Below are 461373 nucleotides of genomic sequence, written 5' to 3' on the forward strand. Positions count from 1 at the left end.
AATCTGCCGTCAACCGTTAATTTCAGTTTTTCTGTCGAGACACCGAAAAAGCCAGCTATATATAGACGCAACGCCTCCGAATGCGCAGTATATTGCCCAACACCTAAAACAATACCCTGCTCTTACCTTCGGACGATGCCTCGCAATGACTGACCAACCTCGCTCCCTGGCCTCAACGCTGTTCCCGGTTGGCCTCTTATTAATAGCCATGGCATCCATCCAGTCTGGCGCCTCTTTAGCCAAGAGCATGTTCCCGGTAGTCGGCGCTCAAGGGACGACCACGCTGCGCCTGGTCTTCGCCAGCGTAATCATGCTGTTGTTGTTGCGCCCATGGCGCGCAAGGCTGACAGCTCAGTCGCTGCGGACAGTGATCGTTTACGGAATGGCGCTGGGCGGGATGAACTTCCTCTTCTATATGTCATTGCGCACCGTACCGCTTGGTATTGCAGTCGCGCTTGAGTTCACGGGTCCGCTGGCCGTCGCCATTTACGCCTCTCGCCGCGCTATCGATTTTCTCTGGATTGCCTTGGCGGCGGTCGGCCTGCTGTTGTTAATCCCGACTGGAGCAACATCCGCGGGAATTGATCTGGTCGGCGCCGGTTACGCCCTGGGCGCCGGCGTGTGCTGGGCGTTGTATATTCTGTTCGGCCAAAAAGCCGGTGCAGACAACGGCGTGACGACTGCGGCTCTGGGCGTGATGATCGCCGCACTGTTTGTCGCGCCGATCGGCATCGTGCATGCCGGCACCGCGTTACTGACCCCGTCGCTGATCCCTATCGCCATTGGCGTCGCCATCCTCTCAACGGCTTTGCCCTATACCCTTGAGATGGTCGCCCTCACCCGCATGCCTGCCCGCACCTTCGGTACCTTGATGAGCATCGAACCGGCCTTCGGCGCATTGTCGGGACTGCTGTTTCTGCGGGAGTACCTCACGCTGTCACAATGGATGGCGATCCTCTGCATTATTCTGGCCTCCGTCGGGGCAACCATGACCATGGGGAGCACCGCCAAGCCCGCCGTTGCGGCAGATTGAGACAGGATTTGACGAAGGTCTGGCAATTGGCGTTCATTTAGGCCATGTTTAGCCCCCTTAACTCAGTGCCAGACATGGATTTTTCGGACAGGGATATCAAACCGCTTAAAGCGCAGGCGAATACAGGCAGACCCGAGCGCCAGACTCGTGGCTACCATAAGGACGGTAATGAAACGAATTTTGATACTGATCGCTGTATTGGCAGTAGCGGGGTGCGCAGCGACCTCTAAGACCCAGGTGAAGCACGGTAAAAAAGGGCTGCACATCAACTGTTCCGGGCTGTCGTCCTCTTGGGACAAGTGCTACACCAGCGCCGCCAATTCCTGCGCCCCCAAAGGCTACAAGGTCATCGCCAAATCCGGGGACGCCGTGGAAGAGCCAGGCGATTACCCGTTCGGTCTCAATCCGGCTGGCTATACCAGCCGCAGCATGATCGTCATCTGCAAGTGAATCACTCTGGCTGCTCGCCTTGTCGAGCAGCCAGTTGACGCCCGATTTCCTCATGACTGGACTGCAATACCGTCTGTTGAATCTCCGGCGTCACCAGCATCCGCGCCACCACCAGTGCTCCGACACATTGCGACAGAATCGACCATGCCAGGCTGTCGCTTTCCAGGATTTGCGCCCAACTGGCTTGCAGCCGACAAATCCACAACTCTGCCTGCTCGCGAACCTGATCATCTGAACGGGCAATTTCCGCGCCCAGCGTCGGCAAGGCACAGCCCGATTCAGGCTGCTCCACGTGAGCCATGCTCAGGTACTGCTTGAGACAGCGTTCCAGCCGCTCACGGTCCTGCGCTCCCTTCCCCCCCAGCCGCTCCAGGCTCTGACACAGTTCGCGCTCGACGATAGCGGTGAACAGCTCGTTTTTCGACGAGAAGTGGCTATAAAACGCCGCGCCACTCAGGCCGATCGCCTTCATCAAACCATCGACACCGACTGTGGAAAAGCCCGAACGCTTGGCTGATAGCGCACTGCTGTTCAGCAATTTTTCTCGGGTTTCCAGCTTGTGACCGGCGGAATACCGCATGTGCTTTCCTCTTGATCGAGCGCCTTGACGTTGTCCGGATCCTAGCATAACGTTCGTTCACTTAACGATCGTTTACTAAAGGGGTTCACCCATGAATAACAACAAGAAGGTCGTATTAGTTGTTGGTGCCGGCGATGCCACCGGCGGAGCGATTGCCAAGCGCTTTGCCAGGGAAGGATTTGTCGCTTGCGTCACCCGGCGCAGTGCCGACAAATTGCAGCCGCTGGTCGACGCGATTTCGGCCGAGGGTGGAGAAGCACATGGTTTTGCCTGCGATGCACGCAAGGAAGAAGACGTCATTGCGTTGATTGAAGAAATCGAAACCCGCCTGGGTCCAATCGAGGCGTTTGTCTTCAACATCGGCGCCAACGTGCCTTGCAGCATTCTCGAAGAAACTGCGCGCAAGTATTTCAAGATCTGGGAAATGGCCTGTTTCTCGGGTTTTCTCAATGCCCGCGAAGTGGCCAAGCGCATGGTCACGCGCCAGCGCGGCACCATTCTGTTCACTGGCGCTACCGCCGGGCTGCGCGGTGCTTCCGGATTTGCCGCGTTTGCCGGCGCCAAACACGGTATCCGTGCACTGGCGCAAAGCATGGCGCGCGAGCTCGGGCCGATGAACATCCACGTCGCGCACGTGGTGGTAGATGGCGCCATCGACACCGACTTCATCCGCAACAGTTTCCCGGAGAAGTACGCGACCAAGGATCAGGACGGTATTCTCAATCCCGAACACATCGCCGAAAACTATTGGTATCTGCACAGTCAGCCACGGGATGCCTGGACCTTCGAACTGGATCTGCGCCCGTGGAACGAACGCTGGTAAGCCCCACCTCCTCCATAACAATAAATAGAGAGCAGCGAAGATGACGAAAACCGTGGAGTTCTATTTTGATCTCGGCAGCCCTGCCACTTACCTGGCCTATACCCAGTTGCCGAAGATCTGTGCCGAGACCGCGAGCCAACTGATTTACATCCCGATGCTGCTGGGCGGCGTGTTCAAGGCGACCGGCAACGCATCGCCGGCGATGATTCCGGCAAAGGGCCGCTATATGTTTCAGGATCTGGATCGCTACGCCAAGCGTTACGGCGTGCCGCTGAAATTCAATCCGCATTTTCCGATCAACACACTGATGCTGATGCGAGCCGTCACCGGCATCCAACTGCGCCAACCGGAACGCTTTCAGGTGTTTATCGATTGTCTGTTCAAGGCATTGTGGGTGGAGGGACGCCCGCTTGATGAGCCGGCAACTGTCGCTGCGGTATTGAGCGAGCACGGCTTCGACCCCAATGAAGTTCTGGCCCTGACCAACGATGAGACAGTAAAGGCAGCCCTGAAGGACAACACCGAAACAGCCATTAAACGCGGGGTGTTTGGCGCGCCGAGCATGTTTATCGGCAACCAGATGTTCTTTGGACAGGACCGCCTCGACTTCGTCGAAGAGGCCCTGCGTCAAGATTAGAAACAACACCCGGGCACTGCCGACAGCGCCCGGGTTTCAGCCATTCAGATCGCCACGGTGCGCGTGTTCAGCCACTCCAGCGCAGCGCCCTCCAGCAACGGACTCAGACGCTCACGCACTTCAGCATGGTAGGCGTTGAACCACTGCTTCTCTTCCTGGGTCAGCAAGGACGGCTCCAGACAGCGCGTGTCGATCGGACACAGGGTCAAGGTTTCAAACTTGAGGAACTCGCCGAACTCGCTGTTCCCCGCCTCGCGGTTCATCGCCAGGTTCTCGATGCGCACGCCCCAACGGCCCGGACGATAAGTGCCCGGTTCGATCGAGGTGATCATCCCCGCCTGCATCGCCGTTTGCGGTGCCGGTGCTGCCTGATAGGCGATCACCTGCGGGCCTTCATGCACGTTGAGGAAATAGCCGACCCCATGACCGGTGCCGTGACCGTAATCCACGCTTTCCGCCCAGATCGGTGCGCGGGCGATGGCGTCGAGCAACGGCGAGAGAATGCCTTTCGGGAACTGCGCCCGCGAAAGAGCAATCACGCCTTTGAGTACCCGAGTGCAGTCACGCTTCTGTTCAACCGTCGGCGTCCCCACTGGCACCATTCGGGTGATGTCGGTAGTGCCGCCCAGGTACTGGCCGCCCGAGTCGATCAGCAGCAAGCCGTCACCCTCGATCACCGCGTGTTCTTCTTCGGTGGCGTGATAATGCGGCATCGCGCCATTGGCGTTAAACGCGGCAATCGTGTTGAAGCTCAGCGACACGTAATCCGGACGACGCTCACGGGCAGCCGTGAGCTTCTCGTCGATGGTCAGTTCGGTGATGCGTTCACGACCCCAGGCCGATTCCAGCCAGGCGAAGAATTCGCACAACGCCGCGCCGTCCTGCTCCATGGCTTTGCGGATGTGCTGCGCATCAGCCTCACTCTTTTGCGATTTGGCGAGCGTGGTCGGGTTCAGGCCTTCGACCAGTTTCACCGCGCTGTCGAGGTTATCCAGCAAACCGCTGGTCACCCGCGCAGGATCCACCAACAGGCTGGCGCCGCCTGGTACAGCGCGCAAGGCGTCGGCGACTTCGCGGTAATCGCGCAGAGTCACGCCATCCTGCTCCAGCACTGCGCGCAACTCGGCGTCGACTTTGCTCAAGGCCACAAACAGGGTCGCTTGCTGTTGATTGATCAACGCGAACGACACAAACACCGGATTGAACGAGACATCGCCACCGCGCAGGTTGAACAGCCAGGCAATGTCGTCGAGGGTGGCGATGAAGTGCCAGTCAGCGCCACGTTCCCGCAAGGTCTCACGCAGTTTGGCGAGTTTTTCGCCACGGCTGACCGTCGCTTGCGGTGGCAGATGTTGATAGATCGGCGCGTCCGGCAGGCTCGGGCGGTCCGCCCAGACTTCATTCAGCAAGTCGATGTCAGTACGCAAACGCGCGCCGCGGGCTTCAAGCTTGCTGCTCAACGTGCGGGCCGAGGCAACGGCCATCACCGCACCGTCGACCGCGACCACGCCACCTTCAGGTGTCTGCTCGGCGAGCCAGTCCAGCGGACTCGGCTGACCCGGTTGCAGCTTGACCAGTTCGATGCCGCTGCCCTTGAGTTCCTTGGTCGCCTGTTCCCAGTAACGACTGTCGGCCCAGACTCCGGCGAAATCAGCAGTCACGATCAAAGTGCCGACCGAACCATGAAAGCCCGACAGCCATTGTCGCCCTTGCCAGTAACCCGGCAGGTATTCCGAGAGGTGCGGGTCCGCCGATGGCACCAGCAACGCATGAATGCCTTCGCGGCGCATCAGTTCACGGGTGTGCGCCAGGCGCTGGGGAACCGTTCCCTCGGTCAAAGTCTGGGTACTCATCATGTCTCCTGCCAATCACTTCATCGTTATTGTTCGTAGCCGTGAAAACCGGCTGGTTAAAGCCCTGTCGCCCAGAATGCCGGGGCACTCGCGCAGGCGCCTTTGATCAGTTCTGCCGCCTGATCGATATCGTCGGCGGTGGTGAAACGGCCGAGGCTCAGGCGAATGGTGCGACCGGCCAGCCGGGCATCGTGTCCCAGGGCCAGCAGCACGTGAGAGGGCGTGTTGCTCGCCGAGTTACAGGCCGAGGTCGCGGAAAAGGCGATCGACTGGCTCAAGGCCGCACTGTTGAATTCACCTTCGCTGAACGTCAGGCTCAGGGTATGCGGGATGCGCTGGCTATCGCTGCCGTTGAGGCGCACGCCAGGCAGGCTCGATAATTGTTCGAGCAAGCGCTCACGCAGCGCCACGATGGATGTTTTCTCCGCATCAAACGCCGCAGCGGCCAAGGCGAATGCCGCGCCCATGCCGGCGATCTGATGAGTGGCCAGCGTCCCGGAGCGCAATCCGCCCTCATGGCCACCACCGTGAATCTGCGCCTGCAAGCGCTGTTGCGCGCCGGGGCCGACGTACAACGCGCCGATGCCTTTGGGGCCGTAGAGTTTGTGTGCCGAAAACGACATCAAGTCCACCGGCCATTGCTGCAGATCAATCGCCACTTTGCCCGCACCCTGCGCGGCATCGACGTGGAACAACGCGCCACGGCCGCGCACGACTTCACCAATGGCCGGGATATCGTTGAGGGTGCCGAGTTCGTTGTTGACCAGCATCAGCGACACCAGAAAAGTGTCGTCGCGCATGGCTTCACTGACCGCTTGCGGGGTGATCAGGCCATCGGCGTCCGGCACCAGATAGGTCACCGCAACGCCGCCGTCCTGCAATTGCCGGGCGGTGTCGAGAATGGCTTTGTGTTCGATCTGACTGGTAATGATGTGGCCACCGGCAACGCCGCGCGCCTGCGCCACGCCCTTGAGGGCGAGGTTGTTGGATTCGGTGGCGCCGGAGGTCCAGACAATCTGCGCGGCCTCAGCGCCCACCAGTTCGGCGACTTGCCGACGGGCCTGCTCGACCGTTTGCCGGGCCTGCTGGCCAAAGGCATGGGAACTGGACGCCGGGTTGCCGAAATTACCGTGAAAACCCAGACAGTCGATCATCACCTGGATGACCCGTTCGTCCACCGGGGTGGTGGCGGCGTAATCGAAATACAGCGGACGTTTATTCATAAAAGACTCGCAGAGCGTGTTCCGGGATCAGGAGGCTCGTGTCTGCAAACGGCACAACGCAGCCTCGTGAGCTGCGCGTTGGTTCGAGAGCGTCATCAATACCTGATCGGATGCCGTTAAAGAAAAACAACTTCATTTAAAAGTGCGTAGGAACGCTCCTGAAGCCGAGCTTAACAGGCATCGGGCCGGCGGTTGAAGCAATGCATCAGTGAAAGCTTTCGAGAAGTAACGGGTACAGCGAAATCACCAACAGCGCCGCCATGCCCCAGTTGAACACGCGCAACCAGCGCGGCTCCTTCAGCACGTTGCGCAACAGCGTGCCACACGCCGCCCAGACGCCGACACTGGGCAGGTTGATGATGGCAAACACGGCGGCAATCACCACCACGTTGGTGAAATAACCCTGCATCGGCGTGTAGGTGCTGATGGCTCCGATGGCCATGATCCAGGCCTTGGGATTGACCCACTGGAACGCCGCCGCGCCGAGATAGCTGATCGGCCTGGCCTCGCCTTCGACGCCCTCGCCCACCGGCCCCGAGTGGGCGATTTTCCACGCCAGGTACAACAGATACGCGGCGCCGACATAGCGCAGCACCGTGTACAGAATCGGGTATGTCTGGAATACCGCGCCCAGGCCAAAGCCCACCGCGACCACCAATACGAAGAAACCGCAGGTGATGCCGAGCATGTGAGGAATGGTGCGGTTGAAGCCGAAGTTCACCCCCGACGCCAGCAACATGGTGTTGTTCGGCCCCGGTGTAATCGAGGTGACAAGGGCAAACAGGGCAAAGCCCAACAGCAGATCAAGCGAAAGGGTCATGGAGGGCAATCCGTCGGGGGTCATTCAGGTGTTGACCCTATCGCACAGCAGCCCGCAAACCCACGGACAGTTAGGCGAAAATACGAGCAGTACAGTGTTCGATCAACTTGGACGACCGTGCAGCTGTATCGCACGTCCGGCGCTCATTTCAGCTTTCTTGTCGAATTGCGATTCGCCCAGCAGTGCGGCTTTCTTCGCGTGATATTCGTCGAAGGACAAGCCGCTGCGATTCAGCGCTTCCATCGCCAGTTCGCGGGTTTCTTCGGCGGTGTAAGGCCGTTGTTCGGGGGAAACATGGGTCGCGCAACCGGCGAGTACGGAGACAGCGAGCAGCAGCGAAACAGTCAGTAAACGATTCATGGGGAGCGTCCTGGCGAGCGGTGGTAGTCGATGGACAAAGGCTACGCCCGCGCCCGGCCGGGCAAAAATCAACGCGCTCAATAGTGGCTATCAGGATTTCAGCTTTATCGCTCTCATATCCCCAAACGATCTATAAATATCGATTATCGTTCTTTTGCGGAATAACCAGCAGTCGCTATAAATCCCTGCACACGGCGAACAACTGTTGCTCCAGCAACTGTTGCCCATGCAACAGCAGATCAACAAACCCGCCTGATATCCGCACAACCGACTCACGCCAGAGCGCTCAGGCCCAAGTAAACCGGGCCTTTAAGGAATTGGTACAGCGCTTGCTCAAGCCTTGGCACTGACTCACTGCTCGCTGAGCAACTGTTGATAAAAGGAACTGATCATGTCGCGTCCCCTGAAAGTCGTCGCCCTCTCCGGCGGCACCTGGCGTCCATCACGCACGCTGGTGCTGACCCAAGCGCTGTTGGCCGAACTGGCCGGGCACTTGCCGGTCGAGAGTCATCTGATCGAGCTCGGTGACATCGCCCGCCCGTTGGGTGGTGCCCTGTCGCGTCAGGAGCTTAGCGCCGAGGTCGAGGCCGAACTGCAAGCCATCGAACAGGCCGATCTGCTGATCGTCGCCGCGCCGGTGTATCGCGGTTCCTACCCGGGACTGCTCAAGCACCTGTTCGACCTGATCGACCTCAACGCGCTGATCGACACCCCGGTGCTGCTCGCCGCCACCGGCGGCAGCGAGCGTCATGCGCTGGTGCTCGATCACCAGTTGCGGCCGCTGTTCAGTTTCTTCCAGGCCGTGACCCTGCCCATTGGCGTGTACGCCACCGAGGCCGATTTCGCCGACTACCAGATCACCAGCGAACCGCTGAAAGCGCGGATCCGCCTGGCCGCCGAACGCGCCGCGCCGCTGTTCGGCACGCAAATCAAACCGTTGCTGAAAATCGCTTAAGGAGCTGTTCATGGATGTTTTCTGGTTCCTGCCGACCCACGGCGACGGGCATTACCTGGGCACCACCCAAGGCGCACGCCCGGTCACCCTGAATTATCTGAAACAAGTGGCGCAAGCCGCCGACAGCCTCGGCTACCACGGCGTGCTGATTCCCACCGGGCGCTCCTGCGAAGACTCGTGGGTGATCGCTTCGGCGCTGGTGCCGTTGACCGAACGCCTGCGTTATCTGGTAGCGATCCGCCCGGGGATCATTTCGCCCACCGTTTCGGCGCGCATGGCGGCGACGCTCGATCGACTGTCCAACGGCCGCCTGCTGATCAACGTGGTGACCGGCGGCGACCCTGACGAAAACCGTGGCGACGGCAGCTTCCTCAGCCACAGCGAACGCTACGAAGTCACCGACGAATTCCTCAAGATCTGGCGCCGGGTGTTGCAAGGCGAATCGGTGGATTTCGAAGGCAAACACCTGAAAGTACAGAACGCCAAGGCCCTCTATCCGCCCGTGCAGAAACCCTATCCGCCGCTGTATTTCGGCGGCTCGTCCGACGCCGCGCATGATCTCGCTGCCGATCAAGTCGACGTGTACCTGACCTGGGGCGAACCGCCCGCCGCCGTCGCCGAAAAACTTGCCGATGTGCGAGAACGCGCCGCTCGTCATGGGCGCAAGGTGAAGTTCGGTATTCGCCTGCACGTCATCGTTCGCGAGACCGCCGAAGAAGCGTGGAAAGCCGCAGACAAACTGATCGAGCACATCAGCGACGAGACCATCGAGGCCGCGCAGAAATCCTTCTCGCGCTTCGACTCCGAAGGCCAGCGACGCATGGCAGCGTTGCACGACGGGCGTCGCGACAACCTGGAAATCGCCCCCAACCTGTGGGCCGGTGTCGGTCTGGTACGCGGCGGTGCCGGTACCGCGCTGGTGGGCGATCCGCAGCAAGTGGCCGCGCGGATCAAGGAGTACGCCGACCTCGGTATCGAGAGCTTCATCTTCTCCGGTTATCCGCATCTGGAAGAGGCTTACCGCTTTGCCGAACGGGTGTTCCCGCTGCTGCCGGAACCTTACGCGAGCCTGGCCGGACGCGGCGTGACCAACCTGACCGGGCCGTTTGGCGAAATGATTGCCAACGATGTGTTGCCCACCAAGTCCTGACCCAACACAACTCTGTAGGAGCTGCCGCAGGCTGCGATCTTTTGACTTTGTTTTTTACAAGCAAGATCAACAGATCGCAGCCTTCGGCAGCTCCTACAGGACAGTTGTAAAACATAGGAGATTTGGTGTGACCGCCAAACCACAAAGCACCCTGCTCTCCCCGCTGCAGACCGCCCGTCAACTTGCAGCCGAATTTGCCCTGACCGCCGTCGAACGTGACGAGCGCGGCGGCACGCCGAAGGCCGAACGCGATGCCCTGCGCGACAGCGGCCTGCTGGCGCTGAGCATTCCCACCCGTTACGGCGGCCTCGGCGCGACATGGAGCGAAACCCTGCAAGTCGTGCGCGAGTTCGCCAAGGTCGACAGTTCCATCGCCCACGTTTTCGGTTTTCATCACCTGATGCTCGCCACCGTGCGCCTGTTCTCGCGGCCCGAACAATGGCAGCCGTGGTTCGAACAGACCGCGCGGCAGAACTGGTTCTGGGGTAACGCCCTCAACCCGCTCGACACCCGCACTGTGGTCAAGGACTTCGGCGGTTGGCGCGAGTTTTCCGGGAAGAAAAGCTTCTGCTCCGGCGCCAGCGATTCGCAGATGTTGATCGCTTCCGCCGTCGACGAAAGTGCCGGCGGTAAGTTGCTGATCGCGGCGATCCCCAGCGGTCGCAGCGGCATCACTCTGCACGACGACTGGAACAACATCGGCCAGCGCCAGACCGACAGCGGCAGTACCACGTTCGAACGGGTGCGGGTCGAAGAATCCGAGCTGCTGCTTGATCCCGGCCCGTTGAGCACGCCGTTCGCCTGCCTGCGTCCGCTGATCGCGCAACTGACCTTCACCCACATGTTTCTCGGGATCGCCGAAGGTGCCTTTGCAGAAGCCCGGCAATACACCCTGAGCGAAACCCGGCTCTGGCACAAATCCGCCGCTCGCGACGTGCGTGAAGATCCTTACGTGCTCGCGCATTACGGCGAGTTCTGGGTCGCACTGGAAGGCATTCGTCTGCTGGTCGAGCGGGCGGCCGCGCTGCTCGACGAGGCCTGGGCCAAAGGCCCGAACCTGACCGCAGAAGAACGTGGACATCTGGCCACGGCGATTGCCACCGCCAAGGTCGCCGCCAGTCGTCAGGGGCTGGAGATCTGCAGCCGTTTGTTCGAAGTCACCGGCGCGCGTTCAACCCACGCCTCGCTGCGTCTCGATCGGCATTGGCGCAACCTGCGCACGCAGACTCTGCACGACCCGCTCGATTACAAACTCCACGAGCTGGGCGACTGGGCGCTGAACCAGGCGCTGCCAGTGCCGACGTTCTATTCCTGATCTTGCCTTTAATGGAGCGAGTCCCATGCAACTGCTGACCCTTCCGCCCTCACCCGGTCTGGCGACGTCGATCCGTGCCACCGCGCAGGTCTTTGAAGACCCGAAATCCCAGGCCTTGCTGGCGCATCTGAACCAAATCGCGCCGAGCGAAGCCAGCGTCCTGATCATCGGCGAGACCGGCACCGGCAAGGAACTGGTGGCGCGTCATATTCACAATCTGAGCCACCGCCGGCATCGGCCGTTTGTCGCAGTCAACTGCGGCGCCTTCTCCGAATCACTGGTGGAAGCCGAGCTGTTCGGCCATGAAAAAGGCGCGTTCACCGGCGCGCTCAGCGCCAAGGCCGGCTGGTTCGAAGAGGCGGATGGCGGCACCTTGTTCCTCGACGAAATCGGCGATTTGCCAATGGCGATTCAGGTCAAGTTGCTGCGCGTGTTGCAAGAACGCGAAGTGGTGCGCCTCGGCTCGCGCAAAAGCATTCCGATCGATGTGCGGGTGCTGGCCGCGACCAACGTGCAACTGGAGAAAGCGATCAATGCCGGCAACTTCCGCGAAGACCTGTTCTACCGTTTGAACGTGGTCAATCTGGAACTCAGTCCGCTGCGCGAACGGCCCGGCGACATCCTGCCGCTGACCCGGCATTTCATCGAGGCCTACAGCCAGCGCCTGGGTTACGGACGGGTCAACATCAGACCCGGTGCCGAACAGAAACTGCGCAGCTACAGTTGGCCAGGGAACATCCGCGAACTGGAAAACGTCATCCATCACACCCTATTGATCTGCCGCAATGGCGTGATCGAGCGCGACGATCTGCGCCTGTCCAACCTGCGCATCGAGCGCGCGGACGATCAGCAGTCGAGCGCCGACGATTCACCGGAAGCGTTGCTGGAGCGAGCCTTCCAGAAGCTCTTCGAGCAACAGGCCGGCGCCCTCCACGAAAAGGTCGAAGACGCCTTGCTGCGCGCCGCCTATCGTTTCTGTCATTACAACCAGGTGCACACCGCCGCGCTGCTTGGTCTGAGCCGCAACGTCACGCGCACACGGCTGATCAAGATCGGCGAACTGGCGGTGAACAAGCGGCGGCTCACGGAGAATCTGCACGGTGAACGCCTGATCCAGTTGTCGATCTAGCCGACCAGATTGCAGTGCAGCGCATCGTCATGACTGCGGGCGATGCTGCTCAACACCTGAAATGAATTGAAGGTCACGGTTTTCGCCTGATGGGCGCGGATCAGCTGCCAGAAATCCTGCTCGCCGCTTTCATAGCGACAGAACGCCGCCTCCCCGGCTTCGCGGCTTTGCCATTGCAGCAAGCTCAGCACCCGCCGACCGTCGTCGCTGACCTGGACGCTGGCGCTGACAAAGCCTGCGTAGCGCTGCGCCAGATGTTCGCTCTGCTGCGACAGCGCACAAACCAATGCCGGCTGCTGACGCGGCTCGATCTCGAATTCGATCAATTGGGTAAAGCTGCGATTTTTCGCTGAGGTTTGCATGAGAAGTCCCCACTCATCGTAAGCCGAGTCTTGCGACTCGAAGACCTGCAGGGTAAAACCTCTAGTTAAGTCAAGGTCAAGAGCCCTTTGCAAAATGATCACTCCGGAAAACCTGCACAAACAGCTCACCGTCGGCGAAGTCGCCGCGCGCAGCGGTGTCGCGGTCACTGCCCTGCACTTTTATGAAGCCAAAGGCCTGATCAAGAGTCAGCGCAATGCCGGCAATCAGCGTCGTTATCCACGGGCGGTCTTGCGCCGAGTGGCGTTGATCAAGGTCGCGCAACGCCTGGGTATTCCGCTGGCGGAGATTGGCGAGGCGCTGAAGAGACTCCCCGACGACCGCGCACCAACCGCAGCGGACTGGAAAATCCTCTCCGAGCAATGGCGCCGCGAGCTGGATGAACGGATTAATCAGCTGACCTTATTGCGCGACCGGCTTACCGGTTGCATCGGCTGCGGCTGTCTGTCGATGGAAGCTTGCCCGTTGCGCAACCAGGGCGATGTGCTCGGTGAGAAAGGGCCGGGGGCGCACTTTCTCGGCTGACGGCTCGTCGGGGAAAATTTCTGGCCGCGCAGACAGTTCTATAGTGAATCTTCCACAAATCCAGTGGAGCCCTACCTCGCAAAACAAAAACAGGGAGAACGTCATGAGCGTCAAACCCATTCCCGAGGGGTATCACAGCATTACCCCGTACCTCGGCATCCTCAAGGCCGCCGAAGCCATCGAGTTCTACAAGAAAGCCTTCGGCGCCACGCAGGTCATGCGCCTGGACATGCCCGACGGGCGCGTCGGCCACGCCGAGCTGCGCATTGGCGACAGCGCGATCATGCTCGGCACACCGTGCGATCAAGGGCCGTTGAGCGATCCGGACAATGCCGTGTCGGTCGGTTTGCATCTGTATGTCACCGATGTCGACAAGTCCTTTCAACGGGCACTGGAGGCCGGGGCGAAAGCGGTGTCCGAGGTCAAGGATCAGTTTTATGGTGACCGCAGCGGAACGCTGAAGGATCCCTATGGACACGTGTGGTTTCTCGCCACGCGCAAGGAGGACCTGACGGAAGAGCAGATCAAGCAGCGGGCGATGGAGATGTTCAGTCAGGGTTGAGATTTTCAGGGTTTGGGCTGGCCTCTTCGCGGGCAAGCCCGCTCCCACAGGGATCTTTGGTGTTTACACGATTGGTGTCACACAGAAAAACATTGTGGGAGCGGGCTTGCCCGCGAAGGGGCCGGCACTGCCGACACACATCACACTTCATGAACCTGTACACCACGCTTCAACCCTTGCCCCGAATGCCGAACACTTTCAGGATGCATCCCACCCGCACCTGAACAAGGATCAGCCCGATGTTTGCCGGATTCGTCAAAGACCAGCGCCACGTCAACGGCGTCGACATCGCCTATCGCCTCGGTGGCAGCGGCCCGGGGCTGTTGCTGTTGCACGGACACCCGCAGACCCACGTGATCTGGCACAAGATTGCCGAGCAGTTGGCGGAGCATTTCACCGTGGTCGCCGCCGACCTGCGCGGCTATGGCGACAGCGCCCGACCGGCTGCCGATGAACTGCACCGCAACTATTCAAAACGCGAAATGGCCAGAGACAATCTCGAGTTGATGCAGGCGCTGGGCTTCGAACAGTTTTCGATTCTGGCCCACGACCGTGGCGCGCGGGTCGGCCATCGCCTGGCCCTCGACCACCGCGCTGCGGTGCAACGGATGATGCTGCTGGACATCGCCCCGACCCTGGCAATGTACACGCAGACCAACGAAGCGTTCGCCCGCGCCTATTGGCACTGGTTCTTCCTGATCCGCCCGGCGCCGTTGCCGGAAACCCTGATCGAAGCCGATCCCGAATGCTATCTGCGCAGCGTCATGGGCAGCCGCAGCGCCGGACTCACGCCGTTCACCGAGCCAGCGTTCGGCGAATACCTGCGGTGCCTGCAACGTCCCGGCAGCGCCCGGGGCATCTGCGAGGACTACCGCGCCAGCGCCAGCATCGACCTGGAACATGACCGGGCCGACATCGCCGCCGGCCATCATCTTGACTTGCCGCTGCGGGTGCTGTGGGGCGCGCAAGGCACGGTCGGGCGTTGCTTCGACCCGCTCAAGGAATGGCAGCACGTGGCAACCAACGTCAGTGGCAAAGCGCTGCCCGCCGGGCATTATCTGGCCGAGGAAGTACCCGAACTGTTGCTCGCCGAAGCCCTGGATTTCCTGCGCTGAATCGAGCGTTCCCCACCGATGCTATGCTGGCGGCTTGTGCCGCCAGTGCCCGCCCCCACATGTCCCAGAACCAAGACCCCGTGCCCCTGCCCGAAGACCTGCGGGTGCTGCTGACCGTGATCCGCAAGAACGGTTTCGCCGCTGCCGCCGATGAACTGGGCCTGTCCCCGGCCTACGTGAGCAAACGCATCCAGATTCTCGAATCGACCCTCGGCACCCGACTGCTGCACCGCACCAGTCGCCGCGTGTCGCTGACCGAAGACGGCGAGCGGGTGCAGCGCTGGGCCTTGCGCATCCTCGATGATTTCCAGCAACTGCGCGACGACCTCGCCGACGCCCACGACAGCCCACGCGGGCGCTTGCACATCTGCAGCAGTTTCGGTTTTGGCCGTAATCATGTGGCGCCTGCGGTTTCACGGCTGGCCGAGCGGCACCCGCAGCTGCAGATTCGCCTGGACTTGTTCGACCGTGCAGTGGACATCGTCAACGAGGGCTTCGACCTGGAAATCCGCGTCGGCGACGACCTGCCCGGCCAGCACATCGGCCGGCAACTGGTGAGTAATCGCCGGGTGTTGTGCGCAGCGCCCGAATACCTGCAACGCCGTGGCACACCGCAAACGCTGGAGGATCTGCAACAGCATGACTGCCTGGTAATCAAGGAGCGCGACAACGCCTTCGGCGTCTGGCATCTGGATCGTGACGGCACGCAGGAAAGCGTGCGGGTCAGTGGGCCGCTGTCTTCCAACAACGGCGAGATCGTCCTGCAATGGGCGCTCGACGGACGCGGGGTGTTGCTGCGTTCATTGTGGGATGTGAAACCGTTGCTGGAACAGGGCCGACTGCTGCCGGTGCTGGCCGATTACAGCCAGAGCGCCAACGTCTGGGCGGTGTACCCGACGCGGCTGGCCAACTCCGGAAAGCTGCGGGCGTGTGTGGAGTTCTTGCAGGGGCATTTCAAGGATCTTTCTCTCTAGCCCAGCTCCCACAGGGTCAAAGGGGTGTCAGGCCAGCCATGGGTTGGCGGCCAGGTGTTCTCGTTCGAACGCCTCGATCTGCGCTCGCCGCTGCAAGGTACTGCCAATCGCATCCAGCCCCAGCAATAGCGCGGTCTTGCGCAAGCCGTCAATCTGGAAATCGATGACTTCACCGTCCGCCAGACGAATCTGCTGCGCCTCCAGATCCACACTGATCTGTGCCGTTTCAGGCTGACTCACCAACCGGCCAATGCGCTGTACCTGCGCTTCATCCAGCGTGATCAGCAACACCCCGTTGCGCTGGCAGTTGTCGTAGAAGATCCCGGCGAAACGGCTGCCGATCAGCGCGCGAATGCCCATTTGCTGCAGCCCCCACACCGCGTGTTCGCGGCTGGAACCGCAGCCGAAATTCGCCCCGACCACCAGAAAACTCGCGCCCTGCCACGCCGGTTGGTTCAACACGAATTCCGGGTTGGGCGTGCCGTCGGCGAGAAAGCGCAGATCGAAAAACAGCCCACGATCCAGCCCCTGACGGTCGATGCCCTTGAGGAATTGCTTGGGCATGATCACGTCGGTGTCGACGTTGGCCGCGAGCAGTGGCGCGGCCCGGCCGCTGACTTGCGTGAAGGGTTGCAGACTCATGGGCGTTCTCCAAAGTGGCGGATGTCGGTCAGATGGCCACTGATCGCGGCGGCGGCGACCATCGCCGGGCTCATCAGGTGCGTACGCGCCCCGGCACCCTGGCGGCCTTCGAAGTTACGGTTGGTGCTGGAGGCGCAACGGTCGCCGGGCGCGAGCACGTCATCGTTCATCGCCAGGCACATCGAGCAGCCGGACTGACGCCATTCGAAACCGGCGTCGATAAAGATCTGCGCCAGCCCTTCAGCCTCGGCCTGAGCACGCACTTCGCTGGAGCCGGGCACGATCATCGCCCGCACATGCCCGGCCACCCGCCGCCCGCGCACAACGCTGGCAGCGTCACGCAAATCCTCGATCCGCGCGTTGGTGCAGGAGCCGATAAACGCGTGACTGATGACAATATCGCGCAGCGCCATTCCCGGCTCCAGGCCCATGTAATGCAGGGCGCGGCGCATGTCCTGACGCAGGATCGGATCGTCGATGCTTTGCGGGTCCGGCACCTGCGCGCCGATCGGCGCCGCCTGATCCGGGCTGGTGCCCCAGGTGACCATCGGTTCCAGCAGACTGGCGTCAAGGTGGATTTCGCGGTCGAACACGGCGCCGGGATCGCTGCGCAGTTCACGCCATTTTTCCACGCCGCGCGCTAACAGTTCGCCTTGCGGTGCGCGGGGTTTGCCGTTGAGATAAGCAAAGACTTTTTCATCCGGCGCCATGAACGCACCACGTGCGCCGGCTTCGACCGCCATGTTGCAAATGGTCATCCGCGCTTCGACGCTGAGGGCATCGATGGTCGAACCGCAGAATTCGATGGCATAACCCGTGGCACCCGACGCACCGATGCGGCCGATCAGCGCCATGATCACATCCTTGGACGTCAGCCCCGGTGCCAGTTCGCCCTCCACCGTCACGCGCATGCTTTTCAGACGCTTGTAGACCAGCGTTTGCGAGGCCAGCAAGTGCTCGATTTCCGAGGTGCCGATACCAAATCCGAACGCCCCCAGCGCACCGTAGGTGGTGGTGTGGCTGTCGCCCGCGGCGATGACCATGCCCGGCAGAATAAAGCCCTGCTCCGGGGCGATCACATGCTCGATGCCCTGACGCTTGTCGAGGATATCCAGCAGTTCGATGCCGAAGTCCCGGCAGTTTTCCGCCAGATACGCCACCTGCCGCGCACCGCCGGCATCGGGCATCGCCGCCACCCGTTGCGGCGTGGTCGGGTTGACGTGATCGACCACCGCCAGCGCCGTGCCCGGCCGCCAGACCTTGCGCCCGGCGGCGCGCAGACCGCTGAACGCCTGAGGGCTGGTGTATTCGTTGATCACCTGGCGATCGATATACAGCAGCACATGGCCCTGATCGTCGAGGCGGCACACGGTGTGCGAATCGATGTGTTTGTCGTAGAGGGTTCTGGGGTTCATCAGGGGGCTCACTAGGGGAATCGAGTGATTTCCATCATAAGGAGCGCGAACCGGCCATCAATTGCCCGACAGTGAGAGCGCCATTCATGAATCGTGTTTGATCGCCTGCCCGCAAAAATCCTGTAGGAGCTGTCGAGTGCAACGAGGCTGCGATCTTTTGATCTGTTGTTTAAAGATCAATATCAAAAGATCGCAGCGTGCCGCAGCTCTTACAGGGGGATGTCGTCGCCCCCTGCGAAGTGCGAAACATTTGCTTTCATATCACCTTTCGGGATTTGTCCGGCTCATCCGTCCTATAGAGATGCAGGCCGTTCGCACAGGCAACCGCCACGACCGCGCCTTTTTGCGGACACCCGCGCTGCGAAGCCCGTAGCCGCGTGCCCTTTCATCGAAATCAAGACGCGCAATCATGTCGAAGAAATCCCGTTCCAAACTGTGGTTCCTGGTGCATAGCTGGCTCGCGCTGCCGATCTGGTTTTTTGTCCTGATCGTCTGTGTCACCGGCACACTGGCGGTGGTCAGCCAGGAAATCGTCTGGCTGGCCAACCCGCAGATGCGCGCCAGTCAACCGTCGGAGGATGCGCCGCGGCTCAGTTACGATCAGGTGCTGGCCGCGATCAAACAGGCCGAACCGCAGACGCTGGTGGAAAGCATCAGCCGTCCCGACGAGTCGCACTTCGCCCTCGATGTCGAGGTCAGCTACCCCGACGGCCGTACCCAGACGGTCTACGTCAACCCGTACACAGGGGTGATTCAAGGCCCGGCGCCGGACTTCAACTTCAAGGCGTTCACCCGCGCCCTGCACGGCTGGTGGCTGGTGCCGTTCACCAACGGCTTCAGCTGGGGCTGGTACCTGGTGTCGTTCCTCGGCCTGCCGATGCTGGCCTCGCTGGTCACCGGGTTGGTGGTCTACAAACGATTCTGGAAAGGCTTCTTCAAGCCCACCCTGCGATTTCGCCACGGCGCGCGGATCTTCTGGGGCGATTTCCATCGACTGAGCGGCATCTGGTCGATCTGGTTCATCGCGGTGATCTCGATCACCGGCACCTGGTTTCTGATCCAGGCCATTCTGGCCGACAACCAGGTGTCCATCAGCAGCGAGCCGATCATTCCCGCCATGTCCCGGGAAAGCGTACCGATGTCGAGCGACGCCAGTCCTGCCCCACGGATCAGCCTCGATCGCGCGGTACAGATCGCCGAACAGCACATCCCCGGGCTGGAAGTCAGCTTCGTCAGCCTGCCGGGCAATGCCTACAGTCACCTGAGCGTTGGCGGTCGCGGCTGGTATCCGCTGATGTTCCAGACCGCCACGCTCAACCCGTACAACGGTGACATGGCCGCCACCCGACTGCTGACTGACCGCTCTTCGCTGGAGTTCGTCACCGAGTCGATGCGACCGCTGCACACCGGTGATTTCGGCGGTCTGTGGATCAAACTGATCTGGTTCTTCTTCGGCCTGCTGCTGAGCATGATGGTCCTCAGCGGCCTGTTGATCTGGACCAAGCGCACCGCGCTGGCCACCGCCAACGCCCTCAAGCGCGAAAATAAAAAGGCCCGCAGCCCCCGCGTCAGCCGTGAACCGGCGGAGGTCAGCCTGTGAGCCCGTCCAATCGCACTGCCCAACCGTCCGCCCTGCGCCGCTTCTGGCACAAATGGCGCTTTCACCTGAACGCCTTGTTGCTGCTGATTCCGCTGGGGTTCATGCCCAAGTACTTCGCCGATGCCGCGCTGTTTCGCGGTGACGTCGGCCTCGGTGAACATGAGGTCGGCGAGATCCAGGTCGGCCCGTGGAGCCTGCGCCTGGCCGAACTGCGTAACGAAGCACCGCGCCTGAGCGGCCCCGCCGGTTACATGAAGGACTTCAATGCCGCCCTCTGCGATGCCTGTGTCGAACAGGTCAAGGCCACCTACCTGCGCATCGGCAAACCGCGCAGCCTGCGCGCCGCCGGGGTGATTTTCTTTGGCACGCCGTATCGCATGGGCGCGCAATTGCCGGTGGCGGAAAAGACCAAGGCCGATGCCGAACTGTGGATCACCATGGAAGGCTGGGACGGCAGCCTGCACCAAGCCTCGATTCCCCTGAGCCAGGCCTCTCCCGCGACCCTCGCCTGGCTGACCAAACAAGGAGCCAAACCATGAACCGCGTTCAACGCCCTTCCCGCCTGCGGTTGCGCGCCGCGTTGCTGCTGCTGTGCGCAGGTTTCAGCGCCGGCGCCCTGGCCCATAACCCGATGTGCGAATGCAAAGCCGTTGATGCCGAGCAGATCAAATGCACCGGCGGCTTCTCCGACGGCAGCGGCGCGCCGGGGGTGACCCTCGATGTGATCGGTTACGACGAAACCATTCTGCTGCCGGGCAAGCTCGGTGCCGACTCGACCGTGACGTTCAAAAAACCGGCGGCCGAGTTTTATGTGCTGTTCGACGCCGGCCCCGGCCACGTCGTGGAAATCGACCAAGCCGACATCGAGGCCCCATGAGTACGCCCACCACCCAAGTCGTCCGCCCGGCCGGTGCCGGCCATGAAACCCTCAATGTTCTGCTGTTGTGTTTGCTGATCCTTGCCGTCGCCGGCTCGGTGGTGGCGTGGCGCGGGGTGTCCCATGAACCGGAACCGGTTGCCAGCCATCAGCTCGATGCGCGGCGCGACCTCAGCGCCGCCGAGCAAGGCATCTACGCCGACCTGCGGGTGACCCTCGATGAAATCCGCCTGCTGCGTGCAGAACAGCAAAGCCTGCCGACGCCACAGACCCTGGCCGAAGAAGGTTTCGCCCCGTTCGCCCAGGACGCCAGTTCGGTCAGCCGTGGCGGGCATGCCTGGCAATTGCTGGCGGACACCGCCTATTTCGGCCACAGCCAGGCGCCCGCCGTCGCCGGTTCATTCGTGATGCGGCTGAGCGCCGACGCCACTGCCGCGCCGGACATCTGGCTCAACCGCGCTGCCGAGCTGCAGACGCCCGCCGACCTCACCGACGCCGCGTTGTCCGCTGCTGGCTGGAAACAGATCGTCGCGCAGTTCGATGCCGGCGTGACTCGCGAGCATCGCCACTGAACCTTCGCCTTCACCCGAGAGAAGACCGCTTGCCCATGCTTATTTCCCTGACTCGCCGTCCCCTCCTGCGCACCTTGCTGTTTGGCCTGTGCGCGTGCCTGCTGAGCCCGCTGGCCAGCGCCGATCCGGGCAAACGCCTGCGCATCGGCATCACCCTGCACCCGTACTACAGCTATGTGGCGAACATTGTCGGCGACAAGGCCGAGGTGGTACCGCTGATTCCCGCCGGTTTCAACCCGCACGCCTACGAGCCACGCGCCGAGGACATCAAGCGCATCAGCGGGCTGGACGTGATCGTGCTCAACGGGGTCGGCCATGACGACTTCGCCGACCGCATGATCGCCGCCAGCGAAACGCCGAACATCAAGACCATCGAAGCCAATGAAAACGTGCCGCTGCTGGCGGCCACCGGTACCGCGGCGCGCGGCGCCGGCAAAGTGGTCAACCCGCACACCTTCCTGTCGATCAGCGCCTCGATTGCCCAGGTCAACAACATCGCCCGCGAGCTGGGCAAGCTCGATCCGGACAACGCCAGGACCTATACCCAGAACGCCCGCGCCTACGGCAAACGCCTGCGGCAGATGCGCGCCGATGCCTTGGCCAAACTGACTCAGGCACCGAACGCCGAACTGCGTGTGGCCACGGTGCATGCGGCTTATGACTATCTGCTGCGCGAATTCGGTCTGGAAGTGACGGCCGTGGTCGAACCGGCCCATGGCATCGAACCGAGCCCGAGCCAGTTGAAAAAGACCATCGACCAACTGCGCGAGCTCGACGTGAAGGTGATCTTCTCCGAGATGGATTTCCCTTCGACCTACGTCGAAACCATCCAGCGTGAGTCCGGGGTGAAGCTGTACCCGCTGTCGCACATTTCCTACGGCGAATACAGCGCCGACAAGTACGAAAAGGAAATGACCGGCAACCTCGACACCGTGGTGCGGGCGATTCAGGAGTCCGGGGCATGACAGCAAAAGAAACCCTCTCTGACACCCCACCATCCCCTGTGGGAGCGAGCCTGCTCGCGAAGGCGCCGGGTCAGCCAACATCTTTGTCGAATGACACACCGCATTCGCGAGCAGGCTCGCTCCCACAAGATGACCGGCAACCTCGACACCGTGGTGCGGGCGATTCAGGAGTCCGGGGCATGACAGCAAAAGAAACCCTCTCTGACACCCCACCATCCCCTGTGGGAGCGGGCTTGCTCGCGAAAGCGTCCGGTCAGTCAGCATCATTATTGAATGACACACCGCATTCGCGAGCAGGCTCGCTCCCACAAGGATTGGGGCCGACTCTGGATTTTGCAGAAGTCTCTCTGACCCTCGGGCGCACCACGATCCTCGACAACGTGACCTTCCAGGTTCAGCCCGGTCACGTGCACGCTCTGGTCGGCCCCAACGGCGGCGGCAAGAGCTCGCTGATCAAGACCCTGCTCGGGCAGATGCCGCACCAAGGTCAACTGAGCCTGCACTGGCCCGGTCAACCCGGGACCATCGGTTACGTGCCGCAGGCGCTGGAGTTCGATCGTGGCCTGCCGATGACCGTCGACGATTTCATGGCCGCGATGTGTCAGCGCCGGCCGGCTTTTCTCGGTTTGAGCAAGCACTACGCCAACACCATCGGCGAGGCGCTGGAACGGGTCGGCATGCAGGACAAACGCAAGCGGCGCATGGGCGCGCTGTCCGGTGGCGAACGCCAGCGTGTGTTGCTCGCTCAAGGCTTGATCCCGGCCCCGCAATTGCTGGTGCTGGATGAGCCAATGTCGGCGCTCGACGAAGCCGGAATTCAGGTCTTCGAACGCCTGCTCGGCGACTGGCGCGCGGCTGGCATCACCGTGCTGTGGATCGAGCACGATCTGGAAGCGGTAAAGCGTCTGGCCGACCGGGTCACCGGTCTCAACCGCCGCGTGCTGTTCGACGCCACGCCGCAACAGGCGCTGACTCCGGAGCGACTGCTGAGTCTGTTTTCCACCCATCCACGGAGCGCGGTCTGATGAGTTACGAAGCCTTTCGTCTGATGGTTCAGGGCTGGGCGTCGTCCGGCTACCTGCCGGAAGCGCTGGCCTACGGCTTTGTGGTCAACGCATTGCTCGCCGGCCTGTTGATCGGCCCGGTGCTCGGTGGCCTCGGTACGCTGGTGGTGGTCAAGCGCTTTGCGTTTTTCTCCGAAGCGGTCGGCCACGCGGCGCTGACCGGCGTGGCCATCGGCATTCTGCTCGGCGACCCCTACACCGGGCCGTACGGCAGCCTGTTCGGCTACTGCCTGTTGTTCGGCATCCTGCTCAATTACCTGCGCAACCGCACCGGTCTGGCGCCCGACACCCTGATCGGCGTGTTTCTCTCGGTGTCGCTGGCCCTCGGCGCGAGCCTGCTGCTGATTCTGGCCGGCAAGATCAACGTGCACATTCTGGAGAACGTGCTGTTCGGTTCGGTGCTCACCGTCAATGGCAATGACCTGCTGGTGCTGGCCATCGTCGGTTCGTTGGTCATGGCCCTGGCGTTGCCGCTGTACAACCGGATCATGCTGGCCAGCTTCAACCCGCAACTGGCGGCGGTGCGCGGCGTCGCGGTGAAGACTCTGGATTACCTGTTCGTGATTCTGGTGACGCTGATCACCGTCGCGGCGGTGAAGGTCATCGGCGCGATTCTGGTCGGCGCATTGCTGGTGATTCCGGCGGCGGCAGCACGCTTGCTCAGCCAGTCGCTCAAGGGCTTCTTCTGGTGCTCGGTGCTGATTGCCACCGTCAGCACGCTGTGCGGAATTCTCGCGCCGATCATCTTCGACCTGCCGATCCCGTCCGGCGCCGCGATCATTCTGGTCGCCGGCATCGCCTTCGCCCTCGCCGCCATTGCGCGCGGGGTTGTTCCGAGTCTGAAAGGGAACCTTGGATAAATGACTTTCTCACTGCGAAAACTGACCCTGGCCATGGCCCTGTGCGGCGTGGTCGGCAGCCCGTTGCTGGCGGCTGAAAACCCTCAACCGCTACGCGTACTGGCCTCGCTGCCCATCACCTACGGCCTCGGCGAAGTGCTGCTCAAAGGCACCGACGTCAGCCTGGAACGCGCGGCCCCGGCCAATCTGCCGGGCAGCCGTCAGACTGCGTACTTCACCGGTCGCGGCGCACCGGCGCTGGGCAAACTGGCAGGCGATGCCGATGCGGTGATCGGCGTGCGCTCGCTGTGGGCGGATGATCCGCTGTACCCGATCGCACGGCGCAGCAACATTCGCATTGTCGAGGTCGACGCAGCACGTCCGGTGGACGGCGCCCTGCCGGGGATCGCTGTGCAGCCGGGGCTGAAGGTCGATGGCTTGAACAGTCAGCCATGGCTGGCGAGCAACAACATGGGACGGATGGCGGACGTGATCGCGGCGGATCTGGTGCGCCTGGCGCCGTCGGCCAAACCGAAGATCGAGGCCAATCTGGCGGCGCTGAAACAGCGCCTGCTCAAGCTCAGCGCCGACAGCGAAGCGCGCCTGGCCGAGGTCGACAACCTCAGTGTGCTGAGCCTCAGCGATCACTTCGGTTACCTGATCGGCAGCTTGAATCTGGAGCTGATTGGTCAGGATCCAAGGCCGGATGCCGAGTGGACAACCGAGGACTTGAAGAAACTCACGTCGACGCTCAAGGACAATGACGTGGCCGTGGTCCTGCATCATCGTCAGCCGTCGGAGGCAGTGAAGGCGGCGATTGCCGAGTCGGGCAGTCGTTTGCTGGTGTTGAGCACCGATGCAGAAGATCCGGTGGCGGAGCTGGAGGGGAATGTCGATTTGCTGCTCAAGGGATTGAGCGGCGGGCCTTCGGCATAAGATCAAAAGATCGCAGCCTTCGGCAGCTCCTACAGGGTGTGAGTATTCCCATGTAGGAGCTGCCGCAGGCTGCGATCTTTTGAAAGCCATGAAAAAACCCGCTGACTGTCACCAGTCCAGCGGGTTTGTTTTTGCCTGTCAGATTACTGAGCAGCCGTCTGCCCTTCCATCTTCTGGCGCAGGCTCAGCGGACGCATGTCGGTCCAGACCTCTTCGATGTAGGCCAGGCATTCCTTCTTCAGGCCGCTCTTGCCCACGGTGCGCCAGCCTTGCGGCACGGCTTTGTAATCCGGCCAGATCGAGTATTGCTCTTCGTGGTTGACCACGACCTGAAAGAGGATGTCCTCGCGGTCGAATACTGACGTCATGCTGGTTCTCCATCGTTGTGAGGGTGGGCTGCAGCCGAGTGCAGCCGGTTATGTAGAAAGAACGTCCGGCGCTGCGAAAAATTTACTCAGCGGCAGTGGCAGCGGCCAAGGCCCGGCCAAAGATCTCGGCGACACGGTCGATTTCGGCGGCGGTGATCACCAGCGGCGGCAGGAAGCGCACCACCGCGCCATGCCGGCCGCCCAATTCGAGAATCAGCCCGCGCTTGAGGCATTCGCGCTGCACCAGCGGTGCCAGACGTGCGAACGCGGGTGGATGATCGAGCGCATCCGGTGCGCCATTCGGGTCAACCAGCTCGACGCCGAGCATCAAGCCACGCCCGCGAATGTCGCCCAGTTGCGGAAAGTCGCGTTGCAGGATGCGCAGGTGTTCGCCCAGGCGCTCACCCATGGCGGCGGCGTGTTCGCAGACCTTGTGTTCGAGCAGATAACGCATTACCGCGGAACCGGCGGCCATCGCCATCTGATTGCCACGGAACGTGCCAGCGTGGGCACCCGGCTGCCAGGTGTCGAGCCAGTCGCGATAGACCACCACCGCCAATGGCAGGCTGCCGCCGATGGCTTTGGACAACACCACTACGTCGGGGACGATACCGGCGTGTTCGAAGGCAAACATTTTGCCGGTACGGGCGAAACCGCTCTGGATCTCATCGACGATCAGCGCCACGCCAGCCTTCTCGGTTATCCGGCGCAAACCGCGCAGCCACTCGACATCAGCCGGAATCACCCCGCCTTCGCCCTGCACCGCCTCGACAATCACCGCTGCTGGCAACTGCACGCCGGCTTCAGGATCGTTGAGCAGGTTTTCCAGATAACTCAGGTTGGCTTTGATCCCGGCTGCGCCGCCGAGACCGAACGGGCAACGGTAGTCGTACGGAAACGGCATGAACTGCACACCGTTGCTGAGCAAGGCGCCCAGCGGCTTTTTCGGCCCCAGGCTGCCCATCAGGCTCAAGGCGCCCTGGCTCATGCCGTGATAACCGCCGGAGAACGACAGCACCGTGCTGCGCCCGGTGGCGGTGCGTACCAGTTTCAGCGCGGCTTCCACCGCATCGGTGCCGGTCGGGCCGCAGAACTGGATTTTCGCTTCGGCCGCGAGTGCCGGCGGCAGCAAACCGAACAGGTCTTGGACGAACTGATCCTTCACTGGCGTGGTCAGGTCGAGGGTGTGCAGCGGCAGCTCATCGGCGAGCACTTGCTGGATCGCCTCGATCACCACCGGGTGGTTGTGCCCCAAGGCCAGCGTGCCGGCACCGGCCAGGCAGTCAATGAACGTACGCCCTTCGACATCCTCGACGTACAGGCCCTTGGCGCGTTTGAGGGCCAGCGGAATGCGTCGCGGGTAGCTGCGGGCATTGGATTCCTGCTGGCTCTGTCGGGCCAGCAGCGGCGATTCGTTGAACTGGTACAGGGTTTCCGCCGGCGTGGCGGTGATCCGCCCCGACGACTCTTCGATAAGGCTGGTGGCGACTGACATCTCTCGACCCCTCAATACGCTATGGATAGTGACCAAAACAGCACACCGCACAGGTGCGCGTTCCGGTCGCGGGGCGCACATGCAGGTTTTCCTGTTCTGGAAACGCTTAAGCGGGGCGAGGATTTACACCCTTGATCAAGTTGTCAGCCAGGTAATGCCAACGGCTTGTACAGCGTCACGCGGTGCAAGCCCTGATCGCTGGCGGGTGGCGCCGAATCGCAATAGCCCAAATGTCGATAAAAAGCCGCGCCACTGCGGGTACTGGCGATGCACGCCTGCGGCACACCACGAATCCGCAGCCAACCCTCCAGGTCGCTCATCAGCGCACGTCCTGCGCCACGGCGAAACCATTCCGGCTGCACATGGCAAAAGCTGATGTCACCGCTGACCGCGGCCATGCCGACCCCCACCGGTTTGTCCTGTAGCAGGGCGATATTCAGGTAGCAATGCGAGTCGGCAAGGCGCGCACTGATGATGTCGGCGGATTGCCGGTCAATCCAGCGGTTGACCTGCTGCGGGTCGTTGCGGTGTTCCAGCGCACAACCGACGCGAATCGAACGCTCGATGATGCGACTGATGAGGCCGGCGTCGGCAGGTTTCGCTGGACGAATGCAGATCGGTGCTTGCATGGCGCGTTCCCTCAATCCATTGAGTCAGAGCAGCCCCGACCTTAGCGCCGCGATTGCCGAATCGCCAATGCTGAGAAGTTACATTTGATGTGCCACACCACAAATCCCCTGCGGCAGCTCCTACAGGGGGGAAGTGTTTTCAGAGTGACTGCAGCGGCATGGTCAGCTCAACGCGCAGCCCATCCGCGCGGCTGTCGAAATGCAGGGTGCAGGCGCAGCGCTGGACGATAGCCTGGACGATGGCCAGGCCGAGGCCGCAGCCGGTGCTCTGGCCGTTGCGCCAGAAGCGTTGGGTCAGGTGCTGCAGATCTTGCGCCGCAATCCCCGGGCCGTGGTCGCGCACCACAAAACGGGCGCGCTGGCCGACTGTTTCCAAGCTCAGCTCGACCTCAGCGTCCGCGGGGGTATGGCGCAGGGCGTTGTCGAGCAGATTGCGCAACGCGGCAATCGACAACACCGCCGGCATTTGCACTGGCGCACTGGAGAGCTGCTTGGGCAAGTGCAGTTTGATGCGCTGACGCTCACCGCCCGCTGCATCCTGCATCGCCAGTTTCGCCACCTGCTCGGCGCTGCACTGCACGCCGTCATCGAACGACAGACTGCCCTCGACCCGCGCCAGCAACAGCAGTTGCTCCAGCGTGCGGTGCATGCGGTCTGCGCCCTCCTCGGCCCGCGCCAGCGACTGATCGCGGGCACTGCCTTCGGTCATGCGCGCCACTTGCAGGTGGGTCTTGATCGCGGTCAGCGGGCTGCGCAGTTCATGCGCGGCGTCACCGGTCAGGCGGCGTTCACGCTCGATGGTCTTGCCGATGCGCTGGAACAGCTGGTTCTGCGTATCGAGCAACGGTTTCAGTTCGCTGGGAAACGATTGCAATTGCAGCGGCTCAAGCGAGTCGGCATTACGTCGCATCAGTGCTTCGCGCAGCCGATTGAGCGGCGCCAGGCCCTGGCCGATGCCCAGCCACAACAGGCACAGACAACCGAGCAACGCCACGCCGACCGGCACCGAGGCCGCCAGCAGGATCGACATGTTCAGCGCTTCGCGTTCAATCTGCCGATCAGCCGTGGTGATCCGCACGTCGCCTCGCGCGAGGGTAAAACTGCGCCACGGCGCGCCATCGATCATCTGGTCATGGAAGCCCATTTTTTCTGCTTCCAGGGTTTGCTCGGGACTGCTGTGACTACGCGCGAGAATCTCCCCGCGCAACGAACTGACCTGACACGCCATGCCGCCGGGAATGTTCAATTGTTCGGCGCTGAAATGGGTGCCCTCGCCCTTGCTCGGCAGCGCCGGCAGTTGCTCCAGCAGCCCGGCGACCATGCGCGCCGAAGCCACCAGCCGCTGATCGAGGGAAAACATCATTTGATTGCGCAAGTCGCTGAGCATCCAGGCCGCGGCCAGGGCCCAGATCAGGGCAAACGCGGCGCCGAGGGTCAGACTCAGGCGCAGACGCAGGCTCATCACTTCTGTTGTTCTCCACCATCGGCCGGCCCAAGGCGATAACCCAGACCGCGCACGGTTTCGACGATGCCCTTGCCGAGTTTGCTGCGCAGGTGGTGGATATGCACGTTGAGGGCGTTGCTCTCCAGTTCATCATTGAAGCCGTAGACGCTGTCCTTCAACTGCTCGGTGGACAACACCCGGCCACGGTTGTGCAACAGCGCCTGCAACAGCGATTGCTCGCGGCGCGACAAATCCACCGGTTGCCCGGCCAGAGTGGTTTCGCGGCTGCTTGGATCGTAGGTCAGCGCACCGTGCTCAATCAGGTTGACGCTACGCCCGGCGACCCGGCGCAGCAGGGTTTGCAGGCGCGCGAACAATTCACGCAGATCGAAGGGTTTGAGCAGGTAATCGTCAGCCCCGGCTTGCAGGCCGTCGACCCGGTCGGTCACCGAATCGCGCGCAGTCAGGATCAGCACCGGAATTTCCAGGCCCTGTTGACGCAGTTGTTGCAGCAACTTGAGGCCATCTTCGTCGGGCAGGCCAAGATCGAGCACCATCACGTCGAATTCGGCGACCTTGAGCATCGCCCGTGCTTTCGAGGCGGTATTGACGTGCTCGACCGTCAAGCCTTGGGCTGTCAGGCCGGCGACGATGCCACTGGCGATCAACTCATCGTCTTCGCAAACCAGTACGTGCATGGTGGTTCCCTGAAATAAAAGGCAAGTCGAACAGAACAGGATTAAGCCGCAATTATGGCAGGGCGACAACCAACACGGCAGCGACTCGTTTGTTCGCCGGGTCCGGACTCAAAACTGCCAACAGACAACTTGCGCAAGAACAAGGCTCAATCAACATAAAAACAAACTAGCCGACATGAAATTCAACACCTTCAAACTATACAAACCCACAACTAAAAACTAATCTCGATTTCGCAAGTTACATACAACTAATCAAAACTTTAAAAACATAAATCAACCTATTAAAGGAACCATGAATGAGCATTACAAAAAACTTCGTAGCCGTTGACTGGCGCACCGGCCCCGACCGCATTTATTTCTTCTTCCCGGAGAAAAACAGTTATTCCCGTTTCGACTTCGAGGATAACAAAGTACTTTCCGGCTTCCCCAAGCCGGTGGATGGCAAATGGGAAGGCTTCGACAAGACCGCTGCAGACTTGCGCTTTGGCTTTACCACGACGACCACCCACTGGAACGGTGGCGTCGACACGCTCTGGCTGTTCTACGACGAAGGAACAACACCCTCCGTTTGTGAGTTCAGCCAACAATCCGACAAGGCACTCTCGAAAACCCCCATCGCAAAATCAAAGTGGGAAAAAATATTGCCTTACTACGACAAAATCGTTGGCGTCATGTGGGCTGAAAGCACTGCGCAAAGAGAGAGTTACTGGTTCTTGTTAAATGACGGAAACTATCTGATCTACGAAATATACTCAAAGACCCTGGAACTACTACCTCTTAAAGGTTCGCCCTGGGCATCGCTGGAAGAATATAAAAGCCAAATGATGACAGCCGTCACCAATGACTACCCGACCTTCGACACTTACTTTTATGTTTTCCTGAACGACAACCGCTACCTGCGTTATGAACAGAGCGCGAAAAAAGTATTTGGCCCGTATACAATCTCCGACTCAACCTGGCCGGGACTGCTGAAGGACTGAGCCACTCGCAGGCACCAGTGAATCGGCGTCGGGTCGCCCATCCGACATCGTGCGGGGCGGTTAATCATCGGTTAATCGCCACCCGCCACTGTGCACCAGACTTGCACAGGGACAAGGCTCCTCCATGCGTCATTTTTTTCTTTTGTTTGCACTGCTGATCTCCAGCCTGGCCCAGGCCGGGAACAATCCATTCGAGACCAAACCGGAATTTCTGCCGGTCGACAAAGCCTTCGTGCTGACCTCCGAACGCCTGGAATCCGGGCAAACCCAACTGTTCTGGCAGATCACGGACGGCTATTACCTGTACCAGAAACGCCTGAAATTCGACGGTTTGTCGGCAGAGCAGCAGCCGACGTTGCCCGAGGGCGAGTCGCACAGTGACGAATTCTTCGGTGAACAACCGGTGTATCGCCAAGGGCTGGAGGTGAAAGTCCCGGCCTCGGCCAGCGGTCAGATCAAGGTCAGCTATCAGGGCTGCGCCGATGCCGGCCTGTGTTATCCGCCGCAGACCCGGGTCATTGACCTGGGCGGCAAAGCAACACCAACGGCCAGTGCTGAAGCGCCGGATCAAGCCTTGGCCAGCAGCCTGCAACAACGGGCGCTGGGCTGGAGCCTGCTGGTGTTCTTCGGCCTCGGCCTGCTGCTGGCGTTTACCCCGTGTTCATTGCCGATGCTGCCGATTCTGGCGGGCATGATTGTCGGCAGCGGCGCCACCCCGCGTCGTGGTTTCGCCCTGGCCAGCAGCTATGTGATCTGCATGGCGCTGGTGTATGCCGCGATGGGTGTGATCGCCTCGTTGCTCGGCGCCAACCTGCAGGCGTGGCTGCAAAATCCGTGGCTGCTGGGTGCCTTTGCGACGATTTTCGTGGTGTTGGCGCTGCCGATGTTCGGCTTCTTCGAATTGCAATTGCCGGTGGCCTTGCGTGATCGCCTCGAACACGCTTCGCGCAGCCGTAACGGCGGCAGCCTGATCGGCGCCGGAGTGCTCGGCGCGTTGTCCGGTCTGCTGGTCGGCCCGTGCATGACCGCACCGCTGGCCGGCGCCTTGCTGTACATCGCGCAGAGCGGCAATGCGCTGCACGGTGGCTTGATTCTGTTCGCGCTGGGCATCGGCATCGGTGTACCGCTGTTGCTGTTGGTGACCGTCGGCAACCGCTTCCTGCCCAAACCCGGGGCATGGATGAACCTGCTCAAAGGCATCTTCGGTTTCCTGTTCCTCGCGACCGCGCTGCTGATGTTGCGCCCGGTGCTGGACTCGTCGCTGTGGCTGGGACTGTGCGGCGCGCTGCTGCTGATCGCGGCGTTCTGCGCCTGGAAGCAATCGGAAGGCTTCGGCCGCGTCGCCCAGGTGTTCGGCGCCAGTTCGCTGTTGCTCGGTCTGTGGGGCAGCCTGTTGATGATCGGTGCCGCTGGCGGCAGTGACGACCCGTATCAACCGTTGCAGGTGTACAGCGCTGGCCGGGTCGCCAGCACCACGCCGAGCGGGCATGACGCGTTCACCACGATCAAGGATCCGGCAGCCCTGCAGCGCGAACTGGATAGCGCCAAGGCGCAGGGCCAATGGGTGCTGCTCGATTACTACGCCGACTGGTGCGTGTCGTGCAAGGTCATGGAGAAACAGGTGTTCGGCAAGGACAAGGTCATGCAGTCGCTGAGCGATGTGCGCCTGCTGCGCCTCGACGTCACTGCCGACAATGCCGCCAGCCGCGAGCTGCTCGGCCGCTACAAAGTCCCGGGGCCACCGAGTTTTGTCTGGATCGGCACCGACGGCGAAGAGCGGCGCAGCCAGCGCATTACCGGCGAAGTCGATGCCGAGACGTTCCTGCAACGCTGGACCACCACCCGAGACGCCAATTAAATGCTGACGTTCACCCTCGGCACCTTTGCCATCGCGCTCAACCACCTGTTGCTGATCAGTGCCTTGGCGCTGGCGACCTTTGTCGGCTGGCGGGTGGCCAAGCGTGGTGGCGATAACCCCGAGTCGGCGCTGTTCAGCCTGTTCCTGCTGGGCATGCTCGCGGCGCGCGTGGCATTTGTCGCCCTGTACTGGGGCCACTATCGCAACGATCCGTGGCAGATCATCGACCTGCGCGACGGTGGTTTCCTCGCCTGGCCGGGGGTGATCGTGCTGCTGCTCGCCGCTCTCTATCGCGGCTGGCGTCGCCCGGGGCTGCGTCGGCCACTGGGTTTTGGCGTGGCCAGTGGCGTAGTGTTCTGGCTGTTGGCGACCCTGTCACTGAATATCTACGAACAAGGCACGCGCCTGCCGGACATCACCCTGCGCAACGCCGCCGGGGAGACCATCCAGCTCAGCGACTATCAGGGCGGCCCGCTGGTGATCAACCTGTGGGCAACCTGGTGCCCGCCGTGCCGGCGCGAGATGCCGGTGCTGGAAAATGCGCAACAACAACGCCCGGACCTGACCTTTCTGTTCGTCAATCAAGCCGAAAGCATGCAAAGCGTGGCGACTTTTCTTGAAACCCAGGGCCTGAGCCTGAACAACGTGCTGTTCGACCGCAGTGGCCGACTCGGCCAGGCCGTGGGTTCCATGGCACTGCCAACTACGCTGTTCTATAGCCCTGACGGCCGCTTGCTGAGCAGCCATCTGGGCGAACTGTCGAACGCCAGTCTGGCCCGCGCCCTGGAAAACTTCGACACCCCGAATCCAACCGCCGCACCGGCCACCTCTGCAAGGAAACTGCCATGCCCCGCCTCCGCCACCTGCTGACGCTGACCCTGGGCACTGCCCTGCTGCACCTGCCGTCGGTGCAGGCTGCCGAAGAATTGCCCGCCGCGATCAAGCAGATCGAAGCCAAGGGCGCAAAAATCGTCGGCCAGTTCGACGCCCCGGACGGCTTGCGCGGCTATGCGGCGCAGTACCAGAACCGTGGCATGGCGCTGTACCTGACGCCGGACGGCCAGCATGTGTTGCTCGGCAATCTGTACGACGCCGACGGCAAGGACTTGAGCAGCGAACCGCTGCAAAAACTGGTCTACGCGCCGATGGCCAAGGAAATCTGGGGCAAGTTCGAAGCGAGCAACTGGATTCAGGACGGCGACAAGGATGCGCCGCGTACCGTGTACCTGTTCAGCGATCCGAACTGCCCGTACTGCAACATGTTCTGGGAACAGGCGCGGCCATGGGTCAAGGCCGGCAAGGTGCAACTGCGGCACATCATGGTCGGGATCATCCGCGAAGACAGCCCGGCCAAATCCGCAGCCCTGCTGGCCGCGAAAGATCCGGCCAAAGCCCTGGAAGACCACGAAAAGGCCGGCAAGGCCAGCACCCTCAAGCCCTTGAAAGACATTCCAAAAGCGGTGCAGACCAAACTGGCCGCCAACATGCAGTTGATGGAAGACCTGGAACTCCAGGCGACGCCGGCGATTTTCTATATGGATGACAAGGGTGAGCTGCAACAGCAGCAAGGCGCGCCTTCACCGGACAAGTTGGCGAAGATTCTCGGGCCGAAATAAGCCAGATCAAGAGATCGCAGCCTGCGGCAGCTCCTACAGGGGAACGCGTTTTCTGTAGGAGCTGCCGCAGGCTGCGATCTTTTTCAATGTCGCTCAGCCAGGAAGGCGAACAACACCTCAGTAACAAACTGCGGATTCTCCAGACTGGAGATATGCCCCGCTTCCGGCACCAGCACCCACGGGCAGCCGATCAATTCAGCCATTTCCTGTGCTTCGGACGGCGGTCGCGGTTTGTCCTGATCGCCGCACAGCACCAGCGTGGTTGCGGCATTCAATTCGCCCAGACGCGGCAGCAGGTCATCCCGACTGAAGGTGATACGCCCCATGGGCACGATGCTTTCGCGCAGGCGATCCGCGGTGTACGCCGCCAGTTTCGCGCGGAAGTCCTGATACAGCGCCGACTGCGGATCGATGCCCGGGCGGAAGAAGATCGGTACCACGATGTCGAGCAACTGTTCGGAGATCTCGCCGCTTTCCTCGATCTGCTTGAACAGCGAAAAGTAGTACTGGCGGGTGGGTTCCGGCTCCACGCCAACGTACGTATCCATCAGCACCAGGCCATTGAGCCGCTGCGGTGCCGACAAAGCCAGGCGTACGCCCCACATACCGCCGACAGACAGTCCGATCAACGTGACCCGGTCGATACCCAGATGATCGAGCAAGGCCTCGACCTGCCGCGCGATGTCATCCAGCGACGTGGTGCCTGAGGGTAAACGCCCGGACTCACCATGGCCCCACAAATCCAGCGCAATCACCCGGTAGTGCGGTGACAGCGCAGCGATCTGCGGCGCCCACATGGCCGTGTCCCACAGATAACTGCCCGCCAGCAACACGGCCGGGCCGGTGCCTTGATCAATGTAGTGCAGCGCTTGTCCGTCAACCGTGAAGAAAGGCATCGACCACCCCCGCGATGAAAAAGAGAACCGGCAGACTGAGCTGCCGGTTGTTGATCGTCAACCCTGGATATGTACGTGAATATGCCGGTTTATCGGTGTTGAATGCACTGACGCCATCGCTGGCAAGCCAGCTCCCACAGTGATCGAATGTGTACACAAATTATGTGCTCACCATGAAACGTGTGGGAGCTGGCTTGCCAGCGATGGGGCCGGAACAGGCGCTGAAGATTTACAAGCCTTCCAGCTCCGCCATCAGATCATTCAAGCGATCCACCTTGTCCTCGGTCATGTCACTCGCCGCCAGGCCTTCGATGTACTCGGCCAGTTCCTGCACCGTGCTGCACTCGAACATCGCTCGCAGCGGCACATCGCGTTGCAGGGTTTTCTGCACCCGCGAGGCGATCTGCGTGGCCAGCAACGAATGCCCGCCCAGCTCGAAGAAGTTGTCGCGTACCCCGACCTTGTCGACCTTGAGCACTTCGGCCCAGATGTCGGCCAGGGTCTGCTCCAGTTCGTTGCGCGGGGCCAGGTAATCCTCGCTCTGCAACTGGCCGATCTCCAGCGCCGGCAAGGCCTTGCGGTCGAGTTTGCCGTTGGCGTTGTGCGGCAGCTGATCGAGCCACAACCAGTGCAGCGGCACCATGTATTCCGGCAGTTCGCTGCGCAGGCGTTGCTTGATCCGCTCCAGACGTTCGCTCGGGTTGAGCGCCGAATCCGCCGCGACCAGATAGCCGACCAAGTGCTTGCCATTCACGCCTTCCTGCACGCCGACCGCCGCATCGCGGACTTCCGGTTGTTCGTGCAGACGCGCTTCGATTTCACCCAGTTCGATGCGGTAACCGCGAATCTTCACCTGGTGGTCTACCCGGCCGACGTACTCCAGCACCCCGTCACTGCGCCGCCGCGCGAGGTCACCGGTGCGATACAGACGCTCGCCCGGCGCGCCGAACGGGTTCGGCACAAACACCGGCGCGGTGCGCAACGGATCGCTGACGTAACCGCGACCGACGCCGGTCCCGGCCACGCACAACTCACCCACCGCGCCCAGCGGCACCAGTTCCAGCGCGCCATCGACCAGGTACAGCAAGTTGTTGTCGGTCGGCGTACCGATCGGCAAATAGCTGCCGCGAGTCGAGGCCAGGTCGACGCGGAAGAACGCCACGTCATCGGAGCATTCCGCCGGGCCGTAAGCGTTGACCAGACCGATGTCCGGATAACGCAGCAGCCATTGGTGCGCCAGTTCCGGCGGCATCGCTTCACCGGTCGGCAGCATCCAGCGCAGGCCGTCGAGGCTCAGGCGTTCCGAGGCGAGCATGCCCTGAATCAGCGACGGCACGCTCTCCAGCACGGTGATGCCCTGCGCTTGCACATGCACCAGCAAGCCTTGCGGATCGTGGGCGATGACGTTCGGCACGATGTCCACCCGCGCGCCAAACAACGGCGCGGCGAGGAACTGCCAGACCGAAATATCGAAGCTTTGCGAGGCGGTCTGAGCGATCACGTCGGCGTCCGTCAGTTGCAGATACGGCACCTTGCTCAGCTGGTTGTTGAGCATGCCGCGCTGCTCGACCATCACGCCTTTCGGCAACCCGGTCGAACCTGAGGTGTAGATCACGTAGGCCAGGTTGTCCGGGCCACTGTAGATTCCCGGGTTCTGAAGCGATGTCGCCAGCGCCTGCACGTCTTCCCAGACCAACAGCCGTGGACGGTTGGCGCAGCTGAACTCATCGAGCAAAGTCTGCGCCTGTTCGCGGCAGGCTTCGCTGCACACCAGCACTGGCGTGCGGCTCAGTTCGATGATGCGTTGCAGACGCTGGCTCGGCAGACCCGGATCCAGCGGCAGGTAACCGGCACCGGCCTTGAAGCTGCCGATGATCATCCCCAGCAGATCGAGATTACGTTCAGCCAGCAACGCCACCGGTTGATCCATCTGCACCCCGGCCGCAATCAGCGCATGGCCGAGGCGGTTGGCGTTCTGGCTCAGCTCGGCATAGCTCAGTTGCTGATCGAGGCAACTGGCGGCAATGCGTTGCGGATGTTGCGCGACCTGCGCTTCGAACAGCGCCACGTAGCTCTGCTCCAGCGGATAATCGTGGGCGCTCTGGTTGCAGCCGTGCAGCAGGAACTCCTGCTCATCAAAGCCCAGCAGCGGCAGGTCAGCCATGTCGCCATGGAAGCCATCGACCAATGCCAGCAGCAGGCGCTTGAACTCGCCGAGCATGCGCTCGATGGTCGACTCGTCGAAGTAACGCTGGTCATACGACAGGTGCAGGCCGAGGTCATCGCCCGGGTAGCACACCGCCGTCAGCGGGAAGTTGGTGTGGGTCCGACCGGAGTCCGACGTCGCGTTGAGGCTCTGCGCACGGTCCAGCACCGAGACTTCCACCGGCGCGTTCTCGAACACGAACAGACTGTCGAACAGCGGCTGGCCTTTCGGCAGTTCGCTCTGTTCCTGAATGTTCACCAGCGGCAGGTATTCGTACTCGCGCAGTTGCATGTTGCTGTCGAGCAGCCCGCTCAACCACTGCCGCACGCTGGCGCGCTGATCGTCCGCCGGGATCTGCACCCGCAGCGCGATGCTGTTGATGAACAGGCCGACGGTGCGCTGCATCTCCGGCATTTCCACCGGGCGCCCGGCCACGGTCACGCCGAACAGCACGTCGCGATCACCGCTCATGCGGCGCAGCACCAGTGCCCACGCCGCTTGGGCGAAGGTGTTGATGGTCAGTTGATGGGCCTGGGCCAGCTCGCGCAGACGGGCGCCGTCCTCGACATTCAGTCGCGTGTAGCGGTCACCAACGATCATGCCGCCGCTTTCACCCGCATGTTCACGCAAGAACGGCCGGTCGCTCGGGATCGGCGTGGTGCGCTCGAACCCTCGCAGGTTCTGCTGCCACCACTGGCGTGCCTCGGCCAGGCTCTGGCGTTGCAGCCAGCCGATGTAGTCGCGGTAACGCGGCGGCAGCGACAACTGTGCTTCGCGACCTTCACCGAGGGCGGTGTAGATCTCGAAGAAATCGTTCATCAGCAGCGAACGGCACCAGGCATCGATGAGGATGTGGTGGTTGCTCATCATGAACCAGTAACGCGCCGCGCCGACCTTGATCAGGCGCAGGTGGAACGGTGCCTGATTGAGCAGATCGAAGCCGGCCTCGCGCTCGCTTTTCAGCAGCGCCTGCAGCTTCGGTTCTTGCTCTTCTTCGGCAACGGCGCTCCAGTCCAGGTACTCGATCGGCGTGCGGCCCGGCGTGTGGATCACTTGCAGCATGTCCTCGCCGACGTTCCAGCAGAACGACGCACGCAACGCTTCATGACGGGCGACCACCGCTTGCCAGGCCTGGGCGAAACGCTCGGGATCGAGCTCGCTGTTGATGCGGTAGCGATCCTGCATGTAGTACAGACCGGTGCCCGGTTCGAGCAAGGTGTGCAGCAACATGCCTTCCTGCATCGGCGTCAGCGGATAGACGTCTTCGATCTGCGCGGCTGGCACCGGCAGGGCATCGAGTTGCGCCTGGGTCAGTTTCGCCAGCGGGAAGTCCGACGGTGTCAGGCCGCCGGCTTCGTCCTGCAGGCAATGTTCGATCAGACTTTGCAGCTCGCCGAGGTAAGCGTCGGCCAGGTCATTGATGGTCTGCGCGTCATAACGTTCGGCGCTGAAGGTCCAGCGCAGCAACAGTTCACCGCCATACACCTGACTGTCGATGCTCAGCTCGTTGGGCAGCGGCGCCTGCGGATCGTGGGCTGCACCGACCGGCTCATCCAGCGGACGGAACAGTGCATCGCTGGCGAAACTCTGGTCGAACTGGCCGAGGTAGTTGAAGGTCACCGGAGCATTCGGCAACGCCGCCATGCTGCGCTGGCTGAGGTCATCGGCCAGATAACGCAGCACGCCATAACCGAGGCCTTTGTGCGGCACGGCGCGCAGTTGCTCCTTGATCGCCTTGATCGAAGCGCCCTGCCCGGCGGCCTCTTCGATGTTGTGCGGGGTCAGGCGTAATGGATAAGCGCTGGTGAACCAGCCGACGGTGCGGGTCAGGTCGATCTCGTCGAACAGGGTTTCGCGGCCGTGGCCTTCCAGTTGGATCAATGCCGACGGCTGCCCGCTCCAGCGGCACAGCACACGGGCCAGCGCGGTCAGCAGCAGGTCGTTGACCTGCGTGCGGTAGGCGCGCGGCGTCTGCTGCAGCAATTGTCCGGTACGCTCGGCATCCAGGCGCACGCTGACGGTTTGCGCGTGACGATTCTGCTGTCCGCCCTGCGGGTTTTCGCACGGCAGCTCGGTGTTCGGCCCGGCCAGTTGGGTTTGCCACCAGTTCAGTTCTTCACGCAACGATTCGCTGCCGGCATAGGCCTGCAAACGTGCTGCCCAATCCTTGAAGGCACTGGTTTTCGCCGGCAGTTGTACCGACTGTTCGGCGTCGAGCTGGCGATACACGGTTTGCAGATCGTCAAGCAGCACGCGCCACGACACACCGTCGACCACCAGGTGATGGATCGCAATGAACAGGCGTTGCTGACCTTCGGGACCATCGACCAGCAAGGCGCGCAGCAACGGGCCATTTTGCAGATCGAGACTGCGCTGGGCATCGGCAAACAGCGCTGCGCACTTGTCCATCGCCGCCACCCGCACCTGCCACAACACCTCGGCGTCGGACACCGGTTGATGCGTGGCCTGCCATTGATCGTTGGCCTGAGTGAAGCGCAGACGCAGGGCGTCGTGCTGTTCGATCACTGCCAGCAGCGCCTGCTCCAGACGATGCGGTTCCAGCGCCACGCTCGGCTCCAGCAGCAACGCCTGGTTCCAGTGTTGACGCTCAGGAATATCAGTGTCGAAGAACCAGTGTTGAATCGGCGTCATCGCCGACTCACCGAGCACCAGTCCCTGCTCGGCAGTGACTTGCTCGCTGCGGCTGGCGACTGCAGCCAGGGTCTGCACCGTCTGATGCTGGAACAGATCCCGCGGGCTGAAATGAATGCCTTGCTGCCGCGCCCGGCTGACCACCTGAATCGACAGGATCGAGTCGCCACCGAGCTCAAAGAAGTTGTCGTTGAGACCGACCTGTTTGACGTTGAGCACCTCGCACCAGACCTGCGCCAGGGTCTGCTCCAAATCATTGCTTGGCGCGACGTAGTGCTGACGATTCAGCTCGGGATCCGGTGCCGGCAAGGCGCGGCGGTCGAGTTTGCCGTTGGCGGTCAGCGGCATGCTCGCCAGCAGGATCAGGTGCGTCGGCACCATGTAATCCGGCAGTTGCGCCTTGAGGTGTGACTTCAGTGCTTCACGCAGTTCGGCCTGTTGCGCTTCGCCTTGCTCGGCGACGTCGCTGACCAGATAACCAACCAGTTGCTTGCCGCTCGGCGCATCCAGCGCCAGCACCACCGCTTCGCGGATCGAGTGGTGATCGAGCAGACGGGTTTCGATCTCGCCCAACTCGATGCGGAAACCACGGATTTTCACCTGATGGTCGATCCGCCCCAGATATTCCACCAGCCCATCGGCACGCTGGCGCACCAGATCGCCGGTGCGGTACATGCGCCCGCCATCGGCGGCAAATGGGTCAGCCACGAAACGCTCGGCGCTGATGCCTGGACGGTCGTGATAACCCTGGGCCAGACCGGCGCCGCCGACGAACAACTCACCGGTCGCGCCTTGCGGCACCAGTGCCAGATCGGCGTCGAGAATGTACGCCACACGGTCACCGATCACGCTGCCGATCGGCACGCTGCCGGCGCCCTCTTCCAGCACTTCCGGCGCCAGACTGGCCAGTGGCATGACCACGGTTTCGGTCGGGCCATAGGCGTTGAAGAACAGGCTCGGTTTGAATGCGGCGCGAATCCGTTGCAGGTGCTCGCCGGTCAGCGCTTCGCCACCGGTGATGATCATCCGCACCGGCAGAACCTGGTTTTGCGTCGCGAGGAACTGCGCCAACTGGCTGCCATAGCTCGGGGTGAAGCCGAGCACATTGATCCGATGAGTGCGGATCAAGCCGCAGATTTCTTCCGCGTCCCACTGCCCTTGCGCTCGCAAAACCACCTGCGCGCCGCTGAGCAACGGCACCAGCAGACGCTCGGTGGCAGCGTCGAAGTTGATCGAATAGAAGTGCAGTTCGCAGTCGTCCGGACGCATGCCGAAACGCTCGATCACCGCCTGGCAATGCATGGCGATTTCACCGTGCGACACCACCACGCCTTTCGGCTTGCCGGTCGAGCCCGAGGTGTAAATCAGATAGGCCTGATGCTGCGGCAGGCTGATAAAAGGCAACTCGCTGACCGGGTAATCCACCAGCGCCGCGCTGTCATCTTCCAGGCACCAGCGCGCCACGCTCGACGGCAAATCGCCGAGGGCGTTGAACATCGCGCGGTCACTGAGCAGCAGACCGATGCGGCTGTCTTCGATCATGTAATGCAGACGGTCGAGCGGGTATTCCGGGTCCAGCGGCACATAAGCGCCACCGGCCTTGAGAATCGCCAGCAGGCCGACGACCATTTCCAGCGAGCGCTCCAGCGCCAGACCGACCCGCACCTGCGGACCGACCCCACGCTCGCGCAGGGCCCAGGCCAGACGATTGGCGCGGGCATCGAGTTCGGCGTAGCTCAACGTCTGCCCGGCGAACGTCAGCGCTGGCGCGTCTTTGCGCGCCAGCGCCTGCTCGGCGAACAGATGATGGATGCATTGATCGAGACGCCGTTCGCCCGGTTCGACACCGAGGCTGTCGAGCAGGTGTTGCTGCTCCGTCGGGTCGAGCAGCGGCAACTGGCTCAGACGCTGTTGCGGATCGGCGATCAGCGCTTCCAGCAGATTGCGCCAATGTTTGGCCATGCGCGCAATGGTCGGTTCATCGAACAGATCGGTGCTGTAGGTCAGGCAGCAACCGAGACGATGGTCGAGGTCGGTGACTTCCAGGTTGAGGTCGAACTTGGTCGCCCGCGCATCGTTGGCCAGGTACTCGACGGTCATCCCGGCGAGCATCCGGCTCTGCTGGAACTCCCAGCGCTGCACGTTGCACATCACCTGGAACAGCGGGTTGTACGCCGCACTGCGTGGCGGTTGCAGTGCTTCGACCAGATGATCGAACGGCAGGTCCTGATGCGACTGGCCTTCGATCACGGTGTGGCGCACTTGCTCGAACAATTCGCCCACCGACATCTGCCCGTCGAGCTGGCAACGCAGCACCTGAGTGTTGAGAAATGCGCCGATCAGCCCTTCGCTTTCCGGGCGGATCCGGTTGGCCACCGGTGCGCCGATGCGCAGGTCGGTCTGGCCGCTGTAGCGGTAGAGCAAGGTGGCGAGCGCGGCGGTCATGGTCATGAACAGGGTCAGACCGTTTTGCGCATTGAACGCTCGGACGCGGGCGGCGAGATCATCGCTGAGATCAAAACGGAACAACTCGCCCTGATGGCTTTGCACCGGCGGACGCGGACGGTCGCCGGGCAGTTCCAGCAACGGATGTTCGCGACCGAGTTGCGCGGTCCAGTAGTCGAGTTGGCGCTGACGCTCACCGGACTCCAGCCAGTTGCGCTGCCAGACGCTGTAATCGAGGTATTGCACCGGCAACGCTTCAAGCGGCGAGTCGCGTTCATCGACGAAGGCTTCGTACAGCGCGCTGAGCTCGCGGGCAAAAATGTCCATTGCCCAGCCTTCGGTGACGATGTGGTGCAGGGTCAGGACAAAGTAATGCTCATGCTCGGCGGTCTTGACCAGACAGGCGCGCAGCAGCGGGCCGCTTTCCAGGTCGAACGGCAGATGCGCTTCTTCGTCGGCCAGTTGCTGGACTTTCTGTTCGCGCTGGTCAGCCGGCAGTTTCGAGAAATCCTTCCAGCCCATGCGCACGCCGGTCTCGGCATGCACCTGCTGACGGGCCACGCCATCGACGCTCGGGAACGTGGTGCGCAGGGTTTCGTGGCGCAGGATCAACGCCTGCAACGCCGCCTCGAAATGCTCGACGTGCAACACGCCGCGCAGGCGCGCCATGCCGCCGACGTTGTACGCCGGGCTGTCCGGCTCCATCTGCCAGAGGAACCACATGCGTTGCTGCGAATAGGACAGCGGTACGGCTTGGCGGCGATCGACTTTGGCAATTGGCGGCTGTTGGTTGGTCTGGCCGCTGGCCTGGATCAGGCGGATCTGTTCGGCGAAATCACCGAGTTCGCTGTGTTCGAACAAGGCGCGCAGCGGCAACTCGACGTCACAGGCCTGACGGCTGCGCGAGATGATTTGTGTGACCAGCAACGAGTGCCCGCCAAGGGCGAAGAAATCGTCGCGCAGACCGATCCGTGGCAGACCCAGCACTTCACGCCAGATCGCGGCGATCTGTTGTTCCAGCTCGGTGGCCGGTTCGACGTGTTCGCGCACTTGCCACTGCGGCTCGGGCAAGGCGCGGCGGTCGAGCTTGCCGCTCGGGCTCAGGGGCATTGCATCCAGACGCATCAGTTGCGCCGGGACCATGTATTCCGGCAGCTCGGCGGCCACCGCGGTTTTCAGGCGGGCGATCTGCACGTGCTGATCTTCGCTCGCATCGACAGCGGTGAAGTAGCCGATCAGTTGCGCGCCGGCCACGGTTTCGCGCACCAGCACCACGGCCTGGGCGACGCCGTTTTGCGCCAGCAGCCGCGCTTCGATTTCTTCCGGTTCAACGCGGAAACCACGCAGTTTGACCTGCTGATCGAGGCGCCCGAGGTATTCGATCACGCCGTCAGCCGTCCAGCGAGCACGGTCACCGGTGCGGTACAGACGCGCGCCCTGCTCGCCCAACGGGTCGACCACAAAGCGCTCGGCCGTCAGTGCCGGACGACCAAGGTAACCCCGGGCCAGACCGATGCCACTGATGCACAGTTCACCCGGTACACCGGCCGGCACAGGATTGAGATCGGCGTCGAGCACGCGACAGATCACGTTGCCCAGCGGCCGGCCAATCGGCGAGCGCTCGCCATCGGCCGTGGTGCAGTGCCAGTGAGTGACGTTGATCGCGGTTTCGGTCGGGCCGTAACGGTTGTGCAGTTGCACCGCCGGCAGTTGCGCCAGCACGCGGTTGCGCAGTTCCGCCGGCAGCGCTTCACCGCCGGAGAACACCCGACGCAGGCTGGTGCATTCGGCGCTCAGCGGCTCGTCGATGAACAGCGAAAGCAGCGGTGGTACGAAGTGCAGCGTGGTCACGCCATATTCTTGAACAAGCTGCGCGATACGATGCGGATCGCGGTGTTCACCGGGGTCGGCGATCAGCAGACGCGCGCCAGTGATCAGCGGCCAGAAGCATTCCCACACCGATACGTCGAAACTGATCGGCGCCTTTTGCATCAGCACGTCGCTGTCATTCAGGCGATAGCTGTCCTGCATCCACTGCAGCCGTTCGGCCAATGCGGCGTGGGTGTTGCCGACGCCTTTCGGTTGCCCGGTGGAGCCGGAGGTATAAATCACGTAAGCGAGGTTGTCGCCGTGCAGGTGCAGACCCGGTGCCTGGCTCGGCCAGTTTTCCAGGTGCAACGCGTCCATGGCGATCACGCTGACGCCGTCACTGGCCGGCAGACGTTCGAGCAATGCAGTCTGGGTCAACAACAGTTCGACGCCGCTGTCGCGGAGCATGTAGGCCAGACGTTCGGCCGGGTAATCCGGATCCAGCGGCACGTAAGCGCCACCGGCCTTGATGATCGCCAGCAGGCCGATCAGCAGTTGCGGCGAACGCTCGGCAGCGATTGCCACGCACGCGTCCGGGCCGACACCTTTGTCGCGCAGGTAGTGCGCGAGGCGGTTGGCCTGGGCGTGCAATTCGGCGAAGTCGAGGCTACCTCCGTCCCACACCAGCGCGGTGCGTTCCGGGGTCTGCCGCGCCTGTTCGTTGAGCAGTTCCGGCAGCCAGTGTTGCGCCGGGGTGCAGGGGGCGATGCTCCATGCTTGTTGCTGTTCGTGCTCGCACGGCGTCAGCAATGGCAGGTCGCCGATCGCCTGCTGCGGTTGCTCGCAGACGGCGCGCAGCAGGTTGCTGAAATGTTCGGCCAGACGCTCGATGGTCGCCGCCTCGAACAGTTCATCGGCGTAGTCGAAGGACAAGGTCAGGCGCCCGTTGCGATCCTCTTCGCTGTGCAGTTGCAGGTCGAACTTGGCTTCGCGGCTGTGCCACGGCAGTTCTTCGGCGAGCAGGCCCGGCAGACGCTTGAGCGCACTCAGGTCGCGCTGCTGGTGGTTGAACATGACCTGGAACAGTCCCTGTTCGCGAGCCTGCGGGAACGCTTCGAGCAGTTGTTCGAACGGCAGATCCTGATGGGCCTGAGCCCCCAGCGCAGCCTCGCGGGTCTGCGCCAGCAACTCGCCAAACGACTGCCGCGAATCAACCTCGGCACGCAGTACCTGGGTGTTGATGAAGAAGCCGATCAGGCCCTGGGTTTCCAGGCGCGGACGGTTGGCATTTGGGATGCCGATGCGGATATCGCGTTGACCGCTGTAGCGGTGCAGCAGGCTCTGGAACGCTGAGAGCAACAGCATGAATGGCGTCGATTGATGCGCCTGCGCAGTCTGCTTGATCGCGTCGCTGAGGCTCACGCCGAGGCGCACGCTGTGGCGCGCGGCGCTGTGCAATTGTCTGGCCGAGCGCGGGTGATCGGTGGCCAGTTCCAGCACCGGATGGTCGTTGCCCAGTTGGGCTTTCCAGTACGCCAGTTGCCGCTCGCCCTCGCCTTGCGCCAGCCATTCGCGCTGCCAGCTGCCGTAGTCGGCGTATTGAGTGGGCAGCGGCGCAAGTTCGGCGCGCTGGCCTTGGGATGCCGCGGCGTACAGGCGCGAGAATTCATCGATCAGCACGTTCAGCGACCAGCCGTCGGCGATGATGTGGTGCAGCGTCACCAGCAACTGGTGATCTTCGTCGTCGAGGCGCACCAGCGTCACCCACAGCAGTGGGCCTTTTTCCAAGTCGAATTGTGTGCGTGCTTCGTCTTCGCGGATCTGTTGCGCGCGGGCTTCACGCTCGTGCACTGGCAAGTCGCTGAGGTCAATCAGTTGCAGATTGAATTCAGGCGCCGCCTCGACCTGTTGCAGCGCCACACCGTCACGCTCGAAAAAGCGCGTGCGCAGCGATTCGTGGCGTTCGATCAGTTGCTGGAAGCTGGCGCGCACCGCGTCCTCGTCCAGCTCGCCACGCAGACGCAGGGCACCGGGAATGTTGTAGGCGCTGCTGTGCGGGTCGAGTTGCCAAGTGATCCACAGCCGGTTTTGCGCCAGCGATTGCGGCAGTGCTTCAGTGCGCGACAACGGGGTGATTTCGCCTTGGGCGCTGCCGCCGTCCTGTTGCTGTTGCGCCACGGCAGCGGCGAATGCGGACAGGATCGGCGCCTCGAACAGCAGACGCAGGTTCAGCTCCAGGCCCAGTTCTTCGCGCACCTTGGCGATCACTTGAGTTGCTGCAATCGAGTTGCCGCCGAGCAGGAAGAAGTGGTCGTCGGCGTTGACCTGTTTGAGATTGAGTTGCTCGGCCCAGAGCTTGCCGATCAGGGCTTCCAGCTCGGAAGCCGCCAGGGTCGATTCGGTATTTTGCACCTCGGCGGACGGGAACACCGCGTAGCTGTCAAGGCTGCCATCGGCCAGACGCGTGGGGCACGCCGAGCGTTGCAGCTTGCCGCTGGACGTCTTCGGCAATGCGCCGGGGTTGAGCAGCACCACCACGCTCGGCGCTTCCTGACAGGCCTCGGCCACCGCTTGGCGAATGGCTTTGATCAGCGCTTCGGGCGGCAGGATTTTCTGCACGCTGCGGCTGATTTCCGCCGCGATGCCAATGCCTTCTTCACCGCCCTGATTGACCGCGAATGCCGCGACGCGACCTTTGCGCACCACTTCCACTTCACGCTCGACGGTTTGCTCGATGTCCTGCGGATAGAGGTTGTGACCGCGCACGATCAGCATGTCTTTCAGGCGCCCGGTGATGAACAGTTCACCGTCGCGGATGAAGCCCAGATCGCCAGTGCGCAGCCAGGTCTGCCCGGCGTGCTGGACAAAGGTCTTGGCGCTGGCCTCGGGGTTGCGCCAGTAGCCGTGAGCGATGCTCGGCCCGGCGGCCCAGACTTCACCGACGAGGTTGTCGGCTCGTTCTTTGAGCGTGACCGGGTCGGCAATCAGCACCGCGTGATCGGGCTGGCTGATGCCACAACTCATGATCGCACTGCCGTCGCCCGGCTCGGCACGATTTTGCGCCAGCGCTTGATCGTCCACGCGTAACGCAGGAATACCGGTGCCACGCGGTGTGCCGGCAACAAACAGCGTCGCTTCGGCCAAACCATAGGAGGCCATGAAGCTGTCTTCGCTGAAGCCGCACGCGGTGAACTTCTCGGCGAAGCGCTCGAGGGTATCGAGACGGATCGGTTCGGAACCGGAATAGGCTACGCGCCAGCGGCTCAGGTCGAGTCGTTCCAGCGCCGATTCGCTGACCCGCTCGCTGCACAAGCGATAGGCGAAATCCGGCCCGCCGCTGATGGTGCCGCCGTATTGGCTAATCGCTTCAAGCCAGCGCAACGGACGACCGAGGAAGTACGCCGGCGACATCAGGATGCACGGCACGCCGCTGAAAATCGGCTGCAGCAATCCGCCGATCAGGCCCATGTCGTGGTACAGCGGCAGCCAGCTGACGATCACGTCGTCGGGGTTTACGTCGATGCCGAAACCGTGGCGAATCAGCAGCTCGTTGGCCACCAGATTGCCGTGGCTGACCTGCACGCCTTTGGGCAGCGCGGTAGAACCGGAGGTGTATTGCAGAAAGGCGATGTGGTCCTGCGGCAGGGTCGGCTCAATCCAGGACTCGGCCAGCGTGTTGTCGAGCGTATCGACGCACAGCAACGGCGGCGCGCCTTCGATGTGTTGCAAGGCATCGCGCAGGTCGGCGCTGGTCAGCAGCAAACGCGGTTCGGCATCGGCAATGATCGACAGCAGGCGTTCCTGATGATGACGACGGGCGGACTCCGGCGGATAAGCCGGCACCGCGATCACCCCGGCGTACAGGCAACCGAAAAACGCCGCGACGTAATCCGCGCCGCTGGGGAACAGCAGCACCGCGCGATCACCGAACTCAGCCTGGGCCTGCAATGCGGCAGCAATGGTGCGCGCGCGTTGATCCAGTTCGCGGTAACTGAGCACCACGCCCTGCTCCTCGGTTTCGGCGAGAAAGCGCAGGGCCAGGCGCTCCGGCGTGTGTGCCGCTCGGCGCTGGAGGGCTTGGACCAGAGTGCTGGGGAGTTCGAACGCGTCGGTCATGAGGTTTCCTGCCTGAATTCGGCTTGCTAGTGGAATCGAGGGGCTGCGTCACGCCGGTCGAGGGCGTGCAGGGCGTGGTCTGTGCCGACCGCGCAAGGCTTGCGGAATGCTGTCTGGCCGGGGCTGTGCGCCCGAAGCCATTCACCAATGAGAACGGATGACGTCTGCAAATAATTAGTCAGCGGGCAGGATCGCCAACGGGGGCCGGGGTGTGGCGGTGTGTCGCAGTTCTCGATTCGCACCTTTACGGAGCATTAGTTCTCTTTCTCAATTGACAATCATTATCATTCAACATAATTTGTCGCTCGATGTGTAGGACGGCCTCGTCCCCCGGCGTCCCACTAACCTATTGGCAGCAAGGTGATTTCCATGACGGAACAAGTATCCACAAGCAGGTGCGATTCACCGCTACTTCAGGCCTTCGTCGACAATCGACTGATTCTGGTCAAGATCGCAGCGCGCATTACCGGTTGCCGTTCGCGCGCCGAAGACGTGGTGCAGGATGCGTTCTTCCGCTTGCAATCGGCGCCGCCGATCACCTCATCGATCAAGGCGCAATTGAGTTACCTGTTCCAGATCGTGCGCAACCTCGCCATCGATCACTACCGCAAACAGGCGCTGGAACAGAAATACTCGGGCCCCGAAGAGGAAGGGTTGAATGTGGTCATTCAAGGCGCTTCGCCGGAAACCTCGCACATCAATTTCTCGACGCTGGAGCACATCGCCGACGCGCTGACCGAACTGCCCAGCCGCACCCGTTACGCCTTCGAGATGTACCGCCTGCACGGCGTGCCGCAAAAGGACATCGCCAAGGAACTCGGCGTCTCGCCGACCCTGGTCAACTTCATGATTCGCGATGCACTGGTGCACTGCCGCAAGGTGTCGGGCAGCCGTGGGGATGCGGCCTCGATGGGTCGGCGCTAAGTCCGGTTCATCGCAGAAAAAAGATCGCAGCCTTCGGCAGCTCCTACATGAGGTGTATTCCTCTGTAGGAGCTGCCGAAGGCTGCGATCTTTTGCTTTTACGCCAGCTTGCACCGATCAAAAAACCGCTCACGCCCCAGAATCATCAACGCCGCGCGCTTGTGCGGAAAGTCGAACTCCTTCTCGCAGTGGAAGCACTGGTTGTGCATGTGGCCGATCATCTTCGCGTTATCGGCACGCGGTTCAGCGACCACACGCTGGGTCCGCGGATCATCCAGAAACAGGTAGTGCACCAGCGCCGACAGCCAGCTCGCGACCTTGTGCGGGCCACGGTGGTTTTCCTCTCCCACCAGCATGTGAATGCCACGGTCGTAATTGTCGGCGTCGTAGAACGGCGCGATACGGTCTTCCTTGGCCCAGTAGGCCTCGAAATAGGCAAACGGTTGATCGTCGAAACAGCCGATCAGCGTCAGGGTGTGCGGATCGGCATCGAGCTTGCTCAGGTATTCGCGATGCTGCTCGAGACTGCCCTCCTCCTGCCAGAAACTGGCGACACGCGGACTGTTCTGCCAGCGATTGAAACGCGCCAGATCCTGCTCGATCTCCACCGTACGCAGGGAAATCCACGCCCCGAGACGCGCATCGAAACGCCGATAGACCTCGCCACGCGGCTTTGCCGGGCGCAGCGGATGGCGCTTGCCGTGACTGATCACCATTTGTTGCGGGTAGCTGCCGGTCAGCGACGTGCCCAACCAGGGTTGCGGCAACTGCCAGAACAGGGTGCGTTCGCAGCGGTATTCGCCAGCCACTTCGGTGCTGACCAGCAAACCGCTGAGCAACGCTTCAGTGGGTGGTTGATCGAGTTGCCAGAGCAGTTGCTGACAGTCCGGATCGCGTGCGAACAACCAGTAACAGGCCGCCCACAGCGCCTGCCCCACAGGCAGTGCATAACGCTCGTCGAGCTGGATCGGGCCTTTGGCCAGGCGATCCAGGCGCAGGCGAATCAGCGGTTGCCCGTCCAGGCTCAGGCTCAGACGGCTTTCAGTGGCATCGGCTACCAGTTGGCTGCCCGAAGGCAGGGCCAGGGCAGTCAGGTCATTCAGATTGGACATGGGTCGGGCTCACGATAATCGTCGACAGTTCAACGATGGGACGTGAGCCGAGAGGAGAAATTTAGCCGCCTGGATGAAAATCGGTCAGGGATGAGCCACCGGCACCACGGCAATTTTGTAAGGATCGAAGATCTTCAGCATCTGGCCATTGTTGCGCAAACCCTGCAGCAACTTGCCGAACGCCTCGCCAGTGATCGGTGCCGTCGGACGCAGAATGGCGTAATGGTGGTAGACCTGATCGATGCGTTGCGACACCAGCAATTCGTCACGCACTTTTTCGTTGCGCAGCAGATAATCGAACAGGTACGAGCGCGTGACCAGAGCGATGTCGGCGCGCCCGCGCAGCACCATCAGCAGGTTGCTGTCGTGGGAATAGGTCAGCGTCGCGTTGAAGGTATCGGCGAGGTACTTGGGATCGGCGTTGAAGTTGGCGAACTCATAGTGATAACCGCTGTACAGCGCCAGGCGTTTGCCCTTGAGGTCGGCGAAATAGTTCTGCTGGCGACCGTCTTCACGTTGCGCGACGAAAATCTCGGCATCTTCCAGGCCCATATCGACGTCGGTATGAGGAATCTCCTTCCAGCCCCAATCGGGGTTCTCGAAGATCGCCATGTCGATCCGGCCCTGCTTGAAATCACCGAAACGCCGAGGAATCGAAGTCGGTACCAGTACGAACTGATAGTCCGCCTGCAGTGCATTGAGCGCCTCGACCAGTTGCGGCAGCAGGCCAGTGTCGGCACCACTTTCCGGACGCACGGTGTAAGGCGGAAAATGCGCCGCGCCCACCCGAACCAGTTGCGCTGCCTGTGCGGGTAGCACCCAAAATACCGCCAGCGCTACGAGCAAAAGCCCTGCGGTCGTCCGAATTGGCGAAGACTTCAAAACACCCCACTCCCCGAAAAAATGGCAATCAATGCATTCAAGCTAGGCGGTTTCGCCCAGTTAGCCAGTTTCCCGGCCTGTTAGAAAGTGGACTGGCGCTCTTCGAGCACCAGAATCAGCGCTTCATCGGCCAACTGATCAAGGCTCAGGCTGCCGCCGGCACGGAACCAGGTGGTGGTCCAGGACAGTGCGCCGGTGAGGAAACGTCGGGTAATGAAAACATCGCCACGGATAAACCCGGCGTCCTTGGCTTCGCCCAGCACTTGCAACCAGATCTCTTCATAGACGTCACGCAGGGCTAGCACCCGGGCCTGCCCCTCCTCGGACAACGAACGCCACTCGTAGACCAGCACCGCCATCGCTTCGCCGCTGCCGCCCATGATCGACTGCAACTCGCAACGAATCAGCGCCAGCACCCGCTCGCGCACACTGGCGGCTTCGGCCAGCGCGGCGCGCATCAACGCGGTGTTGTAGACGATGGTCTCTTCCATCACCGCACGAAGGATTTCATCCTTGCTTTTGAAGTGATGAAAAATGCTCCCGGACTGAATCCCCACCGCCCCGGCCAGATCGCGCACGGTGGTGCGTTCATAGCCTTTGTTGCGGAACAGGTGGGCGGCCACTTGCAGCAGTTTGCCGCGAGCGCTGTCAGGGTCGGTCAGTTGGCCTTGGTCGACCAGTTCGCGCATGACCCTCAGGGCTTTTTGCTCGTCCACCCGTTCTCTCCTACAGTCGATCAGTCTGTTGCCCCCTGAACGCGCAGGGTTGCGCGCAATTTAAGCCGCAGACCGCGACCAAGCAAGCGCTTGGGCAGAAGATATTTCAGCTGTTTACAAACCAAGCGCTTGCTTGGTAGCCTCCAGACACTTCTGTCGCAGGTTCCTGAGTCGGAGATCACCATGCCCACGACCGTTCGCATCGGATGCGCCAGCGCATTCTGGGGTGACACCAGCACCGCCGCCGCCCAGCTCGTGGCAGGCGGGCGCCTGGATTATCTGGTGTTCGATTACCTGGCCGAGATCACGATGTCGATCATGGCCGGCGCCCGCATGAAGGACCCACAGGCCGGGTTCGCCGGGGATTTTGTCGAAGTGCTCGCGCCGCTCCTGCCGCAACTGGTCGAACAGAAGATTCGCGTGATCAGCAACGCTGGCGGGATCAATCCGAAAGCCTGTGCCGCCGCCCTGCAGGCCGCCTGCGACAAGGCCGGGGTCAGTCTGAAAATCGCCGTGCTGCTCGGCGACGACCTGCAGCCGCAATTCAAGCAACTCGCCACTCAAGGCATCCACGAAATGTTCAACGGCGCGCCGCTGCCGCCGATGTGCGTATCGACCAACGCCTACCTCGGCGCGCCGGGCATCGTCGAGGCTCTGCGCCTGGGCGCCGACATTGTCATCACCGGGCGCGTGGTCGACAGCGCGGTGGTCAGTGCGGCGCTGGTGCATGAATTCGGCTGGGCGTGGCACGACTACGACAAACTGGCCCAGGCCGCGCTGGCCGGGCACATCATCGAATGCGGCGCACAATGTACCGGGGGCAATTTCACCGACTGGCGCGATGTGCCGGATTACGAACACATCGGCTTTCCCATCGTCGACGTCAGCGCCGACGGCCAGTTCATCGTCAGAAAACCCGAGGGCTCCGGCGGGTTGGTGACGCCACTGACGGTTGGCGAGCAGATGCTCTATGAAATCGGTGATCCGCAGGCGTATCTGTTGCCGGATGTGGTCTGCGATTTCACTCAGGTGAAACTGCAGCAACAGGGCAAAAACGCCGTGCATGTGCACGGTGCCAAAGGTTTGCCACCCAGCGATAAATACAAGGTCAGCGCCACTTACCCGGACGGCTTTCGCTGCACCGCCAGTTGCCTGATCGCCGGCATCGATGCGGTGGACAAGGCGCAACGCGTGAGCCAGGCGATCATCGACAAAACCTCGGAAATGTTCAGCCAGCGCGGCTGGCCGCCCTACAGCGAAGTCGATATCGAACTGCTCGGCAGTGAAGCCACTTACGGCCCTCACGGTCAGCGCCGTGACAGCCGCGAGGTGGTGATCAAACTCGCGGTGCGCCATCCACTGAAACCGGCGCTGATCCTGTTCTCCCGGGAAATCGCCCAGGCCGCGACCGGCATGGCGCCCGGACTGACCGGCATCGTCGGCGGACGGCCGACGGTCTATCCGCTGATCCGCCTGTTCTCGTTCCTGATCGACAAAAACGCCTGCACCCTGCAAATCGACATGGCCGGTGAGCAATATCCCTGCGCCCTGCCCGCGCAGACACCACTCGACAGCTACGCTCTGCCAACCCCCGAACAGCCACCCAAACCCCAGGGCCGCGCCGACGCCAGCGTGCCGTTGGTAAAACTGGCGGTGGCGCGCTCCGGTGACAAGGGCAACCACAGCAACATCGGCGTCCTGCCGCGTCGACCGGAATACCTGCCGTGGATCGCCGAAGCGCTGACGCCAGCGGTGATCGTCGACTGGATGCGCCACGTGCTCGACCCGATTCACGGCCGGGTCGAACGCTGGTACCTGCCCGGCACCCACAGCCTGAACTTCCTGCTGGAAAACGCCCTCGGTGGCGGTGGCGTGGCGAGTCTGCGCATCGATCCCCAGGGCAAGGCCTTCGCCCAGCAACTGCTGGAAATCCAGATCCCGGTGCCGCAGAGCATCGCCGAACAACTCGAATAGAGGTTGGGCTTCATGGCTTACGCATCGATTTTCAAAGCCGATCTGTTCAGCGGCCAGACCCTCATCGTCACCGGTGGCGGCAGTGGCATCGGCCGTTGCACCGCCCATGAACTGGCAGCGCTCGGAGCCAGAGTGCTGCTGGTCGGGCGCAAGCCGGAAAAACTGCAGAAAGTCGCCGCCGAAATCACCGAAGACGGCGGCCGCGCGCACTGGCAGGCTTGCGACATCCGTGACGAAGACGCGGTAAAACAACTGGTCGCTGAGTTGATCGCCGAGCACGGGGCGATCCACGGTCTGGTCAACAATGCCGGCGGCCAATACCCGTCGCCACTGGCCGCGATCAATCAGAAAGGCTTCGAAACCGTGCTGCGCACCAATCTGGTCGGCGGCTTCCTGATGGCCCGGGAAGTGTTCAACCAGTCGATGAGCAAACACGGCGGCAGCATCGTCAACATGCTCGCCGACATGTGGGGCGGCATGCCCGGCATGGGCCATTCCGGCGCAGCACGTTCAGGGATGGACAACTTCACCAAGACCGCCGCGTTCGAGTGGGGTTACGCCGGGGTGCGGGTCAATGCGGTGGCGCCGGGGTGGATCGCGTCCAGCGGCATGGACACGTATGAAGGCGCGTTCAAAGCGGTGATCCCGACCCTGCGCGAACACGTACCGCTCAAGCGCATCGGCACCGAATCGGAAGTCAGTGCGGCGATTGTTTTCCTGCTCAGTCCGGCGGCGGCGTTCATCAGTGGCAGCACCTTGAAAATCGATGGCGCAGCCAGCCTCGGCAGCCGTGCATGGCCGCTGCACAAGGCGAGCCACAGCGAGTCGTTCAACGGGTTCCATCGGGCGTACCTGCCGGACGTCCTCAAGGACAAGGAGTAAGCCATGCCGCAGATCCAGTCCCAACTCGATCCGCACAGTGATGCTTTCGCCCGCAACCGCGCGGCAATGCTCGCGGCCATCGAGCAAGTCCAGCAACTGGAACAGAACCTGCTGAACAAGGCTGCCGACGCCAAGGGCAAATTCGACAAGCGCGGGCAATTGCTGCCCCGTGAACGCCTGAATCTGTTGCTCGACCCCGGCGCACCGTTCCTCGAACTGGCGAGCCTGGCCGGCTACAAGCTGCACGACGACAAGGACGGCAGCGCCGCCGGCGGTGGCCTGATTGCCGGCATCGGTTACGTGTCCGGCATACGGGCGATGGTGGTGGCCAATAACAGCGCGATCAAGGGCGGCACGATCTCCCCCACCGGCCTGAAAAAATCCCTGCGCCTGCAACAGATCGCCCTGGAAAACAAACTGCCGGTGATCACCCTCGCCGAAAGCGGCGGCGCCAACCTCAATTATGCGGCGGAGATATTCGTCGAAGGCGCACGCAGTTTTGCCAATCAGGCGCGGATGTCGGCCATGGGTTTGCCGCAAATTACCGTGGTGCACGGCTCGGCGACGGCCGGTGGCGCCTATCAACCGGGGCTGTCGGATTACGTGGTGGTGGTACGCGGCAAGGCCAAGCTGTTTCTTGCCGGGCCGCCGCTGCTCAAAGCCGCGACGGGCGAGGTCGCCACCGATGAAGAACTGGGTGGCGCCGAAATGCACGCACAGGTTGCCGGCACCGCCGAATACCTGGCCGAGAACGATGCCGATGGCGTGCGCCTGGTGCGCGAGATCCTGCGCCTGCTGCCGTGGAACGAACAACTGCCGTGGCTGCCGGAACCGCAATTCAAGGACCCGCTGTACCCGATCGACGAGTTGCTCGGGCTGATTCCCGACGACCCGAAGAAGCCCTATGACGTGCGCGAAATCATTGCGCGGATTGCCGATGAATCGGAGTTTCTAGAATTCAAAGGCGAGTTCGATCAGCAGACCATCTGCGGTCAGTTGAAAATCCAGGGCCGTGCCTGCGGCCTGATCGGCAACAACGGCCCGATCACCCCCGCCGGGGCGAGCAAGGCCGCGCAGTTCATTCAACTGTGCGATCAGAGCCAGACGCCGCTGCTGTTCTTCCACAACACCACCGGGTTCATGGTCGGCACCGAGTCCGAGCAGCAAGGCGTGATCAAACACGGTTCGAAACTGATTCAAGCGGTGGCCAATGCCCGAGTGCCTAAACTGACGATTGTCGTCGGTGGCTCCTACGGCGCCGGCAACTATGCGATGTGCGGGCGCGGTCTCGATCCACGCTTCATCTTCGCCTGGCCCAACAGCCGCACCGCGGTGATGGGCGGCGCGCAGGCCGGCAAGGTGCTGCGCATCGTCACCGAGGCCAAACAGCTCAAGGAAGGCCTGGTGCCGGATCCGAAAATGCTCGACATGCTCGAACAGGTCACCGCGCAGAAACTCGACAGCCAGTCCACCGCGCTTTACGGCAGCGCCAACCTGTGGGACGACGGCCTCATCGACCCGCGCGATACGCGCACCTTGCTCGGTTACCTGCTGGATATCTGCCACGAAGCCGACATCCGTACGCTGCAACCCAACAGCTTCGGCATCAGCCGCTTCTGACTGCCACGGATCCCAAGGAGAACAATAAAAATGATCTTCACCCCGGAACACGAAGCACTGCGCCGCACCGTCCGCCAATTCGTCGAACATGAGATCAATCCACACGTCGATGAATGGGAAAAGGCCGGGCGCTTTCCGATCCACGAGATTTTCCGCAAGGCCGGCGACCTTGGTCTGCTGGGGATTTCCAAACCGGAAAAATTCGGCGGCATGGGCCTCGACTACAGCTATTCGATTGTCGCCGCCGAAGAGTTCGGCACCATTCATTGCGGCGGCATTCCGATGTCGATCGGCGTGCAGACCGACATGTGCACTCCGGCGCTGGCCCGCTTCGGCTCCGATGAATTGCGCGACGAATTCCTCCGCCCCGCGATTACCGGCGAGCAGGTCGGTTGCATCGGCGTCTCGGAAGTCGGTGCCGGCTCCGACGTCGCCGGGCTCAAGACCAGCGCGCGCAAGGACGGCGACGATTACGTGATCAATGGCAGCAAAATGTGGATCACCAATTCACCGAGTGCCGATTTCATCTGCCTGCTGGCCAACACCTCGGACGACAAGCCGCACATCAACAAGTCGCTGATCATGGTGCCGATGAACAGCCCGGGCATCAGCCTCAGCTCGCACCTGGACAAGCTCGGCATGCGCAGTTCGGAGACCGCCCAGGTGTTTTTCGACAACGTGCGTGTGCCGCAGCGCAACCGCATCGGCCACGAAGGCGCCGGGTTCATGATGCAGATGCTGCAGTTTCAGGAAGAACGTCTGTTCGGCGCGGCCAACATGATCAAGGGTCTGGAATATTGCGTCGACAGCACCATCGAGTACTGCAAAGAGCGCAAGACCTTCGGCAACGCGCTGATCGACAATCAGGTGATCCACTTCCGCCTCGCCGAATTGCAGACCGAAATCGAGTGCCTGCGGGCGCTGGTCTATCAGGCCACCGAGCAATATGTGAAGGGTCAGGACGTCACGCGTCTGGCCTCGATGGCCAAGCTCAAGGCCGGGCGCCTCGGTCGTGAAGTCAGCGACAGTTGCCTGCAATATTGGGGCGGTATGGGCTTCATGTGGGACAACCCGGTGGCCCGCGCCTATCGCGATGTACGGCTGGTGTCGATTGGCGGTGGCGCCGACGAAATCATGCTGGGGATCATCTGCAAACTGATGGGCATTCTGCCGGGGAAAAAGAAATGAGCCCCCTGCCCGATTGCCAGACACTGCTGCTGGAGCGGCATGGCGGCGTATTGCACATCACCCTCAATCGCCCGGACAGCCGCAATGCGATGAGCCTGCACATGGTCGCCGAACTGCGTGCGGTACTGGCGGCGGTGCGCGATGACCGCGGGGTTCGCGCTCTGGTCCTCAGCGGTGCCGGTGGGCATTTCTGTGCGGGGGGCGACATCAAGGACATGGCCAATGCCCGTGCCCAAGGGGCCGACGCTTACCGCGTGTTGAACCGCGCCTTTGGAGCTCTGCTGCAAGAAGCTCAGGACGCACCACAAGTGCTGATCACCGTTTTACAGGGCGCAGTGCTCGGTGGTGGTTTCGGGCTGGCATGTGTGAGCGATATCGCCATGGCCGATCATCAGGCGCAGTTCGGCCTGCCGGAAACCAGCCTCGGGCTGTTGCCTGCGCAGATCGCGCCGTTCGTGGTGCAACGCATCGGCCTGACCGAAACCCGTCGGCTGGCACTGACCGCCGCGCGTTTCGATGGCCATCAGGCGCGCCGCCTGGGGCTGGTGCATTTTGTCGAGCAGGATCCGCAGGCATTGGCCGAACGCCTCGACGAAGTACTCGACCATGTTCTGTGCTGCGCACCGGACGCGAATGCGATGACCAAAAAGCTGTTGCTGGCCAGCGCCGGACAGCCATCGAATGAACTGCTGGATGACGCAGCGCAATGGTTCAGTGAAGCGGTGACTGGTGTCGAAGGGATCGAGGGCACGATGGCTTTCGTGCAAAAGCGTAAACCGCGATGGGCCACCTGAAAGCTTCGCGAGCAGGCCCGCTCCCACAGGTTTTATGAACGATGCAAATTCCTTGTGGGAGCGAGCCTGCTCGCGAAGAGGCCAGCCAACCCACCGCCAAATACTCAGGAAGATCACCATGCCCGCCCTCCACAAAATCCTGATCGCCAACCGCGGTGAAATCGCCTGCCGCATTCAGCGCACCGCCCAGGCCCTCGGCTATCGCACCGTCGCCGTATTCAGCGATGCCGACGCCGATGCCCTGCACGTGCAGATGGCCGATCAAGCGGTGAACATCGGCGCCGCACCGGTACACCAGTCCTACCTGAACATCCCGGCGATCCTCGATGCCGCGCGCCGCAGCGGCGCCGACGCGATCCACCCCGGCTACGGCTTTCTCTCGGAAAATCCAGGATTCGCCCGTGCCTGCGCAGAGGCCGGCCTGACCTTCATCGGTCCCAGCGCCGACGCCATCGAGCTGATGGGCAGCAAGCGCCTGTCGAAAATCGCCATGCTCGACGCCGGCGTTCCCTGCATCGCCGGCTATCAAGGCGCCGCGCAGGACGACGCTACCTTGCTGCGCGAAGCCGAACGCATCGGCTACCCGCTGATGATCAAGGCCAGCGCCGGCGGCGGTGGACGCGGCATGCGCCTGGTGCACAGCAGCGATGAGTTGCCGGCGCAATTGCGCACCGCGCGCTCCGAGGCACTGAATGGTTTTGGCAGTGACGAACTGATCCTCGAGCGGGCACTGATCGAACCACGGCACGTCGAGGTGCAACTGTTCGGCGACTGCCACGGCAATCTGATCTACCTCGGTGAGCGCGATTGCTCGGTGCAGCGTCGCCATCAGAAAGTCATCGAGGAAGCACCCTGCCCGGTGATGACCGGGGAGTTGCGCCAGGCCATGGGCGAAGCAGCGCTCAAGGCTGGTCGGGCGGTGAATTACGTCGGTGCCGGCACCGTCGAGTTTCTGCTCGATGCCCGTGGACAATTCTACTTTCTGGAAATGAACACCCGTCTGCAGGTCGAGCATCCGGTGACCGAACTGATCACCGGGCAGGATCTGGTCGCCTGGCAATTGGCCGTTGCCGAGGGGCAGCCGCTGCCGTTGACACAGGATCAGGTCGGACTGAACGGCCACGCCATGGAAGTGCGTCTGTATGCCGAAGATCCGACGCAGAATTTCCTGCCGCAGACCGGTCGCGTGCAGGCATGGGAACCGGCCTTGAATCCCGGCGCGCGAATCGATCACGGCTTGCGCGAAGGTCAGTTGATCAGCCCGTTCTATGACCCGATGCTCGGCAAGCTGATCGCCCACGGCGCGACCCGCGAAGAGGCTCGGCGCAAGCTGTTGCGCGCAGTGCAGGACAGTGTGTTGCTCGGTGTTCAGAGCAATCAGCGTTTGCTGGTCAGCCTGCTGCAGCATCCGCAGTTCATCAGCGGCGAGTTCAGCACCGCATTCATTGCTCAGCACTTCACTGACCACCCGTGCCTGCACACTTACGCCCCCACCGCCGAGGAACTGGCCATCGCCGCCGTGCTGTTTTATCAGTCTAGCGCGCAGGCGCATCGCGCGCCGCTCAAGGGTTGGCGCAACAATGTCGGCGCGCCGCTCGATTACCGCCTCGGGCTGGAACAGCAGGACTGGAGCTTGCAACTGCTTGCGGACGGCGCTGGCCGCTTCACCGTGAACGTGATGCAGCGCGCACTGGCGCTGACCGTCATTGAGTGCAACGAACGCTCGGTGACGCTGGACGTCGACGGCCTGCGCCAGCGTCATGCGTATCGGATCGCCGGCGAAGAACTCTGGCTGTTCACCCACCCCGGCAACCTGCGCCTGGAGGATCGAACTCATGCGCTGATCAGCAGTCAGAGCAGCGTCAGCTCCGGCACACTGAAAGCGCCGATGGACGGTGCCATCGTCGACGTGCTGGTCAGCGAAGGCAGTCGGGTCAGCAAGGGTCAGTTGCTGGTGGTGCTGGAGGCAATGAAAATGGAGCATCCGCTGAAGGCCGGTATCGACGGCGTGCTCAAGCGGGTGCAGGTCAAGGTCGGCGATCAGGTAAAAAATCGTCAGGTTCTGTTGCAGGTCGAGTGAGTCGCCAGGCGCAAACGCAAGGTTTGACTACGCTCTGATCTATCAGGACGCGTAAATCAGGAAACCTGCGATGCCCCATTGGCTGGTCATTGATCTGGAAGCCACCACAGATGAAGGTGGCTGGCCGGTTACGGAAATGGAAATCATCGAAATCGGCGCGACGCTGGTCGATCGTGCCGGTCGCGAGCAGGATCACTTTCAGCGGTTCGTCAAACCGACCCGGCGGCCGTTGCTGACGCCGTTCTGTCGTGAACTCACGCACATCACCCAGGCCAATATCGACGCCGCACAACCATTGAGCGAAGTCTGGCCGGCGTTTGAACGCTGGCTTGGGCAGCACCAGACACGGCTTGAAGGCTGGGTCAGTTGGGGTGACTACGATCGCAAGCAGTTGCTTCAGGAATGGCAGCACCTGCAACTCGACAGCGTGCTGAGCCGGGTGCCACACATGAACCTCAAACAGCGCTTTGCCAAGGCCCGGCGTCTGGAACGACCGTTGGGCCTGAACGGTGCCTTGCAACTGGCCGGCATGCAGTTCAACGGTCAACAGCATCGGGCCCTGGAAGATGCGCGCAACACTGCGCGATTACTGCCGTTGGTGCTGCCACTGTGAAGTCAGAGCGAGAACTCACCGGACACGTTCCGGGCAGGTGACGGCGCCAGGAGCCTTGTGCATACTGGCCGGCCCTTTTTAACCCTTTTAAGCCCTATTCGAGAGGAATCGCCCATGTTCAAAGTCAACGAGTACTTCGACGGCACCGTCAAGTCGATCGCTTTTGGCACCGCTGAAGGTCCGGCGACCATCGGCGTCATGGCCCCGGGCGAATACGAATTCGGCACCGCTCAGCGCGAAATCATGCACGTGGTCTCCGGCGCACTGACCGTCAAGCTGCCAGACAGCAGCGACTGGGAAACCTTCGCCGCCGGCAGCCAGTTCAACGTTCCGGCCAACAGCAAGTTCCAGCTGAAAGTCGCCGTTGAGACTGCTTACCTGTGCGAATACCGCGGCTAAGCCCACGGTTTTCCCCGGTGCAAAAAAATGCCCGTGTCCATGGACACGGGCATTTTCATTTCCGGCACCGGTTATTCGAGGATTTCCACCGGCATTCCGACTTCCAGCTGACCATTGCTGTCGTTGACCAGGTTCTGCCCGAACATCGCGCCATCGGCCTGGGCGCGGTATTTCTGCAAGGTTGCCAGCGGTTCGCGATCAGCACTGCGCTCGCCGGTCTGCGGGTCGATGGTGGTCAGAATGCAGCGCGAGCAAGGCTTCACCACGCGGAACTCGACGTCACCGATGCGAATGCGCTTCCAGCCATCTTCGGCGAAGGCCGTACTGCCTTCGATCACCAGATTCGGTCGAAAGCGCAGCATTTCCAGCGGTCGTCCGACCTTTTGCACCAGATCGTCAAGCGACGCCTGGCCAATCAACAACAGCGGGAAACCGTCGGCGAACGCGACCTGATCGTCGTCGCGGCCATACCCGGCCTGCGTCATGCGCGCGCGATCAAGTGGCACCTGCACCAGACGGGTCGGTTTGCCGATGAAATCGCTGACCCAGCGGGCCGCTGCATCACCGGCATCCGGAACGCGCAGGGTGTCGCGCCAGATGGTCACACCGCGCAACTCGGCATCGTCCTGCGGTAACGCAATATCCAGCGCGGCATGGTCGGGCGCACTGAGGGTCAGCCCGCCCTGCGCATTCCACAATGCCGACAGCTGGCTCATTTTCGCCTCGGCCCTTTGGGTCAGGAAGCGGCCGCTGGCCTCGTCCACCAGCATCCAGCGTCGGTCCCCTTCAAGGCCCAGTTTATCCAGGCCAATCGATTGCAGAATCTCGGGCTTGCCGGATTTCAACGGGTAACGATAAAGCGCACTCAGACGCAGCATGTCCAGCTTCCTGATGGGCAAAAAAGCCACCCTATACGAGCTTTATCTGTGAATCAAAGCCTGATGCACGCGCCTGCAAAGATAGTTTGTGGCGAGGGGATTAATCCCCGATGGGGCGCGAAGCGGCCCCACTTGAATCAAGAAAGCGGGACTGCTGTGCCGTCCATCGGGGATAAATCCCCTCGCTACAGGATTTCCTCAGACCGGCACTTCATCGAGCATCAGACGCTGACGCACGACATCGACCAGTTTGTCCGGCTGGAACTTGGAGAGGAAGTTGTCGCAGCCGACCTTCTTCACCATCGAATCGTTGAAGCTGCCGGACAGCGAGGTGTGCAGCACCACATACAGACCGCGCAGGCGCGGGTCATTGCGGATCTCGGTGGTCAGGCGATAGCCGTCCATTTCCGGCATTTCCGCGTCGGTGAACACCATCAGCAGTTTGTCGGTCATGTTCACGCCGGTATCGGCCCAGGCCTTGAGCATGTTCAGCGCCTTCAGGCCATCACTGGCGATGTGCATTTTCACCCCGAGCTGGCCGAGGGTGTCACGCAATTGCGAGAGCGCGACGTTGGAGTCGTCCACCAGCAGCACTTCGCGACCACGGGCACGTTCCAGCACCGGATCGTCGAGCTTGTCGCGCGAAACCTTGGCGTTGTACGGAACGATTTCGGCGAGCACTTTCTCGACGTCGATGATTTCCACCAGTTGATCGTCGACCTTGCTGATCGCGGTCAGGTAATGCTGGCGTCCGGCGCTGGTCGGCGGCGGCAGGATGGCTTCCCAGTTCATGTTGACGATGCGATCCACGCCACCGACAAGGAACGCCTGCACCGAACGGTTGTACTCGGTGACGATGATGGTGCTGTTCGGGCCCGGCACCAGCGGGCGCATGCCGATCGCCTGGGACAGATCGATCACCGGCAGCGTCTGGCCACGCAGGTTGACCACACCGCAGACAAACGGGTGACGTTGCGGCATCAGGGTCAGCTTCGGCAATTGCAGAACTTCCTGAACCTTGAACACGTTGATCGCGAACAATTGGCGTCCGGCCAGTCGAAACATGAGAATTTCCAGGCGATTCTCACCCACCAGTTGCGTGCGTTGGTCTACCGTGTCGAGAATGCCGGCCATCAATGACTCCTGGGCTTGTTCTGATGAATTCACTACTAAGTGGGGTTATCGGCTGTTTATGGCGATTCTTGATCCCCACAAAATCACTATCAAAATGCCACACGCAGGCATTGATGTCACATTAACATCATGGTTTACTGGCCCGGCGTTTTCATCTGCTACATTCTCTTCTGGCGCGACCACAGTTTGCGCCACAGGTTCCCGCGTGTAAGGGAATCCCCTAGTAACAATCAGGCCCAACCTGATGTTCGCAATATCCAATAGCCATTAATGTGACGCCATTCTCATTGCATGAACGGAGTCAGGCTATTGTGTGCGATCGCAGGTCAGTGGAAACCCACCCTCTGGAAAACCTCAGCCAGTGCACTTGCGCGGCGGGGCGCGATCTCCCGACGGTTCATGATCGTCGACACACACGGCATTCCCTCATCAGACATGACGCTGTGGAGATAAGCATGCCAATCGACCGTAAAGACTGGGCACAACGCTTTCCCGAATTTCTCGTCGAAGCGGAAACACTCCTGGCCAAGTCGGAAGAATGCCTGAGCCACCTGCAATTGATCAGCAACGACAAGGATGCGATCGACTGCATGCGCAGCACCCTGCTCAAGCTGGCGAGCCGTGCAGAAGCGTTGGCACTGGAAGCGATTTCCGAGTTTTCCCTGCACATTCACAGCTTGCTCGATCATGCCCCGGACTCTATCGATCTGCACGCTCAGGCACTGAATGCGCTTCAGGACTGTTTCACCCTGATGGCCTGGCAGATTGAACTGGTCGATCACAATACCGGGCAACTGAGCCTGGATAGCAGCGAGCAAACCTCGCTGATCGAAGCCTTCGCGTTCCAGGTCGGTCAACACCAGTTTCAGCCTTCGCTTTCGCCCCGGCCAATCCCGCTCTTGTCTTATTCCGAGCGCCAGGCCTGATTCGCAGCGGTTAATGCGCACATCGCGGCTGTAGAGCCGAATCGCTGAATGTCGCAAATGAATAGTTCATGCCCGCCAGCGACAATTCGAATTAAATAATCACACCTGACACCCGCAGAAATTTTCCCGCGCCTCAGGGTTTGCCTGTGTCCGTGTAACGATCAACTTCAAGCGACACGGGATATCTATCCAGCATAATAAGGTGACTTTTTTCCATTATGGAACTCACGTCCAACATGGCGACTTTCCTGACCCTTTGGACATATATGGCAAACGCGACCAACGGTATCTTAAGTGGTATTATGCCGCCCGTTAGTTGCTATCAATTAATGGCAAAGTGATTCAGTGACAGTCCTCCCCAACGAAGTTGGCGGTCAAACATCGTTCACTGAACCTCGTTCAAATCAATAACATAATTGACAGCATTTTCAGACAGAGACCCGCCAGCCAACGGCCGGTCTGCCCGCAGCGAATATCCATTGGCTCCATCCGATATGTACGCCAGCCTCAAGTCAATCACCACATGGCCACCGTCCCGGGAAAATGCACGCCGGTTCACACTCATATTGTGTGTCACTGCCACCGCCGGCTGCCTGCTGACCTACGGTTTGTCAGCACCGCTTTCGCTGGGACTGCTGCTGTTGAACATGGCCGCCACTGCTTGTGTCTGGGTGCAATATCGGCTGTCGCGCAAATCGATCAAGTTCCAGCCCCAGGAACTCGCCGACCGCTTGCTGGAAGTCCAGGAAAACGAACGCCACCGCCTCAGCCGTGAACTGCATGACGACATCGGTCAGTTACTGACAGCAGCCAAACTGCAAAGTGAATGGCTGAAAAGACGTTTGCCAACCGACTTGCAAGAGCAATGCTCGACACTCTGCGACACCCTCGAAGAAACCCTCAACAAGGTGCGCGACGTCTCAGCCATTCTCAACCCGCGCCAGTTGACCAGCCTCGGACTGGAAGCCAGCCTGCGTGCGCACTTGCTCAAGACTCTGGCCAACACATCGGTGCACTGGAGCCTCGATTGCCAGCAGCGACTCAACGGCATTCCGGAAGAAATGGCGGTCGCCGCCTTTCGCATCACCCAGGAAGCGGTGACCAACATTCTGCGCCACGCGCAGGCCAGCAACCTGTTGATCCGTGTGCAGCGCCTGCCACAAGGGCTGACGTTGTTGATCAGCGACGATGGCCAAGGCTTCGCGCCTGCTGCAGATCCGGGTCGGGAAGGACAGCGTGGAATGGCCGGGATGGCCGAGAGGATCGAACAATTGGGCGGCACGCTGAACGTCATCAGCGAGCCGGGCAAAGGCACTCAAATCGAAGCACTATTCCCCTGGGCGCCCCGTGCACTCGAGCGGGCCAGTACGAATAAGGTTATGCGTTGACTTGTAACTTACTTCTGGTGGATGACCACTCGCTGATCAGAGCCGGCGTGCGCGCTCTGGTGCTCGACATTCCCGGTTACGCCGTCGTTGGCGAAGCCAGCGATGGCTCGCAGTTGCTTGAAATGGTCGAGCATCTGGCGCCCGATATCGTCTTGCTGGATATCTCGATGAAGGAAACCGGTGGCCTTGAAGCCCTGCAACGGCTCAAGCGGGTGCGGCCCCAGAGCAAAGTGCTGATTTTGTCGATGCACACCGATCCGGCGCTGATCATGCAGGCACTGGAATCCGGAGCGCACGGTTATTTGCTCAAGGACACCACGGCCACCGAACTTGAACATGCCCTCGAAGCCCTGCGTAACAACGAACGTTACCTGAGCCCGGCGATCGCCCACACCGTGATCAACCAGGCCCTGACCCGTACGCAGAAAAACCCGCCGGAGGTCGCCGATTCGCACAACCTGACAGCCCGTCAACTGGAAATCCTGCGGTTGATCGTGCGCGGCAAATCCACTCGGGAGATCGCCAACGGCTTGGGCCTGAGCATCAAGACCGTCGAAACCCACCGCTCGCAGATCATGAAACGCCTGCAGATCTACGACGTGGCGGGTCTGGTCCTGTTCGCCGTGCGCGAACAGATCATCAGTCTTGACGACTGATCGACCCGGCACCGCCCAATAGCGGCGAATGCTCGGGCAAATGCACCCGCAAGGCCGCAGGGCGCGCCTCGAAGCGCAGGCTGTCGCCTTCAAGCGGCTCACCGTCAAGATTGATGCTCAAGCCCTCGGCGACCTTGATTTCGACCCAGGGCAGGCGGGCTCTTACAAACATATTGTCGATGCCGAAGCCGTCACTGAGCAGGGTCTTCAGCGTACCGACCAACTCCTGCGGTGCCGGCAAAATGCTGATGTCCAACAGGCCATCATCCGCCAGTGCCTGTGGACACAATTCATGCCCGCCACCCGCCTGACGGCCATTGCCGATTCCCAGCGCCAGCAGCTCGCCACGCCAGTGAAAGTCCGGTCCCTGCAGTTCGCCGTAGGCCGCGTGCAACTCACTGAAGCGCGATAAACCGGTGAACAGATAGGCGGCCCCGCCGAGTACTTTTTTCAGATCCTCGGAGGTATTGGCTGTAACCTGGCTGCCGAAACCACCGGTCGCCATGTTGAGGAAAATCTGCTCGCCGACTGCGCCCAGGTCAATGTCGCGCGGCGGTACATCGAGAAGCTCAAGCGCCTCGGCCGGCTCCAGCGGAATCCCCGCCGCACGGGAAAAGTCGTTGGCCGTGCCCAGCGGTAACAGCACCAGACTGGCCTTGTGCGGATGCCTGGCAAGGGCTTCAGCGATATCGCGCAATGTCCCATCCCCGCCTCCCGCAATGATCTGCGAGTAGCCACCCGCCAAAGCTTCTTCCACCAGACGCTGAGCGTCACCGGCCTCCCAGGTCAGGCGTACTGCCAACTCCCATCCCTGCTTTCGCTTTGCTTCGACAGCGGCGCGAACCGCCTCATTGAGTGCCTGCTTGCCATGCAGAATCAACAGCGCCCTGCGTTCACTCATAACGGTCACTCCCCACAATTGAATCGGTATGAAACATCTTGACCACCGGCACAGGCAAAAAAGCCATCGGAGCACCATTTAATTCAAGCGCCCGGCTTGTCACGTCCTACACAGCGGTATTTTTTCTTACAACAGGTAAGGAATCGGCTCAATTGACCGGACTCGATCCTTGATACACCTTGTACAGGCAGTATCAATTTTCGTTTTTTTAACAACACAAGGATGTGCAGGGAATGAGTGGATACCCCCTCGGAGCTGGTGACAGTTCGAATGACGGAAAGGCCAGCGCGCTGACAGTGAAAACAGCTGACGGATATGTCCATGTCCAGCCATGAAGCCAGAGTTTCAACCCGTCCGATTGCCCCTCTCAACGAAAGTCGCAGCAGTCACAAATCCGATTTCAAAAAGAGCGCCAGAACCGCTGGAGAAGCACAAATGGAGCCGCGCGTGACCGAACTGGAAACCCACCTCAAATACATACGCCGGGATATGGATGAAGTCCGCGCAGATGTAAGAACAATCAAGCACCGCCTCGCCTATTCGGCAGGTGCAACGGCAGTAATAATGGGACTGTTGGGTTGGGTTGCCAACAGTCGCTTCGATCAGTTGGTCACGCTGATGAGCAATTGACCCGGGAGAATGCAGGATCGACGCTTTCATGCGTCGAGCCTGCAGTTGCAAGGTCAGGCTCAGCGAGGATCAGAGTCAGTCGAGCAGGTCGCTCAGGGGAATGAACCCGACTTCATCACCTTCTACGAGCGTGTGGCCCTCCAGCACTTCTACCAGGCCATCCGCCCAGGCAGCGCTGCGCAACACACCAGAGCTTTGATTGCGATAAATGATGGCCCGTCCTTGCTCGAGTCGACCACGCAGGTATTCACGCCGATGGCCGGCCACAGGCCAGACGAAACCTGCTGGCACCGTAAACTTCAGCGGCACAACGTCTCTTACACCTTGACGCCGCAGCAAGTAAGGTCGCGTCAGCAAGGCAAACGTCACCAGCGTCGAAGCGGGGTTTCCGGGCAGGCCAATGACTGGCACGTTGCGAAAATGGCCGAACGTCAGCGGCTTGCCTGGCTTGATTGCCAGTTTCCACAATGCCAGCTCGCCCTCTTCCCTCAATGCAACACCCAGAAAATCTGCTTCCCCGACCGAAACCCCGCCGGTTGAAAGAATCAGGTCGACATCCTGCAAGTCGCCCAGACGCGCTCGGGTGGTGTCCAGATCGTCCGGCAGAATGCCCGCGTCGATCACCTCACAGCCCAATCGCTGCAACCAACTGCACAACACCACCCGATTACTGTTGTAAATCTGCCCCGGCCCCAGCGGCTGGCCCGGCTCAACCAGTTCATCGCCGGTGGACAGCACCGCCACTCGGACCTTGCGCACCACATTCAGCCCGTCACATCCCAGCGATGCCGCGAGACCTTGTTCGATCGGTCCCAGCCTTGTGCCTGCCGCCAGGATCAACTCACCCACGGTGGTTTCCTGGCCTTGTGGACGAATGTTCTGGCCGAGGCTCATGATTTCAACGAAGCGCACACTGCCGTCGGCTTGGACTTCGGCGTTCTCCTGCATTTCCACACAGTCGGCACCAGCAGGCACCGGCGCACCGGTGAAGATCCGCGCGCAGGTGCCGGGCTTCAAGGGGGCAGGCGCTTGCCCGGCGAAAACCTTCTGGCTGACCGGCAGCGGTGCGCCGGTCCAATCCGCCAGCCTCAAGGCATAACCATCCATGGCACTGTTTGGCCAAGGCGGCAGGTCTAGCGTCGAAACCAGGTCTTCGGCCAGCACTCGCCCCTCGACCTGCGCCAATGGCAGAAACTCGCGCTCGACAATCGGCGTGGCCTCGGCCATTTGCAGCAGGCGAGCCAGCGCTTCCTCGACGGGCATCAGGCTGCCGGTCTTGCCCGGCTTACCCACGGGATTCACAAGGCGCCGCCTGTTTCAGGTGAGGAACGAAGTTGCATGGCCGATGCCGCGAATCCAGCTGTTCGGCGAGAATGCCGTCCCACCCGGTGCGCACCGCATTGGTCGAACCTGGCAGGCAACATACCAGCGTGCCATTGGCCAGACCGGCCAGTGCCCGCGATTGCACGGTTGACGTACCGATATCAGCCACCGATATCTGTCGGAACAGCTCGCCAAACCCGTCAACCTGCTTGTCGAGCAGACAAGCCACGGCTTCAGGTGTGCTGTCACGCCCGGTAAAACCGGTGCCGCCGGTAATCAATACAACCTGTACCACATCCTCGGCAATCCAGTGGGCAACTTGTGCGCGGATCTTGTACAGGTCATCTTTGAGCAGCACCCGTTCGGCCAGACGGTGGCCGGCAGCAGTCAGGCGGTCGACAAAGACTTGGCCTGAGGTGTCGGTTTCCAGGGTTCGGGTATCGCTGACAGTCAGCACCGCAATATTCAGCGGTGCGAAAGGTACATCGGCCTTGGCTTTCATTAGGCTCGTCCAGTTGTAGGAGAAACAGCCCGGTGTTATATCACAGCGCCTGAATTTTTCGCCGCCCTGCTGGAGAGCTGCCATGACCCCGAATACGCCATTGCCCCCCTGCTCCATTCTGCTCTTGGCAGGCGGACGCGGCCAGCGCATGGGCGGCCAGGACAAAGGGCTGGTCGAATGGCAGGGTGAAGCGCTGATTGCGCATTTGCAGCGCAAGGTGCGACCGCTGACTGACGATCTGATCATCTCCTGCAATCGCAATCGCGAGCGTTATGCTGCCTACGCCGACCAACTGGTGAGTGATGAAGAAGAGGACTTTCCAGGCCCCTTGGCCGGCATCCTCGCGGGGCTCAAGGCTGCGCGCTTGCCCCATCTGCTGGTCTTGCCCTGCGATGTGCCGCGCATCGACGCAGCGCTGCTGCACGACATGCGTGCAACTGCCGGCCAGTTTCCTGACAAACCTTTAATGTTGCGCCATGACGACCATTGGGAGCCCCTGCTGTGCGTGATTCCGGTGGCCCGGCTGCCCGCGTTCGAAACCGCCTGGAACGCCGGAGAACGCAGCCCCGGCCGGGTCATGCGCAACCTCGGCGCAACGGCCCTGCAATGCCCGGACAACGACCCGCGACTGGCCAACCTGAATACCCCCGAACTGTTAAATGCGCATAACACTGTGTCAGACTGACAGCATTCAAGGAACTCTCACGCCTTGTATACGTCTCAAGCTCAGTAACCAAAAGTATTCCCATTCGGAGACACACTCATGACTCAACGGACCCTCGCCACTTTCATGCTCGCACTGGGCCTGGCAACGCTCGCTGGTTGCTCGTCGCCAACAGTGATCACCTTGAATGACGGTCGCGAAATCCAGGCCGTCGACACCCCGAAATATGACGAAGATTCGGGCTTCTACGAGTTCAAGCAGCTGGACGGCAAAGAGACCCGCATCAACAAGGATCAGGTTCGTACCGTTAAAGAGCTGTAATCTTTACGTCGACACCGGATACAGAAAAGCCCGCATTGATGCGGGCTTTTTCATGGGTACGTAAAAGTAAATGGTGTCACCACTGCAGGGTGATCTGGCTCTCGAACTCGCGCGTCTCACCGGTGACAGGGTCGACAAACCGCAGCCCTTGCGCCAGCAGTTTGAGCGGATTGGCGTAGTCATCCTCAACGTCTTTCAACACTTGCGGATAAAACGGATCGTTGCAGATACTTGCGCCCAGCGCAGTCATGTGCACCCGCAACTGATGCTTCTTGCCGGTCACCGGATACAGACCGTAGCGCCACAGATCACCGTTCTTTTCCCGGACCTCCACCGCCGTTTCAGTGTTCGCCAGACCCGGGCCTTCCTGCATGCGGAAGAACGGTTCGCCGTCTATCAAGCGACTTTTGTGCACCAGGGGAAACTCCAGCTCCGGCAGCGCACGGGCAATCGCCTCATAGCGTTTATCGATCTGCCGGGTCGGAAACAGCGACTGATAAGCCGAGCGGGTTTGTGGGTTGGCCGAGAAGATCACCAGCCCGGCAGTGTGCCGGTCGATGCGGTGCAATGGCACCAGATGGGGGTTGTCCAGGCGGCGGATCAGGCGGCGCAGCAACGTCTGCTCGACATACTCACCGGCCGGTGTCACCGGCAGAAAATGCGGTTTGTCCGCTACCACCAGATGTTCATCCGCATACAGGATCGACTCGACCACTGGAATCGGCTTTTCATCCGGCACTTCACGGAAGTAATGAATGCGAAGCCCTTCCTTGTACGGCAGATCCAGCGCAATCGGCTGACCCTGACCGTCCAGCACCCGCCCCCGGACGATCCGGTCCAACCATTGCTCGCGACTGATCGCGCTGAAATGCTCACACAGGCAGTCAAGGACGGTCGCCCAGGCCCCCGGAGGAAGGTAAAGGGTGCTGGCCTGATTCTGCGCAGCAGAAAACGTTGGTGTGGACATACGGAAATTCGAACCCTCAATGCAGGCCGGCATTATCCAACACTGAGCGAAACGAACCTAGTGCGCAATCTGCGGCCCGCCTCAGGCCGGAATCGACTTGAGTGCCGCCGCTTCGGTGAACTCCTTGAGCCAGCGCAACACATCGACCGCCTCCCAGCGTCCCGGGTCATACAAGGCGTACAACAACCCCTGATAACCGACCACATCCAGTTGCTTGTGATAACCGGCACGCTGGAACAGCGCTTCGATCTCGGCAAAGCAGGTGTTGAAGTGCAGTTTGTTGAACGGCGTCTTGCCCTCCGTGACCAGCCCGTCCAGGCGCAACTCGAGGACCGCCTCGCGCACCACGTCAACCGACATCCGGTTCACGCTGTTCTTCAACTGTTCGACATTGACCACGGTTCGTCCCTCTGACTGCCGGATTCACCTGCTCAAGACTTCACAAGCAGCAGGCCAACCCAATTACTGTATGCGCATACAGTAAACGAATAACCCGCAGAGTGCCAACGGGAGGAAGGTCGCTCGCGACCAGCGGATGACAAATCGCTCAGCGCAGGAATGCCACCACCTGATCGGCACTGAACGGCCAATTCAGTTCTGCACCAGTATCCACTCGGCGCAATACAGGGATCCGCAGGCTGTACGCCTCATACCAGGATTCATCCTCTGCAATATCCACCAGTTCCACCAGCAGACCGTGCTCGACAAACGGCATCAACTCGGCTTCTGCCACCTCGCACAGATGGCATCCCAAGGTGCCGAACAACTGACATTCAGGAAGCATGATCGCTCAACCGAAAAAATGAGCGTTTATTCTAGGCCCGCCTCGAAAACCCGTCGAGCCGGCGCAGCCAGATGGCCGGCGCACCGCAGCAAACATGCAAAACCCTGATGCAAATCAGTCCACGGAAAAGCCAATCAGGCGATGCTTCCGCGCTTTTTGCCTCTACGCTTGAGAAGCCTGAGCCTGACATCGGAGTGTCTTGTGTTTGCCAACCTGTTGATCATCCTCGCCTCCTCCCTGGTGATGATTGCCCTGTTCCGCCGCCTGCGCTTGCCGCCGGTGCTGGGCTATCTTTGCGTGGGCCTGATGGTGGGGCCGACCGCTTTCAACTGGGTGAACGAGAGCGAACATCTCCCGGATGTGGCCGAACTGGGGGTGGTGTTTCTGCTGTTCTCGCTGGGCCTGGAGTTTTCCCTGTCGAAGATGATCGCGCTGCGTCAGGTGGTGTTCCGCCTGGGCAGCCAGCAGGTATTGCTCAGCACTGGATTGCTCGGGCTGGTTCTGCTCCTGTTGGGCATGCCGCTGGCGCCGGCCCTGTTGCTCGGCGCCGGGCTGTCGCTGTCGTCGACGGCGATTGTCACCAAGGAGTTGGGTAGCCTGGGCGAAGTGTTCAGCAGTCACGGGCAGAACGCGGTCGGGGTCTTGTTGTTTCAGGACGTGGTGGCGGTGTTGTTGCTGACTCTGGTGCCAGTGTTCGCCGGAAGCAGCGCGCAAGCCTGGTACTGGGCCTTGCCGCTGACATTGGTGAAGACCGTGGTGCTGTTTTTCGGTCTGTTGCTGGCCAGCCGCTGGTTGCTGCCACGGCTGTTTCATGAAGTAGCGGCCTCGCGCTCGGCGGAATTGTTCGTGCTGCTGGCGCTGGTGATTGTGCTGTTGACCGCTTGGCTGACGCACCTGCTCGGCCTGTCCCCTGCCCTTGGCGCATTTCTGGCCGGGATGCTGCTCGGCGAAAGCCACTATCGCCATCAGATCGAAGCTGACATCCGGCCGTTTCGCGACATTCTGCTCGGGGTGTTTTTCGTCAGCATCGGCATGCTGATCGACCTGCAACTGTTTGTCAGCCACAGTGTGTTGATTCTCGGCCTGACCCTCGGCCTGATGCTGATCAAGGGCACGGTCGTCGCGCTCTTGGTGAAATGGCGCGGCAGTGATCACGAAACCGCCTGGCGCAGCGGCCTGGCCCTGGCGCAGGGTGGGGAATTCTGCTTCGCGTTAATGGCGCAAATGCAGCAAAACCAGATGCTGCCTGCGGAGCTGGGCGCCCTGCTGCTGGCGGCAACCTTCTGCTCGATGCTGCTGACGCCTCTGCTATTGCGCGCCGCGCCGCAAATGGCCGCGCGCCTGCACCGCAAGCCGAACCAGGAGGCGCAAATCGAGGAAATCAGCGCCCTCAATGCCGGGCTGGATCAACATGTGGTGATCTGCGGTTACGGCCGTGTCGGTCAATCCATCGGCCGCTTCATGCGCAATGCCAATCAGCCTTATATCGCGCTGGATAACGATCCGGTACGTGTGCAGGAAGCCGCAGCCGGCGAAAGCAAGGTGCATTACGGCGATTCTGCGCGCGGCGACCTGCTGACCGCCGTCGGACTGTTGCGCGCCCGGCTGCTGGTGATCGCCGTGGATCAGAGCGATGTCAGCCTGCGGATTCTCAAGGAAGCGCGCCGGCTCAATGCGCGGATACCGATTCTGGTGCGTACCCGCGACGACAGCCAATGGGCTGAACTCAAAGCCGCCGGCGCCAGCGAAGTGGTGCCGGAGCTATTGGAATCGAGCCTGATGCTCGCCTCCCACGCCTTGGTCATGCTTGGCCTGCCAGCGCACAAGGTGCAGGAGCAAATCGATCAGGTGCGCATTGATCGCTATCGTCTGCTGCACGGCTTCTATCCCGGCGCGGAAGACGAGGAAGCCTAGTCCTGGCTCACCGCGCCGATCTTGTGCAGCGACAGGTCGGCGCCGTAATACTCTTGTTCCTGACTCAGGCGCAGGCCGTGCAAGGCCTTGATCACGCCGTAGACGGCGAATCCGCCGATCAGTGCGACCAGCACACCCAGCGCGCTGCCGATCAACTGACTGATCAGGCTGACCCCGCCAAGCCCCCCCAGCGCAGTCTGGCCGAAGATGCCGCAGGCGATCCCGCCCCACACGCCGCACAGACCGTGCAACGGCCATACGCCGAGGACGTCGTCGATGCGCCATTTGACTTGCGCGGCGGTAAAACACCAGACGAACAAGGCACCGGCCAGTGCGCCAGTTATCAGCGCGCCTACCGGATGCATCAGGTCGGAACCGGCGCAGACGGCTACCAGCCCGGCCAGCGGGCCGTTGTGCAGGAAGCCTGGGTCATTGCGCCCGGCGATCAGTGCCGCCACGGTGCCGCCGACCATGGCCATCAACGAGTTGACCGCCACCAGACCGCTGACGCCCTGCAAGGTCTGCGCGCTCATCACGTTGAAGCCGAACCAGCCGACGATGAGAATCCACGAACCGAGCGCCAGAAACGGAATGCTCGATGGCGCGAACGCCACCAGGCGCCCTTCGCGATAACGCCCGTTGCGCGGACCGAGCAGCAAAACCGCTGCCAGTGCCAGCCAGCCGCCCATGGCGTGCACCACCACGGAACCGGCGAAATCATGGAACGCCGCGCCAAAGCGTGCCGTCAGCCAGGCTTGCAGACCGTAGTTGCCGTTCCAGATCATGCCCTCGAAAAACGGGTAGATGAACGCCACGATCAGCGCTGTCGCACACAACTGCGGAACGAATCGCGCACGCTCGGCAATCCCGCCGGAGATGATCGCCGGAATCGCCGCGGCAAAGGTCAGCAGGAAGAAAAACTTCACCAGACCATAACCGTGATCCGCACTCAGCACCGCCGCCGGCTGCATGAAGGTCACCCCATAGGAGATCCAATAGCCTATAAAGAAATAGGCCAGCGTCGAAACGGCAAAGTCGCTGAGAATTTTCGACAGCGCGTTGACCTGATTTTTCTGGCGCACCGTGCCGACTTCAAGGAAGGCGAAACCGGCGTGCATCGCCAGCACCATCACCGCACCGATCAGAATGAACAACGTGTTGGAACTGTGGACCAGCGTGTCCACAGCGCTTTGCAGATTTTCCATAAAGAGGCAGACCTGAAGGCTAAAAAGGCACCAAAGCGGTTCGCGCGGACAATTCATGCACCAAGTTGTGCCCGGCCAGGCACCGCAGTGACGCTGCAGTGAACCGCTTTGGCGCACAAGGTCGATGTCCTGACACGAACCAGGATTATTTGAGTTAAGGTTTTGCTGCATGTACGCCCGCCAACAGCGCACGAGCGCGGCACAACGCACCAGGACATAGCAAAAGCTGTACCAGTCATTTGTACTGAACCTTCGCGCAAGGCTCATACTCGAACGCTTCAGACGTCACTTACGGAGATCCACCCATGGCCAGCATCAAGGCAAAGACCGCTCAAGAAATCCTGATGAACGACTTCCAGACTCTGGTCGCCGACACCGAGCGGTTGCTCGAACACACCGCGACGCTGGCGGGCGATCAGGCCGATGAGCTGCGTGAGCAGATCCACGACAGCCTGTTGCGCGCCCGTGAAACCCTGAAGCTGACCGAAGACACCCTGCGCGATCGCGGTCAGGCGGCCGTCACCGCGACCGAAGACTACGTGTCGGCCAATCCCTGGCAGTCGGTGGGCATCGCTGCCGGGGTGGGCTTTCTGATTGGCCTGCTGGCCACTCGGCGCTGATCATGTCGATCGGCGAATCCGGCCTGGGGTCGGGCACTTCATCCTCCACGCGGCGTCTGGGCGCCGCTGTTCTCGGCTTGCTGCACAGCCATGTCGAACTGTTCGGCATCGAATTGCAGGAGCAGAAAGCACGCACCGTCAGCCTGTTGCTGTTCGCAGGCCTGGCGCTGGTGTTTGCCCTGCTGTTGCTGGTCGGTCTGTCGACGCTGGTGCTGATCGTGTTCTGGGACACTTATCGCCTGGCGGCAATCATCGGCCTGTGCGTGTTCTACACCTTGGCCGCCGCTTTCTGTGGGCTACGCCTCAAAGCAGCCGTCTTTGATGAATCCTCGCCCTTCCACGGCACGCTGGAAGAGTTGGCCAACGATCGGGAGCGCCTGCTGCCATGAGCTTGCCTGAACTGCCACACAACAGCTCGCGCCGGGAAATGCGCAAGGCACTGATCCGCCTGCGTATGGAAATGCACCGGCAGGAAATCCGCCATGAAGCCGGGCAAGTGCTGCAACCCTTGCAGCGCATGCGCGGGATGACGCAAAACCTGCAAGGCGGCTTCGGCATCAAGCACGCGCCGCTTTGGGGCGTGGCCGCCGTCACCCTGCTGGGCTTCATCACCGGCAAAGGCGCAAAAAACGGCGGTGTCGGCGGGCTGACCCGGCTGATACGGCTGGGCACCAGCCTCGGGCCGCTGATCAGACTGGTGATGCAGAGCTCGGGCAAACGCTGAGCCGGCGCATCTGGCTGCATTCTTGCAATATCTGCGGGATGAACCTCTTTACCCGGAGGTTCAATCCCGCGCGCCTACCCGGTCGGCGGGGTTCACCCAGAACAAGAACGACTAAGGAGGCCCCGTGATCGACGGGCAACCGCTCGCCTGCTTTCAACCTTTCATCGATACCGCCACCGGGCGTATTGCAGGCGTCGAAGCATTGGGTCGCCTGCGCCAGTCCGATGGCCAACTGGCCTCGGTCGGGCCGTTGTTCGCCGACCCGCGCACACCCGCCATCGCCCTGCGCCGCCTCGACCGACAGATCCGCGACAACGCCCTGAGCCGACTGCATGAAGCCCCCGCCGAGTGGTTTCTCAGCCTGAACATGTCGCCGCGCTGGATCAGTCGCCTGCGCGCCGATCAGCCGTTGCCCAGCCTCAAGCAAATGGTGCGACACGACGTCGACCCGCAACGCATCGTGTTCGAGATCACTGAGCTGGGCGGCAACAGTCAGCGTCTGGCCGAAGTGGTGGCGCGTTATCGCGACGCGGGAGCGCGGATTGCGATTGATGATTTCGGCGCCGGTTATTCGCAGCTCGATCGGGTGCTGGCCTTGCAGCCGGACATCCTCAAACTCGACATGCGCCTGTTCCAGGCTGCCGCACTCGGCGGGCCGAGCAGTGACGTGGTCAAAGCACTGGCGCAAATGGCCGAGAAGACCGGCTGCTGGATCATTGCCGAAGGTGTGGAAACCGAGGCCCAGCTCAATTTCGCTCTGGAATGCGGTTCGCGCTACGTTCAGGGCTTCCTGTTTGCCCGGGCGCAGGAGGCGTTCTATCCAACGGATGCCTTCGTGCAGCGCTTCGCTGAATTGCGCCAGCGTTACGTGCGGCAGAAACTGGCCGAACGCGGGCGCCTGATGCAAATGCGTCACCAGCTCAGCGAACTGATGGCGATTCTCCAGGCCTGGGCTCAGGCCCACGCACCGCTCAGTGCGCTGCCGCAACTCGAAGCCTTTCCGTGGTTGCTGCGGTTCTACCAATGTGACCGGCATGGCACCCAACTCACGCCTAACCTTGAATGGCGCAACAACGGCTGGGTCGCCGATAACCGCTACCTGGGCCACAACTGGTCATGGCGTCCGTACTTCTATCATTTGCTCGCCGAAGGCTGGGAGGAACGTCGCCTGACGCTGTCCAGCACCTACCGCGACGCCACGAGCAACCAGTATTGCCTGACCGCCGGACAGTTCTTCGATAACGGCGAGCGCCTGCTGCTGATCGATATTGATGCTGCGGGCCTGTAGTTCCGCTTGCAGGTGCGAGCCTGAACCGGGAAGCTAGGGCAACAGTCATCCCAGTCACCGACGGAGAGAACCAGCCTTGGATTGGCAGACCCTGCTCAACCGCGAACGCCTTGGAAAACCGCTGCACAGCCCGCAAGAGCTGGGCCGCAGCCCGTTCCACAAAGACCACGACCGCATCATCTTCTCCGGCGCCTTCCGCCGTCTGGGGCGCAAGACCCAGGTGCATCCGGTATCGAGTAACGACCATATCCACACCCGTCTGACCCACTCGCTGGAAGTCAGCTGCGTCGGCCGCTCGCTGGGCATGCGCGTCGGCGAAACCTTGCGCGGCGCCCTGCCCGACTGGTGCGACCCGAGCGATCTGGGCATGGTCGTGCAATCGGCCTGCCTGGCCCATGACATCGGCAACCCGCCGTTCGGCCACTCCGGTGAAGACGCCATTCGTCACTGGTTCCAGCAAGCCGCCGGGCGCGGCTGGCTCGACGGCATGAGCGAAGCCGAGCGCGGTGACTTCCTCAATTTCGAAGGCAATGCGCAGGGCTTTCGGGTGCTGACTCAGCTTGAGTATCACCAGTTCGACGGTGGCACCCGCCTCACTTACGCCACCCTCGGCACGTATCTGAAGTATCCGTGGACCGCACGTCACGCCGACTCGCTGGGCTACAAGAAGCACAAGTTCGGCTGTTATCAGAGCGAACTGCCACTGCTGGAGCAGATCGCCCACAAGCTCGGCCTGCCACAACTGGAAGACCAACGCTGGGCGCGGCACCCGCTGGTATACCTGATGGAAGCGGCTGACGACATTTGCTATGCGCTGATCGACCTCGAAGACGGCCTGGAAATGGAACTGCTGGAGTACGCGGAGGTTGAATCGCTGCTGCTCGGCCTGGTGGGAGACGATCTGCCGGAAACCTATCGCCAGCTCGGCCCGCAGGATTCGCGTCGACGCAAACTGGCGATCCTGCGCGGCAAGGCCATTGAGCACTTGACCAACGCCGCCGCCAGGGCGTTCGTCGAACAACAGGACGCATTGCTGGCAGGCACTCTGCACGGCGACCTGGTGGAACACATGCACGGCCCGGCCAAACGCTGCGTGCTGAACGCCAAGGACATTGCGCGCAAGAAGATTTTTCAGGACAAGCGAAAGACGCTGCATGAAATCGGCGCCTACACCACCCTGGAAATTCTCCTCAACGCGTTCTGCGGCGCCGCGCTGGAGCAACATGGCGGACGCACGCCGTCGTTCAAAAGCCGACGCATCCTCGATCTGCTGGGCAACAATGCGCCGGATCCCCATGGCCCGTTGCACACCTCGTTTCTGCGCATGATCGACTTCATCGCCGGGATGACCGACAGCTACGCCAGCGACATGGCGCTGGAGATGACCGGACGCTCCAGCCACTGACAGAACACCGCGCTCACCGGGTCGCCATGACTGCCCGGTTGAGCGCGTGGTCCATTGAACCGGCGCTACGGTGCGCGATACTTGTGACTTCCACAGGTCATTTGTTTAACACTCAAAAAACCCGGACAAATCCTGCCTGTTCAATACTCTACAAGCAACTTACAACATTCAGATAAACAAATAACCTAAACACTTCCTTACGCGACACTGAGTTTGATCGTAGTCGCTTTCCCTTTAGTGTGTAGGACTTATCCTATATTGCTGCTAGAGCCGTGGGAGTTCATGCGGCCGCTCATTTATCTGAAAGGTAGAGTAACAACTGTTACTTTTCCTATCCTATCCCCTCCCCCCCTATTCCTTGACTCTTTCCCCTCTCACCAAATAAAAAATCAGTCCATTCGGAGGGGGGGAATGGCTCGCGCCCTCAAAAAACCCAAAATCCTAATGGCATAAGCAGGCTTTACCAACGCGAGACAAAAAAAATTACTTACCAAAAAGAATATAATAACTAATTAAGTATGGTTCGAATTGGAGGTCAACATTACAGAATCCAACAATGAAACCTCGGACGCACAAGGCTATCAATAAAAAGTGTGAGATCGTTTTAAACAGCGAACAACAGTACAAAACTTTCAAAGTAACAAAACCTGCACCACCTAGCTCAAAAAAAATGTTTGACACCAACATCAAGCCGAACTAACTTTTAGCCACCAAATGAATTGAAGTGCGATTAAATCTTTAACCCACTTCAAAAATAGAATCTGCCTCACTCTTTAAAAAACATATCAGGTGCCCCCAGTGAGACTTACATTCAGCACAAGCGACTTTAAAATTTCAGATATCGCCTATCCTGGATTTCCAATCTTGCTTGATGCATTTATGAATATTCAATGGCACGTATTAAATTTTCTTATTTACGTATGCACTGTAGAAGGTAGAGCTAACAATCTTGCAACATGGGACCAATACGGCAGAGGTCTTTATGATTTCTTTGGCTTTTGCGAGGCTAACGGGTACGACTGGAAAGTCACCACCAGAACGTCCAAGCACACCACTATAGATAAGTACCGTAATTGGAGTATGGCTGAGTGTGGATTGGAGCCAAGCACAGTAAATGATCGCCTGCGAATCATATATCGTTTTTATGAATATGCACTTGAAGAATGTTGGATCCAGAATTTGCCTTGGCAGGGCAAGAAAGAACTCTTGAAAGATAATAAGCCAGGACTTGTAAAGAAGGATACTACTGGAGGTAATAGAGGAGTCTCAAATGGCCGCAAGGCGAGTATCACTACTATCAGCATACTCAGTAGGACTCAAATCGCCATCACCATGGAGGCCATTGCGAACCTTGAGTTAAAACTCATAACACGCTTAGGCCTAGCATGCGGCCTAAGAAAGCAAGAATTATTGACGTTCCCAACAAAATACATTGTAGACCCGAAGGAATATCCAGCTTCGAAAATGAACTACCGCATCAAACTAAATCCGGACGAGATGAAGACCAAAAACAATAAAATTCGACAAATAGATATTCCCGCCTCGCTGATGAACGATTTATGGAGCTATACCAAATATGATCGCCAAACAAGGGCTTCCCTGTGCAACGATAAAGAAGATAAAAAACTACTGTTCTTAACTGAGCATGGAAAACGCTTTTCGAATGGTGGCCGCGGCCTGAATACCCTTTACAAAGAACTGGCTCTCCCCTTTAAATTAAACCCGCATATTCTGCGGCATACATACGCTACTCATACACTGTTCGTTTTGAAGAAAATGAATCTTCCGATGGAACCACTCATCTACGTAAGAGACAGACTGGGGCATTCGAGCATCAAGACGACCGAAATATACCTTCATTTTATAGAGCTAGTTGACGATAGCGTCTTAGATACCATGCAAAACAATATGGCTGAGTATTACGCAGAGGTGGCAAATGAGGCATCGCAAGAATTTTAAGTCGAATCTATCGGAAGCCGATGCTGATATTGAACTCAAAATCGAGTCAGCGACTACCGACAGAGCGCCATGTATTGAATTTCCGGAAAATAGTACGGGTCAACGGACATTCGATTCAAAAAAATTCTTGGGCAAGGGATTCGACGATATAGTTCTTACAAGCTTTAGCTCCATACAACGACTTCTCAGTTCAGCAATAGCTACTGATCAGCAGAGCCGATCGTATACTACCCTTGCAACGTACTGCATTGGTGGACTTAATCATCTATTTGGCTGTTGCGAATACTTAATAAAAACTGAACATTATTCCAGCTTGAACTGCAATGATATTACTAAGGATTTCATACAAAGTTTCACAGAATTTTTGGAGATGAAACCTATAACCACGCAACGCCATATTTTTACGCGCGTCAAAGCGGTACTGATAGAGCGTGAATTTAGCATTAGCCCTTCTTGGTTCTCCAACAAATATTTCGCAAAAAAAGACCCAAGCGAACCACCACGTGCGACATCTTATACCCCTGGAGAACATATTCAGTTGCAGAATGCGCTATCTAGCGAAGTACGCAACATTCTTAGAGGAAATAACCCACTAACATGTGAGCAACTCACCTATTGCCTCATGACCCTTGCAGACAAAACTGGAGCCAATTTGCAGCCACTGCTAGAGATTGATATTACAGCTATAACAGCACATCCCTTTCATCCTCAAAAGCGCATTCTCAATCTTTATAAGCGCCGAGGTAATAAAAACGAGCCTATTCCGCTAATTCCTGAATCGAAGGAAGGTAGGACAGATTTCGTAGAAACAACGCCATTTATCGAAAAGGTAATCAATACTATCACTTTGCGAAATAGTGCAGTTCGCGAATCAAGCAACTATCCTTCTCGTATATTTGTCGCCCCTGACAAGACTAAGGCAGGGGTCAGAGGCAAAGCATTAGCGAAGACTGCCATTGATGTAGCGACAAAAAAAATTGCTCGACGCTATGCGCTTAAATCAACCGACGGAAAACCACTCGTTGTAAATTTTGAAAGACTGCGCAAAACCTGGATTAACAACGTTTACAAGCTGAACAACTATGACCCTTATTCTACCGCAGCGCTAGCGCACCACAGCGTTAAAGTAAGCAACGATCATTATCTACAGGCTCCTGCGGGCTCCAAAAAAAAGCACCATGTTATGGTTGAAGTGAGGATTAAAGAACTTCTTGAATACAAAACCGAGCCCACAATCATTGCAAGCTGTACTGATCTCAAAAACGGCGACCGCGCGCCGAAGGATGGTAGTTTGTGCGTGCAGGTTTTTGGCTGCTTTAGCTGCTCTAATTTCGTGGTCACTGCTGACGACCTCTATAGGTTGATCAGTTTCTACTTCTACTGCCTTCGTCAGCGAGCAAAGCTGGGCTCCCGAACTTGGAAAAAAACCTATAGTGCTATTTTGAGAACCATCGTCAATGAAATCCTTCCTAAGTTCGACAAAAAGCTCGTAGATGTTGCTACGAGAAAATCTCGCAACACCCCACATCCGGCTTGGAAATAATCTAAAGGAGAGTAATGACTCGTGCTGAGAACATATCTAGCTAGAGAACTTCAGACATCAATCAAAGACAACGAATTCGCTTCGTTAGTAGCGACCTTCTATATGTCCAGGGACGGCGTTCACAAGCCTTTGAGTCTTTTTAGGGATATGGTTTGGGAGTTGCCTGACGATTTATTTCCAGTCGGAACGCATGCCTTCTCGAAGCTGCTTGATTTCTCTAAAACACCCTTAAAATTTGTTCACTCCGTAAAAGTAGCTATCCTTAGTTTTATTCGTAACTACCAAGGAAAACCACGCCGTGGCAAATCCATAATTTCAAGCTACAACAACATGCTGCCCTTCCTCCGTTTTATTGAGAATTTCACTGAATCGCTAAACAAGGTCAGCGCACTATTATTCCTGAATTACGTCCATTCTATTAAGAATCTTCCTAGTGCCACGGGAAAGCCATTATCACCCGGCGCCATCAAAACCAGATTAATGGCTGTTGAGCTTCTGCATGAGCATACTAATGGATTAGCAGACGCTCTACCGAAGCCATGGCCAAAATCCTCTGCGTTTATAATCGCTGGAGGCGCGTCAGTAGTGAATGCGTACGTAAAAACTGCACGTCTTCCTGATGAAATTCTTGCTAGCCTTCTCAAGACATCAGTAGACCTCCTTGAATCAGCCGATTATCTGCTGCAACTCAGCGCGTATCATCATAGCAATCTAAAAGTGAAAACGCGTCGCGTAGCGGTACCAAATTCATTAGCGCATCTGAATGCAGAAGGGTTCTCTGGCAACCTGCGAGACTTAAGAACCGCCATTTCGACAACCCTTACTGCTTGCATGTTAATTATACTAGCAACATCAGGCATTCGCTCCAACGAACTACTTTCTCTGAAAACCAACTGTAATTTTCATACCGTTGAAGATGGAGAAAAAATATGCTGGATTCGTGGGGAAGCTGAAGGAATTCAAAGGGTATGGATCGTTAACAAAATCACTCATCGTGCAACTGAAATTGCCTCTAAAATCACCCAAGTTTTAAGAGATAGGCTAGCCGCTAACATACAAGAACTAGAAGAAAGCGGGCTAGATGAATACTTACTCATTTCCGCTCGACGCCATAAAGACTCGATATTTCTTGGCCTAGGTAATGATGGTGGCGTTCAAACCTTTACCAATGCTGCGGTAAATAGTCGCTTGAAGGATTTTTCGCATTCCTTAAAGATTACTTGGAACTTAGCTTCTCATCAATTCAGACCCACTCTCGCTCACTACATAGTAAGCAGCGGACATGGCGACTACCGTTATGCGAAAGAGCATTTTGGTCATGCGACTCTCGACATGCTAATTTCCTATACACAACATGGTGACCATGACGCCAGTCTTCTCGAAGACGTAGCGTTTGCTTTTAGCGAGCAAAAGCAATCGCAGGTTGAACATTTTCTTCTTGAAACGACACCGTTAACTGGTGGGTTAGCCGCGGAAGTTGAAAAATACCGGGCGAGCATTAAAACCTATAAAAATCGGGCGCAGATGGTCAAGTCGATCGCCACGAATATCTATATTCGCGCTACTTCTGTTGGTTGGTGCACTAACGACAAAGGTAACTGTATAGGTGGCGAAGGGATCGAGAAGACTCGATGCGCAAAGGATGGCGGCTGTGTGAATTTTCTTGCAGATGACACCCACCTACCGGCATGGCGCGAAATAGAGGCTCAACAGCTTGAACTGATCGATCTCGTAGACATCGGTGAATCGGGCAGAGCAAGAGCGCAGAGAGATTTGGAGCGCAGTAGAAGCGTTATTGCACAACTTGATCCGGAGTACAGAGCTTATGAGTAATCCCCCCAGCCCGAGCCCAACGAGAAAGGATAGGAGACGTGAAGAAATTAGACTGGCGATACTTCGCATTGAAAAAGGACGAACGAGGGTAGTCGAGAAAGGGCGCAAGCTCAGCATTATTGCCGTTGCTGAAGAAACTGGAATATCCCCAGCCGTCATCCACAACCACCATCCTGATATGGCGGATCTAATACGCCGAAAACTGGGCGTGGATATGCGAGAGCAAAGAAACAGCATCGCAAAAAAACTCAAGGATTTCAGGAGCATCAACAAGGACCATAGGGACGAGATCGCATTGCTCAAAAAGGAAATCGCTTTGCTCGCGTCACATAACGCCACCTTGATGCTAAAAAATAGCGAGCTTACTGCGATCGTTCAAAGTGATAACGTTAAGCCCTTTCCATCTAAATGAATTATTTAAGTATTGAGATTCGGCCTCGCCCATCTGGCGCCGGTCCTCCTGAAAATCAATTTCAGTGCCTCTGAATCCTCACAGAGTAGAGCGCTTTAGCGCATCGATTACGCGCCACCTCTCCGAATTTACCGCTAAGTCACCGACTAGGACGCGCGCGAGCTTGTTTGCCGCTATGGCTCAATACGGATGAGGGTCGTCCAGCAACGTTCCTACATCGTCAAATAATGCAGAATATTGCTCGCCATTTGTTAACCCTCAACACCTCGTGCACAGACTTCTTGAGTTTTCGGCCCAAACACACACTCGTGTATCAGGACCAATGCTTGCCAACGTCTGTTCCTCAAGCGTTTGACTGACCGCGATCGGTGCAAAACTGACTGAGCAAGCGAGCATTTTTCGTGGATATGGTTGCTCGTCAGCTTCGACACGTTCTTTAGTATCCCGGCTCTCGGCCGACATAGTCCCTACAGTCATCAATGCTCTCACGGACACCTTCAACATGGATAAACTCGCCCCATCGCATGTTTTTCTTTCGAGCACAGTCACCGTCGCTGACTACCGAACTTTCAAACGCGCAAAGGACAAGGTAAGCATTGCTGATTTCGTCTACCAAAGATTTCAGGAGCGCTATCTCAAGCCCTTCGAGTCAAAGGAGCATAAGCACGGCTTTGCGATGATGGCGTGTGGGTGCCTCATGGTTGAGGCGCTGCAATCTTTCTGGACCGGGTCTGCTAAGTCAGGACTAAGCGGCCCCGCCTTCAGCCACTTCTTCGACCGTGTGGAGCGCTTCGCGTGTCTGCGAGAACACAGCAGGCATTTTTACAAGCATGTAAGGTGCGGCATCATGCACCAGGGTGAAACCACTGGAGGATGGCGAATCCGTAGAGATGCATCGCAACTATTTGACGCGGAGAATTTCGTGGTTGATGCCACCTTGTTTCTATCTGCGCTTGAAGAATCTCTATACGACTATTGCGACCTGCTGAAAGCGTCGGACTGGGACAGCGAGGTATGGAGCCGCCTACTGATGAAAATGCGCTTTATCTGCGAGGGCACATTGGTATCAATGGAATATCTAGAACTACCGGCCGTAGCACAGTAGCGAGACCGGATTATCTAGCCGATGCTGGCTCGCCCGAAAAGCAACTCTACAACCGAAATGCAGCGTGCTCGCTCACGTCTATGCAGTACGGGGTTTCAAGCTGACTCCTCTCCCGCCTCCACACGTTTCAGCTTGCACATCGCTACACCGTTTCTGGTTATGACAATGGTGTGGCCTTGCTTGACCAGCGCAAGCAATCTGCGGAGGCGTCTTCGAGCCTGACTGCAATTAATGATTGTATGCATAGCTATTGCACCTCTGTGGTATCGCTTTTAGACCATGTCTCGCTTTCAGCTCGGCCTAGGCTCTCTTCGAGCAACTTCTGAGAACCGAGAAGCCAGGTCGGGTGCAAATGTGGATTCCGTGCAGCTGCACGTAGCAGGTGCCTACAGCCATCCATCACCCTGATGCCCTCACCCTTGGCCAGACCATTAAACTCATACCAGCAAAGCCTGGAGGGAAATACATGACACGAAAAGCACCAGTGCTCGATCCCGAGGCCCCAGCGGTCGAGCGGTCGCCGGGCTCATTGGCTAAGGTCTCTTCGGAACCTCCCCTCAAGCGTACGAAACTCTCACTTGAGCGCCTGATAGCGGAAACCCCTGCGAACAAACGTGATGACGCTTGGGAAAAAATGGTACCGGTCGGGTTAGAGCTTTAAGCAGTCGGTGCGCCCCCAACGGAGCCCTCTGTATCCGGCTCGTCTTTGCCGATGCGCAGGGCCGTCTGTCACAGAGGAAATTCAGCGGTTTAGGTGGACTCAGAACTCGTCAGTGAAGAATCCCCACTCACCGACCAGCTCATCTAACGCAAGCGATATCCTCGACTCCGCCATAAGCTCCGCGGGTGTATAGCTGAGCGCCACAGCTACTGTCATCGCAAAGTCATCCAGGCTTTTCGGATCGAACGGCCAAATTTGCAGCTTCATCACCGAACAATCTTTCGGGCTGTATGTTGGCGCTGATTGAAAACTGACCGCACCCCCAACAGCCTCTACTGGGTCAGTTTTCGGTCAGCGGCAACAGCCAGTCATAAGCCCATTGAGCATTGTTCTCTCTGAAGCGCCGTTGAGGCGTACGAAACCTTCCCTTGAGAGCCTGTTGGCGGAAACACCCGAGAACAATCGAGACGAAGCCTGGGAAAAAATGCCATCAGGTGGAAAGGAATGCTGATTCGCGGGATTGCTGGGTTGCTGGGTTGCTGGGTTGCTGGCTTGAAGCCTCGATTCCCGACTTGGTCGATGCAAGAGCAGCCTTACGACAGATGATTGAGCTATCAAGGTCGGCGTCAGAACGCCTTGGAAAATCGACGCCTTGTCCCCTTGGACCGCCGTGGTGGTGAATGGAAGCTCTACAGCCTCCGATACATCACCTGGCTGCCTGATAGTAGAACAAGTTGTAGTGACCCGTAAGACTTTTACTCATCCGGAATCGGCTAGCAAGAAGCTAATGAGTTCGAATAATGTATCCTTGATACTGTGCCGAGTACTGAAATCCTTAAAGAGTGGTCAGCTTCGGCGGAGCCGGGAATGAGCCTCGCCACTTTGGAATCTCGAAGTTTGATGGGCTCTCCTCTTTAGGTACTAATTGTCAGGCACATTGATTCCTTTGAGACTTCGCTTATATCAATACACTCAACATGACGGCCTGCTCAAGATTTACCGAAAACCAACCGTGCTTTGAAGTGATTGCGTAGGATGAAATACGCCAAGCTAACTCCAATCAGTCCGTAGATAATCATCGAGAGACCGATGGAATGGGTCCATTTCAACACGCCAATAAATAGTGGGCTCAGAAGAACCATAATCCCAACACTGAGCGCGATGACCATCGAAACAGGTTTCACTGACGAAAGCATGACCACCTCGCCATCTTCGAGTTTCGCAGCGTAAAGGGTATGCGCGCCCAGTATTCCTGGAACCAACGACAATTTTACAGTACGCCCTACTTTCAAAAACGATCTCATGAAATCATCGCAAACAACATTTTTTATTCGTTTGCCATCAACTTTAATGAAAGACAGCGTTCTTTCTCCCTCGGAATATGAACCAAAGCCAATTTCCTCTACGACGCCATCAAGTATTATTATGCCCACGAGTTAACCCTCCATTCCAATCGATAAGAACAGTTCAATGGATGTTATTTACAGTATTAGGCGTGGCTACACGCCGCCCAATCATAGAAGCGGTACGTCTGTAAAGCGACTGCGTTAATTTAATTGAGTCCTTCTGCGCAATCGAGAAGTATCAGTACCGCTCAGGATCAACCCAGAAACCTAGTTCATTGAGGATATCGTTTAGGGATCCAACTATTCGCGGCTCGGCATACAACTCTGCTGCTGTGTACGATAAAGCCACTGCCAATCGGGCCGCGTCTTCGGGGAGGCTTGCAGGATTAAACGGCCATACCTGCACCTTCGAAACGGTAGAATCATTCATGTGGAAGACGTCTACCTGCTCAACCTCTGCTTGGATGCTTTTCCAACCGTGCAACGAGATTCCATATGTGCGCTGTGGCCAATCGGCAAGCATTGTCCTTTTACCTAGAAATGAATCTCCTACATGCACCAGCCCCTCTGCCGGTAGCGCTCGAATAATGAGATCGAACAGCCTGGGCGAGGACACGTATTTTTTTACGTCGTCTAGCTCAACGAGATGGTCTTCCTTATAGAAGTAGCTCCTCAAATCATCGATGAGCCCGTCCCGGTTCACCATCCCAAACCTCAACGGTTCAGTCGCCATAATGGATCTCGCATCGTGGGTGGTGATAATGCATCCTTCTATTAGGTGCGCGATTGCCACATATCACGCATATGTTCACTGACGCTGCCTCCGCTAGATTCAGGACGCCCTCCACGAAGCTATCTCCTCCACGGTAGTAAATCCTCAATCCACTAAACTTCTCTTTCACCTCTTCGATGATCACTTCCCCGCATTCAGGATTAATGTCTGTACGCGCGGATACGAGAGCGAACGCGTGATTCAGGATGTCGAACCATCCATCTCCGCATTCAAAGCCCCAGAAAAATTGGTCGTTGACGATCTGGGCATTAGGGAAAAGCGAAAGATTTGGTTTGCAGAGCAAATGCTCAAGATGTGGACTCACTTGAATCGCCTCCTACCGAACGGGGCCATATTTTCAACCCCATGGATTGCGCTGCACTCGCATGTTGGGTGGGGTAAATTCCGCCACCGGCAACTTCGTATGCATACCTATTACTGCTCTCTTCTCCTGGCAAGGCAATCAACCCTAGAAGGGGCTCCATACACCACTCTTCGCTGCCATTCATCCAACCTGGTGTTACGAGCTGTACCGAGCGGACGAAAGCGTCAGGCGTGTCGGATCGCACCAAGCTCATCAAACCGATTACGTCGGGAATCAGGAACTGCTGGGAGCAAACGCTATTGGCATCCCCGGCTTGAAAATACTGATGCGTCACATAGAACCACTCCCTGTTTGAGGCCTGAGCAATAAACGCCCAGCGGGTGGTGTTTTGCCCGAACGATGGCAGTCCCGGCAGCCTCGCTGCCTCGTAGGTTTCGAACATATAATTTCCCAAAAAGACGCAAATGAACACTATAGTGCGTGGCATTATAGTGTTCATTTCGTGCTTCATCATCTCTTTTATGAGATGAGAAAATGGAACTGAATATCGCTCTTGGCCGCGCCCTCAGGAATTTACGGTCGCGGCGAGGGCTCAGTCAGGACGCGTTTGCGTTGGTATCAAGCCGGACCTACATCAGCCAGTTGGAACGGGGGCTGAAGTCTCCGACGATTGAGAAGATCGAGCAGTTCGCAGCATTCATGAACATCCATCCCGCAAGCCTCATCATTGGGTGCTACCTAGAAAGATCGCCAGACGAGGACCTGCAATCGCTTTTTGAGAAAGTCAGGACCGATTTGGCCTTTGATCTCTCGACGAGCAAGGATGTGCCTTCGGATAAGTAGCTAGTATCTAGCGCCATGCACATCGATCGATGTTGGTGTCCCGAGAGGCGGATATGGCTGAACACACTGAAGCAGCGTCACGAAGCGCCTCTGACTTTCTGCGCATGCTCGATGGACGAGCGGACTGGGTCACAACCTCAAAGCTCATTCGCGCCGGGCTGCCTGCGTCATTTTTCGATGAGCTGAGTGCTTTGGTTGGACTGTCCCCATCTGCGTTGGCATCGCTACTGGAGGTGAAGGAGCCCGCGCGCCGGCGATGGTTGAAGACAGGCAAACTGACTTCAACTGAAAGCGACTACCTTTACAGCACCGCCCTCGTCCTTCGATCCTCACTCGGGCTATTCGAAGGGGACCAGTTAGCCACGCGTGAATGGATAACTCGACCCGCCCTGGCCTTGGGGCAGAAGGCGCCAGTTGAGCTGCTCTCTACCTTCGTGGGCATCAAAATCGTTGAAGCCTTCATCTGGCAGCTTGAGCATGGAGTGAGCGTGTAAGCACTCAAGGAAAATTCAGCATGACCGTATCCGTGCCATGTCTAATGGCCTAAATATAGTCAGCCGTTCGCATAGGGGCCAGCTCATCGCACCCGCAACGTGCGATTACCACCCCTAAGAGAATACTCTTTTAATAATTCTCGATTGCGGCGTTCAGCTCTGACCAGACCTCTTCTAACTCGTCCTCGTAGGTGTCCCCGAAAGCTTCACGCGAGGATGTGAGGCAGGCAATTGCATCTAATCGTTCTTGAAATTCGACAATGGGAATTACGACTTCGTCTGGGATGTGATCCACATTTGATCGAGCGCCGCTGTTTTTTTGCTTTTTCGATGACGAACGATAGCGAGACCAGGTTTCAGTCATCTCTAATGTTTCCATATCCCTGATCAGGCTTCCAAGCTCGTCGGGCGGGGGTGAAAGACTGAGCATATCAGCAAGCTCAATCACGTGACCGTAGAGTTCAATTAGGTCGTGACTGGTACGCATATCCCGTAGTAATTCGTCACTCGGCTTACTGACAGATCTACCTAACTGATTACGAAGCTCTGAAATGCTGGTTAACCAACTCAATACATCTTTCAATAGGAGTTCAATGGAATGGCGCTGAAGGTAGAAACCGGGCAGCCCAATTTCATCCAAGGTTCCCGTAGCACGACCTCGTTCGATCAGTACCGATGCAGAATATAGGTAAGACTCGAAATAGTTGGGGTGGCGCCAAAAGCCCCCTAATCGAGCCACACCCGCCTCAAGGTCGCTCTTAACCATTGCAGGAGGTTTGCCTCCAATCATCACAGATCGGTTACCTGCATTTAAATGAAAAGGTTCATCAAATTTCACTGTTTCATCTCTCAGAAAATACGTTCTCGACAGTGTTCAAAAATCGTCGCTTGTCATAGATTCCGTGCCTAGCCATGAATTCGGCTTCCCGAAGGACACATACACCGAATGGGGTGTGGTTTCCACCTTCACAGCATCGACTTTGTGGACTTCTATCGAATTCATTTCGAGGCGAAGCGCCGGCTTTCGCTCAGTTGCTTCATGCTGTGGAATTAGGGAGCTATGAAGATCTGACGACGAAGCGTTTGCAGCCCCTTCGTAATTACCTTCCGGTGATGCCCGTAAAGAAATCTGGTACCAGTCGTATTCACTGCCAGTTTCGTAGTCATAGTCTTTGATGGATGCGCAGAGTTCCGTACCCTCGGGTTTGTCCAACGGCTCCACCGACGAAGCTTTATGAAAGAGCACAACGTTCACGCCGCTACCGTTTTGTACGGATGGAAAAAGAATCCCATCCAACTGTGGCTCAGTAAAGCCCGACAGGTAATCGGCGACAGCCTGTGTGGTCAGATATTCTCTGTCTTGAGCACCGGGCATCACGGGAACGGTAAGTCGTTTCGTTAGGGTACGTAAAAATCCCATGCGCACTCTTTCCTCCGCGGAGGTTGGATCAAATACGCTACGCGTGAATACAACAGTCTCCAGTGCACGCAGGTCCAGGAGACTCAGTGGACGGACAATCGAAAACTTCGCCACAACGACATTACTGCCGACGACAGGCCGGACTTCAGACAACGCAGCTTGAGGTTGTTCGGCACCATAGAAGACAGATATCCCTGACGCATTCATGCGCCCTGCACGGGCAAAGCTTCCTGGAGGGGGACCAAGCTGTCTGACCGGATCCGAAAGTGCAGCTTGTAGCCCCTCTTCGCTTTGAAATTCTCTGGCTCTGAATAACGCAGGAAGAAAAGTTTCAGGCCCCACTGCCACCACTGCCAGACCATGGCTTCTGGAGCGCACATCATGAAGGTCTGCAAAAACTGACTTCAGCACCTCTAAGACCTCTCGATTGAAGAACCGCGACTCATTCTTCAACGCGTCTTCAAGACGTTCCCACCTTTGATTCCAAAAGCCGAGCGAGAGCGAATTCAACTCGTAGTAGGAGGTTGGTGAAAAATCAGATTCACCTTCATCTGGATCTCCCGGCCCTCGGCAATCGAACCGATCAGCAAGAACTTCGACGATGTCCGAAGCGACAACCTCTTCAACGACAAGCAACTCGCAGAGCAGATCATGAATGGGCTCACCATCGCGCTCCCAGTCATAGTCCGACTCCCGATCACGGAGCATCGCGTATTGATAGTCATCAGGTTCGTCTGAAGTACGAGAATAATGTTCGGAAATCGTTTTTTCGACGCGATCGGCCAAATTTTCGAGCGTAATGCAATTGGCCTCTTGATCACCGCAATATGAGCATGCACCTGGGCGACCTTCTCTGAAAATCACAGGTGAAAGGTATGCTTCACCGACACACCCATGACAAATCAACTTTTCAGACAGCTCGCCTTGATCAGCAATTTCAGGATGCATATTTCCCTCACAGATTGATTCTTTTCAATAGCTTGTACACCAACTGAGGGCAAAAATCTGATTTCGACAGATCATTAGCCAGCCTAGGCTTCTCATCCAATGGCTAGCGTATACTGGTACTTCATCTGACTCATCCATTCCGTAAAAGCTAGGTCGGCCGCTTGGCGTAAAATCGATAGGTAGGCGTAACGTTACCTATCATGCATCGCACGACCGCAACGCTCATAGGAGAGAGCAAATGACTAAACCTAGCGATGAAAACGGCAGCGTTATCAGCAGATCAGAATTGACCTTCGAAGATTTGGTCAGATTGAAAGCACTCAACCACGAGCGGATGGATGCGGTCAGGGCAAATTGGCGATCGGAAGCCCGCAAAATGTCCAGTGAGGCACGTGAGCTAGCGGCGGAACGATTTAGATTGGCTGCGGATAAAATCGCATCCCAGTTTGGCAGGAGCCGGCGTTTTGTAAGAAGAAATCAGAACGACTAATCGCGCCTCGTCGAACATTCCTAAGTCCTGACAAAGTCGACCGGGTCACTTTATACGTCGGCCAATGGTCTCAGCGACCTTTGACGATAGGCAGCTATCAAAAGCGGACGTTTAACCGCGTGAGTTTGATTGCCACCCATCCTCATATTCGGTTGCTTTTAAACCGGAAGCCCAGCTGGTGCTTCTTTACTATCGCCGCATTGTCGCTCATCAGGTTGAGCCGTCGTTTTTGGGGAGTCTGAGTAATGGTTCCCTCGATTCCAGATGCCTTGAGTTTGCCTGTTAGGCCGCTAAGCGATAGAGTCATCATCAAGGAACGCCCATCATGTACTTCGGAATCATTAGATGAGTAACAAGAAATCCGCTGGGTGGTTAGCCGAGATGGAAAAAATCATTTCCTCGGTGGAAGCTGAATACTTCAGTAATAACAAAATCATATTTGAAAGCGAGCCGATTAGGGCTGCGACCCACTTTGAAAATGTTAAGAAAGCAGTAAAAAATTGGAGCAGGGCTAGAGTGTGTATGGTCCCAGGTTGCACCTCATCAAGCATCGCAAGGTCCCATGCAATTCCGCGATCAATGTCTCTTACTCCAATTGCAGATGCCGGGAACTTACTGACTCCAGCATTCGATCATAAAGTCGGCTCGCTAACCATGCAAAAGGTTGGGCTGTCAGCTGCGACGACTTTTCCGGGATTCTGCGCAGCGCACGAAAAGTTGTTTGAAGATTTTGAAAAAGACAAAAATATAAGAGAAGTTCGTGATGTGCTGCTTCAAGCTTATCGGGCAGGGTGCAGAGAGTTATTTCGCTGCGATACCATCCTTAAGGACCTACGCGACACTTTAGAAGGCTATGTAAAACAGAGAAATAAAGGACTGATGAGGCTAATCACAGAGCGCGCCCGTGGTATAGGTGCGGAAGTAAGTTTGCAAGCCTCTACATTGACGATGGACCAAGATCCGTTACTGGTGGGTGCGGAAAAAAAGATCAAGCCATTAGCCGAACTAAAAAGCGAACTTCAATTGCACCTACTTCCGGCTTTTGAACGCGCAGTATTCAATGGCGACAGCACTGGAATCGCTCTGGAAGCGCTGCAAATTGATATTGATTTCCCTGTTGCGCTGACAGGCATTGGAAACTTCGGACTCAAGAGCGGCGTGCGAAAATTTGAAGTGAGTGCTTTGATTGGCGTGGTGCCCCAAGCGGGAAGGACGACATTGTTCCTTGCAAGCACAGCAGATAATAAGGAACATCTTGAAAACTATTTAAGATACTGGTGTAGACATGCTCTGGGTTTTCTATCGATGGTTGAATCATGGATGGTCAATGGAACGGACCAGTGGTTCATAACGCCTGGTGTGTGGGACGCTCTCAGCGCTGAGCGTCAAACAAGCATATTGGAGAAAATTCTGCTGAGCGAGCAAAACATTGGTCAGGACTGTCAAGTTTCGATTTTTGATGAACTCCGAAAGCAAATAATCAGAGACACGGAGGCGGCTAACGTCGGTACAACCAGTTCGGATGGGCTAGCCTACTTAGCCGATGAAACAAAAAAACTCGTCTAAGTTTTTGTTAAGTATATACGCACCCTATTCTTGAGTCTTTCTTCAAAACGCCAGCATGCCATTAATTTCACCTTCGAGAACACGCAGTAATAAATGCCGTTTTATCACCGTACACAGACCCTAGCTTCGTCCGAGTACCGGCTTTAAAATCGCAAGCCCCTATTGCAAAAGGAACCAGTATTTGCGGCCCTAATGCTCCACTCGTCGACCGGCCGATTTCGGCCAGAAGCAGTCATTCGAAGAGAGCGGACGATTCAAACCACAGCAAAGCTACTGGATCATTCATCCATGAATAATCCATTCGTTCATGCATATTGCTTAACAAGCTCGCCTGCAACCTTCTTGATATTATTGCTCATCAAGTCCTGAACGATCGTCATAAGTGCAAGTTGCTCATGAGGAGTTTTTGCCTCCTGAAGCTCGTGCCCCAAGCGGATGAGAAGAGCAGGGACATTACTTTCAACGCATCCATAACCTGCAAATTTATAGACAAAACGCAACAGTCCGCAAACTTCAATCATTTCTCTTCCTTCATCTGTAATAGGAAGATAGAGCATGGCTTCCTTAACCACCCTCACATGGCGAGAATATTCATGATAGTGCGGGTGACAGAACGTATAGTCGCTAGCTAAGTTGGGGTATTTCTTACGGCTCTTATTTTTAAGTACGCCTTTTTTGCCCTTGATCGTATTACAGTCCTTACAGCAGACACACAAATTTCTAGGCTCAAACATAAAAGCCGGGTACTCATCTTTATTTATTATATGTTCAGTATCCCACATGCCATTATGCTTAACCTCCATCCGCTGCCTACAATACGCACACATATAGTCTTGCACACGCAAATAGTGGTCTTTAATTTCTTTCTTTACTAAAACTAACGCCTTTTCATCACCGTCCCAGTAATTTCCTTTTTTTTCGGGTGAACATAAGAATGTGTCAACAAATTTAGCCGAAGTTTCAGTGTACTCGACATGGGGGAAGGCATAATATGCATCGTCAGCCATCGGCGCGTGCCTCCGAGGTCGCAGCTACAACCAAAGAGTATAGCTGGCGAACTGGGTCGGATTTTTCAAGTGAATTTTCTAGCTCACGAATTTTGGATATAACTTCGTGATCGTCGTTAGAAAGTTCGACCCCCTCAGATAGCTTGCTGAGCAACTTCAAAAGCTCTCGCATTAAATATTCGTTTTTGAACCCTGGAGCAGAAAAAATATTAGCTAGCTGATAATCCGCAGATCGTCGATTAGAGTCCGCCGCATCCAAAAGTACTGACTTCTGCATATCTAAAATATAACAGTTTTCACTCTCTAGCCTTGAAACTATCTGAGGTGAATGAGTGGCAATAATAAAATGGCAGGACTTAAAGCCCCTAAAGGTATTCATAAGCAGATCAATATACCGCTCTTGCCACTCAGGATGGAGACAAATCTCTGGTTCATCTATGCAAACCAATGCCCCGTCTGTTATCTGAGACGCTATACCCAGCATAGCTAAAACTATGCACTGCTCTCCCGAACTTGCATCGCTAATTTTAAATGGTTTAGCGTGGCCTTTTTTATGAAGTTCCAAGCTGCGAAGCTTAAGTAGACCGGCCTCCATCATGGGGATAAATCTATCATTAATGGGAGAACTAGTTACTTCGTTAAAGACACCTTTATTTGTGATAATTACTTCTAGTTTTTTATCTTTGATATCTATTCTATGTTCGTGCAGATAATACTTAACAGAATCGACAAGTTTATATTTTTCCTCTTCAGCCTGTTCATCCATTCGCATCATCAGCCGACGAAACTCAGATCCTGCTCGGCGCTGGCCAATCAAGAACTCATTGATAACCTCAACCGGATTTTCGCTCTCTGAAATTTGAGATAAAACAGGTACGGTAATGTCGCAAGTAAAGCTCGCCTTGATTGCAGGATTGAATCCCAAGTAGCTTAAAACGCTTAGGGATGGTCTGAAGTAGCCATGTATTTCCCCGGCATACCACCTAGCGCAACTTTTAAACTCGCCAAATGATCAAAAAACAATCAATTCGACGAGTATTTCTTACGTTTTCGCCACCCGGACCCCACTCCGGTGGCCATTTCCCGCATTACAGGCGCACCTCTCCTGCATTCGTCAGTAAATGTCGGCGCGCCATCCACAGGTTCGACAGAGCGAACAGTGTCACCAGTTGCGCCGTGTTTTTGGCCAAGCCGCGAAAGCGCACCTTGGTGTAACCGAACTGGCGCTTGATTACCCGGAACGGATGCTCGACCTTGGCGCGCACCTGAGCCTTGGCCTTTTCAATCTTGCGCTTGGCTTTGTACAGCACGCTGCGCTTATCGAGTTTTTTGTAGGTGCTGCGGCGTGCCGCCACCTGCCAGATAACTTCACGTCCTTCATGCTCGGGCCGCTTTTCGACACCGGTGTAGCCTGCATCGGCGCAGACCACGTTTTCGTCGCCATGCAGCAATTTGTCCACCTGGGTGACATCCGCCACATTGGCCGCCGTGCCCACTACGCTGTGCACCAGACCCGATTCGTCATCGGCGCCGATGTGGGCCTTCATGCCAAAATAATACTGGTTTCCCTTCTTGGTCTGGTGCATTTCCGGGTCGCGCTTGCCGTCCTTGTTCTTGGTCGAACTGGGCGCATTGATCAGCGTTGCATCGACGATGGTGCCCTGGCGCAGCGACAGGCCGCGGTCGCCCAGATAGCCATTGATGACAGCGAGGATGCCGGCCGCCAGCTCGTGTTTCTCCAGCAAGCGGCGGAAGTTGAGAATGGTGGTTTCGTCGGGGATGCGCTCCAGGTTCAGCCCGGCAAACTGGCGCAGGATCGTGGTTTCGTACAGCGCTTCCTCCATCGCTGGATCGCTGTAGCCGAACCAGTTCTGCAGCAGATGCACACGCAGCATCGCCATCAACGGGTAGGCCGGACGGCCACCTTCACCTTTCGGATAATGTGGCTCGATCAAAGCAATCAAGCCCTTCCACGGCACCACCCGATCCATCTCGATCAGGAACAACTCCTTGCGGGTTTGCTTGCGCTTGCCAGCGTACTCGGCGTCGGCGAAGGTCATCTGCTTCATCGGGAAACTCGGTGGGTGGGGTCGCGGTATTTTGCCAAATCAGAAAGTCTTTTTCAGAGTTTCCTTAGAACAGTTTTTATTCTTCCAGCATCGCCAGCTAACGCCCGAATCAATCCTGCAATAATTCGAACCATAAAAGACATGCTTAGATTTCCACTATACAGCCCTCTTAACCCTAAGTAATGATAGTAACCCAGGCTAGACTCAACAAGTCGATAATCGGCATTCTTAATTAAAGGGTTGCTAATTGGAAATCTATCAAATGGACTTGTAGATAACGCAATAACGGCAGTTGGTAGATCAAACGTATCCTTTTGTTCAGGATCGATGGCACCATTCCAACTTGCGATACATTTTGTGACGATATAATTCAACAGTCGGCTCTTACCTGAACCGTTCTTACCTACAATAGTAGTAAATATATTTTGATCTAATTTGTTTTGCGAAGAATGAAATTTTAACTTTTTCCCATTGAAATGAATTGATTCTATCACAAGGTTCCCACTCATAGATTTTTGAATTTTTCCTTCAAGTAGTTTATATGACCGTTGTACTAAAGCCAGTCTTTCTCGCCGAAAGTTATCAGTATCGAACATTCGATTAACTTTAATATTGTGTCGAGCGCCTCATGCACGCAGGTGATAAGTAAAAATGTGATGTGAGTCGCCCCAGTTTGGCGACAGGAAGTGACCGCTATTGGCTGTGGATTCAACCGGTCGATGCAACAGATTTGCCTGTCTTCGTCGGTTGTCACTCCGGCGCCTTTTAGTCACCTAGAATGCAACGGTTTTAGTCAGCGCAGGTGCGTAGGCAACGCAGTGGCAAGCCAAGCCAAGCGAGGGTGGACAGAAATGGTCTCCACGTTCAAAAGAACCAGATTCCCACTTACCCCCGGGACGCGCTCAACGTTGACGTTGGACAATGACTACAACTGCCGTAGCCGCATGATAGCGGCTGTAATCCCCTGGACATTCGTGTCCAACGTGTTCAGGGCACCTACTGCGTTAGCGGCGACATCCGCTGATCCATTCTTTGCAAGCCACCCAGTCACTTCTTCTATGGCCGCAGCAAGGGCATGCTGGTTGTGCAGAAGCAGTGTGAGAGCGTCAGCGATGTGTATGTTGGCTTGAAAATTATCTGGCATAAATTTCTTCCTTGGATGTCCGGTGCGAGGAAGGCTAGTTGAATTCCCCCCTGGTTCAAGCCACTGATCCGAACCCGTTGATATGTCGCTACTGCGTTGACTTGACCACCCATTGCACCAAACTTGATCCGCCCCTTTTTGCGCGATACCACACTCAATCCCCGTTTTTTGCCTCCTATGTGGCAAGCAGGAAAAGCGCAGTCGAACCCGCCAGATTCACTGCCAGCTCTGCATGACGAGGGGCAGCCTTCACCCCACCCTTTCCTTTTCCGTGGGCATCGCTCAAACGGTTCCGAAGCGCCCCTAAACCCTCTATAACGGCTGTGCACCCTCCAAGGATTTGCTTGAACACAACCTCTTCATGCTGTGCCTTCGTCAGATTTAGAAGCGTAGCGGTTTGCTTGTAGAGCTTGTTCAGGTCAGGAGTTGTCTCATGGTCGCTCGTTCCGGCTTCGTCAAGAATGTGTTTGCATACCGATTCCAGGAGAGTACGAGCCATGGTGATAGCTCCCTCGGGATCAGTTGAGCGCCTTTCAAGCGCCTTAGTCCAAGCGATACGAACGTGCTCAGCGTCAATGCGGTCCAGCGCCTCCGAGACAACGATATCTGAAGGGTGCACCCCACCCGATTCAGCGAAGTCAACGAGCGACCTAAACTCTTCCCAGATGAACTTCCTACGCTCGGCGTAGCTTGGAAATTTTGGCTGGATGAACCCCCAAAACTGATCCAAGCTCCTGCAACGACGCACCCACGCTGGAACCACCGACGCCATACGAGGATCGTCAAGAACGCTCTGTCGGTACAGAAGGTAATCCCGCTCATCGTCGTCGTTTCTCTTCCCGGTGGCACGATTGATGTAAATCGATTGCAAGCTGTCAACGTCATCAATAAGAGGCATGGCTTTCGCACCTTCACCGTCTTGGAGTACCAACCCGTTATAGCAGCCTGCACACGTTTGTGACCAACCGCGCATGAACTGTGGACTCTGCGTTCCCAACTGTGATGCCAATGTCGCCCCAGTTTATAGAGGCCCTAGAGACGGAACGAGCAAGACAACGAAAATACGGAAGAGCCTATTAAAATTTATGACTCATTCTTGTGCCGAACAAATGTCAGGCTCAGATATAATAAGTAAAAAACCACTTATAGAAAGGACAACAACTTCATCGCTTGACTTTTTCAAGATAAAAGCATTCCCTTATCACGAATAATTCAAGGCATGATGACAATGATTACCAGAAGTTACTATCCTTCTTACTCACGCTTTCTATCGACCGAGTATATAGAGCGGGGGCCAGTCATCAATGGCGAAGATTACGTTCACCATTCTATACATCAAACCATACAATGGCTGGACGTTGATGCCGCACCTCTATTATCCGTTGGCATTCAGACAATAGGAATCGCCTGGGGAGTAATCGGTGAGACACGATTATTTTATTTTCTTGAAGAGGCTTTAGCACGAGGGCTACTGTCGCCTATATTATTTATAAGTGCGAGGTCTGGCTGCATCACAATAATCGTTGACAACACAAGCAATTTTGCAAAATCGGATAAATTTAAATATGGCTGGGAGGATATAGTTGGAGTTCCGGAAGATCCATACTGGTGGAACGTCAGTATAAAGGCGCTAGGTGATGGTGATTTTAAAGCCGAGCTAAGGATGGTCTGAAGTAGCCATGTATTTCCCCGGCATACCACCTAGCGCAACTTTTAAACTCGCCAAATGATCAAAAAACAATCAATTCGACGAGTATTTCTTACGTTTTCGCCACCCGGACCCCACTCCGGTGGCCATTTCCCGCATTACAGGCGCACCTCTCCTGCATTCGTCAGTAAATGTCGGCGCGCCATCCACAGGTTCGACAGAGCGAACAGTGTCACCAGTTGCGCCGTGTTTTTGGCCAAGCCGCGAAAGCGCACCTTGGTGTAACCGAACTGGCGCTTGATTACCCGGAACGGATGCTCGACCTTGGCGCGCACCTGAGCCTTGGCCTTTTCAATCTTGCGCTTGGCTTTGTACAGCACGCTGCGCTTATCGAGTTTTTTGTAGGTGCTGCGGCGTGCCGCCACCTGCCAGATAACTTCACGTCCTTCATGCTCGGGCCGCTTTTCGACACCGGTGTAGCCTGCATCGGCGCAGACCACGTTTTCGTCGCCATGCAGCAATTTGTCCACCTGGGTGACATCCGCCACATTGGCCGCCGTGCCCACTACGCTGTGCACCAGACCCGATTCGTCATCGGCGCCGATGTGGGCCTTCATGCCAAAATAATACTGGTTTCCCTTCTTGGTCTGGTGCATTTCCGGGTCGCGCTTGCCGTCCTTGTTCTTGGTCGAACTGGGCGCATTGATCAGCGTTGCATCGACGATGGTGCCCTGGCGCAGCGACAGGCCGCGGTCGCCCAGATAGCCATTGATGACAGCGAGGATGCCGGCCGCCAGCTCGTGTTTCTCCAGCAAGCGGCGGAAGTTGAGAATGGTGGTTTCGTCGGGGATGCGCTCCAGGTTCAGCCCGGCAAACTGGCGCAGGATCGTGGTTTCGTACAGCGCTTCCTCCATCGCTGGATCGCTGTAGCCGAACCAGTTCTGCAGCAGATGCACACGCAGCATCGCCATCAACGGGTAGGCCGGACGGCCACCTTCACCTTTCGGATAATGTGGCTCGATCAAAGCAATCAAGCCCTTCCACGGCACCACCCGATCCATCTCGATCAGGAACAACTCCTTGCGGGTTTGCTTGCGCTTGCCAGCGTACTCGGCGTCGGCGAAGGTCATCTGCTTCATCGGGAAACTCGGTGGGTGGGGTCGCGGTATTTTGCCAAATCAGAAAGTCTTTTTCAGAGTTTCCCTAATGCCAGCAATAGACGAGAAATACGTTCAGAATATAAGTGACTTCTGGCATTTAGGGGTTAGGCGCTACCAGTCTTTTCCACCACAGTCACTCGAATGACGCTGAACCCATATTTTTCCTAGCTTGAATTAATGATGCTAATTTCTTTAATGGCATTTCCTGGCAAACCATCTCACCTTAATCCTGATGAGTGCTAAACATTGCCCAATGACAGTGATAGCCAATCCGGCCTGAAATGCCGAAAAAGGATACTGAATTGAAAGATTGTTTCTTTAAAGTATATCCAAAGCGGGTCGCAATAAAAGAGATGCAATCATGGGTGGGAGCCGATTTTACGAAATTCCGTCGAAAGCAAGATCTCTGAAAATGAGGGCCTGCCCGTGCGAAAGCTCGGAACCTAATAGAGATAAATATCTCTTCATGTAATTATCGAAGAAGAGGAAGCGAATATCATCCTCCACTTGGTATAAAGCAAGACTTGGTTCCTCTTATTGAGATTTGACTGTCCAAAGCTCATCCATTCGGGCAGTAAAGCTTTGGCTCATTAAATCCCGCTTCATAGACCATTTAGGGTCGGATAGAACGCTTGCTGCCCGCAAAGTACCCCGCCCTCATCAAGCACACCCATTACCTTGCCTGCCGCAGCAGGTTGCGCATAGGCGAACAGGTCATCGGTAATTTCGCCCGGTTGACGCAAATCCATTAGCAGAACCTCCGCCTTGCTGTATTTGAAGCCAGGTCTGAACAAACGATTGACTGCCTCAGTCGAGGCTTTTGTCATTAACCTCACGTCATTTGTGGGATACGGTAGCTCCACCAGTGCGCCGTTCGCATACTTCGCTTCCTCTGGGTTGAACATCCCCGTGCGAATACTGACTCGGATCTTTTTGCAGAGAGAATTCTGAGCCCGAAGCTTTTCAGCGGCGCGTTGGGTGTACGTAGCCACTGCCTCTTTGATCGGCTCGATGGCCTCCGTTCTCTTTCAGCCTCATCGAAGCCTGGGGCCCCTGAGCCCCTACCCTCTTAGAGCTTTCCACATTTTTACTGACGGTTTTCAGCAAGCGGGGGCGGTGTCTGATTGACAGGCCTGTACGGTCCGGTCGGCTCTTTCGTACCTACATACGAAACTGTGAGCATCCCGTATTCATAGCTACCTTCAACGCCTCCAATTTCAACCTGCTCCCTGCCGTTGATGAAGCCGTTGAACAGAACCACTGGATTGCCGTTGCGCGGGGTGATTGTCACCTTCGTTTTGCCTGAAGGTCGACACGTGGTGTGCAGAAGAGCGTTCGTGTATACGACTTCGTCACCAAATTCATACAAGTTGTAATCGCTGGCGCCGCCTGGCTTGAGGCAATCGATCCCCCTCAACGCGACACCCATCACCTCGCCAGAGCGACGTGTTCCGGACTTCTTGGTAACGAAGAAATGGGCCTGTGCAACGATTTGTTGGTCAGCAGGCATCGGTAGAAGGTGGTCTTGAGTCCATTCCACCATCGATGTCAGAAAAGGTCCGACGTATCCCGTGATGAGGCTTGTGTAAGCCCCCAAGAAAACGCCACCGGTTGCAGAAATGACTGCGAGACGAGCCTTTTTAAACAGCCCAAAATCATCTGGTTTGCTGGCAGTATCCGACTGGGATTTCCTATTTCTACGTCTGGCCACGTTGTATGTCTTCTGAACTGTTCAATGGAGGTGATGAGGCTGAAAGGACTTAGCGTTTGTCGTTCCAGAACGAGAGGCTGAAGTTATTCAGGCCTCCGCCGTAAACACCGTGTTTGGCTTGGAAGGCTTGAGGGATCTTGCTGCCGTCACCGCCCTCCTGGAAATACTCTTTCACAGAATGCAACGCTAGGCGCCGCAAGTGATCCCAGACGCGATACAACTCAGCCTCCTTCTCTGTGGCTTGAGCCGCCGCGCTAGGTTTCCTTTTTGGCTGAGAAGACAAATATGCCGGTGCGAAATGATGCGTATGCGTGAATTTGATGCTGCCAATCTCCCAAGGCTCCGTGGCCTGGCTACGCCAGCGGTAGCTGACAGACACTGATAGTCGATTGCTGTGCAGATAAGGCTGGCCTACGTAATCATCAACAACAAATAACTCAGCTTCTTTTTGCTCCTGTTCGACCCTGCCTTGCATCAGCTGCACAGCAGAAATCAACGCACTCCCAGCTCGCCGAACGTCCTGTTCCGTTTGGGCACGTTTTTTGGAGCCTGTGCCGCCGCGTGTCCTTGCACTGCCCTCTCAAATATCCTCAATTGTTCGCCGATGTAATCGCCGCAGTCGTAGAGGCGAAGATCGCTAAGTCCGACTAGATGCTCTTCCCGCAAACATTGGTCGAGGAGGTTGCCCAGATGGCTGACATCCAATGCGGCGATAGACTTTCGCTGCTCAGCCGGAACGTTAATTTCGCTCATTCCCTTTCCTTTTAAAAAATTTCCAGAATTTGATGCGGACCGTCACCTAGTGACGAAATCAATGAGCACCGCCCTTGCTTCGCTTCATGCCTGTCATCGAAGGCTGGACAGCGCATGACAGCTCCTGCTCACGCGTCTTCACCTGACGGAAGCTATCTTGCTGTCACGATATTAAGTGGGGTAGCCGATTCTGTAGCACGGACAATCTACAAAATCGTCGGTCTGGGTATCGAAGTCGCTCAAAACTCTCGCAGATCAGGCAGTGAGTCCGGGTCTTCACCGCTCTGAAGCGGGTTGGAGCGGAGATCGGATGGTCGAAGCGTGTCTTCGATCACATGAGCGTCATCCAAGGTGGCGATACGCGTCGCAATTCAGCTTCCGTCATCTCGGTTACAAGCTCGACCTCAACATCAGGGAATGCCTGGTCCGGAAGGATGGTCAGCCGGTGTATAGCCTTCATGCCAGGCGACAGCGTCAAATCAAAGACAAGCTGGATGCAATCAGCGCGGAAAGAGAACGTATTCATAGCTTGGTTGGGTACTTGGCCTGCTATTGCGGTAAAAAAGAGTTGTGCAGTTGTAGCCAGCGGCAGAACTCTGCCACCTCACAATCGCGGGTTGTCACCAAAGGGGAGATCCCATGGAGTATCTATCATTCAGGACTGCTACAGCCCATAACCCCAGCTCAGGCCGTAGCCCCCTGGCCCCTTTCCCGCGCAGCGGGTTCTGCCAGCGGGAACCCGTAATTCGAGTTACATCGGCTTTACAGAGACAACCTCTACGTACCTGTACTTCTTTCTCGCCGCTTTCACTGCTTCCTGTTGAGCCAACAACGTGCTGAGCGTGTCTGCTTCGTACACAAATTCGTAAGTCTTGCCTTCAAACTCATTACCGACCTCAAGAACTACCCTCAGCCGTGGTGTAAATGGCCTTGCTGCCCTCCGTTTTGCTGGAGGCTTAGTTGGCGAAAGAATGCTGCTCTCTGACGGTTTTTTTGGCGGGGGCGTGAAAAGCTTCTCGGCGCTACCGAACAGCGCTCGGCGCATCTGTTCTTCTGTCAAATCTTCATGCATTTGAGGTTCCGTGAGCGTGCTATCAGGCTGGCCACATATTACCAGCATTGCCCGGGAACCTGATTCCATCCCCTTCCATCTCAGTGCCTTATAGCCAACCAGATGACGGATTGAGCCCCAGGGGTTGTGCCACGCGAAAAAATGAGTCAGCTTAATGGCAGGCGTGGATGGACGCCTGCCGCTTGCGTTGGCGAAGCTCAGCACCATCAAGAAAGACCCTTCCCTGTGTGGCACCTTTCCCAACGGCGCACACGGTTAGCAAGCTATCGTCGTGCCAATGCTGGAGAGTGCTATGTCCAAGTACAGCTACGTCAATATTATCAAATCACGATGCAAAGATTTTGCGCGTCAAAATCAAATGCCGCTTAACGTTGTTCATGAAAAGGCAGCCAAAAGCGTCGGCTTTACGAGCTATCACGACCTCACTCAGGTCTCAAGATCTAATCCGCAAGACATCAGGCTTATGAGGCTTGCGTTCAGTTTAGAAAAGCTTGAAGACGCGATCTACGAAGACGAAATCCTCCCTGAATTGGATAGGCAGCTTGAGGACGAGATGTCCGGAGAGATGGCGGAAACCAATGCCACATTTTTCACCATGGAGAACGTTGATCCAGCCAATGCAGCCTATGACTGTTGGCGCTGATGGAAAATTGACCCACCCTGCCGATTGAAATTTGACCCAGGGCGGATTGCTGATTTTGTTACCAGCAACTGTGGATAAGTCTACCAGCGCAGCTGCTGTTGCCCCCACTCCTTCGCTAGCCCAGTTCAGTTGTTTAAGACCTGCCACACGCAGCCATGTAGCAGGCCGTCGTCGCCATGAAATCAGAACGGCTCATCGTCCTCCGGTTCCTGGCTGCCCTTACGCTTTCGCTCCCGTGATTTGATCTTGGCCTGGGCCGCCAAGCTACTGTGTTGCAGGCGATAGGACTCGTTACCGGTTTCGACGATGTGGCAGTGGTGGGTCAGCCGATCCAGCAGGGCGGTGGTCATCTTGGCGTCGCCGAACACGCTCGACCATTCGGCGAAGCTCAGGTTGGTGGTGATCACCACGCTGGTGTGTTCGTACAGCTTGGACAGCAGGTGAAACAGCAACGCACCGCCAGCCTGGCTGAACGGCAGATAACCCAGTTCGTCGAGGATGACCAGATCCATGCGCAGCAGTGCCTGGGCGATCCGCCCGGCTTTGCCGTCGTGTTTTTCGCGCTCCAGCAGATTGACCAGATCGACCGTGGAGTAGAAGCGCACGCGCTTACCGTGCCGGGTGATGCCGGACACGGCCAGCGCGGTGGCTAGGTGGGTTTTACCGGTGCCTGGCCCACCGATCAGCACCACGTTCTGCGCGGTGTCGGTAAAGCTCAGGTTGGCCAGCTCGCTGATCAAGCGAGCGTCGGCGCTGGAGGCGCTGAAGTCGAAGCCGGCCAGATCGCGGTGCATCGGCAGCTTGGCCATGTTCATCTGGTGGCTAACCGAGCGCATGGCGCGATCTGTGTGCTCTTGTTCCAGCAGGTGTTCGAGCAGCCACTTGGACGAGGCTGTGTTCGACTCACCCTGTGCAGTTAACTCCGCCCAGGCCGTGGCCATGCCGTGCAGGCGCAGCTCCTTGAGTTCCGCCATCAAATCACGCATGACCGACCTCCTCGGCCTGGCCACGCAGGCGGTCGTAGCGCGCCGTGTTAGCGACGGGGGCTTCCTTGAGCGACAAGTGGGTTTCGACGCTGGGTGGTGGTTCGGATGCTGTCAGCCGTGCCACGACATTGAGGATGTGTTCGGCGCTCAGGCTGCCGCTCTCCAGTACCAGCTCAACGGCTACCAGCACGGCATCGAGTCCGGCGACCGGTACGGCAGCCAGGACTTGCGCCATGATCCGGTCACCGCCGGCATGACGCCCCAGGCCGTGCTTAAGCTGACGCAGCGGCACCGGCAGATCAGCAAAGGGCGCTCCGTTGCGCAGCGCGCCGGGCTTGCGCTCAATCAGCGGGATGTAGTGCTGCCAGTCGTAGCTGACCTGGTCGCGATCCAGCAAGCGCGCATGGCTGGCTATCAGCGCATCATCGGCCACCACCTCGATGCGGGTCGGATACAAACGGCTGCTGACCCACTTACCCGCGTACTCACACGGCACCGAGTAGCGGTTGCGCCCGACGCTGACCAGGCAGGTGCTGGAGACCCGCGCAGGCCGCTCGACGTAACCGTCGAATGGCGCTGGCACAGGCATCAGTTCAGCGCGCTCCAACTCCAGCACTTCGGCCACACTCAGCCCGCTGTATTGAGGGTGCGTCAGCTCGTTCCAAAGCGCGCGGCAGCGCTGGCCCAGCCAGGCATTGAGTTCCTCGAAGGAGTGAAACTGGCAGTCCTGGGCGTCTAGCCAGATACGCCTGCGGCTGTCTTGCACGTTCTTTTCAACGATGCCCTTTTCCCAACCAGCGGCGACGTTGCAGAAGTCCGGATCGAACAGGTAATGCGCGCACATCACCGCAAAGCGCGCATTCACCGCCCGGCCTTTGCCCTTATTGACCCTGTCGACGGCGGTCTTCATGTTGTCGTAGATGCCCCGGCGCGGCACGCCGCCCAAGGAGCCGAACGAGCGTGTATGGGCGTCAAATAACATCTCATGGCCCTGGCTCGGATACGCCACAAGCCAGAACGCACGGCTGGCACACAGCTTCAGATGTGCCACCTGCATACGCCGGTAAATGCCGCCGACCAGCAAGCCTTCCTCGCTCCAGTCAAACTGAAACGCCTCGCCAAGAGCAAAGGTCAGCGGCACAAAGGCCTGCGACGCCTTGCCCTGTCCCCCTCGCCAGGCACGGATAAACGCGGTGAGCTGGCTGTAGCCACCGTCATAACCTTCGGCTTTGATTTGCGCCAACAGCGCCTTGGCACTGCGCCGCTGTTGCTTGGGCCGCAGCGAATCGGCTTTTAGCGCCTGCTCCAGCGTGGCGTGAAAAGGGCTGAGTTTGTTGAAGATCGCGCGGCGTTGGTAGACCGGCGGCTTGGCCTCAGGTGCTCTGACCCACTTGCGAATCGTGTTGCGCGCCAACCCGGTGCGCTTGGCTATCTCATGCAGCGACAGCTTGTCGCGGAAATACATCCGGCGGATTTTGCCCATCATTTCCATACTGATCACCCTGTGTTCTCCTGCTCAAAAATTGAGCAGAAGCAGTTGAACACCTGGGTCAGTTTTCAGTCGGCAGAACAGCCTCTACTGGGTCAGTTTTCGGTCAGCGGCAACACTATGACGCCACTAATGGTCATTTGACGCTGGAGCTGAATTTTGACTGGCAAGGAGAACAGGATGAGGAACGCCCCTGGTCCGGCAACGAATTCAACATCGATGCCGTGGTGACACTGGTGTATCGCTACAAGGGCTGGAAGCTGCACGAGGAGCATGGATTGGAGATCATCAGCTCCGAATCAAATAGGGACAGTGAATCGTACTTCGAGTAGTTTTCTGCGACGAGTATGAGCCCTACTCAGGGTTGTATCAGCGATATCGTTCGTTTTTGCTGATGCAGCCGTGAGCCTCATCCCAGGTCTGCGTCCACAGAAGGTGGGCGTTCTGATTCAGGGCTGTACTGGAGCAGATCACCCAGCTGGCAGTGCAGTCCTTAACAAAATCAGGCGTTAGATGCGGGTCAAGCATCATTCTGGTTACGGATGAATAAGCGCATTATTGGGCAAGGCAGCAAATGGGTGTTCTCCGTTATCCCGAACAAACTCAGTAAAAACCTCACAGAAAAGGCCCATAAGGGCCTTTTCATAGTTTCACCGAGATTACTTCGAGAGCCATGACTCCACGGTGGCAGCGCCATGCTCTTTCTTCCATTCCTTCAAGGTTTTGTGGTTTCCGCCCTTGGTTTCAACGGATTCCCCCGTATGAGGGTTCTTATAGACCTTCAGTTGGCGAGGCTTACGGCTGCCGCCTTTGACTTCTGATACAGGGGCACGACGAACTGGCTGGGGGTCAAGCAGATTGATCACATCGCGCAGGCTATATCCATACTCTGCTAGCAAAGCGCGCAGCTTCGATTCGAATTCAATTTCTTTCTTAAGACCTGCGTCACCCTTCAACGCTTCTAGCGCGCTTAGCTGCTCGGCGAGGTGTTTTTCAAGCTGGCGGAACTCTGCGAGTTTAGACATGACGGGCCTCTTTTTAATAGTTCTACAACACTACCATAAAAACGGTTAGTGTCATCATCGTTAGAACCAAGGGCGCTCTAGATTCACTATTGGAATCATACGGTTTTATTGTAACCGTCCGGCCAGCACCCTCTGCTGACAGCCCTCCGAATTGGCCAAGATAGTGGACACCATTTTTTAGTGGACACTATCTTGGATATCATTGCCCCAGCCCGTCGACCCGGTCGTCGCCCCAACTTCCCGCCAGAGTTCAAACGCAAAGTTGTCGAAGCCACGTTCCAGCCTGGCGCCTCCGTGTCGTTGATCGCTCGTGAGCATGACGTCAATGCCAACCTGGTCTTTCGCTGGCGGCAGCAATATCAAGAGGGCTTGTTCGGCCCGGCCAGCCAGAGTGCAACGCTTTTGCCTGTCCAGGTGATCGAGGCGCCAATAGATTTACCGCAAGTCATTCAGTCACCGCCTGAGTGTCATTCCGTGATCGTTGTTGAGGCGGGAAAAGCCAAGCTGCGCATCACTGGCACGCCTGACCCGCAGACCCTGCAACTCATCTTGCAGCAGTTACTGCGATGATTGCTCCGCCCGCTGGAACCCGCATCTGGATCGCTGCCGGCGTCACGGACATGCGCCGTGGCTTCGACGGTTTAGCCGCACTGGTGCAGACTCAGCTTGAAGCCGATCCGTTCTCCGGTCAGATCTTTGCTTTTCGCGGACGGCGCGGTGACCGGATCAAATTGCTATGGTGGGACGGCGACGGGTTGTGTCTGTTTTGCAAACGGTTGGAACAAGGACGCTTTGTCTGGCCGCAAGCAACCAGCGGCAGCGTGTCGCTGACGGCTGCGCAGTTGTCGATGCTGTTGGAAGGCATTGATTGGCGCAGGCCAATTCGTACAGCACCCATCCTCGCGGTCTGACTTGCCACGCTGAAAAAATCCCAAGTAACATTCGGTCATGACGCTCGCGACCGACTCTTTGCCTAACGATCTTCAAGCCTTGAAGGCTCTGGTCTCTGCCCAGCGGGCAGAGATTGAGCGCTTGAAAATGATGATCGCCAAGCTGCGTCGTATGCAGTTCGGTCGCAGTTCCGAGCAACTGGACGCCATGATCGACCAACTCCAGTTGAGCCTTGAAGAGTTGCAAGTCAGCCAGACTGAACTGACACCACCAATCGAACCGCCCCCTCGCGTCGTCTCTCGGCGCAAGCCGTTGCCTGAACACCTGCCTCGCGAAATTCACGTCCATCAGCCCGAATCGCAATGCTCCGGTTGCGGTGGGAAACTTCGCCATTTGGGGGAGGATGTGTCTGAGGTGCTGGAGTACGTCCCAGCGCGTTTCAAAGTGATCCGCCATGTTCGCCCCAAGTGGGTTTGCCGCTGCTGCGAGCACATCGCTCAGGTGCCGGCACCGAGTCGCCCGATAGCCCGAGGCCTTGCAGGCCCTGGGCTACTGGCCCACGTGCTGGTCTCCAAGTTTGTTGACCATTTGCCGCTGTATCGGCAATCCGAGATCTACGCCCGTGAGGGCGTGGATCTGGAGCGCTCAACTCTGGCCGACTGGGTCGGCCAGAGCAGTCAATTGCTCAGGCCGCTGATCAACACCCTTGAGCGTCATGTCATGAGCGGCCATAAAGTTCATGCCGACGACACGCCGATTGGTGTACTTGCGCCGGGCAACGGCAAAACCAAAACGGCTCGCCTATGGACATACGTGCGGGACGACCGACCTGCCGGTTACACGACACCGGCGGCGGTCTGGTTTGCCTACTCCCCGGATCGCAAGGGGCAACATCCCCGTGCTCATCTCAAGAGCTTCAGCGGGATCTTGCAGGCTGACGGCTACGCCGGTTTCGCTCAGCTGTATGCTGCAGGCAGCATTCAGGAAGCCGCCTGCTGGGCTCACGCCCGCCGCAAGTTTTACGATGTCTACAAAGACCAGGCTTCACCACTTGCCAGTGAGGCGCTGCAACGGATTGCGGCCCTGTATGCCATCGAAAGCGAGATCCGCGGACAACCGCCAGATCATAGAAAAACGGTTCGGCAAAGTCGGGCGAGTCCACTGCTGGAGCACCTGCACGCGTGGCTTAACCAGACGCTGGCTCAACTGTCGAAAAAATCGACATTGGGCGGTGCAATCCTCTATGCCCTCAACCGGTGGCAGGCTTTAACGCGCTACTGCGATGACGGCCGAATCGAAATCGACAACAACGCCGCCGAACGGGCGCTGCGCGCCGTCGCGCTGGGCCGCAAAAACTACCTGTTTGCCGGTTCCGATGCCGGCGGAGAACGAGCGGCTGCGATTTACAGCCTGGTGGGTTCGGCCAAGCTCAACGACCTGAACCCGCAAGCCTATTTGACACACGTGCTGGAGCGCATCGCCGACTACCCAATCAATCGGGTCGACGAACTGCTGCCCTGGAACGTTTCTCTCACACTGACTGAATTCTGCGAGGCTGCCTGATCCATGGTTAAAACTGTCCGTTTACCCAAACCCGCCCCCGACCTGTTGCTGCTGCACATTGAGCTGAAGTGGATCACTCCGACGATCTGGCGTCGGTTCGCGGTGCCTGAAAACATCACCTTGGGCAAACTGCACCATGTCATCCAGGTCGTGATGGGCTGGAGTGATAGCCATCTGCATGAGTTTGAAATTGCCGGTGAGAATTACGGCATGCCCGACCCTGATGGTTGGGGGCCGACGGTAAACCCTGAAGCCCGTAAAACGCTGATCAAGGCGCTGAGCGGAAAGCGGACATTTAATTATCTCTACGACTTTGGTGACAGTTGGCATCACAGTATCAAGGTCGAAAAGACGTTACCGGCGGTTGCGTGTCCTCAGGTGCCGTACTGCATCGATGGCGCCAATGCTTGCCCACCGGAAGACGTGGGTGGCGGGCCTGGTTATGAGGACTTTCTGGAGGCCATGGGCAACCCCAATCATCCAGAGCATGAAGACATGGTTGAATGGCATGGCGATGTTTTTGATCCGGCGGCATTTGAGTGCGAGCGCGTGAATCAGTGGCTTAAACGGATTAAGGTTTGAGTTGCAAGGCGGTGTAGTTCGGACGCTTACGTTTTATTGTGGACGAGCCTCACTTTTAATTTCTCCAAAATATTGAACAACCTTTTCTTTAAAATGGCACGTCATCCTCCTCAAAATAAGGAGGACGGATCTCTGGTGGAACAATGGCTGGGGCCTGATTCCAAGGCAAATCTTCATCACCATTTGCTACTGGTTCTGGTTCTGGACGGGGTGTGGCCCAAGCACCAAAATCTGCATCACCCGACTGTGGTTTTGGATTAACGAGAGGGGCTTTAATCATCGTAGGCATTGATATGCTACCCCCAAATACTATTGCAGTTTGTCGAGGTAATCCCGAGATACGTTTTATCTCTCTTTTATCCGCCCACTCACTAGCAGACTGAATTGCAGCCAAATCTTTGTCAGATGTAAGTCGAAATGAAATCCAGTTATTGCATTGGGATAATACCGTAGGTGAAATTTCCGAAGGACGCTGAGTACTTAGCCATAGTGCCAGCCCAAACTTTCGCCCCTCCTTCGCCAAGCGCTCATACGCTAGAGCGTTATCATTTGCATCCTCACCTGATCCTACTTGACGCAGATAATGGTGAGCCTCCTCCAATACTAGCAGGGTCGGAACTTTGTTTTCCTGCCCACGTTTAAAAAGCTCGTAAGCGTAAAGTTCTAATAACGCCCCTAAAATGAAGGGACTTAGGTCATGAGACAAATGGCGCAGGTTGACTATATGCATACGCCAAGGCTCTTCTGCTCCACCAAATATACGCTCCACCAGCCTTGTCGATTCCCTTTCCCAATTTAGCACTCCAGGACCGCCTCTCCCCTCTCCACCGTTGACATCCACAACGTCACAAAACATCGGGTCTTCTGCAAAGCGATGGATACGCGTAACAAGTGGAGAGACATTTGAATAGCTAAATGAATCGCGCACTACTTGGCCGTTCCTCGGTTGAAGGCTATGACTCTCCGCTACAAGTGCGGCTAAAGCCGCCATAGGAGGCCAATGAGTAGCGTTATGAGCTTGACCACCGCGTATCTGCCGCATTCGAGTATCGGCTTCTAAAGCACCTTGCTGGCGACAGTCATCGAATAGATATGCAATGTTGTCGTTAGCGAGACCCGCACCACGCTGTGCGGGAAACCACCTGATCTGGTGCAGGTGTTCTAGTGCGAATGTCAAAGCTGGTCGTTGTGTCTTCTCACTTGGGATTAGAAGGCGGTGCAGGCCGCTACGGCCGAGAGCATAGTAGGGGATCTTAAATGCATCTTCGCCCTGCCCGCCAAGCGTGGTGCACTTTACAGCCCCTTCTGGTAGATCAGGGAGATCAAATGCGCTTGGATATTCACCATTAATATCAAAAATGACAATACGTGCACGTGGCAGCCGCAGGATTTGCTGAAGAACCACGGCTGTGAAACAACTCTTCCCTTGCCCTGAGCTTCCGAGGACCGCTACATGTCGAGATACTAAATTTTCAAGCCCCACTATCAAGCTACCACCACCACGAAGATCTTCACCAAGTTTGATAGGAACGCTATCCTCCCCCTCATTTCCGAGAATGGCCGTCAGTTCTTCGCTGGTCAAAGGATATGCTTCTGCGCCTAAAGGTGGATTTGCTAAAGAGTCGCTAATAAATTTAATTACACCTTCTTCCCTTCCTAACCTTCCGACAACAACCCCTGAAACATTTCGTAGTGGCTCCGTTTGATGAGTGCTTGATCCTATTCCTTGGCGGTGGGCTTCTCTAGGCTCATCAAAACTCAGAGACAACACCTTCATCACCAACGCCCGACTACCCGAGTCCAGTACAAGTAGGCTGCCTATTTCAGTCACTGCTGAAACACCTTGAGCATGCGACGCAAGCTGTCCACGATGCATATCCAGAAGATTCAATGTGACATCAGAACCATCAATTCTGACTACGTAGCCTACCGGTAGACGACTCCTCATCATGCTTCCTCCGCTGGAGCATCTGTAGCCCTAAGAGCCTTTTCTAGTTTCCTCAAATCCTCATCGTAAATCAGCGGGTCGGGCAGGTGACGGGCTAGTGAGTCCACATACGCAGAGGCCGCGCCGCCGCCTACCACTGTGACCCGTGGGTTCTTCAACGAAAGCAATTTGCGAAGAGCTGGAGGCAATGCCAAATCCATTGGGTCGCCAGTGAATCCCGATGCATAAATCACTAATTGTAAAGTCGGGTTTAACAGTGCCGAGCGGATGAGTCTGTTTATATGCTCATCGCCAAATCCATATCCACAGAGTATCAAGCATGTCTGCGGTTTGTTCATGAATTCCGCGAATCTGCGAAATAGCTCACCGAGCACATAACCTACCGTATCCATATATTTCGCGGCTCTCGGCATTACCATCAGCCCGAGTTCTGCTCCCTCCCGCTCAGCCATAAACTCTGTAATTCGTTGGTGTGCTAACGAAGCGGGAATCTCAAAAACTTGGCCGCCCTCTTCTCTCCAAGTCAATGATCCATGTAATTTGGCCAGATAGATGTTGTACACACCAAACCTTGCCTCCCCCCTAGCTTGTGTATTGCGAAATCCAAGATCGAAACTCTGGGGAGAAAAACGGCGGGCATGGACTCCCAAAAAACCATTCGAGACTTGCAGGTCAATGGACTCTGCCGCCCACTCGATGGCGAGATCATAATTGGTGGTGAAAATCCAAGGCGAAGATTGACCAGGCTGCCTTGCTGAAACCAGTTTTTGCAAAATCGTTCTCTGGCTTGCGAGACGGGTTTCGTCTGACTCGACACCACCAGGAGAAATCCACCAAGCCTCCTGCAACAGCGCAGCACTCACAACCGTTCTATACAACGCCGCACGGGAGGTTTTGAGATCGGCGAGGTTTTGTAACTCTTCCTGTTCATCAGGAGCTAAACCAACCAGTTCGTCCTCGTCAATGAGTCCTGCTTTTCTGGTCCAGTCGGATAGCGCTATTTCCAGGCTATCTATCAAGCGCTCAATATTGGGGGTTATACGGTCTTGAGCTACTACAGCTTCCCTGGCAATGAAACCATGTTCCACTAGCCATTCAGCATCATGCAGGCAAGCAGCTACAAAATGGTTCCATAGGGCGATCATAGTAAATCCACCCGCAGCCACCGAGGCCCCAGCCCCGAGCAACAAACCAACGTTTTCTAGACGTAGGAGTGATGCAAGGTGAGCCTGAAGCTCTACTTCGTCAGCTAAAAGTGAAGCTCCACGTATGGCGATAAAAGGCATCCTGACCCCCAGGGAATAATTCCATTCGTTGTGCAATGACAAGCAACTCAAATCGCGAGCAACTGAAGCTCAGCAAGCGTAGTCCGAAGCTGATAATTAGCCACCCTGTCGCGGTGCCTGCGTCCTAGCCGCTTGACGCCAAAACCGGCTCCTAAGTACTAATTTTTACGCTTAAGCATGGCACTCGTAACAAAACGATTCGAGCGTGAAGCGCAGTTTGTATGGGGGCTCTAGAGCGAAATTTACGTGTACGTACGAGTCGTACCGTACGTGCATTTTTTTAGGAATTGATAGGCAAGGCAAGCCGAATAGTGGATGTAACCCCCAATCTAACCACGAGTTGCCCCTTTTGAAGCCACGAGCGCAGAATGCAAGCTTCGGCTGGGGGAAAGCGCTTGGCTCAGATCAAGCGGCGTCCTCGGCGACTTCTATTTGAATAATAACCACAGCAGCAATCCAGGAGTTTTGGTTGCATGGAAAGCATGAGCTATTTTCCTCGACATCTTCGCATCATGAATGAAGCCGATCAGGCACAAAAAGTCGATGAGCTAGACCTGATCTCCATGCAAGGGCCAAAGGTCATACTCGGTGAGCCAGGCATGGGGAAAAGCGAGTTGATTAGGGAGCTGGGGCGCAGGTTAAACGTCCGGCCAATTTCAGCAACCCGCTTCATGCACCACAGCCGTCCGGATTCATTCGTGATCGACGGAAAGCCTTTGCTGATTGACGGACTCGACGAAGCGATGGCACGTCGGGACGGCGATGCAGTTGATTTAGTTCTATCGAAACTTGAGGAAGCGGGATCGCCAGATTTCATTCTGTCCTGTAGAGCAAGAGAATGGCAGTCACGCAATGAAAGCAACATGCGCCAGATCTACAACGTCGATCCTAAGGTTTTAATACTAGAAGCCCTTTCCCGGCCAGAAGCTGAAGCTTTTTTAAGGCAACGTCATCCGACGATAGATGCTGAGCAAGTGCTAAGCCACCTAGAAACCAACAGCATCGCGGAACTGTATTCAAATCCGTTAACACTTGGGCTGATTGGTCGTGTTGCGCAGTCGGATACAGAGCTACCTCCCACGCGTGCAGATTTATTTGACCGCGTTTGTAGACTTATTTGGCCTGAACACGACTCTGACAGACAGGATCTAGGTCTCGGGTCAATCACTGAAGATGAAGCGCTTTCGGCCGCAGGGGCAATTGCGGCGGGGATGCTGCTTTCTGGTGCAGATGCTGTGAGTCTTGCAAGCCCGCTCCATTTAGGAGAGGGCGAAATTCGATTAGCAGACCTCTCCATCCTGCCTGGAGGTAGTGCTGCAAAAGAAGTATTTTCCTCAAAGCTTTTCCAAACTACCGGTGTGGGGTTAGGGAAACTCTGAAAAAGACTTTCTGATTTGGCAAAATACCGCGACCCCACCCACCGAGTTTCCCGATGAAGCAGATGACCTTCGCCGACGCCGAGTACGCTGGCAAGCGCAAGCAAACCCGCAAGGAGTTGTTCCTGATCGAGATGGATCGGGTGGTGCCGTGGAAGGGCTTGATTGCTTTGATCGAGCCACATTATCCGAAAGGTGAAGGTGGCCGTCCGGCCTACCCGTTGATGGCGATGCTGCGTGTGCATCTGCTGCAGAACTGGTTCGGCTACAGCGATCCAGCGATGGAGGAAGCGCTGTACGAAACCACGATCCTGCGCCAGTTTGCCGGGCTGAACCTGGAGCGCATCCCCGACGAAACCACCATTCTCAACTTCCGCCGCTTGCTGGAGAAACACGAGCTGGCGGCCGGCATCCTCGCTGTCATCAATGGCTATCTGGGCGACCGCGGCCTGTCGCTGCGCCAGGGCACCATCGTCGATGCAACGCTGATCAATGCGCCCAGTTCGACCAAGAACAAGGACGGCAAGCGCGACCCGGAAATGCACCAGACCAAGAAGGGAAACCAGTATTATTTTGGCATGAAGGCCCACATCGGCGCCGATGACGAATCGGGTCTGGTGCACAGCGTAGTGGGCACGGCGGCCAATGTGGCGGATGTCACCCAGGTGGACAAATTGCTGCATGGCGACGAAAACGTGGTCTGCGCCGATGCAGGCTACACCGGTGTCGAAAAGCGGCCCGAGCATGAAGGACGTGAAGTTATCTGGCAGGTGGCGGCACGCCGCAGCACCTACAAAAAACTCGATAAGCGCAGCGTGCTGTACAAAGCCAAGCGCAAGATTGAAAAGGCCAAGGCTCAGGTGCGCGCCAAGGTCGAGCATCCGTTCCGGGTAATCAAGCGCCAGTTCGGTTACACCAAGGTGCGCTTTCGCGGCTTGGCCAAAAACACGGCGCAACTGGTGACACTGTTCGCTCTGTCGAACCTGTGGATGGCGCGCCGACATTTACTGACGAATGCAGGAGAGGTGCGCCTGTAATGCGGGAAATGGCCACCGGAGTGGGGTCCGGGTGGCGAAAACGTAAGAAATACTCGTCGAATTGATTGTTTTTTGATCATTTGGCGAGTTTAAAAGTTGCGCTAGGTGGTATGCCGGGGAAATACATGGCTACTTCAGACCATCCTTAGCAGCGCCAATTCACCGTGTGATTGCTGAATACCTTGGCGCCCGCTGGCTAGCTCAGGAAGCAAAAACCAGTAGAGCACAACGCCGGTTGTTGCAGCAGCTAAACGGTGCTGGGAGCGTTCCATCTAGCCTGCGCGGTCTACATGCGTGGATTGCATTTCATAGCTCATCGATGGCGAATGCAGTTATCACCGCTGACCCCTTTGGCGTGCTCCGTTATGGAGACACAAACAAAATAACGGCAGAACAAGCAGAATGCATGTTTGATGCACTCAACGCTTTAGCTGATGAAGACCCTTATTTCAGGGCGCAAGACTGGCAAAGCCACGCAGCAGTAGGCCTGATGATCCCTAAGCTACGGGACAGGATCCAAGCTTTAATTACCTCTACTGACAGCAACACTCATCTGCGTTCTCTGCTGATCGAAGGGCTGAAAGGGACCCATATGGCTGGAGATCTCGCAGACTCATTGGAGTCTATCGTTTTCTCCACAAACCATTTTTACGGCGAGCGTGCCGACGCCTATGCCGCACTAATCCCATACAGGGATAGATTCTGGTCGCAAGCAGCGGTAGTGAGGCTGATCAGCCAGTGTACCAACGATAGCGCCCGACTTGCAGAGCAAGTCATTGACGTAATTGAAGGCGACGTTTCGGATGAGGTCTTCACATCAACCCTGCTGGCTGGTATGGGCTTATCTTACTGCCCCCTGCCTAGACTCCCGACAAGTAGAACAATTTCCCGTTACCGTTATCGAAACTTGGGAAATTCTTTACATTTAAGCCGTTTACCTAATGTACTAGACCTACTCACAGATTTTACAGCAATGATGGATGGTTTGGACCATAACGGACCTAACGATCTTGCTCAATTCATCGCCCTACTAATCCACCGGCTGATCGAGCAATGCCCTCTCTCCTGCTCAGGACCAACCTTGTGGAAATGGTTAGGAGCAATGCGTTATCAGTACGGCACACTTAACGAAGACGCAAAAGCACTCAAAAAAATCCTTGATACAAATGATTCGCTTCGACATTCGATTCAGTTCCACGCTCTTTATGAAGTCCGTCCACGAGGATCTTTTTGGACAGTCTCTTTCGAACTAGACAATCGCATGCTCGGCCTCACACTCGAAGACACTTTGTGGTTCTTGGAGCAACTGGAGGGCTGCGACCTTCATGACCCATCCCTCCGTCAAGATTGGCAGGACCTCATGGCAATTGGGATTCGACGGCATGGGATGAGCGAGGAATTACGCGAAACGGCCCTGAAATTGCGATGCGATGATCAGGAGCTTGAGCTTTTTATCCATCAACTCGTAAATCCCGAAAAACCAAGTTGGCAAATAGATAACGAAAGGAGGGAGGCAATTCAGAAAGAGCGAGAACGTCAGTATCACGAAAAGGACCGCCAATATTTTACAAAAATGAAAGCATCCCTGCGGGCCGGTGACCTAAGCCAAATAATCACCCCAGCAAAGGTTTATCTAGGCGTGGAGTACGTTTCAGTTGGATCTTCGAATGGAGTGGATGCACTGAGAGAATGGCTGGGAGATGAGCTAGCTAAAGACTCGCTTACGGGTTTTGAAGCGGTACTCCATAGAACAGATCTTCCCTCACCGTTGGACGTAGCTCAAAGTTTTGCCGAACATCAGATCTATAATTTTTGCTATCCCATAATGGCGGGATTACTTGCAAGACAGCGATCCAAACGCTCGATCGAAGACGTAGCCCCAGATACACAAAAAATTGGGCTGTTGCTTTGCCTAGGTGAAAGCTTGTTGGCATCAGGAGATGAAATTTCGGCGCTGAGTGAAACAATTTCGCTCTCTGTGATGCATGACGCGCAATGTCGAATCGATTTCGCTACGCTTTGGCTTGAGCCGTCACTCAGAGCTGGCGAGGAGCACATATCCGGACTGCATAAATTTCTCAATGAGGATCAGTGGAATACCAGCAGCGTTGTGCTCTCGCAGCGCTGGCTCATGTCTATGGAAAATCTGCCTGACTCCATTGAGTCCGACCTGATCGATTGCTTAGTACGGGCCGAAGAAATTGCCCCGCTAGCGCAGATTGCTGAGCATCGTGCAATGACGCCTTTCCGTGATCAGGATCAGCTTCTAATGTGGTTATCAGTTGATGTGCTGGCAAGATTCTCAGTTGTGATGCCAGATCTTTCTGACATTGGCATTAACAATCCTGAATTCATCTGGCTATTGAGGGACCGGTTCGAGATCAAGCGGCACGGTTCGATGAGCCCTGTGAGCGTAGCGCAAGCAAAATGGGTGATCGCACAATTTCGCACGAGCTGGCCATACTCGGTCTTACTGGGAACAGGGCATGGCACCCATAATCCGTACGACGCCACAGACTTCCTAAAAGCGCTAATTAACCGAATAGCTAATGATACGAGTGCGGAAGCCAGTGAGGCCCTTAGGGACCTTATAGCAGCACCTGTCGATAGCTATAGCGAATTGATTCGCCACTTGGCGGCAGAACAGAAACAGGCAAGGAGTGAAAAAGAATTCATTCCCATATCACCGAAAAGCCTTGGGCAAATATTGACTGAGGGGGCACCGTCGAATGCAGAGGATCTTAAATCCCTGGTGATGGAAGAACTGGCGGTGGCTCAGAAGATTTTGTCAGGTGATGAACTTGATCAAGCTCGTGATTTTTGGCAGCACGACGGTGTGCCTTACGATGAAAACCGTTGCCGCGACCGTCTAGCCGCACTCATTGGACCTGCGCTTTTTCACTATGGGGTATTGCGGCTTACTGAGGCGGACATGCCGAACACTAAGCGCGCAGACCTAGCATTTGCCTGCGGGCAAATACAATTGCCGATGGAAGTTAAGGGTCAGTGGCATCCTGAGGTTTGGGACGCAGCGACAGTCCAACTCGATCAAAGATATCTAATAGATTGGCGTTCAGATGACCGGGGAATCTACTGCGTGCTTTGGTTTGGAGATCTACCAACAGCATCAAGAAGAAGGCTTAAGAAACCACCTGAAGGCTTCGACACGCCGAAATCGGCAGACGACATGAGGACGCTCTTGATTAGCCGCATTCCGGAACACCGCCGTACGCAAATAGATGTGGTGGTTCTGGACCTCACTGCCGGCAAGCCAAAACCAAAGCCGGAGCCAGAGCCAGAGCCAGATAAAAAACCAAAGGCAAAAGCGAAGCCGAAGCCGAAGCCGAAGCCAGGAAAAAAACCAAAAGATACGAGTGCCCCTTCTTTATGAAGGGGCAGCCCCGACAATTGCACCAAGCGATCTAAATGGATTTAAGCCGGATGGCCGCAAAAGTCACGGACTGATCCTGACAACAGGTGGAATATTGGTAAGCCGCCGTTAATTTAGATCAACGCCGCTCCGTGCTTACCGATTGCTGCCTCTAATTAGAGGCAAAAATCAGCTCAAGGGGCGCTTAAAATCGAAGGAATAGCGTCACCATTTAGGCAGTCTCCCTATGCTAGATGATCCTGGATCAATGCATTCTTCGAGGTATGAAGATGGGGAGCGTTCATCGCTCTTGAAGGGGGGGATTGTAGGTTCGTGGGTCCTCAACGCATTCGACGTAAACAGTTCGACTCCAGATTGAGAAAATCCCAAGTAAGATATTGACTGCCTAAGCAACTGTTTTTGTTACTGTTATTGCCAAACGACAACAATACGTACTTAAATTCCTCTTTAAAATCAACATTTTATAAATTCACTCGATAGACTACTCAAAGTGATGGCATAATGCTATTTTCAGACACCTCACAAAAAAAGGACTTCGAGATGAAAAAAGTCGTTATCTATCGAGCTAAATGCTTGGAATGCAAGCATGAATGGACCAGTAAAGCTGGTTACGGAACGCCAAACTGCTGTCCTAAACCACAATGCCGGAGTCCTCGGATTCAAAGCAGCCCTATAGGCTGATAAGAGTGTCTAGGTCCTTCGGCAAACGCTCGGTGCTCTCAATCGGTATCAAAGGAAGCAAGTGATATGGCCATGAAAGCCAAAGGTGTTTGTCCTTATTGTCAAGAAATCGTGAATGCGGTCGTTATCAAAGAAGGTACGATTAGGCGGGATAAGTGCCAGTGTCCGAAATGTAAGGAATCAATGTACGTCTGTAGAGCGCCTGGCTGCGATCACTATGTTAAAAACGGAAAGATATACGATGACGAGCTATGCCCATCTTGTACTAAGGGCATCGTTTCCACTGTCAGCTCCGTAGGTATGGTGGCGGTTACAACAGCAATTTCTATTGCTGTGGCCAAGAAGTTTGATAAGTAACGATGCAGCATTGCTAGTCTCGTCGGCGTAGCTTACCTACTAGAGTAATATTTATCGTCTTATTTTAAGGAAAAATATGTCACTTTCAAAAAAGCTAGAAGAACAAGCGACTTGCCCTCACTCACATCTATCAAAAGAAGTAATATTCGGTCAAAAAACCGGAGACAATATCTGTAGTGCTTGTGGTGAAACCTTCATGCGCAAAGAGGAGATACTGCCTCCAGAACACAGATGTTCAATTATCACGTCAATCCACGCACTCCTTATAGCTTTACGGGCAAACCCGAAATTAAAGCTAACATCCAATTACGAAGCAAATTACATTGGGATTTATGAGTGGGCGCTAGTAGACTCCGAAAACAAAATCGTAATACCGATAATGGCCAGCGTAGCTAATGAAGCAATATCGGCTGACTTAGTTTAAATTTAACCATGTGCCAAATTGCTCAACTCGCTATCTGGAACAGGCCAATCTTAAAGGATGAAAGTGCACACCAATGGAATTAGATAAACTAGCGATTAAAAACTCTTCTTGGACATGGGATACGCTTCGAGATTCAAGACAGATTGGATTTCAAGTTGGCGAAGAATCAGTAACTGATTTTGTTATTTTAAACATGAAGAAATGGGGAGCGGGAAAACTCATTGTAGAGACGTTTACTCGCCACCAAGAATCCATCAATGGTTCAGATTGGGAGTGGTGGTTCACCGGCCCAAGTGGGCGATGGCTGGGGATGAGGGTTCAGGCGAAAGTTCTTAACTTTGCTTCAGAAAAATTTGAGCACCTACATTACAGCAACAAAAATGGTAGTCAGGTTGATTTACTCATAAATGATGCAAAAGCAAATGGGCTTATACCTCTTTATTGCATGTATTCAAATTGGGATACAAAAAAATACAAGCCTAGCTGGCAGTGCAGGACACACAAACCAACGGCTCGTCATTATGGAAACTCAATTCTCAGTCCTATTAAAGTAAAATCGCTGCAAGCGAGTAAAGAAACTCGACTTTCTCAAATTATAAATCACTTGCAGCCCATGCATTGTATTTTCTGCTGCAAAGGATTTGGTGGTGTGGACTTACCTGAACGAGCACTGAATTATATTAATGGTACAGGGCTCCTAGAGAACGTAAGTGAAATTGATAACGTGCCTTCTCGTGATTTCTTGAAATCCCAGGCACCTCACTACGTATATCAACTTCTTGAAGGAAATTTAGAGGCTGATTTTCTTGATCTGCACGACGACAGATTAAAGCGCGTAACTGTGGTTCGAGAAATTGAGAAAGCTGGGGAGCGGTCGAACGTTTCCATCAACGACCAATCTAAAATCAGAGCTGAATAAACTGTTTTTAACGAGGACGATGCTAGTTCAGAAAACGTCTGTTATTTCTGCCAACTCACCGGCTCATGGCCGAGGAAGAACGCCTTGGAGATATGGCTGAAAAACTTCTCTGGAGACTTCAGCCCTGTCTTCGCCTGCTTTCAAATAATTTGTAAAAAAGGCGGTTGCCGAAACCCAGCTCCCGTACCTCCCTTGTGAGGATTTTTTCGGAAAATCTATAAGTTAGTATGGAGTTCAACTTCAGCCCGACATTGCTCGTCGTGCCAGCTCTTCCACGCTTCCTGCTCGCGACTATAGGTGTCGGGGCACACGATCCTAGACCTAACCAAGTGGATATCTTCAGGATCGCTTGAGAAGATGTACCGGTCAGCGTGCTCAATTATTATCTTCCGTATTAGCTTGGCCATTTCAACATCCAACACTGTTCCGCGAGCCCATGAACGCTTACCTATGGAGCTATGGAGCATGTGTTTGGGACTGAGTGGCAGGAGAATATCTACGTTCTTCACTCCCCAGCCGCCACCAAAATCGTATTTGGACGCATCCTGATAGTTCAGGCGGATAAGCGGATTGTCCGACGTTGGCCAACTAACGCCATCTGGCGCTCGCAGAATAGTCCAACGTTGCCGTGGAAGACGTTCAATGGTATTGGTAAGGAGATGCTTAATATTCCAAAGCCAAAGTTCTCTGCCAACAACTGCCCTCGCTTGTACTCGCCCACCACCGTCTGGAAGCTTTTCAACGTTTATTTTCACGGGAAAAGTTTCTGAGGTGTTTGCCTGATTGCTTAGGGTTAATAAACCTAATTCGACAGATTCTTCCAATTTATCAATTGAATTCTCTAACGTTTCGTTGATAAATGACTCCAGCGTTCCGCGTTGCCGAGCGAGAAATTCTTTTAGCCGCGCGGGAGTGCGTAGATCCTGCGCTACAGCGAACCGCGTTAAGCTATTCCAATGTTCAGGAGACATCCGCTGGTTATTGATGGCGAGAGAAATCGCCTCCTGTGCCGGGCTTTCAAATTCTCTACCCAGCCATTTCTCTATTTCATCGGATGCACCTAGTCCAGCTACAGACGTGTAGAGGTGGCTTTGATAGGCAATACCTTTGAGACGTTGGTCAATCCACAGCGGGTAGCTTGCACTTGGTACAAGAAGTCGATATGTCGAAATTTTTCCTTCCTTCGCCCACTGCTTCAGGTAGAGCTTCGGAACGTAGTGGTTTTCCTTACAAAATTGCATCATTGCCCCCCTCGGGTACGCAGGTGCTATGTACCTGAATGCAAAGTAACAAATGTTCTTCCCGATAAGCCTACACAGGGCCTTGCCGGTAGCGCGTTTACAACGCGACTCAGTATTTCATAGCCGAAGCCGATCTCCCTGCCAAAATCAGGTTATAAACTCTGGCCGCACAGCTTTGAGTGTGTGTGAGACATCCCGAATAACCTCTGCACATAATCGGACAAATCTGTCGTCAACCTCAACGAGCGTCGCGATCTCTGACACGTCACCTTCAGAGAAAAAATGCTCTCCCGGCAGCTTCACTCTGAAATTCAACTCCCCGGCCTTTTCTACAAGCTCATTATAGCTGCGACCTTGACCGTGTTTGAGCACGTTGATAGCGCGTCGCAGGTCAGAGAACATCTCCTTGAGAGCAATTTCATTTTTCTGCTCCAATATTTCTCCAGCCTGCTTGAAGCCGTCTTTGCAAGCCAGCCCACGCTGCAACGTGGCTTCAAATATCGAGAACATTCCTACAGCCATAATTACTCTTTGTAGCCGTACCATCTGAAGCGTTTTAACAAGCGGGGTTGCGGCACTAGTTTGCATTGCATCGCTTGCCCTTTCGTTTGCCTCGGTCAGAGCTGCAAGCGTGAACGCGGTGCTTCGGTCTACGAGATCCGTAAAGGTGTGCATGGGTCGTCCCTCGGTTTTTAGAGCTTTCGAAGATGGTAAACTGCGTCTGATGCAGGGACCTCGCCAGGTTGAAGGTAAGAAAATCGGCATATCCCCCTGCTTCCGAGGCGTCAAAAATTAAGAATTTCCGCCGTAACCTTAACGAACCATAAATCTCTCTGACAAAGGTAGCGCCCTCCTCCCTGATATCCTCTGGGATAAATCGAGACGCGCAATCAGTGCAGCTATGATTACCTCTGACAGAATGCCACCATCTAGGAAAAATTCAGTATTTTTTAGGGACGAGATCGCGTGGCTAGACCTGCAATTCCAATGGAAATTCAAAGGGCGGTATTAATTGAAGCTGGCCATCAATGCGCAATTCCTGCCTGCCGACATCCAAGGGTAGAAATCCATCATATTACTCCTTGGGCCAACTGCAAAAAGCATGAGTACCACAATCTCATTGCTCTTTGCCCAAACTGTCACTCTCGGGTTCACAATGGTGAGATTGATCGGAAGTCACTGATCAAATATAAGTCGGCATTGGTTTCAGCTATTCGCGACTTAGGTGACTCTGCATTCAGTCACCCCATCGTTGAAATTAAGCGGCGCATATACTCAATCGACACAAGCCATTCGGACGTTTACTTTGACTTTGAGTTCCCGGACTTCTGCAACACAGATGTAATTATCGCTTCGAAAAATATAGAAGCCTGGGGCAAAGAACTACTGGACTGGCATACCGCTACAGCCGAAAAAAATAAAAAGGATGCAATTGATAATGGCTACAATCTTCTCGGGACTTACTTGACTGGGAGATATGAAGTCAATCGACGCGATGCGTGTGTCTTAAGCGTACGATACACAATTCATGGTTATTTGGGTGGTGCGCATGGTTATAGGGAAACACGGGTTCAAAACTTTCTTCTATCACCTTTCTCCCCTTTAACTTTAGACTACCTACTAATTGATGAGGAGTGCTTGAATAAATTATCCAGCCTCATCAGAGAAAAGCTTACCAGAAGCTTCCCCGAGTTCATCGGAGACTGGCTCATGTCAGGCACAACACCCGAATCTATCGCCTCTACACCGTTTGTAGTAGGACTATACGGAATCGATTTTATTTTTGCCGAATATCAAATAGCTGGTTACGCACAAGGTAGCCCCGAGGTACATTTATCATTTTATGAATTAAACGGTATCGCCAAACAGGAAATCCTTCAACTTCTAGATAAAAATTAATCTACGGCACATTTCTGCATGAAAATTGATGACAAAGATTTATTGCATAGGAATAACTTTCGCCCCTTCCTAATCAAACGTAGCACCACAAATGTCTCAGGAGATAAAATTGAGTTCAAAATGGTTAAAAAAATCAACTCCAACTGAGCTAATCAATATAATACGCAACAATTTTGATATCACCTCAGAAGGTAGGGTCAGCTATAAAATAGAATCTACATTTTATTTTGATGCCCTTTTTAGTCTCGTTATCCACAGCCACGATATCGACAACGAGACACTCTATAAGTATTTTGAGACATCACTACAAAGCTGCTTTAAAAAAGACAAAATCTCTAAGCCAGATGACATCCTGATCGAGTTCGACAGAACAGCGAACATAAATAAAAGAACCTCAAACAACTATACACTTATTACTTCCATAAATATTAAGAATATCTATTCAATCCCACAAAGAAAAATTCACAACTGCACAATAACCTTCCACAACACCCTTCCCAAAAAATACCAATCATCCAGATCAAAGCAGTTAGCCCGCCATATAGAATATGACTTCAAAGAACAAGAAAACTTTACATTTATCACAGTAAAAACTAAAGCAATTAACGAGGCCCACGCCTTCAAAAATGCGATGCAAGCTACGGATATATTTAGAGCAATTTTACAGATAGGATTTAAAAAAAATATTCAGCTCCTTTCGACACATAAAGAAGATGAATACCCAACTAAAAGCATAATCCAATACGGACAAGTACATACTCTACATTCCGATAGCGGCAAATCCGCACACAACGAGATTTGGTATGAACCTATATACCAAAGTCGCAACGCATTAACCTTAAAGGCTCCGGAAAGAACAATTACGGAACTCACTAAGAAGCTCGACAAATTTAAAAAATCCCCCTATCAAGAACATGTCATTTCGGCGATGACTAGCTACGCAGATGCAATAGACAGTTTGGATATAGAGTTGCGTTTTATGAAGCTATGGTCAACTTTAGAAAAGCTCACCATGACCGACGACTCAACTAAACTGATTAAAAGGACAGCTTTCTTCTATCAAGAAAGGGCGCTACATGAAAAACTATTAGAGTCGTTGCGCTGCTCTCGCAATACACACATCCACGGCGGGAACAAACCAATAAACTTAGAATTAAAAAACTACCAACTATGCTCAATCATTGAACACCTTATAAACTTCACGCTAGCGAATCCTTTTAAACTATCCAACCGACAACAGATTGAAAACCTAATATCTTTTCCAACAGAGAGCAAAACTCTCAAAGCACAAATATCAACACTGAAAATGGTACAAAAATTTATTGGCGATCAACCTAACTAGCATGCATAAGCATACGCTAGCTATAATGCGTCATGGAATCTGGGCGTTCCGCAATTGTGTTCGTCTGGATCAACCATTAAAGCGAGCACCATTGCGCTATGGGTCGCCGGATCAGGTACGCTACTTAGCTTGGCGAGCAGGCTCAGGCCTCGACGATTCAAGTGGCTGCATCGAAAGATTTTACATACCAACGCCGACCTCAAAACGGTGCTTGCGTTTCCACGCATCCTGGATCGAATCGAGCCGCCCGCGCTTACAGGAATGGGCAATCGACAGTGCATTGAATTACAAGCAGGCGCTGGATTTGCTGTGTCATGAAAAATCAGCAAAGTACTTGAGGTTCGAATTGGCCTGGGATTCAAGCGATCATTAGCGATCAACAAACCAGTCTCGACGATTGGTTTTTGACGTGACTGGTGGGCATGATCGCAGTGAGCCCTTACGACGCAGTGGAAACTTAATGCCTTCTCCGACCCATCGCCACGAACGCAGCATTTTTGATGACATAGATGAGTGATTCTCTTTATCGGAGATATTCATAACGGCCCTCATCCCCTATTCCTACGGGGCCCTGAAGACAAGCACTGCACTTACCGAGGGCGCAGAGCCATCGAATGTTCGGGATGATGCTCTCCCCTCACGCCGTTGAAAATTTGGTATCACACCAACCAGCAAAGCCTCAAACGCTGTGGTGACGATTAAACGTGCTCGTAAAGTCCCAGTGCCGTAGACCGCAGGTCCATCAAGACCTTCCTCATCAGCTCGCCCAGTGAATGTGGAGCGCTCCCATTCTCCGTGGCAGTACGAAAGCCCGGATGAGTGAAGGAACGGATCAGGCAGCCAAGCGCGACCAAAGCAAATAGCTCTCAGACGCCATCCCTACCTCGAATCATTTAGTCGCCCTCCACCACTATTGACTCCTCAATAACGTGAGCGTCTACGATATCAAAGGCGATTCTCAAGCTTTTTCAGAGACAAATCCACCACCACCCATGCGTCGCAGTCTGGAAAAACTGGGTCTTGTTTAACATGCAGATCAATTATCCTTTCGCGCTCGGCTACCGCCGCTACAAACTCGAAGACATCATCCAAGCATTCCGCGTGAAAACAATATTTCGTCATCTACCTCTCCTGTCATATTTGTATTTTTAGCACATATAATTTTAATTAAACAATGAGATTTCCAATTCGAAGACGTTGCTCATTTGTTGCCCCACAACAAGAGCAGACACTCCCAAAGTTTTTTCCTCTGACATCCGCCATGCAACGGTGAGCCTGGAGCATCTATGGGCAAAAAAAGTAACATACACCGTACATTCAAAGCCCTATTTCGAAAACCGTTACTTTTTTAAAGTCATTTATTTTCAATGCCTTAGACTGAATAACTGTTACCGCCTCTACTAAGCAACTGAGCTAAGGTGCGCGCTTTATTCGCGCACGTATGGGATTTGATTATGAACTCCGTTTTTATTGTCGATGATCACCCCGTCATCCGGCTTGCCGTTCGGATGCTGCTCGAGCATGAAGGTTACAAGGTCGTCGGCGAAACCGATAACGGGGTCGATGCCATGCAGATGGTCCGCGAATGCATGCCCGACCTGATCATCCTTGATATCAGCATTCCCAAACTCGACGGCCTGGAAGTCCTCGCCCGTTTCAACGCCATGGGGACTCCGCTCAAGACCCTGGTGCTGACCGCACAATGCCCGACCCTGTTCGGCATTCGCTGCATGCAGTCCGGTGCATCCGGTTATGTGTGCAAGGAAGAAGACTTGAGCGAACTGGTCAGTGCCATCAAGGCGGTACTTTCCGGTTACAACTATTTCCCCAGCCAGGCATTGAATCCGGTGCGCAGCGATGATGTGCGTTATGCCGAACTGGAGTTATTCAAGTCCGTCAATGACCGGGAACTCATGGTTTTGCAGTTATTTGCCCAAGGGCGCACCAACAAGGAAATTGCCAAAGGCATGTTTCTCAGTAACAAGACTGTCAGTACCTATAAAAAACGCCTGATGCAGAAACTGAAAGCCAGGTCGCTGGTGGAACTTATCGAGATGGCCAAACGCAACGCACTAGTGTGAGAGCCCGAATGCCCAGTCGTTTAAAGATCTATCTTGCCCTCTTGTGTGCGAGCCTGTGCCTGGCGACTCAGAGCCATGCCGACCTCGTCACGGCGCAAGAGTATGTGCTGCGCAGCCGTTCGGGTCATGAAGCGCTGTCCGTGACACTGGAGCCTGCGCAGCGACAATGGCTGCAGACGCGCAGCGAACTGATACTGGGCACTTCCGCACCGGATTATCCGCCGTTCGACATGACGGCCAGCGGTCGCGATTACGAAGGATTTACCGCCGATTACGCCGGCCTCCTCGAACAGGCCAGCGGACTGCCCGTGCGGGTCAAGCGCTTTGCCTCACGGGAAGCCGCCTTGCGCGCATTGAAAGCCGGTCAGGTCGACATGCTCGGTACCGCCAACGGTTTCGAAGCCAGTGACGCGGATATCCTGCTTTCAACGCCCTACGCCATTGATCAGCCGGTACTGGTCACCCGTGAAGACGAATCCCGCACGCTCACCCAGGGCCTGGCCGGTCTGCGCCTGAGCATGGTCTATCACTATCTGCCCCAGGACGAGGTCCGGGCGCTGTATCCCAAGGCCATCCTGACCTCCTATCCGTCCTACCAAAACGCAATCAACGCGGTGGCGTTTGATCAGGCCGACGTGTTTCTGGGCGATACCATTTCCACCCACTACATGATCAACAAGGGCTATCTGAACAACATCCGCATGGCCAATTTCGGCAAACAGGAAGCCCACGGTTTCAGTTTTGCCGTACACGCCGAAAACCCGCAACTGCTGGCCATCATCAACGCCGTGCTACAGGCCATACCGACCAGTGAACGGGACAGCATCGCCAAGCGCTGGAGCGCCGGCAGCGACATTCTGCTGACCGACCAGAAGCTGCAACTGACCCATCACGAAGAGCAATGGCTCAAACAGCATCCGGTGCTGCGTGTGGTGGTGAACGAAGCGTTCGCCCCGCTGACGTTCTTCGACAGCGATGGCAATCTGCGCGGCATTACCGCAGACCTGCTTGAGCTGCTGCGCTTGCGCACCGGCATGCGCTTCGAACTGGTGCGCAGCCGCAGCGACGGCGACATGGTGGAGCAGATCAATCAGCATCGGGCCGATCTGATCGCGGCGCTGCTTCCCAGCCCGCAGCGGGAAAAAACCCTGCAATTCAGTCGCCCCTATCTGGAAAACTCCTTCGTCCTGCTGACCCGCAAATCCCCCGACAGCCCGACGCATCCGGCTCAGCTCAGGGGCAAATACCTGGCGATAGCCCAGGGCAGCCCCATGACCGATTATCTGCGCCGCGAGTTTCCCGATATCCGCCTGACCGAAACCTCGGACACCTTCGGCGCCGCGACATTGCTCGCTGAAGGCAGGGCCGATGGCGCGGTCACCTCACTGGTCATCGCCAATTACCTGATCTCGTCGCGGATCTTCGAACATCAGTTGCAGATCACCACGACCCTGGGCACTCGCCAGGCCGCCTTCTCGCTGGCCACGGCGCGTGACAACCGCGAGCTGAGCTCGATCCTCGACAAAGCGCTGCTGAGCATCAGCCCCGAAGAACTGGGCGTCATCAACAGCCGCTGGCGCGGTTTTTCCAATGCCGCGCAAAGCAACTGGCATCAATACCAGCGCCTGTTTTACCAACTGATCGGGGCGGCATGCCTGCTGCTGTTGCTGTCACTGCTCTGGAACGCCTACATGCGACGCCAGATCAAGCAACGTCAGGCAGCCGAGCGCGCGCTCAACGATCAGTTCGAATTCATGCGCTCGCTGGTCAACGGCACCCCTCACCCGATCTACGTGCGTGACCGCCGGGGTCTGCTGCAAAGCTGCAACGACAGCTATCTGGAAGCCTTCAACGCCAAACGCGAAGATATGATCGGCAAAAGTGTCATGCAGGGCACCCTGAGCAATGCCTTCGAAGCCCAGGCCTTCCAGGCGGATTACCAACGGGTGGTGGCCGAAGGGACGCCGCTGCTGCTGGACCGTCCGCTGCACATCGGTGGCCGGCGCCTGACGATCTATCACTGGATCCTGCCGTACCGCGACTCCAGCGGCGAAGTACAAGGGATCATCGGTGGCTGGATCGACATCAGTGAACGTCGCCAATTGTTCGATGAGCTGCGCACGGCCAAGGAGCAGGCGGACAACGCCAACCGCGCCAAAAGCACCTTTCTGGCGACCATGAGCCACGAAATCCGTACGCCGATGAATGCCATCATCGGCATGCTCGAACTGACGCTCGAGCGCATGAGCGATCAGGCACCGGATCGCTCATCCATCGAAACCGCTTACTGTTCGGCCAAGGATCTGCTGGGCCTGATCGGCGACATCCTCGATATCGCACGAATCGAGTCCGGGCACCTGAGTCTGAGCCCCGAGCGGGTCAATCTGGTCGAAACCGTGGCGTCAGTGGTCAGAATTTTCGACGGTCTGGCCCGCCAGAAAAACCTCGCCTTGCCCCTGACGGTCAATCCTCCCGGACTCGCCGTCGACGTGGAGCTGGATCCGTTGCGCTTCAAGCAAGTCCTGTCGAACCTGATCAGCAACGCCATCAAATTCACCGAACGCGGACAAGTGCGCATCGCGCTGGACGTACGCCCCAACGACGCGGGCGTGTATTCCCTGATCCAACTGACCATTCACGACACCGGAGTCGGAATCAGCACCGAAGATCAACAACGCCTGTTCGAACCCTTTTCCCAGGCCAACAGTGGGCGGCAACAGGCTCGCAGCGGTGCGGGCCTGGGACTGGTCATCAGCCGCAACCTCTGTGAAATGATGGGCGGTCAACTGCAGTTGAGCAGTCAGCCCGGGATCGGCACCCAGGCCTGCCTGTCGTTGCCGTTGCAGACGCTGCCGTGCAAGGCCACCGCAGCGAAAACCACACAGCCGATCGCCCCGTCTGCGACACCGTTGAACATTCTGGTGGTTGATGACCATCCGGCCAACCGTCTGCTGCTGTGCCAGCAGCTGGAATTCCTCGGTCATCGTTTCAGTGTTGCCGAAGAGGGGCGAAGCGCATTTGCAGTCTGGCAGGCCGGCGAATTCGATCTGGTCATCGCCGACTGCAACATGCCAGTGATGAACGGCTATGAACTGACCGAGGCCATCCGCCAACAGGAACGGCGCACCGGCCGCGCACCTTGTACGGTGCTGGGCTTCACGGCCAATGCCCAGCCCGAAGAGGTCAAGCGCTGCAAACAGGCTGGCATGAATGACTGCCTGTTCAAACCCTTGAGTCTCAGCGCCCTGAACCATTGGGTCAACGGGTTACGACCGGCATCGCCGGGGCCGGCGTTCAATCTTCAGGGCCTGAATCAGTTGACCGGTGGCAATCCGCAGCAAGCCCGGCGCCTGCTCACGCAACTGCTCAAGAGTAGCCGTCTGGATCGCGAGGAGCTTCTGGCCCTGGCGCCGCACAATGACCGTGAAGCATTGGCGGTCGTGGCACACAAGATCAAGGGTGCCGCCCGGATCGCCCAGGCCTCGCGCCTGATTGCCTGTTGCGATGCGCTGGAACAAGCCTGCCTGCAGACAACCTCGCTGGCGACCATCGTGCGCTGCACCGAGGCCACCGACGCAGCGATTGTCGAACTGGAGCAGGCATTGCAGCGACAACTGGAACCTTTAGAAGAAGGCACACTGGGCGAGCCTTAACTATGCTTGGACGCTGAGCAGTGCGTTTACTTCAATGGAGAGTCAGCAATGCCCAGCCCACTGCGCCCGGATCAACGCCGATTCCCGTTGCACGTGCACATCAGCGTCATGTTCACCTTCCTGCTGTTGCTGACAGGCGTTGTGCTGGGGTTGTTCAACTATCGCCAGACCACCCGGATCATCCTGTCGAGCAGTGAAAACCTGTTCAACCGCATCGAACAGGACGTGCGCCTGGACCTGCATTCAACTTACGAACCGATCCGGCACCTGCTGAGCCTTCTGGCCAACGATCAGGCAGCCGACGCTTCGAACCTGCAGCAGCGTCTGGCGCTACTCAAGCCGTTCACTCAGTCACTCAAGGACAACAGCGATCTCGCGTCGCTGTATCTGGGGTACGGCAACGGCGACTTCTTCATGGTTCGCCCCTTGCGTACCAACGCCCTTAAAACCCTGCTCAAGGCGCCGCCGACCGCGGTCTATCAGGTCTGGAGCATCGAGCACGACGCCAGCGGTACCGTATCGTCGCAGTCACTGTTCTTCGATCAGACACTGGCGCCGGTGGGGCGCGACGTCAATACCGACGACCGCTACGACCCGCGTACCCGCAACTGGTACATCAACGCCCTGCAACAGGGTGACCAGATCACCACTGAGCCCTATGTATTTTTCTCCACGCACAATGTGGGCACCACGCTCGCCCGTCGCAGCAGCGCAGACTCCGTCATCGGTGCCGACCTGACCCTTGAAGCACTTTCCGCCACCTTGCTCAAGCATGTCGTCACCCCCTCCACCGAAATCGTGTTGTTCGATGCCGATGGCAATGCGGTGGCCTATCCCGATAGCCGCCGGCTGATTGTCGACGACCGCAGCGCGCGCCTGGCCAAGGCCGCCGACCTGAGCCCGAACCTGCACGCGTTGCTGTCCGCGTCCCATCAGGGCAAACGGCTCGACGTCAATGGGCGCCACTGGATCGTCGCCCGCAGCAACCTGCAGGAAGGAGGGCCGAAAGGTTTGCAGATGGCCCTTCTGGTGCCGGAGGACGAACTGCTGGCCGACGCCTACCGCATGCGCTGGCAAGGCGCGCTGATCACCCTCGCGATCTTGCTGCTGTGCCTGCCGCTGGGCTGGCTGATCTCGCGGATTCTGGTCAAACCGTTGCACGCGCTGGTCAAGGAAGCCGACGCGATCCGCAGTTTCGATTTCAATTTTCCGGTCACCCGCCGCTCGCCGGTGCTGGAAGTCGACCAGTTGAGCCTGTCGATGGCGCGCATGAAAGACACACTCGCCAGCTTCTTCCGCATCACCGACAGCCTCAGCGCCGAAACCCGCTTCGCCCCGCTGCTGCAACGGGTGCTGTTCGAAACGGTGCAGATCGCCCAGGCCCAGGCAGGGTTGATCTATCTGCGCGAAAGCGACGGCAACCGGATGGAACCCTATGGGCTGGTGATCGATGGTGTTTCGCAGGAGCCGGGCAGGCTCAACGTACTCGGCCAGGACCTGCTGGCAGATCAGGGCCCGGCGTGGTTTCAGCAACTGATCCACGCCGACAACGTGGTCAGCAGCCTTGGATTCGAGCAGGCCGCAGACTTGCAGAACGTCCTGTTGGCCATGCAGTCGCCGCGCATCCACCTGATCGGTATCCGCCTGCGTAACCGTCACAACGAGACCATCGGCCTGTTGATTCTGCTGATCAACGACAGCGGCAACGCTCAGGATCTGGAAAAACTGCGCCCGGACCGCATCGCCTTCCTGCAAGCAGTGTCCGGTGCGGCGGCGGTGAGTATTGAAAGTCAGCGTCTGCAAGCGAAACAGAAGCAGTTGCTCGATGCGTTCATCCAGTTACTGGCCGGCGCCATCGACGCCAAGAGCCCCTACACCGGCGGCCACTGCCAGCGTGTGCCGGAATTGACCTTGATGCTTGCGCAAGCCGCTGCCGCCAGCCAGGCACCGGCGTTTCAGCGTTATCAGCCCAGCGAAGACGAGTGGGAAGCCCTGCACATCGCGGCCTGGCTGCACGATTGCGGCAAGGTCACCACACCCGAATATGTCGTCGACAAGGCGACCAAACTGGAAACCCTCAACGATCGCATCCACGAAATTCGCACCCGTTTCGAAGTGCTCAAGCGCGATGCCTGGGTCAGTTATTGGCAGGCGCTGGCGCTCGGCGGCAACGCGGTGCAACTGAGCGAACAGCGTGACGCCGCGCTGACGCAACTGGACGATGACTTTGCTTTTGTTGCCCGTTGCAATCTGGGCGGTGAGGCCATGGCGCCCGCCGATCTGCAGCGCCTTGAGCGCATCGCCGAGCGGCGCTGGATGCGCACCCTCGATGATCGCCTGGGGGTGTCATGGGAGGAAAACCGCCGTCAGGCGCAGACGCCTGCGCCAACGCTGCCAGTCAGCGAACCACTGCTGGCGGACAAGCCCGAACACCTGATCGAACGCGCCGAGAGTGAACTGATTCCCGAAGACAATCCGTGGGGGTTCAAACTGGATGTGCCGCGTTACAAATACAATCGCGGCGAACTGTACAACCTGAGCATTGCCCGGGGCACGCTGACCCGCGAAGAACGCTACATCATCAATCACCACATGGTGCAGACGATCCTGATGCTCAGCCACCTGCCCTTCCCCGGGCACCTGGACAGCGTTGCGGAAATCGCCGGCGGGCATCACGAAAAAATGGACGGCAGCGGCTATCCAAAGCGCCTGAAACGCGAAGACATGAGCCTGCCGGCACGGATGATGGCGATTGCCGATATTTTCGAGGCGCTGACGGCTGCGGATCGGCCGTACAAGAAAGCCAAAACCCTGAGCGAGGCATTGGCGATCATGGCCACCATGTGCCGCGAGGCGCACATCGACGCCGAGCTGTTCGCGCTGTTCATCAATGACGGGGTTTACATGCAATACGCTGCGCGGTTTCTCGATCCGCGCCAGATCGATGCGGTGGATCCGGCCAGCCTGCTGCGCAAGGCTGGCCTGAGTGCCTGATCAGCAGTCGGTCAGACGCAGGAAGATCGCCGCCAATTGCTCGATACCCGCCTGATCGTCGGTGCCAAAACGCGCCAGTTTCGGGCTGTCGAGATCGAGTACGCCGATCAACCGACCGTCCTTGACCAGCGGCACTACCAACTCGCTGTTGGAAGCGCTGTCGCAAGCAATATGGCCGGGGAAAGCATGCACGTCTTCGACGCGCTGAGTCTGCAGACTGGCCGCCGCGGCGCCACACACGCCGCGCCCGAACGGAATGCGCACGCAAGCGATCTGGCCCTGGAACGGACCAAGCACCAGCTCTTCATTGCGATTGAGGTAGAAACCCGCCCAGTTCAAGTCATCGAGCTGGTTGAACAGAAACGCCGAAAACTGCGCGGCATTCGCGATGAAATCGCGCTCGTCCGCCAGCAGCGATTCCAGTTGTGCGGCCAACATGCCGTAGCCTTCGAGGCCCTGGCCGCTTTGTTGCAAATCAATCATGCCTTGTGCTCCAGCAATTTCAGACCCACCCAGTAACGGGCGAATTGGTACGCGCAACGGCCGTTGCGATTGCCGCGCCCGGTGGCCCAGCGCACAGCGAGAATGTCCAGTTGTTCGTCGCGCTGCCAGCTCAGGCCAGCCTTGGCGGCCAACTGGCCGATCCAGTGTTCGACGACATTGAGGAAGTGTTCCTGAGTAAACGGATAAAACGACAGCCACAGACCGAAACGGTCCGACAAGGCGATCTTGTCTTCCACCGCCTCACTCGGGTGCAGCTCGCCGTCGACACGCTTCCAGTTTTCGTTGTCGCTTTCCTTCTCCGGCACCAGATGGCGGCGATTGGAAGTGGCGTATAGCAGAACGTTGTCCGGGGCCTGCTCGAGCGAGCCGTCGAGCACGCTTTTCAGCACGCGGTAATCGCCTTCGCCGGATTCGAACGACAGGTCATCGCAAAACAGCACGAAGCGCTGTGGCAGTTTGCCAATCTGCTCGACCACGCGCGGCAGGTCGGCCAGATGATCGCGTTCGATCTCGATCAAACGCAGGCCGGCCTTGGCGTGCTCAGCCAGCAGCGCGCGCACCAGCGAGGATTTACCGGTACCGCGCGAACCCCAGAGGAGCGCATGGTTAGCCGGCATGCCGTCGAGAAACTGCTGGGTGTTGCGGCCCAGGTGCTCCAGTTGACGGTCGACACCGATCAGGTCGGACAGGCGCATGTCGAGACTGACGTCCAGCGGCAGCAAGTACCCGCTACGCCCGTCTCGCTGCCAGCGCGCGGCCAGACAAGTATTCCAGTCGATCAGCGGACGTGGCGCCGGCAGCAAGGGTTCGATCCGCGCCAGAACCGACTCGGCGCGTTCAAGAAAAGCATTCAATCGGGAATCCACGTCTTCTCCTCGGGCACGTTCACAGTGATGATGTCGATACAGCGACGACAGACAGATCTCAATCCCCGCTCAGGCCTTGTTACAAGGCGATTCGGGAACCTCGGTATCCAGACATGATCGACTATGCTTGAGCAGCGAAGGGAAACGGAAGTGGTTCAACACCCCATGGATATCAAATTCACCCACCGGCTGTCTTACAAGCAAGCCAGATTCACTGTGCTGGTCGGGTTCATTCTGGGCACGCTGCTCAGCCTGCTGCAAATCGGCATCGATTATGCCAGCGAAGACGCCTCCATCAACCGTGAAATCCTGTCTTTGCTGGAAATCAGCCACAATCCGGCATCGCGGATCGCCTACAACATCGACGCGGAACTGGCGCAGGAACTGACCCTGGGGCTGTTGCGTTCGCCGGCGATCATCTCGGCGCAACTGACGGACAACAACGGCAACGTGCTGGCCAACGTCAAACGCCCGGAGCTGCAAAGCGGCTATCGGGTGATCAGCGACTTCCTGTTCGGCGCCAAACGCCAGTTCGAAGACCGTCTGTACCTCGACCACCTGCCCGACGAATCATTGGGCATCCTCAGCCTTGAAGTCGACACGTACGCGTTCGGCAGCCGTTTCCTGCGCCGCGCCGAAGTCACTTTGCTCAACGGGTTTGCCCGCAGCCTGATCCTCACCGGGATCCTGCTGGCGTTGTTCTACGTGATGCTGACCAAGCCACTGGTACGGCTGATTCGTGAACTCAGTGCGCGCGACGCACGCAGCGCAGAACCGACAACGCTGGAATGCCCGGCCGGACACGCCAATGACGAAATCGGCGTGCTGGTCAAAGTCGCCAACCAGCAGTTCGAAAACATCGCCACGGAAATCCAGCAGCGCCGCAACGCCGAAAACCGCCTGACCGACTACCTCGGGCAGCTGGAGCACATCGTTTCGGCCCGCACCGCCGAGCTCAAGGCGATCAACACCCGGCTCAGCCAGTCCAACGAAGAACTGGAGATCGCCCGCAGCACCGCACTGGACATGGCCGAAGCACGCTCGGCGTTCCTTGCCAACATGAGTCACGAGATCCGCACCCCGCTCAACGGGCTGCTGGGCATGATCGCTCTGTCCCTTGACGGCCCGCTGAATGCCGAACAACAGCAACAGCTGTCAATTGCCCATGACTCGGGCAAGGTGCTGGTGGAGCTGCTCAACGATATTCTCGACCTGTCCAAGTTCGATGCCGGGCAACTGGAGCTCGAGCACATTCCGTTCGACCTCGGCTCGCTGATCGAGGATACCGCCAACCTGCTGTCACAGAACGCCGCGCCGAGCGTCGAACTGACCTGCCTGATCGATCCGCACTTCCCCGCTCTGGTGCTGGGAGACCCGACCCGGGTGCGGCAGATCGTCAGCAACCTGTTGTCCAATGCCCTGAAGTTCACCCGCTTCGGCCGGGTTGATGTGCGTCTGTCGGCCCATGGCGACGGGGTGCGCATCGAAGTCTGCGACACCGGTATCGGTATCGCCCAGGAAGCCCAGGTGAAAATCTTCCAGCCGTTCACCCAGGCGGGCGCCGGTATCACCCGGCAGTACGGCGGCACCGGTCTCGGCCTGGCGCTGACCTACAACCTCTGTGAAGCCATGCAGGGTCGACTGACCATCAGTTCCGAGGCCGGTTTCGGCAGTCAGTTCTGTGCCGACCTGCCGCTGCCGTGCCATACCCGGGCGATCATGCCGCCACCGCTGCACGGCAAGGTATTGGCGATCACCGCGGCCAGCAGCGGCCTGGCGGAACTGCTCAAGACGCTGTTGCCGGTGTGGGGCGTGACGTATGAACAGCGCACCATGGACGACCCGTTGCTGGGCCTGTCACCCGATCTGCTGATCACCGATTGCCCGGAATGCCTGTTCAGTCTGCGCCCAACCCTCAGCGCGCCGATCCTGGTGGTGACCGCTTATGGCAGCTTCATGCCCAGCGAAGAGGCCGCAGCGCTGGCGCCATTGCAGCAACAGGCCCGACCACTGGCACGCAACGCGCTGTATCAGATCCTGCGGCGCATTCTGCTGGCAGACATCACCACGAACAACGATGCGCAGCAAGAAAGCCAGCCGGTTCAACGCCGCGGACGCGTGCTGCTGGTGGAGGACAATCCGGTCAACCAGTTGGTGGCCAAAGGCATGCTTGGCAAGCTCGGGTGCGACGTGGTGGTCGCCGCCCACGGCGCCGAAGCGCTGGATCAACTGGAGCACGATGAGTTCGACCTGGTGCTGATGGACTGCAACATGCCGGTGATGGACGGCTACGAAGCGAGCCGGCAGATTCGCCAGAGCGGGCGCTGGCCGCACCTCCCGATCGTGGCACTGACCGCCAACGCCATGTCCGAGGAGCGCGAGCGCTGCCGTGCCGCCGGCATGAGCGATTATCTGGCCAAGCCGTTCCGCCGCGAAGAGCTGGCGGCCCTGCTCGACCAGTGGATTCCGACTACGTCAGCGCCTTGATCTGCCCCAGCAGGTGATCAAGACCGTTACGCAAATCATTGAGCCGATCAAGATCCACGCCGCTGTCGCACAACAATCGGGCCTTGAGCGGCCCAACCTGCTCGCGCAACGCCTGGCCCTGGGTGGTCAGGCTTAGATGCACTTCACGCTCGTCACGCGTCGAGCGCTGGCGCTGCACCCACTGCAATTGCTCAAGCCGCTTGAGCAACGGCGTCAGAGTGCCGGAGTCCAGCGCCAGACGCTCGCCCAAGGCCTTGACCGTCGGTTGCTCCGGCGCTCTGTCCTGCCACTCCCACAGCACCAGCATCACCAGGTACTGCGGGTACGTCAGGCCGAGCTGATCGAGCATCGGCTTGTAAGCGCGAATCACCGCCCGGGACGCGGCATACAACTTGAAGCACAACTGATTGTCGAGCTTCAGCGAATCGTCGGGCAGGCTGTTCATTTGAGCAGGGCTTCGATCTCGCCGCTGATATCCTGCGGCTTGGTGGTCGGGGCAAAACGCTTGACCAGTTGCCCATCCTTGCCGATCAGGAACTTGGTGAAGTTCCACTTGATGCCCTCGGAGCCGAGCAGACCCGGAGCGCGCTTTTTCAACTGTACGAACAGTGGATGCGCATCAGAACCGTTGACATCGATCTTCTTGAACAACGGGAAACTCACGCCGTAATTCAACTCACAGAATTCGCTGATCGCACCCTCGTTGCCTGGCTCCTGCTTGCCGAACTGATTACATGGAAACCCCAGCACCACCAGGCCCTGATCCTTGTAGGTCTGCCACAGCTCTTCCAGGCCTTTGTATTGCGGGGTGAAGCCGCATTTGCTGGCGGTGTTGACCACCAGAACGGCCTTGCCGGCGAAATCGGCCAGGGTCTTTTGCTCACCCTTGATGGTGGTGACAGGAATATTCAGCAGGTTGTCGCTCATGAGACGGCTCCATGGATTATCGGCAAAGGCCAAACATAGCGAGCAATTAAATTGTGTGCAATTTAATTAATTGAGTTGCCATCATGTAGGAGCTGCCGAAGGCTGCGATCTTTTGATCTTTAAAAATCAAGAGATCGCAGCCTTCGGCAGCTCCTACAGGGGTGAATCAAGCGATCCATTCGAGCGAGCAGTTCAATCGCGCGGCTCGAGGTTCAGGCACACCGAATTGATGCAGTAACGCAGGCCGGTCGGTGGCGGACCATCGGGAAACACGTGGCCCAGATGCGCGTCACAGCGAGCGCATTTGACCTCGGTGCGGATCATGCCGTGACTGGTATCGCGGATTTCGGTCATGGCGCTTTCGCCGATCGGCGCGTAGAAGCTCGGCCAGCCGCAGCCGGAATCGAATTTGGTTTGGGAGTCGAATAGCGGCTCATTGCAGCACACGCAATGATAAATGCCGTCGGTTTTGGTGGCGTTGTATTTGCCGGAGAACGGCCGTTCGGTCGCACTGAGCCGGCACACGTTGTACTGCTCGGGATCGAGCATCGCACGCCATTCTTCCAGGGTTTTTTCCAACTTTTCCATCATCACACCTCAACGGCTGAAAAAGCCCGATCTGTACCTTTTCCACGGATCGGGTGGCACGTATGATTGCGCCTCGTCACACGCCAGTCTGGCAGCCAGACCGGGCGCATTCAAACGGATTATTGGCGCCACCGCGCAAGACTCCGCCTGTGCAAAGACGCAGGAATCCCAGTACGGTTGGCCATCCGCCGTCTGGATCGTTCATTTTCGGGATCACATCGCCATGCAGTTCAGCAAATCGAACAAGCTCGCCAACGTCTGCTACGACATTCGCGGACCGGTGCTCAAGCACGCCAAACGTCTGGAGGAGGAAGGCCAGCGCATCCTCAAGCTGAACATCGGCAACCCGGCACCGTTTGGTTTCGAAGCGCCGGACGAAATTCTCCAGGACGTGATCCGCAATCTGCCGACCGCCCAAGGCTACAGCGATTCCAAAGGCCTGTTCAGCGCCCGTAAAGCGGTGATGCAGTACTACCAGCAAAAGAATGTGGAAGGTGTCGGCATTGAAGACATCTACCTGGGCAACGGCGTGTCCGAGCTGATCGTGATGTCGCTGCAGGCGCTGCTCAACAACGGTGACGAAGTGCTGGTACCGGCCCCGGACTACCCGCTCTGGACCGCCGCCGTGAGCCTGGCCGGCGGCAATGCCGTGCACTATCTGTGCGACGAGGGTGCCGACTGGTTCCCGGATCTGGCCGATATCAAGGCCAAGATCACGCCGAACACCAAGGCCATGGTGATCATCAACCCGAACAACCCGACCGGTGCGGTGTACTCGAAGGAAGTACTGCTGGGCATGCTGGAAATCGCCCGCGCGCACAATCTGGTGGTGTTCTCCGACGAGATCTACGACAAGATCCTCTATGACGATGCCGTGCACATCTGCACCGCCTCGCTGGCGCCGGACCTGCTGTGCCTGACCTTCAACGGTCTGTCGAAATCCTACCGCGTGGCGGGTTTCCGCTCCGGCTGGATTGCCATCTCCGGGCCGAAACACAATGCCCAGAGCTACATCGAAGGCATCGACATGCTGGCGAACATGCGTCTGTGCGCCAACGTGCCGAGCCAGCACGCGATCCAGACTGCCCTCGGTGGTTATCAGAGCATCAATGATCTGGTGCTGCCGCAAGGTCGTCTGCTGGAGCAGCGCAACCGTACCTGGGAGTTGCTCAACGACATTCCGGGCGTCAGCTGCGTCAAGCCGATGGGCGCGCTGTATGCATTCCCGCGGATCGACCCGAAGGTCTGCCCGATCCACAACGACGAAAAATTCGTCCTCGACCTGCTGCTCTCCGAGAAGCTGCTGGTGGTGCAAGGCACGGCCTTCAACTGGCCGTGGCCGGATCACTTCCGCGTGGTGACCCTGCCCCGCGTCGACGACCTCGAGATGGCCATCGGACGTATCGGCAACTTCCTCAAGTCCTACCGCCAGTAACCGGTCGACAGTGCGCAACGGCCCGAACGTTGCGCACTGTCTGATTCAGCAACACTTCTGCCCTCCCCGCCTCGCAGGGCCTTCTACACTTGCGATTCGTATAGTCCACACGTCTCTGGCGCAGTGGTGGCGGGTGGCGGCTGGCTGTCATCCCTTTCGGTTTCGGTCGTGGGCAATGGCCTGCAGCCCGGAATCCGCTGTAGGACACAGTTTGAAATAGTCACTCAGTTGAATCACCCCGTGCCGCACCTTATATACCCCGCAGTACGCTACATCTTTAGCTTGAGGAGATTTCTATAACCATGATGCGCATCCTGCTGTTTTTGGCCACTAACCTGGCGGTCGTGCTGATAGCCAGCATCACCCTGAGCCTGTTCGGCTTCAACGGGTTCATGGCGGCCAACGGGGTTGATCTCAACCTCAGTCAGCTGCTGGTTTTCTGTGCGGTCTTTGGTTTCGCCGGTTCGCTGTTCTCGCTGTTCATCTCAAAGTGGATGGCCAAGATGAGCACCGGCACCCAGATCATCAGCCAGCCACGCACCCGGCATGAACAATGGCTGCTGCAAACCGTCGAGCAACTGTCCCGCGAAGCCGGGATCAAGATGCCCGAAGTCGGTATTTTTCCGGCCTACGAGGCCAATGCCTTTGCGACCGGCTGGAACAAGAACGACGCGTTGGTCGCAGTCAGCCAGGGCCTGCTCGAGCGCTTTTCGCCGGATGAAGTGAAAGCCGTTCTGGCCCACGAAATCGGTCACGTGGCCAACGGTGACATGGTCACCCTGGCGCTGATCCAGGGCGTGGTGAACACCTTCGTGATGTTTTTTGCGCGGATCATCGGCAACTTCGTCGACAAGGTGATTTTCAAGAACGAAGAAGGCCAGGGCATTGCCTACTACGTGGCGACCATCTTCGCCGAACTGGTCCTGGGCATCCTCGCCAGCGCTATCGTCATGTGGTTCTCGCGCAAGCGCGAATTCCGTGCCGACGAAGCCGGCGCACGTCTGGCGGGCACCAACGCGATGATCGGCGCGCTGCAACGCCTGCGCGCCGAACAGGGCCTGCCGGTACACATGCCGGACACTCTGAACGCCTTCGGCATCAACGGTGGCATCAAACAGGGCTTTGCCCGCATGTTCATGAGCCACCCGCCGCTGGAAGAGCGTATCGACGCGCTGCGTCGTCGCGGTTGATCCGACCGGCGTAACAATAAAAAGGCCCGCAGTGATGCGGGCCTTTTTTGTGCTCGGGATTGTGTGTTGGCTGATCTAGCCCCATCGCTGGCAAGCCAGCTCCCACAGGGTTTTGTGGTGTTTTCTGGATTCGAGGACGCAGCAGATCACTGTGGGAGCTGGCTTGCCAGCGATGGGGCCCGCACAGCCAATACAAACCTATCGACCAGAAACCCGGTAAACCCGCTCCTCCAACCGCGTCACCCCCGCCTGCAGAAACTTCCAGCTCTCCCCCAGCACATCCTGCTCTTCCAGCATTCGCACCTGCCAGGCACCCCCCAGCAAGCGCTGCACCTCATCGTCGCTCACCGCAAACGGTGGCCCGGACATCTGCGCCTGATCGTAATCCAGTGTGATCAACAGCCCCTGCACAACCGGCGGCAGGATTTGCTGCAGATGCGCCGCATAGCGTTCACGCATCGCAGGCGGCAAGGCGATCAACGCTGCGCGGTCGTACAATGCCGCGCAGTCCGCTACATCGTCTGCAGTCAGCGCGAAGAAATCACCGCACCACAACTCGATGGAATCGCCGCGATAGACCTTGAACGGTCCCTCGTCGCTGACCTGCGGCGTTACCTGATGCTCACTGAAGAAGTCCTCGATGGCCTTCTGCGACAACTCGACCCCGAACACCTGATGTCCGCGCCCGGCCAGCCACAACAGATCCAGGCTTTTGCCGCACAACGGCACCAGCACCCGCGCCTGCATCGGGATCGCCAACTGCGGCCAGTGACGCTGTAGATACGGGTTGACCTCAGGCAGATGAAAGCCGATCTGATTGGATTCCCACTTCTTGTGCCAAAACTCAGGCTGCATGCTTCACCCCAAAAAATTCGATCAAAAGGCGTTAAAACTTATATTAGATTTAGATCAATGATCTGACTGAAGATGGCACCATCTTACCGCTCAGGAACCCATCATGTTTCCCAGCCTGTTTATTTCCCATGGTTCACCCATGCTTGCTCTGGAGCCAGGCGCCAGCGGCCCGGCTCTGCAGCGCCTGGCGGCTGAACTGCCCAAACCGAAAGCCATCGTGATTGTCTCTGCCCACTGGGAAAGCCAGGAATTGCGGGTCAGCAGCCATTCGCAACCCGAAACCTGGCATGACTTCGGCGGTTTTCCCCGCGCCCTGTTTGAAGTGCAATATCCGGCGCCGGGCAATCCGCAACTGGCCACCGAAGTGGCCGAACTGCTCAACGCTGCCCATCTGCCGGCTCGCCTCGATGCGCAACGACCGTTCGACCACGGCGTCTGGGTGCCGCTGTCACTGATGTACCCGCAGGCGGATATTCCGGTGGTGCAGGTATCGCTGCCGAGTCGCGGTGGCCCGGCGCTGCAAACCCGTGTCGGGCACGCGCTGGCGAGTCTGCGCGAGCAGGGTATTTTGCTGATCGGCTCCGGCAGCATCACCCACAACCTGCGCGAACTGGACTGGCATGCCGGCCCGGAAAGCGTCGAGCCGTGGGCGCGGGATTTTCGTGACTGGATGATCGACAAGTTGGCAGCCAATGACGAAGCGGCGTTGCACGACTATCGTCAGCAGGCGCCAAATGCGGTGCGCAGCCATCCGAGTGACGAACATTTGTTGCCGTTGTATTTCGCCCGTGGCGCGGGAGGTGAGTTCAGCATTGCTCATCAAGGGTTCACGATGGGCGCGCTGGGTATGGATATTTATCGCTTCGGTTGACGCCTTCGCGAGCAGGCTCGCTCCCACAAAGGCAAAAAGCAGGCATAAAAAATCCCCGAACCAGTCGGGGATTTTTCATGTTCGATCAATCAGCCCGAGGGCGGATCAATCTTCGCGGTAGCGACGCAGTTTCAGCTGCTTGCCAGCGACGCGAGTGTCCTTCAGCTTGGTCAGGAGTTTGTCCAGACCATCTTCCGGCAGCTCGACGAGGCTGAAGCTGTCACGCACCTGGATGCGACCGATCGCTTCGCGGGCCAGACCACCTTCGTTGAGGATGGCGCCCAGCAGGTTCTTGGCGGCGATACCGTCACGCGCACCCAGCGCGGTACGGCAACGGGCACGGCCTTCGCCCAGAGGCATTGGCGCGCGACGCTCGCGGTCACCACGATCAGGACGATCACCGGAACGCTCAGGACGGTCGCCACGCGGTGCGTTGTTCGGCACCAGTGGACGTTCCTTCTCGATCGCTGCCAGGTTCAGCGCTTGACCATTGGTTGCCTTGCGCAGCAGGGCTGCAGCCAGTGCACGCGGGGTGCAACCGATGTCAGCGGTCAGACGATCGAGCAGCTCGCCGTGAGTCGATTCGGCATCGGCAACCAGCGGCGACAGGCTGTTGGTCAGTTTCTTGATGCGTGCATCGAGCACAGCTTGAGCGTCCGGCAGACGCACTTCGGCAACTTTCTGGCCGGTGACACGCTCGATCACTTGCAGCATGCGGCGCTCACGTGGAGTCACCAGCAGCAGCGCACGACCTTCGCGACCGGCACGGCCGGTACGGCCGATACGGTGCACGTAGGATTCCGGATCGTACGGCATGTCCACGTTGAACACGTGGGTGATGCGCGGAACGTCCAGACCACGGGCAGCCACGTCGGTCGCGACAACGATGTCCAGACGGCCATCCTTGAGCGAGTCGATGACGCGCTCACGCTGGTTCTGGGCGATGTCACCGTTCAGCGCAGCGGCTTTGTAGCCTTTGGCGTCCAGGGCACTGGCCAGATCCAGGGTCGCTTGCTTGGTGCGCACGAACATGATCAGCGCGTCGAAGTCTTCCACTTCCAGCAAGCTGAGAACGGCAGAGGTCTTCTGGTCAGCGTGAACCAACAGGTGAGCCTGTTCGATCGCGGTAACGGTCTGAGTCTTGCTCTGGATCTTCACGTGCTTCGGATCGCGCAGGTGGCGCTCGGCGATGGCACGGATCGACTGCGGCAAGGTTGCCGAGAACAATACGGTCTGACGGGTTTCCGGCATGGCCTTGAAGATCACTTCCAGGTCGTCCATGAAGCCCAGTTTGAGCATTTCGTCCGCCTCGTCCAGAACCAGGTGGTTCACGGTAGCGAGGACTTTTTCGTCGCGACGCAGGTGGTCGCACAGACGGCCCGGCGTGGCGACAACGATCTGTGCGCCATTACGGATTGCTTTCAATTGTGGGCCCATCGGCGCGCCGCCGTAGACAGCCACAACAGTTACGCCCGGCATTTGCTTGGCGTAGGTTTCGAAAGCGGTTGCAACTTGTAGCGCCAACTCACGAGTTGGGGCCAGGATCAGAGCTTGCGGCTCGCGCTTGGACGGATCAATGCGGTGCAGGATAGGCAGGGCAAAGGCAGCGGTTTTACCGGTACCGGTTTGCGCCTGACCAATCATATCGTGACCGGCGAGGATGATCGGGATCGACTGCTGCTGAATGGCCGAAGGCTCTTCATAGCCGGTAGCGACTACTGCAGCGACAATATTGGGATGAAGTTCAAGAGCGGCGAAGCCGCCGATTTCCTGGGTCATGGGTCTGCCTCTAAGTGCATCCGCAAAGACCCATGCTCCAAAGCTGCGCATGCCGTGTTGAGACTCAAGAGTCGCCCTGGCAGCTTTGTCGGCGGGGATTTGCGAAAACGTATGAATGAAAAAGAATCGTCAAGGAAGAGCCCGCAGTGCGGACGTGCAGCCGAAGCTGACTTCGGGGAATTGCGCAACCTAAACGCGGCCCGGTTAAAGGCCGGCGCGCACTATACCGGAATTTGCCCAAAAAGGGAGCTTTTTTTATCAGCTGAATCGCTGTGTCACCGCTGTGTAACGGGGTTTTGCGGATAATCGTGCGAAGGTCTATTTTGCAAAGGCCCGGCCTTGCGGGTGATGACGCTTAAACGATTCATCGATGTGCGGCATACCGTCGCTGCACCCGCCCTTCCCGCCCGAGGATCTACCCATGAATCAGCCCTGCCCCGGCCGCGTCAGCCGCGAACATCGTGGTCATGTCCACTTGATTGGCCTCGACCGGGCCGCCAAACGCAATGCCTTCGACCTCGATCTGCTCAATGACCTGAGCCTGGCCTACGGTGAGTTCGAGGCCGACAGTGACGCGCGAGTGGCCGTGGTGTTCGGGCATGGCGAGCACTTTACCGCCGGTCTGGATCTGCTCAACACCAGCGCCGCCCTCGCCGAAGGCTGGCGGGTTCCGACCGGCGGTTGCGACCCGTGGGGTGTTTTCGTCGGGCCGCGCGTGAGCAAGCCGGTGATTGTGGCCGCACAAGGCTACTGCCTGACCATCGGCATCGAGTTGATGCTGGCCGCTGACATCAACCTGTGCGCGAGCAATACCCGCTTCGCGCAAATGGAAGTGCAGCGGGGGATTTTTCCTTTCGGTGGCGCGACCTTGCGTTTTCATCAGGTGGCCGGCTGGGGCAATGCCATGCGCTGGCTGCTGACCGGCGATGAGTTCGATGCGCATGATGCATTGCGCCTGGGTTTGGTACAGGAAGTAATGGCCAGTGAGGACCTGCTGCCCCGAGCGATCGAACTGGCCGAGCGGATTGCCCGGCAGGCACCGTTGGGGGTGCAGGCGACGCTGATGTCGGCGCGGCAGGCACGGTATGAAGGTGAGACGGCGGCGGCACAGGGATTGCCGGCGCTGGTGAAGAAGTTGCTGGGGAGTGAGGATGCCAAGGAAGGCATCAGCTCGCTGGTTGAGCGGCGGCCAGGCATCTTCAAAGGGATCTGATGAACTCCTCCCTGTAGGAGCTGCCGAAGGCTGCGATCTTTTGATCTTGTTTCTAAAATCAAAGTCAAAAGATCGCAGCCTTCGGCAGCTCCTACAGTTGACCGAGTCGCCGCTCAGGTGGCTGGGCGAATACTGTTGATCAACGACTGCAACGAATACCCCAACCGCGGCGCCAGCGCTTCAGCGCGGGCGGTCAACGCCTGCATGTCGAGCTCCTGATCGAGATCCGCCGGCACAATCAGAATCACATTGCCCTCCTTCACCGGCAGTTCCCAGTAATGCCGGTGGTAGAGCCCACGCAGCAACGCGGCGCCCAACGGTTTGCCATCATCGGTGGCCCACTGGTTGATCACCAGCCAGCCGCCCGGATTCAAACGCTTCTGACAGTCACCGAGAAAACTCCAGGCCAGATGCCCGACACCCGGGCCGACATCGGTGTACAGGTCGACAAAGATCAGATCCGCAGGCTCGGCCGTCGGCAGCAACTCCAGCGCATCGCCGACCCGAATGTACAAACGCGGATCGTCATCCAGCCCCAGGTATTCGATGGCCAAACGCGGCACGTCCGGGCGCAGTTCGATGGCTTCGACATCTTCCAGCGGCAGGAACTTGAGGCAGGCCTGGGTCAGCGTACCGGCACCGAGGCCAAGAAACAGCGCGCTCTCCGGTTGTTCATGGCACAACGCGCCAATCAGCATCGCCCGGGTGTAGTCGTATTCCAGCCAGCTCGGATCGGCGGTGAACACGCAGCTCTGCTCAATAGCATCGCCGAATTCCAGAAAGCGGTAATCGGCCACTTCCAGCACGCGAATCACGCCGAACTCATCCTGTACCTCGGCGAGCAACAGCTCGACGCGCTCCTCAGTCATTTCGTCTCCTGATGGTCACCGGGCGCGGTGACGCGATGGCACCGCTGCGGCGCCGTGGCAAAGCGGCGATTGTCGGTGATGGGGCGGGAGCAGGTCACGCACTAATTGCTGCTACCATGGCCTTCCCGTGCGTAGAACCCATTAGAGACCGTGATGAGCCAACCCTGGAGTCCTGACAGCTGGCGCGCCCTGCCGATCCAGCAACAACCCCAATACCCCGACGCCGCGCATCTGCGCCAGGTCGAGCAGACCCTGGCCAGCTATCCGCCGCTGGTGTTTGCCGGTGAAGCACGCGAGCTGCGCCGCCAGTTTGCCGAAGTGACTCAGGGCCGGGCGTTCCTGTTGCAGGGCGGCGATTGCGCGGAAAGCTTTGCCGAGTTCTCGGCGGCGAAGATTCGCGACACGTTCAAAGTGTTGCTGCAAATGGCGATCGTCATGACCTTCGCCGCCGGTTGTCCGGTGGTCAAGGTCGGGCGCATGGCCGGTCAGTTCGCCAAGCCGCGCTCGGCCAACGACGAAACCCTCGACGGCGTGACCTTGCCCGCCTACCGTGGCGACATCGTCAACGGCATCGGATTCGACGAAAAGAGCCGCGTGCCGGATCCGGAGCGCCTGCTGCAGTCCTATCACCAGTCCACCGCCACCTTGAACCTGTTGCGCGCCTTCGCCCAGGGCGGTTTTGCCGACCTGCATCAGGTGCACAAGTGGAACCTGGATTTCATCGCCAACTCGGCACTGGCCGAAAAATACAGCCACCTCGCCGATCGCATCGATGAAACCCTGGCGTTCATGCGCGCCTGCGGCATGGACAGCTCGCCGCAACTGCGCGAAACCAGTTTCTTCACCGCCCACGAAGCGCTGCTGCTGAATTACGAAGAAGCCTTCGTGCGTCGCGACAGCCTGACCAACGATTACTACGATTGCTCGGCGCACATGCTGTGGATCGGTGACCGTACCCGTCAGCTCGACGGTGCTCACGTCGAATTCCTGCGCGGGGTGAACAACCCGATTGGCGTCAAAGTCGGCCCGAGCATGAACCCGGACGACCTGATCCGCCTGATCGACGTGCTCAACCCGGACAACGATCCCGGCCGCCTGAACCTGATTGCGCGGATGGGCGCGAACAAGGTCGGCGATCACCTGCCGGCGCTGATCCGCGCGGTACAGCGTGAAGGCAAGCAGGTGCTGTGGAGCTCCGACCCGATGCACGGCAACACGATCAAGGCCAGCAGCGGCTACAAGACCCGCGACTTCGCGCAGATCCTGGGTGAGGTGAAACAGTTCTTCCAGGTGCATGAAGCCGAAGGTACTTATGCCGGCGGGATTCACATCGAGATGACCGGGCAGAATGTCACCGAGTGCATCGGTGGCGCGCGGCCGATCACGGAAGACGGGTTGTCGGATCGTTATCACACCCACTGCGATCCGCGGATGAATGCCGATCAGTCGCTGGAACTGGCGTTTTTGATTGCGGAAACTCTGAAACAGGTCCGCCGCTAGACCGAGTCGCCCCATCGCCAGCAGGCATGGATTGACCTCTATCCCTGTAGGAGCTGCCGAAGGCTGCGATCTTTTGATCTTGAAAAACAAAATCAAAAGATCGCAGCCTTCGGCAGCTCCTACAGGGGTCAAAATCACTCAAAGATCTCTGTGGGAGCCAGCCTGCTGGCGATGAGGTCGTTCAGGCACCCTCAATTTGCGCCAACGCCACCCGCAACCGCGCCGCACTCTCACGCTGACAATTAAGCTGCACCCGCGCAAGCCCCAGCCAAACGGCCATCTGCCGCAGATTCAACGCCAGCGCCAGCATCCCCTCTTCATCCAGCCCCGGCACTTCCTCGTGCACCGCGTGCACCGCCAGGCGCCCCGACGCTCGCTCGGCCCGCAGGTCGACCCGCGCGGCAATCCGCTCGTTGTGCAAGAACGGCAGCACGTAATAGCCATAGACCCGCTTGTCTTGCGGCGTATAAATCTCCAACCGATAGCGGAAATCAAACAGTCGCTCGGTGCGACTGCGTTCCCAGATCAACGAATCGAACGGCGACAACAGTGCACTGGCAACCACTTTGCGCGGCACCTTCGGTTCCGGCAGGCAGTAGGCAATCTGTCGCCAACCGGCGACTTCACAGGTCTGCAACTGCCCGTCCTCGACCAGTTCCGCCAGACGCGGTCGCGCATCCGCAGGATTCAAGCGGAAATAATCGCGCAGATCCTTTTCCGTGCCGACGCCGAGCGCCTGCGCCGCGTGCAGCAACAAGCCACGTTGCGCCTCAGCCTCGTCAGGTAACGCTTGTTGCAGAATCGAGGAGGGAATGACCCGCTCCGGCAAATCATACAAACGCTCAAAACCGCGGCGACCGGCCACGGTCACTTCACCCGCAGCGAACAACCATTCCAACGCATGCTTTTCCGCACTCCAGTCCCACCACTGCCCGGCCTTGTCCTCGCGGGTCGACAGACTGCCGGCACCCAATGCACCACGCTCCTCGACCGCACTCAAGACCCGGCGTACAACGCTCTGCTGCTCCAGACCAAACTTTGCCAGTTGCTGATAAATGTCCCTGCCATTCCTTGCCCGCTGCATGCGCCACCCCATCAACGGATACATGCTCAATGGCAGCAACGACGCTTCATGACCCCAGTACTCGAACAACGTGCGACGTCGCCCCGTACTCCAGGCGGCCTGGTCGAGCAAATCAGCGGAATAGGAACCCAGACGGGAAAACAGCGGCAGGTAGTGCGAGCGCACCACGGCGTTGACGGAGTCGATCTGCAGCAGACCCAGCCGTTCGATCAGCCGGTTAAGTTGCGACGCCTTGACGGTTGGCGGCTGGCGCCCGTTGAATCCTTGGGCGGCCAGCGCCAGACGTCGCGCCTGTTTGAGGGAAAAGGCCAGAGTCGCGGGCATGAGCATCTCCTTGTCTGCTCGCAACCTACCTCACCTGAAAGTGGTTTGTGTAGTAAGGCCCTGATCATTTATGCATCGGATCGTCCCAGAACGGCCGGATGGCCTCGTGCTCGACGTCGGCACGGCTGACCCCGATGTCCTTCAGCGCTTCGTCGCTCAGACTGGCGAGCAACTCGCGCTCACGGTGCAGTTCGTACCAGCGGCTGAACCTGTGCAGCAGATCGGAAACAATATGGCCGTGGCCGGAAAATTTTGCGTCGTCTACATATTCTCTTTGACCTTTCATCGTGTTGCCCTCCTTGTGGATGGCTCAAGTCTCGCGCTGGCGCTAAGATCAATCCAACGAATGTTTCTGATGGCATTCATCACGGAGATTCATCAATTGTCGGCCTACCCCAGTATCGATACCGATGTCCTGCGCACCTTCGTCGCGATTGCCGATCAGGGCGGGTTTACCCGCGCCGGCGAAATGGTCAACCGCACGCAATCGGCGGTGAGCATGCAGATGAAGCGCCTCGAAGAAGATGTGCTGCAACGCCAGCTGTTCGAGCGCGACGGCCGCCAGGTACGTCTGACCGCCGAAGGCCAGGTGCTGTTGGGTTATGCGCGACGCATCCTGAAATTGCACAGCGAAGTGTTCAACACGCTGCGCGAGCCGCACATGGTCGGCACCGTGCGCATCGGTACGCCGGACGATTACGTGATGCGGTTTCTGCCGGGGATCCTCTCGCGATTCGCGCAGTTCTACCCGCTGATCCAGATCGAAGTGCATTGCGAGTCCAGCAAACAGCTGTTGCAGCGCACCGATCTGGACTTGTCGATCGTCACCCGTGAGCCGGGCAACGAGATCGGCCAGTTGCTGCGCAAAGAGCGTTTTGTCTGGGCCGAGGCGCAAAACTTTAGCGCGCACGAGCAGACGCCGCTGCCGCTGGCGATGTTCAACAGTGATTGTTTCTGCCGCTTGTGGGCCTGCAATGCGCTGGACGCGATGGGCCGCGATTACCGCATCGCCTACAACAGCACCAGCCTGTCGGCACTGATGGCGGTGGTGAGCGCGGGTCTGGCGATAACCGCGCAACTGGAGAGCCTGATCACCCCGGACATGCGTATTCTCGGAGCCAACGAAGACCTGCCGCTGCTGCCCGAGGCCAGCATCATGCTGATCCGCAACCTGAACAACCCGTCGCCGATCACCGAATGCCTGGCCGAGCACATCGTCGAAGGCTTCAAACTTTAAACGCGAGCATCACCGCACACAGCACCAGGAAACCGCAGAACAGCCCGCGCAGCAGTTTTTCCGGCATGGCGTGGGCGACTTTCACACCCCAACTGATGCTCGCCAGACCGCCGATGGCCAGGGGCAGGCCGATCATCCAGTCAACCTCGTGATGCACCGCATAGGTCACCAGGGTCACGCCGGTGCTGGGCAGCGCCAGTGCCAGCGACAGGCCTTGAGCAACCACCTGGCTAGTACCGAACAGACTGGTGAGGACCGGCGTCGCCACCACGGCCCCGCCGACACCGAACAGACCGCCCATGGTTCCGGACGCCGCGCCAAGCACACCCAGCCATGGCCATGAGTAACGCATCTCGGAGCTCACTGCCGGTTTTTTGCCGAACATCTTCAGCAGGTTGTACGCCGAGAGCACCACGAGGAAAGCGACAAAACCGATCCGCATGGTTTGCGCATCAATGCCCACCGCCCAGATCGAACCGATCCACGCAAAGCAAAAACCCATGATCGCCAGCGGCAGCGCGTGGCGCAGTTCGATGCGATTACGCTGGTGATAACGCCACAGCGCCAGCATCACGTTGGGCACCACCATCACCAGCGCCGTGCCTTGGGCGATCTGTTGATCGAGGCCGAACCACACGCCCAGCAGCGGAATGGCGATCAGCCCGCCACCAATGCCGAAGATCCCGCCCAACGTGCCGAGGGCGGCGCCAAACAACAAGTACAGCAAAAACTCGATCACAGCGTTATTCCTCAGACGTCAGGCGCCCCATCCTACGCAGTCGGCGCTGGCACGGAAACGCACAGCAACGCACAATGGCTGTGCCAAAACCGCATAGGCACTGAGCTGATTCATGAATCCCAATCAATTGACCGAACAACTTGGGCTGTTTCTCGATGTGCTGGAGAGCGGGAGCTTTTCTGCGGCTTCGCGTCGACATCCGCTGACGCCATCCGCCGTCGCCCGACGCATCGATAGTCTGGAAAGCGCGGTCGGCAGCCAGTTGTTTATCCGCAGCACTCATGCGGTGCGCGCCACGCCGGCCGGGCTGGCGTTTGCCGAACGGGCGCGGCGAATCGTTGCCGAGCTGCAATTGGCCCGTGCCGAAGCCGTATCGTTGAGCAGTGCGCCGGTGGGTCTGATTCGGGTGGATGCGCCAGCGGCGTTCGGGCGCCGACATCTGGCGCCGGTGATTGCCGATTTTCTGGTGCTGTATCCGGGGCTGGATGTGCAACTGCATCTGATCGACAGCTTCGTCGACATGGACGGTTCAAACCTGGGCAAGGTCGACTTGGTATTGCGTGCCGGGCAGATGGCCGACACCCGGCTGGTGGCCACTCCGTTGGCGAGCATGGTGCGCATCGCCTGCGCCAGCCCCGACTATCTCAAGCGCCGGGGCGTGCCGAGCGAACCCGCACAATTGAGCGAGCATGACGGCCTCGATTGGGACGGCATCGCCCCGCCCTTCGCCTGGCGTTTCGAGCAAAACGGACAGATGCAATTGCACCGCCCGGCGCGGGTGCGCATGAGCGCCAACAACGCCGAGGCGTTGGTTTGCGGAGCACTTGCGGGACTCGGGATCGCGCATCTGCCGACCTGGCTGGCCAGTGAATACCTGTTGCGCGGCGAATTGCTGCCGCTGTTCTGTGAAAACGGCCTGCCGAAACCGGAAAGCACCGGCATCTATGCGCTGCGGCTGGAGCAACAGGCCAGCTCCCGCAGCCGCCTGCTGCTGGAATATCTCAAGACCCGTTTCAGCCCCGTGCCGCCATGGGATCTAGCCCTGCAACGTGAGCTGGGCCGGCACTGACCGATCCGCCACTGGGCACAATTGTCTGGCGCATTAAAGATTCGAGCGCTAGATTCATCTGCATCACCGTTCAAGGCACTGACATGACCACCGACCGCGACACCACCGACCACTGCGAAGACCTGCTGCTCGACAATCAGGCCTGCTTCGCCCTGCATTCCACTTCGCTGATGATGACCAAGGTCTACAAGCCGCTGTTGCAAGCGCTTGGCCTGACGTATCCGCAATACCTGGCGATGATGGTGCTGTGGGAGAAGGACGGTTTGACCGTCGGAGAAATCAGCACGCGCCTGCTGACCGATCCGGGCTCGCTGACCCCGCTGCTCAAGCGGCTGGAAGGTGAAGGCTTGCTCAGCCGAACCCGCAGCCGTGAGGATGAACGGGTGGTGATCGTCGAACTGACCGCGCAGGGCCGGGCTCTTCGTGAGCAGGCCAAAAGCGTTCCGCAATGCATCTTGGGCGCCAGTGGTTTCACCCTAGAACGCTTGCAGAATCTTCAATCTGAGCTGCAAGCCCTGCGCAGCCATCTGCAAGACAGCCTTGACTAAGCCCACCTGACTTCCCCTTGTGGGAGCGAGCCTGCTCGCGAAAGCGTTCTTTCACCACACCTCCGCTGACTGGCGCACCGCTTTCGCGAGCCGGCTCGCTCCCACCAGGATCTCCTGCTGACCTGAAAATATTGATGACGTGAAAATTATTTTTTTGGCTTTGATACGTCTTCAGCCGCTCTAAAACAGACCTTCCAGCCGACCATGTCACCCTTCTTAATTACTGATCCGATTTTCTCCCAAAATTTATCTTGCGCACTAAACATTAGCGAGCTACATTCACTTCGCACTTACTTAGCGCGCAAATAATTAGCGCAAACAAACACACCCAACGAGGCTCACACCATGCAAACGCTCTACACCGCAATCGCAACCTCCACTGGCGGCCGTGATGGTCGTGCGATCTCCAGCGACAACATCCTCGACGTCAAACTGGCTACTCCGAAAGAACTCGGCGGTGCCGGCGGCGCAGCCACCAACCCGGAGCAACTGTTCGCTGCCGGCTACTCGGCCTGCTTCATCGGCGCGCTGAAATTCGTTGCCAGTCAGACCAAACGCAAAATCCCGGACGACGCCTCGATCACCGCTCACGTCGGTATCGGCCAGATTCCTGGCGGTTTCGGTCTGGACATCGACCTGCACATCAACCTGCCGGGCCTGGAACAGGCTGACGCACAAAGCCTGGTCGAAGCGGCGCATCAAGTCTGCCCGTACTCCAACGCGACCCGTGGCAACGTTGACGTACGTCTGCACACCACCGTTTGAAAACAACGCCAATCCACTGTGGGAGCGGGCTTGCTCACGAACAGGCCCGGTCAGACAACCTGTTTGTTGAATGACACACCGCATTCGCGAGCAAGCTCGCTCCCACAGGGTTCAGGGGTAGACGTGGAATCGCAGGCACAAAAAAGCCCGACTCAATGGTCGGGCTTTTTCTTTCCGTAAAAAGCAGTGCTTATTTGGCACGGCCTTTGTAGGAACCGCCTTCGCGGGTATCGATCTCGATCATGTCGCCGATTTCGATGAAGTCAGCCACCGACAGCTCGGTACCGTTCTTCAGTTTGGCAGGCTTCATCACCTTGCCGGAAGTGTCACCGCGAGCGGAACCTTCGGTGTAGTCAACCTGACGCACGATGGTGGTCGGCAGTTCTACGGACACCAGACGCTCTTCGAAGAACACGGCTTCGCAAACGTCGGTCATGCCTTCTTCAACGAAAGGCAGAACGCTTTCGATGTCTTCGGCGTTCAGCTCGTACATGGTGTAGTCAGTGGTGTCCATGAACGTGTAGGTGTCACCGCTGATGAAAGACAGGGTGGCTTCTTTACGATCCAGGATCACGTCGTCCAGCTTGTCGTCCGCACCGTAAACGGTTTCGGTCTTGTAACCGGTCAGCAGGTTCTTCAGCTTGGTCTTCATGATCGCGCTGTTACGGCCCGACTTGGTGAATTCAGCTTTCTGAACCAGCCAAGGATCGTTGTCGATACGGATCACGGTACCGGGTTTGAGTTCTTTACCAGTTTTCATTGCGAATATCCGAATTTGGATGGGATTTACAAAAATCTAGGCCGCGTATCATATCCAATTTAGGTAAAACTGTACCAGCGCCGTGGCAAGATCCGCCTGCAAGCCTTGTTCCAGACACCATTGCTCGGCGTTTTTCTGCAGTTCTGACCCGTGTTTACGGGCCTTGAGCCAGTGCTCGCCGATCGGTTGCCCGGCACTCCAGGCCCGCCACAGACCGTTCATCGCCTCGGCAGCGGCCGGCGAAAGCCCTTTCGTATACAACGCAAGAAAGGCGTCGAGCTTGTCCAGATGGATGTCTTCATCCTGCTGATAGATGTGCCAGAGCATCGGTCGCCCGGCCCACTGTGCACGGACAAACGAGTCTTCTCCGCGCACTGCGTTGAAGTCGCAGCACCACAGCAACTGATCGTATTGATCCTGACGAACGAACGGCAGCACCTGCACCGTCAGCGCCTGACGCACGTTCAGGTCACCAACGGCCAGAGAGTCGACCCCGAGCCAACGTGCGACATCACCGAGAATCCGTCCTTCCGGCACCAGTAAATGGGTCGGCGTGCTATCGGTCGCCAGCACGTCCAGCCAACTGGCCAGCCCGGCATTCTCGTAGGCAAACAATGAAATCAGTTGTGCGTCTGCTACGCGATCTACACCCAAGCCTTGCAGAAACTGGCGCTGTGCAGTCGCGTCCTGCTGAAATTGCCGACGCCGCTCAAGCAGACCGCTTTCACGCAGCAAGCCGCCGGTCCCAGGTCGAAATCCGGGAAAGAAAAAGAATTTCTGCACCGACTTGTACTTCACCGACGGTAAACCGTGACAACCGGTGACCCAGTCTTCGGCGCTGAGGTAATCGAGGTTCATCCACAGCGGTGGCTGTTGCCGCTCGGCCATGGCGTCCATGTACGCCGATGGCAGCTGACAGGCAAATGCGGCGATCACCACGTCCGCCGCTTCCGTCTGCGGCCAGTCGCTCGGCCAGTGCCACACCTCGACGCCCTGCTGCGATTGTTGCGCAAGGTGGATGTCGATCTCGGGGCAGATGCGTTCGAAGGCGCGCAGGTCATCAACCCACAAGCGCACTGCCAGTCCATGTTCGGCCACCAGTTGCCGCGCCAGACGCCAGGTCACGCCGATGTCGCCATAGTTGTCGACCACGGTGCAAAAAATATCCCAGCGGGTTTTCGGTACCGACATGCAAGACTCCCGTTGGCAAAAGCGCTGATTGTCCGCATAAATGACCTCGCGCAGAAGAGCCGACGGCGATTAATCTTCGTGCGACAATCGCCACTTGCCCGCAATCATCCGCCAGGAGGCAGCCATGCCCTATCGTCCCAACCCACGTCGTCCCTTGCCCGTTCAGCTCAGCGCGTTGCAACTGACCGGCAGTATTGCTCTGGGCATGTGGCTGGGCTTTCTGGCCATCGCCCTGACCTGCTGGCTGATCTCGCGTTTTGTGTTGACCGAGCAACTGGCGCCGGTTGCCCAGGCCGTGCAGCAACTGGCCAAGCCGCCAGCGGCCGTCCAGGTACAACCGGACATACCGCCACAGAGTCCGCTGTTCGAGCAGTACGAAGAGAACCTGCGCAAGAACGAGCAGCAGGCACGCCTGGATCAGGCTCGCGGCAGCAGTCGCAACCAGTCGAATCCGAAATGCCAGTTCTGGCTGCAACAGGACCAGACTGCGCCGAGCGAAAAGAGCCGCGCCAACGTTTTGCAATTCTGCGATTGATCATGAACAAACACACCGTCCACCAACTGATCCTCGACAAACTGCGCGCCGACCTCGACATCGCCGAGCGCGCCGCGCAGACCGCTTATGAAACCGCGACCCACGAAGAAAACATCGCCGAGAACAAGTACGACACCCTCGGACTTGAGGCTTCCTATCTGGCGGCGGGTCAGGCGAAACGCGTCGAGGAAATCCGCCAGTCACTGGCGCTATGCCAGAACCTGACGCTGCGCGCCTACGACGAAAATCGCGGCATCGAGATCGGCGCCCTGCTTGGTCTGGAAGACGAAAAGGGTCGCGAACAATGGCTGTTTCTGGCCCCGGATGCAGCGGGCCTGAAAGTCGATGTGGTGGGTCAGCCGATTACCGTCATCAGCCCACGCTCGCCGCTGGGCAAAAGCCTGCTGGGCAAGCTCGAGGGCGATGAGGTGGAGATTCTGGTGGCAGGCACCCGGCAACAGTTCGCTGTCACCGAGGTGCTTTGAGGCGGGGACTTAGTGGACCGGCAATTCGACGCCGTCGAACAGCTCTTCCAGTTCCTGTTTGTTGTGGCACTGGATGGCTTTGGCCATCACTTCGCGGGTCAGGTGCGGGGCGAACTTCTCGATGAAGTCGCACATGAAACCACGCAGGAACGTACCGCGACGGAAACCGATCTTGGTGATGCTCGACTCGAACAGTTCGCTGGCATCCAGCACCACCAGGTCGTTATCGAGCTTGGTGTCGACCGCCATTTTGGCGACGATGCCCACACCCAGCCCCAGACGCACGTAGGTTTTGATCACGTCGGCGTCGGCGGCGGTAAACACTACTTTCGGCGTCAGGCCACGATGGCTGAAGGCTTCGTCGAGTTTCGAACGGCCGGTGAAACCGAACACGTATGTCACGATCGGATATTCGGCCAGCGCTTCGAGGGTCAGCTTCGGCAACTTGGTCAGCGGGTGGCCCTGAGGCACGACCACGCAACGGTTCCAGCGATAGCAAGGCATCATCACCAGATCACCGAACAGCTCCAGCGCTTCGGTGGCAATGGCGAAATCGACCGTGCCGTCAGCGGCCATCTCGGCGATCTGCATCGGCGACCCTTGGTGCATGTGCAGCGCCACGTCCGGGTATTGCTTGATGAAATTGCTGATCACCGGCGGCAATGCGTAACGTGCCTGGGTGTGGGTGGTGGCGATCGACAGGGTACCTTTCTTCTCGTTGGAGAATTCCTGAGCGATCTGCTTGATGCTTTCGACCTTGCGCAGGATTTCGCCCGCGGTGGTGATGATGCGCTCGCCGGCCGGGGTGACGCGGGTCAGGTGTTTGCCGCTGCGAGCGAACACTTCAACGCCAAGTTCGTCTTCCAGCAGACGGATCTGTTTACTGATACCCGGTTGCGAGGTGTAAAGGCTTTGGGCGGTAGCGGAAACGTTGAGGTCGTGGTGCGCCACTTCCCAGATGTAGCGCAATTGTTGAAGCTTCATATGTATCCCTCAAAGCAGGTAGACGCCACGGGCATCAGCGACGGTATATAACTATATTAATGGTTTGATGAATAAATCTAGAACTTTTTTATCAAAACGCCATTATTCCCGCTTCAGCGATCCCCCCGGCGCCGACGCTCCACCAACGGCACCAGATAGACCGGCACCTTGGCCAATTGCAGGACCCGGGTCGCCGTGCGCCCCAAAGGCGTTTCCGCCCCTACGCCGTGACTGTGAGTGCCTACGATCAACAAATCCACAGAGAGTTTCTGCACCTGGTCGAGAATCACCTGCGCCGGATCGCCCTGCACCACCCGAACCGCGCAAATCCGCTGCAGATCCTGCTCGCCCTCGTCGCCCAGCTCTTCGCGAAAACTGTCCAGCACCCGTTGCTCGATACTGGCGATGACAGTTTTCAGACCCTGACTGTGAAATTCGTTCAATGCCTGTTCGTCGAGATAACTCTGCAACACCGATTCGGCAAACAGCCCCATGGGCTCCACTGCATGCACCACGTACAAGTCGGCATTGAATGTCCGCGCCAGTGCCAGGGCATGCTGCATCACTAACGGTGCGTACAGACCGAGGTCAGTGGCATACAGCATCGAACGAATCATATGACCTCCTCGCGTGCCAACATGGCGGAGATTTGATTCAGCTTAGCAGTGCCTTGGCGACTACGACGTGCGACGCAACGTCTTGAAGCACAGGGGCTTTAGATCGACGTTTCGTTGCTGATGCCATGCGGCACATGGCCGGTGGCGACCACTTCACGGGCGAGCTCGCAGTGCCCGGCCTGATCGTCGAAAAACACGTCGGCGGCAAAGGCTTCGAGGAATGCCGATTTGGTCAGACCGCCGAGGAACAGCGACTCGTCGAGGCGGATATCCCACTCGCGCAAGGTGCGGATCACCCGCTCATGGGCCGGTGCCGAACGCGCGGTGACCAGCGCCGTGCGGATCGGGCAGTCGTCCTCCGGGAACTCGCGTTGCAGCGCATTGAGCGCCGCCAGAAAACCTTTGAACGGCCCACCGCGCAATGGCTCGCGTGCCGACTCGCGTTCCTTCGCCTGGAACGCCTCCAGCCCGCCGGACTGATAAATGCGCTCGGATTCGTCGGAGAACAACACCGCGTCACCGTCGAAGGCGATGCGCAACTCATCACTCGCGGCACGGCTGGCGCCACCAGACAGAATTGTCGCTGCAGCAAATCCGGCATCCAGTGCGGCGCGCACGTCCTCGGCGTGCGTGGACAGAAACAGGTCACAGCCAAAGGCCTTGAGATACGGATACGGGCTGCGTCCGCCGACGAAGGCCGCCCGGGAAATGTCCAGCCCGTAGTGATGAATCGAGTTGAACGCGCGCAGGCCGGTATCGGCACTGTTGCGCGAAACCAGAATCACCTCGACCCGGGCGCGGTCGAGGCGACTGTTGAGGCTCAGGAGTTTTTCCACCAGCGGGAACGCATCGCCAGGGGCGAGAATTTCGTCTTCGTGTTCGATCTGGTATTGCCGATAGGCTTCAACGCCGCTCGACAGGTAGACCTTGTGACTCTCGCTCAGGTCGAACAAGGCGCGAGACGAAATCGCCAGCACCAGTTTGTCATCGATATTCTTGGCCATGCCTTCCCCCCACTCCCGCAAAAAACCGACTCAGGTGTTGCGTCGGTCGATGAAACCCAACGTACGATGCAGCGCATCGATTCGTGGCAATTCACATCCTGCCGCCTTGGCGGCGGCCAATGGCCGGGCGTAAATCGCTTCCAGCTCCAGCGGCCGTTTGTGCAGAAAATCGTGGTACATGCTCGGCCAGTAATCGGGCATTTTCTCGGTCATTGTGAACAAGTACTCGGCGTAACCGGGCGGCATATCGTGACCGCAGGCCTTGGCGCCCTTCACGACTTCAGCCATCAATGCCTGAATCAACGCGCGACTGTCAGCGTCGGCCATCAGCGGCGTGGTACCGGCACCGAGCAACACCGAGAGACCGTTGTAGGGAATATTCCACACCAGTTTCTGCCAGCGCGCCTGTTGCAGATTGGCCATCGCCTGCGAATCGATGCCCGCGGCGCGGAACAGACTGGCGCCCTCTTCAACGAGCGCCATGCGCGCCGCATCGTCCGTCGCCGGGCCGCTGTGATAGCCGACGTTCACCGCCCCCAAGGCCTGATGGGTGATGTGCCCCGGGCCTTCGCGATGCACGCAGATCAGGCACAGACCACCGAGCAGATGCAGGGAGTCGGGCAGCAACTCACGCAAGCTGTCTTCGACGTCCAGACCGTTCTGCAGCACCAGCACTTTCGCGCCGGGCCTGGCCGCGGCAATGATCGCCGGGGCCAGACCCGCGCTGCTGGTGGTCTTGGCGCCGACCAGCAACCAGTCGCAGGCCGGCATGTCCTCGGCCTTGGCATACGCTTGCACCGGGTTCAATGTCAGCGTGCCATGCACGGCACTGTCCACTTGCAACCCCCGCTCGGCCACCGCTGAAAACTCACTGCGCAGTAAAAAGTGCACATCGAAACCGGCCCGCGCCAGCATCAAACCGTAAAACCCGCCAATTGCACCGGTGCCGATAATCCCGATCACCGGTTTGCTGTCTGCTCCCACCATCTATGGCAACTCCTCTGCAATTCGACTCAACGCCTGCGTAACGGCCGCGTTCAGCGCAGCGGCGGCCAGGCGCGTGTGCAATGCCCCAAAGAACTCGCCGTCGCGCACCACAAACAGCGCCGGCAAATGAAAGACCTGATAGCGCTCCACCAGCCCGCCGTTGTTGCCGGCATCGATCCAGCACAGGCGATCCACCGCCAGCGCGAACCCGGGCAACACCTCTCTGGCATAGCGGCAACTGGAACAGCCGACACTGGTGAAAATCACCAGCGAAACACCGCTCATCGCCAGCAGCCGCTGGTCGGCGTCGAAATCGGTCAGCTCGGATTCGACCACTATACTGGGGGAAACAATGTCAAATGGCCGACACAGGGAGTCTGTGCTCATGGGACGTTTCATTCCTCATCCGGACGAAGTGCCGGTTGAATTAACCTTGCTCAAGCCTGAGTGTATTTCCAGGCAACAGCTGCACACTATCAGCCTCGGCGGGATCGCTTGCAATTATCACCGCGCCTGGCGCCACGGCACCGCCCTTGAAGTGCGCTTGCCGACGCTCAATGCCGACCTCTGTTTTCCGGGCTATGTGGCGTGGTGCCTGCGACGCAAAAAGGGCTATCTGGTGGGGATCGCGTTCACTGATGAGCAGACGCTGTTCAGCGCCCGGATGGGCGAACAGGTGTGCCAGATCGAACGTTATTGCCGCATGAACGAGGCCCATGACGACCTGCAGGATATTCAGGCGCTGGCCCTGCAATGGGTCGAACAACACGCCAACGAGTTCTCCCACGACAGCGTGCGCAAGGCTTTTGCCCAGCCAGTGCTGGATTAAAGCGGTGCTTGCCCATTGTCGAGCCGCGTCTGACGCGCTAAGGTTCGGCTCCCCGACGCGCTTAAATCTGCTGTGCTCCGCCGCGCGGGGATCGCTGGCGGCCGGCACCCGTGACCTGACGAGTAAACGATGGCTGATTTACCGATCAACGACCTAAACGTCGCCTCTAACGAGACCCTGATCACTCCCGATCAGCTCAAGCGTGATATCCCTCTGAGCGATGCTGCGCTGCGCACCGTCACCAAGGGCCGCGAAGTCATTCGCAACATTCTTGATGGCACCGACCACCGTCTGTTCGTAGTGATCGGCCCGTGCTCGATCCACGATATCAAGGCTGCCCACGAATACGCCGACCGCCTCAAGGTGCTGGCGGAGGAAGTCTCCGACACCCTGTATCTGGTCATGCGCGTGTATTTCGAGAAGCCACGGACCACCGTCGGCTGGAAAGGCCTGATCAACGATCCGTACCTGGATGACTCGTTCAAGATTCAGGACGGCCTGCACATTGGTCGCCAGTTGCTGCTGGACCTGGCCGAGAAAGGCCTGCCGACCGCCACCGAAGCCCTCGACCCGATCTCCCCGCAGTACCTGCAGGATCTGATCAGTTGGTCGGCCATCGGCGCGCGTACCACCGAATCCCAGACCCACCGTGAAATGGCTTCCGGCCTGTCTTCGGCCGTCGGCTTCAAGAACGGCACCGATGGCGGCCTGACCGTGGCGATCAACGCCTTGCAATCGGTTTCCAGCCCGCACCGTTTCCTCGGTATCAACCAGGAAGGTGGCGTGTCGATCGTCACCACCAAGGGCAACGCCTACGGTCACGTGGTGCTGCGTGGTGGCAACGGCAAGCCGAACTACGATTCGGTCAGCGTCGCCCTCTGCGAGCAGGCGCTGAACAAGGCGAAGATCAAGCCGAACATCATGGTCGATTGCAGCCACGCCAATTCCAACAAGGATCCGGCTCTGCAACCGCTGGTGATGGAGAACGTCGCCAACCAGATCCTCGAAGGCAACCAGTCGATCATTGGCCTGATGGTCGAGAGCCATCTGAACTGGGGCTGCCAGGCCATCCCGAAAGACCTCGCCGACCTGCAATACGGCGTGTCGATCACCGATGCCTGCATCGACTGGTCCGCCACCGAGAACACCCTGCGCAGCATGCACGCCAAGCTCAAGGATGTGCTGCCTAAGCGTCAGCGCAGCTGATCAGCGTTTCGCAGGCATAAAAAACGCCGGGCATTGCCCGGCGTTTTTGTGTGTAGGGGTGATCAGATTTTCGCAGCGCGCTTCTGATGGCGCTCCATATAGCGCTCGACGTAGGAGCACGACGGAATCACCGTGTAGCCCATTTCCTCGGCGTACTGCAGCGCGCTTTCGGTCAGCGCTGCCGCAATGCCTCGACCGCGCAGGGCATTGGGCACGAAGGTGCGGTAGATATCCAGGGTCTGTTTCCCCAGATCCATATAGGTCAGGTAGGCACGATGACCGTCCACATTGGTCTCGAACTGATGACCAGCCTGGTCATGGTGGATGGACAACGCCTCGCTCATCACTACTCCTCGCGGGTCTTGAATTCTGACCCCTACCTTACCGATGTTTTTCCGGCGAAGGAACATCTACGCCACCCCGTGCCTGATGGACACCGAGAAAAGCCACACCGATCTCGCGCAACCGAGCACGTGATAAATAGTAGGCACCATTGGCAAAAATGCTCAAGGTGCGCTCGTCATCGTGCAGGTTGTACGGATAACTCCGATGGGCGTAGTGGCAGGCGCGGGGAACATATCCCGAGGCGCTCACCTGAACATTGCCGGATGTCGAGACTTAAGACGCAGGCTCTTCTTTAAAGTCACCTCAAGAGCGACAAAGATATGTGAGGCGTCATGCAAAATCGGAACAAAAGTGTAGACGAATTCATCTAGGCAGACTTGGTGCAAGACGCCGAAAACAGCACGTGACAGCGGGAACTTTTTCTCATTAACTCGCTCAGGCAGGGGCTTGCAGCTGGATATTTTTTAATCAGCCCCGTTAAAAGTTGCTCGAAAAAGAATCAACGCCTACAATTTTTTTTGCTTCTTGCGCTACGTCAGTTTACTTACTACAAGTAATGGGTAGTATGTACGCCGGCTATTTCCTCAATCGGAGGAGAAAGCCACTTAATTGAAAGTCCTTGAAGGGGAACACGATGAACAACGTTCTGAAATTCTCTGCTCTGGCTCTGGCCGCAGTTCTGGCTACCGGTTGCAGCAGCGCATCGAAAGAAACCGAAGCACGTCTGACCGCTACTGAAGACGCAGCTGCTCGCGCCCAGGCTCGTGCAGACGAAGCATACCGTAAAGCTGATGAAGCTCTGGCTGCTGCTCAAAAAGCACAACAGACTGCTGACGAAGCTAACGAGCGTGCTCTGCGTATGCTGGACAAAGCTAGCCGCAAGTAATAATCCCTCGGGATTGTTATCAAGCCGACCCAGTTTCTGGGTCGGCTTTTTTGTGCCTGCAGCTTTTGTCCGGACAATAAAAAACCCGCCGACGCTTCTTGCATCGGCGGGTCTGGATCGAGCTTATTGCTGCAGGTCGATCGGCGCACTCGAGACAATCGGAGCCGAGGTATTCGGCGTGCCGATTTCGGTTGGCAAACCGTCTTCGGCCGCCACCACATCACGCACCACATCCCAGTTCACGCGCAGATTGTTGGTCACGTCTTCGCGCTTGAGCATCGCGTTGATCACCGCCGTGTGCTTGTCGACTACCGACGGATTGCCCTTGTCGTCGATTGGCGTGTGCGCTTCCAGATAGACTTTGCCGCCACTGCTGCCGAACTTGTACGCGTCATTGAGGATGCGCACCGAAGTCCCGACCGGCACCATGGCCGCCATTTCCAGGACGTTATTGTTGAACATCCGGAAGCAGCCGTGGCTGGTGCGCATGCCGATGCCGAACTTCTTGTTCGAGCCGTGGATCAGGTAGCCCGGGGTGCCCAGGGTGAACTTGAACGGGCCCAGCGGATTGTCAGGACCGGCCGGCACCACGTTCGGCAGCGGATCACCATCAGCGGCGTGCTCGGCCTTGATCGACGCAGGAGGGGTCCAGGTCGGGTTCGGCGTCTTGGCGGTGATCGAGGTATGCGCGATTGGCGAACCCCAACCTTCACGGCCGATACCCAGCGGGAAGGTGTACACCACGTTCCGGCCTTTCGGGTAGTAGTAGAGACGGTATTCGGCGAGGTTGATCACGATGCCCTCGCGCGGCCCCGGCGGCAGAATGAACCGCGTCGGCAGAACGATTTCAGTACCCGCGCCCGGCAGCCAGGCATCGACACCCGGGTTGGCCGCGACCATTTCCGAATAGCCCAGGTCGTACTTGGTCCCCAGGTCAGCGAAGGTGTCTTCGTACTTGGCCTTGATCACCTGCACCTGACCGATGATGTCCTCACCAGGCGGTGGCAGGGGAAACTCCAATGCAGCAACGGGACCGGCCACACACAGGGCGGCAAGTGACAGGCAGCGGGTGACGGCAGGAAAGCGCGGCAACATCCGGAAAATCCTTCGCATGATCAACAAGGGGTATAAGAGCGCGATTGTACACCGCACCTCGGGAATTCGGGGAGATGCGCCGATGGGCAGCCAGAAGTCTTCATGCAGGCGCTGCCGCAGGCTGCGATCTATTGGTCCTAAAGCTCGAAACGCAACTCAGGCCAGATCGGCGAGGTGCCACGTTTTTGCGACTCGAGAATCGCCCGGCACAACGAACACAGACGCTGATCCTGAAACACCCGACGATCCACACTCGACCAACGCGGTTGGGCTGGAAGCAGACTGCCACACAACGTGCGGTCTGCCGAGCCACCGAGTTCGAGCTGACGGGTCACCAGATGCACCCGCACTTCCTGGCAGGCGAACAGATCCAGCTGTTCGTCAGGCTCGATCAGTTGGTAGGCAAACAGGGACCAGGCAGGACGCGGCATCGGGGGCTCCAAATAAGGGGGCGCCACATTAGCCGAAAGCCTGCCACTAGAAAAGCCTCATAACAGCGGTTTTAGCGTCGGCCAGACATTTTCCAGCAACTTGCCCTGAGCCCCGGCTGCCGGGTGCAGACCGTCGGCCTGCATCAGCTCGGGATGCCCACCCACGCCGTCGAGGAAAAACGGCACCAGCGGGATTTTTTTATCGTCCGCAAGTTTGCCGTAGACCTCGGCAAAGGCATCGGTGTAACGCTTGCCGTAGTTGGGCGGCAATTGCATGCCCAGCAGCAACACCTTGGCGCCACTCTGACGCGAGCTGTCGATCATCGCCGCAAGGTTTTGTTGCAATTGCGTTGGCGGCATTCCGCGCAGGCCGTCGTTGCCCCCCAATTCGAGGATCACCAGTTCCGGCTTGTGCTCTGCAAGCAGCGCCGGCAGGCGTGCCTGGCCTCCGGCACTGGTGTCGCCGCTGATGGAAGCATTGACTACTTTGTCGTCAAAACCCTCCTGCTTGAGCCGTTGCTCGAGCAGCGATACCCACCCCAGGCGGGTATCCAGTCCGAAACCGGCGCTGATACTATCGCCAACGATCAGGACAGTACCCGCCGCTGCGTTCTGGGCCATGCACATCAAGGCCAGGCCAGCACTCAAAAACCAAACACGCATCGGATTCTCCATGGGCGCAAGCATTCTCACCGCGAAGAACCTCAGCAAAGTGGTTCCCAGCGCGGAAGGTGAACTGACTATCCTGCACGAACTCAGCCTGGAACTGAACCAGGGCGACAGCCTGGCCATCGTCGGCGCGTCCGGTTCCGGCAAATCCACCCTGCTCGGCCTGCTCGCCGGCCTCGACCTGCCAAGCAGCGGCGAGGTCATCCTCGCGGGGCAAGGCCTGAGCAATCTCGACGAAGACCAGCGCGCGCGAATCCGTGCCGAACACGTGGGTTTCGTCTTTCAGTCCTTCCAGTTGCTCGACAGCCTCAACGCCCTGGAAAACGTCATGCTGCCGCTGGAACTCGATGGCCGCAAAGACGCCCGCGAACGCGCCACCGAACTGCTGCAACGGGTCGGTCTCGGCCAGCGCCTGACGCACTCGCCGCGCCAGCTCTCCGGCGGCGAACAACAGCGCGTGGCGATTGCCCGGGCTTTCGCTGCCGAGCCGGACGTGCTGTTCGCCGACGAACCCACCGGCAACCTCGACAGCCACACCGGCGAGCGCATCAGCGACTTGCTGTTCGAACTGAACAAGGAACGCGGCACCACCCTCGTGCTGGTGACCCACGACGAACGCCTGGCCCATCGCTGCCGGCGCCTGATCCGACTTGAAGCCGGGCTGCTGGTTGCCCCTCTGGAGCCTTGATGGCACGTCTGCCGCTGTTGCGTCTGTTCAGTCTCGCCCTACGTCAACTCATGCGCGATGCCCGCGCCGGCGAATTGCGCGTGTTGTTTTTTGCCTTGGTCGTGGCGGTCGCGGCGAGTACTGCCATCGGCTACTTCGGCGCCCGCCTCAACGGTGCGATGATGCTGCGCGCCACCGAGTTCCTTGGCGCCGACCTGGTGCTTGAGGGCAGCTCGCCGGCCCGCGACGAACAGATTCGCAGCGGCACCGAGCTGCGTTTGAATCATGCACGGGTCGTGGAGTTTTCCAGTGTCGTCGCCACCGACAACGGCATTCAGTTATCGAGCATCAAAGCCGTCGACCGCGCTTATCCACTGCGCGGCGAACTGAAAAGTGCCCCGGCGCCGTTTGCCGCCGAGACAACCGGCGGCGAACCGCAACCCGGTGAAGCGTGGGTCGAGGCACGTTTGCTGACCGCCCTGGATCTGAAAATCGGCGACAGCATCGACGTCGGCATGAAAACGCTGAAACTGACCCGCGTGCTGACCTACGAACCGGATCGCGCCGGCAATTTCTACAGCTTGACGCCTCGGGTGATGATCAACCTCGACGACCTTGCCGCCACCGGCGTGGTACAGCCCGGCAGCCGCGTCAGCTACCGCGAGCTGTGGCGCGGCGAACCGCAGGCGCTGGAAACCTATCGGCAATTGCTCAAACCGGGCCTGGCCGCCAATCAGCGCATTCAGGATGCGCGCGACGGCAACCGGCAGATTGGCGGCGCACTGGGCAAGGCCGAGCGTTATCTGAACATGGCCAGTCTGGTCGCGGTACTGCTGGCCGGCGTGGCCGTGGCACTGTCTGCAAACCGCTTTGCCAGTCGCCGCTTCGATGCCAGTGCCTTGCTGCGCTGCCTCGGTTTGTCGCGTCGAGAAACCATGCTGTTGTTCAGTATTCAACTGAGCGTACTGGGTTTGTTCGCCGCCCTCAGTGGCGCGGTGCTTGGCTGGCTGGCACAACTGGGGCTGTTTGCCCTGCTGCACGATCTGCTGCCGGCAGATGTCCCGCCGGGCGGCCTGTTTCCGGCGATGGCCGGCATCGGTACGGGACTGGTCGCACTCGCCGGTTTCGCCCTGCCACCGCTTGCTGCGCTGGGTCGGGTGCCTCCACTGCGCGTGCTGCGCCGTGACATGCTGCCGATTCCGTCGAGTACCTGGATGGTCTATGGCGCGGCACTGGGCGCACTGGGTCTGATCATGTGGCGCCTGAGTCTGGATCTGTTGCTGACTTTCGCCCTGCTGGGCGGCGGTGTAATCGCGGCGCTGGTATTGGGTGGTTTGCTGTTGTTGCTGCTCAACAGCCTGCGACGGATGCTCGCCCGTGCGCCGCTGCCGTGGCGCCTCGGTCTGGGTCAGTTGTTGCGTCATCCGCTGGCGGCGGCCGGGCAGGCGCTGGCGTTCGGTCTGATCCTGTTGTCGATGGCATTGATCGCTCTGCTGCGCGGCGAGCTGCTCGACACTTGGCAAAACCAGTTGCCGAAAAACGCACCGAATTACTTTGCCCTGAACATCCTGCCAGCGGACAAACAAGCCTTCACCGACCACCTGATCAAAGTCTCGGCTCAAGCGGCACCGCTATACCCAGTGGTGCCGGGACGGCTTATCAGCATCAACGGCGAACCGGTGCAGCAGATCGTCAGCAAGGATTCGGCCGGCGACCGCGCAGTGCAACGCGACTTGAGCCTGACCTGGGCCGCCGACTTGCCGGCCGGCAACACGCTCACCGCCGGTGCGTGGTGGACCGGGCAACCCTCGGAAGACATACCGGGCGTGTCGGTGGAAGGCAAAGTCGCCGAAAGCCTCAAGCTCAAACTCGGCGATCGCATGGTGTTCAGCGTGGGCGGGGTCAATCGTGAAGCCAGGGTAACCAGTCTGCGCGAAATCAATTGGGACAATTTCCAGCCGAACTTCTTCATGATCTTCCAGCCCGGCACCCTGAGGGATCTGCCGGCGACTTACCTGACCAGTTTCTATCTGGCACCCGGTCACGATCAGCAGATTGTCGAACTGTCACGGGCATTCCCGGCGGTGACCATCCTTCAGGTCGAAGCCTTGCTCGAACAGCTGCGCAGCATCCTCGCTCAGGTCACCCTGGCGGTGGAATACGTGTTGTTATTTGTGCTGGCGGCGGGAATGGCGGTGCTGTTCTCTGGCTTGCAGGCCACGCTGGACGAGCGCATTCGCCAAGGCGCGTTGTTACGCGCACTGGGCGCGCAACGGCAGTTGCTGGTCAAGGCGCGGCGTATCGAGTTCGGTCTGCTCGGCGCGGTCAGCGGTTTGCTGGCGGCCATCGGTTCGGAAGTCGTGAGTCTGGTGTTGTATCGCTTTGCCTTCGATCTGCCATGGCATCCGCATCCATGGCTGCTGGTGCTGCCATTGATTGGCGCCGCACTGATTGGCGGTGCCGGCGTGTTCGGCACTCGTCGAGCACTGAATGCGAGTCCGCTGACAGTCTTGCGCGAGGGTTGATAGACTCCAGCCTTCGTCACCACAAGAAGTTGCCATGAGCCGTTATCGCCCTCCCCGCACCGCCGGCACCGCGCTGATCACCCCTGAAGGTGAAGCGCGGATGCGCGCCGAATTCCATGAACTGTGGCATGTGCGCCGCCCGCAAGTGACGCAGGCAGTCAGCGAGGCAGCGGCGCAGGGTGATCGTTCGGAAAACGCCGAGTACACCTACGGCAAGAAAATGCTGCGCGAGATCGACAGCCGCGTGCGTTTTCTCACCAAGCGACTCGAAGCACTGAAGGTCGTCAGCGAAAAACCCAGCGATCCGAACAAGGTGTACTTCGGTGCCTGGGTGACCATCGAGGACGAAGACGGCAAGCAATCGCGCTACCGCATCGTCGGCCCGGATGAACTGGATCTGAAACTGGGTCTGATCAGCATTGACTCACCGCTGGCTCGTGCCTTGATCGGCAAGGCGCTGGACGCCGAGGTTCGGGTGCAGACGCCAACCGGTGAGCAGTTTGTCTATATCGTGGCGATCGATTATCCGTAATCCGTTTCAGCGACGGGTGATCAGTCCCTGACGCGCAACGCGGGTCAGTTGCTTGATCATTTCTGGCGCTTCTTCAGCGCTCGGCGCCTGAATCACGGCGAGGTCAAAACTGTCACTGGCAAAGCGCGCCAGCGACTCGCCGTCTTCAACGAACTGGATCAGGAACGCGGCAGGACCGCCGCTGCGACGTGGCCAGCCATCGAGATAACGCAACAGCGTCGGCTGGTGTTTGCCGCCAAGCAGGATTTTTGGATTGCGTTGGGTGATATGTGCCGTGATCGGCGCGGGACGTGCTGGAGGGCGTAGTGCATTCATCGTGTCGTGTCTCTGCCTCAAAAGTCTGCATGGCAGGTGAGAGGCAACACCGAACCAGCGCTTTAGCGGTATTTCGAAGCCCTGTTCCGGCTTCTGACGGCAACTGTCTGAGTCACCTGGCGCCCCGCAAGTAGCTGTTTAAATCGGCGCATGAGCAACATCCTAGAGAACGTGACCGATGAGTGTCAAGAATCAGCCACAACAAAAAAAGGCCCGCACAATGCGGGCCTTTTGCTTGATCCAGAGCGCTCAACCGGCGATGGCGCGATCCACCGACAGCTTGCCGGCGCCTTCGATCATCACCGCGAGGCTGCCACCGAGCAACGCCAGGGCGAACTCGTAACCGTTGTTGGCCATGAACAGACCGTTGCTGATGTGCACGGTGAAGATCGCCACCAGCGACAGGAAGGTCAGACCCAGCGCCGCCGGGCGCGCCAGCAGGCCGATAATCAACGCCAGACCGGCAAAAAACTCAGTACCGCCGGCCAGCGTGGCCATCAGGTAACCCGGGTGCAGACCGATGCTGTCCATGTACTGTGCGGTGCCTGCCAGACCGTAACCGCCAAACAGACCAAAGAGTTTTTGCGAACCGTGGGCGGCGAAGATCACGCCGACCGCGATGCGCAGAATGGTCAGGCCGTAACCGGCGCGGGTGAACAGAACCTTGTTGATCAGTGAGCTCATGGGGCATTCCTTGTTTTGCGAGAAGTGTATTGGGATTGGCCGCTATATTAATCAGTTAAATTCATGTTAAAAGCGCAATTATTTCGCCATAACAATCAAATTATTAGATCATTTCCGTGAGGCGACTTTCTGTTCCCGGGGCTCCAGTGACTCCCGCTCCCGGTCGAACGCCAGGTAGTACTTGTTCACGCTATTAACATAGCTGACGGGGCCCATGCCCACCTGCTCCATGGCGATGCGTTCGACCTGAAAAAACCACTGGTTGGGATTCAGCCCGCGCCGCCGAGCCTCGGCGCGCATGCCTTGCACCCGTTCCGGGCCGATGTTGTAGGCCGCCAGTGTGAACGCCATGCGCTCGCGCTCATTGAGTTTCGGACTGTTGAAAAACTTGCGACGGATCATCGCCAGGTACTTGGCCCCGGCCTGCACATTCGCATCGAGATTCTGGATGTTGTTCACACCGACCCGCTGCGCCGCGGACGGGGTGATCTGCATCAACCCGGTCGGGCCGCTGCCGCTGCGGGCGCCGGGTTGCAGGGCCGACTCCTTGAAGGCCAGCGCCGCCAGGTTCAGCCAGTCCATGTTTTGTGCATCGGCGTGTTTTTGCAGAGTCGGGCGCAGTTTTTCCAGACGCTGACGGTCAGCCTTGGCCAACGGATAGTGCACTTGGTAGAGGCGCCGATAGATCCGCAGGAATTCGGCATCCTCGTTCGCCGGCTTCCTGTAGCCGACCAGAAAGCGATCGATGCTCGCCCGCAGCATCGAGGCATCACGGCGCACGAACCAGTATTCCTCACCCGGTTCACTGATCATCAATTGCCGGTCAAAACGCAGCTTGGGCAGGATCTTGCCCCAGCGCTCGGCGATCGGTTGCTCAACGATAGTCAGGTGGAAAATTCCGCCCTGCACCATCTCCAGCACGTCCTCGACCGCCAGCGTCGGATCGACCCATTCGATCTTGATCGGCGCCAGTTTGTGCAGCGCCAGTTTCTGATTGAGCTGGCTCACCGCGTCCCCTGCCGCACTGCCGGTTGGCAAGGCCAGGGTCTTGCCGGAAAGCTGCTCGACCTTGGTGTAACGACGCTCGCCCTTGATACCGACCAGCACCAGCGGCACATTGCTGGCGATCGGCTCGCTGCTGGCCACCGCGTGGCCGGGTTGCAGATCAAGCAGCTCGCCGGGCGCCACCAGATCACCTTCGCCGCGTTGCAACGCGCCGAGCAGTTGATCCTTGGCTTTGGGAATGATCTTGAGAGTGACTTCCTGGCCGTCGCGGGCGTGGCCATTGAGGTACTGCTCGAAGGCGCGCAGGCGATGGTATTCGACACCGATGGCCTGGCCCTGGACTTCTCCAGAGCTGTTGCGACTCTGGTTGACCAGCACTCGCAGTACGCGGCTGCTGCGTATCTCCGACAGGTCGCGGACCTTGGCGGCCGGTACGGCTTGCTGTGGCCCGGGCAAGCGCGCAACCGCCGTTATCGGCAGTAGCAGCGACGCACACAACAGGAGCAAAACCGAGGGACGATGCATCCACTCTCCGGAAAGAATACGGGGCGTTTTTTAACCGCTGAACGGTCAAAATCGCCGACGAAAACAGAGCGCCTGGAGCGCTGGCAAAGTGCGAGAGACTGGCACAGTGATGGCTTTTGCGCCAACCCGGGCTCTGTCACGGCATCAAAAGACAGCTATAACTCTTTGTAGTTCTTGGCTTTTCTTATAAATCTACAGCTCTGGTATGCTTTCCGGCCTTCGGCCCGAGGTAGAACCATGCAACTCATCGATATCGGCGTCAACCTGACCAACCCCGGTTTTGCTGAAAAACATCAGGCCGTGCTCGACCGCGCCTACGCTGCCGGGGTCTGCCAACTGGTGCTGACCGGCACCAGCGTCGAAGGTAGCGAACAGGCGCTGGAGCTGTGCCGGCAACTGGATGACGGCGGCCAACAGCTGTTCGCCACCGCTGGCATTCACCCGCATTCGGCCAGTGACTGGAATGCTGACAGCGCGCGCCGGTTGCGCAGTCTGCTGCACGAGCCAAACGTGGTCGCCGTGGGTGAATGCGGGCTGGATTTCAACCGTGATTTCTCGCCGCGCCCGCAACAGGAAAAAGTCCTCGAAGAACATCTGGCGCTGGCAGTAGAACTGCAATTGCCGGTGTTCCTCCACGAACGCGATGCCAGTCAGCGCTTGATGGAGATCCTCCGGGACTTCCGTGATCAATTGCCCGCCGCTGTGGTGCACTGCTTTACTGGCGAGCAAAAAGCCTTGTTCAGTTACCTGGATCTGGACCTGCACATCGGCATCACCGGCTGGATCTGCGACGAGCGCCGCGGCACGCACCTGCACTCGCTGGTCAAGGAGATCAAACGCGGACGACTGATGCTCGAAAGCGACGCGCCGTACCTCCTGCCCCGCACCCTGCGGCCAAAGCCGAAGAACGGCCGCAATGAGCCGGCGTATCTGACCGAAGTATTGCGCGAAGTGGCGTTGCACCGAGGCGAGAGCGAGGAAGACCTGGCAGCGCACACCACCGCGTGTGCCCGCGCGTTCTTCAACCTTCCTGCCCTTCCCTGACACACCAGAATCCCCCTGTGGAAGCGATGTGTTCTTTTGATGTGTATCAAGATCCGCAGATCGGCATAGCGGCACAATGCTGGCACCTTGCCAAAACTGTTTCCGCTATCAGAGAAGACCTCCATGGGTGCCTGGCTTAGCAATATCTCGCTGAAATACAAATTCTGGGCGGTCAACGCGGTCGCTTTCGTCACCACCCTGTTGCTGGTGCTGTACGCCGTGCAACTGGAACAGCAGGCGCGCAGCCACGCGGCGCAGGCATCCGCCCAGGCCCAGGCACAATTGCTCAAGGCCTGGCCGGCCGGGCAGGCATTGCCCAAGGCTGATCAGATTCTGACCTTCAAACGCGGGGAAGCGCCGCGCCTCAACGATCAGCCGGTGCTGGAGATCAGCGACAACAACGGCTGGAACGAAATCAATCACCTGCCATTGTTCGGCAGTAACCCGTTAATGGGCGCCGAAGTGTTCAGCCGTGCCGACGGCCAGCAGGTGGCAGTCATTGCCTATGGTCCAAGCCTGGCGCAAGTGTTCAGCGAACGTTTTGCCAACTACGCGGTGGCAGTGTTCATCCTGATGCTGGCCATGCTCGGCGCTTCGCAACTGCTGATCCGCTTCCTGCTCAGCCAACTCAACACATTGAAAGACGTGATGCTGCACGTCGAGAAAAGCGGTGACCTCTCGGCCCGTGTGCCGCTGGCGTGCAAGGACGAAGTCGGGCAGATGGCCAATGCGTTCAACGCAATGCAGGCTGGCTACCAACGGGTGGTCACCACCGTCGCCAACACCGCGAGGCAACTCGACGTCGGTGCCGCGCGTCTGGCGGCGAGCATGAACGAAGTGCGCCACGGCATGCTCGGTCAGCAAAGTGAAACCGATCAGGCCGCCACCGCAATCAACGAAATGACCGCCACGGTTTATCACATCGCCCAGCACGCCGGCGCCACCCGCGATCTGTCGCAGACCGCCGATGGTCTGGCCGGCAGCGGTCAACAAGTGGTCAGTCGCGTACAGCAGTCGATTGCCGGACTCTCCAGCGGCGTGCAGCAGACCGCCGAAATGATCCAGCGCCTGGCCGAAGACAGCCAGAAGATCAACGGCGTGGTCAGTGTGATTCACAGCATCGCCGAGCAAACCAACCTGCTGGCGCTGAACGCCGCCATCGAGGCAGCCCGTGCCGGCGAGATGGGCCGCGGTTTTGCGGTAGTCGCCGATGAAGTGCGCAACCTGGCGAAACGCGTGCAGACCTCCACCGATGAAATCACCACCATGGTCTCGGCGCTGCAGGCCGGCACCCGCGATGCGGTGGACTTCATGCAGGAGAGTTCGTACAAGGCCGACGACTGCGTGCAGCAGGCACAGGAGGCTGGCGAGGCGCTGGCGGAAATCACTGGCGCCGTGGCGCAGATGCGCGAGAGCAACACGCAGATTGCGGTGGCGGCCGAGCAGCAGAGCCAAGTGGCGGAAGAGATGAATCGGGCAGTGGTGAGCATTCGTGATGTGACTGAAAACACCGTGCAGCAGACCGTGGATTCGGCGACCACCAGTAATGAGTTGGCGACGTTGGCCGGGGAGCTCAACAAGGCAATCGGGCAGTTGAAACTCTGAAGATCAAAAGATCGCAGCCTTCGGCAGCTCCTACAGGTATACGCATTTCAATGTAGGAGCTGCCGAAGGCTGCGATCTTTTTTTGTTCACCATTACTATGATGCCAATAGCCAACCTTGATTCGCCGCCCCACCCGCCCCGGCCTATTCTTCAAGCATGTGTTCAACATGGATCGAGGAGTAGTCAACATGGGCAAACGTCACCCCAACCTTCCCGCGTGGCAATGGCGCGCGTACCCGAACAATCACCAGCACCCGACCAATCTGGTGCTGCACTTGATTGCCGTGCCGCTGTTCATCGTCGCGTTTCTGTTGATCGTGTCCGGAGTGTTCAGCCTGAGCCTGGCCAGTGTCGCCATCGGCGTAATCGGGATTGTCGCGGCGCTGGGTCTGCAGCGCCACGGCCACAGCCTGGAGGCGCAAGCCTCCGAGCCGTTCAGTGATCGCAAAGATGCCGTGTCGCGCTTGCTGGTCGAGCAGTTCCTGACCTTTCCACGGTTTTTCCTCAGTGGTGGCTGGTGGCGCGCCTGGCGGGAGCGTCATCGTCGGCACTGAGTGACTCAGGCAAAAATCGTCACGGTCTGGCGACTCATGGCAATCAACTCCCCCTCCGCGCTCCACAGCTTGGCGGCCACATGGCCGTAACCGTCGGCAGCGTACTCGATATCCGCCAGGTATTTGCACCAGTCCAGCGTGCTCAAGTCGCGTAGCGGCTGCACGAATTCGATGGTCCAGGTCAACGTGCTGCCCGGTGCCGGTTTCTTCAGATACGGCAACAGTGCCGGAGGCCAGGCATCCACCAGCGCCAGCAGATGCGCCTCATTGACCGGTTCTTCCTTGACGTCGCCACGCAAGCGCACCCAGCCGCCCATCTGCCGCGATTTATTGCCGGTGAACGGCATGCCGCCGACACTCCAGCGCATCGCCAGGTGACGCATGAACTCCGGGGTCACACCTTTGATATAGGGCAACTCCTGGCATTCGTCCCAGTGTTTCATTTCCACCGCCGGGTAGGCCTCGACCGCGACTTCCGAAGGCCGCGAAGCACCGAAGCTGCCCTGCACGATCGTCACCACCTGACCGTTCTGCATCGCAAGCCCCAGCACCTGACTGACCGCTTTGCCTTCGCGCAACACATCAACTTCGAAACGCACCGGGACGTCCGGCTCGACCGGGCCGACAAAGGTGATCGCCAACGAACGCACCGGGCGATCGGCCGGCACTTCCGCGCGCATGGTTTCGTATTGCAGCGCCGCGACCAGGCCGCCAAAACTGGCCCGGCCCTGACCCCACTCGGCGGGAATGGTCACTTCTGGCTGGCGACGAACCGCCTCGAGCAGATCGGAAAAGCGCATGACAACCTCGGCAAGCAAATAGGGAATGCAGCGATCTTAACCAGCATGGCAGAGCGCCGCAGCGTCTATTCCGGTCAAATGGACTGACAGAAAGGCCTTACCCCGATTTCCCACTCAAAGAAAAACCCCTGTAGGCGCTGCCGAAGGCTGCGATCTTTGTTTTTTAAAATCAAAAGATCGCAGCCTTCGGCAGCGCCTACAGGGGCCGGGTGATATCGAGGTTATTTGAAGCAGGCTGAACTGAGTTTTTCCAGCACCCGATCCGCCTTGGCTTCAGCCTTGATCAGGCCCGCCTGCCAGGTCGCGACGCAGGGTTGCAGATCGCTTTCCTGCTCGGCCCGCGCCAGCCACTGCCAGCAATCGTGCCAGTCGCCCAGCGCGCCCTGCGCCGACTTCAGCCGCTCCAGCGCCGGCTCAGGCAGGCGATCGAGTTCCGGATAGGCTTCGATGCCATACCGCACGCGCTTGATCAGCAAGCGCAGACGATGCCGATCATGGGCCGGATCGTGCAGGGCCTCGTCGAGTTTTTTCCATTGTTTGTGCAGGCGTTTTTCGATGCGTTTGCCCAGCCCCTTGAGCAGCCCCTGACGCTCGGAGGCACGCAAAAATCGCGGGAAAGCGTCGAGGATGATCAGCAGCGAAGCCACTTCGGCGCTGGCTGCCAAGGCTGGATAAGCTTCGTCCATTTGCGCCATGCGCCGCTGCGCCGCTTGCGGTTGATCATGCTTGAGCAGGTACGCCGCCAGCACCTCGCGGTCGCGCCACGGCGTGGTCAACTGCCCCACCGCGGATGCCGCCACTTCCAGTTGCTCGACACCGGGCAAGCCACGCAAGGGTCGCAACAGGCTGCGCAAGCGCCGTACCGTAGTGCGCAAGTCATGCAGCGCCTCGGGGTCGGTACGCGCGGTCAGGCGTGCCTGACAGGCCAGCAAACGCACTTCCAGACTCAGGACATGAGCCACCAACCGATCCACCAACGCAGACATCACTTGCTCCTGATTCACATGGCTTGAAGGATGAGTCTGCCGTCAGAAGGCAGGCGCATCCTTGCGTCAAGTCAGCAGCTTAGCGTCCGGCGCGGGATTCGCGAATATAGAAACGGGCTTTCTCGGCCTTTTTGCTGCAGCCTTCGAAGCCTTCGAATTGCTGTTGAGTCTTGGCCGCCGTCAGCAACGACAGCGCCTTGGAGTAACTGACCGTGCCGGCAAAACCTTCGGCCTTGGCCAGGTCCAGTTCATGCCACGCCGCATCGAGCTGACTGCCACAGCTGTCACGATAAGCAGTCTTGCCAGCGCAACCGGCCAATGCCAGCGCAATCAACGGCACACAGATCCAGGCTTTCATCACTCACACCTCAAAATAGGTCAACAGTCGTGCAGGTAAGACGTTACGGCGCGAGAAAAGTGCCTTGGCGCCCCATGAATCTGCGGTGACCAAAGCATAGCGCCGAGTGGTCACGCCGTAGCGAAAAACGACGCGCCTGCGGCCCCGAACGACCCTGACGATTGTCGCCCGCCCCCGGATGGGTGCATTGTGAAGCCTTGTCGGGGAGGAAGCTTGATGAAAAAGCGTGTCGCACTGGTGCTGGGCTCCGGTGGCGCCCGGGGTTACGCCCATATCGGAGTCATCGAAGAGATCGAAAGACGCGGTTACGACATTGCCTGCATTGCCGGTTGTTCGATGGGGGCGGTGGTCGGAGGAATCTATGCGGCGGGCAAACTCGATGAGTATCGCAACTGGATCGAAACCCTCGACTATCTGGACGTGCTGCGGCTGGTGGACGTGAGTTTTCGTCTCGGGGCCATTCGCGGCGAAAAGGTCTTCGGGCAGATCCGCAAGATCGTCGGCGAAATCAACATCGAAGACCTGCGCATCCCCTACACCGCGGTCGCCGCCGACCTGACCAACCAGCAGGAAATCTGGTTCCAGGAAGGCTGCCTGCATCAGGCGATGCGCGCCTCGGCGGCGATCCCCAGCCTGTTCACGCCGGTGATGCAGGGCAATCGGATGCTGGTGGACGGCGGCATTCTCAACCCGTTGCCGATTGTGCCGGTGGTGTCCAGCCACTGCGACCTGATCATCGCGGTCAACCTCAACGCCACCAACCAGCGTCACTACAAATTGCCGGTGATCCAGCGCCCGCCAGCCTTTCGTTCGCGCTTCGACAGCCTGCTCAGTTCGCTGGGTTCGAAGATGCCGTTCCGTCGCAAACAGGCCGAGCAATTGCTGCTGCTTGAACAGGAAGCCCTGCGTGCGGAGGCGGCGGACATCAACCCGTGGCTGGAAGGCAGCGAACCGGAAAGTCAGCAACCGGCAGCGGCACCCGAGCGCGAAGGTGCGCCGAAATCCGCCACCGGTTCGTTCATCATCGACAACGTCGGGCCGGCGTCACTGCTGGACTTGATCAACCAGAGTTTCGAGGTGATGCAGACCTCGTTGGCGCAGTACAAGATCGCCGGCTATCCGCCGGACATCCTGATCAACGTGCCGAAGCGCGTGTGCCGGTTTTTCGAGTTCTACAAAGCGCCGGAGCTGATCGCGCTGGGGCGGGAGATTGCGCGGGATACGCTGGATCGGTATGAGAGTGAGCAGGGTTGAAATCCCGGCTGGCTGTCAGGGCCTCATCGCAGGCAAGCCAGCTCCCACAGGGTTCTGCGCAGTTATTGAAATTTGTATTTCACACCGTCCACTGTGGGAGCGGGCTTGCCCGCGAAGGCGTCAGCTCAGCCAACCCGAAACCTACAGACTGTTATCACTGATCAGCCGATACCCGACGCCAGCTTCAGTGACAATAAACCGCGGCCGAGTCGGATCATCCGCCAGCTTCTGGCGCAAATGCCCAACGACAATCCGCAAATAATGACTGTCCTCGGTATGCGTCGGCCCCCAGATGTCCTTGAGCAATTGCTGTTGGGTGATCACCCTGCCCGGATGCCGCGCCAGTTGCGCCAGCACCGCGTATTCCTTGCGGGTCAGCGCCACTTCGGCGCCATCGAGCAACACCCGCCGATAGGCCAGATCCACGGTCAACGGGCCGAACGTCAGCGCCGCCTGTTGCGCCTCGCCAGCCGGCGCCTGACGCAACAACGCGCGGACCCGGGCGAGAAACTCCTGAATGCCGAACGGTTTGGTCACGTAGTCGTTGGCGCCGCCATCCAGCGCCTGGACTTTCTGCCCTTCGCTGGCCCGCACCGAGAGCACCAGTACCGGCGCGGTGGCCCACTCGCGAAACTCGCGCAGCACCTGCTGGCCGTCCATGTCCGGCAGGCCGAGGTCGAGCACCAGCAAGTCGGGCTTGTTCAGCGCCGCCTGCGCCAGGCCCTCGGCCCCCGTGCCGGCCTCGAGCACTTTGTAGCCTTGTGAGGCGAGGCTGATGCGCAGGAATTTACGGATCTGCGGTTCATCATCGATGACCAAAATGGTCGCGGTCTGGCTCATGAATTCACATCAACACAAAAGATTGGCAAGAGAGTAGCGCAGTCGCGATCAGGCTTCATTGTCCATCCCCGGTTGCGTCTGCAACGGCAGGTGCAGGGTGATGCAAGTGCCGCGGCCGTCGATGCCGTCGGCGACGCTGATCCGCCCGCCATGCGCGCCGACCATGCCCTGACAGATCGCCAGCCCCAGACCGGTGCCCTGCCCGCCGCGATCACCACGGGCGGCGGTGTAGAACATGTCGAAAATCTTCGCCCGCTCGTCCTCGGGAATTCCCGGGCCTTCGTCGCTGACCGAGAAGAAAATCTCTTCGTCATTGGCGCCGGCACTCAGTTGCAAACGACCGTGTGGCGGCGAGAAGCGCGCAGCGTTTTCCAGCACATTGACCAGCGCCTGCTCGATCAGCGCGGCGTGCACGAACAGCAGCGGCAACTCGGCCGGCACATCGGTGCTGACCTGCAACGGCGCGAGCACTGCACGCAGGCGATTGAGCGAGCTGCCGACGATGTCCGCCGGCGCTACCCAGTCGCGCGCGAGCTTCAATGCACCGTGGCCGAGGCGGGTCATGTCCAGCAGGTTCTGGATGTAGCGGTCGAGGCGTTCGGCTTCATCGCGAGTGCCTTCGAGCAACTCGCGGCGATCCTCCAATGGAATCGCTTCGCCGAGGGCCAGCAAGCTATCGATGCTGCCGCGCATGGCGGTCAGCGGTGTGCGCAGATCGTGCGACACCGAGGCCAGCAGCGCACTGCGCAATTGCTCGGTTTCGCCGTGCAGGCGCGCGGCTTCCAGATCGTCCGCCAGTTGCGCCCGGGCCAGTGCCTGCGCCAGTGGCTGACTCAATGCGGTGAGCAGCCGTCGACGCTGCCCGCTCAAGGTCTGGCCCTCTTTGGCGCAGACCCCGAGCAGCGCCAGCGGCCCGTCTTCCACCGACAGCGGCCACCACCACCAGCGACCGAACGGCAGCGTGCCGGTGCCCATGCCCGCCGGTTGATCGTGCTGCCAGGCCCAGTCGGCGGCGGCACGTTCGGATTCGCTGAATTCCAGCGGTCCGCCGGTCTCGACTTTCCAGCCGCCCTGGCCGTCGCGGTTGAGCAGGCACAATTGCAGATCACTCCAGCCATTGAGGTGCTGCGCGGCAGCGCTGATCACGGCCTGACGATCCGTCGCCGCCGTGAGTTTGCGTGACAGGTCGAGCAGCTCGGTGGTCTCTTCCTGCGTGTCGCGCAGCGCCTGCAACTGCCGTCGCTGACGCGCAGCGAGATTACCGGTGAGCGCCGCCATCAGCAGGAAGAACAGCAAGGTCAAAACGTCTTCTTCGCGCTGGATGGCGAAGGAAAAATTCGGCGGAATGAACAGAAAATCGTAGGTCAGAAACGACAGCGCCGCGCACGCCAGCGCCGGCCCCAGACTGCTGCGCACCGCCACCAGCAACACCGCCGCGAGAAACACCAGCGAGATGTTCGGCAGCGGCAAAATACTCGAGACCGCCCACGCCAAGGCACTGGCCAACACCGTGGCAACCAGCGCCAACAGATAGTCGAACCAGACCAGCGTCGGCGTCGCCCGCAGACGCGGCTGCGGGTGTTCATGGTCGTTATCGAGGACGTTGATTTCCAGGCCGTGGGCCTGGCGCAACAAACGCGCGGCGAGCCCACCACCGAACAGACGACGGCGCAGACTCGGCCGCGACTGGCCGACCAGCAGCAGACTCGCACGGCGTTCGGCAGCATGCTGGATCAGGGTTTTCGCCACTTCGCCGGCGCGCAACAACACCACTTCGCCGCCGAGGCGTTCGGCCAGTTGCTGGGCGTTTTGCAGGCGCAGGCGCGATTGCTCGTCGCGCACCGTGCCGTTGTCGACATGCACCAGACTCCACGGTAAATGCCGGCGCTGGGCCACGCGGCTGGCGTGACGCACCAGGCGTTCGGCATGCGCGTCGCCATCGACGCCGACCAGCAACCGCCCGCGCACCGCCGGAGCCGCCTGACCGAGTTGGCGATAGCCTTGCGCAAGATCGTTATCAACCTGCGCGGCCGCCGTTTGCATCGCCAGTTCACGCAACGCGGTGAGGTTGGTCTGGGTGAAAAACGCATCGATCGCCGCCCGCGCCTGTTCCGGCACGTAGACCTTGCCTTCGCGCAGACGCTCCAGCAGCTCGCGCGGTGGCAGGTCGATCAGCAGCAGTTCGTAGGCTTCCTGCAGCACCCAGTCCGGCAGGGTTTCGCGCACCTGCACACCGGTGATGCCGCGCACCTGATCGTTGAGACTTTCCAGGTGCTGGACGTTGACCGTGGTGTAGACGTCGATGCCGGCGGCGAGCAGTTCCTGAATATCCTGCCAGCGCTTGGCGTGACGACTGCCCGGGGCGTTGGTGTGCGCCAGTTCGTCCACCAGTACCAGTTTCGGTTTAGCCGCAAGCAGACCGTCGAGGTCCATTTCTTCGAGCATCACGCCTCGGTATTCCGAGCGCACCAACGGCTGCTGCGGCAAACCGCCGAGCAGCGCTTCAGTCTCCGCGCGGCCGTGGGTTTCGACGACGCCAGCGATGACTTTCACGCCCTGGCGCAATTGCGTGTGTGCGGCCTGGAGCATGGCGTAGGTTTTGCCGACGCCGGGAGCGGCGCCGAGGAAAATCTTCAGCCGACCACGGCCGTCGCGGGGCAGGTCTGCTAACAGCGCGTCGGCGCGGCCGGAGTCGCTCATGCTTGATCTCTTCAGTCAGATGTTTATGTGTTGCCAGTTGTGGCCTCTTCGCGAGCAAGCTCGCTCCCACAGGTTCAGTGTTGCTCTTGTGGGAGCGAGCCTGCTCGCGAATGGCCGCGCCGCCGAATTACAGCTTTTCCAGCGCCATGTTCAATTCCAGCACATTCACCACCGGCGGCCCCACCAGCGGCTGTTCGATGTGCGCATCGAGCAGCTGCTGCAAGGTCGCCACCGGCAGGTTGCGCGCTTGCGCGACACGCGCCAGTTGATAGGCAATTGCCGCCGGTGGCAAGTGCGGATCGAGGCCACTGCCGGAGGTGGTCAGCAGCGCCAAGGGCACTGGCCCCTGGCCGGGCACCTGCAACTTGTTGGCGTCATCGATCACCCGCGTGGCCAGCGCTGGATTGCTCGGTGCGAGGTTGCTGGCACTGCTGGACACGGTCGCAAACGCGCCCGCCGAAGGACGCGGATGGAACCAGGCATCACCGACGAAATCCTGGGCGATCAGCGACGAGCCGCGCACCTTGCCGTCGGCATCGTGCACCAGGCTGCCGTTGGCCTGTTCAGGGAAGGCGACCTGGGCGACGCCAGTCACCACCAGTGGATAGGCCACGCCGGTGACCAGGGTCATCAGCACCAGCAGGCTCAGGGCCGGACGTATCATTGTGGACATTGCAAAATCCTCGAATTCAGAAAGCGGATACCGCGTTAATTCAGGTGGACCAAGTCGATTTCATCGCCAGCAGGCTGACTCCCACAGGGGACCGCATTGCAACTGTGGGAGCGAGCCTGCTCGCGAATGGATCACACCAGATGCAGCGCCGTCAGCAACATGTCGATCGCCTTGATCCCCACGAACGGCACCAGAATCCCGCCCAGTCCGTAGATCAGCAGATTGCGTCGCAGCAATGCCGCGGCGCTCGCCGCCTGCACGCGCACGCCGCGCAATGCCAGTGGAATCAGCACGACGATGATCAGGGCGTTGAACACGATGGCCGAGAGGATCGCGCTCTGCGGACTGGTCAGGTGCATGATGTTCAGCACGCCCAGTTGCGGATAAATCGCGGCGAACAGCGCCGGCAGAATCGCGAAGTATTTGGCCACGTCGTTGGCGATGGAAAACGTCGTCAGCGCGCCACGGGTCACCAGCAACTCCTTGCCGATCTGCACCACGTCCAGCAGCTTGGTCGGGTCGCTGTCGAGGTCGACCATGTTCGCCGCTTCGCGCGCGGCTTGTGTGCCGTCGTTCATCGCCATGCCGACGTCAGCCTGGGCCAGCGCCGGGGCGTCGTTGGCGCCGTCGCCGCACATGGCGACCAGACGGCCGTCGTTCTGCTCATGGCGGATACGCGCCAGTTTCTTCTCCGGGGTGGCTTCGGCGAGCACGTCATCGACGCCCGCTTCAGCCGCGATGGCCGCAGCGGTCAACGGGTTGTCACCGGTGACCATCACCGTGCGAATCCCCAGTTTGCGCAGCTCGGCAAAACGCTCGCGAATGCCTGGCTTGACCACGTCCTTGAGGTGGATCGCACCCAGCAGCTTGCCGTCGGCGCAGACCAGCAACGGCGTGCCGCCACTCTGGGCGATCTTGTCGATTTCTCGCGACAGCGCCGGGGCCAGATCGGAGCGTTGTTGACCAAGGAACGCCAGCAGCGAATCCACGGCGCCCTTGCGGTATACGCGGCCCTGATAGTCGACACCGGACAGGCGGGTTTCCGCGCTGAACGGCACGGCAATCAAGGTATCCAGCGCTGGTTCGGATTGCGGGTGCAGACCGCGCAGGTACTCGACGATGGATTTGCCTTCGGCGGTTTCGTCCGCCAGCGAGGCGAACAACGCACCTTCGGCCAACTCGCGACCACTCACGCCCGGCGCGGCATACACCGCGCTGCAACGACGGTTGCCGAAGGTGATGGTACCGGTCTTGTCCAGCAGCAGCACGTGCACGTCACCGGCCGCTTCCACGGCGCGACCGGACTTGGCGATCACGTTCAGGCGTACCAGACGATCCATCCCGGCAATACCGATGGCCGACAACAGGCCTCCGATGGTGGTCGGAATCAGCGTGACCAGCAGCGCCACCAGGAACACCAGCGGCAGGCTGCCATTGGCGAAGTGGGCGAACGGTTGCAGGGTCACTACCACCAGCAGGAAGATCAGGGTCAGGCCGATCAGCAGGATATCCAGCGCGACTTCGTTCGGGGTCTTCTGGCGCTTGGCGCCTTCGACCAACGCAATCATGCGGTCGAGGGTCGACTCACCGGGGTTGGCGGTGATCTTCACCAGCAACCAGTCGGACACCAGGCGCGTGTTGCCGGTGACCGCCGAGCGATCGCCGCCGGACTCGCGAATCACTGGCGCCGACTCACCGGTAATCGCCGCTTCATTGACCGCCGCGATCCCTTCGATGACTTCGCCGTCACCGGGGATCATCTCCCCCGCTTCGACGCGCACCACATCACCTTTGCGCAGGTTGGCGGCAGGCACGACCTGGAAGCTGCCATTGGCCAGTTTGCGCCGCGCGCTGAGGCCTTCGCTGCCGGCCTTGAGGCTATCGGCGCGGGCCTTGCCGCGCCCCTCGGCCAAGGCTTCGGCGAAGTTGGCGAACAGCACCGTGAACCACAGCCACAGGGCAATCTGCGCGGCGACGAACGTCGGCACGACGTTGTCCGGGATGAAGCACAGCACGGTGGTGAAAATCGCCGTCAGTTCGACCACCAGCATCACTGGCGAACGCACCAGTTGGCGCGGGTCGAGCTTGACGAAAGCTTGCACCAGCGCCGGACGCCACAGGGCCGAGATCGCGGTTTTCGCTTGTTCCGGCGCCTTCACGGCGGCGGGTTTGATTGCGGGCATATTCATCATTGACTCCTTAGAAGCCCATGCTCAGATGTTCGGCGATTGGGCCCAATGCGAGGGTCGGCAAGAACGTCAGGCCGCCCACCAGCAAAATGGTCACGGTCAGCAGCGTCACAAACAGTGGCCCGTGGGTCGGGAAGCTGTTCTGGCCAATCGGTGCGGTTTTCTTCATCGCCAGGCTGCCGGCCAGTGCCAGTACCGGCAGGATGTAGCCGAAGCGACCGATCAACATGCCCAGACCGAGCATCAGGTTGTGGAACGGGGTGTTGGCGCTCAAGCCACCGAACGCCGAACCGTTGTTCGCGCTGGCCGAGGTGTAGGCATAGAGCAACTGGCTGAAACCGTGCGGGCCGGGGTTGCTGATGGTCGCCGCCGGGCCAGGCAGAGCAGCGGCGATCGCGCCGAGTACCAGCACGCCCACCGGCATGACCAGCAAGGTCACCACCAGCAATTGCACTTCCCGCGCCTGCAGTTTCTTGCCAAGGTATTCCGGGGTGCGGCCAATCATCAGGCCAGCGAGGAACACTGCAATCAACACGTTGAGCAACATGCCGTAGAGCCCGGCACCGACGCCGCCGAAGATCACTTCGCCGACCATCATGTTGACCAGCGCGACCATGCCGCTGAGCGGGTTGAGGCTGTCGTGCATGCCGTTCACCGAACCGTTCGACGCCGCAGTCGTAGTCACCGACCACAGCACGGTGGCGGTGGTACCGAAGCGCGCTTCCTTGCCTTCCAGCGGCGCGGTCTGCTCCACAGCAACGTTGTTCAGCGCCGGGTTTGGCTGATATTCGGCCCACAGCGACGTCGCGCCGCCGATCAGGAACAGTGCGAGCATGCAGGCGATGATCGCGCGGCTCTGACGCTGGTCTTTCACGTAATGACCGAAGGTGAACACCAACGCCACCGGGATCAGGATGATTGAAGCGACTTCGAACAGGTTGCTCCACGCGGTCGGGTTCTCGAACGGATGCGCCGAGTTGACGCCGAAGAAGCCACCGCCGTTGGTACCCAGTTGCTTGATCGCAATCTGGCTGGCCGCCGGGCCGAGCGGGATCACTTGATCGACGCCCTGCATCGTCACTGCGTTCACATATTGCGCGAAGGTCTGCGGTACGCCCTGCCATACCAGGTACAGCGCCAGCAGCAGGCACAGCGGCAGCAGGCCGTAGAGCGTGGCGCGAGTCATGTCGACCCAGAAGTTGCCCAGAGTCTTGGCCGACTTGCGCCCGATGCCACGGCACAACGCAACCAGCACCGCCAGACCGGTGGCAGCGCTGACGAAGTTCTGCACGGTAAGGCCGACCATCTGACTCAGGTAGCTGAGGGTCGCTTCACCGCTGTAGGACTGCCAGTTGGTGTTGGTCATGAAACTGACCGCGGTGTTGAACGCCTGGGTCCATTCCTGGCCTGGCAGGTTTTGCGGGTTCAGCGGCAAGTGATCCTGAAACAACAGAATCGCGAACAGCAGCAGGAAACCGGCAAGATTGAACGCCAGCAAAGCCAGCGTGTACTTCTGCCAGCTCTGTTCAGCTTGCGGATCAACCCCGGCAATCCGATAGCAACCGCGCTCGACCGGGCCGAGGATCGGTGTCAGCCAAGTGCGCTGACCTTCCATCACCTTGTAGTAAAAGCGCCCGAGGAACGGCGCCGGCAGCAAGACCACCGCAAAAAACGCGAGGATCAGCCAATAGTCATAACTGTGCATAGCCGCTCCTAGTTCCGATCCGCGCGCAACAGCGCAACCAACAGATAAATGAACAGCCCGGCTGCCAACAGCAGGGACACCCCGTCCAGAACGCTCATGGAAGATCTCCGTGTTACGGCGTATTGCCGCGTGTGGAGGCATTGTCGGAAAGGAGGCTGTAAAGGAACGAGACCGAGGGGTGCAGCGAGGCATAAAGAAAGCGTAAAGAGTGGGTTTATGCTGGCGTTACAGCGAGGTTTTGCGTCGTGTTGGCGGGCCTCTTCGCGAGCAGGCTCGCTCCCACATTTTTGAAATGCATTCCCCTGTGGGAGCGAGCCTGCTCGCGAAGACGGCATAACTGCCAGCATCGCACCCAACTGGCGCACAAAAAACACTCATCCAGCCGCGGACATCCCCGATACGACAGCTTTCAGCGCTTTACGACCTGACTCACAGCAATGGCACGCCCACTGCAAACGCCCTCCCCCGAGCTTTCCAAACCGTTCAGGGAGCATGCGCATGAACACACAACTCAAACCCACGCTGGGCACCTTGCACCTGTGGGGCATCGCCGTCGGGCTGGTGATTTCCGGCGAGTACTTCGGCTGGAGTTACGGCTGGGGCGTCGCCGGCACGCTGGGTTTTCTGGTGACCTCCTTCATGGTCGCCACGATGTACACCTGCTTCATCTTCAGCTTCACCGAACTGACCACCGCGATTCCTCATGCGGGCGGGCCGTTCGCCTATAGCCGCCGAGCCTTCGGTGAAAAAGGCGGACTGATTGCCGGACTGGCCACGCTGATCGAATTCGTCTTTGCCCCTCCGGCGATCGCCCTGGCGATTGGCGCTTATCTGAATGTGCAGTTTCCGGCGCTCGATCCGAAACATGCGGCAGTCGGCGCCTATATCGTGTTCATGACCCTGAACATCCTCGGGGTGAAACTGGCGGCGACGTTCGAACTGATCGTCTGCGTGCTGGCGGTGATCGAATTGCTGGTGTTCATGGGCGTGGTCGCGCCAGCGTTCAGCTTCAGCAGTTTTGCGTTGAACGGCTGGGCCGGCTCCGATGTGTTCGGGCCGCCAGCGATTGCCGGGATGTTCGCCGCGATTCCATTTGCGATCTGGTTTTTCCTCGCCATCGAAGGCGCGGCGATGGCTGCCGAAGAAGCCAAGGATCCCAAACGCACGATCCCCAAGGCCTACATCAGCGGGATCCTGACCCTGGTGTTGCTGGCGATGGGCGTGATGTTCTTTGCGGGCGGCGTCGGTGACTGGCGCACCCTGGCGAACATCAACGACCCTCTGCCGCAAGCGATGAAGACCGTGGTCGGCGACAATTCCGGCTGGCTGCACATGCTGGTGTGGATCGGCCTGTTCGGTCTGGTGGCGAGCTTCCACGGGATCATCCTCGGCTACTCGCGGCAGTTCTTCGCCCTCGCCCGCGCCGGTTACCTGCCGGCGTCGCTGGCGAAACTCTCGCGCTTCCAGACCCCGCACCGGGCGATCATCGCCGGCGGCATCATCGGCATCGCCGCGATTTACAGCGACGGTCTGATCAACCTCGGCGGCATGACCCTTACCGCGGCGATGATCACCATGGCCGTGTTCGGCGCGATCGTGATGTACATCATGAGCATGCTCAGCCTGTTCAAGCTGCGTAAATCCGAACCCAATCTCGAGCGGACTTTCCGTGCGCCGTGCTATCCGCTGATTCCGCTGATCGCGCTGGTGCTGGCGGTGGTGTGCCTGATCGCCATGGCTTGGTTCAATGCGCTGATCGGGCTGATTTTCCTTGGCTTCATGGCAGTCGGTTTCGGCTACTTCCTGCTGACCGGGCAACTGCGCGCTGACGCTCCGGCCGATGCCATGCTGACGGGGCGATAACCCATCATGTAGGAGCTGCCGAAGGCTGCGATCTTTTGATCCTGTTTTTGAAAAAGCAAAGTCAAAAGATCGCAGCCTTCGGCAGCTCCTTGTATCTCGACTATCGCTTCGTCAGGAGCGATAGTTCTCGACTGATCATCGAGGGAGGGACTTGGAAGCCGTGCAGCTCCTTAGGCTTTTTGCCTGTGATGTAGATCGTGCTCCAGCCCTCCACACTCACTCATATAGTTCGAACGGTATCTTGGGCCCGTCTCTGGCGAGAGCTCGCATTCGCAAGGTTGGACAGAGTGCAGTGATGATCGAAAACGGATCAATGGAGAGACACTCATGTCCAGTTTCGTCGGTGTCGATATCGCTAAAAACACCTTTGATATCGCCACGCACTTGCCAAACGGTAAGCACAAAACCAAGGCCAAGCTGCCTAATGACGCGAAGGGTTTCAAAGAGTTTGAAGCTTGGTTGAACAAGCAGGTCGAGCCTACAGCCTTGATCGTGATGGAAGCCACCAGCGTCTATCACCTGGAACTTGCCGAGTTCATCTACAACAAGGGTTACCGGGTCTGTGTCGTCAATCCGGCCACGACCCATGCTTACGCCGACAGCGAATTGCGCCGGATCAAAACCGATAAAAGCGACGCCAAACTGCTCGCTGATTTTGCTCGGGAAAAGGCTGAAAAGCTTCAGCTTTGGGCTCCGGAGCCACTGAAATACCGCCAACTGAAGGCGATGGTGCGTCGATTGGATGATCTTCAGGAAATGGAGCAGATGGAGCTCAATCGTCTGGATGTGTCCGACGAAAAGGTCAAAGACTCGATCAACTCCGTTCTGCGCCACATCGAAAAAGAGATCGCTGAAACGCACAAAGCGATCAAGAAACACATTGATGATGATCCGGACATGAGCCAGATGCGCGACTTGATCGTGACCATCGACGGTATCGGGCAGAAAACCCTTGAGCGGCTGCTGGCCGAGCTGGGCGACCTGCGCAAATACGACGACCCTCGCAAACTGGTCGCTGCTGCAGGGTTGAACCCTAAGCTGCAGGAGTCAGGAAAACTCAAAGGCAGAACGATTATTTCGAGGGTCGGCTCGGCTCGCGTTCGGGCGGGTCTGTACATGCCAGGCCTGGTAGCGCTGAGGCACAACGAGGCGATCATCGCCATGAAGGAACGCTTGAAGGCCAATGGCAAGGCCTCCAAACAGATCATCTGTGCAGCCATGCGCAAGTTGCTGCACTTAGTCTACGGAGTGCTCAAATCGGGCCAACCATTTGACCCGAAATTGGCACTTGCCCGGTGAGGGGCAAGACGGTATCTACAGGGAATTAAGGTGCGGCTTGGATATCGGGCCTAGAATGGAACCACTGCGAAGTCATTTCGCTCATAAGTGGTATGCAGCGTCGCTGGCGAACCCTCGCCCGCCAAGCTGCCATTAAGGAGAGCCGTTATGCCCTGGTATGCCTGGTTGATTCTGGTCGTTGCAATCGGCTCGATCGTTGGCGGATTGATGATGTTGCGCGACACCGCCAACAAGGTTGAACTGACCGATGAGGAACGCAAGCGCGTTGCGCAGCGCAACGCCGAAGCGGACATCAAGGACGCGCAGGATCGCTGAACGAAAAACCCCGCCGGATCAGGCGGGGTTTGTTTTTTGTGGAGCGTATCCCTTAAGGATCATGTTGGACTCAGCCGCACGCTTTTAAGAAGTAGAAGTACAGTCACCATTTCATTTACCTTGGTTAAGATGGTGGTCTTGTTGCGGAGAGTTCCACATGCGTTACTCGCAAGATCATAAAGCTCAAACCCATCAGCGGATCATCAAGGAAGCCTCGGCGCGATTTCGCAAAGACGGCATCGGTGCTACCGGCCTGCAACCTTTGATGAAAGCACTGGGGCTGACCCACGGCGGCTTTTATTCGCACTTCAAATCCAAGGACGAACTGGTCGAAAAAGCCTTGCAGGAGGCGAGCGCTCAAGTCGATGGACTGTGCGCCGAGATCTTTGCTCAGGAACAGCCGCTGCAGGCATTTATCGACACTTATCTTTCCGAATGGCATCAGACCTCCCCGCACGAAGGCTGCCCGCTGCTGACCATTTCTTCAGAGCTGGGTCTGCGCGGCCAGCCAAGCCCGACCAGTGATGCGGTACTCAATGCCCGACTGAGTCAAATCGAAGGCACCCTTGAGGGCAATAACAGCGCCGACCGGGCCATCGTCATCATGTCGACACTGGTCGGCGCGCTCTTGCTGTCACGCAGTGTCGCTGACGCCGAGCTTGCCCAGCGTATCCTCGACGTCACGCGCGACCACCTCAAGCAATCGCAGGACTAAGCCTGCCAACGCTTGAACAGCACACTGGCGTTTACCCCGCCGAAACCGAAACCGTTGGACAGCGCATACTCGATCGGCATCGACCGTGCCTGACCATGAACGATGTCTACACCCGCACTCGCCGGATCCGGATTTTCGAAGTTGAGCGTCGGCGGGACGACCTGATCGCGGATGGCCAACAAGGTGAAGATCGCTTCCAGTCCGCCGGCAGCGCCGAGCAAATGCCCGGTGGCGGATTTGGTCGAAGTCACGGCGATTTTATTCTCCGTACCGAACAGCGCCTTGATCGCTGCCAACTCACCAAGATCGCCCACCGGCGTTGAGGTCGCATGCGCATTGAGATGCTGCACCTGCTCTGGCGCGACACCCGCCTGAGCCAACGCCAACTGCATCGCCCGTCGCGCACCGCTGCCATCTTCCGGCCCGGCAGTGAGGTGATAGGCGTCGGCAGTGGTGCCATAACCGACCAGCTCCGCCAACGGCTGCGCACCGCGTGCCAGCGCATGCTCCAGCGATTCGATCACCAGCAGCCCGGCACCCTCGCCCATCACGAAACCATCGCGACCACTATCAAACGGTCGTGAGGCACGTTCGGGGGTGTCGTTGTAACCACTGGACAGCGCCCGCGCCGCGGCAAAACCGGCCAGACTGACCCGATCAATACAGGCTTCCGCTCCGCCACAAACCGCGATGTCCGCTTCACCGGCACGAATCATCCGCGCAGCATCGCCAATCGCCTGCACCCCGGCAGCACAAGCAGTCACCGGTGCGCCGAGCGGGCCTTTCAAAGCGTGCTGGATCGACACATGTCCGGCCGCCAGATTGACCAGAAACGATGGGATGGTGAACGGCGACAGACGACGCGGACCACGACTGTCCGTAGTGCGTACAGCGTCAGCTATTGCACCGAACCCGCCAACACCGGAGCCGATGATCGTCGCGGTACGCTCCTGCTCCTTGGCCTCGGACGGCTGCCATCCTGCCTGAAGCAGGGCCTGGCGTGCCGCTTCCATGGCGAACAGGATGAAGCGATCCATCTTCTTCTGTTCCTTGGGTGGCGTGGCAAGGTCCGGATCGAAACCGGCCTCGACGTCTTCCGCCGCCATGGGCACCATCCCGGCGACCCGGGTCGGCAAGTCTGCGCTCACCGCGTCCGGCAAATTGCGCAAGCCCGAGCGCCCGGCGAGCAAGCGCTGCCAGACCCTCTCGACGTCACTGCCCAAAGGCGAAACCAGGCCCATACCGGTGACAACAATTCGACGCTGACTCATACCGCAGTTACCTCTGATCAATTTTTGTAGCGTTGGGCCGCGGAGCTGCGCGACAGATTCGGTGCCATGACATGCCGCGCGCGCACGAAGGCCTGCCATTCCCCCTCATCCGGCAACGAAGGGATAGTAATCAACTCGCCCTGATCCAGACCGGCCAGCGCCGCATCAACCATCTCGCCAGCCTCCATCACCATCTCTGCCGGAATACCGCTGGCATCGATGCCCGAGCGTTCCCAGATTTCAGTGCGGGTAACCCCGGGCAGCACCGCTTGCACTTTCACGCCAGTACCTTCGAGCTCGGCGTTGAGCGATTGAGTCAGGCTCAACACGTAGGCTTTACTCGCGCTGTAGGTGGCATTGAAGCGCTCCGGAAACAGCGCCACCACCGAGGCGATGTTGATGATCGTGCCACGTCCGGCCTTGGCGAAACTGGCGGCGGCTGCCGAGGCCAGCAACGTTACGGCGGTGACGTTCAACTGGATCAGACGCTCCAGTTGCTCGGCATCGGAGTTGGCCAGTAAGCCATCGGCTGCGACCCCGGCGTTGTTCACCAACAGCGTGATGCCTGAATCACTGCGCAGGCGTTGCTGGAGTTTGAGGACATCGTCCTTTTGCGTCAGGTCGGCTTTGAGCACTTCGACCTTTACACCGTGCGCTTCGCGCAATTCGCCCGCAGCGCTTTCAAGACGCTGTTGATCGCGTGCCACCAACAGCAAATCAAAACCACGCGCTGCCAGCCGCTGCGCGTAGATGGCACCGATACCGGACGATGCGCCAGTGACGACGGCCGTACCTTGAGACTGGACTGAACTCATGAGAGCGCTCCTGAAACATATTGGGAGATAGGCCTCCAACGCTCACTTGCCTGGAGGTGACGGAAATTATTATAGGCATAATCTCAAGACAATATGATACCCATAATTTTCAGCTCGCCGACGGACGCGACGGCGCTCCCTCTGTCGCATCTCTGCCACCAGAAAGCAGAAAGGCCGGTCAATGACCGGCCCCTTGGCGTTGAATAATCAGCTTAGTTCACTTCCAGCTTGTCGCGGTTGCGATCGAGGATCGCCTTGCCGATGCCCTTCACTTCCAGCAACTCATCCACCGAGGCGAATGGCCCATTAGCATCACGATACGCAACAATCGCTTTGGCCTTTGTCTCGCCAACTCCGGCCAATTGTTTTTGCAGAGTGGCTGCGTCGGCACCGTTGAGATCGACCTTTTCACTCGACGGCAATGTCACGTTATCGCTCACCATCGTTGCATTATCCGTGTTCGGGACGACGGCAGGTGCCGCGACTACAGCGATTGAAGCACTGGTGAGCAAAGCAAAAACCAGGGAGTAGAAAAAACCGTTACGCATAAATGACGCTCCATCATCGATTGAGAAAGCAGCTTTTCCGAAGCTGCTCTCCAAACTTAGGCGATGGTTGGCGGGTGTCAAAAATGCGTCTATTACAGGATGTGAAACAATCAGGGTTCAAGACGGCGTTGTTGATAGATCCAGTCGACGATTTCGCCGTCCGGGGTGTAGCCGCTGACAGTTTCGCGCAGCAACTGGCGCACTCGTGAGTAATCATCCTTTTCGACTGCGACGAGTAATTCGTGCAGGCGCGCCTTGAGTACATCCCAGGGAAGGTGATCCTCGTTGGCGGTCATGATCATCGGATGGGGTGTTGCTGCTACGTTGTCGCCGATCAACAGCTCCTCGTAGAGCTTTTCACCTGGCCGCAAGCCAGTGAATTCGATGGAAATATCCCCCTGAGGGTTGCGCTCGGAGCGAATGCTCAAGCCCGACAGGTGGATCATTTTTTCTGCCAACTCGACAATTTTGACCGGTTCCCCCATGTCCAGCACGAAGACATCACCGCCCTGCCCCATGGACCCAGCTTGAATCACCAACTGCGCGGCTTCCGGAATCGTCATGAAGTAGCGAGTGATCTTGGGATGGGTAACCGTCAGCGGGCCGCCTGACTTGATCTGGCTGTGAAACAGCGGGATCACCGAACCCGACGATCCCAGCACATTGCCGAAACGCACCATCGTAAAGCGGGTCTTGTTGACACGCGACACGTTCGCCTTATCGCCAAACAACACCGGCGCAACTTCACGACTCAAGGCCTGAAGTGTGAGCTCCGCTAGGCGTTTGGTACTGCCCATGATATTGGTCGGACGAACGGCCTTGTCAGTCGAGATCAGTACAAAGTTCGACACGCCGGACTGCAACGCGGCCTGGGCAGTGTTCAATGTACCAATGACATTGTTCAATACGCCTTCGGCAATGTTGTGCTCAACCATTGGCACATGTTTATACGCAGCCGCGTGATAAACGGTATCAACCTTCCAGGTCTTCATCACATCAAGCAATTTGTCCTGATGGCGGATGGAGCCAAGGATGGGCAGCAGGCGCACAGAAATTGATTCACGGGTGCAACGCGGCTCCAGCTCGGAAAGAATGCTGTAAAGATTGAACTCACTGTGTTCGAACAGTAGAAGCGTGGTCGGGCCTAGCGAAAATATCTGCCTGCACAACTCGGCACCGATCGACCCCCCAGCCCCAGTGACCATGACAGTCTTCCCCTTGATACAGCGTTCAAGCAGATCGGGCTGTGCCGGCACGGCATCGCGTCCCAGCAAGTCGGCAATGTCGACCTCCTGGATATCCTCGACCTTGACTCGGCCACTGGCCAAATCGGTGAAATTGGGTACGCTGCGAACATGGAGCGGGAAACCTTCCAGCATATTGAGGATTTCCCTACGCCGAGCACGGGTCGACGATGGCAGCGCGAGAAGAATCTCCTGCGCCCCCGTCATGTCGATCATCTGCTGGATATGCTTGGGTTTGTAGACCTGAAGCCCCGAAATGGAACGCTCGGCAATACCTGCATCATCATCAAGAAAAGCGACCGGGCGCATGACGCGGCCCATGCGTAGTGCAGCCACCAATTGATTGCCGGCAACACCGGCACCGTAAATCGCAACCTTGGTAAGGCCGTCATCACGACTGGCAAAGGGGACGTGCTGCGCTGCGGTAAACCAGTCTCCCATAAAGTATTGACGCATGAATAAGCGCAGACCGCCGATGATGACCAGGCTCAACCACCAATAATTGAAGATGATGGAGCGCGGGACAACGGCTTCGTGATTGCTGTACCAGAACACCACGAGGGCCAGAATCAACGACGAAAGGCTCACGGCCTTGACGATAGCGATCAAGGCATCGTTGCCAAAGTAGCGCATGACTGCCCGATACATGCCAAAACGCACGAAGAGCGGAATCGCGATCAGCGGCGCTGATACGAACAGCCAAAAATGCGCCCTGAGAGGGTTGTACATATCGTCGACACCAAGGCGCACAATGAAGGCCAGCCAAAGCGCCAACCAAACGAGTACGACATCGGTGGCTACCTGAATCAGCCTTTTCTTGCGGCGAGGTAACCCAAGTAACAAAGCCCGAAATCTATCCATAATGCTTTCGTTCTCATCAACTTTCGATACTAAGTCCACGACTCAGGCAATATCCCTGAAGAATACAGCACCCGTCAGCCGGATGCGCCATTGTCATGGTGCTTGAGTGGCGCCTTCGAGTGCACCGGCGTGATATTTAATAGCCAGCAGTACCAACGGAACATAAGCCAACACCACGCCGGCCAGCCCCGGAAAATCAAGCCGCACAACGCAGAATGCAATGGGCAGCAACCAGAAAAGATTAATAAATCCTACGCATAGCGTAACCGGCAGATGTTTACCCACCTGACGAGAGGCAAACTGATAAGCATGCGAACGATGAGCCTCATACACTTTGTCGCCCCGCAGCAAACGCCTCAAAAGAGTAAATGTCGCGTCAACGATAAACACTCCCATCAGGATCAACCACGGCCAGATTAGTTCGGGTTGCTTGAATGCGGCCTGAAGCGAAAGTCCGGCCAACACAATGCCCAGGAAGCCACTGCCAGCATCGCCCATGAATATCTTCGCAGGTGGAAAATTCAAAATCAGAAAGCCAGCGACACAGGTGGCGAGTAACAACGGCGCCAGGATCAGCTCCAAATGCTGCGTTATGCTGTACAGGAAAACCATCCCCAGACAGGTTGTCACCGCTTCGACTGCGGCGATTCCATCGATGCCATCCATGAAGTTGTAGAGATTCAACATCCAGACCAGATAGACGGCAGACAGTACCAGTCCGATTACCCCGATATCGATCGCAAAACCCGCCACCGTGATCGTTGGAAATGGACCGAGTGGAGCAATGACCAACACGGCCGCTGTGAAGTGCCCGATCAGGCGCCAACGCGCAGCTATATGGCGATGGTCATCGATAAAGCCGATTATTGCGACGAGCGCCCCTGCTCCCGCGCTACTCATAAGCGTCGAACTATCGACCTTTGAGAAAAACCACGCAAGTGTCAGAAATACAAGATACGTCAATACAAACGCCACACCACCACCACGTGGAGTCGGTACTGTGTGGGAACTACGCGAATTGGGGACATCCAGAAGTTTTCGGTGCAGCGCGTAATGACGCAAGTAAAGGGTCAGTGCAAACGACATGACCAGGATCAACAGCATCCACAAAAAATAATAATCCATCACAACCCGTCACCCTGTAATTCTCGTCGACCAAGGACACTGTGTTTCGCAGTAATTGTGACTTCGCTGATATGTGCAAAGAAAACAGTTACTGGAAACACATTTACCTTTAGCCCCCTATACAGCGGCTTTTTCCACTTGCGGCACAGACTCCTGAACCGACACTTTCTTAGTCGAACGGGCATATTTCTGCATCAGTGGACGCTCAAAGAAATGCCAGGACACGGACGCCAGCGTAATGGTCAACACCAAAGCCAGCACTACAATTTGTTCAAAGCTCAGCCAATTCAGACGCTTGAGCGAAAGCAGCACAGGAAGGTGCCAGAGGTAGATGCCGAAGGAGATCTCTCCCAGATAAGTGAGCGGCCACAACAGGCGCTTGACCTGGACGCTTGGGTAATCACGCAGGCAGCAAAAATGATCATGCCAAATGACACTGCAATGAAGGTTCGGAACAATACGACCATCACCGGGATATCCCAGAAACTGGCGTGTCTCCAATAGATGGAAAGCATCAAATAAAACACTGCGGCGGCGACGGCACATACGCCCAGCGCAACAGGCAGCTTCTGACAGTAGTCAAAAATCCTGTGCCCCAAGTCACTGCGAAACAACTTTGCCATCACAATACCGATGGCGAATTCATCCAGCATCCCCGGCAACTGTGTAGAGACCAGAAAGATCTTGAAGGGTCCCATTACATCAGGCTCAACAAACCAGACCGTCCCCAACCGCCACGCCCAGGCCACCATCAAAAACGCAAACAGCACTTTCCAGATGCGAGCGACGTACAGCCACGGGGAAACCACCACCATCAGTGCGTAAAACTGCATCTCGGTCCCCAGCGACCAGTTGCTGCCGTTTATTGCACCGTGAAAGGCGGGAAAGAGGTTATGCAGGAAAAACAAATGCGTAAGCAGATTTGCCCAAAATCCCTGAAACATGACCTCAGGCATAATGAAAGCGATGAAAACGAGCATGGTCAGGTAATGAAGTGGCACGATCCGGGCGATACGACGCCGGATGAAATCCGCGCGAAACCCTTGCGGACCGAACTTATCAATGCCTGAAAACGCTGCGAGGCCGATCACCAGACCCGAAATTACAAAAAAAAGGTCAACTCCCATCCAGCCAATTCGAAACCAGCTCAAAATACCTTCAGCTGGAAACGCCTTCCATGAGAAGTGTTCGATGATGTGATAAATCACTACAGATATAGCTGCAAATCCCCTTAACAAATCGATCAAGGGAAAATGCAAAGATCGACGCTGCTGTAAAATTTCCGTAGTCATAATCGCAATATCAAGCCAGTGTGAGTCGAACTACCCTGTGCATCTGACTTCATTCCATTCTCAGGACACAGGACAATAAAAAAATCGGCCAGCCCGCATGAGGGGCTAGCCGATGTGCAACATTAACCCAAGAGCTTATTCTTCAAACCCCGAAGACCCTGGTTGCGCAGGACTTCCCAGCCCTTCTTGGCCATCTCGCCACCGGTTCTCGGATTCATGATGGATTGCTTCAGCAGGCCACCCAGACGCGACCAGTCCACGGTTTCCATGCCACCACGAAAACCTGGGGTCAGCACTCGCGAGAACTCGAGCAACGCTGCCGCTTCTTGCTTCTTGTCGTGGAACTGCGGGTATTCGACCTTACCTTGAGTTTCCCACCAAGCCTTGTAACCGGTGGCATCGAACGGTTCCGGGAACGCACGCTGCAAGTCGATACGCTCACGATAAACAGCGCGGGCGCCCTTGCTGATCGGAGTGCCATCAGAGTATTGACCGTAGGCCCACACTTCTTTGGCAAGCGGATCTTCCGCCAGCTTCTTGGTTTCATCGTCGTACCAGTTAACCAGCTTGCTGACTGCCGAGTTGGTACCGCCATTTTTTGCTGCCATGACGCGGTGAGCACCGCTGTCAAAACCGGTGAAGTGATAAAAGCCCAAAGGCTCGCCGTTCACCAGGTAAGTCCCGTTGTCATCAATAGTGATTTCACGGGTGGTCAGGTTCCATGGTGCGACGTTATGACGAGGTGTGCGCATGATCGCGACACCTTCAAACAGCGCAGGTACCAGGTCGATCCACTTCTGGTCGGTAAACAGGCCATTCGGAATGTCGGCACGGCAGAAGTGATAAATCCGCTCACCCCACCAGTTGGCGAAGGCCTTACCGGTATCTGTTGCTGCAACGGCGGCGAAACCCAGGTTATAGACACCGTGCTTCAGGCTGCAGATTTCGTTGTCCATCACCGCGGCAAGGCTGGACTCAGGTGTAATCTGGTGTGGCGTCAACACGACGTTGGATTCATCAAGTGCAGCAACTATGTCATCCAGGCGCGAGAAGGCGACGGTGTCCGGATCCAGATAGATAACTTTGGCGGTATCCGGCAACGCGAGCAGTCGTGACAAAGTGAATGGCTTGATGGCAGTGGCAAGCTCAACGATGGTGTGGCAGAACGCCCAGGCTTTCCAGTGTGGAATATTCAATTCGCTGAGAGGAATGACCTCATCGAAAGGCTCGCTGCTCAGGTCAATATTGTCACGCAACTCATCAGCCAGAGCCAAATGCAGGCGCCATTCTGGATGGTGCTCACGCAGCGAATTGAACAACATCCTCACTTTCGGAATGTAGTTGAATGCCGCGCTGGTGAAAACGTGCACTTGAGTCATTTCCAATACTCCTAAACCGAATAAATTCTTTTATGAAACATTACCAGCTCACTCAGAACTGACGGCACGTCGAAGTTCTTGAGTATGAGCGCTTTTTGATAGCTGACAAGACGTTCTGCGGGTGCCCCTAGATCAAAACTGGCTACGGGCAATTTCATTTCCATCAACTCTTGGACGACGTAAGAGAACGTTTCTGGCCAAATGGACGGGAACAGCATGACATTCACGCCCGAAGATTCGATCAATTTTGCCAGATCGTCATGCTTGTAGTGGCCGGTTTGTGTAACCACCGACGCATCACACTGCGTCTCGATCGAACCGATGATGACAATCTTGATGTCAAGCTGCTGACTCATGATCTCTTCAGACAAACGCTGGACAATCTGAGCCCCTTTATGGAGCCCGATCTGCCCCACCACCCCGATTCTGAGTTCGGAGGTCTGGGAAGGTTTCACTTCGCCAAAATCGATGTATTCAACCATATGCGGCTTGACCACGGCACGCGACAAATCAATAGATGGATAGGCCTTACACAGCAGTTCCAGCGTGTTGGTGGAAAAGGTACGCACCTCATCCGCAACACTGAGGACAGTTCCCCACAGCGCTCGCCACTGATGCATATCTCGAGCACTGAACAGCGAAGTAAAACCGTTGTGGTTATTCAACAAGCACGACTGGCACTTGCGAAGGTCGGGAATACCACAATACTTGTTGGTGTCATCGATCAGGAAGTGTGAAGGACACACCATGAAAAAATCGTGGACCAGCAACAGCAATTTTGAATTGAGCTCTTTTTTCAGTTCAATAATAAGTTGTGGGATCTCTTCCGAGCGTGCAAATGAAACGCCCGTATTGTAGACGATCTCGTCAATCTTCAGCGACTTGCACAGCTCGATCAAAAACTCGTAGCCGGGAATCGACAATGTCTCACTCGTCGCGCCTTTCCTGACCATGAGGACATAAGACAATGTGGCAATATGAAAGCTGAAAATATAAACAACTTTCCCTTCCTGAATTTTTTCTGCGACCAGGCGTTCGCGATAATGGTTGGCACCGCCACCCAGATCATGATCAATAATCAGGACCGAGGATTGCGAGCCCGTGACACCCAACTGATCGCGTGCGTTAGACACATCATTTAACGAACCCGAAGGACGGTTACGAGTATATCGCTGGATTTTCTCGACCAACAATTTAAACTTCAACTGCCTAATCAACGACAAGCCACGCTTGAAAAACGCCCAAAACTGTTTCGCCAATGGCAACGCATTGGCTGACGTTTTCTCTAAAGAAATCAGCGAAGAAACCGAGACAGGAAGCTCTATCGAAGTACCATCGGCAAACTCAATCAAAAGAAATAAGTTATTACCACTTTCGGCATCGGTTTTACAACTACCATACATTACAAAACCGGAATGCAAGGCATTTTGCTTGCCGGAAAAATGAGAGGAGACATCTTCCCTCGGATTTCCGTAGCTAGCTGGAATTGCTTGAAAAGAGCCATTTTTGGTCTTGACCGCCAGTTTAACGCCTACGATCACCTTCTCTTCGTGAAAAGCCCAGCCAAATCCAAAATAAGTCTGGTTCCGCAGTACTAACGAATCAACGGACCAATGTAGCTTTTCCACTATCAATTCCCTTCACTTTTTTTAATAGCATCGAGCTCAGCCAAACGAGAAATTGCCAATTCCTCCGCAAAAGCCTTGGCATCTTCTGTAAGTTGTAGCCTTTCCCTTAAAGCTTGATTCTCTGCATAGAGCCCAATAATCTGATCATGCTTTTCAGTATTCTCCTTGAGTGCATTGAGTTCATCCAATCGAGAAATGGCCAACGATTCTGCGTAGCTCTTGGCGTCTTCCGTAAGCTTTAACTGATCCTGAACCTTTTGAATTTCAGAACATAGGCTGTTTATCTCATCCAAGCGTCCGAACGCCAGATTCTCAGCGTACTTCTTAGCCGTCAACGTTTCGTTGAGGCGAGCGTGGAGAGAGACCTTTTCAGCGCTGCACTCTTGTAACTCCAGCGACACTCTATTGAATGCACTACGCAATGCATTTCGTGCAACTTCGTCCAACGCCGACAGAATAAAACCTTCGGAAGCTACAGACGTCTTCGATGAAATATTCAGTGCCGAAGCACACTGAACGGCACCGTCGATGATTTCTACAGAATCATTCAACGAGAACATAAAAGGCTGATCGATATTGCCAACAAACTCCAACATATCAGAACTCAAACAATCAAACGCGAGCTTGACTCCCTGCTTCCACATGCTGATCGCTTGCTCACGCTCACTCGCATTCCAGTGAATCATACCGGCATGATAGGCCGCACTGACCTGCTTTGTTCCAAGTGTCGGCGTAATACTGAAAATCTCGCTATTCACAACACTTTTGTAATATTGCAGCGCTCGCTGTTGAAAATTCGCTCGGTGGCAAAAACGAGCCTGAAGATAATTTAACGAAACACACCATCTGCGAACATGTGGATTATCCGACTGATCATTTTTCAGATACACATCAACCGCGTTACTCCAACCCAACAGGTCTACTGCTGAATCCGCCTCGAAGTATCTCCACCCAAGAATTGCCAATGCCGCGCCTTGGTCTGCGCTGGCATCACTCGAACATGAGAGTATCTGTTCCGATAATTTGAACAGTTGCTCAGCATTCTTTATCCTCCATGGAATTTCCACCATGGAATGGACAATCCACGGATTTTCGTAATGCCGAGCGAAATCAACAAGGTGAGTCTTGCCATTAAATTCCGGCAAGTTTCTCTCTTCATACGGCGCAGAATATTTTACGAGGGGACTTCTGAAAAACGAGAGAATCCAGTTACTCCCAGCTGTCTGCGCCTGAAGTGCAGCAATGCTCAGACTTGATTCAAAAAGCAGACCCATGGCCTCAAGAGCTGATTTATTCTCGGGGGAGATATCCCCGTCAGCACACGAATCGTTCGAACAACGAACCAGAAGACGACCTCCAGGCCGTAGCTTCTCCGCTGCAAGAGCAGTGAGAAGCGTAAGTCCTGCGGAATCCACAACAGCATCGATGCAAACGATCGTATCGATGTCACGACTTGATTCGGGAACAACGCCTTTTAGAGCAACTGTATCAATGGCGCCATCGGTCAATACTGAGAGAGGAATCTCACTGAATACGAAGTTTCGTGCAATCGAGTGGTTTTTAAACAAACGCAGACTTGCATTCGAACCTAGAAACAGAACGTCTGACAGAGGCGAAAAATACTTCGTTGCCAATTCCTTATAGACTTCGATATCCAGCAGAGACTTAGGAACGCCACTGTCACGCAGGTTCGCAAAAGTGCTCAATGGATTGGCAAGCAGTTTGTGAGCGAATACGGATTTGTATGCCTCGGGATTCACTATGGCACGATGAGCCATGTCGACGATATCTTCTCCTGTCCACATCGCGAAAAAACCGCCCAACTGCTCCAGCGTCCCCTCAATCTTCCAGGTATTGGAAGGCAGGGCAACAAATGGAGTGTTCGCGAGTAAAGCCAGATAGACGGCATGGTGGCGACCTGTAATAACAAGCTTCGCTGCGCGAAACTTTCTTAAAGTATCCCGCCAGTCATTTACACTGTTTTCATATTCAAGCGGAAAGTAAACACAATCAGCAGAAAATTCGACGTTGGCTCTTTCCAGAACCTGCCTTACATCCTCTCGAGACAAATGACAGTCCGTGATAATGACCTTGTCACGGTAGCTTTCGTCAACACCTGGGTTGAACCGTGCTCCAACAATCGAATCGGATACAATTCGCGAGTCAATGCCCAGGCTAGACAAGTATCTGAATGAGTTCACCTCTCTGACGGTCAAGTCATCAAGCTTTGCCAGGACATCGAGATAAACAGGTACATCCTGCAAGACCGCATTCACCAAAACGGTGCGCTTGCCCAGCTCTTGAGCATAGGCGAGGATGGCAAGCAAATGAAGGCCTGATCCGTGATGGATCGTGCCTTCACCATTGACCACCACAGCATCCACTGCAGAAATTTCTGCAGCCAGGGCACCATTTGCAAGAAAATCACGGGTTGATTTTTCGTCACCCTGCCACAAATCATGAAACTCATTGACGAAGTGTCGATATTCGACGACTGCCCCCACTTCCGAGAGCATTCTGTCGTGAGCATCCGACACGGCAAGGCAGCCTATATGGTGATAGCTGCTGGTGTCATTGAAGATGGCAACTTTCATGCTGAATGCTCTATAAGTTTTTGTTCAAAACCCAAATCGCAAATTCCGCCAACAACATGTTCTTGCTGTTTGATTGCCACAGTAAAGAAAGCAGCTTCGTCCATCCAATGCAATATCTGCTGCGACCCATAATACATATCATGCTCACGAGTCACCGTCGCCTGTACCTCGTAGAGGTTTGCACCAAGCGTGCAGGCAGCATTAAACTCCACCGCAAACTCCGTACCTGCGCTGAAGTTCTTCAACCAAATAATTTCAGACGCGTCAGCGTTCTTCAGTGAGGCACGCATATCATGATTCAATGTACCCCATGAAGTAATCTTGACGCCTTCTTTGTTTCGAATACGAAATGCAACGTTGACATTATTCAGATCAACGTTCGCCCGCAACGAGACCTTTATCGTGAGGCGCTCGCCAATATAAAAATGAGAGACCTCGACGCCTTTGGAATCGAGGATTTTCACACCCAGAATTTCAGCTTCAAGATCACCAAAAGACTTGATCTTGCTATGTTTCTCCGAAAGCTCAACGCCCTTGACCTTCGCCTCTTTGACAGCCGCTGTAGTGGCTGCCGCATTGGCCGTCAGCTTTGCACCGTACTCAAGAAAGCTCTGCCGTTCATCCTCATGAAGCATCCGACGATACTCCAGAACAACGTCAGATGATTTACCCCACATCTTCCTCACCCCTTTGTGCAGAAGCAAAGCTCGGTGAGTCAGGGTGCGAACGCTTTCCTGATCGTGGGAAACAAAAAGTAGCGTGGTGCCATCAGAAATCAGCTTTTCAATCTGCTGGAAGCAGCGCTTTTGAAACAGTGCATCGCCAACCGCGAGCGCCTCGTCAACGATAAGAATGTCCGGAGTCACCTGGACCTGTACCGCAAACGCCAAACGAACCAACATCCCGCTCGAATATGTTTTAACCGGCTGGTTAAGGTGATCACCGATATCTGCGAAAGCAGCGATGGCGTCAAAACGGTCTTCGATTTCTTTCTGGGTCAGGCCGAGGATCGTGCCATTCAGAAAAATATTCTCACGACCGGTAAAATCCGGATTGAACCCCGAGCCAAGTTCAAGCAACGCAGCAATCCTGCCAAATGTCTGCACGCTGCCGGTGGTCGGATTCAGTGTGCCGCAAATCATTTGCAAAAGCGTTGATTTGCCCGAACCGTTTCGGCCGAGAATACCAATCGACTCTCCTCGCTTGACCTCGAACGAAAGATCACGAAGCGCCCAAAATTCTTTGTAGTACTGCTTTCTCACTGGAGAAAGCATTTGCAGCAAGCGGTCGCTGGGCTTGTCGTAGATGTGATAGCACTTGCTCAGGTTCTCAACTTTGATCGAGATATCAGAGGACATCGGCAAACCCCTTTCTTGTTTTTTGGAACCAGGCGAAACCCAGCCAGCATACGACGACGGAGACCGCCATGCAGATTGAGTAGAGTCTCCAATCAATACCTTGCCCAAAAAATAATACGCCTCGCGCCAACTCAATCACTGGGGTCAGAGGGTTCATAAAAAGCAGGCCGCGGAATTCTTCAGGAATGGCCGTTGCCGGATAGAAGATCGGCGACAAAAACATCAGCGTCGTTGTAATAATGCCGATCAGTTGCGATATATCACGCAGAAAAACCCCGGACGCAGCGAGCAACCAGGAAAACCCCATCACAAACAATATGAGCGGCAAAAAGACCAAAGGAATAAGAAATACGGTCAAATGAGGAATACCAAAAAGCAAGGCATATGCTGCAATCCAGACACTTAAACTAATCAGCGCATGAAATAGAGCCGCCCCCATACTGACCCAAGGCAGAATCTCAAGAGGAAAAATAACCTTCTTTACATAATTTATACTACTTGTAATCAATAACGGTGATTTATTGATACATTCAGCAAAAAAGTTATAAACCAGCAGACCGGCAAACAGCACCAGGGCGAACTCGACTTTAGAGTCACCTCCTCCACCCCAGCGCGCCTTGAAAATAACACTGAACACCAGTGTATACACACTCAACATAAATACTGGGATCAGGAATGACCACAGGATACCCATCATGGAGCCGCGATAACGCCCAACAATTTCGCGTTTGACCAAAGCCTTGATAAGTCCGCGATTTTTCCAGAAACTACTGACCATATTCAGGGGCGAAATTGAAAATTTTTCCATTACCAGCACACCTCAGCATCGCTCGGGAAATTTCCTGCACCATCTGAAACGATGCGTAACTGCCTAACGTTAGTTCCCACAATGATTGACTCGCATGCCCCAAAATGTTCTGCTATACCGTTCATAAAAATCACAGAACCATCCACTTGACCAAACTTCATTTTAATTCCATCTCATTGATTAGAGAAAAGCGAATGATTAGTTATCCATGTGCAATACAGCACTTTCATGACAACTTCCAAAAAACAATTCACTTTACCTCCACCACATTAATCCTTTAAGCAAGATTGGTAATACACCCAAAGAGGAAATATTTCGACTCAAAACTCAACGGGACCCACTACTCTCAAGTACAAAATAAATATAAAAATACCCCCCATTATACATCAGAACAAAAAAAAGATACAGCCCCTGTAATTATTGTTAATACCTGCAACCTAACAACATTCCAACTGCACTTCCAAAGCTCCATATCAATAATAATTTATTATTGGCTCTCTAGAAACTTTAGTGCAGTTTTCTTTAACTCCAACTCTGGAGAATAAGGCGCAGACCAACCAAGAGCCGTCTTTGTTGCCGTAATGTCAACCTGCAAAGAACCACAAACTCGCTGTATGACAGAGTGCATTCCACACAATCTCAAAACCGCCCTGAGCACCATTTCGGGAAAAGGTATCAGCAACGCCTTGCCACCGATTGTCTCTCGCAGGCAACGCAACAGTTCGCTAGTGGACAAATCTCTGCCATCGCTGACCAAGAAGGTCTGATTCCTTGCACCAACGTGATCAACACAGGTGACAATCAGATCCACCAGATTACCGATACCCACCATACTTCTACGATTATTGATTGCGCCCATCGGCAACGGCAACCGCCTCGTCAACACGCTCATCATCCGGTAGAAATTCGCCTTTACACCCGGCCCATAGACAAGCGGAGGCCTGATAATGACAACCTCCATCCCGGTCTCTTTACCGATACTTTTCAGCGCCTCTTCCGCCTCGAGCTTTGAAATGCCGTACGCATCAAGAGGCGCCGGGATGTCATCGGCCTTGAACGGATGACCTGGCAGCGTCATCTCACCGTTAACCTTGATCGAACTGATAAATATGAAGCGTCTGACCCCTGATTGCGCCGCTTTTCGCGCCAGTTTCACAGTACCGTCGACGTTTACTTTTCTAAAGGCTGCTAGCGCATCGGGTGCTGCCTCTTTCATGACATGCACGCGCGCGGCCGCGTGAATCACTGCATCTATATTCTCGAACTCGGGCAGCTCATTCGAACTGGCAAGATCGAACATTACCGTGGGACACAATCCCGACAAACACGATGCCCTTCTAACGACAGCTACCGGGGTCAGCACTTGATCAAGCAATAATCGGAGAATGACCGCCTCACCGACAAAGCCGGTAGCACCTGTAACCAATACTCTTCGGGAAGTCATCTTGCCTTCCCTCCTAACAGAGAAGTTAACCAACAAGTAAAGAAAAACAAGACTTTGTCACGCAGTCGTCGCCGGCAACTTGCAGCACTCAGTGATAGTTTGAGTAACTGCCAACGCCCCAGCTTCGACCAGCGCCGAACAAAAGGATCCGAATCCAGCTCCACCAACCGCACAATCAATCGCACCTGATCAAACCACCAACCATCATGGATCGTTTTGTATCGAGCAATCAGATTGGAAATTCCGGTATTCGCGCCCACCTGATTGTGCTCGTGCTGCCGATATCGCATAGAAGGCAAAGGATCTATGAACCAGCGATATCCATGGCTGCGCGCAAAGGCGTAACAGAACCAGTCATGCAAAGTGACACCCTGCAGCGAATGCCAGTTGGCCAGCATTGATTGCTTCAGGTGTTGCGCCAATGCGCGACTGAATACATATGTACAACCTGGACCTGCTGCCTCGAATATATGATCCCAGGCAACCTGAGGCTGCGCCTTGTTCAAAACAACAGTTCGCCCATCCGACCAAAAGGCCGTGACATTGCTCGAATAAGCGGAGTATTCGCCGGTTGCAAGAATATCGGTGGCGCGCTTCAGTTTTTCAGGAAGCCAAATATCGTCCTGATCGGAAAACCCGACGAAATCAAACGCAGTCAGATCGACATCACGAACCAAGCGATAGAAGTTACATGCAGCGCCGCCATACCGATCACCGGTAGGCAGCACTGTCACACAATCATGTCGGGCGGCAAGATCTGCACACCAGGCTTCAGTACCATCCGTTGAGGGGTCGATACTGATAAAGAGGTTGAGTTCCACCCCTTGCTGGCAAAGAATCGAAGCGACCTGCTCTTCGATCCATGCCATGCCATTGTACGCAGCAAGCAAAATTGCAACTTTAATGGGTCTCACCGCTATACCAGCCCTGAATTACCCCTAAAGAAGGGCGCACTGAATTTTCCCGAGCAAATTCAGATATGACCTGTCTCCAACAGTTGCTGCAGATATTGCCCGTAACCGGTTTTCTTCAAGCGCTCTGCCTGTTGTGCGAGCTGGGCAGCATCAATCCAGCCATTGTTGTAGGCGATTTCTTCCAGGCATGCGACCTTGAAACCTTGCCGATGCTCGATCGTATGCACAAAGTGACTGGCCTCAAGCAGCGACTCGTGAGTCCCTGTATCCAACCATGCGAAACCGCGACCAAGAAGCTCCACCTTCAAGGAATCCTGGCTCAAATAGGCCCGATTTACATCGGTGATTTCAAGCTCACCACGCGGAGAAGGCTTGATTCCCTTGGCAATTTCGACAACCTTATTGTCATAAAAATACAAACCGGTAACCGCATAGCTCGATTTGGGCTTGGCCGGTTTCTCTTCAATGCTCAGCGCTCGACCTTGCGCATCAAACTCCACGACACCGAAGCGCTCGGGATCAGAAACATGATATCCAAACACTGTTGCACCCTCCTGCTGAGAGCAGGCTGAGCGCAGATTGTCGGAGAAATGCTGACCATGAAAAATATTGTCGCCCAGAATCAGACAGCAAGGATCATCACCGATGAACTCTTCACCAATGATGAAAGCCTGAGCAAGACCATCCGGGCTTGGCTGCTCCGCGTAGGTCAGCTTGATGCCGTATAGACTTCCATCTCCCAGCAACTTGCGGAAGCTTGGCAAATCATCGGGCGTGGAAATGATCAGAATTTCACGCATGCCCGCCAGCATAAGCACCGACAAAGGATAAAAGATCATCGGCTTGTCGTAGATCGGCAGCATCTGCTTTGAAACGCCGAGCGTCAGTGGATGCAGGCGTGTGCCGGAACCGCCGGCGAGAATGATGCCTTTACGATTTGTCGTGGTCATTTGTTCAGAACTTCCCTAAGCATTCGGGTTACACCACTTTGCCAATCCGGCAAGTGTAGAGAAAAATTGTCGCGCAGCTTCTGAGTGTTCAAGCGTGAGTTCAGAGGGCGACGTGCAGGTGTCGGGTAGGCAGTCGTTTCGATTGGGTCGACCGTTGTCACAGCCAACTCCTCGCCTTGGGCTTTAGCGAAGTCGATTACGAGACTGGCATAGCCATGCCAGGACACTTCGCCAGCAGCGGCCAAGTGATAGAGGCCAGCCAACTCTGGACGCTTGCTAACTTGCTGGATAGCCAACGCCGTTACATCAGCGATCAGGTCCGCCCCGGTAGGTACTCCGATCTGATCCGCAATCACGCTCAACGTTTCGCGATCTTTGGCCAAACGCAGCATGGTCTTGGCGAAGTTATTGCCGCGAGCGCCGTACACCCAACTGGTGCGGAAGATCAGATGGTTGCAACCCGACGCGATAATCGCCTGCTCGCCAGCGAGCTTGCTGGCGCCATAATGGTTCACTGGCGCGACAGGGTCTGTTTCCTGCCATGGCGTGACGCCTTGACCACTGAAAACATAATCCGTTGAGTAGTGAACCAGCCATGCACCCAGCGATGCGGCTTCTTCCGCCATCACGCCACTCGCAAGGCCGTTTACACAATCCGCCAATTCGGTTTCCGACTCAGCTTTGTCGACCGCCGTATAAGCAGCAGCATTAACGATAACCTCGGGCTTTATCTGACGAATCGTTGCACGCAAGCATTCAAGATTCGACAGATCACCGCTGAGACCATCAACAACGTGACGATCAAGTGCGACGAGCTCGCCAAGCGGAGCCAGGGAACGTTGCAGCTCCCAGCCCACTTGACCGTTCTTTCCTAAAAGCAGGATCTTCATGCTTTGCTCGAACGATCCGCATAGTTCTGATCAATCCACTGCTGGTAACTGCCGCTCTTCACGTGCTCAACCCACTCAGTGTTATTCAGATACCACTCAACAGTCTTGCGAATGCCAGTTTCGAATGTCTCTTCCGGAGTCCAGCCCAATTCACGCTGAATTTTGCTCGCATCGATTGCATAACGCACGTCATGTCCAGGGCGATCCTGAACATAGGTAATCAGACTGGCATGAGGACGATGGGACGAATCAGGACGCAACTCATCAAGCAGCGCACAGAGGGTGTGCACCACTTCGATGTTTTGTTTTTCGTTATGACCGCCAATGTTGTAAGTCTCACCAATTACACCTTCAGTGACGACTTTGTACAACGCACGAGCGTGATCTTCGACATACAACCAATCACGTACCTGATTACCTTTGCCATAAACCGGCAACGGCTTGCCTTCCAGTGCATTGAGAATGATCAGAGGGATCAACTTCTCAGGGAAGTGGCAAGGGCCGTAGTTGTTCGAGCAGTTGGTAACCAGTGTCGGCAGACCATAGGTGCGTGCCCAAGCGCGAACAAGGTGATCAGAGCTAGCCTTGCTGGCCGAATATGGAGAGCTTGGCTGGTAAGGCGTAGTTTCGGTGAAGAGGTCTTCCGGACCTTCGAGGTCTCCGTAAACTTCGTCAGTCGAAATGTGATGGAAGCGGAAGTTGGTTTTGCGCGTGTCATCCAGCGCAGCCCAGTAATGGCGCGCAGCTTCGAGCAGTGTATAGGTGCCGATGATGTTGGTCTGGATGAACTCTGACGGGCCGGAGATCGAGCGGTCTACGTGGGATTCAGCGGCCAGGTGCATGATTGCATCCGGTTGGTGCTCACGCAGGACACGGTCAACCTGATCACGATCGCAGATATCGACGCGCTCGAAAGCGTAACGCGAGTTCTGGCTGACTTCTGCCAAAGACTCCAGATTGCCGGCGTAAGTCAGCTTATCGACATTGACGACAGAATCAGAAGTATTGGAGATGATGTGACGGATGACTGCCGAGCCAATGAAGCCGGCGCCGCCGGTAACTAGAATTTTCACGCGAAACGATACCCTTGAGCTGCGGACAGCGCTGCCTGCGAGCGCGGTCTAATCCATGAATGCAGAAGCCACCATCAGTTGGCATCCGTCAGAGTCAGTCTGAATCGACATGCATTTAGGCAAGATCGAACAAGGGTGCATTTTACAGCTTAATGATGGTTTTACTAATGGATAAAGACAGGCCAAGGCGCAAATTCGACAGATGCCGTGCGCCTGTCGCTTTCAGACCAGTCGTTTGCGCGCTGCCCTGGACGAACGCCCCAGAAACCAGCCCAATACAGGACCAATCATCATGCCGATCAGCAATGCCAACACGGCAACAACCGACACTGGCAACTGCGGGCCGGAAAAGCCCATAAACAAAAGCGAAACCGACTGCTGGTTCTCGAGCACAAACGCCAGAATGACCAACACCAACAATAAAATGAAAACGCCAAGAAGTATGCGCTTGAGATTACGCATGAGTAACTCCTTGAGAGATAGCGACTGTCAAACCCCCTCCTCCTCTTCCTCATTCACCCGATCACGCAGTTCCTTGCCCGGCTTGAAATGCGGAACAAACTTGCCGTCCAGACTGACCGACTGACCGGTCTTTGGATTGCGACCGACCCTCGGCGCACGATAGTGCAGAGAAAAGCTGCCAAACCCACGGATCTCGATGCGATCACCGGTAGCGAGGCACTGGGACATTTGTTCAAGCATGGTCTTGATGGCCAGCTCCACATCCTTGGATGAGAGTAGCCCTTGATGGGTGACAATTCGTTCGATCAACTCCGACTTCGTCATATTTTTCCCTTCTTTTTCAAGCAGCTAGATCAGCGCTTGAAAGGTTTTAGCACGCCCGGAAGATTTTGAACAGCCCAGGGATTGACATATCTTTCTCGGCATCAAAACGCCCGTTTTCAGCACACTAAAGCACTGAACAGGAGCAGCGCTCATTCAGCGACACATCACCAGCATGGTTCGAGTGACGTAGCCCGCAGGATTGAAGCCAAACGGATATTCATCCTCATCCTTGGCCTGATCAGATCGGGTGATCACCCGGTAACCCGCCCCCTTGCACTCCTTCGCCGCGCGCCTTTGGCACTTCTCCCAACCCGACCCCAAACCGGAGCAGTCAATCTCGATACCACTGACGCCACGCACCGCATGCGTCTTGGCACTGGTGGTACAGCCAGCCAAAATCAACACAGCAATCAACACAATAAATCTGTTCATCCACTTCCTTATGCCAGGCAACGCCCGACTACTGCACGACCACTACCCACAGCTTAGTCGCGAATAGGCGATTGATCCGATTAAAGAAACAGACAACCCGCTGAAGGGATTGGTTTCACCGTAGTCTCAGCCCCACCAAATCGCAGGCACAAAAAAGGGCGACCGAAGTCGCCCTTTTCATGATCAAGCAGAACTTAGTTCTGTTTGGCCATTGCTTGCTTCAACAGAGCAGCCATGGTGGTATCGGCTGGAGCTTCCTGAACGGAGTTCAGGCTCTGGATAGCTTCTTTCTCTTCAGCATCGTCTTTCGACTTGATCGAGAGCTGGATTACGCGGCTCTTACGATCAACGCTGATGATCTTGGCTTCAACTTCCTGGCCTTCTTTCAGAACGTTGCGCGCGTCTTCAACGCGGTCACGGCTGATTTCGGAGGCTTTCAGGGTCGCTTCGATGTCGTCAGCCAGAACGATGATGGCGCCTTTGGCGTCAACTTCTTTCACGGTGCCTTTAACGATAGCGCCTTTGTCGTTAACCGAGACGTACTCGGAGAACGGATCGCTTTCCAGTTGCTTGATACCCAGGGAGATGCGCTCGCGCTCTGGGTCAACCGACAGGATGACCGTGTCCAGCTCGTCGCCCTTCTTGAAACGACGTACGGCTTCTTCGCCCACTTCGTTCCAGGAGATGTCGGACAGGTGAACCAGACCGTCGATGCCGCCGTCCAGACCAATGAAGATACCGAAATCGGTGATCGACTTGATGGTACCGGAGATCTTGTCGCCCTTGTTGAACTGGCCAGAGAAGTCTTCCCATGGGTTCGACTTGCACTGCTTGATGCCCAGGGAGATGCGACGACGCTCTTCGTCGATGTCCAGAACCATGACTTCCACTTCGTCGCCGACTTGTACGACTTTCGAAGGGTGGATGTTCTTGTTGGTCCAGTCCATTTCCGAAACGTGTACCAGACCTTCAACGCCCTCTTCCAGCTCAGCGAAGCAGCCGTAGTCGGTCAGGTTGGTTACACGAGCGGTTACGCGAGTGCTTTCTGGGTAACGGGCCTTGATAGCAACCCATGGATCTTCGCCCAGTTGCTTCAGGCCCAGGGAAACACGGTTGCGTTCGCGATCGTATTTCAGAACCTTGACGTCGATTTCGTCACCAACGTTGACGATCTCGGAAGGATGCTTGATGCGCTTCCAGGCCATGTCGGTGATGTGCAGCAGGCCGTCCACGCCACCCAGATCGACGAATGCGCCGTAATCGGTGAGGTTTTTGACGATACCTTTGACTTGCTGGCCTTCCTGCAGGGATTCCAGCAGAGCTTCACGCTCGGCGGAGTTCTCGGCTTCGAGGACGCTGCGACGGGAAACGACAACGTTGTTGCGCTTCTGGTCCAGCTTGATGACCTTGAATTCCAGCTCTTTGCCTTCCAGGTGCGTGGTGTCGCGCACTGGACGGACGTCAACCAGGGAACCTGGCAGGAACGCACGGATGCCGTTAACGTCGACAGTGAAGCCGCCTTTAACCTTACCGTTGATAACGCCCTTGACCACTTCCTCAGCTGCGAAGGCTGCTTCCAGAACGATCCAGCATTCAGCGCGCTTGGCTTTTTCACGGGACAGCTTGGTTTCACCGAAACCGTCTTCAACCGAATCCAGAGCAACGTGAACTTCGTCACCGACATTGATAGTCAGATCGCCAGCGTCGTTGTAGAACTGTTCCAGCGGGATGAGTGCTTCAGACTTCAGGCCAGCGTGAACGGTTACCCAGCGAGCCTGGTAATCGATATCAACGATAACACCGGTGATGATGGAGCCTGCCTGAAGGTTCAGGGTCTTTAGGCTTTCTTCAAAGAGTTCCGCAAAGCTTTCGCTCATTTTAATTCCTGTAGATGAGGGCGAAGAATACGCCCATCTCCACACCCCAGACGGTGTGGGTTAGTTTCATTTAAAAGAAGCGCTGCAGGACTATGACTGGTCCCCTGCGGCCTTCTTGGTCACCCGGCGATATCGCGAATGGCGATCTCGCTCATGATGCGTTCAAGCACCTGATCGATGGACAACTCCGTGGAATCCAGCTGAATCGCGTCGGCCGCCGGCTTGAGCGGGGCCACTGCACGCTGGGTATCACGCTCGTCGCGTGCACGGATCTCATCTAGCAGACTCGACAGACTAACATCCTCGCCTTTGCCCTTCAACTGCAAATATCGGCGACGCGCTCGCTCCTCGGCGCTGGCGGTGAGGAAGACCTTCAATGGGGCATCGGGAAAAACCACCGTACCCATATCGCGACCATCAGCCACCAACCCCGGCGCCTCCTGGAAGGCGCGCTGGCGCTGCAGCAGCGCCTCGCGCACCGCCGGCAGCGCAGCTACCTGGGACGCGCCTGCGCCAACACTTTCAGTACGGATGACATCGCTGACTTCATCACCTTCCAGAATGATGCGCTGCAGCTGACCTTCAGTCGCCGCGATGAACTGCACATCCAGATGAGCAGCCAGTTTTTTCAGCAACTCTTCATTGGTCAGATCGACACCATGGTTGTGCGCAGCGAACGCCAGCAGGCGATACAGCGCACCGGAATCCAGCAGGTTCCAGCCCAGACGCTTGGCCAGAATCCCGGCGACCGTGCCCTTGCCCGAACCGCTTGGCCCATCGATGGTGATGACCGGTGCAATGTTTTTCACGACTGAGCCTCTTGAGCCACACGAATGCCGACCTGCGCGCACAGCGCGAGGAAGTTCGGGAACGACGTCGCGACGTTGGCGCAATCATGGATGCGGATCGGCGCAGTGGCGCGCAGCGAGGCCACGCTGAAGGCCATGGCGATACGGTGATCGCCGTGACCATGCACTTCGCCGCCACCGATCTGGCCGCCATCGATGATGATGCCGTCCGGGGTCGGCTGGCACTTGACGCCCAGCGCCAGCAAGCCGTCCGCCATTACCTGGATGCGGTCCGATTCCTTGACGCGCAGCTCTTCAGCACCGGTCAACACGGTACGACCTTCGGCACAGGCCGCCGCCACAAACAGCACCGGGAATTCGTCAATCGCCAGCGGCACCAGCGCTTCCGGAATCTCGATACCTTTGAGTTTAGCTGCCCGCACGCACAGGTCGGCTACCGGTTCGCCACCGACCTCACGTTGGTTTTCCAGGGTGATATCGGCGCCCATCAGACGCAGGATGTCGATAACGCCGGTACGGGTCGGGTTGATGCCGACGTGCTCCAACACCAGCTCGGAACCTTCGGCGATCGAGGCCGCCACCAGAAAGAACGCCGACGACGAGATATCGCCCGGCACTTCAATGTGGGTCGCGGTCAGCTTGCCGCCGGACTCGACCGACGCGGTTGCGCCATCAACGCTCACCGGGTAGCCGAAACCACGCAGCATGCGCTCGGTGTGATCACGGGTCGGAGCCGGTTCAGTGACGGTGGTCTTGCCTTCCGCGTACAGACCCGCCAGCAGCAGGCAGGACTTCACCTGAGCACTGGCCATCGGCATGGTGTAGGTCAGACCCTTGAGTTTGTGCCCGCCACGAATGGTCATCGGCGGACGACCTTCGGCAGCAGTTTCGATCACGGCGCCCATTTCACGCAGCGGATTGGCCACGCGATTCATCGGACGCTTGGACAGCGACGCATCGCCGGTCAGGGTGCTGTCGAAGTTCTGCGCCGCCAGCAGGCCGGACAACAGACGCATCGAGGTGCCGGAGTTGCCCAGATAAATCGGGCCAGGTGCCGGCTTCAAGCCATGCAGGCCAACGCCGTGAATGGTCACGCGACCGTGGTGCGGGCCTTCGATGACCACGCCCATGTCGCGAAATGCCTGCAAGGTCGCCAGGGCATCTTCACCCTCGAGGAAACCTTCAACCTCGGTCACGCCTTCGGCCAGCGAGCCGAGCATGATCGAGCGGTGGGAAATCGATTTGTCACCTGGTACGCGAATCCGACCGGACAAGCGGCCACCAGGTTGAGCCAGAAAAATCAGATCGTTGGAATTCATAGCGTCCACATAGGCCCTGCGGGCCAGGATTTTACTGAAATGCTCGCGGGCAACCCGGGCGCGCGTGAAGACGCCCAACAATTGGTGCCCATCCCCTGCATCGACCGCGTCGCGCAAGGCGTCGAGGTCGCTGCGAAATGTATCGAGTGTGCGCAGGACAGCCTCGCGGTTGGCGAGGAAGATGTCGTGCCACATCACCGGGTCGCTTCCGGCGATTCTTGTGAAATCGCGAAAACCGCCCGCAGCGTAACGGAAGATCTCAAGGTTTTCATTGCGTTTGGCCAACGAGTCGACCAGACCGAAGGCCAGCAGGTGCGGCAGATGACTGGTCGCGGCCAACACTTCGTCGTGGCGCTCGACCTGCATATGCTCGACATCGGCACCCAGCTCACGCCACAAGCGATCGACCACCGCCAGTGCGGCCGGGTCGGTTTGCTCGAGCGGGGTCAGAATCACCTTGTGCCGACGGAACAGCTCAGAGTTGGAAGCTTCCACCCCGCTCTGCTCGGAACCGGCAATCGGATGCCCCGGCACAAAACGCGCCGGCATGCCGCCGAACGCCTCGGTCGCCGCGCGCACCACATTGCCCTTGGCACTGCCGACATCGGTCAGAATCGCCCGGCCAAGATCGACACTCGCCAGACGGGCGAGCACCTTCTCCATGGCCAGAATCGGCACCGCCAGTTGAATCACGTCGGCGCCCTGACACGCAGCAATCAGGTCGTCTTCGCAACGGTCCACCACACCCAATTCGACCGCCAGCCTGCGCGATTGCGGGTCGAGATCGACCCCGACCACTTCACGGCAGATGCCGCTTTCACGCAAGCCTTTGGCAAACGAACCACCGATCAACCCCAGACCGACCACCACAAGGCGACCGATCATAGGTGCAGCAGATTGCAGAGCAGTGACATCACCCACGAGCCAGAACCTTGCGCAGCGCTTCAAGGAAGCGGCTGTTTTCCGCCGGCAGACCGATGGTTACCCGCAGGTGGTTCGGCATGCCGTAATTGGCCACCGGACGCACAATCACGCCTTCACGCAGCAGCCCCTGGAAAACCGGTGCAGCGACCTGACCAAGATCGACGCAGATGAAGTTGCCTTTGGACTCGATCCAGCTCAGGCCCAGCTCACGAAAACCCGCCTGCAGTTGCTGCATGCCGGATTCGTTGAGCTGACGGCTTTGCGCCAGATACTCGTCGTCCTTCAGCGCCGCACAGGCTGCGGCCAGAGCCAGGCTGTTGACGTTGAATGGTTGGCGCACACGGTTGAGCACGTCCGCTACTACCGCAGTGGACAGACCATAACCGACGCGCAGCGCTGCCAGGCCATAGGCCTTGGAGAACGTGCGCGATACCAGCAGATTCGGGTACGCCGCGAGGAAATCCAGACCGTCCGGCAGGTCGCTGCCTTCGGCGTACTCGATGTAGGCCTCATCCAGCACCACCAACACATGCTCCGGCACGTCCTGCAGGAACTCGTCCAGCGCTTCGGCGCCGAACCAGGTGCCGGTCGGATTGTTCGGATTGGCAATGAACACCACACGAGTGTTGGCATCGATGGCCGCGAGCATCGCAGGCAAGTCGTGCCCCCAGTCCTTGGCCGGTACCACTTTGGCCTGCGCGCCGACCGCTTGGGTGGCGATCGGGTAAACGGCAAACGCATGCTCACTGAACACGGCATTGAGGCCCGGCGCCAGATAGGCGCGCGCCACCAGCTCGAGAATGTCGTTGGAGCCGTTGCCCAGGGTTACCTGGTTCAGCTCGACGCGGCACTGCTCGGCCAACAGCGATTTCAGCGCGAAGCCGTTGCCGTCCGGATAACGGGTCAGCTCGGCCAGCTCATCACGGATTGCCGCCAGCGCTTTCGGGCTGGCGCCCAGCGGGTTTTCATTGCTTGCCAGTTTGACGATTTTCGCCGGATCCAGATCCAGCTCGCGCGCCAGCTCGTCCACAGGCTTGCCCGGAACGTACGGCGAAAGTTGTTGCACGCCCGGCTGTGCCAGAGCGAGGAAGTTGCCACTCATTTGCTACCGCCCCTTAAAGAACTGCTTTCGGGTAGGAACCCAGCACTTTGAGTGCTACTGCTTCCTGACTGATCTTTTCCAACACACCTTTGATCAACGGATCACGGTGGTGGCCGACGAAGTCGATGAAGAACACGTAGGTCCATTTGCCACTGCGCGACGGACGGGTTTCGATCCGGGTCAGGTCGATCCCGTTATCATGGAACGGCACCAGCAGCTCATGCAGCGCGCCAGGCTTGTTGCTCATCGAGACGATGATCGAGGTTTTGTCGTCGCCGGTCGGCGGCACTTCCTGATTACCGATCATCAGGAAGCGCGTCGAGTTGTCCGGACGATCTTCGATCTTCTCGGCCAGACGCGTCAGGCCATACAAGCCAGCAGCCATGTCGCCGGCAATCGCCGCCGAGTTCCACTCACCCTTGACCCGCTTGGCCGCTTCGGCGTTGCTCGCCACCGCCACGCGCTCGACATTCGGGTAATGCGCGTCCAGCCACTTGCGGCACTGGGCCAGCGACTGCGCGTGGGAGTAGATGCGACTGATGCTGTCGGTTTTGGTGTTTTCACCGACCAGCAGGTGATGGTGAATGCGCAGCTCGACTTCGCCGCAGATCACCATGTCGTGCTCGAGGAAGCTGTCGAGGGTGTGGTTGACCGCGCCTTCGGTGGAGTTCTCCACCGGCACCACGCCGAAGTTCACCGCACCCGCCGCCACTTCACGGAACACTTCGTCGATCGCCGCCATCGGCTTGCTGATCACCGCGTGACCGAAGTGCTTCATCGCCGCTGCTTGAGTGAAGGTGCCTTCAGGGCCGAGGTAAGCCACTTTCAATGGCTGCTCGAGCGCCAGACAAGAGGACATGATTTCGCGGAACAACCGCGCCATCTCTTCGTTGCCCAGCGGCCCCTGATTGCGCTCCATCACGCGCTTGAGCACCTGAGCTTCACGCTCGGGACGATAGAACACCGGCACCTCGCCTTCGGCCAGCGAGGCCATCTTGACTCGCGCAACTTCCTGGGCACAGCGCGCACGCTCACTGATCAGCTCGAGGACCTTTTCGTCCAGAGCGTCAATACGCAGGCGCAGTGCCTTGAGTTCTTGCTCGGACATCAGCCATTTTCCTTCTCGAATTCAGCCATGTACGCCACCAGCGCGTTGACGGCGTTGATGTCGACGGCGTTGTAGATGGAGGCACGCATGCCGCCCACGGAGCGGTGGCCCTTGAGGTTGAGCAGACCGCGCGCATCGGCACCGGCCAGGAACGGTTTGTCCAGGCGATCATCAGCCAGACGGAATGGCACGTTCATCCACGAGCGGTCCGACTTGTTGATCGGGTTGCTGTAGAGGCCACTGGCGTCGATGAAGTCGTACAGCGTGCGCTGCTTGACGTCATTCAGTTTGGCGATCGCTTCAACGCCGCCCTGCTCTTTCAGCCACTGGAACACCAGACCGGAGAGGTACCAGGCCAGGGTCGGCGGAGTGTTGTACATCGAACCGTTATCGGCCGCGACCTTGTAGTCGAGCATGGTCGGGCACAGCGAACGTGCCTTGCCCAGCAGGTCTTCGCGGATGATGTTGACGACGATACCGCTCGGGCCGATGTTCTTCTGTGCGCCGGCGTAGATCATGCCGAAACGCGAGATGTCGACCGGACGCGAGAGGATGTCCGAAGACATGTCAGCCACCAGCGGTACATCACCGGTTTCCGGGATCCACTGGAATTCCAGACCGCCGATGGTTTCGTTCGGCGCGTAGTGAACGTAAGCGGCGTCTTTCGACAGCTTCCATTCGTTCTGACCCGGGATGGCGAAATAGTCGTAAGGCTTGGCGGTGGCGGCAACGTTGACGTGGCCGTAGCGCGAGGCTTCTTCGATGGCTTTCTGCGACCAGATACCGGTGTCGATATAGTCGGCGCTGCCGCCTTCAGGCAACAGGTTCAGCGGAATCTGCGCAAACTGCTGGCTGGCACCGCCTTGCAGAAACAGCACTTTATAGTTCGACGGGATATTCAGCAGGTCACGCAGATCCTGCTCGGCCTGGGTGGCAATGGACACGAACTCATCGCTGCGATGGCTCATTTCCATGACCGACAGACCCTTGCCATGCCAATCAAGGAGTTCACCCTGGGCACGTTGCAGGACAGCTTCAGGAAGCGCCGCAGGACCGGCACAGAAGTTATAGGCTCGCTTGCTCACATCCAATCTCGCTCTGATTTGGTGGTATCACATATCAGTCGGCGCCGATCCTGTGGGAGCGAGCTTGCTCGCGAAGGCGGACTGACATTCAACAACGATGTCGCCTGTTGCTCCGCTTTCGCGAGCAAGCTCGCTCCCACAGGGTTCGTCATGGGCGCCGATATTTCATTCCGGACAAATAACAAGGGGGCGAATTTTCATCCGCCCCCTCGCTTGTCCGCTTATTCCTGCGGCTCTTCGTCAGCTGCGGCGTCGAGTTGCTGATCCTCGGCAACGTCGTCGATCACGACATCCCCCTCGAACCCGGCACCCTCTTCACCTTCAAGCTCGTCGCCTTCGACTTCCGACGGCTCCTGAACCCGCTCCAGCCCAACCAGGGTTTCGTCCTTGGCCAGCTTGATCAGGGTCACACCCTGGGTGTTACGACCCAGGCTCGACACTTCGTCGACACGGGTGCGCACCAGAGTGCCCTGATCGGAGATCAGCATGATTTCTTCGCCGTCGAGCACCTGAACCGCACCGACCAGACGGCCGTTACGCTCGTTGCTGACCATGGCGATCACGCCCTGACCGCCACGTTTGTACTCAGGGAACTCGGTGATCGCGGTGCGCTTGCCGTAACCACGCTCGGAAGCAGTGAGGATCTGGCTGCCTTCTTCCGGGATCAGCATCGAAATCAGCTTCTGCCCTTCCGGCAGACGCATGCCGCGTACACCACGGGCGGTACGGCCCATGGCACGGACGTCGGACTCTTTGAAGCGCGTCACTTTGCCGCCATCGGAGAACAGCATCACTTCACGCTCGCCATCGGTGATGGCCGCGGAGATCAGCACGTCGCCTTCGTCCAGCTCCAGCGCGATCAGACCGACGCTGCGCTGACGGCTGAAGGATTCCAGCGGAGTCTTCTTCACGGTGCCGTTGGCGGTCGCCATGAAGATGTAATGACCTTCGGTGTATTCCTCGACCGGCAGCATGGTGGTGATGTATTCACCGTCATCCAGCGGCAGCAGGTTGACCAACGGACGACCACGGGCGGCGCGGGACGCTTCCGGAATTTCGTAAGTCTTCAGCCAGTACACCTTGCCCTTGCTGGAGAACAGCAGCAGCGTGGTGTGACTGTTGGCCACCAGCAGGTGAGCGATGTAGTCCTCATCCTTGACCCCGGTGGCCGACTTGCCTTTACCGCCACGACGCTGAGCCTGGTACGCAGCCAATGGCTGGGTCTTGGCGTAGCCACCGTGGGAAATAGTCACGACGCGCTCTTCTTCCGGGATCATGTCGCCCAGGGTCAGATCGAGACGCGCATCGAGAATCTCGGTGCGGCGCACGTCGCCATATTCGGCGCGGATCACTTCCAGTTCTTCGCGGATCACTTCCATCAGGCGCACGGCGCTGTTGAGGATGCGGATCAGCTCGCCGATCTGGTTGAGAATCTCTTGATACTCGGCCAGCAGCTTCTCGTGCTCCAGACCGGTTAGACGGTGCAGACGCAGTTCCAGAATGGCTTGCGCCTGTTCTGGCGACAGGAAGTACTTGCCTTCGCGCAAACCGTATTGCGGATCGAGGTTTTCCGGACGGCACGAATCGGCGCCGGCACGTTCCACCATCGCCACCACCGCCGAGGACTCCCAAGGGGTGCTGACCAGCGCTTCTTTCGCTTCCGACGGGGTCGGCGACGCCTTGATCAGGGCGATCACCGGATCGATGTTCGACAGGGCAACGGCCTGACCTTCGAGGATGTGACCACGCTCGCGGGCCTTGCGCAGCTCGAATACGGTACGACGGGTGACCACTTCGCGACGGTGACGGACGAAGGCTTCCAGCAGATCCTTGAGGTTGAGGATGCGTGGACGGCCGTCGATCAGCGCGACGATGTTGATGCCGAATACCGATTGCAGTTGGGTCTGGGCGTAGAGGTTGTTGAGGATCACCTCAGGCACTTCGCCGCGACGCAGCTCGATCACGACGCGCATACCGTCCTTGTCGGACTCGTCGCGCAGCTCGGTGATGCCTTCGAGCTTCTTCTCTTTGACCAGCTCGGCGATCTTCTCGATCAGACGCGCCTTGTTCAGCTGGTACGGGAGCTCGGTGATGACGATCTGCTGACGGCCACCGACCTTGTCGATGTCTTCGATGATCGAACGCGCACGCATGTAAATGCGGCCACGACCGGTGCGGTAGGCTTCGATAATGCCGGCACGACCGTTGATGATCGCGGCCGTCGGGAAGTCCGGACCGGGGATGTATTGCATCAGCTCATCAACGGTCAGCTCGGGATTGTCGATGAGGGCCAGGCAACCGTCGATGACTTCACCGAGGTTGTGCGGCGGAATGTTGGTCGCCATGCCCACGGCAATACCGCTGGAACCGTTCACCAGCAGGTTCGGCACGCGGGTCGGCATGACCGCCGGGATCAGCTCGGTACCGTCGTAGTTCGGCACCCAGTCCACGGTTTCCTTGTGCAGGTCGGCCAGCAGTTCGTGCGCCAGCTTGGTCATGCGCACTTCGGTGTATCGCATGGCCGCGGCGTTGTCGCCGTCCACCGAACCGAAGTTGCCCTGACCGTCAACCAGCAGGTAACGCAGGGAGAAAGGCTGGGCCATGCGGACGATTGTGTCGTAAACCGCGGTATCACCATGCGGGTGATATTTACCGATCACGTCACCGACAACACGGGCAGATTTCTTGTACGGCTTGTTGAAGTCGTTGCCCAGCTCGCTCATCGCGAACAGTACGCGACGGTGCACGGGCTTGAGGCCATCGCGCGCATCCGGCAGTGCACGGCCGACGATTACGCTCATTGCGTAGTCGAGGTAGGACTGTTTCAGCTCGTCTTCGATATTGACCGGGAGGATTTCTTTGGCCAGTTCGCCCATGAGAAGCCTGATTCCTTTTTCTGGTGAAACTTCGTCATATCCATATGGGATGTACGAAGCTCGTCGGGGCAGGCTGAGTGCCGTGCGCCGACTTACGACAAATCAACGGATACAACCACGGATTTGCGCAGTAAAGACAGCTCCGTGAAGCCGCCTCGGAAAACGCCGGATGTTATCACAAGAGCCGCCACGCACCTATCCCCCAGATGCGCATGGAGCATAGTTAGTTGACCGATGACAGGCGTAAAGGGGACGAGAGAGGCTCAGAGCTTCTTTGAATGCAGTTTTGAGGTCAGATTTTGCGATGTTTATTGACTTTCAGGGCGCCATCGCTGGCAAGCCAGCTCCCACAGGGTCAGCGGCGAGCACAGAACCTGTGGGAGCTGGCTTGCCAGCGAAGGCGTCCTTACAGACGCCAAAGCCAATCAATGCAGGCGTTTGCGGCACATCAACTGAGCCATTTTCGCCGTATCCGGACGCTCGACGATGCCCTTCTCAGTGACGATCGCATCGATCAGATCGGCCGGCGTCACATCGAACACCGGGTTGAACGCTTCAACGTCCGCGCCCACCCGCTTGCCACCGACCTCCAGCAACTCGGCGCCATCACGTTCCTCGATCGGAATGTCGTCGCCGCTGGCCAGATGCATGTCGATGGTCGAACTCGGTGCCACCACCATGAAGCGCACGCCGTGGTGCATGGCGTTGACCGCCAGTTGGTAGGTGCCGATCTTGTTCGCCACATCGCCATTGGCAGTGATGCGGTCAGCACCGACGATCACCCAGGTCACGCCTTTGGTTTTCATGATGTGCGCGGCGGCGGAGTCAGCATTGAGCGTCACCGGGATGCCTTCGTTCGCCAGCTCCCAGGCGGTCAGGCGCGAACCCTGCAACCACGGGCGGGTTTCATCGGCGTAGACGCGCTCTACCATGCCTTCAAGATAGGCCGCGCGAATCACCCCCAGTGCGGTACCGAAACCACCGGTGGCCAAGGCGCCGGTATTACAGTGAGTGAGAATCGCCTGGCCGTTGCCCTGATGCTTGCGGATCAGGTCGACACCGAGCTGAGCCATGGTCAGGTTGGCTTCGCGGTCGCTTTCATGAATGGCGATGGCTTCGGCTTCCAGTGCCGCCAGCGGATCGGCGTTTTCTTTAAGCCGGTCCAGGCGATCGTGCATGCGATTCAGCGCCCAGAACAGATTGACCGCTGTCGGCCGGGAATCGGCCAGCAAGGCGAAATCCTCTTCCAGCGCCGCGTACCAGTCACCCCCCTCAGCGATCCGTGCGCGGGCCGCCAGCACAATGCCATAGGCCGCGCTGATGCCGATGGCCGGTGCGCCACGCACCACCATCGAACGAATCGCCTCAGCCACACCGGCCGCGCTGGTGTAGGCAATCCAGGTTTCCTCGAACGGCAAAATACGCTGATCCAGCAGGTGGAGCGCGCCATCTCGCCAATCGATGGCCTTTACTTTCTCCGCAGCCAACAGTCGATCGCGCATCCCTCACCCCGCACTCATGAACAAAAGCCGCCGATTATAGCGATCCCCCCGCGAAGACGCTCGGGTATACTTCGCCATCCTTTACAAAAGCACTGGAACCGACCCTCGATGCCGAAACCTGCCATTGCGCTCGACTTATTATTGCTGCCGACCTGGCTGGTACCCGTCGAACCTGCAGGCGTTGTGCTCAAGGAGCACGGCTTGGGCATCCGTGACGGTCGCATCGTGTTTATCGGCCCGCGCGCCGAAGCATTGAAGTGTAACGCCACTGAAGTCCGCGAATTGCCGGACGTGTTGCTCAGCCCAGGCCTGATCAACGCCCACGGGCATGCGGCGATGACCCTGTTCCGTGGCCTGGCCGACGACCTGCCGCTGATGACCTGGCTGGAAAACCATATCTGGCCGGCCGAAGCCAAATGGGTCGATGAAGATTTCGTCCGTGATGGCACTGACTTGGCGATTGCCGAGCAGATCAAGGGCGGCATCAGTTGCTTCTCGGACATGTACTTCTTCCCGAAAGTCGCCAGTGAGCGTGTGCACAACAGCGGCATTCGCGCGCAGATCGCGATTCCGATCCTCGATTTCCCGATCCCCGGCGCCAGCAGCGCCGATGAGGCCATTCGTCAGGGCGTCGAGCTGTTCGGCGATCTGAAGCATCACGAACGGATCAAGATCACTTTCGGCCCACATGCACCCTACACCGTGGGCGACGAGAACCTGGAAAAAATCCGCGTGATCGCCGAAGAGCTGGACGCGTCGATCCACATGCATGTCCACGAAACTGCTTTCGAAGTCCAGCAATCGCTGGAGCATCGCGGCGAGCGGCCACTGGCCCGCCTCGGTCGCCTCGGATTGCTCGGCCCGCGCTTCCAGGCGGTGCACATGACCCAGATCAGCGATGACGATCTGGCATTGCTGGTAGAAAGCAACACCAGCGTGATCCACTGCCCGGAATCGAACCTGAAGCTGGCCAGCGGTTTCTGCCCGGTGGAGCGTCTGTGGCAGGCTGGCGTGAACGTTGCCGTCGGCACCGATGGCGCAGCGAGCAACAACGACCTCGACCTGCTCGGCGAAACCCGCACCGCCGCGCTGCTGGCCAAAGCCGTCGCCGGCTCGGCCACCGCGCTGGACGCCCATCGTGCGCTGCGCATGGCCACGCTCAATGGCGCCCGGGCTCTGGGCATTGAGGCACAGGTCGGTTCGCTGGAGATCGGCAAGGCTGCGGACATCGTCGCCTTCGACCTGTCCGGCCTGGCCCAGCAACCGGTCTATGACCCGGTGTCACAGCTTATCTATGCCACCGGCCGCGACTGCGTGAAACACCTGTGGGTCGCCGGCAAACAGTTACTCGACGACCGGCGCCTGACCCGCCTGGACGAACAACAGCTGGGCGCCACCGCCCGGGTCTGGGGCCAGCGCATCAGCGGCCACTCAGAATCGTAAACACCGCGGAGCAGACTTCGCGGCTACAGCCTTTTTCAAGTTTTTCGAGGAATAGATCATGAGCAACGTCGACCACGCCGAAATCGCCAAATTCGAAGCCCTGGCCCATCGTTGGTGGGACCGTGAAAGCGAGTTCAAACCACTGCACGACATCAATCCGCTGCGCGTCAACTGGATTGACGAGCGGGTCAATCTGGCCGGCAAGAAAGTTCTCGACGTCGGCTGCGGCGGCGGCATTCTCAGCGAAGCCATGGCCCAGCGCGGCGCCACCGTAACGGGCATCGACATGGGCGAAGCGCCGCTGGCGGTCGCGCAACTGCATCAATTGGAATCCGGGGTCAACGTCGAGTACCGGCAGATCACCGCTGAAGCCCTGGCTGAAGAAATGCCCGAGCAGTTCGACGTCGTAACCTGCCTGGAAATGCTCGAGCACGTACCGGACCCGTCGTCGGTGATTCGCGCCTGCTACCGCATGGTCAAGCCCGGCGGCCAAGTGTTCTTCTCGACCATCAACCGCAACCCGAAGGCGTACCTGTTCGCCATCGTCGGTGCCGAATACATCATGAAGCTGCTGCCGCGCGGCACCCACGACTTCAAGAAATTCATTCGCCCGTCCGAGCTGGGCGCCTGGAGCCGCATCGCCGGCCTGACCGTCAAGGACATCATCGGCCTGACCTACAACCCGCTGACCAAGCACTACAAACTGGCCAACGACGTTGATGTCAACTACATGATCCAGACCCTGCGCGAGGAGTAAGCCGATGGCCATCAGAGCAGTCCTTTTCGATATGGACGGCACCCTGCTCGACACCGCGCCGGATTTCATCGCCATCTGTCAGGCGATGCGCGCGGATCACGGCTTGCCGCCAATGAACGACAAGCACATCCGCGACGAAATTTCCGGCGGCGCCAAAGCCATGGTCGCGGTGACGTTCTCGATGGATCCGGAATCGCCGGGCTTCGAAGAACTGCGCCAGGAATTCCTCGAACGCTATCTGGCCGGTTGCGCGGTGCACAGCAAGCTGTTCGACGGGATGGGCGAGTTGCTGGCCGACATCGAGCGGGCCAACCTGATCTGGGGCGTGGTCACCAACAAACCGGTGCGGTTTGCCGAACCGATCATGCAGCAACTGGGGCTGGCCGAGCGCTCGGCGCTGTTGATCTGCCCGGACCACGTGAAAAACAGCAAGCCGGATCCGGAGCCGCTGATCCTCGCGTGCAAGATGCTTGATCTGGATCCGTCCACCGTGCTGTTTGTGGGCGATGATCTGCGCGACATCGAATCCGGGCGCGATGCGGGCACTAAAACCGCCGCCGTGACCTATGGCTATATCCATCCGGACGACAACCCGCGGCACTGGGGCGCGGATGTGGTGGTGGATCATCCACTGGAGTTGCGCAAGGTGCTCGACAGCGCGCTGTGCAGCTGCTGACCCGCCCCCCCCTGTGGCGAGGGAGCTTGCTCCCGCTGGGTCGCGCAGCGGCCCCATTTTTACCTGAGTGCGCATTTTCTCAGGCACACCGCACTGGCTGGCACTACGACTGCTCCGCAGCCGAGCGGGAGCAAGCTCCCTCGCCACAGAGTTCAGCATTCGCCTTATGGAGAGGTTTTTATGTTTGATTACACCGCCCGTCCCGAATTGCTCAAGGACCGGGTCATTCTGGTCACCGGTGCCGGACGCGGCATCGGCGCGGCGGCTGCCAAAACCTACGCCGCCCATGGCGCTACCGTGCTGTTGCTGGGCAAGACCGAAGCCAATCTGACGCAGATCTACGACGAAATCGAAGCAGCCGGCCACCCACAACCGGCGGTGATCCCGTTTAACTTGGAAACCGCCCTGCCCCATCAATACGATGAGCTGGCGGCGATGATCGAAACCGAGTTCGGCCATCTCGATGGCCTGCTGCACAACGCCTCGATCATCGGCCCGCGCACGCCGATCGAACAGTTGTCGGGCGAAAACTTCATGCGTGTCATGCAAGTCAACGTCAACGCCATGTTCATGCTGACCAGCACCCTGCTGCCGCTGCTCAAGCTGTCGCAGGATGCCTCGGTGGTGTTCACCTCCAGCAGCGTCGGGCGCAAGGGCCGGGCCTACTGGGGCGCCTACGGTGTGTCGAAGTTTGCCACCGAAGGCCTGATGCAGACGCTGGCCGACGAAGTCGATGGCGTAGCACCTGTGCGCTCCAACAGCATCAACCCGGGCGGTACGCGTACCAGCATGCGCGCACAGGCCTATCCGGGGGAAAACCCGCTGAACAATCCGACCCCGGAAGAGATCATGCCGGTGTACCTGTACCTGATGGGCCCGGACAGTACGGGCATCAATGGCCAGGCATTCAACGCGCAATAACTGCCATACGTCGCTTTTGTTGCCGTGGCGGATTACCGTCGCGGCACACCTTTGCCGCTTTTCGCCGTGATATTCCAGTCAAATATCTGCCACTCCCGCCCAAAGCAAAATGCCATCCTATTGATTAATAACGGTTTTAATTATCCTGAACCGAATGGCACGACTTTCGCTCTAATTTCTCTCAAAGCACGCCGTGTGAAGGCACTGGGGCAAGGCCGATTTCGATAGCTGACTAATCGTCATCCGGCAGACTAAACTTACGCCAAATGTCCTACGGGACTGATGGATCAGTATGACGCGCAGCCCATAGCCGCTCTCACCCAGCCTGTAAGACAGACTTACTGCTTAGGGGCTCACGCCATATGAAATCACCTTCCCAGACCAATGCAATTGACTTTGACAGTGCCAAATTGCAACGCCTGGGCTTTGGTCAGCTGCCTCCGCTTCTGGAACGCCCGGCCAGCCTCGCGCAACTGCGCCAGCAAATGAGCCTGCAACTGCAAACCAGTCTTGAGCCGCAACGAATCCTCGGTCTGTTTTTTCGCGAAGTTCAGCGCCTGGTGCCGCTGGACGCCTTGAGTTATGTGCATTCAGGCAGCGACCTGCGCCTGGAATTCGGCGCCCGCGGTCACCATTCCGTCAGCTATAGCCTCAGCCACGAAGGCGAGCACTTGGGCGAACTGGTGTTTCGCCGCAACCAGCGCTTCAGCGAGCAGGATCAGGGCAACCTCGAATCGCTGCTGTCGTCGCTGTTATTCCCGATGCGCAACGCCCTGCTCTACCGCGCTGCGACGCAAAGTGCGTTGCGCGATCCGCTGACCGGAACCGGCAACCGGATCGCCATGGAGCAGACCCTGCAGCGCGAGATCGACATGTCACGTCGGCACCTGCAACCACTATCGGTACTGATGCTCGACATCGACCACTTCAAACGGGTCAACGACAGCCACGGTCACAGCGCCGGTGATGACGTGCTCAAAGCGGTGGCAGCATCGATCAAGAGCCAGTTGCGCAACGTCGACATGGTGTTTCGCTATGGCGGGGAAGAGTTTCTGATCCTGCTGTCGAACACCGGCCGGGAAGCGGCGCAGATGATTGGCGAGCGATTGCGCCATGCCGCGCAGGCTGAGGAGTACTTCGCCGACGGCCAATTGATCGACCTGACCGTGAGCCTTGGCTGCTCCACTCTGCTGCCGGGTGAATCAGCGGACAGTCTGCTGCGTCGGGCCGACAGTGCGCTGTACGTGGCCAAGCGCGAAGGGCGTAATCGGTTGGCAATGGCTGGCTGAATACTCTCAGACAGCAGTGTGGGAGCGAGCCTGCTCGCGAAAGCGGTGAATCAGTCAAAACCGTGCTGACTGAAGCGCCGTCTTCGCGAGCAGGCTCGCTCCCACATTTTTGCTACACCTCAGACCTTGAATCAGCTCTCTGCCAACGCCAGACGTTCACGACCGTGGATCGCGCGCTCCGTGGTTTCCAGCTGCATGCAGCGCTCAAGGAACAGGTACATGTAGTCGTAGCTCTTGCACACGGCCTGGCGCAGCTCGGTCTGCAATGCCTGGCTCGGGTTCATCCCCGCCAGCGTGCAGATGATTTCCAGCGCTTCCCATGGATGGGCGTCGTCATATTGGGCATGCATCTTCAGCCATTTCATCGCCCGCTTGCGCTCCTCTTCCGGAAACGCCGCAGCGTACACGCCAGTGGAACACACGAGCGCCGACCACTCTCCGGTTGCGCCCTCGATGGCGTAGTTAGTGGCAGCGATGGCGACGATCAGCGAATCCGCCGAACTCGTATGCCAGCACCAATGACTCAGCGCATGCAGTTCCGGCGGCACTTGCTGAGCCTGAAGATCCTCAAGGCTGACGCCGTGCGCGCGGCTCCAGTTCAGCCAGTAATCGGCATGATTGAGTTCAACACGGATGTTACGCATCAGCCAGCGGCGCGCCATGTCCTCCCCAGGATGGCGGGCAAACTTGGTCTTGGTCAGGTTCTGCGCCATATACAACGCAAACTGTTCAACGACCGGCCAGCCCCCGATCAGGTACTGGCGCATGGTCCTGGCGCTGAGCTTGTTATCGCGCATGCGCTGGTACAGTTCATGTTCGACAACCCGGCGCTTGCTCTCGCTGCAATCCGTAATGAGCTGTTGCGCCCAGGCGGGATAACTTGCAGCTTCCATGAGTGGTCCGGTTCGGTTGAATGTGTCGATCACTGTTCGGCTCCTTTTGATTTGTGATTGTAAGGATCGGCAAGAGATTTCAACGGAACGTGCCAGGCGCCTTGAATAACAACGGCTGCGGTCTGGCGGGCCGACTTTGCAAACTGTCGCAGGTAAACAACTGCGGGCGTTCGATGACGTAACCCTGAGCGTAATCCACCCCGATTTCAAGCAATGCCTGCTCGATCTGGGTTGTTTCTACAAACTCGGCAATTGTCTGCTTACCCATGACATGCCCGATGTGATTGATCACTTCGACCATTGCGCGGTTAATCGGGTCGTCCAGCATATCCTTTACGAAACTTCCGTCGATCTTCAGGAAGTCTACAGGCAAATGTTTCAGATAAGCGAATGAAGACATTCCGGCACAAAAATCATCAAGCGAGAAGTAACAACCTAAGCCTTTGAGTTCATTAATAAATCGAATTGCACTCCCAAGATTGGCAATTGCACTGGTTTCGGTAATTTCAAAACAAATCATTTCAGGAGGTATGGCGTAATTAACAAACTGTTCACGCAGAAAGTGCAAGAACGCGTCATCTCCGATAGTAATGCCTGAAAGATTAATCGCACACATTGCCAAAGGCCCTTGATGTTGTTCGGCAATACATTGGGCAATGACTTTAAAAACATTTTCTACAACCCAGCGGTCCAGTTGACTCATCAGACCATAACGTTCGGCCGCCGGAATGAAACTGTCCGGCAGGATCATTCGTCCGGCCTCGTCGTGCAGACGCAAGAGTATCTCGATGTGCCCGCCGCCATCAGTTGCGGGGCCCAGTGGCGCGATTTCCTGGGCGTAAAGGCAAAAGCGGTCTTCTTCCAGAGCCATGTGCAGGCGCTGCACCCAGGCCATTTCGCCGAAGCGCAGAGACAGTTCGGAGTCGTCTGCGTGATAAACCTGCACCCGGTTACGGCCCTTTTCCTTGGCCATGTAGCAAGCCATGTCAGCCGCGCGCAATGAGGCTTCCAGAGTGGTCGGGGTCTGGGCGATGTGCACCAGACCAATACTCACCGTGGTCAGAAACGGTCGCCCCTTCCACACGAAGTGCAGGTTCTGCACAGTCTGACGCAAGCTCTCGGCAATTTTCTCGGCAGCGTCCGGGGCGCAGTTCTCCAGCAGGATGCCGAACTCGTCGCCGCCCAGCCGTGCCAGGGTGTCGCTCTCGCGCAAGCCCGATTGCAACAGCGCGCAGATGTGCCGCAGCAACTCATCGCCTGCGGCATGGCCGCAGGTGTCGTTGACCAGTTTGAACTGGTCCAGATCAAGGAACATCAGCGCATGCCGACCGGGCTGGCGCGTCAGGTTGTGCAGGGCTTGCTCCAGGCGATATTCGAATTCGCGGCGGTTGGCCAGACCGGTCAAGGCATCGTGGGTCGCCTGCCACGACAGGTTGGCGATGTATTGCCGCTCCTGAGTCATGTCATGCAGCACCAACACCGTGCCACTGACTTTCTCGGCATTGCGGATCGGTGCGCCCACCAGCGTCACGGAAACCGTGCTGCCGTCCAGGCGCTGAATCAGTTTGGAATGTTCGCTGCCGCCGACCAGTTGCCCGCTGAGGATATGTTCGATCAGCGTCAGCCCTTCTGCCTGCGCGTTGTCGTCCAGCAGATTGAACAGCGCGGCCAGAGGCAGCCCCGCCGCATGCTCGGACTTCCAGTGCGTCATGGCTTCTGCCGCAGGATTCATGTAATCGATCGCACCGTTGACGTCGGTGGTGATGACCCCGTCGCCAATCGATTGCAGGGTGATGTGCGCCCGGTCCTTCTCCAGTTGCAGCGCCTGGGCAAAGGCATGGCGCTGTTTGAGCAGTTTGTGGGTGCGCAACAGTGCCAGCACGATCAACCCCAGCGCCGTGGCCAGGTTGGTGAACAGCAGCAGGCGCAGGATCATCCGCGAGCCTTCACCCAAGGCATCGCTGAAAGCCTTGGCCGCCGGCGTTACACCGTCGTTGATGGCAAAGATTTGCGCTTTCCAGTGCTGGATATCAGCCGGCGTCGCGACATTCTCGCTGATGCCCTGATGCATCTCGCGCGCGACATTGTCCAGTTGCACCAGATAGGCATCGCCGATGGTCCAGCGGTCAATCGCTGTTTCCAGATAACTGAAATGGCGGAAATTGAGGTACAGCCAGATCAGGCTCGAAACGTCATCGGGATGGTTGCCACCCTTGAGAATCCCCTCCCGCGCCGCCTGCAGATCCGGTGGTTGACGATCCAGCGCCAGACGCAACTGGTGACCGCCCTGGGGCACCGCAATCGCGTCCTTGTACTTAAGGAAGATCGCCTCGTCACGGCTGTCGGCATACAGGTTCAGGTAATAGATGGCGTCCTTCTGGCCCTTGGACCAGAGACTTTCACCGGCGACATAGCCACGCACGGCCGACAGGACGTAGAGACTCACGCCCCCCAATAACGCCTGAAATAACACGACGGCAATAAATGGCCAGACGATGCCCAACAACCGTGGCGTTCCGAGTGTCCTTTTTTGCTTCATGAGGTCCTTTGCGCACGTACTGCCATCATCAAGGGGAAACCGCTAAAGCCAGACTAGGGGGCGTTCCCCCTTCCGGCAAGCCAGGAAGCTTGCAACCGACGATACATAAGTACCGCACCCGAGGTGCGCGATGCTTCGACACTGACGGCTTTCAATCATCCAGAGCCGTTTTCCATGCAGTCACTTACAACCGCGCTGCAACGCCATACTGCCCAACAGGACGAATACCGCGCAATGATCACTGCCCTGCGCGCGGTCCTCGACGCTTCGACTTCACTGGAGTCCTGCTACCTGGCGCCCCAGGCCCATTCACGCCTTGGCGCAGCGCAAGAGCAGGCGCAAAACATGCTGCAAACGCTGTTCGAAAACAACGGCGAACCGCAATTGACCGCGTTTCTGCAGACCGCCAGAGGAGCCCTGCTGCAAGTCGACGCCACGGCGGATCAATGCAACTTCTCCTTCCACCGTCGCGATGGCAGCGTCGCCCGTTATGTCATCGAGAGCGTCAGCCAGGCCTCCAGCAGCCTTCAAGCGTTTCAGCGAGCGTTGCTGAGTATAGGCGCACACCTGCGTTCCGACAGGCTGCAGCCGCTGTCACAACTGCTGCGTGAGTCCGGGTTCACATTTGCGGACACACCGGACGCAACGGCGCTGACCCGGCTGATCTGCAAAGTCGAAGAACAGCGCGCCAGCCACCGATTGAATCTGCGACATCACCCGACGCTCGCGGTGTTGATGAGCGACGAGGACAAAGCCGCGATTCACGACGTGATGGGCGACTGGCTCATCGGTAACCCCCTGTCGGCCATTGACAGTCTGGCCAGCGAAGTCACGCCTCCTTTTACCGTCCAGCAACTGGAGCAGCAGCCCGCCACCTGCCTGGAGCGCCTGCTCGACACCCCCCAAGCCCATGACTTGGGCCAGCGCTTGCTGCAAAGGCTGCAATGGTACGGCGCCCGACCCGATGAACTGACCGTCCCCGATATCGGCCTGCGTTTACTGCTCGAAGCCTTGTGCCTGTGGTACGACCTGCCTGGCAACCGCAGTTCGACCGAAGTGGCCGGTTTTGCGCTTGAACAACGCGCTCACTACGGAGCCGGCTACGCCACCATTCGCCGGGACTTTCTACAGCATCTGGAGGATTCTCACCGAACCTCGACAACGATCGAGAAACACCTGCTGGGATGGGTCTGTCTGGCGCAATTCGGACCGGAATTTCAAGTGCGCGACATCCCTGACGACCTGCCTTACGCCAGCTCGGTGGTCTGGGTCAATTTCGTGCATGGCGTGCACCTCGCTCATGCCCTTGATCCACGGTCGCTGGAGTATTTGAGCTTTCAGCAACTGGTCGATCTGCCGCTGCACAAAAGTCACAACGCCAGCAGCGACCTGCAAATCCTGATCGCCATGACCCGCGTGGCTGCCGCACGTACCTGGACCGCAGCCACCGGAGCGCTGGCTGTCGCGAGCGAACCCCCAAACGGTCACGCGCCGCTGAACGCTCTGGAAGACCATGAGAAACAACTGAACGCGGCGATCCTGCAACTGGACGTCGAGCCGCCACGCAGACTCGACCTGGCGCAACAGGAACTGGACAAGGCGCTGACCAACGGTCTGTACGATCACACGACGATTCGCCTCAAGCGCTACCATCATTCAACGCGCAACCGTGCCCGACGCAGCATTATCGATACCGAGGAAGTGGCATTGCGCACCTGGCCGCTGCTGGAGGTCTATGCCTCTGGCGGGCTGAACAACGACACGCGCTGGTACGTCAGCAGCGATGGCCGCAACGCCAGCGAATGGATCAGCCTGAATCCGGAAGGCAACCTGCACAGTGGTTTTGTCGACGCCGGACATCAACCAGGCAAACGTCTATCCCGGTTTCCGAGCAAGTGCACCCTGCCCGATATCAGGACAGTGTTCGATCGGCAGTTCGAGGATTATCTGAGCAAGACCCGCAAAGCCTATGAATATTTGATCAAGTCGCTGTTGGTCACTCTGCCATGGGCTGACCGCCGGGCACTGGAACACGGCGAAGTGAGGATTCACAGTCTCAGGGATAAGACGCGGCACATCGAGGCTCACCTGGAAACACCGGAAAACATCCTGCCGCTTCGGGCACGCATGGGTTTCTTCCTGCAAGTGACGTATCAGGGCTCACCACGCTTCTACGAATGCCTGCCGCGCGCCGGCATCATTCGCCAACGTACAGATCTGGATAGCACCCAAATGGGCGGTGTGTTATTGCCACCACTGCCGCCGAAACGTGGACGCACCAGGGCGCAGAGCATCACTCGCATCGTCGCCCGCCGCCTGCCATTCGACCGAGAAGCACACTGGAACGGCTCGCCCCCCGCCACCGACGCCATGTGCATCGCCATCCTCGAACCACTGGGTGAACCTCTTCCGGTTTCGATGATCCCGGCGGCCCATCAGGACGGTTCGCCGAACCTGAGTTTCACCTCGCCGCGCACTGCGCAAATCGCCTCTGTCATCGCGACGCAGCTGTTCTATGTCGACGAACAGGCACTGCGCAGCGACGCCTGGGGAAAAACCCGCTTCGAACAAGACACCAGCAAAACGCACTGGATTCATGCCCTCAAGGGTTTTATTCCGTTCTGGGGCAGTCTCGAAGACCTGCAATCGGACAGCCCGGAGAAACGCGCACTGGGCGTACTCGGCCTGTTCCTCGATATCGTCTCGTTTGCGATTCCCCTGGGCAAGTTTGTTGCCGGCAGCATCCGCCTCACTGCAGTGGCAGGAAAAATGGCGATTCGCGTCGCACTGCCACGCATGGCGCAATTGTCGAAGAACCTGCTGGTTTCGAGCTTGAGAAACTTCAATCCGCTGGACGCTGTGCCTGCCTTGCTCAAGCTTGGCGGCCGAGGCGCAATCGGCGCAGTGCGGGCCGTGGCGCATCTGGAACACCGCGCCGTCATGCGCCTGAAAAAACTGGCCGGCAGAAGCGCTGACTACGACTTGATGCACAGCCTGCCTCAGGCACTGGATGCCGGGCGCTGGAAAGCACTGAACCCTGCCGATCATCTGGCCGTGGTCAAAGGCATTGACGATGTACCGGTGCGCAACGTTGCTGTCGGCGACTCCCGGTATCACCTGCTTGATCCGCTGTCCGACCGTCCTTACGGGCCTCAGTTGCTCGCACACGAACACGACTTTTCGCTGGGGCGTTCGCACTACAGCGTCGTGAAAAAAACCGACAATCAGCTCGATATCGAGCTGGCGCCCGACACGCGCATCGAACTCATACCCGAGGCTGGCGGACGCACCACAGTACTGATCGATGATGTGCCCTATCGACTCGACGGCGATGAACTGCGCCGGGTCGATCTGCTTGATGACAGTCAGTACTGGACGCTGCTGCCATGCCGGGTACGTCGCGCACCGGGCGCGGGCGACTGCCGCGTCAGCTACGTCACTGCAGAACCGGCTCCGACACCCGGCCTTGGCACGATCGACAAGGAAAAAGGTTACGCGCCGTGGTTTGGCGAGCGGATTTCGGAGCCCGCCGCCCTGCCCCGGCAAGAAGGAACGTTCCTGGCGGTCGATGCCAAGCTTTATCAAATCATCGATAACCGCCCGCGGCTGTTCACCGGTGACCTGCGTCGTCTGGGCTTCAATCAGGGCAGGCTGGTGCCAAGACAACAGATTCAAGCCACGCTGCAGTTTCGCAAAGGTATTTATGCCCGGATAAAAACCGGCGGTACCTACGACGGGATCAATGATTCACATCAGGTCGGCGCAGTGCTGCTGCCGGCCATCGACGACTCGGCCAGCCATGTATTTTTCCGGGTCAACAACCATGAGTACTACCTCGCCACTTTCGCCAAAGGCGAAGTCCCGGGCAGGCAGCTGACATTCAAACGCCTGGCCCCCGCCGAACTGGCCGAGGGCAGTCTCGGTGCGGAATTGCTGACCGTCTACACCGGCTCGCTGCACGCCAACAACATCGTGCGCATCCATGGCCTCGAATCGGTGCAGCGCGCGATGAAGACCATGGAGCAGATAGCGATTCCTATCGGCACCACAGCCAGTCCGGCCAACAATCTGAAATGGCTGAAAGTCGACACCAGCCCGGGCGAGGCGCTGATGTTCGATCACTCGACGCGGATGATCGTCACCCGCCTGCCCGAAGGCGCCGTCACGTGGGCGCGCAGCAAGGAAGCGCCGGACGCCTTCCGGCAGAAAACCGCAGAGATTTTCGACACGTTGTTCCTGTCACCGACGATCAACCCGGCCAACAACAACGCAGCACTGCGTATCGACAGTGCCATGCAGAAACTGCACAACCTGTTGCCCGTGCGTGAACGGCCGCTCAACGCACGCAACATCGCCTATGCCGAAGTCACCACGGCCAGCGGTAAACGGGAAGTCTACGTCAGCGTCTCCGGCGCTCAGGGCAGCACCCAGCGCCTGCCGCTGTTTCGCCACATGGGCGCCAATCATGTGCGGATCGGCAACACCACTTACATCAACATCGACTACAACCCGGCCTTCCCGCGCACCTCGCTGGAGGTCACCGAGCAAGGGCAATTGCTGGCCGTGCCGCTGACCATCAAGGATCTGAAAACCTATCAGCCGGCGCAGACCAGCCGGCCGACCTCGCTGGACAGCGAAAGCAAGCTGATCAGCGTGCTGCGCGAGAAATACCCCGATCCGAAGGAGATCCGCACGGTCGACATCGCGACAACCATGCGCCCGTGCGAATCCTGTTCGGTGGTAATGAAGCAATTTGGCCATGACGGCGAGGAGGCGGCGTTGCAAGTGCTGTGGGGCTGATTACAGACGCTGCAAGTGGCCGTAGAGCTTGGCGTAGAGACCGCCATCGGCGATCAGTTGCTGGTGGTCGCCGTCCTCGGCTACTTGCCCGCCATCGAACACCAGCACGCGATCGGCCTGCTTCACCGCCGACAGGCGATGGGCAATGATCAGCGTGGTGCGGCCGCTGAGAAAGCGCGCCATGGCCTGATGCAGGTTGTATTCGGTGGCGGCATCGAGGGCCGAGGTGGCTTCGTCGAGGATCACCACTTTCGGCTCGGCGAGGATCATCCGCGCAATTGCCAGACGCTGGCGCTGACCGCCGGACAGGCGCACGCCGGAACGTCCAACGATACTGTCCAGGCCATCCGGCAAGGCGCGGATGGTCGCTTCCAACTGAGCGATTTCCAGCGCCTGCCAGCAGGCTTCGTCGCTACGGGTGCGGCCCATGGTCAGGTTGGCGCGGACGGTGTCGTTGAACAGCGCCGGATGCTGCAGCACCACCGCGACGTTTTCACGAATCAGCTCCAGGCCGATTTCCTGCTGGGTCGAACCGCCGAAACGAATGGTGCCGGACAACGGCGTGTACAACCCGAGCAGCAACTGCACCAGCGTGCTCTTGCCGCCGCCACTGGCACCGACAATCGCGACTTTTTCACCGGGAGCAATGGACAGGTTCATCTGATCCACCACCAGTTCATCGCCGTAACCGAAGCTCAGTCCCTGCACCTCGATGCCCACGGTTTCACGGCCCTTGAACGGATCGACGCCACCCGGGTACTGCGGTTCGTCAGCCCGCGCCAGCAGTTCGTTGATCCGCGCCAACGCGCCGCCCGCCGCGTAGTAGGCGTATTGCAGATTGAGCAGTTGCTCGACCGGGCCGATCATGAACCACAGGTAACTGAACACCGCGAGCATCTGCCCGATCGACAGGTCGGAGAACAGCACCGTGAGCATCGCCGCCGCGCGGAAAATGTCGATGCCGAACTGGAACAGCAGACCACTGGCGCGGTTCGACGCATCGGTCTTCCACTGCGAATTGACCGCATAGTTACGCACTTCCTGCGCGCGCAAGCCGAGTCGCCCGAGGAAGAAGCCCTGACGGTTGCCGGCGCGCACTTCCTGGATCGCATCGAGGGTTTCGCTCAAGGCCTGAGTGAAACGCGAGGTGCTGTCGTTCTCCAGTTTCTTCAGGTGCTTGACCCGCTTGCCCAACTGCACCGTGGCGTAGATCACCAACGGGTTGAACAGCAGGATCAGCAGCGCCAGTTTCCAGTGCATCCACATCAGAATGCTGGCGGTGCCGACCAGGGTCAGCATCGCCACCAGAAACCGGCTGAGGGTTTCGCCGACAAATTTGTCGAGGGTGTCCAGATCGGTGACCAGATGCGTGGTCACGGTGCCGCTGCCGAGGCTTTCGTATTCGCCGAGGGAAATCCTTTTCAGGCGCTCGATCAGCCGCACGCGAATGCGGTAGACGATGTCTTTCGCCAGCCGGGCAAACAGCCGCGCCTGCAACACGCCAAAACACAGGGCGCTGCAACGCAAAGTCAACGTGACCAGCAGCATCAGACCGATGTAGCCCGCCGCCTGCTGCCACATCGACGGCAACACATGGTTCATGACTTTCAGCGCGGCATCGCCATGCCCGAGCAGGACTTCGTCCACCAGCAACGGCAACAGCAACGGAATCGGCACACTGCACAGCGTCGCCAGCACGGCCACGCCGTTGGCGATCCACAGAGACTTTTTGTGATGCAGTGCCAGGCGCCGGACTTCCGCCCAGCTCAGCCGGTCGACACGCTTTACGGCTGGCGTGTCATCGGCCAGGTCAGGCACAGGCGGCGCGCTCCAGCCAGCGACCAAGCAGCGGCGAGAGTTCGCTGAGCGGTTGATAGCCGTTGGTCAACAGCGCCAGTTGGCCATTGCGTTCGGCGAGCAGGGTCGGGAATCCGGCAATGCCCAAATCCTGCACCCAAGTGAAATCCGCCTGAGTCGCTTTGTGTTGGTCGGCATGATCGAACAAGGCAGCAAATTCGATGCGCGGCACGCCAGCCTTTTCAGCCAGCTCCACCAGCACACTGGCCTGGGTAACATCGCGACCTTCAGCGTAAAACGCCTGCTGGATCAGGCCGACCAGTTTCCACGCACAATCCGGTGCCAGGCTGCGCGCGGTAACGATTGCGCGACAGGCCGGTTCGGTGTCGTAGACAAAACCGTCAGGTAACGCGCCGTCGAACTTGAACGGCTGACCGGTGGCCTCGGTGACCGCTTGCCAGTGCTCAAGGATGTAGCGCCGCGTGGTCGGTTCCAGCGCCGCACCGCTGCCAGTGCGCAAGCCGCCGACCACCAGATGCAGCTCCACTCCCGCTGCCTGCGCCTGCTCGACCAATGCCTTGGCGACCGGAGCGAACCCCCAGCACCAGGAACACATCGGATCCATCACATAGAGCAGGCGCGCAGTCATGATCAGGCCTCGGTGGATGCTTGTTTATAGTTGTAGCCGATCGGGTGCGGCATGTTGCGCGCCTTGGCCAGTTCGATCTGCTTCTGCCGATCGATGGCGCTGCGGCGGGTTTTCTCGCTCAGCTTGTCCCAGCAATGCGGGCAGCTGATGCCGGCCACGTAGTGCTCGGAGGCGCGATCTTCAACACTGACCGGAGTGCGGCAGGCATGACATTGATCGTAGTCGCCTTCGCTGAGGTCGTGACGCACGGTCACGCGGTTGTCGAAGACGAAGCAGTCGCCCTGCCACTTGGTCTCTTCCTGCGGCACTTCTTCGAGGTACTTCAGGATGCCGCCCTTGAGGTGGTAAACCTCTTCGAAACCCTCACCCAGCATGTAGCTGGAGGCTTTCTCGCAGCGAATGCCACCGGTGCAGAACATCGCGACCTTCTTGTGCACGGCCGGGTCGAAGTGCTCTTTGATGTAGTCGGGGAATTCGCGAAAACTGGTGGTTTTCGGATCGATGGCGCCTTCGAACGTGCCAATCGCCACTTCGTAATCGTTGCGGGTGTCGATCAGCAGCACTTGCGGGTCGCTGATCAGCGCGTTCCAGTCCTGCGGCTCGACGTAGGTGCCGACCTTTTTGTTTGGGTCCACGCCTTCGACGCCGAGGGTGACGATCTCTTTCTTCAGCTTGACCTTGGTGCGGTAGAACGGCTGCTCGTCGCAGTACGACTCTTTGTGGTCAATGTCGATCATGCGCGGGTCATTCTTCAGCCAGGCGAGCAGGCCATCGATGCCTTCGCGGCTGCCGGACACGGTGCCGTTGATGCCTTCTTCGGCGATCAGCAGCGTGCCTTTGATGCCGTTGTCGACCATCGCTTTGAGCAGTGGCTCGCGCAGGTCAACGTAATCTTCGAGGGTGACGAACTTATACAGTGCCGCCACGACAATCGGTTGTGTCATGGGTATTTCTCCAGGTGGCTACCCTCGCAAAGGGTGAACCGGATTCAAAAAAAACGCGCCGGCTGAGCGGCGCGTTGCGGATTCTAGCAAAAACACAGTGGATTTAGGATCTGTCAAAACTCTGTGGCGAGGGAGCTTGCTCCCGCTCGGCTGCGAAGCAGTCGCAAAACTCGCATCTTGGGAGTGCTGCGCACTCCAGCGGGAGCAAGCTCCCTCGCCACAGCAGCCCTCGCAATCCTCAGTGTTTGCTACCGCCGGCACAGGTTGGCGACGCCGGGGCGGCGCCGACTTCTGCCCATTCCTGCGGGGTGTAGGTGTGCAGCGCCAACGCATGGAACTCGCCCATCAGCTCGCCGAGCGTGCCGTAGACTTTCTGGTGGCGCTTGACCCGGTTCAGGCCTTCGAACTGCGCGCTGACCACCACCGCCTTGAAGTGGGTCTGCAACCCGCGACTGTGCATGTGGCTTTCGTCCAGCACCTGCAGATGCTCAGGCTGAAGCAGAGCCAGCGTCGATTCGATGCGTTGTTGCATGCTCATCACGAACTCCGCTTACTTCTTCTTGGCCGGCGCAGCGCCTTTCGGTGCCAGCTCGTTGGTCATGTCGTCGAGCAGCTTGTTGACGACTGGCACGGCGCTTTCCAGTTTGGCTTGGGTCATCTGGGCCGATTGCTGGGTCAGCTGTGGCATTTTTTCCAGGACTTTCTTGCCCAGTGGCGACTGGTAGAACGCAACCAGGTCTTTCAGCTCCGATTCGCTGAAGTTGCTGGTGTAGAGCTTGACCATGTCAGGCTTGAGCTTGTTCCAGCCGATGGCCTGGTCCAGCGCGGCGTTGGCCTTGGCCTGGTAGGTTTCCAGTACGGCTTTTTTGGATTCCGGGGCTTTGGTCTGTTCAAAACGCTGAGCGAACATTTGCTGCACTTGCATGTACACCGGAGTGCCCAGCTTGTCAGCGTGCGCCAGGGTCAGGAAAGCTTCAGCACTGGCGTTGTGGCTGGCGGTATCGGCAAGCACCTGGCCGCTGGCGCAAACCAGTGCAACCGCGGTGCAGATGGCACGAAGACGAGTCATCGAGTTTCCTTTTCAGCTAGGCGAGGTCAAACCCCAAGGGCGACCATTCTGCGCCTAAAAAACCTCGTGGCTCAACCCCCGAGCCTTGCCGTGCTTGATTGGCCGGGTTTTGCCGGTCAACAATCGGTTCGAGGGAACCACCTGGGCCTGACCGGGCCTAAACTGCGCAAACAGACCAACAGGAGTGTGCACGATGAGCCGTATCGAAACCGACAGCCTGGGCCAGATCGAAGTCCCGGACGACGCCTACTGGGGTGCTCAGACGCAACGCTCGCTGATCAACTTCGCCATTGGTCAGGAACGCATGCCGCTGCCGGTACTGCACGCGCTGGCCCTGATCAAGAAAGCCGCCGCCCGGGTCAACGACCGCAACGGCGACCTGCCCGCCGACATCGCCCGCCTGATCGAGCAGGCCGCCGACGAAGTCCTCGACGGCCAGCACGACGACCAGTTTCCGCTGGTGGTCTGGCAGACCGGCAGCGGTACCCAGAGCAACATGAACGTCAACGAAGTGATCGCCGGCCGGGCCAACGAACTGGCCGGCAACCCGCGCGGCGGCAAGACGCCGGTGCACCCCAACGATCACGTCAACCGCTCGCAAAGTTCCAACGATTGCTTCCCCACCGCCATGAGCATCGCCACGGCCAAAGCCGTGCAGGAGCAATTGCTGCCGGCCATCGCCGAGCTGTCCGGTGGTCTGGCCGAACTGGCGGCGCGCCACATGAAACTGGTGAAGACCGGTCGCACGCACATGATGGACGCGACGCCGATCACCTTCGGTCAGGAGCTGTCGGGTTTCATAGCGCAGCTGGATTACGCCGAGCGAGCGATCCGCGCCGCGCTGCCGGCGGTGTGTGAGCTGGCGCAGGGCGGCACCGCGGTCGGCACCGGTCTGAATTCGCCGCACGGCTTTGGCGAAGCGATTGCCGCGGAACTCGCCGCGCTGTCCGGGCTGCCGTTCGTCACTGCGCCGAACAAGTTTGCTGCGCTGGCTGGGCATGAGCCGCTGACCAGCCTGTCCGGCGCCTTGAAGACCCTCGCCGTGGCGCTGATGAAAATCGCCAACGACCTGCGCCTGCTCGGCTCAGGCCCCCGCGCCGGATTGGCCGAAGTGAAATTGCCGGCCAACGAACCGGGCAGCTCGATCATGCCCGGCAAGGTCAACCCGACGCAGTGCGAAGCGCTGTCGATGCTCGCCTGCCAGGTGTTGGGCAACGACGTCACCATCGGCATCGCGGCGAGTCAGGGTCACCTGCAATTGAACGTGTACAAACCGGTGATCATCCATAACGTGTTGCAATCGATCCGCCTGCTCGCCGACGGCTGCAGCAACTTTCAGCAGCACTGCATCGCCGGGCTGGAGCCGGATGCGCAGGTCATGGCGCAGCATCTGGAACGTGGCCTGATGCTGGTGACCGCGTTGAATCCGCACATCGGCTACGACAAGTCGGCAGAAATCGCCAAGAAGGCTTACAGCGAAGGTCTGACCTTGCGTGAAGCGGCGTTGCAACTGGGCTATCTGACCGATGAAGAGTTCGATGCCTGGGTGCGGCCGGAGAACATGATCGAGGCTGGCGCCAAGGGCTAAGATTTGTAGCGCCTGACAGGCCGCCTTCGCGAGCAGGCTCGCTCCCACAGTCGACCGCATTCTCATGTTGGAAAAGCGTTCTAATGTGGGAGCGAGCCTGCTCGCGAATGGGAGCAGCGCGGTCTAACTGGCTGCAATCCGCATCCGCCGCGCCTTCAGCCCGGCAATCAACGACGGCCCCAGCGCCACCAGCGCCGACCCCAGCACCACCAGCACCGCGCCGCCGTAGCCCAGACCATTGATCTGTTCGGCATGCACATAATCCGGCCACATCCACGCCGCCAATGCCACCGCGCCAAAGGTCACCAACGGCGTGATCGCCAACGTCGCACTGACGCGCGACGCCTCCCAATGCGCCAGCGCCTCGGCAAATGCACCGTAGGCAATCAGCGTGTTCATACAGCAAGCCAGCAGCAGCCAGCCCTGCAACGGGCTCAATTCCAGCGCTTTGAGCGGATGCACCCACGGCGTCAGCAACAAAGCGCAGAACAGGTAAATCACCATCATCACCTGCAACGAATTCCACACCGTGAGCAATTGCTTCTGGCCCAGCGCGTAGAACGTCCAGACGGTCGAGGCCAACAGCACCAGCAACACGCCGGCGGTGTAGTCCGACAATGACGTCAGCAACTCGGCCAGCCGTTGATTGAAAAACAGCACGAAGCCGATCAGCAGCACTGCCAGCCCCATGCCCTGACCGATGCTGAAGCGCTCCTTGAACACAAACAGGCTGGCGATCAGCAACATGATCGGCCCCATCTGCACCACCAGTTGCGCGGTGCCGGGGCTGAGCAGATTGAGCCCCATCAGGTACAGCACGTAGTTGCCCACCAGCCCGAGCACCGCCATCAACACCAGCCAGCCGCCCCGGGGGCCGAGGACTTTGCGGCTCGGCAGACGCTTGACCGACGCCAGATAAATAAACAGGCAACCACCGGAGACCAACAGACGAAACCAGGTCACGGTGATCGGGTCCATCACCTGCAACACCTGTTTGAGCTTGATCGGCAGGATGCCCCACAAGAACGCCGTCAGCAGCGCCAGGAACAGACCGTAGACCCAGCGACCGGATGAAATGTGCATGCGAACCCCAAAGCCTGCTGACGAGAGCGGTCATTCTAGGCCCGCGCGCAGGCGCAACACAGGGACAGTTCCGGCCAGGCCGCGAATGAAACTGTGCAGGTCGCAGCATTAAATTGACGTTTTGCCGTTGATCGGCTGACCGGGCGCGCCAAGTGCTTCAGGCATAAGCTCATTGGATCCCTTTCAGCGCATCAACCAAGGAGGCCGATCATGTATGGAATGCGCGCCCAGGACAGCGCCCCCGCCACCCACTTTCGCAGCGAGCGGATGTGTAGGGTCAATGGTGAACTGTTTTTCTGCACGCGGGAGAACACCCTTGAAGGGCCGTTCGCTTCCCCGGAGAAGGCTGAGCAGGAAATAAAAGCGTACATCGCGCGGATGCAGCTTCTGGATTCCAACCGGTCATCAGGTTGATCCCATCGCTGGCAAGCCAGCTCCCACAGTGTTCCAGAGTGTTCACAAATACAGGCAACACCTTCAGAACCTGTGGGAGCTGGCTTGCCAGCGATGACGGCTTGAATGCCGACAATTATCCCCAGGCTTACCGAACAGCCTCAAACAATCCCGTCGCACCCATCCCGCCCCCCACGCACATGGTCACGATGCCGTAACGCAGATTGCGCCGCTGCAACTCACGCACCAGATGCCCGACCTGCCGCGAGCCGGTCATGCCGAACGGGTGGCCGATGGAAATCGAGCCGCCGTTGACGTTGTATTTTTCGTTGTCGATCTCCAGCCGGTCGCGGGCATACAGGCACTGCGAAGCAAACGCCTCGTTCAGTTCCCACAGATCGATATCCGCCACTTGCAGGCCCTTGGCCTTGAGCAGTTTCGGCACCGAGAACACCGGGCCGATGCCCATTTCGTCCGGCTCGCAACCGGCCACGGTGAAGCCGCGGAAAAACGCCTTCGGCTTGAGCCCCAGTTGCAGGGCTTTCTCCAGACTCATCACCAGCGTCATCGACGCGCCGTCGGACAGCTGCGACGAGTTGCCGGCGGTGACCGAGCCGTCTTCGGCAAATACCGGTTTCAGTCCGGCGAGACTTTCGTAAGTGGTGTCCGGGCGGTTGCAGTCGTCGCGATCGACGATGCCGTCGAGGATCTGCACCTCGCCGCTGTTTTTGTCCTCGACCCGGTACTTGACCGCCATCGGCACAATTTCGTCATTGAACAGCCCCGCCGCCTGTGCCTGGGCAGTGCGCAACTGGCTTTGCAGCGCGTAACGATCCTGGGCCTCGCGGCTCACGTCATAACGGCGCGCAACCACTTCGGCGGTCTGGCCCATGGTGTAGTAGATGCCCGGCACCTGCTGCTTGAGCAGCGGATTGATCAGGTGATCGGTGTTGACGCTTTTCAGGGTCAGGCTGATCGACTCAACGCCACCGGCGACAATGATGTCGCTGCAACCGGAAGCAATCTGGTTAGCGGCAATCGCAATCGCCTGCAAACCCGAGGAGCAAAAACGGTTGAGGGTCATGCCGGCCACATGGGTGCCCAGCCGCGAGAGCACCGCCACGTTGCGACCAATGTTGTAACCCTGCGCGCCCTCGTTGGAGCCGGCCCCGACAATGCAGTCCTCGACGCTGGCCGGGTCGATGTCGTTGCGCGACAGCAGCGCGTTGACGCAATGGGCCGCCATGTCGTCGGGGCGGGTCTGGTTGAACTTGCCGCGAAAGGACTTGGCCAGGCCGGTCCGCACGCTGTCGACGATCACCACTTCACGCATGGCATACCTCAATTGTTGTTGTCGGAGGAGAGTCAACCGAGGATAAGTCCACCCCGCCGCCGACCGCGACAATCATTCACCCCGCGTATGCGTGCCCATCGGCTCAGTCCTTGTGTTTTTTCGCGCGCTTGTCGGACTTCTCGAACGCCTCTTCGAGTGCTCGGTTGATCGTGCGCAGCACCTTGACCCGCGCCCAGCGTTTGTCATTGGCCTCGACCAGCGTCCACGGCGAAATCTCGGTGCTGGTGCGGTCGACCATGTCGCCCACGGCGGCGCGGTAGGCATCCCACTTGTCGCGGTTACGCCAGTCGTCCTCGGTGATCTTGAAGCGCTTGAACGGGATCTGCTCGCGGGCCTGGAAACGTTCCATCTGCGTGTCCTTGTCGATCGCCAGCCAGAACTTGACGACGATGACCCCGGCGTCGGCGATCTGCTCTTCGAAGTCATTGATCTCGCTGTAGGCGCGCAACCAGTCGGCCGGGCTGCAAAAGCCCTCGACCCGCTCCACCAGCACCCGGCCATACCACGAGCGGTCGAACACGGTGAACTTGCCGCGTGCCGGCAAATGTCGCCAGAAGCGCCACAGATACGGCTGCGCGCGCTCCTCTTCGGTCGGCGCGGCAATCGGCACGATGCTGTACTGACGCGGATCGAGCGCCGCCGCCACCCGGCGAATCGCCCCGCCCTTGCCCGCCGCATCATTGCCTTCGAACACCGCCACCAACGCATGGCGACGCATGCGCTTGTCACGCATCAACCCGGACAGCCGCGCCTGCTCGGTGATCAGTTGTTCTTCGTAATCTTTCTTTTCCAGCTGCTGGTTCAGGTCGAGGCTGTCGAGCAGGTTGAGTTCGTCGACGGCAGTGCCCAACGGGGCGGCGTTGACCTCTTCGGTATGCACCTCAGGACGCTTGAGCGCGTTCTGCAAGCCCTCCAGCAGGATCTTGCCCACCGCGAGGCTGCGGTAGTTGGCGTCCATGCCTTCGATGATGTGCCAGGGCGCGTAGTCGCGGCTGGTGCGGCGCAACACGCGCTCGCCGTATTTGACGAACTTGTCGTAGGTCTGCGATTGCTGCCAGTCCAGCGGACTGATGCGCCAGCTGTGCAGCGGATCGTCGGCCAACGCCTTGAGCCGCGCTTTCATCTGTTTCTTGGACAGGTGAAACCAGAACTTGAAGATCAGCGCGCCTTCATCGCAGAGCATCTTTTCCAGACGCTCGGCGGCGTTGATCGCCTGATCCAGACGCGGATCCTTGAACAGGCCGTGAACCCGGCCCTGAAGCATCTGGCTGTACCAGTTGCCGAAGAACACGCCCATCCGTCCTTTGGCCGGGAGCATCCGCCAGTAACGCCACGCCGGTGGCCGCGCCAGTTCTTCATCGGTCTGCTGATCGAAGGTGCGCACCTCGATCAGACGCGGGTCCATCCATTCGTTGAGCAACTTGACGGTCTCGCCCTTGCCGGCGCCCTCGATGCCGTTGATCAGAATGATCACCGGGAAACGCTTCTGCTGCTGCAACTCGAACTGCGCTTCCAGCAGTGCTTCACGCAAGGCAGGCACAGCCGCGTCGTAAGTCTCTTTGTCGATGGCATGGCCGATTTCGGCGGATTCAAACATGGGGACGGCTCCTTCCAGGATTCAGCAAGACTAGCGGATTGGGCACGGGCACGGCGGAGAAATTCCGCACACCATGGCAATTGGGATGAATGAACAAACTGTGGCGAGGGAGCTTGCTCCCGCTCGGCTGCGCAGCAGTCGCAAGACCTGCAGCCACCGTCCTCCAGACAAATTGCGATCGCTGGTTTTGGGGCTGCTTCGCACCCCAGCGGGAGCAAGCTCCCTCGCCACAAAAGCCGGTGATGATCCTGCATTCGATCCAAGGATCACTTGCCATGGATCAAGCACCCTCCGCCCGATCGGCTAGAATGGCCGCCTTGTCGTTGCCGAGCCTGCCATGAAACCTGTACTGCCCCACGCCCAACTCGACTGGGATGACCAGGGACGCCCGCGCTCGCGGGTGTTCGACGATGTGTATTTTTCCGACCAGTCGGGGCTGGATGAAACCCGTTACGTGTTCCTCGAACAGAATCGCCTGGCCGAGCGTTTTGCCGCGTTGCCGGCGCACGGGCGACTGGTGATCGGCGAAACCGGGTTTGGCACCGGGCTGAATTTTCTCTGCGCCTGGCAACTGTTCGAGCAGCACGCAGTAGCCGGTGCGCGGCTGCATTTTGTCAGTGTCGAAAAGTACCCGTTGAGTCCGGCGGATCTGCAACGGGCGCTGGCCCTGTGGCCGGAGCTCAAGCCGCTGGCCGATCAGTTGCTCAAGCATTACGTGGCGATCCATCAGGGCTTTCAGCGGATCATTCTGGGCAATGGCCGAGTGACGCTGACGCTGCTGATCGGCGATGCGCTGGAGCAGCTGCCGCAACTCGATGCGCAGATTGACGCGTGGTTTCTCGACGGTTTCGCCCCGGCGAAAAATCCCGACATGTGGACCGCCGAACTGTTCGTCGAACTGGCTCGACTGGCCGCCCCCGGCTCGACCATCAGCACCTTCACCAGCACCGGTTGGGTCAGGCGTTTGCTCAACGCCGCCGGGTTCAAGATGAAACGCACCCCGGGCATCGGCCACAAGTGGGAGATCCTGCGCGGCGAATTTCTCGGCTGGCCGCAGGATGTCGCGCCACCGCTGCCGGACAAACCGTGGTTCGCCCGCCCTGCTCCGCTGACCGCTGAACGTCGGGCGCTGGTGATCGGCGCCGGACTGGCCGGTTGTGCCACGGCCGCCAGTCTCGCGGCGCGCGGTTGGCAGGTCAGTCTGCTGGAGCGGCATGCCGAGGTGGCGCAGGAAGCGTCAGGCAATCCACAGGGCGTGCTGTACCTGAAGCTGTCGGCCCACGGCACGGCGTTGTCGCAACTGATCGTCAGCGGCTTCGGCTACACCCGCCGCCTGCTGGAAACCCTGCAACGCGGCACCGACTGGGACGATTGCGGCGTGCTGCAACTGGCGTTCAACGCCAAGGAAGCCGAGCGTCAGGCGCAACTGGCCGCGGCCTTCCCGGAAGACCTGGTGCACTGGCTCGATCAGCCGCAAGCCGAAATCCAAGCCGGGATTGCGGTGGCACACGGCGGGCTGTTCTACCCCGAAGGGGGCTGGGTGCATCCGCCCGCGCTGTGCCAGGCGCAAGCCGCGCAGGCGAACATCGAACTGCTCAAGCATCACGATGCGCTGGAACTGCGCAAGGTCGAGGGACAGTGGCAAGCCCTCGACGGCGAACGGGTGCTCGCCAGCGCGCCGGTGGTGGTGCTGGCCGGCGCGGCGGAGATCAAACGCTTTGCGCAAAGTGCCGAGCTGCCGCTCAAGCGCATTCGCGGGCAGATCACGCGCCTGCCGCAAACCGCCGAGAGTCAGGCGCTGCGCACTGTGGTCTGCGCCGAAGGTTATGTCGCCCCGGCACGTCTGGGCGAACACACGCTCGGCGCCAGTTTCGACTTCAACAGCGACGACCTGACACCGACCACCGCCGAACACCTGGGCAATCTGGCGATGCTCGAAGAGATCTCCAGCGATTTGGTAGCGCGTCTGCACATCAATGAGCTGCCCCCGGAAACTCTGGAAGGACGCGCCGCATTTCGCTGCACCAGTCCTGACTATCTGCCGATTGTCGGCCCCCTCGCCGATCGCGAAGCCTTCGCCGAGGCCTATGCCGCGTTGAGCAAGGATGCGCGACAAGTGCCGGACATCGCCTGCCCGTGGCTCGATGGCCTGTACGTCAACAGCGGCCATGGTTCACGCGGGCTGATCACCGCGCCGCTGTCGGGCGAACTGCTCGCGGCGTGGCTGGACAACGAGCCGCTGCCGCTGCCGAAAAGTGTCGCCGAGGCCTGCCATCCCAACCGTTTCGCGTTGCGCACGTTGATTCGCGGCAAATGAAAAACGGCGGCTGGCCGCTGGTCAGTCGCCCCCTCTTATAACTCATCGTTCTAAAACTCCCACATCTGCAGCGGGTCAGTTTCTGAGTACCGGCCATTTTGGCCTGACTTGAATGCCCCCTCCCCAACGGAAAAACCGGTAAGGACTTTATGTGCGGATTAGCTGGCGAGTTACGTTTTGATCATCAACCTGCAGACCTTGCAGCGGTAGAGCGAATCACCCATCACCTGGCCCCTCGCGGCCCCGACGCGTGGGGCTTCCATGCCCAAGGGCCGATTGCCCTCGGCCATCGTCGCCTGAAAATCATGGACCTGTCGGACGGCTCGGCGCAGCCGATGATCGACAGCCAATTGGGCCTGTCGCTGGCCTTCAACGGCGCGATCTACAACTTCCCGGAATTGCGTGCCGAACTCGAAGCGCTCGGCTATGCCTTCTATTCCGGTGGCGACACCGAAGTGCTGCTCAAGGGCTACCACGCCTGGGGTGAAGCGCTGCTGCCAAAACTCAACGGCATGTTCGCCTTCGCCATCTGGGAGCGCGATGCCCAGCGCCTGTTCATCGCCCGTGACCGCCTCGGCGTGAAGCCTTTGTACCTGTCGCGCACCGGCCAGCGTTTGCGCTTTGCCTCGGCCCTGCCGGCGCTGCTCAAGGGCGGCGACATCAACCCGATCCTCGATCCGGTGGCGCTCAATCACTACCTGAATTTCCATGCAGTGGTGCCGGCTCCACGCACTTTGCTCGCGGGCATCGAAAAGCTGCCGCCAGCGACCTGGATGCGCGTTGAAGCCGATGGCCGCACCGAACAGAAAACCTGGTGGACCCTGCCCTACGGCCCGCACGACGATGAGAAACACCTGACCCTCGAAGACTGGCGCGACCGCGTGCTCGACAGCACCCGCGAAGCGGTGGCGATTCGTCAACGGGCGGCGGTGGATGTCGGCGTGCTGCTTTCCGGCGGTGTCGATTCGAGCATGCTTGTCGGCCTGTTGCGTGAAGTCGGCGTGGAGAACCTGTCGACCTTCTCCATCGGTTTCCAGGACGCCGGCGGCGAGCGCGGTGACGAATTCCAGTATTCCGATCTGATCGCCAGACACTACGGCACGCAGCACCATCAATTGCGCATCGACGAAAAAGAGATCATCGAGCAACTGCCCGCGGCGTTCCGCGCGATGAGCGAGCCGATGGTCAGCCACGACTGCATCGCCTTCTATCTGCTGTCGCGCGAAGTGGCCAAGCACTGCAAAGTGGTGCAGAGCGGCCAGGGCGCCGACGAACTGTTCGCCGGTTATCACTGGTACCCGCAGGTCGACGGTGCGGCCGATCCCTACGCGGCCTATCGCGCGGCGTTCTTCGACCGCAGCTACGACGACTACGCCGCCACCGTGCAGCCGAAATGGCTGACCGCCAACGACGCAGCCGGCGACTTCGTGAAGGAACACTTCGCCCAACCCGGCGCCGAGGCCGCGGTCGATAAAGCGCTGCGTCTGGACAGCACGGTGATGCTGGTGGACGACCCGGTCAAACGCGTCGACAACATGACCATGGCTTGGGGTCTGGAAGCGCGCACGCCGTTTCTCGATTATCGACTGGTTGAGCTCTCCGCAAGGATTCCCGGTCAGTTCAAGCTGCCGGACGGTGGTAAACAAGTGCTCAAAGAAGCGGCGCGTCTGGTCATTCCAAGCGAAGTGATCGACCGCAAGAAAGGTTACTTCCCGGTGCCGGGCCTCAAGCATTTGCAAGGCGACACCCTGAACTGGGTGCGTGAACTGCTGCTGGATCCGAGCCAGGATCGCGGCCTGTTCAACCCGGCCATGCTCGACAAATTGCTGACTGATCCGCAAGGCCAGCTGACGCCTCTGCGCGGCTCGAAACTGTGGCAGCTGGCGGCCCTGAACCTGTGGCTCAGTGAACAAGGAATCTGATTGATGAAACCTCACGCCACGGCTATCAATCAACGCCTGTTGCGCGGCCAGACACCGTCGTATGAACGTTTGCAGGCGCGTCTGGCCGAAGACGGCAGTGAACTCGGCGCCGACCCCATCGCCGTGCATTGCGGTTGGGGCCGGCTGCTGATCGGTCACACCTTTCCTGACCCGGCGACGCTGGCGCAGGAACTGCTCAACGAGCAGCCCGGCGAGCGCGATATCGCCCTGTACGTTGCCGCACCGCAACAGATTCTCGGGCTGGAACCGACGCAACTGTTTCTCGATCCGTCCGATACTCTGCGCCTGTGGTTCAGCGATTACCGCCAGGCTACCCGGGTCTTTCGCGGCTTCCGCATTCGCCGGGCACAAAGCGAAGCCGACTGGCAAGCAATCAATCTGCTGTATCAGGCACGCGGCATGCTGCCGATCGATGCCACGCGCCTGACTCCGCATCATCAGGGCGGCCCGGTGTACTGGCTCGCCGAAGATGAAGACAGCGGCGCGGTAATCGGCAGCGTCATGGGCCTCAATCACCAGAAAGCCTTCAACGATCCGGAACACGGCAGCAGCCTGTGGTGCCTGGCGGTGGATCCGCAGTGCTCGCGGCCCGGCGTCGGCGAAGTGCTGGTGCGGCACTTGATCGAACACTTCATGAGTCGCGGCCTCAGCTATCTGGACCTGTCGGTACTGCATGACAACCGTCAGGCGAAGAACCTGTACGCCAAACTCGGCTTTCGCAACCTCTCGACCTTCGCCATCAAGCGCAAGAACGGCATCAATCAGACGCTGTTCCTCGGGCCTGGGCCGGAAGCCAATTTCAATCCTTATGCGCGGATCATCGTCGAGGAAGCGCATCGACGCGGCATCGACGTGCAAGTGGACGATGCCGAAGCCGGGCTGTTCACCCTCAGCCATGGCGGGCGCCGGGTACGTTGCCGCGAATCGCTGAGCGACCTGACCAGCGCGATCAGCATGAGTCTGTGCCAGGACAAAAGCCTGACCCACAAAGTGTTGAAAGGCGCCGGCCTGAAGCTGCCTTCGCAGCAACTGGCGGGCAACGCCGACGACAACCTGGCGTTTCTTGACGAGCATCAGCGTGTGGTGGTCAAGCCGCTCGACGGTGAACAAGGCCAGGGCGTGGCGGTGGATCTGCAGAGCATCGAAGAGGTGCAGCAGGCCATCGAAGCCGCCAAGCGTTTCGACAGCCGCGTACTGCTGGAAAGCTTCCACGAAGGCCTCGACCTGCGAATTCTGGTGATCGGTTTTGAAGTGGTGGCGGCGGCGATTCGTCGTCCCGCCGAGGTGGTCGGTGACGGCCATCATTCGATCGGTGCGCTGATCGAGGCCCAGAGTCGACGCCGGCAAGCCGCCACCGGGGGCGAAAGCAAGATCCCGCTGGATCACGAAACCCAGCGCACCCTGCATGCGGCCGGTTATGACTACAGCACTGTATTGCCGGCAGGCGAACACCTGTTTGTGCGCCGCACGGCCAATCTGCACACCGGTGGCACGCTGGAAGACGTTACGGCGATTCTGCACCCGACCCTGGTCGATGCCGCCGTCCGCGCAGCGCGGGCGCTGGATATTCCAATGGTCGGCCTCGACTTGATGGTGCCGGCGGCGGATCAGCCGGAGTACGTGTTTATCGAAGCCAACGAACGCGCCGGACTGGCCAATCACGAGCCGCAGCCGACGGCAGAGCGATTTGTCGATCTGTTGTTTCCGCACAGTCAGCCGGCTGTTTCTTGATCATGTAGAGCCTGAACCGGCCCCATCGCTGGCAAGCCAGCTCCCACAGGTTTACCGGTGTACCCAATCACTGTGGGAGCTGGCTTGCCAGCGATGAGGCCCTGACAGGCAACACAAATTCCCTCATCGAAACCATCGATGCGCCTCAACTCATCAGGAGTTTCCATGACCACACAAATCCCCGAACCGGATCTGAACTACCTGCAAAAAGTCCTGCTGGAAATGCTCGCCATTCCCAGCCCCACCGGCTTCACCGACACCATCGTGCGCTACGTCGCCGAGCGTCTGGAAGAACTCGGTATCCCTTTCGAAATGACCCGTCGCGGCACCATCCGCGCCACGCTCAAGGGCAAGAAAAACAGCCCCGACCGCGCCGTTTCCGCGCACCTCGACACCATTGGTGCCGCCGTGCGAGCAGTGAAAGACAACGGCCGTCTGACCCTGGCTCCGGTCGGTTGCTGGTCGAGTCGGTTTGCCGAAGGCAGCCGGGTCAGCCTGTTCACCGACAACGGTGTGATTCGCGGCAGCGTGTTGCCATTGATGGCCTCCGGGCACGCGTTCAACACCGCCGTGGACGAAATGCCGATCAGTTGGGATCACGTCGAACTGCGTCTGGATGCCTACTGCGCAACCAAGGCCGATTGCGACTCACTGGGCATCAGTGTCGGCGACGTGGTGGCGTTCGACCCGTTGCCGGAGTTCACCGACAGCGGCCACATCAGCGCCCGTCACCTCGACGACAAGGCCGGGGTTGCGGCATTGCTCGCTGCGCTCAAAGCCATCGTCGACAGCGGTCAGGAATTGATGATCGACTGTCATCCGCTGTTCACCATCACCGAAGAAACCGGCAGCGGCGCGGCAGCAGCCTTGCCGTGGGATGTCAGCGAATTCGTCGGCATCGACATTGCACCGGTCGCGCCGGGCCAGCATTCCAGTGAGCACGCGGTGAGCGTAGCGATGCAGGATTCCGGCGGGCCATACGACTATCACCTGTCGCGGCATTTGCTGCGGCTGGCCAGCGAAAACGAACTGCCGGTAAGGCGCGACCTGTTCCGCTATTACTTCAGCGACGCGCATTCGGCGGTGACCGCCGGGCACGACATTCGCACGGCCCTGCTCGCCTTCGGTTGTGATGCAACCCATGGCTACGAGCGCACGCACATCGACAGTCTGGCGGCGCTCAGTCGTTTGCTTGGAGCGTACATTCTGAGTCCGCCGGTATTTGCCAGCGATGCCGCGCCGGCCAATGCTTCGCTGGATCGCTTCAGTCACCAGATCGAGCATGACACGCAAATGGAGAGCGATACGCGAGTGCCTTCGGTGGACAGTCTGGTGGGGCAGCGCTCCGACAGCTGATCCGGGCTTCCGTGGTGGCTGGACTGGCCCCATCGCTGGCAAGCCAGCTCCCACAGTTTTTGGGGTGGCTCAGTTGTTTGTGTACACCATCAAACTCTGTGGGAGCTGGCTTGCCAGCGATAGGGCCGATACTGCCCACACAAAACTGGCAGCCAGCCACCAATCGCCGTAGCATCCCGCCATTGATTGAACCGAGGTGCTCATGCTGATTCCCTACGACGCTCTAGAAGTCGACACCCTCACCCGCCTGATCGAGGACTTTGTCACTCGCGATGGCACCGACAACGGTGATGACACGCCGCTGGAAACCCGCGTGCTGCGCGTACGCCAGGCGCTGACCAAAGGCCAGGCGCTGATCGTCTTCGACCCGGAAAGCGAACAATGCCAACTGATGCTCAAACACGATGTGCCCAAGCACCTGTTCGACTAGCGGACCTTCTCGGTGGCCTGTTTGCGCTGAATCCGCTCGTAGACTTCCGAACGGTGCACATTGATCTTCTGCGGCGCTTCGACACCAAAGCGCACACTGGAGCCGTTGACGGACAACACCCGCAGGGAAATGTCGTCACCGATGGAAATCAACTCGCCCACAACACGGCTGAGTACAAGCATGGAGTTCGTCCTTCAAGGGTTAGCCAGCCCTGAAGATGCGCGGTGCGCGCCCGCTCTACAATGCGTGGCGAGCAATTCAGTCTTGCCCTACACCCGCAAGCGCTGCGCCCGTCAGACGTTTCCTGCAAATCGCTAAACAGTCTCGCCTCACGCGGCGCTAAACCGCGGCCCGAACAGGATCACACTGGCGCCGATCACGCACAGCGCCACGCCGATCCAGTCCGAACCCAAGGGACGTACCCGTTCAACCACTGCCAGCCAGCCAATCGACGCGACGATATAGATCCCGCCATAGGCGGCATAGGCGCGACCGGCGTAAGCCGCTTCGACACGGGTCAGCAACAGGGCGAACAGCGTCAGGCTGAGCAGCGCCGGGATCACCCACAAGGCACTTTTGCCCTGGCGCAACCACATGAAAAAGGCGAAACAACCGGCGATTTCAAACAGCGCCGCGAGGAAGAACCACAGGTAATTGAGCATTGATGCCTCTCGACAGGGTGACAATTGCGGCCACCCTAACGACGCGACACCCATGGGGCAAGTTCAGCCGTTGGTTTGTTTGGCCTTGGCGCGCATTTTATCGGCCATGGTGGTCATTTCGTTGTAGATCAGTTGCGGGTTCTTCTGCTTGATCGCCCAGGCCATGCGTCCCTGCTCGTGCGGCAGGATCATGAACTCGCCGGCGGCCACTTGCTGATAAATGTAGTCGGCGATGTCGGCTGCGCTGATCGGCGAACTTTCCAGCAACTTGCCAACCTGAGCTTTCATGGCTGGCGTCGGGCCACGGAACGAGTCGAGCAAGTTGGTCTGGAAGAACGACGGGCAGACCACATGCACCCCGACTTCCTGCTGCGCCAGCTCCACCAGCAAACTTTCAGACAGCGCCACCACACCGGCCTTGGCCACGTTGTAATTGCTCATCGCCGGGCCCTGCATCAATGCCGCCATCGAAGCAATGTTGATGATCTTGCCTTTGCTCTGTTCCAGCAGCGGCAGGAAGGCCTTGCAGCCTTTGACCACGCCCATCAGGTTGATCGCGATCTGCCAGTCCCAGTCCTCCAGCGACAGTTCGCTGAAGAACCCGCCGGACGCCACACCGGCGTTGTTGACGATGATGTCGATGCCGCCGAGCTTCTCTTCGCAGGCCTGGGCAAACGCGGTTAGCTGGCTGTAATCACGCACATCACAGCGCTGGATGAACCCGTCGCCACCGGCCTCGCGCACCCGCTTCAGGGTTTCCTGCAGGCCAGGTTCGCTGACGTCGGACAAGGCCAGCTGCCAGCCTTCACGCGCCCAGCGCAGTGCAAGTTCGCGACCTAAACCTGAGCCCGCACCCGTGATCATCATGCGATTTTGCATAGCAGACAGCCTTGTTGTTCTGTAGGAGATGCGCCGAGTGTAGCGAAGGAACACTGGCCACCCACGCTCCATCAGAATGCTGAATACAGGATCAAAAGATCGCAGCCTTACGCAGCGCCTACAGGGAACTGATGTAGGAGCTGCCGAAGGCTGCGATCTTTTGATCTTGCGCTTCAAAGGAAATAAACGAGTCATCCAAATACATTAAAAAAACATTGAATTTTCTTTCATACGCACCGGTCGGAATTTGTAAGCCGTCTGGAATTAGTTAGCCTCCAGTCGCCCTTGAATACCAAGACTTCTCGAACGCTATAAACAAGGAAATCGACATGGGCACAATTCTTATCATTATCCTGATCCTGTTGCTGATCGGTGGTCTGCCGGTCTTCCCGCACTCCAGAAGTTGGGGTTATGGCCCTTCGGGCATTATTGGCGTGGTGTTGGTGGTGCTGTTGGTTTTGCTGTTACTTGGCAGGATATAAAACCCCAAGACAAAAAAAAGAGGCCCTCAGAGGCCTCTTTTTTATGCAGCGGTTTTATCAGTCCGGCTTGCCGTTGATCACACCGGCCGTGTTGTCCATCAGGCTCTTGGTCGCCGTTTGCAGGAACGCTTCAAGCTTGAGTTTCAATTCGGCGGTACGCGGTGCGTCCGGAATGATCTCGGCAGAAGGGTTCGCGCCCAGTTGGTACTGGTAGATCTTCGGTGCCATTTCCTTCTCTTTCGGCAAGACCAGGATCTGGTCAGCGGTGACGATGGCAGTGGTCTGCTCGCTGCCCGACGGCTTGATCACACCGAAACCGGTGTCGCCGGCCGGCAGGTTGAGCAGGTCGCGGCCCCAGCACTGGTGACGCACTTCGCCACCCAGACGACCCATGATGGTCGGCACGATGTCGATCTGGGTGCCCACGGTGTGGTCACGGGTACCGAACTTCTCCTGAATGCCCGGCGCAATCATCAGCATCGGCACGTTGAAGCGGCCCAGGTCCATTTCGGTGATCTGACGCTCGTTGCCGAAACCGTGGTCGCCGACGATGACGAACAGGGTTTCCTTGAAGTACGGCTCTTTGCGCGCCTTCTCGAAGAACTGACCCAGGGCCCAGTCGGCGTAACGCATGGCCGTGAGGTGTTCGTTGAGCGTGCCGCGATCCGTCACGCGCTCCACCGGCAAAGGCGTCGGCAAGGCGTACGGCGTGTGGTTGGACAGGGTTTGCAGCAGCGCATAGAACGGCTTGCCGTTTTCCCGCGCCTTCAGTTCCACCAGACCACGGTCGAACATGTCCTGGTCGGATACGCCCCAGGTCGGATCGGAGAACACCGGGTTGACGAAGTCGTTACGGCCAACAAAGTTGGTCATGCCCTGGTTGCTGAAGAAGCCCGACTGGTTGTCCCAGGCGAAGTCGCCGTTGTAGACATACACGTCGTCATACTTGCGCGCACTGAGCAGCTGCGGCAGGCCGGAGAGTTTGTGGCTGCCTTCCGGGGTCTGCATCAGGTATTCGAAACCCGGCAGGTTCGGGAAGCACGCCATGGTCGCAAACATGCCCTGGTGGGTATGGGTGCCGTTGGAGAAGAAACGGTCGAACAGCAGGCCTTCCTTCGACAGTTTGTCGAGGTATGGCGTGATGTTACCCGGTGCGCCCAGGGCGCCGACCGAGTGACCGGCCATGCTTTCCATGAGGATCACGACCACGTTCTTGATCGGCAGGGTCTTGTCGGCCGGTGGCGTGTAGTCACGACGCACGGCGGCGATGTCGGCGTCGACCAGTTTGTCGTCCGGCATCACCAGCATCTCGCGCACCACTTTCTGCGCCTGTTCCTGCGGCAGCGTGGCTTTCCAGATGTTGTTGCGATCCTCGCCCATGCGGTCCTTGGCAGCGGCGATCAGCGACAGCGTGCCGTTGAGGCCGAGCTGGTTGGCGAAGTTCGATTCGGTGGTGTACACGTCACCCCAACGCAGCGGCGGGCCCTGACGCAGGGTGCCACGGGCCGCCACGACGCAGATCAGCAGGCAGACCACGAACACCGCCAGGCGGGTGTACCACGGCGCCACCTGACGGGTGCCGACGTTGCCGCCGCTGAACGGGCCGCGCGGACGGGTTGCACGATCCGCGCCCTTGAAGGCCAGGGTCAGGATCACGGTGCCGATCACCCACGCCAGCAGGTAGCGCACCACCGGGAAACCGTACCAGAGCATGCTCATCACGGTTTTCGGGTCTTCTTTCACGTACTGAAATACCAGGCCATTGAGGCGCTGGTGGAACTCACGGTAGAAGTCCATCTCCATCAGGCCGAGGAACAGCGCGATGCTGGACGCCACGGTCAGCCACAGACGGAAGAAGCCACGCGCAGCCATCGCCCGCGCACTGAACAGTGCCAGCAGCAACGGGACGCAGACGTAGACCACCAGGCGCAGGTCGAAACGCAGGCCGTTGGCGAAAGCTTCGAGAAAGGTCGAAGCCGGGGTATCGAGGATCATCTCGCGGTTGTAGACCAGCAGCGCGAGGCGCAGCACGGAAAACATCACCATCATGACCAGGGCACACAACAGGGTGTAGGCCAGATGCGATTTGACGGTCGGTTGCAGCAGGCGAGTGGAAGATCGCTGCTGATTCAGGGCGTCCGGGTTTGCCATGTCGTTTTAGGACCCATTGGAAGTTGAAGTTGCAAAATACAGCGGCGCCATGCCCTCTATTGGCCATTCCAGGCGCCGGGGCGTGCGCGGTGCGCAAATGTTGCACGATCACCGGCAGCATTGCCATTGATTAGTGCCCCGCTGCCCGACTCTTTCATAAAGGCAATCGTTCGCAGACAGCACGCATTGCGCGGGCGAATTGTCAGGAACGCTTTGTGAAAATTTCGTGCAGCGCATATCTGGAAACACAATATAACGACAAAACAAAACGCCCCGATTCGGTCGGGGCGTTTTGCTGTCAGCGCGAAAAATTACTTCTCGGCGCGTTCTTTCAGGGCTTTAAGGGTGTTGAACGGCGCATCAACCACAAACTTGTTGGCAACCATGGCCGGTACGCTGCCGCCTGGCTCAGTGTGCACTTGATAGGTCACTTCGACCTGATCACCTTTCGGCACGAACTTCCAGAAGCCTTTGACCTGAGTGACGCGCACAAAGCCTTTCTCTTCGGGAATGTACTTCGGCAAGCCTTCGAGGTTGCGGGTCAGGCTGCCATCGGCACCCTCCACGGTGGTGATGTGCAGCACCGAATCACGCGAAGTGACTGGCCACGGCGTGTTGAACTGCGTATAGGTCCAACTCTGATCGCCCTCGTGCTTGAGCAGCTTCTGGGCCTTGCACTCGTAGATCCACGCACAGGCTCCGGACACGTCTTCCTGCAAGGCACGCAGTTTGGCCACCGTGGTCTTCATCAGAGTCACGCCCTGATAGGACTTGTAATCCGAGCCCGGTACTTCAGCCAGCGAGACCTTGATCCCGTCCTGTTCCTTTGCGACCTTCCAGTCCTCGGCCTGAGCCACCGAAGTAGCCAGCACAGCGGTCAAACCACACAACACAGCGATACGATGCAGCGAACCCATAGTCTTATTCCTTATTGTTGAAGTTCCGTTCGTTTGACACATCACGCCGCCGTCATCTGCTCCCACCAGCCGATCAGTTTGATCGCTTCCTCGGAGCTGCTGCCGCAGACTTCGACATCGGCGGCAAATCCTGAACAAACCGCCGGACGCTCCGGCTGGCCGAAAATGCTGCACAGGTTTTCGACCGAGAGTTGCACGCAACGTTCGCCGGCAGGTTTGCCGTTGGGCATGCCTGGAATGGCAGAACTGATGGAGGGGGCAATACAGCAAGCGCCACAGCCTTCACGGCATTTCATGACGAGCAAGTCCTCGCGACGGGCAATGTGTTAATGAGACACGGACAGAGTAACCGCTAAAACGGTTGTTTCAAATTCCCTGCACCGGGGTTTTTACCGATAACTGAATGTGACTGACCAGTCTCCGACAAAGCGTCTGGTTCGCGGGTCACGGATCGATTGAATTTATTGCTTGAACTCGAAATCCAGTGCTGCGCCTTCGATATCACGGCGCTCATCGTTGCGCAGCTGCAACTGCATTTCGTTGCTGAGCAGGCGACCATTGAGCTGGAAGCCGCTGTTTTTCTCGCCGAACATCTGCGGCAGGATCGCCTCATGCTTGGGCAGCGATACAGTACCGGCGGGTTTTAGTTGCTGGACCATGTCCTTGGGCAGGCTCAGATCCAGCTTGGCCGGCGGCAATCTGGTTTTCACCACCTCACTGGCCGGTTTCGACTTGGACGCGACCGGGGGCCGTTTCTTCACCGCGGCGGCTTTCTTCTGTGGGGCTTTTTTAGCCGCAGCTTTGTTATCCGCAACGGCTTTTTTGCTCGCCGCCGGTTTGTTTGCCGGCGCGGACGTTGCGGGCTTTTCCTGAACGGCAGCTGCCATGACACCGGGCGCATGGCCCATCATCAACACACCAAGCAATATCCAGGCAGCAGGCAAAATCGCTTTCATGAACCCTACAACACTAACGGCAGAGGGCCATATGCTCGCCTGTTGGGCGTCACAAGACAAGCACGACGCGCCCCTCGTTCAGAAACCGCCAGCCGTTTCCTGGCACAGTTGAGTCGCCAGCAGACCGAGGGTCATCAGCGCCCTTTCCGCCTCGCGATTCCACGGTGTGCCGCAGTTCAGGCGGATGCAGTGATTGAACTGCTCGGTATTACTGAAGATCAGCCCCGGTGCAATGCTGATGCCCTGCTGCAATGCGCGGACATGCAATTCCTGGGTATTGACCCTGCCCGGCAGACTCACCCAGAGGATGAAACCGCCCGTGGGCCGGGTCATCTGTGTACCTTCGGGAAAGTACTGCTGCACCGCCAACTGGAACGCGCTGAGATTTTTCCGGTATTCCTGGCGGATGTACCGTAAATGCCGGTCATAACCGCCATTTTCCAGATAAGCGGCAATCGCCATCTGCGTCACGCTGCACGCCGAATGCGTGGTGAAGGTCTGCAGACGCTGGATTTCCTGCTGATACTTGCCGGCTATCATCCAGCCGACGCGCACGCCCGGCGACAATGTTTTGGAAAAGCTCGAGCAGTAAATCACCCGATCCAGTCGATCGTAAGCCTTGAGGGCTTTGGTGCGGCCCTGTTCGAACATCAACTCACCATAGATATCGTCTTCGACGATCTGGATATCGAAGTCCGAAGCCAGACGCAGCAGTTGTTTCTGCCGTTCTTCCGGCATGGTGCCGCCCAGCGGATTGCTCAGGCGCGTGGTCAGAACCAAAGCCTTGATCGACCATTGGTTGGCCGCCAGTTGCAAGGCTTCGAGGCTCATGCCGGTGGCCGGATCGCTGGGAATCTCGATCACTTTCAGGCCCAACAGATCGGCCAGTTGCAGCAAACCGTAATAGGTCGGCGATTCGGCAGCGATCAGATCGCCCGGACGGGTCAGCACCCGCAACGACATCTGCAGCGCATCGACACAGCCGTGGGTAATGACCACTTCCGACGGATCGACCACCACCCCGGCGTCGCGCATGCGGATCGCCACTTGCCGGCGCAACGGTTCGAAACCCGGGCTGAACATGTAGCTGAAGGCGCGTGGGCTGTGGAATCGGGTGACCTTGGCCAGTTGCTGATGCAGTGCGCGAACCGGGAGGTAATCGACACTCGGCACCGCAGCGCCTAACGGGAAAACCCCCTCGCGGCGAGACTCGACCAACACTTGCTGAATGATACTGGCGCGGGTGACCAGGCCTGGGCGCTCGACCCGGGCGATGTCCGGGGTCGGCGCCGTCAGTGCCGGGGTCTGGTGCACGTAGTAACCGGATTGCGGCCGTGCGCGGATCAGGCCCTGATCTTCGAGATTGGCATACGCCTGCAACACCGTCGCATGGCTGACATTGAGCTGCGAACTCATCTTGCGCACCGACGGCACGCGTTCTCCGGGCTGATAGACACCGCGCCGGATGTCTTCCGCCAATTGTTGAGCAATACGTTGGTAGAGCAAGAGGTTGGTCATGACGCAGCACTCGATTTCACGGGCATTTTATTCTTGTGTGAAACAATACCGGAACAGTTTAGAAGTGTACTGGGACAGTTGCCACCATAGTCGACCGTACAGTGCAGTGTCAGCCAAAACTGTACGGATTTGCGTGCTATTCGACAGTCGTAAAAAAGCCCGGCGCTGCATGACAGGCCGGGCTTTCCAGAGACGCAACCCTCAACGGGCGGCGCCGAGCTGGCCTTTTTCGTCGGAGAAGACAATTTCCACCCGACGGTTCTGTGCCCGACCGCGCTCGGAAGCGTTGGCGTCCACCGGGTATTCGTCACCGTAACCTTCGACCTGAATCCGCTTGTCCTCAATCCCCAGGTCCATCAACACATCGGCTACTGCTTGCGCGCGATCACGCGACAGCTTGAGGTTTTCCTGTTTGCCACCGGTGCTGTCGGTGTAACCCTCGATCCGCACCACACGTTTCGGGTTGAGTTGCAGGAACTGCACAATCTTCAACACCACGCGATTGGCCGAGTTCTTCAGCTCCGCCTCGCCAGTGTCGAACAGTACATCGCCGAGGGTCATCACCAGACCGCGATCGGTCTGCGTAGTGGCCAACGCCACGATCTGTTCCTCAAGCCATTTACCCTGCTGCTGCACGCTCAGCAGTTTGGACTCGCGCAGGGCCAGCTGCAGACGCTGACGCTCCAGTTCAAGCTTCGCCGCGCGCTCTTCGTTGAGCACCAGATTGGTGTGTTCGCGAGCGATTTCGCTGTAGCGCTGACTCAAGTAGGCGTAATGCACCACGTCCGCGCCACTGCCCCAATAGGTGGACAGGCGATCGGCGCGGGCCAGCGACTCACCGGCGCGGATCACATCCTTTGGCGCGATACGCAGCACATTGGAATCTTCCTTGACCTTCTGAAAGTCGCTGCCAGCCTGTTGCAGTGCGGTTTCGCCGTGTTGACCGGCGCAGCCATAGAGGCTTGCGCAACCGGCCAGAATCATCCCGCCGAGGATTTTGGACTTGAGGCTCATTGGGCATCTCCCAGTTGCTTGCGCAGACGGATGATGCGGGTGTTGAGCACGTTGAGTTGCTCTTCGCTTTTTTGCGTCAGCACTTTGGCTTCGGCCAGACGCGCATCCAGCTCGGCCTGTTCGGCGCGCATGCGGGCGTTCTTGAAAGACTCGTCGGTCATGTTGCCCTTGGCCCGGTTGAACTTGTCTTCGGCCAGTTTCATTTCCGGCATTTCATCGGCGGTCGCACCGACGGCCTTGGCCTGGGTGATGGCCTGCTCGGTCAGGCGCATTTGCTCATGGGGTGCCGGATCGTTGGCGCAGCCGGCCAGGGCCAGAACGGCCATGGCCGCGAAAAGAGGTCGAATACTCACTAAGAATCCCTACTGTTTTGGGGCACTGACAGGTGGCTGCGGTTGTTGCTGCTGGGCCTTCCAGCGCTCGATATTGCGTTGCAGCGCGGCCTCGGTCAGTCCGGACGCGGGCAATTCTGTCATCTTTTTAGCGAGCTGTCCGCGCAACCACGGATCGTTGCAGGCCGAGTTATGCGAAACCGCGAGGAACAATCCTGGTCGGTCAATCGGCTGTTCGAACGCCAGCAGATCATTGGCCATGCCTAATGCCTGCGCGGCAGCCATGCCCGAATAGCGCCCAGCGAGTACATATTCCACTTCGCCCAGCAGAAGTTTCTGAAAGGCCTGAGTGAGGTTTGCCGTCCGGGTCAGGGTCAGATTCTGCTCGGCGAAAGTGCCAAAAGCCTGGGTCATTCGAGACTTTTCCGACAACCCGCCAGCGTGCCCGCGCAGGTCTTTTGCTTCGCTGTAGGCGAGCGTCGAGCCTTTGCGCGTCCACACCAGGTAGTCGTTTTCGAGCAACGGCGGATAGACGTAGTCGAGATTCTCCAGCTCATTGAACATCAGCGGCGTGTCCGCCAGCATGTCCATGCGCCCGCTGCGCACTTCGTCGAGGGCCTGCGCGCGTTTGCCGGCGTAGAGCAGCTCGACCTTGATCCCCAGATCCTTGGCCACTTGCTGCAACAGGTCGGCACTGGCGCCGATCAGATGTTTGGGATTCTGCGGGTCCTGCCACAAGTACGGCGGCGCGTCCGGACTGCCGGTAACGACGAGGCGCTCGCATTTGCCGGCAGCCGCAGCCATCCCCGGCAACAGGATCAATCCCAATAACAACCTGCGGCGCAGATCCATGGCAAACGCTCCCACTCAAATTCGAGACAAAAAAAAGCCCGACCAGAAGGCCGGGCTCTTTATAAGTGAAGCCGCCGGATTAGACCAGCTTCTCCAGCTCAGGGACTGCTTCGAACAGATCCGCCACCAGACCGTAATCGGCCACCTGGAAGATCGGCGCTTCTTCGTCCTTGTTGATCGCAACGATCACTTTGGAGTCTTTCATGCCGGCCAGGTGCTGGATCGCGCCGGAGATACCGACGGCGATGTACAGCTGCGGCGCAACGATCTTGCCGGTCTGACCGACCTGCATGTCGTTCGGTACGAAACCTGCGTCGACCGCGGCGCGGGAAGCACCGACGGCGGCGCCCAGCTTGTCGGCCAGGGCGTAAAGGTGTTTGAAGTTGTCGCCGTTCTGCATGCCGCGACCGCCGGAAACGACGATCTTGGCGGCGGTCAGCTCAGGACGATCCGACTTGGCCAGTTCTTCGCTGACGAAGCTGGAAGTGCCGGCGTCGTGCGCAGCAGCAACGGCTTCAACAGCCGCCGAACCACCTTCAGCAGCAACCGGGTCGAAACCGGTGGCACGCACGGTGATCACTTTGATCGCAGCGGTCGATTGCACGGTAGCGATGGCGTTACCGGCGTAGATCGGACGCTTGAAGGTGTCGGCGCTTTCTACCGAGATGATCTCGGAGATCTGGTCAACGTCCAGTGCAGCGGCAACACGCGGCAGGATGTTTTTGCCGTTGGACGTGGCGGCAGCCAGGATGTGGCTGTAACCAGCGCCCAGCTCGGCTACCAGCGGAGCAACGTTTTCCGGCAACTGATGCGCGTAAGCGGCATTGTCAGCACTCAGGACTTTGCTCACGCCTGCGATTTTCGCCGCAGCTTCGGCCACGGCGCCAGCGCCCTGACCTGCAACCAGTACGTGAATGTCGCCGCCGATTTTGGCAGCAGCAGCCACGGTGTTCAGCGTGGCCGGGGCCAGCACTTTGTTGTCGTGTTCAGCGATTACCAAGATAGTCATTTTTAGATTACCTTCGCTTCGTTTTTCAGTTTCTCGACCAGTTCAGCCACCGACTTGACCTTGATACCCGCGCTGCGTGCAGCCGGCGCTTCGACTTTCAGGGTCTTGTTGGTGGAGGCGGTGGAAACGCCCAAAGCGTCCGGAGTCAGCACTTCGAGAGGCTTCTTCTTGGCTTTCATGATGTTTGGCAGGGACGCGTAGCGCGGCTCGTTCAAACGCAGGTCGGTGGTGACGATGGCCGGCAGTTTCAGGGAAACGGTCTGCGCGCCGCCGTCGATTTCGCGGGTCACGGCAACGCTGTCGCCGGAGACTTCGACTTTCGAAGCGAAAGTGCCCTGACCGTAGCCGCTCAGTGCAGCGAGCATCTGGCCGGTCTGGTTGTTGTCGCTGTCGATCGCCTGTTTGCCCAGGATCACCAACTGAGGCTGTTCCTTGTCGACCACAGCCTTGAGCAGCTTGGCCACAGCCAGCGAAGTCAGGTCTTCAGCGGATTCGACGAGGATGGCACGGTCGGCACCCAGAGCCAGTGCGGTACGCAGCTGTTCCTGAGCGGTGGACGGGCCGATGGAGACGACGACGATTTCAGTCGCAACACCTTTCTCTTTCAGGCGTACGGCTTCTTCCACTGCGATTTCGCAGAACGGGTTCATCGACATCTTGACGTTGGCGAGGTCTACGCCGGAATTGTCCGCCTTGACGCGAACCTTGACGTTGTAATCCACAACGCGTTTGACAGCTACAAGAACCTTCATGGATTCCTCGTTACTCTCCGGTGAAAAGAAAGTCGCCTAGGCGAACCTGGCGGTTGATGCTCATCGGGCACAAGGGCACCTCTAAAAACGCTGGCTGGGGGCGATGACCGTTCGTCAGTGGTGACCAACGGGTCATTGAATCGCACGGTGTGTAAACTGCGCGCCGGAGTTGCGCTGCGCATCACCTTGAACTGCCTGTGCCCTGTCTTTAGAGGTGCTCTTGAAACCGCCAGTCTGCCTACGGCGAGCGCAAAACCGCCCGTATCTTGACCGGAACGCCTATTCCGGTCAATACGGCAAAATGGCCGTTCATAAGCCGCGCTTCTTTGATTTCTCTGGGCTGGAGCCGATTCAAACAAACGTTTGTATTGGACGCTCGGAGTGGTGTAGATATAATGCGCCGCCTAGAGAGAAAGGTGGTTTGCCCATTATTACCCTTGACGTTAACGTAAAGGCAATAACGGATGCGACACCGAACCTCCAAATTAGAAAAAAAACTGTTGAGCCTTGAGTAGGAGATAGCCTGTGGAACGCGAATACATGGAATTCGACGTGGTCATCGTCGGTGCCGGCCCCGCTGGCCTGTCCGCCGCCTGCCGTCTGAAGCAGAAGGCCGCCGAAGCCGGTAAGGAAATCAGCGTCTGCGTGGTCGAAAAAGGCTCCGAAGTCGGCGCACACATCCTGTCCGGTGCCGTGTTCGAACCACGCGCTCTGAACGAACTGTTCCCGGACTGGAAAGAACTCGGCGCCCCGCTGAACACGCCGGTCACCCGCGATGACATTTTCGTGCTGAAAAACGCCGACAGCGCGCAGAAAATCCCTGACTTCTTTGTGCCCAAGACCATGCACAACGAAGGCAACTACATTATTTCTTTGGGCAACCTGTGCCGCTGGCTGGCCCAGCAGGCCGAGAACCTGGGCGTGGAAATCTACCCGGGCTTCGCCGCTCAGGAAGCCTTGATCGACGAAAACGGCATCGTGCGCGGGATCATCACCGGTGATCTGGGCGTCGACCGTGAAGGCAACCCGAAAGAAGGCCTGTACACCCCGGGTATGGAACTGCGTGGCAAGTACACGCTGTTCGCCGAGGGCTGCCGTGGCCACATCGGCAAGCAACTGATCAAGCGCTACAACCTCGACAGCGAGGCCGACGCCCAACACTACGGCATCGGCCTGAAAGAAATCTGGGAAATCGACCCGGCCAAACACCAGCCAGGCCTGGTGGTGCACACCGCCGGTTGGCCGCTGGACATCATGGGCACCGAAAACACCGGCGGCTCGTTCCTCTATCACCTGGAAAACAACCAGGTTGTGGTCGGTCTGATCGTTGACCTGTCTTACAGCAACACTTACCTGTCGCCGTTCGACGAGTTCCAGCGCCTCAAGCATCACCCGGTGCTGGCGCAGTACCTGGAAGGCGGCAAACGCGTCAGCTACGGCGCCCGCGCCATCTGCAAAGGTGGCCTGAACTCGCTGCCGAAAATGGTCTTCAAGGGCGGCGCGCTGATCGGTTGCGACCTCGGCACCCTGAACTTCGCCAAGATCAAAGGCAGCCACACCGCGATGAAGTCCGGCATGCTCGCCGCGGAATCGGTGGCCGACGCCCTGTTCGCCGAGAAGGATGGCACCGAAGAGCTGACCACTTACGTCGACGCGTTCAAGAAGAGCTGGCTCTACGACGAACTGTTTGCCAGCCGCAACTTCGGCCCGGCGATCCACAAGTTCGGCGCGATTGTCGGCGGTGGCTTCAACTGGCTGGACCAGAATATCTTCGGCGGCAAACTGCCGTTCACCCTGCACGACACCAAACCGGACTACGCCTGTCTGAAGCTCGCGGCCGACTGTAAGAAGATCGACTATCCGAAGCCGGACGGCAAACTCAGCTTCGACAAACTGAGCTCGGTGTTCATCTCCGGTACCAACCACGAAGAAGAACAGCCGTGCCACCTGAAGCTGACCGACCCGAGCATTCCGCTGAGCCGCAACCTGCCGATGTACGACGAACCGGCACAGCGCTACTGCCCGGCCGGTGTATATGAAGTGATCACCAAGGAAGACGGTGAAAAGCGCTTCCAGATCAACGCCCAGAACTGCGTGCACTGCAAGACCTGTGACATCAAGGACCCTTCGCAGAACATCACCTGGGTCACGCCGGAAGGCGCTGGCGGCCCGACTTACCCGAACATGTAAGTCGCATCGCTGAACAACGAGGCTCCCGAAATGGGGGCCTTTTTGTTGCCCAAAATTTAATGCATCACATCATCCCCTGTGGGAGCTGGCTTGCCAGCGATGGGGCCGTGTCAGTCGACATCTTGGCAGCCTGGATCACCGCCTTCGCTGGCAAGTCAGCTCCCACAGGGTCACGCAAACTCTCAGGCCACGCGTTCCTCGCCCGGACTGCGCTCGAAGTAGCGCTTGTATTCGCGACTGAACTGCGACGTGCTCTGATACCCCACCCGATGCGCCACCTGCGCCACGCCCAGCCCTTCGGCGACCAGCAAGGTCTGCGCCTTGAGCAAGCGCAGGCGCTTGAGATACTGCACCGGCGACAACAGCGTGCTGCGCTTGAAGTGCTCGTGAAAAGACGACAAGCTCATGTTCGCGCAACTGGCCAACGTCTCGACATTCAGCGGCTCGGTGTAATGCGCATGCAGATGGCTGATCGACGCCGCGACCCGGGCGAACTGCCCCTGCTGTTCGACCAGTGCGCGCAACACATCGGCCTGCGGCCCGCGCAACGCAGTGAACAACAATTCGCGGACCCGCGCCGGTCCGAGAATCTGCCGCTCCAGCGGATCGTGCAGGCAACGCAGCAAGCGTTCGACACAGCCACGCATGTCATCGTCGAGCACCACCGAGGTCATCGACTCCGGTGTCTGCGCCGGAATGTGCCGCCCCGGCGCCAGCCCCATGGCCAGCACCAGTTCGCCGAGCAACACCCGGTCGATGGCCACCGATACACCCAGCAACGGCGCATCCGGCAAGGCAAAGGTTTCACACTCGAACGGCACCGGCAGCGCCTGAATCAGGTAGTGCCCGGCGCCATATTCCATGGTGCGCGGGCCGAGGAACGCCAGTTTGCTGCCTTGGGCGATGATCATCAGGCTCGGCTCGTAAATGTGCGGGCCACGCGCCACGTCGCAACTGGCGCGCAACACCTGCACACCGGGTAACCCGGTCTGGCTGTAACCGTCGCAAAGCGCCAGCGGCTCGATCAGCGAAACCAGCGTGGCATTGGCATCAAGGTGGCGAGTCAACTGCATCGGAGGGGTCTTCAAAAAAGTCACGGAAAAAGGCATGCAAGCATCATCGCAGATCCTTTTGCCAATGCGCTTGCCCAGACCTGCATGCCGGAGGATTAGGCATGAGACCCGGAGGAATCGTCATGGCCGCAGCGGCAGTCGGCGCCCAAAATGCGCCACCTCACCTGTCACTGCTTCTGCGAGGTTTCTCATGTACACCGCTATCGGTTATGCGGCTCAATCGGCCACCACTCCCCTCGCCCCGATGAAATTCGAACGCCGCAGCCCGCGCGCCGACGACGTGGCGATCGAGATCCTGTACTGCGGCGTCTGCCACTCCGACATCCACCAGGCGCGCAACGAATGGGGCATCGCCGTGTATCCGTTGATGCCCGGCCATGAAATCGTCGGCAAAGTCACTGCCATCGGTGCCAACGTCACTCAACATAAAGTCGGCGATCTGGTCGGTGTCGGCTGCATGGTCGACTCTTGCCGCACCTGCGCCGCCTGCCAGCAGAACCTCGAGCAATACTGCCTCGAAGGCCCGACCATGACTTACGCCACCCCGGACCGGGTCGACGGCAGCAACACCATGGGCGGTTATTCGGACAGCATCGTGGTCAGCGAGCACTTCGTGGTGCGCATTCCGGAAAAGCTGGATCTGGCCAGCGCCGCGCCGATCCTCTGCGCCGGCATCACCACCTACTCACCGCTCAAGCACTACGGGGTCAAGGCCGGCGACAAGGTCGGGATTCTCGGCATGGGCGGCCTCGGCCACATGGGCATCAAGTTCGCCAAGGCCATGGGTGCGGAAGTCACGCTGTTCACCCGTTCGGCGAGCAAGGCCGAAGAAGGCCGTCGTCAGGGCGCCGATCATGTGATCGTCTCCACCGATGCCGAGCAAATGGCCGCCGCTGCGGGCCGTTTCGACTTCCTGCTGGACACCATTCCGGTGCAGCACGACCTCAACCCGTACCTGCAAACCCTGCGCTTTGATGGCGTGCACATTCTGGTCGGCCTGATCGAACCGATCGATCCGCCCGTGCACGCCGCCAATCTGGTGCTGGGCCGTCGCGTACTGGCCGGCTCGTTGATCGGCGGCATCGCCGAAACCCAGGAAGTGCTGGATTTCTGCGCCGAGCACAACATCACCTGCGACATCGAAATGCTCGACATCCGCCAGATCAACGAAGCTTACGCGCGGATGATTGCCGGTGACGTGAAGTACCGCTTCGTGATCGACATGGCGACCTTGAAGCTTTAAACCTTCAAGCCAAGCTCCGCCGAGAGCCGGGCTGTGACCCCTTTGATCAGGGGGATCAGCTCGGCCATTTTTTCCAGCGGCATGTACGGCACGGTGCTGGCGATGCTGATCGCCGCGACAATGCGCTTGCTCGCATCGCGAATCGGCGCCGCCACGCAGCGGATCGACGGTTCGTTGTCCTCCAGATCGAAGGCGTAGCCGCCGGCCACGTACTCGGTCATGCGCTGCTCGAGCTGTTCCCACGATTGCTGGGGATGCTGCGGCCAGAACTGACTTTTCCCACCCGCCGGCAGGCTGATGTCGTACAGCCGCTGCCAATCCTGCGGCGCATCATCGAGCATCAACGCCTTGCCGATCCCGGTGCGCGCCAACGGCATGCGGTGGCCGACCCGCGAGCGCATTTCCGGGCCGTTACGCCCCGGATTCTTCAGCAGATACAAGACCTCGTCGCCTTCGCGAATGCCCAGGTGCACGGTGTCGCCGGTCAGCGCCGACAACTCGTCCAGATACGGCCCGGCCAGACTCACCAGCGGCAACTCTTCACGCGCCTGAAACCCCAGCTCGATCAGCTTCGGCCCCAGCAGATAGCCGATTTGCGGCACTACGCGCAAATAGCGCTCGTCCACCAGGCAACTGGCCAGACGATGGGTGGTGCTGCGCGTGGTGCCGATCAGCCGGGCAATCTCTTTCAAATCGCGGGCGCCACTGGCCACCGCGTGCACCACGCCCAGGCCGCGAAGCAGCGTCTGGGTGCCGGTGGGGGCGGCGTCCTTGGTTTTTTCCGGGGCGTCTTCCTGCATATCCAGCCTTTACCGTTGAGCGAGGGAACGGGCGGCATTATGGTCGCCCGACGCAGACGACTACAACTCGATACGCTCGACCTTGCCCACCAGCAGCACGTAGGACAATGCACCGATAAGCGCCAGAACCGCGATGTAAGTAATCGCCGGGGCGAACGAATCACCGCTGGCGAGGAAACCGATGACAATCGGCGTGGCAATTGCCGACAGGTTGCCGATGAAGTTGAACACCCCGCCGGTCAGCCCCAGCAACCGCGCCGGAGCGAGGGTCGAGACCAGCGACCAGGTGATCGATGCCAATCCGTTACCGAAAAACGCCAGCGCCAGGAAGGCAATCACCAGCGGTGTCGATTCAACGAAGTTGGCACCGATGATCGAGGTGGAAATCAGCAGCCCGCCAATGATCGGCAACTTGCGCGCGAAGCCCACGCTGCAGCCACGGCGGATCAGCAGGTCGGAAAAGAATCCCGAGCACAGCACGCCCACAAACGCCGCGAGAAACGGCAGCGAGGCCAACAGGCCGGACTTGATGAAGTCCATGCCGCGATATTTCACCAGATAGGTCGGGAACCACGTCAGGAAGAACCACAGCGTCGAGTTCAGACAGAACTGGCCGAGGTAGATGCCCCACAACTTGCGTTTGCTCAGGACGATGCCGAGATCGGTCCAGCTGAATGAGGCCTTGGTTGCTTGCGCTTGAATGTCTACCAGTCCGCCACCCTCGCGGATCAGGTCGATCTCCGCGTTGTTGGCGCCCTTGAAATCTCGCGGTTCGCGATACACCGCGTACCAGATCGCCGCCCAGATGATGCCCGCCGCACCGGTCGCGACAAACACCATGTGCCAACCGAATTCATGTTGCAGCCAGGCCAGTACCGGGGTCAGAAACGCCAGGCCGACAAACTGCCCGGAGGTGTAGAAACCAATCGCCGTGGCCCGCTCGCGCTCGGGAAACCAGGTGGTGACCACGCGGCTGTTGATCGGATAGGCCGGGGCTTCCAGCGCGCCGACCGCCATGCGCAATACGAACAGCGCGATGAAACTCGCGGCAAAACCGAGCAGCACCGTGGCCAGCGACCACAGCAGCAGCGCGACACTGTAGAGGATGCGCGGCGGCACCCGATCCACCAGCCAGCCGCCGGGAATCTGCATCGCGGCGTAGGTCCAGCCGAATGCGGAGAAAATCAGCCCGACGTGAACCGGGTCGATGCCCAGTTCGCTGGTCAGCGCAGGCGCGGCAATCGACAGGTTGCTGCGGTCGAGGTAGTTGATGACCACGGTGATGAACAACAGCACCATGATGAAAAATCGCTTGCGGCTGGGCGTGACTAAAGACGCCTGCCCGGTGAGGGTTTGCGTTGGCATGGGGGGTGCCTCTTCTTATGATTATTTGAGGTCATTGACGCCATCTCCCATCCATGGAGATCAACACTGTGGGAGCGAGCCTGCTCGCGAAAGCGTCGGGTCCGTCACATCGATGTCGGATGTGACATAGCATTCGCGAGCAGGCTCGCTCCCACAGGGGGACACAGGTGATTCAGGGAATCACCACTCGGCAAAACTGCCGTCGGCATGGCGCCAGATCGGGTTGCGCCAGCGGTGGCCGACGGCAGCGCGCTCGATCACGTATTCCTCGTTGATCTCGATACCCAGCCCCGGCCCGTTCGGAATCTTCACGAAGCCCTGGTCGTAGTCGAACACCCGCGGATCCTTCACGTAGTCGAGCAAATCGTTGCTCTCGTTGTAATGGATGCCCAGGCTCTGCTCCTGAATGAACGCGTTGTAGCAAGCCGCATCCAGTTGCAGGCACGCCGCCAGCGCAATCGGCCCCAGCGGGCAATGCAGCGCCAGCGCCACGTCGTAGGCTTCGGCCATGTTGGCGATCTTGCGGGTTTCGGTGATACCACCGGCATGCGAGGCATCCGGCTGGATGATGTCGACGTAACCTTCGCTCAACACCCGTTTGAAATCCCAGCGCGAGAACAGCCGCTCGCCCAGGGCTATCGGTGTGCTGGTCAACGGCGCCAGCTCCTTCAGCGCTTCGTAGTTTTCGCTGAGCACCGGCTCTTCGATGAACATCAGCTTGTACGGGTCGAGCTCCTTCATCAGCACCTTGGCCATCGGCTTGTGCACCCGACCGTGGAAGTCGACGCCGATACCGACGTTCGGCCCGACCGCATCGCGCACGGCGGCAACGTTGGCCAGGGCCAGATCGACTTTCTCGAAGGAGTCGAGGAACTGCAGTTCTTCGGTGCCGTTCATTTTCACCGCGGTAAAACCACGGCTCACCGCCTCTTTCGCGGCGCGTGCGGTGTCGGCCGGACGATCGCCGCCGATCCACGAATACACGCGGATCTTGTCGCGCACCTGACCGCCCAGCAGATCGCTGACCGACACACCGAGGGCCTTGCCCTTGATGTCCCACAGCGCCTGATCGATACCGGCCAGCGCACTCATATGAATCGCACCGCCACGGTAGAAGCCGCCGCGATACAGCACGGTCCAGATGTCCTCGATGTTGCGTGGGTCTTTGCCGATCAGGTAGTCGGACAACTCTTCAACGGCAGCGGCGACAGTGTGGGCGCGGCCCTCGACCACAGGCTCGCCCCAACCGGTCACGCCCTCATCAGTTTCGACCTTGAGGAAGCACCAGCGCGGCGGGACGATGAAGGTGGTGAGTTTGGTGATTTTCATCTGCTTGTCTCTCTTGTTAGATGCAGCGCACGCAGCGCCGGATAAATCTCAGCGAAGGGCCTTCCAGGCAGCCACGTAGGCCTTGGCATTGGCCGCCACTTGCTCAACCGTCATGCCCGGTTTGAACAGTCCGGAACCGAGGCCGAAACCTTTCACGCCGGCGTCGATGAACGCTTGCATGTTGTCCGGGGTGATCCCGCCGACCGGCGCCAGCACCGTTCCGGAAGGCAGCACCGCGAGCCACGCCTTGACCACCGCCGGGCCCATCTGCTCGGCCGGGAACAGCTTGAGAATGTCCGCGCCCTCCTCCAGTGCCGCGAAGGCTTCGGTCGGCGTGGCGACACCCGGCGACAGGTACAGCCCCGCCACTTTCGCCGCACGCAGCACTTTGGCGTCGCTGTGCGGCATGACAATCACTTGGCCGCCCGCCTCTTTCACCCGCTCGACCTGCTCCGGGGTCAACACCGTGCCGGCACCGATCAGGCAATCGGCGGGCAAGGTCTGACGCAAGATGCGGATACTTTCGTACGGCGACGGGGAATTGAGCGGTACTTCGATGACGCGAAATCCGGCGGCATACAGGACTTCTCCGACAGCAGCGGCTTCCTGCGGATGCAGGCCACGCAGGATTGCGATCAGACCGTTTTGTGCCAATGCTTGCTTGAGCATGTCAGGCCTCCAGTCAGGGTTAACGGGATGAGGAATCGAGCAGTCCGGCGGCCAGCGCCAGTTGCCACAGGCCACGCTCGGTGGCCTGCTCGGCCAGCGTGACGCGAGCGAAACCGCAAGCCTCGAGGGCACGGCCGTAACGGGCGCAGAGTTGCGCGTTGCCAATAAGGATGATTGCAGGCAGATGCACGCTGTGGCGCCGACGCCGCTGCACGGCGGCAAGCGCCGCCAGTTCATGGCCGATCATCAGCCCGGACAGGTAATCCGCTTGCGCCGTCGGGGCCAGTTCGCCGGTCAGGCCCAAGGTGCGTGCACTGAATAATGTGGAGAGCACGCCCAGTTCGCCGTCCGCCGACAGCGCCACTTGCACGCCACGGTCAAACGCCAGCCCATCGAACGCTGCACCCTGTTGCTGGGTACGCCCGAGAATGCTGTGTTCACTGAGCACGGCGAACACTTCGCCGGTCATGAACGTATCGAAATGCGTGATGCAGCCGTCGATCACTTCCACCCACTTGGAATGGCTGCCCGGCAGACCGATCAACAGATCGCCGCCCGCCTCGGCCGGCAGGTTCTGCAGTACGCCGAGGACTTGGGTTTCTTCACCGCGCATGACATTGGGCAGACGAGAGCGCTGGATCACGCCCGGCACGATATGCACCCGTGTGCCGCGCAGGCTGACCAGCGTTTGTAGGGAGTTTCCGAGATTGGCGACGTTTGCCGGCGTTTCGCAGTAGGCCGCTTCGCGCCAGCCCTGGGCGCTGCCGACCATACCGCAGGCGATCACCGGCAGATCCGGCTGCGCATCAAGCCAGTCGCCACACGCCTCTTCGAAGGCCAATTCAAAACCGTCGGAGCATTCACCACCGTTGATGACTCGAGGCGTCTTCGGTAACTGCATGATTCCGGACGACAGCGCACGCTGCTCCAGCACCACTGCGCCCGCCGCGAGTTTGTAAGCACGTAATGAGGTCGTCCCCCAATCGAGCGCGATCAATTGCGCCTGCATCGCATCACCTGTTTTGTTTTTGGCAGTGAGTGCGACGGACTATAAACCTTGGCGCAGATAAATCTCAATATATAAATATCATTCCCACATTATGGGACTTACAAGTGTAACAAGCGTTTCTCTGCCAAATCTTTAAAATGCCGGCCGCGTCCATGCGACGACCGCTCTCGATATGTTCAGGGAAGAAAAAATGAAAACCGCTTTAACGGCGTTACTGCTCTGTGGCGCACTCTGCTTCGCGGCGATTGCCAGCGCCTTGCCCGCTATCAAGGAGGGTGATATCTGGGCTTACAACACCCGGCCGGGTGAAGAAGCCTCGACCTTGACCATCCTCAAAATCGAAGGTTATCCGCATTACGGCACCGTCGTGCATATCCGCGTTGATGGCATTCGGATGATCAACCCGGTCACCGGAGGCGAGTTCACCGCAATGCCCCACCTGCCTTTCCAGGCCGAGGCTTTGCAGCGCAGCCTGACTCGGCGCGTGGGAGAAACGGCGCAGATTCCGGATTTCAGCCAGGGCTACACCTACTGGAAAGCGGCCTTCGATGAAGAGAAGGCCGGGGCTTTCAAGATTTCCGTGCGAAAGACACTTGATGGGTTGCTCAGCGGCAATTGGGAAATGACTGATGATGACACCGCCAAAACCACATCGACGCCCTGACGATCATCCCTCGGCAAACTCCCGCAACACCTTGCCATCCATGCGATAGCGCACCCACTCTTCCTGCGGCTGCGCACCAAGGGATTTGTAGAATTCGATGGCCGGGGTGTTCCAGTCCAGCACGCTCCATTCGAAGCGCCCGCAGTCGTTGTCGCAGGCGATTTTCGCCAGATGCCGCAACAGGGTTTTGCCGGCCCCGCCGCCGCGTTGTTCGGGGGTGATGTAGAGGTCTTCGAGGTACAGGCAATTGCTGCCGAGCCACGTCGAATAGCTGAAGAAGAACACCGCAAAACCGATCGGCACACCGTCACGCAGGCAGATCAGACCATGGGCCGTGGCGCCTTCACTGAACAGGCTGCGCTCGATATCGGTGACGCTGGCGATCACTTCGTGGCGGGCCTTTTCGAAATCTGCCAGTTCGGTGATGAAGGCGAGGATTTGCGGCGCATCGCTGGGGGTCGCCGGGCGGATTTCGATCGTCATGAACGGGCCTTGTCGGAAAAGGGAAAGCGCCATACTAAAGCCGTGGGCGGCGCTCGTCACATTCCATACCTGGTAGAGAACCTTGTGGTGAGGGGATTTATCCCCTCACCACAGAAGTATCATGGGCTTCAAAATTCAGGTAAGTCTGCAAGGATGTTCATGAACGCCACTGCTTTTGCGCCGCTCACCTCACTCTCCGCCGAGTTGCTGCCCCACGCTCTGGAGACCTCCGACGACGGTGCCCACGACCTCGCTCACTTGCAACGGGTCTGGCACACCGTGCGCACCTTGCAGGCCGAGGAAGGCGGCGACTTCGAAGTATTGCTCGCCGCCGTGCTGCTGCACGACTGCGTAGCTGTCGAAAAGAACTCGCCGCTGCGCTCGCAGGCCTCGCGCCTTGCCGCTGACAAAGCCGCCAACGTGTTGGCCGATCTGGATTGGCCCGAAAGCAAAATCGCCGCCGTCAGCCACGCCATCGAAGCCCACAGTTTTTCCGCCAACATCACCCCGCTGACCCTCGAAGCGAAACTGGTCCAGGACGCCGATCGGCTCGACTCGCTGGGCATGCTCGGCGTTGCCCGCACCTTCTACGTCGCCGGGCGCATGGGCAGTGCGTTGTATGACCCGCTGGACCCTGAAGCCAAGGAGCGCGACTACGACGACACACGCTTCTGCCTCGACCACTTTCAGACCAAGCTGCTGCACCTGGCCGACGGTTTCCAGACTGCCGCCGGGCAGCGTCTGGCGCAGATCCGCCATCAGCGTCTGAAGGGTTTCATGGAGCAGTTCAAGGAAGAGATCGGCATTGATGCCGCACTTCGCCAATAGACCGTTCGTCGATCATCAGGCACCAATCCGATTCAGGGGCAGACCAAACACAGGTAAGGATTCCAATCACTGGAGAAGCCCTATGATCCCGTCAAGGTTGACTGCCCTCGTTTTCGCCGCCCTGCTGAGCCCTGCGGTTTTCGCCGCTTCTACCACTGCAGCGGGCACCGGTCCCACCGATCCGGTTCCATCACCGCGCGCCCCGGCCATTAACAGTGCCCCAGGCATGAACACCGATGGCTCCGGGGTTCCGTTGATCAACCAGCCACCTGCCACGGGCACCGACCCACGCACCCAAGGCAGTGACCCCGGCCGCCAGGGTGGCATGAACACCCCCGACTCCCCCGCAACACCCGATAACGCCGGCCCCGGCATCGGCTCGAAAACCACTACCGGTGGCTCGGGTTCCGAAGGCAGCGGGCAGTAGTTCGCCGACGCGAGCGTCCTATTCACATCCATGAAGAGGTAACCATGAACGTCGATAAAAACCTGGAAAAAGAAGTCCTTACCCGCCTGCTGCACGCCCATCCGAGTGGATTGGGCAAAGAGGTGCTGGACAACTATCGCGGTGAGAAAGTCGTGGCCAGCGCCCTCGCCGCCCTGCAGGATCGCGGACTGATTCACCATGGTCATGTGACCTGCAATGAAGCCGGCGAACACTCGTTGAATCTGCCGATCAAGCTCAGTGCCGCGGGCGTTGAAGCGGCGAGAAAGCTGGATGTCTAGAAGCGGTGGTTGTGTGAACACATGATCATGCAGGAGCTGCCGCTGGCTGCTCCTACATATGAAACCCATCTACTGGTGCAAGGAGAAATCCCATGCCTCGTGGAAGCAAAGACAAATACACCGCCGAACAGAAGCGCAAGGCCGAACACATCGAAGACAGCTATGAGAAAAAAGGCTTGTCGAAGGATGCAGCCGAAGCGCGGGCCTGGGCGACGGTCAACAAACAGTCGGGCGGCGGCGAAAAGGCTGGCGGCTCCGGACGCAGAAAACCGGCGAGTGCCAAGTCCGAAGATCGCAAAGAATCATCGCGGCGAGCGGTGGCCAGTCGCGAGGGACATGCGCGCGACAGCAAGGCGTCGCGCGAGACGCAGACTGTGGACAGTCTGAGGAAAGAGGCGCGGGCGAAGAATATCGCCGGGCGCTCTTCGATGCGCAAGGATGAGTTGATTGCGGCGTTGCGCAAAGCGGGCTGATATGTGTTGTGAGGCTGAAGGCCTTATCGCTGGCAAGCCAGCTCCCACAGTGACTCCGGGGTACACAAATTTGCGTTTCACCCTGTAAACCTGTGGGAGCTGGCTTGCCAGCGAAAGCGTCAGTTCAGTCGCCGCAGGACTCGCGGATAAACCCATCCACTTCAGCCGCCCCCGGCGCTGTCGCCGGCCCCCATCGCGTGACTGCCAAAGCCGCTGCCGCATTCGCCCGCCGCGCCGCCTCATGCGCATCCAAGCCCTGCGCCAACCCGGCGACAAACACCCCGGCATGCGCATCCCCCGCACCGTTGCTGTCCACGGCTTTCACGGCGAACCCCGGCACATGCCGACGTTCACCGGCCTGCTGAATCCAGCAACCCTGCGGCCCGTCGCGTACCACCAACAGCACGTCTTGCGGTAAGTGTTCGGCGAGTCGGTCCAGTGCCGCGCCAATGTCCGCAGCTCCGGTGAAGCGCAACGCCTCGACGCCGTTGCTGGTCCACACATCGATGCGCGGCAGCAGCGCTTGCATCAACGCCGAGTCCGGCGACTCGACCAGCGGGCCCGGATCGAACAACACGTTGATCGCGTCCGGCAGCGCCAGCGTCCAGTCCAGCAAAGCTTGCGCCTTGCCTGCATGCAGCAGGCTGTAGCCGCTCACATAAACGTAATCGCCCGCCTCGGCGGCCACGCTGTTCAAATCCTCCTCGGTCACCTCACCTTCAGCGCCGATGTAGGAAATGAAACTGCGCTCGGCCGACGCATCGGTCAGCGCCACGCAAATCCCGGTGTCGCGTTGCGCAGGCGTCGGGATGCCGATATGAATGCCTTCATCCTTCATCGCCTGACGCGCCAGATCACCGAAACGCCCACTGCCGTGGCGACCGAGATAAACCACCGGCAAACCATTGCGCACGGCAGCGGCCATCACGTTGAAACCGCCGCCGGCCTCGAACGCGGCAGACTGCGCCAGCACATCGCCGCCGATTTGCGGCAACCGATCCACGGCCATGACCAGGTCGATGATGACCTGGCCGGTGTGCAACATCTTAGGCATGAGCATTCTCGACTTGCGCGGCGCGGCGGTCTTTCGCCCCGCCGAGGACGAAGTAAATGCCACCGGCCACCACGAAGGTCACGATCCAGCCCAGACCGTTGTGCCCCAGCCACGAGTCGGACAAAAAGCCCTTGAACCAGACGTTCTCGGCGGTGGTGCCGATGGTGGTGAAACTGAAGCCGAGCACGATGGCAATCGCCCAGGCGCCGAACGCACGCCACTCGATGCCGCCGCTGTACCAGTAGGCGCTGCTCGGGCTGACGTCGAGCAGGTCTTTCGGGCTGTAGTAGTGACGGTGAATCAGGTCGACCACGAAGATCCCGACCCACGCGGTGATCGGCACCGCCAGCAGGGAAATGAAGGTGATGAACGGGCCGTAGAAGCTGTCGGCGATCAGCATGAAGTAGATCGAACCGGCGAAGATCGCCACGATGTCGACCACCACTGCGTAGACGCGTTTGACCTTGAGACCCAAAGTCAGCGTGGTCAAACCGGCGGAGTACACCGACAGGTTGTTCGACAGCAGCAGGCCGCCGAATGCGGTGATCAGGTACGGCACAGCCATCCACGTTGGCAGCATGTCGCGGATCGCCACGATCGGGTCAGTCGCCGATGCCAGATCGTTGTTGCCCACCGACAGCAGGCCGCCGAGGGTGATCAGCAGCACCAGCGGAATCCCCGCACCGAACGCCGCCGAGGCGACCAGCCGTACAGCCTTGACGCTGCGGTGCTGATAGCGCGACATGTCCGCACCGGCGTTAGCCCAGCCGATCCCGGTGCCGGCGGCCATGGTGCCGATGCCGATGATCATCGCGCTCAGCGGCGCTGGCGTGGCGTTGAACACCGCGCTCCAGTCGATGGTCGCGCAGAGGAAGCCGCCGACCAGAATGTTCAGCGCGCCGAACACGTAGGTCGCCCACTTCTGGATCACCAGCAAGGTGGCGTGACCGAGGCCGGAAACCGACAGGGTCAGCAACACGAAAATGGCGATGAAGAGCAGGGTCAGCACGGGCGCGCTTTTCGCTTCAACCGGTGAGCCGAACAGGATCGAGCACAGCGACAGCAACACGAATGCGGCGGTGGTGGTGTTGACGGTTTCCCAGCCCAGCCGCGACATCAGCGAGACCAGGGTCGGGCCGATGTTACCGCGCACGCCGAAGATTGCCCGCGACAGGGTCAGGCTCGGCGCGCGGCCGCGGCGGCCGGCAATCGAGATGATTCCCACCACCGCAAACGAACCGGCTGCGCCGACAATCGCGACAATGATCGCCTGCCAGATTGCCAGCCCGCGAAACGCCACCAGCGTAGCGCCCAGCGGCAGTCCGAGAATGGAAATGTTGGCCGCAAACCAGACCCAGAACAGTTGCAGCGGATGGCCGTTGCACTCGGCTTCCGGCACCGGCTCGATCCCCCGGGTTTCCAGCTGCCCGGCGCTTGGCCCGACGTTTGATGAACTCATGAACAGTGCTCCTGTTTGCCTTTATTGTGGTTGTGGCAATGACGCAAAATTTATTGCTCTTGTGGCGAGGGAGCTTGCTCCCGCTCGGCTGCGCAGCAGTCGTAATCCAGACAATGAGGTATGTCTGACACAGGGTGCCGGCAGGGTTTGGGGCCGCTTCGCAGCCCAGCGGGAGCAAGCTCCCTCGCCACAGTTATATGCTCAACGCAAGGCCAACAGCCCCTGCACCAACGGCTCAAGCTCCAGATGATTGACCGCCTTGACCGTGGCAATCATCGGCGCCGGCCAGCTCTCAAGGCCCAGGCAGGCCCCGAGCATGGCGCCGAGAATCGCCGCGATGGTGTCGGTGTCACCGCCCAGGCTGGCAGCCATGCACAACGCTTCGAACGCGCTCATCTCGCCGATCGCCACTTGCTGCGCCAGGGCAAACGAGACCACCACCGATTCCTGCGAGGCCACTGACGTGCCGATCACGTCGTACAGCAGATCCGCCAGCAGCGCCTTGTCGCTGTCGACGCTGATGCTGCGCGCCCAACTGATGCGCGAAGCGATGCGCCCGCCAGCGACCCAGTGCCCATGTGCCTCGGCCTGTTGCGCAATCTGCTGGCCAAGGTTCAATGCCTCGCCCAGATCCATGCCGTTGATCCCGGCCGAAACCACCGCCGCCACCGCCGCCGCGCTGGAAATCCCCAGCGTGGTGTTGTGGGTGACCTGACAGGCCTGCACCACGGCCGCAATGAAACGCTCGGGATCGGCGACGTTTGCGGCGATGCCAACCGGGGTGATGCGCATCGCCGCGCCATTGGTGGTGCCGTAACGCCCGGCCTCCTCCGGCGAATGCCCGGCGAGGATCATTTCAATGGCACGTTTGGTCGATGGGCCGAGCAGATCCTGCGAACCCTTGGCTTGCATCTCGGCTTCCCATTCGATCAGCCTTTGGGCGAGCACAGCCGGTTCGATGCGACCCTTGCCTTCGACCAGCAACTGACCGACCAGAATCGCCTGTTCGGTGTCGTCGGTGATTGAGCCTTTGGGCATGTTGGCGGCAATCGGTTGCAGGGGACCGGCGTCCTGCAGATCGGTGATCCGGCCAAAGCGGGTCTTGATCGTTTCGCGGTTCAGCGATTGCGTCGGCATGCCCAGCGCATCACCGAGGGCCAGGCCGTAAAACGCACCGAGGGCACGGTTGAGCGCGGTCATTTCGATTCTCCAAATTGCAGGTGCAGGCGGAAATGCACCGGGTCGAGCAGGCTTTCGACCTGTTCCATGAAACGGTTCTGTCGGTCGTAGGTGGTGCGCAGGGCCTTGAGGAACACGGTCCCAGTCGGGCGCCCGAGCAGTTCGGCGTCCTCGGCATTCAGCGGTTCGGCGCCGATCCATTGATCGCCGCGTTCGCCGATGTAGCCGTAGGCCGCGAGGGTAATGGTCAACGAGTTGTCGATCAGACCGACGCGCGGCAGGCTTTCCAGGCCGCCGGTGGCTGGCATCAAAGAGCGTTCGAGGGACACCAGGGTGCCGTCGTTGGAGCGGCGGCGGCGGTCGAGGGTGATGAATTGGTCGGTGCCGAACCGCGAGAGCAGATCAGGCCGCGTCACCGCTTCCAGGCGCAGCACTTCAGTGTTGATCAGCGCCCCGCTGTCGGCCAGCGCCTGCGCCCAGCCGCTGCGCTGATCGAGCGCTACACCGTCGAACGTGACAATGGAGCCGACCCCGCTTTGCGTGGCGATGTAATTGCGCCGCTTCAGTTCGGCCAGCGCCTCGCGCAACGTGCCACGGCTGACGTTGAATTCCTGAGCCAACTGATGCTCGCCGGGCAATAGAAAGCCGTCCTCCATGAGGCCGCTTTCGATGCGCCGGACGAGTTCGTCGACCACCCGTTGTTTCTTGTCAAATCGTACCTGTCTAATCATGTACAAAGTGATACCCGAAACGGGCGCGAGCGGGCAAGAAGTTTTTAGCGGTTCGGACAGAAGGAATGCATACCTGTGGCGAGGGAGCTTGCTCCCGCTGGGCTGCAGAGCGGCCCCAAATCCGGTGACAGCGGTGAGTCTGACACACCGCACTGTCCGGGTTTGCGACTGCTGCGCAGCCGAGCGGGAGCAAGCTCCCTCGCCACAAAATTATGCTTCGACAGATGGAATCAGCGTTGTTTGAGGCGGTCGATGACCACGGCCAGCAACAGAATCGAACCGCGAATCACATACTGATAAAACGTGTCGATGTTCTTCAGGTTCATCGCATTTTCGATGATCGCCAGAATCAGCACCCCGGCAATCACATGCCGGATCATGCCGATCCCGCCGCTCAACGACACGCCGCCGAGCACACAAGCCGAAATTACGGTCAGCTCGAAACCCTGGCCAATCATTGGCTGCCCGGAGGTCATGCGCGATGCCAGAATCACCCCGGCCAGTGCGCCGATCACGCCGTGTACGGCAAAAATGATGATCTTGGTCCGGTCAACGTTGACCCCGGCGAGCAACGCCGCTTCCTGGTTGCCGCCGATGGCCATGGTGTTGCGCCCGTAGGTGGTGTAGTTCAGCAGCCAGCCGAAGAACAGGAAGCAGACGATGGTGATCAGGATCGGCACCGGCACGCCGAACAACTGGCCGTTGCCGAAGACGAAGAACGATTCCTGCGACACGCCCACCGCTTTGCCGTTGGCAAAAATGTAGGCCAGACCGCGGACGATCTGCATCGTCGCCAGCGTGGTGATCAGCGCATTGACCCGCAACTTGGCAATCACGATGCCGTTGATCAGCCCGACCATCAGGCCCATCACCAGCGCCGCGCTGACGCCGAGGAACACGCTGTTGGTGTCGCGCATCACCACCGCCGCCACCACGCCGGCGCAAGCGATCACCGAGCCTACCGACAAGTCGAAGTGCCCCGACGCCAGGCAGTAGAGCATAGTGCACGCGGCAATGCCGGTGGTGGAAATCGCCAGGCCCAGCCCGCGCATGTTCAGTGGCGAGAGGAAGTTGTCGATCAGCAGCGTGCAGGCGACGAAGATGCCGATGGCCGCCAGCAGCATGACCCAGTCGTCGAGGAAGCGCCGCAGGTCCAGCGGTTTGCGGGGAGTCGGCAGCGCCTTGTTTTGGATGGTCATCATAGTCACCTCTCAGTTCGCCACGCCGTCAGCGCGATGGCGCGGCAAAGCCAGTTGCAGCAGGTTGGATTCATTGGCCTGGTCGCGGCTGACTTCGCCGCGCAGCGCGCCTTCGCAGAGCACCAGAATGCGGTCGGAAATGCCCATCACCTCCATGAGGTCGCTGGACACCACGATCACCGAAATGCCGTCGGCGGCCAGGTTATGGATGATCTGGTAGATCTCGGCCTTGGCCCCGATGTCGATGCCGCGAGTCGGCTCGTCGAGCAGCAGCACCTTCATCGGCATTGACAGCCAGCGACCGAGAATGGCCTTCTGCTGATTGCCGCCGGACAGGAATTTGATCTGCTGACCGGCGTGCGGGGTTTTGACTTTCAGCGCCTTGATCTGCTTGTCAGCGTTGCCCTTCTCCCACAGCCCGCGCAGCAGGCAGCCGAGGCTGGCATTGGCACCGCGCGCGCTGATGTTGATGTTCTCGGCAACGCTGGCCAGCGGGATGATCCCCTCTTTTTTCCGGTCCTCGGGGCACAGCAGGATCCCGGCGGCAATCGCGTCACGTGGTGAGCGCAATTTCAGTTCATGCCCGCGTAATTCCAGGCGTCCGGCGGTGTTGCGTTCAAGCCCGCTGAGCAAGCGGAACAGCTCGGTGCGCCCGGCCCCGACCAGGCCGAACAGCCCGAGAATCTCGCCCTTGTGCGCCTCGAAACTCACCGGCTCACGCAGCCCCGGGCCGAGCAAACCGTCGACCTTCAACGCCACCGCGCCGCGTGGACGACTGCGGTAATCGTAGATGTCCTGAATGTCGCGGCCGACCATGCAGGTCACCAGTTGATCGTGGGTCAACTGGCTCATGTCATCGAAGGTGCGCACGTAACGGCCGTCCTTGAACACCGTCACCGCATCGCAAATGCGGAACACTTCTTCCATGCGATGCGAGACGTAGAGCACCACTTTGCCCTCCTCGCGCAGGCGGCTGATGATCGCCATCAAACGGTCGATTTCGCGCGCCGAGAGGCTGCTGGTCGGCTCATCGAAGGCGATCACATGCGCGCCACGGGACAGCGCCTTGGCGATTTCCACCAGTTGCCGCTGGCCGAGCGACAGGCGTCCGACCTTGGTCTGCGGATCGATTTCATCGGCCAGACCCTTGAGGCAGGCCAAGGCATTCTGGCGCAGGACGCCACGATTGATCAGGCCGAAACTGGCCGGCAGATGACCGAGAAACAGGTTCTCGGCCACGCTCATTTCCGGCACCAGATGCAGCTCCTGGTGAATCACCGCGACTCCGCTGCCGATGCTGTCGGCGGTCGACTTGAACGTCATGGTCTGCTCGCCGATCTGCAACTCGCCGCTGCTCGGGATGTAGGCGCCGCCGAGGATTTTCAGCAGGGTCGATTTGCCGGCGCCGTTCTCGCCCATCAAGGCGTGCACCTGCCCCGGATGGGCGACGAAGCTGATCGCGTCCAACGCCTTGACCCCAGGGAAGGTCTTGCCGATCCCGTTGAAGCGCAGGCTGCCGCCGCTGCTGTTTACATGTGTGTGTACTTGCGCGTGCATCTGAGTCACCTCTTCACACCGATCGAGCAGCCATCAGTTCCACAGGCCGATTTTTTCCAGCTCTTGCTTGAAGTTCTCGCGGGTGATCAGGGTGACGTCATCCATCGCCGTGTACTTCGGCGGTTCTTTGCCGGTGGTGACCCACTCGTACATCATCTCGGCGGTCTTGTAGCCTTCGATGTGCGGGCTTGGCAGCATCGAACCGAAGAAACCGCTGTTGGGCTTTTTCAGCTCGCCGATGGCGTCGGTGCCATTGATGCCGATACCAATCACGTTGGCGGCGGCGAACCCTGCCGCTTCGGTGGCACGGACGCCGCCGAGCACGGTGTTGTCGTTCATGCCGCCGATGATCAGGTTCTTCGCTGCGCTGGGCAGCTTGACCAGCGCCGAGTTGGTGGCGTCCATGCTGCCCGGCACGTCGAGGGTTTTCAGCGCGGCGGTCAGGATGTGGTCTTTCGGCAGGCCGGCGTCTTCGAGCGCCTTCATCGAACCGTCGGTGCGCTTCTTGCCGGTGTCGAGTTCGTTATAGGTGTTGACCACCGCGTAGGTGTCTTTCCAGTCCCAGTTGCGTTTCTTCGCTTCGGCGACCATCGCGTTGCCCTGCTTCTGGCCGACTTCGAACGCGGCCATGCCGAGGTACGGCACGTCCTCCATGAACTTACCGTTGGCGTCGACGAAACGATCATCGACGGCAATCACTTTGAGGTCATTGAGCTTGGCTTTGGCCATGATCGCCGGGCCGAGCGAGACGTCCGGCGGGCAGATCACGAAGCCTTTGGCGCCGTTCGCCGCAAGGCTGTCGATGGCCGAGAGGGTTTTCTCGCCGTCCGGCACGGCGATCTTGATCAGTTCGAAGCCTTTGTCCTTGGCGGCTTTTTCAGCGAAGGCCCATTCGGTCTGGAACCATGGCTCTTCAGCCTGCTTGACCAGGAAACCGATTTTCACGGCGTCGGCAGCGAGCAGCGTACTGCTCAGACTGAACGCGGTGACCGCCAGCGCGGCACTGCACAGGGTACGAATCCCGAAACGACGTTTCATAAGCTGACTCCTTGTTATTTTTCTTGAGCAAATTAAACAGCTTGTGGCGAGGGAGCTTGCTCCCGCTGGGCTGCGAAGCGGCCCTAAAACCGGTTACCTCGGTCAATCAAACACACCGCGCAGCCCGAATTTACGACTGCTGCGCAGCCGAGCGGGAGCGAGCTCCCTCGCCACAGGTGTGGTGGCGTGACACGTACTGCTGCAAAGCCTGTTGAAAATAGTCATATCGTATGATGATTGGATTTCAGACGGCGTTCACCACCCGAAACTCAAGCTATTCAGTCGTGGTACATCACCGAGCGCCCACCATCGATAGTGATGCACGAGGCGTTGATGAATGGCGCTTCATCACTGGCCAGAAACACGGCGGTCATTGCCACTTCGAGCGGCTGGCCGATACGTTTCGGCGGGTGCAGATCGAATGCTCGCTGACGCTCGGCGTGCGGATCGGCAAAGCCGTTCCAGTAATCGACGTTGAGTTGCGTCTCGATGTAGCCCGGCGCGATAGCGTTGACCCGAACGCCCTTCGCCGCGTATTCGATGCCCAGCGCCCGGGTCAGGCCGAGCAGGCCGTGCTTGGCCACCGGGTACGGGAAGCAACCGGGAATGATGTGGGAGGAATGGGTCGAAGCGATGTTGATGATGCTGCCGACGCCCTGCTCGATCATCTGTGGCAGCACGGCTTTGCAGCCGTACCAGGCGCCGTCCAGATCAATGGCGAAGCAACGACGCCAGTCTTCTTCGGTCATTTGCAGCGGGTCGCGGAACACGTTGACCCCGGCGCAGTTGACCAGCACGTCGATGCGTCCGTGCCGCTCAACCGCCAGTCTGGCCATGGCGTGCAGGTCTTGCTGACGCGAGACGTCGGCCTTGATTGCCTGCACGTCAGCGCCCTGCTCGCGCCAGTGCGCGGCAACCTTCTCGACCTTCTCTGCCTGAATGTCGCTGATCACCAGCCTGGCCTGCTGTGAGGCGAAGGTGGCGACGATGGCTTCGCCGATGCCTTGGGCCGCGCCGGTCAGCAGCACCACTTTGTCTTTCAGACGCTCACCCTTCGGCGGCGCAGGCACCGGCGGCAAGGAAAGAGGTTCAGCCATGGATCAGGACTCCTGTTCGTCGACACAAAAAAACCGGGCATCTGACGATGTCCGGTCTGGAAGACTGTGAAAACGAAACAGGCAGGCGCGCCGAGCGACGCCGGGCCGTTGCGAGACGCTGACTCCGTTGGGGAGTGCGATAGAAATTCGCTGCATCACTTCACCTGTTTTGTTCTTTTTAAGTGTGAGTGCGTGTTACTGCTGGAGCCGACTATAAACCCGACTGCCAAATAATCTCAATATATAATTTTGCATCCCATATTTTGGGATTCAACCAGCGAAGCGTGTGCAGAGTTTGCCCGGTACATCGACCCTCATCGACAGGACTGCGCCATCCAGCGGATGGTTATGCGGACTCTGGGCGCTGGTGATGTAGAGGGTTTTCAGGTCTTCGCCACCGAATACGCAACTGGTCGGGCGGCTGACGGGCAGGTCGATTTTGCGCTCGACCTTGCCTTCCGGGCTCAGGCGCAGCAGACAACTGCCATCCCAGCGGGCGTTCCACACGTAGCCTTCGGCGTCCATTGCCGAACCGTCCGGGCCGCCGTTCTGGTCAGGACCGTACCAACGGTTGGCGACATCGAGATTGCCATCGGTGTGAATGAAATAGCGATTGAGCACCCCGTCGAGGCTGTCGCCGAACAGCAGCGTGGTGCCGTCGTCGCTCCACAGCAAGGTGTTGGGAATCCCCAAGCCACGCAGCAACGGTGTGACACGCTGGTCGGGATCAATGCGGAACAGGCCACCGGAACGACGCTCGATCGGCAGGTCTTCGCCGTTGGCGCCGATGTTGTTCTGCATGGTGCCGAGCCACAATCGCCCCTGACCATCGCAGCGCGCTTCATTGGGCCGATTGCCCGGTTGCGGGTCGGCGATACAGAACAGCGTCAGGCGTGGCTCGAGGCCTGGTGAGTCGAGATCCAGTCGATAGACGCCGCTGCTCAGGGTTACCAGCGCATCGCCGCTGGCACACGGGATAAACGCCGAAACGTGTTCGGGCATCTGCCAGATCTGCACGTTGTTGCCGATCAGCCGCAGCGCCTGCTGGCCGGCGATATCGACCCAGTACAGCGCCTGGGTGGGGGCGTCCCAGAACGGGCCTTCTCCGAGTCTGGCGCGGTGTTGGGTTACGGCGGTCCAGCTCATGGCAACTCCTTGGTTCTTGTGGTTTTTATGGTAGGGATTTGTGTTGTCAGCTGGCTTTTTTGTCGGCCATCACCTGCGGGTAAAAGCGCTTGATTGCCAGGTCGGCATTGTCGATCAGGGTCATGCAGGCCCACACCCCGCGCGCCGCATCGCGGGCGACGATGGCGTCGGCCATGTCCTTGTGGATTGGCAATGTGCGACGCAGTTCATCGGGGTCAGCGGCGGAGACTTCAAACGACACCGCGAGCAAAGCGCCGAGGGCCGGTACCATTTGCTCAATGAACTGGTTATGGCTGGCTGCCAGAATGCACTCGTGGAACACCTGGTCGGCGCGGTTGTAATCGATGCCGCTGTCGACCGCCCGTTCCAGCGCGTTGTAGGCCAATTGCACCGCATGAATCTGCTCCAGGCTGGCGCGCTCGCAGGCCCAGCGCACGGCCATCGGTTCGATGGTGCGACGCAGATCGAGCAGGTCATCGACAAAGTTTTCCGGCAAGCCATTGCGTGACAGCCAGCCGACGACTTGCGGATCAAACAGGTTCCAGCGCCGCACTGGCAACACGCGGGTGCCGACTTTCGGCCCGACCTCAAGCATGCCTTTGGCGACGAGGGTCTTGATCGCTTCGCGAATCACCGTGCGGCTGACGCCGAGTTGCTCGCCCAGATCGGCCTCGACCTTGATCGTCTGCCCCGGCTTTACCTGGCCAGCGGCAATCCAGCTGCCCAGCCAATCGACCGTTGATGCATGAAAGCTGCTGGACATGAAAACCTCAAAGCGCTTGGCGATGGGTGTTCACGCTAATGATCATATGATTAGCCGTCAATCGAGATTTTAAGGTGATTCTCAAAACCAATGGGGGAGCTCGCTCCCACAGGGATTTTTGTTTAAGGCTCGAGGCCGATGCGGAAGAATTCGCCGCCACTCCATACGCCCAACCAGCGCTGCCCGTCGATTTCGCGACTGACCGCCAGTTCCACCAGTTGGTAAAACACATTGCGGTGAATCAGCGCTTCGAGGTTGGTGCGCACGTGCACGTAAGGCGCGGGCTCTTGAGTCACCGGGTCGATCTCGACGCGGATCGGATGTTCCGGCCCGACCTCGGCGGTCTCCTCGACGTTGGTGGTGAAGCGCAGCAACTGCGCTTCACCCTCGCCTTCAACCTCCACGGCAATCGCCACAAACGGCGCGTCGTCGACTTTGATCCCGACCTTTTCCACCGGGGTAATCAGGAAGTAATCATCGCCGTCGCGGCGGATGATGGTGGAGAACAGCTTGACCATCGGCTTGCGCCCGATCGGCGTGCCCAGGTAATACCAGGTGCCGTCACGGGCGATGCGCATGTCGATGTCGCCGCAGAAGTCCGGGTTCCACAAGTGCACCGGCGGCAGGCCTTTGGTTTTGGGGATTTGTCCCAACAGGTCATTGGCTTTTTGCGGGCCACTCATGGCGTACTCCTTGGTTTATTGGTCGCCGACTCCCAGCAGGCTGCGCGCATATTGCGCCAGCGGCGGGCCGATCAGGTCTTCCGGCTTGTTGTCGTGGAACGTCAGTAAACCGCCACGACTCTTGATCCGTGCAGTATCAATCAAATACTGGGTGCTGGTCTCGATCAACATGATCTGAATCACCCCGCCGTCGATGCCGAGGCGATCCACGGCTTCCTGATCGAGCCACTCGTCGGAGTTGCCGATGCGGTCGTCAGCCTTGGCGAAGCGGGTATACAGCAGGTAGTGAGCACCGGCATCGCGAGCTTCGCCCAATGCTTGATCGAGGCCTTCCGGGGCTCGCGCACGGCGGACCATCGGGAAGTATTCGACAAAACCTTTGAACGCTTCTTCGGCCACAACGTTCGGGCGCGGATAGGAGCCACCCGGCGGCGCAAATGAACCCTGGGCGATGTAGATGAACGAGTCCGGCTGAATGCGGAAGTTGTTCACCCGACGGCTGTCGCTGTGATCCAGCAGCCCCGCGTCGCTCATCTGATAGCGAGTGCCTTCGGCCATATCGCTGACAGTCATACAGCCGCCAAGCGCCAAAACGGCCAGCAGCAAAACCAGGCTACGCATCCTCATCCTCCAGAAGCCGGTGACGGAAAACCGGCGAATGGCCGTTGGATGCAGCTTTTGCGCCAGCTCAGGAAAATCGTTGATTGTAAGATCGTATTCGCGAGCAAGCTCGCTCCCACAGGAGAATGCATTCGAAATGTGGGAGCGAGCTTGCTCGCGAAAGCGGTTGTTCAGCCGCCGATAATCTTCATAACGGTCGCGCCACCGGAGAACGCCACTTCCTGCTTGTCGCCCAGCGCCTTGACCAGCAAGCGCTGCAACGCTGGTAATGCCTGATGACGCGGCTTGTCGAGCAGATCGCCGACATAGTGGCGGTTGCTCGACGACAGGCAGCCGTGCAGCCATCCCGTCGAAGACAGACGCAAGCGCGAACAGGTTCGGCAGAACGGCACGCTTTCGTTGGCAATCACGCCGAAATGGCCCAGCCCCGGGATCGCATAACGCACGGCCGTTGCATCGACTGGCGCATCGGCTTGCGCGTACTCGTAACGCTCGCCAATCAGGCTCAGCAACTGCTGCAGGCTGACGAACTGTTGCAGGAAGGCATTGGAGTCAGTGGCGAGGTGGCCCATGCGCATCAACTCGATGAAACGCAGCTCGTAGCCACGTTCCAGGCAGTAATCGAGCAGCGGCATCACCTGATCCAGGTTCTGCCCGCGCAACGGCACCATGTTGACCTTGATCTTCATCCCCGCCGCTTTCGCCTGGTCCATGCCATCGAGCACGGTCGCCAGATCGCCGCCACGGGCGATACTGCGGAACGCGCCGGCATCCAGGGTATCGAGGGATACGTTGATCCGGCGCAGACCGGCGTCCACCAGCAGCGGCAGCTTCTTCGCCAGGAGTTGACCGTTGGTGGTCAGGCTGATGTCTTCCAGGCCCATCTTGCCGACGGCACTCATGAAAGATTCGAGTTTGGGGCTGACCAGCGGCTCGCCACCGGTGATGCGCAGGCGCTCGATGCCGGCGGCTTCGATCAGATACGCCACGCCACGGGCCATGGCCTCGGCCGACAGTTCATCCTGCGCAGCCACCAACCGCTTGCCGTTGGGCACGCAGTAGGTACAGGCGTAATTGCAGGCTGAAGTCAGGCTGATGCGCAAATTGCGAAAACGCCTGCCTTGACGGTCAACGATCATGATCACTCCGGCGATAGAATTTCGAGCCGCTAAAACTTGACTCACAAATCAAGTTTTAGCAAGCCCTATGCCTGAGTATATTCCTGCGGTACTGCGTCATGTAGCGAAATCATGGCGCAATAAGGCCGCTGAATCATTCAGCTGCTCGGGGTTTCCGGATCGCGCTTGCGCTTGTTGCCCATACGCACGCCGATGTCCATCAGGAACTGGAAGAAACCTTCCTGATCTTCGAGCACGTTGCTCCAGAACGGCGAGTGATACAGCGCCACCGCGCCGTGCACCAGCGCCCAGGACGCGCAGTAGTGGAAGTACGGTGGCACGTCTTCGAGCTTGCCTTCGCTGATCCGGCCCTTGATGAGCAAGGTCAGGCGTTCGAAGTTCGAGGCACGGATCTTGTGCAGTTCCTCGACCATTTCCGGTACCTGATTGCCTTTCACCACCTTCTCTTCGAGACGGTCGAACAGGCGATAGCGCTGAGGGTCGCGCATACGGAATTCGAAGTAGGCACGGGACAGCGCTTCCTTGTCCTTGTCGACATCGGCCGAATGCAGCAGCTCGTTCAAATCGCGCTCGTAATCGAGCATCAGCCGCAGATAGATCTCGGCCTTGGATTTGAAGTGCTTGTAGATCGTGCCTTTGCCGATACCCACGGCATCAGCAATCATCTCGACGGTGACACTGTCTTCACCTTGTTCGAGGAACAGCTTGAGCGCGGTATCGAGAATTTCTTGCTCGCGGCGACGAAACTCACGGACCTTACGAGGTTCTTTGTGCATAAGAAAAGGTCTGTAGGGGTCAAAATTCGAAGCCGCGTATTATGCCTAACTTGCACAAAAATGCACGGATCATCCGACCATATCTGTGTTTCTTGTTCATTTTGCGAACGCTGAGGCGGCAATGAGAACTCAACTGAAGCGCACGTATTCCAAATTTGTTTAAAAACCCCGACCGCTCAACTGGACTGAACGCCAGACTGATCAATACTTGAACTGTCGGGCGGCATCTCCCCCAAGTGCCGTGCCGGTAAAGGTACCAAGGGACCGCGTGCCTTTGTTTTACTCCTAATGGTCTTAACCCGGATTCACCCCCCAGAACCCGGGTTTTTTTTGCCTGCGATTTGCCGATGACCTACATGGCAGATTTGACAGAGGCCAGCGGAAACAGGCGCTTGAAGTTCTCGGTCGTCTGCTCGGCAAACCGCTCATAGTCTTCCCCACGCAGCATCGCCAGAAACTCCGCCACCTCGCGCACGTACTGCGGCAGGTTCGGTTTGCCGCGATACGGGATCGGCGCCAGATACGGCGAGTCGGTCTCCACCAGCAGGCGATCGGCCGGCACCTTGCTCGCCACATCGCGCAGAGCGTCGGCGTTGCGGAAGGTGACGATGCCCGACAGGGAAATGTAATAACCCATGTCCAGCGCAGCCTTGGCCATGTCCCAGTCTTCGGTGAAGCAATGCAGCACACCGGCCTGGGGCAACGCCGCTTCGCGCAGCAGTTCGAGGGTATCGGCACGGGCGCCACGGGTGTGGATGATCACCGGTTTACCGGTCTGCCGGGCAGCTTGCAGGTGCAGGCGGAAGGATGCCTGTTGCAGCTCGGCGGCTTCCGGCTCGTAGTGATAATCCAGACCGGTTTCACCAATCGCCACCACTTTCGGGTGATTGAGCTCATGCAGCAGCCAGTCCAGCGCCGGCGCCGCGCCCGGTTGCACATCCAATGGGTGCACACCGACCGAGCAATCGACGTCGTCATAGCGCTCGGCGAGGGCTTTGACGTCGGCGGCGTTGTCGGCACTGACGCCGATGCACAGAAAATGCCCGACCCCACGCTGGCGGGCCGCATCAAGTGCAGCATCCAGCGAGCCGTCATGGGCGGCGAGGTCGAGGCGATCAAGGTGACAATGGGAATCTACGAGCATAAAAGAGACGGCTACTTACATCGTATGAGTGGGACGGTCGGATTTCAGGGCTCCGGCCAGATGGGTTTCGATGCGACTGCGGGCGGTGTTGTCGCCCTCGTTGAATTGCACGCCGACGCCGGCTGCGCGGTTGCCCTGAGCGCCTTTGGGGGTAATCCAGGCGACCTTGCCGGCCACCGGGATCTTCTCCGCCTCGTCCATCAGGTTCAGCAGCATGAACACCTCGTCGCCCAACTTGTAGCTCTTGTTGGTCGGGATGAACAGGCCACCGTTCTTGATGAACGGCATGTAGGCGGCGTAAAGCACCGATTTGTCCTTGATCGTCAGGGACAGGATGCCGTTGCGCGGCCCGGGGCTGATGGCTTCATTCATGATGACCTCCACTGCTGATGTTCAGAGTCTAGGTACACATTCTTATCTTTGACCAGGCAAACCCGCCCATTGCACCAACAACGCTTCCAGCAGCAGTGCCGGGTTGAGGTTGGCTTTGCTCAGGACTTTCTGCCGCTGGGCGAGAATCCAGTCCTGAATATCGAGGACTTTGCCCTGAGCACTTTTCTGCGCCAGGTACTGCACGACTTTGCGCATATCGGCCAGACCGAGGCCGGCTTCATCCTGGGTCAGTTGGTAGCGCAGGACCAGGCTGGACCAGTCGCAGAACCAGTCGAACAGGCGCAGCATCGGAATGCTTTTCCATTCTTCGGCCAATTGTGTCGGCGATTGCTGCTGCTTGAGCAACTTCTTCACCCCTTCGACCACCTGCGCCCGCTGCTCGCGCACGCCCTGGGACTGCAGGCTGACCGCCGCCAGTGGCGAGCCTGCCGCCAGCGTCAGCAATTCGATGCGCTCCTCTTCGGAACACTCCGGCAGCGCCTGTGCCAGCCATTGCAGGCTCATGGCCTCACCGGGCAGCGGACACGCCTGCTGCACGCAGCGACTCTTGATCGTCGGCAGCAAACGGCTCGGCTGGTGGCTCACCAGCAACAGCACGGTATCGCCGGAAGGCTCTTCAAGGCTTTTTAGCAAGGCGTTGGCGGCGTTGATGTTCATCGACTCCACCGGCTCGATCAGCACCACCTTGCGCCCGCCCAGTTGCGCGGTCTGCACCACGAAACTGACCAGATCGCGGACCTGATCGACCTTGATCGCCTTGTCGGCTTCCTCGGGCTCAAGGAGGTAATTGTCCGGATGACTGCCTGCCTTGAGCAGCAGGCAGGATTTGCACTCACCGCACGCTTCTGGTGTCGGACGCTGACAAAGCAGGCTGGCCATCAGACGTTCGGCCAGCGCGCGCTTGCCGATCCCGGCCGGGCCGTGCAGCAAATACGCGTGAGCGTGCTGACTACGTCCGGCCAGTTGCTGCCAGAGGCTGTCCTGCCATGGATAGGCCTCAGCCACGAATCAGCTCCAGCAAGTTCGGAATCAAGGTATCCAGCGATTGCTGAACCTTGACCAATGGCTGACCGGCATCGATGCGCACATAGCGCGCAGGATCAGCCTCAGCGCGCTTGAGAAACGCATTGCGCACGGCTTCGAAAAACGCCCGGCCTTCCAGCTCGAAACGATCCAGACGGCCACGGGCACTGGCGCGAGCCAGACCCATTTCCACCGGCAGATCGAAAATCAGTGTCAGATCCGGACGCAAGTCGCCCTGAACGAACGTCTCCAGCGCAGCAATGCGCTCCATTGACAAACCACGACCGCCGCCCTGATAGGCGTATGTCGAGTCAGTAAAACGATCACACAACACCACCGCGCCACGGGCCAGTGCCGGACGAATCACTTCGGCCAGATGCTGGGCGCGCGCGGCGAACACCAGCAACAACTCGGTGTCGGGGTTCATGACCTCATCGGCCGGGGCCAGCAGCACGTCGCGAATCCGTTCGGCCAGTGGCGTTCCGCCGGGTTCGCGAGTCAGCACCACTTCGATACCTTCGGCGCGCAGACGCTCGGCGAGGTACTCGCGGTTGGTGCTCTTGCCGGCGCCTTCCGGGCCTTCCAGGGTAATAAACAAGCCAGTCACAGGCAGTCCTTAATCAAAGTCATTGCGCGTTTTGCGGTGCCGCCGTCTCAGGCTCGGCAGCAGGGGCTGGCGCAGGTTCCTGAGGCGGAACCTGCGGTAGCGCCTCAGGGGCGGTGTCCGGGGACGCCGCGGCCGGTGCATTTGCCGGGGCTGGGCTGGAGCGGTAATCGGCGCGGCGCTTGAGCTGGAATTCGCGCACCGCACTGTTGTGTGCATCCAGGTCATCGGAGAACACATGGCTACCATCGCCACGGGCGACGAAATACAGGCTGTTGCCTTCCACCGGATTGAGCGCGGCGTGAATCGCCTCGCGTCCGACCATGGCAATCGGCGTCGGCGGCAAGCCGGGAATCACATACGTGTTGTAGGGCGTCGGCTCCTTGAGATGCGCACGGGTCAACTTGCCGGTGTAGCGGTCGCCCAGGCCATAGATCACGGTCGGGTCGGTCTGCAACTGCATGCCCAGCGCCATGCGGCGCACGAACACGCCGGCAATCTGCCCGCGCTCCTGTGGTACGCCGGTTTCCTTCTCCACCAGCGACGCCATGATCAGCGCCTGATAAGGCTCGCTGTACGGCGCTTCGGCCGAGCGGTTTTCCCACTCCTTGGCCAACACTTCATCGAGCCGGTCAAAGGCCTTCTTCAGCAATTCGACATCGGAAACGCCCCGCACGAAACGGTAGGTATCCGGGAAGAACCGACCTTCCGGGAACAATCCACGATGACCGATTTTCTCCATCACTTCGCTGTCGCTCAAGCCCTTGAGGGTTTGCTCGATCTTTTCATCTTTTGCCAGCGCGGCGCGGACCTGGTGGAAGTTCCAGCCCTCGACCAGCGTCAGACTGTATTGCACCACTTCGCCACGCTTCCACAAGTCGATCAGACCGTTGACGGTCATGCCTGGCTGCATGCGGTACTCACCGGTATGGATCGGTGTGCCGGCCAGATTGAAGCGCCAGTAAATGCGCAACCAGAAGGCGTCCTTGATGACCCCATCGGTTTCGAGTTCAAGAAAGGTGCGGGTCGGTGTCGAGCCTTTCGGCACATCCAGCAGTTCCTCCTGCGTGATGTTCAGAGGCTGTTCCAGCGCCGAATGAATTTTCCAGGCGCTGGCGCCCAGTAGCAGCCCTGCCAGAACCAGTCCGGTTTCCAGCAGCAGCAAGAATTTACGTCTCACGAATCAGGCATCCAGTAGCGCGCGGGCAATGGTTTGCAGTTTACGGGTGAGCGGGCCAACCGGCCAGCTCAGTGCAGCGTAGGCGCGTACCGGCCAGACGCCATAAACGCTGTTGCAGATAAAGACTTCGTCAGCCCATTGCAGCTGTTCGAGGCTGACATCGGTAATTTGGGTGGGGATGGCCAATGACTCGGCCTGAAACAATAATTCGGCACGCATCACACCGGCCACGCCACAGCGCTTCAGATCCGGGGTGATCAGTACGCCGTCGCGTACCAGAAACAGGTTGCTGAACACGCCTTCGATGACGCGTCCGGCCTGATCAAGCATCAAGCCTTCGGCGTGTTCGCTGTCGCGCCATTCGGCGCGGGCAAGCACTTGCTCCAGACGATTCAGATGCTTGAGCCCGGCCAGCAACGGCTGATTCGACAGCCGCGTGGCGCAGGGAAACAGGCGCACACCCTGCTCGCCATGCACGGCAGGATAAGCCGCAGGCGGGTTGCCTTGCAGGATGCGCCGACCCTGCGCCGCAGGATCGGGCGCGTAGCCACGCAAGCCATCACCACGGGTGAGGATCAGCTTGAGCACGCCCTCGCCCATTGCCGCGGCATAGGCCCGCAGTTCCGTGCGAACCCGATCAATATCCGTAGCGATAGCCAGACGCGAGCAGCCCTCGGCCAACCGCGTCAAGTGACGATCCAGCAATATCGGCTGGCCGCCGTGCACGGCGATGGTCTCGAACAGCCCATCGCCATAAGCCAGGCCGCGATCTTTCAGCGACAGAGCGTCAGCCGGCTGACCGTCGACCCAGCTGTCCATCAGCCGGCGAACCGACGGAACGCCAACGTGCCGTTGGTGCCGCCAAACCCGAAGGAGTTGGACAGGACGACATCGATGTCCATGTTGCGCGCCGTGTGCGGCACGAAATCGAGATCGCAGCCTTCATCCGGCTCGTCGAGGTTGATGGTTGGCGGCGCCACCTGGCTGTTGATTGCCAGCACACTGAAGATCGCCTCGACCGCGCCCGCCGCACCCAGCAGGTGACCGGTCATGGACTTGGTGGAGCTGACCGCCAGGTTGTAGGCGTGATCACCGAACACGGTCTTGATCGCGTTGGCTTCGGCGAGGTCGCCGGCCGGGGTCGAAGTACCGTGGGCGTTGATGTACTGCACCTGGTCGATGTTGATTTTCGCATCGCGCAGGGCATTGGTGATGCAGCGCGCTGCACCAGCGCCATCAGCGGGTGGCGAAGTCATGTGGAACGCATCGCCACTGGTGCCGAAGCCGATCAGCTCGGCATAGATGGTCGCGCCGCGAGCCTTGGCGTGCTCAAGCTCTTCGAGCACCAGCGCACCGGCACCGTCGGACAGCACGAAGCCATCACGGCCCTTGTCCCAGGGACGACTGGCGCGAGTCGGCTCGTCGTTGCGGGTCGACAGCGCACGGGACGCGCCGAAGCCGCCCATGCCCAGACCGCATGCGGCCATCTCGGCACCGCCGGCGATCATCACGTCGGCTTCGTCGTACATGATGTTGCGCGCCGCCATGCCAATGCAGTGCGTACCGGTGGTACAGGCAGTGGAAATGGCGTAGTTCGGCCCCTGTGCACCCAGGTGAATGGACAGAAAACCGGAAATCATATTGATGATCGAGCCTGGCACGAAGAATGGCGAGATTCGACGCGGGCCCGTCTCATGCAGGGTACGGCTGGTTTCTTCGATATTGGTCAGACCGCCGATGCCCGAACCCATGGCCACGCCAATGCGCTCACGGTTGGCGTCGGTGACTTCCAGACCAGCATTGCGAACAGCCTGAAAACCCGCGGCCAGACCGTACTGAATGAACAGATCGAGCTTGCGTGCTTCCTTGACCGACAGGTATTCCTCGACATTGAAGCCCTTTACCGAGCCGCCAAAACGGGTGGAATAGGCAGAAAGGTCGGTGTGTTCGATCAGACCAATGCCACTGCGGCCAGCCAGAATGCCCTGCCAGCTGCTTGGCACATCCGTGCCCAGTGGCGACAACATACCCATACCGGTGACTACGACGCGTCTACGCGACACAGCACTCTCCTTTTTCAAATGACGACTTTGCATCAGGCCTAAAGAAAAAACCGCACGCCATGATGGCAGTGCGGTTTTTCCATGACAGCAGACAACGATTACAAACTATTACGCCTGGTGGCTAGTAACGTAGTCGATTGCAGCTTGTACAGTAGTGATCTTCTCAGCTTCTTCGTCAGGGATTTCGGTCTCGAATTCCTCTTCCAGAGCCATCACCAGCTCAACGGTGTCAAGGGAGTCGGCACCCAGGTCTTCAACGAAGGAAGCAGTGTTGACCACTTCTTCTTCTTTAACACCCAGTTGCTCGGCAACGATTTTCTTGACGCGCTCTTCGATGGTGCTCATACCTTGTTTTCACTCCTAATGGACAAATTCAGGCAGCTGGCCAGTGGGTAAGTGTATAGAAAGGCTTTTCAGCTTTTCAACTGAAAGCTTCACTCCTCAAACCCTGCGGCCCTCTGCCTATAAATAGATTGCAGCTTTATAACGGATTTTAGACAGCTCGTATGACATTTTTTTGAAGCAATCCGTCACATTTTACTTACATGTACATCCCACCGTTCACCGGGATTGTAGCCCCAGTGACGTATGCCGCACCGTCGGATGCAAGAAAAGCGACCACCGAGGCGATCTCTTGAGCTTGCCCCAGACGACCCAGCGGAATCTGCGTCTGCAAGGCTTCACGCTGTGCTTCCGGCAGTTCGCGGGTCATATCGGTGTCGATGAACCCTGGGGTTACCGAGTTGACCGTAATCGAACGCGAACCGACTTCACGCGCCATCGCACGGCTGAAACCTTCCAGACCGGCCTTGGCGGCTGCATAGTTTACTTGGCCTGCGTTGCCCATGGCACCCACCACCGAGCCAATACTGATAATTCGGCCCCAGCGCGCTTTGGTCATGCCACGCAAAACGCCCTTGGACAGGCGATACAGACTGTTCAGATTGGTATCGATCACGTCGTACCACTCATCGTCTTTCATGCGCATCATCAGATTATCGCGGGTGATGCCAGCATTATTGACCAGAATGGCCGGCGCGCCGAACTGCTCCTGAATGCTCGCCAGCACCGCGCTGACCGATTCGTCGCTGGTGACGTTCAGTTCCAGACCCGTGCCCTGGATACCGTGCTCTTTCAGGGTGGCAGCAATGGCCTCGGCGCCTTTGGCGGAGGTCGCGGTGCCAACAACGATGGCGCCCTGACGACCCAGTTCCAGTGCGATGGCCTGGCCGATACCGCGGCTTGCACCGGTGACCAGTGCAACTTTACCTTGCAGACTCATGCAAGTTTCTCCTGATTCAGGCCAGCGCTGCACGGGCGGCAGCGAAAGCGTCTGGGGTATTGAGGTTGGAAGTCGAAACGCCTTCGGCGCAACGTTTGTTCAGACCGGCCAGGACTTTGCCCGGACCGCATTCGACCAGACTGGTGGCGCCTTTGGCGGCCAGGGTCTGGACCGATTCAACCCAGCGAACGGGCTTGTACAGTTGTTCGAGCAGATCACGCTTGAGGGTGTCCAGATCGGCCGGCACTTGCGCGCTGACGTTCTGTACGACCGGGATCTGCGGTGCCTGCCAGTCGATGGCAGCGATGGATTCGGCAAAGCGCTCGGCCGCCGGACGCATCAGCTCGCAGTGCGACGGCACGCTCACCGGCAACGGCATGGCACGCTTGGCACCACGGGCCTTGCAACCTTCAATAGCACGCTCGACGGCAGCCTTGGCACCAGCAATCACCACCTGGCCCGGCGAGTTGAAGTTCACCGCGCTGACCACTTCGCCTTGCGCCGCTTCGGCACAGGCGGCCAGCACATCAGCGTCTTCCAGACCGAGAATGGCGGCCATGCCACCCTGCCCGGCCGGAACGGCTTCCTGCATCAGCTGGCCACGGCGCTCAACGAGTTTCACCGCATCAGCCAGGCTCAGGCTGCCAGCAGCAACCAGCGCGCTGTATTCACCCAGGCTGTGACCGGCAACGAATGCCGGACGCGCGCCGCCTTCAGCCAGCCACAGACGCCACAGGGCGATCGAGGCGGTCAGAATGGCCGGTTGGGTTTTATCGGTTTGATTGAGCAGCTCTTCCGGGCCCTGCTGGGTCAATGCCCACAGGTCATAGCCCAGAGCCTCAGAGGCTTCTTTGAAAGTTTCGAGGATCAGCGGATGTTCCGCGCCCAGCTCGGCCAGCATGCCGAGGGACTGCGAACCCTGTCCTGGAAAGACGAATGCGAGGGAAGCAGACATGTAACAAGCCCCTAATGATCTTGTCGTCGGAAAGTGACGCCCCACCGGGGGACGCAAGAAACTGACAGTTGGATGGCCCTTTGAACCGGGCGGTCACATTTAAGCATTGTCCGACGAAAACGCCTAAGACAACAGATCCTCCAGACGACCGTGGAGGCGCTCGGGGAGGTTCTCCTGAATCTCGATCAGCGCGCGCTGAATCGCGCTCTGAAAGCCCTGAACCCCGGCCGAACCGTGACTTTTCACCACGATGCCCTGCAAGCCGAGGAAACTTGCGCCGTTATGTCGCGCAGGCGCCAGATCCGCCTGCAGACGCTTCATCAATGGCAGGGCCAAAGCACCCACCACGCGGGAAGCGAAGCTTTGCTTGAACAAGGCCTCGATACGCGCGGCGATCATCGTCGCCAGGCCCTCGCTGGACTTGAGCAGGATATTGCCGACAAAACCGTCACAGACCACCACATCCGCCTCGCCGCGATACAGGCCATCGCCCTCGACAAAACCGATGTAGTTGATGCCGCGCGCCGCCTGCAACAAGGTCGCCGCCAACTTGACCTGCTGATTGCCCTTGATGTCTTCGGTACCAATATTCAGCAACGCGACACGCGGCCGGGCGATACCCAGCGTCTGCGCCGCCACCGAGCCCATCACCGCGAACTGCAACAAGTGTTCGGCGCTGCAATCGACGTTGGCGCCCAGATCGAGCAACTGGCAATAGCCCTTCTGCGTCGGAATCGCCGCCACCATCGCCGGCCGATCAATCCCCGGCAAGGTCTTGAGCACGAAACGCGACAGCGCCATCAACGCCCCGGTATTGCCGGCGCTGACACAGGCCTGGGCCTTGCCGTCACGCACCAGCTCCAGGGCGACACGCATCGACGAATCCGGCTTGCCACGCAAGGCCTGGGTCGGCTTTTCGTCCATGGTGATGACTTCAGACGCCGGGACAATCGTCAGGCGCGCGCGATCGGCAGCCGATTGGCCGTTGATCAGTTCTTCAAGAAGGGAGGGTTGACCGACGAGGGTCAGGTGCAGCGAGGGCGTAGCAGAAAGGCAAGCAAGGCTGGCCTGAACAATGCTGCGGGGACCGAAGTCCCCGCCCATTGCGTCAATCGCGATGACTTGAGCGGACAAGTGATTACTCGTCAGCGCCCTTGTCGATCACTTTACGGCCACGGTATACGCCTTCTGGCGATACGTGGTGACGCAGGTGAACTTCACCAGTGGTTTTTTCTACAGACAGGGTGCTAGCCTCGAGAGCGTCGTGCGAACGGCGCATGTCACGGGCAGAGCGGGATTTTTTGTTCTGCTGAACAGCCATAATTGATTAACTCCTAAACGTTTGGGTCACGCTTTAACTGCGCCAATACACTGAACGGGTTGGACCGCGTTACCTCGTCCTCGCTCGGTTCGGGCTCATCTGCTCCCGCCGGCTGCTGGCATTCTTCCGGATGATGAGCAGGCACAATGGGCAAGGCGAGCAGAAGCTCCTCCTCGATCAGTGACTGCAGATCCAATGGATCTTCGCCCAGTTCCAGCACGTCATAACCTTTCGGTAACGACTGGGTATTCGCACCCTCCTTCACAACAGCGTAACTGCATTCGCTGTGGATCGGCAGGGTGACCAGCTCAAGACAACGCTGGCAAACCATTTTGACTTCGGTGTCGATAAAGCTGTGGATCACCACAGATTTACGTTCATCTCGCTCAAAAACGAATTTGGCCTGCACCGTACCGACATCGTCGGAAAGCGGGTCGCAGAGTCTCTTCAAATCGGCCAGCAGCAGTTCACCTTGAAGGGTGGTGCCACGGTCAGCCAATTTGCGCGGGTCAACGTGAGGTGGAATCGGGTCATTCAACATAGGCGCAGCATTATAGGGATGCCCCCACCCATGTCAAAGGAAATTGTGCCCTGTCCGTCACTTGCGTGCCTCCGCTAGAATTCGCGCCTGCCTCAGGAGACGTCAATGCTGCCTTTATTACTTGCTTCGAGCTCGACTTATCGCCGTGAATTGCTCGCCCGCCTGCACCTGCCGTTCGTCTGCAGCTCGCCGGATATCGACGAAAGCCACCAGCCGGGCGAATCCGCCATCGAACTGGTCAAGCGCCTCGCCGAACAGAAAGCCCGGGCACTGGCCGCCAGCTACCCCGCTCATCTGATTATCGGCTCAGACCAGGTTGCAGTGCTCGGCGAACGGATCATCGGCAAGCCACACACCTTCGACAAGGCTCGTGAGCAACTGCTGGCCGCCAGCGGCGCTAGCGTGACCTTCCTCACCGGCCTGGCCCTGCTCAACAGCCAGACCGGCCACTGCCAGGTCGACTGCGTGCCATTTACCGTACACATGCGCCAGCTCGACGAGGCGCGCATCGAGCGCTACCTGCGCCTGGAGCAGCCCTACGACTGCGCCGGCAGCTTCAAGGCCGAAGGCCTGGGTGTGAGCCTGTTTCAGTCCACCGAAGGGCCTGATGCCACCAGCCTGATCGGCCTGCCACTGATTCGCCTGATCGACATGTTGCTGGCCGAAGGCGTGCAAATCCCTTAAAGCAAAAGATCGCAGCCTGCGACAGCTCCTACAGAGATCAATGTAGGAGCTGTCGCAGGCTGCGATCTTTTGATCTTTACAACGAATCAGCGCAACGAAGGCCCGTGGAACCCCATCCACATCGCCAATTGCTCAGCGACACTGGCACCGAGCTTTTTCGAGAAGCGGTCGAATGGCGATTCCTGAACCGTGAAGTCCACCAGCTCTTTCTCGCCAATCACGTCCCGCGCCACCGAACTGGCATTCCCCAAACCATCGATCAGGCCCAGCGGCAGCGCCTGCTCGCCAGACCAGACCAGCCCGGAGAACAGCTCCGGATGCTCCTTGTCCTTCAGTCGATCGCCACGCCCCTGCTTGACGCTATTGATGAACTGCTTGTGCGTGGTGTCCAGCACGGTCTGCCAGAACGCAGTCTCATCAGGCTTCTGCGGCTGGAACGGATCGAGGAACGACTTGTGCTCACCCGACGTATAGGTGCGACGCTCGACGCCCAGCTTGTCCATGGTGCCGACAAAACCGTAACCGGCCGCCGTTACACCGATGGAGCCGACCAGACTGGCCTTGTCGGCATAGATCTGATCCGCCGCACTGGCGATGTAATAGGCACCGGACGCACCGAGATCGGAAATCACCGCGTACACCTTGGTATCCGGGTGCAGACCGCGCAGACGCTTGATCTCGTCATACACATACCCCGACTGCACCGGACTGCCGCCAGGACTGTTGATCCGCAGGATGACACCCTTGACCTTCTTGTCTTCGAAGGCAGCACGCAAGCTGCCGACGATGTTATCGGCACTGGCAGGCTCCTTGTCGGCAATCATGCCGGTGACGTCGATCAGCGCGGTGTAGTTCGGGCCACGGGTGGCGCTCTTCTCCATGTCCATCAGCGGCGTGAACAGGATCAGCGCAACAAACAGATAAACAAACGTCAGCAGCTTGAAGAAGATCCCCCAACGCCGTGAGCGACGCTGCTCCTGCACACTGGCCAGCAAAGTCTTTTCCAGCAGCTTCCAGCTTTTCTCGTCACCGTCGTCGGCACTTGCCTTGGCCGGTGCTTTCCATTCGTCGGTCATGCGCTGTACCCCAGCAAAAACGTATTAAGCCTGCTGCCCCAGCCAGGCGTGCAATTCACTAAAACGGTCGATCGACAGGCGCGGCTCGAACTGCTGCAGCGACTCGATCGACTGCGCGCCATAGCTGACAGCCACCGACGCCATGCCCGCGTTGCGCGCCATCAGCAGATCGAAGGACGAATCGCCGACCATCAGCGCCTGCTCGGGCCGCACGCGACAATGCGCGAGAATCTGCTCGAGCATCAACGGATGCGGCTTGCTCGCGGTCTCGTCGGCGGCGCGGGTGATATCGAAATAATCTTCCCAGCCATTGGCCTTGAGTACCCGGTCCAGTCCGCGACGATTCTTGCCGGTCGCGACCGCCAGGTGATAGCCCTGCTCGCGAAACGACGCCATCGACTCGACCACACCCTCGAACAGCGGCGAAGGCACGGCTTCTGCCGCAATGTAATGATCGGCGTAATACTCGCGAAACAAGGTCATTTCGGCATCGCTGATGTCCGGGTACAAGGTACGGATCGCCTCGGGCAAGCCCAGACCGATGATGCCCTTGACGGCAAAATCATCGCGCAACTCGAAACCGGAGCGCGCGGACGCCGAATGCATCGCCTCGACAATCCGACCAATGGAATCGGCGAGGGTGCCGTCCCAATCAAAAATCAGCAGCTTGTAATCAGATGGGCGCACTCAATCGCTCCACGGTCTTGGCCCACATTTCATCGACTGGGGCTTGCAGCTTGAGCTCACCGCCATCGGGCAGCGGCACGGTCAGCATGTAGGCGTGCAGGAACAGGCGCTTGCCGCCCAAATCACGGATTTCCTTGCTGAAACCGTCATCGCCGTACTTGGTGTCGCCGGCAATGCAATGCCCGGCGTGCAACGTGTGGACGCGGATCTGGTGGGTGCGCCCGGTGATCGGCTTGGCTTCGATCAGGGTGGCAAAGTCGCCAAAGCGGCGCAGGACCTTGAACACGGTCACCGACTCCTTGCCCTCCTCCTCGTCGACCTCGACCATGCGTTCGCCGGAGCGCAGGTTGCTCTTGCCCAGCGCCGCACGGACTTGCTTGATCGAGGTCGCCCAGTTGCCACGCACCAGTGCCATGTAGCGCTTGTCGACACCATCGCCACGCAAGGCGGCGTGCAAGTGCCGCAACATGCTGCGCTTCTTGGCGATCATCAGCAGGCCGGAAGTGTCACGGTCGAGACGATGAACCAGCTCCAGTTCCTTGGCATCGGGACGCAACTGACGAAAGGCTTCGATCACCCCGTAATTCAAGCCGCTGCCGCCGTGAACCGCAATGCCGGCGGGCTTGTTGATCACGATCAGGGCTTTGTCTTCGTAGACAATCGAGGCTTCCAGACGCTGCAACAGGCCTTGAGCCAATGGCACCGGCTCGTCGCGCTCAGGCACGCGAACCGGCGGCACGCGCACGATATCGCCGGCCTGCAGCTTGTATTCGGGCTTGATCCGCCCCTTGTTCACACGCACTTCGCCTTTACGCAAAATGCGGTAAATCAAGGTCTTGGGCACGCCTTTGAGCCGGGCAAGGAGGAAATTGTCGATTCGTTGGCCGGCATACTCCGGCGAGACTTCAAGCAGTTGAACGCCTGGAGTCGAAGGGGCAGTAGTTGTCATGCCGCGGATGATAACAATTTTTATGGAATTGAAGCACTTAATCATTGCTGCTATAGTCGCGAACGCCGCCAAAAGCGGCCTGGACAGCGGAACCACGGTCAAAAACCGGCCCTGACCAACGCAATTCACCAGGACGCGAGGCCGTCCTACGGGGCTTTCGCTACGTAACGGTGGAGTTTGCAGTTGTAACAAGCGCAGGTGACATGAGGCCTGAATTACACCGTCGAGCAGAGTTTTCACTCGCCTGACAGGCACATATTCAAGGCCAGTTCACAAAGTGCAGTCAGCTGCAGATGACCCCGAGCGAAGGCTTCGGAAACATCGCCTGAATTAGCCATGATGCGTGACCTCCCCTTTCGGAGCTCACGGTAAATGCCAACCCGCTGCGGATTCTGCGCGCGGCAGCACCCGAATTATCAGGGATACGTGTAGGGTGGAGATGCACAACCGCCGGACTGTGTAGCAATAGGCTTTATCAAGACGCTTCATCTCGTCCACAGCCGCTGGTTGATTCCTCCTCCTGACTGAGTGCTTAAGTAGCCACAGCAAGCAGGACGCGTACGTCGCGATATCGGCCCAATTGGCCTGACATCGCTGGACACGGGAATGGCCAACCACTCCCGACGCACCTGACACCGACCGTGAGAAGTCGTGTGTGCCGAACGCCGTTTCCGGCAGCCCGGAAACCGACGGTACTACATGAAAAGAATGCTGATTAACGCAACTCAACCCGAAGAGTTGCGTGTTGCACTGGTAGATGGCCAACGCCTCTACGACCTGGACATCGAATCCGGTGCACGCGAGCAGAAGAAGGCCAACATCTACAAAGGCCGTATCACTCGCATCGAACCAAGCCTTGAGGCTGCCTTTGTCGATTTCGGCTCCGAGCGCCACGGCTTCCTGCCCCTCAAAGAAATCTCCCGCGAATACTTCAAGAAAGCCCCTGAAGGCCGCGTCAACATCAAGGACGTCCTGAGCGAAGGCCAGGAAGTCATCGTTCAGGTCGAGAAAGAAGAACGTGGCAACAAGGGCGCCGCCCTGACCACCTTCATCAGCCTGGCCGGTCGTTACCTCGTGCTGATGCCGAACAACCCGCGTGCCGGCGGTATCTCCCGTCGCATCGAAGGCGAAGAACGCAACGAACTGCGTGAAGCGCTGAACGGTCTGGTTGCACCGGCCGACATGGGTCTGATCGTGCGCACTGCCGGCCTTGGCCGCAGCAGCGAAGAAATGCAGTGGGACCTCGATTACCTGCTGCAACTGTGGACCGCCATCAAAGAAGCCTCGCTGGATCGCTCCGCGCCATTCCTGATCTACCAGGAAAGCAACGTGATCATCCGCGCCATCCGCGATTACCTGCGCCAGGACATCGGCGAAGTGCTGATCGACAGCGTTGAAGCCCAGGACGAAGCCCTGACCTTCATCCGCCAGGTGATGCCGCAGTACGCCAGCAAGATCAAGCTGTACGAAGACAGCGTGCCGCTGTTCAACCGTTTCCAGATCGAAAGCCAGATCGAGACCGCTTTCCAGCGCGTCGTCGAACTGCCTTCCGGCGGCTCCATCGTCATCGATCCGACCGAAGCCCTGGTGTCCATCGACATCAACTCGGCGCGCGCCACCAAAGGCAGCGACATCGAAGAAACCGCGCTGCAGACCAACCTTGAAGCCGCCGAAGAAATCGCCCGTCAGTTGCGCCTGCGCGACATCGGCGGCCTGATCGTCATCGACTTCATCGACATGACCCCTGCCAAGAACCAGCGCGCCGTGGAAGAGAAAGTCCGCGAATGCCTGGAAGCCGACCGCGCTCGCGTGCAGATCGGCCGCATCTCGCGCTTCGGCCTGCTGGAAATGTCCCGTCAGCGCCTGCGTCCATCGCTGGGCGAAAGCAGCGGCATCGTCTGCCCGCGCTGCAACGGCACCGGCATCATCCGTGACGTCGAATCGCTGTCGCTGGCGATCCTGCGCCTGATCGAAGAAGAAGCCCTGAAAGACCGCACTGCCGAAGTGCGCGCCCAGGTGCCGATCCCGGTCGCCGCGTTCCTGCTCAACGAAAAACGCAACTCGATCACCAAGATCGAACTGCGCACCCGTGCCCGTATCGTCATTCTGCCGAACGATCACCTGGAAACCCCGCACTTCGAAGTTCAGCGTCTGCGTGACGACAGCCCGGAAGCTGCGACCAACCAGTCCAGCTACGAAATCGCTGCTGCCGCTGCCGAAGTCGAAGAAGTCCAGCCAGCCGCTGCGACCCGCACCCTGGTTCGCCAGGAAGCCGCGGTCAAGACTGCGCCGGCCCGTGCCAATGCGCCGGTGCCGACCGAAGTCGCCGCGCCTGCCGCTGCTGCACCGGCTCCGGTTGCCGCGCCAGAGCCAAGCCTGTTCAAGGGCCTGGTGAAATCGCTGGTCAGCCTGTTCGCGACCAAAGAAGAGCCAGCCGCTCCGGTCGTCGTTGAAAAACCGGCCATCGAGCGTCCGGCCCGCAACGAAGAGCGTCGCAACGGTCGTCAGCAGAGCCGCAACCGTAACGGTCGCCGCGATGAAGAGCGCAAGCCGCGCGAAGAACGTGCACCGCGTGAAGAACGTGCCCCACGCGAGCCGCGTGAAGAGCGTCAGCCACGTGAAGCCCGTGAAGTCCGCGAGCCACGTGAAGCCCGTACCGAGGCGCCAGCCGCTCGCGAAGAACGTGCTCCACGCGCTCCACGTGAAGAACGTGCGCCACGTGCTCCACGTGAAGACCGCAAGCCACGTGGCGAGCGTGAAGAGCGCGTGCGTGAACTGCGCGAGCCTCTGGACGCCGCTCCGGCTGCACCCGTAGCGGCTGCCACTGCCGCCGTGGTCGCAGAAGAACGTCCGGCCCGTCAGCCACGCGAAGAACGCGCACCGCGTCCGCCGCGTGAAGAGCGTCAACCGCGCGCCGAGCAGGCCGCTGCTGCCGTCGCCGAAGAAGAAGTGAACACTAACGAAGAGCAACTGCCGGAAGACGGTCAGGACAACGCCGAAGGCGATCGTCCACGTCGTCGCTCCCGTGGTCAGCGCCGTCGCAGCAATCGTCGCGAGCGTCAGCGTGATGCCAACGGCAACGTGATCGAAGGTTCGGAAGAATCCGAGTCCGGCGAAAACGCCGCTGCTCCAAGCGCTGCCGATCTGGCTGCCGGCCTGGCCGTGACCGCCGCTGTGGCCAGCAGCGTGATCAGCGCTCCGGCCGAAGCACAGGCTCACGAGCAAGCCGAACGCGCCACCGCCGCTGTTCAAGAAACCGCTCCAGTGGAAGCGCCGGTCGTTGAGGCCACTACCCCGGTGGAAGTGGTTGCTGCTCCGGAAGTCGAAGTGGCACCGGTTCAAGAAACACTGCCTCAGGTTGCAGCCGCTGCAGAACCCGCCGCTGAGGCGCCAGTCTCGGCCGCAGAGCCGGTTGCTGAAACCGTCGCTGAAACCGTGACCGAAACCGTGCGTGAAGTTCGCGAAGAACAGACCGCGTTCAACTGGGTTGCCGAGCCTGCCGTCGCTGAAACGCCAGCGCCAGTCGTTGAAGCCCCAGTGGTTGAAGAAGCCAAGGCTGCCGCGCCAGTGGTCGAAGCCGCTGCACCGGCTCCAGCGCCAGTCGTTGAAGCACCGGTCGAAGCACCTGTGGTGGCCGAAGAGCCTGCTCCAGTGGTTGAAGCCGCTCCGGTCAGCGCCCTGACGCCAAACGGCCGTGCACCGAACGACCCACGTGAAGTGCGTCGCCGCAAGCGTGAAGCCGAGCGCCTGCAGAAGGAAGCCGAACTGGCTGCCGCTGCTGCTCCGGCTACTGAAGTGGTCGAGGTTGCTGCCGTGACTGAAGAAGCCGTGGTTGAATCGGTCATCGCCGAAGCACCACGCTCCGTTCAGGACGCGGTCGAGCATCACCAAGAGGCCCAGGAAAAAGAACACGAGCCTAAACCGCTCGTCTGATTCCGAAAGCCAATAAAAAGCCCCGCCGGGTGAAAACCTGGCGGGGCTTTTTTATTTCATTTAGAAGATCAAAAGATCGCAGCCTTCGGCAGCTCCTACATAGGTCTCCTGTAGGAGCTGCCGAAGGCTGCGATCTTTTGATCTGGCTTTATTTGAACACCAACGCTTCTGGCACATCGATATCCCACAACACCCCGGGATCATCCACTGCCACTTCCACCACCCGCCCCTGCTTGAACAACGGCCTGGCACCACGATCACCGGTCAGCGCCTGTAACCCTGCCCCGTATGAACGCCCGAACCCCACCGGATGGCCAAATTCGTCCTCCTGCACCGGCACACTAACCGCGTCATCGGTCATTGCCGCCACCACCCGCTCAATGCTCGACGGCAAAATAAACGGCATGTCCCCCAACACGATCAGCCAGCCATCCGCCTCGGGGCAGGCGGCAACCCCCGCCGCAATGCTGTCCCCCATCCCGCTCGATTCAATCGAGACCACCTCACAGCCATAAGCCTGAGCCATGCGCATCGCCTGCGGCCGTGCTTCAGTGGTCACCAGCACCCGCTTGTCGAGATTGGCCGGCAGATTCAGCAACACCTGCTCGATCACCGAACGCACCGCACCGTCGCGTCCGGTGCAATCGGCCAGCAGCTTGTCTTTATCGGCACCGGCAACCTGGCGAAAGCGACTGCCCTCGCCCGCCGCCAATACGATCACTGCGATGGATCGATTCATGCGCCCTCCACGGCCTTCTTCTGTTTCAACTCGACACCATTCTTGATCGCCACAATCTCCGCCAACAACGACAGGGCAATCTCCGCCGGTGAATGGCTGCCGATGTGCAGACCGATCGGCCCATGCAATCGCGCAATGGCTGATTCTGACAAGCCTAGCTGAGCCAGATTGTCCCGCCGTTTCTGACTGTTGACCCGAGAGCCGAGTGCACCGACATAGAAGGCCGGCGAATCGAGCGCCGTAAGCAACGCCATATCATCCAGACGTGGGTCGTGGGTCAGCGCGACGATGGCTGTACGTTCGTCCGTCTGAATGCTTAGTACAGCGTCATCCGGCATGCCCGGGACAAAGCGCCCGTGATGCTCTTCCCAACCGTAGACGAACTCGGTACGCGGATCGCAAATCAGCACTTCGAAATCCAGCAGCCGGGCCATGTCCGCCACGTAGCGCGACAGCTGCCCGGCACCGATCAACAGCAGACGCCAGCGCGGGCCATAAATGGCGCGCAGGGTCTTGCCGTCGAATGCCAGCACATCGGATTTGCTCGCCGCTGATAGCACCACTTCACCGGTTTCGATGTTCAGCTCACGGGCGACAATCTCATGGCTTTCACAACGCGCCAGCAACTCGGCGACCCACGCCGGATCAGCGACCCGCTCCTCAGTCAGGCGCAGCGTGCCGCCACAGGGCAAGCCAAAGCGCGCAGCCTCCTCGCGGGTGACGCCATAAGTAATCAGCTGCACCGGTGGCCCGTCGCTGGCGATGCGCCCGTCGTGCAGACGGGCGATCAAGTCATCCTCGACACAACCGCCCGACACCGAGCCAATCACCACGCCGTCCTCGCGCAACGCGAGCATCGCACCCGGCGCCCGGGGCGCGGTGCCCCAGGTCTGCACCACGCTGAACAGCACCACTCGCTGCCCGGCGCGGCGCCATTCGAGCACGCTGCGCAGAACGTTGAGATCGGCGCCGTCCATCACGCTTGCGCCTTCTGCCAACCCTGCAACTGATAACGCACCGGCAGGTTGCGGATGCGCTGGCCGGTGGCAGCGAAGATGGCGTTACACAGCGCCGGCGCAATCGGTGGCACGCCGGGTTCACCGACACCACCCAACGGCACGTCGCCCGGCGGCGTCACCAGATGCACCGCGATTGCCCTCGGCGCCAGCGACATGCGCGCCACTTCGTACATGTGGAAGTTGTCCTGCTGGACCTTGCCGTCCTTGAAGCTGATTTCACCCAGCACCGCGTTGCCCAGACCCATCACACAGGCGCCTTCGAACTGCGAGCGGATGCGTTCCGGGTTGATCTGCGGCCCGCAATCGACGGCGATGTCAGCCTTGTGCACGATCAGCGTACCGTCGTCCTTGACCTCGACTTCGATCACCGCCGCCACATAGGTGACGAAGCTGTAATGCACCGCCAGACCCAGACCACGGCCCTTGGGCAACTGACGTCCCCAACCGGCAGCCTTGGCCGCAGTTTCCAGTACCGTGCGCATGCGTCCGGTGTCGATCGGGTAGCGCTCGGGGGATTCGCCGTAGTTCCACTCCTCACTCAGGGTGCGTGGATCGATCTGCCGATCCGGGCCGAGCAACTTGATCTGATATTTGAGTGGATCGACGCCGGCCTTGTGCGCCAGTTCATCGACAAAACTCTGAATCGCAAACCCGTGAGGAATGTTCGACACCGAGCGATACCAGCCGACGCGGGTATGCACCGTGGCTTCGGGGTTTTCCAGACGCACGTTGGGAATCGCGTAGGCCATGTTGGTAAAGCCCATGCCCAGCTCGAACGCCGCCTCATGGTTCATGCCCGGAGCAAACAGCGCAGTAATGCTCGGCGCCACGGTACGGTGCAGCCAGCCGGACGGCATGCCGTCCTTGCCGACAGCCGCCTTCAAATACTCGGCGGACACTGTGTGGAAATACGAGTTATGGATGTCATCTTCGCGGGTCCATTGCACTCGCACGGCTTTACCGGGGAACTCCTTGGCAAGGATCGCCGCTTCGACGACGAAATCCGGCTTGGATTTACGGCCGAAACCACCACCGAGCAGCGTGACGTTGAAGGTGACATTGTCGAACGGCAGTCCCAGACGCTCGGCGATGCGCTCGCGAGTCACCTGCGGCGCCTGGCTCGGCGCCCATGCTTCACACACACCTTTGTCGTAGCGAGCGATGGCGACCATCGGCTCCATCGGTGCCTGCGCCAGATGCGGCAAATAGTAGGAGGCTTCGAGGCTACTGGCAGCGCCGCTCAGTGCCTTGTCGATATCACCGGTGTTGCGCACCACTTTGCCGGGTTTGCGCGACGCCGCTTCCAGCGCTTTGCGGTAAGCGATCGAGTCGTAACTGGCGTTGGGGCCGTCGTCCCATTGGATCCTCAGCGCCTCGCGGCCCTTGATCGCCGCCCAGGTATTGCTGGCAATCACCGCAACGCCGCCCAGCGGCTGGAATTCCGACGGCAGCGGACGGCTTTCGATCTGCATGACCTTCAGCACACCCGGAACCTTCAGCGCGGCGCTGTCATCCAGCGACTTGACCTTGCCGCCGTACACCGCCGGACGGGCGATGGTCGCGTAGAGCATGCCGTCGAAATGCACGTCGGCGCCATACACCGCGCGCCCGTTGACGATGTCGTCACCGTCGATGGCCTTGGTGCCTTCCTTGCCGATGTAGCGAAACTCCGACGGCTGCTTGAGGCGCAAGCTGTCACGGGCCGGCACCGCCAGCGCGCTGGCTGCGGCGGCAAGTTCGCCGTAACCCAGCTCGCGGCCGGACGGTGTGTGCAGCACTTTGTGCAACTGCGCACGGCACTCGCCCACCGGCACCTGCCACTGCGCAGCCGCTGCCTGTTCCAGCATGGCCCGGGCCGCCGCGCCGCAACGGCGCATCGGTTCATACCAGTGACGCATGCTGCGTGAACCGTCAGTGTCCTGGTTGCCGAACCGCACTTCATCGCCCGGCGCCTGCTGCACTTTGACCTTGGCCCAATCGGCGTCCAGTTCATCGGCGACCACCATGGTCAGGCTGGTGCGCACACCCTGGCCCATTTCCGAGCGGTTGCAGACCACGGTGACCGTGCCGTCTGCGGCAATGCTCACGTAAACCTTGGGATCGTCGATCCAGCCGTTGGGCATGCCATCAGCGCCAAACTTCTTCGGCGCGTCTTCAGCCAATGCATCCTGCCAGCCCCAGCTCGCGGCCAGCACCAATGCGCCCGTGGCGCCGACGCCTTTGAGAAAACCGCGACGGCTGAGATTGCTCAGGACGAAATCATTCGGCAAGCGGCTCATGCCTTGGCCTCCTTCAGGTGAGTGGAAGCCTGACGGATCGCAGTCTTGATCCGGTTATACGTGCCGCACCGGCAAATGTTGCCGACCATCGCTTCTTCGATCTGCTCATCGCTCGGATTAGGGTTGGTCTTGAGCAATGCGGTGGCAGACATGATCTGCCCGCCCTGACAGAAACCGCACTGCGCCACGGCGCTGTCGAGCCAGGCTTGCTGAACGACTTGTCCAACCGGATCGGCGTGCAGATTGTCGATGGTGCTGACGTTCTGCCCGATCACCGAGCCGATCGGCGTGATGCAACTGCGCGCCGGCAAGCCGTCGATGTGAATGGTGCAGGCACCGCACAGGCCCATGCCGCAGCCGAATTTGGTGCCGTTGTAACCGGCGACATCACGAATAGCCCACAACAGCGGCATGTCATCCGTGACATCGAGGGAATGGTCTTGACCGTTTAGTTTCAGGGTAATCATGGGCACGCCCGCATATTAGTGGTTATGGGGTCGAGCAGAACTGGCGGTGGTTCACGCAGATCGACTCAGGCTAATGGGCCAATACACATCAGTGAAGCCGAACACTGAGCCTGTGGCGAGGGTGCTTGCTCCCGCTGGACTGCGGAGCAGGCCCTTCTTGAAAGCGGGGCCGCTACGCGCCCCAGCGGGAGCAAGCTCCCTCGCCACAGGGTCATCGCTGACTGATATATGGTTGGCACAGGCTCTCTTGTGCCGACGCGAACGTCTGCACCGGGCCTTTGGTGGAGCAAATGACGGTTATCGTTAGCTGGCTAAGTTAACCCACCGTTAACAAAAAAGCCCTGCACTTTTTGTTCAGTGCAGGGCCTTGGATACCGACCTGAAGCGTAGCCTCAATAGCGGTTCGGCTCCATTTCCAGTTCGACATTGAAACGTTCGGCAATATCTTTCTGGATGCGTTGCGCCAGCTCCAGCAATTGCAGACCGGTCGCGGTGCCGTAGTTGACCAGCACCAGCGCCTGCAATTTATGCACGCCGGCATCGGCCTCGCGGAAACCTTTCCAGCCAGCGCGCTCAATCAGCCAGCCGGCAGCCAGTTTCATCTGCCCGTCCGCTTGCGCATAGGCCACCAGATCCGGGTGCTGCGCCTTGATCTGCTCGACCAGCGCCGCCGATACCAGTGGATTCTTGAAGAAACTGCCGGCATTGCCGAGCACCGCTGGATCCGGCAGTTTTTCGCTGCGGATACTGCAGATCGCACGGCTGACATCGCTCGGCGTCGGTTGCTCGATGCCCTGCTCGGTCAGGCGCTGGCGCACCGGACCGTACTCCAGATGCAGATGCGCGGCACGATCAAGCTTGAAGCGCACCCGCAGGATCAGCCAACGTCCGGGCTGCTGCTTGAACAGACTGTCGCGGTAGGCGAAGTTGCACTCCTCCAGGCTGAAGTCGCGCAGTTCGCCGGTCTGGCGGTTCAGCGCGGTCAGCCCGGCGAACACATCCTTGATCTCAACGCCGTAGGCGCCGATGTTCTGCATCGGCGCCGCGCCAACAGTGCCGGGGATCAGGCTGAGGTTTTCCAGACCGGAAAAACCCTGCACCAGCGTGTGCTGCACGAACGGATGCCATGGCTCGCCGGCTTCCGCTTCGATCACCACGCGGTTGCCGTCGTCACTGATCAGCCGAATGCCTCGGGTCGCCATGCGCAGCACCAGCGCCGGAATATCTGCAGTCAGCAGCAGGTTGCTGCCGCCGCCGATCACCAGCAACGGCACGTCATGGGCAGTCGCGTAGGCCAGGGCTTCACGGACATCGGCATCGCTGTGGGCCTCGGCAAACAACTGCGCGCGGACATCGACGCCGAAACTGTTGAACGGTTTCAGCGAAACCTGTGATTGAAGCTGCAAACTCATAACCGGCCCTTCACTTCAATCAACAGTTGGTCACACGCCGCCTCGATCAGGTCCAGCACCTGCTCGAAGCCCTGATCGCCGTCGTAGTACGGATCCGGCACTTCATCGACCACACCGGCGTAACGCCGCAAAAACAGATCGAGTTCAGCCTTGCCAGTGGACGGCTGCAGGGCCTTGAGGTTGCGCAGGTTGCTGTGGTCCATGGCCAGAATCAGGTCGTAGCTGGCGAAATCGGCACGGCTGACCTGCTGCGCGCGTTGCGCCGACAGGTCATAACCCCGCACTTTGGCTGCGGCCTGGCTGCGTTTGTCCGGCGGATTGCCGACGTGCCAGTCACCGGTGCCGGCGGAGGCCACTTCGACCTGATCCGCCAGCCCCGCTGCGCGCAGTTTGTGGCGCAACACGCCCTCAGCGGTGGGCGAACGGCAGATGTTGCCCAAGCACACGAACAGAACGCGCATCAGGCCTCCAGCAGGCGACGAACGCGCTCGAGGTCTTCAACGGTGTCGACCCCGGTTGGCGGCGCGATCAACGCATCGGCCACATGAATCCGCACGCCATGCCACAGAGCACGCAGCTGTTCCAGCGATTCAGTGTTTTCCAGCCAGCACGGGCCCCAGCTCACAAAGTCCTGAAGGAAGCCGGCGCGGTAGGCATAAATGCCGATGTGGCGACGGTACGGCACGCCTTCCGGCAACACGTCACGGCTCTTGGCGAAAGCATCGCGGGCCCACGGCAAGGTGGCGCGACTGAAGGTCAGCGCCAGACCGTTAATGTCGCTGACGACCTTGACTACGTTGGGGTTGAACAGGGTTTCGACGTCTTCGATCGGCTCGGCCAGGGTGGCCATGCGCGCTTCGGTGTGGGCCCCGAGGTTGGCGGCGACCTGGTCGATCACGCTTGGCGGAATCAGCGGCTCATCGCCTTGCACGTTGACCACGATCGCGTCCGGCGCAAGGCCCAGCTTCGCCGCGACTTCCGCGAGGCGGTCAGTCCCGGAATTGTGATCTTCACGGGTCAGCACCACTTCCGCGCCGAACGCCTTGCAGGCCTCGACGATGCGCGCATCGTCAGTCGCAACCACCACGCGGCTGGCGCTGCTTTTGCTCGCCTGTTCCCAGACGTGCTGAATCATCGGCTTGCCGGCGATATCCAGCAGCGGTTTGCCCGGCAGGCGGGTCGAGGCGTAGCGCGACGGGATGACAACGGTGAAGGCGGTGGTCATTTATCCAGACGCTCGTCGGTGGTCAGGGTGCGCGCTTCGCTTTCGAGCATCACCGGGATGCCGTCGCGGATCGGATAGGCCAGCCCGGCCCCCTTGCTGATCAGTTCGGTCTTGTCGGCGCTGAGCTTGAGCGGGCCTTTGCAGATCGGGCACGCGAGGATATCGAGCAATTTGGTGTCCATGAACATTCCCTGGATAAAGAGTTAAGGCAAAAGACGATTGGGCAACAGGCGCATCAACTGGGTGTCGAACCAGGCCACGAAGGCCGGTGACGGCACGGCATCGACCGCCAGATACCACCAGTCGTCAGCCGCGAAGGCACGGCACTTCACCGCATCCTTCTCGGTCATCACCAACGGCAATGACGGTGTGAAATTCAAGGCCTGCACGCTGTACTCGGCGTGGTCGGCAAACGCATGGGGGATTGCCCGCCAGTCTAGCGCTTCGAGGGTATTGAAGAAACGTTGCGGATTGCCGATCCCGGCCACCGCGTGCACCGATTGACCGGGCGCAAAATGCGCCAGCGGCTGGCGCTCGCCGCTGCGCAGATTGACCAGCGACGTCGGCTGCAGGTGAAAGGCGAAACCCTCTTCACGATCCGCCGTGGCACCGTTGAACAGTACGCCATCGACGCTTTGCAGGCGCTCGATCGGCTCGCGCAACGGGCCTGCCGGCAGGCAGCGTTTGTTGCCCAAACCTCGGGCGGCGTCGATCAGTACCAGCTCCAGATCCCGCGCCAAGCGATAATGCTGCATGCCGTCGTCGGAGAGGATCAGGTCCAGTGGTTCACTGGCGAGCAAGGCTTTGACCGCTGCGCTGCGATCAGGGTCGATCATCAGCGGTACGCCGGTGCGCTGCACGATCAACAGCGGTTCGTCGCCGGCGATATCGGCGCCCTGCTCGGCGGTGACCCGCCATGGCAGTTGCGGTGGTTTGGCGCCGTAACCACGACTGACCACGCCGACGCGCAGGCCGGCACGGCGGCAATGCTCGATCAACCACAGGATCATCGGCGTCTTGCCGGTGCCGCCCACCGTGATGTTGCCGACCACGATCAGCGGCACCGGCGGCTGATAGATCGGGCCCTCACCGTCGAGAAAGCGCTGGCGCTTGTTGACCACCACGCGGCGGTAGAGCATTTCCAGCGGCCGCAGCAGCGTCAGGGCCGGATGCCCCTGATACCAAGCGGCGAGCAAACGATCGGACAGGCTCATCAGGATTTGGGCGCCGCCTCGACCGTGGTCATGCGCAGATGGCTGAAACCGAGCTTGCCGGCCGCATCCATGGCGGTGATCACCGATTGGTGTTGGGTCTTGCCGTCGGCACTGATCGACAACGGCATGTTGGTGTCACCGTTGGCTTCTTTCTGCATGGCTTCCATCAGCGTCGCCAGGTCGTTCTTCGGCAGAATCTTGTTGTTCACCGAGAACACACCTTCGGCGCTGATCGCGACGTCCAGTTGCTTGAGCTGCTGGTCTTCGGCAGGCGAGCCGCTGACCGATTCCGGCAGATCGACACGTAGCTGGGTTTCGCGGGTGAAGGTGGTGGTCACGACGAAAAACAGCAACAGGATGAAGACCACGTCGATCAGCGACGCGAGGTTGATGTCGATCGTTTCCCGGGGTTTGCGACGGAATTTCACGCTTTGTCCCCGGCCAGATCGACGTCACGGTCGCCCTGCACCACTTCGACCAGTTTGATCGCTTCCTGCTCCATGCCGACCACCAGCTCATCGATGCGGCGCTGCAGGAAACGGTGGAAGAACACCGACGGAATACCGACCATCAGTCCCGCCGCCGTGGTAATCAGCGCCTTGGAAATACCGCCGGCCAAGACCGAGGCATTAGTAGTCATGCCCGAACCGGTGAAAGCGCTGAAAATGTCGATCATGCCCAACACCGTGCCCAACAGCCCCAGCAACGGCGACATGGCAGCAATGGTGCCCAGCGCGTTGACGTAGCGTTCGAGCTCGTGAATCACCCGCGCCGCGGCTTCTTCGATGCATTCCTTCATGATCTCGCGACCATGCTTGGAGTTGGCCAGGCCCGCGGCGAGAATTTCACCCAGCGGCGAGTTGGCGCGCAATTCCTTGAGCTTTTCTTTATTGAGCTGCTTGTCCTTGATCCAGACCCAGACCTGGCCCAGCAGATGCTCGGGGGTGACGCGGCTGGCGCGCAGGGTCCACAGGCGCTCGGCGACAATCGCCATGGCCGCGATGGAACTCAGAATGATCGGCAACATCATCCAGCCGCCGGATTTGACCAATTCCCACACAGTGACAGTCCCCTCGAAAAAGTGCGCCACTTTACCATACCGGTTCGCGATTAAGACCCGCTGCCCCGACGACCTGATGCCGCATTCGGCGATCCCGCGATCAATGGTGTTTCACCGCCAGAAACGCCGCTGTTGACGCATAAGCCACGGCGCCTGAAAGCCGCCCAGGCGCAGATGAATGGCGCCGTGCTGCGCGCTGTCGTAGATGCGCAGCCCTTGCTGGCGATAACGCGCCAGCACCAGCGGATGCGGATGCCCGAACGAATTGCCCTGCCCACGGGAAATCAGCACCGAATGCGGCCTCAGAGCCCGAAGCAGTGCCATTGAAGACGAACTGCGGCTGCCATGATGCGGCGCTTGCAGCCAGTGCGTCGGCAGCGCCAACGGACTCTCCAGCAGAGCCCGTTCGGCAGCCGTGTCGATATCGCCGGTCAGCAGCAGACGCTCGCCATTGGCCTCGATCTGCAACACGCAGGAGCGCTGATTGCTGTCATGGGCCGCCGACCACTGCCACAGTTGAAACCGCACCCCGTCCCACTGCCATTGACGTCCGCTTTCACAGGCTTCGGCCCGCAGGATGGCGGGCAGCCCCGGAGGATCGCCGCTGATCACCCGTGTCACTTTCAAGCCGCGTGATACCGCCAGCGCACCACCGGCATGGTCGGCATCGGCATGACTGAGCAGCATCAGGTCGATGCGCTCAACCCCCAGTTTGTGCAGCGCCGGCAACACCACCCGCTGCCCCAGATCGAAATCGCCGAAACGTGGACCGGCGTCGTAGAGCAGCGTGTGATGACGCGTGCGGATCAGGATCGCCAGGCCCTGACCGACATCGAGTTGCCAGATATCAGCCAGTCCCTCGGCCACCCGCTCGCGAGGTGGCGCCAGCAGAATCAACAGCAACGGCCAGCCCAATGGTCGCAATGGCACACCGCGCGGCAACAGCAACAATACGGCCCCGAGACTGCCAATCAACAAGGTCCACCACGGCAGCGACGGTGAGATCCATGCCGGCCAGGCGCCGGCGATCACCGACAAGCCACGAAACAGCCAGTCGATCAAACCACCGGCCAGCCACAACAAGCCTGCACCGACGTAGGGCAGCGGCAACAATAGCGTGCCGAGCAGCGCCGGTGGCAGCACCAGCAGACTGACCCACGGCACCGCCAGCAGATTCGCCAAGGGGCCGCTGAGGCTGATCGGCAGGTTCAGCGCCAGCAACACCGGGCACAGGCCCAGCGCAATCAGCCATTGCGCACGCGTCCAGGTCCGCCACCATGTCCACGCGCCGAGGCGCCCGCCGAAGGTAAAAATCAAAATCCCCACCGCGGCGAACGACAGCCACAAACCGGGACGCAAGCTGGCCAACGGATCGAATAACAGCAGCGCATTGAAGGCCAGCAACAGCGGCCACCACGCGCCGAGATGGCGAAAGCGCAGGCGCCACAACAACACCAGCCCGACCATCACGCAGGCCCGTTGCACCGGCACATCGAACCCGGCGAGCAAGCCGTAGCCGAGCGCTGCGGCAAACGCCAGCCCACAGGCCCATGGCAGCCAGGGCCAGCGCAGCGGCCACCAGCCATAGCGCGCCAGCCCGGCGATCAGCAGATACACGATCGCCGCCAACATCCCGATGTGTTGACCGGAAATCACCAGCAGATGCACGGTGCCGGTGTCCTGCAGGATCTGCCAATCCTCGCGACTGAGCCCAGAGCCGTCACCGAGCACCAGCGCCGCCAATGCACCGCCCCGACCCTGCGTGTCCACTTCAAGCAAGCGCTGGCGAATGCTGTCGCGCCACGCCCAACCTGCCTCGGCCAGGCGCTGACCGTCCTTGATCGTGCCGGTCGCGCCGATGCGTTGCGCCAGTAGCCACGCTTCGTAATCGAACGCATCGGGATTGAGCAGGCCACTCGGGCGCTTGAGCTTCACCGCCAGCCGCCAACGCTCGCCGCTGTTGAGCGGCGGCCCGGCGTGCCACGCCAGACGCATCAACGACGGCAATTTCTCGTGTCGCGAGCGGGCATCGGCCAGCTCGAAACGCACGACGCCCTCGCCGGTTTGCGGCAAGCCGACCACCCGCCCCTCGACCCAACGGGTTTCGCCGTCAAGCGCTGCGGGCAGGCGATCATTCAACGCCGACTGCGCACTGACGCACGCCCAGGTGAAACCGAACAGCAGAAACGCCAGCGGATAGCTGCGAAACGGCAGCAACATCAGCCCCACCAGCGGCAACAACATCATCAACCCGACCGGCGGTAAAACCGGCAAAAAAACGGGTACCAGCAGACCGACTGCCAGCGCCATCATCCCTGTGCGCATAAGCCCGTCCTTGAGAGTTCCTGCATTAGGGGTAGCTGGTATGAGGGAGGGTCGTCGTCAACAATTGTCACAAAGTCTGAATGGGCGCTTCGTAGAATCCAGACATACTTGCCGCCTTAACCGACCGAGAAGCCTTATGCCCCGGCGCTTATTCAAACGTTACATGCCCGACCCGACGAGCATCAGGGAACACAAATCCTTACGCTTTCTCGGCAAGTTGTTGCATGACCCGAACCTCTGGCACCTCAATCGTCACTCGGTGGCCCGGGCGATGGCCGTCGGCCTGTTCGCCGCGTTCCTGCCGATTCCGGCGCAGATGCTGGTGGCGGCCGCACTGGCGATCACCGTGCGCGGTAACATGCCGATTGCCGTCAGCCTCGTGTGGCTGACCAACCCGATCACCATGCCGGCGGTGTTTTTCTGTACTTATCAGGCCGGAGCCTGGTTGATGAATGTGCCCGCCCGCACCCTGCCCGATTCGTTGACTTGGGAATGGATCAGCGGAGAGCTCTCGACCATGTGGCAGCCGTTTTTGCTGGGGTCGGTGGTATGCGGACTGCTTCTGGGCATCCTCGCCTACTTCACGGTGATGCTGTACTGGCGCTGGTGGGTGGCGCGGCAATGGGCGCGGCGCAAAAAAAACCGCATGCATTGAATGCAAAACGGCCTCCGCAGTGGGAGGCCGTTTTTTGTAGCGTCTGAATGGGCCCCATCGCGGGCAAGCCCGCTCCCACAGAATCTGGTTTGCCCGAAATTATTTGAACGACACAAATCCCTGTGGGAGCGGGCTTGCCCGCGATGGCAGCGACGTGGTATCGGATCAGGTCCGCATTCCGCGCCCACTCACCAGCAACCGCGCACAACCGAGGTACAACACCACGGTCGCCACCAGCATGAAGGTGATCGCGATACCGATGCGGATATCCGACACCCCGAGAATGCCGTAGCGGAAGGCGTTGACCATGTGCAGCACCGGATTGGCCAGCGACACGGTCTGCCAGAACGGCGGCAGCAAGGTGATCGAATAGAACACGCCACCGAGGTAGGTCAGCGGCGTCAGCACAAACGTCGGAATGATCGAAATATCATCGAAGTTGCGCGCAAACACCGCGTTGATGAAGCCCAGCAGCGAGAAGATCGTCGCGGTCAGAATTACCACCAACAAGGTCACGCCGAGGTGATGCACCTGCAGATGGGTGAAGAACAGCGACAGGATGGTCACGATCACCCCGACCATCAGACCACGCAGCACGCCGCCGATGGTGTAGCCGATCAGAATGGTGTGCGGCGACACCGGCGAGACCATCAGTTCCTCGATGGAACGCTGGAACTTGCTGCCGAAGAAGCTCGAGACCACGTTGCCGTAGGAGTTGGTAATTACCGACATCATGATCAGCCCCGGCACGATGTACTCCATGTAACTGAAGCCACCCATGCCGCCGATCTGCTTGCCGATCAGGTTACCGAAGATCACGAAATACAGAACCATGGTGATCGCCGGCGGCAGCAGGGTCTGCGGCCAGATCCGGGTAAAACGCCGGACTTCACGGTAAACGATGGTATTGAGGGCGACGAGGTTGGGGCGCAATTCGGAACTCATACCGCCACCTTCGACAGATTTTTCTCCACCAGGGACACGAACAGCTCCTCGAGGCGATTGGTTTTGTTACGCAGGCTCAGCACTTCGATGTTCTGTTGCGCCAACTGAGTGAACAGCGCGGTGATGCCCATGGATTTGTCGACCTGGACCTCCAGCGTATGGCCGTCGAGCAACCGCGCGGGGTAGCCGATCAATGGTGGCGCAGCGTGCAAGTCGTTTTTCAGATCCAGCAGGAAGGTCTCGACGTGCAACTGGCCCAGCAGCTGTTTCATGCTGGTGTTCTCGACGATGGTGCCGTGGTCGATGATGCCGATGTTGCGGCACAACTGCTCAGCCTCTTCCAGATAATGCGTGGTGAGGATGATGGTGATGCCTTTCTGGTTCAGCTCGGTGAGGAATGTCCACATCGAACGACGCAGTTCGATGTCGACGCCTGCGGTCGGCTCATCAAGGATCAGCAGGCGCGGCTCATGCACCAGGGCGCGGGCAATCATCAGTCGGCGTTTCATGCCGCCGGACAGCGAACGCGACGGCACATCGCGCTTGTCCCACAGGCCAAGCTGGGTCAGGTACTGCTCGGCGCGCTCCTTGGCGACTTTCGCCGGAATGCCGTAGTAACCAGCCTGGGTCACGACGATGTCGAAGGTCTTTTCGAACTGGTTGAAGTTGAATTCCTGGGGCACCACGCCGATCGAGCGCTTGAGCGCGGCGGGGTTCTTGTCCAGGTCATGACCGAAGATATTCACCGTGCCGCTGGTCTTGTTGACCAGGGTCGAGAGAATGCCGATGGTCGTGGATTTGCCCGCGCCATTGGGGCCGAGCAAGGCGAAAAAGTCACCTTCGGCGACGTCCAGATCGATACCACTCAAGGCCTGGAACCCGTTGCCGTAGGTTTTGGTTAGCTGCCGGATGGACAGAGCGGAACTCATATCGGATTTACGCACCAAGAAGGGAAGAAAAGGAAAGATTGGGCCGGGCGGCGAACAAAACAACCACGGCGCGTGAACGCAATGGTGCTTGCCGCCGCCACACAAGTACAGTCAAGAGTGTCGATAGTTATTATCAAGTCAACGCGGTCATGACCGCTTTCTGATAAGCCGGACGCTGCTTCAAACGTGCGTACCAGGCCTCCAGATGCGGCTGCGCGGCACGGTCGATGGGCATCTCGAACCAGGCATAAATGAAACTGCCGAGGGGAATATCGCCCATGCCGATTTCGCGGCCGGACAGGTATGGCTGGCTGGCGAGGGCCTGATCGGCCATGGCCAGCAGCGCCGTGCATTCTTTGATCGCGGCGTTGATCGCCGGCCAATCCTGCTTGTCCGCTGGCGTACGCAGCACACCCCAGAACACCGTGCGGAAAGGTCCGGCAAAACTCGAGGTGGTCCAGTCCATCCATTTGTCGGCGATGGCCCGGGCTTGCAGGTCTGCCGGAAACCATTGGCTGTTCGGCGCATGTTTGGCCAGCAGGTAACGGACGATCGCATTCGATTCCCACAGCACGAAGCCGTCATCCTCGATCACCGGGACCCGGCCGTTCGGGTTCATCGCACGATATTCAGGTGTGTCGACCACCCCGAAAGCGCCACCGGCGTCAATCGCCTGATAAGCCAGGCCAAGCTCCTCGGCGGCCCACAGTGGCTTCCTGACATTCGATGAGTTTTTCCGTCCCCAGATCTTCAGCATGACCGCCTCTTTTCCAATGCGTGGGCAGGCAGCATACGCCGGATCAGACCCGACTCAAATCACTCTGCATATCGCCCAAGACCTTCGCCTGATGTTCGCCGAACAGATGCGGGTAGCACTTTTTCAAGTGCTCGAAGAAGAACCGCTCCGGCACATCGACGAACTGTCCATGATCGACCAAATACTCCATCAACAGCGCGCCGTCACGGTTGTACGGGTGGAAAACGCTGTCATTGATGCCGTCAAAGTCCAACGGTGCGACATTGAACAGTTCGCAGAGTTGCTGGTTGAAGGCCGGCGTGGCCTTGACCCAACGGTCGTTAAGGAACAGCTCGGTGTAGCCGTGCATGGCGAACACATCGCTGCGCAACAGTTCCAGCAAACGCGGGGTCGACAGGTGATTCCTGACGTCGGCCAGACCGATACGCGCCGGGATGCCGCAATGCCGCGCACACCCGGCCAGCAAGGTGGCCTTGGGCACGCAATAACTTTCTCCGGTCGCCAACGCATGGCTGCCACACAGGGTCTGCGGGTCGAGGCTGAACGTGTACGGGTTGTAACGCACTGCTTCGCGCACGGCGTAATAGAGACCGAGCGCCTGCTCGAGCGGGTCGCGGCTGGCACCGCGGTGCTGTTCGGCGAACTCCACCACCGCCGGGTGGTCACTATCGATGAAGCGGCCGGGACTCAGATACTCGCGCATGACGATGTTCTCCTGGGGGAGCCCCGAGTCTAGCGACAGCTCAAGCACAGAGATAACGACGTTTCGGCCAAACATGCACGCGAAGACGCGGGAATGGCGAACGATTTCCCACGGGTGTTGCCCACCGAACCTACGAAAACCATCCGGGGTTTCCCACGAGTTCAATCACCATGTTCTGACCACCCGTTTTACAGATGCCGTCTAAGCTCTGGTGGGTCGGTTGGCCTTGGTTCACGGAGGATTACATATGCTGTTGTTGTGGATACTGGTTCTGATCGTCGGTGTGGCGTACCTCGCTCACCGCCGCATCGCCCCGCTGCCCGCGTTGGGCATCGTCGCCACTTACCTACTGGCGATGGGTATTTTCAGCCATGCCCCGGGCTGGTTGCTGCTGGTGTTGTGGGTCGTGCTTGCGGCGGTTGCCGCGCCGTTGCTGCTGCCTGACCTGCGCCGCAAACACTTCACCGCGCCGCTGTTCAACTGGTTCCAGAAAACCCTGCCGCCGATGTCGCAAACCGAACGCGACGCGATCGATGCCGGCACCGTATGGTGGGATGGCGAGCTGTTCAGCGGCCGCCCCGACTGGGACAAACTGCTGTCCTATCCCAAGGCGCAACTGAGCGAGGAGGAACAGGCCTTTATCGACGGCCCGACCGAAGAACTCTGCGCGATGGTCACTGACTGGCAGATCGGCCAGTCGATGGACCTGCCGCCAGAAGCCTGGAGCCACATCAAGGAACATGGCTTCTTCGCCCTGATCATTCCCAAGGAATTCGGCGGCAAGGGCTTTTCCGCCTACGCTCACTCGCAAGTGGCGATGAAACTCGCCACCCGCAGCGGCGACCTCGCCTCCACCGTAATGGTGCCCAACTCCCTCGGCCCGGCCGAATTGCTCCTGCATTACGGCACCGACGAACAGCGCAATCACTACCTGCCCCGACTGGCCCGTGGCGACGACATTCCGTGCTTCGCCCTCACCGGCCCGCTGGCCGGTTCCGATGCTGGCGCCATGCCGGACACCGGGATCATCTGCAAAGGTGAATGGGAAGGCCAGGAAGTCATCGGTCTGCGCCTGAATTGGGAAAAACGCTATATCACCCTCGGTCCAGTGGCGACCCTGCTCGGTCTGGCCTTCAAAGCCTATGACCCGGAGCATCTGCTGGGCGACAAGGAAGATCTCGGCATCAGTCTGGCGCTGATTCCCACCGATACACCGGGCGTGGAAATCGGCCGTCGGCACCTGCCACTGGGTGCTGCGTTCATGAACGGCCCGAACTCGGGCAAAGACGTATTCATCCCGCTGGACTTTCTCATCGGCGGTCAGGAAATGCTCGGCAAGGGCTGGATGATGCTGATGAACTGCCTGTCAGTCGGGCGTTCGATTTCGCTGCCAGCCGTCGGCACTGGCGCGGCCAAGTTCACCAGTCTGGTGACTGGGCAATATGCGCAGATTCGTGAGCAGTTCAACGTCCCGCTGTCGGCCTTCGAAGGCATTCAGGAAGCCATGGCGCGCATCGGTGGCAACGCCTGGATGATGGACGCCGCGCGGATGCTGACTGCCAACGCAGTGGATCTGGGCGAGAAACCGTCGGTGCTGTCGGCGATCCTCAAGTACCACCTGACCGAACGCGGCCGCGAGTGCATCACCCACGCCATGGACGTGCACGGCGGGAAAGCGATCATCATGGGGCCGAACAACTACCTCGGGCGCAGCTGGAACGGCGCGCCAATCTTCATCACCGTGGAAGGCGCCAACATCCTTTCGCGCAACCTGATGATCTTCGGTCAGGGCGCCATTCGCTGCCATCCGTTCGTCCTCAAGGAAATGGCCCTCGCCGGCCGTGAGGACAAGGATCAGGCACTGAAAGAATTCGACGGCCTGCTGCTCAAGCACATCGGTTTTGCCGTCGGCAACGCCGCCAGTACCCTGGTGCTGAACCTGGGCTTTGGCCACTTCGAACATGCGCCCGGGGACAGGATCAGCCAAGGTTATTTCCGCGCACTCAATCGGCAGGCAGCGGCTTTCGCCATGCTCGCCGACTTCAGCATGATGTTGCTGGGTGGTGAACTGAAGCGGCGCGAACGCCTGTCGGCGCGTCTGGGCGATGTGTTGAGCAACCTGTACCTGGCCTCTGCCGCGCTCAAGCGTTATCACGACCTGGATTCGCCGACGCATATGGAGCCGCTGTTCCGTTGGGCGATGGAAGAAAGCCTCGGTCAGTCGGAACGGGCACTGGATGAGCTGCTGAGCAACTTCCCGAACAAAGTGTTTGGTTGCCTGCTGCGGGTGATCGTGTTCCCGTTCGGCCGTCGCCACAAAGGCCCATCGGACAAGCTCGGTGCCGAAGTGGCAGCTGTTATTGGTCGCGCCAAAGGTGATCCGACTCTCGAAGAACTGCTCGCCGGTTGCTATCGCCCGCAGTCCGCCGACGATGCCGTGGGTGCCCTGCAACACGCCAGCGATCTGCTGGGTGCCGCGCAACCCCTGCACAAGAAACTGCACACTGCGCTGAAAAGCGGCCAGGTCAAACCGACGGCGGGCGAACACGCTATCGACGCCGCGCTGGAGGCCGGGGTGTTGCAAGCGGCGGAGGCGCAAACCCTGCGCGATGCTGAAGCGGCACGGCGCAAGGTGATCGACGTCGATGATTTCGACAAGGAAGAACTGAAACAGGCAGAAGGCAAAGTCCGCTGATGCTGACGACCGTGTAGCTGTTTATTTGTGAAAAACGGGCGCGAGAGCTTTATACTCCCGCGCCCGTTTTGCTCTTGAGGACTTATCTCGTGTCCAACGTCGTTGCCGATCATCTTGTTTTGCTCGACCACCTGCGCAGTATCCTGGTCGCCGTAGGTGAGGCCGATCAGGTTCCCGAAGAAAGCCATGCCTTGTTCCTGGAGCGCTTTGACGAACTGCTGGCATCCCTGCCGATCGATCCGATCGAAAGCCAGTACCTGGGCCAGGACATCCTGACCCAAGTGATTACCCGCTATCCGCAAATTGCTCACCTGATCCCGCGGGATCTGCTGTGGTTCTTCGCTGGTGACTGCCTGCACTATTTGTCTGATGAAGAAATCGACCTGTATCAGGCACTGGAAGAACGTCGCTACGAAGCCGAACAGAACGACGAACCGTTCGACTGGAATCAGGAAAAGCAGTTGCTGGCGATGTCTGCTCAGGACAGCAAGCACTGATTTAATGGTTTGAAGATCAAAAGATCGCAGCCTTCGGCAGCTCCTACAGGGAATACATGTGATTCATGTAGGAGCTGCCGAAGGCTGTGATCTTTTGCTTTTAAAGCAGCCCCTCGCTCTCCGGCAATTCATACGCCATCGCCAGATTATTCGGCGCCCCCGCCTTCCCCGGCTTGCTCAACGTCGGCTCTTTTTCCAGACACTCCACCAGATAATCGATGAACACCCGCAGCTTCGGCGGCAGATAACGCGTCGGTGAATGCAGCAGCCACAGCCCACCGTGATAGGACGCGAGGAATGTCCACTCCGGCAGCACCTGTACAATCAGTTTCTGCTCCAGCGCATAACGCGCGGTGAAGTACGGCAAGCTGCCGATACCAATGTGCTGCAACACGGCTCCGAGCCGCACGCCGGTATGGTTGGCGGCATAGCGGCCACGCACGCCGACCGTCACTGCTTTACTGCCCTTCTTGAATTTCCAGCGGGCATCGCTCGGGGTTTCTCCCAGATAGATACAACTGTGATTGAGCAGATCATGCGGATGCGTCGGTGTGCCGTGGTCGGCCAGGTATTGCGGGGTGGCGCAGAGCAAATGGTCGATGGTCAGCAACTGTCGCCCGACCAGCCCGGCCGGCGGACGGTCCGTAATTCGAATCGCCAGGTCGACATGATCGTCAATCAAATCAACCTGGCGGTCTTCCAGCAGCAACTCGACATCGACCTTTGGATAACGCCGCAGAAACTCGGGCATGTGCGGATGAATCACGAAGCGTCCGACCGCTTTCGGCACACTGACCCGCACCAGCCCTTCCGCCTCGTGGGTGAACTGCCCACTGATCTCCATCACCGACTTGGCGGCGCTGACCATCTCCTGACAGCGCTTGAACACTTCTTCACCACCGTCACTCAGACGCAGTTTACGCGTCGTGCGCTGCAGCAAGCGCGTGGCCAGAGCCTTTTCCAGTCGGGAAATGCTGCGACTGATCGCCGACGGCGAGGAACCCAGCTGGCGGGCGGCTTCGGAGAAACTGCCGGTCTCCACGACCTTGACGAAGATCGCCATTTCACCAAGCAGCGGCAGCGGAAGATTGATGCTCACAGCGCACAAGTCCTTTGATGTTTGAACGGATTATCACGTTATTGCACGATTCATATAATAAAAAAAGACACTTTAATAAGGGCATGGAATATGACGCTTCGCCTCTTTTTCCATAGTGATGACCTCAAGGCTAATGTGGAAGTCCTCGACTGCACGCCCCACGAGAACGAATTTGCCGTGGTGTTGCGCGCCACGCTGTTTCATCCGCAAGGCGGTGGGCAGCCTTGCGATACCGGCATGATCGGCGCAAGCCAGGTGCTGCGCGTGGTCCAGGAGCCGGATCGGATCGTGCATTACGTCGACCGTCCGGTGAAACTCGGCATGACCTGCATCCACGTCGATGAACAACGTCGCCGCTACAACACCCGCATGCATTCAGCCGGGCACCTGATCGGGCATTTCGTGCAAGCGATGGGCTGGACGCCGGTCAAGGCGCACCACTGGCCAGACGAAGGTCGGGTGCAGTTCAAACCGGGCGATGCTGCTCAGGAAGTCGACGCACCAACCGTTCAATACGGTATTCGTGAGTGGATCGAACACGACCTGCCCCGCCTGACCTCGCTGCGCGAAGGCGCGCGGGAAATCGGTTTTGGCGAGCTGCCGGCCTATGGCTGTGGTGGCACCCATGTACGCAGCCTGAAGGATTTGGGCACAGTCACGATCGCTTCCCTTTCGCAGAAGAAAGGCACGTTATCCGTCCACTACAGCGTGGATTAAGCATCTCGGGCGCTGCCTCGCGCAGCGTCCGGCGCCGGGGGAACCGCACTCGCCGGTTCCGTTGACTATCGATAGATGGACCTAAAACAATGATGCTAGACGTCGAGCGTCTCGATGAGACGTGCATAAAAAAACTGGCCAACGAAGAAGTCCTCGCCATCCGCGTCAAAGGCTTTCTGCCGGAGCCGCTGGCGGTTCAGCTTGGCGACAAGATTCTGGCTCCGGGCTTTGAGGGCTACATCAACGCGCCGAGCATCGGCCGCATCGGCATGGCGTTTTACGAGGCGGAGAACCAGCCGCTGCTGATCGAGGACTACTTCGAACGCGCCACCCGCAACATCGCGGAACTGCGCGAACGTTGCGCCCCCTACTCCTCGCCGGTCGATACCCTGCGCTGCATGCTCGACGAGTCCTGGCCGGCCGGCGCTCATCTGGAAAACCTCTATGGCCGCAAGATGTATGTCGGCCTGTCGCGGGTGGTCAAACCCGGTGTGTGTTTCCTCGCTCATCACGACATTTTCGCCAAGGACGCCCCGGACAGCTTTCAGGCCCGCAGCCTGGAAGCGCAGTTCGCCTGCAACGTGTACCTGAACATGCCGACCGAGGGCGGTGCACTGCAGATGTGGGACGACGATATCAGCCCGGACCGCTTCGACGAGATGCGCGGCGACAGCTACGGCATCGACCCGGCGCTGCTCGGCCCACCGACCCTGGAAGTGCGGCCGGAGCCGGGCGATTTCATCATGTTCAATTCGCGCTGCATGCACTCGGTGACGCCGGGCGTAGCGGATCCGCGACTGAGCCTTTCATTCTTTGTCGGCTATCGCGGCAATGCTTCTCCCCTGACCTTCTGGAGCTGAGATGTTATCGAACTACCTGGGCGAGTTTCTGGCACTGGCCACCATTCACTTTCTGGCCGTGGTCGCTCCCGGCCCGGACTTCGCCGTGACCATCCGCCAGAGCGTACGCTTCGGCCGACTGGTGGGCATCTGCACCGCACTGGGCATCGGCGCCGGCATTTCCGTGCACGTTCTCTACACCTTGCTCGGCGTTGGCGCGCTCATGCACACCACGCCGTGGTTGCTGACCGTGGCCAAGGTGATCGGTGGCGCGTACATCTTTTACCTCGGCATCAGCCTGATTCGCAGTAAACCGAAGTCCACGCTCGAGGGTGAAAACAATACCGACGAGCCGCTGGTCGCGCAGTCACTGTTCAAGGCGTTCAGCACCGGTTTTCTGACCAATGCCACCAACCCCAAGGCCACGCTGTTTTTCCTGGCGATCTTCACCACGATCATCAGCGCCACTACCCCGCTGAACATCCAGGCGCTGTACGGGGTGTGGATGTGCTTCGTCAACGCGCTCTGGTTCGTGATCGTCGCACTGTTTTTTTCCAGCAGCCGGGTGCGGACCCTGTTCATGCGCATGGGCCATTGGTTCGAACGCAGCATGGGCGTGATCCTGATTCTGTTCGCCGGCAGGCTGGTGCTGTCGATGTAAACGCTGCGCCAAAACAAAAGGCCCGATCCGTTCAACACCGATCGGGCCTTTTTCGTTTGTGCGCCGCTTTTGCATTTCTGTGCGACGGATCCCACTTCAGGGGCTCCCCTTCAACACCTTCGCGGTGTTAGTTTGGAAAAGATTTGTTTCAACTTTCAAACACTTCCCTTCAAATGCCTGCAAAGGAATGCCCACTGCAATGAATTTTTCCCTCAAGCGTCTGGCTGCCGCCAGCTTGGTTCTGGCCAGTCTTTCGTCGTTCACCCTGCCGGCCCAGGCCAACATCAGCCCCGAGCAAAGTGCTGCGATCCTCAAGGCCTTCAGCGATACGACGGTCAGCGATTTTCGTCAGTTTCTCGGTGCGGTAGCGAACAGCAATCCGGGCAAGACCGACAACCTCGCCCCGGCGATCAATGGTTTTCTCGACACCAAGACCCTGACCGCCGAGCAGCAGAACGAGATCCACCGTCTACTGGGCCTGTACACCCGCACCAAGTACGGCAAGGCCGCCCTCGAGACCCTGCGCGAGCTGGTGGAAATCCCGACCTTCCGCAAAGAAGGCGTGGCCCAGCACGACAATCCCGAGTTCATCAAGATCGCCGAAAAGATCAAAAACCTCGCCGAATCGTTCAACCTGAAATTCCGCAACGTCGACAACCGCGTCTATGAAATTTCCCTCGACGGCAGCGGCGATGACGTCGTGGGCATTCACGCGCATGCCGACGTGGTACCAGTCACCCCGGAAAACTGGGTGCTGAAGGACGGCACCAAACTCGATCCATTCAAAGTGACATTGATCGGCGACCGCATGTATGGCCGTGGCACCGAGGACGACAAGAACGGCATCGTCGTCGCCATGTACGCCATGAAAGTGATCAAGGAAGAAAAGCTGCCACTGGCACGCAACTTCAAACTGCTGGTGGACACCACTGAAGAAACCACGGGTGACGCGATCCCCTACTACTTCGAACACAACCCGACGCCGAACTACAACATGGCACTGGATGGCGGTTACCCGGTGGTCATCGCCGAGAAAGGCTACGGCACGGTCATGGCCAATTTCCCGCTGCGCAAGGCTGAAGGCAGTGGCGCCGAAATCACTTCGATGACCGGCGGCCTGGCGACCAACCAGATTCCGTCGGTTTCGGTCGCCACCCTCGTCACCGACAAGCCGGAGCCATTGGCGGCGAGCCTGCAGAAGGCCGGCAACGAGTACGCGAAAAAACACGGTGGCGACTTCAAAGTGGCGGCAAAAGTTGACGGCAAAGACGTCAAGCTGAGCGTCACCGGTGTGTCCGCGCACTCCTCCGAACCCGAGTCCGGCGTCAACCCGGTCGCGCGGATGCTCGACTTCATCAACGGTCTCGACGGCAAGGTGGCGCTCAAGCACAACCAGATCACCGACGCTGCACGCTATGCGTCCAACAACTGGGGCCTGGATTATCTGGGGAAAAAACTTGGCGTCGGCTTCTCCGATTCGTTCATGGGCCCGCTGACTGCTTCGCTGACCTACGTCGGTGTGGACGACAAGGCCTTCAAACTGGCTGTCAACTTGCGCGTGCCGAAGGGTAAATCGCCAGAAGTGCTGCAGAAGGAAATCGCTGACAAACTCGCCGCCTGGAGCAAGAAAACCCACGTTGCCGCGGACTTCACCTACTCGATCGACGAACCGATGTACCGCAACCCGGAAGGCGAATGGGTCAAAGCACTGTTGGCGGTGGCCACGGAGAACCTGGGCATGAAGCACGAGTTCGGCACCTCGGCCGGGGCGACCTCGGTGCATGACTTGCCGAACGGCGTGCAGTTCGGCCTGGCCCGTCCTGAAGTCAAATACACCGGCCATACTGACGGTGAGTTCAAGACGGTTGACCAGTTCCTGCTGGACCTGCAGATCGTCACTGAGATGATGGGCCGTGTCGGCCAACTGCCGAAGCTCTGATAAGACACGGGCCCGTGATTCAGCGGGCCTGACGTGAAAACAGAAAAGGACCCGAAGGTCCTTTTTTGTTGCGTGCAAAATGCTGCACAAACAAAAACGCCGATCATCACTGATCGGCGTTTTTGTGAAATTGGAGCGGGAAACGAGACTCGAACTCGCGACCCCGACCTTGGCAAGGTCGTGCTCTACCAACTGAGCTATTCCCGCAATGGCGTCCCCTAGGGGACTCGAACCCCTGTTACCGCCGTGAAAGGGCGGTGTCCTAGGCCACTAGACGAAGGGGACAGGCTACAACTTTCACTAATAAAAACGCCGCTCACTGAGCGGCGCTTTTAGAATTTGGAGCGGGAAACGAGACTCGAACTCGCGACCCCGACCTTGGCAAGGTCGTGCTCTACCAACTGAGCTATTCCCGCAAATGGCGTCCCCTAGGGGACTCGAACCCCTGTTACCGCCGTGAAAGGGCGGTGTCCTAGGCCACTAGACGAAGGGGACACGCTACCCGGAACACATGGTGTGTGTTTCGGTGTCCAGAGCCATCTCCGAAGATCAGGTTCTGGTTTCACTCAGCCCTGCCCGAAAGCAGTGCTGTTTAAAATTGGAGCGGGAAACGAGACTCGAACTCGCGACCCCGACCTTGGCAAGGTCGTGCTCTACCAACTGAGCTATTCCCGCATTGGCGTCCCCTAGGGGACTCGAACCCCTGTTACCGCCGTGAAAGGGCGGTGTCCTAGGCCACTAGACGAAGGGGACACACTACAACATTCACTCCCTGCCGCGTTTCGCTGTGTGCTTTACGCTGCAAGTGGCGCGCATTCTATGGATGGTTTGAGAGGTCGTCAACCCCCGAATATAAATTTATTTAAATCAATGACTTCGACCTGCTTTACGAGAGCATTCGGGCTTTTCCGTCGCCCGACGATTGACGCCTATATTCCGCCACTCGCCAAGGCGTTATAGTCCGCAACACAATGATGGCAATCTGCGCACTCTGCGCCAGCATTCATATAAGCAGTGTGCAGCCGATATACACAGAAGCTGCTGAATCAACTCGTCGAGCGGCGCTGGGCGCCTGAATGTCCAGCCACTACACTCGCATGCGAACCCTATAAAGAGGTCTTACCGGTGACACCACTCATGATCACCCTGCTAGTCGTAGCCGGGATCGCAATTCTGATCGCCATTGGCTACATGAACCATGTGGTGGAAAACAACAAACTGGAGAAGGCCCGCACCAAAGTCGAACTCAACGACCGCCTGCGCCGCTGCGGCGAACTGACCGAAACCTTCCCCGGCCAGTTCATGACCCCGGCACTCAAGCTGCTGCTGACGCGTCTGGAACTGAACGTCTGCCAGCGTCTGCTGAACCTGGAAAAAACCAGCGCCACGACCAAGGCACGGATCACCGAACTCAGCGCACTGGTGGCCCAAGGCGAATCGATCCCGGTCAACAACCCGCCGGCACCGATCCTGACCGAAGCCAAAGCCAAGGACGTCCGCTTCCTGCTCGAAGCCCTGCACGGCCAGATCACCCGCGCCGCCCATGACGGCTTCCTGCCACCAAACGAAGCCAAACACTGGATCAAGGAAGTCCGCCACATCCTGGTCCTGCTGCACATCGAGTTCTTCAACAACCTCGGCCAACAATCCCTGCAACAAAACCAGCCAGGCCAGGCCCGCCTCGCCTTCGAACGCGGCGTGCAATACCTGCGCAAACAGCAAGACCCGCAGATGTACTCGGAACAACTGCAATACCTGGAAAAACTGCTGGCCCGCGCCAATGCCCAGGTCATGGACAAAATTGCACCGGTCGAAGGCGAAGTGAACCAGCTGACCGAAGGCCTCAAGGAAGTTGAAGCCGACGCGGACTGGAAGAAGAAAGTGATCTACGACTAAGTGTCGAGAGTTAAGAAAAGCCACCGAGAGGTGGCTTTTTTGTGGGGGTGAGCTGGCTGCCATTGAAAACATTCAGTTAGAGATTGGTCGGCTGTCAGGCCGCCATCGCTGGCAAGCCAGCTCCCACAAGATCAAGATCAAGATCAAGATCAAGATCAAGATCAAGATCAAGATCAAGATCAAGATCAAAAGATCGCAGCCTTCGGCAGCTCCTACACAGGATGAGCGCAAGCTCGGCTGCAGCTCTTGATCTTGCCGTACCGGCCCCGTCGGCAGGCTGAGTGGAGGGATTTATCCGGGGGTGGGAGCGCAGCGACCGTTTGGCGAAGCCAAATGCATCGAGAGGAGGTGCAGCGAAGCAAACCGGAGGCGATGCGCCCGGATGAATCCCGCAACGAAGGAACCCGAGCCTAAGCGAGGGCCGAACGCTGGGGCCAAGCCTTTTGCTTACTTTTCGGCGTCTGGAAAAGTGAGCCGCTGTAAGAGCGGAACCATAAGAAGCCGTTACCGCAGCAACGGATATTCACACCCCCCCCAAGAACCTGGTCGGCCCAGAGGCCGCCAAGTCAAAGCCGAAAATGCCCCACCATCCCCTTGAGCTCCCCCCCCAACCGCGCCAGCTCAACACTCGAAACCGCATTCCCCTGCATCGCCATCGAAGACTGATCCGCACTCGCACGAATACTCGTCACACTGCGATTAATCTCCTCGGCCACCGAACTCTGCTCCTCGGCCGCCGCCGCAATCTGCTGATTCATCTGCTGAATCAACGACACCGCCGCCGCAATACTCCCCAGCGCACTTTCAGTCTGCAGGGCATCACTGACCGCCAGCTTCACCAACTCGCCGCTGCTCTGAATTTGCTGCACGGAAGCATGCGCTGCCGACCGCAACGCGCTGACCAGCCGCTCGATCTCCTCGGTCGACTGCTGCGTACGTCGCGCCAACGCACGAACCTCATCGGCCACCACCGCAAAGCCCCTGCCCTGCTCCCCGGCCCGCGCCGCTTCGATCGCCGCGTTGAGCGCCAGCAGATTGGTCTGCTCGGCAACGCTCTTGATCACATCCAGCACTGTACCGATGTTCTGGATCTGCGCACTGAGGCTTTCGATGCTCGAACTGGCCGACGTTGCCGAATCCGCCAGTTGCTCGATCCGCACCATGCTCTGGCGCACCACCTGCTGCCCGCTCTCGACCTTGGCATCCGCCGTTTGTGCGGCCAGCGCGGCTTCCTCGGCATTGCGCGCCACGTCATGCACGGTGGCGGTCATCTGGTTCATGGCCGTGGCCACCTGCTCGGTCTCTTCCTTCTGGCTGTTGACCTCGAGGTTGGTCTGCTCGGTGACCGCTGACAGCGATTGCGCGGAACTGGCCAATTGCTCGATGCCCGCCTGCAACCCGCTGACAATCGTGCTCAACCCGGCCCCCATCTGCTGCATCGCCAGCATCAACTGGCCGATTTCATCGCGCCGGGTAACCTCCACTCTCGCGCTCAAATCCCCGGCCGCAATCTGTTGTGCAACGCGCATCACTGCGCGCAGCGGCGCGACGATCAACCGGGTAATGACCCACGCGGCAATCAGCCCCACCAATAAGGCCAACGCCGAAGAACCGAGGATCAGCACCGAGTTCTTCTTCAATTCCACCTGCATCGCGCCGTCTTCGGCCACATAGGCCTGGTCGACACGCGACATCACTTGCGCCGCGCGCTGGTGCAACTGTTCATAGACGGTTTTTTCCTGGGCCAGCAGACCGGTGTACTCGGCCAGTTTGTCGTTGAAACCGGCGATGTGCCCGGACACTTCGTTGAGCACCGTCAAATAGCCCTCATCCTTGACCGTAGTCTTCAACTGCTCGGCCTGAGCCTGGGCCTGAGCCGCCTGTTCAATGCTGCCCTTGTCGGCACTGTCGGCATCGCCCTTGCGGCTCTGATCCAGACGAACCCGTGCCTCGTTCATCGCTTGCAGCATCAACCGCGACACCTGACTGACCTGACTGGCCTGTTCGATGAACTGCGCACCATCCTTGCCTTCGCTGTCCTTTAACGTGTACGCGCCATCATCGGCCAGCCCGGCTTGCAGTACGTCCAGGTTATTGGCCACGCTGGACACCGACCAACTGGCCATTTCCAGCGCCAGATCCTTGGCCTGGGTCAGTGAAACGAACTCGTCAAACGCCTTGCGATAGTCGCCCAAGGCTTGCTCGACATCGCTCATCACCGCCCCGTTCGCCGGCGTCTGCGCCTTGAGTTGCGCGGCCTGGGCCAACAGACCGTCGACGCCCTCGTGCACGGCATCAACCGTTTTCGAGTTGCTGTGCAGCGCATAGTCCTGCTCCAGCAACCGCACCTTGAGCAAGGCACTGTTGAGCGACGACATTTGCTTCAAGCCGTCGAAGCGCTGGCTGATGGTCTGCAGGGACCAGACTCCAATGGCAGCCACCAGCGCAGTCAACAGCAGCACCAGTACGAACCCGAGACCCAGTTTCTTTGCCATACCGAGGTTGGCAAAACGTCCTTGCACGGCCGAAATCATTGCGCGTAGTCCCCTGCCAAAGTCTGTTGCCGAAGATTCGCAACGGTCATGGAGCAGCACAAGTCTCTGGCGTCGGAATAATGGCAAAAAGCTACGCACGCGTCGTTTTCAGAACGCTTGAGGTCGATTCACGCCGGTACTGCGAAAAAACTGCCGGGCCCGTGGATCACAGGCATAGGCCACATTGATTCGCTGCCACTCACTGATCTCGCCGCTCGGACTGAAAGCCCCCGCAGGACTGAGACTGACACCACTGCACTGCGCATGCCTGTGCAAGCGGTCCGGATCACTCAGCGGGGAGCGGGCCCAGATGAACAGGCCGCCACACGGCTTGCCGAAAACCTCCCAGTCTGCGTCCTCCAATGCCTGCAATGCGGCGACGCGGTCGGTATTCAGGCGTTGACGCTGGCGCTGGACCATTTTTCGATAGGCGCCACTGGCCAGGAGGCTCGCCAGCACCGCTTCATTGAAACTCGAAGCTCCCATGCTGCTGATCATCTTGACCCGGGCCAGACGCGCGATCAGTTCTGGCCCGGCGTACACAAACCCGACGCGCAGCGAGCTGCTCAGCGTCTTGGAAAAACTGCCGACGTAAATCACCCGTTCATCAAGTGCGGCCAGGCGTACACCGTTGCCATTGTGCAGATCGGCGTAGACATCGTCTTCGATCAGTTGCACATCGTGCGCGTTGCACAATCGCAGGATCTGCTGTGCCACACACGGACTCAGGCAGGAGCCGGTGGGATTGTGGTGATGGCTGTTGACGAACATCGCGACGGGCCGGCACTGGCGCAACAGTGCCTCCAGCGCCTGAGGGTCAGGCCCGCTTGGCGTACGCCGGACTTCCAGCAACTGCGCGCCACGCAGGCGCAACAGCTCGAACAGCGGCGCATAGCCCGGGGTTTCGACAACAACGCAGTCCCCGGCCTTCACCAGCGTGCGCACGAGCAGATCCAGCGCCTGGCTGGCACCGGAGGTCGTCAGCACCTGTTCCGCCGGGGCCTGGATGTCGATCAGCCTGAGACGCCTGACGATCTGCGCACGCAGCGCCGCCAACCCCAGCGGGGTGCTGTAATTGAACAGACTCGCCATGTCGGTTCGCGCCACCTGACGGATTGCATAGCTGAGGTCATCGGACTCGCGCCAGCTTTGCGGCAAACCGCCCTCGCCGAGTTTCAAACTGCTCTCGGCCCGCCCGTATTCAAGCCCGAGCAAAGCGCGGCTGTGCGCGGCGACCATGAATCCCGCGCCCTGCCGCGGGGCCAGGATACCTTGCGCCACCAGCCGCTCGCAGGCCTCGGCCACACACGACTGGCTGAGCAGATTGGAGCGTGCTATCTGTCTGACGGAGGGCAGTCGCGTGCTCGGCGCCACACCCGTTCGCGAGATCCACTCGGTCATTCCATCAACAATCTGCTGTACGACCGGCACCATTGCCTGTCGGTCAATTCTCAATTCCATGAGCACGCAAACTCCTGTCCGTTTTGCTGGCGGCAGTAAATCACAGCCGCGTCGTTCAGGCTGTGCGACAACGCCGTCAAAAGCAGCCGTTCTAACCGTTTGATACACATTGTTTAGCGGTTTAACGGAACGGATCGCCAGCCATGAAAAAACCCGCACGATGGCGGGTTTCTTCATGGCTGACAGAACCGTTTCAGAAAGCAGTGACGCCGCCATCCACCGCCAGGGAGTGACCGGTGGTGAACGCCGCGCCATCACTGCACAGATACAGCACGGCACTGGCGATTTCCTCGACCTTGCCGATACGCCCCACCGGGTGCATCGCATTGGCGAACTCGCCTTTTTTTGGATCGGCCTCGTAGGCCCGGCGGAACATGTCAGTGTCGATCACCGCCGGGCACACAGCGTTGACGCGGATTTTTTTCTTCGCGTATTCGATCGCCGCCGATTTGGTCAGGCCAATCACCGCGTGTTTGGACGCCGCATAGATGCTCATCTTCGGTGCCGCGCCAAGCCCTGCCACCGAAGCAGTGTTGACGATCGCCCCGCCGCCCTGGGCCAGCAGCAACGGCAACTGGTACTTCATGCACAGCCAGACGCCCTTGACGTTGACGCCCATGATCGCGTCGAACTCGTCCATCGAGCCGTCTGCCAACTTGCCCTGTTCGATTTCGATCCCGGCATTGTTGAAGGCATAGTCGAGACGTCCGTAAGTATTGATCACCTCGTCCATCAGATTCTTCACTTCGCTTTCAACGGTAACGTTGCAGCGCACGAAGGTTGCTTCACCACCGGCTGTACGAATCAGCGCCACCGTACCCTCGCCCCCTGCCGCGTCCAGATCGGCCACCACCACTTTCAGGCCTTCGGCGGCGAACGCCTGGGCGGTCGCGCGGCCAATGCCATTGGCCGCGCCAGTGACTACGGCAACCTGACCGGAAAACGTCATGCTCATTGTTATGTCCTCGGAGGAGAGATGCAGGAGGGTTTGCAGACTCGCAGCATAGCCATCACGGCCCGCCCCGCATCAGCACTATCAGAAGGCTGTTTATGCCTTCATGCGTCGCAGTGATAAAACCCGCCGGGCGACTATCACTGCACTGGATCATTGTGCATTCGCCGCATCAGCCCACCTTGCAGCATTGGCCTTGAGGGTCTATCAACAAGGCTTCATTCAGTTCGAGTGCCTGCCATGACCAGCCAGACCAATCGCCAATTCCTGCTCGCCAAACGCCCAGTGGGTGCTGCCACCCGCGAGACCTTCACTTATCAGGAAGTCCCGGTCGGCGAACCTGCGGCAGGGCAGATTCTGGTCAAGAACGAATACCTGTCCCTCGACCCGGCCATGCGTGGCTGGATGAACGAGGGCAAGTCCTACATCCCGCCGGTAGAAATCGGTGAAGTGATGCGCGCTCTGGGCGTCGGCAAAGTCATCGCTTCGAACAACCCGGGCTTTGCCGTCGGCGACTACGTCAACGGCGCCCTCGGCGTGCAGGATTATTTCCTCGGCGAGCCCAGAGGTTTCTACAAGGTCGATCCGAAACTGGCGCCGCTGCCGGTGTATTTGTCTGCACTGGGCATGACCGGCATGACCGCCTACTTCGCGCTGCTCGACGTCGGCGCACCGAAGGCCGGCGACACCGTGGTGCTGTCCGGAGCTGCTGGCGCGGTGGGCAGCATTGCCGGGCAGATCGCCAAGATCAAAGGCTGCCGGGTCGTCGGCATCGCCGGCGGGGCCGACAAGTGCAAGTACCTGATCGATGAACTGGGCTTCGACGGCGCCATCGATTACAAGCACGAAGACGTGCTGGCCGGGCTCAAGCGCGAGTGCCCGAAAGGCGTGGACGTGTATTTCGATAACGTCGGCGGCGAGATCCTCGACGCCGTGCTCAGTCGTCTGGCGCCAAAAGCCCGGGTGGTGATTTGCGGCGCCATCAGCCAGTACAACAACAAGGAAGCGGTCAAAGGCCCGGCCAACTACCTGTCATTGCTGGTCAACCGCGCACGCATGGAGGGCTTTGTGGTGATGGACTACGCCGCGCAATACGCCAGTGCCGCGCAGGAAATGGCCGGCTGGATGGCCAAGGGACAACTCAAAAGCAAGGAAGACATCGTCGAAGGTCTGCAGACCTTTCCAGAGACACTGATGAAATTGTTCAGCGGGGAGAACTTCGGCAAGTTGGTGCTGAAAATCTAAACAAAAGATCGCAGCCTCTGTAGGAGCTGCCGAAGGCTGCGATCTATTGATCTTGCCTTTAACAAGCAAAATCAACAGATCGCAGCCTTCGGCAGCTCCTACAGGTAATGCTAATACCTGCGGAAACTGATCAGGCCAGTTCGGCCACGACCGACGCCAGGGCCTTGGCTGGATCCGCCGCCTGGCTGATCGGACGGCCGATCACCAGGTAATCGGAACCGGCATCCAGTGCCTGACGTGGGGTCAGGATACGGCGCTGATCGTCCTGCGCACTGCCCGCCGGGCGAATCCCCGGGGTCACCAGTTGCAGCGACGGGTGCGCCGACTTCAGTGCGGTGGCTTCCAGCGCCGAGCACACCAGACCGTCCATTCCGGCCTTCTCGGCCAGCGCGGCCAGACGCAGCACCTGCTCCTGCGGCTCGATGTCCAGACCGATGCCGGCCAGATCCTCGCGCTCCATGCTGGTCAGCACGGTCACGCCGATCAGCAGCGGTTGCGGGCCGCTGCGCTTGGAGAGCTCTTCACGGCAGGCCGCCATCATGCGCAGGCCACCGGAGCAATGCACGTTGACCATCCACACGCCCATCTCGGCAGCGGCTTTCACGGCCATCGCGGTGGTGTTGGGAATGTCATGGAATTTCAGGTCGAGGAACACCTCGAAGCCTTTGTCACGCAGGGTGCCGACGATTTCCGAGGCACAACTGGTGAACAGTTCCTTGCCCACTTTGACCCGGCACAGTTTCGGGTCCAACTGGTCGGCCAGCTTCAGTGCGGCGTCACGGGTGGGGAAATCCAGGGCGACGATGATAGGAGTCTGGCAGGCGGACATGGATGGGCTCTCAGGCAAGTCGAAATCGGCGCGCATTGTAGCGGAAGCGGCGGCGGCGCGGCACCCGATGATCGGTAAATCGTCGCCGCAACCGTGATCAGCATAGCGCTCGCGGCTATTGTGTCGAACCCGATACACAACCGACACGCCGCCAACATGCGCCCGCGCTAGCCTCGCCAGCCGCAACACGTCCTTACATCAGCACTTCCCGCCTCACGGCAGGACGCCTATGCTGAAACCACCACCTCGCAGCCCATCTTTGTGGTTGGCGGCCTACTGGCAGATGAACAGCCCCATGCACAACACCCAAACGACCGTGACTGATGAGCAGAAAGACGACAAGCGCTGGAGCATCCGCGCGCTGATCGTCGATGACGATGTGCCGATCCGCGAGCTGATGATCGACTACCTCGCGCGCTTCAACATCCACGCCAGCGGCGTCACCGACGGCGCAGCCATGCGCCAGGCGATGCAGGCCGAACATTTCGACGTGGTGGTGCTCGACCTGATGCTGCCCGGCGAAGACGGCCTGTCGCTGTGCCGCTGGCTGCGTGCCGAATCGGACATCCCGATCCTCATGCTCACCGCCCGCTGCGAACCCACCGACCGCATCATCGGTCTGGAACTGGGCGCCGACGACTACATGGCCAAACCGTTCGAGCCACGGGAACTGGTGGCGCGGATCCAGACCATCCTGCGCCGGGTGCGCGATGACCGCACCGAACAGCGGGCCAACATCCGCTTCGACAACTGGCGCCTGAACAGCGTGCTGCGTCAGCTGATTGCCGACGATGGTCTGGTGGTGCCGCTGTCCAATGCCGAATTCCGCTTGCTTTGGGTGTTCATTGAACGCCCGCGTCGGGTACTCAGCCGCGAACAACTGCTGGACGCCGCCCGGGGCCGTTCGATCGAAGCGTTCGACCGCAGCATCGATTTGCTGGTGTCGCGCCTGCGACAAAAACTCGGCGACGACCCGAAAGCCCCGCAGTTGATCAAGACCGTGCGCGGCGAAGGTTACCTGTTCGACGCGCGGGATATCGGCTGATGCGAGGGCGCTTCGACACGCTGTTCGGCCGCCTGTTTGGCATGCTGTTCGTGGCGATCGTCCTCGCGCATCTGCTGGCCTTTGCCTGGTTTCACCACTACGGCCCGCCCCCACCGCCGCCCCCGCCGGAATTTGCCGAGGGCGTCGACGGCCAACGGCCGCCGCCGGATCCGCGTTTCGCCCATCGCCCGCCACGTCCGTGGTTCGGCGGGCCGCTGGTGCCGCTGACGTTCCAGTTCATCTCGCTGATGATTGCTGCGTGGTACGGCGCCAAACTGCTCAGCCGACCGATCCAGCGCCTGAGCGACGCCGCCGAGCGTCTGAGCGAAAACCTCGACAGCCCACCGCTGGACGAGTCCGGCCCGCGTGAGGCACGGCAAGCGGCGCACACCTTCAATCTGATGCAACAACGCATCCGCGAACAGGTGCAACAACGAGCACGCATGCTCGGCGCCGTCTCCCACGACCTGCGCACCCCGCTGTCGCGACTGAAACTGCGACTGGAACAGATCGACGACGAAAAACTGCAAGGCCAGATGCGCCAGGACCTCAACGACATGATCGGCATGCTCGACGCCACCCTCACCTACCTGCACGAACAGCGCACCAGCGAAGCCCTGCAGTTGATGGATGTGCAGGCGCTGGTCGAATCGTTGTGCGAGAACGCTCAGGATCAAGGCGCAGACGTTGAAGTCAGCGGCCATTGCGCACCGCTGCAGGTGCAACCGATGGCGCTGCGCTCGTGCATCAATAACCTGATGGACAATGCCCTGCGCTACGCCGGGCAGGCGCGCATCGAACTGCAGGATCAACGCGAACAACTGCTGATCCGCGTGATCGACCACGGCCCGGGCATAGCCGAAGACCAACGCGAAGCGGTGTTCGAACCGTTCTATCGCCTGGAAGGCTCCCGCAACCGCAACTCCGGCGGCGTCGGCCTGGGCATGACCATTGCCCGTGAAGCGGCGCAGCGTTTGGGCGGGCAGTTGAACCTGGAAGAAACTCCCGGCGGCGGCCTGACCGCAATCATCCGCCTGCCGCGCGCCTGAGAAGAACACCTGTCCCCCTGTGGGTTTCTGGTGTTTCCGCGACTGTGTACCACCCGGTACAAAATCCAAATACCCAGGACAACTAGCTCCTTGAGTCTGTACCAGCCGGTACACCGACCGGCTTTACAGTCCAAGGAGTGAGCCCATGATCGGTAGCGTCAGCAACTACACGAGCTATACCAGCACCAGCAGCACCCAGAACGCCCGCAGCCAGCAACTGCAAAAGCAACTGTTCGCCAGACTCGACAGCAACGGCGACGGCGCGGTGGACCAGGACGAACTGAAAAGCGCCCTGTCGCAGAAGTCCGACGACGGTTTGCTGGTCAACCTGAGCAAGCAATTCGGCGACCTGGACAGCGACGCCAGCGGCAGCCTCAGCGCCGAAGAAATGACCGCCATGGCGCCCCCTCCGGCGCCCAACGACCAGGCCCCGAACACCGACCTCGCCGACGCCCTGATCAGCGCCCTCGACACCGATGGCGACGGCGCCATCAGCAGCGACGAACTGAGCAACGGCCTCACCAGCGCCGGCAGCAGCGCCGACAGCAACCAGATCTTCTCCGCGCTGGACAAGAACAAGGACGGCACCGTCAGCCAGGACGAACTCACCACCAGCCTCACCCCGCCACCACCGCCACCGCAGCAAACTTCCAGTGATGAACTGTTCAGCCAACTGGATGCCGATGGCGACGGCAGCATCAGCGCCACCGAACTGAGCAGCGCGCTACAGACCCGCGACAACACCTCAACGAACAGCACCGACACCAGCGCCGCACTGCTCAAGGTACTGGACAGCGACAGCAGTGGCGGCGTGAGCAGCGATGAACTGAAAGCGGCGTTGCAGGTCGGCCGGGAACGTCCGCCTGAAGAAAGGACCGCCAGCACCCAGACCACCAGCGAAGCGCTGAACCGGATGATTGCCAACTTGAGCAAGCAGTATTCGCTGGACAATGCTGCGCCGGTGGGCAAGTACCTGAATGTGGCGACTTGAGTTGATGGGGTGATGAGTGATCGTTTCCATGCAGTGGTGTGGGAACGGTCATTTGACTACAGCGAGAAGAGAGTGTTGCCTGAGAGGGCCTCATCGCCAGCAGGCTGGCTCCGACCGTGGGAATGGGTGTGATCAGTTAGAGATTGGTCGGCTGTCAGTCCGCCTTCGCTGGCAAGCCAGCTCCCACAGGTGGATTGGGTGGGTTCAGTTGGAGATTGGTCGGCTGTCAGGCCGCCTTCGCTGGCAAGCCAGCTCCCACAGATGGATTGGGTGGGTTCAGTTGGAGATTGGTCGGCTGTCAGGCCGCCTTCGCTGGCAAGCCAGCTCCCACAGATGGATTGGGTGGGTTCAGTTGGAGATTGCTCTGCTGTCCGGCCGCCTTCGCGAGCAAGCTCGCTCCCACAGTGGAAATGAGTGTATTCAGTTGGAAATTGGTCGGATGTCAGGCCGCCTTCGCTGGCAAGCCAGCTCCCACAGTGGGGATGGGTGCGGTCTGTTGGAGATTGGTCGGCTGTCAGGCCGCCTTCGTGAGCAGGCTCGCTCCCACAGGTGGAATGGGTGTGTTCAGTTGGAAATTGGTCGGCCCATAGGCCGCCTTCGCTGGCAGGCTGCCCCCCACAAAAAAGCAAAGCAGTCCAGGCAGACTGCATGCTTTTCACCACTCAACAGGATGAGCGTTAGCTCGACTGCAGCTCTTGATCTTGCCGTGCCGGCCCCATCGGCAGGCTGAGTGGAGGGGTTTATCCGGGGGTGGGAGCGCAGCGACGTTTGGCGAAGCCAAACACATCGAGAGGAGGTGCAGCGAAGCAAACCGGAGGCGATGCCCCCGGATGAACCCCGCAACGAAGGTACCCGAGCCACGGCGAGGGCCGTACGCCGGGGCCAAGACCTTTGGTTACTTTGGGGCGTTTGCCAAAGTGACTCGCCGTAAGGGCGAAACCGCCAGCCGCAACACCCGAAGCAACGGATATGCCCACAACCCCAAAAAAGCCTGCCGCAACGCCTAAACCCGAGCCTGACTCTTGCTCCAATCCGTCAACAAACTATAAGCCACCGCCAACAACGTAGGCCCGATAAACAGCCCGATAAACCCAAACGCAATCAACCCGCCAAATACCCCAAGCAACACAATCACCAACGGCAGATTCCCGCCCCGGCTGATCAGATAAGGCTTCAACACGTTATCCACGCCACTGATGATGAATGTGCCCCAGATCCCGAGAAACACCGCCATCCCGTACTCGCCCTTCCAGGCCAGCCAGGCCGTCGCCGGAATCCACACCAACGGCGGCCCCATCGGAATCAGGCTCAACAGGAACGTCACGATCCCCAGCACCAGCGCCCCCGGAACCCCGGCAATCAGGAACCCGATCAACGCCAGAATCGCCTGCGCCGCTGCCGTACCGATCACCCCGTTGACCACCCGCTGCACAGTACCGGCCACCAGCTCGATGTAATACCCGGCACGCTCACCAATCAGGCGCTCCAGCAGACCGTGCACAAATGCCGCCAGTCGCGGCCCGTCGCGATAGAAAAAGAACACGAAGACAATGCTCAGGGTCAGCTCGAGGATCCCGCCGCCGATCTGCGCACTGCGCGCGAGCAACCAGTTGCCGACCTGCCCCAGATACGGCTTGATCGACACCATCAGCGCGGCGCCCTGCTGATCGATGCTGTTCCAGACCCCGACCAGCCGCTCGCCGACCAGCGGCACGCTGCCGAGCCAGGCCGGTGCTTCCGGCAGGCCGTCGACCTGTACATCCTTGATGAACGCCGTGGCATCGCGCACGTGATCGGCCAGGTTGAACCCCAGCCACACCAGTGGCGCCGCCACCAGCAGCATCCAGCCGAGGGTCAAAATAGCCGCAGCGAGCGATTCGCGGCCATTGAGCCAACGGGTCAACAGACGCATCAGCGGCCAACTGGCGAACGCCAGCACCGCACCCCAGAACAGCGCCGACCAGAACGGCGCCATCACCCAAAGGCTGGCACCAAACAGCACCAGCAAGAGGATCTGCACCAACAGCCGATCATTATTGAGCATGTAAAGTCTCGAAGAAGTCAGTCGGACAAAGAGTAGGCGAACACGCCATGCGTGCACGTCGGATGCAGCTTATCGCAACAGATCAATGCGCAGGCCAGCGCCGTCGGCGCTCCCCGCCTCCATCCGCGCCGCGCGCACGCCCTGACCGATCAATGCCTGACGCCAGGCCTCGGCCTTCGGCCCGGCAATCGTCACGCGCAGGGTGGTGTCGAGGTTCAAGCCACGGGAAATCAGTCGTAGCCAGGTGTCATCCGGGTCTCCGGTCAGCTTGGGAAAGTCCAGTTCACCGGTGCTTTTGAGCTGTCGCAACAGCGTCGCCGAGGTCGGAAGCAACTCGCCCAACGGCGCGCCCGCTTCGAACTGTTCGACATGCAGGTAGGCTTTACGATTGCCACGGGTGATGCTGTAGAGCGCCACCAAGGTGTTGTCCTTCGGTGCGGCCAGATGCAACAGCAGATAGGCCTGTTGCTCGTCGGCACCGTACAGCTTGGCATTGCCGAACACTTCATTGGCCCACAGGCTGCTTTCGCCACAGTCGCGGGCCTGGCACCAGAACAGCAACTCGGCGTCCTGCTTTTGCAGGGCTTCGCGAGCAGCAGTGAAGGCTTCGGTGGCGGAGTGCTCCGGGGGCAACTCGTAGGTGACCGAAGTGGTCTGGCCGCGCGCGGTGACCTGGCCGTCGAAGCGCAACTGGCCGCTGATCTTGCGAATCGAGCCCAGCGGATAGATCCGCTCGAGCTCCACCGGAGGGCGATAGTCGACAATCTGCGCATCGGCCAGGCGCGGCACGATCTGCAGATCCTGGCTGCCCGGCACATCGGCAGCGAAGAGAACGGGACTGAAACAGCACAGCGCCAACAGACTGAGTGACCGCATAGTCAGGCTCATCGGATCGGCATGGCTTGGCGGGTCGGGGTCGCAGCGGTATAGAAATCCATCGTGTTTGTCTCCCATTTCAACCCGCCCAGCCTCGACAGTTGCCCGGTGCAAGTCAAGGAATGGCGAAGAAGCGATTGAAACAGTCTGCGACAAGGTCGGCACCGGACTCATCGTTCAGGTGCAAATGATGCCCGCCCGCCAGCTGTTCCTGGCTAAAGGGTAGACGCTCCAGCAACTCCGGATGTCTGGCCAGCATGCCGTCGGCAGCCACCACCAGTTGCGCCGGACAGGTGATGCGCTGGACGAACGCCATCGCCTGCTCCTGCGTCAGGCGCAGCGGTGATGGCAGGGTCAGGCGATTGTCGGTGCGCCAGGTATAACCGCCGGGCACCGGCATCAGACCGCGTTGCGCCAGCAGTTCGGCGGCTTCGCGACTGACCGCCACCAAGCCCTTCATCCGGGCTTCGATGGCACGATCGAGGGTGTTGTAGACCGGTTTGCGCTTCTCGCGCAGGTCCAGCTGCGCCTGCAAGGCCATGCCCATACGCTCGGCAGCGTTTTCGCCTTTGTCTGTAGGCGGAATAACCCCATCGATCAGCGCCAGATGGCTGATGCGCTCTGGCAATGAACCGGCCAGCACCAGCGAAACAATAGCGCCCATCGAATGCCCGAGCAGGCCAAAGCGTTTCCAGCCGAATTGCTCGGCGACCTGCAGCACATCATGGGCATAGTCCCACAACGCATAACCGGCGCCGTTGGGCCGATGCCCGGAATGCCCATGCCCGGCCATGTCCAGGGCAATGATGCGCAGGCCTTTGAGCCTCGGCGCCAGGCGCGCGAAGCTGTTGGCGTTGTCGAGCCAGCCATGCAGGGCGATCACTGGCAGACCGTCCTCGGGGCCGAACAAGTGCGCCGCCAGTTCGATATGCGGCAGGCTCAGGCGCACTTCTTCGAAGGTCGGGCTCATGCGCAGTCCTTCTGCTGGCGGCGCTCCCAACGCGTAAACAGCTCTTTGAGCAGGCGCGCGGTGTCTTGCGGACGTTCGAGCGGGAACATGTGCCCGCCGGGCATGCTCAGGGCTTCACCCTGGGGCAGGCGCCCGACGAACCGCGTGTGATGACGCATGACCACCCGGCTCTTGTGCCCGCGCACCACGGCCAGCGGCACTTTCAGCTGACGAGTGCGACCGGGACTGGTGTGCGGCACGCCGCGATAGATGCTGATTTCAGTGGCCGGATCAAAGCGCAGACGCAGCTTGTCGCCGACCGTATGCAATCCGTGCTGCAGGTAGGCATCGAAGCATTCCGGATCGAAACCGCGAAACAGGGTCTTGCCGGCAAAGTAGCTGCGCGCCGTGTCGAGGTCGGCGAACTCTTCGCGCCGCCCCAACGTACGTCCGGCCGGGGTCAGTTTGTCGATGAAGCCGAAGCGCTTGGCCGCGCGGATCACCCACTGGTCTGTGCGAGTCAGCACCGGCGAGTCGAGCATGACCACGCCGCGATACAGCTCTGGGCAGCGCAATGCGGCGTGCAGGTGCAACACGCCGCCAAACGAATGGCCGACGCCCCACACCGGCTGATCCTGTTGCTGCAGATGGTGGATCAGTTCGTCGACCAGGTTGTACCAGTTATCGTCCGCCGGAAACCGTGGGTCATGGGCATGCACGTCCAGATGCGCAACCCGGTACTCGGGCGCCAGCGCCGCGAACAACTTGCCATAGGTGCCCGAGGGAAACCCGTTGGCGTGGGTGAAAAAGATCGGTTGCGACATGCGGACTTATCCATGAACGGGAAAACGTGATGTTGATTGTCCGTAAGACCGGGATCGGCAGCAATGACCATAACTGCCAGAAAGGGTGGTGGAGATGTCGTGAAAGCAAAAGATCGCAGGCTGCGCCAGCTCCTGCATTGGAATCGCTTACATTCTGTAGGAGCTGGCGCAGCCTGCGATCTTTTGATCTTATGGATCGTCACCGCAGCGGCGGCTGCTCACCCAACGGCACCACCGCCATGGTCAAACGCGAGACGCAACTGGCCTTGCCTTCATCGCTGGTCAGGCGAATGTCCCAGACATGCGTGGTGCGACCGATGTGAATTGGCGAAGCCACTGCGGTCACCCGCCCGCTGCGCAAACCGCGCAGATGGTTGGCATTGATCTCCAGCCCCACGCAATAGAATTTGCTGGCATCGATGCACAGGTAACTGGCCATGGAACCGACGGTTTCCGCCAGCACCACCGAAGCGCCGCCGTGCAGCAGACCATAAGGCTGATGGGTGCGGTGGTCGATGACCATGCTCGCCGTCAACGACGCTTCGTCGAAGGACTCAAAGCGGATATCCAGCACTTCGCCGATAGTGTTTTTCTGGATTGCGTTCAACTGCTCGATGTTCGGAGTGGTGCGCCACAAGGTCATCGCAGGCTTCCTTTGTTGTTTTGATCGTCACTCAATCCTGCCACAGCACCGCCTCGCTGCGCGCGCTCCATTCTTCAAACCGCGCACCGTAAGTGTCTTCGATGACGTTGCGCTTGATCTTCAAGGTCGGCGTGAGAAAGCCGTTTTCCACCGCCCAGCTGTCCTTGACCACCACCAGTCGGCGCAGGCGCTCGTGCTTGTCGAGCACGGCGTTGACCTCTTCGAGCAGCTTCTCCAGGCTCGAATGCAGACTCGCCCGCGCCTCCTCCTGATTGACGTTCGACAGCACGCACAAGCCCAGCGGCGCACTCAGGCCATCGCCAACCACGCAGACCTGTTCGATCCGCGAATGCACCGCCAGCCGGTTTTCAATCGGCGCCGGGGCCACGTATTTGCCTTTGCTGGTCTTGAAGATTTCCTTGAGCCGGCCGGTCAGGCGCAAGCGCCCCTCGGCATCCTGCTCGCCCTTGTCGCCGGTACGCAGGAAGCCGTCTTCGGTGAGGGTCTCGGCGGTTTTCTGCGGCTCCTTGAAATAGCCGAGCATGTTCGCCTGACTGCGCACCTGCACCTCACCGGATTCGTCGATCCGCACCTCGACCTCCGGGCACGGCTTGCCGATCCAGCCTTGCTTGTACTGACCCGGCAGGCAGATGTGCGAATAGCCGCAACTCTCGGTCATGCCATACACCTCCAGCACATCGAGGCCGAGTTTCCGATACCAGCTGAGCAGGGTCTGCGGCACCGGTGCCGCACCGGACAGGGCAACGCGCAAGGCATCAAGGCCCAACCCGACCAACACCTTGTGCCCGACCCGTTTACCAATGAATGGCAGGCCAAGCAGGAAATCCAGGCGCTTGGCCGGGATCTTGCCGTACACCCCCATCTGGAATTTGGTCCAGATGCGCGGCACGCCGAACATCGCCGTGGGCCGCGCCCGCTGCAGATCGGTGATGAAGGTGTCGAGGCTTTCGGCAAAGAACACGGTTTGCCCGGTATAGATCGCAGCCAGTTCAACGAACATTCGTTCGGCGACATGGCACAGCGGCAGGTACGACAGCAGGCGGTCTTGCTCGTTGAGCCCGAACAGTTGCGTGCCGCGAGTCGTGGCAAAGCCCAGATTGGCAAAACTGTGCATCACGCCTTTGGGCAACCCGGTGGTGCCGGAGGTGTAGATGATGGTCGCCAGTTGTTCGGCCGCCGGGCGTGGATCGTCCTGGACCGGCGAGCTCCTTTGCAGGTCATCCCAACTGAAATCGAACTCGCCGGGCGGATGCAGCGGCAGACTGATGGTTGGCAAATCCGCCGGCACACCGACCGACATGCCCGGCCAGTCATCGAGCTTGCCGATGATCGCCAGCACGCTTTCTGAATGTGTCAGGACCTGATTCACCGAGTCTGCCGTGAGGTTGGGATACAGCGGCACCGAGACGTGTCCGGCCATCCAGATCGCCAGATCGGCAATGATCCAGTGCGCGCAGTTTTTCGAGATCAGTGCAATGTGGCTGCCTTGCGGCAATTCCCGTGCGCGCAGCCAGTGCGCGGCGCAACGGGCCTGATGCCCGACATCGGCCCAGGTCAGCGTCTCGACCTGCCCGCCGCCGATGGGCTGCACCAGAAAACGCTGGCGCGGATGCCGGGCCTCACGCTCGTAGAACACGTCCAGCGGCAAACGGAAGGCGGCAGACATGCGACTCGCTCCTGTTTTTTGGGTCTGGAGCAAGCGTAGTCAACCAAGCAAGTGCTTGGTTGGATTTTTTACCAAAAGAAACAAGATCAAAAGATCGCAGCCTGCGGCAGCTCCAAGAGAGCTCTGTGCAGGCTGCGATCTTTTGCTGTTAAGGGTGCTTGAGGCTGTTGAGGGTCATCGAGCCAATCAACAACTCAGGACTTTCCAGTTCGGCCAGGCCAGCGGTGCTGACCTTCTCCGGCGGATAACCGGCGCCGTGCTGCAGATAGCTGAGCAGATTGCCCACCAGCGGGTTATGGCTGACCAGCAGCACATTGCTCACCGACACCAGTTGATCCGCCACCTTGTCCGGATCGCTCTCCGGCGTCAGCCAATCGACGGTGCGGATCTCCGGCTCGAAACCCAGAGCCTCGCGAACGATCTGCGCAGTCTGTTGTGCGCGCAGATAAGGGCTGGCGTAAATTGCCGTCAGCGGCTGACCGATCAATCGGGCTGCGCTGCTCAAGGCCTCTTGGCGACCGTGCGCGGTCAGTTCCCGTTCGGAGTCGGGGCACGAGCCATAAGGCACGGCCTCACCGTGACGTAATACCCAGAGTTTCATAGCTTGGGTTCCTCATCGCGGGCCGGATGCGGGGCTGGCGGCACGGCGTGCGGCGCCTCGCCTTCCGGGGCACGCGGGGTCGGCCAGTCGGCGAACGGCCAGGGTTTCTGGTCGCTGTGAAAGCTGCCGAAGCGGCCGATCTGCGCGAGGAACTGGCTCAGGCTGTCGCCGAAATTCATCAGGCTGGCGCTCGGCGCGCCGTAAATCAAACGATAGATCAGTTGCACCAGCACCACCGCGCCGAGGATGAACTGCGCCACTTGCCAGACCAGCACGTAGACGATCATCCACAGCACCCGCAGGAGGATGGATTCGTACTTGGCTTCGGTTTTCGGATCGTTCATGGCTCGCTTCCTGTTGAATCAGTTGAAACCGCTGGTGGAAATAAAGTCGACGTCGGTTTTCGGCTCGGCCCGCATCAGTAGACCGATCACCTGCTCCAGCGTGCGTCCTTCAAACAGGATCGCATGCAGCCCGGCGACCAGCGGCATGTACACGCCAACCTCCTGGGACTTGGCCTTGAGCACTTTCAGGGTGTTGACCCCTTCAGCGACTTCGCCCAGACGCGACACGGCTTCATCAAGACTCAAGCCCTGACCGAGGGCAAACCCGACCTGATAGTTGCGGCTTTTGGGTGACGAGCAGGTCACGATCAAGTCACCGACCCCGGCCAGACCGAGGAAGGTCATCGGGTTGGCGCCCTGGTTCACCGCGAACCGGGTCATCTCGGCCAGGGCGCGAGTGATCAGCATGCTCTTGGTGTTCTCGCCCATCTCCAGCGCTACCGCCATGCCGGCAATGATCGCGTAGACGTTTTTCAACGCGCCGCCCAGTTCGACACCGAAACGGTCAGCACTGGCGTAAACGCGGAAGGTGCGACCATGCAACGCAGCCTGTACCGCTTTGCAGAGTTCTTCGTCTTCGCTGGCAACCACCGTAGCGGTCAGCGCGTGCTCGGCGATCTCCCGCGCCAGGTTCGGCCCGGACAGCACGCCGATGCGCGCCTGCGGGGCGATTTCTTCGAGGATCTGGCTCATCAGTTTGAAGGTGTGGGCTTCGATGCCCTTGGTCAGGCTGACCAGCATCTTGCCACTCAGGCGCTCGGCATGAGCGGCCAGCACCGTGCGCAGGGCGCTCGACGGCAGCGCGACGAAGCACAGCTCGCAGGCGTCGAGGGTGGCCTGCAGGTCCGTGACCGCAGTCACCCCCGGCAGGATCTTGATGCCTTTGAGGTAACGCGGATTCTCGCGATTGACCCGGATGGCCTCGGCCTGCTCGGGGTCGCGCATCCACTGCAGGACTTGATGGCCGTTCTCGGCCAAAAGATTGGCCACGGCGGTACCAAAACTTCCGCCTCCCAGGACCGCAATCGGGCGCTGTTCAGTCATATGCAATCCGTTAATCCATACCAGTGGCGATGCCGGCATTATACGGGGCGTCCGGGTCGCGGCCAGCCCCTGCGTCAATTACCGACACTTGTAGGAAGAAGACCAATAAAGCCGAGGAAAATGCCCGCATCGTGACTGGAAAAGTCACTGTCCTCGGTTAACATGCGCGCCAATTCTTTGTGATCAAGGCTGTGTCGTGTCTTTTGGCTCTCCCCCCTCACGTTCGTCCCTGTTGCTGGCGCTGCTGTTCAGCCCGGTGTTGCAGGCGGACGACCTGTTTGTCGACAGCGAAACGCTGCCGCAGGTGCTGACGGCCACACGCCTGAAACAGACACCGGCGGAAGTGCCGGGGAGCATGACCGTACTCGACAGTGAACTGATCAACGCCAGTGGCGCCCGCGACATCAGTGAGTTGCTGCGGCTGGTGCCGGGAATGATGGTCGGCAACATCGGCGGCAATCAGGCGGCGGTCAACTATCACGGGACCAACGCCAGCGAAGCGCGGCGCATGCAGGTGCTGATCGATGGCCGCTCGGTGTACCGCGCGGGCCTGGCCACGGTGGACTGGAGTGATATTCCGGTGGCCATGGAAGACATCGAGCGGATCGAGGTTTTCCGTGGGCCGAACACGGTCAGCTACGGCGCCAACGCGCTGATGGCGGTGGTCAACATCATCACCCGCAACCCGGCAGACAGCCACGGCACACGCCTGAAGTACACCCGCGGCCAGCGCGGCATTAACGATTTCTATGCCAGCCAGGGTACGGGCTGGAACGGCGGCGACTTGCGCCTGTCGCTGTCCGGCCAGGAAGACGATGGCTTCGACAGCGACCGCACCGGCGCCGATTACCGCGACAGCCGCCGTTTGAACCGCTTCAGCCTCGCCGTCAGCCAGACCCTGAGTGACAACCAGAGCCTCGACTGGCAGGTCAATGCCAAGGACGGTACCAACCAGCGGCCTTATACCTACCGCCCGGTGTTCTCGGGGATTACCGCTGCCGGGAACAATTCCGACGTGGTCGCCAAGGATTACGCCGGCTCGGTGCGCTGGAATCTCGACATCAATCCGCAACATAGCCTTTATATACAAGGCTCGGCGCAGCACTGGGATCGCCAGCAAGTGTGGCGCGCCTGCGATGCCGAAGTGTCGTTCAGCCCGCAACTGACCCAACTGTGGCAGCTCAACCCGAACTACACCGAACGCCTGGCGCGCAACATCACCCGCTTCACCGGCCCCGGTCCGGAAGCCGGAACGCCACAGGAAATGGCCTTGGCCAATCAAGTGCTGGATCAATGGCGCAACGGTGCCAGCCAGACCTTGTGTGGCGACATCGATCAAAGCGCCCGCGAATCACGCTACGATCTGGAATTGCAGGACACGCTCAGCCTGTCCGACAGCCTGCGGCTGGTCAGCGGCATGAACTATCGTTACGACCGGGCCGACTCCGAGACCTACTTCAACGGCACGCTGGACGACACCACTTGGCGTGCGTTCGGCCAATTGGAATGGCGTGCCAGTGAACACTGGCTGTTGCAGGGCGGCGCCATGTTTGAAAACACCCAACTGATCGGCAGTTCGCTGACGCCCCGTTTCGCCGTCAACTATCTGATCAACCCACGCCATGGCCTGCGCGCGGTGTACTCGGAGGCGATCCGCTCGCCGGACATGTTCGAGAACAATGTCAACTGGAGCTATCAGGTGAGCAACCTGCGGCCGTCCGCCTATGGCCAGTCTTCGGCGCGCTACTTCGTCAAGACCCGCGGCCCGGGCAATCTCGACCAGGAACACATGCGCTCGCGCGAGTTGGGCTACAACGGCTATTTCGCCGAGCTGGGCCTGGCCGTGGACGTGAAGCTGTTCTACGACGAAATCACCGGAATGATCAGCGAGCCGCTGCGCAACAACCAGTACATCGCCAGCAACGCCAACAGCTCACGCTTTCGCGGCAGCGAAACCCAGCTCGACTGGCGCCTGAGCATGATCGATCGCCTGCGCTTCACTTACGCCTTCGTCGATGCCGAAGCGAGCAATCCGCTGGATCAGCAATTCACCTCGCGCAACAGCGGTTCTGCCGGCTGGCTGCGTGATTGGGGCCACGGCTGGAACAGCGCCCTGTTCTATTACGGCGACAACGCGCTCAACGGCTACCGCTTCGAACGGGTCGACACGCGCATCGCCAAACGCATCCCGCTGGGCAAGGCGCAACTGCAACTGGCCGGCGTGCTGCAGCAGCGGCTCGACAACCAGCCGACCACTTTCGTCGACAACAATTACGACGAACGCCGGGTGCTGTACTTCAGCGCCGAGCTGGAGTTCTAGGGTGCGCTACGCCACGGCAAACAAGACGCCCACCCTTGGCCACTGGCTGGCGGGTGCCTGTCTGTTCTTGACCGCGTGGCTGCACGGCGTGGCGGTGCAAGCCGCCGATATCCTGTTGACCGGTGCCGAAGAAAGCCCCGGGGTACAAGCCTTCGTCCAGGCCCTGAGCGAGCTGCGCCCCACCGACAACGTGCGGTTTCAGCCGCTGGCCAGCCTGCCGGCGCCGGGCAAGTTGCCGGGCAATTTGCGGATGATTCTGCTCGACCTGCCCAGTCTCGATTGGCGCCTGCAAGAGTCTCAGGGGCCGGCGACGCTGGTGTTGCGCATCAGTCGTCTGCAAGCGCGCAAACGCCTGGGTGCCGCACAACCACCGCACTTGAGTCTGCTGTGGAGCGATCCGCCGCTGGGGCGGCAACTGCAACTGATTCGGCGGATTCTGCCGCAGGTGCGGCGGGTCGGCGTGCTGTTCGACCAGCACAGCGAATTCCTGCTCAAGGAGCTGCATCAGGCCGCAGCGCCGCTGAATCTGCAAATCGTCAGCCAGCGCTGGGACAACACCCAGGACAGTCGCCCGCTGCAAAGCGTGCTGAGAAACAGCGAGGTGCTGCTGGGCCTCGACGATCCCGATCTGTACAACCCGAAAACCGTGAAAAACCTGTTGCTCAGCAGTTACTCCCGGCAAGTGGCACTGGTCGGGCCGAACGTTGCGTTCGTGCGTGCCGGCAGCCTCGCCAGCACTTACAGCGATCAGCCCGACTGGCTGGCGATCCTTGACGGGTTGCTGGATCGTCCCCCGGCGACGTGGCCGCGCGCGCTCTACCCCGATCGCTTCAAGGTCTCAAGTAATGTGCAGGTCGCTCGTTCCCTGGGTATCGAGCCAATCGATGAAGCATCTGTCGCCCGCCAGTTGGCTGAAGGAGAAAGCCACCCATGAATCTGCGTCGCCGCTGGGACATCAACACCCGCACGCAATTGATCAGCCTCGGCCCGGCCCTGCTGCTCACGCTGCTGCTGATCAGTTTCTTTACCTTCGTGCGGATTCAGGATTTACGGCAGGAGCTCAATCACACCGGGCAACTGATCGCCAATCAACTGGCGCCCGCCACCGAGTACGGGGTGATTTCCGGCAACAACGAAGTGCTGGAAAGCCTGCTCAAAGCGACCCTGGCCACACCAAACGTGCGTTTTCTGGAAGTACAGGACAGCGCCAACCGGATCCTGGCCTACGTAGAACAGGCCGCCGATGCGCACAACCGCCCGCATCAGGTCGAGGTGTTTCAGGCCCCGGTGCGCCTGCAACGGATCGCCCTCAACAGTGATTTTTTCCACGACGCCAAAGCCAGCAATAACGTGACCAGCGAGGACTATCTGGGCCGGGTGATCGTCGGCCTGTCCAACGATGCCTTCAGTCAGCGTCAGCAGGAAATTCTGTTCAAGGCCGGGATTCTGGCGTTGTTCGCCCTGCTCTTCACGTTTGTGCTGGCGCGGCGTCTGGCCGGCAGCCTGTCGGCGCCGATCCGCGATATCGGCAACGCGGTCAAGGCGATTCAGCAAGGCGACTACAAGACCCCGCTGCCGATTGTCGATGACACGGAACTGGGCGCCCTGTCGCAGCACATCAACAACCTCGCCCAGGCACTGGAACAGGCCAGCCGCGAACAGCATCAGGCGATGGCGCAACTGATCCAGACCCGCGAAGAAGCGGAAAAGGCCAACAATGCCAAATCCGATTTCCTGGCGATGATGAGCCACGAACTGCGTACGCCCATGAACGGTGTGCTGGGCATGTTGCAGTTGCTGGAAACCACGGACATGACCGAGGAGCAGATCGAGTACGCGGCGCTCGCTTCGGAGTCGACCGAACATTTGCTGAAAGTCATCAACGACATCCTCGATTTCTCGCGGATCGAACGCTCGGAGCTGGAGCTTGAGCACATCCCGTTCAACCTCGCCGACCTGATCGGTGCGTGTGCCCATTCGTTCCAGCACAGCGCGGTGCAACGTGGCCTGGCCCTGAACCTGCGGATCCCCGAGGACATGCGCGCGTTGCAGGTGCAGGGCGACCCGACGCGGATCCGGCAGATTCTGGTTAACCTGGTGGGCAATGCCTTGAAGTTCACCGAGCGTGGCCGGGTCAGTATCGAAGCGCAATGGCAGGCGCTGGATCACGAACTGCTGTGGTTCACCTGTTCGGTGCGTGACAGCGGCATCGGCATCTCCTCGGAAAGTCTGGAGTTGATGTTCAACGCCTTCCAGCAGGCCGACAGTTCGATTTCCCGGCGCTATGGCGGCACCGGCCTCGGCCTGCCGATCGCCCGCACCCTGGCCGAACGCATGGGCGGAACGTTGCGCGCACAAAGTGAAGAAGGCCTGGGCTCGGTGTTCACCCTGGAAATCCCGCTGGCTTTATATAAGCAGTCGCTGCCGCAATTGGTGGCACCGCGCGCAGCCAATGGCAACGGGCATGGCGAGGGGCGCAATGTGCTGCTGGTGGAGGACAATCCGGTCAACCAGACGGTCATCGAAGCCATGCTGCGCAGCCTCGGCTTTACTGTCAGCGTCGCCACCGATGGCGCGCAGGCGGTGCGCAGCGCTGAAGGCAATGATTTCGAAGTGATTCTGATGGACTGCCGGCTGCCGATCATCGACGGCTATGAGGCGACCCGGCAGATTCGCCAACTGCCTGGACGCGGCGAGGTGCCGATCATCGCACTGACCGCCAACGCGCTGCAGGGCGACCGCGAAACCTGCCTGTCGGCGGGCATGAACGATTACCTGGCGAAGCCGTTCAAACGCAATGACCTACAACAGATTCTGCAGCGCTGGGTGCAGTAGTGACGGTTTTTCGACCATCTGCGACTGGCGTGAAAAGCGAAAGTGCGGCAGTCTTAGGCACCCGAACGAGCCTCAAAAGAGGCTTGAATAAAAATTTCAGTGCACAAGTGTACATTCATGTCCTTGGTGCTGTGACTTTCACCACAACGCAATAGTCTATGAGTAGGCTGCCGGTACGAGGCATGAACGCGTCGATCGGCCGGGAAGATTTGCCCCACCTGCCGCATGGGATTATTGAGGAGCTCGCATGACCAAACAAAACGCCTTTACTCGGGAAGACCTGCTGCGCTGCAGTCGCGGTGAGCTGTTCGGCCCAGGTAACGCGCAACTGCCCGCCCCGAACATGCTGATGGTGGATCGCATCACCCTGATCAGCGAAGAAGGCGGCAAGTACGGCAAAGGTGAATTGGTCGCCGAGCTGGATATCAACCCTGACCTGTGGTTCTTCGCGTGCCACTTCGAAGGCGATCCGGTGATGCCGGGCTGCCTCGGTCTGGACGCCATGTGGCAACTGGTCGGTTTCTTCCTGGGCTGGCAAGGCCTGCCGGGCCGTGGCCGTGCGCTGGGTTCGGGCGAAGTGAAATTCTTCGGCCAGGTCCTGCCGACCGCCAAGAAAGTCACCTACAACATCCATATCAAACGCGTCCTGAAGGGCAAGCTGAACCTGGCCATCGCCGATGGTTCGGTGACTGTCGACGGTCGCGAAATCTACACCGCCGAAGGCCTTCGCGTCGGCGTGTTCACCTCCACTGACAACTTCTAAGGGTTATTCGCATGCGCCGCGTCGTTATCACTGGTCTGGGCATTGTTTCGTGCCTGGGCAATGACAAAGAGACCGTCTCCGCTAACCTGCGTGCAAGCCGCCCTGGCATCCGGTTCAACCCGGAATATGCTGAAATGGGTCTGCGTAGCCAGGTTTCCGGCTCCATCGACCTCAACCTTGAAGAACTGATCGATCGCAAGATCTATCGTTTCGTCGGCCACGCAGCGGCTTACGCCTACCTGGCCATGAAAGACGCCATTGCTGACTCCGGCCTGACCGAAGAGCAAGTGTCCAACCCGCGTACCGGCCTGATCGCCGGTTCCGGCGGCGCGTCGACCCTGAACCAGATGGAAGCGCTGGACATCCTGCGCGAGAAAGGCGTGAAGCGCGTCGGCCCATACCGTGTAACGCGGACCATGAGCAGCACCGTTTCCGCATGCCTGGCCACGCCGTTCAAGATCAAGGGCCTGAACTACTCCATCGCGTCTGCCTGCGCCACCAGTGCTCACTGCATCGGTACCGCCATGGAACAGATCCAGATGGGCAAGCAGGACATCGTCTTCGCCGGTGGTGGTGAAGAAGAGCACTGGAGCCAGTCGTTCCTGTTCGACGCGATGGGCGCCCTGTCCAGCAAGCGCAACGACACCCCGGAACAAGCTTCCCGCGCCTACGACGCCGACCGTGACGGTTTCGTCATCGCTGGCGGTGGCGGCATGGTCGTGGTTGAAGAGCTGGAACATGCGCTGGCCCGTGGCGCCAAGATCTACGCCGAAATCGTTGGCTACGGCGCAACGTCCGACGGCTACGACATGGTTGCCCCAAGCGGCGAAGGCGCGATCCGCTGCATGCAGATGGCGATGTCCACCGTCGACACCCCGATCGACTACCTGAACACCCACGGCACTTCGACTCCGGTCGGCGACGTCGCGGAAATGAAAGGTGTGCGCGAAGTGTTTGGCGACAAGGCGCCTGCGATCAGCTCGACCAAGAGCCTGTCCGGTCACTCCCTGGGCGCCGCTGGCGTTCACGAAGCGATCTACTGCATGCTGATGATGGAAGGCAACTTCATCGCCGGTTCCGCCAACATCGACGAGCTGGACCCTGAAGTGGCCGATCTGCCGGTGCTGACCAAGACCCGCGAGAACGCCACCATCAACACCGTGATGAGCAACAGCTTCGGCTTTGGCGGCACCAACGCCACGCTGGTACTGAAGCGCTGGGAAGGCAAGTAATTCCCCAGGCTTGCGCCACACAGGAAAACGCCCCGACTGGTTCGGGGCGTTTTTTTGGCCTGCAGAAATGACTGAGTAATGCATAAGCCCTGTAGGAGCTGCCGAAGGCTGCGATCTTTTGATCTTCTCTTCTAAAAATCAAAGTCAAAAGATCGCAGCCTTCGGCAGCTCCTACATGGGATTGCGTCAGGCTGAAAATGAAACTTCTGTCATGAAACTCCCCGCCCTGCGACCGAATGTCGCGGATTACGCGGGCTGCAGCACTGTTGCAAAAACCGCAACAACACCTTGCGCAAATCAAGCGTTTACTTAGCAAGCTAACAAATCATATAAAAGAGTCCTGCACACGCCTTGCTGCAGATAACTTGAGATTTGGAGCTAGCAGATGACTGTAAAAGTAACTGAACGCGACGATTCACACATGTCCCATGAAGGCGTAGCCGCCGGTGTACGGATCTGGGATGTGCATCAACAAGACTTGCTGGTCGGCATGTTCCACAACGAGATCGACGCCCACAACTACAAGGCCGAACTTGAACTGCAGGAACAGCAGCGGGATCTGAAATCCGCTTAGGCGAATATTGAACCTGTGGCGAGGGAGCTTGCTCCCGCTGGACTGCGCAGCAGCCCCTGCTTTAAAACAAGGGCCGCTCCGCGCCCCGGCGGGAGCAAGCTCCCTCGCCACAGTTTGTCGTTATTACAGCTTTATCGGTTTACCACATCAGGTCATCAGGGATCTGATAGGCCGCGTACGGATCGTCCTCGGCATTGACCTCTTCGGTCTGCACGTTGAGCTGCACGATACGCTGCGGGTCGCGCTCCTGGATCTTCAGGGCCGCTTCACGGGGGATCACTTCGTAACCGCCGGCATGGTGCACGATCGCCAGCGAACCGCTGCTGAGCTTGTTGCGCATCAGCGTGTTGACCGAGATGCGCTTGACCTTCTTGTCGTCGACGAAGTTGTAGTAGTCCTCAGTGGTCAGCTTCGGCAGACGCGAGACTTCGATCAACTGCTTGACCTGCGCGGCACGGGCCTTGGCCTCGGCCTTCTCCTGCTGCTGACGGTTCAGCTCCTGGTCGCGCTTGACCTTCTCGGCCATCGCTTCCTGAGCGGCGCGCTGCTGCGAATCATCCAGTTCGGCCTGCCCTTTGTGGGCCAGGCGTTGCTGCTTTTGCTTGTCTTTGCTGACCTGCTTGGCCTGCTTTTGGTTGACCAGGCCTGCTTTGAGCAACTGGTCGCGAAGGGAAAGGCTCATTAATGCTTACTCACTTGGGCAACGGCTCAGCCGCAGCTGGGCAGATTCTTTTCCTGGCGTTTGGCTTCACCCCACAGGGCGTCCAATTCTTCGAGGGTGCAATCTTCCATGGGACGACGGGTGTCGCGCAATGCCTGTTCGATAAAACGGAAACGTCGTTCAAACTTGGCGTTGGCGCCACGCAGCGCGGTTTCCGGATCGACCTTCAGATGCCGGGCCAGATTGACCACGGAAAACAGCAGATCGCCGATCTCGTCGGCCACCGCTTTGGGATCATTTTCGGACATGGCCTCGAGCACTTCATCGAGCTCCTCGCGCACCTTGTCCAGTACCGGCAGGGCATCCGGCCAGTCGAACCCGACCTGCCCCGCACGTTTTTGCAACTTGGCCGAACGCGACAGCGCCGGCAATGCGGCGGGCACGTCATCGAGCAGTGACAGCTGCTCGGGCGCGGCAGATGTCTCGGCGCGTTCTTCGGCCTTGATCTGCTCCCAGCGCTGCTTGACCTGTTCTTCGCTCAGGCGCGGCACATCCAGCGGCGCATACAGATCGCCGGTGGGGAAGACGTGCGGATGACGGCGGATCAGCTTGCGGGTGATGCTGTCGACCACCCCGGCAAATTCGAAGCGCCCTTCTTCCCGGGCCAACTGGCTGTAATAGACCACCTGAAACAATAGATCGCCCAGCTCGCCCTGCAAATGATCGAAGTCACCGCGCTCGATGGCGTCAGCCACTTCGTAGGCTTCTTCGAGGGTGTGCGGGACGATGGTTGCGTAGGTTTGCTTGATGTCCCACGGGCAACCGTACTGCGGGTCGCGCAGGCGGTTCATCAGGTGGAGCAGGTCTTCAAGGCTGTGCATCATTTTTCTGTCTCACCACAAAACCATTGTGGGAGCGAGCCTGCTCGCGAAAGCGGTGTGTCTGCAACAACCTTGTCGGCTGACACACCCTCTTCGCGAGCAGGCTCGCTCCCACAGAAAAACGACATCACGGGGTACGGTTACGCCGCGTTTCGATGATGTTCGGCAACTGCGAAATCCGCCCCAGCAAACGCCCCAGCGCATCCAGCCCCGGAATCTCGATGGTCAGGGACATCAGCGCGGTGTTGTCCTCCTTGTTCGAGCGGGTGTTGACCGCCAGCACGTTGATCCGCTCGTTGAGCAGCACCTGCGAGACGTCACGCAGCAGACCGGAACGGTCGTAAGCGCGGATGACAATGTCCACCGGATAGGTGAGCACCGGCACCGGGCCCCAGCTGACCTGGATGATCCGCTCAGGCTCGCGCCCCGCCAGTTGCAACACCGAGGCGCAGTCCTGACGGTGGATGCTCACGCCGCGGCCCTGGGTGATGTAACCGACAATCGCATCGCCCGGCAGCGGCTGGCAGCAGCCGGCCATCTGCGTCATCAGGTTGCCGACGCCCTGGATCTGGATGTCGCCGCGCTTGCCCGGCTTGTAACCGGTCGCCTTGCGCGGAATCAGCTCCAGCTGTTCGTTGCCGCGTTCCGGCTCGACCAGTTGCTGCGCCAGGTTGACCAGTTGCGCCAGACGCAGGTCGCCGGCACCGAGGGCAGCGAACATGTCTTCGGCGGTTTTCATGTTGGCCTTTTCGGCCAGCTTGTCGAAATCCACCGCCGGCAGACCGAGGCGATTGAGTTCGCGCTCGATCAGGGTTTTACCCGCCGCGACGTTCTGGTCACGGGCCTGCAACTTGAACCAGTGAACAATCTTCGCCCGCGCCCGCGAGGTGGTGACATAGCCCAGGTTCGGGTTCAGCCAGTCGCGGCTCGGCGTACCGTGCTTGCTGGTGATGATCTCGACCTGTTCACCGGTCTGCAGGCTGTAGTTGAGCGGCACGATCCGCCCGTTGATCTTGGCGCCACGGCAGTTGTGACCGATCTCGGTGTGCACGCGGTAGGCAAAGTCCAGCGGTGTCGCGCCTTTCGGCAAGTCGATGGCGTGGCCGTCCGGGGTGAAGATGTAGACCCGATCCGGTTCGATATCGACTCGCAGCTGTTCGGCCAGACCACCGATGTCGCCCAGCTCTTCATGCCACTCGAGGACCTGACGCAGCCAGGAGATTTTCTCTTCATAGTGGTTGGAGCCGGATTTGACGTCGGTGCCCTTGTAGCGCCAGTGCGCGCACACGCCCAGCTCGGCCTCCTCGTGCATGGCGTGGGTACGAATCTGCACCTCAAGCACCTTGCCCTCCGGACCGATCACCGCAGTGTGCAGCGAGCGGTAGCCGTTCTCTTTCGGGTTGGCGATGTAGTCGTCGAACTCTTTCGGGATGTGCCGCCACAGGGTGTGGACGATGCCGAGCGCGGTGTAGCAGTCGCGCATTTCCGGCACCAGCACGCGCACCGCGCGCACGTCGTAGATCTGGCTGAACTCCAGACCCTTGCGCTGCATTTTGCGCCAGATCGAATAGATGTGCTTGGCCCGGCCGCTGATGTCGGCGTCGACGCCGGTGGCCTGCAATTCATCCTTGAGCTGGGTCATCACATCGCTGATGAACCGCTCACGGTCCAGCCGCCGCTCGTGGAGCAGCTTGGCGATCTGTTTGTATTGATCGGGTTCCAAGTAACGGAAGGACAAGTCCTCCAGTTCCCACTTGATATGGCCGATGCCGAGTCGGTGCGCGAGCGGCGCATAGATGTCGAAGACTTCCCGGGCGACGCGGTTACGCTTCTCGTCGTCAGCGGTTTTCACTGCGCGAATGGCGCAGGTACGTTCGGCCAGTTTGATCAGCGCGACGCGGACGTCGTCGACCATCGCCACCAGCATCTTGCGCAGGTTTTCCACCTGGCCCTGGGTGCCCATCACCATCGACTGGCGCGGGCTGAGGCTGGCACTGATCGCCGCCATGCGCTGCACGCCGTCGATCAGCTTGGCCACCACCGGACCGAAACGCTGGCTGATGGCCGCGAGTTCAATCTGGCCTTCACGCACGCCGCGGTACAGCACCGCCGCGACCAGCGAGTCCTGGTCGAGCTTGAGGTCGGCGAGAATCTCGGCGATCTCCAGGCCCGTACTGAAACTGCCGCTGCCCTCGGCCCAGAGGTTCTTCTTGGCATTGGACTGCTGTTCGGCCTCGCGAGCGAACTCGCAGGCTTCTTTCAAGGCTTCGCGATCCAGTGCCATGTCGACACTGACCGCGTGATCGAGCCAAGCCTCGAGATTGATACTGCCGTCGGTGTTGATCGGCTGGTGTGCTCTCACCTGTACCATGCTGCTTTACCTTCCCTACGACGCAGATTCAATGCGTCAAATCGCTGATCCCTAATGCCCGTTTGCGCTCGCGGGGCTGAAGCGAGCGCTGCGCGGACAGATCAGACGGATTCAGACGAGCCATCCTGGCTCGCTTCAAATAACGCCATGGCCTCGACATGCGCCGTCTGAGGAAACATATCGAGAATCCCGGCACGTTTTAACCGGTAGCCCTGCTTGATCAATTCGACCGTATCGCGCGCCAGAGTTGCAGGGTTGCACGACACATAAACCAACCGCTCGGCACCCAGGGTCGCGAGCTTGCGCACCACCTCGAAAGCACCGTCACGCGGTGGGTCCAAGAGTACCGCAGAAAAGCCGTTTCCGATCCATTCGACATCGGTCAAAGGCTGGGATAAATCGGCTTGAAAAAACTTTGTGTTATGCAAATTGTTGCTAGCAGCATTCGCAGCGGCGCGGTCGACCATGGTCTGCACGCCCTCCACCGCCACCACTTCGCGCACACTTTTGGCCAATGGCAAGGCGAAGTTGCCCAGGCCGCAGAACAGATCGAGTACGCGCTCGTCCCCGGTCGGCTTCAGCCAGTCCAGCGCCTGCGCCACCATCGCCTCGTTGACCCCGGCGTTGACCTGGATGAAATCCCCCGGCCGCCAGGCCAGATCCAGATCCCACTGTTCCAGGCGATAACCCAGCGACTGCGTGGCATCCACCGGTTGCGGCTCGCCGTCGCCATGCAGCCACAGTTGCGCGTCATGGAACTGGCAGAAATCCTTGAGGATCGTCAGGTCGGCTTCAGACAACGGCGCCATGTGGCGCAACAACACCGCCAGCGAAGAACCACTGAACAACTCGACGTGCCCCAGCGCTTGCGGTTTGCTCAAACGACGGAGCATCTCCGGCAAACGGGTCATGATCGGTTGCAAGGGCTGTACCAGCACCGGGCATTCGTTGATACCGACGATGTCCTGACTGCCGGCGGCGCGAAAACCGACTTCGAGCTGCTTGGCTTTCATGTCCCAACGCACGGCGATCCGCGCGCGGCGGCGATAGCCGAATTCCGCTCCGGTCAGCGGCGCCGCCCATTCGTCAGGCGCGACCCCGGCAACCTTCGACAGTTGCTCGGCGAGCATGCGCTGTTTCAGGGCAAGCTGTTCGGCGTGGGGCAAGTGCTGCACGCTGCAGCCACCGCAACGGCCGGCGTGCTGACAGGCAGCCGGACGACGCAGTTCACTGGCCTTGAGCACGCGCTCGGTGCGCGCTTCGACCACTTTGCCGCGGGCGCCAAGCACCCGCGCCTCGATCTCTTCACCGGCGAGGGCGCCGAGGACGAACCAGGTTTTGCCTTCGAAAAACGCGATGCCGCGACCGTCATTGGCCAGGCGCTCGATGTTCAAGCGCTGCTTTTTGCCGGTCGGAATTTGCGCGGCCTTGCTGCCGCCGGTGGGCTGGAAGCGCAGGCCTCTCTCGTGCTTGGCCATCAGTTGGCCGCGTCGAAAATGCCGGTCGACAGATAACGGTCGCCACGGTCGCAGATGATCGCGACGATCACCGCGTTTTCAACTTCTTTGGACAGGCGCAGCATCGCTGCTACCGCACCGCCCGAGGACACGCCGCAGAAGATGCCTTCTTCGCGGGCCAGACGTCGGGTGACGTCCTCGGCTTCGCTTTGCGCCATGTCGACGATGCGGTCAACGCGGTCGGCCTGATAGATCTTCGGCAGGTATTCCTGCGGCCAGCGCCGGATGCCGGGAATGGCCGAGCCTTCCATCGGTTGCAGACCGATGATCTGCACACTGTCGCTCTGCTCTTTCAAGTAGCGCGACACGCCCATGATGGTGCCGGTGGTGCCCATCGAACTGACGAAATGGGTGATGGTGCCCTGGGTCTGACGCCAGATTTCCGGGCCGGTGGTGGTGTAGTGCGCCTCAGGGTTGTCGCCGTTGGCGAACTGATCGAGCACTTTGCCACGGCCTTCGGCTTCCATCCGTTGGGCGAGATCGCGCGCGCCTTCCATGCCCTCTTCCTGGCTGACCAGAATCAGCTCGGCACCGTATGCGGTCATCGCCGCTTTACGCTCGGCGCTGGAGTTGTCCGGCATGATCAGGATCATCTTGTAACCCTTGATCGCGGCAGCCATGGCCAGCGCGATGCCGGTGTTGCCCGAGGTCGCTTCGATCAATGTATCGCCAGCGTGAATCTGCCCGCGCAACTCGGCGCGAGTGATCATCGACAACGCCGGACGGTCCTTGACAGAACCCGCCGGGTTATTCCCTTCAAGCTTGAGCAAAAGGGTGTTGCTGGTAGCACCGGGCAGGCGCTGCAAACGCACCAGCGGCGTGTTGCCGACGCAATCGGCGATGGTTGGGTATTGCAGGGTCATGGCGTATTCGCAATCCAGACGTGCGGGGGCGCCTATCATACCGGCAAACGTTCGCAGGCCATATCACGCAAAGTGCGGTGCTTATGGTTTCTGGGAATAAGCAGTAAAAGTCTCACCAGTGGTGAGACAAATGATCGGGCAGTTCTGAAGTTTCCAGAGTGATGCAAATGGCCTTATCGCTGGCAAGCCAGCTCCCACAGGGCTTCAGGTGTTCACACGGTATTTGTCTGACAGAAGTTCACTGTGGGAGCTGGCTTGCCAGCGATGGCGTCGGAACTGAGTGCAGCGTCATCCGCCACCAGCCGCAAATTCAGGCGCAACCCCGCCCCGGCATTCTCCGCCCACACCATCCCACCCTGGCGCTGCACCGCATTCCTCGCAATGCTCAACCCCAACCCAAACCCGCCGTCCCCCGGGCGTGAGCCGTCGAGGCGGGTGAAGGGTGAGAAGATCCGTTGCAGATCGCCCTCGGCCACCCCGCCGCCCTGATCCTCCAGCCACAAATGCCAGTAATCGCCGTCACGCCGTCCATCGAGGCGCACGATGCCGCCCTCGGGCGAATGACGGATGGCGTTGCGCAGAATGTTCTCCAGCGCTTGGGCCAAAGTATTGAGGTTGCCGCGCACCCAGCACGACGCCGGCACCACGCACTGCAATTGCAGGCTCGGCCAGCCGCTTTCGTAACAGGCGTTGTCGGTGAGCATTTCCCACAAGGCCTGAATCTGGATCGCCTCGTCCGGCAGCGGCGCGCGTTCGGTGTCGAGCCAGGCCAGTTGCAAAGTGTCTTCGACCAGCCGCTGCATGCCGTCGACTTCACGGCTGATGCGCTCGCGCAGTTGCCGTAGATCCTGTTCGCTTTCACTGGCCACCCGCAGCCGGCTCAGCGGCGTGCGCAGTTCATGGGACAGGTCGCGCAGCAATTGCTGTTGCAGGGCGACGGTGGATTGCAGGCGTTCGGACATCGAATCGAAGGCCCGCGCCAGTTCACCGAGTTCGTCCGGGCGCTGGGTAATGCCGCTCGACAGACGCACATTCAATTGGTCGGCACGCCAGGCGTTGGCCTGCTCACGCAAGTTATTCAACGGCACTACCAGCAAGCGATACAGGCCAATACACAGCAATAAGGTGAACAGCCCCGGAATCACGCCGTTGGTGATCACCCGCCAGAACACCCGGTATTTCCCCGGCAGGAAGCGCTCGGGCAACTCGATTACCAGACTGCCGGCGGACGGATTCTGCGGAAACGGTACGCGCAGCCATGGCCGGCCTTGCTTGTGGATCGGCCAGTCGAGGCCGCGCAAAAAGGTCAGGTGCTGGATTTCCTGTTCATCCAGCGGCTCGCTGCTCAACGACTGCAGATTGCGGTCGATCACCCCGACCCAGGCGGCTTCGCGCAGCTCCATGCTCTGCAACCAGTTATCGACCCCGTCACGCTCACCGCGCTGCCACGCCCGCTCGGCCTCGCCGGCATAACGGCTGAGGGTGCCGCGCGCCTCGTCGGAGAGGAACTGGTTGCGCTCCTCCATGTAGCGCCCCCACGACCAGCTCAGCCAGATCATCAGCAGACAGAACGCCACCAGCAGACACGCCAGTTTCCAGAACAGCGAATGCCGCCCCGGTAACTCAGAGATTTTCATCGGTGGCACTCAGCACATAACCCTTGCCCCACACCGTGCGCACTTCCCGTTCGGCGTAACCGATGGCCTTGAGTTTGCGGCGGATCTGGCTGATGTGCATGTCGAGGCTGCGGTCGTGGGCCGCATAGCCGCGTTGCAGCACATGCTGATAAAGGAAGGCCTTGCTCAGCACTTCTTCGTCGTTGCGATTGAGGGTTTCCAGCAGACGGTATTCGCTGCGAGTCAGACCGGCGGCTTGTGCGTTATAGAAGACTTCGCATTGTTCGTCGTCGAAGCGCAACGCGCCATGAATCGCCGCCGGTGCAATGGCTGCCGGACGCCGATCCAGCGCCACCCGGCGCAGGATCGCCTCGATCCGCACATGCAGCTCGGCCATGCTGAACGGCTTGGGCAGGTAATCATCGGCGCCCAGACGAAAGCCGCTGATGCGATCGGCCTCGGCGCCCAGCGCCGACATCAGCAGCACTGGCGTCGAATGGCTCTGGCGCAACTGCGTCAGCACCTTCAGGCCATCGAGCCCCGGCAACAGAATGTCCATCAGCACCACGTCGAACGGCTGATGGCGAGCGATGTTCAGCCCTTCCTGCCCGTTCTGGCACCAGGTCACCGCAAAGCCACTACGGCCAAGATGTTCGTGAACATAGGCACCGAGCACCGGGTCGTCCTCGATGGCAAGAATGCGTGGCAGGTCGGTGGAAACAGGAGTCATGAGTATCTGCAAATAATTCTCAGTTGGCCGATTATTCAAGATTGCCCGCCATCGGGCAACCCAAGCTTGACCGGCCGGACAAACGCGCCTCGCCCTGGCGGCCGAGGGCGAGATGATTTTTCCGAAGATTGCCTGCCTGCAAATCGCTACACTGCGCCAATGTCGCGTGCCGGACGCACGTGCGAGTCAACAGTTCAGCGGGATGCAGGAGATGGGTGTGCTCAAGAAACTGGGAATCAAAGGTCGCGTATTGTTGCTGACCCTGTTGCCCACCAGCCTGATGGCGTTGGTGCTCGGTGGCTATTTCACCTGGATGCAACAGTCCGATTTGCAGACCCAACTGATGCAGCGCGGTGAAATGATCGCCGAGCAACTGGCGCCACTGGTAGCGCCCGCCATGGGCCACGGCAACACCGATCTGCTCGAACGCATCGCCACCCAGTCGCTGGAACAGCCTGACGTGCGCGCCGTCACCTTCCTCGCCCCTGATCGCACACCGCTGGCGCACGCCGGTCCGACCATGCTCAATCAGGCCCCCAGTGGCGACAGTGCACAACTGCAACGGCGCAGCGGCAATGACGCCACCCGTTATCTGATGCCGGTGTTCGGCAAGCATCGCAACCTCGCCGGCGACGTGATCCCGCAAGAATCCGAGCGCCTGCTCGGCTGGGTCGAACTGGAGCTGTCGCACAACGGCATGCTGCTGCGCGGTTATCGCAGTCTGTTTGCCAGCCTGCTGCTGATCGCCGCGGGCCTTGCCGGCGCGGCCCTGCTCGCCTTGCGCATGGGCCGCACCATCAACCGCCCGTTGAGCCAGATCAAACACGCCGTCGCGCAACTCAAGGACGGTCATCTGGAAACCCGTCTGCCACCACTCGGCAGTCAGGAACTGGACGAGTTGGCCTCGGGCATCAACCGCATGGCCGGGACCCTGCAGAACGCGCGCGAAGAACTGCAGCACAGCGTCGATCAGGCCACCGAAGACGTGCGGCAGAACCTGGAAACCATCGAGATCCAGAACATCGAACTGGACCTGGCGCGCAAAGAAGCGCTGGAGGCGAGCCGGATCAAATCCGAGTTCCTCGCCAACATGAGCCACGAAATCCGTACGCCGCTCAACGGCATTCTCGGCTTCACGCATCTGTTGCAGAAAAGCGAGCTGACCCCGCGCCAGCTCGACTATCTGGGCACCATTGAAAAGTCCGCCGACAGCTTGCTCGGGATCATCAACGAGATCCTCGACTTCTCGAAGATCGAGGCCGGCAAACTGGTGCTCGACCATATCCCGTTCAACCTGCGCGACCTGTTGCAGGACACCCTGACGATTCTGGCGCCGGCGGCGCACGCCAAGCAGTTGGAGCTGGTGAGCCTGGTCTATCGCGACACGCCGCTGTCGCTGGTCGGTGACCCGCTGCGCCTGAAACAGATCCTCACCAACCTGGTCAGCAACGCGATCAAGTTCACCCGCGAAGGCACCATCGTCGCGCGCGCCATGCTTGAAGAAGAACATGAAGACAGCGTGCAACTGCGCATCAGCATTCAGGACACCGGCATCGGCCTGTCGAGTCAGGATGTGCGCGCGTTGTTCCAGGCGTTCAGTCAGGCCGACAACTCGCTGTCGCGCCAGCCCGGCGGCACCGGTCTGGGTCTGGTGATTTCCAAGCGCCTGATCGAACAGATGGGCGGCGAAATCGGCGTCGACAGCACCCCGGGCGAAGGCTCGGAGTTCTGGATCAGCCTGAGCCTGCCGAAAACCCGCGACGACACCGAAGATTTGCCGGCCCCACCGCTACTCGGACGCCGCGTGGCGGTGCTGGAAAATCACGAACTGGCGCGCCAGGCCTTGCAGCATCAACTGGAAGACTGTGGCCTCGATGTCACGCCATTCAATACCCTGGAGAGCCTGACCAACGGCGTCACCGGCGCGCACCAGACCGATCAGGCGATCGACCTTGCGGTGCTCGGCATCACCAGCAACGACATGCTCCCGGAGCGCCTGAACCAGCACATCTGGGATCTCGAACACCTCGGTTGCAAAGTGCTGGTGTTGTGCCCGACCACCGAACAGACGTTGTTCCATCTCTCGGTGCCCAACCCGCACAGTCAGCTGCAAGCCAAACCGGCCTGCACGCGCAAATTGCGTCGGGCGCTGGCGGATCTGGCCAACCCGCGCCAGCCGCGCAATGAACCGGGCGAACCGCTGTCGAGCCGTGCTCCGAAAGTGCTGTGCGTCGACGACAACCCAGCCAACCTGTTGCTGGTGCAGACCCTGCTCGAAGACATGGGCGCCAAGGTGCTGGCCGTGGAAAGCGGCTACGCGGCGGTCAAGGCGGTGCAGAGCGAATCCTTCGATCTGGTGCTGATGGACGTACAGATGCCGGGCATGGACGGACGCCAGACCACCGAAACCATCCGCCAGTGGGAAAGCGAACGGCATTGCACACCGCTGCCGATCGTCGCCCTGACCGCCCACGCCATGGCCAACGAAAAACGCGCCTTGCTGCAAAGTGGCATGGACGACTACCTGACCAAACCGATCAGCGAGCGGCAACTGGCGCAAGTGGTGCTGAAATGGACGGGGCTGGCCTTGCGCAATCAAGGCGCGGAGCGCGCCAGCGAGAGTGCGACGGGCAGCAACGAACTGCCCGTGATTGACCACGAAGAAGGCTTGCGCCTGGCCGCCGGCAAGGCCGATCTGGCGGCGGACATGCTGGCGATGCTGCTTGCCTCGCTGGAAGCCGACCGCGAAGCGATTCGCGCCGCCAGTGAAGCCCGCGATCAGAATGCACTGATCGAGCGCGTGCATCGCCTGCACGGCGCGACCCGGTATTGCGGCGTGCCGCAATTGCGCGCGGCCTGCCAGCGCAGTGAAACCCTGCTCAAACAGGGCGACCCGAAAGCACCGGCGGCGTTGGAGGAATTGGAGCGGGCGATCAATCGCCTCGCGACCCAGGCCAGAATCAGCGCCTGACCCATGGCAATACCGGCGTTGGCAACCGCCGATAAAGTGGTGGTGGTCAATATTGACTCGCCACCCCGTTCCAGGAGGAATACATGCGCACGCTCGTTTTCAGCAGCCAGACCTACGACCGCGACAGTTTCCTCGCCGTCGATTGCCCGGGCGGGATAGAACTGCACTTTCAGCAGGCCCGGCTCAGTCTCGACACCGCCGCCCTGGCCGAGCACCACGAGGTGGTCTGCGCCTTCATCAATGACGATCTCAGTGCGCCAGTGCTGGAGCGTCTGGCGGCCGGGGGCACGCGCCTGATCGCCCTGCGTTCGGCGGGCTACAACCATGTCGATCTGCTCGCGGCGAAACGCCTCGGGTTGGCCGTGGTGCGGGTGCCGGCCTATTCGCCACATGCGGTGGCCGAACATGCGGTGGCGCTGATTCTGGCGCTCAACCGGCGCCTGCACCGCGCCTACAACCGCACCCGCGAAGGCGATTTCACCCTGCACGGCCTGACCGGTTTCGATCTGGTGGGCAAAACGGTCGGCATCGTTGGCACCGGGCAGATCGGCGCGACGTTCGCGAAAATCATGCACGGTTTCGGTTGTCAGTTGCTGGCCTACGATCCGTATCCAAATCCGGAGGTTGTGGCTTTGGGCGCGCAGTATCTGAGCCTGCCGGAGCTGCTCGCACAGTCGCGGATCATCAGCCTGCATTGCCCGCTCAATGCGCAAAGCAAACACTTGATCAACCGTGAGTCACTGGCCCATCTGCAACCGGGGGCGATGCTGATCAACACCGGGCGCGGCGGCCTGGTGGACACACCGGCGTTGATCGATGCACTGAAGGACGGCCAATTGGGCTATCTGGGACTGGATGTCTATGAGGAAGAGGCGCAGCTGTTTTTCGAGGATCGCAGCGACTTGCCGCTGCAGGACGACGTGCTGGCGCGGTTACTGACGTTTCCGAACGTGATCATCACTGCGCATCAGGCGTTCCTGACCCATGAAGCCTTGGGTGCGATTGCCGCGACCACCCTGCACAACATCGCGACCTGGGCCGCAGGGACGCCGCAGAACCAGGTCGAAGGCTGAGGATTGGCGGCTTATTTGGGCGACAGCGACGAGGCCAGAATCAGCAGCGCCAGCCAGCCAAACCCGAAAAAGCGCTGTTTCATCGAGTGGCCGTTGCGCAGCAGGAACCAGACAAAGACCATCGGCAACAGAAACACCATGATCTTCAACCAGCCTTCCACCGGACGCGAACCATCGGCGTTGGCCTGAGGCTGCGGCGCGGGCTCGGGCTGCCGACGGCGCCGGCCGACAGCGGCCGGTGTCACTTTCGGCGCCGGCTCCGGAGCTGGTGGCGGAACAAAGGCTTCAGGCACGGATTTGTTGCGCGGCAGGCTGCCGAATGAAATCGTCGCGGCGGCTTGCGCCGGTGTGTGCTCGTGCTGCTGCGCCATCGGAGCACCACAATGAATGCACGCCTTTGCTTCCGAGCTGATGCTGCGCTTGCATTCATAACATTCGATCAACGCCATGTTCCGTTCCCTCAGATTGAAGGGCGGCAGTTTGCCATGAGCGCCAGCCGATTTGAACCGGATCGAAGGTCGCACACGTACGCCATCCTGCAATCCAGCCCGTGCTAGCATGTCGCGCAGATTTGGAGGACCCATGGTCGAACACGATTTCCGCTACACCCTGATGAACCCGCAACACACCCTCACCGAATGCCGCGCCCTTGTACCGGGCCGCTATCAGGTCACCGGCAATGGTGGCTCGATCCGCAACGGTGATGTCCTGTTGGTCACGCTCAAAGGCAGCAAGGACTTGTCCATGCGCCTGACCGTCGACACCGTGCGCCACCTGATCAATCCGCCGGGCCAATGGACCGCGATGACCACCGGCCCGGTGTTCGGCGAACTGGCGATCCACACCTGGCAGGTCAACTGCGACAGCTGCGCCAAAGAGCTGAACTTCGAGTTCGCCGTGGACGCCAAGCTGGGCAAGAGCGCCGAGAAGCCGGCCGCCACCGCGCGCATCGCCGAGCTGGGCTGGAAAGCCGTTGGCGACAAACACCTGTGCCCGAAATGCCAGGAGCCTGCGTGATGAAACGCCTTGCCTTGCCGCTGCTGGTCGGTGCCGGTCTGGTGGGCTGCGCCGCAGAGCCTGTGCAATTGCAGCAGAACCGCAGCTACATTCTGGAGTGGATCGGCGAGCGGCCCTTGATGGATTACAGCCACCTGACCGTGACCCTCGGCGACGATGGTCGTGCTTACGGCAACGGCGGCTGCAACCACTGGTTCGCGCCGTACACCCTCGAAGGCGACAAGCTGAGCTTCGGCCCGATCGGCAAGACCCGCAAACTCTGCGCCCCGGCGCTGATGGAGCAGGAACAACGCTTCCTGCAGGCGCTGCAAGGCGTTGAGCGCTGGGACATCTCCCCGATCGAGCAGATGCGTTTCTGGCCGGCGCAAGGCAAGCCGTTGCGTTGGTGGCTGGAAGAGGGTTAACTCCCTTCGACGCACACTGAGGTTACTGTGGCGAGGGAGCTTGCTCCCGCTCGGCTGCGTAGCAGTCGCAAAACCGTTAACCGCGCGTTGCCGGAGACACGAGTCAGCAGGATTTGGGGCCGCTTCGCGGCCCAGCGGGAGCAAGCTCCCTCGCCACAAAAGCCCATTCAGCTCACTTGGTAGCCTGCAACGCCTCCAGCTTCGCCATCACCCCCGCCGCCGTCTGCTCGCCCATCAACTGCTCACGCACCTTGCCCTTGTTGTCGATGATGTAGGTCACCGGCAAGGCCTCACTGCGCGGCAGGTCGAACATGTCGGCCGGATCCTGCGCCAACACAGTGAACTTGATGCCGAGTTTCTCGCTGGCGCTCTTCAGGTCTTCACCCTGGACGTTGTCGAAGTTGACCCCGAACACACCGACATTCTTGCTCTTGAGTTCGTCCGCCAAATGATTGAGCTCCGGGATTTCAGTGCGGCACGGGCCACACCATTCGGCCCAGTAGTTGAGCACTACCCATTGTTTGTCCAGGCGCTCGGACGCCACTTTCTGACCATTCTGGTCAATGCCGTAGTCGTTGCCGCAGCCCCCCAGCATCAACGCCCCGATTATCGTCAATGCCGCTGCCAATCGCCGTGTCATGTCATGTTCCCTGGTCAAAAATTGAAGGCGCCTGCGACCCGTTGCCTCTGAAGGTTCTGGATTGCGCGCTGCACAGTTAGAATAGCCGCCACTTTACGCCAGAAGCGACCTGCCATGACCGATCTGACGCTTTATCACAATCCGCGCTGCTCGAAATCCCGCGGCGCGCTGGAACTTCTTGAGGCCCGTGGCCTGACCCCGAACGTGGTGCGTTACCTCGAAACCCCGCTGAATGCGGTGCAAATCAAGGCACTGCTCGGCAAGCTCGGGATCAGCGCGCGTCAGTTGCTGCGCACCGGAGAAGATGAATACAAAATGCTTCAGCTGGCTGACGAAAGCCTCAGCGAAGCGCAATTGATCGACGCCATCGCCCAGCACCCAAAACTGATGGAGCGGCCAATTCTTGAAGTCGGCAACAAGGCCGTGATCGGTCGCCCGCCGGAAAATGTGCTGGAGCTGTTGCCGTGAGCGCGCCCTATATTCTGGTGCTGTATTACAGCCGCAACGGCGCGACCAATGAGATGGCGCGGCAGATTGCGCGCGGTGTCGAACAGGCGGGTCTCGAAGCGCGCTTGCGTACGGTGCCCGCCATTTCCACCGAGTGCGAAGCCGTGTCGCCGGACATCCCGGATGAAGGCGCGTTGTACGCCACGCTCGATGACCTGAAGAATTGCGCGGGTCTGGCCCTCGGCAGCCCGACACGTTTCGGCAACATGGCCGCACCGCTGAAGTACTTCCTCGATGGCACCAGCAACCTGTGGCTGACCGGCGCACTGGTCGGCAAACCGGCTGGCGTGTTCACCTCCACCGCCAGCCTGCACGGCGGCCAGGAAACCACCTTGTTGTCGATGATGCTGCCGCTGTTGCACCACGGCATGCTGATTACCGGCCTGCCGTACAGCGAGTCGGCGTTGCTGGAAACCCAGGGCGGCGGCACGCCGTATGGCGCCAGTCATCATGCCGGGGCCGATGGCAAAAAAGGTCTGGATCCGCACGAGATGGCGCTGTGTCGTGCCCTTGGCCTGCGTCTGGCCAAGACCGCGCAGAAACTGGAGGGCTGAGGGTGGCGAAGAAGCCGAAAGTCCTGCCCTCTGTCGAGTGGCTCGAACCCCGCGTCAAGGCGATGCGGGTCGTCAGCCTGCTGTGCTTCTTCGGCCTCGCCGGGCTGCTCGCCGTTTACTACATGGTGTTCGCCGACCTGCATGGCGCCCGACCGTGGGTGATTTTGCTGGTCGAACTGATCCCGTGGCTGATCCTTGCGCCGGGGATGCTGATGGGCAACGCACGTGCGCACTCGTGGATGTGCTTTGTGGTGAATCTGTATTTCATCAAAGGCGCACTGGCGGCCTATGACCCGAACCGGCAGCTGTTTGGCGTGCTGGAGATGGCCGCGAGCCTGGCGCTGTTCTGCTCGGCGCTGCTGTATGTGCGGTGGCGGTATCAGTTGAATCGCAAGCTGGCTGGCGAGGGCGAGATGTCCGTAGCCTGATGAAAAAGATCGCAGCCTCCGGCAGCTCCTACAGGGGGAACGCATTCCAAATGTAGGAGCTGCCGAAGGCTGCGATCTTTTAGCGATTCAATGATTGACGGTGTACGCCAGCATCATCGAAATCTGACTCATCGGCCGCCCGCCACTCTGCTCATGCCACTGATTGAACGCGTTCTGCACAATCGCCAGATCGCGCAGACTGGTCGGCGCCTTGTCGACGATCTTCTGCGCATTCAGCGCCGCGACCACGTCATAGCTCGGCACGAAGGTGTCCTTGCCGACCATGCGCAGGAAGCGCGGTGCCGACAGCCCACCTAACTGACTCCCGTGTTTTTTCAGGTAAGTCCACAAACCGACGATATCGGTCACCGGCCAGTCGGCGATCAGCGCGCCGAAACTGCCCTTCTCCTGCTCGACATCGAGAATGAACTGCGCATTGCGCGGCACGCTCTTGAGCTTGCCCAGGTGGCGGATGATCCGCGCGTCCTGCATCAGGCGTTCAAGATGTTCGGCGCTCATCAGCACGACTTTTTCCGGATCGAACTTGAAGAACACCTCTTCGAAAGCCGGCCACTTGGCGTCCACCAGGCTGTGCTTGAGGCCGGCGCGAAACACGCGCAGGGCCATGGTCGAGAGGTAGCGGTCGTCGCTGATCTTGCGCAATTGCGCGGGAGTCTTGGGAACGGGCAGATGGGCTTCCAGTTCAGCCGCTGAACCGAAGCGGTTCAGACAGTATTCGTGCAGCCACTTGTAATCGCGCATGCCCTCTCCTATTGAATGAAACGAAAAACCCCATGTGGGGGCAGGCCCTGTGGTGAGGGGATTTAGCGAAACGTCGCACCGCCCCGATGGGAGCAAAGCTCCCCCAGAAAAGCTGGGGCTGCTGCGCAGCCCATCGGGGATAAATCCCCTCACCACAGGGCTCGCTCCCACAGGGAAGGGGTTTACAGGTTGACGACGTTAACGAAGCGCGAAGCCGCGGTCTCGTCGATCTTCAGGCTGGTGAAGTCGAACAGGTTGCGGTCGGCCAGTTGCGACGGTACGACGTTCTGCAGACTGCGGAAGATGCTTTCAGTGCGGCCCGGAGTCTTGCGCTCCCAGTCCTGAAGCATTTCCTTGACCACCTGGCGCTGCAGGTTTTCCTGCGAACCGCAGAGGTTGCACGGGATGATCGGGAATTCCTTGAAGTCCGAGTAGGCCTGGATGTCTTTCTCGTTGCAGTAGGCCAGCGGACGGATCACCACGTTGCGCCCGTCGTCGGCGCGCAGCTTCGGCGGCATCGCCTTGAGGGTGCCGTTGAAGAACATGTTGAGGAAGAACGTCTCGACGATGTCATCGCGATGGTGACCGAGGGCCATTTTGGTCGCGCCAATTTCGTCGGCAAAGGTGTACAGCGTGCCGCGACGCAGGCGCGAGCACAGCGAGCAGGTGGTCTTGCCTTCGGGAATCAATTCCTTGACCACCGAGTAAGTGTCTTTCTCGACGATGTGGTACTCGACGCCCAGCTCTTTCAAGTAGGCCGGCAGCACGTGCTCGGGGAAGCCCGGCTGCTTCTGGTCCATGTTCACCGCGACGATCTCGAACTTGATCGGTGCAACCTTCTGCAGGTGCAGCAGCACGTCGAGCATGGTGTAACTGTCCTTGCCCCCGGACAGGCAGACCATGACCTTGTCGCCGTCTTCGATCATGTTGAAATCGGCGACCGCTTCGCCGGCCAGGCGGCGCAGGCGCTTTTGCAGTTTGTTCTGGTTGACCGTAAGAGTGCCCATGACGCGAAATCCGTGAGGTGTGACGAAAGGCGGGCATTTTACGCAAAAACCCACCGGCGGCGCAGCCTCCTGACGGACGCACCCTGTAGGCGCTGCCGAACGCTGCGATCTTTTGATTTTAAAAACAGGATCAAAAGATCGCAGCCTTCGGCAGCTCCTACAGAGATAACTGCGATTAACCCGTCCGTTTACAGCGCGATTTGCTCTAAGTCCCTAGTCCCTGTGCGGTTAAGTCCTTTCTATACTGCGACATAAGGCCGCACACATCTGAAGACCTGAATTTGCTCGGCCACCTTGGCCCGTAGGCGCTCCGCTGGGGGGCGATGGCAATAACAAGAGGAGTGACTGGCATGATCCATCACGTAGTGGGACTTTTTACCCACCCCGATCAGGAATGGAAGGAAATCCGTGGCGACCAAGAGGAAAGCATCAGCCACATGTACCTGACGCACACGCTGATCCTGGCGGCGATTCCGGCCGTTTCGGCGTTTATCGGCACCACGCAGGTCGGCTGGGTGATCGGCAACCGCGCACCGGTGATGCTCACCGTCGAAAGCGCGATCTGGATGACCGTGATGTCGTACCTGGCGATGCTCGGCGGGGTCGCGGTGATGGGTGCCTTCGTGCACTGGATGGCCCGCACCTATGACGCCAACCCGAGCCTGGCCCGTTGCGTGGCATTCGCCACCTACACCGCGACACCGTTGTTCGTCGGCGGGCTGGCGGCACTGTATCCGCACATGTGGCTGGGGATGATCGTCGGCACGGCAGCCATCTGCTACACGGTGTATCTGCTGTACGTGGGGCTGCCAACGTTCATGAACATTCCGTCGGACGAAGGCTTCCTGTTTTCCAGCTCGGTGCTGGCGGTGGGTCTGGTGGTACTGGTGGCCATCATGGCGTTCACCGTGATTGTCTGGGGCCTCGGCGTGGGGCCGGTGTACACCAACTGACAGGCTTTACCCCCGAGAAAAACAAGATCTGCCAATATAGGCCGCCGCAAGGCGGCCTTCTCGTTTGGCGGATGACCATTCGGCAGGTCAGCGATTCGCAAGTCCGGGAGGTTGCGGCATACTCGACGCCTCTGGAGATCCATCAAGCATGCCCGAGCAACTCAATACCCGCGTCGAAGACTGTTACCAACTCGCTGAAGCCTTTTTCAAACGTCATTTCCAACGCCCGGTCGTCAGCCTCAAGCTGCGCGGGCAAAAAGCCGGTGTCGCGCATCTGCACGAGAACCTGCTGCGCTTCAATCCGCAGCTGTACCGGGAAAACACCGAACACTTCCTCAAGCAGACCGTGGCACACGAAGTCGCGCACCTGATCGCCCATCAACTGTTCGGCGACCGCATCCAGCCGCACGGCGAGGAGTGGCAACTGATCATGCGCGGGGTTTACGAGCTGCCACCGGATCGCTGCCACACCTACGCAATCAAACGCCGCAGTGTGACCCGCTACATCTACAAATGCCCGTGCGCCGACAGTGATTTCCCGTTTTCGGCGCAGCGCCATAGCCTGGTGCGACAGGGGCGACGGTATTTGTGCCGTAGATGCCGCAACACTTTGGTGTTCAGTGGTGAAATGCGGGTGGAATAGCCGGTTTTTGTATTGCCCCGACTGGCCCCTTCGCGAGCAGGCTCGCTCCCACAAGGGGAACGCATTTCAAATGTGGGAGCGAGCCTGCTCGCGAAGAGGCCGGTACAGAAGCTAGAGAATTACTTTGGCCGCCCGCAATTGAGCAATCCGCTCAGCATCAAACCCCAACTCCCCCAACACCTGCTCAGTATGCTGCCCCAACCCCGCACCAACATGCCGCGGCGCCGGCAGTGCCTCGGAGAATTTCAGCGGACAGGCTAGCTGCGCTTGCGTCGTACCGTCCCCACGCGGCACCTGGGTCACCAGTTCCCGCGCCTGCAACTGCGGATGTTGCACCGCCTCGCTCAGGTTCAGCACCGGCTCGACACACGCATCGATCCCGGCAAACAACTCGCACAGCTCGGCAAAGTCGTGCTTCTCGAATTCAACTTTCAGCGCGTCCTTCAATAACCGCTGCTGCTCAGGCTTCGACGACAAGCCCTGCGCCGCCAGCTCCGGCCGGCCCAGCGCCGTGCACAGTTGCTGCATGAACCCCGGTTCCAGACTGCCCACCGACAACCAGCGCCCGTCGCGCGAGCGGTAGTAGTCATAGAAGCTGCCGCCATTGAGCATCTGCTCTTCCCAATGCGGTTCCTCGCCACAGGCCAGATATCCGGCGCCAGCCATGGCGTTCAGGCTGAAGGCGCAATCGGTCATGCTCACGTCCAGATGCGTGCCCTGCCCGCTCTGCTGCCGGGCGATGACCGCCGCCAGCAGGCCGATCACCCCATGCAGTGAACCGCCCGCGATATCCGCCACCTGCATGCCCAACGGCAACGGCCCGCTGTCGGCGCGGCCGGTGTAGCTGGAGAGCCCGGCCAGCGCCAGATAATTGATGTCATGCCCGGCGCGATCCTTGTACGGGCCGGTCTGGCCGTAGCCGGTGATCGACACGTAAATCAGCTTCGGGTTGATCGCCTTCAACGCCTCGTAGCCCAGCCCCAAACGTTCCATCACCCCGGGACGGAACTGTTCCAGAACGATGTCGTATTCGCCCAGCAACTGCCTGATCACCTCCAGCGCCTCTGGCTGCTTGAGATCCAGCGCCAGACTGCGCTTGTTGCGATTGAGGTAAGCGTGGCTGGCGGACACCCCTTGATCATGCGGCGGCAACACCCGCAGCAGGTCCATGCGCGTGGGCGACTCGATGCGCAGCACTTCGGCGCCCATGTCGGCCAGCAACAGCGAGGCGAATGGCCCCGGTAGCAGGGTCGAGAAATCGAGAATCTTCAGTGAGGCCAGCGGTGCGGACATGGGCGAACTCCTTGAGCGATGCACCCAGCCTAGGCAGCGATGCCGCGCACGGCAATCACCGGATGTGTCAGCGGCAGTGACCGTAATGCTCAAATCGCAGGCAATAAAAAACCTGCCGAAGCAGGTTTTTCAGGACACCTGTGGCGAGGGAGCTTGCTCCCGCTGGGGCGCGAAGCGGCCCCGTTCTTCAAAGAGGGGCCTGCTGCGCAGTCCAGCGGGAGCAAGCTCCCTCGCCACAAGGTATTACCAAATTGCAGTTACTTGACGTTGCTCGGGGTAGCACCTTCAGCCACACCCAGGTCGTCTTCCGGACGGGTGTCAGCAATACCGCGACCACCCGAAGCCAGCTCGGCTTGCAGCACGTCGGTGTCAAGCTCTTTCACCCACTTGGCAACCACGATGGTCGCCACGGCGTTGCCGACCAGGTTGGTCAGGGCGCGGGCTTCGGACATGAAGCGGTCGATACCGAGGATCAGCGCCAGACCGGCCACCGGCAGGTGACCGACTGCCGACAGGGTGGCGGCCAGCACGATGAAGCCCGAACCGGTCACACCGGCGGCGCCTTTGGACGACAGCAGCAATACCACCAGCAGGGTGATCTGATGGGTGATGTCCATGTGCGTGTCGGTGGCCTGAGCAATGAACACGGCGGCCATGGTCAGGTAGATCGCGGTACCGTCGAGGTTGAACGAATAACCAGTCGGGATCACCAGACCCACGACGGATTTCTTCGCGCCCAGACGCTCCATCTTGATCAGCATGCGTGGCAGTACCGATTCCGACGAGGAAGTGCCCAGTACGATCAGCAGCTCTTCACGGATGTAACGGATCATCTTCAGCACGCTGAAGCCGTGCATACGGGCAATGGCGCCCAGCACGATCAGGATGAACGCCAGGCAGGTGATGTAGAAGCAGGCCATCAGTTGACCCAGCTGCACCAGCGAACCGACACCGTAGGCACCGATGGTGAACGCCATCGCACCGAAGGCACCGATTGGCGCGAGCTTCATGATCATGTTGATGATGTTGAACATCACGTGGGCGAAGCGATCGATGAAGTCGAGGATCGGACGGCCGTAGTCACCCAGGCGGTGCAGGGCGAAACCGAAGATCACCGAGAACATCAGCACTTGCAGGATGTCACCGGTGGCGAACGCGCCGACGATGGTGGTCGGGATCACGTTGAGCAGGAAGCCGACAACGCTCTGGTCTGCGCCTTGCTGCACATACGTGGCGACTTTCGAGGCGTCCAGGGTGCTGACGTCAATGTGCATGCCGTTGCCCGGCTGCACGATGTTGACCACGATCAGACCGACCAGCAGGGCGATGGTCGAAACGATTTCGAAGTACAGGAGTGCGTAACCGCCGGTCTTGCCGACCGATTTCATGCTTTGCATGCCAGCAATACCGCTGACCACGGTGCAGAAAATGATCGGGGCGATGATCATTTTGATCAGCTTGATGAACCCGTCGCCCAGCGGCTTAACCGCCACACCGAACTGCGGGTAGTAGTGACCAAGGGCAATACCGATGATGATCGCGACGATCACCTGGAAATACAGGGATTTGTACAGTGGCTGACGAGTCGTCATTGCAAGTGTCCTCAAGCGTCCCGCGGGCAACATCCATCTGTTGAGCGCAGAACCTGAATTGCGAACCCTCCTGCACTGGAGGGATTTGTTGTGTCGAGCAGCGCTTTTCCAGCGGAAAGACGCACACTTCTGTCGCTCTTATCGCAAACGCCGTGCCACTTTGGTGCGATTCGCTGCAAGCCTTTTGATATCAGGGTATGCAGGGTATTTTTTGTCACTGCCCGGTGACGCAGGTGTGGCGGATTTCCGCCAAGTCAGCGGATCTCGTCCTACAATTTGGCGGAAATCCGCCTTGTTGCCCTGCGCTTGCCCCGGCTACCATCCGGCGCCTGAGGAAGGATCAGCCGCTTATGCGCGAACGTACCATCGCCAGTCATTTCGCCCGCGCCGCCCTCGGTGGCGCACGCCGTTCGGGATTCGACTATGCGCCGCTGCTGCAACAACTGGGCATCAGCCCCGAGTTGCTCGATGAGCCACGGGCACGCATCGCCCCGGAACAATTCACCCAACTGATCCAGAGCCTGTGGCTGGCGCTGGATGACGAATACCTGGGCTTTGGCAACGCGCCGAGCAAACCCGGCAGCTTCGCGATGATGTGCCACGCCTTGATCCACTGCCGCAATCTGGAGAAGGCACTGCAACGCGGTTTATTGTTTTATAGCCTATTCCCCGAGGCCCCGCGCCTGAGCCTGAGCCGCGAAGACGAATGGGTGCGCCTGAGCCTCGATGATGCGCAGTTATGGGACCCGGATCACTTTCTCAGCGAGAGCCTGCTGGTGATCTGGCATCGCCTCGGCAGTTGGCTGATCGGCCAGCGGATTCGTCTGGAGCAGGCCACCTTCAGTTACCCGAAACCGGCGCACGGTGCCGAGTACGACCTGCTGTTCCCCTGCCCTTTGGTGTTTTGCGCCGAGCAGAGCAGCCTGCTGTTTCACAGTCGCTACCTGCACATGCCGCTGTTGCAGGACGAACGCACCTTGAAGCATTTCCTCGAACGCTCCCCCGCCGACCTGCTGTCGCGCCCGGACGACGGCGACAGCCTCAGCAGCCGCCTGCGCCGTTTGCTCAGCCGCGACAGCGCGCACTGGCCGGACCTGGAAGCCGTGGCTGCGCAGTTGCACATCAGCCCGCAAACCCTGCGTCGGCATTTGCGCGAGGAAGGCACCAGTTTTCAGGAATTGAAGGATCAGTTGCGCCGCGATATCGCGATTTATCACCTGGGCCGGGCGGATCTGTCGTTGCAGCAGATTGCCGAACAACTGGGGTTTTCCGAACCGTCGGCGTTTCACCGGGCGTTCAAGAAATGGACGGGGCTGACACCGGGGGCTTATCGGGCGCAGGAGCAGTAAGACCTGCGGTGAACTGACTGGCGCCTTCGCGAGCAGGCTCGCTCCCACAGAGGGTTCAATGTGGGAGCGAGCCTGCTCGCGAAGGCGCCGACAAGGCCTGCAATTAAACCGCAGGAAACTGAATCCTGAATGCCGCCCCGCCCATCGGCGAATCTCCGAGCATCAGCTTGGCGTTGTAGCTTTCGATGATGTCCTTGACCACCGCCAGCCCGATGCCCTGCCCCGGATGCTGACGATCCAGTCGTTCGCCGCGCTCAAGGATTCGCGCGCGCTGATTCGGCGGCACGCCGGGGCCGTCGTCTTCGATGCACAACTCGATACCGGTCAGGCTCTCGCGCACGCTGATGCGCACTTCGCTCAGGCACAGGCGATAGGCGTTTTCCAGCAGGTTGCCCATCATCTCCAGCAACGCGCCCTGTTCGATCGGCACATAACATTGCTCCGGCAGGTCGAACGCCACTCGAACATGTTTGTCGCGGTAAACCTTGTCCAGCGTGTCGCACAGACTCTTGAGCACCGGTTGCAGCCGCACCTGATGGCGTACCAGACCGCTTTTGCGCAGGCTGGCCCGTTGCAGTTGATAGCTGATCTGCTGGCTCATGCGTTCGATCTGGGTTTGCAGCACCCAGGCCTGATCGCGATCTTCCGGGCGTTGGGCCATGTCTTCACTGACCCCTTGCAACACCGCCAACGGGGTTTTCAGGCTGTGCGCCAGGTCATCGAGAGAGTCGCGGTAACGGCTGCGTTGCTGGCGTTCACTGTGCAGCAAACGGTTGAGCGAGCCGGTCAGGCGCAGCAGTTCGCGCGGGTGCTGTTCGGTGAGGCTTTCGCGGGTGCCGCTTTCGATTTCGTCGAGTTCCTGACTCAGCCGACGCAGCGCCTTGAGGCCCCAGGTCAGGCCGATCCACAACAGCGCCAGCAGCACCAACAAGGCAGCGCCGAAGCCCAGATAGAGGTTCTCGCGCAGGCCTTCAAGGGTGTTTTCATATTCGCGCACCGGTTGCAACGCAACGATACTGAAAGCCGCGCTCTTGCCGCCGAGCAGTTTGACTTCGACGTCGTAGACGAAGAACTCCTGGCCGTTGCTCTCGCGGATTCGCGCGAACTCGTTACCCATGCCGTCGTAACGTGGCTTGTAGTTGATCTGCTCTTCCTGCGTACCTTTCGAGCGCCAGACCAGTTTGCCTTGACGGTCGTAGATGTAGCCGAGCAAGCGGTTGTCGGTGAGGTTGAAACGTTCATCCGGCAACTGCGTCGGCATCACCAGTTGGCCGCTGTCGATGCGCGCCGCCGAGATCAGCGTGGTGACATCCGAGGCCAGGCGCTGCTCGATCGAGTCCTGCAGTGCCAGGCTGAACGCGCCCTGCATGGCCGGCAGCAAGCCGAGCATGAACAACACCGCCAACGTGGTGGCGGCGAGCATCAAGCGAACGCGAAGAGAACGAATCAAGTGCAGCGCTCATTGAACAGGTAGCCGAGACCACGCACGGTATCGATCGGCTTGAACCCGCCCGGGCCTTCGAGCTTGCGGCGCAAGCGGCCGACCAGCACTTCGATCACGTTCGGATCACGCTCGTCGTCGTCCGGATAGAGTTGTTCCATCAGGCGATCCTTGGGCACCACTTGCTGGTGGTGGCGCATCAGGTATTCGAGGATGCGGTATTCGTAGGCGGTCAGCGCCAGCGGCTCTTCATCCAGTGACGCCTGCTTGCGATTGAGATCAAGCAACAGCGGCCCGGCGACGATGGTCGACTGGGTGAAGCCGCTGGAGCGACGCAGCAAGGCGTTGAGGCGCGCGTCGAGTTCTTCGAACTGGAACGGTTTGACCACGTAGTCGTCGGCACCGGCGGCGAGGCCTTCGACCTTGTCCTGCCAATTGCCACGGGCGGTGAGAATCAGGATCGGAAAGCTCTTGCCGCTCGAACGCAACTGGCGAATCAGGTCCAGACCACCCATGCCGGGCAGACCGAGGTCGATCACCGCCAGATCGAAGTTGAACTGTCCGGTCTGGTACAGCGCCTCTTCGGCATTGGCCACGGACTCGACCACGTGGCCACTCTCCGTCAGGCGGGTTTGCAGGTGATGGCGCAACAGCGCTTCATCTTCGACGACCAACAGTTTCATAACGCTCTCCCGGGCAAATCAAAAACTCCAACAACGCATGTGTGGGAGCGGGCTTGCTCGCAAAGGCGATGTATCAGCCAACAGTGTTGTCGACTGATAGACCACTTTCGCGAGCAAGCTCGCTCCCACAGGGTCTAGAGCGGACCGCGCTTTAGAAAGCGTAGTTCGCCGACAGGTAAGTCTGGGCGCTGCTGGTCAAGTCCAGCGAGCCTTGCTTGCTGCCACCGCTCTCTTTCATTTCGGTGCTGGCGTTGCTCATCAGGTAACGGTAACCGAGTTCCACCGAAACGTTCTGCGCCACTTGTTGCAGCACACCGAACTGACCACCAACGGCGTACCCGATGTCGCTGTCACGGCTATAGCCTGGCGAATCCTGGGTCAGCTTGGTCAAACCGGCCGTGGCACCACCGAACAGGTTGGTGCTGCCGCCCACTGGATAGAACAGATCGTAGCTGCCCAGCAGATTTTCCTGGCGCAGTTTAATGCCATTGTGCGAACCGGACACGTTGTCGTAAGTGGCGTAGTAGCGACCTTGCGAGTTTTGCTGACCGAGGCGCACGCCGTAAGTGTTGTTGCCATCGATTGCGCCGCTGGCGTCCGGGTGGCCAAGGTTGTCGTTCAGCGCGTGGGACTTTTTGACCTTGTCACTGGTCTGGCCGAACGTCAGACCGGCGAAGTTGCTGGTGTCATCGGCATGTGCCGCAAGGCTGGAGCCCAACAAGGTAAAAGCCAGCAGCAGTTTGTTCAGACGATTCATCGCGTTTCCTCTTTCACAGTGCTGTTTGGGTATGGCGCAAGGTTACTGAGCTGCCCCTGTACCTGCCCTGAACGCTCTCTGAACCTGCGCTGAATCAAATCGACTAGGCTGTTCTGACCACTTTCGATAAGGAGACCGACCATGCGCCTGTTTTTCGCCCTTGCCCTGCTCGCCGCCAGCAGCCTGGCCAACGCTGCGATCAAGACTCAGGAGATTCCTTACCAGAGCGCCGACGGCACCCGACTGATCGGCTACTACGCCTACGACGACGCGATCAAGGGCAAACGCCCGGGCGTGGTGGTGGTGCATGAATGGTGGGGCCTGAACGATTACGCCAAACGCCGCGCCCGCGACCTCGCCGAACTGGGCTACAGCGCCTTGGCAATCGACATGTATGGCGAGGGCAAGAACACCGAGCACCCAAAAGATGCGATGGCGTTCATGCAGGCCGCGACCCAGGATGCCGCCGCCTCCAGCAAACGTTTCGAGGCCGGGCTGAACCTGCTGAAAAAGCAGCCGCAGACCGACGTCAATAAAATCGCCGCCATCGGCTACTGCTTCGGCGGTGGCGTGGTGCTCAATGCGGCGCGTCAGGGCGAGCCGCTGGCGGGCGTGGTGAGTTTCCACGGTGCGCTGGCGACCACTACCCCGGCGACGCCCGGCAGTGTGAAAGCGAAAATTCTGGTCGAGCACGGCGCGCTGGACAGCATGGTCACTGCCGACAACGTCACCGCGTTCAAATCCGAAATGGACAAGGCCGGCGCCGACTACAGATTCGTCAGCCTCGACGGCGCCAAGCACGGTTTCACCAATCCGGATGCCGATCGCTTGAGCCACGGCGATCACGGTGGCCCGGATATCGGCTACAACAAAGCGGCCGATGAAAAATCCTGGGCGGACATGAAGGCGTTCTTCCAGAAGATTTTTGGCTGACTGTTGCCTTTGTGGCGAGGGAGCTTGCTCCCGCTCGGCGGCGAAGCCGTCGCAAAAACCTGCCGACGCGGTTTACCTGACAGATCTCGTCCACAGATTTGGGGGGGGCTTTGCCCCCAGCGGGAGCAAGCTCCCTCGCCACAAAAGTGTGCAGCCTCTACCCAGTCGTGACTTCAACCGGCAAAATGCCCGCCATGAATTCCAGCCCGCCCCTCCCCGCCTGCTGCACCCCGCTCGACGCCCATTGGCCGTTGCCCAACGTGTTGCCCGACACCGTCCTGCTCAGTACCCGTTTCGACCCGAAGCAACTGCTCGGCGATGACTTCCAGCGCAGTGCCATCGAGCCGCCGCCGAGCATTCAGCGCTCGGTGGCCAAACGGCAGGCCGAGTTTCTCGCCGGGCGGATTTGTGCCCGGGCTGCGCTGCAGCAACTGGAAGGCTCAAACGTGATTCCGGCGATTGGCGAAGACCGTGCGCCGGTGTGGCCCGCGCACATCTGCGGCTCGATCACCCACAGCACCGGACACGCGGCGGCGATTGTCGCCAACAAGCGACACTGGCGCGGCTTGGGCATGGACCTGGAAAACCTGCTCGAGACCGAGCGTGCCGAACGCCTGGCCGGGGAGATCCTCACGCCAGCGGAATTGCAGCGCATGGCCGCCGGCTCGCGAGAGCAACTGGGGTTGTGGGTGACCCTGACGTTTTCGGTGAAAGAGAGCCTGTTCAAGGCGCTGTACCCGATTGTGCAGAAGCGCTTTTATTTCGAGCACGCCGAGGTGCTGGAGTGGACGGAGCAGGGTCAGGTTCGCTTGCGCTTGCTGACCGATCTTTCAGGTGAATGGCGTCATGGCACCGAGCTGGACGCGCAGTTTGGTGTGCAGGATGGGCAGTTGTTGAGTCTGGTCAGCATCCCTGCCTGAGGATTTTTCAGCGCCGGTGAGAGCCCCATCGCTGGCAAGCCAGCTCCCACAGGTTTCAGGGGTGTATCCAAAATCTGTGCTCACCACGGACACTGTGGGAGCTGGCTTGCCAGCGATGGGGGCCGGCAAACCCAGCACAAAACTCAGCGGCGTTCCTGATTCCTCGGCCAGCTCAGACTGAAGCAGGCCCCACCCAGACTCTTGCTCTTGTTGATCAGCGCCCGCCCGTCATGCCAGTGAATGATCCGCCGCACAATCGACAGACCCAGCCCATGCCCGCCCGACGCCCGTGTGCGGCTGTCATCCAGACGCAGGAACGGCGTGAAGATGCGCTCCCACGCCGACTCCGGCACACCCGGCCCGTCATCCTCGACGTCCACCCGGCAGCGCAGCTGCCCAACCTGATAACTCACCGTGACGTTCGAGTGCGCATGGCGCATCGCGTTGCTCACCAGGTTCTGCAACGCGCGGTGCAAAAAGCGCGGCTCGGCCTCGACCCAGGCGCCGTCATTATCGGCAGCGGACAGGCACAACCCGCGCTGCACCGTGACCTCGGCACGCAACGGCGCCAGTTCTTCAATCACTTGATTGACCAGCGCATCGAGGTCGATGCGTTGAAAGGTCAGCGCGGGCGACCCCTGCTCCAGCCGCGCGTAGGTGAGCATTTCGTCCACCAGCTTATCGAGATCCTCGATGTCGTGATCCATGCCCTCGCGGTACTTTTCCAGCGCCTGCGGGGTGGTGGCCGAGCCGATCATCTCCAACCCGAATCGCAGACGCGCCACGGGTGTACGCAACTCATGGGACACCGCGCGCACCAGTTCGCGCTGGATCGCCAGCAACTGCTGCAAGTGCTCGGCCATGCCGTTGAACGCTGCCGCCAGCCGCCCCACCGAGTCAGCGCCACGGGCCGGCACGCGGGTTTCCAGACTGCCCTTGGCGATGCGCGTGGCTGCGGCCTCGAGACCGCGCAGACGTCGTTCGAGCTGGCGCACCAACAGATAAACGATCAGGCCGATCAGGCTCAGGCCGAGGGCCGCAATCAGCACCAGCCATTGCGGCGGATACGGATTCATCTGATACAGCGGACCGATTTCCAGCACCCACGGCGTGCCGACCATGCCGGCAAACACCCGGATCGAATCCCCGCCCTTGCCCAGCGCCATCACCGTATCGCCCTCGGACACACGGCGGCTCTGGTCTTCGTCCATGTCGGCCTCGTTGACCGTGACCAGGCGCAAATCAAAACCGAAACCTTTCTCCTCCTTTAACTGCGCCAGCCGCTTGGGCTGTTCGCCAACCGGCACCCGCACCAGTTCATCGGCCAGCAGGTAAATAGTCGCGCGGGCCAGTTGTTCGCTGATCTGCTGGACGTCGCCGGTCAGCAGCAACTGTTCCTTGTCGCTGACCAGTCGATAGACCCGCGCCGCATGCGGGCCGGTCTGCTCCACCAAGGCCTGACCGCGCTGCACCCGGGCGCGCTGAGAGAGATCCAGATCGGTCTCGGAAAACGTCTTCAGCGCCAGCGGAATCCCCAGCAGACGCTCCCAGACCAACAATGCCCGGTGGCGCTCGGTTGCGTTCATCGGTTGCAGGTTGTCGGCCATCAGCGAGAACGTGCCGTGGGCCAGGCGCTCGCGGTATTGCTCGCTGCGCACCTGATTGAGCAGGTGCAATGCCAGCACCCCAAGCACCGCCACCAGAATCAGCGCCGCGCACATGCCGCCATAGATGCGCAGGAAGATCGAGTTCACAGCGCCAGATCCACACAGGCTTCCGGAACGAACAGATAGCCTTTGCTGCGGATGGTCTTGATCAGGCGCGGATGATCGGGGTCATCGCCGATTTTCGGGCGGATGCGCGAGATGCGCACATCGATCGAGCGGTCCTGACCGTCATAGCCGATGCCACGCAGCGCAGTGAAAATTTCTTCGCGAGAGAGGATTCGTCCGGCATTCGATACCAGCAGCCAGAGCAGGTCGAATTCGGCGCTGGTCAGTTCGATGCCGCTGTCACTGAGCCAGGCTTCGCGCAAGGCGTTGTCCACCACCAGCGGGCCGAATTGCAGGCGACGGCTTTTTTCCGTGACCGGCTCGGCGCTGTCACTGCGCCGCAGCAAAGCCTGAATCCGTGCCAGCAACAGCCGTGGGCGCACCGGTTTGCACACGTAATCGTCGGCACCGAGGTCGAGGCCCTGGATCTGGTCGGCATCGTCGGTGCGCGCGGTGAGCATCAGGATCGGCCCGTCGTAACGGTCGCGGACCTTGCGGCAAATGCTCAAGCCGTCTTCACCGGGCAGCATCAGGTCGAGGATCACCAGGTCCGGCTGCTCCTTGATGATCCGCGCCGCCGCCAGCGCGCCGTTGCCTTCGATCTCCACGCGCAATCCATTGGCTTGCAGGTACTCGCGGGTGAGTTCGGCCAGACGCTGGTCGTCCTCGACTATCAATACCTGCCAGGCTTCTTGCTCCACCGGTGACCTCTGCTTGCTGTTTTTGTTAATAAGGCAGAAACACACTGCCCCCTGTAGGAGCTGCCGCAGGCTGCGATCTTTTGCTTTTAAAAAGCAAGGTCAAAAGATCGCAGCCTGCGGCAGCTCCCACACAGGCGTGCGGTTGCCCGCAGATTCCGATGCTCCCGTCTTTTTGTCATCTTTTGGGAGCATAAGAATGGGTAAACGCCGCCCGATTGTATAAACGGCGTACCGGCAGAACACAAGTCGGCAAATGCGTTCGGACACGGCGGTTTTTTGTGATAGGGTTCGCGCCCTTAAAAATCCGCTGAAGCGTTTTTCCCGCGTGAAAAACAGTGACAAACGGTCTAGCTCAGCAGGTTCGCGGCCTACACGCGAATCAGCCCTTTCGCACACAATTTACGCACAGGTTTATCCACAGGCTATACGTTGCAATACTCCCCCGAAACGCATTATCTTGTAGCCCGTGCGCAAAAAAACCCTACATGTAGGGGTTAGCGCTAAAAAACCAAACACAAACCGGACTGTGAATTCAAGGCTTTTTATTGCCATTGTCGGGTTGAACCAAACGTATTTTCAGAAGCCCAAACCGCGCCTGCGGATGGCTACCGTTTTTCGGTCGACCACGACGATAACGGTACGGGTGTTGCAGTGACGAATCTGCTCCCCGAAAGGAATGCGGTTTCACGCGTAAAGCGCGAACCGAAGACTTCGGCATGGAAGCGGCGCCCACAAGGCCCCCTTCCTGAACTGTCCCGAAGTCGTTATGCCCGGCGCGTGCCGGTTGTAGTGCTTCAGGACGGAACGGTGGGCACCTTCATGGTGCCCAAACAAACATAGAGAACGTGGAGACACCCATGCAAACCGACACAACTCGCGAGAACCCGCAGGGCACCTTGCCGCAGGCCGCCGATTCGAATTCGGATCTGGCCGCCACCGCGCCTGGTCAACTGCGCGTGATCAAGCGTAATGGCACTGTCGTTCCTTACACCGATGACAAGATCACCGTCGCTATCACCAAAGCGTTTCTCGCAGTTGAGGGCGGCACCGCTGCCGCTTCGTCGCGAATCCACGACACCGTTGCCCGCCTGACCGAACAAGTCACCGCGACCTTCAAGCGTCGCATGCCGTCGGGCGGCACCATCCACATCGAAGAAATCCAGGACCAGGTCGAACTGGCCCTGATGCGTGCCGGCGAGCAGAAAGTCGCTCGCGACTACGTGATCTACCGTGACGCCCGCTCGAAAGAACGCGCAGCCCATACCCCGGTCGAAGCCGCAGTCGATGCGCACCCGTCGATCCGCATCACCCGCGCCGACGGCAGCCTCGCGCCGCTGGACATGGGCCGCCTGAACACCATCGTCACCGAAGCCTGCGAAGGCCTGGCTGAAGTCGATGGCGACCTGATCCAGCGCGAAACCCTGAAAAACCTGTACGACGGCGTGGCCCTGAACGACGTCAACACCGCATTGGTGATGACCGCGCGTACCCTGGTTGAACGTGAGCCGAACTACTCGTTCGTCACCGCCCGCCTGCTGATGGACACCCTGCGTGCCGAAGGCCTGGGCTTCCTCGGCGTGGCCGAGAGCGCCACTCACCACGAAATGGCCGACCTGTACGCCAAGGCGCTGCCGGCTTATATCGCCAAAGGTATCGAGTTCGAACTGCTGAACCCTGTGCTGGCCTCCTTCGACCTGGAAAAACTGGGCAAGGCGATCAACCACGAGCGCGACCAGCAATTCACCTACCTGGGCCTGCAGACCCTGTACGACCGTTACTTCATCCACAAGGATGGCGTGCGTTTCGAACTGCCGCAGATCTTCTTCATGCGCGTGGCCATGGGCCTGGCGATCGAAGAGAAGCAGAAAGAAGACCGTGCGATCGAGTTCTACAACCTGCTGTCGTCCTTCGACTACATGGCTTCGACCCCAACACTGTTCAACGCCGGTACCCTGCGTCCACAGCTGTCGAGCTGCTACCTGACCACCGTTCCAGACGACCTGTCGGGCATCTACCACGCGATCCACGACAACGCCATGTTGTCCAAATTCGCTGGCGGCCTGGGCAACGACTGGACGCCGGTGCGTGCACTGGGTTCGTACATCAAGGGCACCAACGGCAAGTCGCAAGGCGTGGTTCCGTTCCTCAAAGTAGTGAACGACACCGCCGTCGCCGTTAACCAGGGTGGCAAGCGCAAAGGCGCTGTGTGTGCCTACCTGGAAACCTGGCACATGGACATCGAAGAGTTCATCGAACTGCGCAAGAACACCGGTGATGACCGTCGTCGTACCCACGACATGAACACCGCCAACTGGATCCCTGACCTGTTCATGAAGCGTGTCTTCGATGACGGCAAGTGGACCCTGTTCTCGCCTTCCGAAGTTCCGGACCTGCACGACCTGACCGGTAAAGCCTTCGAAGAGCGCTACGAGTACTACGAAGCCCTGACCGAGTACCCGGGCAAGGTCAAGCTGTTCAAGACCATCCAGGCCAAAGACCTGTGGCGCAAAATGCTCTCCATGCTGTTTGAAACCGGCCACCCGTGGCTGACGTTCAAAGACCCGTGCAACCTGCGCAGCCCGCAGCAGCACGTCGGCGTTGTTCACAGCTCGAACCTGTGCACCGAGATCACCTTGAACACCAACAAGGACGAGATCGCCGTTTGCAACCTGGGCTCGATCAACCTGCCGAACCACATCGTCGACGGCAAGCTGGACACCGCCAAGCTGCAACGCACCGTGAACACCGCCGTGCGCATGCTCGACAACGTGATCGACATCAACTACTACTCGGTGCCGCAAGCGAAGAACTCCAACTTCCGCCACCGTCCGGTCGGTCTGGGCATCATGGGCTTCCAGGACGCGCTGTACCTGCAGCACATCCCTTACGGTTCCGACGCGGCCGTCGAGTTCGCCGACAAGTCGATGGAAGCGGTCAGCTATTACGCGATCCAGGCGTCCTGCGACCTGGCCGACGAGCGCGGCGCGTACGAGACGTTCAACGGTTCGCTGTGGTCCAAAGGCATCCTGCCGCTGGATTCGCAACAGATCCTGATCGAACAGCGCGGCCAGAAGTACATCGACGTTGACCTGAACGAAACCCTGGACTGGGCACCGGTTCGCGCCCGTGTACAGAAAGGCATTCGTAACTCCAACATCATGGCCATCGCACCGACCGCGACCATCGCCAACATCACCGGCGTCTCGCAGTCGATCGAACCGACCTACCAGAACCTGTATGTGAAATCGAACCTGTCGGGCGAATTCACCGTGATCAACCCGTACCTGGTTCGCGACCTCAAGGCTCGCGGTCTGTGGGACTCGGTCATGATCAACGACCTGAAGTACTACGACGGTTCGGTGCAGCAGATCGAGCGCATCCCGCAAGAACTCAAAGAGCTCTACGCGACCGCGTTCGAAGTGGACACCAAGTGGATCGTTGACGCCGCCAGCCGTCGTCAGAAGTGGATCGACCAGGCCCAGTCGCTGAACCTGTACATCGCCGGCGCCTCGGGCAAGAAACTCGACGTGACCTACCGCATGGCCTGGTACCGTGGTCTGAAAACCACTTACTACCTCCGTGCCCTGGCCGCGACCAGCACCGAGAAGTCGACCATCAACACCGGCAAGCTGAACGCTGTTTCCAGCGGCGGCAACCACGGCGACGATTCGGTTCTGGCAGCTCCAGCCGGTCCGGCGCCAGTGCCAAAGGCTTGCGCGATCGACGAGCCGGATTGCGAAGCTTGCCAATAAGCTGAGCCGGATCAGGCGTCGCGAGACGCCTGATGCTTCCAGGCAAAAGAAACCCCCGACAGACTTCTGGTGTGTCGGGGGTTTTCTTTTGTCCGCCATTTACCTGTCGGAGCTGTCGAGTGCAACGAGGCTGCGATCTTTTGACCTTTAGTGCTCTGCCAAAGATCAAAAGATCGCAGCCTTCGGCAGCTCCTACAGTGATTACGTGAATCTGACGGAGATTAGTTGGCTCGCGGGCTGGCTTCCACAGAAGAGCAAAAGCCAAGCGCATGCTTTTCACCACTCAATGGCCGAGTGTCAGCTCGCCGAAAGCTTTTGATCTTGCCGTACCGGCCCCGTCGGCAGGCTGAGTGGAGGGATTTATCCGGGGGTGGGAGCGAAGCGACCGTTTGGCGAAGCCAAACACAGCGAGAGGAGGTGCAGCGAAGCAAACCGGAGGCGATGCCCCCCGGATGAATCCCGCAGCGAAGGAACCCGAGCCTAAGCGAGGGCCGAACGTTGGGGCCAAGCGTTTTGGTTACTTTTGGGCGTCTGCAAAAGTGACTCGCCGTAAGGGCGAAACCCTAAGTAGCCGTTACCGCAGCAACGGATAAGCTCACAAAACAATAGCCCACAAAAAAGCCCCTCAAAAAGAGGGGCTCCCTTGCACAATCAGAAACCGCAATCAGGTCATCTGAATGATGGTCTGCATGATGGTGCTCTGGGTGGAGATAGTCTTGGCGTTCGCCTGATAGTTGCTCTGGCCCTTGATCAGATCCACCAGCTCGTTGGTCAGGTTAACGTTGGACTCTTCCAGCGAGTTGGACACCACCTCACCCAAGGTACCGGTTTTCGGCGCGTCGTAACCCGGGATACCCGAGGCGAACGTCTCTTTCCAGCTGGTGCCGCCGACAGGCTGCAGGCCTTGCTCGTTGGTGAAGCTGGCCAGCGCAACCTGGCCGATGGCCTTGCTCTGGTTGTTGCTGAAGTTGGCGAACAGCGTACCGGTGCCGTCGATGGTCAGGTTGGTGATCTGGCCAGTGGCGTAACCATCCTGAGTCGGGATCGAACGAGCGGTATCTGCGTTGTACTGGGTGGTCTGCGCCATCGAAATGGTGATACCGGCCGGGTTCGCCGAAGCGCCGTTAGGCGTGAACGTCCCGTTAACCACAGTACCCGGCACCCAGCCAGTGAGCTTCAGGTCACTGCTGATCACAGGACCTGGCAGAGTGCTGACCTGGGTCAGCTTGCCAGCGGAGTCAAACGTCATGGTAGAAGGTGTCGGCGCGGTGACCTTCGGATCGCTGCCGGTAGCGTCCGGGTTACGACCGTCTACCAGGGTGTAGACCTTCCAGGTGTTCTGGCCAGTCTTCACCACGTACTGATCCATGACGTGCGAGTTGCCCTGGGAATCATAGATCGGCGTACTGAACTGCTTGGTGTAAGTCTCAAGTTTTGACGGATCGAACTTGCCGGCCGCCACTGTGTCGTCGATCACCGGTGCCGACGAATTCAGGTTGATGGTCGAGGTCACCAGCGAGGTGGACTTCGGCGCCAGGTTGGAAGTATCGATTTTCAGGTCGGTCAGCACACCATTGATGATCTTGCCGTTGGCATCCACACCGTAACCTTGCAGACGCGAGGTGTAGTCGGTGTTGGTGATGTAACCGGCGTTGTCGACTTTGAACGTACCGGCACGGGTATAGGAAATCGAGCCGTTGTTGCTCATGGTGAAGAAGCCGGAACCGTTGATGCCCATGTCCAGCACGTTACCGGTGTTGTTGATGTCACCCTGGGTGAACTGCTGGGACACGTTGGCCAGGCGCACGCCGTTGCCGATGACCTTGCTGCCGCTACCCAGGCGAGTGGCCGAGTAGACGTCTTCGAATTCTGCACGGGACGATTTGAAACCGGCGGTCGCGACGTTGGCGATGTTGTTGCCGGTCACGTCCAGTTGTTTGTTGGCTGCATAGAGACCGCTAAGGCCGATATTGAAAGACATATTCCACTCCTTTGTGCCGGTTAGTCGGCTCTATATACCAATGGTTTGTACTTTGGACAGGGCGACGGTGCCCTTGCCGGACAGGTTGAGCATCAACTCGCCACCGGTCTGGCTGATCGTCACGCTGTTGACCGTGGCTGGCAGGTAGGTCGCCATATCGGTCGAGGTGCCATTGATCGAGGCGTTGGCCTTGACGGTATAGGTACCGGTCTTCACCAGGTTGCCGTCCTTGTCCTTGCCGTCCCAGGTGAAGCTCGCGCTGCCTGCGGCGCGACTGCCCAGATCGAGGGTGCGAACGACCGCGCCGCTGCTGTCGGTAATGCTGACGGTGCCGCCGGCAATCGACGATGGAACGGTGACCGAACCGGTCATGCCTTTGCTCGGGTCGTCCAGTTGAACGGTGTTGGTCTGCACGATCACGTTGCGACCGACCAGCGACGACGCCTGCAGTGCCTGCGACGAGTTGTAATTGCCGGCCAGCGAGCTGACGGTGCTGTTGAGGGTGGTGATGCCCTCAAGGCTGCTGAACTGCGCCAGCTGCGCAACAAAGGCGCTGTTGTCCTGCGGGTCGAGCGGGTTCTGGTTTTTCAACTGGGTGACCAGCAATTGCAGGAACGCATCCTTGCCCAGGGCTTGGCCGCCGGTGGAGCTGTTGGTGGCCGAGGCAATGCCATCAGTGGTCGTACTGCTCGTTTTCTTCGAGGAGTTCGCCAGGATGTCATTCATGCTCAGGCTGCTGGTGGTATCGGAAACACTCATGGCAGTCGCCCCTTATTACTGACCGAGGGTCAGTACCTTCTGCATCATGGTTTTGGCGGTGTTCATCATTTCGGCGTTGGTCTGGAACGACCGGCTCGCGGAAATCATGTCAGCCATTTCTTCCACCACGTTGACGTTCGGGTAGTACACGTAGCCCTTGGCGTCAGCGGCCGGATGGTTCGGCTCGTAGCGTGCTTCGAGGTTGCTCTGGTCTTCGACCACGCCAAGTACCTGCACGCCCTGCCCTGCGGCGTCCTGGCTCTGGAACAGCGAGTTGCTGCCGCTGTTCTGGCCGCCCTGAAACATGGTGGCGAACACCGGGTGACGGGCGCGGTAGGTCTGGTCGATGCTCGACGAAACGGTTTCGGCGTTGGCGATGTTCGACGCCACGGTGTTCAGACGTGTGGTTTGTGCGCTCATGCCGCTGCCGGCAATGTTGAAAACGCTGGACAGGGACATGGATTACTCTCCGCGCAGGGCCGATACCAGCCCTTTGAATTTGCTGTTGAGCAGGGTGAAGCTGGCCTGGAAGCCCACGGCGTTTTCCGCGTAGTTGGACTGTTCCAGCTGAGCATCCACGGTGTTCTGGTCAATCGAAGGCTGCATCGGCGTGCGATACATCAGCGACTCGTCGCCATTGCCCAGGCCTTCAGCTTCGATGTGACGGCTGTTGGTCATGTTCAGGGCGATGGTGCCGTTGGCGTTTTTCTGGCTCTGTGCTTCGAGCACTTTGGAGAAGTCCAGATCCCGAGCCTTGTAGTTCGGGGTATCGGCGTTGGCGATGTTGTTGGCCAGCACTTCAGCGCGCTGGGCACGGAAACCCAATGCCTTTTCGTGAATGCCGAGCGCTTTATCGAAGCTGATGCTCATGTCGGGAACCTTCGGGTGAGCGGTTTTTCGTACCTGAGCTTTAGCAAGCGCCGTGCCAAACACAAAAACCCAGGTAAACCGGGGCTTTGCGGGGAATCGGCAAAGCGGCAATGCCAGAAAAGCGGCAACCGGTTTCCGCTGCCTGCCGCTTTTCTGCCGCTTCGTCCTGTTAACACCTCTCCCTGTAGGAGCTGCCGAAGGCTGCGATCTTTTGATCTTGATCCTTCAAAACAGGATCAAAAGATCGCAGCCTTCGGCAGCTCCTACATGAAACAAAGCATCAGGCATAAAAAAGGGAGCCCTTGGGGCTCCCGATTTTGTATGCCTGATGCTTTGTTTCACTTCGCCTGGTAAATGATCCCCGGACTGCACTGAACCATCTGGTAATGATCCGGCAAACCGTTCAGCGCTTCGGACGCGCCAAGGAACAGATAGCCGCCCGGCTTCAGCGTGCTGTGAATACGCAACAGGATGTCTTTCTTCACCTCGGCGGAGAAGTAGATCAGCACGTTGCGGCAGAACACGATGTCGAACTTGCCCAGACTGGCGTAGCTGTCGAGCAGGTTGAACGAACGGAATTCCACCCGGTTCTTGATCGGCGCCTTGATCACCCAGCGCCCCGGCCCTTTCGGGTCGAAGTAGCGCTGCAGGCGATCAGCGGACAGACCGCGACCGATGGCCAGGCTGTCGTACTCGCCGGTCTTGCAGTTGGTCAGCATGCTGCCGGACAGGTCGGTGGCAACGATCTGCACGCCCATCTTCAACTGACCAAGGTTGCTGCGCTCGAACTCGTCGATCGACATCGACAGCGAATACGGTTCCTGACCCGACGAGCATGCCGCCGACCAGATCCGCAGACGCTGGTTGGGGCTGGCCTTGATCGCCTCGGGCAGCACCTTGTTCTTCAAGACTTCAAACGGATAGGTGTCGCGAAACCACAGGGTTTCGTTGGTCGTCATGGCATCGACCACCTGCTCGCGCAAACCGCTGCGCGGCTGGGTCTGGATGCGCTGTACCAGCTCACCCAGGGACTTGATGCCTTGCTGCTCCATCAGTTTGTTGAGACGGCTCGAGACCAGGTACTGCTTGTTTTCACCGAGCAAAATGCCACAGGCTTTTTCCAGGAAGACCCGGAACTGTTCGAAATCCAAATTACCCGTAGACAATGATGCCGCCTCTTAAATCGTGTTGACCGCCAGGGGCAGAAGGCCCCTAGCTGATATCTGCTGCTTTGATCCGGTCGACTACCCGGGATGCCAGGTCATCAGGACGGAATTTGGCCAGGAAGTCATCGGCACCGACTTTCTTGACCATCGCCTGATTGAATACCCCCGACAACGAAGTATGCAGGATGATATGAAGCTTTTGCATGCGTGGATCGCTGCGGATTTCCGCCGTCAGGGTGTACCCGTCCATCTCCGGCATCTCGATGTCGGAAATCATCATCAGGAACTCTTCTTCCGGCTTCTTGCCCTCATCGACCAGCTTGCGCAGGTAATCCAGTGCCTGCTTGCCGTCGTTCAGCGCCACCACTTCGACCCCGACCGTCTGCAGGCAACGCGTGACCTGCTTGCGCGCCACCGACGAGTCATCGACCGTCAGCACCCGCAGCGACAACGCCTTGCTCTGGGTTTCGACATCGACCACACCGACCGAAATCGCCTCGGGCGTCGGCGCGACTTCCGCCAGCACCTTCTCGACATCGATGATTTCGACTAACTGATTGTCGACTCGAGTCACAGCGGTCAGGTAATGATCGCGCCCCGTGCCCTTGGGCGGCGGATGGATCTCTTCCCAGTTCATGTTGACGATGCGCTCCACCGAGCGAACCAGGAAACCCTGGGTCTTGGTGTTGTACTCCGTGATGATCACGAACGGACTGTTCTTGTCTTTCAACGCCCCGGAACCGGTCGCCATTGCCAGATCAAGGATCGGAATGGTCGCCCCCCGGATATTCGCCACCCCGCACACGACAGGACTGGACTTGGGCATCAACGTCAGCGACGGGCATTGCAGCACTTCCCGCACCTTGAACACGTTGATGCCGTAGAGCTGTTGACCGTCAAGACGGAACAACAACAGCTCCAGGCGATTCTGCCCTACCAGTTGCGTGCGCTGGTTCACCGAATCCATTACACCAGCCATGCCCAGACTCCTACACCAACGCCAAGTGTTGTTGCGACGCACATTCATTGCTAAACGGCACGGCGCTTGCTTTTTAACTCGTATGAACGCTCAAACGACATTTTTCCGACGCCTGACCTCCCGCACCCGCAAAGCGCTGTGCGCGACGTCTGCCGTCTGCTTGTTTTTCGCTGGCAGCCCTGCCGGTGCTGATACGGTTACCTTGCCTGACATGCTTATCGGCGTCACTCAGGGCTTTCTTGAGTTCACCGTAGAAGACTATCTGGCTACCAGTCAAACGGAAGGCCGCTACGAAATCGAGGTCAACCAGCTCGACCCGCGTATGCGCATGCCTATGTGCGACAAGGAATTGACAGCGTCGCTGGAGAGTCCTGCACGTCCGCTGGGCCGGGTGACGGTCAAGGTCCGGTGCGAAGGAAGCTCGCCGTGGACAGTGTTCGTGCCCGCTCAAGTCCGCCTGTTTCGCGAGATTGTCACCACCACCCGACCGCTCAAACGCGCCGGCATTATCGAGCCGCAAGACGTGACCTTGCGTGAACGCGACATCAGCCAGATCAATCAGGGTTTTCTGACGTCGGTGGATGAAGCCATCGGGCAGAAATTAACCCGACCAACGGTAGCCGATCAGGTGATTACCCTGGTGCATCTGGAACAGGCAGAAGTGGTGCGCAAGGGCGATCAGGTGGTCATCATCGCCCGCAGCGGCACGCTTGCCGTGCGCATGCCCGGTGAAGCCCTGGCCAATGGCGGTTTGAAAGAACAGATCCGGGTAAAAAACCTTAATTCCAACCGGGTAATCAAGGCGCAGGTCATCGCGCCGGGCCAAGTGGAAGTCGCCATGTAAAACGCTCGAGCAGAAAACTGGCGCCAGCCCCGACGCTTCCCTAAACTGTGCCGCAGCAGGACACGCTTCGGCACATGCAGCTCATTGCAAAGTGAGCCTAAAGTTTTCCAGGGAATGGCCGAGAACATGGCAAGCGTCCAAATTCCCAGAGGTTTTTAACATGGTCATCGATTTCAGCCGTTTGAACAGCTCCTCGTCACTTACGGGCAGTACGCGTACCAGCAACGCCAAGGAAACCGCCGAAACCGGCACCTCCGCGCCGCTGAATACCCAGGCCGAAACGGCCGGTACCGCAAAAAGCGGGGAATCGGTACACCTCAGCAATGAGGCTCAACAGTTGCAGAAGGTCACTGACAAGCTGCGCGATCAGCCTGCCGTCGACAAAGCCCGCGTGGCCGAGTTGAAAGCAGCGATTGCCGATGGCAGCTACAAGGTCGACAGCAACCGTGTAGCCAGCAAACTGCTCAACTTCGAAGCCCAGCGCTAGGCTTTTGCCGGCGCCAGGCTTTTGGACGCTTAGAACCCAAGGCCAGCCATGCACGACACTAATTTATTGCAACTGATCACTGACGACTTTGCTCCAGCTCAACAATTGCTGGAGTTGCTGCAAACCGAGTCCCTCGCCTTGCACGGTCGCGACATGCCTCTGCTCGAAGATATTCTGGCGCGCAAACAGGCATTGATCATTCTGCTTGAACAGCATGGCCGCAAGCGCAGCGAAATCCTTGCCAGCCTCAACCTGCCGCTCGACCGCCAGGGCCTGGAGCAACTGGCCAGCCAGTCGAGCATTGGCGACCAGTTGCTGTCCCAAAGCGATGTGCTGACCGACCTGATTGCCCAGTGCCAGGCGGCCAACGTCAAGAACGGCCAGTCGATCCAGATCCAGCAGGCCGCTACGGCCAATCAGCTGAAAATCCTCACCGGGGGCGAACCGCCAGCGCTGTATGACGCCTCGGGCACTTTCGCCAAACCCACCAAGCCGCGTACGCTCAGCCAGGCGTGAGCCATTCGATGTGCCTGCACTATCAACCCGCGAAACATGCTGGCAAAATGCTGGCTAGTCGTAGTCAAATTTTGTCTGGAGATTGAGAAAACGTGCCAAACGCCCTAAGCGCGGATGATACTCCGCAGCCACCAAAGGTGCTGACCACGCCCCTGGAAATCTCCAGCAACCTGCGCCAGCTGCAAGAAAGCCACGATCCGCTGATCATCACCTTCCATGAGCGCAGCCAGCGCTTCCAGAGCTACCTGATCAAGGTTGACCGGGAAACCGCGACGATTGCCCTGGACGAAATGATCCCGCGCGATGGCGAGCGTTTTCTGCAGGCGGGCGAACCGTTCAAGGTCGAAGGCTTCCACGAGGGCGTGCGCATCGCCTGGGAATGCACTGGCACGCTGAACATCGAAGAATCCGACGGTGACCGCTTCTACACCGGTCAACTGCCAACCGAAGTGGTCTACCACCAGCGCCGCAATGCCTTTCGTGCCGCGTTGAAGCTGACCGATCTGGTCAGCGTCGAACTTGGCGGCGAAAAACTCAAGGCGCCGATCAACGGCAAACTGCTGGATATTTCCGCCACCGGTTGCAAGCTGCGCTTTGAAGGCGACATCACCGACCGCCTGCAACTGGGCCAGGTCTATGACCGCATGATCGCCACCCCACTGTTCGGCAATCAACCGATCTCGGTCGAGCTGCGCTATCTGCACTTCGAAGAAAAGCTCAACATCACCTTCGCCGGCTTGCGCTTCCACAACATCAGTGGCCAAGCGGCGCGCAACGTCGAGCGCTTCGTTTATCAACTGCAGCGTGAAGCACGCCGGTTCGATAAAGACGATCTGTGATTCGCACAGGCAAATAGAAAGGGCAGTCCCTGGCGGGACTGCCCTTTTTTATGCAAGAAATCTTTCTGCCAGCACCGGACACCTGTGGCGAGGGAGCTTGCTCCCGCTGGGGCGCGAAGCGCCCCCCCGCCCTTTATCTGGCAAGCGGGGCCTGCTGCGCAGTCCAGCGGGAGCAAGCTCCCTCGCCACAGTGACAGTGTCTGTCTCTGAACAGCCTTACTCTCACCCGATTCAGGGTCTGGCCCCACTGATGTCCGGTGTCGGTTTATCGCCCTCATCAGCCGGATCAGTTTCCACCGCCACTTCAGGCTGCACTTCGGGTTCTGGCTCCGGTTCTGGCTCCGGCGTAACCGTGGTCTGCATCTGCTCCTGCACCACCTGCTCATCCACCCGCGGATCGAGCGCGGCCACCAGCGGCGAGCTGGACATGCTGTCGGGCATCGCCACGTGATGCAGCGGTGCGTCGTCGACCTGATGCAGATTGGTCACCGCTTTCGGCCGAATGCGCCACACCAGCACCAACGCAAAGAAGCTGAAGAACGCGTACAAACTCTGACTGCCGAACAGCTTCATCAGCACGCCCGCCAGCAGCGGACCGATACTCGCGCCGACCCCGTAGGTCACCAGCAGCATCGCCGTCAGCGACACCCGGCGATCGCCCTCGACATGGTCGTTGGAGAACGCCACCGCCAGCGGATACAGGCAGAACTGCACCAGCGAACAAAGGAAGCCGACCACGAACAGCACCTCAAGCGGCACCTGCGGCAAGATCGCCAACGGCAACGCCGCCACCGCGAGGAATCCGGCAAAACAACGAATCAGCAGCGCTCGGTCATAACGGTCGGACAACCAGCCCAACGGCCACTGCACCAGCAGTCCGGCAAAAATGCAGCTACCCATGAACAGACCGACCTGCTCGGTCGACAGCCCCTGCTGCGACGCATACAACGGCGCCAGACCGTAGAACGAGCCGATGATCAGGCCTGCGCCGAGCACCGTGCTCAACGACTGCGGCACGCGCTTGATAAAGAAGCGCGGCTCCATCGGTGCCGGATGCAGCGGCGCCGGGTGAATCCGTCGGGTCAGCGCCACCGGCACCAGGCACAGGGCAAAACACAGCGCGACCAGCATCAGCAGCTCCAACCCCAGGCCCGGGTGCATGACCAGAATCAACTGACCGAGCACCAGCCCCAAGTAAGAAGCGATCATATAACCGCTGAACACCAGCCCACGCTGGTTGGCGTCGGCCTGCTCGTTGAGCCAGCTCTCGATCACCATGTACTGACACATCATGCCCAGACCGACGATGGTCCGCAGCACCAGCCACGCCGGCAGCCAGTCCACCAGGCCATGCCCGAGCACCGCCGCGCCGACGATCCCGGCACACGCCGAATACGCTCGAATGTGTCCGACACGGGCGATCAAGCGGTGACCGATCTTGCCGCCCAGCACCAGGCCGAAATAGTTGGCCGCCATCAGCGCACCAACCCACAGCCCATCGACATGGTCAGCGGCCAGGCGCAATGCCAGGTAAGTAGAAAGAAGGCCCGAGCCGATCAACATCATCAGCGAGGCGAAATACAGCGCTCGAAAGGATTTCCAGATTTGGCGCATCGGCGTTCCGAGCGGCTCCTTGCAGTGAGTATCGGGCTATCCAAACGATAGCCCGATGGCGACGGTTCGTCAGGCCTGGGCTGCTAGAACACGCCGTTCCCAGGGAGTGATTTCATCAAAGAAGCTGGTCAACTCCATGGTCTTCGAAGCGATGTAGCCTTCGATGAACTCCTGTCCGAACAGTTCCCTGGCCAATTGGCTACGTTTCAGACGCTCGAGCGCGGCATGCAAGGTACACGGCAGCGAAAGATTGTCCGGCACTTCGAATTCGCCCTGAATCGCCGCGCTCGGCTCCAGCTCATGTTCGATCCCGTGCAAGCCGGCAGCCAGACTCGCGGCAATCGCCAGATACGGGTTGGCATCGGCGCCAGGCAACCGGTTTTCCACGCGTCGAGCCACTGGCGAACTGGCCGGAATGCGCAACCCTGCGGCGCGGTTGTCGTGGGACCAGCAGGCATTGTTGGGCGATGCATACGGGTGACACAAACGCTGATAGGAGTTCACGTTCGGCGCAAACAGCGCAGTGAAATCGGCCATGGCCGCCTGCTGCCCGCCGATGAAATGGCGGAACATCGCCGTCGGCTGGCCATTCTCGTCACTGAACACGTTGCTGCCGGTGGCGATCTCGACGACGCTCTGGTGAATGTGCATCGAACTGCCCGGTGTGTGCGCCAGCGGCTTGGCCATGCACACCACGTTCAGACCATGCTTGAGCGCGACTTCCTTGAGCAGGTGTTTGAACAGGAAGGTCTGGTCGGCCAGCAACAGCGGATCACCGTGCAGCAGATTGATCTCGAACTGGCTGACGCCCATTTCATGCATGAAGGTATCGCGCGGCAGACCGAGGGCCGCCATGCATTTATAGACTTCGCTGAAGAACGGCCGCAGACCGTTATTGGAACTGACGCTGAACGCCGACTGACCATCCTCGCGGCGCCCGTCGAGGCCGACTGGCGGACGGAACGGCTGGGTCGGATCGGTGTTCGGCGCGAAGACGAAAAACTCCAGCTCGGTCGCCACCACCGGCGCCAAGCCACGTGCGGCGTAACGGGCGATGACTTTCTTCAGTTGACCACGGGTCGACAGGTTTGAGCTTTCGCCGCTCAGTTCGTCAGCATCGCAGATGGCCAGGGCACGTGGCTCGTCGCTCCATGGCAAGGGATGAATCATGCTCGGCTCGGCGACCAGCGCCAGATCGCCGTCATCGCTGCCGTAAAACCGCGCCGGCGGATAACCGCCCATGATGCATTGCAGCAGCACCCCCCGCGCCATCTGCAAACGCCGGCCCTCGAGGAATCCCTCGGCGGTCATCACCTTGCCGCGCGGCACGCCGTTCAAATCCGGCGTGACACATTCAATCTCATCAATGCCGGTCAGTCGCTGCGCGAGTGAACGCTGGCCATCGGTTGTCATGACGCAATCCTTGTTATTGTGCGAGCCGCGAACGGCGACCCGTACAAAATAGGCTCCGGCTGTTCGGAATATCAAGCAGCGTCAAACAAAAACCCGAGTCACGGCAGATAAAGGCTGAACACCCCACCACCCAAAGGCCCGCCATTACGAATTTCGGTGTGCCCGACCACGCCATTGCGCTGATGCAACGCAGCAATGCGGTTGGCGAAATACAGGCCCAGACCCGTGCTGCCGCTGCCGTGATTGATGCCCTGCACGTAATCCGCCTGACGCTCGAGCATCTCGGCCGGGTAACCGTCACCGTCATCATTGATGCTCAACACCAGCTGCCCGGCTTCGTCACTGACAGTGATCAGCAGCGACTCGCGGGCATAACGAATGGCGTTATTGATGCAGTTGCCCAACACCGACGCAACCAACTCACGATCGAAGAAACCCAGCGGGCTCAGCGGATCGACTTCATAGGTGGCGATAATCCCGCGACTGGCGAACACCTCTTGGTGCGATGCCAGTTGCGCCTCGATGAAATCATCCAGCTCGTGATACGCCGGTTGCAGCGGCAACTGGTTGACGCCGAGCTTGTACAGCCCAAGCAACTGCACCAGCATGCCGTTGAGGTGGGCAAACTCGAAGTCGATCACGCCCTGCTCCGCCCCTCCACGCTGCCCCTCGGGCAAACGCGCCAACCACTGGCTATGGGCCTGCGTCAGCATCGCCAGCGAGTTCTTCATGTCGTGAACGGTGGAGGCGATCACCGTGGAAAAATCCAGCGCCTGCTCGTCTTGGTTCATTCGCCAAACGCCTTGCTTTTCAGCTTCTGATAACGCGCATAACGCGCGTCGGTGTCGGGCATCAGGCCGACCATTTTCAGGCAGGCCCGACATTCTTCCAGTTCCGCCGACGGCACACTGGTGTCGGTGCCGTGCAGCAGCGACTGGGCCATGTTCAGCGCGATACTGATGTTCTTCGGTTGCATCTTCAGCGCCTTGCGGAACACCTCGCGGGCTTCCACCAGGTTGCCGGTCTTGTACACGCGCACACCCTGCCGGTTGAGGTCGGCAGCAGCGTTGCTCGAACTGAGGATAGTCGGGTCGTCGGTGAGCTTGGCGATGTCTTTCATCACCGCCGGATCGTCACCGTAGATCTCCGCACAGCTCTTGAGCATCGATGTGCCCGCCTCGGCCTGACCAAGCATCTGCAATTGCTTGGCGACCAGCAGCGCCGCTTCAGGGCTCATGAACTGCTCCATGCCGTCGAGGCGCATCAGCGCTTGTTCGGTGAGCTTGTCGGCGGTTTCGGCATCGTTGAGCAACAGACTGGTGGCCTTCATCAGGCGCGCACGGATCTGCAGGCCCGGGTCCGACGGGTTCTCTTTGGCGACGGCGCTGAGCGTGGTGTTGATCTCCAGCCGCGTGCGCGTATCGAGACCGCGTTCACTACCCTTGCTGATCAAGGCATGGGCCAGGCCAAGATTGCTTTCCGGGTCCTTGAAGCGCGACTGCGCCCCCTGCGCCACCGCCTGCCGATAGGCCCGGGACGCGGTGTCGAAATCTTCGTTGGCCATCGCCAGCTTGCCGAGCAACGCCTGCCGGCGCACCGCCAGCGGCGACAAGCGAATCGCCTCCTCCAGCACCCGCTGCGCGCCTTTGGTATCGCCCTCGGCGACCAGCACATCGGCCATGCCGTCGTACAACGCCGGCATCATCGGGAACACTTTCAGCGCCTTTTCGTAAACATCCTTGGCCTGCGCCACTTGCCCGCGCTTGAACAGCAACTTGCCCAGCCCGGCAAACGCCCACGGCAAAGGCCGGTCAGCGATGATGCTGTCGTAGAGGCGTTCCAGCGCTTCGTTCTGGTTCATGTCGCGCAGGGCGTCGGCCCGATAACGCAGGCACAGCGGCGAATAACGGATGTCCTGCTTGCACAGCGCAATGCAGGCATTGAGCACCTCAACCGGCTTGCCGCGATCAAGGGCTTGCAGAATCGGTTTGAGCAACGTCTTGCGCTGCTCCAGACGCTCCAGGCGCTGAGCGAGACCGGAGCGGTTGAACGGCTTGGTCAGGTAAGCATCCGGCTCGTGCTCCAGGGCGCTGAGCACCATGGCCTGACTGGTCTCGGCCGTGACCATGACAAACACCGCTTCATGGCTGATGAGCTTTTCCGACATCAGATCTTCCAGCACCTGCTGACCATTCTTCTTGCCGTCACCGAGGTGGAAATCCTGCAGGATGAAATCGTAGGACTTCTGCGCACACATCTTCAGCGCCTGCTCGCCGGTATCAGCGGTGTCCACATCCTTGACCCCCAGCTCGCGCAGCATAGAACGTACGGAACTGCGGAAATCCGAGAAATCATCGACGATCAGAAAACTCTTTTGGTGATACGACAGCATCGAGGATTTCCAGGCAATTGAAGTAGGTGAACCGGGGGCGTTTTCACAAGCGCGCAGATGATAGCTGGAGGCCAAATGCTATCAAGCGATTTCGTGCGAGTCTGAGGTCGCCGAATGAGTTATCGGCAAGGGGTGGGGTTCTCTGAAGTGGAGGGGTTCAAGATTCCTTGTGCAGCGATTACCCTGCGCACCGGGTCATCTTTTCACTACAGGGTTTATCTCGACTGGCGACACGGGCGAAGCACTGAAGGCTATCGACGTCGATCATTCTGGTTTCGCGGAGCTCCTCCCGGATGCGAAACCAAAAGGTCTTGAGTTCGGTTTTACGGATCGGAACAACGTTAACGAGAAAGAAATAAAGATGGGGTGCGAAGGAGATTCGCTTGTCATACGACGTAATCCTCCCAGCCTGGCGCTCCATAAGGCGTCTTGTCCAACTCGGGAAAGTCCGTCGTCCACTCCCCCCAATCCATGTACTCATAGTACTTGTTCATCGCTTCGAAGCGGCTTGCCGCCTCAACTTCCCAAATCAGTTTCGACCCCGGCTCAAGCAGGGCCCGGGATTCATCGCCATGAGGCCCAGAGGGACAAAACAGTTGTAAGCCATCGGGTTCCAACCATAGTTCATGGTTCAAGGTTCATCCTCATTGGTCTGAATGAGCCATTGGCTGTTATTACTAAAAAGCCCCGACAGGCAATTGCCTGAGTGGGGCTCTTTGAATGCTTGAAGCGATCCGCGTGCCCCCCCCAATCTGCACCTATGAGGCTTGGGCGTTGGCAGCTCCAATCGCTGGAAGCATTGATATATATGGTGTCCCAGGGCAGGTTCGAACTGCCAACCTTCCCCTTAGGAGGCATATGCTTTGGTGAGTCAGCTTGATTCCGGTCGCTTCCTGAAACATCCCAAATCTCTGTTTTTAAAAGGCCTACCTATTCTGCTTGTGTCTTGAGGTTTCTCCTTGTAGCGTTCTGCATCATGAGAAGTGGGGACCGAAGTGGGGACTAGAATTGGCTATCAACACTGCTGACAAAAGTGTGAACGATCAAAAGCTCAAGGGTATGCCGCCAGCATCCAAGTTGACGGAAAGTTTGCCTGGCCGTTCCCGGGGTAGCCTTTTGTTCAAGCGTAGCCAAAATGGTGCGATCAGCGCCTACTTCCGCTACCGGCTCAACTCAAAGGACACGATGATCTCTCTGGGCCAGTATCGCTTGAGCGCCAGAGCGCCGGGACTGGCGCTGTCTGAGCTACGCGACAAAGCGGCAGAGATGGCATTGATTGCTTCCGAGCACGGCGACGTTAAGGTGTACTTGGCGGCCAGAGCCGCCGCAGAGAAAACACAACGACAGGCCGTAGTGCTCGCGCAGCAGCTTGCGACCCGACAAGGTAGCTTCGAAGAACTGCTAAATGCATACGTCAAAGATCTGACCGCTCGCGGCAAGGTCAAGGCGAAAGAAGTCGAGCGCCTATTTCAGACTCACGTAATCCAGCACCACCCTGATCTGATGACGCGTCCAGCAAAGTCCATCACCGGCGAAGACATTCATTTAGTAATGAGCGCGCTACTCGCACGCAAGCCTAAAGGTCGTGGTATCGGGAACAAAGCGAAAACGGCCAATACTGACATGCGATCAACAGCCGCCAGCGTCCACCGATATCTAAAGGCTGCATTCAGCTATGGCAGCAAGGCACACCTCTCCTTGGATCGAGATGTAAGTGATTCGAAAGTTTTCGACATCGGGGTCAATCCAGCTACAAAGGTCCCTACCCTTGCTAATACACGCGGCGGTCAGACTGAATCCCTGACGCCAGAAGAGTTGGGTGAGCTTTTACGTCACTTGGATACCCTGCCTCCCCGAGAGATGGCGATCTGCAAAGGTTTAATCTACTTGGGCGGCCAACGAATGGAGCAACTGCTCCGTGTGACCTGGGAGGATACGTCCGATGACCTTCTGCACCTTACCGACGGCAAAGGGCAAAAGACTCAAGCATGGGATCACCTGTTACCCCTGACCGCCAGAATTAAGCAAATTCTGACGCCTTTGTTTGAGAGCAAAATCGGGCCTGGCCCGTTTTGTATTGGCCGGCGTTGTATTCGTCCGGATACAGCGGGCAAGCGATTCAGTGATGCTGGAAAAGCTTTGAGTGGGTCCGGTAAAACGCGATATTTCAGTTATGCGAACGTTCGGGTAAGTGCTGAAACGCTGATGGCTGCACTTGGAATTACGAAGGAAATCCGTAGCTGGCTTTTATCTCACGGACGCAACGATGTTCAATCGATTCACTACGATCGATACAGCTATCTACCAGAGAAAAAGGCTGCTCTGGAGTTATGGGGTAGATACCTAGACTGTTTGTATGCGGAGAAAGAGTGGGACCAAGGCAAGGTTATTTTGCTCAGCCGAAAGCGGCCTCAGGAGATCACAAAAAGCTGACGCTGTGATTCGACTTGACCAACAGGTGCCGTAGTGACGACCGACAGAGAGTGGCCAATTGCTGCCTGCCACGAAGGGCCGCAATCCACAACCCAAAGCTGACGGTGGCGACAGGCAGAAATGGGCCAAAAGCGGTCGGTGGACAGGCGCGATGTCTAGCGAATTTTGCTAGACATCGCTAGATTTGCGTATTAGTCGATCGCAGCCACCACCGCGTATTTACATATGCTGGCCTTTTTTTGCATGTCACGAAGGACGGCAACCGGCCAATTGCAGTCGCTGGTGAAGGGCAGAAATGAAGTCGATTGCTGCTTCATTGAGCGCCGGATAGCCGGCTGCTATAACCTTCTCGGCAGGACAGATCGCAACCGTCCTTCGGCTGGAGGCTAATCCTGCAACTTTGGTTACACTGGAGCTGGTTTGGGAGGTGTGGACGTCTTTTGTTTCTTAGAAGGTGAAAAAGTGTACGTTAACTGGGAAGGCCTGTTACCGATTCGGGGCGAAATCATCGTTGTCGAAGACGATCCGACGCTCCGTGAACTGATGGTAGATATCGTCGAGGAGGTAGGCGCTAAGGCATCAGCATTTGAAACCGCTGATGATGCGTTGACCTATCTTTTGCAGTCGCATGGCGAATGCAGGCTAGTGATTGCCGATCATGGTGTCCCTGGACAAATTCAAGGTACAGAATTCATTGAAATGGTGAGAGGAAAATGGCCTTCCATTGCGGCGATTCTGACCTCAGGGTATCTGATAGATCCTGCATCAGTCCCGCCTTCTACCATCTACTTACACAAGCCCTGGTCTCTGGATGATCTGATTGTTGCGATAGCATCCCTGCTCCAGCCGGGTTTCCCTATCCAGAAAGCTCAAAAATAGGCCTGGTGCTGTCCCTTCCTGAATTCTTTTACACTGCATCAGCGCTAATTATCGATCTCTTCGGCAGCGCCATTTTTATGATCCAGATCGCTATCTCGCTAACACCACCGTGCCCGTCGCTTGGTGCGCTGCCATTTCAGAGCGAAGCTCACCAATCAAATTTGCAATGGCTCGGCTTGACGTCAATTCGCTGGTCGTGACCGCAGTGACCAGGAGATCGACCCGTCCAGAAGTCGGATCGAACACCTTGATCATCAATGATCCATCCGGATTGACTGAGCAGGTGCAAGAGAGAGGCTGGAATCCACATTCAATAACGTGGCGAAGCTCAAGTGTGGATATCATGACTTGGCGTCCATAGGGTCAGGAGAGTGGGATCTAGCGTATTAATTTTAGCTACTGATCTTCAATGCGGGAGGCTGAAATCAAATTTCGTTGCATCTCTCCCCAATGACCGCTACGGGTCGATTTCTGCCTGTCACCACCAGCACCTATGGGCAGTTCTCTGCCGGTCATGGCTACGAAGCGTGCTGATCAATCCGATGCATTCGGTGGTCAGATCGAACGCAAATTACTGGTCTGCTCGAATACAAACAGGTGTCTAGCGGAGTGCAATTTCACAGCATAACGAACACAGTCCGGTCTCTGCGTAGTCACACGCCATCAGTTCGCGCACTCGCTGTTTTGCCGCGAGATCAGCGGCACCTACGCTCATGCAATGGTGCCTTTGTTGCATGAAGAAAGGAGGCAGGTCGAGAGTCACTAACGCCCATTCTCATGAACATGACAATAGTGACCTTGCAGGGCTACCCATTTGCAAGGCGTATCTACGAGCGATCCACCGGTCACAATCGCCTTGCAGGGTTCGTCACGAACAGTATAACCGGAGCAAGCGACCGCATATTTACTGTCATGCCAAAGCCGGTACTGGCGCGGGGTCACTCCATAGCGAGCCCCCCAAAATGCGTCGGGATCTTCGCAGTAACGCACTACGTCCGCAGCCTCAATTTCAGCCGTCACTTCACCGCTTGGGCTGATATGTTTCACCGTAAAACCTACACCTGCGTCGACGAGCTGACGAAGGCATGTCTCAAGATCCATAGAACCTCTCCTTAACTAGTCGGTGCTAACCAATTTCATCGCATTCCTGCGATCAATAACGCTTCTCTCGCCAGCCTCCTGGCGCAGCAATCTTGCATTCTCGGCTGACTGAATCGCTCCTTCAGCATCACCACTTGCAATTTGCTTAGCTGCCTGCCAGTCGAGGGCTTCAATTGCGGTTTGTAGCATCTCCGCTTGTGAAGGTTTACTGCGCTTCGTCGACTCTCGGACTTCACTGCCAGCGCGTTGACGCTCGATTACGGCGCGAGCTTCATTCGATGAAGTGCACAGTACTGCGCGGGCGGCGGCTAAACGGCCATCCACGATTGCAGCCTCATGATCTTCGAAACAGCCATTTAACGACTCCACCGCTGCTAACAGGTTGTCGACCATTCGCAATAGCTCAATGTGTTGTGGATCGTTACTCATTAGCGTTCCTATCACTGAATGATTCCATCTTTTTTGAAGATCAGTTTGATCGTTACGATTTTGCAGTAGAGGACTCTGAGCCTGGAATTTCATTCAATATTTTCATGTTCTCAATAACCCGCTTCATTTCAATCGGATCAGACAGGAAAGCTGAATCTTTGATTATTACAGTTCTTGTTCCGCTAAATTCTTCCGCAATTTCTGAAGAAATTGAGCTGACTACTCGCCTAATTTTCTCCATGTCCTTCCAAAACCTCGCCTCAAGGTCTTCCACACTGCAACCTGCCCTCAAAGACTCGAATAACCATAGACGCTTCTCTCGATCAGGATCTGGGTCAGGAAAGCGACTGTAGTCGCCTCTCGCTACCATTCTTTGGCTCAAGAGACTATCTTCTGCGACTATTTTTAAAACCTCCTCAGGACTATTTTTAGCTGTCGGATACATCTTGAGAAATGCTTTCTCGGGGATTGCTCCTTCAGATATTTTCGGTAGAGCTAGGCGCAGTAAGTATTGCATTACCACGCTTGTGGTGAAAGGAAGAACTACCTCTTCAAATACAAACGGAACGGTAATTTCGCTGTACACCATTCGGCCTATTTTGTCCGCCAGATATTTAGTCAGACCGGCATCTAAAAAGGTTCGCAAATCAGTTGTTTTTTTGATGAGTTCAGAGAACCCATCATTCTTTAGGTACTTAAGAAATTCCATATTGTAGCCATAAAGATCAACAGAGCCGAGTGCCACCCTAGAGTCTTTTGTTGTGGACATAAGGCGAGAGTGGAGGGATTTCAAATTTTCATCAGTTAGAAAATTTAACCCAGCGCTTTCGAACTCCTGTCTAAAATAGCTTTTTACAGCCTCATGCTCGACTACTAAATGGACTTGAAAAAATGAAGAAAGCACGCTGCTTTTTTGGGCCAGCCTTGCATTGATAGATGTCCCATCGAATGTTTTGAAAACAATTTTTCGAAGGGCTTGATTGATTAAATCGAATGGAGGAGTATTTCTAAAATCACTGAAAGACTCAAAGTCGTCGGATACTTGTTTTAAATATTCAGCTAGGCGCCCGTCAGATATCTCAAGTTCTATTTCGCTTGTAAATGATGACGCCAATTTAAGAGCTGGCTCGCTGAAACCGCCAGATGCGTAACAGTGATATTCAAAGCAGGCGTCACTCGGCATCAAATCTTTATCAAGAATAGTGAACAACAGAAACTTAACGAGTTCTTTGATTAGCGCTGGGCGAGAAAGCCTTGCTTTCATTTTTTTACATTGAATTGTTCCTGAAACTTTTTGAGATGTGTACAAAACGCAGTCTCGCCCTCTCTCACCGACGCCCTGCATTAAGATGACATTATCAAAAGCCCCATACTCGCCTAGCGTTATCTCCGAATTCACAAGACAATAAATTAAATTCTCAAAGTCACGATCGCCTAGCTCATCATATGGAAGAGCTGATAACCCAACGTCTAGAGCGAGCGGCTTAAAACCAGCCCCAATTTCTTGCTTTAATCGTTCCTGGTTGATCTGTTGCATTTTCACTCCTTGCTATTTAGATCATTAACTAGAAGGTTGATGCGTGGGTATATCTCAGCGCACCTCGCTTTGCAGACTGATCAGAGCATCCGTTGGTCGGCTATTTACCCATACCTTCGTTCCCTCGATTTCGCGGACGCGAAAATGCACGCTCATCTATTGGCTCGGCCCCGACATGTCGGGGCTGTTTTCGTCAGTTAAAACACCGGAACGCCGGCTGTATCCTTCACTTTCAGCTGCCCTGCGCATGGCCTGGTATTCATGTTCGATACACCCGGCGGAGAGACACATAGTGTAAGGCTCACCCCATAAGGCAGTTCAATGTGCCGAACTTCGCCGTAGGGAACCTCAGCAGTTCGCGAAACCGTGCCCTTATCGTTGATGATCTCAGGTACGGAAAGCTTTTCAACATAGGTGTTCTCTGGCCACTCCCGGCGCCCCTCAGCACCAACCTGGTAATTAAGGTCGACCCGAAGCTTCGCAACTGTATCGCCGACCGAAAGTATCTGGATCTGACTGACAAGGTTCACAATGCCCAACGCACACGCGGATTTCTGCGCATTGCATTGCCGTACTTCAAGAGGCTGATATCGATAACCGTCTGCGGCGCCGGCATTGCCGTAAAGCACATTGCCTGCCCCAATCCCCATACCGGGATAGCCAGAAAGATCGGTCGTCCCAGCGTAATAGTCGACGACAACAGGCCCTTTATCGGCGCCCCCCCAGTTAGCACAACCAGCGAGCGTGGCCAAAGCCAGCACGACACTACAACCAACAACTGAACGCATGCAGTTTCCTTCTGAACACAGGATCTTGGAAAAAATTACTCATCTTTTATTCATCGCGAAGAGCCATCTGACCGAGCCACTGCAGCCTCGGATCCATCTCGATACTTGATTTCGCTTTGCCCATACGATCAAGAACCTTGCGAATCTCGAAAAAAGGAGTAGATGCCCCGACCGAAGGCTATCGACCAAAAGCGGCCGTCCTAACGGGAGTTGCTGACTGCACGTATTGCAGAATGCCACCATTCAAACGCTCGTACTAGAGCGGTTACCATTCGTACTCTGGCAGCAGCATGGAACAGGCGAAAGCATCACTGTTTTTAGGAAGAGCCCTAAAGCTTGTACCCGCTTTTCTGCGTAAGGTTACTGTTCCCCTGCCTCAGGCTGGGATTTTCCAAGGACGAACAAGGATGCTGCATGAGCGGTTATGTACCTAACCCACCCAAAGGTTACCGAGAGCCGGAAGCTGAGCCTGTCGATCTTCACGCCCAATACTGGGCACAGTACAAAGCCCAACCGAGCAAAGCTCAGGCAAATACTAACGCTGCAGGCTGCACGTTTACCAAACCTTGCAAGCTGCCTAACGGAACCATCAACTACGTCAGTCCTGGTGGATCGATACCCACAGACCCCATTAAGGAGTATGGAAACTTTTCCCTGTTGGGCGGTCGTGAAATTGATGCAGCCGGAAAAATTCAACTCAAGCAAATAAGCGGTAACACGTTACCCACTGCACTCGGCACCCTTCTACTGGGTGGAACTGCTATTGCATCTGCTGGCGCATCCTGTGGTGGTCTCTGCACCACTGGGGCTGCTGTTGCAGGCGTTAGCGCAGGTACGAGTACTGCTACTGCGGGCGTAGTTACCACTGGGGTTGCTGCTGGCGCCTTGGCGGGAGTGGTCGCACTACTTTGGCCATCGAGTCTGGGCGATAGCAGCCTGTACACAGAAGACCAACTCAAATCTCTCAAGGAAGGCCGTACCCGAGTTCGACTGCATGTAGAGGAACAAGCTGACGGCACCCTAAAAGGTTACGGCTACAACACCCAGAAGCGTCGCGACTGGGAAATGATTCCTGTAGTCCAGTTCAAGATTCAGGGCTCTCAGCAAGTGGCCGACTTTGGTGATGGCGTCACGTTGATATGGACACCCGCGGTTGATCCTTCCAGCACTTCCGGTATTCCGCCATTGGAGGGCGCACCACAAGCCCCGCAAATTTGGATTTACCCGCCGACCGAGCAAGCCGACAACATAATCGTCAATCCGATCTACCCGCCTCAATACAAGGACTTCATCCTCGTGTTCCCGGCTGATTCGGGTGTGCAACCGCTGTACATTGTGATGAATGTCCGGCTCGATCCCGGAACGGTGACAGGCCAAGGTCAAGACATAACCGGCATATGGCTTGCTGGGGCTAACACAGGATTCGGTTCACCTATTCCAACGGAGATTGCCGATCAACTACGAGGTGAAAGCTACGGCAGCTTCGATAGTTTCAGGAGGGCCTTGTGGACGGCAGTGTCCAAAAGCCCTGTACTCAAAGGGCAATTCACAGACAATAACGTTGACCGGATGCAGCAAGGATATGCTCCGAAGGCACGTTATCGAGACAGAGCCGGGAAACGTGGGTCGTTCGAGCTGCATCACCTTGATGAAGTGGCTCAGGGCGGAAACGTTTACGATGTGGACAATCTGAGCGTTGTCACGCCGAAACGACACATTGATATTCACCGAAATGGATGACAGATAAAAAATGAAGAACAGTATCACTGACTTTACCGAGGCCGAATTCATCGGTTACATGGAAGAGCTATTAGTAGCCAACAAGACAGTCTCTGATGACGTGCTTGATGATCTTTTGGAACGATTCTGCAAGATTACAGAGCATCCGGACGGCACTGACTTAATCTACTACCCTGAAAACGGCTCAGCGGGGACGGCGGAAGACGTTACGCGAGTAGTGAAAGAATGGCGCTCATCTCAAGGTTTGCCAGGATTTAAAGGCTAATGACATAAGCCTAGAGTTTCCGACCCTTTTCCGCGCTGAAAATCTGAGCGTGGCCAGAAGCTTTTGGGCAACGCTAAGGGAAACCGGATCGGGCTATACGGATCCGCGACCAGTCTTCGTTAAAATCATATTATTTGGACTTTTATGAGAAACCTTCCGCCCCTAGCGCCAGAAATAGCTCATCTTGATCCGGAAGAGATTGAAACGCTATACACGCGCTATCTTGCTGGTGAAAAAATATCCGTACTTCAGGCTGAATTCCGAATTCCTAGTACAGCCAAACAACTTATATATCTATTCCCCCCTCTGATACTAAACGAAAAGCCTTGTCCTTATTGCCACTGCGCCATGTCAAGCAAACGCAAAAATAAGACTCAACGGGCCTCCGAAGAAAATATAATAAAATGCTTAGACTGCGGTCACTTTGAAGATCCGCAGTCTGGGCGATTCAAAAAACACTGTAATTGCAAACCATGCCAATTAAAACGAAAGGAGGCTGAAGCACGCAGGGAAATCGAGTTTCAAAAAACAATAAAAGACAAATTCAACCCCGAACTAGTAACACCAATACCTTATACAGACCTAAATTTCAAACACAAGCTTACGCTAATAAGCCTACTTCGCTGCCAAACCCCGGAGAGCTTCGACTACATAATCCCTATCACACAAAGCCATAGAAATTACCTGCTGAGCCCAACAGCAAATTTTACAGAACAATTACTAGCATCACTGTGCAAATGCAAAGCAATTATCATCGACCCTAACTCACCACCAAACTCACTCAGAAACAAAGACCCTGACGTATTCAATGTGCAATGGTTATCAAACGTAACATTAGACGGTCAGAAGCGCTCAACACTCACAGCGCTGTACAGCGCAATAAACAAAGACCTTAATGAAAACATATCAAGCAGTTGGTCTCCACAGATAAAAGAAATGCTATTCCAAATACCTCAGGAGGAGGTGATTCAATACCTACATCTTAAAGCAAACATCCTAGATGTGAGCTTTGGTGCCGAAACAAAAACTCCTGCGATTATCATGCAGCTTCTCGAAACCCATTCCACATCACAACTCTACACGTTAGCCTCCAACGCCGTTGACAACGCCCATCTATTTCACAAAAAAAAACACGTTAGCCATAGACATGCAGCCAATACTATTCCCGGGAAAATGCTATCCCTTGCAGAGGCGCACGCTATAAAAAAACGCGAAGTATTCGGGTTTTCGAGAGATAGAAACGCTCCCCGCTCAGTAATTAGTAAAATATTCTTCGACTTTTATCTCGGTGAAGCAGACGCGGCGTTCAAGATCGCACCAGGTAAATATTGGAGAGATGTACTAAGCCACCGTCTACCGCGCGACGAAACAACCAAACGAGAAAACAATCTTTTCTGCCCAGAATGCGGTTCGCTGGAGCACTCTCTGAAGATGAAAGATATTAGTATCTACCTGACATGTCGTGATTGCGAAATCATCAGTACTTTTAGCCTAAGTTAATTAGCTTAATACGAAGCCTGTGCGCTAGCCTCAGCCATGTATCGGGTGTGTTTTTTGAATTGATATGGCATGGCGAGGCTATGCAGATTGCGCGCTTGCTATCTGCTACTGCTGAAATCCGCTTTGACTGCTGCAATCCGCACAAATGGCGAGCTATGCACGGTGCATAGGTAAGTCACCCCAAATACGTTTCCGCGACATAGCCCAACCATGAGGGCGTGGAGTGATTTAACCTGGCGATTCGCAATCCATTGTTGGCTTCAGCGCAACGGCAACAGTCCCAGCCATTTCCACCAACACATCAACAATCCGCGCATGCTCCCACGGATCATTCGGTGCAACAGCCGTCGCGACGGCCCTCGGGTTTGCCAGCACGGTCTGTAGCGCATCAAGGTCATTTGCGTTCAGGTCTAGGCTGAAGCTCAAGCGTTTAGTCATGATGTAACTCCAAAAGAGGGATCTGGATGCCGACGGCCATCGCCTGTCCTAGATACCCAGCATGTTTGATGTAGCTGAATACTTCGAATCGACTGGCTATCGAGCGAGGGCCGTCGTCGAAAAGGCGATTACGAAGATTGAGTAAGCCGATCTCATCAGGGGCGTTTTCCGAAAATAGCACCAGGTGCCAACCACCACTTCCCTCCCAGCATTTCTCATCGGATAGCGGATCGGGAACGACGTACGCCTCTTTAATCGGCAACACCTGCTGAGCGATAGCTAACATGAGTACGAAAGGACCTGCGTTTTCGTTGGTAAGCGAAGCGCGAAGCTGTTCAAGTTGGACCGCGAGATTGGAGATCTCTAAAGCACGCATCTGCTTGCCAAGAGCTTGGATCTGACAAAGGAATTTTTCATGGTCCCGAGACATTAGATCGATCTCCTGTAGCTATAAGTTGCTTCATCTTCGGCATACGAAGGTTGGGTTTCTGGCTGGGCAACCGGCCTTGTTGTCGGTTCTGCCAGAGCAACGGTTTCAGAATTCTGCACTTCTCGCTGGGCGCTCATCGCTTCGATACGCTTCAGGGCTTCGTTGGGATCTTCGCCAAGCTGCAGACCAACACGCTCGCGAACATCCTCGATCTGCGCACCAGCGAACTGGCTGATGAGTCGAGCATGACGCTTCACCGTAAGGCTATCGCCGCCTTGGTCGCGATCATAAGCAAGCGAAAAGCGCTGGATTTTATAGCGCTCGGCCAGGGCGATGATTGCCGCCTCAGTGTTTGGACCAGGTTCGCCAGTAGTGCCGATGAACAGGATCCGCTGCCGCTCTTCTGGGCTAGCCAACTGGTAGGTGCTCAGGGTGTCGACACCGCCCTCGCTGAAGCGGATTTCGGTGGGGTTCGCGCATTTCGGGTTGGCGAGGTAGACACCTTTTTCAGTTTCTGTCGTAAAACCCTTGAACTCACGTCGTTCGCCATTGATAACCTGAGCGCCGCGGTACTCATAGCCGCAGAACTTGGCATTAGCATCAATGTGAGGAAACACGGCGGAGCCATGCCGGCTCGTACGCCAGCGCGTTTCGGCCAACACTTCGGACGAGATACCTCGCTCTTGGCTCAGATAGCTATCACGGCGAGACATGAAACCGAAAGTGCGGTAGTGGTTTTCCGTGCTGGTTGCGATTGTCTCTAGGCGCTCGCGCTCCTTCCTCTGTCGCGACTCTTCGCGTGCCCGATCAATACGGGCCTGCTCTTCCGCTGATTTACCCAGCGAAGGCAGAACGCCCCCCTGAAACGCACGAACATCGTCCTTGGCCTGGATGAAGGTGCCGCCACTGGCTTCCTGATAGAGTTTGAAGATGTCACCGCTCTTGCCCGAATGGCGGTCATGCCAGACCCAATTGTCATCAGCGGCCTGGTAAATGTCGTATTTCCCTGAGCCGTGGCGGAAAACAGCATGTCCTTTGTACGATGCCTTCTTGTCGTACTCCATGCCCAGGTGAACAGCGTAGTTGGTCAGGTCGACGTCGCGTTTCATCGCGGCGACTTCGCGGGCGTCTGATGCTTTGTCGTATTTCATCGAGCGTGCTAAAGCAGTACCAGGAACCTGCCGTCGCACTCGACCAAGAGGCTGTCGATCAGCGAGTGTGTTATCGGGCAATACACCCTCACGTCCCCTTCCGGGACCTGCTGCCAGATCGCATGTGGACAACGTACGCAGATAGTCTGAGGGTGCTCGCCCTGCAGGGCGTTTAATGTTGCCGAGCGGGCGGGAGAAGGCTTCTTCGTTTGCTGCGTCACCGGCGCCGGCGGCGCGGTCAAATTGGCCGAGGCTGCCGGCGACTCGCTGGCCTGCGGCGCCGGCTCGGGATTCGGGTCGGGATACTCCATCGGCGGCGGCGACAGGTCGTCCATCAACACGGGGGTATCGGCCGAGGCCGGCAAGGGTGGCAGGTCGGACAGGATCAATTCGGACATAGCGGGCCTCCTGAGGCTCAGGCTTGATCAGTTTCAGCTTCGTGGTGAATAAGGCGGTCTTCATTCCCTGGAGCGTTTCGCAAAGGTCGCGGCGCTGCTCTGGGGGAGCGGATGAGCCGGGGTTTGTCCATCGCGCAACTTCTGCACCTGGAGCGGGGTTTTCTGCAGCTACAACGGCAACGCGGCGGGCATCAGCCGGCCAGGTCTGTTCGTCGATGCGAAGGTCGACGATTTCAGCGCCGAAGGCCTTGGCGTGCTCGATCTCAACCTCTACGGGCGGCAGGACGGTGACGGACTGGCGGGGTTGTTCTTGGGGCTGTTCCTTCGCCTGGCCGGGGAACTGGAAAAGTGGGGAGGCCCCCTGGAGACGATCGAGGACGGAAAGTTTCTGAGGGGTCAGCCTGAACGGCTGGCCTGTATGGACGGATGCGCGAATAGCTTCGCGAGCCTGAGGCATCAGGTCGAGAGCGTTCTCTTTGTAGACGAATTCCGCCGTCGACTTCTTGAATGGGAGCCAGTTGGCTTCACTCAGGTACGTTTTGCACCCGTGGATTCCGCGGGTATAGGCGACATACCAAGCCTGCAGAGAAGCGTAGGATGACGGCAGGTAGTAAGACTGCATAACAGTCATGCCCTGCGCTTTGTGGCCGGTCATCGCATAGCCGTGCTGCAGCGACTCGTATTCACTGGCATTGATCTTGACCGTCCTCCCATCGTCCCGGGTGATCGTGAACAGAATGTCCTCGATCCGCTCACCGTCGACTTCGCGGGTGACTCGCTCGATACCCAGCACGGTGCCAAGGTCCCCGTTGTAGATCGGTTCGTTCTGAGAGTCCTTGGCCGTTTTGCGCAAAAGCAGGCGGTCACCAATCGCAACCTGGATCGTGAATCGCTCGCCGGGCAGCACCTCGGTTTCGATGCTTACGCTACCTACAGCACTCAATTCACCACGAGCGAATCGGGCATCACGAATTTTGTCGTTGAGCGCCCGTACCTGTTCGTTCGTATCAGTGAGGACAAGAATCTGGGACCAGTCCAACTCACGGACAACGCTATCCTTCCCTGGCAGACCAGCTTTCATGTCAGCGAAAACATCGCCAACCAACTCGTCCGCTTCGTTCACGCCGTCAGCGAAAACCTTGAGCTGATCATCGCGCTGCATGTGGCGGATCGCATCGCTCACCTTGCCTTCATAAAGGGCCTGAGCAGTAGGCCTGAACTGGTCGACTTGGCGGGCGATCGTTTCGATCTTGGCGCAGCGATCCCCAACAGCGTCGTGCAGAAGGCCGAACAATGCGGCGGTCTCCACTGCGTCATGCTGGTTTCTATCACCAACGCAGATCAGGCGGGCGCCTGCCTGGTGACAAGCCACCACCAGGTTATGCATCTGGTAGGTGTCCAGCATGCCGGCTTCGTCGCACACGACGATATCGCCGCGTCCGATGCGATCCTGCTGTTTGAAACGCTGCCCAGCCTGCTGCGCGGCAAGCGTGTTCTGGTGCTTGATCAGTAGTGAATGGACAGTCTGGGCCTGAATACCGGTCGACTTAGCCAGCTCCGTTGCCTGCTTGTTTGCAGGCGCAACGCCAATTACACGGCGCCCCTGCGCCTTGAAAACTTCGGCGTATACGCGGAAGGTCGGCGCCAGAGTGGAAGACTTACCAACGCCAGCGGCCCCCTTAAAGAATGTGTACTGACCTGGCCCAGTCAGATCGTAGGCAGCTTGGCGCTGCTCCTGAGTGAGCCGAAAAGGCTTTTCGCCTGGCTTCTGGGTCGCCTGTTTTTCCTTCTCATAGTCGTCAATCACCTGGTCAACAAAGGCATGATCAACATTCCAACTCGGATCATCGAGACCAGCATGCACCGCCTTAACGCAGTCGGCTTCAAGGGTGAAGAGCTCCTTCGTCGTGTAACGCTTCGGCGACATGCGGCCGTTTTCGTCCGGCTGCTGGGGAATTTCGATGAGGCCGAGTTGTTTGTAAATCTCCGACTTGGTTGCTTCGATTTCTTCAAGGCCACCTTTGCCAATGGTCAGGTGCGCGGCCGCGGAATCGATCGCGAATTCATCGATCACGGTGGATCCGCGGAACACCATGCGCTGCAGCTCAGCGAGACTCGGTGCCTGGAGATCTTTGGCGGTTGATGCCTTCAGCTCGACAGTGGGAATCGCTTCGCGCCAATGACCATCCAGGCTGTCGCCTAGCTCGATGTCCTTCGCATCGCGGCTTCGGACGGCGATAGCCTGAGCTGCAGCTTGGCCAGAGGTGGCCATAGTCTTCTTCTCTGCCTGGATCTGCTCGCTGCGCTTGGAAAACTCGGCGACGACTTCCTTCGAAACTGAAGCATCGTTGAGACGCAGGCCATGCCCGCTCCAATCAACGACCATCGCAGAAGCCAACTCGGGGAGGCGTGCCCGGAGACGCTGATAAAAGGCCACGTCGACGACTGCACCAAACTCCTTCTGGCTCTTGTACAGCCATCCCGCATCGAGGGTCAGGAACTTGCCGTCGACGGTGCGAACGAAATTCGGCCGTTCCAGGTGTACGTGAAGCTGAGGATCAGGGAAGTTCTGGCCGGGGGCGCGACGTGCTGTGCAATGGGCATATGTCAAAGTGACGCACTCGCCGGTTACAGATTCTGCGCCCTGAGCGCCTTCACGTCCGCGAATCCGGCCAGTACGGTGCTCGCGCTCGATCGCATCGTTCACAGCCCCCATCACGCATTCCTGGATCACGCGACGGGTTTGGTCGTCGGCCTGTGCCCAGTAGATGCTGATGGACTTCTGCAGGCTCACACACGAGCTGAAGCCGAGAACAGGATCCTTTGCCGATTTTTCTTGCCCGTCCTTCTCCAGTCGCTCCAGGTCGCCGGCGTCGAGCTGCTTTTTCGAGGACGGGTTTGCCTTCTTCGATTCAGCTTCCTGAATAGCCTTGTCGATGGCCTTTTGGCGCTTCTCATCAAGGAACGCCTCTCCGGTGCGTGGGTTGATTCCACGGAAAAGAGCTAGGTAATCACCGTCCTGGGGATGCTCACCGAGGCCCAGCTTGTTGGCCAACGGGCCTGCAATACCCGATGCCAAAGTGTCGTTGCCGGACTTGTGGTAGTAGTCCTCTCGCCCTGTGCCCTGGTCGCCCTCCACCTGACTGACGATAGCGGCGATCTCGGCGTCAACTTTCGCCAGTTCGGCAGCCATGACCTCATCTGTCACGCAACGCTCTGCGCCGAGATCAATGCGCTTCTCACGTAAGGCCTGGAGCTCCTTCAGCTTCTTTTCGAAGTAGGAAGCCTTGGCCGCAAAATTACCGGCCGTGGTCTTCTGGTTGCTCATCCCGTAGTGACTCATCGCTCAATCTCCATGCCTGTCTGCTCGGCAATGAGGCGATCCATAACCATCGGCACGAGTCGATTGAGCATCGGCTCGATGGTGCCGGCGAGCAGTTCAGGCCGGCGCTCGGCCTGGCTTGCGAGAACCTGCAACAGCAGATCAGGAAGAGCAGAGCCCAGAAGGGAAGAAACGGATTGGGTAATTGCGCCTGCAATCGAAGCCACAACCGGGCCATCGAGCAGAACAGGTACCGGACGAGACGGCTCGGCGCAGAAGCGCTGCGCCTCTAGGAAGCCCGCGATCTCTTCGTCTGTACGCTGGGACATGAGGGCATCGAGTACGCGGCCTTGAGCAACGTCCAAGCGTGCCGAAAGGCGCTCCAAGCGCACCGCTGCAACTTCATTCAGGTACTGGGTCGAGGTCTTTGCCCCAGCCTTTTTCCGCGCCATTTTCCTTTTCCCTTCTGAGAACGCTTCTCAGGTAGACGACTTTAGCCGGCGTACCTTGCTTTTGCTTTGTTGGCTTTACGGCTTGGAGTCCGCGAACTGCGCGGGATCCGGGCCGACGCGAAGCACCCGAAGGGTGCAGATGTGTTAACGAAAGCTGTATATATACAAGCATCTCGCATCACTTTAAGCAAGTTTTGCTTGACTCGCATTAGTTTACAACTAATATGAGCCACAAGCGGCCTACCTTTGCAGCTTGTTTGCAACAAACCGCCAACTAGAAGCCGAACCTTTGGTAGAGTTAGCAAGCAGTTTTAAACAAACGCAGCGACCATAGGTGAATGCCATGTTTGACCGACGCACAGACGCCGAACGCGCCCGTGATGAGCAGGACCAGCTGGAGTGGATGCGGATGCAGCAGGAAGAGGCCGATCGCAAAACGGCGGCATTGAAAGCCGAGCTGGAGCGTATGAAGGCCGCCGCTGAATCTGGCAGTGGCCAGAAGAACGTAAGGGGAAGCGTCACGAAAGCTTTGCTGCCGAGGATCGAAATCCTCCGCGAAGCAACGCGCTTAGGAACACCGATCACGCAACAGCAGGAAATGCTGGAAAGGGCAGGAATCGTTGTTAGCTACAACAGCTTGCGCAAGTTCATCCAAAAATTCCTGGCTCGCGAGTACCGAGAGTTTCTGGCGAACGTACGAACGACCGGAGCTGATCCTGATTTTGGGCGTGAGTTACACCCTGAAGTCATCAGCAAGAACACCCCTGAAGCCTTCGATAAGCGACCAGCAGAAGCACCGAGCATTAACGAAGAATGCGGTTCAACTGCAGGAAATCTTGACTTAGAGCGGGCGGCAACCCCTCGAAAGTTTCTCTAGAAATCAACGGGAAAACCCATGAGCAAGAAGGAAGAGAAAATGGCAAAAGCAGCAGCAGTTGCTCACCTGGTGGAAATGGACGATCTGAACCTCGATTCGTCGTGGCTCACTGCATCGCGAATCCGCCCGCTGCAACTCCCAGTTGGTAGTGACCCTGGCGCGTCAATTGAACACCTGATCTACGGCAGCGGGTTGGACAGCTTCGTTCTGGACATCGGTGGCAATGAGACAGCGAGCAAGACCATCATGGCCATCGGTGAGCAGATGCTACTGCGGCACTTCGACCTGACTCTGATTCCCGTACGCGACGAAGGCCAGGATGTTGATAACGCCTTCAAAACCATCAAGCTGATCCGCGAATTCGATAAGCAAACCCCGATTGCCATCCTGCTCAACGACATCACCAGTCGCACCCAGGACACCACGGATCTCGCGCTACGCGAAGCGTTTGCCGAAGTGTTCGATTTGGCTGAGCAGACCGGCACCGAGCTCCTTGTCATGCCTCGAATCGAACGCTATGGCCGTAGTCGGCGCATCGGTCTGACTCAGTGGGAGATCTCCGAAGAGCGCGAAGCGATCGCTGATCGCCTGCGCAGCATCATCATCGAGGCCGAGCAGGCTGGTGACCTCGACCGCGCCAAGCTCAATACCCGCCTGATGCGTGCCGTGACCGGCTCGAAAACCGTGCGTGAAATGATCAATGTGGTGTTCAAGCGCCTCGATCAGATCCTCGGTCAACGCGATCGCCTGCGCATGATGGTCGTTTCGACCAAGGGCGGGGTCGGCAAATCGTTTACCTCACAGCAGTTGATCGCGCCGTACCTGCTCTATTCGCTGGGTGGCCGCCATGAGTGACATCGGCGGCGCAATCCGCTCGATTGATGAGCTCGTTGATGAAGTGACGCGACTCCACGTTCTTCTGCGCGGCAATCGCGATTATCCAGGCATCCTGGAAGAGTCTGTGAAACTCATCGATAGGCTGGACGGTGTTGCTGGCCATCTTGCCAGCGCCTCCCTGTTGAGCGAACAACTGGGGGCCTTGCCTGACCGCCTGCTGCGGTCGGCAGATGACATGCAGTTCAGGGCGGCCTTGCGTGAGTCGATCGCGCAGGTACTGGCTGACTCGATCGTTGACGCCAAACGCCATGTGCAAGACGAAGCGGCTCAGATCGCGATCGATGAGTTGAGCATGAAGATCAACCTTGCCATGGCCAATGTAGGTGAGAGCTCGGCAAATCTGTTTGCCGAGAGGAATCAGCTGAAAGGCAAATTCGAAGCAGAGAGAGAAAAGAACGCCGTGCTGGTCCAACGAATGAAGTACTTCGAGCAGGACAAAGACAACGCACTTCGCTTGATCTCGGCCGACTTTGCCGCCGCGAGCAATCGCGCCGGCAAGGCCCGATTGCTCGACCTATGCGCCGGCCTGGTTATCGGTGTCGTTGTATCTCTGACCACACTTGTGCCGGCGGCTGAGCAGTACCTCAAGACCCCCTCCCAACACTACCAACAGCGCTAACGCGCACCACATGAAGGAGAGAAATCGCATGGCTACCCATAGCGATGATGAAGATTTCCGCGGCCGTAAGAAACAGGCGCGGATTCTCGGCTACGACGCCGAGGCCTGGATCAAAGCCAAGCGCGAAGAGCGCGAGCAATTCAAAGCAGTTGTGGGCGTCGATATGGATGGCCTCGACAAGTTGGCCCGTGATCCGCACATGGATGCGATCCAGAAACAGCACCAACAACGCCAAGCAGAGCATGACAAGGACGATAAGGGTAAGTCCGAAGCGACTCACTTGCGCGAGCGTAGTGAGCGCATGTTGGTGCAGATGAACGAGGTCAACTCTCAGGAAAAGCAAATGCACCAAGGGAACGAACAAACCCAGGAAGAAGCGAAGCAAGGGAGATCGATGTGATGGATAGCAAAAAACTGGCGTTTGTGGCGGCTGCAATGATTGCCGCTTTTGTTGGTAACGCAGCGGCGTGTCCGATCGAAGAATGCATGCCGGAATTAGCCAAGAAAGTCGAGGCTCAAGAGGCGCGCGACTCGATCAATGATCTGCGCGATCCCGCTCAGGCAGCTATGCATGCCGGCCTCGTGGCCGCTGAGTACCGGGTAGCGATCCTGGAGGTGGAAAACCGTGCCCTGATTCGTGCAGTTGAGCTGAACCAGAAACCTGACCTGGCCAGCTTGCGCCTATTTCCAAGTCCCCACGCACTCTATGACGCAGTCAGTTCAGACGTACTGCAGGTGACGGTGACAGGCCGTATGCCCCAGCTGGAGCATTTTCAGCGTCGCGTAAAACACGCGGTGGTGGTGGCCTTGATCGAAGAAGAAACCGTAAAGCTTGGAAAGCCTCGGCGTCTTATCACACCGAGCGAGTGAAAGGTTGGCTCACTTGAGCGGCAACTCAAGTGAGCCGTTTCGCGGCAGGAAAACCCACGAAAGGAAGAATTTGTATGTTAACGCAATTCCAGAAGTACATGGCAAGCTTGCTTCTCTGGATCACAGATCCCGAGGCAGCCAAACGCGCCTGGCGCGAGCGCCGTACTCAGGCCATTCGCGCTGCGCTTGGCCCACAACTCAGCGCGGATACTCGCGGCTGGCCCGTCGGTCAGATCCTGCATGACGATGTGATCGAGGCCCTCCCATCGGATCGTGCGTCACTTACGCGCCGCGCTTTCTACTCTCGCGCCGCACTCCATGCGGGCGCTCGACTCCAGAAGCGCCTGCGCGCCCGGAATTTTGCGCTCAGTGTCGGGGCGCTCGTGCTGGTATCTGCTACCGCATACCTGCTGGGTCGCACCGGATCTAGTCTGGCATGGCAATGGGGTTCCGCTGCTGCCGGTCTGTGTATTGCCGTAGCCGGTGGTTACCTGTTCCGTTGCTCGCTCGGTCTGACGCCTTCGGCCTGGCGCTTGATGGTCCCGGCCGGTGTGCTGCTGACTGACGATGAAATCCAGGATGTGAAGGACTTCGGTGCTCGCGTGCTGCTGCGAGTGACGCCACCTCAAGCGCCGGCCGACTTGGTGGGTTCTTATCGGGCGTGGACATATGACCGCGACGGCAATCCCGTGGATGGCCAGATTGTCCCTGACGACCTTTCTGTGTCGTACCTGCGCAAAGCGCTGGTTGATGAGTCGATCCCTATGGCTGTCGCCGGTATCGCCATTCTGCTGGCCGGCCTGTTCGTTGCCGCCGACTCGTTGAGTTGGTTCATCGCGCCGGTCGCCGCGGGTGCTGCGGCGGTATGGTCATTCCTCTGCATTTTCGATCTGGCATCAATCTCGAAAACCCGTGCAGCCGCCGCCCGTGAGGCGCTCGCGGTGAGCGCGTATCCCAAGCTGATCGAGCAGGAAGGTAAAAGTAAATTCGCGGACTTCGATCGCGCATTGAATGAACAGATCGAACGAGCAATGGGCGAAAAGTCTTCGCTCATCAACCTGGGCACTGCAACTGATCTTTTTGCTGAACGGCGGGATCCGTATAGCCCTGCTCAAGCTGGCATTCCTTTCGGTCTGTCGGTGGGAGACCTTTCTACGCATTTGCTCGTACTGGGCCAAACAGGCACGGGTAAAACTGCGGCTGTCATTCGTCCAGTTGTCTGGCAGTGGCAGGCTGCAAAAGCGGGCGGTTTGCTTGTTCTGGATGGTAAAGGTCAACTGCCAACCGAGTTGCTAGGCCTGCCTGGCTTCCAGGTAATCAGTCCTGAAAATGCCGCATTCAACCCCATTCAAGGGCTGCTGCCGGATGAAGTAGCCGAAACCCTGTTCAAACTTTTCTCTTCTGATAAAGGCAATGCCGGCGATGTCGGCGGGAACGAGTGGGAGCAGTTCGCTCGGGAATTATTGCGCAGCGCGGCTAAGGTGTTGGCGATGATGAATGCCATCGAGCCGGGCGAGTGGCCCTGGACGCTCGGATCCATCTACAAGTTGACTTTTGAATCGGGCAGCCGCGCTCGCGCTAAGCAAATCATCGAGGAAAACAGCAATTGCTTCGATCTTCTGCCAGGCCATCTTCACCGTGCATACAGTGCCTTCATGACGCGGCATATGGAAAAAGCCAATGAAACGCGCTCATCAATTGAACTCAACTTGGAGACTTGGCTCGGCACACTGATCAATGACCAGGAGCTCGGTGCATGGGCTGACACTGTTGAAGGCATCGAGATCGAGGATTGCCTGTACGGAGCAATGCTTGGCCTGGCTCTGCCTGATACCCAGACTGGCGTTGCCATTTCCGCCCTGGCCAAGCGTCGCTTTTACTCGGCGATCAAACGCCGCGGCGATGGTTGGACAGCAGAAGGCCAGGTGCCCGTGCTGCTGGTCGTCGACGAGGCGCAGGATCTGGTTTCGCATGAAGAGCTTGCCATCCTTCCGAAGGCTCGCTCTCTCGGTCTGTGCGCGTTGTACTCCACTCAGGGCCTCGATGGTCTGCAGGTTGCACTGCAGGACGAGCAGGCCACGATCATGCTCCTGGATCAATTCCGTTCTGTGGTGAGCATGCAAGTCGGCTCTGAGATGACCCTCGATTATGTATCTCAGCGCCTTGGCGCTGCGCCTCGCGTCGTTTTCTCCGAAGTCGCGGCCAACACCACGGACCCGGTGGCCACCGCAAATCTGTATGGGGCCAATGCTGGCGGTTACTCCACCGGAACTTTGGCTGCCAAAGCGCAGACATCAGACGAGATGATCAAAGTGGGGCGCTCGTATAGTCATGTCGGCCAGGCAATCAGCACTGTCTCTGAATTGGCGAAGAAGTTGGGCGCTGAACAGGCATGGCAGCAGCTGCCTGCCGCAATTCGTCGGGAGCGGCCGGCTGGCAGCGTAAAAATTGGCGAGATCCCGCTCGTGTCGCCGGATGAAATCCGGTCGCTGACGATGAAAAAATTCACGGCCCTGGCTGCGGTGAATCGTTGCGGCACCATCCGCCGCGCCCAGATCCGTCTCAATCCGATGTTCACATTCCCGACCGAGCAGCAAATTGAACAGGCCGCTGAGGAGGTAGCAGCATGAAAAACTCTTCCGCACATCTCCTCGCCCAGCATGGCGAACTGCTCCAGGTCAGCGCTGTTATCACCGGCGAGCCCCTAAACGACAAGGCGGGGCGCTTCCTGAAAGCGATCGGCGTCGCTGCGCTCTGCATCGCCGTTGCCGCCGGCGCGGGCCACGTTACCCAGGGGATCCGCGAAGAAGCGGCTCGCGTAGCGGCTGCGGAGAAATCCGAGGCGGAACGCCTGGCCGGGGAAAAGCGTACCGCTGCGGCTAAAGTTGCCGGACTGCAGAAGCGCCTGACGACCATGCAGACTCAGATCAGTACCGAGCGTGATGCGCTGCAGGAGCGTTTCCAGCGGCTGCTGGCGGACAAAGACAAGGATCCCGCCGTTGCCGAAATGCTGCGCCGGCATCCAGCACCGTACAAGCCGCTCCAGGGCATTGATCCCGTCGCGTTCGAGGCCTTCATTGATCTCGATCGCGAAAGCTGGATCGCTACCGGGACCAGCCCTAAGCTCGATGAGCATTACCAGGCTGAACGGGCGAAAGTCCAGGCCGGCGCTGAATACCTGCGCTACGTCAATGAGGCCCTTGAGCTGAAAGCTCCCGTGTCCCCGGCGCAGCCGGCTGCTTCTCGCCCTATGCCGGCCGCGCCGGCAGCACCCGAGCCGCTCATGCCGCTGGAAACTTCGGCACCCGCGCCGGCGGCAAAGCCTCGCGCGGCGCCCACGGGCGTGCCTGGCAAGGTCCAGGTCCTGGATTGGTAGTCTTGTCGGCTCGCGCCTTAAAGGATCCCGGCCTCGGCCGGGATCTTTATGCCCGCTGCGCGGGCCGAGAAGGGAAACCGGTGAGCGCCGGGGCGGGACATGTCCTTGCGCACCAGGGGGAGGCTTTGAAGGATTGCTGGTAAATTCGGCGCCAGAAACGAAAAAACCACCGTGAGGTGGTTTCTTCGTTAATCACTTTCATTTGTCCGCGGGTGGAGGCTTTCGCCCTCGTTTCCCTCGGCTACTGGATTCAATCTAAGGATATTCGCGGTTGTCGTCAATGCTTGCTCAACCTATCGCGCCTCGATTGCGAATCTGCTCAGTAGCTGGACCATTTGCTCCTGGTACTCGCTGTACTCGTCCAGGAGCACTGGGTCGCCGGCTAACCCTGGTAAATAATCAGGCCCGTACTCAGCCGCAAGAGCACCTTGAAGCATCCAGTCCAGATACAAGGAGCGCAGCACCCTCTCAGCCAGCCCGGGTTTGCCGTGCGCCCAATAGAATCGATGCTCGGGGGTAGAGACGAAAGCGCAGCCTTTCGCCCATGCAACATAGTCAACTTCCCAGTAAATTCCGATCGCATCAAGGTGGATCGCGAACCAAAGTGAACCACTGGGTTCTTTCGATGCCTTGGCTCTCCAGGATTGCGGGTAGGCGTTGCAGGCCAGGCCGGCGAACGCAGCCCCTGGATAGTAGGCCATACGATCACGCCCGATCTGCAGGACGGGAACGGAGTTAATGATGTGATCGAGGAGCAGATCATTCAGGTGAGGTTTCATGACTTGGATGCTACCGACCTACCCTCCTCGCCTCAATTCCCAGCAGGTTTGAAAATTACCGATAAAATACGCGAACTTTTTAGACAGGTAGGCCGTATGTCGCTTTTTGACCCAATGCGCGATTTTTTCCAGCGGCGCGCTTCAAACAGCCTGACAACCAGTCTGTCGTCACTGTCGATCCGTATCGACCATTCCAACGACACCCAGAGGCTCCAGTTTCCGTTTCCAGGGACGGGATCGTTTATCGTCGCTGAGCGGGACGGTGTCCGCATCGGCCATGTTGACTACAGCCTCAACGTGCTCAAGGACCGGGTGTATATCAACAAGATCGAGATAGCACCCGAGCATCATCGTCAGGGCAACGGACTGGCACTGCTATGGCACCTCTGGCAAACGCACCAGGTGCCAATCATTCCCCTCTACGAGTACGAGCTATCGTACGGGTTCTGGGACAAAGCTCGGGCCAGGTTCAAAGCTGCAGGTGCTGAAATCGGCCCTCAGTTGGGATCTCAGACTCAGATGGACGAAGAATCCGAGCGCTGGCAACACCTGGTACCGGAGTCTGAGGTAGACCGTTCAATCCGTAAGTATTGGGAATGGGTTGCGAGTGAGCACGCTGCGGGTCGGCCTGCAGGGCCCGGCATAAAATGAAGGACATCACCCATCCGGCTCTGGCGAGCTATTGCCAGCCCCAGCAGACCGTCGTCTGACGGCAGCGCAGTTTCAGACCCTGGCTGAGGTGCCGGCCGCAGTCGAATGGTTCGCCAATATCGACAACCCGCGCAACCGACGCGACCAATGCTTTGGAGCATGAGGCCGATATCGCCAACCAAGGTTCAGCACCACGCGCATATACGATCGGCGAGCTTCCAGACCGGTAGACTCGCCGACATATAAAGTGCGGTATTAAGCACCGCCGCCCTGCGGGGGCTGTGGCGGTCGGAATGGGGTGATCGCCCTGCTGATAGATCCGGTCAGCATCTGCCGGGTGCTCATCGAAAGGCCACCCATGATCCCTTGCATGCTGTTCTCGTACGGATTCAAGCCAGGTTCAGACAGGCTAATCATGTTCAGCACGCTACGGGGGAAACTGGTGATCAACTGAGCAGAGGTAACGACTACGTTCCAGCTCAGAAGGATGATCACAACAACCATCAGCAAGCCGCCGATAAGGATACCGCCGAGGCTTTCCAGCGGACGGCCGACATCGGCGACCCCCGGATCAAACATCCCCCAAAGCCCCATGGCCATCGCCTGGACCATGGCCAGACCGACAGCGCTGATAACGATCGCTGCTGCCAGACCACCCACGGCCAATGCAGGATAAAGGAAGATGAAGATGAAGGCGTTCCACCCTTTCGCCGACAATTGCGAGGTGTGCTCTTCGCCTTTCGGCGCGGCCATACCAGCGGACCAGAGCGTCACTCCAAAAAACGTCGTCGCCACTGCGACGAGCCAGCTGATTGCTCCCATCAGTCCATAAATCGCAAACAGTAGAGGCATCACGTAGCCGAGCAACCCGCCGGAGATAATCATTACTCCGCCGATTGCTTTTGGCAGCGTCCCATCAGTGATTGAGCTCAAACCTGGAATATATTGGGCTATCGTCCCACCCGCAAAAAAGCCAATGCCCGTGCCAACAAGCGAGCGGCCCCATGCTGCAATGTTGTGAATATTTTGGTTGCTCGGTCCGGTCGTAAGCTTGAGGATATCGAGCGAAAAAACTCTGGTCAGCAGCGACTTTTCAGCACCGGTGTTGCCTGGTTGAATTTGAGCAAGAGCTTCACTTTCGACTAGTTTTGAAAGCGAGTCGCCCGGAGTCATAGCCGAAAGCGTGGACTTTGGCATCATCTGTGCTGTCGCGCCCTCTGCGTAACTCGACGCACGCGAGAAGTCGCTCGCTGCGCGTAACACGAAAGTACCACCAAGCATCCAACCCCAGCTTTTCACTTCATCGAAATAAGCCTCGCTGCGAGCCGCTTGATCGGTGGCTATAGTCGTGGCAATCGCGCTTTCTACAGTTTTCTTGTACCAATCTGCTGTTTGAGATGTCCAGTTAATGCTCTCCTCGAAAAACCGCTTTGCCTCGGCAGAACTTGCCGAGCCGTCTCGTAGAGCGATTGCCTGCCCAACAGCGTGTTCGACTAAACCAATCCAGATCTGTCGCTGCGCTGCTGTAATGCCCGCTTCAATCGATGCTGAGTTATTCCTTTTGACTTGTGCGTATTCGGCAGAGCATGTCATAGACGATAGCCAACCCGCTTTGCAAAACCAGCCTTCAGTTTCTAGCTCACGCCCAACTGTTCCGTCCACTGCATCCGGCTCGATTAGCCCTTGCACCCCCATCGCAACGGCGCGAGCGAGATCGTCGCTTGGTGGTATCAGGGGTATTTGCAGAGATCGCCCCGCGTTAGCGATATATACACCCGCAGCAGCACTACCGGAAGCTGGATATTTATCGCCATGAACTTGATTCCACCTGACCTTCAGTGCTTCTTCCGCCAGTGCACGCCCTGTCAGATCAATGAGTTTGTCATTTGGATCCTTGAAAACTTTGAGAGCAGCTAATTGTGTCGCCGATACTTTCCAAGAGTTGAGCATATCCAGAGCAACTTTGGCATCCACCTCAACTTGATACTTAGGATCTTTAAATAAGTTATGGCGATGCATCAGTTCGAACGCATCGTGTTGCATAGTATCGCCATACTCAGCGGCCGACTTTGCCAGACCGGCAACAAGCGAATGCCCTGGAGTCAGTGACACTGATGTCCCTCCTGCGCTCGAAACAGTGATAACCGGGGAAATCAAAGAAAGTGCAATAACAACCCTCAGCGGATAAAAGAAGGCATCATTGCCGTCCTTCGCACCGAAAAAATTACCATTGTTCTTTAATCTGAAGATGCCAAGAAACATGGCCCAGGCCGCCAGCGCGCCGAACATCGCGAGGCCAAGTGTTGCGAATGCGGACGCAAAAATTGTCAGTGGTGTTACGTCTTGGGCAACGAAATCAGTAACTTCTGACGAGTGAAATATCCAACGCCCAAACATCCAGGACAAAACTAGCTGTGAAAAACTGTTCATCACTTGGCCCTCATCCGAACTTGATAATCAGCCGGCAATTTTTTACCGACCAGCAAACTCGGATTACGGATAACATCCCTCATAAATTTAATTACTGGTGGAGCGCTTTGCGAATAGGCCATGTTCACGCGATATGCATTTTGGAAAAGCATCATGCACACCATGTTCAGAAAGGCCAAATTTGCAAAAATCACCAGACTACCTCGGTCCCAACTTGCAACCAAATTGCCGAGCACCCCAGCTATGCCGAGAACAAGAATCGCGTTCACGAATAAAAGTGACTTATAGGCACGCCGCAATGAATCATTAGTAATTGTGCAATCTGTGCACATTTTATCCCAGAGCAGGCGATCATCAGTTTCCGCCAGTTCACGATCAGTTTTCGCCTGGTCACGAATAGCCTTGAACCAGCGGTAACCCCCTTTAATAAAGTAGATCGGCAAGCTAACTGAGTATTTCAGCTCGCGCGCAGCATTCTTCGTCTGGCTGTAGCCGGTCAAATAACCTGCGACTGTTTTGAGCTTACTCATGATCAGCCTCCCTGGTATAAACTGGTGGAACTGGAACCGGCGAAACCTGGATGTCAGCGAATGTATTTGGGTGAGGTATTGGTGTCGCTTCACGCCCTGGAACAACAAGGCCAAAGTAGATAATTAAGCCAATCCCAATCGCCCGTGGAATTATCACTGAGGCCTCTTTAAGCAGCATTTTTAATCTCCTCACCTAAGATTATTTCTACAGTCCCAGCCAGGGCCGCTATTACGTGAGCGTCGTGCTCACAGATTTCAGGTAATTCGCCCGCCTTGACTTGGATCTCACGGAGAGCAGCCAAAGCGCGGTTAAGTTTATCCGCTGTAATGCTCATACTCTTTCCTTTCGAATTTCTAATGCTAAATTTTAAGAGCCGGCACCAAAACCTTCCAATTGCATATTTCTAATCAGGCAAATATTTTTGCAATTCCGTCAGCACATAATAATCAAACACGAAGAAGAATTTAGCGCCCACAACCCTCAAACTGATAGCTACAAACTATGGCTTGATTATTAATATCCCACCCACAAAAAACCCCCTCATTGAGGGGGTAATTTGCGAAGTTTGATCAGTACCGGCGAAGTATTCCGGTCATCTCGTTATAGAACTCCTGGGGATGCTCACCATGGGTCTCAATATCCTTCTCAGCTACATATGCCCGCCAAGTGCCATTCTCAAAGACAAACTTAAATCCATCAGTGCTTGCTGTTCGGCGATTGACGCCACCGTAGTTGTCAATGGGACGGACTTTTTCGACGCCATCGACGACCAAGGATAAATAGCCGGTGTCTGGATTGCTTTTCTCATTCCAGAAGGTCAGTTCGATTTTTTTTGCCTTGGGTGTGCCGAGTGCATCCTCCAGATATTGCGAGGCTTTCGCACTGTAAACTGCGTCAGTAGTCGCAGCTTTCGGCATGACCTGATTCAACTTCTGTTCGCCACACCCAACCAGGGCGACCAGAGCCAGCACTAGTATGGCGATTTTGATTTTCATGATTTCAGTCCTCTTTACTTCGCAATTTTCAACCGGATCGCATGATTTGTGTATCAGCGGGCTCATTGCTCGATCAGCTGAGGAGTGAGCAAGGGCAAGTAAGCGGCTGCAGTCACGTACAGCATGCCCAGGACAGCAGATCCAGATGTCGTTTGACCGGTGTGAGCGGCGTACGTCAGGCCGGCGATCGCAAACGGCCAGGTCATCGCTGCAGCGCCGCAACCGAACACCAGAGCAAACATCACGAGAGCAGCGAGCCAGCGGAAACCAGAGCAAACATCACGAGAGCAGCGAGCCAGCGGAAACCAGGGATCGAAACATCACGACCACAGTCGACACAGGCCTCCAGGCCGGCGACCAGAAAGCGCGCTGGACTGCGAGCGATCCGGCGAGCGGTCGTGAATCCGGGCCAGAAAATACTAAGTGCGTTCATCGTTTATCTCCCGCACCAGGTCCTGCTGCGCTTCGCGCCAAGCCTGGATCATCTGTTTAACCTCAACAGAGCCGTGATGCAGTTTTTCGCGTGTACCTGGAGCAAGCCGGATCCTCGTGCTGGAACCAATCTCGGCATATACGCCAATTTTGATCTTCAGTTCCTCAAGCTCCATCAGGTCAACAGCACCGGACTCAACCAACAGTGCGACCGCTTCCAGGTGCTCGCCCTGCATCAGGAGCAGGGCGACATCCAGGCTTGGCGGTGAAGCCAGGCGCAGGCTCATTACTGAGCCTTATCCATGGCCACGGGCTGGATCGGTGCCTTCAGGCGGATCTCGACCCGGCGGTTTTGTGCCCTGCCCTCCTCCGTGCCGTTGCTTGCGATCGGCTGGGACGGGCCAGCACCGTAGATCTGGATGCGAGTTTTATCGATGCCTTGGGCGATTAGGTGTTTGCCGACGCTGATAGCGCGCTTCTGGCTCAGCTCAATGTTGTTGGAGTTGCTACCAATGCTATCGGTGTGGCCAGTCACCTCAATGTTGTTTTCTCCGTACTGCTTGAAGGAACCAGACAGCTTGTCCAGGTTAAATTGGGCAGCAGGAGACAGTTCGGTCGAGCCATTAGCGAACGTGATCGCACCAGGCATCACCAGCTTGATGTCATCGCCGTGGCGCTGTACGTCGATGCCGGTACCAGCAGTGGCTTTACGCAGTTCCGCTTCTTGGCGGTCGGCATAGACGCCATAACCAGCGCCGGCCAGGCCACCGACACCCGCGCCGATGAGTGCGCCCTTGCCGCGGTTGTCTTTATTGATCAGCGCACCTGCGGCGGCTCCTGCGATAGTGCCGATGGAGCCCCAGGTCAGGGTCTGGTTGCGGGATCCATCCTGATCCTGCAACCCAGTACCAGCGCAGCCAGTGAGAGAGAGGAGAATGCTGGTAACCAGCACGGAGGTAATAACTTTTTGCATGTCGAGGCCTCTAATTGTTAGTCGTAGAATGGAGAAAGTGCGTCCGAGCCAGTTGATAGAGTCAACCGGATATATACGAATAACAGCGAGCACCCGACCGGGCTATTTTAGTTTTTGCCTCCCTACCCCTATCGCTGCTCGGGGGTAGTTCGGTACACAACCATTAACTGCTACTTACTTCCTAGGCATAATTATCTACCAGCACTACCGCACATACAAGCAGCAAGCTAACAGCATCCTCATAATAAATATATATCACAAGACCAAAAGCCATATATAATTAACGACAACAAATAGCCGCTGCAGACTAACGATGAATACTTTCGAAAGAGACAGCTCGCTCGATCTAATTAAGTGGATCGCACTATTTACGATGATCATCGATCACACCTGGTTCGTGCTACCAAATGAAATCCAGGAAAATCTGTCCTCGATGCGGATTATCGGTCGACTTGCATACCCCTTATTCTGTCTCGCAATTGCGGCAAATGTTGTCCGGCAGCCAATCAGTCGTCCAATCGGATTGAAATATCTGAGTGGGATATTACTATTCGCCATCCTGAGCCAATGGCCGTATTCGAGATATTTCGATAATGGGCATTTAAACATTCTGTTCGTCATAGCACTTGGGCTAGTTATCGCTCAGGCGATGCATCATCGAACTCCCGGACTGATCTTATGCGGGGTCCTAGCCCTGATGACCACAGTCGCGCTCCGTCCTATACTGAGCTACGGCCTAACTGGAGTGTTGTTACCTACTGCACTAGTAATCGCGCTTCAGGCACGGAAGCTAGAGATTAAAATCGTAAGTTGGTCCCTATCCGCTCTCCTCGCCGCTATCGCAAATGTCGGCAGCTCGATTTTGCTGTTGCCTGATCTGCCCACGATGGATCATGCGGTTATCATCGCAGCCGCATTGGCACCAGTGCTCGGACTGACTCTGCTGCAGGTCCAGGTGCCACCGTTACGCTCCGTTAAAGGATGGCTCTACCCAGTTTATCCGATCCATTTACTACTTCTCAGCTCCCTATCAATATCGTTCTGATGCCACCTAGCAAGCGCTTGGACGTTGAGGCTTCACTAGATCGCGCGGTATCTCTTCGCCCTTCGCCTGACACTTCACAGCCTCCAGGATGCGTGTCGATGCTTGAACTCACTTCCTTCCCTTCCGGGGCCTCTCAAGCGCCTCAGGCGCTTGATCAAAGATTGGGCATGCCGCCTCGCCAGGCACGCAGATACCCCGACGATAAGCACTCCTATGGGCCGATAGCGAATACGAAAAAATCGTACGCTAAGCGTGCGGCCTGTCAGGTTGAGTCCATAGAGCTTGAAGCCTTGAGGGAATGCCAATCAAAAAGAAGGGGTCAGCATTTTCAAGGTCGCGGCCGATTCCCAGAAAAAGCCAAAGGGTCAGTGTCCGAAAGAAGTCCGGAATCGGCCCAAAACGTTATGAGAGGAAAATCGGGGGCCAGAAACGGCGAATCCCTCTCTAGGAGGGATTCTCAGCCATCGATTGCGTACGTTCGACGGGGCAGGTCGTTCTTGCGTCGCGCTAGGCGAACTGCTTTCGCAGTAACGGGGTGCGATCCTTTCGGATCCCTGTAACCACCCTATGGTACACGACTAAGTCGCAAGTTAATTATGCAAGGATCTACAAGCGTCCAAAAGGCCCATTGATCATTTTTGTTCATCATGCTTCACGCTGAATAATGGCCCTTGCCTTGTTCAAAGCTCGCAGCCACGAACTTCAACTCATAGGCCAGAGTCGCTGGCCTAGTCGGCTCACACAGCGTCTCGACCTGACAGGCCGCACGCTTAGCGTACGATTTTATCCAAATTCTGTTGGCTTCCCTTCATAGTCTCCAGGCTGCACGCCGATACTCGAACTCACTTCTTTCCCTTCTAGGGGGCATTTCGGGTTCATAGCTGTTGTCTCGGCGCTTGAGTGTTTGCACAATCTATAATCCACTGTTTGGTGTCGTCTGGATTGTTTCTGACCTGTGGTGCAGGGCGCAGCTCTGCCGGGGTCGAGAGGGGCAGAGCCCCCGGCCTCCTTGTCTACCCCCACTTCCCGCGAGTTGCTTTTCAAAGCCCACGTCAAAGGGGCGGTTACCTGATGTGCACCATAATTAACATCCAAGGTCGCGCTGGTAGGGGCCGCGGAATGATTGCATTCGCTTCCTCGATCGCTGGTGCCAGCGACGATTTGTGATTGCATGCAAGGGGATTTAGCCGCGCCCAGGACGGCTATGATCTGCGGCCGCGAGACTTCATCCAGGACGTGGCCATAGTTGGCCACCGTCTGCCGAGAGAGACCTGCAAAGCTGGCTATCGAGGCTTGAGTCAGCTTTTCACCGCGCTCCTGGAGTCCTCTGCACGCCGCTCGGATCTTCGATTCGGTAGCCTTATGCCGCAATTCGTGGGTGCGCCTGGCTGCGAGGCTCTGACGCTCGTTTAGTGGTAACGACTTGTCGAGTTCCATCGCCCCCCGGCAACATCTGGCGCTGCCCTCGTAGTGCGTCCACGTCCAACGTGCGACGGATCTGACCGTCGCTCTTACTGAGGACAGCATTAAGTCCTGGGTAAAGCCATTCCTAGCGAACTTGTTATGGTTGTGAGCGAAGGCTTCCAGTCGCCGTGTCAACGTGGCAAGCGTCCCGCGCTCGCGCTCCTGGTTCACGATGCTGTAAGCGAAATAGCGAAGCTGTTCAAACAGGATGCAGTGTCTGGAGTGCGGGAGGTCTTCCAGCTGTGGCCCCGTCTTCCAGGGCGAAACCTCCAGCTCCACATAATCGGCCAGTTCGCCTAGCTCGTAGACGTGGTTATGCAACTCTAAGGTCGACCACCACGGATGCCCTGGAGTCTTGGCGACTGGGCCGCTGTTGTAATCGGTATCGGCCTTTAAGCGCAGGGCAAAGGCGGTGTAGACCGCCTTCATGTACTGAATCGGCTTGTCTCGGGCGTTCTCAGTCGTGCAGACCGGGGGAATGGCGTAGAAAAGGTGTGAATGTCCATTATTCCTGTTCCGCACGATCAGGTTCGGCGGCGGCAGACCTTCGTCGTCCCAGGCAAGTGAATTAATGTGATCGAGGTCGAAGATCAGCCAAGACACCATCCCTGGACGATTGATCTGCATGTATGGATAGCGAATGGCGTGCTCGCGGGGGCGAACTCGCGCGGCGGTTTTGTTATCGCTACAGCGAGCCAGATACGGGGCCTCTGTCAACACTCGATTGAACACACCGCCTGGCTCAAAGAATCGGGATGGAGGTGTATCGCTAAGTGAAGATATGCCAAAACAATAAGCTATTGCCGCCATCGACCACCGCCTGATCGGCGGTGAACACGCACGCAGAATTGATGCTTGCAGATCTGCAAAGGCATATACATACTGTGTTCACCGATTGCGTTCCGCAGGTTTCCGCCAAGAAATCAGCTGCTGAACGTAATTAAGGAAAGGCCCGCCTCGCGCGGGCTTTTTTTATGCCCGTTTTTGCGAGGCGTGTCGTTGCTGCGCGTAAAACTCACAAATGTCTGCGAGGTTCCAGCGAATTGCGCGACCGAAATGCAACGGCTGTGGAAAGGTGGGATCGTTCTTCGATAACCGATAAAGCGTTGAACGTGAAATCTTAAAGATTTCGCAAACCTGCTCAGTAGTTTGAATTTGCATCGCATATGTCTCGTTGTCGAAGCCTGTGACGCTGATCATTCGCGACACGAGCTGACACGTCAATCCGTCTAAAATTAACTCTAACTCACTGATTTTCTGGTTATTTTGCTATCGGAATTGCATTTGCATACATTTATGCAGAGCTACAGCTAGTTATCCGAACACAAAATTAATAAATAGAATTAAAAGTAAATCTAATATACTCAATCGATCTAAATAATACAGATGGGAAGTTAATTTGAGTATCACGCGTATTGGCCATTGCCGACAGGCGATGAGGCGCGAGTTGTACCTGATCCTCGGCCTACTCGACTTGCCCGAGACGTAATCCAACAAGGTTGTGGCGGCGCTCTCCCTCAAGAAAGCCTGCTGCCGGTCGCAGCATGGGAGCCTGATATCAAGACGTTGCAGCAGGTACCGCGCTGATTGAATTGAACAAGCAAGGTTGTCCGATCAAGCCCTTCTGCCTGATGCAACAGGCAGATACCTGAATTGGCTCACTGGCCGCTGATGGTCGTCATCAGAAAACATTGAATAAATTCGAGCTTACTTCATGTGTACAGAGCCGCCCCCCCTAATGCTTCATAGCAGTAATGAAGCTCTTCCAAAAAATCTTCTCCCAACTCAGGAAAGCCATCGACATAAGTATCTCTTCCACAAATCTTGAATATATTATAGTTAGGCAAACCACCAATACACCCAATAGAAACAGAACTAAAAGGTCTGCAGTAAATTATCTCAGAATTTAGATAATCATCTTCAATAAAATTATATTGATCTGCTGTTATATCTACTGACACACCCTGAACCTCAATCCAATAGTGAGATATCGTATTATTACCGCTGTGATCGCTCGCCACTCCATACACGCCATGCACTGTGATCGACGGCCACTTCTTTAAGACATGATAAGAAAACACCAAGGAAGCCAACTTGCAACTCATGATCGGAAAGTCGATGGTTATCAATGGAGTTGTTTTTCTATCGCACAGCTCCAATGCTCGTCTAATCTTTTTTGCCTCAGTTACTATTTCATCAATGCTTGGCACATTTATGACTCTATGCGAATACATTTTAAACGTATGGAAACATCAGCTAATCCTTAAAATGGAGCGAGCCCCTTACCTTCCCAAAGCCACAATGGGAGCCATTCCGTTATCTCACTGCAGGCTACCAAAAGCTCGTAGCTTTAAGTGACATCATGAAGGTCCTCCTGAACGGCCACGAGGAATCGATTTCTGCCTGTCGCCACCGTCAGATATGGGGCTTGGGACTGACGACCAGTTAAGCATTGAGATTTTGGAAAAGGTGATGGGGTTAAGCCGCCCGCGATACGACTACCGTCCCCTGATGTTTGAGCCTCAATCGACACGAACCACTCGGGAGTGCCCACTTACATCGACTTGACCGACACCACTTCCACAAATCTGAACTTTTTTCTTGCCGCTTTAGTAGCTTCTTGCTCTGCCATTAGGGAACTTAGAGTATCGGCCTCATGTACCATCTCGTGCATCTTACCTTCAAATTCATTTCCAACCCGCAGCGTGACTCTCAGCCTGGGCGTAAAGCCTATTGGGACTTTCTTTATCTTCGCAGCCTTCACCGGTTGCACGATCACGACATCCGAGACCGTGTTTTGTACGTGCGAGTTAATAGCCGGCGCAGGGGACTCAGAACCACCGAATAGCGCCCGGCGCATCTCTTCTTCCGTCAATTCTGTATTCATACCATTCTCATCAGGGCGTTATGTATAACTTGACCGATTCTATCAGCATGGCCGGCCTCTTTGTGCCCCTAAGTCAGACCTGGAAGAGGAGGCCACCAGATATCGGCGAGCGTCTGCGTCTGGCCATCTGCTGTCTATCGTGGCGGGTAGCTGTCGACCAGAAGCGGCCAAACCATATTTTTAGCTACGCTTAGCCAGGTACTGAGATTCCTGATTTCAAATAGGTCTTTCCAACTCAAAATGCCCATCAGTTGCAGCACTGGTGTAATAGTTTCCAGCCAATTGAGTAACTCCTAAAGCGGAGAGTTTCAGATTGGCGGAACCTTCATAGGGTTCTCGCGCCTCAACATCGGTTTTCTTTGGTACCACACGATAGAAATAGAAGAACTGAGCGCGCCCTGATTCAGGATCCTTCTTGGGCACGATAGCTAGAGTCTGTGATTCTGATTCTTCTGATAGTACTTCCATGCTCATACTCAGCCAAGTCTGCTTGATCACAGCGCTAGCGCAAACCAATCCACTTTTACCGTTATTGCGGTAGTGAATCTTCATTTCCCACACGCCATTGAGATCAGGGAAAAGCCAAGTATTCAGAATAGGAAAGCGTGCCCATATTTTTCTCCAACCCCAGTAAAAGAACCCCAGCAACATCAGATTCAGAAGACTCCCTCCGCGCAAAGCTATAGTTAACATATTGGCCGCATAATCCGGGCAGAATGTGCTTAGCAGCCAGTAGACCCCCGAAACACAAAGGCAGTAAAATATGGCAACAAATCCGATCACTCTTAACGGATATATCATTAGAAACATTTAATCACTCTCAAAAAAAACTTCATACCCATGCCTAAAAATCACGACTCCTACCGATTCAGTCGAAATCCCGCACAAATGAACGCCTGGTAGTGTGGAACCGAATAAAGCAGCAATGTAACGCCCACCAAAATTCCGTTTTCTGTTGACGACAGCTGCCTCTACTATTGGCGGGGAGAAGTACTGTGAGAGCGCCACTAGATCTAGTTCTGGCGTGAGTACATGGAAGCCATCGTGGAGATCACTTCCAGCTCTAGAGAGTTCGGCCAAAGTTATGGCTACATCCTTTCTCTTCGGTATGGAGACTTCTAGTCTAAGCGGAAAAGTGGGGAGCTCAGTGTCCGGATCGCAGACAATCACACCCACGCCCGTAAAATCATTGCCAGCCAAGGACCTAGCGCGGCGGAGCACTTCTGCCAATTCATTAATCATGGGGCATTCCGCATTTCTTTCCTGTCAACGATACCACTCCTGTTTTAAGTCATTTGAATTGCGCAGAGTCCATCCACGAAGAGCCGCTTACGCCATCACTACCGGTATTCGCCCCTTGAAACTATCGTCGCGTCAACTCAGCATAGGGCAATCCTGCCACCGGCATCCGAACCGCCCAAGGAAATCGTTTGGGATCGCTCTGCTCATATTGGTTAACTTCGATAAGAGGAAGATTACGTTTGTCGTAGAGCGTACCCAATCGCAGCGTGAGACTCGCGGGTGCCGCCAGAAATAGGGAGATTTCGGTGACACCTTGTTGAGCCAGAGACATCACAGTATTTATGAACTGCTGCGCGAGCTGCTGCTGCTTCGTCTCGGACCAGTGCGAACTGGTGTTACGCCCTTCCAGCTCCAATCTGATGATCGGAACGCCAGTTTCAACAATACGTACATCAGCCTCAAAGACATCGTATGAAGCAGACACGCAAAGCGCCACTCGCTTCACAGCCGAGTTGGCAGCATCCAGCCCTGTAACAATGAAACGATTGCCATCATCTTCATCAGCAAGCGCGCGCCACGCATGCTGGGTCCGATCCCAATCCATGATGAACGTTCGGGATTCATCGTCGACAATCACGCCGAGTAGAAAAAGAAATGGTACCGGAGCGAGCCCTCCGAGCACGAAGGAGATATCCGACCTGTCCAACCCATCACAACGTCGAGCGATATCATCGGGCAGACTAGCAAGGCGGCGTAGTGCCGCATCGGGGCTGGCGATTTGACCATCTACTATCCCTTGCCTTAGATCAACTATCACCTGTTCGCGCCGTCCCGGTATTGAGGAAGGAACTGCCGATGCCAATGGCTGCCCCTGCCAATCTCGCAACCCTCTCGCCTCAACGACGATGGTTTTCTTGCGACTCTCCTGACGGATGTCGCGAATGATCAGCACTGCTCCCAATAGGACGATAAGGCTCGCGATAACGAACACCCCCCAACTTAACGCGCCAGTACTGCCAGCCGAGTCCCAGCTGAATATAAAGGCCCCCTGTGATGTGGGTATCGTTACACCGACTGTCAGTCCTACAAGAACAACAGCTAAGACAGGCACCCCAACTCTTACTAGTGTTACACCCACTGACCGTCGCCGAAAGATCCAATCAATTAATGACCGCATGAAATAGCTCATCAACTTTATTACTCCAATATATCGACTGACGAAGGGTTAGTGCTCCGGCAAAACAGAGAGCAGGAGCAGGAAATCCTGCGCCACCAGTGCAACCTGACGATCAGCAACACAGCGAACTCGATTCCCCGTTCCCCCTCAACCAGATCGATCATTGAGGTAATGTCCTGAGTGCTCGGCGTCACCGAAAACCGAGGATGGGAGTGCCACTCTCCCAAGTAGTTAAATCGATCATATTGATGTCCCGTCTCGCGAAAGAAAGCGCTTAGAGCGTCGGCATGGGCCTCTGAGCTACGTACAAAATGAGCCCGTCCGCCAGTCTCGCTATCAATCGACAAATCGACGACCCGAAAATGACCTGGCGCGATCTGCTCGCCCATGAGTACCCCACCGATTTCCCGGCTACCAGCGGCTCTGAGCGCCCTACGCAACTTGTCCTTGACGGGTTCCGAGATCTCAACCCGCATCGCCTGCTCCGGGCAGCAGGTCGGCTAGCAATTGCTTGAGAGCCTCGGGATCACCTGCCTGCTGTTCTGTGTCCCACCCATCGCTTGCACCGAGGTCGATTGGTCGTACGTCGAAGGGCGCGGAGAATATCCATCTCTCAGCCATTCCGATGAGGTAGGCGGAATAAGGGAAAATCGTCGAGTCGGGGCGGGCAAGAAGATCAATGGCGAAACGAGACAAATGTGCTGCAACAACAGAAACATCTGCGTCATCAGCTATCAAAGGCACCCCTGCACCGCCAACCTCCGAGTAAGGCTGTGAGGCGCCGTCCTCAGGCCACTCGACCCCCTGATTCGAATACCAGGCTTCGAGCCGTTGCCGGGCTGCGAGAGGAGTCGGATCTATCCCTGGTCGTAGGCGAACAATAATGCCACCAGCGCCGCCACCGAATACTTGCGCCCAGCACATCTGTTTCTTCGCCCTACGTGCAATGGACGCGCATAGATTGAAGACCCCCGGATCGGCGCTGGCATCAATAATCAAATCACAGTCTGCGATGTACTCCATCGTCGCAGAAGTTGCCTCACCACTTTCCTGCCCCCCCAAGACTGTAGTGCGACTGAGAACTTCGCAATCAGTGCTGACTTCCTGAAGCCGGGCTGCCAAGGCTTTTGACTTATGCATACCAACCGCCCGCCAGTCGAGTTCGTTTCGAACCAAGTTGCCCGAAGCAAGCACATCTGCATCTACGAGTACAAACCGTCCGACTCCTGATCGGGCAAGGTGCACAGCGACTTTAGATCCGACGGAACCACAGCCGACAACTGCGACTTTCGCGGCTTTGAGCCGAACGTACTCAGGATCGAGGCGAACGCCATCCAGCTCAGCAAAGACTTGGTCGTAGTTGATGAGCTTCCGGGATCCAACGTCGCCGAAGACCATTGAGACCAATATGCTAGCGCCATCAAAGATAATTACCATCATGAACCCAGGCGCTTGCATTAGCTCGGCGACCAAAGATTCAAAGCCATGGCGTTTAAGGAGCACCACCAGATCATCAAGCGTCCGACATCCGACTGACCCGCCATCAGGCAAACGGACCACCTTACCCGCTAACGAGCTTGCCCCGTAACCGCGCCTCTTCGGTTCGCTCCAGAGAGAAGCGTCCGCAGAACCGATACGTGCAAGCTGGGCCGCATAAACGCCGGCGTAAGAGTGCTCCTGAACTTCAGCCTCTACCACATGCCCCTCTTCGACCATCAACAAGCCGGCCCATGCGTTCCGCGAGTAGAGGAAGCGAAACACTGCGTTTCTTGCTCGCTGAGCCGGAAGGGTTCGGTGCTCTGATAGTGCAGGTTCACCGGTTAACTGTTCGGATGACAGCAAGCGATAAGCACTTTCAATCATCATGGCGCCCGTGACTTCTGGCATCCAATTGTCGGGACGGTACTGCAAACAGAGCTCACCGGCGGCACCGTATTGATGTCCCGACAATCGAACTCCATCCCGCGGAACAACCGAAGGGGGTGTATCTGGAAAAAATTCAGGGTAGGTGAGTGTCAGCGGAATGATCCGCTCCCCCACTTGCAGATCGAAGTCAGCAGCGATCTGCAAGTCAGCCGCAAGACGCCATGTTACAGTCATGAGCCAAGGGTTCTGATCTGCCAAGTCCGACACTGCGGCACGCTCGGACTGCGCACGGCCGGGCTCCTCCGCCCACCAAATCAAGCAAACCCCCTAGGCGAAGTTGGCTCCCGTCGAGTGTTCGGAAATACCGGAGCGCTAGCTGCTGCAGCACCCACTACGGCCGCGGCTGTGGCGGGATGTAGCATGGTTCCGGGAGGTGGTTCGAGACGCATGGCAGCTCTTTCAGCCACGGCTCCCATCCGGGGCTGGATGCTTTCGATCAAGCGACGCCTTTCGACCTGGCCCGCAAGTGTTTCGAAGTCTTGGCGGGCCTGCCGCAGCCACTCAAAGAACGCTGCTTCCCGCTCAGGATGCTGAGGCCACTTATCTGCAAAGTTTTCGAGAGGGTCGGAAGGGTTACGAATGATGCAATGGTGTCCATCATGCTCAACGAACTGGTCCATTCGCGAAAGGATCGAGTAGAGAGCATCGGCGATCTTTTCTTCACCGTTGTAAGCATGAGCGGCAAGCGTGGTGATGATGATCGAAATGGGGCGCTCGTCATACCGCCCTTCAAACATACCGTCACGGTGGCGCTTCAAGATCATGATGGCAGACTGGAGAGGCGTCCTAATTCTGTAGTCCGGAATATCCTCTACGCTAGCTTTGATCGACTCCGCCAGCGCCCGCCTACGACGTTCGAATTGTTCGCCCATCCGCTGCCTGAACCACTCGGCATATCCTTTCGGATTCGAGCGCTGCCAATCATCCGAGAGCACCTCATATACAGACGACTCGATGTCGGTGATAACCATCGCTGTCTCAGACCATTTCAAGTCTAATCCACGAGCTTCAAGCAACAGACGCTGGCGGGCTGCGTTGGGGACAGACGGAACGATGTCCATATGGAACTGAGCACCATCCGCATAATCCAGTACCCAGCAGCGGCGCCCTTCGCGAACGGGCTTAATCATGCTCTGAGCATTACGGTAAGCTTTTATCTCGTCGCCAACCAACGCTTTCAGTTCGCTCTGAGTAAGATCCTTCGTTCCGAGGGTGCGAAGCAAACAGACAGAATCGACGTCGTACTCCTCCTCATCATTCAAAGGACGAATCGCCGTACCCAGTCGAAAGGACCCCTGCACGTAAACCTGCGGATCGTACTTGACGACGGTGGACTCCGAACGGTGGAGCCAGTCACCGAGTGACGCATAACTACGGCGCGCCTGCTCGTATCGTGATTCACTGATTGCAAGCTCGTCCGCTAACGCGGCGAGAAAATCTTCGGCGGTTTTCGTCGGCATCTTCCTATCCTTCCTGGCTTGGTCAGTGTTCTACAATTAAAATGCCATCATCGATTAGAAGCGCGATGATGCATAGTTGTCCAGCTTAACGAAAGTCAGGCTTAAGGATTGAATGAGCCCAAGAATGCTGAGGTACCAACGCCAGCAACCTTAGCTGCTTTGCTACGTGGGCTCTCTATTGCGAAGTCCGCCGGTGCCCCTGAAATGGGCCGCTCTATAAACCCTTAATGCTGGAGTTCGGAAGGTGGATAGCCCGAAAATTGGCGAAGCGGCTGCTTTCAACCTACTGCAACTGCCCGCGTCTGGCCGATTTCAGGCTACCCCCATACACAGACGGCATTGATCATACTTACGAAGCATGTGGGTCAAATCCAATGCAATCGGGGATCAGTTGCGGTGCAAATGGCTTGTCAATGGGGATGCGATTTCACAGCTAGGGAGGAAGAGCAAGACATCAGCTTCGGAAATTGGTTGATGAGCTCAATTTTACTGGAAAGCTGATAGCTCAACTCTGAACACATCGAGAAGTGGGGACTAAAGTG

425 protein-coding genes, 6 tRNA genes and 4 pseudogenes are annotated in these 461373 nt (G+C 58.6%); 168 read left to right on the forward strand and 267 right to left on the reverse strand.

The features are described 5' to 3' along the window. Positions 1-145: 145 nt before the first annotated feature. Both rhtA and ACYZUM_RS16380 read left to right on the forward strand, forming a co-directional pair. Positions 146-1033, forward strand: coding sequence for a threonine/homoserine exporter RhtA (gene rhtA, locus ACYZUM_RS16375; protein WP_108183353.1), 888 nt, complete (start codon positions 146-148; stop codon positions 1031-1033). Positions 1034-1201: 168 nt separating this feature from the next. Then, entirely contained in the window at positions 1202-1483 is a 282-nt protein-coding gene (locus ACYZUM_RS16380) for a hypothetical protein (RefSeq protein WP_041069802.1), read from the forward strand. Position 1484: 1 nt separating this feature from the next. On the opposite strand, the gene ACYZUM_RS16385 is transcribed toward ACYZUM_RS16380, so the two are convergent. Beyond that, on the reverse strand, positions 1485-2063 hold the full coding sequence (locus tag ACYZUM_RS16385) for a TetR/AcrR family transcriptional regulator (RefSeq protein ID WP_086794366.1): 579 nt from the start codon (positions 2061-2063) through the stop codon (positions 1485-1487). Between the two features lie 91 nt (positions 2064-2154). On the opposite strand from ACYZUM_RS16385, the gene ACYZUM_RS16390 reads away from it, so the two are divergent. Both ACYZUM_RS16390 and ACYZUM_RS16395 read left to right on the forward strand, forming a co-directional pair. Beyond that, positions 2155-2886, forward strand: a complete 732-nt coding sequence (locus ACYZUM_RS16390) for an SDR family oxidoreductase (protein WP_086794364.1) — start codon at positions 2155-2157, stop codon at positions 2884-2886. Positions 2887-2926: 40 nt separating this feature from the next. After that, positions 2927-3523, forward strand: a complete 597-nt coding sequence (locus ACYZUM_RS16395) for a 2-hydroxychromene-2-carboxylate isomerase (protein ID WP_108183354.1) — start codon at positions 2927-2929, stop codon at positions 3521-3523. A gap of 44 nt (positions 3524-3567) precedes the next feature. On the opposite strand, the gene ACYZUM_RS16400 is transcribed toward ACYZUM_RS16395, so the two are convergent. The 4 genes from ACYZUM_RS16400 to ACYZUM_RS16415 all read right to left on the reverse strand — a co-directional run bounded on the left by ACYZUM_RS16400 (position 3568) and on the right by ACYZUM_RS16415 (position 7779). Continuing rightward, entirely contained in the window at positions 3568-5376 is a 1809-nt protein-coding gene (locus tag ACYZUM_RS16400; protein WP_108183355.1) for an aminopeptidase P family protein, read from the reverse strand. A 56-nt stretch (positions 5377-5432) separates the two neighbouring features. Beyond that, the gene (locus tag ACYZUM_RS16405) at positions 5433-6599 is read right to left on the reverse strand and encodes an aminotransferase class V-fold PLP-dependent enzyme (protein WP_108183356.1); all 1167 of its coding nucleotides are present in this window, start codon (positions 6597-6599) and stop codon (positions 5433-5435) included. Between the two features lie 205 nt (positions 6600-6804). After that, entirely contained in the window at positions 6805-7419 is a 615-nt protein-coding gene (locus ACYZUM_RS16410; RefSeq protein ID WP_108183357.1) for a LysE family translocator, read from the reverse strand. Between the two features lie 102 nt (positions 7420-7521). Beyond that, positions 7522-7779, reverse strand: a complete 258-nt coding sequence (locus ACYZUM_RS16415) for a hypothetical protein (RefSeq protein WP_041069780.1) — start codon at positions 7777-7779, stop codon at positions 7522-7524. 391 nt (positions 7780-8170) lie between these two features. Between ACYZUM_RS16415 and msuE the strand changes: the two genes are divergently transcribed. The 4 genes from msuE (at position 8171) to ACYZUM_RS16435 (ending at position 12328) form a co-directional block, all read left to right on the forward strand. Continuing rightward, positions 8171-8734, forward strand: coding sequence for an FMN reductase (gene msuE, locus ACYZUM_RS16420; protein ID WP_047599911.1), 564 nt, complete (start codon positions 8171-8173; stop codon positions 8732-8734). Between the two features lie 10 nt (positions 8735-8744). Next, positions 8745-9884, forward strand: a complete 1140-nt coding sequence (gene ssuD, locus ACYZUM_RS16425) for an FMNH2-dependent alkanesulfonate monooxygenase (protein ID WP_473060851.1) — start codon at positions 8745-8747, stop codon at positions 9882-9884. 127 nt (positions 9885-10011) lie between these two features. Further along, positions 10012-11199 (forward strand): acyl-CoA dehydrogenase family protein, encoded by a 1188-nt coding sequence (locus ACYZUM_RS16430; RefSeq protein ID WP_108183358.1) that lies wholly within the window; start codon positions 10012-10014, stop codon positions 11197-11199. A gap of 25 nt (positions 11200-11224) precedes the next feature. Then, on the forward strand, positions 11225-12328 hold the full coding sequence (locus ACYZUM_RS16435; RefSeq protein ID WP_108183359.1) for a sigma-54 interaction domain-containing protein: 1104 nt from the start codon (positions 11225-11227) through the stop codon (positions 12326-12328). Here ACYZUM_RS16435 and ACYZUM_RS16440 read toward each other — a convergent pair. Then, positions 12325-12690 (reverse strand): antibiotic biosynthesis monooxygenase, encoded by a 366-nt coding sequence (locus ACYZUM_RS16440; RefSeq protein WP_041069765.1) that lies wholly within the window; start codon positions 12688-12690, stop codon positions 12325-12327. The genes ACYZUM_RS16435 and ACYZUM_RS16440 overlap by 4 nt on opposite strands. Before the next feature lie 94 nt (positions 12691-12784). On the opposite strand from ACYZUM_RS16440, the gene soxR reads away from it, so the two are divergent. The 4 genes from soxR to ACYZUM_RS16460 all read left to right on the forward strand — a co-directional run bounded on the left by soxR (position 12785) and on the right by ACYZUM_RS16460 (position 15885). Next, the gene (gene soxR / locus ACYZUM_RS16445) at positions 12785-13234 is read left to right on the forward strand and encodes a redox-sensitive transcriptional activator SoxR (protein ID WP_047295338.1); all 450 of its coding nucleotides are present in this window, start codon (positions 12785-12787) and stop codon (positions 13232-13234) included. Between the two features lie 103 nt (positions 13235-13337). Beyond that, positions 13338-13796, forward strand: coding sequence for a VOC family protein (locus ACYZUM_RS16450; protein WP_108183360.1), 459 nt, complete (start codon positions 13338-13340; stop codon positions 13794-13796). 239 nt (positions 13797-14035) lie between these two features. Next, positions 14036-14911, forward strand: a complete 876-nt coding sequence (locus tag ACYZUM_RS16455; RefSeq protein ID WP_108183361.1) for an alpha/beta fold hydrolase — start codon at positions 14036-14038, stop codon at positions 14909-14911. Between the two features lie 23 nt (positions 14912-14934). Further along, positions 14935-15885, forward strand: coding sequence for a LysR substrate-binding domain-containing protein (locus ACYZUM_RS16460; RefSeq protein WP_108183362.1), 951 nt, complete (start codon positions 14935-14937; stop codon positions 15883-15885). A gap of 27 nt (positions 15886-15912) precedes the next feature. On the opposite strand, the gene leuD is transcribed toward ACYZUM_RS16460, so the two are convergent. Both leuD and leuC read right to left on the reverse strand, forming a co-directional pair. Beyond that, a complete protein-coding gene (leuD, locus tag ACYZUM_RS16465; RefSeq protein WP_108183363.1) occupies positions 15913-16527 on the reverse strand; it encodes a 3-isopropylmalate dehydratase small subunit in 615 nt (204 codons plus the stop codon). Beyond that, entirely contained in the window at positions 16524-17942 is a 1419-nt protein-coding gene (gene leuC / locus ACYZUM_RS16470; RefSeq protein ID WP_108183364.1) for a 3-isopropylmalate dehydratase large subunit, read from the reverse strand. The genes leuD and leuC overlap by 4 nt, the downstream gene beginning before the upstream one ends. A gap of 409 nt (positions 17943-18351) precedes the next feature. Here leuC and ACYZUM_RS16475 point away from each other — a divergent pair, with 409 nt between their 5' ends. From ACYZUM_RS16475 to ACYZUM_RS16510, 8 genes are all read left to right on the forward strand, one after another. Beyond that, positions 18352-19542, forward strand: coding sequence for a PepSY-associated TM helix domain-containing protein (locus tag ACYZUM_RS16475; protein WP_108183365.1), 1191 nt, complete (start codon positions 18352-18354; stop codon positions 19540-19542). Next, entirely contained in the window at positions 19539-20081 is a 543-nt protein-coding gene (locus ACYZUM_RS16480) for a hypothetical protein (protein ID WP_041069742.1), read from the forward strand. Before ACYZUM_RS16475 ends, ACYZUM_RS16480 begins: the two co-directional genes overlap by 4 nt. Further along, entirely contained in the window at positions 20078-20419 is a 342-nt protein-coding gene (locus ACYZUM_RS16485; protein WP_041069739.1) for a hypothetical protein, read from the forward strand. The genes ACYZUM_RS16480 and ACYZUM_RS16485 overlap by 4 nt, the downstream gene beginning before the upstream one ends. Further along, positions 20416-20991: a DUF6162 family protein gene (locus tag ACYZUM_RS16490; RefSeq protein WP_108183366.1), complete on the forward strand. Its 576-nt coding sequence runs from the start codon at positions 20416-20418 to the stop codon at positions 20989-20991. Before ACYZUM_RS16485 ends, ACYZUM_RS16490 begins: the two co-directional genes overlap by 4 nt. A 35-nt stretch (positions 20992-21026) precedes the next feature. Beyond that, complete coding sequence (locus ACYZUM_RS16495; protein ID WP_108183367.1) at positions 21027-21956, forward strand: metal ABC transporter substrate-binding protein; 930 nt, start codon at positions 21027-21029, stop codon at positions 21954-21956. 179 nt (positions 21957-22135) lie between these two features. Then, positions 22136-22981 (forward strand): metal ABC transporter ATP-binding protein, encoded by an 846-nt coding sequence (locus tag ACYZUM_RS16500; protein WP_108184421.1) that lies wholly within the window; start codon positions 22136-22138, stop codon positions 22979-22981. Next, a complete protein-coding gene (locus ACYZUM_RS16505; RefSeq protein ID WP_108183368.1) occupies positions 22981-23880 on the forward strand; it encodes a metal ABC transporter permease in 900 nt (299 codons plus the stop codon). The genes ACYZUM_RS16500 and ACYZUM_RS16505 overlap by 1 nt, the downstream gene beginning before the upstream one ends. Then, positions 23881-24795 carry a metal ABC transporter substrate-binding protein gene (locus tag ACYZUM_RS16510; protein ID WP_108183369.1) on the forward strand — a complete coding sequence of 305 codons (915 nt, stop codon included), beginning with the start codon at positions 23881-23883 and terminating at the stop codon, positions 24793-24795. A 143-nt stretch (positions 24796-24938) separates the two neighbouring features. Here ACYZUM_RS16510 and ACYZUM_RS16515 read toward each other — a convergent pair whose 3' ends face one another. The 5 genes from ACYZUM_RS16515 to ACYZUM_RS16535 all read right to left on the reverse strand — a co-directional run bounded on the left by ACYZUM_RS16515 (position 24939) and on the right by ACYZUM_RS16535 (position 29429). Continuing rightward, positions 24939-25163: an MbtH family protein gene (locus ACYZUM_RS16515; protein ID WP_047295362.1), complete on the reverse strand. Its 225-nt coding sequence runs from the start codon at positions 25161-25163 to the stop codon at positions 24939-24941. Positions 25164-25245: 82 nt separating this feature from the next. After that, positions 25246-26658 carry an aspartate aminotransferase family protein gene (locus tag ACYZUM_RS16520; protein ID WP_108183370.1) on the reverse strand — a complete coding sequence of 471 codons (1413 nt, stop codon included), beginning with the start codon at positions 26656-26658 and terminating at the stop codon, positions 25246-25248. A gap of 143 nt (positions 26659-26801) precedes the next feature. Continuing rightward, positions 26802-27287 (reverse strand): GNAT family N-acetyltransferase, encoded by a 486-nt coding sequence (locus tag ACYZUM_RS16525; RefSeq protein ID WP_108183371.1) that lies wholly within the window; start codon positions 27285-27287, stop codon positions 26802-26804. Positions 27288-27426: 139 nt separating this feature from the next. After that, complete coding sequence (locus tag ACYZUM_RS16530; RefSeq protein ID WP_108183372.1) at positions 27427-28749, reverse strand: ATP-binding protein; 1323 nt, start codon at positions 28747-28749, stop codon at positions 27427-27429. After that, complete coding sequence (locus tag ACYZUM_RS16535; protein ID WP_007969056.1) at positions 28749-29429, reverse strand: response regulator; 681 nt, start codon at positions 29427-29429, stop codon at positions 28749-28751. The genes ACYZUM_RS16530 and ACYZUM_RS16535 overlap by 1 nt, the downstream gene beginning before the upstream one ends. 296 nt (positions 29430-29725) lie before the next feature. Here ACYZUM_RS16535 and ACYZUM_RS16540 point away from each other — a divergent pair, with 296 nt between their 5' ends. The 4 genes from ACYZUM_RS16540 to dsbG all read left to right on the forward strand — a co-directional run bounded on the left by ACYZUM_RS16540 (position 29726) and on the right by dsbG (position 33883). Beyond that, the gene (locus ACYZUM_RS16540; protein WP_041069709.1) at positions 29726-30409 is read left to right on the forward strand and encodes a hypothetical protein; all 684 of its coding nucleotides are present in this window, start codon (positions 29726-29728) and stop codon (positions 30407-30409) included. Positions 30410-30533: 124 nt separating this feature from the next. After that, positions 30534-32267 (forward strand): protein-disulfide reductase DsbD, encoded by a 1734-nt coding sequence (gene dsbD / locus ACYZUM_RS16545; protein ID WP_108183373.1) that lies wholly within the window; start codon positions 30534-30536, stop codon positions 32265-32267. Next, positions 32268-33137 (forward strand): TlpA disulfide reductase family protein, encoded by an 870-nt coding sequence (locus ACYZUM_RS16550; RefSeq protein WP_095668688.1) that lies wholly within the window; start codon positions 32268-32270, stop codon positions 33135-33137. It abuts the gene before it with no gap. After that, positions 33113-33883 (forward strand): thiol:disulfide interchange protein DsbG, encoded by a 771-nt coding sequence (gene dsbG, locus ACYZUM_RS16555; protein WP_047295374.1) that lies wholly within the window; start codon positions 33113-33115, stop codon positions 33881-33883. Before ACYZUM_RS16550 ends, dsbG begins: the two co-directional genes overlap by 25 nt. Before the next feature lie 83 nt (positions 33884-33966). Here dsbG and ACYZUM_RS16560 read toward each other — a convergent pair whose 3' ends face one another. After that, positions 33967-34779: an alpha/beta fold hydrolase gene (locus tag ACYZUM_RS16560; protein WP_108183374.1), complete on the reverse strand. Its 813-nt coding sequence runs from the start codon at positions 34777-34779 to the stop codon at positions 33967-33969. 229 nt (positions 34780-35008) lie between these two features. Further along, positions 35009-48007: a non-ribosomal peptide synthetase gene (locus tag ACYZUM_RS16565; protein ID WP_108183375.1), complete on the reverse strand. Its 12999-nt coding sequence runs from the start codon at positions 48005-48007 to the stop codon at positions 35009-35011. Positions 48008-48376: 369 nt separating this feature from the next. Between ACYZUM_RS16565 and ACYZUM_RS16570 the strand changes: the two genes are divergently transcribed. Continuing rightward, complete coding sequence (locus tag ACYZUM_RS16570; RefSeq protein WP_027613402.1) at positions 48377-48931, forward strand: RNA polymerase factor sigma-70; 555 nt, start codon at positions 48377-48379, stop codon at positions 48929-48931. 97 nt (positions 48932-49028) lie between these two features. Here ACYZUM_RS16570 and ACYZUM_RS16575 read toward each other — a convergent pair whose 3' ends face one another. The 3 genes from ACYZUM_RS16575 to ACYZUM_RS16585 form a co-directional block, all read right to left on the reverse strand. Beyond that, positions 49029-50042, reverse strand: coding sequence for a GNAT family N-acetyltransferase (locus ACYZUM_RS16575; RefSeq protein WP_108183376.1), 1014 nt, complete (start codon positions 50040-50042; stop codon positions 49029-49031). An 84-nt stretch (positions 50043-50126) separates the two neighbouring features. Continuing rightward, entirely contained in the window at positions 50127-50924 is a 798-nt protein-coding gene (locus ACYZUM_RS16580; protein ID WP_041069688.1) for a substrate-binding periplasmic protein, read from the reverse strand. Positions 50925-51004: 80 nt separating this feature from the next. Beyond that, positions 51005-51640: a TetR/AcrR family transcriptional regulator gene (locus ACYZUM_RS16585; protein ID WP_041069685.1), complete on the reverse strand. Its 636-nt coding sequence runs from the start codon at positions 51638-51640 to the stop codon at positions 51005-51007. A 183-nt stretch (positions 51641-51823) separates the two neighbouring features. Between ACYZUM_RS16585 and ACYZUM_RS16590 the strand changes: the two genes are divergently transcribed. The 8 genes from ACYZUM_RS16590 (at position 51824) to ppnP (ending at position 61190) form a co-directional block, all read left to right on the forward strand. Beyond that, positions 51824-53614, forward strand: coding sequence for an acyclic terpene utilization AtuA family protein (locus ACYZUM_RS16590; protein WP_108183377.1), 1791 nt, complete (start codon positions 51824-51826; stop codon positions 53612-53614). A gap of 12 nt (positions 53615-53626) precedes the next feature. Next, positions 53627-54496 (forward strand): SDR family oxidoreductase, encoded by an 870-nt coding sequence (locus tag ACYZUM_RS16595; protein ID WP_041069679.1) that lies wholly within the window; start codon positions 53627-53629, stop codon positions 54494-54496. A gap of 3 nt (positions 54497-54499) precedes the next feature. Next, positions 54500-56116, forward strand: a complete 1617-nt coding sequence (gene atuC / locus ACYZUM_RS16600; RefSeq protein ID WP_108183378.1) for a geranyl-CoA carboxylase subunit beta — start codon at positions 54500-54502, stop codon at positions 56114-56116. Between the two features lie 30 nt (positions 56117-56146). After that, positions 56147-57304, forward strand: coding sequence for a citronellyl-CoA dehydrogenase (gene atuD / locus ACYZUM_RS16605; RefSeq protein ID WP_041069673.1), 1158 nt, complete (start codon positions 56147-56149; stop codon positions 57302-57304). Then, a complete protein-coding gene (locus ACYZUM_RS16610; RefSeq protein ID WP_108183379.1) occupies positions 57301-58098 on the forward strand; it encodes an enoyl-CoA hydratase/isomerase family protein in 798 nt (265 codons plus the stop codon). The genes atuD and ACYZUM_RS16610 overlap by 4 nt, the downstream gene beginning before the upstream one ends. 118 nt (positions 58099-58216) lie before the next feature. After that, the gene (locus ACYZUM_RS16615; protein WP_142579771.1) at positions 58217-60178 is read left to right on the forward strand and encodes an acetyl-CoA carboxylase biotin carboxylase subunit; all 1962 of its coding nucleotides are present in this window, start codon (positions 58217-58219) and stop codon (positions 60176-60178) included. Positions 60179-60248: 70 nt separating this feature from the next. Continuing rightward, on the forward strand, positions 60249-60791 hold the full coding sequence (locus tag ACYZUM_RS16620; RefSeq protein ID WP_108183381.1) for a 3'-5' exonuclease: 543 nt from the start codon (positions 60249-60251) through the stop codon (positions 60789-60791). A 114-nt stretch (positions 60792-60905) separates the two neighbouring features. Then, entirely contained in the window at positions 60906-61190 is a 285-nt protein-coding gene (gene ppnP, locus ACYZUM_RS16625) for a pyrimidine/purine nucleoside phosphorylase (RefSeq protein ID WP_097088279.1), read from the forward strand. A gap of 71 nt (positions 61191-61261) precedes the next feature. Here ppnP and ACYZUM_RS16630 read toward each other — a convergent pair whose 3' ends face one another. Further along, positions 61262-62068, reverse strand: coding sequence for an MOSC domain-containing protein (locus ACYZUM_RS16630; RefSeq protein ID WP_108183382.1), 807 nt, complete (start codon positions 62066-62068; stop codon positions 61262-61264). A gap of 198 nt (positions 62069-62266) precedes the next feature. Next, positions 62267-63202 (reverse strand): chemotaxis protein CheV, encoded by a 936-nt coding sequence (locus ACYZUM_RS16635; protein ID WP_041069659.1) that lies wholly within the window; start codon positions 63200-63202, stop codon positions 62267-62269. A 455-nt stretch (positions 63203-63657) separates the two neighbouring features. Here ACYZUM_RS16635 and ACYZUM_RS16640 point away from each other — a divergent pair, with 455 nt between their 5' ends. The 3 genes from ACYZUM_RS16640 (at position 63658) to ACYZUM_RS16650 (ending at position 66172) form a co-directional block, all read left to right on the forward strand. After that, positions 63658-64128: a hypothetical protein gene (locus tag ACYZUM_RS16640; RefSeq protein WP_041069656.1), complete on the forward strand. Its 471-nt coding sequence runs from the start codon at positions 63658-63660 to the stop codon at positions 64126-64128. A 494-nt stretch (positions 64129-64622) separates the two neighbouring features. After that, positions 64623-65516 carry a sensor histidine kinase gene (locus ACYZUM_RS16645; RefSeq protein WP_041069652.1) on the forward strand — a complete coding sequence of 298 codons (894 nt, stop codon included), beginning with the start codon at positions 64623-64625 and terminating at the stop codon, positions 65514-65516. Then, complete coding sequence (locus ACYZUM_RS16650; RefSeq protein ID WP_047295407.1) at positions 65513-66172, forward strand: response regulator; 660 nt, start codon at positions 65513-65515, stop codon at positions 66170-66172. Before ACYZUM_RS16645 ends, ACYZUM_RS16650 begins: the two co-directional genes overlap by 4 nt. Here ACYZUM_RS16650 and yegS read toward each other — a convergent pair. Continuing rightward, complete coding sequence (yegS, locus tag ACYZUM_RS16655) at positions 66156-67073, reverse strand: lipid kinase YegS (RefSeq protein WP_108183383.1); 918 nt, start codon at positions 67071-67073, stop codon at positions 66156-66158. The genes ACYZUM_RS16650 and yegS overlap by 17 nt on opposite strands. A gap of 321 nt (positions 67074-67394) precedes the next feature. Between yegS and ACYZUM_RS16660 the strand changes: the two genes are divergently transcribed. After that, complete coding sequence (locus ACYZUM_RS16660; RefSeq protein WP_186448449.1) at positions 67395-67703, forward strand: hypothetical protein; 309 nt, start codon at positions 67395-67397, stop codon at positions 67701-67703. Between the two features lie 75 nt (positions 67704-67778). Here ACYZUM_RS16660 and ACYZUM_RS16665 read toward each other — a convergent pair whose 3' ends face one another. After that, positions 67779-69005, reverse strand: a complete 1227-nt coding sequence (locus ACYZUM_RS16665) for a molybdopterin molybdotransferase MoeA (protein ID WP_041069640.1) — start codon at positions 69003-69005, stop codon at positions 67779-67781. After that, positions 68989-69528, reverse strand: coding sequence for a molybdenum cofactor biosynthesis protein B (moaB, locus tag ACYZUM_RS16670; RefSeq protein ID WP_003226719.1), 540 nt, complete (start codon positions 69526-69528; stop codon positions 68989-68991). Before moaB ends, ACYZUM_RS16665 begins: the two co-directional genes overlap by 17 nt. Before the next feature lie 82 nt (positions 69529-69610). Here moaB and mobA point away from each other — a divergent pair, with 82 nt between their 5' ends. Both mobA and ACYZUM_RS16680 read left to right on the forward strand, forming a co-directional pair. Next, positions 69611-70213, forward strand: coding sequence for a molybdenum cofactor guanylyltransferase MobA (mobA, locus tag ACYZUM_RS16675; RefSeq protein ID WP_108183385.1), 603 nt, complete (start codon positions 69611-69613; stop codon positions 70211-70213). A 78-nt stretch (positions 70214-70291) separates the two neighbouring features. Further along, a complete protein-coding gene (locus tag ACYZUM_RS16680; protein WP_003226722.1) occupies positions 70292-70513 on the forward strand; it encodes a YgdI/YgdR family lipoprotein in 222 nt (73 codons plus the stop codon). A 76-nt stretch (positions 70514-70589) separates the two neighbouring features. Here ACYZUM_RS16680 and ACYZUM_RS16685 read toward each other — a convergent pair whose 3' ends face one another. The 3 genes from ACYZUM_RS16685 to ACYZUM_RS16695 all read right to left on the reverse strand — a co-directional run bounded on the left by ACYZUM_RS16685 (position 70590) and on the right by ACYZUM_RS16695 (position 72264). Next, complete coding sequence (locus tag ACYZUM_RS16685; RefSeq protein WP_108183386.1) at positions 70590-71480, reverse strand: pseudouridine synthase; 891 nt, start codon at positions 71478-71480, stop codon at positions 70590-70592. Between the two features lie 81 nt (positions 71481-71561). Then, a complete protein-coding gene (locus ACYZUM_RS16690; RefSeq protein WP_003226726.1) occupies positions 71562-71879 on the reverse strand; it encodes a transcriptional regulator in 318 nt (105 codons plus the stop codon). A 148-nt stretch (positions 71880-72027) separates the two neighbouring features. After that, a complete protein-coding gene (locus tag ACYZUM_RS16695) occupies positions 72028-72264 on the reverse strand; it encodes a glutaredoxin family protein (RefSeq protein WP_108183387.1) in 237 nt (78 codons plus the stop codon). A gap of 201 nt (positions 72265-72465) precedes the next feature. Here ACYZUM_RS16695 and ACYZUM_RS16700 point away from each other — a divergent pair, with 201 nt between their 5' ends. Then, positions 72466-74178, forward strand: coding sequence for a cation:proton antiporter (locus ACYZUM_RS16700; protein WP_108183388.1), 1713 nt, complete (start codon positions 72466-72468; stop codon positions 74176-74178). On the opposite strand, the gene ACYZUM_RS16705 is transcribed toward ACYZUM_RS16700, so the two are convergent. Continuing rightward, positions 74175-75383, reverse strand: a complete 1209-nt coding sequence (locus ACYZUM_RS16705) for an ammonium transporter (RefSeq protein ID WP_108183389.1) — start codon at positions 75381-75383, stop codon at positions 74175-74177. The genes ACYZUM_RS16700 and ACYZUM_RS16705 overlap by 4 nt on opposite strands. 305 nt (positions 75384-75688) lie before the next feature. On the opposite strand from ACYZUM_RS16705, the gene ACYZUM_RS16710 reads away from it, so the two are divergent. The 10 genes from ACYZUM_RS16710 to ACYZUM_RS16755 all read left to right on the forward strand — a co-directional run bounded on the left by ACYZUM_RS16710 (position 75689) and on the right by ACYZUM_RS16755 (position 86272). After that, a complete protein-coding gene (locus tag ACYZUM_RS16710) occupies positions 75689-76003 on the forward strand; it encodes an ElaB/YgaM/YqjD family protein (protein ID WP_025113166.1) in 315 nt (104 codons plus the stop codon). A gap of 2 nt (positions 76004-76005) precedes the next feature. Beyond that, positions 76006-76392 carry a phage holin family protein gene (locus ACYZUM_RS16715; protein ID WP_041069617.1) on the forward strand — a complete coding sequence of 129 codons (387 nt, stop codon included), beginning with the start codon at positions 76006-76008 and terminating at the stop codon, positions 76390-76392. Then, the gene (locus ACYZUM_RS16720) at positions 76389-76727 is read left to right on the forward strand and encodes a hypothetical protein (RefSeq protein ID WP_108183390.1); all 339 of its coding nucleotides are present in this window, start codon (positions 76389-76391) and stop codon (positions 76725-76727) included. Before ACYZUM_RS16715 ends, ACYZUM_RS16720 begins: the two co-directional genes overlap by 4 nt. Positions 76728-76851: 124 nt before the next feature. Then, the gene (locus tag ACYZUM_RS16725; protein ID WP_108183391.1) at positions 76852-78015 is read left to right on the forward strand and encodes an EAL domain-containing protein; all 1164 of its coding nucleotides are present in this window, start codon (positions 76852-76854) and stop codon (positions 78013-78015) included. 76 nt (positions 78016-78091) lie between these two features. After that, positions 78092-79420: a deoxyguanosinetriphosphate triphosphohydrolase gene (locus tag ACYZUM_RS16730; protein ID WP_108183392.1), complete on the forward strand. Its 1329-nt coding sequence runs from the start codon at positions 78092-78094 to the stop codon at positions 79418-79420. Between the two features lie 798 nt (positions 79421-80218). After that, on the forward strand, positions 80219-81379 hold the full coding sequence (locus tag ACYZUM_RS16735; protein ID WP_473060852.1) for a tyrosine-type recombinase/integrase: 1161 nt from the start codon (positions 80219-80221) through the stop codon (positions 81377-81379). After that, positions 81357-82922 carry a hypothetical protein gene (locus ACYZUM_RS16740; RefSeq protein ID WP_473060853.1) on the forward strand — a complete coding sequence of 522 codons (1566 nt, stop codon included), beginning with the start codon at positions 81357-81359 and terminating at the stop codon, positions 82920-82922. Before ACYZUM_RS16735 ends, ACYZUM_RS16740 begins: the two co-directional genes overlap by 23 nt. A 21-nt stretch (positions 82923-82943) precedes the next feature. Continuing rightward, positions 82944-84755, forward strand: coding sequence for a tyrosine-type recombinase/integrase (locus ACYZUM_RS16745; RefSeq protein ID WP_473060854.1), 1812 nt, complete (start codon positions 82944-82946; stop codon positions 84753-84755). Further along, complete coding sequence (locus tag ACYZUM_RS16750) at positions 84748-85167, forward strand: TetR family transcriptional regulator (protein WP_473060855.1); 420 nt, start codon at positions 84748-84750, stop codon at positions 85165-85167. Before ACYZUM_RS16745 ends, ACYZUM_RS16750 begins: the two co-directional genes overlap by 8 nt. A gap of 502 nt (positions 85168-85669) precedes the next feature. Continuing rightward, positions 85670-86272 (forward strand): hypothetical protein, encoded by a 603-nt coding sequence (locus tag ACYZUM_RS16755; RefSeq protein ID WP_473060856.1) that lies wholly within the window; start codon positions 85670-85672, stop codon positions 86270-86272. A 95-nt stretch (positions 86273-86367) separates the two neighbouring features. On the opposite strand, the gene ACYZUM_RS16760 is transcribed toward ACYZUM_RS16755, so the two are convergent. From ACYZUM_RS16760 to ACYZUM_RS16780, 5 genes are all read right to left on the reverse strand, one after another. After that, entirely contained in the window at positions 86368-86517 is a 150-nt protein-coding gene (locus ACYZUM_RS16760) for a type II toxin-antitoxin system Phd/YefM family antitoxin (protein ID WP_473060857.1), read from the reverse strand. A 515-nt stretch (positions 86518-87032) separates the two neighbouring features. Beyond that, positions 87033-87200 carry a hypothetical protein gene (locus tag ACYZUM_RS16765; RefSeq protein WP_473060858.1) on the reverse strand — a complete coding sequence of 56 codons (168 nt, stop codon included), beginning with the start codon at positions 87198-87200 and terminating at the stop codon, positions 87033-87035. Positions 87201-87922: 722 nt separating this feature from the next. Next, positions 87923-88366, reverse strand: coding sequence for a hypothetical protein (locus tag ACYZUM_RS16770; RefSeq protein WP_473060859.1), 444 nt, complete (start codon positions 88364-88366; stop codon positions 87923-87925). A 151-nt stretch (positions 88367-88517) separates the two neighbouring features. Next, positions 88518-89012 carry a hypothetical protein gene (locus ACYZUM_RS16775; protein WP_473060860.1) on the reverse strand — a complete coding sequence of 165 codons (495 nt, stop codon included), beginning with the start codon at positions 89010-89012 and terminating at the stop codon, positions 88518-88520. A gap of 347 nt (positions 89013-89359) precedes the next feature. Then, a complete protein-coding gene (locus ACYZUM_RS16780; protein WP_473060861.1) occupies positions 89360-89818 on the reverse strand; it encodes a hypothetical protein in 459 nt (152 codons plus the stop codon). Between the two features lie 92 nt (positions 89819-89910). On the opposite strand from ACYZUM_RS16780, the gene ACYZUM_RS16785 reads away from it, so the two are divergent. Together ACYZUM_RS16785 and ACYZUM_RS16790 are read left to right on the forward strand one after the other, a co-directional pair. Further along, a complete protein-coding gene (locus ACYZUM_RS16785) occupies positions 89911-90219 on the forward strand; it encodes a helix-turn-helix domain-containing protein (RefSeq protein ID WP_473060862.1) in 309 nt (102 codons plus the stop codon). Positions 90220-90272: 53 nt separating this feature from the next. Further along, on the forward strand, positions 90273-90713 hold the full coding sequence (locus tag ACYZUM_RS16790) for an antitoxin Xre/MbcA/ParS toxin-binding domain-containing protein (protein ID WP_473060863.1): 441 nt from the start codon (positions 90273-90275) through the stop codon (positions 90711-90713). A gap of 130 nt (positions 90714-90843) precedes the next feature. On the opposite strand, the gene ACYZUM_RS16795 is transcribed toward ACYZUM_RS16790, so the two are convergent. Together ACYZUM_RS16795 and ACYZUM_RS16800 are read right to left on the reverse strand one after the other, a co-directional pair. Beyond that, complete coding sequence (locus tag ACYZUM_RS16795) at positions 90844-91551, reverse strand: hypothetical protein (protein ID WP_473060864.1); 708 nt, start codon at positions 91549-91551, stop codon at positions 90844-90846. A gap of 36 nt (positions 91552-91587) precedes the next feature. Continuing rightward, the gene (locus tag ACYZUM_RS16800; RefSeq protein WP_473060865.1) at positions 91588-93081 is read right to left on the reverse strand and encodes an RES family NAD+ phosphorylase; all 1494 of its coding nucleotides are present in this window, start codon (positions 93079-93081) and stop codon (positions 91588-91590) included. A 238-nt stretch (positions 93082-93319) separates the two neighbouring features. Between ACYZUM_RS16800 and ACYZUM_RS16805 the strand changes: the two genes are divergently transcribed. After that, positions 93320-93571 carry a hypothetical protein gene (locus ACYZUM_RS16805; protein WP_473060866.1) on the forward strand — a complete coding sequence of 84 codons (252 nt, stop codon included), beginning with the start codon at positions 93320-93322 and terminating at the stop codon, positions 93569-93571. Positions 93572-93916: 345 nt separating this feature from the next. After that, a complete protein-coding gene (locus tag ACYZUM_RS16810) occupies positions 93917-95137 on the forward strand; it encodes a hypothetical protein (RefSeq protein WP_473060867.1) in 1221 nt (406 codons plus the stop codon). 305 nt (positions 95138-95442) lie between these two features. Here the strand turns inward: ACYZUM_RS16810 and ACYZUM_RS16815 are convergent, their stop codons facing one another. The 6 genes from ACYZUM_RS16815 to ACYZUM_RS16840 all read right to left on the reverse strand — a co-directional run bounded on the left by ACYZUM_RS16815 (position 95443) and on the right by ACYZUM_RS16840 (position 100255). After that, positions 95443-96144, reverse strand: coding sequence for an HNH endonuclease (locus tag ACYZUM_RS16815; protein WP_473060868.1), 702 nt, complete (start codon positions 96142-96144; stop codon positions 95443-95445). Continuing rightward, the gene (locus ACYZUM_RS16820; RefSeq protein ID WP_473060869.1) at positions 96137-97069 is read right to left on the reverse strand and encodes an AAA family ATPase; all 933 of its coding nucleotides are present in this window, start codon (positions 97067-97069) and stop codon (positions 96137-96139) included. Before ACYZUM_RS16820 ends, ACYZUM_RS16815 begins: the two co-directional genes overlap by 8 nt. Positions 97070-97232: 163 nt before the next feature. Then, a complete protein-coding gene (locus tag ACYZUM_RS16825) occupies positions 97233-98213 on the reverse strand; it encodes an IS5-like element IS1384 family transposase (RefSeq protein WP_010466230.1) in 981 nt (326 codons plus the stop codon). 53 nt (positions 98214-98266) lie between these two features. After that, positions 98267-98809: a hypothetical protein gene (locus tag ACYZUM_RS16830; RefSeq protein WP_473060870.1), complete on the reverse strand. Its 543-nt coding sequence runs from the start codon at positions 98807-98809 to the stop codon at positions 98267-98269. A 329-nt stretch (positions 98810-99138) separates the two neighbouring features. Beyond that, the gene (locus tag ACYZUM_RS16835; RefSeq protein WP_473060871.1) at positions 99139-99357 is read right to left on the reverse strand and encodes a hypothetical protein; all 219 of its coding nucleotides are present in this window, start codon (positions 99355-99357) and stop codon (positions 99139-99141) included. A gap of 175 nt (positions 99358-99532) precedes the next feature. Continuing rightward, a complete protein-coding gene (locus ACYZUM_RS16840) occupies positions 99533-100255 on the reverse strand; it encodes an abortive infection family protein (protein WP_473060872.1) in 723 nt (240 codons plus the stop codon). A 321-nt stretch (positions 100256-100576) separates the two neighbouring features. On the opposite strand from ACYZUM_RS16840, the gene ACYZUM_RS16845 reads away from it, so the two are divergent. After that, complete coding sequence (locus ACYZUM_RS16845) at positions 100577-101029, forward strand: hypothetical protein (RefSeq protein WP_473060873.1); 453 nt, start codon at positions 100577-100579, stop codon at positions 101027-101029. A gap of 134 nt (positions 101030-101163) precedes the next feature. Here the strand turns inward: ACYZUM_RS16845 and ACYZUM_RS16850 are convergent, their stop codons facing one another. The 6 genes and pseudogenes from ACYZUM_RS16850 to ACYZUM_RS16875 form a co-directional block, all read right to left on the reverse strand. Then, entirely contained in the window at positions 101164-102144 is a 981-nt protein-coding gene (locus ACYZUM_RS16850; RefSeq protein ID WP_010466230.1) for an IS5-like element IS1384 family transposase, read from the reverse strand. Positions 102145-102699: 555 nt separating this feature from the next. Then, positions 102700-103193, reverse strand: a pseudogene (locus ACYZUM_RS16855) (DinB/UmuC family translesion DNA polymerase); the annotation flags it as partial. 59 nt (positions 103194-103252) lie between these two features. After that, positions 103253-103876 (reverse strand): hypothetical protein, encoded by a 624-nt coding sequence (locus ACYZUM_RS16860; protein ID WP_473060874.1) that lies wholly within the window; start codon positions 103874-103876, stop codon positions 103253-103255. Between the two features lie 49 nt (positions 103877-103925). Continuing rightward, positions 103926-104372 carry a hypothetical protein gene (locus ACYZUM_RS16865; protein ID WP_473060875.1) on the reverse strand — a complete coding sequence of 149 codons (447 nt, stop codon included), beginning with the start codon at positions 104370-104372 and terminating at the stop codon, positions 103926-103928. Further along, positions 104369-104629 (reverse strand): hypothetical protein, encoded by a 261-nt coding sequence (locus ACYZUM_RS16870; protein WP_473060876.1) that lies wholly within the window; start codon positions 104627-104629, stop codon positions 104369-104371. The genes ACYZUM_RS16865 and ACYZUM_RS16870 overlap by 4 nt, the downstream gene beginning before the upstream one ends. Before the next feature lie 751 nt (positions 104630-105380). Continuing rightward, positions 105381-105701, reverse strand: coding sequence for a hypothetical protein (locus ACYZUM_RS16875; RefSeq protein ID WP_473060877.1), 321 nt, complete (start codon positions 105699-105701; stop codon positions 105381-105383). 292 nt (positions 105702-105993) lie between these two features. Between ACYZUM_RS16875 and ACYZUM_RS16880 the strand changes: the two genes are divergently transcribed. After that, a complete protein-coding gene (locus ACYZUM_RS16880) occupies positions 105994-106344 on the forward strand; it encodes a hypothetical protein (RefSeq protein ID WP_473060878.1) in 351 nt (116 codons plus the stop codon). 182 nt (positions 106345-106526) lie between these two features. Here ACYZUM_RS16880 and istB read toward each other — a convergent pair whose 3' ends face one another. Both istB and istA read right to left on the reverse strand, forming a co-directional pair. Then, on the reverse strand, positions 106527-107330 hold the full coding sequence (istB, locus tag ACYZUM_RS16885) for an IS21-like element ISPst3 family helper ATPase IstB (protein ID WP_029309271.1): 804 nt from the start codon (positions 107328-107330) through the stop codon (positions 106527-106529). Continuing rightward, entirely contained in the window at positions 107323-108822 is a 1500-nt protein-coding gene (istA, locus tag ACYZUM_RS16890) for an IS21 family transposase (RefSeq protein ID WP_102053904.1), read from the reverse strand. The genes istB and istA overlap by 8 nt, the downstream gene beginning before the upstream one ends. A gap of 137 nt (positions 108823-108959) precedes the next feature. Here istA and ACYZUM_RS16895 point away from each other — a divergent pair, with 137 nt between their 5' ends. Continuing rightward, positions 108960-109151, forward strand: coding sequence for a hypothetical protein (locus ACYZUM_RS16895; protein WP_473060879.1), 192 nt, complete (start codon positions 108960-108962; stop codon positions 109149-109151). Between the two features lie 327 nt (positions 109152-109478). Here ACYZUM_RS16895 and ACYZUM_RS16900 read toward each other — a convergent pair whose 3' ends face one another. Continuing rightward, positions 109479-109844: a histone-like nucleoid-structuring protein, MvaT/MvaU family gene (locus tag ACYZUM_RS16900; protein ID WP_473060880.1), complete on the reverse strand. Its 366-nt coding sequence runs from the start codon at positions 109842-109844 to the stop codon at positions 109479-109481. 264 nt (positions 109845-110108) lie between these two features. On the opposite strand from ACYZUM_RS16900, the pseudogene ACYZUM_RS16905 reads away from it, so the two are divergent. The 4 genes and pseudogenes from ACYZUM_RS16905 to ACYZUM_RS16920 all read left to right on the forward strand — a co-directional run. Beyond that, a pseudogene (locus tag ACYZUM_RS16905) lies at positions 110109-110414 on the forward strand (transposase); the annotation flags it as partial. Continuing rightward, on the forward strand, positions 110411-110755 hold the full coding sequence (tnpB, locus tag ACYZUM_RS16910) for an IS66 family insertion sequence element accessory protein TnpB (RefSeq protein WP_048351026.1): 345 nt from the start codon (positions 110411-110413) through the stop codon (positions 110753-110755). The pseudogene ACYZUM_RS16905 and the gene tnpB, both read left to right, overlap by 4 nt. 37 nt (positions 110756-110792) lie before the next feature. Then, entirely contained in the window at positions 110793-112298 is a 1506-nt protein-coding gene (tnpC, locus tag ACYZUM_RS16915; protein WP_153380244.1) for an IS66 family transposase, read from the forward strand. Positions 112299-112301: 3 nt separating this feature from the next. Next, positions 112302-112880, forward strand: a complete 579-nt coding sequence (locus ACYZUM_RS16920) for a plasmid pRiA4b ORF-3 family protein (protein WP_473060881.1) — start codon at positions 112302-112304, stop codon at positions 112878-112880. Positions 112881-112968: 88 nt separating this feature from the next. Here ACYZUM_RS16920 and herA read toward each other — a convergent pair whose 3' ends face one another. Together herA and ACYZUM_RS16930 are read right to left on the reverse strand one after the other, a co-directional pair. Continuing rightward, the gene (gene herA, locus ACYZUM_RS16925; RefSeq protein WP_473060882.1) at positions 112969-114831 is read right to left on the reverse strand and encodes an anti-phage-associated helicase HerA; all 1863 of its coding nucleotides are present in this window, start codon (positions 114829-114831) and stop codon (positions 112969-112971) included. Beyond that, positions 114828-116114 (reverse strand): SIR2 family anti-phage-associated protein, encoded by a 1287-nt coding sequence (locus ACYZUM_RS16930; protein WP_473060883.1) that lies wholly within the window; start codon positions 116112-116114, stop codon positions 114828-114830. Before ACYZUM_RS16930 ends, herA begins: the two co-directional genes overlap by 4 nt. Positions 116115-116587: 473 nt before the next feature. Between ACYZUM_RS16930 and ACYZUM_RS16935 the strand changes: the two genes are divergently transcribed. The 4 genes from ACYZUM_RS16935 (at position 116588) to ACYZUM_RS16950 (ending at position 124299) form a co-directional block, all read left to right on the forward strand. Next, on the forward strand, positions 116588-117493 hold the full coding sequence (locus tag ACYZUM_RS16935; protein ID WP_473060884.1) for an NACHT domain-containing protein: 906 nt from the start codon (positions 116588-116590) through the stop codon (positions 117491-117493). 53 nt (positions 117494-117546) lie between these two features. Continuing rightward, positions 117547-118527 (forward strand): IS5-like element IS1384 family transposase, encoded by a 981-nt coding sequence (locus ACYZUM_RS16940; RefSeq protein WP_010466230.1) that lies wholly within the window; start codon positions 117547-117549, stop codon positions 118525-118527. 406 nt (positions 118528-118933) lie between these two features. Further along, complete coding sequence (locus ACYZUM_RS16945; RefSeq protein WP_473060885.1) at positions 118934-121918, forward strand: hypothetical protein; 2985 nt, start codon at positions 118934-118936, stop codon at positions 121916-121918. A 1535-nt stretch (positions 121919-123453) separates the two neighbouring features. Then, complete coding sequence (locus ACYZUM_RS16950; RefSeq protein ID WP_473060886.1) at positions 123454-124299, forward strand: DUF6615 family protein; 846 nt, start codon at positions 123454-123456, stop codon at positions 124297-124299. Between the two features lie 215 nt (positions 124300-124514). Here the strand turns inward: ACYZUM_RS16950 and ACYZUM_RS16955 are convergent, their stop codons facing one another. Together ACYZUM_RS16955 and ACYZUM_RS16960 are read right to left on the reverse strand one after the other, a co-directional pair. Further along, the gene (locus ACYZUM_RS16955; RefSeq protein WP_473060887.1) at positions 124515-125543 is read right to left on the reverse strand and encodes a DUF4238 domain-containing protein; all 1029 of its coding nucleotides are present in this window, start codon (positions 125541-125543) and stop codon (positions 124515-124517) included. A gap of 144 nt (positions 125544-125687) precedes the next feature. After that, the gene (locus ACYZUM_RS16960; protein WP_473060888.1) at positions 125688-126215 is read right to left on the reverse strand and encodes a hypothetical protein; all 528 of its coding nucleotides are present in this window, start codon (positions 126213-126215) and stop codon (positions 125688-125690) included. 291 nt (positions 126216-126506) lie between these two features. Here ACYZUM_RS16960 and ACYZUM_RS16965 point away from each other — a divergent pair, with 291 nt between their 5' ends. Then, positions 126507-127439, forward strand: a complete 933-nt coding sequence (locus ACYZUM_RS16965) for an HNH endonuclease (RefSeq protein WP_473060889.1) — start codon at positions 126507-126509, stop codon at positions 127437-127439. 109 nt (positions 127440-127548) lie between these two features. Then, entirely contained in the window at positions 127549-128781 is a 1233-nt protein-coding gene (locus tag ACYZUM_RS16970) for a hypothetical protein (RefSeq protein ID WP_473060890.1), read from the forward strand. Between the two features lie 945 nt (positions 128782-129726). Here the strand turns inward: ACYZUM_RS16970 and ACYZUM_RS16975 are convergent. Next, positions 129727-129903: a hypothetical protein gene (locus ACYZUM_RS16975; RefSeq protein WP_473060891.1), complete on the reverse strand. Its 177-nt coding sequence runs from the start codon at positions 129901-129903 to the stop codon at positions 129727-129729. Between the two features lie 332 nt (positions 129904-130235). Here ACYZUM_RS16975 and ACYZUM_RS16980 point away from each other — a divergent pair, with 332 nt between their 5' ends. From ACYZUM_RS16980 to ACYZUM_RS16990, 3 genes are read left to right on the forward strand one after another with little or no spacing between them, the layout of a single operon-like run. Further along, positions 130236-130862, forward strand: a complete 627-nt coding sequence (locus tag ACYZUM_RS16980) for a response regulator transcription factor (protein WP_041069609.1) — start codon at positions 130236-130238, stop codon at positions 130860-130862. An 8-nt stretch (positions 130863-130870) separates the two neighbouring features. Further along, entirely contained in the window at positions 130871-134515 is a 3645-nt protein-coding gene (locus ACYZUM_RS16985; protein ID WP_473060892.1) for a transporter substrate-binding domain-containing protein, read from the forward strand. A gap of 48 nt (positions 134516-134563) precedes the next feature. Continuing rightward, on the forward strand, positions 134564-137509 hold the full coding sequence (locus tag ACYZUM_RS16990; protein ID WP_473060893.1) for an HD domain-containing phosphohydrolase: 2946 nt from the start codon (positions 134564-134566) through the stop codon (positions 137507-137509). Here the strand turns inward: ACYZUM_RS16990 and ACYZUM_RS16995 are convergent, their stop codons facing one another. Continuing rightward, entirely contained in the window at positions 137510-137992 is a 483-nt protein-coding gene (locus tag ACYZUM_RS16995; protein WP_039770434.1) for a GAF domain-containing protein, read from the reverse strand. Next, positions 137989-138879 (reverse strand): ATP-binding protein, encoded by an 891-nt coding sequence (locus ACYZUM_RS17000; RefSeq protein ID WP_473060894.1) that lies wholly within the window; start codon positions 138877-138879, stop codon positions 137989-137991. Before ACYZUM_RS17000 ends, ACYZUM_RS16995 begins: the two co-directional genes overlap by 4 nt. 165 nt (positions 138880-139044) lie before the next feature. Between ACYZUM_RS17000 and ACYZUM_RS17005 the strand changes: the two genes are divergently transcribed. After that, positions 139045-141366 (forward strand): hybrid sensor histidine kinase/response regulator, encoded by a 2322-nt coding sequence (locus ACYZUM_RS17005; protein ID WP_198758824.1) that lies wholly within the window; start codon positions 139045-139047, stop codon positions 141364-141366. Here the strand turns inward: ACYZUM_RS17005 and ACYZUM_RS17010 are convergent. From ACYZUM_RS17010 to msrB, 3 genes are all read right to left on the reverse strand, one after another. Beyond that, entirely contained in the window at positions 141350-141811 is a 462-nt protein-coding gene (locus ACYZUM_RS17010; protein WP_473060895.1) for a MarR family winged helix-turn-helix transcriptional regulator, read from the reverse strand. The two genes, ACYZUM_RS17005 and ACYZUM_RS17010, sit on opposite strands and share 17 nt — an antisense overlap. Next, complete coding sequence (locus ACYZUM_RS17015) at positions 141808-142293, reverse strand: glutathione peroxidase (RefSeq protein ID WP_027613435.1); 486 nt, start codon at positions 142291-142293, stop codon at positions 141808-141810. Before ACYZUM_RS17015 ends, ACYZUM_RS17010 begins: the two co-directional genes overlap by 4 nt. Before the next feature lie 192 nt (positions 142294-142485). Beyond that, the gene (gene msrB, locus ACYZUM_RS17020) at positions 142486-142881 is read right to left on the reverse strand and encodes a peptide-methionine (R)-S-oxide reductase MsrB (RefSeq protein WP_041069831.1); all 396 of its coding nucleotides are present in this window, start codon (positions 142879-142881) and stop codon (positions 142486-142488) included. A gap of 223 nt (positions 142882-143104) precedes the next feature. Here msrB and ACYZUM_RS17025 point away from each other — a divergent pair, with 223 nt between their 5' ends. Continuing rightward, the gene (locus ACYZUM_RS17025; RefSeq protein ID WP_003226761.1) at positions 143105-144316 is read left to right on the forward strand and encodes a pyridoxal phosphate-dependent aminotransferase; all 1212 of its coding nucleotides are present in this window, start codon (positions 143105-143107) and stop codon (positions 144314-144316) included. A 302-nt stretch (positions 144317-144618) separates the two neighbouring features. Further along, positions 144619-145506, forward strand: coding sequence for a protease HtpX (gene htpX, locus ACYZUM_RS17030; RefSeq protein WP_041069582.1), 888 nt, complete (start codon positions 144619-144621; stop codon positions 145504-145506). A 198-nt stretch (positions 145507-145704) separates the two neighbouring features. Here the strand turns inward: htpX and ACYZUM_RS17035 are convergent, their stop codons facing one another. Continuing rightward, positions 145705-146361, reverse strand: a complete 657-nt coding sequence (locus ACYZUM_RS17035; RefSeq protein ID WP_473060896.1) for a thiopurine S-methyltransferase — start codon at positions 146359-146361, stop codon at positions 145705-145707. Between the two features lie 103 nt (positions 146362-146464). On the opposite strand from ACYZUM_RS17035, the gene ACYZUM_RS17040 reads away from it, so the two are divergent. Beyond that, positions 146465-147232, forward strand: a complete 768-nt coding sequence (locus ACYZUM_RS17040; RefSeq protein ID WP_473060897.1) for a DODA-type extradiol aromatic ring-opening family dioxygenase — start codon at positions 146465-146467, stop codon at positions 147230-147232. Between the two features lie 105 nt (positions 147233-147337). On the opposite strand, the gene ACYZUM_RS17045 is transcribed toward ACYZUM_RS17040, so the two are convergent. Then, positions 147338-149011 carry a DEAD/DEAH box helicase gene (locus ACYZUM_RS17045; protein ID WP_007964821.1) on the reverse strand — a complete coding sequence of 558 codons (1674 nt, stop codon included), beginning with the start codon at positions 149009-149011 and terminating at the stop codon, positions 147338-147340. A gap of 421 nt (positions 149012-149432) precedes the next feature. Here ACYZUM_RS17045 and ACYZUM_RS17050 point away from each other — a divergent pair, with 421 nt between their 5' ends. Continuing rightward, positions 149433-150224: a crotonase/enoyl-CoA hydratase family protein gene (locus ACYZUM_RS17050; protein WP_473060898.1), complete on the forward strand. Its 792-nt coding sequence runs from the start codon at positions 149433-149435 to the stop codon at positions 150222-150224. Between the two features lie 113 nt (positions 150225-150337). Here the strand turns inward: ACYZUM_RS17050 and ACYZUM_RS17055 are convergent, their stop codons facing one another. Beyond that, positions 150338-151093: a spermidine synthase gene (locus ACYZUM_RS17055; protein WP_041069570.1), complete on the reverse strand. Its 756-nt coding sequence runs from the start codon at positions 151091-151093 to the stop codon at positions 150338-150340. Positions 151094-151246: 153 nt separating this feature from the next. Here ACYZUM_RS17055 and ACYZUM_RS17060 point away from each other — a divergent pair, with 153 nt between their 5' ends. Continuing rightward, the gene (locus ACYZUM_RS17060) at positions 151247-152593 is read left to right on the forward strand and encodes a class II 3-deoxy-7-phosphoheptulonate synthase (RefSeq protein ID WP_041069567.1); all 1347 of its coding nucleotides are present in this window, start codon (positions 151247-151249) and stop codon (positions 152591-152593) included. Positions 152594-152774: 181 nt separating this feature from the next. On the opposite strand, the gene ACYZUM_RS17065 is transcribed toward ACYZUM_RS17060, so the two are convergent. Both ACYZUM_RS17065 and ACYZUM_RS17070 read right to left on the reverse strand, forming a co-directional pair. Further along, on the reverse strand, positions 152775-154001 hold the full coding sequence (locus tag ACYZUM_RS17065; protein WP_473060899.1) for a winged helix-turn-helix domain-containing protein: 1227 nt from the start codon (positions 153999-154001) through the stop codon (positions 152775-152777). 64 nt (positions 154002-154065) lie between these two features. Further along, a complete protein-coding gene (locus ACYZUM_RS17070) occupies positions 154066-154287 on the reverse strand; it encodes a DUF1127 domain-containing protein (protein WP_041069561.1) in 222 nt (73 codons plus the stop codon). A 96-nt stretch (positions 154288-154383) separates the two neighbouring features. Here ACYZUM_RS17070 and ACYZUM_RS17075 point away from each other — a divergent pair, with 96 nt between their 5' ends. Further along, positions 154384-155238 carry a LysR substrate-binding domain-containing protein gene (locus ACYZUM_RS17075; RefSeq protein WP_047295460.1) on the forward strand — a complete coding sequence of 285 codons (855 nt, stop codon included), beginning with the start codon at positions 154384-154386 and terminating at the stop codon, positions 155236-155238. On the opposite strand, the gene ACYZUM_RS17080 is transcribed toward ACYZUM_RS17075, so the two are convergent. Next, positions 155228-155977 carry a sulfite exporter TauE/SafE family protein gene (locus tag ACYZUM_RS17080; protein ID WP_179295022.1) on the reverse strand — a complete coding sequence of 250 codons (750 nt, stop codon included), beginning with the start codon at positions 155975-155977 and terminating at the stop codon, positions 155228-155230. The two genes, ACYZUM_RS17075 and ACYZUM_RS17080, sit on opposite strands and share 11 nt — an antisense overlap. Before the next feature lie 112 nt (positions 155978-156089). Here ACYZUM_RS17080 and ACYZUM_RS17085 point away from each other — a divergent pair, with 112 nt between their 5' ends. From ACYZUM_RS17085 to ACYZUM_RS17095, 3 genes are all read left to right on the forward strand, one after another. After that, positions 156090-157046 (forward strand): LysR family transcriptional regulator, encoded by a 957-nt coding sequence (locus ACYZUM_RS17085; protein WP_473060900.1) that lies wholly within the window; start codon positions 156090-156092, stop codon positions 157044-157046. A gap of 83 nt (positions 157047-157129) precedes the next feature. Beyond that, the gene (locus ACYZUM_RS17090) at positions 157130-157594 is read left to right on the forward strand and encodes a MarR family winged helix-turn-helix transcriptional regulator (RefSeq protein WP_473060901.1); all 465 of its coding nucleotides are present in this window, start codon (positions 157130-157132) and stop codon (positions 157592-157594) included. Positions 157595-157939: 345 nt separating this feature from the next. Continuing rightward, complete coding sequence (locus ACYZUM_RS17095; RefSeq protein WP_108183405.1) at positions 157940-158359, forward strand: organic hydroperoxide resistance protein; 420 nt, start codon at positions 157940-157942, stop codon at positions 158357-158359. A 190-nt stretch (positions 158360-158549) separates the two neighbouring features. On the opposite strand, the gene ACYZUM_RS17100 is transcribed toward ACYZUM_RS17095, so the two are convergent. Both ACYZUM_RS17100 and earP read right to left on the reverse strand, forming a co-directional pair. After that, positions 158550-159119, reverse strand: a complete 570-nt coding sequence (locus ACYZUM_RS17100) for an elongation factor P (protein WP_003226785.1) — start codon at positions 159117-159119, stop codon at positions 158550-158552. A gap of 48 nt (positions 159120-159167) precedes the next feature. Further along, positions 159168-160310 carry an elongation factor P maturation arginine rhamnosyltransferase EarP gene (earP, locus tag ACYZUM_RS17105; RefSeq protein WP_473060902.1) on the reverse strand — a complete coding sequence of 381 codons (1143 nt, stop codon included), beginning with the start codon at positions 160308-160310 and terminating at the stop codon, positions 159168-159170. A 124-nt stretch (positions 160311-160434) separates the two neighbouring features. Between earP and ACYZUM_RS17110 the strand changes: the two genes are divergently transcribed. Continuing rightward, the gene (locus tag ACYZUM_RS17110) at positions 160435-160845 is read left to right on the forward strand and encodes a hypothetical protein (protein ID WP_041069540.1); all 411 of its coding nucleotides are present in this window, start codon (positions 160435-160437) and stop codon (positions 160843-160845) included. Between the two features lie 2 nt (positions 160846-160847). Beyond that, positions 160848-161330 (forward strand): GreA/GreB family elongation factor, encoded by a 483-nt coding sequence (locus ACYZUM_RS17115; RefSeq protein ID WP_041069537.1) that lies wholly within the window; start codon positions 160848-160850, stop codon positions 161328-161330. A 9-nt stretch (positions 161331-161339) separates the two neighbouring features. Here ACYZUM_RS17115 and cysB read toward each other — a convergent pair whose 3' ends face one another. From cysB to ACYZUM_RS17140, 5 genes are all read right to left on the reverse strand, one after another. Beyond that, positions 161340-162314: an HTH-type transcriptional regulator CysB gene (gene cysB, locus ACYZUM_RS17120; RefSeq protein ID WP_007908591.1), complete on the reverse strand. Its 975-nt coding sequence runs from the start codon at positions 162312-162314 to the stop codon at positions 161340-161342. A 113-nt stretch (positions 162315-162427) separates the two neighbouring features. After that, a complete protein-coding gene (locus ACYZUM_RS17125; protein ID WP_041069532.1) occupies positions 162428-162931 on the reverse strand; it encodes a universal stress protein in 504 nt (167 codons plus the stop codon). 98 nt (positions 162932-163029) lie between these two features. Further along, entirely contained in the window at positions 163030-163935 is a 906-nt protein-coding gene (locus ACYZUM_RS17130) for a 5'-nucleotidase (RefSeq protein ID WP_041069529.1), read from the reverse strand. Positions 163936-163965: 30 nt separating this feature from the next. Next, a complete protein-coding gene (locus ACYZUM_RS17135; RefSeq protein ID WP_222018754.1) occupies positions 163966-164922 on the reverse strand; it encodes a putative 2-dehydropantoate 2-reductase in 957 nt (318 codons plus the stop codon). Next, on the reverse strand, positions 164923-165309 hold the full coding sequence (locus ACYZUM_RS17140) for a thioredoxin family protein (RefSeq protein WP_473060903.1): 387 nt from the start codon (positions 165307-165309) through the stop codon (positions 164923-164925). On the opposite strand from ACYZUM_RS17140, the gene ACYZUM_RS17145 reads away from it, so the two are divergent. Together ACYZUM_RS17145 and ACYZUM_RS17150 are read left to right on the forward strand one after the other, a co-directional pair. Then, positions 165308-165751, forward strand: a complete 444-nt coding sequence (locus tag ACYZUM_RS17145; RefSeq protein ID WP_041069521.1) for a PilZ domain-containing protein — start codon at positions 165308-165310, stop codon at positions 165749-165751. The two genes, ACYZUM_RS17140 and ACYZUM_RS17145, sit on opposite strands and share 2 nt — an antisense overlap. Positions 165752-165880: 129 nt before the next feature. Next, on the forward strand, positions 165881-166957 hold the full coding sequence (locus ACYZUM_RS17150; RefSeq protein WP_003226802.1) for a 3-deoxy-7-phosphoheptulonate synthase: 1077 nt from the start codon (positions 165881-165883) through the stop codon (positions 166955-166957). 62 nt (positions 166958-167019) lie between these two features. Here the strand turns inward: ACYZUM_RS17150 and ACYZUM_RS17155 are convergent, their stop codons facing one another. Beyond that, a complete protein-coding gene (locus tag ACYZUM_RS17155) occupies positions 167020-167301 on the reverse strand; it encodes a GNAT family N-acetyltransferase (RefSeq protein ID WP_025113131.1) in 282 nt (93 codons plus the stop codon). 635 nt (positions 167302-167936) lie between these two features. Between ACYZUM_RS17155 and oprI the strand changes: the two genes are divergently transcribed. After that, positions 167937-168188, forward strand: a complete 252-nt coding sequence (gene oprI / locus ACYZUM_RS17160) for an outer membrane lipoprotei OprI (protein WP_025113130.1) — start codon at positions 167937-167939, stop codon at positions 168186-168188. A gap of 123 nt (positions 168189-168311) precedes the next feature. Here oprI and ACYZUM_RS17165 read toward each other — a convergent pair whose 3' ends face one another. The 3 genes from ACYZUM_RS17165 to ACYZUM_RS17175 all read right to left on the reverse strand — a co-directional run bounded on the left by ACYZUM_RS17165 (position 168312) and on the right by ACYZUM_RS17175 (position 170377). Continuing rightward, positions 168312-169283: a L,D-transpeptidase family protein gene (locus ACYZUM_RS17165; protein ID WP_041069516.1), complete on the reverse strand. Its 972-nt coding sequence runs from the start codon at positions 169281-169283 to the stop codon at positions 168312-168314. A 137-nt stretch (positions 169284-169420) separates the two neighbouring features. Then, positions 169421-169714: a hypothetical protein gene (locus ACYZUM_RS17170; protein WP_003226812.1), complete on the reverse strand. Its 294-nt coding sequence runs from the start codon at positions 169712-169714 to the stop codon at positions 169421-169423. A gap of 57 nt (positions 169715-169771) precedes the next feature. Continuing rightward, positions 169772-170377: an arylesterase gene (locus ACYZUM_RS17175; RefSeq protein WP_007964780.1), complete on the reverse strand. Its 606-nt coding sequence runs from the start codon at positions 170375-170377 to the stop codon at positions 169772-169774. Between the two features lie 10 nt (positions 170378-170387). Between ACYZUM_RS17175 and ACYZUM_RS17180 the strand changes: the two genes are divergently transcribed. The 3 genes from ACYZUM_RS17180 to greB are packed head-to-tail and all read left to right on the forward strand — an operon-like array spanning position 170388 to position 174107. Further along, entirely contained in the window at positions 170388-171071 is a 684-nt protein-coding gene (locus tag ACYZUM_RS17180) for an ABC transporter ATP-binding protein (protein ID WP_007964778.1), read from the forward strand. Next, the gene (locus tag ACYZUM_RS17185) at positions 171071-173575 is read left to right on the forward strand and encodes an ABC transporter permease (protein ID WP_473060904.1); all 2505 of its coding nucleotides are present in this window, start codon (positions 171071-171073) and stop codon (positions 173573-173575) included. Before ACYZUM_RS17180 ends, ACYZUM_RS17185 begins: the two co-directional genes overlap by 1 nt. A gap of 34 nt (positions 173576-173609) precedes the next feature. After that, positions 173610-174107: a transcription elongation factor GreB gene (gene greB, locus ACYZUM_RS17190; RefSeq protein ID WP_007964774.1), complete on the forward strand. Its 498-nt coding sequence runs from the start codon at positions 173610-173612 to the stop codon at positions 174105-174107. A 6-nt stretch (positions 174108-174113) separates the two neighbouring features. On the opposite strand, the gene ACYZUM_RS17195 is transcribed toward greB, so the two are convergent. From ACYZUM_RS17195 to ACYZUM_RS17205, 3 genes are all read right to left on the reverse strand, one after another. Further along, a complete protein-coding gene (locus tag ACYZUM_RS17195; protein ID WP_448178699.1) occupies positions 174114-174422 on the reverse strand; it encodes a class I SAM-dependent methyltransferase in 309 nt (102 codons plus the stop codon). A gap of 249 nt (positions 174423-174671) precedes the next feature. Beyond that, positions 174672-175106 (reverse strand): DoxX family protein, encoded by a 435-nt coding sequence (locus ACYZUM_RS17200; RefSeq protein WP_041069491.1) that lies wholly within the window; start codon positions 175104-175106, stop codon positions 174672-174674. Between the two features lie 108 nt (positions 175107-175214). Then, positions 175215-176636, reverse strand: coding sequence for an MltF family protein (locus ACYZUM_RS17205; protein ID WP_108183413.1), 1422 nt, complete (start codon positions 176634-176636; stop codon positions 175215-175217). A 237-nt stretch (positions 176637-176873) separates the two neighbouring features. Here ACYZUM_RS17205 and ACYZUM_RS17210 point away from each other — a divergent pair, with 237 nt between their 5' ends. The 3 genes from ACYZUM_RS17210 (at position 176874) to ACYZUM_RS17220 (ending at position 179839) form a co-directional block, all read left to right on the forward strand. Continuing rightward, positions 176874-177680 (forward strand): TatD family hydrolase, encoded by an 807-nt coding sequence (locus ACYZUM_RS17210; protein ID WP_473060905.1) that lies wholly within the window; start codon positions 176874-176876, stop codon positions 177678-177680. Between the two features lie 123 nt (positions 177681-177803). Further along, the gene (locus ACYZUM_RS17215) at positions 177804-179285 is read left to right on the forward strand and encodes a methyl-accepting chemotaxis protein (RefSeq protein WP_198759840.1); all 1482 of its coding nucleotides are present in this window, start codon (positions 177804-177806) and stop codon (positions 179283-179285) included. A 188-nt stretch (positions 179286-179473) separates the two neighbouring features. Then, a complete protein-coding gene (locus tag ACYZUM_RS17220) occupies positions 179474-179839 on the forward strand; it encodes an Mpo1-like protein (RefSeq protein ID WP_047295495.1) in 366 nt (121 codons plus the stop codon). Positions 179840-179844: 5 nt separating this feature from the next. On the opposite strand, the gene ACYZUM_RS17225 is transcribed toward ACYZUM_RS17220, so the two are convergent. The 3 genes from ACYZUM_RS17225 to ACYZUM_RS17235 form a co-directional block, all read right to left on the reverse strand. Then, positions 179845-180639 (reverse strand): acyl-CoA thioesterase, encoded by a 795-nt coding sequence (locus ACYZUM_RS17225; protein WP_473060906.1) that lies wholly within the window; start codon positions 180637-180639, stop codon positions 179845-179847. Positions 180640-180860: 221 nt separating this feature from the next. Beyond that, complete coding sequence (locus ACYZUM_RS17230; protein WP_047295498.1) at positions 180861-181625, reverse strand: CHAD domain-containing protein; 765 nt, start codon at positions 181623-181625, stop codon at positions 180861-180863. A gap of 79 nt (positions 181626-181704) precedes the next feature. Beyond that, positions 181705-181983: a hypothetical protein gene (locus ACYZUM_RS17235; RefSeq protein ID WP_041069470.1), complete on the reverse strand. Its 279-nt coding sequence runs from the start codon at positions 181981-181983 to the stop codon at positions 181705-181707. Between the two features lie 216 nt (positions 181984-182199). Here ACYZUM_RS17235 and ACYZUM_RS17240 point away from each other — a divergent pair, with 216 nt between their 5' ends. Next, complete coding sequence (locus tag ACYZUM_RS17240) at positions 182200-183237, forward strand: patatin-like phospholipase family protein (protein WP_222018745.1); 1038 nt, start codon at positions 182200-182202, stop codon at positions 183235-183237. A gap of 141 nt (positions 183238-183378) precedes the next feature. Here the strand turns inward: ACYZUM_RS17240 and ACYZUM_RS17245 are convergent, their stop codons facing one another. From ACYZUM_RS17245 to kdpF, 6 genes are all read right to left on the reverse strand, one after another. After that, positions 183379-184077, reverse strand: coding sequence for a response regulator (locus ACYZUM_RS17245; protein WP_121186527.1), 699 nt, complete (start codon positions 184075-184077; stop codon positions 183379-183381). 48 nt (positions 184078-184125) lie between these two features. Further along, a complete protein-coding gene (locus tag ACYZUM_RS17250; RefSeq protein ID WP_086794266.1) occupies positions 184126-186777 on the reverse strand; it encodes a sensor histidine kinase in 2652 nt (883 codons plus the stop codon). A 127-nt stretch (positions 186778-186904) separates the two neighbouring features. Next, the gene (kdpC, locus tag ACYZUM_RS17255) at positions 186905-187450 is read right to left on the reverse strand and encodes a potassium-transporting ATPase subunit KdpC (RefSeq protein WP_285373346.1); all 546 of its coding nucleotides are present in this window, start codon (positions 187448-187450) and stop codon (positions 186905-186907) included. 131 nt (positions 187451-187581) lie between these two features. Beyond that, a complete protein-coding gene (kdpB, locus tag ACYZUM_RS17260) occupies positions 187582-189639 on the reverse strand; it encodes a potassium-transporting ATPase subunit KdpB (protein WP_174377164.1) in 2058 nt (685 codons plus the stop codon). Positions 189640-189649: 10 nt separating this feature from the next. After that, entirely contained in the window at positions 189650-191344 is a 1695-nt protein-coding gene (kdpA, locus tag ACYZUM_RS17265) for a potassium-transporting ATPase subunit KdpA (protein WP_041069451.1), read from the reverse strand. Between the two features lie 8 nt (positions 191345-191352). Next, entirely contained in the window at positions 191353-191442 is a 90-nt protein-coding gene (gene kdpF / locus ACYZUM_RS17270; protein WP_007963673.1) for a K(+)-transporting ATPase subunit F, read from the reverse strand. A gap of 400 nt (positions 191443-191842) precedes the next feature. Between kdpF and eat the strand changes: the two genes are divergently transcribed. The 4 genes from eat (at position 191843) to ACYZUM_RS17290 (ending at position 195536) form a co-directional block, all read left to right on the forward strand. Then, on the forward strand, positions 191843-193207 hold the full coding sequence (eat, locus tag ACYZUM_RS17275; RefSeq protein WP_007963671.1) for an ethanolamine permease: 1365 nt from the start codon (positions 191843-191845) through the stop codon (positions 193205-193207). A gap of 327 nt (positions 193208-193534) precedes the next feature. Next, positions 193535-194506, forward strand: a complete 972-nt coding sequence (locus ACYZUM_RS17280; RefSeq protein WP_473060907.1) for an IS110 family RNA-guided transposase — start codon at positions 193535-193537, stop codon at positions 194504-194506. Between the two features lie 147 nt (positions 194507-194653). Further along, on the forward strand, positions 194654-194821 hold the full coding sequence (locus tag ACYZUM_RS17285; RefSeq protein ID WP_003226857.1) for a DUF2897 family protein: 168 nt from the start codon (positions 194654-194656) through the stop codon (positions 194819-194821). 157 nt (positions 194822-194978) lie between these two features. Then, positions 194979-195536: a TetR/AcrR family transcriptional regulator gene (locus ACYZUM_RS17290; protein WP_108183421.1), complete on the forward strand. Its 558-nt coding sequence runs from the start codon at positions 194979-194981 to the stop codon at positions 195534-195536. Here the strand turns inward: ACYZUM_RS17290 and fabF (ACYZUM_RS17295) are convergent. The 27 genes from fabF (ACYZUM_RS17295) to mtnA form a co-directional block, all read right to left on the reverse strand. Then, positions 195533-196807, reverse strand: a complete 1275-nt coding sequence (fabF, locus tag ACYZUM_RS17295; protein ID WP_198759137.1) for a beta-ketoacyl-ACP synthase II — start codon at positions 196805-196807, stop codon at positions 195533-195535. The genes ACYZUM_RS17290 and fabF (ACYZUM_RS17295) overlap by 4 nt on opposite strands. A 17-nt stretch (positions 196808-196824) precedes the next feature. After that, a complete protein-coding gene (locus ACYZUM_RS17300; RefSeq protein ID WP_222018740.1) occupies positions 196825-197622 on the reverse strand; it encodes an SDR family NAD(P)-dependent oxidoreductase in 798 nt (265 codons plus the stop codon). Positions 197623-197834: 212 nt separating this feature from the next. Then, positions 197835-198170 carry a ComEA family DNA-binding protein gene (locus ACYZUM_RS17305; RefSeq protein ID WP_041069434.1) on the reverse strand — a complete coding sequence of 112 codons (336 nt, stop codon included), beginning with the start codon at positions 198168-198170 and terminating at the stop codon, positions 197835-197837. Between the two features lie 110 nt (positions 198171-198280). Beyond that, a complete protein-coding gene (locus tag ACYZUM_RS17310; RefSeq protein WP_473060908.1) occupies positions 198281-200275 on the reverse strand; it encodes a polysaccharide biosynthesis protein in 1995 nt (664 codons plus the stop codon). A gap of 93 nt (positions 200276-200368) precedes the next feature. Continuing rightward, complete coding sequence (locus ACYZUM_RS17315) at positions 200369-201400, reverse strand: MraY family glycosyltransferase (protein ID WP_473060909.1); 1032 nt, start codon at positions 201398-201400, stop codon at positions 200369-200371. A gap of 287 nt (positions 201401-201687) precedes the next feature. Then, positions 201688-202692 (reverse strand): acyltransferase family protein, encoded by a 1005-nt coding sequence (locus ACYZUM_RS17320; protein ID WP_473060910.1) that lies wholly within the window; start codon positions 202690-202692, stop codon positions 201688-201690. A gap of 122 nt (positions 202693-202814) precedes the next feature. Continuing rightward, on the reverse strand, positions 202815-204071 hold the full coding sequence (locus ACYZUM_RS17325) for a glycosyltransferase family protein (RefSeq protein WP_367085301.1): 1257 nt from the start codon (positions 204069-204071) through the stop codon (positions 202815-202817). Between the two features lie 11 nt (positions 204072-204082). Beyond that, positions 204083-205699 (reverse strand): glycosyltransferase, encoded by a 1617-nt coding sequence (locus ACYZUM_RS17330; protein ID WP_473060911.1) that lies wholly within the window; start codon positions 205697-205699, stop codon positions 204083-204085. 2 nt (positions 205700-205701) lie between these two features. Then, positions 205702-208293 (reverse strand): polysaccharide pyruvyl transferase family protein, encoded by a 2592-nt coding sequence (locus ACYZUM_RS17335; protein WP_473060912.1) that lies wholly within the window; start codon positions 208291-208293, stop codon positions 205702-205704. After that, positions 208290-209651, reverse strand: a complete 1362-nt coding sequence (locus ACYZUM_RS17340; protein WP_473060913.1) for an ABC transporter ATP-binding protein — start codon at positions 209649-209651, stop codon at positions 208290-208292. The genes ACYZUM_RS17335 and ACYZUM_RS17340 overlap by 4 nt, the downstream gene beginning before the upstream one ends. After that, a complete protein-coding gene (locus ACYZUM_RS17345) occupies positions 209641-210459 on the reverse strand; it encodes an ABC transporter permease (RefSeq protein WP_473060914.1) in 819 nt (272 codons plus the stop codon). The genes ACYZUM_RS17340 and ACYZUM_RS17345 overlap by 11 nt, the downstream gene beginning before the upstream one ends. Before the next feature lie 487 nt (positions 210460-210946). Beyond that, the gene (locus ACYZUM_RS17350; protein ID WP_473060915.1) at positions 210947-211903 is read right to left on the reverse strand and encodes a UDP-glucose 4-epimerase family protein; all 957 of its coding nucleotides are present in this window, start codon (positions 211901-211903) and stop codon (positions 210947-210949) included. Next, complete coding sequence (locus ACYZUM_RS17355) at positions 211900-212823, reverse strand: glycosyltransferase (protein WP_473061359.1); 924 nt, start codon at positions 212821-212823, stop codon at positions 211900-211902. The genes ACYZUM_RS17350 and ACYZUM_RS17355 overlap by 4 nt, the downstream gene beginning before the upstream one ends. Positions 212824-212876: 53 nt before the next feature. Next, on the reverse strand, positions 212877-213767 hold the full coding sequence (gene rfbA / locus ACYZUM_RS17360; protein ID WP_473060916.1) for a glucose-1-phosphate thymidylyltransferase RfbA: 891 nt from the start codon (positions 213765-213767) through the stop codon (positions 212877-212879). Continuing rightward, positions 213764-214657: a dTDP-4-dehydrorhamnose reductase gene (rfbD, locus tag ACYZUM_RS17365; protein ID WP_473060917.1), complete on the reverse strand. Its 894-nt coding sequence runs from the start codon at positions 214655-214657 to the stop codon at positions 213764-213766. The genes rfbA and rfbD overlap by 4 nt, the downstream gene beginning before the upstream one ends. Then, on the reverse strand, positions 214654-215730 hold the full coding sequence (gene rfbB / locus ACYZUM_RS17370) for a dTDP-glucose 4,6-dehydratase (RefSeq protein ID WP_473060918.1): 1077 nt from the start codon (positions 215728-215730) through the stop codon (positions 214654-214656). Before rfbB ends, rfbD begins: the two co-directional genes overlap by 4 nt. Before the next feature lie 222 nt (positions 215731-215952). Next, positions 215953-216192 carry a LapA family protein gene (locus ACYZUM_RS17375; RefSeq protein WP_027612424.1) on the reverse strand — a complete coding sequence of 80 codons (240 nt, stop codon included), beginning with the start codon at positions 216190-216192 and terminating at the stop codon, positions 215953-215955. A gap of 27 nt (positions 216193-216219) precedes the next feature. Continuing rightward, positions 216220-216516, reverse strand: a complete 297-nt coding sequence (gene ihfB / locus ACYZUM_RS17380) for an integration host factor subunit beta (protein ID WP_003189779.1) — start codon at positions 216514-216516, stop codon at positions 216220-216222. 153 nt (positions 216517-216669) lie between these two features. Further along, positions 216670-216948, reverse strand: a complete 279-nt coding sequence (locus tag ACYZUM_RS17385; RefSeq protein ID WP_047295550.1) for a hypothetical protein — start codon at positions 216946-216948, stop codon at positions 216670-216672. 194 nt (positions 216949-217142) lie between these two features. Beyond that, positions 217143-218825, reverse strand: a complete 1683-nt coding sequence (gene rpsA / locus ACYZUM_RS17390) for a 30S ribosomal protein S1 (protein ID WP_041069380.1) — start codon at positions 218823-218825, stop codon at positions 217143-217145. 119 nt (positions 218826-218944) lie between these two features. After that, complete coding sequence (gene cmk, locus ACYZUM_RS17395; protein ID WP_253150456.1) at positions 218945-219634, reverse strand: (d)CMP kinase; 690 nt, start codon at positions 219632-219634, stop codon at positions 218945-218947. After that, complete coding sequence (locus ACYZUM_RS17400; RefSeq protein WP_473060919.1) at positions 219631-221838, reverse strand: bifunctional prephenate dehydrogenase/3-phosphoshikimate 1-carboxyvinyltransferase; 2208 nt, start codon at positions 221836-221838, stop codon at positions 219631-219633. The genes cmk and ACYZUM_RS17400 overlap by 4 nt, the downstream gene beginning before the upstream one ends. 28 nt (positions 221839-221866) lie before the next feature. After that, on the reverse strand, positions 221867-222979 hold the full coding sequence (gene hisC, locus ACYZUM_RS17405; RefSeq protein WP_086794154.1) for a histidinol-phosphate transaminase: 1113 nt from the start codon (positions 222977-222979) through the stop codon (positions 221867-221869). A gap of 13 nt (positions 222980-222992) precedes the next feature. After that, on the reverse strand, positions 222993-224087 hold the full coding sequence (gene pheA / locus ACYZUM_RS17410; RefSeq protein WP_041069374.1) for a prephenate dehydratase: 1095 nt from the start codon (positions 224085-224087) through the stop codon (positions 222993-222995). Continuing rightward, positions 224087-225172, reverse strand: a complete 1086-nt coding sequence (gene serC / locus ACYZUM_RS17415) for a 3-phosphoserine/phosphohydroxythreonine transaminase (RefSeq protein ID WP_473060920.1) — start codon at positions 225170-225172, stop codon at positions 224087-224089. Before serC ends, pheA begins: the two co-directional genes overlap by 1 nt. A 221-nt stretch (positions 225173-225393) precedes the next feature. Beyond that, a complete protein-coding gene (gene gyrA, locus ACYZUM_RS17420) occupies positions 225394-228048 on the reverse strand; it encodes a DNA gyrase subunit A (protein ID WP_329696194.1) in 2655 nt (884 codons plus the stop codon). A 425-nt stretch (positions 228049-228473) separates the two neighbouring features. Further along, positions 228474-229550 carry an S-methyl-5-thioribose-1-phosphate isomerase gene (gene mtnA / locus ACYZUM_RS17425; protein ID WP_473060921.1) on the reverse strand — a complete coding sequence of 359 codons (1077 nt, stop codon included), beginning with the start codon at positions 229548-229550 and terminating at the stop codon, positions 228474-228476. A 108-nt stretch (positions 229551-229658) separates the two neighbouring features. On the opposite strand from mtnA, the gene ACYZUM_RS17430 reads away from it, so the two are divergent. The 5 genes from ACYZUM_RS17430 to ACYZUM_RS17450 all read left to right on the forward strand — a co-directional run bounded on the left by ACYZUM_RS17430 (position 229659) and on the right by ACYZUM_RS17450 (position 234636). Beyond that, the gene (locus tag ACYZUM_RS17430) at positions 229659-230993 is read left to right on the forward strand and encodes a TRZ/ATZ family hydrolase (protein WP_473060922.1); all 1335 of its coding nucleotides are present in this window, start codon (positions 229659-229661) and stop codon (positions 230991-230993) included. Positions 230994-231051: 58 nt separating this feature from the next. Next, complete coding sequence (gene ubiG / locus ACYZUM_RS17435) at positions 231052-231750, forward strand: bifunctional 2-polyprenyl-6-hydroxyphenol methylase/3-demethylubiquinol 3-O-methyltransferase UbiG (RefSeq protein ID WP_041069358.1); 699 nt, start codon at positions 231052-231054, stop codon at positions 231748-231750. 4 nt (positions 231751-231754) lie between these two features. Further along, the gene (gene mupP / locus ACYZUM_RS17440; protein ID WP_473060923.1) at positions 231755-232426 is read left to right on the forward strand and encodes an N-acetylmuramic acid 6-phosphate phosphatase MupP; all 672 of its coding nucleotides are present in this window, start codon (positions 231755-231757) and stop codon (positions 232424-232426) included. Between the two features lie 180 nt (positions 232427-232606). Next, positions 232607-233347 (forward strand): YciK family oxidoreductase, encoded by a 741-nt coding sequence (locus ACYZUM_RS17445; protein ID WP_473060924.1) that lies wholly within the window; start codon positions 232607-232609, stop codon positions 233345-233347. Positions 233348-233709: 362 nt separating this feature from the next. After that, positions 233710-234636 (forward strand): GGDEF domain-containing protein, encoded by a 927-nt coding sequence (locus ACYZUM_RS17450; RefSeq protein WP_222018721.1) that lies wholly within the window; start codon positions 233710-233712, stop codon positions 234634-234636. 131 nt (positions 234637-234767) lie between these two features. On the opposite strand, the gene ACYZUM_RS17455 is transcribed toward ACYZUM_RS17450, so the two are convergent. Together ACYZUM_RS17455 and ACYZUM_RS17460 are read right to left on the reverse strand one after the other, a co-directional pair. Then, entirely contained in the window at positions 234768-235529 is a 762-nt protein-coding gene (locus ACYZUM_RS17455; RefSeq protein WP_473060925.1) for a TenA family transcriptional regulator, read from the reverse strand. 79 nt (positions 235530-235608) lie between these two features. Further along, positions 235609-238068 (reverse strand): EAL domain-containing protein, encoded by a 2460-nt coding sequence (locus tag ACYZUM_RS17460; RefSeq protein WP_473060926.1) that lies wholly within the window; start codon positions 238066-238068, stop codon positions 235609-235611. A gap of 174 nt (positions 238069-238242) precedes the next feature. Between ACYZUM_RS17460 and ACYZUM_RS17465 the strand changes: the two genes are divergently transcribed. Next, positions 238243-242868 carry a hypothetical protein gene (locus ACYZUM_RS17465; RefSeq protein WP_473060927.1) on the forward strand — a complete coding sequence of 1542 codons (4626 nt, stop codon included), beginning with the start codon at positions 238243-238245 and terminating at the stop codon, positions 242866-242868. Here ACYZUM_RS17465 and ACYZUM_RS17470 read toward each other — a convergent pair whose 3' ends face one another. The 5 genes from ACYZUM_RS17470 to ACYZUM_RS17490 all read right to left on the reverse strand — a co-directional run bounded on the left by ACYZUM_RS17470 (position 242869) and on the right by ACYZUM_RS17490 (position 247327). Continuing rightward, a complete protein-coding gene (locus ACYZUM_RS17470; RefSeq protein WP_443544151.1) occupies positions 242869-244686 on the reverse strand; it encodes an ABC transporter ATP-binding protein in 1818 nt (605 codons plus the stop codon). Then, positions 244679-245281 (reverse strand): DsbA family protein, encoded by a 603-nt coding sequence (locus tag ACYZUM_RS17475; protein ID WP_186448459.1) that lies wholly within the window; start codon positions 245279-245281, stop codon positions 244679-244681. The genes ACYZUM_RS17470 and ACYZUM_RS17475 overlap by 8 nt, the downstream gene beginning before the upstream one ends. Positions 245282-245316: 35 nt before the next feature. Beyond that, the gene (gene trhO / locus ACYZUM_RS17480) at positions 245317-246258 is read right to left on the reverse strand and encodes an oxygen-dependent tRNA uridine(34) hydroxylase TrhO (protein ID WP_041069334.1); all 942 of its coding nucleotides are present in this window, start codon (positions 246256-246258) and stop codon (positions 245317-245319) included. A gap of 238 nt (positions 246259-246496) precedes the next feature. Next, the gene (locus tag ACYZUM_RS17485; protein WP_041069332.1) at positions 246497-246796 is read right to left on the reverse strand and encodes a BolA family protein; all 300 of its coding nucleotides are present in this window, start codon (positions 246794-246796) and stop codon (positions 246497-246499) included. A 12-nt stretch (positions 246797-246808) separates the two neighbouring features. Beyond that, positions 246809-247327, reverse strand: a complete 519-nt coding sequence (locus ACYZUM_RS17490) for a DUF2059 domain-containing protein (RefSeq protein WP_003226938.1) — start codon at positions 247325-247327, stop codon at positions 246809-246811. Positions 247328-247520: 193 nt separating this feature from the next. Here ACYZUM_RS17490 and ACYZUM_RS17495 point away from each other — a divergent pair, with 193 nt between their 5' ends. Further along, a complete protein-coding gene (locus ACYZUM_RS17495; RefSeq protein WP_329696185.1) occupies positions 247521-248915 on the forward strand; it encodes a class II fumarate hydratase in 1395 nt (464 codons plus the stop codon). A gap of 123 nt (positions 248916-249038) precedes the next feature. Here the strand turns inward: ACYZUM_RS17495 and ACYZUM_RS17500 are convergent, their stop codons facing one another. Then, positions 249039-249998, reverse strand: a complete 960-nt coding sequence (locus tag ACYZUM_RS17500; protein ID WP_473060928.1) for a DMT family transporter — start codon at positions 249996-249998, stop codon at positions 249039-249041. A gap of 210 nt (positions 249999-250208) precedes the next feature. Between ACYZUM_RS17500 and ACYZUM_RS17505 the strand changes: the two genes are divergently transcribed. Next, entirely contained in the window at positions 250209-250412 is a 204-nt protein-coding gene (locus ACYZUM_RS17505) for a DUF6316 family protein (RefSeq protein WP_041069325.1), read from the forward strand. Between the two features lie 127 nt (positions 250413-250539). Here ACYZUM_RS17505 and ACYZUM_RS17510 read toward each other — a convergent pair whose 3' ends face one another. Together ACYZUM_RS17510 and pap are read right to left on the reverse strand one after the other, a co-directional pair. Then, positions 250540-251724, reverse strand: a complete 1185-nt coding sequence (locus tag ACYZUM_RS17510; RefSeq protein ID WP_473060929.1) for a thiolase family protein — start codon at positions 251722-251724, stop codon at positions 250540-250542. A 103-nt stretch (positions 251725-251827) separates the two neighbouring features. Further along, complete coding sequence (gene pap, locus ACYZUM_RS17515) at positions 251828-253342, reverse strand: polyphosphate:AMP phosphotransferase (protein ID WP_041069320.1); 1515 nt, start codon at positions 253340-253342, stop codon at positions 251828-251830. A gap of 337 nt (positions 253343-253679) precedes the next feature. Here pap and mnmC point away from each other — a divergent pair, with 337 nt between their 5' ends. The 5 genes from mnmC (at position 253680) to ACYZUM_RS17540 (ending at position 261119) form a co-directional block, all read left to right on the forward strand. Beyond that, the gene (mnmC, locus tag ACYZUM_RS17520) at positions 253680-255659 is read left to right on the forward strand and encodes a bifunctional tRNA (5-methylaminomethyl-2-thiouridine)(34)-methyltransferase MnmC2/FAD-dependent 5-carboxymethylaminomethyl-2-thiouridine(34) oxidoreductase MnmC1 (protein ID WP_473060930.1); all 1980 of its coding nucleotides are present in this window, start codon (positions 253680-253682) and stop codon (positions 255657-255659) included. 149 nt (positions 255660-255808) lie between these two features. Next, positions 255809-257581 carry an N-acetylglutaminylglutamine amidotransferase gene (locus ACYZUM_RS17525; protein WP_473060931.1) on the forward strand — a complete coding sequence of 591 codons (1773 nt, stop codon included), beginning with the start codon at positions 255809-255811 and terminating at the stop codon, positions 257579-257581. A gap of 3 nt (positions 257582-257584) precedes the next feature. Beyond that, a complete protein-coding gene (ngg, locus tag ACYZUM_RS17530; RefSeq protein WP_473060932.1) occupies positions 257585-259333 on the forward strand; it encodes an N-acetylglutaminylglutamine synthetase in 1749 nt (582 codons plus the stop codon). Between the two features lie 165 nt (positions 259334-259498). Further along, the gene (locus ACYZUM_RS17535) at positions 259499-260689 is read left to right on the forward strand and encodes an osmoprotectant NAGGN system M42 family peptidase (RefSeq protein ID WP_041069309.1); all 1191 of its coding nucleotides are present in this window, start codon (positions 259499-259501) and stop codon (positions 260687-260689) included. Between the two features lie 202 nt (positions 260690-260891). After that, positions 260892-261119 (forward strand): YheU family protein, encoded by a 228-nt coding sequence (locus ACYZUM_RS17540; RefSeq protein ID WP_003192759.1) that lies wholly within the window; start codon positions 260892-260894, stop codon positions 261117-261119. Here ACYZUM_RS17540 and csrA read toward each other — a convergent pair. The 3 genes from csrA to ACYZUM_RS17555 form a co-directional block, all read right to left on the reverse strand. Beyond that, the gene (gene csrA / locus ACYZUM_RS17545) at positions 261116-261301 is read right to left on the reverse strand and encodes a carbon storage regulator CsrA (RefSeq protein ID WP_041069300.1); all 186 of its coding nucleotides are present in this window, start codon (positions 261299-261301) and stop codon (positions 261116-261118) included. The two genes, ACYZUM_RS17540 and csrA, sit on opposite strands and share 4 nt — an antisense overlap. A 147-nt stretch (positions 261302-261448) precedes the next feature. Then, complete coding sequence (locus tag ACYZUM_RS17550) at positions 261449-261781, reverse strand: YnfA family protein (RefSeq protein ID WP_003226957.1); 333 nt, start codon at positions 261779-261781, stop codon at positions 261449-261451. 63 nt (positions 261782-261844) lie between these two features. After that, positions 261845-262660 carry an SDR family oxidoreductase gene (locus ACYZUM_RS17555; protein WP_041069294.1) on the reverse strand — a complete coding sequence of 272 codons (816 nt, stop codon included), beginning with the start codon at positions 262658-262660 and terminating at the stop codon, positions 261845-261847. A 323-nt stretch (positions 262661-262983) separates the two neighbouring features. Here ACYZUM_RS17555 and ACYZUM_RS17560 point away from each other — a divergent pair, with 323 nt between their 5' ends. Further along, entirely contained in the window at positions 262984-263142 is a 159-nt protein-coding gene (locus ACYZUM_RS17560; protein WP_169432680.1) for a DUF3309 family protein, read from the forward strand. 57 nt (positions 263143-263199) lie between these two features. Here the strand turns inward: ACYZUM_RS17560 and ACYZUM_RS17565 are convergent, their stop codons facing one another. The 10 genes from ACYZUM_RS17565 to ACYZUM_RS17610 all read right to left on the reverse strand — a co-directional run bounded on the left by ACYZUM_RS17565 (position 263200) and on the right by ACYZUM_RS17610 (position 272643). Continuing rightward, positions 263200-265293 (reverse strand): LTA synthase family protein, encoded by a 2094-nt coding sequence (locus ACYZUM_RS17565; protein WP_041069289.1) that lies wholly within the window; start codon positions 265291-265293, stop codon positions 263200-263202. Between the two features lie 311 nt (positions 265294-265604). Then, entirely contained in the window at positions 265605-266210 is a 606-nt protein-coding gene (locus ACYZUM_RS17570; RefSeq protein ID WP_222018662.1) for an START domain-containing protein, read from the reverse strand. Between the two features lie 41 nt (positions 266211-266251). After that, on the reverse strand, positions 266252-266506 hold the full coding sequence (locus tag ACYZUM_RS17575) for a YkgJ family cysteine cluster protein (protein WP_041069283.1): 255 nt from the start codon (positions 266504-266506) through the stop codon (positions 266252-266254). Between the two features lie 165 nt (positions 266507-266671). Then, positions 266672-267166: a hypothetical protein gene (locus ACYZUM_RS17580; RefSeq protein ID WP_041069280.1), complete on the reverse strand. Its 495-nt coding sequence runs from the start codon at positions 267164-267166 to the stop codon at positions 266672-266674. 78 nt (positions 267167-267244) lie between these two features. Continuing rightward, positions 267245-268684: an aminotransferase-like domain-containing protein gene (locus ACYZUM_RS17585; RefSeq protein ID WP_003226969.1), complete on the reverse strand. Its 1440-nt coding sequence runs from the start codon at positions 268682-268684 to the stop codon at positions 267245-267247. A gap of 201 nt (positions 268685-268885) precedes the next feature. Continuing rightward, positions 268886-269698, reverse strand: coding sequence for an OmpA family protein (locus ACYZUM_RS17590; RefSeq protein WP_108183461.1), 813 nt, complete (start codon positions 269696-269698; stop codon positions 268886-268888). After that, the gene (locus ACYZUM_RS17595; RefSeq protein WP_047295606.1) at positions 269695-270051 is read right to left on the reverse strand and encodes a DUF4398 domain-containing protein; all 357 of its coding nucleotides are present in this window, start codon (positions 270049-270051) and stop codon (positions 269695-269697) included. Before ACYZUM_RS17595 ends, ACYZUM_RS17590 begins: the two co-directional genes overlap by 4 nt. Before the next feature lie 9 nt (positions 270052-270060). Next, positions 270061-270882, reverse strand: a complete 822-nt coding sequence (locus tag ACYZUM_RS17600; RefSeq protein ID WP_473060933.1) for a substrate-binding periplasmic protein — start codon at positions 270880-270882, stop codon at positions 270061-270063. Positions 270883-270961: 79 nt separating this feature from the next. Continuing rightward, positions 270962-271891, reverse strand: a complete 930-nt coding sequence (locus ACYZUM_RS17605; protein WP_473060934.1) for an electron transfer flavoprotein subunit alpha/FixB family protein — start codon at positions 271889-271891, stop codon at positions 270962-270964. A 2-nt stretch (positions 271892-271893) separates the two neighbouring features. Further along, entirely contained in the window at positions 271894-272643 is a 750-nt protein-coding gene (locus tag ACYZUM_RS17610; RefSeq protein ID WP_003226982.1) for an electron transfer flavoprotein subunit beta/FixA family protein, read from the reverse strand. Positions 272644-273168: 525 nt separating this feature from the next. Here ACYZUM_RS17610 and ACYZUM_RS17615 point away from each other — a divergent pair. After that, the gene (locus ACYZUM_RS17615; RefSeq protein ID WP_473060935.1) at positions 273169-274833 is read left to right on the forward strand and encodes an electron transfer flavoprotein-ubiquinone oxidoreductase; all 1665 of its coding nucleotides are present in this window, start codon (positions 273169-273171) and stop codon (positions 274831-274833) included. Between the two features lie 182 nt (positions 274834-275015). Here the strand turns inward: ACYZUM_RS17615 and ACYZUM_RS17620 are convergent, their stop codons facing one another. Continuing rightward, a complete protein-coding gene (locus ACYZUM_RS17620) occupies positions 275016-275906 on the reverse strand; it encodes an AraC family transcriptional regulator (RefSeq protein ID WP_473060936.1) in 891 nt (296 codons plus the stop codon). A 190-nt stretch (positions 275907-276096) separates the two neighbouring features. Here ACYZUM_RS17620 and ACYZUM_RS17625 point away from each other — a divergent pair, with 190 nt between their 5' ends. Next, positions 276097-277149 carry an NAD(P)-dependent alcohol dehydrogenase gene (locus ACYZUM_RS17625; RefSeq protein ID WP_041069261.1) on the forward strand — a complete coding sequence of 351 codons (1053 nt, stop codon included), beginning with the start codon at positions 276097-276099 and terminating at the stop codon, positions 277147-277149. On the opposite strand, the gene ACYZUM_RS17630 is transcribed toward ACYZUM_RS17625, so the two are convergent. The 5 genes from ACYZUM_RS17630 to ACYZUM_RS17650 all read right to left on the reverse strand — a co-directional run bounded on the left by ACYZUM_RS17630 (position 277146) and on the right by ACYZUM_RS17650 (position 282321). Then, a complete protein-coding gene (locus ACYZUM_RS17630) occupies positions 277146-277949 on the reverse strand; it encodes an IclR family transcriptional regulator (RefSeq protein ID WP_041069258.1) in 804 nt (267 codons plus the stop codon). The two genes, ACYZUM_RS17625 and ACYZUM_RS17630, sit on opposite strands and share 4 nt — an antisense overlap. A 60-nt stretch (positions 277950-278009) precedes the next feature. Next, complete coding sequence (locus ACYZUM_RS17635) at positions 278010-279314, reverse strand: MFS transporter (RefSeq protein WP_473060937.1); 1305 nt, start codon at positions 279312-279314, stop codon at positions 278010-278012. Positions 279315-279494: 180 nt separating this feature from the next. Beyond that, entirely contained in the window at positions 279495-280643 is a 1149-nt protein-coding gene (dgoD, locus tag ACYZUM_RS17640; protein ID WP_007961968.1) for a galactonate dehydratase, read from the reverse strand. A 48-nt stretch (positions 280644-280691) separates the two neighbouring features. Then, positions 280692-281312 (reverse strand): 2-dehydro-3-deoxy-6-phosphogalactonate aldolase, encoded by a 621-nt coding sequence (locus tag ACYZUM_RS17645; RefSeq protein WP_473060938.1) that lies wholly within the window; start codon positions 281310-281312, stop codon positions 280692-280694. 19 nt (positions 281313-281331) lie between these two features. Next, entirely contained in the window at positions 281332-282321 is a 990-nt protein-coding gene (locus tag ACYZUM_RS17650) for a 2-dehydro-3-deoxygalactonokinase (protein WP_473060939.1), read from the reverse strand. A 190-nt stretch (positions 282322-282511) separates the two neighbouring features. Between ACYZUM_RS17650 and ACYZUM_RS17655 the strand changes: the two genes are divergently transcribed. Then, a complete protein-coding gene (locus tag ACYZUM_RS17655) occupies positions 282512-282985 on the forward strand; it encodes a hypothetical protein (protein WP_108183467.1) in 474 nt (157 codons plus the stop codon). A 3-nt stretch (positions 282986-282988) separates the two neighbouring features. On the opposite strand, the gene ACYZUM_RS17660 is transcribed toward ACYZUM_RS17655, so the two are convergent. Beyond that, a complete protein-coding gene (locus tag ACYZUM_RS17660) occupies positions 282989-283468 on the reverse strand; it encodes a GNAT family N-acetyltransferase (protein WP_007961964.1) in 480 nt (159 codons plus the stop codon). 159 nt (positions 283469-283627) lie between these two features. On the opposite strand from ACYZUM_RS17660, the gene ACYZUM_RS17665 reads away from it, so the two are divergent. From ACYZUM_RS17665 to ACYZUM_RS17680, 4 genes are all read left to right on the forward strand, one after another. Continuing rightward, complete coding sequence (locus ACYZUM_RS17665; protein ID WP_473060940.1) at positions 283628-284296, forward strand: HD domain-containing protein; 669 nt, start codon at positions 283628-283630, stop codon at positions 284294-284296. 82 nt (positions 284297-284378) lie between these two features. Further along, positions 284379-284723 (forward strand): hypothetical protein, encoded by a 345-nt coding sequence (locus tag ACYZUM_RS17670; RefSeq protein ID WP_047295624.1) that lies wholly within the window; start codon positions 284379-284381, stop codon positions 284721-284723. Between the two features lie 44 nt (positions 284724-284767). After that, a complete protein-coding gene (locus ACYZUM_RS17675; RefSeq protein ID WP_007961959.1) occupies positions 284768-285022 on the forward strand; it encodes a hypothetical protein in 255 nt (84 codons plus the stop codon). Positions 285023-285114: 92 nt separating this feature from the next. Continuing rightward, positions 285115-285495 carry a Rho termination factor N-terminal domain-containing protein gene (locus ACYZUM_RS17680; protein WP_145594247.1) on the forward strand — a complete coding sequence of 127 codons (381 nt, stop codon included), beginning with the start codon at positions 285115-285117 and terminating at the stop codon, positions 285493-285495. Between the two features lie 124 nt (positions 285496-285619). Here ACYZUM_RS17680 and ACYZUM_RS17685 read toward each other — a convergent pair whose 3' ends face one another. From ACYZUM_RS17685 to ACYZUM_RS17815, 27 genes are all read right to left on the reverse strand, one after another. Continuing rightward, complete coding sequence (locus ACYZUM_RS17685) at positions 285620-286549, reverse strand: PfkB family carbohydrate kinase (protein WP_222018657.1); 930 nt, start codon at positions 286547-286549, stop codon at positions 285620-285622. Further along, positions 286542-288008, reverse strand: coding sequence for a purine-cytosine permease family protein (locus ACYZUM_RS17690; protein WP_473060941.1), 1467 nt, complete (start codon positions 288006-288008; stop codon positions 286542-286544). Before ACYZUM_RS17690 ends, ACYZUM_RS17685 begins: the two co-directional genes overlap by 8 nt. Before the next feature lie 201 nt (positions 288009-288209). Then, on the reverse strand, positions 288210-289208 hold the full coding sequence (locus tag ACYZUM_RS17695) for an ADP-ribosylglycohydrolase family protein (protein ID WP_473060942.1): 999 nt from the start codon (positions 289206-289208) through the stop codon (positions 288210-288212). Beyond that, positions 289205-289918 (reverse strand): GntR family transcriptional regulator, encoded by a 714-nt coding sequence (locus ACYZUM_RS17700; RefSeq protein ID WP_108183475.1) that lies wholly within the window; start codon positions 289916-289918, stop codon positions 289205-289207. The genes ACYZUM_RS17695 and ACYZUM_RS17700 overlap by 4 nt, the downstream gene beginning before the upstream one ends. A 230-nt stretch (positions 289919-290148) precedes the next feature. After that, on the reverse strand, positions 290149-291117 hold the full coding sequence (gene araH, locus ACYZUM_RS17705) for an L-arabinose ABC transporter permease AraH (protein ID WP_041069807.1): 969 nt from the start codon (positions 291115-291117) through the stop codon (positions 290149-290151). 12 nt (positions 291118-291129) lie between these two features. Then, the gene (araG, locus tag ACYZUM_RS17710; RefSeq protein ID WP_473060943.1) at positions 291130-292674 is read right to left on the reverse strand and encodes an L-arabinose ABC transporter ATP-binding protein AraG; all 1545 of its coding nucleotides are present in this window, start codon (positions 292672-292674) and stop codon (positions 291130-291132) included. A 33-nt stretch (positions 292675-292707) separates the two neighbouring features. Next, the gene (locus tag ACYZUM_RS17715; protein WP_027612369.1) at positions 292708-293712 is read right to left on the reverse strand and encodes a substrate-binding domain-containing protein; all 1005 of its coding nucleotides are present in this window, start codon (positions 293710-293712) and stop codon (positions 292708-292710) included. Between the two features lie 278 nt (positions 293713-293990). Continuing rightward, the gene (locus ACYZUM_RS17720) at positions 293991-294809 is read right to left on the reverse strand and encodes an SDR family oxidoreductase (protein ID WP_473060944.1); all 819 of its coding nucleotides are present in this window, start codon (positions 294807-294809) and stop codon (positions 293991-293993) included. Between the two features lie 270 nt (positions 294810-295079). Further along, entirely contained in the window at positions 295080-295955 is an 876-nt protein-coding gene (locus ACYZUM_RS17725) for an SMP-30/gluconolactonase/LRE family protein (RefSeq protein ID WP_473060945.1), read from the reverse strand. Between the two features lie 46 nt (positions 295956-296001). Beyond that, entirely contained in the window at positions 296002-296718 is a 717-nt protein-coding gene (locus ACYZUM_RS17730) for a FadR/GntR family transcriptional regulator (protein WP_041069214.1), read from the reverse strand. 122 nt (positions 296719-296840) lie between these two features. After that, positions 296841-297401: a DUF1285 domain-containing protein gene (locus ACYZUM_RS17735; protein WP_473060946.1), complete on the reverse strand. Its 561-nt coding sequence runs from the start codon at positions 297399-297401 to the stop codon at positions 296841-296843. 15 nt (positions 297402-297416) lie between these two features. Continuing rightward, positions 297417-298022 (reverse strand): DUF4823 domain-containing protein, encoded by a 606-nt coding sequence (locus ACYZUM_RS17740; RefSeq protein ID WP_041069208.1) that lies wholly within the window; start codon positions 298020-298022, stop codon positions 297417-297419. A 170-nt stretch (positions 298023-298192) separates the two neighbouring features. Beyond that, entirely contained in the window at positions 298193-299161 is a 969-nt protein-coding gene (locus tag ACYZUM_RS17745) for a GTP 3',8-cyclase MoaA (RefSeq protein WP_041069205.1), read from the reverse strand. 137 nt (positions 299162-299298) lie between these two features. After that, entirely contained in the window at positions 299299-299937 is a 639-nt protein-coding gene (locus tag ACYZUM_RS17750) for a TetR/AcrR family transcriptional regulator (RefSeq protein ID WP_007950805.1), read from the reverse strand. Positions 299938-300289: 352 nt separating this feature from the next. After that, entirely contained in the window at positions 300290-301081 is a 792-nt protein-coding gene (locus ACYZUM_RS17755; protein WP_041069202.1) for a TatD family hydrolase, read from the reverse strand. A gap of 15 nt (positions 301082-301096) precedes the next feature. Continuing rightward, positions 301097-301453, reverse strand: a complete 357-nt coding sequence (locus tag ACYZUM_RS17760) for a PilZ domain-containing protein (protein ID WP_027612362.1) — start codon at positions 301451-301453, stop codon at positions 301097-301099. Between the two features lie 42 nt (positions 301454-301495). Beyond that, positions 301496-302479, reverse strand: a complete 984-nt coding sequence (locus ACYZUM_RS17765) for a DNA polymerase III subunit delta' (protein WP_473060947.1) — start codon at positions 302477-302479, stop codon at positions 301496-301498. Continuing rightward, the gene (gene tmk / locus ACYZUM_RS17770; protein ID WP_145594269.1) at positions 302472-303104 is read right to left on the reverse strand and encodes a dTMP kinase; all 633 of its coding nucleotides are present in this window, start codon (positions 303102-303104) and stop codon (positions 302472-302474) included. Before tmk ends, ACYZUM_RS17765 begins: the two co-directional genes overlap by 8 nt. 19 nt (positions 303105-303123) lie before the next feature. Beyond that, a complete protein-coding gene (gene mltG / locus ACYZUM_RS17775; RefSeq protein ID WP_473060948.1) occupies positions 303124-304281 on the reverse strand; it encodes an endolytic transglycosylase MltG in 1158 nt (385 codons plus the stop codon). 3 nt (positions 304282-304284) lie between these two features. Then, positions 304285-305100, reverse strand: a complete 816-nt coding sequence (gene pabC / locus ACYZUM_RS17780) for an aminodeoxychorismate lyase (protein ID WP_473060949.1) — start codon at positions 305098-305100, stop codon at positions 304285-304287. After that, complete coding sequence (gene fabF, locus ACYZUM_RS17785) at positions 305100-306344, reverse strand: beta-ketoacyl-ACP synthase II (RefSeq protein WP_003227039.1); 1245 nt, start codon at positions 306342-306344, stop codon at positions 305100-305102. The genes pabC and fabF (ACYZUM_RS17785) overlap by 1 nt, the downstream gene beginning before the upstream one ends. A 108-nt stretch (positions 306345-306452) precedes the next feature. Then, the gene (acpP, locus tag ACYZUM_RS17790; RefSeq protein WP_003175607.1) at positions 306453-306689 is read right to left on the reverse strand and encodes an acyl carrier protein; all 237 of its coding nucleotides are present in this window, start codon (positions 306687-306689) and stop codon (positions 306453-306455) included. A 196-nt stretch (positions 306690-306885) separates the two neighbouring features. Beyond that, positions 306886-307626, reverse strand: a complete 741-nt coding sequence (gene fabG / locus ACYZUM_RS17795) for a 3-oxoacyl-ACP reductase FabG (protein ID WP_007967600.1) — start codon at positions 307624-307626, stop codon at positions 306886-306888. Positions 307627-307642: 16 nt separating this feature from the next. Continuing rightward, positions 307643-308581, reverse strand: a complete 939-nt coding sequence (fabD, locus tag ACYZUM_RS17800; protein WP_222018646.1) for an ACP S-malonyltransferase — start codon at positions 308579-308581, stop codon at positions 307643-307645. A gap of 123 nt (positions 308582-308704) precedes the next feature. After that, positions 308705-309715: a phosphate acyltransferase PlsX gene (gene plsX / locus ACYZUM_RS17805; RefSeq protein WP_369426606.1), complete on the reverse strand. Its 1011-nt coding sequence runs from the start codon at positions 309713-309715 to the stop codon at positions 308705-308707. Between the two features lie 4 nt (positions 309716-309719). Beyond that, a complete protein-coding gene (gene rpmF / locus ACYZUM_RS17810) occupies positions 309720-309902 on the reverse strand; it encodes a 50S ribosomal protein L32 (RefSeq protein WP_003179396.1) in 183 nt (60 codons plus the stop codon). Between the two features lie 13 nt (positions 309903-309915). Beyond that, complete coding sequence (locus tag ACYZUM_RS17815) at positions 309916-310443, reverse strand: YceD family protein (RefSeq protein WP_003204262.1); 528 nt, start codon at positions 310441-310443, stop codon at positions 309916-309918. Positions 310444-310548: 105 nt separating this feature from the next. Between ACYZUM_RS17815 and ACYZUM_RS17820 the strand changes: the two genes are divergently transcribed. After that, positions 310549-311127 (forward strand): Maf family protein, encoded by a 579-nt coding sequence (locus ACYZUM_RS17820; protein WP_108183486.1) that lies wholly within the window; start codon positions 310549-310551, stop codon positions 311125-311127. Positions 311128-311213: 86 nt separating this feature from the next. Here the strand turns inward: ACYZUM_RS17820 and sppA are convergent, their stop codons facing one another. The 3 genes from sppA to rluC are packed head-to-tail and all read right to left on the reverse strand — an operon-like array spanning position 311214 to position 313839. Next, on the reverse strand, positions 311214-312203 hold the full coding sequence (sppA, locus tag ACYZUM_RS17825; protein WP_027612352.1) for a signal peptide peptidase SppA: 990 nt from the start codon (positions 312201-312203) through the stop codon (positions 311214-311216). Positions 312204-312227: 24 nt separating this feature from the next. Continuing rightward, positions 312228-312890, reverse strand: a complete 663-nt coding sequence (locus ACYZUM_RS17830) for an HAD-IA family hydrolase (RefSeq protein ID WP_027612351.1) — start codon at positions 312888-312890, stop codon at positions 312228-312230. Beyond that, entirely contained in the window at positions 312877-313839 is a 963-nt protein-coding gene (gene rluC, locus ACYZUM_RS17835; RefSeq protein ID WP_007950779.1) for a 23S rRNA pseudouridine(955/2504/2580) synthase RluC, read from the reverse strand. Before rluC ends, ACYZUM_RS17830 begins: the two co-directional genes overlap by 14 nt. 699 nt (positions 313840-314538) lie before the next feature. On the opposite strand from rluC, the gene rne reads away from it, so the two are divergent. After that, positions 314539-317772 (forward strand): ribonuclease E, encoded by a 3234-nt coding sequence (gene rne / locus ACYZUM_RS17840; protein ID WP_473060950.1) that lies wholly within the window; start codon positions 314539-314541, stop codon positions 317770-317772. Between the two features lie 148 nt (positions 317773-317920). On the opposite strand, the gene ACYZUM_RS17845 is transcribed toward rne, so the two are convergent. The 12 genes from ACYZUM_RS17845 to ACYZUM_RS17900 all read right to left on the reverse strand — a co-directional run bounded on the left by ACYZUM_RS17845 (position 317921) and on the right by ACYZUM_RS17900 (position 329512). Next, complete coding sequence (locus tag ACYZUM_RS17845) at positions 317921-318511, reverse strand: nucleotidyltransferase family protein (RefSeq protein ID WP_473060951.1); 591 nt, start codon at positions 318509-318511, stop codon at positions 317921-317923. Beyond that, positions 318508-319488, reverse strand: coding sequence for an XdhC family protein (locus ACYZUM_RS17850; RefSeq protein ID WP_473060952.1), 981 nt, complete (start codon positions 319486-319488; stop codon positions 318508-318510). The genes ACYZUM_RS17845 and ACYZUM_RS17850 overlap by 4 nt, the downstream gene beginning before the upstream one ends. Then, positions 319488-321809 carry a xanthine dehydrogenase family protein molybdopterin-binding subunit gene (locus ACYZUM_RS17855; protein ID WP_473060953.1) on the reverse strand — a complete coding sequence of 774 codons (2322 nt, stop codon included), beginning with the start codon at positions 321807-321809 and terminating at the stop codon, positions 319488-319490. The genes ACYZUM_RS17850 and ACYZUM_RS17855 overlap by 1 nt, the downstream gene beginning before the upstream one ends. After that, positions 321806-322276 carry a (2Fe-2S)-binding protein gene (locus ACYZUM_RS17860; RefSeq protein ID WP_430292612.1) on the reverse strand — a complete coding sequence of 157 codons (471 nt, stop codon included), beginning with the start codon at positions 322274-322276 and terminating at the stop codon, positions 321806-321808. Before ACYZUM_RS17860 ends, ACYZUM_RS17855 begins: the two co-directional genes overlap by 4 nt. 392 nt (positions 322277-322668) lie before the next feature. After that, entirely contained in the window at positions 322669-323688 is a 1020-nt protein-coding gene (gene murB / locus ACYZUM_RS17865) for a UDP-N-acetylmuramate dehydrogenase (RefSeq protein ID WP_473060954.1), read from the reverse strand. Then, a complete protein-coding gene (locus tag ACYZUM_RS17870; protein ID WP_041069125.1) occupies positions 323685-324149 on the reverse strand; it encodes a low molecular weight protein-tyrosine-phosphatase in 465 nt (154 codons plus the stop codon). The genes murB and ACYZUM_RS17870 overlap by 4 nt, the downstream gene beginning before the upstream one ends. Next, the gene (gene kdsB / locus ACYZUM_RS17875) at positions 324149-324913 is read right to left on the reverse strand and encodes a 3-deoxy-manno-octulosonate cytidylyltransferase (protein WP_473060955.1); all 765 of its coding nucleotides are present in this window, start codon (positions 324911-324913) and stop codon (positions 324149-324151) included. The genes ACYZUM_RS17870 and kdsB overlap by 1 nt, the downstream gene beginning before the upstream one ends. After that, positions 324910-325095 (reverse strand): Trm112 family protein, encoded by a 186-nt coding sequence (locus tag ACYZUM_RS17880; protein WP_003174668.1) that lies wholly within the window; start codon positions 325093-325095, stop codon positions 324910-324912. The genes kdsB and ACYZUM_RS17880 overlap by 4 nt, the downstream gene beginning before the upstream one ends. 21 nt (positions 325096-325116) lie before the next feature. Further along, positions 325117-326127, reverse strand: coding sequence for a tetraacyldisaccharide 4'-kinase (lpxK, locus tag ACYZUM_RS17885; protein ID WP_222018641.1), 1011 nt, complete (start codon positions 326125-326127; stop codon positions 325117-325119). After that, positions 326127-326555: an ExbD/TolR family protein gene (locus ACYZUM_RS17890; protein ID WP_027612340.1), complete on the reverse strand. Its 429-nt coding sequence runs from the start codon at positions 326553-326555 to the stop codon at positions 326127-326129. The genes lpxK and ACYZUM_RS17890 overlap by 1 nt, the downstream gene beginning before the upstream one ends. After that, positions 326552-327187 carry a MotA/TolQ/ExbB proton channel family protein gene (locus ACYZUM_RS17895; protein ID WP_003227083.1) on the reverse strand — a complete coding sequence of 212 codons (636 nt, stop codon included), beginning with the start codon at positions 327185-327187 and terminating at the stop codon, positions 326552-326554. Before ACYZUM_RS17895 ends, ACYZUM_RS17890 begins: the two co-directional genes overlap by 4 nt. 111 nt (positions 327188-327298) lie before the next feature. Then, entirely contained in the window at positions 327299-329512 is a 2214-nt protein-coding gene (locus ACYZUM_RS17900; protein ID WP_473060956.1) for a DNA internalization-related competence protein ComEC/Rec2, read from the reverse strand. A gap of 136 nt (positions 329513-329648) precedes the next feature. Here ACYZUM_RS17900 and ACYZUM_RS17905 point away from each other — a divergent pair, with 136 nt between their 5' ends. Then, on the forward strand, positions 329649-330167 hold the full coding sequence (locus tag ACYZUM_RS17905) for a DUF2062 domain-containing protein (RefSeq protein ID WP_041069099.1): 519 nt from the start codon (positions 329649-329651) through the stop codon (positions 330165-330167). Between the two features lie 165 nt (positions 330168-330332). On the opposite strand, the gene ACYZUM_RS17910 is transcribed toward ACYZUM_RS17905, so the two are convergent. The 4 genes from ACYZUM_RS17910 to ACYZUM_RS17925 all read right to left on the reverse strand — a co-directional run bounded on the left by ACYZUM_RS17910 (position 330333) and on the right by ACYZUM_RS17925 (position 333501). Beyond that, positions 330333-331112 carry an ABC transporter permease gene (locus ACYZUM_RS17910; RefSeq protein ID WP_041069097.1) on the reverse strand — a complete coding sequence of 260 codons (780 nt, stop codon included), beginning with the start codon at positions 331110-331112 and terminating at the stop codon, positions 330333-330335. Continuing rightward, the gene (locus ACYZUM_RS17915; protein ID WP_414905468.1) at positions 331109-332041 is read right to left on the reverse strand and encodes an ABC transporter ATP-binding protein; all 933 of its coding nucleotides are present in this window, start codon (positions 332039-332041) and stop codon (positions 331109-331111) included. The genes ACYZUM_RS17910 and ACYZUM_RS17915 overlap by 4 nt, the downstream gene beginning before the upstream one ends. A 133-nt stretch (positions 332042-332174) precedes the next feature. Next, positions 332175-332798, reverse strand: a complete 624-nt coding sequence (locus tag ACYZUM_RS17920) for a glutathione S-transferase family protein (RefSeq protein WP_430292608.1) — start codon at positions 332796-332798, stop codon at positions 332175-332177. Between the two features lie 43 nt (positions 332799-332841). Beyond that, positions 332842-333501 (reverse strand): transglutaminase-like domain-containing protein, encoded by a 660-nt coding sequence (locus tag ACYZUM_RS17925; RefSeq protein WP_473060957.1) that lies wholly within the window; start codon positions 333499-333501, stop codon positions 332842-332844. A 247-nt stretch (positions 333502-333748) separates the two neighbouring features. Between ACYZUM_RS17925 and ACYZUM_RS17930 the strand changes: the two genes are divergently transcribed. Further along, positions 333749-336196 carry an acyl-CoA dehydrogenase gene (locus ACYZUM_RS17930; RefSeq protein ID WP_473060958.1) on the forward strand — a complete coding sequence of 816 codons (2448 nt, stop codon included), beginning with the start codon at positions 333749-333751 and terminating at the stop codon, positions 336194-336196. 89 nt (positions 336197-336285) lie between these two features. Continuing rightward, positions 336286-336693 carry a PA2817 family protein gene (locus tag ACYZUM_RS17935; protein WP_041069086.1) on the forward strand — a complete coding sequence of 136 codons (408 nt, stop codon included), beginning with the start codon at positions 336286-336288 and terminating at the stop codon, positions 336691-336693. A 100-nt stretch (positions 336694-336793) separates the two neighbouring features. On the opposite strand, the gene ACYZUM_RS17940 is transcribed toward ACYZUM_RS17935, so the two are convergent. Continuing rightward, on the reverse strand, positions 336794-337792 hold the full coding sequence (locus ACYZUM_RS17940) for a LysR family transcriptional regulator (RefSeq protein ID WP_041069083.1): 999 nt from the start codon (positions 337790-337792) through the stop codon (positions 336794-336796). 90 nt (positions 337793-337882) lie between these two features. Here ACYZUM_RS17940 and ACYZUM_RS17945 point away from each other — a divergent pair, with 90 nt between their 5' ends. From ACYZUM_RS17945 to ACYZUM_RS17960, 4 genes are all read left to right on the forward strand, one after another. Next, positions 337883-338509 carry an alanyl-tRNA editing protein gene (locus ACYZUM_RS17945; RefSeq protein WP_473060959.1) on the forward strand — a complete coding sequence of 209 codons (627 nt, stop codon included), beginning with the start codon at positions 337883-337885 and terminating at the stop codon, positions 338507-338509. An 89-nt stretch (positions 338510-338598) separates the two neighbouring features. Continuing rightward, complete coding sequence (locus ACYZUM_RS17950; protein WP_095668580.1) at positions 338599-339369, forward strand: 2OG-Fe(II) oxygenase; 771 nt, start codon at positions 338599-338601, stop codon at positions 339367-339369. 1 nt (position 339370) lies between these two features. Beyond that, entirely contained in the window at positions 339371-340009 is a 639-nt protein-coding gene (locus ACYZUM_RS17955) for a LysE family translocator (protein ID WP_041069074.1), read from the forward strand. Positions 340010-340208: 199 nt separating this feature from the next. After that, on the forward strand, positions 340209-341948 hold the full coding sequence (locus ACYZUM_RS17960) for a dipeptidase (protein WP_473060960.1): 1740 nt from the start codon (positions 340209-340211) through the stop codon (positions 341946-341948). Between the two features lie 131 nt (positions 341949-342079). Here ACYZUM_RS17960 and ACYZUM_RS17965 read toward each other — a convergent pair. The 6 genes from ACYZUM_RS17965 to ACYZUM_RS17990 all read right to left on the reverse strand — a co-directional run bounded on the left by ACYZUM_RS17965 (position 342080) and on the right by ACYZUM_RS17990 (position 342701). Beyond that, positions 342080-342155, reverse strand: a tRNA-Gly gene (locus ACYZUM_RS17965). Positions 342156-342157: 2 nt separating this feature from the next. Then, positions 342158-342233 (reverse strand) — tRNA-Glu (locus ACYZUM_RS17970). Between the two features lie 55 nt (positions 342234-342288). After that, positions 342289-342364: transfer RNA gene (locus tag ACYZUM_RS17975), tRNA-Gly, on the reverse strand. A 3-nt stretch (positions 342365-342367) separates the two neighbouring features. Continuing rightward, positions 342368-342443 (reverse strand) — tRNA-Glu (locus ACYZUM_RS17980). 104 nt (positions 342444-342547) lie between these two features. After that, positions 342548-342623: transfer RNA gene (locus ACYZUM_RS17985), tRNA-Gly, on the reverse strand. Between the two features lie 2 nt (positions 342624-342625). Beyond that, positions 342626-342701, reverse strand: a tRNA-Glu gene (locus ACYZUM_RS17990). Positions 342702-343085: 384 nt separating this feature from the next. On the opposite strand from ACYZUM_RS17990, the gene ACYZUM_RS17995 reads away from it, so the two are divergent. Then, on the forward strand, positions 343086-343844 hold the full coding sequence (locus ACYZUM_RS17995; RefSeq protein ID WP_473060961.1) for a hypothetical protein: 759 nt from the start codon (positions 343086-343088) through the stop codon (positions 343842-343844). A gap of 566 nt (positions 343845-344410) precedes the next feature. Here the strand turns inward: ACYZUM_RS17995 and ACYZUM_RS18000 are convergent. The 4 genes and pseudogenes from ACYZUM_RS18000 to ACYZUM_RS18015 form a co-directional block, all read right to left on the reverse strand. Further along, a complete protein-coding gene (locus ACYZUM_RS18000; protein WP_473061360.1) occupies positions 344411-345292 on the reverse strand; it encodes a methyl-accepting chemotaxis protein in 882 nt (293 codons plus the stop codon). A 27-nt stretch (positions 345293-345319) separates the two neighbouring features. Further along, positions 345320-346378, reverse strand: a pseudogene (locus tag ACYZUM_RS18005) (methyl-accepting chemotaxis protein); the annotation flags it as partial. Positions 346379-346486: 108 nt separating this feature from the next. Beyond that, positions 346487-347839: an aminotransferase-like domain-containing protein gene (locus ACYZUM_RS18010; protein WP_473060962.1), complete on the reverse strand. Its 1353-nt coding sequence runs from the start codon at positions 347837-347839 to the stop codon at positions 346487-346489. A 193-nt stretch (positions 347840-348032) separates the two neighbouring features. Then, positions 348033-348794 (reverse strand): SDR family oxidoreductase, encoded by a 762-nt coding sequence (locus ACYZUM_RS18015; RefSeq protein ID WP_041073750.1) that lies wholly within the window; start codon positions 348792-348794, stop codon positions 348033-348035. A gap of 237 nt (positions 348795-349031) precedes the next feature. On the opposite strand from ACYZUM_RS18015, the gene ACYZUM_RS18020 reads away from it, so the two are divergent. After that, positions 349032-350036, forward strand: a complete 1005-nt coding sequence (locus ACYZUM_RS18020) for an NADP-dependent oxidoreductase (protein ID WP_047295721.1) — start codon at positions 349032-349034, stop codon at positions 350034-350036. Positions 350037-350166: 130 nt separating this feature from the next. Here the strand turns inward: ACYZUM_RS18020 and pyrF are convergent, their stop codons facing one another. Next, complete coding sequence (gene pyrF, locus ACYZUM_RS18025) at positions 350167-350865, reverse strand: orotidine-5'-phosphate decarboxylase (protein WP_041073746.1); 699 nt, start codon at positions 350863-350865, stop codon at positions 350167-350169. A 295-nt stretch (positions 350866-351160) separates the two neighbouring features. On the opposite strand from pyrF, the gene ACYZUM_RS18030 reads away from it, so the two are divergent. From ACYZUM_RS18030 to xopAW, 3 genes are all read left to right on the forward strand, one after another. Further along, the gene (locus ACYZUM_RS18030) at positions 351161-351910 is read left to right on the forward strand and encodes a response regulator (protein WP_041073744.1); all 750 of its coding nucleotides are present in this window, start codon (positions 351161-351163) and stop codon (positions 351908-351910) included. Next, a complete protein-coding gene (locus ACYZUM_RS18035; RefSeq protein WP_108183506.1) occupies positions 351910-352959 on the forward strand; it encodes a sensor histidine kinase in 1050 nt (349 codons plus the stop codon). Before ACYZUM_RS18030 ends, ACYZUM_RS18035 begins: the two co-directional genes overlap by 1 nt. Before the next feature lie 145 nt (positions 352960-353104). Continuing rightward, a complete protein-coding gene (gene xopAW, locus ACYZUM_RS18040) occupies positions 353105-353950 on the forward strand; it encodes a XopAW family type III secretion system calcium-binding effector (RefSeq protein ID WP_473060963.1) in 846 nt (281 codons plus the stop codon). A gap of 1003 nt (positions 353951-354953) precedes the next feature. Here the strand turns inward: xopAW and ACYZUM_RS18045 are convergent. The 9 genes from ACYZUM_RS18045 to ACYZUM_RS18085 form a co-directional block, all read right to left on the reverse strand. After that, positions 354954-355994, reverse strand: a complete 1041-nt coding sequence (locus ACYZUM_RS18045; protein WP_047295744.1) for an AI-2E family transporter — start codon at positions 355992-355994, stop codon at positions 354954-354956. Between the two features lie 69 nt (positions 355995-356063). Beyond that, positions 356064-356870, reverse strand: coding sequence for a DUF4892 domain-containing protein (locus ACYZUM_RS18050; RefSeq protein ID WP_473060964.1), 807 nt, complete (start codon positions 356868-356870; stop codon positions 356064-356066). 115 nt (positions 356871-356985) lie between these two features. After that, positions 356986-357840 carry an alpha/beta hydrolase gene (locus tag ACYZUM_RS18055; protein WP_473060965.1) on the reverse strand — a complete coding sequence of 285 codons (855 nt, stop codon included), beginning with the start codon at positions 357838-357840 and terminating at the stop codon, positions 356986-356988. Then, complete coding sequence (locus ACYZUM_RS18060; RefSeq protein WP_473060966.1) at positions 357837-358643, reverse strand: alpha/beta fold hydrolase; 807 nt, start codon at positions 358641-358643, stop codon at positions 357837-357839. Before ACYZUM_RS18060 ends, ACYZUM_RS18055 begins: the two co-directional genes overlap by 4 nt. Before the next feature lie 199 nt (positions 358644-358842). After that, positions 358843-359286, reverse strand: coding sequence for a hotdog fold thioesterase (locus ACYZUM_RS18065; protein WP_473060967.1), 444 nt, complete (start codon positions 359284-359286; stop codon positions 358843-358845). A 31-nt stretch (positions 359287-359317) separates the two neighbouring features. Further along, positions 359318-360973 carry an AMP-binding protein gene (locus ACYZUM_RS18070; protein WP_473060968.1) on the reverse strand — a complete coding sequence of 552 codons (1656 nt, stop codon included), beginning with the start codon at positions 360971-360973 and terminating at the stop codon, positions 359318-359320. Between the two features lie 148 nt (positions 360974-361121). Next, the gene (gene sixA, locus ACYZUM_RS18075; RefSeq protein WP_041067483.1) at positions 361122-361574 is read right to left on the reverse strand and encodes a phosphohistidine phosphatase SixA; all 453 of its coding nucleotides are present in this window, start codon (positions 361572-361574) and stop codon (positions 361122-361124) included. Further along, positions 361571-361918, reverse strand: coding sequence for a DUF4389 domain-containing protein (locus tag ACYZUM_RS18080; protein WP_007968953.1), 348 nt, complete (start codon positions 361916-361918; stop codon positions 361571-361573). The genes sixA and ACYZUM_RS18080 overlap by 4 nt, the downstream gene beginning before the upstream one ends. Positions 361919-361936: 18 nt before the next feature. Further along, complete coding sequence (locus ACYZUM_RS18085; protein ID WP_047295760.1) at positions 361937-362962, reverse strand: NAD(P)H-dependent glycerol-3-phosphate dehydrogenase; 1026 nt, start codon at positions 362960-362962, stop codon at positions 361937-361939. Positions 362963-363158: 196 nt separating this feature from the next. Here ACYZUM_RS18085 and ACYZUM_RS18090 point away from each other — a divergent pair, with 196 nt between their 5' ends. The 6 genes from ACYZUM_RS18090 to ACYZUM_RS18115 all read left to right on the forward strand — a co-directional run bounded on the left by ACYZUM_RS18090 (position 363159) and on the right by ACYZUM_RS18115 (position 370686). Continuing rightward, positions 363159-365282: a TonB-dependent receptor plug domain-containing protein gene (locus ACYZUM_RS18090; RefSeq protein ID WP_473060969.1), complete on the forward strand. Its 2124-nt coding sequence runs from the start codon at positions 363159-363161 to the stop codon at positions 365280-365282. Between the two features lies 1 nt (position 365283). After that, entirely contained in the window at positions 365284-366216 is a 933-nt protein-coding gene (locus ACYZUM_RS18095; protein ID WP_473060970.1) for an ABC transporter substrate-binding protein, read from the forward strand. After that, on the forward strand, positions 366213-368117 hold the full coding sequence (locus ACYZUM_RS18100; RefSeq protein WP_473060971.1) for a response regulator: 1905 nt from the start codon (positions 366213-366215) through the stop codon (positions 368115-368117). The genes ACYZUM_RS18095 and ACYZUM_RS18100 overlap by 4 nt, the downstream gene beginning before the upstream one ends. A gap of 247 nt (positions 368118-368364) precedes the next feature. Continuing rightward, on the forward strand, positions 368365-368880 hold the full coding sequence (gene fabA / locus ACYZUM_RS18105) for a 3-hydroxyacyl-[acyl-carrier-protein] dehydratase FabA (RefSeq protein WP_003227150.1): 516 nt from the start codon (positions 368365-368367) through the stop codon (positions 368878-368880). An 11-nt stretch (positions 368881-368891) separates the two neighbouring features. Next, on the forward strand, positions 368892-370112 hold the full coding sequence (gene fabB / locus ACYZUM_RS18110; RefSeq protein ID WP_003227152.1) for a beta-ketoacyl-ACP synthase I: 1221 nt from the start codon (positions 368892-368894) through the stop codon (positions 370110-370112). Between the two features lie 385 nt (positions 370113-370497). After that, positions 370498-370686 (forward strand): hypothetical protein, encoded by a 189-nt coding sequence (locus ACYZUM_RS18115; protein ID WP_003227153.1) that lies wholly within the window; start codon positions 370498-370500, stop codon positions 370684-370686. A 139-nt stretch (positions 370687-370825) separates the two neighbouring features. On the opposite strand, the gene ACYZUM_RS18120 is transcribed toward ACYZUM_RS18115, so the two are convergent. The 7 genes from ACYZUM_RS18120 to ACYZUM_RS18150 form a co-directional block, all read right to left on the reverse strand. Continuing rightward, entirely contained in the window at positions 370826-371368 is a 543-nt protein-coding gene (locus ACYZUM_RS18120) for a DUF2058 domain-containing protein (RefSeq protein ID WP_007968960.1), read from the reverse strand. 26 nt (positions 371369-371394) lie between these two features. Then, on the reverse strand, positions 371395-372228 hold the full coding sequence (gene mazG / locus ACYZUM_RS18125; RefSeq protein ID WP_473061361.1) for a nucleoside triphosphate pyrophosphohydrolase: 834 nt from the start codon (positions 372226-372228) through the stop codon (positions 371395-371397). Between the two features lie 127 nt (positions 372229-372355). Beyond that, on the reverse strand, positions 372356-374599 hold the full coding sequence (gene relA / locus ACYZUM_RS18130; RefSeq protein WP_473060972.1) for a GTP diphosphokinase: 2244 nt from the start codon (positions 374597-374599) through the stop codon (positions 372356-372358). 101 nt (positions 374600-374700) lie between these two features. Then, complete coding sequence (gene rlmD / locus ACYZUM_RS18135) at positions 374701-376077, reverse strand: 23S rRNA (uracil(1939)-C(5))-methyltransferase RlmD (protein WP_473060973.1); 1377 nt, start codon at positions 376075-376077, stop codon at positions 374701-374703. Next, positions 376077-376979 (reverse strand): cysteine synthase CysM, encoded by a 903-nt coding sequence (cysM, locus tag ACYZUM_RS18140; protein WP_041067515.1) that lies wholly within the window; start codon positions 376977-376979, stop codon positions 376077-376079. The genes rlmD and cysM overlap by 1 nt, the downstream gene beginning before the upstream one ends. A 212-nt stretch (positions 376980-377191) precedes the next feature. After that, the gene (locus ACYZUM_RS18145) at positions 377192-378616 is read right to left on the reverse strand and encodes a histidine kinase sensor domain-containing protein (protein WP_473060974.1); all 1425 of its coding nucleotides are present in this window, start codon (positions 378614-378616) and stop codon (positions 377192-377194) included. Continuing rightward, positions 378603-379325, reverse strand: a complete 723-nt coding sequence (locus tag ACYZUM_RS18150; protein WP_473060975.1) for a response regulator transcription factor — start codon at positions 379323-379325, stop codon at positions 378603-378605. The genes ACYZUM_RS18145 and ACYZUM_RS18150 overlap by 14 nt, the downstream gene beginning before the upstream one ends. A gap of 217 nt (positions 379326-379542) precedes the next feature. Here ACYZUM_RS18150 and ACYZUM_RS18155 point away from each other — a divergent pair, with 217 nt between their 5' ends. Next, positions 379543-382296, forward strand: a complete 2754-nt coding sequence (locus tag ACYZUM_RS18155; RefSeq protein ID WP_430292723.1) for a response regulator — start codon at positions 379543-379545, stop codon at positions 382294-382296. Positions 382297-382379: 83 nt separating this feature from the next. Beyond that, positions 382380-383369, forward strand: a complete 990-nt coding sequence (locus ACYZUM_RS18160; RefSeq protein ID WP_121186698.1) for a 2-hydroxyacid dehydrogenase — start codon at positions 382380-382382, stop codon at positions 383367-383369. 11 nt (positions 383370-383380) lie between these two features. On the opposite strand, the gene ACYZUM_RS18165 is transcribed toward ACYZUM_RS18160, so the two are convergent. Beyond that, positions 383381-383818 carry a hypothetical protein gene (locus tag ACYZUM_RS18165; protein WP_145594356.1) on the reverse strand — a complete coding sequence of 146 codons (438 nt, stop codon included), beginning with the start codon at positions 383816-383818 and terminating at the stop codon, positions 383381-383383. Positions 383819-383951: 133 nt separating this feature from the next. Between ACYZUM_RS18165 and ACYZUM_RS18170 the strand changes: the two genes are divergently transcribed. Beyond that, positions 383952-384386 carry a hypothetical protein gene (locus tag ACYZUM_RS18170; protein ID WP_041067531.1) on the forward strand — a complete coding sequence of 145 codons (435 nt, stop codon included), beginning with the start codon at positions 383952-383954 and terminating at the stop codon, positions 384384-384386. Next, a complete protein-coding gene (locus tag ACYZUM_RS18175; protein WP_108183526.1) occupies positions 384386-384790 on the forward strand; it encodes an META domain-containing protein in 405 nt (134 codons plus the stop codon). Before ACYZUM_RS18170 ends, ACYZUM_RS18175 begins: the two co-directional genes overlap by 1 nt. A gap of 172 nt (positions 384791-384962) precedes the next feature. Here the strand turns inward: ACYZUM_RS18175 and ACYZUM_RS18180 are convergent, their stop codons facing one another. Continuing rightward, positions 384963-385430, reverse strand: coding sequence for a TlpA disulfide reductase family protein (locus ACYZUM_RS18180; RefSeq protein WP_473060976.1), 468 nt, complete (start codon positions 385428-385430; stop codon positions 384963-384965). Between the two features lie 114 nt (positions 385431-385544). On the opposite strand from ACYZUM_RS18180, the gene arsC reads away from it, so the two are divergent. The 3 genes from arsC to ACYZUM_RS18195 are packed head-to-tail and all read left to right on the forward strand — an operon-like array spanning position 385545 to position 386919. Further along, the gene (gene arsC / locus ACYZUM_RS18185; RefSeq protein ID WP_047295787.1) at positions 385545-385898 is read left to right on the forward strand and encodes an arsenate reductase (glutaredoxin); all 354 of its coding nucleotides are present in this window, start codon (positions 385545-385547) and stop codon (positions 385896-385898) included. Further along, the gene (gene wrbA / locus ACYZUM_RS18190; RefSeq protein ID WP_047295789.1) at positions 385895-386491 is read left to right on the forward strand and encodes an NAD(P)H:quinone oxidoreductase; all 597 of its coding nucleotides are present in this window, start codon (positions 385895-385897) and stop codon (positions 386489-386491) included. Before arsC ends, wrbA begins: the two co-directional genes overlap by 4 nt. Before the next feature lie 2 nt (positions 386492-386493). After that, positions 386494-386919 (forward strand): DUF2069 domain-containing protein, encoded by a 426-nt coding sequence (locus ACYZUM_RS18195; protein WP_198759541.1) that lies wholly within the window; start codon positions 386494-386496, stop codon positions 386917-386919. 87 nt (positions 386920-387006) lie between these two features. Here ACYZUM_RS18195 and ACYZUM_RS18200 read toward each other — a convergent pair whose 3' ends face one another. Both ACYZUM_RS18200 and ttcA read right to left on the reverse strand, forming a co-directional pair. Beyond that, positions 387007-387681 carry a DNA-3-methyladenine glycosylase I gene (locus ACYZUM_RS18200; RefSeq protein WP_041067548.1) on the reverse strand — a complete coding sequence of 225 codons (675 nt, stop codon included), beginning with the start codon at positions 387679-387681 and terminating at the stop codon, positions 387007-387009. Positions 387682-387863: 182 nt separating this feature from the next. Then, a complete protein-coding gene (gene ttcA, locus ACYZUM_RS18205) occupies positions 387864-388688 on the reverse strand; it encodes a tRNA 2-thiocytidine(32) synthetase TtcA (RefSeq protein ID WP_041067551.1) in 825 nt (274 codons plus the stop codon). Between the two features lie 350 nt (positions 388689-389038). Between ttcA and ACYZUM_RS18210 the strand changes: the two genes are divergently transcribed. Both ACYZUM_RS18210 and ACYZUM_RS18215 read left to right on the forward strand, forming a co-directional pair. Then, positions 389039-389641: a Yip1 family protein gene (locus ACYZUM_RS18210; protein ID WP_007917515.1), complete on the forward strand. Its 603-nt coding sequence runs from the start codon at positions 389039-389041 to the stop codon at positions 389639-389641. Between the two features lie 148 nt (positions 389642-389789). After that, positions 389790-390284 carry a SprT family zinc-dependent metalloprotease gene (locus ACYZUM_RS18215; protein ID WP_003227192.1) on the forward strand — a complete coding sequence of 165 codons (495 nt, stop codon included), beginning with the start codon at positions 389790-389792 and terminating at the stop codon, positions 390282-390284. A 111-nt stretch (positions 390285-390395) separates the two neighbouring features. Here ACYZUM_RS18215 and ACYZUM_RS18220 read toward each other — a convergent pair whose 3' ends face one another. After that, positions 390396-391577, reverse strand: a complete 1182-nt coding sequence (locus ACYZUM_RS18220; protein WP_473060977.1) for a CaiB/BaiF CoA transferase family protein — start codon at positions 391575-391577, stop codon at positions 390396-390398. A gap of 257 nt (positions 391578-391834) precedes the next feature. Then, positions 391835-393169 carry a dicarboxylate/amino acid:cation symporter gene (locus ACYZUM_RS18225; RefSeq protein WP_041067561.1) on the reverse strand — a complete coding sequence of 445 codons (1335 nt, stop codon included), beginning with the start codon at positions 393167-393169 and terminating at the stop codon, positions 391835-391837. Between the two features lie 350 nt (positions 393170-393519). Here ACYZUM_RS18225 and ACYZUM_RS18230 point away from each other — a divergent pair, with 350 nt between their 5' ends. Then, on the forward strand, positions 393520-394518 hold the full coding sequence (locus tag ACYZUM_RS18230; RefSeq protein ID WP_473060978.1) for an AraC family transcriptional regulator: 999 nt from the start codon (positions 393520-393522) through the stop codon (positions 394516-394518). Positions 394519-394621: 103 nt separating this feature from the next. Here ACYZUM_RS18230 and ACYZUM_RS18235 read toward each other — a convergent pair whose 3' ends face one another. The 3 genes from ACYZUM_RS18235 to ACYZUM_RS18245 all read right to left on the reverse strand — a co-directional run bounded on the left by ACYZUM_RS18235 (position 394622) and on the right by ACYZUM_RS18245 (position 397399). Then, on the reverse strand, positions 394622-395968 hold the full coding sequence (locus ACYZUM_RS18235; RefSeq protein WP_473060979.1) for an ATP-binding protein: 1347 nt from the start codon (positions 395966-395968) through the stop codon (positions 394622-394624). Then, on the reverse strand, positions 395965-396642 hold the full coding sequence (locus ACYZUM_RS18240; protein WP_086794696.1) for a response regulator transcription factor: 678 nt from the start codon (positions 396640-396642) through the stop codon (positions 395965-395967). The genes ACYZUM_RS18235 and ACYZUM_RS18240 overlap by 4 nt, the downstream gene beginning before the upstream one ends. Positions 396643-396793: 151 nt before the next feature. Further along, entirely contained in the window at positions 396794-397399 is a 606-nt protein-coding gene (locus ACYZUM_RS18245) for a hypothetical protein (protein ID WP_473060980.1), read from the reverse strand. A gap of 141 nt (positions 397400-397540) precedes the next feature. Here ACYZUM_RS18245 and ACYZUM_RS18250 point away from each other — a divergent pair, with 141 nt between their 5' ends. Both ACYZUM_RS18250 and ACYZUM_RS18255 read left to right on the forward strand, forming a co-directional pair. After that, positions 397541-398332, forward strand: a complete 792-nt coding sequence (locus ACYZUM_RS18250; RefSeq protein ID WP_222018612.1) for a dienelactone hydrolase family protein — start codon at positions 397541-397543, stop codon at positions 398330-398332. Positions 398333-398526: 194 nt separating this feature from the next. After that, entirely contained in the window at positions 398527-399252 is a 726-nt protein-coding gene (locus tag ACYZUM_RS18255) for a 4'-phosphopantetheinyl transferase family protein (protein WP_095668551.1), read from the forward strand. A gap of 143 nt (positions 399253-399395) precedes the next feature. Here ACYZUM_RS18255 and ACYZUM_RS18260 read toward each other — a convergent pair whose 3' ends face one another. Next, on the reverse strand, positions 399396-401006 hold the full coding sequence (locus tag ACYZUM_RS18260; protein WP_041067572.1) for an ATP-binding protein: 1611 nt from the start codon (positions 401004-401006) through the stop codon (positions 399396-399398). Continuing rightward, positions 401003-401725, reverse strand: a complete 723-nt coding sequence (locus ACYZUM_RS18265; RefSeq protein WP_047295809.1) for a response regulator — start codon at positions 401723-401725, stop codon at positions 401003-401005. The genes ACYZUM_RS18260 and ACYZUM_RS18265 overlap by 4 nt, the downstream gene beginning before the upstream one ends. 857 nt (positions 401726-402582) lie before the next feature. Here ACYZUM_RS18265 and ACYZUM_RS18270 point away from each other — a divergent pair. Continuing rightward, complete coding sequence (locus tag ACYZUM_RS18270) at positions 402583-405477, forward strand: ribonucleoside-diphosphate reductase subunit alpha (RefSeq protein WP_041067575.1); 2895 nt, start codon at positions 402583-402585, stop codon at positions 405475-405477. A gap of 664 nt (positions 405478-406141) precedes the next feature. On the opposite strand, the gene flgE is transcribed toward ACYZUM_RS18270, so the two are convergent. From flgE to ACYZUM_RS18300, 6 genes are all read right to left on the reverse strand, one after another. Then, the gene (flgE, locus tag ACYZUM_RS18275; protein ID WP_041075033.1) at positions 406142-407458 is read right to left on the reverse strand and encodes a flagellar hook protein FlgE; all 1317 of its coding nucleotides are present in this window, start codon (positions 407456-407458) and stop codon (positions 406142-406144) included. 30 nt (positions 407459-407488) lie between these two features. Continuing rightward, a complete protein-coding gene (gene flgD, locus ACYZUM_RS18280) occupies positions 407489-408217 on the reverse strand; it encodes a flagellar hook assembly protein FlgD (protein ID WP_145594382.1) in 729 nt (242 codons plus the stop codon). A gap of 15 nt (positions 408218-408232) precedes the next feature. Then, complete coding sequence (flgC, locus tag ACYZUM_RS18285; RefSeq protein ID WP_003227217.1) at positions 408233-408676, reverse strand: flagellar basal body rod protein FlgC; 444 nt, start codon at positions 408674-408676, stop codon at positions 408233-408235. Between the two features lie 3 nt (positions 408677-408679). Further along, positions 408680-409087 (reverse strand): flagellar basal body rod protein FlgB, encoded by a 408-nt coding sequence (flgB, locus tag ACYZUM_RS18290; protein ID WP_025112931.1) that lies wholly within the window; start codon positions 409085-409087, stop codon positions 408680-408682. Positions 409088-409425: 338 nt separating this feature from the next. Next, a complete protein-coding gene (gene cheR, locus ACYZUM_RS18295; RefSeq protein WP_007963053.1) occupies positions 409426-410253 on the reverse strand; it encodes a protein-glutamate O-methyltransferase CheR in 828 nt (275 codons plus the stop codon). A gap of 46 nt (positions 410254-410299) precedes the next feature. After that, positions 410300-411232 (reverse strand): chemotaxis protein CheV, encoded by a 933-nt coding sequence (locus ACYZUM_RS18300; RefSeq protein WP_041074300.1) that lies wholly within the window; start codon positions 411230-411232, stop codon positions 410300-410302. Between the two features lie 82 nt (positions 411233-411314). Between ACYZUM_RS18300 and flgA the strand changes: the two genes are divergently transcribed. The 4 genes from flgA (at position 411315) to ACYZUM_RS18320 (ending at position 413918) form a co-directional block, all read left to right on the forward strand. Then, positions 411315-412076 carry a flagellar basal body P-ring formation chaperone FlgA gene (flgA, locus tag ACYZUM_RS18305; protein ID WP_081755196.1) on the forward strand — a complete coding sequence of 254 codons (762 nt, stop codon included), beginning with the start codon at positions 411315-411317 and terminating at the stop codon, positions 412074-412076. A 160-nt stretch (positions 412077-412236) separates the two neighbouring features. Continuing rightward, positions 412237-412563: a flagellar biosynthesis anti-sigma factor FlgM gene (gene flgM, locus ACYZUM_RS18310; protein WP_041074296.1), complete on the forward strand. Its 327-nt coding sequence runs from the start codon at positions 412237-412239 to the stop codon at positions 412561-412563. Between the two features lie 48 nt (positions 412564-412611). Beyond that, a complete protein-coding gene (locus tag ACYZUM_RS18315) occupies positions 412612-413079 on the forward strand; it encodes a flagella synthesis protein FlgN (RefSeq protein ID WP_027612275.1) in 468 nt (155 codons plus the stop codon). A gap of 92 nt (positions 413080-413171) precedes the next feature. Continuing rightward, a complete protein-coding gene (locus ACYZUM_RS18320; protein ID WP_041074294.1) occupies positions 413172-413918 on the forward strand; it encodes a flagellar brake protein in 747 nt (248 codons plus the stop codon). Between the two features lie 231 nt (positions 413919-414149). Here ACYZUM_RS18320 and ACYZUM_RS18325 read toward each other — a convergent pair whose 3' ends face one another. The 4 genes from ACYZUM_RS18325 to ACYZUM_RS18340 all read right to left on the reverse strand — a co-directional run bounded on the left by ACYZUM_RS18325 (position 414150) and on the right by ACYZUM_RS18340 (position 419337). Then, the gene (locus ACYZUM_RS18325; RefSeq protein ID WP_145594383.1) at positions 414150-415532 is read right to left on the reverse strand and encodes an MFS transporter; all 1383 of its coding nucleotides are present in this window, start codon (positions 415530-415532) and stop codon (positions 414150-414152) included. A gap of 69 nt (positions 415533-415601) precedes the next feature. Beyond that, entirely contained in the window at positions 415602-416843 is a 1242-nt protein-coding gene (locus tag ACYZUM_RS18330; protein ID WP_473061362.1) for a glutamine synthetase family protein, read from the reverse strand. A 200-nt stretch (positions 416844-417043) separates the two neighbouring features. Beyond that, the gene (locus ACYZUM_RS18335; RefSeq protein ID WP_473060981.1) at positions 417044-417736 is read right to left on the reverse strand and encodes a sensor histidine kinase; all 693 of its coding nucleotides are present in this window, start codon (positions 417734-417736) and stop codon (positions 417044-417046) included. After that, positions 417733-419337, reverse strand: a complete 1605-nt coding sequence (locus ACYZUM_RS18340; RefSeq protein ID WP_047295822.1) for a tetratricopeptide repeat-containing response regulator — start codon at positions 419335-419337, stop codon at positions 417733-417735. The genes ACYZUM_RS18335 and ACYZUM_RS18340 overlap by 4 nt, the downstream gene beginning before the upstream one ends. 1008 nt (positions 419338-420345) lie before the next feature. Here ACYZUM_RS18340 and ACYZUM_RS18345 point away from each other — a divergent pair. Next, on the forward strand, positions 420346-421770 hold the full coding sequence (locus ACYZUM_RS18345) for a tyrosine-type recombinase/integrase (protein ID WP_101156026.1): 1425 nt from the start codon (positions 420346-420348) through the stop codon (positions 421768-421770). Between the two features lie 462 nt (positions 421771-422232). Continuing rightward, positions 422233-422649 (forward strand): response regulator, encoded by a 417-nt coding sequence (locus ACYZUM_RS18350; RefSeq protein ID WP_101156412.1) that lies wholly within the window; start codon positions 422233-422235, stop codon positions 422647-422649. Positions 422650-422739: 90 nt separating this feature from the next. Here the strand turns inward: ACYZUM_RS18350 and ACYZUM_RS18355 are convergent, their stop codons facing one another. The 5 genes from ACYZUM_RS18355 to ACYZUM_RS18375 all read right to left on the reverse strand — a co-directional run bounded on the left by ACYZUM_RS18355 (position 422740) and on the right by ACYZUM_RS18375 (position 426504). Then, positions 422740-422994 carry a DUF1652 domain-containing protein gene (locus tag ACYZUM_RS18355; RefSeq protein WP_101156024.1) on the reverse strand — a complete coding sequence of 85 codons (255 nt, stop codon included), beginning with the start codon at positions 422992-422994 and terminating at the stop codon, positions 422740-422742. Positions 422995-423411: 417 nt separating this feature from the next. Continuing rightward, positions 423412-423750 (reverse strand): hypothetical protein, encoded by a 339-nt coding sequence (locus tag ACYZUM_RS18360; RefSeq protein ID WP_157830855.1) that lies wholly within the window; start codon positions 423748-423750, stop codon positions 423412-423414. A gap of 15 nt (positions 423751-423765) precedes the next feature. Next, complete coding sequence (locus ACYZUM_RS18365; RefSeq protein ID WP_101156020.1) at positions 423766-424179, reverse strand: hypothetical protein; 414 nt, start codon at positions 424177-424179, stop codon at positions 423766-423768. Between the two features lie 52 nt (positions 424180-424231). After that, entirely contained in the window at positions 424232-425716 is a 1485-nt protein-coding gene (locus ACYZUM_RS18370; protein WP_101156018.1) for a hypothetical protein, read from the reverse strand. A 197-nt stretch (positions 425717-425913) separates the two neighbouring features. Next, positions 425914-426504, reverse strand: coding sequence for a hypothetical protein (locus ACYZUM_RS18375; protein ID WP_101156016.1), 591 nt, complete (start codon positions 426502-426504; stop codon positions 425914-425916). A gap of 414 nt (positions 426505-426918) precedes the next feature. On the opposite strand from ACYZUM_RS18375, the gene ACYZUM_RS18380 reads away from it, so the two are divergent. The 3 genes from ACYZUM_RS18380 to ACYZUM_RS18390 all read left to right on the forward strand — a co-directional run bounded on the left by ACYZUM_RS18380 (position 426919) and on the right by ACYZUM_RS18390 (position 430009). Continuing rightward, positions 426919-428244, forward strand: a complete 1326-nt coding sequence (locus tag ACYZUM_RS18380) for an S-type pyocin domain-containing protein (RefSeq protein WP_101156014.1) — start codon at positions 426919-426921, stop codon at positions 428242-428244. Between the two features lie 10 nt (positions 428245-428254). Further along, on the forward strand, positions 428255-428509 hold the full coding sequence (locus ACYZUM_RS18385; RefSeq protein WP_101156012.1) for a bacteriocin immunity protein: 255 nt from the start codon (positions 428255-428257) through the stop codon (positions 428507-428509). A gap of 144 nt (positions 428510-428653) precedes the next feature. Continuing rightward, a complete protein-coding gene (locus tag ACYZUM_RS18390) occupies positions 428654-430009 on the forward strand; it encodes a hypothetical protein (RefSeq protein WP_157830854.1) in 1356 nt (451 codons plus the stop codon). A gap of 228 nt (positions 430010-430237) precedes the next feature. Here the strand turns inward: ACYZUM_RS18390 and ACYZUM_RS18395 are convergent, their stop codons facing one another. The 4 genes from ACYZUM_RS18395 to ACYZUM_RS18410 are packed head-to-tail and all read right to left on the reverse strand — an operon-like array spanning position 430238 to position 436200. After that, positions 430238-430447 (reverse strand): hypothetical protein, encoded by a 210-nt coding sequence (locus ACYZUM_RS18395; RefSeq protein ID WP_101156008.1) that lies wholly within the window; start codon positions 430445-430447, stop codon positions 430238-430240. Beyond that, on the reverse strand, positions 430440-430877 hold the full coding sequence (locus tag ACYZUM_RS18400) for a hypothetical protein (protein WP_101156006.1): 438 nt from the start codon (positions 430875-430877) through the stop codon (positions 430440-430442). Before ACYZUM_RS18400 ends, ACYZUM_RS18395 begins: the two co-directional genes overlap by 8 nt. Beyond that, positions 430877-435769, reverse strand: a complete 4893-nt coding sequence (mobF, locus tag ACYZUM_RS18405) for a MobF family relaxase (protein ID WP_101156004.1) — start codon at positions 435767-435769, stop codon at positions 430877-430879. The genes ACYZUM_RS18400 and mobF overlap by 1 nt, the downstream gene beginning before the upstream one ends. Then, entirely contained in the window at positions 435766-436200 is a 435-nt protein-coding gene (locus ACYZUM_RS18410; protein ID WP_101156001.1) for a hypothetical protein, read from the reverse strand. Before ACYZUM_RS18410 ends, mobF begins: the two co-directional genes overlap by 4 nt. Before the next feature lie 343 nt (positions 436201-436543). On the opposite strand from ACYZUM_RS18410, the gene ACYZUM_RS18415 reads away from it, so the two are divergent. From ACYZUM_RS18415 to ACYZUM_RS18445, 7 genes are all read left to right on the forward strand, one after another. After that, on the forward strand, positions 436544-437077 hold the full coding sequence (locus ACYZUM_RS18415) for a hypothetical protein (protein ID WP_101155999.1): 534 nt from the start codon (positions 436544-436546) through the stop codon (positions 437075-437077). An 18-nt stretch (positions 437078-437095) separates the two neighbouring features. After that, positions 437096-437932, forward strand: a complete 837-nt coding sequence (locus ACYZUM_RS18420; protein ID WP_101155997.1) for a hypothetical protein — start codon at positions 437096-437098, stop codon at positions 437930-437932. After that, positions 437925-438593 (forward strand): hypothetical protein, encoded by a 669-nt coding sequence (locus ACYZUM_RS18425; protein WP_101155995.1) that lies wholly within the window; start codon positions 437925-437927, stop codon positions 438591-438593. Before ACYZUM_RS18420 ends, ACYZUM_RS18425 begins: the two co-directional genes overlap by 8 nt. Positions 438594-438621: 28 nt before the next feature. After that, positions 438622-438993, forward strand: coding sequence for a hypothetical protein (locus ACYZUM_RS18430; RefSeq protein ID WP_101155993.1), 372 nt, complete (start codon positions 438622-438624; stop codon positions 438991-438993). Next, the gene (locus tag ACYZUM_RS18435; protein ID WP_101155991.1) at positions 438993-439463 is read left to right on the forward strand and encodes a hypothetical protein; all 471 of its coding nucleotides are present in this window, start codon (positions 438993-438995) and stop codon (positions 439461-439463) included. Before ACYZUM_RS18430 ends, ACYZUM_RS18435 begins: the two co-directional genes overlap by 1 nt. A gap of 74 nt (positions 439464-439537) precedes the next feature. Then, positions 439538-442093 carry a type IV secretory system conjugative DNA transfer family protein gene (locus ACYZUM_RS18440; protein WP_473060982.1) on the forward strand — a complete coding sequence of 852 codons (2556 nt, stop codon included), beginning with the start codon at positions 439538-439540 and terminating at the stop codon, positions 442091-442093. Beyond that, on the forward strand, positions 442090-442839 hold the full coding sequence (locus ACYZUM_RS18445; protein WP_101155989.1) for a hypothetical protein: 750 nt from the start codon (positions 442090-442092) through the stop codon (positions 442837-442839). The genes ACYZUM_RS18440 and ACYZUM_RS18445 overlap by 4 nt, the downstream gene beginning before the upstream one ends. A 293-nt stretch (positions 442840-443132) precedes the next feature. Here the strand turns inward: ACYZUM_RS18445 and ACYZUM_RS18450 are convergent, their stop codons facing one another. Further along, positions 443133-443618, reverse strand: a complete 486-nt coding sequence (locus ACYZUM_RS18450) for a hypothetical protein (RefSeq protein WP_101155987.1) — start codon at positions 443616-443618, stop codon at positions 443133-443135. A gap of 96 nt (positions 443619-443714) precedes the next feature. Here ACYZUM_RS18450 and ACYZUM_RS18455 point away from each other — a divergent pair, with 96 nt between their 5' ends. Continuing rightward, entirely contained in the window at positions 443715-444269 is a 555-nt protein-coding gene (locus tag ACYZUM_RS18455; RefSeq protein ID WP_101155985.1) for a GNAT family N-acetyltransferase, read from the forward strand. Positions 444270-444524: 255 nt separating this feature from the next. On the opposite strand, the gene ACYZUM_RS18460 is transcribed toward ACYZUM_RS18455, so the two are convergent. From ACYZUM_RS18460 to ACYZUM_RS18490, 7 genes are all read right to left on the reverse strand, one after another. Continuing rightward, a complete protein-coding gene (locus ACYZUM_RS18460) occupies positions 444525-446699 on the reverse strand; it encodes a hypothetical protein (protein ID WP_101155983.1) in 2175 nt (724 codons plus the stop codon). Continuing rightward, complete coding sequence (locus tag ACYZUM_RS18465) at positions 446699-447229, reverse strand: hypothetical protein (protein WP_090210894.1); 531 nt, start codon at positions 447227-447229, stop codon at positions 446699-446701. Before ACYZUM_RS18465 ends, ACYZUM_RS18460 begins: the two co-directional genes overlap by 1 nt. A gap of 167 nt (positions 447230-447396) precedes the next feature. Then, on the reverse strand, positions 447397-447564 hold the full coding sequence (locus ACYZUM_RS18470) for a hypothetical protein (protein ID WP_157696365.1): 168 nt from the start codon (positions 447562-447564) through the stop codon (positions 447397-447399). Between the two features lie 235 nt (positions 447565-447799). Then, positions 447800-448225, reverse strand: coding sequence for a hypothetical protein (locus ACYZUM_RS18475; RefSeq protein ID WP_090202137.1), 426 nt, complete (start codon positions 448223-448225; stop codon positions 447800-447802). A 241-nt stretch (positions 448226-448466) separates the two neighbouring features. Continuing rightward, complete coding sequence (locus tag ACYZUM_RS18480) at positions 448467-448658, reverse strand: hypothetical protein (RefSeq protein WP_157830853.1); 192 nt, start codon at positions 448656-448658, stop codon at positions 448467-448469. Further along, positions 448645-448944, reverse strand: a complete 300-nt coding sequence (locus ACYZUM_RS18485; protein WP_101155979.1) for a hypothetical protein — start codon at positions 448942-448944, stop codon at positions 448645-448647. Before ACYZUM_RS18485 ends, ACYZUM_RS18480 begins: the two co-directional genes overlap by 14 nt. Further along, entirely contained in the window at positions 448944-449630 is a 687-nt protein-coding gene (locus ACYZUM_RS18490) for a YiaD family glycine zipper/OmpA-like lipoprotein (protein ID WP_101155977.1), read from the reverse strand. The genes ACYZUM_RS18485 and ACYZUM_RS18490 overlap by 1 nt, the downstream gene beginning before the upstream one ends. 313 nt (positions 449631-449943) lie before the next feature. Between ACYZUM_RS18490 and ACYZUM_RS18495 the strand changes: the two genes are divergently transcribed. Then, positions 449944-450675 (forward strand): TraX family protein, encoded by a 732-nt coding sequence (locus tag ACYZUM_RS18495; RefSeq protein ID WP_473060983.1) that lies wholly within the window; start codon positions 449944-449946, stop codon positions 450673-450675. Between the two features lie 1211 nt (positions 450676-451886). Here ACYZUM_RS18495 and ACYZUM_RS18500 read toward each other — a convergent pair. From ACYZUM_RS18500 to ACYZUM_RS18545, 10 genes and pseudogenes are all read right to left on the reverse strand, one after another. Beyond that, positions 451887-452949: pseudogene (locus tag ACYZUM_RS18500) on the reverse strand (replication initiation protein); the annotation flags it as partial. Positions 452950-453111: 162 nt separating this feature from the next. After that, positions 453112-453339 (reverse strand): helix-turn-helix transcriptional regulator, encoded by a 228-nt coding sequence (locus tag ACYZUM_RS18505; RefSeq protein WP_122433744.1) that lies wholly within the window; start codon positions 453337-453339, stop codon positions 453112-453114. Between the two features lie 512 nt (positions 453340-453851). After that, positions 453852-454349 carry a hypothetical protein gene (locus ACYZUM_RS18510; protein ID WP_157830852.1) on the reverse strand — a complete coding sequence of 166 codons (498 nt, stop codon included), beginning with the start codon at positions 454347-454349 and terminating at the stop codon, positions 453852-453854. A gap of 344 nt (positions 454350-454693) precedes the next feature. Beyond that, a complete protein-coding gene (locus ACYZUM_RS18515) occupies positions 454694-455026 on the reverse strand; it encodes a hypothetical protein (protein ID WP_101155969.1) in 333 nt (110 codons plus the stop codon). 216 nt (positions 455027-455242) lie between these two features. Next, a complete protein-coding gene (locus ACYZUM_RS18520; RefSeq protein WP_440072747.1) occupies positions 455243-455677 on the reverse strand; it encodes a Cap15 family cyclic dinucleotide receptor domain-containing protein in 435 nt (144 codons plus the stop codon). A gap of 159 nt (positions 455678-455836) precedes the next feature. Next, positions 455837-456268 (reverse strand): hypothetical protein, encoded by a 432-nt coding sequence (locus tag ACYZUM_RS18525; RefSeq protein WP_060408902.1) that lies wholly within the window; start codon positions 456266-456268, stop codon positions 455837-455839. Positions 456269-456389: 121 nt separating this feature from the next. Continuing rightward, positions 456390-457457 (reverse strand): SAVED domain-containing protein, encoded by a 1068-nt coding sequence (locus ACYZUM_RS18530; protein ID WP_101155953.1) that lies wholly within the window; start codon positions 457455-457457, stop codon positions 456390-456392. 8 nt (positions 457458-457465) lie between these two features. Beyond that, positions 457466-457921: a Mov34/MPN/PAD-1 family protein gene (locus ACYZUM_RS18535; protein WP_042552985.1), complete on the reverse strand. Its 456-nt coding sequence runs from the start codon at positions 457919-457921 to the stop codon at positions 457466-457468. Then, the gene (locus tag ACYZUM_RS18540) at positions 457911-459545 is read right to left on the reverse strand and encodes a ThiF family adenylyltransferase (protein ID WP_256589672.1); all 1635 of its coding nucleotides are present in this window, start codon (positions 459543-459545) and stop codon (positions 457911-457913) included. Before ACYZUM_RS18540 ends, ACYZUM_RS18535 begins: the two co-directional genes overlap by 11 nt. A gap of 80 nt (positions 459546-459625) precedes the next feature. Further along, a complete protein-coding gene (locus ACYZUM_RS18545) occupies positions 459626-460831 on the reverse strand; it encodes a nucleotidyltransferase domain-containing protein (protein ID WP_101155949.1) in 1206 nt (401 codons plus the stop codon). Between the last annotated feature and the right edge of the window lie 542 nt (positions 460832-461373).

It is taken from the genome of Pseudomonas sp. m6p, assembly GCF_055760375.1.

Bases quoted from the DNA above. Each gene is read 5' to 3' on its own strand.
- ACYZUM_RS17995 (WP_473060961.1), top strand. From the start codon at position 343,086: ATGATCACCCTGCTAGTCGTAGCCGGGATCGCAATTCTGATCGCCATT.
- ACYZUM_RS16800 (WP_473060865.1), bottom strand. From the start codon at position 93,081: ATGCATCCTGAAATTGCTGATCAAGGCGAGCTGTCTGAAAAGTTGATT.
- ACYZUM_RS16595 (WP_041069679.1), top strand. From the start codon at position 53,627: ATGGCTTACGCATCGATTTTCAAAGCCGATCTGTTCAGCGGCCAGACC.
- ACYZUM_RS16790 (WP_473060863.1), top strand. From the start codon at position 90,273: ATGGCTGAACACACTGAAGCAGCGTCACGAAGCGCCTCTGACTTTCTG.
- ACYZUM_RS18160 (WP_121186698.1), top strand. From the start codon at position 382,380: ATGCGCACGCTCGTTTTCAGCAGCCAGACCTACGACCGCGACAGTTTC.
- ACYZUM_RS17725 (WP_473060945.1), bottom strand. From the start codon at position 295,955: ATGAGCTGGACCGCCGTAACCCAACACCGCGCCAGACTCGGAGAAGGC.
- ACYZUM_RS17320 (WP_473060910.1), bottom strand. From the start codon at position 202,692: ATGACTACGGAAATTTTACAGCAGCGTCGATCTTTGCATTTTCCCTTG.
- ACYZUM_RS16525 (WP_108183371.1), bottom strand. From the start codon at position 27,287: ATGCAAGCACCGATCTGCATTCGTCCAGCGAAACCTGCCGACGCCGGC.
- ACYZUM_RS17455 (WP_473060925.1), bottom strand. From the start codon at position 235,529: ATGGAAGCTGCAAGTTATCCCGCCTGGGCGCAACAGCTCATTACGGAT.
- ACYZUM_RS16395 (WP_108183354.1), top strand. From the start codon at position 2,927: ATGACGAAAACCGTGGAGTTCTATTTTGATCTCGGCAGCCCTGCCACT.
- ACYZUM_RS17750 (WP_007950805.1), bottom strand. From the start codon at position 299,937: ATGCACAAAGAACCTCGTAAGGTCCGTGAGTTTCGTCGCCGCGAGCAA.
- ACYZUM_RS17820 (WP_108183486.1), top strand. From the start codon at position 310,549: ATGCTGCCTTTATTACTTGCTTCGAGCTCGACTTATCGCCGTGAATTG.
- ACYZUM_RS17305 (WP_041069434.1), bottom strand. From the start codon at position 198,170: ATGCGTAACGGTTTTTTCTACTCCCTGGTTTTTGCTTTGCTCACCAGT.
- arsC (WP_047295787.1), top strand. From the start codon at position 385,545: ATGACCGATCTGACGCTTTATCACAATCCGCGCTGCTCGAAATCCCGC.
- ACYZUM_RS17310 (WP_473060908.1), bottom strand. From the start codon at position 200,275: ATGGATAGATTTCGGGCTTTGTTACTTGGGTTACCTCGCCGCAAGAAA.
- ACYZUM_RS17285 (WP_003226857.1), top strand. From the start codon at position 194,654: ATGCCCTGGTATGCCTGGTTGATTCTGGTCGTTGCAATCGGCTCGATC.
- ACYZUM_RS18400 (WP_101156006.1), bottom strand. From the start codon at position 430,877: ATGTCTCGGGACCATGAAAAATTCCTTTGTCAGATCCAAGCTCTTGGC.
- ACYZUM_RS17900 (WP_473060956.1), bottom strand. From the start codon at position 329,512: ATGCGCACAGGGATGATGGCGCTGGCAGTCGGTCTGCTGGTACCCGTT.
- ACYZUM_RS17095 (WP_108183405.1), top strand. From the start codon at position 157,940: ATGCAAACGCTCTACACCGCAATCGCAACCTCCACTGGCGGCCGTGAT.
- ACYZUM_RS17445 (WP_473060924.1), top strand. From the start codon at position 232,607: ATGTTTGATTACACCGCCCGTCCCGAATTGCTCAAGGACCGGGTCATT.
- earP (WP_473060902.1), bottom strand. From the start codon at position 160,310: ATGTCGGTACCGAAAACCCGCTGGGATATTTTTTGCACCGTGGTCGAC.
- ACYZUM_RS16695 (WP_108183387.1), bottom strand. From the start codon at position 72,264: ATGCTTCCTGAATGTCAGTTGTTCGGCACCTTGGGATGCCATCTGTGC.
- ACYZUM_RS17655 (WP_108183467.1), top strand. From the start codon at position 282,512: ATGAAAACCGCTTTAACGGCGTTACTGCTCTGTGGCGCACTCTGCTTC.
- tnpC (WP_153380244.1), top strand. From the start codon at position 110,793: ATGACGCTCGCGACCGACTCTTTGCCTAACGATCTTCAAGCCTTGAAG.
- ACYZUM_RS17145 (WP_041069521.1), top strand. From the start codon at position 165,308: ATGGGACGTTTCATTCCTCATCCGGACGAAGTGCCGGTTGAATTAACC.
- ACYZUM_RS17930 (WP_473060958.1), top strand. From the start codon at position 333,749: ATGCTGTTGTTGTGGATACTGGTTCTGATCGTCGGTGTGGCGTACCTC.
- ACYZUM_RS17070 (WP_041069561.1), bottom strand. From the start codon at position 154,287: ATGAAAGGTCAAAGAGAATATGTAGACGACGCAAAATTTTCCGGCCAC.
- ACYZUM_RS17130 (WP_041069529.1), bottom strand. From the start codon at position 163,935: ATGGCCAAGAATATCGATGACAAACTGGTGCTGGCGATTTCGTCTCGC.
- ACYZUM_RS16975 (WP_473060891.1), bottom strand. From the start codon at position 129,903: ATGACGAAATATTGTTTTCACGCGGAATGCTTGGATGATGTCTTCGAG.
- ACYZUM_RS16610 (WP_108183379.1), top strand. From the start codon at position 57,301: ATGAGCCCCCTGCCCGATTGCCAGACACTGCTGCTGGAGCGGCATGGC.
- ACYZUM_RS16805 (WP_473060866.1), top strand. From the start codon at position 93,320: ATGACTAAACCTAGCGATGAAAACGGCAGCGTTATCAGCAGATCAGAA.
- ACYZUM_RS17920 (WP_430292608.1), bottom strand. From the start codon at position 332,798: ATGCTGAAGATCTGGGGACGGAAAAACTCATCGAATGTCAGGAAGCCA.
- ACYZUM_RS16485 (WP_041069739.1), top strand. From the start codon at position 20,078: ATGAACCGCGTTCAACGCCCTTCCCGCCTGCGGTTGCGCGCCGCGTTG.
- ACYZUM_RS16380 (WP_041069802.1), top strand. From the start codon at position 1,202: ATGAAACGAATTTTGATACTGATCGCTGTATTGGCAGTAGCGGGGTGC.
- ACYZUM_RS16995 (WP_039770434.1), bottom strand. From the start codon at position 137,992: ATGATTGATTTGCAACAAAGCGGCCAGGGCCTCGAAGGCTACGGCATG.
- ACYZUM_RS16460 (WP_108183362.1), top strand. From the start codon at position 14,935: ATGCTGGCGGCTTGTGCCGCCAGTGCCCGCCCCCACATGTCCCAGAAC.
- ACYZUM_RS18070 (WP_473060968.1), bottom strand. From the start codon at position 360,973: ATGTCTGCCGCCTTCCGTTTGCCGCTGGACGTGTTCTACGAGCGTGAG.
- ACYZUM_RS17430 (WP_473060922.1), top strand. From the start codon at position 229,659: ATGCCGAAACCTGCCATTGCGCTCGACTTATTATTGCTGCCGACCTGG.
- rlmD (WP_473060973.1), bottom strand. From the start codon at position 376,077: ATGGCCAAGCACGAGAGAGGCCTGCGCTTCCAGCCCACCGGCGGCAGC.
- ACYZUM_RS17665 (WP_473060940.1), top strand. From the start codon at position 283,628: ATGAACGCCACTGCTTTTGCGCCGCTCACCTCACTCTCCGCCGAGTTG.
- ACYZUM_RS18390 (WP_157830854.1), top strand. From the start codon at position 428,654: ATGAGAAACCTTCCGCCCCTAGCGCCAGAAATAGCTCATCTTGATCCG.
- ACYZUM_RS17100 (WP_003226785.1), bottom strand. From the start codon at position 159,119: ATGAAAACTGGTAAAGAACTCAAACCCGGTACCGTGATCCGTATCGAC.
- ACYZUM_RS16780 (WP_473060861.1), bottom strand. From the start codon at position 89,818: ATGTTCGAAACCTACGAGGCAGCGAGGCTGCCGGGACTGCCATCGTTC.
- eat (WP_007963671.1), top strand. From the start codon at position 191,843: ATGAACACACAACTCAAACCCACGCTGGGCACCTTGCACCTGTGGGGC.
- ACYZUM_RS17620 (WP_473060936.1), bottom strand. From the start codon at position 275,906: ATGCAGTTGACTCGCCACCTTGATGCCAATGCCACGCTGGTTTCGCTG.
- fabD (WP_222018646.1), bottom strand. From the start codon at position 308,581: ATGTCTGCTTCCCTCGCATTCGTCTTTCCAGGACAGGGTTCGCAGTCC.
- ACYZUM_RS16645 (WP_041069652.1), top strand. From the start codon at position 64,623: ATGTACGCCAGCCTCAAGTCAATCACCACATGGCCACCGTCCCGGGAA.
- ACYZUM_RS18530 (WP_101155953.1), bottom strand. From the start codon at position 457,457: ATGAGCTATTTCATGCGGTCATTAATTGATTGGATCTTTCGGCGACGG.
- ACYZUM_RS17180 (WP_007964778.1), top strand. From the start codon at position 170,388: ATGGGCGCAAGCATTCTCACCGCGAAGAACCTCAGCAAAGTGGTTCCC.
- leuD (WP_108183363.1), bottom strand. From the start codon at position 16,527: ATGAGTCTGCAACCCTTCACGCAAGTCAGCGGCCGGGCCGCGCCACTG.
- ACYZUM_RS16705 (WP_108183389.1), bottom strand. From the start codon at position 75,383: ATGGAAAATCTGCAAAGCGCTGTGGACACGCTGGTCCACAGTTCCAAC.
- ACYZUM_RS17090 (WP_473060901.1), top strand. From the start codon at position 157,130: ATGACCACCGACCGCGACACCACCGACCACTGCGAAGACCTGCTGCTC.
- ACYZUM_RS17215 (WP_198759840.1), top strand. From the start codon at position 177,804: ATGGGTGCCTGGCTTAGCAATATCTCGCTGAAATACAAATTCTGGGCG.
- ACYZUM_RS18455 (WP_101155985.1), top strand. From the start codon at position 443,715: ATGTCGCTTTTTGACCCAATGCGCGATTTTTTCCAGCGGCGCGCTTCA.
- cysM (WP_041067515.1), bottom strand. From the start codon at position 376,979: ATGACCCTGCAATACCCAACCATCGCCGATTGCGTCGGCAACACGCCG.
- ACYZUM_RS17600 (WP_473060933.1), bottom strand. From the start codon at position 270,882: ATGGATCTGCGCCGCAGGTTGTTATTGGGATTGATCCTGTTGCCGGGG.
- ACYZUM_RS16930 (WP_473060883.1), bottom strand. From the start codon at position 116,114: ATGCCTTTTATCGCCATACGTGGAGCTTCACTTTTAGCTGACGAAGTA.
- ACYZUM_RS16960 (WP_473060888.1), bottom strand. From the start codon at position 126,215: ATGCACACCTTTACGGATCTCGTAGACCGAAGCACCGCGTTCACGCTT.
- ACYZUM_RS17660 (WP_007961964.1), bottom strand. From the start codon at position 283,468: ATGACGATCGAAATCCGCCCGGCGACCCCCAGCGATGCGCCGCAAATC.
- ACYZUM_RS18210 (WP_007917515.1), top strand. From the start codon at position 389,039: ATGATCCATCACGTAGTGGGACTTTTTACCCACCCCGATCAGGAATGG.
- ACYZUM_RS18365 (WP_101156020.1), bottom strand. From the start codon at position 424,179: ATGAGTAACGATCCACAACACATTGAGCTATTGCGAATGGTCGACAAC.
- ACYZUM_RS17690 (WP_473060941.1), bottom strand. From the start codon at position 288,008: ATGAGTTCATCAAACGTCGGGCCAAGCGCCGGGCAGCTGGAAACCCGG.
- pabC (WP_473060949.1), bottom strand. From the start codon at position 305,100: ATGGACAGCTGGGTCGACGGTCAGCCGGCTGACGCTCTGTCGCTGAAA.
- ACYZUM_RS18495 (WP_473060983.1), top strand. From the start codon at position 449,944: ATGAATACTTTCGAAAGAGACAGCTCGCTCGATCTAATTAAGTGGATC.
- istB (WP_029309271.1), bottom strand. From the start codon at position 107,330: ATGCGTGATTTGATGGCGGAACTCAAGGAGCTGCGCCTGCACGGCATG.
- atuD (WP_041069673.1), top strand. From the start codon at position 56,147: ATGATCTTCACCCCGGAACACGAAGCACTGCGCCGCACCGTCCGCCAA.
- ACYZUM_RS17490 (WP_003226938.1), bottom strand. From the start codon at position 247,327: ATGACTCGTCTTCGTGCCATCTGCACCGCGGTTGCACTGGTTTGCGCC.
- ACYZUM_RS16985 (WP_473060892.1), top strand. From the start codon at position 130,871: ATGCCCAGTCGTTTAAAGATCTATCTTGCCCTCTTGTGTGCGAGCCTG.
- ACYZUM_RS17280 (WP_473060907.1), top strand. From the start codon at position 193,535: ATGTCCAGTTTCGTCGGTGTCGATATCGCTAAAAACACCTTTGATATC.
- relA (WP_473060972.1), bottom strand. From the start codon at position 374,599: ATGGTACAGGTGAGAGCACACCAGCCGATCAACACCGACGGCAGTATC.
- ACYZUM_RS18100 (WP_473060971.1), top strand. From the start codon at position 366,213: ATGAATCTGCGTCGCCGCTGGGACATCAACACCCGCACGCAATTGATC.
- ACYZUM_RS17950 (WP_095668580.1), top strand. From the start codon at position 338,599: ATGATGCTAGACGTCGAGCGTCTCGATGAGACGTGCATAAAAAAACTG.
- ACYZUM_RS18165 (WP_145594356.1), bottom strand. From the start codon at position 383,818: ATGGCGTTGATCGAATGTTATGAATGCAAGCGCAGCATCAGCTCGGAA.
- ACYZUM_RS16540 (WP_041069709.1), top strand. From the start codon at position 29,726: ATGAGCATTACAAAAAACTTCGTAGCCGTTGACTGGCGCACCGGCCCC.
- ACYZUM_RS17170 (WP_003226812.1), bottom strand. From the start codon at position 169,714: ATGCCGCGTCCTGCCTGGTCCCTGTTTGCCTACCAACTGATCGAGCCT.
- ACYZUM_RS17740 (WP_041069208.1), bottom strand. From the start codon at position 298,022: ATGCGTAGCCTGGTTTTGCTGCTGGCCGTTTTGGCGCTTGGCGGCTGT.
- fabF (WP_198759137.1), bottom strand. From the start codon at position 196,807: ATGAGTCAGCGTCGAATTGTTGTCACCGGTATGGGCCTGGTTTCGCCT.
- ACYZUM_RS17645 (WP_473060938.1), bottom strand. From the start codon at position 281,312: ATGCTCAAGCAAGCATTGGCACAAAACGGTCTGATCGCAATCCTGCGT.
- ACYZUM_RS18050 (WP_473060964.1), bottom strand. From the start codon at position 356,870: ATGCGGTCACTCAGTCTGTTGGCGCTGTGCTGTTTCAGTCCCGTTCTC.
- tnpB (WP_048351026.1), top strand. From the start codon at position 110,411: ATGATTGCTCCGCCCGCTGGAACCCGCATCTGGATCGCTGCCGGCGTC.
- ACYZUM_RS17005 (WP_198758824.1), top strand. From the start codon at position 139,045: ATGGATATCAAATTCACCCACCGGCTGTCTTACAAGCAAGCCAGATTC.
- ACYZUM_RS17955 (WP_041069074.1), top strand. From the start codon at position 339,371: ATGTTATCGAACTACCTGGGCGAGTTTCTGGCACTGGCCACCATTCAC.
- ACYZUM_RS17150 (WP_003226802.1), top strand. From the start codon at position 165,881: ATGGCTGATTTACCGATCAACGACCTAAACGTCGCCTCTAACGAGACC.
- ACYZUM_RS16755 (WP_473060856.1), top strand. From the start codon at position 85,670: ATGGATAAACTCGCCCCATCGCATGTTTTTCTTTCGAGCACAGTCACC.
- ACYZUM_RS18065 (WP_473060967.1), bottom strand. From the start codon at position 359,286: ATGACCTTGTGGCGCACCACTCCGAACATCGAGCAGTTGAACGCAATC.
- mnmC (WP_473060930.1), top strand. From the start codon at position 253,680: ATGAAACCTGTACTGCCCCACGCCCAACTCGACTGGGATGACCAGGGA.
- ACYZUM_RS18180 (WP_473060976.1), bottom strand. From the start codon at position 385,430: ATGACACGGCGATTGGCAGCGGCATTGACGATAATCGGGGCGTTGATG.
- ACYZUM_RS17915 (WP_414905468.1), bottom strand. From the start codon at position 332,041: ATGAGTTCCGCTCTGTCCATCCGGCAGCTAACCAAAACCTACGGCAAC.
- ACYZUM_RS18410 (WP_101156001.1), bottom strand. From the start codon at position 436,200: ATGGCGCGGAAAAAGGCTGGGGCAAAGACCTCGACCCAGTACCTGAAT.
- yegS (WP_108183383.1), bottom strand. From the start codon at position 67,073: ATGAGTGAACGCAGGGCGCTGTTGATTCTGCATGGCAAGCAGGCACTC.
- ACYZUM_RS18480 (WP_157830853.1), bottom strand. From the start codon at position 448,658: ATGAACGCACTTAGTATTTTCTGGCCCGGATTCACGACCGCTCGCCGG.
- ACYZUM_RS18255 (WP_095668551.1), top strand. From the start codon at position 398,527: ATGAATTCCAGCCCGCCCCTCCCCGCCTGCTGCACCCCGCTCGACGCC.
- flgB (WP_025112931.1), bottom strand. From the start codon at position 409,087: ATGAGCATCAGCTTCGATAAAGCGCTCGGCATTCACGAAAAGGCATTG.
- ACYZUM_RS16505 (WP_108183368.1), top strand. From the start codon at position 22,981: ATGAGTTACGAAGCCTTTCGTCTGATGGTTCAGGGCTGGGCGTCGTCC.
- ACYZUM_RS18000 (WP_473061360.1), bottom strand. From the start codon at position 345,292: ATGCTGGCGATGCAGCAGATGGGGGCCGGGTTGAGCACGATTGTCAGC.
- lpxK (WP_222018641.1), bottom strand. From the start codon at position 326,127: ATGAGCCTGTCCGATCGTTTGCTCGCCGCTTGGTATCAGGGGCATCCG.
- ACYZUM_RS16640 (WP_041069656.1), top strand. From the start codon at position 63,658: ATGCCAATCGACCGTAAAGACTGGGCACAACGCTTTCCCGAATTTCTC.
- ACYZUM_RS17700 (WP_108183475.1), bottom strand. From the start codon at position 289,918: ATGATTAGACAGGTACGATTTGACAAGAAACAACGGGTGGTCGACGAA.
- ACYZUM_RS17670 (WP_047295624.1), top strand. From the start codon at position 284,379: ATGATCCCGTCAAGGTTGACTGCCCTCGTTTTCGCCGCCCTGCTGAGC.
- ACYZUM_RS17540 (WP_003192759.1), top strand. From the start codon at position 260,892: ATGCTGATTCCCTACGACGCTCTAGAAGTCGACACCCTCACCCGCCTG.
- ACYZUM_RS17375 (WP_027612424.1), bottom strand. From the start codon at position 216,192: ATGCGTAATCTCAAGCGCATACTTCTTGGCGTTTTCATTTTATTGTTG.
- ACYZUM_RS17345 (WP_473060914.1), bottom strand. From the start codon at position 210,459: ATGGAAAAATTTTCAATTTCGCCCCTGAATATGGTCAGTAGTTTCTGG.
- ACYZUM_RS18525 (WP_060408902.1), bottom strand. From the start codon at position 456,268: ATGATTAATGAATTGGCAGAAGTGCTCCGCCGCGCTAGGTCCTTGGCT.
- ACYZUM_RS17210 (WP_473060905.1), top strand. From the start codon at position 176,874: ATGCAACTCATCGATATCGGCGTCAACCTGACCAACCCCGGTTTTGCT.
- ACYZUM_RS17115 (WP_041069537.1), top strand. From the start codon at position 160,848: ATGAACAAACACACCGTCCACCAACTGATCCTCGACAAACTGCGCGCC.
- ACYZUM_RS16535 (WP_007969056.1), bottom strand. From the start codon at position 29,429: ATGCACGTACTGGTTTGCGAAGACGATGAGTTGATCGCCAGTGGCATC.
- ACYZUM_RS17085 (WP_473060900.1), top strand. From the start codon at position 156,090: ATGAATCCCAATCAATTGACCGAACAACTTGGGCTGTTTCTCGATGTG.
- ACYZUM_RS16950 (WP_473060886.1), top strand. From the start codon at position 123,454: ATGGAATTAGATAAACTAGCGATTAAAAACTCTTCTTGGACATGGGAT.
- ACYZUM_RS17945 (WP_473060959.1), top strand. From the start codon at position 337,883: ATGACGCTTCGCCTCTTTTTCCATAGTGATGACCTCAAGGCTAATGTG.
- ACYZUM_RS17760 (WP_027612362.1), bottom strand. From the start codon at position 301,453: ATGAATGAAGCCATCAGCCCCGGGCCGCGCAACGGCATCCTGTCCCTG.
- rpmF (WP_003179396.1), bottom strand. From the start codon at position 309,902: ATGGCTGTTCAGCAGAACAAAAAATCCCGCTCTGCCCGTGACATGCGC.
- ACYZUM_RS17535 (WP_041069309.1), top strand. From the start codon at position 259,499: ATGACCACACAAATCCCCGAACCGGATCTGAACTACCTGCAAAAAGTC.
- ACYZUM_RS16435 (WP_108183359.1), top strand. From the start codon at position 11,225: ATGCAACTGCTGACCCTTCCGCCCTCACCCGGTCTGGCGACGTCGATC.
- ACYZUM_RS16900 (WP_473060880.1), bottom strand. From the start codon at position 109,844: ATGTCTAAACTCGCAGAGTTCCGCCAGCTTGAAAAACACCTCGCCGAG.
- istA (WP_102053904.1), bottom strand. From the start codon at position 108,822: ATGGAAATGATGGGCAAAATCCGCCGGATGTATTTCCGCGACAAGCTG.
- xopAW (WP_473060963.1), top strand. From the start codon at position 353,105: ATGATCGGTAGCGTCAGCAACTACACGAGCTATACCAGCACCAGCAGC.
- ACYZUM_RS16955 (WP_473060887.1), bottom strand. From the start codon at position 125,543: ATGATGCAATTTTGTAAGGAAAACCACTACGTTCCGAAGCTCTACCTG.
- ACYZUM_RS17065 (WP_473060899.1), bottom strand. From the start codon at position 154,001: ATGCCCGCGACTCTGGCCTTTTCCCTCAAACAGGCGCGACGTCTGGCG.
- ACYZUM_RS18200 (WP_041067548.1), bottom strand. From the start codon at position 387,681: ATGCGCGATTACAAGTGGCTGCACGAATACTGTCTGAACCGCTTCGGT.
- ACYZUM_RS16510 (WP_108183369.1), top strand. From the start codon at position 23,881: ATGACTTTCTCACTGCGAAAACTGACCCTGGCCATGGCCCTGTGCGGC.
- ACYZUM_RS17735 (WP_473060946.1), bottom strand. From the start codon at position 297,401: ATGAGTGGCCCGCAAAAAGCCAATGACCTGTTGGGACAAATCCCCAAA.
- ACYZUM_RS16495 (WP_108183367.1), top strand. From the start codon at position 21,027: ATGCTTATTTCCCTGACTCGCCGTCCCCTCCTGCGCACCTTGCTGTTT.
- ACYZUM_RS17465 (WP_473060927.1), top strand. From the start codon at position 238,243: ATGCAGTCACTTACAACCGCGCTGCAACGCCATACTGCCCAACAGGAC.
- ACYZUM_RS17590 (WP_108183461.1), bottom strand. From the start codon at position 269,698: ATGAGCCTCAAGTCCAAAATCCTCGGCGGGATGATTCTGGCCGGTTGC.
- ACYZUM_RS16850 (WP_010466230.1), bottom strand. From the start codon at position 102,144: ATGAAGCAGATGACCTTCGCCGACGCCGAGTACGCTGGCAAGCGCAAG.
- ACYZUM_RS18490 (WP_101155977.1), bottom strand. From the start codon at position 449,630: ATGCAAAAAGTTATTACCTCCGTGCTGGTTACCAGCATTCTCCTCTCT.
- ACYZUM_RS17460 (WP_473060926.1), bottom strand. From the start codon at position 238,068: ATGAAGCAAAAAAGGACACTCGGAACGCCACGGTTGTTGGGCATCGTC.
- trhO (WP_041069334.1), bottom strand. From the start codon at position 246,258: ATGACACAACCGATTGTCGTGGCGGCACTGTATAAGTTCGTCACCCTC.
- ACYZUM_RS17010 (WP_473060895.1), bottom strand. From the start codon at position 141,811: ATGAACAGCCTGCCCGACGATTCGCTGAAGCTCGACAATCAGTTGTGC.
- ACYZUM_RS18085 (WP_047295760.1), bottom strand. From the start codon at position 362,962: ATGACTGAACAGCGCCCGATTGCGGTCCTGGGAGGCGGAAGTTTTGGT.
- kdpA (WP_041069451.1), bottom strand. From the start codon at position 191,344: ATGCACAGTTATGACTATTGGCTGATCCTCGCGTTTTTTGCGGTGGTC.
- ACYZUM_RS18080 (WP_007968953.1), bottom strand. From the start codon at position 361,918: ATGAACGATCCGAAAACCGAAGCCAAGTACGAATCCATCCTCCTGCGG.
- ACYZUM_RS17230 (WP_047295498.1), bottom strand. From the start codon at position 181,625: ATGTCTGCGTTGGTGGATCGGTTGGTGGCTCATGTCCTGAGTCTGGAA.
- ACYZUM_RS16400 (WP_108183355.1), bottom strand. From the start codon at position 5,376: ATGAGTACCCAGACTTTGACCGAGGGAACGGTTCCCCAGCGCCTGGCG.
- kdpF (WP_007963673.1), bottom strand. From the start codon at position 191,442: ATGAGCGTTCTGGACGGGGTGTCCCTGCTGTTGGCAGCCGGGCTGTTC.
- ACYZUM_RS17040 (WP_473060897.1), top strand. From the start codon at position 146,465: ATGTTTCCCAGCCTGTTTATTTCCCATGGTTCACCCATGCTTGCTCTG.
- mobA (WP_108183385.1), top strand. From the start codon at position 69,611: ATGACCCCGAATACGCCATTGCCCCCCTGCTCCATTCTGCTCTTGGCA.
- ACYZUM_RS16760 (WP_473060857.1), bottom strand. From the start codon at position 86,517: ATGCATACAATCATTAATTGCAGTCAGGCTCGAAGACGCCTCCGCAGA.
- ACYZUM_RS16835 (WP_473060871.1), bottom strand. From the start codon at position 99,357: ATGCCAGATAATTTTCAAGCCAACATACACATCGCTGACGCTCTCACA.
- ACYZUM_RS17510 (WP_473060929.1), bottom strand. From the start codon at position 251,724: ATGCGTGAAGTGGTGATCGTCGACAGCGTGCGGACCGGCCTGGCCAAG.
- ACYZUM_RS17695 (WP_473060942.1), bottom strand. From the start codon at position 289,208: ATGACCGCGCTCAACCGTGCCCTCGGTGCGTTTTACGGCCTGGCCCTC.
- flgC (WP_003227217.1), bottom strand. From the start codon at position 408,676: ATGTCCCTGTCCAGCGTTTTCAACATTGCCGGCAGCGGCATGAGCGCA.
- ACYZUM_RS18330 (WP_473061362.1), bottom strand. From the start codon at position 416,843: ATGACCGCCGAGGGATTCCTCGAGGGCCGGCGTTTGCAGATGGCGCGG.
- ACYZUM_RS18240 (WP_086794696.1), bottom strand. From the start codon at position 396,642: ATGAAACTGTTGGTCGTCGAAGATGAAGCGCTGTTGCGCCATCACCTG.
- mtnA (WP_473060921.1), bottom strand. From the start codon at position 229,550: ATGCGCGATCGACTGTTGGCTGCGGAGAAAGTAAAGGCCATCGATTGG.
- ACYZUM_RS16940 (WP_010466230.1), top strand. From the start codon at position 117,547: ATGAAGCAGATGACCTTCGCCGACGCCGAGTACGCTGGCAAGCGCAAG.
- ACYZUM_RS17450 (WP_222018721.1), top strand. From the start codon at position 233,710: ATGAAATCACCTTCCCAGACCAATGCAATTGACTTTGACAGTGCCAAA.
- ACYZUM_RS17685 (WP_222018657.1), bottom strand. From the start codon at position 286,549: ATGCCTAAGATGTTGCACACCGGCCAGGTCATCATCGACCTGGTCATG.
- ACYZUM_RS17175 (WP_007964780.1), bottom strand. From the start codon at position 170,377: ATGCGTGTTTGGTTTTTGAGTGCTGGCCTGGCCTTGATGTGCATGGCC.
- ACYZUM_RS18015 (WP_041073750.1), bottom strand. From the start codon at position 348,794: ATGAGCATGACGTTTTCCGGTCAGGTTGCCGTAGTCACTGGCGCGGCC.
- ACYZUM_RS16875 (WP_473060877.1), bottom strand. From the start codon at position 105,701: ATGCATGAAGATTTGACAGAAGAACAGATGCGCCGAGCGCTGTTCGGT.
- ACYZUM_RS17485 (WP_041069332.1), bottom strand. From the start codon at position 246,796: ATGAGCATGCAACAACGCATCGAATCGACGCTGGCTCTGCTTCAGCCT.
- pap (WP_041069320.1), bottom strand. From the start codon at position 253,342: ATGTTTGAATCCGCCGAAATCGGCCATGCCATCGACAAAGAGACTTAC.
- ACYZUM_RS16980 (WP_041069609.1), top strand. From the start codon at position 130,236: ATGAACTCCGTTTTTATTGTCGATGATCACCCCGTCATCCGGCTTGCC.
- ACYZUM_RS18150 (WP_473060975.1), bottom strand. From the start codon at position 379,325: ATGACTCCTGTTTCCACCGACCTGCCACGCATTCTTGCCATCGAGGAC.
- ACYZUM_RS18030 (WP_041073744.1), top strand. From the start codon at position 351,161: ATGCACAACACCCAAACGACCGTGACTGATGAGCAGAAAGACGACAAG.
- ACYZUM_RS18220 (WP_473060977.1), bottom strand. From the start codon at position 391,577: ATGTCCGCACCGCTGGCCTCACTGAAGATTCTCGATTTCTCGACCCTG.
- dsbG (WP_047295374.1), top strand. From the start codon at position 33,113: ATGCCCCGCCTCCGCCACCTGCTGACGCTGACCCTGGGCACTGCCCTG.
- ACYZUM_RS17245 (WP_121186527.1), bottom strand. From the start codon at position 184,077: ATGAGCCAGACCGCGACCATTTTGGTCATCGATGATGAACCGCAGATC.
- ACYZUM_RS17925 (WP_473060957.1), bottom strand. From the start codon at position 333,501: ATGCGCGAGTATCTGAGTCCCGGCCGCTTCATCGATAGTGACCACCCG.
- ACYZUM_RS17025 (WP_003226761.1), top strand. From the start codon at position 143,105: ATGCAGTTCAGCAAATCGAACAAGCTCGCCAACGTCTGCTACGACATT.
- ACYZUM_RS18425 (WP_101155995.1), top strand. From the start codon at position 437,925: ATGAGTGACATCGGCGGCGCAATCCGCTCGATTGATGAGCTCGTTGAT.
- ACYZUM_RS16845 (WP_473060873.1), top strand. From the start codon at position 100,577: ATGATGACAATGATTACCAGAAGTTACTATCCTTCTTACTCACGCTTT.
- sixA (WP_041067483.1), bottom strand. From the start codon at position 361,574: ATGAAACTCTGGGTATTACGTCACGGTGAGGCCGTGCCTTATGGCTCG.
- ACYZUM_RS16830 (WP_473060870.1), bottom strand. From the start codon at position 98,809: ATGTTCGATACTGATAACTTTCGGCGAGAAAGACTGGCTTTAGTACAA.
- ACYZUM_RS18540 (WP_256589672.1), bottom strand. From the start codon at position 459,545: ATGACTGTAACATGGCGTCTTGCGGCTGACTTGCAGATCGCTGCTGAC.
- ACYZUM_RS18420 (WP_101155997.1), top strand. From the start codon at position 437,096: ATGAGCAAGAAGGAAGAGAAAATGGCAAAAGCAGCAGCAGTTGCTCAC.
- cysB (WP_007908591.1), bottom strand. From the start codon at position 162,314: ATGAAGCTTCAACAATTGCGCTACATCTGGGAAGTGGCGCACCACGAC.
- moaB (WP_003226719.1), bottom strand. From the start codon at position 69,528: ATGAAAGCCAAGGCCGATGTACCTTTCGCACCGCTGAATATTGCGGTG.
- flgA (WP_081755196.1), top strand. From the start codon at position 411,315: ATGAACGCTCAAACGACATTTTTCCGACGCCTGACCTCCCGCACCCGC.
- ACYZUM_RS17880 (WP_003174668.1), bottom strand. From the start codon at position 325,095: ATGGACACCAAATTGCTCGATATCCTCGCGTGCCCGATCTGCAAAGGC.
- araG (WP_473060943.1), bottom strand. From the start codon at position 292,674: ATGCACGCGCAAGTACACACACATGTAAACAGCAGCGGCGGCAGCCTG.
- ACYZUM_RS17910 (WP_041069097.1), bottom strand. From the start codon at position 331,112: ATGAGTTCCGAATTGCGCCCCAACCTCGTCGCCCTCAATACCATCGTT.
- ihfB (WP_003189779.1), bottom strand. From the start codon at position 216,516: ATGACGAAGTCGGAGTTGATCGAACGAATTGTCACCCATCAAGGGCTA.
- ACYZUM_RS18465 (WP_090210894.1), bottom strand. From the start codon at position 447,229: ATGAGTAAGCTCAAAACAGTCGCAGGTTATTTGACCGGCTACAGCCAG.
- ACYZUM_RS18120 (WP_007968960.1), bottom strand. From the start codon at position 371,368: ATGAGCCTTTCCCTTCGCGACCAGTTGCTCAAAGCAGGCCTGGTCAAC.
- ACYZUM_RS17240 (WP_222018745.1), top strand. From the start codon at position 182,200: ATGAAAAAGCGTGTCGCACTGGTGCTGGGCTCCGGTGGCGCCCGGGGT.
- ACYZUM_RS18370 (WP_101156018.1), bottom strand. From the start codon at position 425,716: ATGCAACAGATCAACCAGGAACGATTAAAGCAAGAAATTGGGGCTGGT.
- ACYZUM_RS17300 (WP_222018740.1), bottom strand. From the start codon at position 197,622: ATGAGTTCAGTCCAGTCTCAAGGTACGGCCGTCGTCACTGGCGCATCG.
- ACYZUM_RS18020 (WP_047295721.1), top strand. From the start codon at position 349,032: ATGACCAGCCAGACCAATCGCCAATTCCTGCTCGCCAAACGCCCAGTG.
- ACYZUM_RS17605 (WP_473060934.1), bottom strand. From the start codon at position 271,891: ATGACTATCTTGGTAATCGCTGAACACGACAACAAAGTGCTGGCCCCG.
- ACYZUM_RS17680 (WP_145594247.1), top strand. From the start codon at position 285,115: ATGCCTCGTGGAAGCAAAGACAAATACACCGCCGAACAGAAGCGCAAG.
- ACYZUM_RS16565 (WP_108183375.1), bottom strand. From the start codon at position 48,007: ATGACCGACGCGTTCGAACTCCCCAGCACTCTGGTCCAAGCCCTCCAG.
- ACYZUM_RS18505 (WP_122433744.1), bottom strand. From the start codon at position 453,339: ATGATCAGCGTCACAGGCTTCGACAACGAGACATATGCGATGCAAATT.
- ACYZUM_RS16405 (WP_108183356.1), bottom strand. From the start codon at position 6,599: ATGAATAAACGTCCGCTGTATTTCGATTACGCCGCCACCACCCCGGTG.
- ACYZUM_RS16750 (WP_473060855.1), top strand. From the start codon at position 84,748: ATGAGTAATCCCCCCAGCCCGAGCCCAACGAGAAAGGATAGGAGACGT.
- pheA (WP_041069374.1), bottom strand. From the start codon at position 224,087: ATGTCCGAGCAAGAACTCAAGGCACTGCGCCTGCGTATTGACGCTCTG.
- ACYZUM_RS17625 (WP_041069261.1), top strand. From the start codon at position 276,097: ATGTACACCGCTATCGGTTATGCGGCTCAATCGGCCACCACTCCCCTC.
- ACYZUM_RS16945 (WP_473060885.1), top strand. From the start codon at position 118,934: ATGTTTGATGCACTCAACGCTTTAGCTGATGAAGACCCTTATTTCAGG.
- ACYZUM_RS16615 (WP_142579771.1), top strand. From the start codon at position 58,217: ATGCCCGCCCTCCACAAAATCCTGATCGCCAACCGCGGTGAAATCGCC.
- ACYZUM_RS18515 (WP_101155969.1), bottom strand. From the start codon at position 455,026: ATGAATACAGAATTGACGGAAGAAGAGATGCGCCGGGCGCTATTCGGT.
- ACYZUM_RS17550 (WP_003226957.1), bottom strand. From the start codon at position 261,781: ATGCTCAATTACCTGTGGTTCTTCCTCGCGGCGCTGTTTGAAATCGCC.
- ACYZUM_RS17850 (WP_473060952.1), bottom strand. From the start codon at position 319,488: ATGGACGGCGCCGATCTCAACGTTCTGCGCAGCGTGCTCGAATGGCGC.
- rfbD (WP_473060917.1), bottom strand. From the start codon at position 214,657: ATGAAGATCCTGCTTTTAGGAAAGAACGGTCAAGTGGGCTGGGAGCTG.
- acpP (WP_003175607.1), bottom strand. From the start codon at position 306,689: ATGAGCACCATCGAAGAGCGCGTCAAGAAAATCGTTGCCGAGCAACTG.
- ACYZUM_RS17860 (WP_430292612.1), bottom strand. From the start codon at position 322,276: ATGATTACCCTGAAACTAAACGGTCAAGACCATTCCCTCGATGTCACG.
- ACYZUM_RS18475 (WP_090202137.1), bottom strand. From the start codon at position 448,225: ATGAAAATCAAAATCGCCATACTAGTGCTGGCTCTGGTCGCCCTGGTT.
- ACYZUM_RS17165 (WP_041069516.1), bottom strand. From the start codon at position 169,283: ATGTTGCCGCGCTTTCCTGCCGTCACCCGCTGCCTGTCACTTGCCGCC.
- ACYZUM_RS18145 (WP_473060974.1), bottom strand. From the start codon at position 378,616: ATGAAAATCTCTGAGTTACCGGGGCGGCATTCGCTGTTCTGGAAACTG.
- ACYZUM_RS16530 (WP_108183372.1), bottom strand. From the start codon at position 28,749: ATGAGCCTGCGTCTGCGCCTGAGTCTGACCCTCGGCGCCGCGTTTGCC.
- ACYZUM_RS17185 (WP_473060904.1), top strand. From the start codon at position 171,071: ATGGCACGTCTGCCGCTGTTGCGTCTGTTCAGTCTCGCCCTACGTCAA.
- ACYZUM_RS17125 (WP_041069532.1), bottom strand. From the start codon at position 162,931: ATGATTCGTTCGATGCTGTATGCCACTGACCTCGGTCTGTACGCACCG.
- ACYZUM_RS17475 (WP_186448459.1), bottom strand. From the start codon at position 245,281: ATGTGTTCCTGGTGCTGGGGGTTCGCTCCGGTCGCCAAGGCATTGGTC.
- ACYZUM_RS16575 (WP_108183376.1), bottom strand. From the start codon at position 50,042: ATGTCCAATCTGAATGACCTGACTGCCCTGGCCCTGCCTTCGGGCAGC.
- ACYZUM_RS16870 (WP_473060876.1), bottom strand. From the start codon at position 104,629: ATGAGCGAAATTAACGTTCCGGCTGAGCAGCGAAAGTCTATCGCCGCA.
- soxR (WP_047295338.1), top strand. From the start codon at position 12,785: ATGATCACTCCGGAAAACCTGCACAAACAGCTCACCGTCGGCGAAGTC.
- ACYZUM_RS16935 (WP_473060884.1), top strand. From the start codon at position 116,588: ATGGAAAGCATGAGCTATTTTCCTCGACATCTTCGCATCATGAATGAA.
- ACYZUM_RS16685 (WP_108183386.1), bottom strand. From the start codon at position 71,480: ATGTCCACACCAACGTTTTCTGCTGCGCAGAATCAGGCCAGCACCCTT.
- flgD (WP_145594382.1), bottom strand. From the start codon at position 408,217: ATGAGTGTTTCCGATACCACCAGCAGCCTGAGCATGAATGACATCCTG.
- ACYZUM_RS16660 (WP_186448449.1), top strand. From the start codon at position 67,395: ATGTCCAGCCATGAAGCCAGAGTTTCAACCCGTCCGATTGCCCCTCTC.
- ACYZUM_RS17855 (WP_473060953.1), bottom strand. From the start codon at position 321,809: ATGAGCCGCTTGCCGAATGATTTCGTCCTGAGCAATCTCAGCCGTCGC.
- ACYZUM_RS18450 (WP_101155987.1), bottom strand. From the start codon at position 443,618: ATGAAACCTCACCTGAATGATCTGCTCCTCGATCACATCATTAACTCC.
- ACYZUM_RS17580 (WP_041069280.1), bottom strand. From the start codon at position 267,166: ATGAAAGCGATTTTGCCTGCTGCCTGGATATTGCTTGGTGTGTTGATG.
- ACYZUM_RS18225 (WP_041067561.1), bottom strand. From the start codon at position 393,169: ATGACGACTCGTCAGCCACTGTACAAATCCCTGTATTTCCAGGTGATC.
- ACYZUM_RS17110 (WP_041069540.1), top strand. From the start codon at position 160,435: ATGCCCTATCGTCCCAACCCACGTCGTCCCTTGCCCGTTCAGCTCAGC.
- leuC (WP_108183364.1), bottom strand. From the start codon at position 17,942: ATGAACCCCAGAACCCTCTACGACAAACACATCGATTCGCACACCGTG.
- ACYZUM_RS17565 (WP_041069289.1), bottom strand. From the start codon at position 265,293: ATGGCAAACCCGGACGCCCTGAATCAGCAGCGATCTTCCACTCGCCTG.
- ACYZUM_RS16710 (WP_025113166.1), top strand. From the start codon at position 75,689: ATGGCCAGCATCAAGGCAAAGACCGCTCAAGAAATCCTGATGAACGAC.
- ACYZUM_RS18435 (WP_101155991.1), top strand. From the start codon at position 438,993: ATGGATAGCAAAAAACTGGCGTTTGTGGCGGCTGCAATGATTGCCGCT.
- ACYZUM_RS17495 (WP_329696185.1), top strand. From the start codon at position 247,521: ATGAGCCGTATCGAAACCGACAGCCTGGGCCAGATCGAAGTCCCGGAC.
- flgM (WP_041074296.1), top strand. From the start codon at position 412,237: ATGGTCATCGATTTCAGCCGTTTGAACAGCTCCTCGTCACTTACGGGC.
- ACYZUM_RS18055 (WP_473060965.1), bottom strand. From the start codon at position 357,840: ATGAGCCCGACCTTCGAAGAAGTGCGCCTGAGCCTGCCGCATATCGAA.
- ACYZUM_RS17505 (WP_041069325.1), top strand. From the start codon at position 250,209: ATGTATGGAATGCGCGCCCAGGACAGCGCCCCCGCCACCCACTTTCGC.
- ACYZUM_RS18335 (WP_473060981.1), bottom strand. From the start codon at position 417,736: ATGAACCAAGACGAGCAGGCGCTGGATTTTTCCACGGTGATCGCCTCC.
- ACYZUM_RS18300 (WP_041074300.1), bottom strand. From the start codon at position 411,232: ATGGCTGGTGTAATGGATTCGGTGAACCAGCGCACGCAACTGGTAGGG.
- ACYZUM_RS18470 (WP_157696365.1), bottom strand. From the start codon at position 447,564: ATGAGCATTACAGCGGATAAACTTAACCGCGCTTTGGCTGCTCTCCGT.
- ACYZUM_RS17500 (WP_473060928.1), bottom strand. From the start codon at position 249,998: ATGCACATTTCATCCGGTCGCTGGGTCTACGGTCTGTTCCTGGCGCTG.
- ACYZUM_RS18315 (WP_027612275.1), top strand. From the start codon at position 412,612: ATGCACGACACTAATTTATTGCAACTGATCACTGACGACTTTGCTCCA.
- ACYZUM_RS18270 (WP_041067575.1), top strand. From the start codon at position 402,583: ATGCAAACCGACACAACTCGCGAGAACCCGCAGGGCACCTTGCCGCAG.
- ACYZUM_RS16590 (WP_108183377.1), top strand. From the start codon at position 51,824: ATGCCCACGACCGTTCGCATCGGATGCGCCAGCGCATTCTGGGGTGAC.
- ACYZUM_RS17325 (WP_367085301.1), bottom strand. From the start codon at position 204,071: ATGACTCAAGTGCACGTTTTCACCAGCGCGGCATTCAACTACATTCCG.
- ACYZUM_RS17525 (WP_473060931.1), top strand. From the start codon at position 255,809: ATGTGCGGATTAGCTGGCGAGTTACGTTTTGATCATCAACCTGCAGAC.
- ACYZUM_RS17870 (WP_041069125.1), bottom strand. From the start codon at position 324,149: ATGCGCGTTCTGTTCGTGTGCTTGGGCAACATCTGCCGTTCGCCCACC.
- ACYZUM_RS17045 (WP_007964821.1), bottom strand. From the start codon at position 149,011: ATGACCCAGGAAATCGGCGGCTTCGCCGCTCTTGAACTTCATCCCAAT.
- ACYZUM_RS18380 (WP_101156014.1), top strand. From the start codon at position 426,919: ATGAGCGGTTATGTACCTAACCCACCCAAAGGTTACCGAGAGCCGGAA.
- pyrF (WP_041073746.1), bottom strand. From the start codon at position 350,865: ATGTCCGCCTGCCAGACTCCTATCATCGTCGCCCTGGATTTCCCCACC.
- ACYZUM_RS16415 (WP_041069780.1), bottom strand. From the start codon at position 7,779: ATGAATCGTTTACTGACTGTTTCGCTGCTGCTCGCTGTCTCCGTACTC.
- htpX (WP_041069582.1), top strand. From the start codon at position 144,619: ATGATGCGCATCCTGCTGTTTTTGGCCACTAACCTGGCGGTCGTGCTG.
- ACYZUM_RS16715 (WP_041069617.1), top strand. From the start codon at position 76,006: ATGTCGATCGGCGAATCCGGCCTGGGGTCGGGCACTTCATCCTCCACG.
- kdpC (WP_285373346.1), bottom strand. From the start codon at position 187,450: ATGTCCACAATGATACGTCCGGCCCTGAGCCTGCTGGTGCTGATGACC.
- ACYZUM_RS18485 (WP_101155979.1), bottom strand. From the start codon at position 448,944: ATGAGCCTGCGCCTGGCTTCACCGCCAAGCCTGGATGTCGCCCTGCTC.
- ACYZUM_RS18060 (WP_473060966.1), bottom strand. From the start codon at position 358,643: ATGTCGCAACCGATCTTTTTCACCCACGCCAACGGGTTTCCCTCGGGC.
- ACYZUM_RS16410 (WP_108183357.1), bottom strand. From the start codon at position 7,419: ATGACCCTTTCGCTTGATCTGCTGTTGGGCTTTGCCCTGTTTGCCCTT.
- ACYZUM_RS16785 (WP_473060862.1), top strand. From the start codon at position 89,911: ATGGAACTGAATATCGCTCTTGGCCGCGCCCTCAGGAATTTACGGTCG.
- ACYZUM_RS18170 (WP_041067531.1), top strand. From the start codon at position 383,952: ATGGTCGAACACGATTTCCGCTACACCCTGATGAACCCGCAACACACC.
- greB (WP_007964774.1), top strand. From the start codon at position 173,610: ATGAGCCGTTATCGCCCTCCCCGCACCGCCGGCACCGCGCTGATCACC.
- herA (WP_473060882.1), bottom strand. From the start codon at position 114,831: ATGATGAGGAGTCGTCTACCGGTAGGCTACGTAGTCAGAATTGATGGT.
- ACYZUM_RS18440 (WP_473060982.1), top strand. From the start codon at position 439,538: ATGTTAACGCAATTCCAGAAGTACATGGCAAGCTTGCTTCTCTGGATC.
- hisC (WP_086794154.1), bottom strand. From the start codon at position 222,979: ATGAGTGGCAACTTCCTCGCTCTGGCACAGCCGGGCGTGCAACAACTT.
- fabG (WP_007967600.1), bottom strand. From the start codon at position 307,626: ATGAGTCTGCAAGGTAAAGTTGCACTGGTCACCGGTGCAAGCCGCGGT.
- ACYZUM_RS17225 (WP_473060906.1), bottom strand. From the start codon at position 180,639: ATGCGCTTTTCCGATCTGCTCGAGGCGGTTCGTCGCCAGCCAGAAGTG.
- rne (WP_473060950.1), top strand. From the start codon at position 314,539: ATGAAAAGAATGCTGATTAACGCAACTCAACCCGAAGAGTTGCGTGTT.
- msrB (WP_041069831.1), bottom strand. From the start codon at position 142,881: ATGGAAAAGTTGGAAAAAACCCTGGAAGAATGGCGTGCGATGCTCGAT.
- ACYZUM_RS18045 (WP_047295744.1), bottom strand. From the start codon at position 355,994: ATGCTCAATAATGATCGGCTGTTGGTGCAGATCCTCTTGCTGGTGCTG.
- ACYZUM_RS16635 (WP_041069659.1), bottom strand. From the start codon at position 63,202: ATGGCCGGCATTCTCGACACGGTAGACCAACGCACGCAACTGGTGGGT.
- rluC (WP_007950779.1), bottom strand. From the start codon at position 313,839: ATGACAACTACTGCCCCTTCGACTCCAGGCGTTCAACTGCTTGAAGTC.
- ACYZUM_RS17845 (WP_473060951.1), bottom strand. From the start codon at position 318,511: ATGAATCGATCCATCGCAGTGATCGTATTGGCGGCGGGCGAGGGCAGT.
- ACYZUM_RS17730 (WP_041069214.1), bottom strand. From the start codon at position 296,718: ATGTCCAGCAGCTTTCATGCATCAACGGTCGATTGGCTGGGCAGCTGG.
- ACYZUM_RS16550 (WP_095668688.1), top strand. From the start codon at position 32,268: ATGCTGACGTTCACCCTCGGCACCTTTGCCATCGCGCTCAACCACCTG.
- ACYZUM_RS18230 (WP_473060978.1), top strand. From the start codon at position 393,520: ATGCGCGAACGTACCATCGCCAGTCATTTCGCCCGCGCCGCCCTCGGT.
- ACYZUM_RS17035 (WP_473060896.1), bottom strand. From the start codon at position 146,361: ATGCAGCCTGAGTTTTGGCACAAGAAGTGGGAATCCAATCAGATCGGC.
- ACYZUM_RS17715 (WP_027612369.1), bottom strand. From the start codon at position 293,712: ATGAAACGTCGTTTCGGGATTCGTACCCTGTGCAGTGCCGCGCTGGCG.
- ACYZUM_RS16765 (WP_473060858.1), bottom strand. From the start codon at position 87,200: ATGAAGCTGCAAATTTGGCCGTTCGATCCGAAAAGCCTGGATGACTTT.
- ACYZUM_RS16880 (WP_473060878.1), top strand. From the start codon at position 105,994: ATGTCCAAGTACAGCTACGTCAATATTATCAAATCACGATGCAAAGAT.
- gyrA (WP_329696194.1), bottom strand. From the start codon at position 228,048: ATGGGCGAACTGGCCAAAGAAATCCTCCCGGTCAATATCGAAGACGAG.
- sppA (WP_027612352.1), bottom strand. From the start codon at position 312,203: ATGACCGACGAATGGAAAGCACCGGCCAAGGCAAGTGCCGACGACGGT.
- ACYZUM_RS17050 (WP_473060898.1), top strand. From the start codon at position 149,433: ATGAATCAGCCCTGCCCCGGCCGCGTCAGCCGCGAACATCGTGGTCAT.
- ACYZUM_RS18375 (WP_101156016.1), bottom strand. From the start codon at position 426,504: ATGCGTTCAGTTGTTGGTTGTAGTGTCGTGCTGGCTTTGGCCACGCTC.
- ACYZUM_RS17745 (WP_041069205.1), bottom strand. From the start codon at position 299,161: ATGATCGTTGACCGTCAAGGCAGGCGTTTTCGCAATTTGCGCATCAGC.
- ACYZUM_RS16990 (WP_473060893.1), top strand. From the start codon at position 134,564: ATGCCCAGCCCACTGCGCCCGGATCAACGCCGATTCCCGTTGCACGTG.
- ssuD (WP_473060851.1), top strand. From the start codon at position 8,745: ATGGATGTTTTCTGGTTCCTGCCGACCCACGGCGACGGGCATTACCTG.
- ACYZUM_RS16810 (WP_473060867.1), top strand. From the start codon at position 93,917: ATGAGTAACAAGAAATCCGCTGGGTGGTTAGCCGAGATGGAAAAAATC.
- ACYZUM_RS18445 (WP_101155989.1), top strand. From the start codon at position 442,090: ATGAAAAACTCTTCCGCACATCTCCTCGCCCAGCATGGCGAACTGCTC.
- oprI (WP_025113130.1), top strand. From the start codon at position 167,937: ATGAACAACGTTCTGAAATTCTCTGCTCTGGCTCTGGCCGCAGTTCTG.
- ACYZUM_RS18460 (WP_101155983.1), bottom strand. From the start codon at position 446,699: ATGAACAGTTTTTCACAGCTAGTTTTGTCCTGGATGTTTGGGCGTTGG.
- ACYZUM_RS17055 (WP_041069570.1), bottom strand. From the start codon at position 151,093: ATGACTGAGGAGCGCGTCGAGCTGTTGCTCGCCGAGGTACAGGATGAG.
- ACYZUM_RS18385 (WP_101156012.1), top strand. From the start codon at position 428,255: ATGAAGAACAGTATCACTGACTTTACCGAGGCCGAATTCATCGGTTAC.
- dsbD (WP_108183373.1), top strand. From the start codon at position 30,534: ATGCGTCATTTTTTTCTTTTGTTTGCACTGCTGATCTCCAGCCTGGCC.
- mobF (WP_101156004.1), bottom strand. From the start codon at position 435,769: ATGAGTCACTACGGGATGAGCAACCAGAAGACCACGGCCGGTAATTTT.
- ACYZUM_RS18250 (WP_222018612.1), top strand. From the start codon at position 397,541: ATGCGCCTGTTTTTCGCCCTTGCCCTGCTCGCCGCCAGCAGCCTGGCC.
- ACYZUM_RS17755 (WP_041069202.1), bottom strand. From the start codon at position 301,081: ATGCTCGTAGATTCCCATTGTCACCTTGATCGCCTCGACCTCGCCGCC.
- ACYZUM_RS18430 (WP_101155993.1), top strand. From the start codon at position 438,622: ATGGCTACCCATAGCGATGATGAAGATTTCCGCGGCCGTAAGAAACAG.
- ACYZUM_RS16440 (WP_041069765.1), bottom strand. From the start codon at position 12,690: ATGCAAACCTCAGCGAAAAATCGCAGCTTTACCCAATTGATCGAATTC.
- ACYZUM_RS17630 (WP_041069258.1), bottom strand. From the start codon at position 277,949: ATGCAGGAAGACGCCCCGGAAAAAACCAAGGACGCCGCCCCCACCGGC.
- ACYZUM_RS18175 (WP_108183526.1), top strand. From the start codon at position 384,386: ATGAAACGCCTTGCCTTGCCGCTGCTGGTCGGTGCCGGTCTGGTGGGC.
- mazG (WP_473061361.1), bottom strand. From the start codon at position 372,228: ATGCACAGCCTTGAAGACCTGCTCCACCTGATGAACCGCCTGCGCGAC.
- ACYZUM_RS17815 (WP_003204262.1), bottom strand. From the start codon at position 310,443: ATGTTGAATGACCCGATTCCACCTCACGTTGACCCGCGCAAATTGGCT.
- kdpB (WP_174377164.1), bottom strand. From the start codon at position 189,639: ATGAATATGCCCGCAATCAAACCCGCCGCCGTGAAGGCGCCGGAACAA.
- ACYZUM_RS16455 (WP_108183361.1), top strand. From the start codon at position 14,036: ATGTTTGCCGGATTCGTCAAAGACCAGCGCCACGTCAACGGCGTCGAC.
- araH (WP_041069807.1), bottom strand. From the start codon at position 291,117: ATGACCATCCAAAACAAGGCGCTGCCGACTCCCCGCAAACCGCTGGAC.
- ACYZUM_RS17015 (WP_027613435.1), bottom strand. From the start codon at position 142,293: ATGAGCGACAACCTGCTGAATATTCCTGTCACCACCATCAAGGGTGAG.
- ACYZUM_RS17570 (WP_222018662.1), bottom strand. From the start codon at position 266,210: ATGGGTTCGCTGCATCGTATCGCTGTGTTGTGTGGTTTGACCGCTGTG.
- msuE (WP_047599911.1), top strand. From the start codon at position 8,171: ATGTCGCGTCCCCTGAAAGTCGTCGCCCTCTCCGGCGGCACCTGGCGT.
- ACYZUM_RS16920 (WP_473060881.1), top strand. From the start codon at position 112,302: ATGGTTAAAACTGTCCGTTTACCCAAACCCGCCCCCGACCTGTTGCTG.
- atuC (WP_108183378.1), top strand. From the start codon at position 54,500: ATGCCGCAGATCCAGTCCCAACTCGATCCGCACAGTGATGCTTTCGCC.
- ACYZUM_RS17905 (WP_041069099.1), top strand. From the start codon at position 329,649: ATGCCCCGGCGCTTATTCAAACGTTACATGCCCGACCCGACGAGCATC.
- ACYZUM_RS16560 (WP_108183374.1), bottom strand. From the start codon at position 34,779: ATGCCTTTCTTCACGGTTGACGGACAAGCGCTGCACTACATTGATCAA.
- ACYZUM_RS17385 (WP_047295550.1), bottom strand. From the start codon at position 216,948: ATGAACAGATTTATTGTGTTGATTGCTGTGTTGATTTTGGCTGGCTGT.
- fabA (WP_003227150.1), top strand. From the start codon at position 368,365: ATGACCAAACAAAACGCCTTTACTCGGGAAGACCTGCTGCGCTGCAGT.
- ACYZUM_RS17635 (WP_473060937.1), bottom strand. From the start codon at position 279,314: ATGCCAACGCAAACCCTCACCGGGCAGGCGTCTTTAGTCACGCCCAGC.
- ubiG (WP_041069358.1), top strand. From the start codon at position 231,052: ATGAGCAACGTCGACCACGCCGAAATCGCCAAATTCGAAGCCCTGGCC.
- ACYZUM_RS16515 (WP_047295362.1), bottom strand. From the start codon at position 25,163: ATGACGTCAGTATTCGACCGCGAGGACATCCTCTTTCAGGTCGTGGTC.
- ACYZUM_RS18245 (WP_473060980.1), bottom strand. From the start codon at position 397,399: ATGAATCGTCTGAACAAACTGCTGCTGGCTTTTACCTTGTTGGGCTCC.
- ACYZUM_RS17340 (WP_473060913.1), bottom strand. From the start codon at position 209,651: ATGTCCTCTGATATCTCGATCAAAGTTGAGAACCTGAGCAAGTGCTAT.
- ACYZUM_RS17400 (WP_473060919.1), bottom strand. From the start codon at position 221,838: ATGATCGGTCGCCTTGTGGTGGTCGGTCTGGGGTTGATCGGTGGTTCG.
- ACYZUM_RS16475 (WP_108183365.1), top strand. From the start codon at position 18,352: ATGTCGAAGAAATCCCGTTCCAAACTGTGGTTCCTGGTGCATAGCTGG.
- fabB (WP_003227152.1), top strand. From the start codon at position 368,892: ATGCGCCGCGTCGTTATCACTGGTCTGGGCATTGTTTCGTGCCTGGGC.
- murB (WP_473060954.1), bottom strand. From the start codon at position 323,688: ATGAGTTTGCAGCTTCAATCACAGGTTTCGCTGAAACCGTTCAACAGT.
- ACYZUM_RS16520 (WP_108183370.1), bottom strand. From the start codon at position 26,658: ATGTCAGTCGCCACCAGCCTTATCGAAGAGTCGTCGGGGCGGATCACC.
- ACYZUM_RS16450 (WP_108183360.1), top strand. From the start codon at position 13,338: ATGAGCGTCAAACCCATTCCCGAGGGGTATCACAGCATTACCCCGTAC.
- rpsA (WP_041069380.1), bottom strand. From the start codon at position 218,825: ATGAGCGAAAGCTTTGCGGAACTCTTTGAAGAAAGCCTAAAGACCCTG.
- flgE (WP_041075033.1), bottom strand. From the start codon at position 407,458: ATGTCTTTCAATATCGGCCTTAGCGGTCTCTATGCAGCCAACAAACAA.
- ACYZUM_RS16490 (WP_108183366.1), top strand. From the start codon at position 20,416: ATGAGTACGCCCACCACCCAAGTCGTCCGCCCGGCCGGTGCCGGCCAT.
- ACYZUM_RS17720 (WP_473060944.1), bottom strand. From the start codon at position 294,809: ATGGCTGAACCTCTTTCCTTGCCGCCGGTGCCTGCGCCGCCGAAGGGT.
- ACYZUM_RS17155 (WP_025113131.1), bottom strand. From the start codon at position 167,301: ATGAGCGAGGCGTTGTCCATCCACCATGACCAGGCTGGTCATCAGTTC.
- ACYZUM_RS18325 (WP_145594383.1), bottom strand. From the start codon at position 415,532: ATGCGCCAAATCTGGAAATCCTTTCGAGCGCTGTATTTCGCCTCGCTG.
- ACYZUM_RS16385 (WP_086794366.1), bottom strand. From the start codon at position 2,063: ATGCGGTATTCCGCCGGTCACAAGCTGGAAACCCGAGAAAAATTGCTG.
- ACYZUM_RS18520 (WP_440072747.1), bottom strand. From the start codon at position 455,677: ATGTTGCTGGGGTTCTTTTACTGGGGTTGGAGAAAAATATGGGCACGC.
- mupP (WP_473060923.1), top strand. From the start codon at position 231,755: ATGGCCATCAGAGCAGTCCTTTTCGATATGGACGGCACCCTGCTCGAC.
- ACYZUM_RS16775 (WP_473060860.1), bottom strand. From the start codon at position 89,012: ATGGCGACTGAACCGTTGAGGTTTGGGATGGTGAACCGGGACGGGCTC.
- ACYZUM_RS18415 (WP_101155999.1), top strand. From the start codon at position 436,544: ATGTTTGACCGACGCACAGACGCCGAACGCGCCCGTGATGAGCAGGAC.
- ACYZUM_RS18535 (WP_042552985.1), bottom strand. From the start codon at position 457,921: ATGCGGGTTGAGATCTCGGAACCCGTCAAGGACAAGTTGCGTAGGGCG.
- rfbA (WP_473060916.1), bottom strand. From the start codon at position 213,767: ATGACCACGACAAATCGTAAAGGCATCATTCTCGCCGGCGGTTCCGGC.
- ngg (WP_473060932.1), top strand. From the start codon at position 257,585: ATGAAACCTCACGCCACGGCTATCAATCAACGCCTGTTGCGCGGCCAG.
- ACYZUM_RS17290 (WP_108183421.1), top strand. From the start codon at position 194,979: ATGCGTTACTCGCAAGATCATAAAGCTCAAACCCATCAGCGGATCATC.
- ACYZUM_RS17220 (WP_047295495.1), top strand. From the start codon at position 179,474: ATGGGCAAACGTCACCCCAACCTTCCCGCGTGGCAATGGCGCGCGTAC.
- ACYZUM_RS17195 (WP_448178699.1), bottom strand. From the start codon at position 174,422: ATGAATGCACTACGCCCTCCAGCACGTCCCGCGCCGATCACGGCACAT.
- ACYZUM_RS17585 (WP_003226969.1), bottom strand. From the start codon at position 268,684: ATGACCAACCTCTTGCTCTACCAACGTATTGCTCAACAATTGGCGGAA.
- ACYZUM_RS18545 (WP_101155949.1), bottom strand. From the start codon at position 460,831: ATGCCGACGAAAACCGCCGAAGATTTTCTCGCCGCGTTAGCGGACGAG.
- ACYZUM_RS17315 (WP_473060909.1), bottom strand. From the start codon at position 201,400: ATGGATTATTATTTTTTGTGGATGCTGTTGATCCTGGTCATGTCGTTT.
- ACYZUM_RS16680 (WP_003226722.1), top strand. From the start codon at position 70,292: ATGACTCAACGGACCCTCGCCACTTTCATGCTCGCACTGGGCCTGGCA.
- ACYZUM_RS16815 (WP_473060868.1), bottom strand. From the start codon at position 96,144: ATGGCTGACGATGCATATTATGCCTTCCCCCATGTCGAGTACACTGAA.
- ACYZUM_RS17675 (WP_007961959.1), top strand. From the start codon at position 284,768: ATGAACGTCGATAAAAACCTGGAAAAAGAAGTCCTTACCCGCCTGCTG.
- ACYZUM_RS18355 (WP_101156024.1), bottom strand. From the start codon at position 422,994: ATGATATCCACACTTGAGCTTCGCCACGTTATTGAATGTGGATTCCAG.
- ACYZUM_RS17200 (WP_041069491.1), bottom strand. From the start codon at position 175,106: ATGAGCTCACTGATCAACAAGGTTCTGTTCACCCGCGCCGGTTACGGC.
- ACYZUM_RS18035 (WP_108183506.1), top strand. From the start codon at position 351,910: ATGCGAGGGCGCTTCGACACGCTGTTCGGCCGCCTGTTTGGCATGCTG.
- ttcA (WP_041067551.1), bottom strand. From the start codon at position 388,688: ATGGGCACTCTTACGGTCAACCAGAACAAACTGCAAAAGCGCCTGCGC.
- rhtA (WP_108183353.1), top strand. From the start codon at position 146: ATGACTGACCAACCTCGCTCCCTGGCCTCAACGCTGTTCCCGGTTGGC.
- kdsB (WP_473060955.1), bottom strand. From the start codon at position 324,913: ATGACCACCGCCTTCACCGTTGTCATCCCGTCGCGCTACGCCTCGACC.
- ACYZUM_RS17960 (WP_473060960.1), top strand. From the start codon at position 340,209: ATGAATTTTTCCCTCAAGCGTCTGGCTGCCGCCAGCTTGGTTCTGGCC.
- dgoD (WP_007961968.1), bottom strand. From the start codon at position 280,643: ATGAAAATCACCAAACTCACCACCTTCATCGTCCCGCCGCGCTGGTGC.
- ACYZUM_RS17250 (WP_086794266.1), bottom strand. From the start codon at position 186,777: ATGAGCGACTCCGGCCGCGCCGACGCGCTGTTAGCAGACCTGCCCCGC.
- ACYZUM_RS17350 (WP_473060915.1), bottom strand. From the start codon at position 211,903: ATGACTTCCCGAAGAGTATTGGTTACAGGTGCTACCGGCTTTGTCGGT.
- ACYZUM_RS17575 (WP_041069283.1), bottom strand. From the start codon at position 266,506: ATGAAATGCCGTGAAGGCTGTGGCGCTTGCTGTATTGCCCCCTCCATC.
- ACYZUM_RS18395 (WP_101156008.1), bottom strand. From the start codon at position 430,447: ATGACTAAACGCTTGAGCTTCAGCCTAGACCTGAACGCAAATGACCTT.
- ACYZUM_RS17060 (WP_041069567.1), top strand. From the start codon at position 151,247: ATGAGCCAACCCTGGAGTCCTGACAGCTGGCGCGCCCTGCCGATCCAG.
- ACYZUM_RS17235 (WP_041069470.1), bottom strand. From the start codon at position 181,983: ATGAAAGCCTGGATCTGTGTGCCGTTGATTGCGCTGGCATTGGCCGGT.
- ACYZUM_RS18360 (WP_157830855.1), bottom strand. From the start codon at position 423,750: ATGGATCTTGAGACATGCCTTCGTCAGCTCGTCGACGCAGGTGTAGGT.
- ACYZUM_RS16630 (WP_108183382.1), bottom strand. From the start codon at position 62,068: ATGCTGCGTCTGAGTGCGCTTTATCGTTACCCGTTGAAATCCGGCAAG.
- ACYZUM_RS17135 (WP_222018754.1), bottom strand. From the start codon at position 164,922: ATGGTGGGAGCAGACAGCAAACCGGTGATCGGGATTATCGGCACCGGT.
- ACYZUM_RS16720 (WP_108183390.1), top strand. From the start codon at position 76,389: ATGAGCTTGCCTGAACTGCCACACAACAGCTCGCGCCGGGAAATGCGC.
- ACYZUM_RS18340 (WP_047295822.1), bottom strand. From the start codon at position 419,337: ATGCTGTCGTATCACCAAAAGAGTTTTCTGATCGTCGATGATTTCTCG.
- ACYZUM_RS16620 (WP_108183381.1), top strand. From the start codon at position 60,249: ATGCCCCATTGGCTGGTCATTGATCTGGAAGCCACCACAGATGAAGGT.
- ACYZUM_RS18115 (WP_003227153.1), top strand. From the start codon at position 370,498: ATGACTGTAAAAGTAACTGAACGCGACGATTCACACATGTCCCATGAA.
- ACYZUM_RS18010 (WP_473060962.1), bottom strand. From the start codon at position 347,839: ATGGAATTGAGAATTGACCGACAGGCAATGGTGCCGGTCGTACAGCAG.
- ACYZUM_RS16740 (WP_473060853.1), top strand. From the start codon at position 81,357: ATGAGGCATCGCAAGAATTTTAAGTCGAATCTATCGGAAGCCGATGCT.
- ACYZUM_RS17555 (WP_041069294.1), bottom strand. From the start codon at position 262,660: ATGCAAAATCGCATGATGATCACGGGTGCGGGCTCAGGTTTAGGTCGC.
- ACYZUM_RS17140 (WP_473060903.1), bottom strand. From the start codon at position 165,309: ATGAGCACAGACTCCCTGTGTCGGCCATTTGACATTGTTTCCCCCAGT.
- ACYZUM_RS17650 (WP_473060939.1), bottom strand. From the start codon at position 282,321: ATGCAGGCGCAATTGATCGCGCTCGATTGGGGGACGACCTCATTACGT.
- ACYZUM_RS16840 (WP_473060872.1), bottom strand. From the start codon at position 100,255: ATGCCTCTTATTGATGACGTTGACAGCTTGCAATCGATTTACATCAAT.
- ACYZUM_RS17335 (WP_473060912.1), bottom strand. From the start codon at position 208,293: ATGAAAGTTGCCATCTTCAATGACACCAGCAGCTATCACCATATAGGC.
- ACYZUM_RS16500 (WP_108184421.1), top strand. From the start codon at position 22,136: ATGACAGCAAAAGAAACCCTCTCTGACACCCCACCATCCCCTGTGGGA.
- ACYZUM_RS16570 (WP_027613402.1), top strand. From the start codon at position 48,377: ATGACGGAACAAGTATCCACAAGCAGGTGCGATTCACCGCTACTTCAG.
- ACYZUM_RS18215 (WP_003227192.1), top strand. From the start codon at position 389,790: ATGCCCGAGCAACTCAATACCCGCGTCGAAGACTGTTACCAACTCGCT.
- ACYZUM_RS17610 (WP_003226982.1), bottom strand. From the start codon at position 272,643: ATGAAGGTTCTTGTAGCTGTCAAACGCGTTGTGGATTACAACGTCAAG.
- ppnP (WP_097088279.1), top strand. From the start codon at position 60,906: ATGTTCAAAGTCAACGAGTACTTCGACGGCACCGTCAAGTCGATCGCT.
- csrA (WP_041069300.1), bottom strand. From the start codon at position 261,301: ATGCTTGTACTCAGCCGTGTTGTGGGCGAGTTGATTTCCATCGGTGAC.
- ACYZUM_RS16825 (WP_010466230.1), bottom strand. From the start codon at position 98,213: ATGAAGCAGATGACCTTCGCCGACGCCGAGTACGCTGGCAAGCGCAAG.
- ACYZUM_RS16390 (WP_086794364.1), top strand. From the start codon at position 2,155: ATGAATAACAACAAGAAGGTCGTATTAGTTGTTGGTGCCGGCGATGCC.
- ACYZUM_RS17205 (WP_108183413.1), bottom strand. From the start codon at position 176,636: ATGCATCGTCCCTCGGTTTTGCTCCTGTTGTGTGCGTCGCTGCTACTG.